The sequence below is a fragment of the Streptomyces luteoverticillatus genome (genome assembly GCF_003970715.1).
Lineage (GTDB): Bacteria > Actinomycetota > Actinomycetes > Streptomycetales > Streptomycetaceae > Streptomyces > Streptomyces abikoensis.
Window position 1 is genome coordinate 2,135,522 of record NZ_CP034587.1, and the last position, 455,389, is coordinate 2,590,910.

398 protein-coding genes, 9 tRNA genes, 1 other RNA gene and 11 pseudogenes (2 of these 419 cut by a window edge) are annotated in these 455,389 nt (G+C 72.2%); 185 read left to right on the forward strand and 234 right to left on the reverse strand.

From position 1 onward, the window contains the following. Together EKH77_RS09020 and EKH77_RS09025 are read right to left on the reverse strand one after the other, a co-directional pair. A protein-coding gene (locus EKH77_RS09020) for a stealth conserved region 3 domain-containing protein (protein ID WP_126913892.1) crosses the window boundary here: on the reverse strand, window positions 1-1,084 show its beginning. The gene continues 1,793 nt to the left of window position 1, outside the view; only the first 1,084 of its 2,877 coding nucleotides appear in the window; its start codon is at window positions 1,082-1,084; its stop codon lies beyond the left edge, outside the window. Window positions 1,085-1,130: 46 nt separating this feature from the next. Beyond that, entirely contained in the window at window positions 1,131-2,201 is a 1,071-nt protein-coding gene (locus tag EKH77_RS09025; RefSeq protein ID WP_126913893.1) for a hypothetical protein, read from the reverse strand. A 650-nt stretch (window positions 2,202-2,851) separates the two neighbouring features. Between EKH77_RS09025 and EKH77_RS09030 the strand changes: the two genes are divergently transcribed. Then, a complete protein-coding gene (locus EKH77_RS09030; RefSeq protein ID WP_240667285.1) occupies window positions 2,852-4,534 on the forward strand; it encodes a stealth family protein in 1,683 nt (560 codons plus the stop codon). A gap of 4 nt (window positions 4,535-4,538) precedes the next feature. Here the strand turns inward: EKH77_RS09030 and EKH77_RS09035 are convergent, their stop codons facing one another. Next, on the reverse strand, window positions 4,539-5,090 hold the full coding sequence (locus tag EKH77_RS09035; protein ID WP_126913895.1) for a superoxide dismutase family protein: 552 nt from the start codon (window positions 5,088-5,090) through the stop codon (window positions 4,539-4,541). Window positions 5,091-5,250: 160 nt separating this feature from the next. Here EKH77_RS09035 and EKH77_RS09040 point away from each other — a divergent pair, with 160 nt between their 5' ends. Beyond that, window positions 5,251-6,333: a hypothetical protein gene (locus EKH77_RS09040; RefSeq protein WP_126913896.1), complete on the forward strand. Its 1,083-nt coding sequence runs from the start codon at window positions 5,251-5,253 to the stop codon at window positions 6,331-6,333. Between the two features lie 89 nt (window positions 6,334-6,422). After that, window positions 6,423-6,905 (forward strand): hypothetical protein, encoded by a 483-nt coding sequence (locus tag EKH77_RS09045; protein ID WP_126913897.1) that lies wholly within the window; start codon window positions 6,423-6,425, stop codon window positions 6,903-6,905. Between the two features lie 254 nt (window positions 6,906-7,159). Here the strand turns inward: EKH77_RS09045 and EKH77_RS09050 are convergent, their stop codons facing one another. From EKH77_RS09050 to rnpB, 4 genes are all read right to left on the reverse strand, one after another. Beyond that, window positions 7,160-10,006, reverse strand: a complete 2,847-nt coding sequence (locus EKH77_RS09050) for a M4 family metallopeptidase (RefSeq protein ID WP_126913898.1) — start codon at window positions 10,004-10,006, stop codon at window positions 7,160-7,162. Between the two features lie 153 nt (window positions 10,007-10,159). Further along, the gene (locus tag EKH77_RS09055; RefSeq protein ID WP_126913899.1) at window positions 10,160-10,411 is read right to left on the reverse strand and encodes a hypothetical protein; all 252 of its coding nucleotides are present in this window, start codon (window positions 10,409-10,411) and stop codon (window positions 10,160-10,162) included. Further along, window positions 10,408-10,788, reverse strand: coding sequence for a hypothetical protein (locus EKH77_RS09060; RefSeq protein WP_126913900.1), 381 nt, complete (start codon window positions 10,786-10,788; stop codon window positions 10,408-10,410). Before EKH77_RS09060 ends, EKH77_RS09055 begins: the two co-directional genes overlap by 4 nt. 102 nt (window positions 10,789-10,890) lie before the next feature. After that, window positions 10,891-11,300, reverse strand: an RNA gene (gene rnpB, locus EKH77_RS09065) — RNase P RNA component class A. A 123-nt stretch (window positions 11,301-11,423) separates the two neighbouring features. Here rnpB and yaaA point away from each other — a divergent pair. Both yaaA and EKH77_RS09075 read left to right on the forward strand, forming a co-directional pair. After that, window positions 11,424-12,224 carry a peroxide stress protein YaaA gene (yaaA, locus tag EKH77_RS09070; protein WP_126913901.1) on the forward strand — a complete coding sequence of 267 codons (801 nt, stop codon included), beginning with the start codon at window positions 11,424-11,426 and terminating at the stop codon, window positions 12,222-12,224. A gap of 56 nt (window positions 12,225-12,280) precedes the next feature. Beyond that, window positions 12,281-12,907, forward strand: coding sequence for a bifunctional 4-hydroxy-2-oxoglutarate aldolase/2-dehydro-3-deoxy-phosphogluconate aldolase (locus tag EKH77_RS09075; protein ID WP_126913902.1), 627 nt, complete (start codon window positions 12,281-12,283; stop codon window positions 12,905-12,907). A 21-nt stretch (window positions 12,908-12,928) separates the two neighbouring features. Here the strand turns inward: EKH77_RS09075 and EKH77_RS09080 are convergent, their stop codons facing one another. The 3 genes from EKH77_RS09080 to EKH77_RS09090 form a co-directional block, all read right to left on the reverse strand. Continuing rightward, window positions 12,929-15,217, reverse strand: a complete 2,289-nt coding sequence (locus EKH77_RS09080) for a PQQ-binding-like beta-propeller repeat protein (protein ID WP_126913903.1) — start codon at window positions 15,215-15,217, stop codon at window positions 12,929-12,931. 138 nt (window positions 15,218-15,355) lie between these two features. After that, window positions 15,356-15,553 carry a DUF397 domain-containing protein gene (locus EKH77_RS09085; RefSeq protein WP_240667716.1) on the reverse strand — a complete coding sequence of 66 codons (198 nt, stop codon included), beginning with the start codon at window positions 15,551-15,553 and terminating at the stop codon, window positions 15,356-15,358. Further along, window positions 15,459-16,397, reverse strand: coding sequence for a helix-turn-helix domain-containing protein (locus EKH77_RS09090; RefSeq protein WP_240667286.1), 939 nt, complete (start codon window positions 16,395-16,397; stop codon window positions 15,459-15,461). The genes EKH77_RS09085 and EKH77_RS09090 overlap by 95 nt, the downstream gene beginning before the upstream one ends. Before the next feature lie 110 nt (window positions 16,398-16,507). On the opposite strand from EKH77_RS09090, the gene EKH77_RS09095 reads away from it, so the two are divergent. After that, window positions 16,508-16,855, forward strand: coding sequence for a hypothetical protein (locus EKH77_RS09095; protein ID WP_126913905.1), 348 nt, complete (start codon window positions 16,508-16,510; stop codon window positions 16,853-16,855). Window positions 16,856-16,903: 48 nt separating this feature from the next. Further along, the gene (locus EKH77_RS33715) at window positions 16,904-17,266 is read left to right on the forward strand and encodes a hypothetical protein (protein ID WP_240667287.1); all 363 of its coding nucleotides are present in this window, start codon (window positions 16,904-16,906) and stop codon (window positions 17,264-17,266) included. Between the two features lie 48 nt (window positions 17,267-17,314). Here EKH77_RS33715 and EKH77_RS09105 read toward each other — a convergent pair whose 3' ends face one another. Beyond that, window positions 17,315-17,773 carry an RICIN domain-containing protein gene (locus EKH77_RS09105; RefSeq protein WP_206279833.1) on the reverse strand — a complete coding sequence of 153 codons (459 nt, stop codon included), beginning with the start codon at window positions 17,771-17,773 and terminating at the stop codon, window positions 17,315-17,317. A gap of 159 nt (window positions 17,774-17,932) precedes the next feature. Here EKH77_RS09105 and EKH77_RS09110 point away from each other — a divergent pair, with 159 nt between their 5' ends. After that, window positions 17,933-18,523 carry a response regulator transcription factor gene (locus EKH77_RS09110; RefSeq protein ID WP_240667288.1) on the forward strand — a complete coding sequence of 197 codons (591 nt, stop codon included), beginning with the start codon at window positions 17,933-17,935 and terminating at the stop codon, window positions 18,521-18,523. A gap of 92 nt (window positions 18,524-18,615) precedes the next feature. On the opposite strand, the gene EKH77_RS09115 is transcribed toward EKH77_RS09110, so the two are convergent. From EKH77_RS09115 to EKH77_RS09130, 4 genes are all read right to left on the reverse strand, one after another. Beyond that, a complete protein-coding gene (locus EKH77_RS09115) occupies window positions 18,616-19,788 on the reverse strand; it encodes a bifunctional RNase H/acid phosphatase (RefSeq protein ID WP_126913907.1) in 1,173 nt (390 codons plus the stop codon). Window positions 19,789-19,795: 7 nt separating this feature from the next. Then, window positions 19,796-20,539, reverse strand: a complete 744-nt coding sequence (locus EKH77_RS09120; protein WP_206280006.1) for a zinc ribbon domain-containing protein — start codon at window positions 20,537-20,539, stop codon at window positions 19,796-19,798. Window positions 20,540-20,553: 14 nt separating this feature from the next. Further along, complete coding sequence (locus tag EKH77_RS09125; protein ID WP_126917971.1) at window positions 20,554-21,393, reverse strand: Nif3-like dinuclear metal center hexameric protein; 840 nt, start codon at window positions 21,391-21,393, stop codon at window positions 20,554-20,556. A gap of 86 nt (window positions 21,394-21,479) precedes the next feature. Then, a complete protein-coding gene (locus EKH77_RS09130; protein ID WP_126913908.1) occupies window positions 21,480-22,526 on the reverse strand; it encodes an ABC transporter substrate-binding protein in 1,047 nt (348 codons plus the stop codon). A gap of 282 nt (window positions 22,527-22,808) precedes the next feature. Here EKH77_RS09130 and EKH77_RS09135 point away from each other — a divergent pair, with 282 nt between their 5' ends. Next, a complete protein-coding gene (locus EKH77_RS09135; RefSeq protein WP_240667289.1) occupies window positions 22,809-23,930 on the forward strand; it encodes a hypothetical protein in 1,122 nt (373 codons plus the stop codon). A 551-nt stretch (window positions 23,931-24,481) separates the two neighbouring features. Here the strand turns inward: EKH77_RS09135 and EKH77_RS09140 are convergent. From EKH77_RS09140 to EKH77_RS09150, 3 genes are read right to left on the reverse strand one after another with little or no spacing between them, the layout of a single operon-like run. Continuing rightward, window positions 24,482-25,411, reverse strand: a complete 930-nt coding sequence (locus EKH77_RS09140) for a 3-oxoacyl-ACP reductase (protein WP_126917973.1) — start codon at window positions 25,409-25,411, stop codon at window positions 24,482-24,484. After that, entirely contained in the window at window positions 25,411-26,487 is a 1,077-nt protein-coding gene (locus EKH77_RS09145) for a Zn-dependent alcohol dehydrogenase (RefSeq protein WP_126913909.1), read from the reverse strand. Before EKH77_RS09145 ends, EKH77_RS09140 begins: the two co-directional genes overlap by 1 nt. A 39-nt stretch (window positions 26,488-26,526) precedes the next feature. Beyond that, window positions 26,527-27,411: a MaoC/PaaZ C-terminal domain-containing protein gene (locus tag EKH77_RS09150; RefSeq protein ID WP_126913910.1), complete on the reverse strand. Its 885-nt coding sequence runs from the start codon at window positions 27,409-27,411 to the stop codon at window positions 26,527-26,529. A 196-nt stretch (window positions 27,412-27,607) separates the two neighbouring features. Between EKH77_RS09150 and EKH77_RS09155 the strand changes: the two genes are divergently transcribed. The 6 genes from EKH77_RS09155 (at window position 27,608) to EKH77_RS09180 (ending at window position 33,492) form a co-directional block, all read left to right on the forward strand. Beyond that, entirely contained in the window at window positions 27,608-28,789 is a 1,182-nt protein-coding gene (locus tag EKH77_RS09155; RefSeq protein WP_126913911.1) for a sensor histidine kinase, read from the forward strand. A gap of 8 nt (window positions 28,790-28,797) precedes the next feature. After that, on the forward strand, window positions 28,798-29,403 hold the full coding sequence (locus tag EKH77_RS09160) for a response regulator transcription factor (protein ID WP_126917974.1): 606 nt from the start codon (window positions 28,798-28,800) through the stop codon (window positions 29,401-29,403). Window positions 29,404-29,628: 225 nt separating this feature from the next. Then, window positions 29,629-30,273, forward strand: a complete 645-nt coding sequence (locus EKH77_RS09165; protein WP_126913912.1) for a class I SAM-dependent methyltransferase — start codon at window positions 29,629-29,631, stop codon at window positions 30,271-30,273. Window positions 30,274-30,296: 23 nt separating this feature from the next. Next, entirely contained in the window at window positions 30,297-31,265 is a 969-nt protein-coding gene (locus EKH77_RS09170) for an N-acetylmuramoyl-L-alanine amidase (protein WP_240667290.1), read from the forward strand. Between the two features lie 161 nt (window positions 31,266-31,426). Then, window positions 31,427-32,329, forward strand: coding sequence for a DUF5336 domain-containing protein (locus tag EKH77_RS09175; RefSeq protein ID WP_126913913.1), 903 nt, complete (start codon window positions 31,427-31,429; stop codon window positions 32,327-32,329). Window positions 32,330-32,472: 143 nt separating this feature from the next. Then, window positions 32,473-33,492 carry an LLM class F420-dependent oxidoreductase gene (locus tag EKH77_RS09180; protein WP_126913914.1) on the forward strand — a complete coding sequence of 340 codons (1,020 nt, stop codon included), beginning with the start codon at window positions 32,473-32,475 and terminating at the stop codon, window positions 33,490-33,492. Between the two features lie 47 nt (window positions 33,493-33,539). Here the strand turns inward: EKH77_RS09180 and EKH77_RS09185 are convergent, their stop codons facing one another. The 6 genes from EKH77_RS09185 to EKH77_RS09210 all read right to left on the reverse strand — a co-directional run bounded on the left by EKH77_RS09185 (window position 33,540) and on the right by EKH77_RS09210 (window position 39,844). Further along, window positions 33,540-34,967, reverse strand: coding sequence for a M1 family metallopeptidase (locus tag EKH77_RS09185; RefSeq protein ID WP_126913915.1), 1,428 nt, complete (start codon window positions 34,965-34,967; stop codon window positions 33,540-33,542). Window positions 34,968-34,980: 13 nt separating this feature from the next. Next, entirely contained in the window at window positions 34,981-35,769 is a 789-nt protein-coding gene (locus EKH77_RS09190; RefSeq protein ID WP_126913916.1) for a maleylpyruvate isomerase family mycothiol-dependent enzyme, read from the reverse strand. 58 nt (window positions 35,770-35,827) lie between these two features. Then, window positions 35,828-36,394, reverse strand: a complete 567-nt coding sequence (locus EKH77_RS09195) for a hypothetical protein (protein ID WP_126913917.1) — start codon at window positions 36,392-36,394, stop codon at window positions 35,828-35,830. Between the two features lie 162 nt (window positions 36,395-36,556). Next, a complete protein-coding gene (locus EKH77_RS09200; RefSeq protein WP_126913918.1) occupies window positions 36,557-37,639 on the reverse strand; it encodes a prenyltransferase in 1,083 nt (360 codons plus the stop codon). Next, window positions 37,636-38,370, reverse strand: coding sequence for a class I SAM-dependent methyltransferase (locus EKH77_RS09205; protein ID WP_126913919.1), 735 nt, complete (start codon window positions 38,368-38,370; stop codon window positions 37,636-37,638). Before EKH77_RS09205 ends, EKH77_RS09200 begins: the two co-directional genes overlap by 4 nt. A gap of 115 nt (window positions 38,371-38,485) precedes the next feature. Next, complete coding sequence (locus EKH77_RS09210; protein WP_126913920.1) at window positions 38,486-39,844, reverse strand: glycosyltransferase family 4 protein; 1,359 nt, start codon at window positions 39,842-39,844, stop codon at window positions 38,486-38,488. 240 nt (window positions 39,845-40,084) lie between these two features. On the opposite strand from EKH77_RS09210, the gene EKH77_RS09215 reads away from it, so the two are divergent. Together EKH77_RS09215 and EKH77_RS34720 are read left to right on the forward strand one after the other, a co-directional pair. Next, window positions 40,085-40,819 (forward strand): TetR family transcriptional regulator, encoded by a 735-nt coding sequence (locus tag EKH77_RS09215; RefSeq protein ID WP_240667291.1) that lies wholly within the window; start codon window positions 40,085-40,087, stop codon window positions 40,817-40,819. Between the two features lie 136 nt (window positions 40,820-40,955). After that, window positions 40,956-41,600 carry a response regulator transcription factor gene (locus EKH77_RS34720; RefSeq protein ID WP_411950258.1) on the forward strand — a complete coding sequence of 215 codons (645 nt, stop codon included), beginning with the start codon at window positions 40,956-40,958 and terminating at the stop codon, window positions 41,598-41,600. A 279-nt stretch (window positions 41,601-41,879) separates the two neighbouring features. On the opposite strand, the pseudogene EKH77_RS34725 reads toward EKH77_RS34720, so the two are convergent. The 5 genes and pseudogenes from EKH77_RS34725 to EKH77_RS09250 form a co-directional block, all read right to left on the reverse strand. Continuing rightward, window positions 41,880-42,896 (reverse strand): annotated as a pseudogene (locus tag EKH77_RS34725) (ATP-binding cassette domain-containing protein); the annotation flags it as partial. Window positions 42,897-43,330: 434 nt separating this feature from the next. Next, entirely contained in the window at window positions 43,331-45,052 is a 1,722-nt protein-coding gene (locus tag EKH77_RS09230) for an ABC transporter ATP-binding protein (protein ID WP_126913921.1), read from the reverse strand. A 221-nt stretch (window positions 45,053-45,273) separates the two neighbouring features. Continuing rightward, window positions 45,274-45,399, reverse strand: a complete 126-nt coding sequence (locus tag EKH77_RS09240) for a SapB/AmfS family lanthipeptide (RefSeq protein WP_126913922.1) — start codon at window positions 45,397-45,399, stop codon at window positions 45,274-45,276. A gap of 49 nt (window positions 45,400-45,448) precedes the next feature. Next, entirely contained in the window at window positions 45,449-48,109 is a 2,661-nt protein-coding gene (lanKC, locus tag EKH77_RS09245) for a class III lanthionine synthetase LanKC (RefSeq protein WP_126913923.1), read from the reverse strand. Window positions 48,110-48,258: 149 nt separating this feature from the next. Next, entirely contained in the window at window positions 48,259-49,092 is an 834-nt protein-coding gene (locus EKH77_RS09250) for an NAD(P)H-binding protein (protein ID WP_126913924.1), read from the reverse strand. Between the two features lie 219 nt (window positions 49,093-49,311). Between EKH77_RS09250 and EKH77_RS09255 the strand changes: the two genes are divergently transcribed. Next, a complete protein-coding gene (locus EKH77_RS09255; protein WP_126913925.1) occupies window positions 49,312-49,809 on the forward strand; it encodes a cupin domain-containing protein in 498 nt (165 codons plus the stop codon). A gap of 209 nt (window positions 49,810-50,018) precedes the next feature. On the opposite strand, the gene EKH77_RS09260 is transcribed toward EKH77_RS09255, so the two are convergent. Both EKH77_RS09260 and EKH77_RS32965 read right to left on the reverse strand, forming a co-directional pair. Beyond that, on the reverse strand, window positions 50,019-50,351 hold the full coding sequence (locus EKH77_RS09260; RefSeq protein WP_126913926.1) for a hypothetical protein: 333 nt from the start codon (window positions 50,349-50,351) through the stop codon (window positions 50,019-50,021). After that, window positions 50,348-50,518, reverse strand: coding sequence for a hypothetical protein (locus tag EKH77_RS32965; protein ID WP_164737770.1), 171 nt, complete (start codon window positions 50,516-50,518; stop codon window positions 50,348-50,350). The genes EKH77_RS09260 and EKH77_RS32965 overlap by 4 nt, the downstream gene beginning before the upstream one ends. 298 nt (window positions 50,519-50,816) lie before the next feature. Between EKH77_RS32965 and EKH77_RS09265 the strand changes: the two genes are divergently transcribed. Continuing rightward, a complete protein-coding gene (locus tag EKH77_RS09265; protein WP_126913927.1) occupies window positions 50,817-51,686 on the forward strand; it encodes a helix-turn-helix domain-containing protein in 870 nt (289 codons plus the stop codon). 2 nt (window positions 51,687-51,688) lie between these two features. Continuing rightward, entirely contained in the window at window positions 51,689-51,907 is a 219-nt protein-coding gene (locus tag EKH77_RS09270) for a DUF397 domain-containing protein (protein ID WP_126913928.1), read from the forward strand. A 9-nt stretch (window positions 51,908-51,916) separates the two neighbouring features. Here the strand turns inward: EKH77_RS09270 and EKH77_RS09275 are convergent, their stop codons facing one another. After that, window positions 51,917-52,153, reverse strand: coding sequence for a ferredoxin (locus tag EKH77_RS09275; protein ID WP_126913929.1), 237 nt, complete (start codon window positions 52,151-52,153; stop codon window positions 51,917-51,919). Continuing rightward, window positions 52,146-53,615 carry an aldehyde dehydrogenase gene (locus EKH77_RS09280; RefSeq protein WP_126913930.1) on the reverse strand — a complete coding sequence of 490 codons (1,470 nt, stop codon included), beginning with the start codon at window positions 53,613-53,615 and terminating at the stop codon, window positions 52,146-52,148. Before EKH77_RS09280 ends, EKH77_RS09275 begins: the two co-directional genes overlap by 8 nt. 426 nt (window positions 53,616-54,041) lie before the next feature. Between EKH77_RS09280 and EKH77_RS09285 the strand changes: the two genes are divergently transcribed. From EKH77_RS09285 to EKH77_RS09320, 8 genes are all read left to right on the forward strand, one after another. Continuing rightward, window positions 54,042-55,316 (forward strand): prenyltransferase/squalene oxidase repeat-containing protein, encoded by a 1,275-nt coding sequence (locus EKH77_RS09285; protein WP_126913931.1) that lies wholly within the window; start codon window positions 54,042-54,044, stop codon window positions 55,314-55,316. Further along, the gene (locus EKH77_RS09290) at window positions 55,313-55,978 is read left to right on the forward strand and encodes an SCO2322 family protein (RefSeq protein ID WP_164737771.1); all 666 of its coding nucleotides are present in this window, start codon (window positions 55,313-55,315) and stop codon (window positions 55,976-55,978) included. The genes EKH77_RS09285 and EKH77_RS09290 overlap by 4 nt, the downstream gene beginning before the upstream one ends. Then, window positions 55,975-57,375 carry an energy-coupling factor transporter transmembrane component T gene (locus tag EKH77_RS09295; protein ID WP_240667293.1) on the forward strand — a complete coding sequence of 467 codons (1,401 nt, stop codon included), beginning with the start codon at window positions 55,975-55,977 and terminating at the stop codon, window positions 57,373-57,375. The genes EKH77_RS09290 and EKH77_RS09295 overlap by 4 nt, the downstream gene beginning before the upstream one ends. Continuing rightward, window positions 57,372-58,982, forward strand: coding sequence for an ABC transporter ATP-binding protein (locus EKH77_RS09300; protein WP_126913932.1), 1,611 nt, complete (start codon window positions 57,372-57,374; stop codon window positions 58,980-58,982). Before EKH77_RS09295 ends, EKH77_RS09300 begins: the two co-directional genes overlap by 4 nt. A 74-nt stretch (window positions 58,983-59,056) precedes the next feature. Continuing rightward, entirely contained in the window at window positions 59,057-59,845 is a 789-nt protein-coding gene (locus tag EKH77_RS09305) for an ECF transporter S component (RefSeq protein WP_240667717.1), read from the forward strand. A gap of 684 nt (window positions 59,846-60,529) precedes the next feature. After that, window positions 60,530-61,966, forward strand: a complete 1,437-nt coding sequence (locus EKH77_RS09310; RefSeq protein ID WP_126913934.1) for a flavin monoamine oxidase family protein — start codon at window positions 60,530-60,532, stop codon at window positions 61,964-61,966. Between the two features lie 115 nt (window positions 61,967-62,081). Next, window positions 62,082-63,320, forward strand: coding sequence for a cytochrome P450 family protein (locus EKH77_RS09315; RefSeq protein WP_126913935.1), 1,239 nt, complete (start codon window positions 62,082-62,084; stop codon window positions 63,318-63,320). Continuing rightward, window positions 63,317-63,565, forward strand: a complete 249-nt coding sequence (locus EKH77_RS09320) for a ferredoxin (protein ID WP_126913936.1) — start codon at window positions 63,317-63,319, stop codon at window positions 63,563-63,565. Before EKH77_RS09315 ends, EKH77_RS09320 begins: the two co-directional genes overlap by 4 nt. Window positions 63,566-63,636: 71 nt before the next feature. On the opposite strand, the gene EKH77_RS09325 is transcribed toward EKH77_RS09320, so the two are convergent. Beyond that, entirely contained in the window at window positions 63,637-64,806 is a 1,170-nt protein-coding gene (locus EKH77_RS09325) for a steroid 3-ketoacyl-CoA thiolase (protein ID WP_126913937.1), read from the reverse strand. 285 nt (window positions 64,807-65,091) lie between these two features. Here EKH77_RS09325 and EKH77_RS09330 point away from each other — a divergent pair. The 4 genes and pseudogenes from EKH77_RS09330 (at window position 65,092) to EKH77_RS09345 (ending at window position 68,364) form a co-directional block, all read left to right on the forward strand. Further along, window positions 65,092-66,326: pseudogene (locus tag EKH77_RS09330) on the forward strand (cytochrome P450). 202 nt (window positions 66,327-66,528) lie between these two features. Beyond that, window positions 66,529-67,152, forward strand: coding sequence for a DUF6230 family protein (locus tag EKH77_RS09335; protein WP_126913938.1), 624 nt, complete (start codon window positions 66,529-66,531; stop codon window positions 67,150-67,152). After that, on the forward strand, window positions 67,139-67,552 hold the full coding sequence (locus EKH77_RS09340; protein ID WP_240667294.1) for a DUF6114 domain-containing protein: 414 nt from the start codon (window positions 67,139-67,141) through the stop codon (window positions 67,550-67,552). The genes EKH77_RS09335 and EKH77_RS09340 overlap by 14 nt, the downstream gene beginning before the upstream one ends. Before the next feature lie 134 nt (window positions 67,553-67,686). Beyond that, entirely contained in the window at window positions 67,687-68,364 is a 678-nt protein-coding gene (locus EKH77_RS09345; protein WP_126913939.1) for a hypothetical protein, read from the forward strand. Window positions 68,365-68,494: 130 nt separating this feature from the next. Here the strand turns inward: EKH77_RS09345 and EKH77_RS09350 are convergent, their stop codons facing one another. Continuing rightward, entirely contained in the window at window positions 68,495-70,546 is a 2,052-nt protein-coding gene (locus EKH77_RS09350; protein ID WP_126913940.1) for a bifunctional glycosyltransferase 87/phosphatase PAP2 family protein, read from the reverse strand. A 169-nt stretch (window positions 70,547-70,715) separates the two neighbouring features. Between EKH77_RS09350 and EKH77_RS09355 the strand changes: the two genes are divergently transcribed. From EKH77_RS09355 to EKH77_RS09365, 3 genes are all read left to right on the forward strand, one after another. After that, a complete protein-coding gene (locus tag EKH77_RS09355) occupies window positions 70,716-71,411 on the forward strand; it encodes a TetR/AcrR family transcriptional regulator (protein WP_206279834.1) in 696 nt (231 codons plus the stop codon). Between the two features lie 27 nt (window positions 71,412-71,438). Beyond that, on the forward strand, window positions 71,439-71,777 hold the full coding sequence (locus EKH77_RS09360) for an antibiotic biosynthesis monooxygenase family protein (RefSeq protein WP_126913941.1): 339 nt from the start codon (window positions 71,439-71,441) through the stop codon (window positions 71,775-71,777). A 65-nt stretch (window positions 71,778-71,842) separates the two neighbouring features. Then, window positions 71,843-72,331, forward strand: a complete 489-nt coding sequence (locus tag EKH77_RS09365) for a GNAT family N-acetyltransferase (RefSeq protein ID WP_126913942.1) — start codon at window positions 71,843-71,845, stop codon at window positions 72,329-72,331. A gap of 6 nt (window positions 72,332-72,337) precedes the next feature. On the opposite strand, the gene EKH77_RS09370 is transcribed toward EKH77_RS09365, so the two are convergent. Next, a complete protein-coding gene (locus EKH77_RS09370; protein ID WP_126913943.1) occupies window positions 72,338-74,422 on the reverse strand; it encodes an MDR family MFS transporter in 2,085 nt (694 codons plus the stop codon). A gap of 289 nt (window positions 74,423-74,711) precedes the next feature. Between EKH77_RS09370 and EKH77_RS09375 the strand changes: the two genes are divergently transcribed. Both EKH77_RS09375 and EKH77_RS09380 read left to right on the forward strand, forming a co-directional pair. Beyond that, complete coding sequence (locus EKH77_RS09375) at window positions 74,712-75,368, forward strand: HAD-IA family hydrolase (protein ID WP_126913944.1); 657 nt, start codon at window positions 74,712-74,714, stop codon at window positions 75,366-75,368. Between the two features lie 28 nt (window positions 75,369-75,396). Continuing rightward, window positions 75,397-76,002 carry an AAA family ATPase gene (locus EKH77_RS09380; RefSeq protein ID WP_126913945.1) on the forward strand — a complete coding sequence of 202 codons (606 nt, stop codon included), beginning with the start codon at window positions 75,397-75,399 and terminating at the stop codon, window positions 76,000-76,002. Window positions 76,003-76,151: 149 nt separating this feature from the next. Here EKH77_RS09380 and EKH77_RS09385 read toward each other — a convergent pair whose 3' ends face one another. Both EKH77_RS09385 and EKH77_RS09390 read right to left on the reverse strand, forming a co-directional pair. Then, window positions 76,152-76,424 (reverse strand): winged helix-turn-helix domain-containing protein, encoded by a 273-nt coding sequence (locus EKH77_RS09385; protein ID WP_126913946.1) that lies wholly within the window; start codon window positions 76,422-76,424, stop codon window positions 76,152-76,154. Between the two features lie 205 nt (window positions 76,425-76,629). Then, complete coding sequence (locus EKH77_RS09390) at window positions 76,630-77,388, reverse strand: GntR family transcriptional regulator (RefSeq protein WP_126913947.1); 759 nt, start codon at window positions 77,386-77,388, stop codon at window positions 76,630-76,632. A 213-nt stretch (window positions 77,389-77,601) separates the two neighbouring features. On the opposite strand from EKH77_RS09390, the gene EKH77_RS09395 reads away from it, so the two are divergent. Beyond that, window positions 77,602-77,889 carry a DUF6255 family natural product biosynthesis protein gene (locus EKH77_RS09395; RefSeq protein ID WP_126913948.1) on the forward strand — a complete coding sequence of 96 codons (288 nt, stop codon included), beginning with the start codon at window positions 77,602-77,604 and terminating at the stop codon, window positions 77,887-77,889. 146 nt (window positions 77,890-78,035) lie between these two features. Beyond that, window positions 78,036-78,686 (forward strand): hypothetical protein, encoded by a 651-nt coding sequence (locus EKH77_RS09400; RefSeq protein WP_126913949.1) that lies wholly within the window; start codon window positions 78,036-78,038, stop codon window positions 78,684-78,686. Window positions 78,687-78,690: 4 nt separating this feature from the next. Here EKH77_RS09400 and EKH77_RS09405 read toward each other — a convergent pair whose 3' ends face one another. Continuing rightward, a complete protein-coding gene (locus EKH77_RS09405; protein ID WP_126913950.1) occupies window positions 78,691-79,272 on the reverse strand; it encodes a TMEM165/GDT1 family protein in 582 nt (193 codons plus the stop codon). Between the two features lie 203 nt (window positions 79,273-79,475). Further along, window positions 79,476-80,191, reverse strand: a pseudogene (locus tag EKH77_RS09410) (ABC transporter permease). Between the two features lie 263 nt (window positions 80,192-80,454). On the opposite strand from EKH77_RS09410, the gene EKH77_RS09415 reads away from it, so the two are divergent. The 3 genes from EKH77_RS09415 to EKH77_RS09425 all read left to right on the forward strand — a co-directional run bounded on the left by EKH77_RS09415 (window position 80,455) and on the right by EKH77_RS09425 (window position 82,625). Further along, window positions 80,455-81,096 carry an HNH endonuclease family protein gene (locus EKH77_RS09415; protein ID WP_126913951.1) on the forward strand — a complete coding sequence of 214 codons (642 nt, stop codon included), beginning with the start codon at window positions 80,455-80,457 and terminating at the stop codon, window positions 81,094-81,096. Window positions 81,097-81,295: 199 nt separating this feature from the next. Further along, entirely contained in the window at window positions 81,296-81,781 is a 486-nt protein-coding gene (locus tag EKH77_RS09420; RefSeq protein WP_126913952.1) for a DoxX family protein, read from the forward strand. A gap of 202 nt (window positions 81,782-81,983) precedes the next feature. Then, window positions 81,984-82,625 (forward strand): DedA family protein, encoded by a 642-nt coding sequence (locus EKH77_RS09425; RefSeq protein ID WP_164737772.1) that lies wholly within the window; start codon window positions 81,984-81,986, stop codon window positions 82,623-82,625. A gap of 113 nt (window positions 82,626-82,738) precedes the next feature. Here EKH77_RS09425 and snpA read toward each other — a convergent pair whose 3' ends face one another. After that, window positions 82,739-83,410, reverse strand: a complete 672-nt coding sequence (gene snpA, locus EKH77_RS09430) for a snapalysin (RefSeq protein ID WP_126913953.1) — start codon at window positions 83,408-83,410, stop codon at window positions 82,739-82,741. Between the two features lie 243 nt (window positions 83,411-83,653). Between snpA and EKH77_RS09435 the strand changes: the two genes are divergently transcribed. Further along, window positions 83,654-84,637, forward strand: a complete 984-nt coding sequence (locus EKH77_RS09435) for a LysR family transcriptional regulator (protein WP_126913954.1) — start codon at window positions 83,654-83,656, stop codon at window positions 84,635-84,637. 13 nt (window positions 84,638-84,650) lie between these two features. On the opposite strand, the gene EKH77_RS09440 is transcribed toward EKH77_RS09435, so the two are convergent. Continuing rightward, window positions 84,651-84,902: a hypothetical protein gene (locus tag EKH77_RS09440; RefSeq protein WP_126913955.1), complete on the reverse strand. Its 252-nt coding sequence runs from the start codon at window positions 84,900-84,902 to the stop codon at window positions 84,651-84,653. Window positions 84,903-85,042: 140 nt separating this feature from the next. On the opposite strand from EKH77_RS09440, the gene EKH77_RS09445 reads away from it, so the two are divergent. After that, a complete protein-coding gene (locus EKH77_RS09445; RefSeq protein ID WP_126913956.1) occupies window positions 85,043-85,627 on the forward strand; it encodes a DUF2975 domain-containing protein in 585 nt (194 codons plus the stop codon). After that, window positions 85,627-85,854 carry a helix-turn-helix domain-containing protein gene (locus EKH77_RS09450; protein WP_126913957.1) on the forward strand — a complete coding sequence of 76 codons (228 nt, stop codon included), beginning with the start codon at window positions 85,627-85,629 and terminating at the stop codon, window positions 85,852-85,854. Before EKH77_RS09445 ends, EKH77_RS09450 begins: the two co-directional genes overlap by 1 nt. Before the next feature lie 59 nt (window positions 85,855-85,913). On the opposite strand, the gene EKH77_RS09455 is transcribed toward EKH77_RS09450, so the two are convergent. After that, window positions 85,914-85,985, reverse strand: a tRNA-Val gene (locus tag EKH77_RS09455). 196 nt (window positions 85,986-86,181) lie between these two features. Between EKH77_RS09455 and EKH77_RS09460 the strand changes: the two genes are divergently transcribed. The 3 genes from EKH77_RS09460 (at window position 86,182) to EKH77_RS09470 (ending at window position 88,654) form a co-directional block, all read left to right on the forward strand. Further along, a complete protein-coding gene (locus EKH77_RS09460) occupies window positions 86,182-86,955 on the forward strand; it encodes a DUF4097 family beta strand repeat-containing protein (RefSeq protein WP_126913958.1) in 774 nt (257 codons plus the stop codon). Window positions 86,956-87,029: 74 nt separating this feature from the next. Further along, complete coding sequence (locus tag EKH77_RS09465; RefSeq protein WP_430980981.1) at window positions 87,030-88,397, forward strand: hypothetical protein; 1,368 nt, start codon at window positions 87,030-87,032, stop codon at window positions 88,395-88,397. Window positions 88,398-88,429: 32 nt separating this feature from the next. Next, the gene (locus EKH77_RS09470; RefSeq protein WP_126913959.1) at window positions 88,430-88,654 is read left to right on the forward strand and encodes an FmdB family zinc ribbon protein; all 225 of its coding nucleotides are present in this window, start codon (window positions 88,430-88,432) and stop codon (window positions 88,652-88,654) included. A 6-nt stretch (window positions 88,655-88,660) separates the two neighbouring features. On the opposite strand, the gene EKH77_RS09475 is transcribed toward EKH77_RS09470, so the two are convergent. The 4 genes and pseudogenes from EKH77_RS09475 to EKH77_RS09490 all read right to left on the reverse strand — a co-directional run bounded on the left by EKH77_RS09475 (window position 88,661) and on the right by EKH77_RS09490 (window position 93,901). Further along, window positions 88,661-89,323, reverse strand: coding sequence for an O-methyltransferase (locus EKH77_RS09475; protein WP_126913960.1), 663 nt, complete (start codon window positions 89,321-89,323; stop codon window positions 88,661-88,663). Between the two features lie 33 nt (window positions 89,324-89,356). Beyond that, window positions 89,357-90,163 (reverse strand): HAD family hydrolase, encoded by an 807-nt coding sequence (locus tag EKH77_RS09480; RefSeq protein ID WP_126913961.1) that lies wholly within the window; start codon window positions 90,161-90,163, stop codon window positions 89,357-89,359. Further along, a pseudogene (locus EKH77_RS09485) lies at window positions 90,160-92,726 on the reverse strand (phosphoribosyltransferase). The gene EKH77_RS09480 and the pseudogene EKH77_RS09485 overlap by 4 nt, the downstream one beginning before the upstream one ends. Continuing rightward, window positions 92,723-93,901 (reverse strand): HpcH/HpaI aldolase/citrate lyase family protein, encoded by a 1,179-nt coding sequence (locus EKH77_RS09490; protein WP_126913962.1) that lies wholly within the window; start codon window positions 93,899-93,901, stop codon window positions 92,723-92,725. Before EKH77_RS09490 ends, EKH77_RS09485 begins: the two are co-directional and overlap by 4 nt. A 230-nt stretch (window positions 93,902-94,131) precedes the next feature. On the opposite strand from EKH77_RS09490, the gene EKH77_RS09495 reads away from it, so the two are divergent. Continuing rightward, entirely contained in the window at window positions 94,132-94,998 is an 867-nt protein-coding gene (locus EKH77_RS09495) for a TerD family protein (protein ID WP_126913963.1), read from the forward strand. Window positions 94,999-95,011: 13 nt separating this feature from the next. Here EKH77_RS09495 and EKH77_RS09500 read toward each other — a convergent pair whose 3' ends face one another. The 6 genes from EKH77_RS09500 to EKH77_RS09525 all read right to left on the reverse strand — a co-directional run bounded on the left by EKH77_RS09500 (window position 95,012) and on the right by EKH77_RS09525 (window position 99,570). Beyond that, a complete protein-coding gene (locus EKH77_RS09500; protein ID WP_126913964.1) occupies window positions 95,012-95,755 on the reverse strand; it encodes a TerD family protein in 744 nt (247 codons plus the stop codon). A 97-nt stretch (window positions 95,756-95,852) separates the two neighbouring features. Further along, window positions 95,853-96,998, reverse strand: a complete 1,146-nt coding sequence (locus tag EKH77_RS09505) for a DUF475 domain-containing protein (RefSeq protein WP_126913965.1) — start codon at window positions 96,996-96,998, stop codon at window positions 95,853-95,855. A 48-nt stretch (window positions 96,999-97,046) separates the two neighbouring features. After that, on the reverse strand, window positions 97,047-97,622 hold the full coding sequence (locus tag EKH77_RS09510; protein ID WP_126913966.1) for a TerD family protein: 576 nt from the start codon (window positions 97,620-97,622) through the stop codon (window positions 97,047-97,049). 104 nt (window positions 97,623-97,726) lie between these two features. After that, window positions 97,727-98,302 (reverse strand): TerD family protein, encoded by a 576-nt coding sequence (locus EKH77_RS09515; RefSeq protein ID WP_126913967.1) that lies wholly within the window; start codon window positions 98,300-98,302, stop codon window positions 97,727-97,729. 181 nt (window positions 98,303-98,483) lie between these two features. Further along, window positions 98,484-98,942: a peroxiredoxin gene (locus tag EKH77_RS09520; protein WP_126913968.1), complete on the reverse strand. Its 459-nt coding sequence runs from the start codon at window positions 98,940-98,942 to the stop codon at window positions 98,484-98,486. 181 nt (window positions 98,943-99,123) lie between these two features. Next, the gene (locus EKH77_RS09525) at window positions 99,124-99,570 is read right to left on the reverse strand and encodes a DUF3052 domain-containing protein (RefSeq protein WP_126913969.1); all 447 of its coding nucleotides are present in this window, start codon (window positions 99,568-99,570) and stop codon (window positions 99,124-99,126) included. Between the two features lie 480 nt (window positions 99,571-100,050). Here EKH77_RS09525 and aceE point away from each other — a divergent pair, with 480 nt between their 5' ends. Then, entirely contained in the window at window positions 100,051-102,783 is a 2,733-nt protein-coding gene (gene aceE / locus EKH77_RS09535; protein WP_126913970.1) for a pyruvate dehydrogenase (acetyl-transferring), homodimeric type, read from the forward strand. 117 nt (window positions 102,784-102,900) lie between these two features. On the opposite strand, the gene EKH77_RS09540 is transcribed toward aceE, so the two are convergent. Both EKH77_RS09540 and EKH77_RS09545 read right to left on the reverse strand, forming a co-directional pair. Continuing rightward, window positions 102,901-103,269: a peptidase inhibitor family I36 protein gene (locus tag EKH77_RS09540; protein WP_126913971.1), complete on the reverse strand. Its 369-nt coding sequence runs from the start codon at window positions 103,267-103,269 to the stop codon at window positions 102,901-102,903. 99 nt (window positions 103,270-103,368) lie between these two features. After that, on the reverse strand, window positions 103,369-104,976 hold the full coding sequence (locus EKH77_RS09545; protein WP_126913972.1) for an MFS transporter: 1,608 nt from the start codon (window positions 104,974-104,976) through the stop codon (window positions 103,369-103,371). A 112-nt stretch (window positions 104,977-105,088) separates the two neighbouring features. Here EKH77_RS09545 and EKH77_RS09550 point away from each other — a divergent pair, with 112 nt between their 5' ends. The 5 genes from EKH77_RS09550 to EKH77_RS09570 all read left to right on the forward strand — a co-directional run bounded on the left by EKH77_RS09550 (window position 105,089) and on the right by EKH77_RS09570 (window position 110,139). Beyond that, window positions 105,089-105,727 carry a TetR family transcriptional regulator gene (locus tag EKH77_RS09550; RefSeq protein ID WP_126913973.1) on the forward strand — a complete coding sequence of 213 codons (639 nt, stop codon included), beginning with the start codon at window positions 105,089-105,091 and terminating at the stop codon, window positions 105,725-105,727. 98 nt (window positions 105,728-105,825) lie between these two features. Beyond that, window positions 105,826-107,070 (forward strand): alpha/beta hydrolase, encoded by a 1,245-nt coding sequence (locus EKH77_RS09555; protein WP_240667295.1) that lies wholly within the window; start codon window positions 105,826-105,828, stop codon window positions 107,068-107,070. A gap of 65 nt (window positions 107,071-107,135) precedes the next feature. Further along, complete coding sequence (locus EKH77_RS09560) at window positions 107,136-107,996, forward strand: DUF4429 domain-containing protein (protein ID WP_126913974.1); 861 nt, start codon at window positions 107,136-107,138, stop codon at window positions 107,994-107,996. A gap of 176 nt (window positions 107,997-108,172) precedes the next feature. After that, window positions 108,173-109,465, forward strand: coding sequence for a sensor histidine kinase (locus tag EKH77_RS09565; protein WP_126913975.1), 1,293 nt, complete (start codon window positions 108,173-108,175; stop codon window positions 109,463-109,465). Continuing rightward, complete coding sequence (locus tag EKH77_RS09570) at window positions 109,462-110,139, forward strand: response regulator (RefSeq protein ID WP_126913976.1); 678 nt, start codon at window positions 109,462-109,464, stop codon at window positions 110,137-110,139. The genes EKH77_RS09565 and EKH77_RS09570 overlap by 4 nt, the downstream gene beginning before the upstream one ends. 324 nt (window positions 110,140-110,463) lie before the next feature. Here EKH77_RS09570 and EKH77_RS09575 read toward each other — a convergent pair whose 3' ends face one another. Together EKH77_RS09575 and EKH77_RS09580 are read right to left on the reverse strand one after the other, a co-directional pair. Further along, window positions 110,464-111,189, reverse strand: a complete 726-nt coding sequence (locus EKH77_RS09575) for a carbon-nitrogen hydrolase family protein (RefSeq protein ID WP_126913977.1) — start codon at window positions 111,187-111,189, stop codon at window positions 110,464-110,466. Window positions 111,190-111,196: 7 nt separating this feature from the next. Next, window positions 111,197-112,495, reverse strand: coding sequence for a pyroglutamyl peptidase (locus EKH77_RS09580; protein WP_126913978.1), 1,299 nt, complete (start codon window positions 112,493-112,495; stop codon window positions 111,197-111,199). A 90-nt stretch (window positions 112,496-112,585) separates the two neighbouring features. Here EKH77_RS09580 and EKH77_RS09585 point away from each other — a divergent pair, with 90 nt between their 5' ends. After that, window positions 112,586-113,374, forward strand: a complete 789-nt coding sequence (locus EKH77_RS09585) for an MgtC/SapB family protein (protein ID WP_126913979.1) — start codon at window positions 112,586-112,588, stop codon at window positions 113,372-113,374. 255 nt (window positions 113,375-113,629) lie between these two features. On the opposite strand, the gene EKH77_RS09590 is transcribed toward EKH77_RS09585, so the two are convergent. Continuing rightward, a complete protein-coding gene (locus EKH77_RS09590) occupies window positions 113,630-114,538 on the reverse strand; it encodes an SGNH/GDSL hydrolase family protein (protein WP_126913980.1) in 909 nt (302 codons plus the stop codon). 333 nt (window positions 114,539-114,871) lie between these two features. Between EKH77_RS09590 and EKH77_RS09595 the strand changes: the two genes are divergently transcribed. Continuing rightward, window positions 114,872-115,366, forward strand: coding sequence for a DUF3145 domain-containing protein (locus EKH77_RS09595; RefSeq protein ID WP_126913981.1), 495 nt, complete (start codon window positions 114,872-114,874; stop codon window positions 115,364-115,366). Between the two features lie 56 nt (window positions 115,367-115,422). Further along, entirely contained in the window at window positions 115,423-116,301 is an 879-nt protein-coding gene (locus EKH77_RS09600) for an NAD(P)-dependent oxidoreductase (protein WP_126913982.1), read from the forward strand. 68 nt (window positions 116,302-116,369) lie between these two features. On the opposite strand, the gene fabF is transcribed toward EKH77_RS09600, so the two are convergent. The 5 genes from fabF to EKH77_RS09625 form a co-directional block, all read right to left on the reverse strand. Next, a complete protein-coding gene (gene fabF / locus EKH77_RS09605; protein WP_126913983.1) occupies window positions 116,370-117,632 on the reverse strand; it encodes a beta-ketoacyl-ACP synthase II in 1,263 nt (420 codons plus the stop codon). A 67-nt stretch (window positions 117,633-117,699) separates the two neighbouring features. Further along, window positions 117,700-117,948, reverse strand: a complete 249-nt coding sequence (locus tag EKH77_RS09610; RefSeq protein ID WP_126913984.1) for an acyl carrier protein — start codon at window positions 117,946-117,948, stop codon at window positions 117,700-117,702. 100 nt (window positions 117,949-118,048) lie between these two features. Further along, complete coding sequence (locus tag EKH77_RS09615) at window positions 118,049-119,053, reverse strand: ketoacyl-ACP synthase III (protein WP_126913985.1); 1,005 nt, start codon at window positions 119,051-119,053, stop codon at window positions 118,049-118,051. Window positions 119,054-119,067: 14 nt separating this feature from the next. Next, complete coding sequence (locus EKH77_RS09620; RefSeq protein WP_206279835.1) at window positions 119,068-120,021, reverse strand: ACP S-malonyltransferase; 954 nt, start codon at window positions 120,019-120,021, stop codon at window positions 119,068-119,070. 98 nt (window positions 120,022-120,119) lie between these two features. Further along, a complete protein-coding gene (locus EKH77_RS09625) occupies window positions 120,120-121,295 on the reverse strand; it encodes a PucR family transcriptional regulator (protein WP_126913987.1) in 1,176 nt (391 codons plus the stop codon). 81 nt (window positions 121,296-121,376) lie between these two features. On the opposite strand from EKH77_RS09625, the gene EKH77_RS09630 reads away from it, so the two are divergent. Further along, window positions 121,377-122,051 (forward strand): pirin family protein, encoded by a 675-nt coding sequence (locus EKH77_RS09630; protein ID WP_126913988.1) that lies wholly within the window; start codon window positions 121,377-121,379, stop codon window positions 122,049-122,051. 42 nt (window positions 122,052-122,093) lie between these two features. Here the strand turns inward: EKH77_RS09630 and EKH77_RS09635 are convergent, their stop codons facing one another. Further along, window positions 122,094-122,912 (reverse strand): serine hydrolase domain-containing protein, encoded by an 819-nt coding sequence (locus EKH77_RS09635; RefSeq protein ID WP_126913989.1) that lies wholly within the window; start codon window positions 122,910-122,912, stop codon window positions 122,094-122,096. Window positions 122,913-123,036: 124 nt separating this feature from the next. Here EKH77_RS09635 and EKH77_RS09640 point away from each other — a divergent pair, with 124 nt between their 5' ends. Then, window positions 123,037-123,507: a MerR family transcriptional regulator gene (locus tag EKH77_RS09640; RefSeq protein WP_126913990.1), complete on the forward strand. Its 471-nt coding sequence runs from the start codon at window positions 123,037-123,039 to the stop codon at window positions 123,505-123,507. Between the two features lie 6 nt (window positions 123,508-123,513). Next, window positions 123,514-124,533: an aldo/keto reductase gene (locus EKH77_RS09645; protein WP_126913991.1), complete on the forward strand. Its 1,020-nt coding sequence runs from the start codon at window positions 123,514-123,516 to the stop codon at window positions 124,531-124,533. Here the strand turns inward: EKH77_RS09645 and EKH77_RS09650 are convergent, their stop codons facing one another. Both EKH77_RS09650 and EKH77_RS09655 read right to left on the reverse strand, forming a co-directional pair. Further along, window positions 124,534-125,343: an EI24 domain-containing protein gene (locus tag EKH77_RS09650; protein ID WP_126913992.1), complete on the reverse strand. Its 810-nt coding sequence runs from the start codon at window positions 125,341-125,343 to the stop codon at window positions 124,534-124,536. Window positions 125,344-125,384: 41 nt separating this feature from the next. Then, on the reverse strand, window positions 125,385-126,410 hold the full coding sequence (locus EKH77_RS09655) for an NADP-dependent oxidoreductase (protein ID WP_126913993.1): 1,026 nt from the start codon (window positions 126,408-126,410) through the stop codon (window positions 125,385-125,387). Between the two features lie 90 nt (window positions 126,411-126,500). Between EKH77_RS09655 and EKH77_RS09660 the strand changes: the two genes are divergently transcribed. Beyond that, the gene (locus EKH77_RS09660) at window positions 126,501-126,962 is read left to right on the forward strand and encodes a MarR family winged helix-turn-helix transcriptional regulator (RefSeq protein ID WP_126913994.1); all 462 of its coding nucleotides are present in this window, start codon (window positions 126,501-126,503) and stop codon (window positions 126,960-126,962) included. A gap of 70 nt (window positions 126,963-127,032) precedes the next feature. Here the strand turns inward: EKH77_RS09660 and EKH77_RS09665 are convergent, their stop codons facing one another. Then, window positions 127,033-127,548, reverse strand: coding sequence for an isochorismatase family protein (locus EKH77_RS09665; RefSeq protein ID WP_126913995.1), 516 nt, complete (start codon window positions 127,546-127,548; stop codon window positions 127,033-127,035). Between the two features lie 184 nt (window positions 127,549-127,732). Here EKH77_RS09665 and EKH77_RS09670 point away from each other — a divergent pair, with 184 nt between their 5' ends. Both EKH77_RS09670 and EKH77_RS09675 read left to right on the forward strand, forming a co-directional pair. Then, a complete protein-coding gene (locus EKH77_RS09670) occupies window positions 127,733-128,329 on the forward strand; it encodes a hypothetical protein (protein WP_126913996.1) in 597 nt (198 codons plus the stop codon). Window positions 128,330-128,596: 267 nt separating this feature from the next. Beyond that, the gene (locus EKH77_RS09675) at window positions 128,597-129,130 is read left to right on the forward strand and encodes a sortase domain-containing protein (RefSeq protein ID WP_126913997.1); all 534 of its coding nucleotides are present in this window, start codon (window positions 128,597-128,599) and stop codon (window positions 129,128-129,130) included. Window positions 129,131-129,141: 11 nt separating this feature from the next. Here EKH77_RS09675 and EKH77_RS09680 read toward each other — a convergent pair whose 3' ends face one another. The 6 genes from EKH77_RS09680 to EKH77_RS09705 form a co-directional block, all read right to left on the reverse strand. After that, window positions 129,142-129,567 (reverse strand): OsmC family protein, encoded by a 426-nt coding sequence (locus EKH77_RS09680; protein ID WP_126913998.1) that lies wholly within the window; start codon window positions 129,565-129,567, stop codon window positions 129,142-129,144. A gap of 80 nt (window positions 129,568-129,647) precedes the next feature. Further along, a complete protein-coding gene (locus tag EKH77_RS09685; RefSeq protein WP_126913999.1) occupies window positions 129,648-130,250 on the reverse strand; it encodes a histidine phosphatase family protein in 603 nt (200 codons plus the stop codon). Further along, window positions 130,243-130,647 (reverse strand): thioredoxin, encoded by a 405-nt coding sequence (gene trxA / locus EKH77_RS09690; RefSeq protein WP_126914000.1) that lies wholly within the window; start codon window positions 130,645-130,647, stop codon window positions 130,243-130,245. The genes EKH77_RS09685 and trxA overlap by 8 nt, the downstream gene beginning before the upstream one ends. 208 nt (window positions 130,648-130,855) lie before the next feature. Then, a tRNA-Ile gene (locus EKH77_RS09695) sits at window positions 130,856-130,929 on the reverse strand. A gap of 187 nt (window positions 130,930-131,116) precedes the next feature. After that, a tRNA-Asn gene (locus tag EKH77_RS09700) sits at window positions 131,117-131,192 on the reverse strand. A 5-nt stretch (window positions 131,193-131,197) separates the two neighbouring features. Then, window positions 131,198-131,270: transfer RNA gene (locus EKH77_RS09705), tRNA-Asn, on the reverse strand. Window positions 131,271-131,461: 191 nt separating this feature from the next. Between EKH77_RS09705 and EKH77_RS09710 the strand changes: the two genes are divergently transcribed. Together EKH77_RS09710 and EKH77_RS09715 are read left to right on the forward strand one after the other, a co-directional pair. Continuing rightward, window positions 131,462-131,749, forward strand: a complete 288-nt coding sequence (locus tag EKH77_RS09710; protein ID WP_126914001.1) for a YtxH domain-containing protein — start codon at window positions 131,462-131,464, stop codon at window positions 131,747-131,749. Window positions 131,750-131,812: 63 nt separating this feature from the next. Then, window positions 131,813-133,252 (forward strand): FGGY family carbohydrate kinase, encoded by a 1,440-nt coding sequence (locus EKH77_RS09715; protein WP_126914002.1) that lies wholly within the window; start codon window positions 131,813-131,815, stop codon window positions 133,250-133,252. Window positions 133,253-133,273: 21 nt separating this feature from the next. Here EKH77_RS09715 and EKH77_RS09720 read toward each other — a convergent pair. The 4 genes and pseudogenes from EKH77_RS09720 to EKH77_RS09735 form a co-directional block, all read right to left on the reverse strand. Further along, window positions 133,274-134,434: pseudogene (locus tag EKH77_RS09720) on the reverse strand (RNA polymerase sigma factor); the annotation flags it as partial. A gap of 212 nt (window positions 134,435-134,646) precedes the next feature. Then, entirely contained in the window at window positions 134,647-136,548 is a 1,902-nt protein-coding gene (dnaG, locus tag EKH77_RS09725) for a DNA primase (protein WP_126914003.1), read from the reverse strand. 45 nt (window positions 136,549-136,593) lie between these two features. Beyond that, entirely contained in the window at window positions 136,594-137,856 is a 1,263-nt protein-coding gene (locus EKH77_RS09730) for an NAD(P)/FAD-dependent oxidoreductase (RefSeq protein ID WP_126914004.1), read from the reverse strand. Window positions 137,857-138,045: 189 nt separating this feature from the next. Then, the gene (locus tag EKH77_RS09735; protein ID WP_126914005.1) at window positions 138,046-139,380 is read right to left on the reverse strand and encodes a deoxyguanosinetriphosphate triphosphohydrolase; all 1,335 of its coding nucleotides are present in this window, start codon (window positions 139,378-139,380) and stop codon (window positions 138,046-138,048) included. Between the two features lie 121 nt (window positions 139,381-139,501). Between EKH77_RS09735 and EKH77_RS09740 the strand changes: the two genes are divergently transcribed. Next, the gene (locus EKH77_RS09740; RefSeq protein ID WP_126914006.1) at window positions 139,502-140,206 is read left to right on the forward strand and encodes a SanA/YdcF family protein; all 705 of its coding nucleotides are present in this window, start codon (window positions 139,502-139,504) and stop codon (window positions 140,204-140,206) included. A gap of 15 nt (window positions 140,207-140,221) precedes the next feature. Here EKH77_RS09740 and EKH77_RS09745 read toward each other — a convergent pair whose 3' ends face one another. After that, the gene (locus EKH77_RS09745) at window positions 140,222-141,271 is read right to left on the reverse strand and encodes a hypothetical protein (protein ID WP_126914007.1); all 1,050 of its coding nucleotides are present in this window, start codon (window positions 141,269-141,271) and stop codon (window positions 140,222-140,224) included. Window positions 141,272-141,402: 131 nt separating this feature from the next. Beyond that, window positions 141,403-142,278 carry a trypsin-like serine peptidase gene (locus EKH77_RS09750; RefSeq protein ID WP_240667296.1) on the reverse strand — a complete coding sequence of 292 codons (876 nt, stop codon included), beginning with the start codon at window positions 142,276-142,278 and terminating at the stop codon, window positions 141,403-141,405. Between the two features lie 205 nt (window positions 142,279-142,483). Here EKH77_RS09750 and EKH77_RS09755 point away from each other — a divergent pair, with 205 nt between their 5' ends. Beyond that, window positions 142,484-143,401 carry an oxidoreductase gene (locus tag EKH77_RS09755; RefSeq protein ID WP_126914008.1) on the forward strand — a complete coding sequence of 306 codons (918 nt, stop codon included), beginning with the start codon at window positions 142,484-142,486 and terminating at the stop codon, window positions 143,399-143,401. A 17-nt stretch (window positions 143,402-143,418) separates the two neighbouring features. Here EKH77_RS09755 and EKH77_RS09760 read toward each other — a convergent pair whose 3' ends face one another. Further along, window positions 143,419-143,988, reverse strand: a complete 570-nt coding sequence (locus tag EKH77_RS09760) for a hypothetical protein (protein ID WP_240667297.1) — start codon at window positions 143,986-143,988, stop codon at window positions 143,419-143,421. Between the two features lie 230 nt (window positions 143,989-144,218). Here EKH77_RS09760 and EKH77_RS09765 point away from each other — a divergent pair, with 230 nt between their 5' ends. Continuing rightward, window positions 144,219-146,084, forward strand: coding sequence for an APC family permease (locus EKH77_RS09765; protein ID WP_430980982.1), 1,866 nt, complete (start codon window positions 144,219-144,221; stop codon window positions 146,082-146,084). A 79-nt stretch (window positions 146,085-146,163) separates the two neighbouring features. Here the strand turns inward: EKH77_RS09765 and EKH77_RS09770 are convergent, their stop codons facing one another. The 4 genes from EKH77_RS09770 to EKH77_RS09785 are packed head-to-tail and all read right to left on the reverse strand — an operon-like array spanning window position 146,164 to window position 158,315. Next, window positions 146,164-147,666 carry a hypothetical protein gene (locus tag EKH77_RS09770; protein WP_126914010.1) on the reverse strand — a complete coding sequence of 501 codons (1,503 nt, stop codon included), beginning with the start codon at window positions 147,664-147,666 and terminating at the stop codon, window positions 146,164-146,166. A gap of 26 nt (window positions 147,667-147,692) precedes the next feature. Beyond that, window positions 147,693-151,250, reverse strand: a complete 3,558-nt coding sequence (locus EKH77_RS09775; protein ID WP_126914011.1) for a hypothetical protein — start codon at window positions 151,248-151,250, stop codon at window positions 147,693-147,695. Further along, window positions 151,243-153,603, reverse strand: a complete 2,361-nt coding sequence (locus EKH77_RS09780) for a hypothetical protein (RefSeq protein WP_126914012.1) — start codon at window positions 153,601-153,603, stop codon at window positions 151,243-151,245. Before EKH77_RS09780 ends, EKH77_RS09775 begins: the two co-directional genes overlap by 8 nt. Further along, window positions 153,600-158,315 carry a YncE family protein gene (locus EKH77_RS09785; protein ID WP_206279836.1) on the reverse strand — a complete coding sequence of 1,572 codons (4,716 nt, stop codon included), beginning with the start codon at window positions 158,313-158,315 and terminating at the stop codon, window positions 153,600-153,602. The genes EKH77_RS09780 and EKH77_RS09785 overlap by 4 nt, the downstream gene beginning before the upstream one ends. 328 nt (window positions 158,316-158,643) lie before the next feature. Between EKH77_RS09785 and EKH77_RS09790 the strand changes: the two genes are divergently transcribed. The 4 genes from EKH77_RS09790 to EKH77_RS09805 all read left to right on the forward strand — a co-directional run bounded on the left by EKH77_RS09790 (window position 158,644) and on the right by EKH77_RS09805 (window position 162,539). Next, window positions 158,644-159,438: a hypothetical protein gene (locus EKH77_RS09790; RefSeq protein ID WP_126914014.1), complete on the forward strand. Its 795-nt coding sequence runs from the start codon at window positions 158,644-158,646 to the stop codon at window positions 159,436-159,438. Window positions 159,439-159,518: 80 nt separating this feature from the next. Continuing rightward, on the forward strand, window positions 159,519-160,784 hold the full coding sequence (locus EKH77_RS09795) for an ABC transporter substrate-binding protein (RefSeq protein WP_126914015.1): 1,266 nt from the start codon (window positions 159,519-159,521) through the stop codon (window positions 160,782-160,784). Between the two features lies 1 nt (window position 160,785). Beyond that, entirely contained in the window at window positions 160,786-161,691 is a 906-nt protein-coding gene (locus tag EKH77_RS09800) for a carbohydrate ABC transporter permease (protein ID WP_126914016.1), read from the forward strand. A 2-nt stretch (window positions 161,692-161,693) separates the two neighbouring features. Further along, window positions 161,694-162,539 (forward strand): carbohydrate ABC transporter permease, encoded by an 846-nt coding sequence (locus tag EKH77_RS09805; RefSeq protein WP_126914017.1) that lies wholly within the window; start codon window positions 161,694-161,696, stop codon window positions 162,537-162,539. Here the strand turns inward: EKH77_RS09805 and EKH77_RS09810 are convergent. The 4 genes from EKH77_RS09810 to EKH77_RS09825 form a co-directional block, all read right to left on the reverse strand. Next, a complete protein-coding gene (locus EKH77_RS09810; protein WP_126914018.1) occupies window positions 162,497-163,552 on the reverse strand; it encodes an ArsR/SmtB family transcription factor in 1,056 nt (351 codons plus the stop codon). The two genes, EKH77_RS09805 and EKH77_RS09810, sit on opposite strands and share 43 nt — an antisense overlap. A 493-nt stretch (window positions 163,553-164,045) precedes the next feature. Continuing rightward, the gene (gene ppdK, locus EKH77_RS09815) at window positions 164,046-166,766 is read right to left on the reverse strand and encodes a pyruvate, phosphate dikinase (protein WP_126914019.1); all 2,721 of its coding nucleotides are present in this window, start codon (window positions 166,764-166,766) and stop codon (window positions 164,046-164,048) included. A 392-nt stretch (window positions 166,767-167,158) separates the two neighbouring features. Continuing rightward, entirely contained in the window at window positions 167,159-168,298 is a 1,140-nt protein-coding gene (gene dusB / locus EKH77_RS09820; RefSeq protein ID WP_126917986.1) for a tRNA dihydrouridine synthase DusB, read from the reverse strand. Window positions 168,299-168,352: 54 nt separating this feature from the next. Next, window positions 168,353-169,255, reverse strand: a complete 903-nt coding sequence (locus EKH77_RS09825) for a helix-turn-helix transcriptional regulator (protein WP_126914020.1) — start codon at window positions 169,253-169,255, stop codon at window positions 168,353-168,355. Window positions 169,256-169,356: 101 nt separating this feature from the next. Between EKH77_RS09825 and EKH77_RS09830 the strand changes: the two genes are divergently transcribed. The 3 genes from EKH77_RS09830 to EKH77_RS09840 all read left to right on the forward strand — a co-directional run bounded on the left by EKH77_RS09830 (window position 169,357) and on the right by EKH77_RS09840 (window position 172,691). Then, window positions 169,357-170,814, forward strand: coding sequence for an MFS transporter (locus EKH77_RS09830; RefSeq protein WP_430980983.1), 1,458 nt, complete (start codon window positions 169,357-169,359; stop codon window positions 170,812-170,814). A gap of 117 nt (window positions 170,815-170,931) precedes the next feature. Beyond that, on the forward strand, window positions 170,932-171,936 hold the full coding sequence (locus tag EKH77_RS09835) for an aldo/keto reductase (RefSeq protein ID WP_126914022.1): 1,005 nt from the start codon (window positions 170,932-170,934) through the stop codon (window positions 171,934-171,936). Between the two features lie 173 nt (window positions 171,937-172,109). After that, entirely contained in the window at window positions 172,110-172,691 is a 582-nt protein-coding gene (locus tag EKH77_RS09840) for a TetR family transcriptional regulator (RefSeq protein WP_126914023.1), read from the forward strand. 27 nt (window positions 172,692-172,718) lie between these two features. On the opposite strand, the gene EKH77_RS09845 is transcribed toward EKH77_RS09840, so the two are convergent. Both EKH77_RS09845 and EKH77_RS09850 read right to left on the reverse strand, forming a co-directional pair. Continuing rightward, window positions 172,719-173,363, reverse strand: a complete 645-nt coding sequence (locus EKH77_RS09845) for a response regulator transcription factor (protein ID WP_126914024.1) — start codon at window positions 173,361-173,363, stop codon at window positions 172,719-172,721. Next, on the reverse strand, window positions 173,351-174,592 hold the full coding sequence (locus tag EKH77_RS09850) for a sensor histidine kinase (protein WP_126914025.1): 1,242 nt from the start codon (window positions 174,590-174,592) through the stop codon (window positions 173,351-173,353). Before EKH77_RS09850 ends, EKH77_RS09845 begins: the two co-directional genes overlap by 13 nt. A 213-nt stretch (window positions 174,593-174,805) precedes the next feature. On the opposite strand from EKH77_RS09850, the gene EKH77_RS09855 reads away from it, so the two are divergent. Beyond that, a complete protein-coding gene (locus EKH77_RS09855; RefSeq protein WP_126917987.1) occupies window positions 174,806-175,408 on the forward strand; it encodes a Uma2 family endonuclease in 603 nt (200 codons plus the stop codon). Between the two features lie 64 nt (window positions 175,409-175,472). On the opposite strand, the gene EKH77_RS09860 is transcribed toward EKH77_RS09855, so the two are convergent. Further along, entirely contained in the window at window positions 175,473-176,855 is a 1,383-nt protein-coding gene (locus EKH77_RS09860) for a glycine--tRNA ligase (RefSeq protein WP_126914026.1), read from the reverse strand. 175 nt (window positions 176,856-177,030) lie between these two features. Here EKH77_RS09860 and EKH77_RS09865 point away from each other — a divergent pair, with 175 nt between their 5' ends. The 4 genes from EKH77_RS09865 (at window position 177,031) to EKH77_RS09880 (ending at window position 180,268) form a co-directional block, all read left to right on the forward strand. Beyond that, entirely contained in the window at window positions 177,031-178,071 is a 1,041-nt protein-coding gene (locus tag EKH77_RS09865; protein WP_240667299.1) for a metal ABC transporter substrate-binding protein, read from the forward strand. Between the two features lie 29 nt (window positions 178,072-178,100). Then, window positions 178,101-178,868, forward strand: a complete 768-nt coding sequence (locus EKH77_RS09870) for a metal ABC transporter ATP-binding protein (RefSeq protein WP_126914028.1) — start codon at window positions 178,101-178,103, stop codon at window positions 178,866-178,868. Then, window positions 178,868-179,758, forward strand: a complete 891-nt coding sequence (locus EKH77_RS09875; protein ID WP_126914029.1) for a metal ABC transporter permease — start codon at window positions 178,868-178,870, stop codon at window positions 179,756-179,758. The genes EKH77_RS09870 and EKH77_RS09875 overlap by 1 nt, the downstream gene beginning before the upstream one ends. A 93-nt stretch (window positions 179,759-179,851) precedes the next feature. Next, a complete protein-coding gene (locus EKH77_RS09880; protein WP_126914030.1) occupies window positions 179,852-180,268 on the forward strand; it encodes a Fur family transcriptional regulator in 417 nt (138 codons plus the stop codon). Between the two features lie 61 nt (window positions 180,269-180,329). Here the strand turns inward: EKH77_RS09880 and EKH77_RS09885 are convergent, their stop codons facing one another. The 4 genes from EKH77_RS09885 to recO form a co-directional block, all read right to left on the reverse strand. Further along, the gene (locus tag EKH77_RS09885) at window positions 180,330-180,722 is read right to left on the reverse strand and encodes a hypothetical protein (RefSeq protein ID WP_126914031.1); all 393 of its coding nucleotides are present in this window, start codon (window positions 180,720-180,722) and stop codon (window positions 180,330-180,332) included. Window positions 180,723-180,838: 116 nt separating this feature from the next. Next, window positions 180,839-181,372, reverse strand: coding sequence for a YcxB family protein (locus EKH77_RS09890; protein ID WP_126914032.1), 534 nt, complete (start codon window positions 181,370-181,372; stop codon window positions 180,839-180,841). Next, complete coding sequence (locus EKH77_RS09895) at window positions 181,365-182,201, reverse strand: isoprenyl transferase (protein WP_126914033.1); 837 nt, start codon at window positions 182,199-182,201, stop codon at window positions 181,365-181,367. Before EKH77_RS09895 ends, EKH77_RS09890 begins: the two co-directional genes overlap by 8 nt. A 31-nt stretch (window positions 182,202-182,232) precedes the next feature. After that, the gene (gene recO / locus EKH77_RS09900; protein WP_126914034.1) at window positions 182,233-182,979 is read right to left on the reverse strand and encodes a DNA repair protein RecO; all 747 of its coding nucleotides are present in this window, start codon (window positions 182,977-182,979) and stop codon (window positions 182,233-182,235) included. Window positions 182,980-183,170: 191 nt separating this feature from the next. Between recO and EKH77_RS09905 the strand changes: the two genes are divergently transcribed. Genes EKH77_RS09905 through EKH77_RS09910 form a run of 3 tightly spaced genes read left to right on the forward strand, consistent with a single transcriptional unit; the run spans window position 183,171 to window position 185,519 of the window. Further along, window positions 183,171-184,430 carry an NAD-dependent epimerase/dehydratase family protein gene (locus tag EKH77_RS09905; protein ID WP_126914035.1) on the forward strand — a complete coding sequence of 420 codons (1,260 nt, stop codon included), beginning with the start codon at window positions 183,171-183,173 and terminating at the stop codon, window positions 184,428-184,430. Next, on the forward strand, window positions 184,402-184,590 hold the full coding sequence (locus tag EKH77_RS32970) for a hypothetical protein (protein WP_164737773.1): 189 nt from the start codon (window positions 184,402-184,404) through the stop codon (window positions 184,588-184,590). Before EKH77_RS09905 ends, EKH77_RS32970 begins: the two co-directional genes overlap by 29 nt. Window positions 184,591-184,613: 23 nt before the next feature. Beyond that, window positions 184,614-185,519 (forward strand): glycosyltransferase family 2 protein, encoded by a 906-nt coding sequence (locus EKH77_RS09910; RefSeq protein WP_164737774.1) that lies wholly within the window; start codon window positions 184,614-184,616, stop codon window positions 185,517-185,519. Window positions 185,520-185,541: 22 nt separating this feature from the next. Here the strand turns inward: EKH77_RS09910 and EKH77_RS09915 are convergent, their stop codons facing one another. Next, entirely contained in the window at window positions 185,542-186,267 is a 726-nt protein-coding gene (locus tag EKH77_RS09915) for a TerB family tellurite resistance protein (RefSeq protein WP_126914037.1), read from the reverse strand. A gap of 189 nt (window positions 186,268-186,456) precedes the next feature. After that, window positions 186,457-188,229: a 2-isopropylmalate synthase gene (gene leuA, locus EKH77_RS09920; protein WP_126914038.1), complete on the reverse strand. Its 1,773-nt coding sequence runs from the start codon at window positions 188,227-188,229 to the stop codon at window positions 186,457-186,459. A 312-nt stretch (window positions 188,230-188,541) separates the two neighbouring features. Between leuA and EKH77_RS09930 the strand changes: the two genes are divergently transcribed. Continuing rightward, the gene (locus EKH77_RS09930; protein ID WP_126914040.1) at window positions 188,542-189,600 is read left to right on the forward strand and encodes a M4 family metallopeptidase; all 1,059 of its coding nucleotides are present in this window, start codon (window positions 188,542-188,544) and stop codon (window positions 189,598-189,600) included. A gap of 70 nt (window positions 189,601-189,670) precedes the next feature. Then, complete coding sequence (locus EKH77_RS09935) at window positions 189,671-189,943, forward strand: protealysin inhibitor emfourin (protein WP_126914041.1); 273 nt, start codon at window positions 189,671-189,673, stop codon at window positions 189,941-189,943. An 88-nt stretch (window positions 189,944-190,031) separates the two neighbouring features. Here EKH77_RS09935 and era read toward each other — a convergent pair whose 3' ends face one another. The 3 genes from era to EKH77_RS09950 form a co-directional block, all read right to left on the reverse strand. Then, window positions 190,032-190,973 carry a GTPase Era gene (gene era, locus EKH77_RS09940; RefSeq protein WP_126914042.1) on the reverse strand — a complete coding sequence of 314 codons (942 nt, stop codon included), beginning with the start codon at window positions 190,971-190,973 and terminating at the stop codon, window positions 190,032-190,034. Window positions 190,974-191,029: 56 nt separating this feature from the next. Next, window positions 191,030-191,389, reverse strand: coding sequence for a cytidine deaminase (locus tag EKH77_RS09945; protein ID WP_126914043.1), 360 nt, complete (start codon window positions 191,387-191,389; stop codon window positions 191,030-191,032). 65 nt (window positions 191,390-191,454) lie between these two features. Beyond that, complete coding sequence (locus EKH77_RS09950) at window positions 191,455-192,381, reverse strand: helix-turn-helix transcriptional regulator (RefSeq protein WP_126914044.1); 927 nt, start codon at window positions 192,379-192,381, stop codon at window positions 191,455-191,457. Window positions 192,382-192,427: 46 nt separating this feature from the next. On the opposite strand from EKH77_RS09950, the gene EKH77_RS09955 reads away from it, so the two are divergent. Then, window positions 192,428-193,864, forward strand: coding sequence for an MFS transporter (locus tag EKH77_RS09955; protein WP_164737775.1), 1,437 nt, complete (start codon window positions 192,428-192,430; stop codon window positions 193,862-193,864). Window positions 193,865-194,030: 166 nt separating this feature from the next. Here EKH77_RS09955 and EKH77_RS09960 read toward each other — a convergent pair whose 3' ends face one another. The 5 genes from EKH77_RS09960 to EKH77_RS09980 form a co-directional block, all read right to left on the reverse strand. Further along, window positions 194,031-194,426, reverse strand: coding sequence for a DoxX family membrane protein (locus EKH77_RS09960; protein ID WP_126914045.1), 396 nt, complete (start codon window positions 194,424-194,426; stop codon window positions 194,031-194,033). Window positions 194,427-194,492: 66 nt separating this feature from the next. Then, window positions 194,493-195,821 (reverse strand): hemolysin family protein, encoded by a 1,329-nt coding sequence (locus tag EKH77_RS09965; protein ID WP_126914046.1) that lies wholly within the window; start codon window positions 195,819-195,821, stop codon window positions 194,493-194,495. Then, a complete protein-coding gene (gene ybeY, locus EKH77_RS09970; protein WP_126914047.1) occupies window positions 195,818-196,315 on the reverse strand; it encodes an rRNA maturation RNase YbeY in 498 nt (165 codons plus the stop codon). Before ybeY ends, EKH77_RS09965 begins: the two co-directional genes overlap by 4 nt. A 14-nt stretch (window positions 196,316-196,329) precedes the next feature. Further along, window positions 196,330-197,322 carry a PhoH family protein gene (locus tag EKH77_RS09975; RefSeq protein ID WP_126914048.1) on the reverse strand — a complete coding sequence of 331 codons (993 nt, stop codon included), beginning with the start codon at window positions 197,320-197,322 and terminating at the stop codon, window positions 196,330-196,332. Between the two features lie 134 nt (window positions 197,323-197,456). Continuing rightward, complete coding sequence (locus EKH77_RS09980) at window positions 197,457-198,605, reverse strand: carbohydrate kinase family protein (RefSeq protein WP_126914049.1); 1,149 nt, start codon at window positions 198,603-198,605, stop codon at window positions 197,457-197,459. A 79-nt stretch (window positions 198,606-198,684) separates the two neighbouring features. On the opposite strand from EKH77_RS09980, the gene EKH77_RS09985 reads away from it, so the two are divergent. The 5 genes from EKH77_RS09985 (at window position 198,685) to EKH77_RS10005 (ending at window position 203,430) form a co-directional block, all read left to right on the forward strand. After that, on the forward strand, window positions 198,685-200,010 hold the full coding sequence (locus EKH77_RS09985; RefSeq protein ID WP_126914050.1) for a 6-phospho-beta-glucosidase: 1,326 nt from the start codon (window positions 198,685-198,687) through the stop codon (window positions 200,008-200,010). Between the two features lie 180 nt (window positions 200,011-200,190). Continuing rightward, entirely contained in the window at window positions 200,191-200,661 is a 471-nt protein-coding gene (locus EKH77_RS09990) for a hypothetical protein (protein WP_126914051.1), read from the forward strand. Between the two features lie 55 nt (window positions 200,662-200,716). Further along, a complete protein-coding gene (locus EKH77_RS09995; RefSeq protein ID WP_126914052.1) occupies window positions 200,717-201,562 on the forward strand; it encodes a DUF4097 family beta strand repeat-containing protein in 846 nt (281 codons plus the stop codon). Between the two features lie 36 nt (window positions 201,563-201,598). Then, on the forward strand, window positions 201,599-202,618 hold the full coding sequence (locus EKH77_RS10000; RefSeq protein ID WP_126914053.1) for an ATP-binding cassette domain-containing protein: 1,020 nt from the start codon (window positions 201,599-201,601) through the stop codon (window positions 202,616-202,618). Next, on the forward strand, window positions 202,615-203,430 hold the full coding sequence (locus tag EKH77_RS10005; RefSeq protein WP_126914054.1) for an ABC transporter permease: 816 nt from the start codon (window positions 202,615-202,617) through the stop codon (window positions 203,428-203,430). The genes EKH77_RS10000 and EKH77_RS10005 overlap by 4 nt, the downstream gene beginning before the upstream one ends. Before the next feature lie 76 nt (window positions 203,431-203,506). Here EKH77_RS10005 and EKH77_RS10010 read toward each other — a convergent pair whose 3' ends face one another. Then, window positions 203,507-204,592: an S-(hydroxymethyl)mycothiol dehydrogenase gene (locus EKH77_RS10010; RefSeq protein WP_126914055.1), complete on the reverse strand. Its 1,086-nt coding sequence runs from the start codon at window positions 204,590-204,592 to the stop codon at window positions 203,507-203,509. Window positions 204,593-204,749: 157 nt separating this feature from the next. On the opposite strand from EKH77_RS10010, the gene EKH77_RS10015 reads away from it, so the two are divergent. Continuing rightward, a complete protein-coding gene (locus tag EKH77_RS10015; protein WP_126914056.1) occupies window positions 204,750-205,550 on the forward strand; it encodes an HAD family acid phosphatase in 801 nt (266 codons plus the stop codon). Between the two features lie 52 nt (window positions 205,551-205,602). Here EKH77_RS10015 and EKH77_RS10020 read toward each other — a convergent pair whose 3' ends face one another. The 3 genes from EKH77_RS10020 to EKH77_RS10030 form a co-directional block, all read right to left on the reverse strand. Beyond that, window positions 205,603-206,511: a ribonuclease Z gene (locus tag EKH77_RS10020; protein WP_126914057.1), complete on the reverse strand. Its 909-nt coding sequence runs from the start codon at window positions 206,509-206,511 to the stop codon at window positions 205,603-205,605. 4 nt (window positions 206,512-206,515) lie between these two features. Next, a complete protein-coding gene (locus EKH77_RS10025) occupies window positions 206,516-206,872 on the reverse strand; it encodes a histidine triad nucleotide-binding protein (RefSeq protein WP_126914058.1) in 357 nt (118 codons plus the stop codon). 85 nt (window positions 206,873-206,957) lie between these two features. Next, complete coding sequence (locus EKH77_RS10030; RefSeq protein WP_126914059.1) at window positions 206,958-207,509, reverse strand: hypothetical protein; 552 nt, start codon at window positions 207,507-207,509, stop codon at window positions 206,958-206,960. Between the two features lie 246 nt (window positions 207,510-207,755). Between EKH77_RS10030 and EKH77_RS10035 the strand changes: the two genes are divergently transcribed. The 6 genes and pseudogenes from EKH77_RS10035 to EKH77_RS10060 all read left to right on the forward strand — a co-directional run bounded on the left by EKH77_RS10035 (window position 207,756) and on the right by EKH77_RS10060 (window position 214,904). After that, window positions 207,756-209,000, forward strand: a complete 1,245-nt coding sequence (locus EKH77_RS10035; protein ID WP_206280008.1) for a glycosyltransferase — start codon at window positions 207,756-207,758, stop codon at window positions 208,998-209,000. After that, the gene (locus EKH77_RS10040; RefSeq protein WP_126914061.1) at window positions 208,997-210,700 is read left to right on the forward strand and encodes an ArnT family glycosyltransferase; all 1,704 of its coding nucleotides are present in this window, start codon (window positions 208,997-208,999) and stop codon (window positions 210,698-210,700) included. Before EKH77_RS10035 ends, EKH77_RS10040 begins: the two co-directional genes overlap by 4 nt. 23 nt (window positions 210,701-210,723) lie before the next feature. Then, window positions 210,724-211,161 (forward strand): annotated as a pseudogene (locus EKH77_RS10045) (GtrA family protein); the annotation flags it as partial. Between the two features lie 4 nt (window positions 211,162-211,165). Further along, on the forward strand, window positions 211,166-213,658 hold the full coding sequence (locus tag EKH77_RS10050) for a galactose oxidase early set domain-containing protein (protein WP_126914063.1): 2,493 nt from the start codon (window positions 211,166-211,168) through the stop codon (window positions 213,656-213,658). Between the two features lie 99 nt (window positions 213,659-213,757). Continuing rightward, entirely contained in the window at window positions 213,758-214,354 is a 597-nt protein-coding gene (locus EKH77_RS10055) for an RDD family protein (protein ID WP_126914064.1), read from the forward strand. Between the two features lie 22 nt (window positions 214,355-214,376). Then, window positions 214,377-214,904 (forward strand): MepB family protein, encoded by a 528-nt coding sequence (locus EKH77_RS10060; protein ID WP_126914065.1) that lies wholly within the window; start codon window positions 214,377-214,379, stop codon window positions 214,902-214,904. Between the two features lie 51 nt (window positions 214,905-214,955). Here the strand turns inward: EKH77_RS10060 and EKH77_RS10065 are convergent, their stop codons facing one another. Then, window positions 214,956-215,435: a PPOX class F420-dependent oxidoreductase gene (locus tag EKH77_RS10065; protein ID WP_126914066.1), complete on the reverse strand. Its 480-nt coding sequence runs from the start codon at window positions 215,433-215,435 to the stop codon at window positions 214,956-214,958. Window positions 215,436-215,474: 39 nt separating this feature from the next. Between EKH77_RS10065 and EKH77_RS10070 the strand changes: the two genes are divergently transcribed. Together EKH77_RS10070 and EKH77_RS10075 are read left to right on the forward strand one after the other, a co-directional pair. Then, a complete protein-coding gene (locus EKH77_RS10070; protein ID WP_126914067.1) occupies window positions 215,475-215,840 on the forward strand; it encodes a winged helix-turn-helix transcriptional regulator in 366 nt (121 codons plus the stop codon). A 414-nt stretch (window positions 215,841-216,254) separates the two neighbouring features. Continuing rightward, window positions 216,255-216,818 (forward strand): hypothetical protein, encoded by a 564-nt coding sequence (locus EKH77_RS10075; RefSeq protein ID WP_164737776.1) that lies wholly within the window; start codon window positions 216,255-216,257, stop codon window positions 216,816-216,818. Between the two features lie 15 nt (window positions 216,819-216,833). Here the strand turns inward: EKH77_RS10075 and EKH77_RS34730 are convergent. Next, window positions 216,834-217,382: pseudogene (locus EKH77_RS34730) on the reverse strand (IS5/IS1182 family transposase); the annotation flags it as partial. 443 nt (window positions 217,383-217,825) lie between these two features. Between EKH77_RS34730 and EKH77_RS10090 the strand changes: the two are divergent. Together EKH77_RS10090 and EKH77_RS10095 are read left to right on the forward strand one after the other, a co-directional pair. Continuing rightward, window positions 217,826-218,596: a transposase gene (locus tag EKH77_RS10090; RefSeq protein ID WP_126914069.1), complete on the forward strand. Its 771-nt coding sequence runs from the start codon at window positions 217,826-217,828 to the stop codon at window positions 218,594-218,596. A gap of 135 nt (window positions 218,597-218,731) precedes the next feature. Next, complete coding sequence (locus tag EKH77_RS10095; RefSeq protein WP_126914070.1) at window positions 218,732-219,460, forward strand: aspartate/glutamate racemase family protein; 729 nt, start codon at window positions 218,732-218,734, stop codon at window positions 219,458-219,460. Between the two features lie 99 nt (window positions 219,461-219,559). Here the strand turns inward: EKH77_RS10095 and EKH77_RS10100 are convergent, their stop codons facing one another. After that, window positions 219,560-220,165 (reverse strand): ATP-binding protein, encoded by a 606-nt coding sequence (locus EKH77_RS10100; protein ID WP_126914071.1) that lies wholly within the window; start codon window positions 220,163-220,165, stop codon window positions 219,560-219,562. A 148-nt stretch (window positions 220,166-220,313) separates the two neighbouring features. Here EKH77_RS10100 and EKH77_RS34555 point away from each other — a divergent pair. The 3 genes and pseudogenes from EKH77_RS34555 to EKH77_RS10110 all read left to right on the forward strand — a co-directional run. Continuing rightward, window positions 220,314-220,514: pseudogene (locus EKH77_RS34555) on the forward strand (helix-turn-helix domain-containing protein); the annotation flags it as partial. Window positions 220,515-220,529: 15 nt separating this feature from the next. After that, on the forward strand, window positions 220,530-221,168 hold the full coding sequence (locus tag EKH77_RS10105) for a DUF5753 domain-containing protein (RefSeq protein WP_346429100.1): 639 nt from the start codon (window positions 220,530-220,532) through the stop codon (window positions 221,166-221,168). Between the two features lie 9 nt (window positions 221,169-221,177). Continuing rightward, complete coding sequence (locus EKH77_RS10110; protein ID WP_126914073.1) at window positions 221,178-221,453, forward strand: DUF397 domain-containing protein; 276 nt, start codon at window positions 221,178-221,180, stop codon at window positions 221,451-221,453. Here the strand turns inward: EKH77_RS10110 and EKH77_RS10115 are convergent. Both EKH77_RS10115 and EKH77_RS10120 read right to left on the reverse strand, forming a co-directional pair. Further along, complete coding sequence (locus tag EKH77_RS10115; RefSeq protein WP_126914074.1) at window positions 221,428-222,003, reverse strand: nucleoside deaminase; 576 nt, start codon at window positions 222,001-222,003, stop codon at window positions 221,428-221,430. The genes EKH77_RS10110 and EKH77_RS10115 overlap by 26 nt on opposite strands. Window positions 222,004-222,022: 19 nt before the next feature. Beyond that, window positions 222,023-223,228: an MFS transporter gene (locus EKH77_RS10120; RefSeq protein WP_126914075.1), complete on the reverse strand. Its 1,206-nt coding sequence runs from the start codon at window positions 223,226-223,228 to the stop codon at window positions 222,023-222,025. An 89-nt stretch (window positions 223,229-223,317) separates the two neighbouring features. On the opposite strand from EKH77_RS10120, the gene EKH77_RS10125 reads away from it, so the two are divergent. Together EKH77_RS10125 and EKH77_RS10130 are read left to right on the forward strand one after the other, a co-directional pair. Next, window positions 223,318-223,755 (forward strand): winged helix-turn-helix transcriptional regulator, encoded by a 438-nt coding sequence (locus EKH77_RS10125; protein WP_126914076.1) that lies wholly within the window; start codon window positions 223,318-223,320, stop codon window positions 223,753-223,755. 130 nt (window positions 223,756-223,885) lie between these two features. Continuing rightward, window positions 223,886-224,317, forward strand: a complete 432-nt coding sequence (locus EKH77_RS10130) for a hypothetical protein (RefSeq protein ID WP_126914077.1) — start codon at window positions 223,886-223,888, stop codon at window positions 224,315-224,317. Between the two features lie 16 nt (window positions 224,318-224,333). Here the strand turns inward: EKH77_RS10130 and EKH77_RS10135 are convergent, their stop codons facing one another. The 7 genes from EKH77_RS10135 to hrcA all read right to left on the reverse strand — a co-directional run bounded on the left by EKH77_RS10135 (window position 224,334) and on the right by hrcA (window position 231,315). Next, a complete protein-coding gene (locus EKH77_RS10135; protein WP_126914078.1) occupies window positions 224,334-225,137 on the reverse strand; it encodes a helix-turn-helix transcriptional regulator in 804 nt (267 codons plus the stop codon). A 75-nt stretch (window positions 225,138-225,212) separates the two neighbouring features. Continuing rightward, window positions 225,213-226,001, reverse strand: coding sequence for a helix-turn-helix transcriptional regulator (locus EKH77_RS10140; RefSeq protein ID WP_126914079.1), 789 nt, complete (start codon window positions 225,999-226,001; stop codon window positions 225,213-225,215). 287 nt (window positions 226,002-226,288) lie between these two features. Further along, window positions 226,289-227,059, reverse strand: a complete 771-nt coding sequence (locus EKH77_RS10145; RefSeq protein ID WP_126914080.1) for a helix-turn-helix transcriptional regulator — start codon at window positions 227,057-227,059, stop codon at window positions 226,289-226,291. A 49-nt stretch (window positions 227,060-227,108) separates the two neighbouring features. After that, entirely contained in the window at window positions 227,109-227,858 is a 750-nt protein-coding gene (locus EKH77_RS10150; RefSeq protein ID WP_126914081.1) for a 16S rRNA (uracil(1498)-N(3))-methyltransferase, read from the reverse strand. Window positions 227,859-227,916: 58 nt separating this feature from the next. After that, on the reverse strand, window positions 227,917-228,990 hold the full coding sequence (locus tag EKH77_RS10155) for a nitronate monooxygenase (RefSeq protein ID WP_126914082.1): 1,074 nt from the start codon (window positions 228,988-228,990) through the stop codon (window positions 227,917-227,919). 168 nt (window positions 228,991-229,158) lie between these two features. Continuing rightward, window positions 229,159-230,298, reverse strand: a complete 1,140-nt coding sequence (gene dnaJ / locus EKH77_RS10160) for a molecular chaperone DnaJ (RefSeq protein WP_126914083.1) — start codon at window positions 230,296-230,298, stop codon at window positions 229,159-229,161. Further along, entirely contained in the window at window positions 230,299-231,315 is a 1,017-nt protein-coding gene (gene hrcA, locus EKH77_RS10165; protein ID WP_126914084.1) for a heat-inducible transcriptional repressor HrcA, read from the reverse strand. Between the two features lie 230 nt (window positions 231,316-231,545). Between hrcA and EKH77_RS10170 the strand changes: the two genes are divergently transcribed. Then, window positions 231,546-232,289 (forward strand): MBL fold metallo-hydrolase, encoded by a 744-nt coding sequence (locus EKH77_RS10170; RefSeq protein ID WP_126914085.1) that lies wholly within the window; start codon window positions 231,546-231,548, stop codon window positions 232,287-232,289. Between the two features lie 33 nt (window positions 232,290-232,322). Beyond that, a complete protein-coding gene (locus EKH77_RS10175; protein WP_126914086.1) occupies window positions 232,323-233,150 on the forward strand; it encodes a DUF3097 domain-containing protein in 828 nt (275 codons plus the stop codon). A 150-nt stretch (window positions 233,151-233,300) separates the two neighbouring features. On the opposite strand, the gene hemW is transcribed toward EKH77_RS10175, so the two are convergent. From hemW to lepA, 4 genes are all read right to left on the reverse strand, one after another. Beyond that, entirely contained in the window at window positions 233,301-234,533 is a 1,233-nt protein-coding gene (gene hemW / locus EKH77_RS10180) for a radical SAM family heme chaperone HemW (RefSeq protein WP_126914087.1), read from the reverse strand. Window positions 234,534-234,575: 42 nt separating this feature from the next. After that, a complete protein-coding gene (locus EKH77_RS10185; RefSeq protein ID WP_126914088.1) occupies window positions 234,576-236,477 on the reverse strand; it encodes an ATP-binding SpoIIE family protein phosphatase in 1,902 nt (633 codons plus the stop codon). Window positions 236,478-236,606: 129 nt separating this feature from the next. Next, window positions 236,607-238,496: an AMP-dependent synthetase/ligase gene (locus EKH77_RS10190; protein ID WP_126914089.1), complete on the reverse strand. Its 1,890-nt coding sequence runs from the start codon at window positions 238,494-238,496 to the stop codon at window positions 236,607-236,609. Window positions 238,497-238,731: 235 nt separating this feature from the next. Beyond that, a complete protein-coding gene (lepA, locus tag EKH77_RS10195) occupies window positions 238,732-240,600 on the reverse strand; it encodes a translation elongation factor 4 (RefSeq protein WP_126914090.1) in 1,869 nt (622 codons plus the stop codon). Between the two features lie 234 nt (window positions 240,601-240,834). On the opposite strand from lepA, the gene rpsT reads away from it, so the two are divergent. Further along, window positions 240,835-241,101, forward strand: coding sequence for a 30S ribosomal protein S20 (gene rpsT, locus EKH77_RS10200; protein ID WP_126914091.1), 267 nt, complete (start codon window positions 240,835-240,837; stop codon window positions 241,099-241,101). 236 nt (window positions 241,102-241,337) lie between these two features. On the opposite strand, the gene holA is transcribed toward rpsT, so the two are convergent. Further along, entirely contained in the window at window positions 241,338-242,324 is a 987-nt protein-coding gene (gene holA, locus EKH77_RS10205) for a DNA polymerase III subunit delta (protein ID WP_164737778.1), read from the reverse strand. Window positions 242,325-242,396: 72 nt separating this feature from the next. Here holA and EKH77_RS10210 point away from each other — a divergent pair, with 72 nt between their 5' ends. After that, window positions 242,397-242,675 (forward strand): hypothetical protein, encoded by a 279-nt coding sequence (locus EKH77_RS10210; RefSeq protein ID WP_126914093.1) that lies wholly within the window; start codon window positions 242,397-242,399, stop codon window positions 242,673-242,675. 33 nt (window positions 242,676-242,708) lie between these two features. Here EKH77_RS10210 and EKH77_RS10215 read toward each other — a convergent pair whose 3' ends face one another. From EKH77_RS10215 to EKH77_RS10250, 7 genes and pseudogenes are all read right to left on the reverse strand, one after another. Continuing rightward, window positions 242,709-243,560 carry an arylamine N-acetyltransferase family protein gene (locus EKH77_RS10215; protein WP_346429050.1) on the reverse strand — a complete coding sequence of 284 codons (852 nt, stop codon included), beginning with the start codon at window positions 243,558-243,560 and terminating at the stop codon, window positions 242,709-242,711. Window positions 243,561-243,661: 101 nt separating this feature from the next. Next, window positions 243,662-246,115 (reverse strand): annotated as a pseudogene (locus tag EKH77_RS10220) (ComEC/Rec2 family competence protein); the annotation flags it as partial. After that, the gene (locus EKH77_RS10225; protein ID WP_126914095.1) at window positions 246,112-246,942 is read right to left on the reverse strand and encodes a ComEA family DNA-binding protein; all 831 of its coding nucleotides are present in this window, start codon (window positions 246,940-246,942) and stop codon (window positions 246,112-246,114) included. The gene EKH77_RS10225 and the pseudogene EKH77_RS10220, both read right to left, overlap by 4 nt. Window positions 246,943-247,042: 100 nt before the next feature. After that, window positions 247,043-247,888, reverse strand: coding sequence for a DegV family protein (locus EKH77_RS10230; RefSeq protein WP_126914096.1), 846 nt, complete (start codon window positions 247,886-247,888; stop codon window positions 247,043-247,045). Between the two features lie 86 nt (window positions 247,889-247,974). Then, entirely contained in the window at window positions 247,975-248,712 is a 738-nt protein-coding gene (locus EKH77_RS10235; protein WP_126914097.1) for a hypothetical protein, read from the reverse strand. 172 nt (window positions 248,713-248,884) lie between these two features. After that, a complete protein-coding gene (gene leuS, locus EKH77_RS10240) occupies window positions 248,885-251,734 on the reverse strand; it encodes a leucine--tRNA ligase (protein ID WP_126914098.1) in 2,850 nt (949 codons plus the stop codon). A gap of 298 nt (window positions 251,735-252,032) precedes the next feature. Beyond that, window positions 252,033-254,012 carry a S53 family peptidase gene (locus EKH77_RS10250; protein ID WP_126914100.1) on the reverse strand — a complete coding sequence of 660 codons (1,980 nt, stop codon included), beginning with the start codon at window positions 254,010-254,012 and terminating at the stop codon, window positions 252,033-252,035. 264 nt (window positions 254,013-254,276) lie between these two features. Between EKH77_RS10250 and EKH77_RS10255 the strand changes: the two genes are divergently transcribed. After that, window positions 254,277-254,975: a hypothetical protein gene (locus EKH77_RS10255; RefSeq protein WP_126914101.1), complete on the forward strand. Its 699-nt coding sequence runs from the start codon at window positions 254,277-254,279 to the stop codon at window positions 254,973-254,975. Further along, window positions 254,972-256,480 (forward strand): NADH-quinone oxidoreductase subunit NuoF family protein, encoded by a 1,509-nt coding sequence (locus EKH77_RS10260; RefSeq protein ID WP_126914102.1) that lies wholly within the window; start codon window positions 254,972-254,974, stop codon window positions 256,478-256,480. The genes EKH77_RS10255 and EKH77_RS10260 overlap by 4 nt, the downstream gene beginning before the upstream one ends. Window positions 256,481-256,533: 53 nt before the next feature. Here EKH77_RS10260 and EKH77_RS10265 read toward each other — a convergent pair. The 9 genes from EKH77_RS10265 to EKH77_RS32985 all read right to left on the reverse strand — a co-directional run bounded on the left by EKH77_RS10265 (window position 256,534) and on the right by EKH77_RS32985 (window position 261,396). Next, window positions 256,534-256,606, reverse strand: a tRNA-Ala gene (locus tag EKH77_RS10265). Between the two features lie 128 nt (window positions 256,607-256,734). Beyond that, window positions 256,735-256,968, reverse strand: a complete 234-nt coding sequence (locus EKH77_RS10270) for a hypothetical protein (protein ID WP_126914103.1) — start codon at window positions 256,966-256,968, stop codon at window positions 256,735-256,737. Between the two features lie 123 nt (window positions 256,969-257,091). Continuing rightward, window positions 257,092-257,164: transfer RNA gene (locus EKH77_RS10275), tRNA-Ala, on the reverse strand. A gap of 157 nt (window positions 257,165-257,321) precedes the next feature. Then, complete coding sequence (locus EKH77_RS10280; protein WP_126914104.1) at window positions 257,322-257,975, reverse strand: histidine phosphatase family protein; 654 nt, start codon at window positions 257,973-257,975, stop codon at window positions 257,322-257,324. Next, on the reverse strand, window positions 257,972-258,412 hold the full coding sequence (gene rsfS / locus EKH77_RS10285; protein ID WP_126914105.1) for a ribosome silencing factor: 441 nt from the start codon (window positions 258,410-258,412) through the stop codon (window positions 257,972-257,974). Before rsfS ends, EKH77_RS10280 begins: the two co-directional genes overlap by 4 nt. Before the next feature lie 107 nt (window positions 258,413-258,519). After that, a complete protein-coding gene (locus EKH77_RS10290; protein WP_126914106.1) occupies window positions 258,520-260,169 on the reverse strand; it encodes an LCP family protein in 1,650 nt (549 codons plus the stop codon). Window positions 260,170-260,215: 46 nt separating this feature from the next. Further along, window positions 260,216-260,827: a nicotinate-nucleotide adenylyltransferase gene (nadD, locus tag EKH77_RS10295; protein ID WP_126914107.1), complete on the reverse strand. Its 612-nt coding sequence runs from the start codon at window positions 260,825-260,827 to the stop codon at window positions 260,216-260,218. A 55-nt stretch (window positions 260,828-260,882) separates the two neighbouring features. Next, complete coding sequence (locus EKH77_RS32980) at window positions 260,883-261,044, reverse strand: hypothetical protein (protein ID WP_164737779.1); 162 nt, start codon at window positions 261,042-261,044, stop codon at window positions 260,883-260,885. 187 nt (window positions 261,045-261,231) lie between these two features. Next, a complete protein-coding gene (locus EKH77_RS32985; protein ID WP_164737663.1) occupies window positions 261,232-261,396 on the reverse strand; it encodes a hypothetical protein in 165 nt (54 codons plus the stop codon). A gap of 91 nt (window positions 261,397-261,487) precedes the next feature. On the opposite strand from EKH77_RS32985, the gene EKH77_RS10300 reads away from it, so the two are divergent. Then, a complete protein-coding gene (locus tag EKH77_RS10300; protein WP_126914108.1) occupies window positions 261,488-262,573 on the forward strand; it encodes a M48 family metallopeptidase in 1,086 nt (361 codons plus the stop codon). Window positions 262,574-262,612: 39 nt separating this feature from the next. Here EKH77_RS10300 and EKH77_RS10305 read toward each other — a convergent pair whose 3' ends face one another. The 5 genes from EKH77_RS10305 to proB form a co-directional block, all read right to left on the reverse strand. Further along, window positions 262,613-263,695, reverse strand: a complete 1,083-nt coding sequence (locus EKH77_RS10305; protein WP_126914109.1) for a hypothetical protein — start codon at window positions 263,693-263,695, stop codon at window positions 262,613-262,615. Window positions 263,696-263,870: 175 nt separating this feature from the next. Next, the gene (locus EKH77_RS10310; protein WP_126914110.1) at window positions 263,871-264,482 is read right to left on the reverse strand and encodes a hypothetical protein; all 612 of its coding nucleotides are present in this window, start codon (window positions 264,480-264,482) and stop codon (window positions 263,871-263,873) included. Between the two features lie 137 nt (window positions 264,483-264,619). Continuing rightward, a complete protein-coding gene (locus EKH77_RS10315) occupies window positions 264,620-265,918 on the reverse strand; it encodes a glutamate-5-semialdehyde dehydrogenase (protein ID WP_126914111.1) in 1,299 nt (432 codons plus the stop codon). 114 nt (window positions 265,919-266,032) lie between these two features. Beyond that, complete coding sequence (locus EKH77_RS10320) at window positions 266,033-266,497, reverse strand: hypothetical protein (RefSeq protein WP_126914112.1); 465 nt, start codon at window positions 266,495-266,497, stop codon at window positions 266,033-266,035. Window positions 266,498-266,770: 273 nt separating this feature from the next. Further along, window positions 266,771-267,925 carry a glutamate 5-kinase gene (gene proB / locus EKH77_RS10325; RefSeq protein WP_126914113.1) on the reverse strand — a complete coding sequence of 385 codons (1,155 nt, stop codon included), beginning with the start codon at window positions 267,923-267,925 and terminating at the stop codon, window positions 266,771-266,773. Window positions 267,926-268,173: 248 nt separating this feature from the next. On the opposite strand from proB, the gene EKH77_RS10330 reads away from it, so the two are divergent. Beyond that, window positions 268,174-270,228, forward strand: a complete 2,055-nt coding sequence (locus tag EKH77_RS10330) for a hypothetical protein (RefSeq protein WP_126914114.1) — start codon at window positions 268,174-268,176, stop codon at window positions 270,226-270,228. A 63-nt stretch (window positions 270,229-270,291) separates the two neighbouring features. Here EKH77_RS10330 and obgE read toward each other — a convergent pair whose 3' ends face one another. The 15 genes from obgE to folC form a co-directional block, all read right to left on the reverse strand. Then, window positions 270,292-271,731: a GTPase ObgE gene (gene obgE, locus EKH77_RS10335; RefSeq protein ID WP_126914115.1), complete on the reverse strand. Its 1,440-nt coding sequence runs from the start codon at window positions 271,729-271,731 to the stop codon at window positions 270,292-270,294. Window positions 271,732-271,864: 133 nt separating this feature from the next. Continuing rightward, window positions 271,865-272,119, reverse strand: a complete 255-nt coding sequence (gene rpmA, locus EKH77_RS10340) for a 50S ribosomal protein L27 (RefSeq protein ID WP_126914116.1) — start codon at window positions 272,117-272,119, stop codon at window positions 271,865-271,867. Between the two features lie 14 nt (window positions 272,120-272,133). Continuing rightward, complete coding sequence (rplU, locus tag EKH77_RS10345; RefSeq protein WP_018538042.1) at window positions 272,134-272,454, reverse strand: 50S ribosomal protein L21; 321 nt, start codon at window positions 272,452-272,454, stop codon at window positions 272,134-272,136. A gap of 247 nt (window positions 272,455-272,701) precedes the next feature. Then, complete coding sequence (locus EKH77_RS10350) at window positions 272,702-277,054, reverse strand: Rne/Rng family ribonuclease (protein ID WP_126914117.1); 4,353 nt, start codon at window positions 277,052-277,054, stop codon at window positions 272,702-272,704. 217 nt (window positions 277,055-277,271) lie between these two features. Beyond that, window positions 277,272-278,051 (reverse strand): TIGR03936 family radical SAM-associated protein, encoded by a 780-nt coding sequence (locus tag EKH77_RS10355; protein WP_126917989.1) that lies wholly within the window; start codon window positions 278,049-278,051, stop codon window positions 277,272-277,274. A 155-nt stretch (window positions 278,052-278,206) separates the two neighbouring features. After that, on the reverse strand, window positions 278,207-280,132 hold the full coding sequence (locus tag EKH77_RS10360; RefSeq protein ID WP_126914118.1) for a TIGR03960 family B12-binding radical SAM protein: 1,926 nt from the start codon (window positions 280,130-280,132) through the stop codon (window positions 278,207-278,209). Between the two features lie 98 nt (window positions 280,133-280,230). Beyond that, window positions 280,231-281,802 (reverse strand): CYTH and CHAD domain-containing protein, encoded by a 1,572-nt coding sequence (locus EKH77_RS10365; protein ID WP_126914119.1) that lies wholly within the window; start codon window positions 281,800-281,802, stop codon window positions 280,231-280,233. A gap of 95 nt (window positions 281,803-281,897) precedes the next feature. Further along, the gene (gene rodA / locus EKH77_RS10370) at window positions 281,898-283,097 is read right to left on the reverse strand and encodes a rod shape-determining protein RodA (protein WP_126914120.1); all 1,200 of its coding nucleotides are present in this window, start codon (window positions 283,095-283,097) and stop codon (window positions 281,898-281,900) included. Then, the gene (mrdA, locus tag EKH77_RS10375) at window positions 283,094-285,328 is read right to left on the reverse strand and encodes a penicillin-binding protein 2 (protein WP_126914121.1); all 2,235 of its coding nucleotides are present in this window, start codon (window positions 285,326-285,328) and stop codon (window positions 283,094-283,096) included. The genes rodA and mrdA overlap by 4 nt, the downstream gene beginning before the upstream one ends. Continuing rightward, window positions 285,325-286,035 (reverse strand): rod shape-determining protein MreD, encoded by a 711-nt coding sequence (mreD, locus tag EKH77_RS10380; protein ID WP_126914122.1) that lies wholly within the window; start codon window positions 286,033-286,035, stop codon window positions 285,325-285,327. The genes mrdA and mreD overlap by 4 nt, the downstream gene beginning before the upstream one ends. A gap of 4 nt (window positions 286,036-286,039) precedes the next feature. Beyond that, window positions 286,040-286,972, reverse strand: coding sequence for a rod shape-determining protein MreC (mreC, locus tag EKH77_RS10385; protein WP_126914123.1), 933 nt, complete (start codon window positions 286,970-286,972; stop codon window positions 286,040-286,042). Between the two features lie 60 nt (window positions 286,973-287,032). Then, complete coding sequence (locus tag EKH77_RS10390; RefSeq protein ID WP_004950903.1) at window positions 287,033-288,052, reverse strand: rod shape-determining protein; 1,020 nt, start codon at window positions 288,050-288,052, stop codon at window positions 287,033-287,035. 292 nt (window positions 288,053-288,344) lie between these two features. Further along, window positions 288,345-288,758, reverse strand: a complete 414-nt coding sequence (ndk, locus tag EKH77_RS10395) for a nucleoside-diphosphate kinase (protein WP_126914124.1) — start codon at window positions 288,756-288,758, stop codon at window positions 288,345-288,347. A 129-nt stretch (window positions 288,759-288,887) separates the two neighbouring features. Next, on the reverse strand, window positions 288,888-289,250 hold the full coding sequence (locus EKH77_RS10400) for a DUF4233 domain-containing protein (protein WP_126914125.1): 363 nt from the start codon (window positions 289,248-289,250) through the stop codon (window positions 288,888-288,890). A gap of 1 nt (window position 289,251) precedes the next feature. Continuing rightward, on the reverse strand, window positions 289,252-290,799 hold the full coding sequence (gene folC / locus EKH77_RS10405; RefSeq protein ID WP_126914126.1) for a bifunctional tetrahydrofolate synthase/dihydrofolate synthase: 1,548 nt from the start codon (window positions 290,797-290,799) through the stop codon (window positions 289,252-289,254). A 142-nt stretch (window positions 290,800-290,941) separates the two neighbouring features. Between folC and EKH77_RS10410 the strand changes: the two genes are divergently transcribed. The 5 genes from EKH77_RS10410 (at window position 290,942) to EKH77_RS10430 (ending at window position 296,872) form a co-directional block, all read left to right on the forward strand. Further along, a complete protein-coding gene (locus EKH77_RS10410) occupies window positions 290,942-292,096 on the forward strand; it encodes a sensor histidine kinase (protein ID WP_126914127.1) in 1,155 nt (384 codons plus the stop codon). After that, window positions 292,093-292,779, forward strand: a complete 687-nt coding sequence (locus tag EKH77_RS10415; protein WP_126914128.1) for a response regulator transcription factor — start codon at window positions 292,093-292,095, stop codon at window positions 292,777-292,779. Before EKH77_RS10410 ends, EKH77_RS10415 begins: the two co-directional genes overlap by 4 nt. 155 nt (window positions 292,780-292,934) lie before the next feature. Continuing rightward, on the forward strand, window positions 292,935-294,062 hold the full coding sequence (gene wecB / locus EKH77_RS10420) for a non-hydrolyzing UDP-N-acetylglucosamine 2-epimerase (protein WP_126914129.1): 1,128 nt from the start codon (window positions 292,935-292,937) through the stop codon (window positions 294,060-294,062). Between the two features lie 79 nt (window positions 294,063-294,141). Then, window positions 294,142-295,506: a glycosyltransferase gene (locus EKH77_RS10425; protein ID WP_126914130.1), complete on the forward strand. Its 1,365-nt coding sequence runs from the start codon at window positions 294,142-294,144 to the stop codon at window positions 295,504-295,506. A 178-nt stretch (window positions 295,507-295,684) separates the two neighbouring features. Beyond that, complete coding sequence (locus tag EKH77_RS10430) at window positions 295,685-296,872, forward strand: hypothetical protein (protein WP_276319219.1); 1,188 nt, start codon at window positions 295,685-295,687, stop codon at window positions 296,870-296,872. A 96-nt stretch (window positions 296,873-296,968) separates the two neighbouring features. On the opposite strand, the gene EKH77_RS10435 is transcribed toward EKH77_RS10430, so the two are convergent. Continuing rightward, a complete protein-coding gene (locus EKH77_RS10435) occupies window positions 296,969-299,605 on the reverse strand; it encodes a valine--tRNA ligase (protein WP_126914132.1) in 2,637 nt (878 codons plus the stop codon). Between the two features lie 130 nt (window positions 299,606-299,735). On the opposite strand from EKH77_RS10435, the gene EKH77_RS10440 reads away from it, so the two are divergent. The 4 genes from EKH77_RS10440 to EKH77_RS10455 all read left to right on the forward strand — a co-directional run bounded on the left by EKH77_RS10440 (window position 299,736) and on the right by EKH77_RS10455 (window position 303,627). Continuing rightward, window positions 299,736-300,767 (forward strand): hypothetical protein, encoded by a 1,032-nt coding sequence (locus EKH77_RS10440; RefSeq protein WP_126914133.1) that lies wholly within the window; start codon window positions 299,736-299,738, stop codon window positions 300,765-300,767. Next, complete coding sequence (locus tag EKH77_RS10445) at window positions 300,764-301,489, forward strand: hypothetical protein (protein WP_126914134.1); 726 nt, start codon at window positions 300,764-300,766, stop codon at window positions 301,487-301,489. The genes EKH77_RS10440 and EKH77_RS10445 overlap by 4 nt, the downstream gene beginning before the upstream one ends. Before the next feature lie 130 nt (window positions 301,490-301,619). After that, window positions 301,620-302,582 carry a hypothetical protein gene (locus tag EKH77_RS10450; RefSeq protein WP_126914135.1) on the forward strand — a complete coding sequence of 321 codons (963 nt, stop codon included), beginning with the start codon at window positions 301,620-301,622 and terminating at the stop codon, window positions 302,580-302,582. Window positions 302,583-302,802: 220 nt separating this feature from the next. Beyond that, window positions 302,803-303,627, forward strand: coding sequence for a hypothetical protein (locus tag EKH77_RS10455; protein WP_430980984.1), 825 nt, complete (start codon window positions 302,803-302,805; stop codon window positions 303,625-303,627). A gap of 74 nt (window positions 303,628-303,701) precedes the next feature. On the opposite strand, the gene clpX is transcribed toward EKH77_RS10455, so the two are convergent. From clpX to EKH77_RS10480, 5 genes are all read right to left on the reverse strand, one after another. Then, window positions 303,702-304,988 carry an ATP-dependent Clp protease ATP-binding subunit ClpX gene (gene clpX / locus EKH77_RS10460; protein ID WP_126914137.1) on the reverse strand — a complete coding sequence of 429 codons (1,287 nt, stop codon included), beginning with the start codon at window positions 304,986-304,988 and terminating at the stop codon, window positions 303,702-303,704. A 174-nt stretch (window positions 304,989-305,162) separates the two neighbouring features. Next, a complete protein-coding gene (locus EKH77_RS10465) occupies window positions 305,163-305,816 on the reverse strand; it encodes an ATP-dependent Clp protease proteolytic subunit (RefSeq protein ID WP_071963375.1) in 654 nt (217 codons plus the stop codon). Between the two features lie 67 nt (window positions 305,817-305,883). Then, window positions 305,884-306,489 carry an ATP-dependent Clp protease proteolytic subunit gene (locus EKH77_RS10470; RefSeq protein WP_126917990.1) on the reverse strand — a complete coding sequence of 202 codons (606 nt, stop codon included), beginning with the start codon at window positions 306,487-306,489 and terminating at the stop codon, window positions 305,884-305,886. Between the two features lie 408 nt (window positions 306,490-306,897). Beyond that, window positions 306,898-308,268 carry a trigger factor gene (gene tig / locus EKH77_RS10475; protein ID WP_164737780.1) on the reverse strand — a complete coding sequence of 457 codons (1,371 nt, stop codon included), beginning with the start codon at window positions 308,266-308,268 and terminating at the stop codon, window positions 306,898-306,900. A gap of 145 nt (window positions 308,269-308,413) precedes the next feature. After that, window positions 308,414-308,490: transfer RNA gene (locus tag EKH77_RS10480), tRNA-Pro, on the reverse strand. 186 nt (window positions 308,491-308,676) lie between these two features. Here EKH77_RS10480 and EKH77_RS10485 point away from each other — a divergent pair. Beyond that, a tRNA-Gly gene (locus EKH77_RS10485) sits at window positions 308,677-308,750 on the forward strand. Between the two features lie 86 nt (window positions 308,751-308,836). Here EKH77_RS10485 and EKH77_RS10490 read toward each other — a convergent pair. From EKH77_RS10490 to EKH77_RS10555, 13 genes are all read right to left on the reverse strand, one after another. Further along, entirely contained in the window at window positions 308,837-309,031 is a 195-nt protein-coding gene (locus EKH77_RS10490) for a hypothetical protein (RefSeq protein ID WP_126914139.1), read from the reverse strand. A 204-nt stretch (window positions 309,032-309,235) separates the two neighbouring features. Further along, a complete protein-coding gene (locus EKH77_RS10495; RefSeq protein ID WP_126914140.1) occupies window positions 309,236-310,654 on the reverse strand; it encodes a DUF6177 family protein in 1,419 nt (472 codons plus the stop codon). Continuing rightward, window positions 310,651-314,679, reverse strand: coding sequence for a type VII secretion protein EccCa (gene eccCa / locus EKH77_RS10500; protein WP_126914141.1), 4,029 nt, complete (start codon window positions 314,677-314,679; stop codon window positions 310,651-310,653). The genes EKH77_RS10495 and eccCa overlap by 4 nt, the downstream gene beginning before the upstream one ends. A 148-nt stretch (window positions 314,680-314,827) precedes the next feature. Then, window positions 314,828-315,961, reverse strand: coding sequence for a MinD/ParA family ATP-binding protein (locus EKH77_RS10505; protein ID WP_126914142.1), 1,134 nt, complete (start codon window positions 315,959-315,961; stop codon window positions 314,828-314,830). Between the two features lie 73 nt (window positions 315,962-316,034). Next, window positions 316,035-317,429 carry a type VII secretion integral membrane protein EccD gene (gene eccD, locus EKH77_RS10510; protein ID WP_126914143.1) on the reverse strand — a complete coding sequence of 465 codons (1,395 nt, stop codon included), beginning with the start codon at window positions 317,427-317,429 and terminating at the stop codon, window positions 316,035-316,037. A 13-nt stretch (window positions 317,430-317,442) separates the two neighbouring features. Beyond that, window positions 317,443-317,829, reverse strand: a complete 387-nt coding sequence (locus EKH77_RS34735; protein ID WP_276319220.1) for a hypothetical protein — start codon at window positions 317,827-317,829, stop codon at window positions 317,443-317,445. 74 nt (window positions 317,830-317,903) lie between these two features. Then, on the reverse strand, window positions 317,904-318,509 hold the full coding sequence (locus tag EKH77_RS33725; protein ID WP_240667301.1) for a hypothetical protein: 606 nt from the start codon (window positions 318,507-318,509) through the stop codon (window positions 317,904-317,906). Between the two features lie 388 nt (window positions 318,510-318,897). Continuing rightward, window positions 318,898-319,668: a hypothetical protein gene (locus EKH77_RS10525; protein WP_240667302.1), complete on the reverse strand. Its 771-nt coding sequence runs from the start codon at window positions 319,666-319,668 to the stop codon at window positions 318,898-318,900. Window positions 319,669-319,705: 37 nt separating this feature from the next. After that, the gene (locus EKH77_RS33730) at window positions 319,706-322,534 is read right to left on the reverse strand and encodes a hypothetical protein (protein WP_240667303.1); all 2,829 of its coding nucleotides are present in this window, start codon (window positions 322,532-322,534) and stop codon (window positions 319,706-319,708) included. Continuing rightward, on the reverse strand, window positions 322,531-322,929 hold the full coding sequence (locus EKH77_RS10540) for a DUF6507 family protein (protein WP_126914144.1): 399 nt from the start codon (window positions 322,927-322,929) through the stop codon (window positions 322,531-322,533). The genes EKH77_RS33730 and EKH77_RS10540 overlap by 4 nt, the downstream gene beginning before the upstream one ends. A 54-nt stretch (window positions 322,930-322,983) precedes the next feature. Further along, a complete protein-coding gene (locus EKH77_RS10545; RefSeq protein ID WP_126914145.1) occupies window positions 322,984-323,298 on the reverse strand; it encodes a pore-forming ESAT-6 family protein in 315 nt (104 codons plus the stop codon). Window positions 323,299-323,317: 19 nt separating this feature from the next. Further along, window positions 323,318-323,650, reverse strand: coding sequence for a hypothetical protein (locus tag EKH77_RS10550; protein WP_126914146.1), 333 nt, complete (start codon window positions 323,648-323,650; stop codon window positions 323,318-323,320). A gap of 193 nt (window positions 323,651-323,843) precedes the next feature. Then, complete coding sequence (locus EKH77_RS10555; protein WP_126914147.1) at window positions 323,844-324,260, reverse strand: ATP-binding protein; 417 nt, start codon at window positions 324,258-324,260, stop codon at window positions 323,844-323,846. A 320-nt stretch (window positions 324,261-324,580) separates the two neighbouring features. Here EKH77_RS10555 and EKH77_RS10560 point away from each other — a divergent pair, with 320 nt between their 5' ends. Next, window positions 324,581-324,817: a GntR family transcriptional regulator gene (locus EKH77_RS10560; RefSeq protein WP_206279837.1), complete on the forward strand. Its 237-nt coding sequence runs from the start codon at window positions 324,581-324,583 to the stop codon at window positions 324,815-324,817. 88 nt (window positions 324,818-324,905) lie between these two features. Here EKH77_RS10560 and EKH77_RS10565 read toward each other — a convergent pair whose 3' ends face one another. From EKH77_RS10565 to EKH77_RS10575, 3 genes are read right to left on the reverse strand one after another with little or no spacing between them, the layout of a single operon-like run. Beyond that, complete coding sequence (locus tag EKH77_RS10565) at window positions 324,906-325,412, reverse strand: NADPH-dependent FMN reductase (protein ID WP_126914148.1); 507 nt, start codon at window positions 325,410-325,412, stop codon at window positions 324,906-324,908. A gap of 43 nt (window positions 325,413-325,455) precedes the next feature. After that, the gene (locus EKH77_RS10570) at window positions 325,456-325,890 is read right to left on the reverse strand and encodes a VOC family protein (protein ID WP_126914149.1); all 435 of its coding nucleotides are present in this window, start codon (window positions 325,888-325,890) and stop codon (window positions 325,456-325,458) included. A 29-nt stretch (window positions 325,891-325,919) separates the two neighbouring features. Next, entirely contained in the window at window positions 325,920-326,357 is a 438-nt protein-coding gene (locus tag EKH77_RS10575) for a winged helix-turn-helix transcriptional regulator (protein ID WP_126914150.1), read from the reverse strand. Between the two features lie 258 nt (window positions 326,358-326,615). Here EKH77_RS10575 and EKH77_RS10580 point away from each other — a divergent pair, with 258 nt between their 5' ends. From EKH77_RS10580 to EKH77_RS10590, 3 genes are all read left to right on the forward strand, one after another. Then, window positions 326,616-328,031 carry an MFS transporter gene (locus tag EKH77_RS10580; RefSeq protein ID WP_126917995.1) on the forward strand — a complete coding sequence of 472 codons (1,416 nt, stop codon included), beginning with the start codon at window positions 326,616-326,618 and terminating at the stop codon, window positions 328,029-328,031. Between the two features lie 327 nt (window positions 328,032-328,358). Beyond that, window positions 328,359-329,543: an acyl-CoA dehydrogenase family protein gene (locus EKH77_RS10585; RefSeq protein ID WP_346429051.1), complete on the forward strand. Its 1,185-nt coding sequence runs from the start codon at window positions 328,359-328,361 to the stop codon at window positions 329,541-329,543. Between the two features lie 19 nt (window positions 329,544-329,562). Beyond that, window positions 329,563-330,414 (forward strand): NAD(P)H-binding protein, encoded by an 852-nt coding sequence (locus EKH77_RS10590; RefSeq protein ID WP_346429052.1) that lies wholly within the window; start codon window positions 329,563-329,565, stop codon window positions 330,412-330,414. A 99-nt stretch (window positions 330,415-330,513) separates the two neighbouring features. On the opposite strand, the gene EKH77_RS10595 is transcribed toward EKH77_RS10590, so the two are convergent. After that, window positions 330,514-332,724, reverse strand: coding sequence for a BTAD domain-containing putative transcriptional regulator (locus tag EKH77_RS10595; RefSeq protein ID WP_164737781.1), 2,211 nt, complete (start codon window positions 332,722-332,724; stop codon window positions 330,514-330,516). Between the two features lie 364 nt (window positions 332,725-333,088). Here EKH77_RS10595 and EKH77_RS10600 point away from each other — a divergent pair, with 364 nt between their 5' ends. Then, the gene (locus EKH77_RS10600) at window positions 333,089-333,577 is read left to right on the forward strand and encodes a pyridoxamine 5'-phosphate oxidase family protein (protein ID WP_126914152.1); all 489 of its coding nucleotides are present in this window, start codon (window positions 333,089-333,091) and stop codon (window positions 333,575-333,577) included. A 29-nt stretch (window positions 333,578-333,606) separates the two neighbouring features. On the opposite strand, the gene EKH77_RS10605 is transcribed toward EKH77_RS10600, so the two are convergent. Beyond that, the gene (locus EKH77_RS10605; protein WP_126914153.1) at window positions 333,607-334,539 is read right to left on the reverse strand and encodes an AfsR/SARP family transcriptional regulator; all 933 of its coding nucleotides are present in this window, start codon (window positions 334,537-334,539) and stop codon (window positions 333,607-333,609) included. A 78-nt stretch (window positions 334,540-334,617) separates the two neighbouring features. After that, on the reverse strand, window positions 334,618-335,823 hold the full coding sequence (locus EKH77_RS10610) for a PP2C family protein-serine/threonine phosphatase (RefSeq protein ID WP_240667304.1): 1,206 nt from the start codon (window positions 335,821-335,823) through the stop codon (window positions 334,618-334,620). A 148-nt stretch (window positions 335,824-335,971) separates the two neighbouring features. Between EKH77_RS10610 and EKH77_RS10615 the strand changes: the two genes are divergently transcribed. Beyond that, complete coding sequence (locus EKH77_RS10615) at window positions 335,972-337,228, forward strand: GNAT family N-acetyltransferase (RefSeq protein WP_126914154.1); 1,257 nt, start codon at window positions 335,972-335,974, stop codon at window positions 337,226-337,228. Window positions 337,229-337,249: 21 nt separating this feature from the next. On the opposite strand, the pseudogene EKH77_RS10620 reads toward EKH77_RS10615, so the two are convergent. Further along, a pseudogene (locus tag EKH77_RS10620) lies at window positions 337,250-338,061 on the reverse strand (Fpg/Nei family DNA glycosylase). A 115-nt stretch (window positions 338,062-338,176) separates the two neighbouring features. Next, window positions 338,177-338,665, reverse strand: coding sequence for a ribose-5-phosphate isomerase (locus tag EKH77_RS10625; protein ID WP_126914155.1), 489 nt, complete (start codon window positions 338,663-338,665; stop codon window positions 338,177-338,179). Window positions 338,666-338,845: 180 nt separating this feature from the next. Between EKH77_RS10625 and EKH77_RS10630 the strand changes: the two genes are divergently transcribed. Then, window positions 338,846-340,303, forward strand: a complete 1,458-nt coding sequence (locus tag EKH77_RS10630) for an amino acid permease (protein ID WP_126914156.1) — start codon at window positions 338,846-338,848, stop codon at window positions 340,301-340,303. 83 nt (window positions 340,304-340,386) lie between these two features. On the opposite strand, the gene EKH77_RS10635 is transcribed toward EKH77_RS10630, so the two are convergent. Then, on the reverse strand, window positions 340,387-340,986 hold the full coding sequence (locus EKH77_RS10635; protein WP_126914157.1) for a biotin transporter BioY: 600 nt from the start codon (window positions 340,984-340,986) through the stop codon (window positions 340,387-340,389). 308 nt (window positions 340,987-341,294) lie between these two features. On the opposite strand from EKH77_RS10635, the gene EKH77_RS10640 reads away from it, so the two are divergent. The 3 genes from EKH77_RS10640 to EKH77_RS10650 all read left to right on the forward strand — a co-directional run bounded on the left by EKH77_RS10640 (window position 341,295) and on the right by EKH77_RS10650 (window position 345,064). Further along, a complete protein-coding gene (locus EKH77_RS10640; RefSeq protein ID WP_126914158.1) occupies window positions 341,295-342,701 on the forward strand; it encodes an amino acid permease in 1,407 nt (468 codons plus the stop codon). Between the two features lie 149 nt (window positions 342,702-342,850). Continuing rightward, window positions 342,851-344,257: an amino acid permease gene (locus EKH77_RS10645; protein WP_126914159.1), complete on the forward strand. Its 1,407-nt coding sequence runs from the start codon at window positions 342,851-342,853 to the stop codon at window positions 344,255-344,257. Between the two features lie 165 nt (window positions 344,258-344,422). Continuing rightward, on the forward strand, window positions 344,423-345,064 hold the full coding sequence (locus EKH77_RS10650; RefSeq protein WP_126914160.1) for a superoxide dismutase: 642 nt from the start codon (window positions 344,423-344,425) through the stop codon (window positions 345,062-345,064). Window positions 345,065-345,173: 109 nt separating this feature from the next. Here the strand turns inward: EKH77_RS10650 and EKH77_RS10655 are convergent, their stop codons facing one another. Together EKH77_RS10655 and EKH77_RS10665 are read right to left on the reverse strand one after the other, a co-directional pair. Continuing rightward, window positions 345,174-345,803, reverse strand: coding sequence for a hypothetical protein (locus tag EKH77_RS10655; protein ID WP_164737782.1), 630 nt, complete (start codon window positions 345,801-345,803; stop codon window positions 345,174-345,176). Between the two features lie 122 nt (window positions 345,804-345,925). Beyond that, entirely contained in the window at window positions 345,926-346,567 is a 642-nt protein-coding gene (locus EKH77_RS10665; RefSeq protein ID WP_126914163.1) for a DsbA family protein, read from the reverse strand. 114 nt (window positions 346,568-346,681) lie between these two features. Between EKH77_RS10665 and pepN (EKH77_RS10670) the strand changes: the two genes are divergently transcribed. Together pepN (EKH77_RS10670) and EKH77_RS10675 are read left to right on the forward strand one after the other, a co-directional pair. Further along, window positions 346,682-349,291 carry an aminopeptidase N gene (gene pepN, locus EKH77_RS10670; protein ID WP_126914164.1) on the forward strand — a complete coding sequence of 870 codons (2,610 nt, stop codon included), beginning with the start codon at window positions 346,682-346,684 and terminating at the stop codon, window positions 349,289-349,291. A gap of 112 nt (window positions 349,292-349,403) precedes the next feature. Further along, window positions 349,404-350,450 carry a hypothetical protein gene (locus EKH77_RS10675; protein ID WP_126914165.1) on the forward strand — a complete coding sequence of 349 codons (1,047 nt, stop codon included), beginning with the start codon at window positions 349,404-349,406 and terminating at the stop codon, window positions 350,448-350,450. A gap of 34 nt (window positions 350,451-350,484) precedes the next feature. Here EKH77_RS10675 and EKH77_RS10680 read toward each other — a convergent pair whose 3' ends face one another. Then, window positions 350,485-352,236: a TIGR03767 family metallophosphoesterase gene (locus EKH77_RS10680; RefSeq protein WP_126914166.1), complete on the reverse strand. Its 1,752-nt coding sequence runs from the start codon at window positions 352,234-352,236 to the stop codon at window positions 350,485-350,487. Window positions 352,237-352,746: 510 nt separating this feature from the next. On the opposite strand from EKH77_RS10680, the gene EKH77_RS10685 reads away from it, so the two are divergent. From EKH77_RS10685 to pepN (EKH77_RS10705), 5 genes are all read left to right on the forward strand, one after another. Next, the gene (locus tag EKH77_RS10685; protein ID WP_126914167.1) at window positions 352,747-356,067 is read left to right on the forward strand and encodes a S8 family serine peptidase; all 3,321 of its coding nucleotides are present in this window, start codon (window positions 352,747-352,749) and stop codon (window positions 356,065-356,067) included. Window positions 356,068-356,185: 118 nt separating this feature from the next. Next, the gene (locus tag EKH77_RS10690) at window positions 356,186-356,392 is read left to right on the forward strand and encodes a toxin-antitoxin system HicB family antitoxin (protein ID WP_126914168.1); all 207 of its coding nucleotides are present in this window, start codon (window positions 356,186-356,188) and stop codon (window positions 356,390-356,392) included. Beyond that, entirely contained in the window at window positions 356,389-356,694 is a 306-nt protein-coding gene (locus EKH77_RS10695; RefSeq protein WP_126914169.1) for a type II toxin-antitoxin system PemK/MazF family toxin, read from the forward strand. The genes EKH77_RS10690 and EKH77_RS10695 overlap by 4 nt, the downstream gene beginning before the upstream one ends. 131 nt (window positions 356,695-356,825) lie before the next feature. Next, entirely contained in the window at window positions 356,826-357,854 is a 1,029-nt protein-coding gene (locus EKH77_RS10700) for an aspartate-semialdehyde dehydrogenase (RefSeq protein WP_126914170.1), read from the forward strand. Window positions 357,855-357,999: 145 nt separating this feature from the next. Continuing rightward, window positions 358,000-360,573, forward strand: a complete 2,574-nt coding sequence (gene pepN / locus EKH77_RS10705; RefSeq protein ID WP_126914171.1) for an aminopeptidase N — start codon at window positions 358,000-358,002, stop codon at window positions 360,571-360,573. A gap of 100 nt (window positions 360,574-360,673) precedes the next feature. Here pepN (EKH77_RS10705) and EKH77_RS10710 read toward each other — a convergent pair whose 3' ends face one another. The 3 genes from EKH77_RS10710 to malQ form a co-directional block, all read right to left on the reverse strand. Then, window positions 360,674-361,639, reverse strand: coding sequence for an acyl-ACP desaturase (locus EKH77_RS10710; RefSeq protein ID WP_126914172.1), 966 nt, complete (start codon window positions 361,637-361,639; stop codon window positions 360,674-360,676). 172 nt (window positions 361,640-361,811) lie between these two features. After that, entirely contained in the window at window positions 361,812-362,081 is a 270-nt protein-coding gene (locus tag EKH77_RS10715; protein ID WP_206279838.1) for a hypothetical protein, read from the reverse strand. Between the two features lie 67 nt (window positions 362,082-362,148). Then, window positions 362,149-364,212, reverse strand: a complete 2,064-nt coding sequence (gene malQ / locus EKH77_RS10720) for a 4-alpha-glucanotransferase (RefSeq protein WP_126914173.1) — start codon at window positions 364,210-364,212, stop codon at window positions 362,149-362,151. Between the two features lie 233 nt (window positions 364,213-364,445). Here malQ and EKH77_RS10725 point away from each other — a divergent pair, with 233 nt between their 5' ends. Beyond that, complete coding sequence (locus tag EKH77_RS10725) at window positions 364,446-367,508, forward strand: beta-N-acetylglucosaminidase domain-containing protein (RefSeq protein ID WP_126914174.1); 3,063 nt, start codon at window positions 364,446-364,448, stop codon at window positions 367,506-367,508. Window positions 367,509-367,574: 66 nt separating this feature from the next. On the opposite strand, the gene EKH77_RS10730 is transcribed toward EKH77_RS10725, so the two are convergent. Further along, window positions 367,575-368,111: an HNH endonuclease gene (locus EKH77_RS10730; protein ID WP_126914175.1), complete on the reverse strand. Its 537-nt coding sequence runs from the start codon at window positions 368,109-368,111 to the stop codon at window positions 367,575-367,577. A 269-nt stretch (window positions 368,112-368,380) separates the two neighbouring features. Between EKH77_RS10730 and EKH77_RS10735 the strand changes: the two genes are divergently transcribed. Next, window positions 368,381-369,460: a mechanosensitive ion channel family protein gene (locus tag EKH77_RS10735; protein ID WP_126914176.1), complete on the forward strand. Its 1,080-nt coding sequence runs from the start codon at window positions 368,381-368,383 to the stop codon at window positions 369,458-369,460. Between the two features lie 96 nt (window positions 369,461-369,556). On the opposite strand, the gene EKH77_RS10740 is transcribed toward EKH77_RS10735, so the two are convergent. Next, window positions 369,557-370,060, reverse strand: a complete 504-nt coding sequence (locus EKH77_RS10740; protein WP_126914177.1) for an FBP domain-containing protein — start codon at window positions 370,058-370,060, stop codon at window positions 369,557-369,559. A 227-nt stretch (window positions 370,061-370,287) separates the two neighbouring features. Here EKH77_RS10740 and EKH77_RS10745 point away from each other — a divergent pair, with 227 nt between their 5' ends. The 11 genes from EKH77_RS10745 (at window position 370,288) to EKH77_RS10795 (ending at window position 382,744) form a co-directional block, all read left to right on the forward strand. Further along, window positions 370,288-371,442, forward strand: coding sequence for an ROK family transcriptional regulator (locus tag EKH77_RS10745; RefSeq protein WP_126914178.1), 1,155 nt, complete (start codon window positions 370,288-370,290; stop codon window positions 371,440-371,442). Between the two features lie 67 nt (window positions 371,443-371,509). Then, window positions 371,510-372,847: an ABC transporter substrate-binding protein gene (locus EKH77_RS10750; RefSeq protein ID WP_126914179.1), complete on the forward strand. Its 1,338-nt coding sequence runs from the start codon at window positions 371,510-371,512 to the stop codon at window positions 372,845-372,847. 76 nt (window positions 372,848-372,923) lie between these two features. Next, window positions 372,924-373,883, forward strand: a complete 960-nt coding sequence (locus EKH77_RS10755; RefSeq protein WP_126914180.1) for a carbohydrate ABC transporter permease — start codon at window positions 372,924-372,926, stop codon at window positions 373,881-373,883. Next, on the forward strand, window positions 373,880-374,731 hold the full coding sequence (locus EKH77_RS10760) for a carbohydrate ABC transporter permease (RefSeq protein ID WP_126914181.1): 852 nt from the start codon (window positions 373,880-373,882) through the stop codon (window positions 374,729-374,731). The genes EKH77_RS10755 and EKH77_RS10760 overlap by 4 nt, the downstream gene beginning before the upstream one ends. Then, the gene (locus EKH77_RS10765) at window positions 374,728-375,981 is read left to right on the forward strand and encodes a 6-phospho-beta-glucosidase (protein ID WP_126914182.1); all 1,254 of its coding nucleotides are present in this window, start codon (window positions 374,728-374,730) and stop codon (window positions 375,979-375,981) included. The genes EKH77_RS10760 and EKH77_RS10765 overlap by 4 nt, the downstream gene beginning before the upstream one ends. Beyond that, window positions 375,972-376,976, forward strand: coding sequence for an N-acetylglucosamine kinase (locus tag EKH77_RS10770; RefSeq protein ID WP_126914183.1), 1,005 nt, complete (start codon window positions 375,972-375,974; stop codon window positions 376,974-376,976). The genes EKH77_RS10765 and EKH77_RS10770 overlap by 10 nt, the downstream gene beginning before the upstream one ends. A 414-nt stretch (window positions 376,977-377,390) precedes the next feature. Further along, window positions 377,391-377,798: an apotyrosinase chaperone MelC1 gene (gene melC1 / locus EKH77_RS10775; RefSeq protein ID WP_126914184.1), complete on the forward strand. Its 408-nt coding sequence runs from the start codon at window positions 377,391-377,393 to the stop codon at window positions 377,796-377,798. A gap of 68 nt (window positions 377,799-377,866) precedes the next feature. Further along, window positions 377,867-378,688 (forward strand): tyrosinase MelC2, encoded by an 822-nt coding sequence (gene melC2 / locus EKH77_RS10780; protein WP_126914185.1) that lies wholly within the window; start codon window positions 377,867-377,869, stop codon window positions 378,686-378,688. Between the two features lie 295 nt (window positions 378,689-378,983). Next, a complete protein-coding gene (locus EKH77_RS10785; protein ID WP_206279839.1) occupies window positions 378,984-380,369 on the forward strand; it encodes a hypothetical protein in 1,386 nt (461 codons plus the stop codon). Between the two features lie 17 nt (window positions 380,370-380,386). Further along, window positions 380,387-381,352, forward strand: coding sequence for a glutamate ABC transporter substrate-binding protein (locus tag EKH77_RS10790; protein WP_126914186.1), 966 nt, complete (start codon window positions 380,387-380,389; stop codon window positions 381,350-381,352). Window positions 381,353-381,421: 69 nt separating this feature from the next. Then, complete coding sequence (locus EKH77_RS10795; RefSeq protein ID WP_126914187.1) at window positions 381,422-382,744, forward strand: hypothetical protein; 1,323 nt, start codon at window positions 381,422-381,424, stop codon at window positions 382,742-382,744. Window positions 382,745-382,774: 30 nt separating this feature from the next. Here EKH77_RS10795 and EKH77_RS34740 read toward each other — a convergent pair whose 3' ends face one another. Then, window positions 382,775-383,095 carry a hypothetical protein gene (locus EKH77_RS34740; RefSeq protein ID WP_430980985.1) on the reverse strand — a complete coding sequence of 107 codons (321 nt, stop codon included), beginning with the start codon at window positions 383,093-383,095 and terminating at the stop codon, window positions 382,775-382,777. Here EKH77_RS34740 and EKH77_RS10800 point away from each other — a divergent pair. From EKH77_RS10800 to EKH77_RS10820, 5 genes are all read left to right on the forward strand, one after another. Next, the gene (locus EKH77_RS10800; RefSeq protein WP_430980986.1) at window positions 383,082-385,508 is read left to right on the forward strand and encodes a tetratricopeptide repeat protein; all 2,427 of its coding nucleotides are present in this window, start codon (window positions 383,082-383,084) and stop codon (window positions 385,506-385,508) included. The genes EKH77_RS34740 and EKH77_RS10800 overlap by 14 nt on opposite strands. A gap of 3 nt (window positions 385,509-385,511) precedes the next feature. Continuing rightward, window positions 385,512-386,672, forward strand: a complete 1,161-nt coding sequence (locus EKH77_RS10805; protein WP_126914189.1) for a PP2C family serine/threonine-protein phosphatase — start codon at window positions 385,512-385,514, stop codon at window positions 386,670-386,672. Window positions 386,673-386,793: 121 nt separating this feature from the next. Then, complete coding sequence (locus tag EKH77_RS10810; protein WP_126914190.1) at window positions 386,794-388,125, forward strand: vWA domain-containing protein; 1,332 nt, start codon at window positions 386,794-386,796, stop codon at window positions 388,123-388,125. Between the two features lie 37 nt (window positions 388,126-388,162). Further along, window positions 388,163-389,161, forward strand: a complete 999-nt coding sequence (locus EKH77_RS10815) for an FHA domain-containing protein (protein WP_126914191.1) — start codon at window positions 388,163-388,165, stop codon at window positions 389,159-389,161. A gap of 60 nt (window positions 389,162-389,221) precedes the next feature. Further along, a complete protein-coding gene (locus EKH77_RS10820; RefSeq protein ID WP_126914192.1) occupies window positions 389,222-389,626 on the forward strand; it encodes a globin in 405 nt (134 codons plus the stop codon). A gap of 84 nt (window positions 389,627-389,710) precedes the next feature. On the opposite strand, the gene EKH77_RS10825 is transcribed toward EKH77_RS10820, so the two are convergent. The 7 genes from EKH77_RS10825 to EKH77_RS10855 all read right to left on the reverse strand — a co-directional run bounded on the left by EKH77_RS10825 (window position 389,711) and on the right by EKH77_RS10855 (window position 398,603). Continuing rightward, window positions 389,711-390,448, reverse strand: a complete 738-nt coding sequence (locus EKH77_RS10825) for a hypothetical protein (protein ID WP_126914193.1) — start codon at window positions 390,446-390,448, stop codon at window positions 389,711-389,713. Beyond that, the gene (locus EKH77_RS10830; protein WP_126914194.1) at window positions 390,445-390,885 is read right to left on the reverse strand and encodes an acyl-CoA thioesterase; all 441 of its coding nucleotides are present in this window, start codon (window positions 390,883-390,885) and stop codon (window positions 390,445-390,447) included. Before EKH77_RS10830 ends, EKH77_RS10825 begins: the two co-directional genes overlap by 4 nt. A 2-nt stretch (window positions 390,886-390,887) precedes the next feature. After that, the gene (gene ettA / locus EKH77_RS10835) at window positions 390,888-392,552 is read right to left on the reverse strand and encodes an energy-dependent translational throttle protein EttA (RefSeq protein WP_126914195.1); all 1,665 of its coding nucleotides are present in this window, start codon (window positions 392,550-392,552) and stop codon (window positions 390,888-390,890) included. A 167-nt stretch (window positions 392,553-392,719) separates the two neighbouring features. After that, window positions 392,720-394,159, reverse strand: a complete 1,440-nt coding sequence (locus EKH77_RS10840) for a Cys-Gln thioester bond-forming surface protein (RefSeq protein ID WP_126914196.1) — start codon at window positions 394,157-394,159, stop codon at window positions 392,720-392,722. A 238-nt stretch (window positions 394,160-394,397) separates the two neighbouring features. Beyond that, window positions 394,398-394,862 (reverse strand): single-stranded DNA-binding protein, encoded by a 465-nt coding sequence (locus tag EKH77_RS10845; RefSeq protein WP_126914197.1) that lies wholly within the window; start codon window positions 394,860-394,862, stop codon window positions 394,398-394,400. A 133-nt stretch (window positions 394,863-394,995) separates the two neighbouring features. Beyond that, window positions 394,996-396,963, reverse strand: coding sequence for a GTPase (locus EKH77_RS10850; protein WP_126914198.1), 1,968 nt, complete (start codon window positions 396,961-396,963; stop codon window positions 394,996-394,998). Between the two features lie 5 nt (window positions 396,964-396,968). After that, window positions 396,969-398,603 carry a dynamin family protein gene (locus tag EKH77_RS10855; RefSeq protein ID WP_126918000.1) on the reverse strand — a complete coding sequence of 545 codons (1,635 nt, stop codon included), beginning with the start codon at window positions 398,601-398,603 and terminating at the stop codon, window positions 396,969-396,971. Between the two features lie 305 nt (window positions 398,604-398,908). Here EKH77_RS10855 and EKH77_RS10860 point away from each other — a divergent pair. The 3 genes from EKH77_RS10860 (at window position 398,909) to EKH77_RS10870 (ending at window position 400,937) form a co-directional block, all read left to right on the forward strand. Next, window positions 398,909-398,981, forward strand: a tRNA-Arg gene (locus tag EKH77_RS10860). A 239-nt stretch (window positions 398,982-399,220) separates the two neighbouring features. Continuing rightward, entirely contained in the window at window positions 399,221-399,706 is a 486-nt protein-coding gene (locus EKH77_RS10865) for a hypothetical protein (protein WP_126914199.1), read from the forward strand. After that, entirely contained in the window at window positions 399,699-400,937 is a 1,239-nt protein-coding gene (locus EKH77_RS10870) for a DUF6545 domain-containing protein (RefSeq protein ID WP_206279840.1), read from the forward strand. Before EKH77_RS10865 ends, EKH77_RS10870 begins: the two co-directional genes overlap by 8 nt. Here the strand turns inward: EKH77_RS10870 and EKH77_RS10875 are convergent. Then, entirely contained in the window at window positions 400,914-402,152 is a 1,239-nt protein-coding gene (locus EKH77_RS10875; protein ID WP_126914200.1) for an amidohydrolase family protein, read from the reverse strand. The two genes, EKH77_RS10870 and EKH77_RS10875, sit on opposite strands and share 24 nt — an antisense overlap. A 119-nt stretch (window positions 402,153-402,271) precedes the next feature. After that, the gene (locus EKH77_RS10880; RefSeq protein WP_126914201.1) at window positions 402,272-404,428 is read right to left on the reverse strand and encodes a nuclease-related domain-containing DEAD/DEAH box helicase; all 2,157 of its coding nucleotides are present in this window, start codon (window positions 404,426-404,428) and stop codon (window positions 402,272-402,274) included. A 769-nt stretch (window positions 404,429-405,197) separates the two neighbouring features. On the opposite strand from EKH77_RS10880, the gene EKH77_RS10885 reads away from it, so the two are divergent. Continuing rightward, on the forward strand, window positions 405,198-406,334 hold the full coding sequence (locus EKH77_RS10885; protein ID WP_126914202.1) for a hypothetical protein: 1,137 nt from the start codon (window positions 405,198-405,200) through the stop codon (window positions 406,332-406,334). A 93-nt stretch (window positions 406,335-406,427) separates the two neighbouring features. Here the strand turns inward: EKH77_RS10885 and EKH77_RS10890 are convergent, their stop codons facing one another. From EKH77_RS10890 to EKH77_RS10900, 3 genes are all read right to left on the reverse strand, one after another. Then, on the reverse strand, window positions 406,428-408,509 hold the full coding sequence (locus tag EKH77_RS10890; RefSeq protein ID WP_126914203.1) for a tetratricopeptide repeat protein: 2,082 nt from the start codon (window positions 408,507-408,509) through the stop codon (window positions 406,428-406,430). A 157-nt stretch (window positions 408,510-408,666) separates the two neighbouring features. Then, a complete protein-coding gene (locus EKH77_RS10895) occupies window positions 408,667-408,906 on the reverse strand; it encodes a chaplin (protein ID WP_126914204.1) in 240 nt (79 codons plus the stop codon). A gap of 129 nt (window positions 408,907-409,035) precedes the next feature. Next, the gene (locus EKH77_RS10900) at window positions 409,036-409,359 is read right to left on the reverse strand and encodes a chaplin (RefSeq protein WP_126914205.1); all 324 of its coding nucleotides are present in this window, start codon (window positions 409,357-409,359) and stop codon (window positions 409,036-409,038) included. 226 nt (window positions 409,360-409,585) lie between these two features. On the opposite strand from EKH77_RS10900, the gene EKH77_RS10905 reads away from it, so the two are divergent. Beyond that, a complete protein-coding gene (locus tag EKH77_RS10905) occupies window positions 409,586-410,254 on the forward strand; it encodes a 4'-phosphopantetheinyl transferase family protein (RefSeq protein WP_126914206.1) in 669 nt (222 codons plus the stop codon). A 35-nt stretch (window positions 410,255-410,289) separates the two neighbouring features. Here EKH77_RS10905 and EKH77_RS10910 read toward each other — a convergent pair whose 3' ends face one another. Then, window positions 410,290-411,270: a polyprenyl synthetase family protein gene (locus EKH77_RS10910; protein ID WP_240667306.1), complete on the reverse strand. Its 981-nt coding sequence runs from the start codon at window positions 411,268-411,270 to the stop codon at window positions 410,290-410,292. Between the two features lie 264 nt (window positions 411,271-411,534). On the opposite strand from EKH77_RS10910, the gene EKH77_RS10915 reads away from it, so the two are divergent. From EKH77_RS10915 to crcB (EKH77_RS10930), 4 genes are read left to right on the forward strand one after another with little or no spacing between them, the layout of a single operon-like run. Then, a complete protein-coding gene (locus EKH77_RS10915) occupies window positions 411,535-412,791 on the forward strand; it encodes a styrene monooxygenase/indole monooxygenase family protein (protein ID WP_126914207.1) in 1,257 nt (418 codons plus the stop codon). Window positions 412,792-412,805: 14 nt separating this feature from the next. Beyond that, window positions 412,806-413,276: a fluoride efflux transporter CrcB gene (gene crcB, locus EKH77_RS10920; protein WP_126914208.1), complete on the forward strand. Its 471-nt coding sequence runs from the start codon at window positions 412,806-412,808 to the stop codon at window positions 413,274-413,276. Beyond that, window positions 413,273-413,626 (forward strand): DUF190 domain-containing protein, encoded by a 354-nt coding sequence (locus EKH77_RS10925; RefSeq protein WP_126914209.1) that lies wholly within the window; start codon window positions 413,273-413,275, stop codon window positions 413,624-413,626. The genes crcB (EKH77_RS10920) and EKH77_RS10925 overlap by 4 nt, the downstream gene beginning before the upstream one ends. Next, window positions 413,623-413,979 carry a fluoride efflux transporter CrcB gene (gene crcB, locus EKH77_RS10930; protein ID WP_126914210.1) on the forward strand — a complete coding sequence of 119 codons (357 nt, stop codon included), beginning with the start codon at window positions 413,623-413,625 and terminating at the stop codon, window positions 413,977-413,979. Before EKH77_RS10925 ends, crcB (EKH77_RS10930) begins: the two co-directional genes overlap by 4 nt. Before the next feature lie 44 nt (window positions 413,980-414,023). Here crcB (EKH77_RS10930) and EKH77_RS10935 read toward each other — a convergent pair whose 3' ends face one another. Further along, window positions 414,024-414,923 carry a LysR family transcriptional regulator gene (locus tag EKH77_RS10935; protein WP_126914211.1) on the reverse strand — a complete coding sequence of 300 codons (900 nt, stop codon included), beginning with the start codon at window positions 414,921-414,923 and terminating at the stop codon, window positions 414,024-414,026. Window positions 414,924-415,010: 87 nt separating this feature from the next. Between EKH77_RS10935 and EKH77_RS10940 the strand changes: the two genes are divergently transcribed. From EKH77_RS10940 to EKH77_RS10955, 4 genes are all read left to right on the forward strand, one after another. Beyond that, window positions 415,011-415,718: a succinate dehydrogenase cytochrome b subunit gene (locus tag EKH77_RS10940; RefSeq protein WP_126914212.1), complete on the forward strand. Its 708-nt coding sequence runs from the start codon at window positions 415,011-415,013 to the stop codon at window positions 415,716-415,718. Between the two features lie 19 nt (window positions 415,719-415,737). After that, on the forward strand, window positions 415,738-417,684 hold the full coding sequence (locus tag EKH77_RS10945; RefSeq protein WP_126918003.1) for a fumarate reductase/succinate dehydrogenase flavoprotein subunit: 1,947 nt from the start codon (window positions 415,738-415,740) through the stop codon (window positions 417,682-417,684). 246 nt (window positions 417,685-417,930) lie between these two features. Then, window positions 417,931-419,382, forward strand: coding sequence for an RNA-guided endonuclease IscB (iscB, locus tag EKH77_RS10950; protein ID WP_126918004.1), 1,452 nt, complete (start codon window positions 417,931-417,933; stop codon window positions 419,380-419,382). Then, entirely contained in the window at window positions 419,379-420,134 is a 756-nt protein-coding gene (locus EKH77_RS10955) for a succinate dehydrogenase/fumarate reductase iron-sulfur subunit (RefSeq protein WP_126914213.1), read from the forward strand. The genes iscB and EKH77_RS10955 overlap by 4 nt, the downstream gene beginning before the upstream one ends. A gap of 34 nt (window positions 420,135-420,168) precedes the next feature. Here EKH77_RS10955 and EKH77_RS10960 read toward each other — a convergent pair whose 3' ends face one another. Both EKH77_RS10960 and EKH77_RS10965 read right to left on the reverse strand, forming a co-directional pair. After that, window positions 420,169-420,477 carry a transcriptional regulator gene (locus EKH77_RS10960; protein ID WP_126914214.1) on the reverse strand — a complete coding sequence of 103 codons (309 nt, stop codon included), beginning with the start codon at window positions 420,475-420,477 and terminating at the stop codon, window positions 420,169-420,171. Next, the gene (locus EKH77_RS10965) at window positions 420,474-420,938 is read right to left on the reverse strand and encodes a hypothetical protein (RefSeq protein WP_126914215.1); all 465 of its coding nucleotides are present in this window, start codon (window positions 420,936-420,938) and stop codon (window positions 420,474-420,476) included. The genes EKH77_RS10960 and EKH77_RS10965 overlap by 4 nt, the downstream gene beginning before the upstream one ends. Window positions 420,939-421,090: 152 nt before the next feature. Between EKH77_RS10965 and EKH77_RS10970 the strand changes: the two genes are divergently transcribed. Continuing rightward, window positions 421,091-421,708, forward strand: a complete 618-nt coding sequence (locus tag EKH77_RS10970; protein ID WP_126914216.1) for a TMEM175 family protein — start codon at window positions 421,091-421,093, stop codon at window positions 421,706-421,708. 68 nt (window positions 421,709-421,776) lie between these two features. On the opposite strand, the gene EKH77_RS10975 is transcribed toward EKH77_RS10970, so the two are convergent. The 8 genes from EKH77_RS10975 to EKH77_RS11010 all read right to left on the reverse strand — a co-directional run bounded on the left by EKH77_RS10975 (window position 421,777) and on the right by EKH77_RS11010 (window position 430,593). Continuing rightward, window positions 421,777-422,037 carry a Prokaryotic metallothionein gene (locus EKH77_RS10975; protein ID WP_126914217.1) on the reverse strand — a complete coding sequence of 87 codons (261 nt, stop codon included), beginning with the start codon at window positions 422,035-422,037 and terminating at the stop codon, window positions 421,777-421,779. Window positions 422,038-422,184: 147 nt separating this feature from the next. Next, window positions 422,185-423,996 (reverse strand): ABC transporter ATP-binding protein, encoded by a 1,812-nt coding sequence (locus tag EKH77_RS10980; RefSeq protein ID WP_126914218.1) that lies wholly within the window; start codon window positions 423,994-423,996, stop codon window positions 422,185-422,187. Between the two features lie 5 nt (window positions 423,997-424,001). After that, window positions 424,002-424,418, reverse strand: coding sequence for a lasso peptide biosynthesis B2 protein (locus EKH77_RS10985; RefSeq protein WP_126914219.1), 417 nt, complete (start codon window positions 424,416-424,418; stop codon window positions 424,002-424,004). Then, the gene (locus tag EKH77_RS10990) at window positions 424,415-424,681 is read right to left on the reverse strand and encodes a lasso peptide biosynthesis PqqD family chaperone (RefSeq protein WP_126914220.1); all 267 of its coding nucleotides are present in this window, start codon (window positions 424,679-424,681) and stop codon (window positions 424,415-424,417) included. Before EKH77_RS10990 ends, EKH77_RS10985 begins: the two co-directional genes overlap by 4 nt. 76 nt (window positions 424,682-424,757) lie before the next feature. Next, a complete protein-coding gene (locus EKH77_RS10995; RefSeq protein ID WP_126914221.1) occupies window positions 424,758-426,599 on the reverse strand; it encodes a lasso peptide isopeptide bond-forming cyclase in 1,842 nt (613 codons plus the stop codon). A 182-nt stretch (window positions 426,600-426,781) separates the two neighbouring features. Continuing rightward, window positions 426,782-426,889 (reverse strand): keywimysin-related RiPP, encoded by a 108-nt coding sequence (locus EKH77_RS11000; RefSeq protein WP_126914222.1) that lies wholly within the window; start codon window positions 426,887-426,889, stop codon window positions 426,782-426,784. 334 nt (window positions 426,890-427,223) lie between these two features. Next, entirely contained in the window at window positions 427,224-428,930 is a 1,707-nt protein-coding gene (locus tag EKH77_RS11005) for a sigma-70 family RNA polymerase sigma factor (protein WP_126914223.1), read from the reverse strand. A gap of 112 nt (window positions 428,931-429,042) precedes the next feature. Further along, complete coding sequence (locus EKH77_RS11010) at window positions 429,043-430,593, reverse strand: PH domain-containing protein (RefSeq protein WP_126914224.1); 1,551 nt, start codon at window positions 430,591-430,593, stop codon at window positions 429,043-429,045. 111 nt (window positions 430,594-430,704) lie between these two features. Here EKH77_RS11010 and EKH77_RS11015 point away from each other — a divergent pair, with 111 nt between their 5' ends. Continuing rightward, window positions 430,705-431,301: a TetR/AcrR family transcriptional regulator gene (locus EKH77_RS11015; protein ID WP_126914225.1), complete on the forward strand. Its 597-nt coding sequence runs from the start codon at window positions 430,705-430,707 to the stop codon at window positions 431,299-431,301. Window positions 431,302-431,321: 20 nt separating this feature from the next. On the opposite strand, the gene EKH77_RS11020 is transcribed toward EKH77_RS11015, so the two are convergent. The 6 genes from EKH77_RS11020 to iolC form a co-directional block, all read right to left on the reverse strand. Continuing rightward, the gene (locus tag EKH77_RS11020; RefSeq protein WP_126914226.1) at window positions 431,322-433,412 is read right to left on the reverse strand and encodes an FUSC family protein; all 2,091 of its coding nucleotides are present in this window, start codon (window positions 433,410-433,412) and stop codon (window positions 431,322-431,324) included. A 110-nt stretch (window positions 433,413-433,522) separates the two neighbouring features. After that, window positions 433,523-435,025, reverse strand: a complete 1,503-nt coding sequence (locus EKH77_RS11025; RefSeq protein ID WP_126914227.1) for a CoA-acylating methylmalonate-semialdehyde dehydrogenase — start codon at window positions 435,023-435,025, stop codon at window positions 433,523-433,525. Window positions 435,026-435,061: 36 nt separating this feature from the next. Beyond that, window positions 435,062-436,960, reverse strand: coding sequence for a 3D-(3,5/4)-trihydroxycyclohexane-1,2-dione acylhydrolase (decyclizing) (gene iolD, locus EKH77_RS11030; protein WP_126914228.1), 1,899 nt, complete (start codon window positions 436,958-436,960; stop codon window positions 435,062-435,064). Continuing rightward, a complete protein-coding gene (iolB, locus tag EKH77_RS11035) occupies window positions 436,957-437,835 on the reverse strand; it encodes a 5-deoxy-glucuronate isomerase (RefSeq protein ID WP_240667307.1) in 879 nt (292 codons plus the stop codon). The genes iolD and iolB overlap by 4 nt, the downstream gene beginning before the upstream one ends. Further along, window positions 437,832-438,710: a Cgl0159 family (beta/alpha)8-fold protein gene (locus EKH77_RS11040; RefSeq protein ID WP_126914230.1), complete on the reverse strand. Its 879-nt coding sequence runs from the start codon at window positions 438,708-438,710 to the stop codon at window positions 437,832-437,834. The genes iolB and EKH77_RS11040 overlap by 4 nt, the downstream gene beginning before the upstream one ends. Next, a complete protein-coding gene (iolC, locus tag EKH77_RS11045) occupies window positions 438,707-439,678 on the reverse strand; it encodes a 5-dehydro-2-deoxygluconokinase (protein WP_126914231.1) in 972 nt (323 codons plus the stop codon). Before iolC ends, EKH77_RS11040 begins: the two co-directional genes overlap by 4 nt. A gap of 238 nt (window positions 439,679-439,916) precedes the next feature. Between iolC and EKH77_RS11050 the strand changes: the two genes are divergently transcribed. From EKH77_RS11050 to EKH77_RS11070, 5 genes are all read left to right on the forward strand, one after another. After that, window positions 439,917-440,855, forward strand: coding sequence for a sugar phosphate isomerase/epimerase family protein (locus tag EKH77_RS11050; RefSeq protein ID WP_126914232.1), 939 nt, complete (start codon window positions 439,917-439,919; stop codon window positions 440,853-440,855). Window positions 440,856-440,920: 65 nt separating this feature from the next. Next, a complete protein-coding gene (locus tag EKH77_RS11055) occupies window positions 440,921-441,952 on the forward strand; it encodes a Gfo/Idh/MocA family protein (protein WP_126914233.1) in 1,032 nt (343 codons plus the stop codon). A gap of 8 nt (window positions 441,953-441,960) precedes the next feature. After that, complete coding sequence (locus tag EKH77_RS11060; protein ID WP_206280011.1) at window positions 441,961-442,962, forward strand: Gfo/Idh/MocA family protein; 1,002 nt, start codon at window positions 441,961-441,963, stop codon at window positions 442,960-442,962. Between the two features lie 215 nt (window positions 442,963-443,177). After that, a complete protein-coding gene (locus tag EKH77_RS11065; protein WP_126914235.1) occupies window positions 443,178-443,384 on the forward strand; it encodes a MerR family transcriptional regulator in 207 nt (68 codons plus the stop codon). A gap of 96 nt (window positions 443,385-443,480) precedes the next feature. Continuing rightward, on the forward strand, window positions 443,481-443,696 hold the full coding sequence (locus EKH77_RS11070) for a heavy-metal-associated domain-containing protein (protein WP_126914236.1): 216 nt from the start codon (window positions 443,481-443,483) through the stop codon (window positions 443,694-443,696). A 443-nt stretch (window positions 443,697-444,139) separates the two neighbouring features. Here EKH77_RS11070 and EKH77_RS11075 read toward each other — a convergent pair whose 3' ends face one another. Beyond that, complete coding sequence (locus EKH77_RS11075; protein ID WP_126914237.1) at window positions 444,140-445,429, reverse strand: citrate synthase; 1,290 nt, start codon at window positions 445,427-445,429, stop codon at window positions 444,140-444,142. Window positions 445,430-445,598: 169 nt separating this feature from the next. Next, window positions 445,599-447,827 carry an SF1B family DNA helicase RecD2 gene (gene recD2 / locus EKH77_RS11080; RefSeq protein ID WP_126914238.1) on the reverse strand — a complete coding sequence of 743 codons (2,229 nt, stop codon included), beginning with the start codon at window positions 447,825-447,827 and terminating at the stop codon, window positions 445,599-445,601. Window positions 447,828-448,178: 351 nt separating this feature from the next. Between recD2 and EKH77_RS33735 the strand changes: the two are divergent. After that, window positions 448,179-448,961 (forward strand): annotated as a pseudogene (locus EKH77_RS33735) (sugar phosphate isomerase/epimerase family protein); the annotation flags it as partial. Here the strand turns inward: EKH77_RS33735 and EKH77_RS11090 are convergent. Beyond that, the gene (locus tag EKH77_RS11090; RefSeq protein ID WP_126914240.1) at window positions 448,843-449,817 is read right to left on the reverse strand and encodes an EamA family transporter; all 975 of its coding nucleotides are present in this window, start codon (window positions 449,815-449,817) and stop codon (window positions 448,843-448,845) included. The pseudogene EKH77_RS33735 and the gene EKH77_RS11090 sit on opposite strands and share 119 nt — an antisense overlap. 93 nt (window positions 449,818-449,910) lie before the next feature. On the opposite strand from EKH77_RS11090, the gene EKH77_RS11095 reads away from it, so the two are divergent. The 3 genes from EKH77_RS11095 to EKH77_RS11105 all read left to right on the forward strand — a co-directional run bounded on the left by EKH77_RS11095 (window position 449,911) and on the right by EKH77_RS11105 (window position 452,490). Then, complete coding sequence (locus EKH77_RS11095; RefSeq protein WP_126914241.1) at window positions 449,911-450,816, forward strand: LysR family transcriptional regulator; 906 nt, start codon at window positions 449,911-449,913, stop codon at window positions 450,814-450,816. Window positions 450,817-450,862: 46 nt separating this feature from the next. Next, a complete protein-coding gene (locus EKH77_RS11100; RefSeq protein WP_126914242.1) occupies window positions 450,863-451,504 on the forward strand; it encodes a TetR/AcrR family transcriptional regulator in 642 nt (213 codons plus the stop codon). Between the two features lie 317 nt (window positions 451,505-451,821). Beyond that, window positions 451,822-452,490, forward strand: coding sequence for a hypothetical protein (locus EKH77_RS11105; RefSeq protein ID WP_240667308.1), 669 nt, complete (start codon window positions 451,822-451,824; stop codon window positions 452,488-452,490). Between the two features lie 25 nt (window positions 452,491-452,515). Here the strand turns inward: EKH77_RS11105 and EKH77_RS11110 are convergent, their stop codons facing one another. Together EKH77_RS11110 and EKH77_RS11115 are read right to left on the reverse strand one after the other, a co-directional pair. After that, a complete protein-coding gene (locus EKH77_RS11110; protein ID WP_126914243.1) occupies window positions 452,516-453,946 on the reverse strand; it encodes a S28 family serine protease in 1,431 nt (476 codons plus the stop codon). A 110-nt stretch (window positions 453,947-454,056) separates the two neighbouring features. Next, a protein-coding gene (locus EKH77_RS11115; protein ID WP_126914244.1) for an ABC transporter ATP-binding protein crosses the window boundary here: on the reverse strand, window positions 454,057-455,389 show its 3' end. The gene runs 2,420 nt beyond the window's last position; 1,333 of the gene's 3,753 nt are visible here — the last part of the coding sequence; its start codon lies off the right edge, out of view — the gene reads right to left on this strand; it ends in the stop codon at window positions 454,057-454,059.

Here is a 455,389-nt window from a genome sequence, read left to right on the forward strand (position 1 = left end):
CGGCGCCCATCTCGCGGCGGAGGTCGTCGTCGTCCATCAGCCGGGCGAGGGCGTCGGCGAGCTCGCCCTCCTCGCCGAGCGGGACGAGCAGGCCGTCGCGGCCGTCGGTGAGGATCTCGCCGGGGCCGTTGGGGCAGTCGTAGGCGACGACGGGCACGCCGGCGGCCTGGGCCTCGACGAGGACGAGGCCGAAGGCCTCGACGCGGGAGGTGAGCATGGCGATGGACGCCTTGGCCCACTCCTCGGCCATGTTGGCCGTGGAGCCCACGAGCTGGACCTGGTCGGCGACGCCGAGGTGGGCGGCGAGGTTCTTCAGCGCGCGCATGCGCGGGCCGCCGCCGAGGACGCGCAGGGTCCAGCGGGGGCGGTCGGCGGCGGCGGTGGCGAAGGAGCGGATGGCGTGCTCGACCTGCTTCTCGCCGGCCAGGCGGGCGCCGAGGACGACCGTGCGGGTCTCCAGGGTGGAGCGGGGGCGGAAGCCGTCGGGCAGGGAGTTGCCGATGGTGGCCAGACGGGGGGCGCAGGCGCCGAGGGTCTCGGCGAACCAGTCGCGGGTGCGGCTGGTGAGGGAGACCAGGGCGTCGATGTGCGAGGTGTACATCCGCAGGGGCTCGCCGGTGACGCCGCGCAGCTCGGAGACGCGGTGGTCGAGGTGGACGGTGAGCACCCGGCGGGGGGCGAGCTGGGCCATGTACGCCATGAGGGACGGGGTGGTGGAGACCAGCACGTCCGTGTCGATGGTGCTGAGGGCCTCGGTGAGCTCGAGGTCGGCGAGGCGGTTGAAGGCGGCCTCCCACTCGGGGCGGACCAGCTCGCTGGGGGTGGCGGCCAGGCGCCGGTGGGCGGCGGCCATGTCGGAGCCGGAGGCCGCGTCGCTCCGCACGGGGCGCTGGGCGTCGCCGCGGGCGTCGACGAGGTGGCGGACGCGCACGGCACCGCTGTCGAAGAACGCCTCGTCCTCGGTGCGGAAGACGCTGAGGATCTCCACGTCGTGCTGCCGTGCCAGCAGCTCGGCGAGGGTCATGGTGGCGCGTTCGGTTCCGCCCATCGTGTCGGCGGAGGTCAGCAGAAAGGTGATTTTCACGTGCGGCCTTCGTGGTGTGCGGCGGTCCGGTGGCGGTTTCCCGGCGTCACTGGTGGGAGCCTGCGACGGGGGTGCGCGGGGTGCAGACGAGCTGGAGCGCGCCGCGGCGGGTGTACTGGGGCTTGACCTGGACGAAGGTGCCGTCCTCGGCCCGTACGGTGAATTTGGGCGGGGTGACGACCTGGCGCGGGGAGCGCAGGTCGTGCTCGCGACGGCCGATCTCCAGCGGCTTGGCGCCGCGGGTGCCGCGGGGCAGGCGCAGGGTCAGGGTCTGCTTGCGGGAGGTGTCGACCAGCTTGGCCAGGGGCACGGTCAGCCGCCAGGCGCTCGGGTCGCCGGGCAGCGGCTCGGCGGGCCGGCGGTCGAGGGCGTGCTTGCGGTCGAGCTCGGCGACCTCGACGACGGGGCGTTCCCCGTCGGCGACGGACGTGCCGGAGCCGTAGATCGCGAAGAGGACGCCGACGCCGCTGAAGGAGCGCTCGACGCGCAGCACCTCTGCGCGGGCCCGGGCCGGGGCGACGGTCAGCCGCAGCTGGCCGGCGGGGGTGATGCCGAGGCGGTGGCGGCGGCCCGTGACGGCGCAGGTGGCCAGGGCGCGGGTGGGTCCGGTGTAGCTGGGGGCGCCGTCGCCGAGGAGGCGCAGCCGCAGGGCGGCGCGGCCCTCGTGCCGGGCGGGCTCCAGCTCCAGGGAGAGGTGCCAGCGACCGGGGGTGACGGGGACGCCACCTAGGCGCTCGCCGAGGAGGGCGGTGGCGGTCACGGAGATCTCGCCGTTCTCCTCGCGGCCCAGCGCGGCCTCGGTGCGCAGGCGGGTGGCGCCGCTGAGCAGGACGAGGTGGGCCGTGGTGCCGGTGTCGCCCTCGGGGAGGGTGCCGGCGGGCAGCGTCGCGTGCAGGTTCAGCGTGTGGCCGTCGAGCACGGCGGCGTACTGGACGCGCGCCGCGGAGCCCTGGGAGGCGGGCATCAGGACGGAGTCGACGTAGGTGTCGCGGCCGGTCGCGAGCCCGGTGTTCACCCGGCGGCGGACCGTCTGGCCGACCTTCCAGGCAGGGCTGCGGGTCAGCGCGATACGGGCCGACTTCTTGATCACGCGCAGGGCGTGACGGGGCGCGGTCACGGGCGCTCCTCGCGGCCGCCGGGGGTCATGATCTGAGCGTGCACCCATTCAGAGTAAACGTCGGCGGGGCCCGGCCCTGAGGGCGGAATCGGATAATTCCCCTACCACCCCGGTTCTACGGGGACGTTACCGGGTGGTGAAATACCCCACAGGGCGACGAGGCAACCAAGTGCGGCCGACGGGCGTGGATCCCTTGAGGGGCACGGTCGGGAGCGGTGCGCGCGGGTCGTCCCCGGGCGCCCCCCGGCGGCTCCGGAGGGGCGTCGGGGCGGTGGCCTGCGATTGCCTCGCTGTTGAGCGCTCTGGTAATTACTTGAGTCTCTGTCTTTTTCCGGGCCGGTCGTCACTGGACGTACTGGTTGTTTTACGCGTTGCGCCGCATCGCCTAGATGCGGCCGAGGGGTTGAAGCGATCTTGACTATCGACCATTCGACCCCGGCCGCCGCGGGCACGGGCGGCTCCGTCCCGGCCCAGCGCACGGACGACGCCACGCCCGCCACCGCCCCGGCCTCCGCCTCCGCGCCCGCTCCGGTGAAGCGGGGGCGAACCCCGAGAAGTCCGGCCTGGTCAAGGCCTACCGCCGGCTGCTGCCGGAGAGCGCCCGGCGCGCGATCGCCCAGCGGGTCTCCGTCGAGACCCGCGGTGCCCTGATGCAGCACATGGCCGACTCCCTCGACCTGGAGCAGCGCCGCCAGAAGTTGCGCGGCAAGCGGCTCCAGCGCCGATTCGCCGGTACATCCGAGGAAGCGGCGGCCGCGCAGCCGCGCGTCGTCCTCGTCGACGGCAAGGCCCACATCGCGCTCGTCGACCCTGATCTCACCCCGCACGGCTCCCGCGCCGCCGCCCTGGACCTGGTGTGCACCGCGCTGGAGCAGGCCGGGATCGACTACTTCTGCGTCCGGGCCGCGACCACCGAGTCCGCCCCGGTCGTCGCGGTCGCCGCCGCCGACCGCCGCAAGGTCCACCAGCATCTGGCCCGGCTGTGCGCCCGAATACCCGGTTACGTCGCCCCGGTGAACCGGGAGAACACCCCTGGTCAGGCGCTTCCCGGCTTCGTCCAGGGCACCTGGCGCCAGGTGGAGCAGAGCCCGGCCACGCGCGTGACCTGGTTCCGCACCACCGCCGACGGCTCGCTGGTCCTGGGGCAGGAGCACGGCTGCGACATCCAGTACTGGACGCGCGAGGACGGCCCGCACGGGCCGCTGCTCGTCGCGCCGCGCCGCAACGGCGTGGTCGAGGAGGTCCCGGCGGACGAGGCCGACGCGTCGGTGGACGCCCCCGTCGAGCTGTTCACCGGCTCGCTGGGGTACGCGCCGCGCCCCGAGCGGACCACGGTCCGCACCCGCCCGCAGTTCACGATCCGGCTGCCGCAGGACATCACCTTCCCCATCGACGTCGTCTACACCTGGGTGGACGGCAGCGACCCCGCCTGGGCCGCGCGCCGCGCCAAGGCGCAGGGCGCCGACGGACACGTCGAGGAGCTCCACGAGGAGGCGGCGAACGACGCCCGCTACATCAGCCGCGACGAGCTGAAGTACTCGCTGCGCTCGCTCCACCAGTACGCGCCGTGGGTGCGCAACGTCTTCCTGGTCACCGACGACCAGACGCCGTCCTGGCTGGACACCTCCCACCCGGGGATCCGCGTGGTCAGCCACAAGGAGATCTTCTCCGACCCCGACGTCCTGCCGACGTTCAACTCCCACGCCATCGAGAGCCAGCTGCACCACATCGAGGGCCTGTCGGAGCACTTCCTCTACTTCAACGACGACGTCTTCCTCGGCAACCCGCTGACCCCGCAGACGTTCTTCCTCTCCAACGGCCTCACGAAGTTCTTCCCCTCCCCCGCGCTGGTCCCCCTCGGCGAGCACCGGCCCGAGGACCCGCCGGTGGCGGCGGCCGCGAAGAACAACCGGGTGCTGGTGGAGGAGGGGTTCTCCACCACCTTCACCCAGAAGATGCGGCACGTGCCCCACGCGCTGAGCCGCGCCGTCCTCACCGAGCTGGAGGAGCGCTACGCCGAGGCCCACGCGGCCACCGCCGCCGCGCGCTTCCGCAGCCCCGAGGACCTCTCCCTGGCCTCCTCGCTCCACCACTACTACGCGTACCACCAGGCCCGGGCGATACCGTCCGACCTCCGCTACGTCTACGTGGACCTGGCGCACCAGAACACCTCGCGCCGCCTCAACCGCCTGCTGGCCCACCGCGACCTGGACGTGTTCTGCATCAACGACACGGTGTCCACGGCAGAGGACCTGGCGCGCACGGACGCGCTCATAGCCCCGTTCCTGGAGGGCTACTTCCCGGTGCCGAGCCCGTACGAGAAGCGCGCCTGATCCCTCAGTCGAACGGCACGTTCACGCAGGCGAGCCGGGACCCGGCCGTCCCGGCCTTGCCGGGCGCGGTCTCGGTGGCGTGCTCGTGGATGACGACGGAACGGGCCTCGCCGGCGCGGAAGCGCCACTTCACGGTGGCGGTCGAGCGGCCGTTCCCGCGCTTGTCGGTGGTGAAGTCCAGCCACGCCTCGTTCTGCGGGTTGGCGTATTTCGGGTCCACCGACGGGGACTTGGGGTCCTTGACGTTCTGGTAGTGCGCCCCGGAATCGTCGGGCGCGTTGCCGCACGGCTTCTGATGGACGTGCGCCCCGTACGTCCGGCCTGCCTGGATCCCCCGCACCCTCAGCACGATCCGCGTCCCGTCCTTGACCTTCCGCTCCGCCACGGCGACCCGGCTCTTCTCGGGCACCGCCTTCTTGTCGAACGTCACCGCCCGGTGGGTACCGCTGCCGGCGGCCTCGAACCGCCCGTGAACGTTCGGGTCGTGGCGGGGCGTCGTACTCAGAGGCGCGGTGACGGCCAGGGCAGCGGCGACGGCCGATACAAGGAAGGGCATGTTCCGCCCCTTTCAAGGCGCGGTGCTCGGGATCGGCAGGATGGGTCCCCGACCACGCTAGCCGCGCGCCGCGAGGGGCGCGCGGTCCCGATGGACCAATGGGGTTAACCCGGCCGCATCGCGCCGACCCCACCCCCCACGATGGGCGATATTCGCCGCTATGGCCGGGAACCGACACCATCAGCGCCGCTTCGAGAAGGGCGCCTGGGAACTCCGCGAAGGGGCCCGCTCGCGCATCGGCGAACTCCGGGCGCGCGTCCGTATCGCGAAGGACAGGGCGCTCGCGGACGCCGACACCGAGGTGCGGGCCGCGGCCCCGGCGCTGGCCGACGAGGCGTTCGCGGAGCTCCAGGCGGCGGAGGACGCCCTCAACCACGGCGCCCACCCCGGCCACCGGCCGAACAAGCACCTCGCCGTCGCGAACGTCCACATCGACGCGGCGTACGGCCTGATGCTGCGCATGGCCCCGCTGACCGACGTCCAGGCGCTGATCCCCGGCCTGGTGGCCCTCGTCCGGGAACAGCTGCCGGTCACCGACGAACGCAGGAAACGGGCCGAGGAGATCGCCCGGGAGATCTGCGAAACCCCGCTGACCTCCGACCGGCGCGCGGCGCTCGTCGGCGCGGTCGTCACCGCCCAGCAGGCCCTGCAGCGCGAGAAGCTCCGCGCGCTCGGCTTCGTCCGCATCGTGGTGATCGTCAGCCTGGGGCTGGCGGTGATGGCGCTCGCGGTCGCCCTGCTCGGCGTCTGGGCGCCGGACGTGGTGCCGCTGTGCTTCCGGCCGGAGGGGATCGGCATCGTCTGCCCGACGGGCATGGAACCGCCGTCCGACGTGAAGGACCTCGACGAGGCGTTCGGCCGGGCCGCGTCGAAGTGGGACTACCCCGTGGTCGAGATGACCGGGACCGTGGCCGCGTCGGTGGCCGCCGCGCTGTCCCTGCGCCACATCCGGGGCACGTCCGCCCCCTACAACGTGCCGGTGGCGCTGGCGCTGCTGAAGCTGCCGATGGGGGCGCTGACCGCGCTCCTGGGACTGCTGCTGATGCGCGGCGACTTCGTGCCCGGCCTCAGCGCCCTGGACTCGTCCGGGCAGATCATCGCCTGGGCCCTGATCTTCGGCTACGCCCAGCAGGTGTTCACCAAGTTCGTCGACGATCAGGGCCTGGCGGTGATGAACGCCTCCTGTGGCCCGCACGCCCGGCCGTACGCGGGCGCGGGGTGCGAGCCGCAGGAGGCGGCGTAGGCCCTCGGGGGCATGGCCGGTATCCGCTTCCCGGTAGCGAACGCGCTGCCCGCCGGGATCACGCCTCGGACCGGCGTTCATTCGATGAGATGACCACGCGCATCCCATCCAGAACAGACTCGTTGGGTCTGCTGAACGGACTCATTGGTTTTACCGGGCGCCCGCCCGATGGCGATCAGGCGGGCGCCCACGGGAGCGAGACCTACCGGAGGTCTCACCCGCGAGCCGCTTACTGCCCGGAAGCGCTCAGAGCCACGGCAGTAGGCGGAGATTGGGAGAGCGCTATGGATGCCGCCGGACACGTGCAGGATCAGGATGACGCGCAGTCAGCCCCGGGCGACGCATCACCCACATGGGTGCGGCTGGCCTTTCGGCTCGCCTTCGGGATCGTGGCCATCGGGGTCACCGTGTTCCTCGTCCTCGTGACCACGGGGACGGTTCGCGCGGGCGAAGGGGTAATGATCACCTTCAAACTCATGGGAGGGCTTTGCGTCATTGGCGCGACCGCGTCGACGCTGCTCAAAACGGGGGGTGGCCGAGAGGTCCGTGAGTGGCTGAAGAGCAAGCTCTAGACACCTCCGGGCCGCGATAGACGGTTCTCCCGAGAGGCCCCTCGCCATGGGCGGCGGAGGGCCTCTCGACACTGCGTATACACGAGAAACGACGGGAATCGAAGCGTGTCACGCGCGGCACCACCGTGATTCACATCTCCACTCTTACGGGTGATGACGACGGAAACGACGAGCTCCCGGCACCGATCGGTGCCGGGAGCCCATTCCGCCGGGTTGACGCCCTGATCACAGCGGCGTCACCCCGTACGCGTCGGTCAGCCGCAGTTGCCCGCCGGCCGGTTGCGGGTCACGAGGTCGGCGTAGCCGGTGGTGGAGTCGGTCCACACCACCTGCGTGCCGGAGAGCGCGGCGGGCAGGCCCTGCTCACCGCGGTTGCAGGACATCCGGGCGCGGCGCGAGCCGTCCGCGGAGAACTGCCAGAGCTTGGGCAGGGCCTCGTTGCTGCGGAGCCCCGGCGTGCCGGGCGTCCTCGACGAGACGGTCACCGCGTCCTCGGAGGCCGTCAGCCCCTCCGGGTACAGGGCGTCCGCTCCCTGTTCCTTGCTGATGTCCATCACGTTCGTGCCGTCGAGGTTCGCGCGCCGGACGGCCCGCTGGCCCTGGTCGGCGACCTCGTCCACCGTCCAGAAGACGTAACGGCTCGTGATGGCGGTCTGGCCGACGCCCAGGGGCGTGCCGAGCTGCGGCATCACGGTCGTCTTCCCGGACGCGAGGTCCAGGACCTTGGTGGAGTACTCGTACTTCCCGTGCCCCTTGTAGACGCGCGTGCCATAGGCGATCTTTCCGCCCTTCAGGGAGTGCTGGCCGATCGCGTCGCGGCGGCCGACGCCGTCGTCGACCCAGGTCGGCTCCTTGTCGCCCTTGCGCAGGTAGCCCAGCTGCGAGACGCCGCGCCGGAAGAGCTGGACGAAGACGACGACGTCGCCGTCCACCTTCGCCTGCTGGTGGAACCCGTACCGGCTGTGCGTCAGCGTCTTGACGGGACCGCCCGCCAGCGGCCGGGACAGCAGGTCGTAGCCGCCGCGTCCGTACGCCACCCAGACCACCGTCTTGCCGTCGGTGACGGGGTTGGCGTGGTAGCGGCCGTCGTTGGGGCTGATCAGCTGCTTCTCGCCGGTGCCGTCCGCGCGGCCGGCCCAGATCGAGTAGGGCTCGCTTCCGCTCTCGTTCGACTTCGAGACGACCCACCAGCCGCCGCCCGCGCCGACGCGCGAGTCCACGGTGTTGAGCCGGCCCAGCAGCCGGTCGGTGTCCACGCCGATGGCCAGCTCCCAGTCGGGGACGATGCCGTGGCCGTTGAACGCGCGCGTGACGGCGTTCAGGTCCTTCGCCGGGACCTTCAGATCCTTCGCGGCGGCGATGACGGCGTTGCGGCCCTCGGTGAAGCCGTCCAGCGGGGTCATGTACTCGGTGAGCGCCCGGTAGACGATCCTGTCGGCGAGGGTGCGGTTGAGGTCCTTGCGGATGTCCCACAACGCGCCGGAGAAGATGGTGGAGTTGAGGTGGACGCCGCCGTTGTCCGTGGCGAAGTCGACGCCGAGGAAGCCCTTGGAGGTCGTCCTGCCGTCGTTCATGTCCCGCGTGGCGCAGGCGCGCGGCGACTTCGTGCGGCACAGCCCCTCGCCCAGCAGGCCCGATTCGGGGCTGTCCATGGCGATGCCGTGCGCGTCGGTGTCGATGGCGTTGCCGAAGTAGTCGGCGATCGCCTCGTTGAGGGCGCCGGACTGGCCCGCGTAGACGAGGTCGGCGCTGTTCTCGACGACGCCGTGCGTCATCTCGTGCCCGACGACGTCCAGGCTCGCGGAGAACGGGCGGTACTCCGCGTCGCCGCCGCCGTACACCATCTTGGCGCCGTCCCAGAAGGCGTTGACGTACGGCGTTCCGTACAGGGTGACGCCGACCATGGAGTCGATGGCCATGCCCCGGCCGTCGAGGCTGTCCCGGCCGTGCACGGACTTGTAGTAGTCGTAGACCTTCCCGGCCGCCCAGTGCGCGTCGACGGCGCCGGCCTCGGTGGCCTCCTTGTCGAAGGCGGGGTTCGCCGACCTGAACTCCAGGACGTCGGCGGGCCATTGCTTCGACACCTCGTCGACGCTCTTCTTGCGGGCGTCCCAGGTCGAGATCGATGCCTTGCTGCCGTCGCGCATGCGGGCGGCGTCGCGCATGACGTACTGGTTGTTGGAGGCGTCGTGGGTGAGGTCGAGCTCGACGGTCGTCCCGTCGAACTTGACGCCGGAGCCCTTGACGGCGGAGCCGTCGGCGAGGGACCGCGCGCCGGGGGCGACCCTCGACGTGGTTGCGGACGCGGAGCCGCCGCCTCCGGCGGTGCCGAATGTCTTGATACCGCTGTACTGCAGGACGGGATATCCGGCCTGGGCGTCGATGTACACCTCGCGCAGCACGGGCTGGCGGGTGGCGGGGTCGGTGCCGCGGACGGTCACGTGGTGGGTGAGCACCCCGGGCCCCTTGGGCAGCACGACGAGGCCGCGCGCGGTGCCGCTGAGGGGCGGCGCGTCGCCCTCGTCGCCGGTGTCGACGGCGAAGCCGTCGCGGTCGAGCTGGGCGAGCGTGGCGTCGACGGCACGCTCGACAGCGAGTTCCTCGCTTATGTCGGGGGTGGTGGGGGTGGTGAGCGCTGTGAAGTATTTACCGGACGTTCCGGTGACGACGCGCTTGCCGTTCTTCTTCTCCATCCGGACGACGTACTGCCCGCCGAGGACGTCGACGCCGTGGTGCTTCTGCTGGAGCCGTACGGTCTCGCCGGTGCCGCTCGTGACGGCCCGGATGGGGGCGAGATCGCGGTCCGGGCGGTCGATGCGGTAGCGACTCTTCTTCTCCGCGAGGTGCCGCGTCGCCGCGTCGGCGGCGCTGCCGGCCGCCCCGGCGTCCTCGCGGATGCCGCCCACCAGGGAGGGCGTGGAGGTCCCCTTCCCCGGCACCACCTCGGCGGGCCCCGGGGTGGGCGGCGCGGCGACGGCCTGGGCGGGCACCACCGACACGACAAGGGCGGCCGCGCCGATCAGCGCTGCCGCCCCTGCTATGCCGCTCTTCGCGGCCTGTCTTCTGCCTGTTCTACCTGAACGCGCTCTGGATGTGCGCACGATTCCCCCTCGTACGTACCGGAACGTTCACCGGAATCCGGAACCCGAGCCGGAACGGCTTCGGTCGGGGCATATGCAACCGGTGGGGGGTGGGTCGCACAATGGGGCGGTCGCGGGGTGGCGCGGGGTTGGGTGGCTTTTCGGCCCTTGCGGTCAGAGATAGTTCACCTGGTGGATATAGACGCATTCGTGCCGAGGAATGACGATGCAGACAAAGAATCCACCGGGGACGTCGACGCATTCCCCTGCCGGGCTCATCCCTTGATATCCGATGCCGTCGACGTAGAACGCCGCAGCCGCTCTGACGACTTCGTCGGCCTTCTTCTCGACCTCCGCGACGAAAGCGGGCGGAGCCCCGCCGATGACGTGTTCCTCGCTGGGGTCGTACTCCCATCGCCAGCTCATGCCGAGACCGCTCGCCTCGCCTCTTCCCTGACCGCGAGGAGTTCGTCCATGCCTCTACGGAAGGCCGCGTCGTCCTTGCTGGTGGAGTTGTGGATGGCATCGAGGGCGTTGTGGTGCCGAAGGCTGAGATCAGGGCGGCGCTCGATCTCGACCTGGGCGGCCCACCAGGCGAGCCAGTGCTGAAGGTGGCCGATCTTCCCGTCCCGCAAGGCGGCGGCGAGGGCGTCCTCCTTGTGTCTCTCCATCTCACCCAGGCGGTGCGGAGCGACGCGAGCCAGAGCCGCGCGGATGGCTTCGGGGCTGCGTTCCGGGCGCGGGATCTGCGCCCGGTCACGCGGCGAACCGTCCTGCGGACCGTGCTCGGGCTGTGCGGTCATGCTCTCCTCCTCGGACGCCCCAAGCTCACCAGAGGCAGCCCAGGATACGGATTCCCGATCCGAGGAGATGCGTTTTGGCCGACCTCCGGAGGAAGGGAGGGGCGGACGAGTCGGCCTGTACGCCGGGTTCTGTGCGCGCGGTCCCTTACGGGAGCCGCGGCGGCGGCCATCCATCTAGGCCTGCCGTTGCCGACAGGCTCGTGCGGTCTACCCGCGGACTCGGGCGGGCAGCCCTCGATCGTCCGCGCAGGGCCGTCGCCGTGAAGCGACCGCCCCTCTTGACCTTGCTCCGGGTGGGGTTTACCTAGCCGCCTGGGTCACCCCAGGCGCTGGTGGTCTCTTACACCACCGTTTCACCCTTACCGGGAATCCGAAGATCCCCGGCGGTCTGTTTTCTGTGGCACTGTCCCGCGGGTCACCCCGGGTGGGCGTTACCCACCACCCTGCCGTATGGAGCCCGGACGTTCCTCGGGAGACCCCTGAAGGTCCCACGCGGCCGCCCGGCCGGCTCGTCCGCCGTGCCCCCATGCTACCGGCCCGCCACCAGGCCCGTTCACTCCGGGGCGATCACCACGCGTTCCACCGCGTTAGGGTGCGACACGGACACCCCAGACGCTCACCCAAGGAGATCGACCGTGCTCGTGCTGCTGCCGCCGTCCGAGGGCAAGGCCACGGGCGGCACCGGGCCCGCCCTGGACACCGGGAAGCTCTCGCTCCCCGGTCTCACGGCCGCCCGCGAGACCGTGCTGGCCGAGCTCGTCGACCTCTGCACCGGCGACCAGGACAAGGCCGCCGACACCCTCGGCCTCAGCCCCGGCCTCCGCGGCGAGATCGCCAAGAACGCCGCCCTGCGGACCTCCGGCACCCGCCCCGCCGGCGAGATCTACACCGGCGTCCTCTACGACGCCCTCGGCCTCGCCACCCTCACCGCCCCCGCCCGCCGCGCCGCCGAGCGCTCCCTGCTCGTCTTCTCCGGCCTCTGGGGCGCGGTCCGGATCACCGACCCCATCCCCTCCTACCGCTGCTCCATGGGCGTCAAGCTCCCCGGCCTCGGCGCCCTCGGCGCCTACTGGCGCGCCCCCATGGCCGACGTCCTGCCCGAGGCCGCCGGCGACGGCCTCGTCCTCGACCTGCGCTCCGCCGCCTACGCCACCGCCTGGAAGCCCAAGGGCGAGCTCGCCGAGCGAACCGCCACGGTTCGCGTGCTCCACTCCAAGACCGTCGGCGGCGTGGAGAAGCGGACGGTTGTCAGCCACTTCAACAAGGCCACGAAGGGACGGCTCGTCCGCGAGCTCCTGACCGCCGGGCTCGACCCCGCCACCCCGGCCGACCTCGCGCGTGCCCTGCGGGAGCTCGGCTACGTCGTGGAGGGCGACGACGCCCCCGCGAAGCGGGGTAAGCCGCAGGCTCTGGATGTGATCGTGACCGAGCTCTGACGGGTCCGTTGCGCGTGGTGCAACGTCCGTTGTGGTGAACGGTCCCGCTCGGCAGGATGACGGGCGTGACCGATCTCCTTGATCTCGCGCCCGTCATCCCCGTCGTCGTCCTCCACGACGCCGCCGACGCGATACCGCTCGCGCGGGCGCTGGTGGCCGGAGGACTGCCGGTGATCGAGGTGACCCTACGAACCCACACCGCGCTCGACGCGATCCGTGCGATTTCCGCTGAGGTACCGGAGGCGATCGTCGGCGCCGGAACGGTCCTGCGGCCGGCCCAGGCGGAGGCCGCCGTCGAGGCGGGCGCGCGCTTTCTCGTCAGCCCCGGCTGGACGGACCGGCTGCTGGACGCCCTACGGGCGATGGGCGTTCCCTTCCTGCCGGGCGTCGCCACCGCCTCGGAGGTGCTGGCGCTGCTGGAGCGCGGGGTGCGCGAGATGAAGTTCTTCCCGGCGGAGGCGGCGGGCGGCGTCAACTACCTGCGGTCACTGTCCGCGCCCCTGCCGACCGCCCGTTTCTGCCCCACGGGCGGGATCGGGCCGGAGTCGGCTCGCGAGTACCTCGCACTCCCCAACGTGGGGTGCGTCGGCGGTACGTGGATGCTGCCTGCGGACGCGGTGCGTACGCACGACTGGGGGCGGGTGGAGGAACTCTCCCGGGAGGCGGCGGGGTTGCGGGGGTGAGGACGGGGCGGTGACCGGCTGTCACGCGTACACGGCGTACAGCTTCTTGTCCCTGCTTCCGACGTAGACGACACCATGGGCCACCACGGGCGACGAGATCAGAGCAGCGCCTGCCGAGAAGGCCCAGCGGAGTTCCCCCGTGTCGGCCTTCACCGCGTAGAGCTTGCCGCCCGTGCTTCCGACGTAGACAACGCCGTCGGCTACCGTCGGTGACGAGCTCACCTCGCTTCCCGCGGACAAGGTCCAGCGCGGCTTCCCGGTGTCCGCCCCAACCGCGTACAGCTTGTGATCCATTCCTCCGACGTAGACGACACCGTCAGCCACCGTCGGCGACGAGTACACGCGGCCACTCGTGGAGAAAGTCCACCGCTGTTTCCCTGTGTCCGCCTCCACCGCATAGAGCTTCCCCTCCCAGCCCGCGACGTAGACGACACCCCCGGCCACCGCCGCCGACGAGCTCGCACCTCCGCTCGTGGGGAAGGCCCAACGCTGCTTCCCGGTATCCGCATCCACAGCACACAGCTGGAAGCTGGTTCCGGCATAGACGATGCCGCCGACCACCATCGGCGTCGAGGCCGCCAGCCCGTCCAGGGAGGAGGCCCAACGTTGCTTCCCCGTATCGGCCTCAATCGCGTAAAGCTTGACGCCGCTCCCGACGTAGACGATGCCGTCGGCCACCACGGGTGAGGAGTACACAGAGGCAGTCGTAGGGAAGGCCCAACGCTGCCTGCCGGTAATCGCATCCACCGCGTACACCTTCGTGTCCTGGCTTCCGACGTAGACGACACCATTGGCCACCGTCGGCGACGAGCCCACATGGTCATCGGTGGGGAAGGCCCAACGCTGCCTGCCGGTACCCGCGTCCACCGCATACAGCTTCCCGTCGTTACTCCCGACGTAGACGATGCCCTCGGCCACCGACGGTGACGAGTCCACCCCGCTACCTGTGGCGAAGGACCAGCGTCGTGTACCTGGGGCACCGTCGGGGCTGCTCTTTCCGCCGGGTTCCGGGGCAGGATCGGTGCTGGGCGTGCCGCTGTCGCGGGTCTCCCAGGCGATCAGGACGGTGGCAGCGGTCAAGGCGGTGCCGGAGAGGCCGAGCAGGACAAGACGCCGGGACAGGCGGGGCCGCCGACCGGAGGGGTGGCCGGGTGACGGGGTCGCGGGATCCGTCCGCTGTTCCGCCGAGTGGGTCTCACCGACGGACGGACGCGGGACAGGCTCGTGCTGTTCCCCGGCCGGGGCCGGCGCCGGATGCGCCTTGGGCTCCGGAGCGACGGTAGGACCGGGCGGCTCGGCGGGTGGCTGGGAGGCTGCGCTCGGCCGCACGGAGGCCGGGGTTCCGGGGACGGGCCGAGGTGTCTCGGGCGGCGTCCCCGGCAGTGCCGGGGGTGGGGTGTGGAGCAGCGGGGCAGAGGTGTGTTCGCGGACGAGCCGAGCGATGGAGTCCGGCATCCAGCCGGGTTCGGAGAGCCTCAGCGTAGGGGCTTCATTGCTGCCGTCCATGGTGGTCAACCAGTCCAGGAGGGCGGCCAAGGCGGGGCGCCGATGGGGCTGTTTGGCCAGGCAGGCAGCCACGATGTCGCGCACTTCGGGAGGCAGGGGAGCCAAGTCGGGCTGCTCGTGAACGGCCCGGTAGTGCAGGGCGTGCGGAGCACCCCTGCCGAACGGCCCGACTCCGGTGGCCACATAGGCCAGAACCGAACCGAGGGCGAACACATCGCTCGCCGGGCCGATGGGCTGTCCGACGAGCTGTTCGGGAGACATGAAGCCGGGCGTACCGATCACCGACCCCGTACGGGTCAGGACGCTCGCGTCGGCCGCCGCCGAGATACCGAAATCGATCACCCTGGGGCCATCGGCCGCCAGGAGCACATTGGAAGGTTTCAGATCACGATGGACGACCCCGGCCGCGTGGATCGCCTCCAGGGCCTCGGCCAGACCTGCGCCTAGGGCGAGCACCGAACGCGCCGCCCAGGGGCCGTGCGCGGCAACCGCCTCGTTCAGCGGAACACCCGGCACATAGACCGTGGCCAGCCAGGCCGGGGAACCGTCCGGGTCGGCGTCGACCACCACAGCGGTGAAGGCCCCATTGACCCGCTTGGCCGCGGCCACCTCACGGGCAAAACGACGCCGGAACTCATCGTCCCTCGCGAGCTCCGGCCGCACCACCTTCACCGCGAGCAGACGCCTGCCGGGTGAGCGCGCCAGGTACACCTGGCCCATCCCCCCGCTGCCGAGCCGCGCCACGATCCGGTAGCGCCCCACCTGCCGTGGGTCTTCCGGTTCCAGGGTCTCGAACGCACCCATCCCATCTCCCCGCCCCGCCTGTGATCGCCCACTCCCCCTGGGCGTCAGTCAACGGCATGCTGGGACAACGATCGGATGATCCGAGGGAAACGGTCCAGTCTCGTGACAGTGCGGCGGCGCCGGCGGTACCGGCGGTTATCAGCGTTGAGCGGCTCGGGGGGCGATGGGTAGCGCTGCCAGGCAGGCCACGAACGCCGCCCACGCGGCCGTGGGAAAGATCAGGGCAGGGCCCTGGGGGCACTTACTGTCCCTTACGGGGACGAAGTCGGGGATACCGGGGGCTATTTCTATGCAGTTGCCTGCGTCGTTGCCGCTGTAGCTGCTTTTGCGCCACATTGCCATTGCGCTCATACCCTTCCATTGCATCTCTGATCAAGGCGGCGGAGTCGGGACCTGAGAGGCAGTCAGCCCTGAGCACATCGTAGAGCTTGGTATAGCGCGCGGTAATCGCCGGATCGTTGATGAAATGGCCCGCTTCCAAGGATTCCGAGTACACCCAGTCCTGCCCGTCGGGCAGGCTGATCAGCGACATCGATCCCTTTGGCCTGGCCAGCTGCGCGCTGAAGGGCACTACCTGGACCCCCATGTTCGTCCGCTCGCCCGCGAGCAGCAACTGCGCGCACTGGTCGCGCATCACTGCCGCGTTCCCGACGACGTTGCGAATGGTGCTCTCGTCCAGGACCACAACCAGAAGCGGGCCGTCGGTCTCCAGGAAGCGCTGCTGTCGACTCATTCGAGCCGTCACCCGTTCGTCCAGTTCGCGTCCCGAGGAGAATTGCGAGAGCAGCGCTCGCGCATATTCCTCCGTCTGCAACAGGCCCGGCACCACATCGATCTGGTACTCGCGAAGCGCGACCGCCTTCTCCTCCATCTCCACCCGCCGTTTGAACCAGTCCGGATGACTGACGGCCGGATACCAGTCGATCTTCCGCCACAGCTTGGCGAACATCTCCCCCGTGCCCAGCACGCGGTCGCAAGCGACCACGAAGTGCCGTTGCGGAACCCGCGTGCCCACCTCCACCCTCGCGACCAGCGACCGATCGCACGGGATCTTGACCGCCAGGCCCTCCTGCGTCAGCCCCGCGACCTCCCGGTGGTGCCGGAGCACCTCTCCGAAGACCGCCGCCGTCGTGGCTCCTTGCCGCATCGCGCTGCCCTCCCCCTGTTCCAGATTGCCCATGGCACGTGCGAAACGTTGAGAGCGTAGGCAGGCGTCCGCAACTCTGTCCCTACAACAAGTAGTTGGTCACCCACATGGGCGTGATTCAACGGCCGAAATCAAGGAAACCGATGGTTCCTCTCACCTACTCCGCCTCCCCACCCCCTTCCGACGCCGACCTACGCCGGCTCTCCGCGCAGACGGCGGGCGAGCTGCAGAGCGTCTGCCGCGATCACGGGTGGGCGCTGCACATCACCGCCGGCGAACCCGCGAACGGCAGCGCATATGTGCAGTTCCCGCCGCTTCGTGTGGACGTGGCGCAGGAGATCGTCGCCGGGCTGCGGCGGCTGCTCAACAACCGTTGTGCCGAGTGCACGGCGATCAAACGGCGACGCGCCCAGGCGATCAGGGACAAGGACATGACCACGGCGGCCGCCGCTGCCACCGCCATGGGAAGACACCAACGGGCGGTTCACTGACAACATCTGGACTGCACATAACCGGTGGCGCGCTAACCTGCTGCCGCCATGAACGATTTCGTTGACGAAGCACGCTCGCGAGTCGCACATCTGCTCCGGATGGCCAATACGACCGATGACCGGCTCCGGGCGCAGATCATCGAGTACGCCGACACGACGCCCGAGCCCCCGGTGATAAGCCGGGGGGCCGGGATCGTCACGACCGGGTGTTCCCGGTGTCTGCGGACGGCCTGGCGGCAGCACGACTCCGAGGGGCCGCTGTGGGTGTGCGGGACGTGCGGGCACGTGGAGCCGATCACCATGCGGTGCCCGGAGTGCGACGTCGACATGATTCCGCCGCGCATGGGCGCGCCCGACCGCTGGGAGTGCCCCACTTGCGACCGGGTCGGATCGACCCTCGCCTCGTCATGACAAAGCCGCGCCCCGCGTGATCGCGGGGCGCGGGCCGGCCATCGGTGGTCAGATGGTCCAGCGCTGATAGTTCCCGCCGTTGCAGTCGTGCGGGTACATGGACGAGCCGTTGGTGTCCAGGCACTTGCCCGTCGCCACGTTCTTGAGCTGGTACGGGTAGCCGTTGAAGATCCACCGCTGGTAGTTGCCGCCGTTGCAGTCGTGGGGATAGAGCGACGAGCCGTTGGTGTCGAGACACTTGCCCGTCGCCACGTTTTGCAGCTGGTAGCCGCCGCCGACGTTTCTGTACCAGCGCTGGTAGTTGCCGCCGTTGCACTCGTGCGGGTAGATCGACGAGCCGTTGGTGTCCAGGCACTTGCCCGTCGCAACGTTCTGGAACTGAAAGGGACCGTCCAGCGCCGACGACGCGCTCGCGCCGGCGGACGGTGCGAACGCGGTGAGCGCCGCGGTGATCACGGCGGCTCCCGCCGCCAGCGCGGACTTCCTGCCCTTGAACATGGACCTCATTGATGCCTCCCTGTCGAACCCGTTCGCTGCTGTTTTGTTCGAACACAGCTTGAACGTCGAGGAATTGGCTCAGTAGTGCGAGAAGTCATCGGTTGGCCGGGAGTTCGCACGGGGAGGGTCTGACACATGTCACGCGCCTGCGCTTCCGCGATCCGTGTCGTGCTCACCGGCGACGAGCCCCTCTGCCGTGGAGCGCTGGCCGCGCTGCTGGAGCGGGAGGCCGACTTCCGTGTCGTCGCTCAGACCGATGACTGCCTCGACGCCGTCGGCGCGGTGACCGAACAGCGACCGGATCTGGTCGTCCTGGACCTGGAACCGCCCGCTCGGGACGCGGCGGAGGCGGCCCGGACCATCCGCCGGGCCGGGGACGTGCCGATCGTCCTGCTCACCCGGTGCACCCGGCCCGGGGCGCTGCGGCGCGCGCTCGCGGCGGGGGTGCACGGGTACGTTCCGAAGAGCACGGACGCGTCGAAGCTGGCGGGGATTCTGCGGGGGGTGCATTCCGGGGAGCGGTATGTGGATCCGCAGGTGGCGGCGCTGGCCCTGACGCGGCCGGGGTGTCCGCTTACCGCGCGGGAACTCGACGTTCTGCTGCACACGCGGCGGGGGAACGCTGTCACGGCGATCGCTCAGTCGATCAGTCTGTCACCAGGGACCGTGCGCAACTACCTGTCTTCGGCCATGCACAAACTCAACGCGCGTACGCGTTTTGAAGCGGCGGAGCTCGCTTGGGAGGAAGGGTGGCTGTGAGGGGGCAGGTGGGGGGTGAGGCCCCGGTCCCGCCCTTTCACCGTTTCCTCCTCAAACGCCGGAGGGGCTGAGTGGTTGCCCGGAGGGCTGGGTCACCGCAGGTGCGACGTCTCGTTCAGCAGGCGCAGCGACGCGTTGCCGTCCGCGTAGTACGCCACCGCCGAGAGGGACGCCGCCGAGAGTTCCATGCGGAACAGGGACTCGGGCGGGGCGCCCAGTGCCAGCCGGACGAGGGTCTTGATCGGCGTGACGTGGGTGACCAGCAGCACCGTGCGGCCCGCGTAGCGGGCGATGAGCTTGTCGCGGGAGAGGGAGACGCGGCGGGCGACCGTCGCGAAGCTCTCGCCGCCGCCCGTCGGAGCGGCCTTGGTCGAGGCGAGCCAGGCGTTGAGGTCCTCGGGGAAGCGCTCGCGCGCCTCGGCGAAGGTCAGGCCCTCCCAGCTGCCGAAGTCGGCCTCGCGGAGGCCCTCCTCGACGCGGACGTCCAGGCCGAGCCGACCACCGATGGCTTCCGCCGTCTCCCGGCATCGGCGCATCGGGGAGCTGACGATCGCCTGGATGGTGCCGCGCGCGGCGAGCGCGGCGGCGGCCGCCTCGGCCTGGCGGCGGCCGGCGGGGGACAGCTCCGGGTCGGTGCCGCCGCTACCGGAGAAACGCTTCTCCGGGGTGAGGGCGGTCTCGCCGTGGCGGAGCAGGACGAACGTGGTGGGCGCGCCGAGGTCGGCGGGGGCGGCCCAGCCGACGGGGACGGCCTTGGGCTCGGCGAGGGGTTCGGCGGCGGGGATCTCCAGGGCGGCCGCGACACCGGACGTGCCCCGGTCCGCCGACGAGAGGCTCGGCTCCCACTGGCGGCCCGCCTTGCCCGCGTCCATGGCCTCGTTGGCCAGCCGGTCCGCGTGCTTGTTCTTCTCGCGCGGGATCCACTGGTAGGAGACCCGGCCCGCCGGGAAGGCCCGCTGGGCCCGGGCGGCGAGCGGCTTCATGTCGGGGTGCTTGATCTTCCAGCGGCCGGACATCTGCTCGACGACGAGCTTGGAGTCCATCCGGACCTGGACCTCGGCGTCGGGGTCGAGGGCGTGGGCGGCCTCCAGGCCGGCGATCAGGCCCTTGTACTCGGCGACGTTGTTGGTGGCCGTGCCGATGTACTCGGCGGCCTCGGCGAGCGCCTCGCCGGTGACGGCGTCGAGGACGACCGCGCCGTAGCCGGCGGGGCCCGGGTTGCCCCGGGAGCCGCCGTCGGCCTCGACGATGAAGCGGTTGGGCATGGCCGGCTTACAGGCCCGAGTCGGACGTGCGGACCAGGATGCGGCTGCAGTTCTCGCAGCGGACGACCTCGTCCTTGGCGGCCTTGCGGACGTCGTTGAGCTCGGTGATGTCGAGCTCCAGCTGGCAGCCCTCGCAGCGGCGCTGGTAGAGGCGGGCGGCGCCGACGCCGCCGGAGCGGGCGCGGACCTTGTCGTAGAGCTTGATGAGGTCGGCCGGGACGGAGCCGGCGACGACCTCGCGCTCCTTGGTGACGGTGGCGACCTCGGCGTCGATGGTCGCGGTGGCGGCGTCGCGGCGGGCGACGGCGTCGTCGACCTTGGCCTGGACGGAGGCGACGCGGCCGGTCAGCTCGGTGGCCCGCTCGGCGGCGGCCTCGCGGCGCTCCATGACCTCGAGGACGACGTCCTCCAGGTCGCCCTGGCGCTTGGCGAGGGAGGCGATCTCGTGCTGGAGCTTCTCCAGGTCCTTGGGGGACATGCCGGCGCCGGAGTCCAGGCGCTGCTGGTCACGGGCGGCGCGCTGACGGACCTGGTCGACGTCCTGCTCGGCCTTGGCCTGCTCGCGGGCGCAGTCGCTCTCCTCGGTCTGCGCGGCGACGAGGAGGTCGCGGTGCTGGGCGAGGTCGCCCTCGAGGGAGACGATCTCGGCGTGCTCGGGGAGGCTCTTGCGCTTGTGGGCGAGCTGGGTGAGGCGGACGTCCAGGGCCTGGAGGTCGAGGAGGCGGATCTGGTCGGCGGGCGCGGCGTTGATTTGGGGGCTCCTGATTACTGGTGATGGGAGGACGACGCCGCGTGGGCGGTCCAGGGGTCGGTGACCGTACGGGAGACATGGGTGCGCAGGCCCCAGCCGTGGCGGTCGGAGATCTCGTCGAGCTGGGCGGCGGCCTGCTCGGTCCAGGGCCATTCGGTGGCCCAGTGGGCGGCGTCCACGAGTGCCAGCGGGCTCTCGGCCCGGGCGTCGGACGCCGGGTGGTGGCGCAGGTCGGCGGTGACGTAGGCGTCGACGCGGGCGGCCCGTACGTCCTCGAAGAGGGAGTCGCCGGAGCCGCCGCAGACGGCGACCGTGCGGATGAGCTGCTCGGGGTCGCCGGCGGCGCGGATGCCCTGGGCGGTGGCGGGCAGCCGCTTGGCGGCGCGCTCGGCGAAGGCGGCCAGGGTCAGCGGCGGGTCGAGCTCGCAGATCCGGCCGAGGCCCCGGCGGCCGTCGGGGTCGCTCGGGTCGGGCACGAGGGGGGCGACAACGCGCAGGTCGAGGGCGCCGGCGAGGGCGTCGGAGACGCCGGGGTCGGCGCGGTCGGCGTTGGTGTGCGCGACGTGCAGCGCGATGTCGTTCTTGATCAGGGTGTGCACGGCGCGGCCCTTGAAGGTGCCGGCCGAGACCGTCGTCGTACCGCGCAGATAGAGCGGGTGGTGGGCGACGATCAGGTCGGCGCCGAGCTCCACGGCCTCGTCGACGACTTCCTGGACGGGGTCGACGGCGAACAGGACCCGGGTGATCTCGGCGTCGGGGTCGCCGCAGACCGTACCGACGGCGTCCCACTGCTCGGCTCGCTCCGGGGGCCAGAGGGCTTCGAGGGCGGAGATGACTTCAGACAGTACGGGCACGGAGGAAAGGCTACCTTCCTCCGTGCCCGGCCTTCGCTGACGCGGGTGGCTCTCGCCCCCGGTCACTCCTTCATCTACTTCTTCGCCTAGTTCTTCACGAGGAAGCCGCGGAGATCGTCGAGGACGCTGTTGGCCGCCGTGACACCGAGGCCGAGGTACCAGGTCTCGTCGGGGACGTTCTTCGCCTGACCGTCCTTGACCGCCTTGAGGCTCTTCCAGAGCGGGTTGTCCTCGGCTGTGTCGCGCTTGGTCTTGTCGGGGTCGCCGTAGACGCCGGTGAAGATCCAGTCGGCGTCGGCCTGGTCGATGTTCTCGGGGCTGATCTCCACGGCGAGCTTGTCGGCCTGCTGGTTCTTGGGCCGGGGCAGGCCGGCGTCCTTGAGGATCGTGCCGATGAACGACTGCTGCGCGTACAGACGGGTGAACTGCGGGAGGTAGCGCAGCATGGTGATCGTCGGCTTCTTGTCGCCGAGGTCGGCGCCGAGCTTCTTCGCCTTGGCCTCGTAGTCCGCCAGCTGCTTCTTGGCCTCGACGGTCCTGTCGAGGGCGGCGGCGTTGAGGAGGTAGTTCTCCTTCCAGGTGAAGCCCGGGCGGACGGAGAACACGGTGGGGGCGATCTTCGAGAGGTCCTTGTAGTGCTTCTCGGCGCGGAGCTTGCTGCCGAGGATCAGGTCGGGCTTGAGCTCGTTGATCGCCTCGAGGTTGAGGTTGTTGATGGTGCCGACGCTCTTGGGGTCGCCGACGTCCTTCTTGAGGTAGTCGGGGATGCCCTTGCTGCCCTCGCTGGGGGCCCAGCCGACGGGCTTGAGGCCGAGCGAGACGACGTTGTCGAGCTCGCCGACGTCGAGGACGACGACGCGCTGGGGGCGCTGCTTGAGCTCCGTCTTCCCCAGGGCGTGGGTGATCGTGCGCGGGAACTGGCCGGGGGCGGCGTCCGTGCCCATCTTCGCGGTCTGCTCGGCGGCCTTGCCGAAGTCCTTGCCCTTCTCGGACACCGCCTTCGAACCGGCGCCACCGTCCTTGCCCGATTCCGAGGAGCCGCCGGAGGAGCCGCCGCAGGCGGTGAGCGCGAGGGCGGCGGCTATGGACAGGGCTGCGGCGGCGGTCGTGGTGCCGCGGCGGCGGAGGGACATGGGGCCTCCCGGCTAGGTACTTAGGATCGCCTTACCTTAATCACATGCCCTCCAGGAAGCACACCCACCCCCTTTTCTCCGGCGAACCGGACAACTAACCACCCATACAGGTGAAGCACCCGGGGTCGTGACGCTCCACAGGAATCCGGATAACTACGTTCTGTGCCGGAGGTGACGTTTCCCATGACGGTCTGTGCTCCCCACGGCCCCCAGAGCACTCCGCAGAGCCTTCCGCGGAGCGCGCCGCCGGAGGAACCGAGACGCCCGGCGTTCACCGTTACGGTGGACGGTTCGTACGCGGCCTGGCTCGCCCTCGGCCGCGGCACCGACGGCTGGTTCCCCGAGCGCTGGACCCTCGACGGCCCCGAGCCCTACGCGGTCTCCCTGCCCGGCACCCAGCCCGAGGAGCCCGACAGCCAGCTGCTCCCGCTCAGCGACGGCCGGGTCCTCATCCGCCGCCGCGTCGCCGAGCGGTACGCGCTGTCGCTCCTCTACCCCGCCGGGCCCGGCACCGGCGAACTGCCGCTCGGCGCCATCGAGTGCCCCTACCTGTGCCTGCTGCCCCCCGCGCCCGACGGCAGGTCGGCCTACGCGCTCGTCCACGGCGAGACGCAGACCACCCTCTGGCGGGTGCACGGCGGCGGCAGCGGCGGCCCGGAGCTGCTCTCCACCGTGCCCGGACGGTGCGAGGGCGGCGCCTGGCTCGACCGCTCCGGACGGCTGCTCGCCCTGGACCGCGAGCTGGACGGCCTGACCAAGGCCGTCGTCGTCGACCTCGGCCGGGGCGGCGAGACCAGCCCGCTGCTCCAGATCACCGAGAAGAGCAACGACCGCCTGCTCCTCGCCGAGCCCGACAGCGGCCTGCTCCTCGTCCGCTCCGACGCGCCCGGCGTCGACCGGCTGGGCTGGGGCGTGCTCGGCTCGGCCCGGCCCGTGCGCTTCCCCGAATGCCTGCTGCCGGCCGACGCCGAGCTCACCCCCTTCGCCGCCCGGCCCGGCCAGGGCCTGGCCCCCGAGGACTGCGCGGTGGCGTTCCGCGTCGACCAGGGGGCGGGCGGCGACTGGGTCGGCGTGTGGAGCGCGGCCGCCAAACGGCTGCGCCGCTTCCCCGGCCCGACCGGCTGGCTCGCCGGGGCCGGGTTGTGGACGGCGAGCGGGGAGCTGCGGCTGCCGTTCGTGACGGCGAGCGTGCCGTGCGGGCTGGCGCGGGTGCCGTGCGGGCTGGTGCCGGTGCCGATGCCGGAGGAGGTCGATGAGCTCGTCGACGAGCTTTCCGACCCGTCGGCGGCGTCGGCCATGACCGCGGTGCCGGTGCCGCGGCCGCCGCGGCCCGTGCCGCTGCAGCAGGCGCCGTTGCAGCAGGCGCCGCTCCAGCAGGCGCCCCCCTGCGCGCGTACTCCGTAACGGGGCACAAGGCGGACACACCGTAGGGGACGGGTGGCCCGTTGATCAAGGCCCCGTTAAACTTCGGGTGGGGGTCGCGCGGCCGTAGCCGGTCTTTCCAACGACCGTGGCTGGGTGGCGTGTTGGCGGTTGCGTCTGACGTGGTGTTACGACGAGTTACGCCGTGTGAGGCGGTGCCGTGGCCCCCGATGCGTACGCTTCCCCATCCGACGGAGTGACTTTTCCTCATGCCCGATGCCCGAACCGACACGACCGAGGCGCGCCCGTTCGACGCGTCCGCCGCCCGGGCCGCAGCCGCCGGCGCCGGCACTGGTGCCGGCAGGCACCGTGGTCCGGCGTCGCCGGACGACAGCGCGGTTGCTGGTGCCGCGCATGGCAAGCACCGGCGCGAGGCCGACTGACGTCGGTTTCACCGATTGGCCGTACGGCCGTCGCCCGGCCCCGCGCTCGCGGGTGCCGTGGTGGCGGCCGTTTTGCTGCGCCCCGGTCCCGCCCTTTCACCGTTTCCTAGGGGGCTGCCGCCCCCTAGAACCCCCGCCGGAGGGGGTGGGTCAGGGGAGCACCGCCGCGAAGCCCTCGCCCGCGTCGCGCCCCGCATAGAACGGCGTGAGCAACCCGTCCAGCTCCTCGATCGTGAAGACGTCCCCCTTCGTGCCGAAGCGGGCCGCCACCCTCGGGCGCTCCATCACCGCCACCATTCCCCCGTGGACCACGAAGACCTGCCCCGTGATGCCCGCCGCAGGCGGTGACGCCAGGTACGCGACCAGCGGAGCCACGTGCTCCGGGGCGAGGGGGTCGACGCCACCGGCCCCGGCGGCCGGGGCCGAGGCGAAGACGTCCTCCGTCATCCGGGTCCGCGCTCGCGGGCAGATCGCGTTCGCGGTGACGCCGTACTTCCGCAGGGCCGACGCCGTCGAGAGGGTCAGGCCGACGATGCCGCCCTTGGCCGCCGCGTAGTTCGGCTGGCCGGGCGAGCCGGCCAGGAAGGCCTCGGAGGAGGTGGTGACGATCCGACCGTGGACCGGGGCGCCGCCCGTCGCCTTGGAGCGGTCGCGCCAGTGCGCGGCGGCGAAGCGGATCGTGTTGAAGTGGCCCTTGAGGTGGACGCGGACGACCGCGTCCCATTCGTCCTCCGTCATCGAGAAGACCATCCGGTCCCGCAGGATGCCCGCGTTGTTGACCAGGACGTCCAGCGAGCCGTACGTGCCGACGGCCAGCTCCACGAGTGCGCGGGCCTGGTCGAAGTCGGAGACGTCACCGGTGTGGGCGACGGCCTCGCCGCCCGCCGCGCGGATCTCCGCGACGACGGACTCGGCGGGGGCGGCGGACGGCGCCCCGGTGTCGTCGCGGCCCGGGCGGCCGTAGTCGTTGACGACGACACGCGCGCCGTGCCGGGCCAGCTCCAGGGCCTCGGCCCGGCCGAGGCCGCGCCCGGCGCCGGTGACGATCGCCGTCCTGCCGAGCAGCGGGCGCGGCGGCATCACAGCATCACCCACGTCCGCAGCGCCTCGCCCGTGCGCATCTGCTCGATGGCGTCGTTGACGCGGGCGAGCGGCACGCGGTGGGTGATCAGGCCCTCCAGGTCGACGCGGCCCGCCCGCCACAGGGCGATCGCGCGGTCGTAGGAGCGGCGGACGTCACCGCCGCCGTACAAAGAGGGCAGGATCCGCTTCTCGTCGAAGAACAGCTCGAACATGCTGAGCCGGAAGTGGTCGTCGAGGGCGCCCGCGCCGACGACGCAGAGGGTGCCGCCGCGCCGGGTGGCCTCGTAGGCGGTGCGGGCGGTGGCGGAGGTGCCGACGACCTCGAAGACGTAGTCGAAACCCTCGCCGGAGGTGACGCGTGAGGAGGCGTCGGTCAGGCCCTCGGGGGCGACGGCCTCGGTGGCGCCGAAGCGCAGGGCCGCCTCGCGGCGGGAGGCCACCGGGTCGACGGCCACGATCCGGGCCGCGCCGCAGACCTTCGCGCCCTGGATGGCGGAGATGCCGACGCCGCCGCAGCCGATGACGGCGACGGACGCGCCGGGCTCCACCTTGGCGGTGTTGAGCACCGCGCCGAGCCCGGTGGTGACGCCGCAGCCGAGGAGGGCGGCGATCTCGTAGGGCACGTCGTCGGGGATGGGCACGGCGCAGCCCGCGCCGACGACGACCTCCTCGGCGAAGGTGCCGGTGCCGGCGAAGCCGTAGAGGTCCTCGGAGCGGTGCCGGAAGTTGGGGGCGGCGGCGCCCGCGAGGCCCGCGAGGCAGAGGTGGGTCTGGCCGCGGGCGCAGGAGGCGCAGTCGCCGCAGGGGGGCAGCCAGCAGATCAGGACGCGGTCGCCCGGCCGGACGTGGGTGACGCCCTCCCCCACTTCCACGACGTCGCCCGCGCCCTCGTGGCCGGGGACGAGGGGGGCGCGCTGGGGCAGGACCCCGGACATCGCGGAGAGGTCGGAGTGGCACAGTCCGGCGGCCCGGACGCGGATTCTGACCTTGCCGGGGCCGAACCCCACGGTCTGGACGCCGTCGAGGACGTCGAGGGTGTCCTGCCCGGTCTTGTGCTGTACGGCGGCGCGCATGGCGGTGCTCCCTTCACGGGTGCGGTATCTGTCACACGGTCATGCGTATTCGACGAGCGTGTCGGTCAGCACGGGCGCGTCGTCGCGCTCGACGACCCCGGCCGTGACCTGGACGCGGCCGGGTCCCGGCGTGTCGCGCCAGATCCGTACGCGCAGGGTCTCGCCGGGGTAGACGACGCCGGCGAAGCGGGTGACGTAGGAGCGCACCCGGGCGACGTCGCCGCTGAGCACGGTGTCCACGACGGCCTTGAGGACGATGCCGTAGGAGCACAGGCCGTGGAGGATCGGCTTGTCGAAACCGGCGAGCCGGGCGAACTCGGGGTCGGCGTGGAGGGGGTTCCAGTCGCCGGAGAGGCGGTAGAGGAGGGCCTGGTCCTCGCGGACGTGCCGGTCGACGGTGAGGCCGGGCTCGGTGTCCGGGGCGGGGAGGCGCTCGGTGGTGCCGCGTTCGCCGCCGAAGCCGCCCTCGCCCTTGACGAAGATCTCGCTGACGCCGGTCCACAGGGGCCCGTCGTCGTCCTCGGTGTCCGAGCGGAGCACGATGACGGCCGCCTTGCCCTTGTCGTAAACGGCGGCGACGCGCGAGGTCTGGGTGACGCCGGTGGCGCGGATGGGCAGGGGGCGGTGGAGGGTGACGGTCTGCCCGCCGTGGAGGACGGCGGCGAGGTCGATGTCGATGCCGGGCATGGTCAGGGCGCCGGCCACGGCGCGGCCGCCGCCGGCGACCGTCGCGAAGCTCGGGAGGACGTGGAGCCGGCTCTCCAGGGTGTAGCGCAGTTCGCCGGGGTCGGTGGCGAGGCTCCGCCCGCCCTGGTGCGAGCCCGCGCCGATGCCGAGGTGGTAGAGCAGGACGTCCTTGTGGTCCCAGGCGAGCGAGGCGGTCCGGGGTGCGGCGGTGGTCGCCTTGACCGGGTCGATGGGCATGGAGGTGTGCGCTCCTTCGCCGTCCGGAATGCGTAGGGCCGATGACTAGAACGCGTTCTACTCAACGGGCCCTCATGTATAGCCGATTCCCGTTGACGCCGGAAGACACCGGGCGACACGGGAGCGACAAATGTCATGGCCGACCGTGGACATCCGGACCTGACCCTCCGTTAACCCCTTCCTTAGGATTCCGGTCATGAGAAAGACCACGGGGGCCCCGCTCGAAGACGACATGGAGCGGCACAAACCGCCGGGCAAGTTCGCGTTCCTGCCCTGGCTGTTGATGATTTCCGGTGATGTGCAGGACCTCGCCAAGGGGGCGTTCCCGCATCCCTGGCTGGGCGGCCTGGGCGTCGCCGTGTTCGCCGTCCTCTACACGGCGGCGGTGGTGCTCGGCCTGGACCGGGCGCGGCTGGGCACCCGGACGCCCCGGCTGCTGCTCCTGGGCGTGGCCGTGACCGCCTACGCGCTGTCGCTGGGGTACGGCGGCGAATGGCTGATGTGCTTCCCCGTACTGTCTCTGGCCGCGGGCATCGTGCTGCGCGGCGACCGGGCGCTGGCCTTCGCGGTGCTGGGCATCGCGGGGTCGGCGGGGGTGATCGCCGGCTGGCACAGCGGCGCCGAGAACGCGATGATCACGGGCTACGGCTCCGTCATGTCCGGCATGGTGACGGCGTCGGTGCTGCGGCTCTTCGAGACCGTCGCCGAACTCCGCGAGACCCGCGAGGAGCTGGCCCGCTCGGCCGTGGAGCGCGAGCGGCTGCGTTTCTCCCGCGATCTCCACGATCTGCTCGGCCACACCATGTCCGTGATCGTGGTCAAGGCGGAGGCCGTGCGCCGGCTCGCCCCCCGGAACCTGGAGGCCGCGCTGGGCCAGGCCGCCGACATCGAGGCCGTGGGCCGGCAGGCCCTCACCGAGATCCGCGAGGCCGTGACCGGCTACCGCGAGGGCAGCCTCACCACGGAGCTCGACCGCGCCCGTTCGGTGCTCGACGCGTCCGGCATCACGGCCGACATCCGCCAGTCGGGCCCGCCACTGCCGTCGCAGACGGCGGCGCTGCTGGGCTGGGTCGTCCGGGAGGGGGTCACCAACGTCGTCCGGCACAGCAGGGCGCAGCGGTGCGTGATCGAGGTCCGGGGGGCGGAGGACCGGGTTCATCTGGAGATCAGCGACGACGGGCACGGCGTAGGGTCGGAGCCGGGCGGGGTGCCCGGATCGGGCGGCAACGGTCTGAAGGGCCTGGCCGAGCGGCTGGCCGCCGGTGGCGGCTCCCTGACGTCGGGCCCCGATGGGAAGCGTGGGTTCCGCCTGGTGGCGGAGCTTCCGGTGGACGAGAACGACGGGCTCGAGAGCGACGGAGAGGAGCGGGCCGCGTGAGCAGCGAGCTGACAAGGGTGCTTCTGGCGGAGGACCAGGGGATGATGCGGGGCGCGCTGGCGCTGCTGCTCGGGCTGGAGGACGACCTCGAGATCGTCGCCCAGGTCGGCAACGGCGACGACATCGTCCCCAAGGCCCTTGAGGCCCGCCCCGACATCGCGCTGCTGGACATCGAACTCCCCGGCCGCAGCGGCCTCGACGCCGCCGCCGACCTCCGCACCCGGCTCCCGGAGTGCCGGGTGCTGATACTGACCACGTTCGGCCGTCCCGGCTATCTGCGGCGGGCGATGGAGGCGGGGGCGTCGGGGTTCCTGGTCAAGGACGGCCCGGTCGAGGACCTGGCGGCGGCGATCCGCCGGGTGCTGGCGGGCGAGCGGGTCATCGATCCGGCGCTGGCGGCGGCGGCGCTCAGTGCGGGGCCGAATCCGCTGACGCAGCGGGAACGCGACGTGCTGACGGCGGCGGTGGACGGGGCGACGGTCGCCGACATCGCGGCGAAGGTGCACCTTTCGCCGGCGACGGTGCGGAATTATTTGTCGGCGGCGATCGGGAAGACGCAGACGCGGAACCGGATGGAGGCCGTTCGCGCGGCCCGTCAGAACGGGTGGTTGTAGGCCCCGGTCCCGCCCTTTCACCGTTTCCCGGGGCTCCGCCCCCGGACCCCCGGTCCTCAAACGCCGGACGGGCTGATTCAGCCCGTCCGGGCGCAATCCAGCCCCGCCGGCGTTTGAGGCGCGGGGCCTGGGGCGGAGCCCCAGGAAACGGGAAGGGGCGGGGTCGGGGAAAATAGCCCCCAGCAGCAACCTGCACCGCACACTCAGAACGGGGACGGACACGCAATGGCACCCACGCCCGACATACTCGCCACCTTCGAGGCCGCGAAGGGATTCATGCCGGTGGACGAGGGCCTCGCCCTGTACGCCGCCGCGCGGGACGCGGGGCGGCTCGGGTTGCCGCTGCTGGAAGTGGGCACGTACTGCGGCCGTTCGACGATCCTCCTCGCCGACGCGGCCCGCGAAGGCGGCACCGTCGCGGTGACCGTCGACCACCACCGCGGCAGCGAGGAGCAGCAGCCCGGCTGGGAGTACCACGACCCGTCCGTCGTGGACGACGACCCGGGCGTGGGCCGGATGGACACGCTGCCGACGTTCCGCAGGACGCTCTACAAGGCGGGCCTGGAGGACCACGTCATCGCCGTCGTCGGGCGGTCGCCCCAGGTGGCGAAGGTGTGGCAGGCGCCGCTCGGCCTGGTCTTCATCGACGGCGGGCACACCGACGAGCACGCGGGCGCCGACTACGAGGGCTGGGCGCCGCACGTCGCGCCCGGCGGCCTGCTCGTCATCCACGACGTGTTCCCCGACCCCGCCGACGGCGGTCAGGCCCCGTACCGCGTGTATCTCCGGGCGCTCGCGTCCGACGCGTTCACCGAGGTCTCCGTGACGCGCTCGCTGCGCGTACTGCGGCGTACGGGTCTCGGAAACTGAGCGGCGGCGCTAGCATCGCCCGCGTGTCCCACGGCAGCGTTTCCCCCATAGCCCGGCGCCTCGTCGCCGGGCCGGCAGTGGTGCTCCTGGCGGCCGGGCTGGCCGGGTGCGGCGGTGGTGCGGTCGGGATGGGCGGCGGTGACGACGGGAAGAAGCCCGTGGCCGCCGCTTCGTCGTCCTCGCCGGGCTCGCAGTCCCCGCCGTCCTCACCGTCGCAGTCCCCGTCGCCCGCGAGCTCCGCGCCGCAGCCCGCCAAGAGCGAGCCGGCCTCCGACGGGCCGAAAGGCTCGGCGCCCGAGCCCGCCCCCGCCGGTGACGGTCCGCTGCGGGGCAAGGTCGTCGTGGTCGACCCCGGCCACAACATCCACAACGCCGAGCACTCCGCCGAGATCAACCGTCAGGTCGACATCGGCACCGGCCACAAGGAGTGCGACACCACCGGCACCGAGACCAACTCCGGCTACGCGGAAGCGTCCTTCAGCCTCGACGTCGCGCACCGGCTGCGCGCGATCCTCCAGTCGCGGGGCGCCAAGGTCGTGCTGACGCACGACGGCGACCGGCCGTACGGGCCGTGCGTCACCGAGCGCGCCGATATCGGCAACAAGGCGCACGGCGACGCCGCCGTGTCCATCCACGCGGACGGCGCGGAGCCCGGCCAGCGCGGCTTCCATGTGATCCTGCCCGCGCGGGTGCGCGGCGGCGCGGCCGACACCGCCCCGATCGTGGAGCCGTCGAAGGAGCTGGGGGCGCGCGTCGCGGGGAACTTCGTGAAGGTGACCGGCAGCGCGCCGTCCAATTACATCGGGCACGGCACCGGGCTCGACACCCGGGGGGATCTGGGCGGTCTCAATCTGTCGACGATTCCCAAGGTGTTCATCGAGTGCGGCAATATGCGCGACGCGCAGGACGCCGCTCTGCTCACCGACGGGAACTGGCGCGAAAAGGCGGCGCAGGGGATCGCGGACGGCATTACGGACTTCTTGCACGGGTAAGGAGGACCGGAGCGCGGGCCCCCGAACAGGCAGGCCACGGCCGTGTCACGAGGGTGATACGAAGAGGACGCCCTGGCCGTCCAGGCGATAGGTTCCCCTTACGATGGGTGGCCGCCACCCCCGCAGCGACGATTACTGACAGTACTGACAAAGGATTTTAGGTGAACATCCGCTCCCTCACTCGAGGCGACGGCGGGGTGATCGGAGCAGCGGTGTTGCTGTTCATCGCCTCGTTCCTCAGCTTCCGTTCGTACGACTGCGGGCAGGCGACGGTCGGCTGCCCCAAGGAGCCGATCGGCTGGAAGCCTGAACTCTTCCCCGTACTGCCGTCGATCTTCCTCGCCGGAATCATCGCCGCCGCTCTGATCGTCGCCGCCCGGTTCCAGCCGGAGGGGCGCAAGCTCGTCGGGCTCAGCCTCGACCAGTGGGGCACGGCGTTCGCCGTGTTCGCGGCCTGGTCCTCGCTGTGGACGATCTTCGGTGGCCCGGACGTGGAGCAGATCTCGCCCGGTGTCGGCCAGATCCTGGGGCTGATCGCCAACCTCGTGCTCGCGGCCGTCGCGGTGCTGACGCCGCGCACGCCCGCCCTCAAGGCCCCGCTGATGCCCGCGCCGCAGGCCGCGGCCCCCGCCCCGTACGGCGCTCAGCCGCCGCACGCGGGCTACGGCTACCCGGGCCCGGCGGCCGGCGCTCCGCAGCCGGGGGCTCCGTCCCCGTACGGCGCGCAGGCCACCATGCCGTTCGGCGGCCCGGCCGCCCAGCCGCAGCAGGCCCAGCAGGCTCAGCCGGCGCAGGCCCAGCCGCAGCAGCAGGCCCAGCCGGCCGCCGCGCAGCCCGCCGCCGGTCAGCCGGGCGCGCCCGCCGCGGACTTCGCCCCGTTCTGGTTCGCGGTGCCGGTGAACCGGCCGCTGTTCGCGGAGGACGGCTCCTCGAACCAGGTCGGCGAGCTCGCGCCGGGCACCTGGTACCTCGCGGTCGACCAGCGCGGTCCCGCGATCGTCGCCCAGACGCAGGACGGCCGTCGCGGCCTGCTGCAGGACACGACGGGCATTCAGCGCGGCTGATTTCCCGGTCCTTGAGTTCGTAGGTACGGCCCGCCGGGTTCCACCCGGCGGGCCGTCGCGCGTTCCGGCCTTGTCGCCCCTTGTGACCAAGGCTCAGCGGGCCTAAAGTCCTTCGCCTGACGGTGCGTCAGAGGAGGTCCGCGATGCGGCTCGGTCTCGCCCTCGGCTACTGGGGCCGCCGCCCCGACCCCCGGCACGTGGAGCTCGCCCGGCACGCCGAGCGGCTCGGCTACCACTCCGTCTGGACCGCCGAGTCCTGGGGCTCCGACGCCTTCACCCCGCTGACGTGGATCGCCGCCCACACCCGCCGCATCCGGCTCGGCACCGCCGTCGCCCAGATGGCCGCCCGCTCCCCCGCCGCCACCGCGATGCACGCCCTGACCCTCGACCACCTCTCCGGCGGCCGGCTGCTGCTCGGCCTGGGGCTGTCGGGGCCGCAGGTGGTGGAGGGCTGGTACGGGCGCCCGTTCCCGGACAGCCCGCTGACCGCGACCCGTGAATACGTGGAGGTCGTCCGGCAGGTGCTGCGCCGCGACGCGCCGGTGACCCTCGACGGGCGCTACCACCCCCTCCCCTACCCGGGACCCGGCGCGACGGGGCTCGGCAAGCCGCTGCGGTCCGTCACCCATCCCCTCCGCCCGGACCTGCCGGTCCTGCTGGGCGCCGAGGGCCCGCGCAACATCGCCCAGACCACGCGCGTCGCGGACGGCTGGCTCCCCCTGTACTGGTCGCCGACCCGGACCGGGCTCCACGCCGAGGCCCTCGCCGAGGCACCCAAGGGCTTCCTCGTCGCCCCCATGGCGCAGGTGCGCGTCTGCCCGGCGGGGGAGCTCGCGGAGGGGCTGCGGCCGGTGAAGGCCATGCTCGCCTTCTACATCGGCGGCATGGGCCACGCCACCCGCAACTTCCACGCCGCCCTGATGGGCCGGATGGGGTACGCGGAGGAGGCGCGCCGGATCCAGCGGCTGTTCCTCGCCGGGCGGCGGGAGGAGGCGGTCGGGGCCGTGCCCGACGCCTTCGCCGACGAGATCTCGCTGGTCGGCCCGCGCGAGCGCATCGCCGAGCGGCTGGCGCTGTGGCGTGCGGGCCCGGTCACCGACCTCCTGGTGACGACCCGGGACCCGGACACCCTCACCCTCCTCGCCGAGCTGAATTCGAGCTGAACTCCTGAGCCCGGCGTGCCAGAGCCCGGCGCCCGGAGCCCGGCGGCCTATCCGCTGAGCGCGGGTTTGCCCTTCTTGTGGAGCCAGGTGTCGAAGAGACCGCCCAGATCCCTCCCTGTCCGGCTCTCGCAGAGCCGGACGAACGCCTTCGTGTCGGCGTTCCCGTAGCGGTGCTCCTGGACCCAGGCGCGGAGGATGCCGAAGAACTCGCGGTCGCCGACCGCCTCCCGGAGCTTCTGGAGCGCCATCGCGCCCCGGCCGTAGACGGGCGGGTCGGTGAGGTCGCGCGGGGTGGGCGAGTCGGGCGGGAAGTCCCAGATGGTCGTGCCCCCGGGGCCCTTGCTGTTCGGGTCCTCGCCGTCGTAGTAGTCGGTGAAGATCTCCCGCGTCGTACGGCCGCCGCGTTTCTCCTCCCACAGCCATTCGGCGTAGGTGGCGAAGCCCTCGTTGAGCCAGACGTCCCGCCAGGTGCTCGGGGTGACCGCGTTGCCGAACCACTGGTGGGCCAGCTCGTGGACGATCGTGGTGGCGCCGGGGGCGCTCTGGTAGTACGGCTTGGGCTGGGTCTCCAGGGCGTAGCCGACCCGGGCGTTGTGGTCGACGACCCCGCCCGTCGAGGAGAACGGGTACGGGCCGAACAGCCCGCTCTCCCACTCGACGACCTCGGGCAGCAGCTTCACCATGTCCGGCACGGCCGCGGCCTCCTCGGGGGCGGCGGCGATGTAGTACGGCAGCCCGTGCGGCGTCCTGCCGGTCGTCACGGTGAACCGGCCGACGGCGACGGTCGCCAGATAGCTCGCCAGGGGCTCCCCGCTGTGCCAGACGAAGGCGGTCCGGCCGCCGGGCCTGTGCTCCGTCCGGGCGAGCTCGCCGTTGGCGACGGCGGTGTAGCCGTCGGGGACGGTGACGGCGATGTCGTAGGCGGCCTTGTCGGAGGGGTGGTGGTTGCCGGGGAACCAGGCCGTCGAGCCCGCCGGCTCGCCGAGGCCGACCGCGCCGTCGACCGACGCCGAGGAGACCCAGCCCTCGGTCGAGCCGTCCGCGTCGGTGATCTCCTCCGGCCGGCCGCCGTACTCGACGACCGTCTCGAAGGCGGCGTCCTTCCGCAGCGGCGCGGCCGGGCGCACCGTCAGCTCGGCGCCGGCGCGGCGCGTCCGGGCCGGTTTTCCGTCGACGCGGGCGGCGCGGACGGTCAGGCCCTTGAGGTCGAGGTTGAAGGAGGAGAGGTCCTGGGTGGCGCGGGCGCTGATGACGGCGGTGGCCGCGAGGCGGCGGGTGCCGGGGTCGTAGTCGAGGGTGAGTCCGTAGTGGCGGACGTGGTAGCCGCCGTTGCCGAGGCGGGGGAAGAGGGGGTCGCCCACGCCGGCCGCGCCGGGGCGGGGGCCGTGGCCGCCACCGCCGACGCACGCGGTGGCGGCCAGGAGCGCCAGCAGGGCGGACACGGCGGGCCGCCGCGGCCGTGACCTCACCTTCATCGGCGGGCCCTCATCAGAAGGAGGCCCGCTCCAGCCAGTGCTCCAGCACCGCGCGGTCGCCTATGACCTCCACCAGGCCGGTGTCGGCCGGGAGCCGCCGGTAGAACACGCGCAGGAGCTCCGTCAGCGGGCCCCGGACGGCCACGGCCGCCTTCTCGTGCGCCCGGCGCCACTCGACGCTCTCGCCACTGGCGTCGATGAACCACTCGGCGTTCAGCTCCGGCGGGGTGTCCGTGGCGTGGAGGTGCAGGGTGCGCCCGTCCCCCAGCAGCTCCTTGAGCTGCGGCTTCCAGGCCATCGCGAGCGGCGACGTAATGATGTCCAGCCACTCGTCGATGGTGTCCGCGGCGACGTCCTGCTCGATCGTGAACGGGGCACCGGCGGCGGAGGCGGCGTCGGCGCGGTGCATCGCCGTCTCGTGCGTCATCCGGCGAGCCCAGAAGCCCGACGTCCGCTCCCGCCCGAACGTCCACACCGGAACGTCGGGCCCCGCCTCCCGCAGCGCCGCGACCACTTCCTCGGCCCCCTCGGCCAGCCACGCGTCGAGCCCGGCGGCGTCCAGATTCTCGGCCCCGGCGGTGGAATCGAGGGACGGGTCCGGGGTGAAGTCGACGATCCGGTCACGCACCAGCCCCGCCGCCCAGCGGTGGGCGTGGCCGAGGTGCCGCGCCAGTTGGGCGACGGTCCAGTCGGGGCATGTGGGCACAGCGGTATCGACGGGGACGCCGCGCAGGACGGCACGCGTCCGGTCGGTCTGGGCGAGGATCTCCGAACAGTAACGGTCATGGCTCAGAAGGGTCATGACGCCACTTTAGGGCGGGGGTATGACAACGCACAGGGCGCGGGGGCCCGTTCGGGCGTCAGCTCCCTCCGCCCTTCTGGACGTCGGAGAACGACGGCACCTTGTCGGTGACCGGGGCGCCCGCGCTCCTGCCCGCGTCCTTGACGCTCGTGACGACCTTGTCGAAGTCGTTGATGTCGGCGTCCCCGGCCTCGCCCTTGCGGAGCTTGGTCCCCAGCCCCTTGAGGGACTCGATGCCGGCGGTCACCGGGGCCAGGGCCTTGCTGAGCGTCGGGTCGCCCTTGGCGTTGTTGACGGCGGCCTTGAGCCGGTTGTACGCGAACGTACCGGCCAGGCCCGCCTTGACCAGCGAGCCGGTGCGGCCGTCGGCGCCCTTCTTGAAGGCGCCGTTCCGGAAGGGCTTGACGATCCACTGGTAGGTGGCGCCGGCGGCCAGTCCCGCGTTGGTGACGAAGCGGGTCTTGGCGAACTTCTGGCGTTCCGCCGAGCCGGTGGCGGTGGGACTGGGCTCGCCGCCCTGCGTCCCGCTCTTCGCGGTCTTGCCGCCGCCGCAGGCCGTGCCGGTCAGGAGCAGGCCACAGGCCAGGAGCAGGGCGACGGCCGCCCGGCGGGCGCGCTGGGACACGGATACCTCCCGGGGGTGGTCCCCCTCAGGGTCGCCCACCCCGTGCGGTTCCGCCACCGGTTCACGCCCAACGGTGCCGACAGCGTTCTCCCCCACGCCGGCCCCGCCCGCGTCAAAGATTTCGTCCGGCACACCGAGCGGGCCGGCCCCGGCGTCGGCCCGTCAGCCGTCGCAGCAGTCGGGCTCCAGGCCGGACGGCAGGCGCTCGCCGCCGAAGACCGCCGTCGTCGCCTCGTCGCCGCCGAGGGCGGCGACGGCGAGCAGCAGGGAGCCGGCCGTCCACGTCGTGCGCTCCTCGGGCCAGACCGCCTTGTCCTCGAAGACGTAGCCCGTCCAGTACATGCCATCCTCGGCGCGCAGGTGCTGGATCCACTGGAGGATGTCCACGGCGCGGTCGGACTCGCCCATCGCCCACAGGGCCAGCGCCAGTTCGCAGCTCTCGCCGCCGGTGACCCAGGGGTTGGGGACGACGCAGCGGACACCGAGACCCGGGACGACGAAGTCGTCCCAGCGCTCCTCGATGCGCTCCTTGGCCGCCGGGCCGGTCAGGGCGCCGCCGAGGACCGGGTAGTACCAGTCCATGGAGTAGCGGCTCTTGTCGAGGAAGCGCTCCGGGTGGTGGCGTATGGCGTGGGCCAGGAGGCCGGCGGCCAGCTCCCAGTCCGGCTGCGGCTCCTCGCGGTGCTCGGCGATGGCGAGCGCGCAGCGCAGCGCCTGGTGGATGGAGGAGGAGCCGGTGAGCAGGGCGTCGGTGACGTCCGTGCCGTCGTCCTCCCGCTTCCAGCCGATCTGGCCGCCCGGCTGCTGGAGCCGCAGGACGAACTCGACGGCGGCGAAGACGGTCGGCCACATGCGGTCGAGGAAGGCGTCGTCGCCGGTGGAGAGGTAGTGGTGCCAGACGCCGACGGCGACGTAGGCGACGAAGTTCGTCTCGCGGGAGCGGTCGGCGGGCCGCGCCGCGTCGCCGTCGGCGTAGGCGGCGTACCAGGAGCCGTCGGGGTTCTGGTGGTCGGCGAGCCAGCGGTAGGCGGCCTCGGCGCGGGAGCGCTCACCGGCGGCGTCCAGGGCCATGGCGGCCTCGACGTGGTCCCAGGGGTCGAGGTGGTGGCCGGTGAACCACGGTATGGCGCCGTCCGGGCGCTGGACGGCGGCGATGCCGGCGACGGTGCCGGCCGCCTCCTCGGCGGTGAGGACGCCCGGCAGGACGAGGCGTTCGGTGCGGCCGGGGCCGCTGAAGGCGGTCACTTGGCGGCGTCCTCGGGCAGGTGCGGCTTGGTCGCGTAGGCGACGAAGCTCTTGCCGATGACGGGGTTGAGCAGCTGCTCGGCGACGCGCGTGGCGGCGGGCTTCTTCATGATGTCCCAGACCAGCAGCTTGTGGTACGCGCGGACGGGCAGCACCTTGTCGTTGTCGACGCCGAAGGCGCACTTGAGCCACCAGTAGGGGCTGTGGAGGCCGTGGGCGTGGTGGGTGCCGTAGGGCTCGAGGCCGGCCTCGGTCATCTTGCGGAGGAGTTCGTCGGCCTTGTAGATGCGGATGTGGCCGCCCTCGACCTCGTGGTACGCGTCGCTGAGCGCCCAGCAGATCTTCTCCGGGCCGTAGCGGGGCACGGTGACGGCTATCCGGCCGCCGGGCTTGAGGACGCGCACCATCTCGGCGAGCACGCCCTTGTCGTCCGGGATGTGCTCCATGACCTCGGAGATGATGACGACGTCGAAGCTCGCGTCGGGGAAGGGCAGGGCGAGGGCGTCGCCCTCCATGGCGGTGGCGGTGGCGCCCTCGGGGGCCTCCCCGGCCTCCTTCATGGCGGCGAACCACTTGGCGACCTCGCGGATCTCGTCCGCGTTGCGGTCGAGGGCGACGACCCGGGCCCCGCGCCGGTAGCACTCGAAGGCGTGGCGGCCCGCGCCGCACCCGAGGTCGAGGACGCGGTCGCCTGCGGCGAGCGGGAAGCGGGAGAAATCGACGGTCAGCACGGAGTGTTCACTTTCTCGTGGGTTCGGCACCGCCGGGCACGTTGACGGTGGTTGCGCGCCGTTGCGGCGGGAGGGGTGCCCCCACCGCCGCGGCGCCGGCCGGCCCCCGCCGGCGTCATCCGGCGGTGCCCGACCGGCCCGGCGTCGCTCCGGCCCGCGCGATCGCCGCGCGATAGTGCTCGGCCGTCCCGATCGCCGCCTGCCGCCAGGTGAACCTGGCCAGGACGCGTTCCCGTCCCGCCGCCCCCAGGCGCCGCCGCAGGTCCGCGTCGCCGAGGAGCCGGGAGAGCCCGGCGGCCAGCGCGTCCGCGTCGCCCGGCGGCACCGCCAGGCACGTCTCGCCGTCGGGCCCGGCGACCTCGGGGATCGCTCCCCCGGTCGTGGCCACCAGCGGGGTGCCCGTGGCCATGGCCTCGGCGGCCGGCAGCGAGAACCCCTCGTACAGCGACGGCACGCACGCGACCTGCGCCGAGCGGACGAGGTCGACGAGCTCCTCGTCCGTGATGCCCTTGACGAACTCGACGGCGTTCTCCAGGCCGTGGCGGCGGATCGCCGTCGCCACCGGCCCGTCCTCGGCACGCTTGCCGACGACGACCAGGTGGGCGTCCGGATGCCGGGCGCGGACCGGGGCGAGCGCGTCGATCAGGTGGACGAGGCCCTTGAGCGGGACGTCCGCGCTCGAGGTGGTGACGATCCGCCCCGGCACCTCGGCGACGGCCGGATCCGGCGAGAAGAGATCGGTGTCGGCGCCGATGTGGACGACGTGGACCCGGTCCCGGCGCACCCCGAGGTGGTCGACGATCTCCTGGCGGGAGGAGCCGGAGACGGTCAGCACGGACGGCAGCCGCCTGGCGACACGTTTCTGCATGCGGGTGAACGCGTACCAGCGGCGCACGGACGCCCGGCGCTTCCAGTCCTTCGCGGCGTCCAGCTCCAGCTGCCGGTCGACGGTGATGGGGTGGTGGACGGTGGTGACGAGCGGCGCGCCGATGGCGCCGGGGCCGCCCAGGAGCCCGTAGCCGAGGGTCTGGTTGTCGTGGACGACGTCGAAGTCGCCGCGCCGGGCGGCGAGGTGGCGGCGGGCGCGCAGCGAGAACGTCAGCGGCTCGGGGAAGCGTCCGGCCCACATGGTGCCGACCTCCAGGAGGTCGATCCAGTCGCGGTACTCGTCGCGGCCCGGGGTGCGAAAGGGGTCCGGCTGCCGGTAGAGGTCGAGGCTGGGGAGCTCGGTGAGCGGGACGCCCTCGTCGAGGACGGGGTAGGGCTGGGCGCCGATGACCTCGACGGAGTGGCCGAGGCGGGCGAGCTCGCGGGAGAGGTGGCGGACGTAGACGCCCTGGCCGCCGCAGAAGGGGTTGCCCTTGTAGGTGAGCATCGCGATGCGCAGCGGTGAATCGCCACGCGCGGGGTCGCCCCCGGCCGGGAGGCTGCTGCGGGCTCGCGTGACCGATGCCTCCGTGGCCTCAGCGGTCACTCCGGCCTCCTTCTCGCTGGCTGTTCCGCCGGAGCGTAACGGGTCGCGCTAATCTAGAACAAGTTTCAGACTGGGTCGTCAGAAGCTTGAATCTACCGGGATGTCAGGGGACCGAAAGAGCACCGCCGGGTGATTCGCGCCACGACCCGACCCCTGTCATGCTGTGCCGTCCAAGGCCCCCGGCAAGGCCCCCCGGGTGCCGCCGGACGGAGTGTTGCACGACACGATGAAACGGGACATATGACGATGGAATCCAGGACGACGGAACCCACGTCGGCGGAGTCCACGTCGGCCGCGCCGCCCCTCGAGCCCGCCCCGGCCGCGCCCGCGCCGCCCTCGCCCGCGCCGCCCTCGCCCGCGCCGCCCTCGTCCGCGCCTGCCCTGACCGCGCGTCAGGAGGCCCGGCGCCGCCGGATCCTCCAGGCCACCACCCGGCTGGCGAGCCGCGGCGGCTTCGACGCCGTCCAGATGCGGGAGGTCGCCGAGTCCTCGGGCGTCGCCCTCGGCACGCTCTACCGCTACTTCCCGTCCAAGGTCCATCTGCTCGTCGCCATCATGCGCGACCAGCTGGAGCAGCTCCACGCCGCGCTGCGCGAGCGCCCCCCGACGGAGGACGACCCGGCCGCGCGCGTCGCGCAGACCCTGATGCGGGCGTTCCGCGCGATGCAGCGCGAACCGCATCTGGCCGACGCCATGGTGCGCGCCCTGACCTTCGCCGACCGGTCGGTGAGCGCCGAGGTGGACACGGTCTCCCGGCTGACCACCACCATCATCCTGGACGCCATGGGCCCGGCGGGCCCGCCCACCCCGGCCCAGCTGTCGGCCGTCCGCGTCATCGAGCACACCTGGCACTCGGCGCTGATCACCTGGCTGTCGGGGCGGGCGTCCATCGCGCAGGTGCGGATCGACATCGAGACGGTCTGCCGCCTCATCGGCCCGGGGCCGTCGCGCCAGGCGCACGGCACCCGGAGTTGAGGCGGACCCGACCTGCCCCCTACGCCCTTACGCCCCCCGGGTAGCGGGTAACTGCACCCGGAGCGATGGCTCGCGCCGGTATGAATTTACTGGCGTGTCCGAGGCTTTTCGCCACACGGAGCGGGAGAGGCAGACCGTGATACGGGTCCTTCTGATACACGACACCTATCTGCTGCGCATGGCACTGGCGGCACTCCTCGGCAGAGAACCGGACCTGGACGTGTTCTCGACCTCCTGGCGGGGCGCGGCCACCGCGGCCCGTACGACACGACCCGATGTGTGCGTGGCCGACATGGACAGCCCGGACGCGGTCGAGTGCGTGAACCTCCGGGCGGGGGAGGCGCGGACCGGGGACGGGCGATGTCCGGAAGGCGGTGGCGGCGAACGGGCCGCCGCCCGGCCCGTCCTGCTGGCGCTGACGACCACCGGACGCCCCGGCCCGCTGCGTCGCGCCTATGAGGCCGGCGCCCTGGGCTACCTCAGCAAAAACGCTTCTCCTGACCGGCTGGTCGAAGGCATACGGCATGTCGCGAAGGGCGAGCGCTACATCGACGAGACCCTCGGCTTCGGCTTCCTCCAGGCGGCCGAGATACCCCTGACCCGGCGGGAGCTGAGCGTGCTCTCACTCGCCGCCGAGGGCGCCTCCGTCGGCGAGATCGCGCGCAGCCTCCACCTGTCGAACGGAACCGTGCGCAACTACATGGCCGCCATCACCCGGAAGACCGGGGCCCGCAACCGGGTGGACGCGATCCGCATCTCGCGCGGCGCCGGCTGGGTGTGAGGAACGCTGTCCCCCGCCCATCAGCTCCCGGTACGGCGCCGAACGCGCCATGAGCTCCCGGTGCGTGCCGGCGACCGTACCGGGACCGTCCATGACCAGCACGCGATCCGCGCGCCGGGCCGAGCCCGCGCGGTGCGCGACGACCACGAGGGTCCCGCCGGGGCGCGCCGCGAAGGCGCCCTCGGCGCGCGCCTCGGCGGCGGGGTCCAGATGGCAGGCCGCCTCGTCCAGCAGCGCCACGGGGGCCGGCGAGAGGTACGCGCGGACCAGCGCGATCAGTTGCCGCTCCCCCGCCGAGAGCTCGTCCGGCGTCACGGGTGCGTCCAGCCCGCCCAGCCGCCGGACGAGCGCGTCAGCGCCGATCGCCTCGGCGGCGGCCAGCACCTCGCGCTCGCCGACGGGGTCGTCGCGCAGGTAGCGCAGGTTGTCGCCGACGGTGCCGGAGAAGACGTACGCCTCCTGCGGGATGAGCACGCGCCGTGCCGCCGCCCCCTCGGCACGCGCCGCCGCGCCGCCCACCCGCACCTCGCCGGACGACGGCTCCAGCAGCCCCGCGATCAGCCCCGCCAGCGTGGACTTGCCCACGCCGCTCGGCCCGACGACGACCAGCCGCGTGCCGGGCGGAAGGGTGAGGTCGAGGTCGCGGACGACGGGCTCGGCGTGGGCGCCGTAGCCGAAGGTGACGCGGCGCAGTTCGACGGCGGGGGCGGCGGGGTCGGTGGTGGGCCCTGGAGCAGTGGTGGATGTCGGCTCCGGGGCCGCCGCCGTCAGCCTCCGGACGACCACCGCCAGCCGTGAACCGCTCGCGCCCAGCCCGTGGATGAGGCTCTGGAGCGCGGGCAGCAGCGACTGCGTCAGGTATGCCAGCGCGCCGACGAGCGCGCCCGCGGTCACCCCGTGATCCAGCAGCCAGGGCGTCGCGACGAGCAGCGGCACGACGGGGAAGCGGCCCGCGAGGGCCAGGGCCGCCGCCCTCGCCACGGACCAGCGGGCGAGGTCGGTCGAGGCGCGGAGCTCGGCTTCGACGAGCGCGCCCGTGTCCGTCCGTACGCGTGCCTCGCCGCCGCCCGCGGCGATGTCGCGCAGGCCCGCGCACGCCTCGCCGCACGACTGCGCCAGCGCCTCGTCGGCGACCAGGAACGCCTCCTGGCGGCGGGCCAGCGGCCGCAGCGTCGCGAGGAACAGCCCGAGGCCGAGGAGGAGCGGCGGTACGACGACGGCGAGGAGGACGGGCGCGAGCAGGAACAGGCCCACCAGGGCGCCGGCGGCCGTGAAGACGAACGAGCGCGTCACCATCACCAGGCCGGCGAACGTGTCGCGGGCGATCTCCACTTGGTGGGTGAGCCGGGAGACGGCGGCGGCGTCGCCGTCTCCCAGCGCGCGGGTCACGACGCGGCGGACGAGCGCGTCCCGGAAGGGCTCCACCAGCGCGGCCACCCCCCGGAAGGTCCGCCCGGTGCCGTAGGCGCCGACGACGACGGCGAGCGCGGCGGCCGCGAGCCAGAGCAGGCCGGTGGCCGGGCGACCGGCCAGGAAGCCGGTGTCGAGGGCGCGGGCGAGGGCGTAGCCGGTGGTGAGGGTGTGGGCGGCCTCGACGACGGACCAGGCGGCGAGGGCCGCGAGGACGCGGCGCTGCTTTGACAGGTGGGTCAGGAGCGGGTGGTTCGGCACCGCCGGGTACCTCCGATTCGGTTGCGCGCCGTGGGGGTGGGGGTGGGGTGGGTACCCCGTCACCCCTCGAACACCGCCCGGTACTCCGGCAGCCGCCGCCACAGCTCCGCATGCGGGCCGACGGCCCGCACTCTCCCCCCGTCCAGCCAGGCGACGCGGTCGGCCCGTTCCGCCGTCGCGAGCCGGTGCGCGACGATCAGCCGCGTGCGGGCGGCGACGTCGTGCAGCAGCGCGTCGGCCACCCGCGCCTCCGTGACCGAGTCGAGGCTGGACGTCGCGTCGTCCAGGATCAGCAGCCGCCCCGCGTGGGCGAAGGCGCGGGCGAGGCCGAGGCGTTGGGCCTCGCCGCCGGAGAGGGGCGCGGCCGCGCACGCCGTGTCGTAGCCGTCCGGCAGCCGCCGTACGAAGTCGTCCGCGCACGCCGCGCGGGCGGCGTCGACGACGGCCTCGGGCGGGGGCGTGAACGAGCCGAAGGCGAGCGTCCCGCCGATCGTGCCGCCGAGCAGCGCCGGGCGGGCGAAGGCGTAGCCGACCTGGCGGCGCAGTTCGTCGTGGGCGAGCTCGCGCAGCGGGACCCCGTCGAGGGTGATCTCGCCCGCGTCGGGATCGGCGAGGCGGCCGGCCAGTTCGGCGAGGACGGACTTGCCCGTGCCGGAGCGGCCGACGACGGCCGTCGTCGAGCCGCCCGGTACGACGAGGTCCACCCCGCGCAGCACCGTCCGCCCGCCGCGCTCGGCGCCGACGCCGCGCAGCCGCAGCGTCCCGTCGCCGTCGGCGGGCAGCCGCCGGGTGCCGTGCACGGTCGGCGGCAGGGCGTGGACCTCGGCCAGGCGGCGCGCGGCGGTACGCCCGTGGACCAGCGCCCCCAGGTGCCCGACGAGCATGCCGACGCCCGTCGCGAGGACCGCGTAGCGGGACGCCGCCAGCAGGTCGCCGACGCTCAGCCTGCCCCGCGACAGCTCCAGCCCGGCGACGGCGAGGACGGCGATCTGGAGCAGCGGCACCAGGGCCGTCGCCTGGGCGGAGGAGCGGCCCTGCACCCGCCACATGCGGTGGCCGTGGCGGGAGAGGCCGGGGAGAGGTTCGAGGACGCGGTCCCGTTCGCGGGCGGCCGTGCCGGCGGCCGCGATGGTCCGGGCGCCGCCGACGGCCTCCATCAGCCGCCCGGCGAGCTCGCCCTGCAGGCGCTGGTAGCCGGCGAGGCTGTCGGTGGAGGCGCGGGTGAACGTCCGCAGCAGCAGCACGAGCAGCGGCGCGCCCGCGAGGAACACGAGGGCGAGCCACGGGTCGAGGAGGGCGAGCGCGACGATGCCGCCGACCGGGCCGACGACGGCGGTGACGGTGCCGGCGACGGTCGCCGGGGCCGTGCCGGCCTGGGCGGCGTTGCCGACGAGCCGGGTGACGAGGTCGCCCGGCGTCATCCGGGCCGCGGCCCGGGGGCCCGCCGCGAGGACGTGGCCGAGCGCGGCGCGGCGCAGCAGGGCGGTGGTGCGGGCGGTGGTGGTGGCGGTGAGGAACTCGCCGAGCGCGTCGAGGACGGCGGGGACGCAGACGAGGGCGGCGCACAGGAGGACCCAGCGGTGGGTCGTGCCGTCGCGCCCGTGCCCCCCGATCAGCAGGTCGAGGGTGTGCCCGAGCACGGCGGGCAGCAGCAGAGCGGCGCCCGTGCTCGCGGTGGCGATCAGGACGAGGGCGGTGGTGCGGGGGGCGGTGGTGCGGAGGGTGGTGAGGAGGAGGTGGTCGCCGCGGCGCGTCGCCTCGTGCGGTGCCGTCGAGGTCATGCGGTCGTCCTCCATGTACCGGGGGTGGGTCCGGCACCGCCGGGCCGGTAGGGGGGTGGCTGGACGCCGTGGCGGCGGAGTGGGGCCCCGGTCCCGCCCTTTCGCCGTTTCCCGGGGCTGCCGCCCCGGCCCCCGCGGCCCGAGGGCTTCGCCCCGGGCCCGGGTGGGCCCTCCCTCCGGGGGAGGGCCCACCCTGAGCGGTCACCCGCGAGCGTGAGTCGTCACAGGCACAGCAGCACGCTGGCCGTGCTGATGCACGAGAGCAGGCTGACCGTGCTCTGCCCGCCGCCGCCGTGGCCACCGTCGTGGCTGTCGGACTCCATGTTCTGCAGGTCGAGAAGCGCCATGGTTCTGATTCCTTTCGTGGGGACGGAAGTGAACAGGTGGAACGGTTGGTCACGACTCCACGACGAGGTGGAGCCGGCTCTGGGGCCCCCGTGGGGGCGGGAGGAAGGGCAGCCCGGCGTCGCCCTGGAGGGAGCCGAGCGCGAGCAGACAGCCCGCCGTGCCCGTGGCGAGGTCCATCGACAGCCGCATCATCTGACTGCCCGGGAAGGCAAGTTCGCCCTGGTAGGGGATGCCGTACCAGCCCAGGGCGGCCACTTGGGCGGCCAGGTCGGCCGAAGCGGTCCCCGGCGTCGTCGTGCGGCCGAGGTGCCAGATCATTCCGGCGCGGCCCTGGAAGAGGCCGGGGTGGGCGTAGAAGCGGGACCGGGCGGCGGTCAGGATCGCGGCGCGGGCCTCGGTGAGGTCCTCGTCCGGGTCGGGGACGTGGGCGAGGTAGTCGTCCAGGACGGCGCCGATGCCGACGCTGCCGTCACCGAGGTAGGGCATGGTCCGCCAGCCCTCGTCGACGTCGAGGGCGCCGTTGGCGGTGCGGACGCAGCGCGCGAGGTCGGCGCGCAGGGCGTTGCCTGCGAGGTCGAGGAGGGCGGGCGCGCCGGTGCGCTCGTACAGCCGGAGGAAGAGGAGGGCGGAGCCGGTGGCGCCGCGCATCAGACCGGCGCGCTGCCCCTGACCACCGTCGGCGGCGAGCCGGTCGGCCAGCAACTGGGCCGCCTCCACCGCGCGTTCGTGGAAGTGGCGCTCGCCCGTCGTGCGCGCCAGATCGTCGAGGTGCAGGCCGATGCCGGCGAGCCCGCCGCGCAGACCGGACGTGAGGCGTTGCCACTTCTCGCCGAGAAGGGTGGCGGTCAGGTCGAGGGCGCGCCGGGTGTGGCCGAGGCGGTGGAGGACGTGGGCGACGCCCGCGAGTCCGTCGTAGAGGCCGAGCGGGGTGCCGGGCGGGGTCGCGCCGGGGTCGGTGTGGGCGAGCAGCCAGCGTTCGCCCTGCTCGTAGCGGTCGGCGCCGGTCTCGGCGAGCGCGTACAGGACTCCGGCGGCGCCGTGGGCGAGGCCGAGGCCGCCGCCCTCGGAGAACTGGGCGATGTCCCCGGGGAAGAGCCGGTCGTCGCGCTCGGGTGTGGCGGAGGCGAGGATGGCGCGGACCATGGAGTCGCGGGCGGCGGGCCAGTCGTCCGTAGGGGGGAGGACCGTGGCCGCCACGGGCCCGGCGGACACCGGGCCCACCATGGCGGGACCGGACGGCGCGGCGGCACCACCGGACGCCTCCCGCGTGATCTCGGCGACGGCCTCGTCGAGGAACTCCCGCGGTACGGCGGGGAAGTGCTCGGCGATGATGTCGGCGAGGTGCGCGGCCTTCGCCCGGTCGATGACGAAGAGCGTGGTGACGGGCAGGAACAGCGCGATCCGCAGGCAGGCGAGGGCGTAGCGGTCGACGTCGGTGCCGGTGCGGTCCGGTGGGGCGAAGAAGCCGGGGTGGGCGACGATCTGCCGGCCGCCCTCGGTGGCGGGCGCGGCGGCCTCGAAGTCGATGAGGGTGACGGACTCCTCGTCGGGCCCGACCATGATGTTGAACATGTGGAGGTCGTTGAAGACCACGCCCCGGGAGTGGACGGCTTCGACGGCTCGTTCCACCCCTCGGTGGATCCGCAGGGCCCAGGCGGTGTAGTCGGCGACGGCGGCCGGGTCGGGGTCGGCGGCGAGCAGCGGGTGGCGTTCGCCGAAGAAGGAGTTGAGGGGGCGGCCCTCGACGAAGTCCATGACGAGGAAGCGGTGGTCGCCGATGGTGAGCCAGTCGCGGACGCCGGGGGCGACGCCGAGGCCGGCGAGCCGGTCGAGGGCGTCCTTCTCGCGTTCCAGCCGGGCGATGGCGTCGGCGCCGTCGGCGGCGAGCCCGGCGTGCGGGCGGGCCTCCTTGAGGACGACCCGCGAGCCGTCGCGGGTGTCGGTGCCCCGGTAGACGCCGCCGCCGTTGGAGAAGTGCAGGGCCTTCTCGATGCGGTAGGGCAGGTCGGCGACGGTGGTCGCGTTGCGGGCGGCCAGGTGGGGCTCCAGGAACGGAGGCAGGGTCACCCACGCGGGCACCTGGAAGGCGGGGTCGCGCGGGTCGGGGACGAGCGTGCCGTCCGCGCCCTCGATGGCGGGCACGAGGCTGCCGCGCGCGTCGACGCAGTAGCGGCGGGCGAAGGCGCCGTAGCGCACGTACAGCGGCCCGTCGTGCCAGCGCAGGTCGGTGAGGATGTACGGGCCCGGGCGCCCGCCGAGGATCCCTTCCAGGTCGGTGAGGACGGTGCGCAGGCTGTCCTCGTCGGCGGGGTAGATGGTGACGAACTTTCCGCTGGCGTCGCGGGGCGCGTACTTGTTGTTGCGGAGGTGGAGCAGGTGGGGCGCGGGGACGAACTTGAACGGGATGCCCCGGGGGACGCAGTAGTCCCAGACGTCGGCGGCGGTCTTGTCGGCGCCGTCCGCCGTGGCCGACACATGGATCTTCCAGCCTTGCGCGGGCTGCCGTCCGTCCGCGCCGAGGGGCGCGAGGTGGAGCCAGTCGCCGTTGCGCCCGCTCGTCCACCCCTCGGGCACGGGCCGCCGGGCGGTTTCGAACAAAGCGTCCTCGACCCGGCCGCCGTCCGCACCGGAGGCCGGGCGGGACAGCCGGTCCGGGATCTCGTAGAAGTGCCTGTCGGCCAGGCAGTAGACCTCGTACCGCTTTTCCATCGGCCCCCCTTGAGCTGCGACGGGAAGAGATTTCCACGCCACGGGGGGCCGGGACAGTCGCATCTGTCATGAACGTGCAGTGCGGAACGCATGCGTAAACATATGTACGGACCAGGGCGAACGCAGGTCGGCCCAGGGGCCCGGGGGGTTCAACGGAAGGCGGCGGCATTCTCCGCAGCCCACTGCCGGAACGGTCTGGCCGGGGAGCCGGTGACCTGTGAAACCGTGTCGCGCACCGTCAGTATCTCGTCGTTGACGTCCCCGCCCATGACGTCGAGTACCGCGTCCGCGGCCTCGTCCCCGAAGACGGCGGCCATCCGGGCGTGCGCCTCCTGCCGGCTGATCTCGGCAAAGGGCACCTCCCGCCCCAGCACTGCCGCGATGGCCTCGGCCTGCTGCCGGGCAGTCACCGGCTCCGGACCGGTCAGGGCATACGTCCGCCCGTGGTGGCCGGGCTCGGTCAGCGCCACCCGTGCCACCGACGCGATGTCCGCGGGGTGGATCGTGGGAAGTCCGGTGTCCGCGTAGGGTGCGCGGACCGTCTCGTGTTCACGGATCGACGCCGCCCACATCAAGGAATTCGAAGCGAATTGCGTCGGCCGCAGGATCGTCCAGGCCATGCCGCTGTCCTTGAGGAGTCGCTCGACCGCCAGGTTCTCGCCTGCGGGGCCGAGGTGCGGATGGGTCTGGACGGTAATGGACGACACGAGCACCACGTGCTCCACACCCGCCTGCCGGGCGGCCTCGAGGATGTCGGCATCCGAGCCCAGACGCGACACGAGGAACAGCGAGCGCACCCCGTCCAACGCGGGCTTCAATGACGCCGTGTCCGCGAAGTCACCTTCAACGGCCTCGACCCCTTCGGGGAACACGGCCCTCGCGGCGTCACGGGTGAGCCCTCTCAGCGGCCCGGCGCCACACGCCTGCAGCTCCTTGAGCAGCGCGCTTCCCACATTCCCGGTGGCTCCCGTTACGAGAATCACGAGCGTCTTCCCCCCGTCGTCAGATGATCAACTGGAGTACACGCTAGAACCTCAATCGCGCTTCAGGTCAAGGCGACCCCCGGCGGTCACCTATTGCCGCCGTTTCCGGACAGTTCGTTCGGCCTGCAGCTGGGGCCGTTCATGATGACCTGGTGACCGTGGCCTTCGACCTGACACATGACATACGTTTCGGCGTGATCAACATTTCAGGAGCAAGCAATGTCTCTCTTCATCCCCGACTTCGACGAAACCGTCGTCATACGCGCCGCTGACGCCGAATTGACCGGCGCGGGCGGCCCGGTGACCAACCAGCTGCTCGTCGACAGCTCCGCCACGGGTGGCGCGCTCTCCAGCATGCGTGTCACCCTCGGCAAGGGCGCGAACGGCGCCCGTCCGCACCACCACGGCAAGTCCGCCGAGATGTTCTACGTCCTCGACGGCACCGCCCAGCTGCTGTCCGGCGATCAAGTGGTCACCGCGGAGCGCGGAGACGTGGTCGTCGTACCGCCCGGCACGCAGCATGCCTTCGCCGCCGCGCCCGGCGAGATCGCGGACATGCTCGTCATCATCACGCCCGGGGTGGAGCGCTTCGAATACTTCCGCCACCTCGAGCGCATCCGCTACGGCAAGGTACCGCCGGAGAGCCTTCTCGAAGTCCAGGAACTGTACGACTCCTACTTCGGGACCAGCGCGGTCTGGGACGCCGCGCGCGGATAACGACGGCAAGGTCCTGCTGCCGCACCGTCCGGCCGACGACCACCTCGGCCACTTCGACTACCGATCCGGCAGCGGACGCGCCACCCGCGTCCAGCGCGGTCCGGGCCGTCCTCGACACCTGGCGCCACCAGGCCGCCTGACCGGCCCCCGAGCCCGGGGCGGGCCCCGGCGAGATGAGGTCTCGCCGGGGTTCTCCCGTTCCGCGACGGCTACGGGCGGCCTCGGCCGACCGGGGCCGCCTCTACGGTCTCTCTGTGGAGGATCTCCTTGCAGTGCCGCTCCCACGCCCTACGGTACGAGGCGGCGTGTCCGGGGTAGCCGAGCTCCTCGGCCTGGTCGACGGCGCTCCGGTAGCGGGCGCAGACACCGCACTCCTCCCGGGTCGGCCAGGAGAGCGGGCCGCCGGTGTGGGGTACGGGGGGTGCCGCCGGCAGGCCGGGGAAGGGGCGCGGGGCGATCACGGGGGCGGTCGCCGTCTCGGCGCTCCTATGGCGGCTCGCCCGGCGCAGGAGGCGGCGGGCCAGCCTGACGAGCCCCCTCACGTCGCGTCTCCGGCGTCCGGCTTCTCGCCGTCACCGTCGTCCGGGGCGACGACGGCCTCCGGCGGTTCCACGACGAGCGGGTGCCGGGCCTTGAGCCGCTGCTGAAGCGTCGGTCGCGGCAGGGGCGGAAGCGGCGGGGGCATGGCGGTACCGGGGAAGTAGGGCATGCGGCAGCTCCGTGTGAGCGGATGCGAGTGGAAGTCGCCGGGCGAGCGATCGCGTGACGCGTGTCGCCTCGACTCAGCCAGCATGCCCCTGCGCACAGAGCCCGTGCAACATTGGGGCGCCAATCCCCAGAGAATGAAAGTCTGTTCTATCGACTTGCACACCCACGTCGCGACAGACTGCACCCAGATTGAATGCCAGAGCACCCAACCCACTTGGCCATGAGCCCTGTTGCCCCACCAACTGACCCAACTCAGTTCCCCAGGAACCCAGTAGTCGACAGAAAGGCGAAACAAAGGAATGCCGACCGTGCCGCTGGTCCCCACGCTCCGCCGTCGACGCCTCGGCGAAGCACTCCGCCGTTTTCGCAACGAAACCGGCCTCACCATCGAGCAAGCCGCTGCCCTCATGGGATGGGACAACAGCAAGCTCTCCAGAATCGAGAACGCCAAGATCCACATCCGCCCAGTCGAGGCCGCCAAGCTTCTCGGCGTCTACGGCGTGGATGCGCCGGACGTCCTCATGGCGATCGAGGCCCTGGCCAGAGACGCGGGCAAGAGGGGCTGGTGGACGACCTACGGAAGCGTGGTCGACGCGCACATCAAGGACTATCTGTCACTGGAATCGGATGCCGAGAGCACCCGCGTCTGCTCCATGAACCTGATTCCCGGCCTGCTGCAGACAGGCGGCTATGCCCGGGAGTTCATCGCCGCCTCATCGTTCTGGCGCCCTCAAGAGGAAGTCAACGCCCTCGTCGAGGTCCGCAAGGCGCGCCAGTCCGTACTCACCGCCCGCGACGGCAGGCCGCCACTGAACTTCTGGGCCGTCATCCACGAGTCGGTACTGCACCAGCGCTTCGTGTCCCAGCCGTCCCTCATGCGCGAGCAACTGCGACATCTGCTGGACATGGCCGCCCTGCCGAACATCACCATCCAGCTCATGCCCATGGCGATGACACCGCACCCCGGCATGATCAGCCTGTTCGAAGTGGTCCGATTCCCCGCTCCGTGGCCGACGGTCGTCCTCACGGAGAACTTGATGGGTGGGCAGTTCGTCGAGGGTACGGAGCACGTAGGAATCTTCGAGAAGGCGTTCGAGCGCATCGTCGCCGCCGCGCTTCCCGTGGACGACTCACGCGAGATCATCAAAACCATCATGCAGAAGGACTAGAAATGGACCGCAAGGAAGACCTCTACGGCCTCGATCTTTCAGGAGCCATCTGGCGCAAGTCGCCCGACAGCAATGGCGGCCAGTCATGCGTCGAGATAACCGACCTCCCCGGCGGGGGCGTCGCCGTCCGCGACTCGAAGAACCCCGACCGGCCCGACCTGCGCTACACCGCCGACGAGTGGAACGCCTTCCGCTCAGGCGTCATCAACGGCTCCCTGTAGCCGAGAGCGCTACTCCTCCGGCGGGAACACCGCCTCCCCCGTGCCGAGCACCCGGATGGTGACGGCCTCCACGGGGCAGCACTCCGCCGCGCCGAGCACCGCCTCGGATGGCGCCGTCGACTCCCCCACCGGGTGGGAGCGACGGCGCTCGTCCAGCCGGAACGCCCCCGGGGCGATGCCCGCGCACTGGCCCGAGCCGACGCACCGCGTCCGGTCGACGGTCACGTGCCAGCGGAGGTCATCCACCGCCCGTCCCCTTCGGGAGGTGGATGGTCTTCTGCTCCAGGTACTCGGCGTAACCCTCGGGCCCGCCCTCCCTCCCCAGTCCGGAGTCCTTGTAGCCGCCGAAGGGGCCGAACAGGTCGAGGCTGAAGGTGTTCACGGAGTACGTGCCCGTGCGCACCCGGCGGGCGACCTCCAGGCCGCGTTCGAGGTCGGCGGTCCAGACGCTGCCGGAGAGCCCGTAGTCGGAGTCGTCGGCGATGGCGATCGCCTCTTCCTCGTCGTCGTAGGGCAGCAGGCAGACGACGGGCCCGAAGATCTCCTCGCGGGCGACCCGCATGGTGTTGGTGACGTCGCCGAAGAGGGTCGGCTCGACGTACCAGCCCGTCGGCAGCCCGGCGGGGCGGCCGCCGCCGGCCAGGACGGACGCGCCGTCGAGGCGGCCGAGCCGGATGTAGTCGAGCGACCGCTCGCGCTGGCGGCGCGCGACCAGCGGGCCGACCTGGGTGGCGGGGTCGAGCGGATCGCCGACCAACAGCGCGGTGGCCGCTGCCGCGAGGCGCTCGGCGAGCTCGGCGTAGTGGGCGCGGGGGGCGAGGACGCGGGTCTGCGCGACGCAGGCCTGGCCGTTGTTCATCCAGGCGCTGGGCACGATGCCGGCGACGGCGGCGTCCAGGTCGGCGTCGGGCAGGACGATCGCGGCGGACTTGCCGCCCAGCTCCAGGGTGACGCGGGTGAGGTTGCGGGAGGCGACCTCCATGACGCGCTTGCCGGCCGCGACGGAGCCGGTGAAGGAGACCTTGTCGACGCCGGGGTGCCCGACGAGGTACTCACCGGTCTCCCGGCCGCCCGGGAGGATGGACAGCACGCCTTCCGGCAGCCCGGACGCGGTGGCGATCTCCGCGAGGACGTACGCGTCCAGGGGCGTCTCCGGCGCGGGCTTGAGCACCACCGAGCAGCCGGCCAGCAGGGCGGGCGCGAGCTTGGCCGCCGCCACGAACTGCGGCACGTTCCACGGCACCACGGCCGCCACGACGCCCACCGGCTCCCGCCGCACCAGCAGCGGGCCCAGGGCCCCGGCGCGCCGCTCCTCGTGGGGGAAGTCCCGGGCGATGGCGATGGCGCTGTCCCAGACCAGCACCGCGCCGAGCGCCTGCGCGAGGACGCTCCAGGAGTAGGGGGAGCCGTTCTGCGCGGAGATCAGCCGGGCGAGCTCCTCGTGGCGGGCGGCGATGCCGTCCTTGATCCGGGTGACCACGGCGATCCGTTCCGCCAGCGGCAGCCCCGACCACACGCCGGAGTCGAAGGAGCTCCGCGCTGCCGCGACGGCCCGGTCCACGTCGATGCGCCCGGCGTGCGGGACGCGCCCGATGACGGCCTCGGTGTGGGGCGAGACGACCTCGATGACCGGCCCGCCGGTTCCTGCGGCGGGCTCGGCCCAGCGGCCGCCGATGTAGAGCTGTCCGTACTCGACGATGTCGCTCATGGCGGGGCCTCCCGGGCCTGACCGGACACGACCGGATCGGATCGAATCTGACGCTGCATCAGCTCAGATAGCAGTTCCGCTTGTGGAGGGCAAGGGAAGTCGCCACCGGAATCCCGAACACATACGCGACCATGGCGGGGACCCGGGGAAACGCCTGGCCCTCCTCTTACCCCCTCAGGAGTAACAAGGCAGCGGAATCCTCGCTCCGACGGGCCTTTGGAGGCCCATCCGGTGAAGGATCGCGCTGCCTTACTGCATGGTCCGGCCGCCCATGGCGGTCACGGGGGCCGGGTGAGGGTCGGGTGAGGGCCGGATAAAGTGTTCAGCCCCCCACCAAAGCGACACGTCGGCGACGCCCTGCCCCGGCAGGGGCGTCGTTCCGGCGGGGCCGCCCGACACCGTCATCCACCGAGAGGCACCGCTTTCATGGCCACCTCCTTCGCCGTCCTCGCGCGCCGCGGCGCCGCGGCCCTGGCCACCGCGGCCGTCCTGGGCACGGCCACGGCTCCCGCCGCCTTCGCCGACGGCACCTCGCCCTCCCCGGCCGCCCCGGGGCTCTACGGCACGGGCGACCCGAAGTTCGACGGTGTCTTCCGGCAGTCGCTGGCCTTCATCGCCCAGCACGCGGCCGGGGTCTCCCCCACCGGGCAGGCCGTGGACTGGCTGACCGGCCAGCAGTGCGCCGACGGCGGCTTCCCCGGCTTCCGGGCCGACGCCAAGACGCCGTGCGACGCGAAGGCGGGCGAGTTCACCGACGCGACGGCGGCCGCCGTGCAGGGCCTGGCGGCCGTCGGCGGCCGGGACCGGGCCGTCGCCAAGGGCCTCGACTGGCTCAAGGCCCACCAGAACGCCGACGGCGGCTGGGGCATGGGCCCCAGTAACCCCAGCGACGCCAACTCCACCGCGATCGCCGTCGGCGCCTTCGCCGCCGCCGGCCAGGACCCGGCGAAGGCCGCCGTCAAGGACGGCAAGACCCCCTTCGACGCGCTGTCCTCCTTCCAGATCCGCTGCCAGGAGAAGGAGGAGAAGAAGGACCAGGCGGGCGCCTTCGGTTACATGCCGCAGAACGGTGAGCTGCCCGCCAACGACCTCGCCTCGACGGCCGCCGCCACGGCCGTCCTCGGCAAGGGCTTCCTCGTGCCCGCCGCCAAGGGCGCGGACCGGCCCGTCCAGCCCGCCGCCTGCGGCGACGGCGCGGACGCGGGTCAGTGGAACGCCGCCGAGGCCGTCGCCGGCTATCTGGCGAAGAAGCTCGACGCGAACAACGGCTTCCTCAAGTCGTCCATGCCCGGCGCCCCCGAGGGCCCGGACACCGGCGCGACCGCCGACGCCGCCCTCGCCCTCGCGGCCGGCGGCCACGTGGAGGCCGCCCGCAAGCCGCTGAAGTGGCTGGAGTCCGCCGACAGCAAGACCGCCGAGTGGGCCAAGGGCAACCCCGGCCGCCTCGCCAAGCTCGTCCTGGCCGCGCACGCGGCGGGCGCCGACCCGCGCTCCTTCGGCGGCACCGACCTGGTGGCGGCGCTGAACGAGACCGGCCCCAAGCCGGAGCCGTCCTCCTCCGACGCCTCGCCGGCCAAGAAGGACGAGAAGAAGGACGACGGCGGCGGCTTCGGCGCCTGGTGGTTCGTCGCCGTGTTCTTCGTCGCCAGCGTCGGCGTCGGCTTCCTGATCAGCGGCCGCAAGAAGAAGAACCAGCTGTGACGGCGGCCCGGGCCCTGTTCGTCTCCCTGTCCGTCTCCCTGTCCGTCGGCGCGGCCGCCGTGCTCGGCGCGGCCCCCGCGCACGCGGACGGCTACCGCTACTGGTCCTTCTGGCAGGCACCGGCCGCCGGCGGGTCCTGGACGTACGCGACCCAGGGCCCGGCCACGCTGCGCCCGGCCGACGGCTCCGTCGTCGGCTTCCGCTTCGCCGTCAGCAAGGACTCCGCCGACGCGGCCAGGCCGCGCGGCGCCGCGGACTTCGCGGCGGTCTGCGCCGGCACGCCCGCCGAGGACGGCGGCAAGCGCGTCGCCGTCGTCCTCGACTTCGGCACCCCCGCCGACGCCCCCGCCGGCGAGACGCCGCCCGCCGCCCGTTCGGCGTGCGCGCAGGTCGGCGCGGACGGCAGCGCGGCCGACGCGCTGGCCGCCGTCGCCAAGCCGCTGCGCTACGACTCGAACGCCCTGCTGTGCGCGATCGCCGGATACCCGAGGACGGGCTGCGGCGAGAAGGCGGACGCCGGGAAGAAGCCCGCGGAGCCGAAGGCCGGCGGGAACGACAAGGGCGACGACGGCCCCTCCGTCGGTCTCATCGGCGGCATCGCCGCCGTGGCCGTGCTCGGCGCGGCGGCGGTGTGGCAGACCCGGCGGCGTCGTCGCGGATGACGGACCGTTCCTCCGACCGTTCCTCCGCGCTGCACGCCGGCGCGTGGTGGGTGTGGGCGCTGGGCCTGGCGACGGCCGCCTCGCGCACCACGAACATGCTGCTGCTCGCCCTGCTGACGGGCGTCGCCGGGTACGTCGTCGCGGCCCGGCGCACGGACGCGCCGTGGGCCCGCTCGTACGGGGCGTTCCTCAAGCTCGGGCTGGCCGTCATCGCCATCAGGCTGGTCTTCGCGGTGATCCTCGGCTCGCCCGTCCCCGGGACGCACACGGTCCTCACCCTTCCGGAGATTCCGCTCCCGGAGTGGGCGCGGGGTGTGCGGATCGGTGGCCGGGTGACCGCCGAGGGGCTGGTCTTCGCGCTCGCCGACGGCATGAAGCTGGCCACGCTGCTGATCTGCGTGGGCGCGGCGAACGCCCTCGCCAACCCGGCGCGGCTGCTGAAGTCCCTGCCGGGCGCGCTCTACGAGGCCGGGGTGGCGGTGGTCGTCGCCATGACCTTCGCGCCCAACCTCGTCGCGGACGTCCAGCGGCTACGCGCCGCGCGCCGGTTGCGCGGCCGCCCGGACCGGGGGCTCAAGGCCCTCCTGCAGGTGGGACTGCCGGTGCTGGAGGGCGCGCTGGAGCGGTCGGTGGCGCTGGCCGCCGCGATGGACGCGCGGGGGTACGGCCGTACCGCGCAGGTCCCGCCCGCCGTGCGCCGCACGACGAGCGCGCTCACCCTGGGCGGGCTGCTCGGCGTGTGCGCCGGTACGTACGGGTTGCTGGGTGACACCGGGGCGGGCTACGGGGCGCCGGTGCTGGTCGCGGGGCTGGCCGCGGCCCTCGCCGGTCTGTGGCTCGGCGGGCGCCGCTCGGTCCGGACCCGCTACCGCCCCGACCGCTGGGGCGCCCGCGCCTGGCTGGTCTCCGCGTCGGGGGCGGCGGTGGCGGCCCTGATGATCTGGGCGGGCGACTACGCGCCGGCCGCCCTCCACCCGGCGGCGGTACCGCTGGCGGCGCCGGGGTTGCCGGTTTGGCCGGCGGTGTCGGTGCTTCTCGGGTTGCTGCCGGCGTTTGTGGCGCCGGTCGCCTCCCGCGAGGGGGCGACGACGATGACGGCTGGGCACCGCCGGGCAGGTCGGCGCGGGTTGCGCGCCACTGCGGCGGAGGGGTGCCCCAGTCCCGCCCTTTCTCCCCCAGCTACCGCTGGGAGGTGCCCCCAGTTTCCCGGGGCTGCCGCCCCGGCCCCCGAAGGCCGGGCCCGAGGGCTCCCGGCTCCGGGGGGTCTGGGGGCACTCCCCCAGGAAACGGGAAGGGGCGGGACCGGGGCTCCCCTCCCGCCGCCGCGGCGATCAGCCACCGACAGCGAATCCGGCGGTGCCGAAACCGCCCCCACCCGGAAGGAGACACCCCAGTGATCCGCTTCGAGAACGTCTCGGTCTCCTACGACGGCGCCGAACACGCCGCCCTCTCCGGCATCGACCTCACCGTCCCCGAAGGCGAGCTGTGTCTCCTCGTCGGCCCCTCCGGCGTCGGCAAGTCGACGCTGCTGGGCACCGTGAGCGGGCTCGTGCCGCACTTCACCGGGGGGACCCTGCGCGGCAGGGTCACCGTCGCCGGGCGGGACACCCGTACGCACCGGCCCCGTGAACTCGCCGACGTGGTCGGCACGGTGGGCCAGGACCCGCTGGCGCACTTCGTGACCGACACCGTCGAGGACGAGCTCGCCTACGGCATGGAGTCCCTCGGCGTCCCGCCCGCCACCATGCGCCGCCGCGTCGAGGAGACCCTCGACCTGCTGGGGCTGGCCGGCCTCCGCGACAGGCCCATCGCGACCCTCTCCGGCGGCCAGCGGCAGCGCGTCGCGATCGGTTCGGTGCTGACCGCCCACCCGAAGGTGCTGGTCCTGGACGAGCCGACGTCCGCGCTGGACCCGGCCGCCGCCGAGGAGGTGCTGGCCGTGCTCCAGCGCCTGGTGCACGACCTGGGCACCACCGTGCTGCTGGCCGAGCACCGGCTGGAGCGTGTGGTGCAGTACGCGGACCAGGTGATCCTGCTGCCCGGCCCCGGCGCGGCCCCCGTCGTCGGCGACCCCACCGAGATCATGGCCGTCTCGCCCGTCCACCCGCCCGTCGTCGCCCTGGGCCGGATCGCCGGCTGGTCCCCGCCGCCGCTGTCCGTGCGCGACGCCCGCCGCAAGGCCGCGTCCCTGCGGGAGCGGCTGGCGCCGCTGACCCCGCCGGTCCCGAAGGCGGTGGCGATGACGAAGGACGCCGCTTCCGTCACCGGCCTCTCCGTCCGCCACGACCGCGTCCCCGCCCTCCGCGACGTCGAGCTGTCCGTCCGCGCCGGCGAGACCGTCGCCCTGATGGGCCGCAACGGCGCGGGAAAGTCCACGCTCCTGCGGACGCTCGTCGGTATGCACGTGCCCGACCGGGGCGCGGTACGCGTCGGCGGCGTGGAGCCGCGGCGCACGAGCCCGCGTGAACTGCTGCGGCACGTGGGCCTCGTCCCGCAGGAGCCGCGCGACCTGCTGTACGCGGACACGGTCGCCGCGGAGTGCGCGGCCGCCGACCACGACGCGCAGGCCGCCCCCGGCACCTGCCGGGCGCTGGTGTCCGGGCTGCTCCCGGACGTGGCGGACGACACCCACCCCCGCGATCTGTCCGAGGGCCAGCGGCTGGCGCTCGCGCTCGCCGTGGTGCTGACGGCGCGGCCGCCGCTGCTGCTCCTGGACGAGCCGACGCGCGGTCTGGACTACGCGGCCAAGGCCCGGCTGGTGGAGATCCTGCGCGGGCTGGCCGGCCAGGGCCACGCCATCGTACTGGCCACGCACGACGTGGAGCTCGCGGCGGAGCTGGCTCACCGGGTGGTGATCCTCGCGGAGGGCGAGGTCGTCGCGGACGGCCCGACGGCGGAGGTCGTGGTCTCCTCCCCGGCCTTCGCGCCGCAGGTCGCGAAGGTCCTCGCGCCGCAGCCGTGGCTGACGGTGCCGCAGGTCCGCGACGCCCTGGAGGGGGCGTGACCGACCACCAGGAGCGGGCCACCCACCAGGCGCCGGCCACCGACCGGACGGGGGCCACCCGTCAGGCACGCGCCATCCGTCTCGGCCGGCGGTCCGTCATCGCCCTCGCCCTGATCACCCTCATCGGCGTGGCCGCCTTCGGCTGGCCGCTGCTCGCCGACTCCGCCTCGGGGCTGGCCCATTCGCAGGACGCCCCCTGGCTGTTCGCCGCCCTGCTGCCGCTGCTGCTCGCCGTGGTCATGGCGACGATCGCCGACACCGGGCTGGACGCCAAGGCCGTCGCGATGCTCGGCGTCCTCGCGGCGGCCGGGGCCGCGCTGCGGCCGCTGGGCGCGGGGACGGCCGGCATCGAGCCGATGTTCTTCCTGATGGTCCTGTCCGGGCGGGTGCTCGGCCCGGGCTTCGGCTTCGTCCTGGGCGCCCTGTCGATGTTCGCCTCCGCCCTGCTGACGGGCGGGGTCGGGCCGTGGATGCCGTTCCAGATGCTGGCCATGGGGTGGGTGACCATGGGCGCGGGGCTGCTGCCGGGGGCGGACCGGCTACGGGGGCGGCGCGAGCTGGTGATGCTGGCGGGGTACGGGGCGGTGGCGTCCGTCGCTTACGGGACGGTGATGAACCTTCAGGGCTGGCCGTACATCGGCGCACTCGCCTCGGGCGTCTCCTTCGTACCGGGCGACCCGCTGCCGGAGAACCTCTCCCGTTTCCTCGCCTACTGCCTGGCGACGTCCCTGGGCTGGGACCTGCCCCGGGCCCTGGTGACCGTGGTCGCCTCGCTCACCCTCGGCCCGGCCGTCCTCAAGGCCCTGCGCCGGGCCACCCGCCGCGCGGCCTTCGAAGCGCCGGTGACGTTCGAGGACGCGTGACCCCGGGGCGGCCGCCCCTTCAGCCGACGGACACCCGTCGGCTTGCGCTTTCCCCGAACCCTGTCCGACTTATGGGCACTTACCTGCACCCACCATGGATGAGCGGGAGCTGACCGTCCGATGACCCCGCACATGCCAGGTCATGGCAGGCCGTTCAGTACAGTCGCGTCAAGGCCCTGAATGAGACACAACGCAGTCCGGGCCACACTGATTGATACGGGGGGACCAGAATGGTCACGAGTGGCTGTGGCGCCGCGCCCGGTGCGGGCGGGGACGACTCCTTCACGTGGCAGGGAACCACACCGATGTCACCTTCGGTGAGCAGCACCAGATCCGCTGCGCGCGCATGACCGGCGACGTCCGGCTCCTCTCCTGCCGCGCCTGATTGTTCAATATCCCCGGCCTTTTCTGACGGCAGCCCGGCGAATCCTTTCGCCCCCACGCGACCTTTCCCATCGGCTGCCCGCCTGGGCACTCTGCCGCGTGGTCGCCGTCCATGACGGACGGCGATCAGGCGGCCGGCGCCCGCCCATCGAATGACCATCGGGCCGCGCCGGAAAGTCACTGCACACGATGACGGGTGCAGTGCGCCCGAACACCCTGGGGTTTCGCTCGCCAGGACGTTCTGTCGGCGATCACACCGACCCGATGGCCCGCAGCCAGACAAAACATCAGAGGACTTCCATGCACTCTCATGGCGCGAATTCGTCCATCGCCAACGCCGTCAACCGCCGTTTCGGGCGCCGATCGCTGCTCAAGGGCATCGGCGCCGGAGCGCTGACAGCCGGCCTCGGCGCAGCCGGACAGGGCATCGCCCACGCCGAAGAGGAATCGCTGGTCGACGTGGTCATCATCGGCGCCGGGTACGCCGGGGCCATGGTGGCGCGCGAGCTCGGCGCGAAGGGCCTGACCACCGTGGTCCTGGAGGCGTCCGACCGCGTCGGCGGCCGCATCTGGACGGACACCTGGGCCGGCGAACAGATCGAGGTCGGCGGCCAGTGGCTCGCCCCCCAGCACCAGCTGGTCAACAAAGAACTCGCCCGGTACAACATCACCACCTACGGGGACCCCATCCCGGACCGCGTCATCGTCGCCGGTTCCACCGGGCTGAAGGCGGTCACGCCCGATGAGGCCGCCAAGTTGGTGACCCCCCTGTGGACCGAGTTCTACAAGGGCTCCGAGAAATACTTCGAGCGCCCGGCCGAGCCGCTGTACCGCAAGGACCTGCTGGCCGCCGTGGACCCGCTCTCGCTGGCCGACCGGCTCAAGCAGATGAACCTCTCGCCGGCCGAGGTCAACCTGCTCACCGGCGAGACCTCCGTCTACTCCGGCGGCCCCAGCACCCTCGGCTCGCTGACCGGCATGGCCCAGTGGTACCAGCTCTCCGGCGGTACGTACGAGGCCTACACCAACACCATCGGCCGCCGGCCCGTCGGCGGTATGACCGCGATACTCAACGCCATGCTGCGGGAGAACTTCACCCCGGTCGTCAAGAACTCGCCGGTCACCAGGATCTCCGACCCCGGCACGGGGAAGGTCACGGTGTGGACCGCCTCCGGCCGCCGCTACAAGGCCCCCGCGGTCGTCGTGGCCACCTCCACCAACGCCTGGAAGAACATCACCTTCGAGCCCGGCCTGCCCAAGGCACACGCCCAGGCCACCACCCAGGGCATCGGCGTTCCGCACGGCACCAAGATGTGGCTGCACATCAAGGGCAAGATCGACGCGACCACCGGTACCGCGCCCGAGGGCTCGCCGATCCTGATGATGGTGCCGCAGAAGCAGCTCGCGGACGGCCGGCTCATGATCGCGTTCACCGGCCCCGGGCTGGACGTCAACAACCCGGTGAAGGTCCAGGAGGCCGTCCAGCTGTGGATCCCGGGCGCCCAGGTCCTCAAGTCCCGCGCCATGGCATGGGGCACCGAGAAGTGGGCGGCCGGCGCCTGGGGCTTCCGTCGCCCCGGCCAGCTGACCGGGCTCTTCCCCCAGATCGAACAGCCCCACGGCCGGATCGTCTTCGCGGGCGCCGACATCGCCCAGGGCTGGCACGGCGCCTTCATCGAGGGCGCCCTCGAGTCGGGCTTGCGCGCCTCGAGTCAGGTCCTCACCCTCGTCAAGTAACCCGAACCGCCGAGCACTCCCAGGCGCGCCGCCCCCACGAGGGCGGCGCGCCCGCCCGCGTGACCCGTAACCCATGACCCGTGACCGTACCCCTGTCTCGTCAAGGAGATCAGTGATGGCCGCATCCCCGCTGCCCACCGCACTGTTCGGCTACGAGTACTACCAGAACCCCTACCCGGCCTTCGCGTGGCTGCGCGAGAACTCGCCGGTCCACGAGTTCCGTTTCCCCGTCGGCGACGTGCGGACCTGGATCGTCACCCGGTTCGAGGACGTCCACGCGCTGCTGGGGGACCCCCGGTTCAGCAATGACGCGGCGGCCTACGCCGACCGCGAGTTCCTGGACTCGGGCATGGTGATGGGCGCGGACACCCCGGTGGCACGGATCCTCACGGTGCTCGACCCGCCGGACCACACCCGGGTGCGCAAGCTCGCCATGGGCGCCTTCACCCCGCGCCGGGTGGCCCAGTGGCGCGAGCCCACCGAGCGGATCGTGGCCGCCTCGCTCGACGCGCTGGCGGCGTCGGAGCGCCCCGACGTCGTGGAGTACGCGAGCGCCATCCCCGCCGCCGTCATCGGGGAGATCCTCGGCATCCCCATGACCCGCTACAACGACATGCTCCACGCGATCGACCGGGCCTTCCGGCCGGACGACGACAAGGACAAGATCCAGCGCGCCTTCGAGGACATCGCCGAGTACGGCCGTGAACTCATAGCCGAGAAGCGCACGATGCTCGGCGACGACCTGATGTCCGTCTTCATCGAGGCCCGCGACGGCAACGACCGCCTCACCGGGGACGAGCTGGTCTCCATGCTCGCCCTGATGATCATGGCCGGTCTGGACACCACCCGGAACCTCATCGGCTCGGCCGTCCTCGCCCTCCTCGACCACCCCGGGCAGCGCCGGCTGCTGATGTCCGACCCCGAGCTCGTCCCGGGCGCGGTCGAGGAGTTCCTCCGCTACGACGGGGCCCTGACCGTCGGCCTCTTCCGCTTCGCCAAGGAGGACCTCGAGTTCGCCGGCAGCCGGCTGCCGGCCGGCGCCCCCGTGATCGCCGCGCTCCAGGCCGCCAACCGCGACCCCGGGCGCTTCACCGACCCCGACCGTCTCGACATCACCCGGGTCGGCACCCGTCACGTCGGTTTCGGCCACGGGCTGCACAACTGCCTCGGCGCCGCGCTCGCGCGCGTGGAGGCCGGGGTCGCCATTCCGGCGATCTTCGAGCGCTTCCCGGACCTGGCACTGGCCGTCCCCCGCGCCGAGGTGACCTACAGCGAGAACTGGCTGCTGCGCGGCCTGGACTCGCTCCCCGTCCACCTCCACGGCACCGACGGCGAGAAGGGCGGCGCGCGATGACGCCGAGGCTCGTGGTCGACAAGAAGGTGTGCGGCGGCGCCGGTCTGTGCGCGGCGATGTACCCGGAGCGGTTCCGGCTGGGCGACGACGGCCTGGCCGAGGCGCTGAAGTCCGGGCTGACCTCGCCGGAGGACATCGAGGCCGCCGAGGACGTGGTCGGCTGCTGCCCGACGGAGGCCATCACCCTCCTAGGCCTGGACGAGGACGAGGCCGGGGACGAGAACGACGGCGAGGACGAGGACTAGGGCGAGGGCGCCGCTGCCGGACGGTGCCGGTGACGGTGCCGGCGGCGGTTGTGACGGGGGCGGCGCCCCCGTCACAACCGCTGAATGATCGTCCCCGTCGCCAGCGCCCCGCCCGCGCACATCGTGATCAGCGCGAACTCGCCTTCCCGGCGCTCGAGTTCGTGCAGCGCCGTCGTGATCAGCCGGGCGCCCGTCGCCCCGACCGGGTGGCCGAGCGCTATCGCGCCGCCGTTGACATTGACCTTCTCCAGGTCCTGCTCGAAGACCTGCGCCCAGGAGAGCACCACCGAGGCGAAGGCCTCATTGATCTCCACCAGGTCGATGTCCCGTAAGGACATCCCCGCCCGGCCCAGCACGGCCCGGGTCGCGTCGACGGGCCCGTCCAGGTGGAAGTGGGGGTCGGCGCCGACGAGCGCCTGGGCGACGATCCGGGCCCGGGGGCGCAGCCGCAGCGCCCGGGCCATCCGTTTGGAGGCCCAGAGGAGCGCCGCCGCGCCGTCGGATATCTGCGAGGAGTTGCCCGCGGTGTGGACGGCCGTGGGCATGACGGGCTTGAGCCCGGCCAGTGCCTCCATGCTGGTGTCGCGCAGGCCCTCGTCGCGGTCGACCAGGCGCCACATGCCCTGCCCGGCGTACTGCTCCTCCTCCGTGGTGGGCACCTGGACGGAGAAGGTCTCGCGCTTGAAGCGCTCCTCCGCCCAGGCGCGGGCCGCGCGCTCCTGGGAGAGCAGGCCGAGGGCGTCGACGCGTTCGCGGGTGAGGCCGCGCCGGCGGGCTATGCGCTCGGCGGCCTCGAACTGGTTGGGCAGGTCGACGTTCCACTCGTCGGGGAAGGGCCGGCCGGGCCCGTGCTTGGAGCCGCTGCCGAGCGGCACCCGGGACATGGCCTCGACGCCGCAGCCGATGCCGATGTCTATCACCCCGCTCGCGATCATGTTGGCGACGAGGTGGTTGGCCTGCTGGGACGAGCCGCACTGGGCGTCCACGGTGGTGGCGGCGGTCTCGTAGGGCAGGCCCATGGCGAGCCAGGCGGTGCGGGCCGGGTTCATGGACTGCTCCCCGGCGTGGGTGACCGTGCCGCCGACGATCTGCTCGACGCAGTCGGGCTGGATGCCGGTGCGGGCGAGGACCTCGCGATAGGTCTCGCCCAGCAGATAGGCGGGGTGGAGGTTGGCGAGCGCGCCGCCGCGCCTGCCGATGGGCGTCCGTACGGCTTCGACGATCACGGGTTCCGCGGCCATGTCCGGCTGTCCTCTCCTCGCGCGTCCGCTGGGCGTCCCGGCGCCCCCGGCAAAAACGAGTACACGTTCCATTTCCGCTGCCGTCGGTAGTCTCCTCAGCGCGGCCCCCGCCGCACAAGGGTCGCGCACGCCCCGCGCGTACGACAGATGGCGTCGGATGGCATCGGATGGCGTCGCGTGGCTTGCCGGTCCACGGCCCCGTCACTACCGTCGGACGACAGGTTTCTGATGGCCCATCAGCATTAGCCCGCCGTCCCGGCGGCTCCCCGAACTGGAGTGGTGGCCATGTCGTCCTGTCCCGCGCTGCCCGAGGGCTTCGACTTCACCGATCCGGACGTCAACGCCCGTAGGGTGCCGCTGCCGGAGTTCGCCCTGCTGCGGCGCTCCGCCCCGGTGTCCTGGATCCCCCAGCCGCACGGCCTCGCGGGCTTCGACGACGACGGCTACTGGGCCGTCACCCGGCACGCGGACGTCAAGGAGGCGTCCACCCGGCCGGAGGACTTCTCCTCCGCCCGCAATACCTCCGTCATCCGCTTCCACCCCGGCATGCGGCGCGAGCGGATCGACGCCCAGCGGCTGATGATGCTCAACATGGACCCGCCCGAGCACACCCGCGTCCGCCGGATCGTCCAGCGCGGCTTCACCCCCGGGCGGTCCGCGCCCTGGAGTCGGCCCTGCGGGAGCGGGCCGGACGGATCGTCGCGGCCGCCCGGGAGCACGGCAGCGGCGACTTCGTCACCGACATCGCCTGCGAACTCCCCCTCCAGGCCATCGCGGAACTCATCGGCGTCCCCCAGCACGACCGGGCGAAGATCTTCGACTGGTCCAACCGGATGATCGCCTACGACGACCCCGAGCTCGCCCTCACCGAGGAGACCGGCAGCCGCTCCGCGATGGAGCTGATCGCCTACGCGATGGACCTCGCCGCCGCCCGCGCGGCCCACCCCGCGCGGGACATCGTCAGCCGGCTGGTGGCCGCCGAGGACGAGGGCAGCCTGGGCTCCGACGAGTTCGGCTTCTTCGTGCTGATGCTGGCCGTCGCCGGCAACGAGACCACGCGCAACGCCATCAGCCACGGCATGCACGCCTTCCTCACCCACCCCGAGCAGTGGGAGCTCTACAAGCGGGAGCGGCCCGCCACCACCGCCGAGGAGATCGTCCGCTGGGCGACGCCGGTGATCTCCTTCCAGCGCACGGCGACGCGCGACACCGAGCTGGGCGGCACGGCGATCCGCGAGGGCCGGCGCGTGGGCCTGTTCTACGCCTCCGCCAATCACGACCCCGAGGTCTTCGACGCCCCGGAGGCCTTCGACATCACCCGTGACCCCAACCCCCACCTGGGTTTCGGCGGCGGGGGCCCGCACTTCTGCCTGGGCCGCTCCCTGGCGGCACTGGAGATCGACCTGATCTTCGCCGCCGTCGCCGACACCCTCCCCGGCATCCGGCTCGCCGGGGCGCCGCGCCGGCTCCGCTCGGCGTGGCTGAACGGCATCAAGGAGCTCCGCGTCAGCTACGAGTGATCGATCAACTCCCTTTTCCAGCACGGAAATCGGTCCAGACCTGACCCCTTGTCAGGTACAGCGGTCCGACTTACTCTCGGGTACACCTTCAGGGACGGCGCATGAGCGCTTCGGCAGCGCACCGCTGTGCGCATCGCTGTGCGCCCTCCCCAACGCACCGCACCTCACCTCACTCTCACGGGATTGTTCAGGGGGCAGCCGTATGAAGGACGATCAGGGAAGACAGGTGACGACGGGTCGTGTCAGGTGGCGGAGGTTCGCCGTCCTGGCCGTGCCCGGCTTCGCCGCCACGGCCGCGCTGGCCGTCGCGCTCGCCGACGGGGCGCTGGCCGCCTCGTTCGCCGTCTCCGGGCAGGAGTTCAAGGTCGGGGCGTCCAGCCTGACGGGCACGGGCTTCGCCCAGTACGGCGGGATCGACAAGAACGTTCGCGGCAAGCTGCTGCCGGTGGCCGTCACCACCATCAAGGAAGCCAAGCTCAAGGACCTGTGCCAGTCGGTGGTGACCACCCTGCCGGTGATCGGCGACATCTCCCTCAAGCTCCACGCCGGCCAGGGCGCGAAGACCGTCGAGGCCACCGACCTGTTCATCGACGCCACCCAGATGTCCGGCGACGCCGAGTTCGAGAACATGGAGCTCGGCCGTGACGCGTCGACCCTCAACAGGGGTCCCGCCTCGGCGCAGGGCCTCCAGGACGCCTTCGGCCAGCAGGCCAAGACCATCAAGATGACGGATGTGCGGCAGACGGCCTGGGCGACCAACGCCGGGCGGTTCAAGCTCGCCGGCCTCGACCTGAAGATCAAGCTCGGCAAGGATGAGTGCTTCTGACGTGCCGGGGCGCCGGGACGGCACCGGGTCGCTCGCCCGCGGGTGGACGACCTGGCGGCGATGGCGCAAAGGGCGCCCCTTCTGGGGCGGCCTGGCGGCCGTCGTCGCGGGCACGGAGATCTGCGCCCTCCCGCTCGCCCCGATGAAGGTCATGCTGGAGCAGGGCATCGCGGGCATCCCGTCGGTCCTGATGGGCATCGTCATGATCGTCATGGGTCTGACCGCGTGGTTCGCCCCGCAGTACCGGAGCCTCGCCGGGATCCTCACCGTCCTGATCGCGACGGCCGCGCTGGTGATGTCCAACCTCGGCGGATTCCTCTTCGGCACCCTCGTCGGCATCGTGGGCGGCGCGATGATCTTCGCGTGGCAACCGGTGACGCCGGACGGGCCCGCCGCCTGAGCCGTTGTGGGCAATCGTTCCGCAGGGCGGAACGGGTGGGCACAACGCGACCACGGCCCGCACCCGGGCAACGAGGACGCGCCCCACCCACGAGAGCCGCTCCCACCACCCCTCCTCCCTCCGAAGGAGCCCCCGTGATCCCCCGCCGCACCCGTCCCCTCTTAGCCGTCACCGCCGGTCTCGCCCTCACCGCGGGCCTCACCCTCACCGGCGGCGGCCCGGCGGCCGCCAGGGCCGCCGACGCCGGTTCGACGACCGTCCAGCCCGCCGGCCACACCTTCGCGGCCAAGCTCAACGGCTCGGCCACCTTCAAGGCCGGCTCGATCACCATCACGTGTACGTCGTCGGGCTCCACGCCGTCAGGCGACACCAACCGCATACCGGACGCACCGGGCAACAACAACCCGTCGGGCCCGGTGACGACGTCCATCAGCTCGCCGGTCTACGGCGACTGCACGGGCAGCCTGCCGGGCGTGGACATCAGCATCACGACGTCCGGTGCCTGGACCGTCTCGATGCAGAACGGCTCCCCCATCACGGCCACGCTCAACGCGCCCGCCCAGGGCATGGTCCTCAAGTCCAGCGGCCTGGCCAACTGCACGGTGACGGCCGGGCCGGACGGGCCGGCGACGATCCCCACCGTGTTCGTGAACGGCACGCCGTCGCAGCTCGTGGTGACGGACGTGGCGATACCGGTGAAGGTCGAGGGCGGCTTCGGCTGCCCGACGACGGCGACGACGGCGGTCCTCAACGCGACCTACGACATCACGGACGTCACGGACCCGTCATCCCAGATAACGGTGGGCGGCTGAAACCGCACGTTGTGGGCAATCGTTCCTCCCCCAGCTACCGCTGGGAGGTGCCCCCATGCGGAACGGGTGGGCACAACGCGACCACCGGCCCGCACCGGCGCACGGCACCCGGGGGCGCAGCCCCCGGGTCTCACCCCACAACCCGCACGGGCGCCCGCTCGGGGGCCACCCCACCCTCGTCCCCCTTCCGAGCCCCCGGAATCACCGCCAGCGCACGGCGCCCGGGCCCGGTCAAGACGTACTGCACCCCAAAACCCGCGGCAACGACGGCCGCCCCACCCATCGCGTCCAGCACATAGTGGTTGGCCGTCCCGACGATGACCGTGAACGTCATCAGCGGATACAGCATCCCCAGCCACCTCACCCACGTCCGCGGTCCCACGACCGCGATCACGACCCCGCACCACAGCGACCAGCCGATGTGCAGCGAGGGCATCGCCGCGTACTGGTTGGACAGCTCGGTCAGCGCGCCGAACTCGGGGTGGGCGAGGTCCTGCGGGCCGTTGGCGGTGTCGATGAAGCCGAGGCCGGGCATCAGGCGCGGCGGTGCCAGCGGGTAGAGCCAGAAGCCGGCCAGCGCCACCAGCGTCGCGAGGGCCAGCCCCGTACGCGCCCAGCGGTACGTCGCCGGACGGCGCCAGTACAGATACCCCAGCAGCAACATCGGCACCAGGAAGTGGAAGGTGCCGTAGTAGTAGTCCATGCCGTCCGCGAGCCATCCCACCCCCGCCACGAAGTGGTTGACGCGGTGTTCGACGTCCAGGCGGAGGAACTCCTCGACGGCGAGGATCTGCCGGCCATGGGACTCGGCGAGGGCGCGTGAGTCGGGGGCCTGGGCGCGGATGTAGGAGTAGGCCCAGTAGCCGACCCGTATCAGCATCAGCTCCAGGAGGAGGTTCGGGCGGTTCAGGGCGCGCTTGAAGAAGCGCAGCAGCGGCACCCAGCGGAAGCGGCCGCGCTGCGGCCCGGCGACCGGGGTGGGCACGGGCCGGTCCCACAGGGCGGAGGAGCGGAAGAGGAACGGCACCGCGCAGGCGGCCGCGAGGGCGGCGAGCAGCGGCGCGTGCTGTCCGACGGGCCCGAGGACGGGGTTCGGGGCGACGAGCACGGTGCTGGTCAGCGTCATGACGAGCACGACGAGCACGGGCCAGGCGAGCCGGTCGGCGCGTCGCCTGCCGACGCGGCCGGCGACGGCGAAGAGGATCCACAGCTGCTGGTGCTGCCAGGCGGTGGGCGCGACGGCGACCGTGACGCAGCCGGTGAGGGCCGTGGCGAGCAGCGGCTGCCCGTCGCGGGCGTAGCGGGCGGCCCGGCGCAGGCCGACGGTGACGACGGCGGCGGCCAGCAGTCCGTAGAGGCCGAGCTCCAGCGGTCCGCGCAGGCCGAGGCGGAGGAGCAGGCCGTGCAGCGACTGGTTGGCCAGGCCGTCGGGCCGCTCGCCGAGACCGGCTCCGGCGATGTGGTGGACCCAGTACGTCCAGGAGTCGTCCGGCAGGGCCGTCCAGGCCAGTGCCGTGGAGACGGCGAAGGTGGCACCGGTGGCGATCGCGGCGCGACGGCGGCCGGTGAGCCAGAGCAGGGGGGCGAAGAGGAGGACGGCGGGCTGGAGGGCCGCCGCGAGGCCGACGAGGACGCCGGCCGTCCAGCCGGAGCGCCGGTCGGCGATCCGGGGCGGGCAGCAGCCGAGGAGGACGAGGAGCACCGGGAGGATGCTGGTCTGACCGAGGGTGAAGGTGTTGCGGACGGGCAGGGAGAGCACCGTCAGGATGACCGCGACGGGCGTGGTGCCGCCGCACACCCGTCCGCTGCCGGGAAAGACCCGGGCGGCAAGAAGCGCGACGGCGACGACGAGCGACAGCGTGCCCAGCGTCCAGACGACGCCGAGGCTGTGTTCGGCGGCATCGGTGAGGGGCCGGAGCACGAGCCCGGCGAGGGGGGTGCCGGTGAACCTGCCGGATTCGTAGAGGGAGCCGTGGAGGGAACCGTGCGTGCGCAGGACGCCGTGCTCGCCGACCCAGGTGGCGAGGTCGGTGAGCCGGCGCTCCGGGGGGAGCCGCAGTACGGCCGCCGCCTGACGCACGGCCAGCAGCCCGGCGAGCAGCCACAGCGCCGCCAGGGTCACGGCGGGCCGCGATCCCGCCCTCGGCGGACCCACCGGCCCGCCCCGCTCCGCTTCCGCCACGCTCCGCCGCTCCTCCAGTCACCCAGCTCGGTCACTCGCGTCGGCTCTTCGAGACCTTACTCAGCCGCCGCTCAGCCGCCACGCACTCGCGCGGATCGTCCACAGGACGTCCCGCGGCCTCCTGACGGTGGCCTGAGTCCAACGCCCCGGGGGCCATTAGGGTGCGGTCATGAGCACCAGTGGCAGCAGTGAACGGCGGCCCCCGGCCCTGCGGGCGGACGCCCGGCGCAATCGCGAGGCCCTTGTCGCGGCGGCCCGGGAGCTCTTCGCCGAGCAGGGCCTGGAGGTCCCGCTGGACGAGATCGCCCGGCGCGCGGGCGTGGGCAACGCCACCCTGTACCGCCGTTTCCCCACCCGGGAGGCGCTGATCGAGGCGGTGTTCGGGGAGTCCCTGGGCGCGAGCATGAGCGAGGGCGAGCGGGCCCGCGCGGGTGAGGACGCCTTCGCGTCGCTGACCGCCTACATGGAGCGGATCTTCGAGGGCCTGGCCGCCGACCGCGGCGCGATCGAGCTGATGACGACGACCATCCCTGCGGGCCCTACCCTGGCCGCGCTGCGCGAGCACAACCACGCCACGGTGGGCGCGCTCGTCCGCCGCGCGCAGGAACAGGGCACGATGCGGCCGGACGTGGTCGCCGAGGACCTGCTGTTCGCCCTGGCCGCCCTGGGCCGCTGCGTCCCCTCCGCCGCGGCCGTGGCCCCCGGCTCCTGGCGCCGCTACCTCGCCCTGCTCTTCGACGGCCTGCGCGCGGAGGGCGTCTCCGCCCTGCCCGCGCCGCCGCTGACGGCGGAACAGCTGGACGGCGTCCTGGCGGACGTGGGCGGAGTCGGAGGCGGGGGTGGAGGCGGGGGCGGGAACCGCTGAGCGGCTACGGCAGTGCAGGATGGCCTCATGAGCATCGTGAAGATCAATGTCCTCACCGTCCCGGCCGAGCAGCGCGAGGTCCTGGAGAAGCGGTTCGCGTCCCGCGCGGGCACGGTGGAGAGCGCCGACGGTTTCGAGTGGTTCGAGCTGCTGCGCCCGCTGGAAGGAACGGACGACTACCTCGTCTACACGCGCTGGCGCAGCGAGGAGGACTTCCAGGCGTGGATGGAGGGCCCGATGAAGGCCGCCCACCAGGGCGGCGGCCAGGCCGGTGGCGAGGGTGCCCCCAAGCACAAGCCCGCCGCGACGGGGTCGACGGTGTGGTCGTTCGAGGTCGTCCAGCAGGCCGCGCCGAAGCAGGGCTGACCGGCAGCCGATCAGGGTCGAAAAGAAGCTGATCGGCCGCCCTCCCGCGTGCGACCATCCGCCGCATGACCATCTGGAACGTCTCCCCACAGCCGGTCGGCTCGCCCGAGTCGGCCGCGCTGCTGCGGGAATACCTCGTCGACGTCGCCGACCGCTGGTACCTGCTGCACGACGGGCGCCGGTGCACGCCCGAGGAGATCGAGCGGCATCTGGCCGAGATGCGCGGCGACGACCCAGGGACGCTGCTGGTGGCCCGGTACGGCGAGGAGCGGGCCGGGTGCGTGGGGCTGCGGCGGCTGGACGCCCGTACGGCCGAGTTGTGCCGGATGTACGTACGGGCGGACCGGCGCGGTCTGGGCGGCTCCGCCGCGCTGCTGGGCGCGGCCGAGGAGACGGCGCGCGCGTGGGGCGCGGAGCGGATCGTGCTGGAGACCCGGCGGGATCTGGTGGAGGCGCGGGCGTTGTACGCGCGGCACGGCTTCGGGGACGTCGCCCCGTACAAGAAGGGGGACGCGTACTCGGAGGTGTGGCTCGGCAAGGAGCTGACCGCGTAGTCGTCCTCACCTGCGGTGGTCGGGTCTGGCGCCCGCCGCGCCGCCGTCGCGCGGTTGTTCGGCGTCGGAGCCGCACAGTTCGCGGTTGAGCTCCTCGACGAGGCAGCTCAGGTCGTGGGGGCGGTCGGCGGCCGTCCACCAGTCGCCCAGGAGTTCCGCGAGCATCTGCTCGCGGGCGCGGAAGAGTTCGTCCGCCACCCGCCCTCCCGCGTCGGTGAGGACGAGCTCCAGCCCCTCGCGCCGGACCAGTTCCCGGATCTCCAGCTGGCGGGCGCCCTCGGTGACGACGCGCAGGGGGATGTCCACGCGTTCGGCGAGGATCGCGGGCTCGGCGTGGCCGTCGCGTTTGATGCGCAGCAGCAGCCAGTTGGCGGCGGGTTCGAGGTCGACGCCGGCCCGCCGGCCGATCTTCTCGTAGACCTTGCGGCGGCCCTCGCGGCTGCCGAGGAGGGAGAGGGCGCGGGCGACCTCGTCGCGCGAGGAGCGCTCGACGGGGTTGCTGGCGACGACCTCGCTCGTATCGGGCGCGGTGACGCTGCCGCGCAGCGGCTCCTCCCTGAGCAGCCAGGCGAGGGCGAAGGCGAGGAGGGCGGGCGGCACGGCGTAGAGGAAGACGTCGGTGATCGACTGGGAGTAGGCGGCGAGGACGCCGGTGCGCTGGGCGGGCGGCAGCCGGTGGAGGACGCGGGGGTCGGACTTGAGGGCGTCGGGGGTGACGCCGGGCGGCAGGGGGACGCCGGCGAGGGCGTCGGCGATCCGGGGGCCGAGCTTGCTGGTGAAGATCGTGCCGAAGATCGAGACGCCGAAGGACGCGCCGATGGAGCGGAAGAACGTGGCGCCGGAGGTGGCGACGCCGAGGTCCTGGTAGCCGACGGAGTTCTGCACGATCAGCACGAGGACCTGCATGACCAGGCCCAGTCCGAAGCCGAAGACGAAGAAGTACGCGCTCATGGTCGCGGTACTGACGGCCGGGTCGAGCCGGTGGAGGAGGAGCAGGCCGATGGTCATCACGGCGGTCCCGGCGATGGGGAAGACCTTGTAGTGCCCGGTGCGGCTGACGATCTGGCCGGAGCCGGTGGAGGCGATCAGCAGGCCGGCCACCATCGGCAGCATGTGCACCCCGGAGAGGGTCGGCGACACGCCGTGGACGACCTGGAGGAACGTCGGCAGGTAGGTCATGGAGCCGAACATCGCGAAGCCGACGACGAAACCGATCACCGAGCAGAGCGCGAAGGTGTGGATCCGGAACAGCCCCAGCGGCAGCACGGGCTCGGCGGCGCGCCGCTCGACGAGCACGAAGGGCAGGAGCAGCACCACGCCCACCACGCCCAGCCCGATGATCCGCCAGGACGACCAGGGGTAGGACGTCCCGCCGAGCGAGGTCATCAGCACCAGGCAGATGGCGACGGCGGCGATGAGGAAGGTGCCGAGGTAGTCGATGCGGTGCGGGACGCGGCTGACGGGGATGTGGAGGACGGCGGCGATCACGGCGAGGGCGACGACGCCGATGGGGAGGTTGACGTAGAACACCCAGCGCCAGCTGAGGTGGTCCACGAAGAGCCCGCCGAGCAGGGGGCCCAGCACGCTCGTACCGCCGAAGACGGCGCCGAAGAGGCCCTGGTAGCGGCCCCGGTCGCGGGGCGGCACGATGTCGCCGACGATCGCCATCGACAGCACCATCAGCCCGCCGCCGCCCAGGCCCTGGAGGGCGCGGAAGCCGATCAGCTCGGGCATGTTCCGGGCGAGGCCGCAGAGCGCGGAGCCGATGAGGAAGATGACGATGGCCGTCTGGAAGAGCTTCTTGCGCCCGTACTGGTCGCCGAGCTTGCCCCACAGGGGCGTGGCGGCGGTGGACGCGAGCATGTAGGCGGTGACGACCCAGGAGAGGTGCTCCAGGCCGCCGAGGTCGCTGACGATCGTCGGCAGGGCGGTGGAGACGATCGTCTGGTCGAGGGCCGCCAGCAGCATGCCGAGCAGCAGCGCGCCGATCGCGACGCGCACGCCGCCCTTGGGCAGCCCCTCGCCGGGTATGGACGGCGCTCCGGGGGCGGCCTGTGCCGCTCCGGCCGGGCCCGGGACGTCCTGGGCCATGGGCAGCTCCTCGGGAGTCGGGTCGCTCGGGTTCGGATCGCGCTCCTCCCATGGTCGTCCGGACGGGCGATTCCGGCCCGTCGAACTAGGCCGATCCGGCCCGTGGAACTACCCCGATCCGACCCCCCGGACCGCCCCGATCCGGCCCGTCGGACCACGCCGACCAGGGCCGTTGGCGTTCGACCGGGTCCGTTTTGTATCGTTGAGAAACAAAGTGGCTCCACCCGCACTCCCTGACCGGTGGGTGGAGCCACTTGTCTTCTTCCGCGCGCCGCTCTGGAGCTGCCCCATGACCACTCTCACGGCCCGAGCCCTCCTCCTGGACATGGACGGCACGATCGTCAACTCCGACGCGGTCGTCGAGCGCTGCTGGCGCGGCTGGGCGGACGAGCAGGGCCTGGACGGCGACGAGGTCATGAAGGTCGTCCACGGCCGCCAGGGCTACGCCACCATGGCCGTCCTCCTCCCCGAGCGCCCCATGGAGCTCAACCACGAGGACAACCGCCGGATGCTGGCCGCCGAGACCGCCGACGTCGACGGCGTCGTCCCTGTCCCCGGCGCCCCCGCCTTCATGGCCGCGCTGGCCGGCCTCCCGCACGCCCTGGTCACCTCCGCCGACCGCGCCCTGTCCGACGCCCGCATGGGCGCGGCGGGCCTGCCCATGCCGGCGGTGCGGGTGACGGCCGAGTCCGTCAGCGCCAGCAAGCCGGACCCGGAGGGCTTCCTCAAGGGCGCGGCCGAGCTGGGCTTCGCCCCGCAGGACTGCGTCGTCTTCGAGGACTCCGAGGCGGGCATCGCGGCGGGCCGCGCGGCCGGCATGCGCGTCGTGGGCGTCGGCCCACGCGCGGCCGCCCACGGCCCGGACGTGGCGGTGCCGGACCTCACGGCGGTACGCGTCGAGACGGACGCGGCCGGCGCGATCGTCCTGCGGATCACGACGGGCTGACGCAAGGGGCCGGCGTAGGCTCGCGCGCATGCTCCTGTGGATCAACGGCCCCTTCGGGGGCGGCAAGACCCAGACAGCCCACGAACTCCACCGCCGCCTCCCGGGCAGCGTCGTCTGCGACCCCGAGCACGCGGGCTTCGGCCTCCACCGGATGCTGCCGCCGGCGCTGCGGGGCGATTTCCAGGACCTGCCGGTGTGGCGCCAGGCGGTGTACGAGGTCCTGGACCTGACCCTGAACCGTCACACCGCCGGCCCGGTGATCGTCCCCATGACGATCGTCAACAGCACGTACTTCGCCGAGACGGTCGGCCGCCTCCGGGACGACGGCCACGACGTCCGCCACTTCGCGCTCCTCGCGCGCCGCGAAACGGTCCTGCGCCGGCTGCGCGAGCGCGGCCTCGGCGCGTCCCTGCGGCGCGAGACCTTCGCGGTGTCGAAGCTGGACGAGTGCCTGGAGCGGCTGCGCACGGACGATTTCGGCGAGCACATCTGGACCGACGCCATCACGATCCCCCGGGTCGCCGACACGATCGCGACCGCGACGGGCCTCCGGCTCACCCCGAACACGGACGGCCCGGTGAAGGGCCGCCTGCGCCGGGCGTGGACGGGCGTGAAGCACATCCGCTTCGACTGACCGGCCGGGCTCGGCGTGCGTCCGGCACGCCCGCCGCACGGGCGAACCGTTCGCGCGGGCGCTGGTACGACGGGAAGTGCCGTAGGGACGTCTTACGGCAGCGGCAATCACAGCCTGCGGCTGCCGAAAGAGTGCGATTCGCGCTGCCGCTACGCCTGGCCCGCCGGCCGCTGCTCGGTGACGAACGTCCCCTTCGCAGGCAGGGTGATCAGCAGCCCACGGCTCCGCAGCTCCTGAACGGCGCGGCGGGCCGTGCCGATGGCGATGCCGTACGCCTCGGCCAGGTCGCGTTCCCCCGGCAGCCTGGCCCCGATACGCAACTCACCCGCCGCCACCCGAGCGGCTATGTGGTCCGCCACCTGCATGTAAACGTAGGCCGCCCGCGACGGGTCCACGGGCGACGTACCGTGCGCGTCTGCCATGTCGGCCACCATAGGACACAGGGCAGCACCCCACCGCCGACCGCGCGAAGTGCCGCGCATGCGGCTGCTGTTCATGCGCGTCGAAAGCGGCACGGTTCTCGTGCAGCTCGCGTCGCCTGCCGAGGCCCGAAGTCATGAGCGCTCCCCCCTCTGTCCATGCGAAATCTCTCGGATTCCGGCCGGCGGAGGAGGCGTTTCGCTGACGCTACGCGTCGAACTCGTACTCCAGCACGTACGACGCGGAGTCCAGCGTCATGTCGCTGACCTCGACGGCCCTGCCGCCATCGGCGAACGCCGTACGGCAGATGTGCACGACGGGCGTGCCCGAGGAGAGGCTGAGCAGTTCCGCCTCGTCGGCGGACGGCATCCGGGTCCGGATCTTCTCACGGAACCGGACGGGCTTGTGGCCGAGCTCCGCGAGGCGCGCGTACGTGCCGCCAGGGCCGCTGTCCTCGCGTGTGATCGCGGACCCGGCGACGAGCTCGGCGGGCAGGTACGAGACGGAGAGCTGAACCGGTTTGCCGTCCAGGACGAAGCGTCGGCTCCGAACGCAGACCGCCGCGTTCCGCTCCAGCCCCAAGACTTCAGCCACGCCAACGGGCGCCGCCCGCTCGCCGACCTCCACGCGGTCGACGACCAGGACGCGGTCCTCGATGTCCGTCGACCAGATCGAACGGCCGGATCCCCAGGTCTCTGCGGCCAGCCGCTGAATTCCCCGGCGCCGGAGCGGCCGGAAGGACCGTACGAACACTCCGGCGCCCTTGCGGGCCTCGGTGATGCCCTCGCTCTGCAGCACGCCGAGCGCCTGGCGGGCCGTCATGCGGGCAACGTCGTACGCGGCCATCAACTCGTTCTCGCCGGGCACCCGGTCGCCCGGGCCGTACTCGCCCGCCTTGATCGCGGCCCGCAGATCGGCGGCGATGCGCTGGTACTTGGGCCGGCGGCCGGAGCCCTGGTTGGCCATCGGGCGATCACCTCTCCTCCCTTGACAGCGTACGGGCGATGCTCCGCCGCCAGGCAGTGGGGGCACTCACAGGTCAGCAGCTGGTTTTCCAGAAGCAATTGATGTCTCTAGAGAAGAGCTGCAGAAGCGCTACGACGCCATCCGCCAAGGCGACCGGCGGCGCGCCGAGGCGATGGCCGCAGCCATGGGGCGGCATCAGCGGGCGGCGCACTGATGGCCGCCACCCTGACCGCCGCCGAAACCCCCGCCCGGCACTGCCCGCACCCCGCAGGCAGTTGGACGGCCGCAGGCGGCCTAGCCACTTGTACGCACTGCGGCACGCGCCGCGTGCTCGACTTCCGGCCGCTCGCACAGGCGTTGGAGCTGCCCGGGCGGATGGCGCTGTACGCGCCGACGACGTCCGGACGCGGGCACGCCCGCGGAGTCGTGCCGTACCGCCGTCGTGAGCTCCTGCGTCGGCTGCGCGAGGCCAATCGCCGGAGCAGCGCGGGCAGAACCTAGGCCCACACGCCCCGCGCGCCCCCGCACGCGCCGCCCACGCGCCCCCGCGCTTCATGGGCGCGCTCCGGCGCGGTTGCCAATCCGCGTGCCCTGCACTGGAATGCGGAGCCGACGGGGGCATCAGGCGCCGCGAGAGGAGTCCGATCGTGATCCACATGACCGAGACCCTGGCCGTCCAGACCGTCGAGGGGTTCCTGACCCCCGATGAGACAGCAGAACTCACCAAGCTCCTCGACGAGCACCTCGTCGCCACCGGCTGGCGGCCCGCCCGGCCCAGTGACGGGCTGGTGGCGCCCGGCGAGGTCCAGGAGATCCTGGCGGCCGGCGTCGAGCGGGCGCTGCCCGCCATCCGGCGTGTCTTCCCGTCCGTGGCAACCGCCACCCCGTGGGACTACCACGACCTCGGCCCCGGCGACAGCATCGAGCCGCACCTCCACGGCGTGGATGAACCCAACCGGCGGCGACAGCGGGTCGCGCGGGTGGCCTTCCACCTTCAGGAGGCCGACCAGGACGGGGCGTTCTACGTCGAGACCGCCTCATCCGAAGCGCTGTGGACCGACCGGACCGCCGGTTCCGGCAGCGCTTTCACGCCCGGCACGCGCTTCGCGAGGGAGATTTCGCACCACGGAGGACCCGAGGCCGCCGCCGTGCTCGCCCAAGTGCCCCGCACCCGCTGGACGAGCGCCCCGCCCGCCCGAACCGCCGTGGTCTACGGCGCCCAGCTCGTCCACGGCGTGGAGACCGTCCGGGCGGGGCGGCTGCGGAAGCTGATCACCAACCTGCTGAGCGACGGCTGACGCGTCAGCCCATCGCCGCCTCGTACAGGCTGAACCCCGCCAGCGCCAGCATCACCAGCGCCGCGATCTTCGTGATCAGCGTCAGCGGGACGTAGCGCATCAGGGTCTTGCCGCCGGCGATGCCCAGGCCCGCCACGGCCCACAGACCGAGCGTCGCGCCCACGCCCACCGACACCGGGTCGTCGTAGCGGGCGGCGAGGTTGGCGGTCATGATCTGGGTGAGGTCGCCGAACTCCGCGACGAGGATCAGCATGAAGCCCGCGCCGGAGACCTTCCAGAAGGACTGGTCGGCGGGCTTCGTGATCTCCTCCTCGTCGTCGTCCTTCTTCAGCAGCAGCATCGCCGCGCCCGCGAGGAAGAGGACGCCGACGATGGCCTGGAGGAGGCGGTGCGGGAGGAGGGTGAGGAGGCTGCCGGCCGCGATGGCGAGGGCGACGTGGACCAGGAAGGCCGCCGCGACGCCCGCGAAGACGTACGAGGCGCGGTAGCGGGTGCCGAGCATCAGGGAGGCCAGGGCCGTCTTGTCGGGGAGCTCGGCGAGGAAGATCACGCCGAAGACCAGGGCGGCGATGGTGAAGCTGAACACAGGGACGGTTTCCTCTGTCATCGGTGGGAGATGACGCCTCCGCACCGCGAGCAGCACCTGCGTCAAGGAATCAGGGGTCGCTTCGGCACGGCAGCGTCGTGGACACTGCGGCCGAAGGTCTCGCTGGCGCGTCCCTGACGGAACGGCCTCCGGGCGCCGGCCGGGCGCGAGGCCCAGCAGTATGTCGACGGTCCGGCGAAGAGCTACTCCCCTTCTGCTCCCCCCAGCGTACGTGATCGGCTCAGCAGCCCGCGCGCGACGAGCTCCAGGACGACCGCCACCGCGACCGCCTGCACCGCCAGCAGCGCCACCAGGACGAAGAGCTGCACCACGCCCGCGAGCAGCGGGGACGCGCCGCCCAGCAGCATTCCCACGAAGGCGCCCGGCAGCGTGACCAGGCCCACGGTACGGGTCTGGTCCAGGCCCGGCAGGAGGGCGTCCGAGGCGGCCGGGCGGGCGATCTCCAGGCGGGCCTCGCGGGGAGGAAGCCCAGGGCCATGGCCGCCTCGACCTCGCCGTGCCGGGTGCGCAGCTCGTCCAGGGCGCGCCGGCCGGCCAGGACGGTGGCGGTGAGGGCGCCGCCGATGAGGATGCCGGTCACGGGGATGAGGGCGACGCCCTTGGCGGGTACGAGCCCGGTCAGCAGCAGCGCGAGGACGACCGGCAGCACGCCCGCCGCGATCGGGACGGCCGCCCACCACCACGTGCGGTCGTCGGTGATCCGGCGCCCGGCGGTGCGGACGGCGACGGCGAACATCAGCAGCAGGAAGCCCGCCAGCAGCGGCACGGCCCGGACCACCCAGCCGATGAGCGACGCGACGACGGCCAGCTGGACGGCCGCGCGGAGCCCGGCGAGAGCGATGGCCCGCACCACCCCGAGCGTGGTGTTGGCGGGCAGCAGAACGGCGGCGACGAGCACGCCGCCACCCTACGGTCGGTGATCCGCGCGCCGACCGCCCGGTGCTGCCCGTAGCTGTTGGCGTGTCAGGCACGCCGGAGGCCGGGCAAGAACCTCGCGTCCACGGAATGGATGATTCCTCATCAACTCCCTTCCGCAAAGCCTTGCTTTGACATGCGCGCGTCGCCATCCTGACATCTGGCGACCACCCCCCGTACCTCCGCCACCAGCAAGCTGGCCGCGCTCCAGCGGCCCGTACCCCCTCCACCTTCAAGGGAGTTCCCATGCCCAGCGTCTACGCGCGTCGCTCCGCCGTCGCGGCAGGCCTCGCCGCCCTGGTCGGCACGCTCGTACTGAACGGACCGGCGGCCCAGGCCGCGCCGCCCGCCCCGGTCGACGGCGCCACCGCCCGTGCCTACCTGGGCAAGCTGACGGTCGCCTCCGAGGGGCCGATGACCGGCTACAGCCGCGCCAAGTTCCCGCACTGGATCACCCAGCACGGCGAGTGCAACACCCGCGAGGTCGTCCTCCAGCGGGACGGCAAGGACGTGGAGCAGGACGAGCGCTGCGCCGCCGTCGCGGGCACCTGGGTCTCGCCGTACGACGGCGCGACCTGGGACGACGCCTCCGACATAGACATCGACCACCTCGTGCCGCTCGCGGAGGCGTGGCGCTCGGGCGCGAGCCAGTGGACCAACGCGCAGCGCCAGGCGTTCGCCAACGACCTCACCCACCCGCAGTTGGTCGCGGTGACCAACAGCGTCAACCGGGCGAAGGGCGACAAGGACCCGGCGAAGTGGATGCCGCCGCTGAAGTCCTACGCCTGTACGTACGCGCAGATGTGGGTCGACGTGAAGTACACGTACAAGCTGTCCGTCGACTCCGCGGAGAAGAACGCTCTGACGGGCATCCTCAACGGCTGCTGACCGACTCGCTCAACGGGGGCGGGCGCGGTGACCTGGGTCACCGCGCCCGCCCCCGCCCGCTTCCTATTCCCTGATCAAGAAAATGTGACATCATCCAAAACTTAATTATTGAACTTGCAAGTATTGATTAGGCCCTCCTAACCTGAAGCCCTCGTCGTTTCCCCGTCCCCGATACGACCTGATACGAGGAGCCCACCCCATGTCCCCCACGCCCACCGCCGCGTCCCCGACGGCCGGCGCGAACACCTCCCCCGCGGCCGCGTCCACGCTCTCCGCTCGCCTCGACGCCGCCCGGCCGTACGCGCTGTCGCTCTTCCGCGTCGTCGTCGGCCTGCTCTTCGCCTGCCACGGTGCCGCGTCGCTCTTCGGCATCCTCGGCGGCGCCGCGGGCAGCCACGGCGGCACGATCCCGGCCGGCACCTGGCCGGGCTGGTACGCCGCGGTGATCCAGCTGGTGGCGGGCGTGCTCGTACTGCTGGGCGCCGGCACCCGCAGCGCCGCCTTCATCGCCTCGGGCTCGATGGCGTACGCGTACTTCGACGTCCACCAGAGCATGGCGCTGTGGCCGATCCAGAACGGCGGCGAGGCCTCCGCGATGTTCGCCTGGGCCTTCCTGCTGCTGGTCTTCACCGGCCCGGGCGCGCTGTCGGTGGATCGTTTCCTCGGTCGCGGCAAGCGGGACTGAGCAAGCGGAACCGAGCGGAACCGAGCGGTCCGTACCGGACCGGACACATCCCGACATGTCCGTGGGGTGCGTGATGCGAACAACATCACGCACCCCACGCTCTTTTCCCGGCCACTTCAGGCGTACGCTGTACGGTTGTCAAGGCCGCCCCTGCCGCTCCCCTGCGACGTCGCGGCGGGGGACCGTACCGGGAGATCAGGACGTGCTGGAGCAGTTGGGGGCCTTGGCCGGAACCCCGTGGATATACGTGATCGTCGGCTTGTCCGTCCTTCTGGACGTCTTCCTGCCCGTGCTGCCCAGCGGGGTGCTGGTGATCACCGCGGCCACCGCCGCGGCGGGCTCGGCCGCGGGCGCCGTGGGTGACGCCGCCGCCCATGGCCACGCGAGCATCTCCGACATGTTCCCGCTGGTGCTGTGCGCCGCGACGGCCTCGGTGATGGGCGACATGGTCGCCTACCGCCTCGCCTGGCGCGGCGGCGACCGCTTCGACCGCGCGATCGCCCGCTCCCGCCGCCTCACCGCCGCCCAGGACAGGCTGGGCGCGGCCCTGCTGCGCGGCGGCGGCCCGCTCGTCGTGCTCGCCCGCTTCGCGCCCGCCGGCCGCTCGGTGGTCAGCCTGGGCGCGGGCGTGATGCACCGCCGGGTGGCCGAATTCCTCCCCTGGTCCGCGCTGGCGGGCCTGACGTGGGCCGCGTACAGCGTGAGCCTGGGCTACTTCGGCGGGCAGTGGCTGGGCGCGAGCTGGCTCAGCACGGCGGTGTCGGTGTTCGCGCTCTTCCTGGCCGGCTCCGGGGCGGTCTACCTCATGCGCCGGCCGGAGGAGCCGGAGGCCCAGACCTCCTAGCGGTCCGCCCTCTCACGCCTCCGCCGGCGAAAACGTCACGGCCCGGCTCCGGGAAGGAGCCGGGCCGCGTCTGTTCCCCTACGCGACGACGTGGGGCATGCGACGACGTGGGGTCAGCGGACGATCTTGGTGAGACCCTTGTCGATCGCGCCGGCCTTCAGGCCGTTCGCCCAGAGCTGGTTCACCCGGCTGCGCTCGGTGCTGTTCGGGTACGGGTTGGTGCAGGAGGGGCCGGGGCCGCCACCGGACATCAGCTCGCTGCACGGGCCGGAGTAGTGGTCCGGCAGACCGAGGACGTGGCCGGTCTCGTGCGCGGTGACGCGGGTGGAGTCGTACTGCTCGTTCTGCTGGTAGTCGAGGAAGACGTAACCACGGCCGTGCCCGTCGGTGCTGGCGTACGAACCGCGGGAGTCGTTGCCCTCGTAGTATCTGAAGTCGGCGTTGGAGCCGGCGCGCAGCTGGACGTTCCGGACGGAGCTGTTCCAGATCTGCGCGCTGTTGGCTATCTCCTGCGCGAAGCTCGGCGCGCTGCTCGGGTCGTAGGTGACCGTGACGACGCTCAGCTGCGGGTTGGCGGCCTGCTTGGCCTTCGCGGACTTCATCACGGCGTCGAAGAACGCCTTGTTGTCGGCCTGTTCGGCCGCCGAGCCGATGTAGGCGGACCGCGACGCGGCCGTGCTGGCCTGCGAGGAGCTGTGGTCGACCGCCACCGCCGGTCCGGCGGTCATCACGGCGGCGAGGCCGAGGCCGAGCGCGGCCGACAGCACCATCGAGGAGCGATTCATGTGGGGGACTCCATTCATGCCGAGAACCCGCTTCGGCCGTCACGAGGTGGGACGCGACGGCAGGGGTTCACCGGGTGAACTCTTGTTCCCCATGAGTCTCTGACGAGTTATCAATGGTGCGGATGATGCCAGTTGGCCATAACGCCATCCAATCGCCTATCCTCCGCCACCCTCACCGCACCACCCCGTTCAACTGCCCCAATGCGTCCGGGATGTGTCTGGTGTGACGTACGGGGCGCGGATATGCTCCCCCTCGTGGAGCTTGAGGTCAGGCACCTCCGTGCACTTTGCGCCATCGCGGACACCGGGAGCGTACGGAAGGCCGCGGTGCAGCTCGGCATGACCCAGCCCTCGCTCACCACCCAGCTCCGCCGCATCGAGAGCACCATCGGCGGGCTGCTGTTCACCCGGGGACAGACCGGAAGTCGCCCCACACCCCTCGGCCATTCCGTCCTCTCCCGGGCCCGGCCGATCATCGCGGAGATGTCGGCGCTCGTCACCGCCGCGCGGGAGGCCGCCTGCGGCGTCGGGGGCCTGCGGCTGCGCATCGGCAGCATCGGCAGCCGGGCGGTGACGGGCTGGCTGCGCCGGATCCACCAGCGACTGCCGGACACCGATACGACCATCCATATAGAGGTGTCCTCGAACACCCTGCTCCAGCTCCTCGCCACCAATCAGCTGGACGTCGCGTTCGTCCACGAGGCGGCGGGCTTCCCGCTGCACGTGCCGGCGGGGGTGGAGCGACGGGTGCTGATCGCCGGCGAGCCGCGCTTCGTCTCGCTGTCCGCCGCGCATCCGGCGGCGTCCCGGCCGCTGGTCCGGCTCGCCGAGCTCGCCCACGACGCCTGGATCGTCGACCCGACGGCGGACGAGGAGGCCGCGGCCCTGCGCCGGGTCTTCACGGCCACCGGCCTGGACCCGCGCCTCGTCCACGTCCGCGACAACACCACGGCCGCCGACCTCGTCGCCTCCGGCGAGGCCGTACGCCCCTGCCAGCCCACCGCCGACCCGGCGCCCGGCACGGTGATCCGCCCCCTCGCCGGCGACCCGCTCACCGCCCAGCTCTCCCTGGCCTCCCGCCACGGCTCCTTACCGCTGCGCGAACTGGACGCGCTCTACGGTGACTTGATGGCCTCCTACGTGGCCGCCGCCGAGGCCAGCACCACGTACCGCGCCTGGCTGGACCGCAACGGCAGCCCCCTCCTGCCGTCGGTGGGCAGCCACTGAGCGGCCGCCCGTCTCACCCGCCCATCCCCGCCAGCGCGTAGACCCCGAAACAACTGACCATCACGGCCAGCCCCGCCATCACGACACCCGCGGCCGCCCCCTTCCGGCTGCCCCCGTCCGGCCGGACCGCGCGGACCTCGCGCACGGAAGCCACCGCACTCGCGACGGCGAGGAACGGTGCGGCGACCCAGGTGACGTAGAGGAACCAGGCGACGAGCGCCGCGACACCCAGCACCCAGGCCCTCGGCCTGTGACGCGCCTCCATACCGGACCCCTCCTTGTTCGCCCGCTACACCACTGATCGTGCCACCCGGTCGCGGAGCGGCCTCGACGACCCCCGACTTGTCGAATATCGATATGCTCCTCTAGTCTCCGGCATATCGAAAAACGATAGGGGTGGACGCGATGAACACACGACTCACGAGGACCCTGACCTCGATCACCTTCGCGCTGGCGGTACTCAGCGGGCTCGTCTTCGCCGGCAAGGGGGTCACGCACATGTTCGACGACGGGGCGGTCTGCGTGGAGACGCATTTCTGGCGCAATGCCCCACTGGCGGACAGCCTGCCGACCGTCAAGGGTGTGACGGCTTCCGCCAGCACCGAGCGCCTCTGTCAGGACAGCCCCTCCGTGGGCCAGCGCGCCGCCGACCTCGGCGGCGAACTGCCCTGGCTACTGTTCGCCTCCCTCGCGCTGCTGCTCTTCTCCCGGCTGATGAAGGCCGTCGTGCGGCAGGGTCCGTTCACCGACACGGTGGCGCAACGGCTCTCCGTCCTCGGCTGGTTCGTCGCCGTGGGCACGCCGCTGGCCGGGCTGGTCGCCGGCTGGTCGCATTCTTGGCTCGTCGCGAGCATGGCGCCGATGGTGGGTTCCGGACCGGAGGTCTCCGGCTCGCTGGCGGGCGTCCTCGCCGGTCTCGCCGCGGTGATAATGGGGAAGATCATGCGCCAGGGCGTGCGAATGCGAGAGGACCTCGAAGGGACCATCTGATGCCCGAAGAGGAACTCCACTCGATCCGGATCCACCTCGACCGGATCCTCACCGAGCGCGGCATGACGCTCACCGAACTGTCCGCGCAGGTGGGCATCACCGTCGTCAACCTGTCGGTGCTCAAGAACGGGCGGGCCAAGGCCATCCGCTTCTCGACCCTGTCGAGGATCTGCGACGTCCTCCGGTGCCAGCCGGGAGACCTGATCACCCACGATCCCGCCGGGTAGCCGTCGTGGAGACGCCGAAGGCCCCCAGTCGTCATCGACTGGGGGCCTTCACACAAACGTGGGCACAGACGGATTTGAACCGCCGACATCCGCTTTGTAAGAGCGGCGCTCTACCGCTGAGCTATGCGCCCTGGCACGAAAGGACAGCCTACCTTGCCCCACCCTGGTCCTCGCAAACCCAAGGCCGAACCCAAGGCATAGGGGGGTTAACCCCACTCCCGATCCGGTAGAGGGCGGGATCCCGGAACCGTCTGCCCCGTACCTACGATCAAGGAAGCAGTGAGCAGCACCCCGCACCACCCCTCGCACCGACCCTGGAGACAGCCCATGAATGCCCGCGTCCGCCGCGCCGTCCGCGTTTCCGTCCTCGGAGGTGGGGCCCTCGTCGCAGCGGTGAGCCTCACCGGGTGCGGGACGGGCAACGCGGAGGACGCCACGCCCGAGACGCGGACGTTCTCGATCGGTGGAAAGCAGCTCACGGTCGACTCCGACAACTCCGCGATCGAGCTCGTACCGGTGGCCAAGGACGGCAAGGACATCAAGGTCACCCGGTGGTTCGACGGGTGGACGCTGGGCGGGTCGGCCGGGGTGTCGTGGGAGATGCGGGGCGACACGCTGAAGCTGCGGCTGAAGTGCACCGGCATCAGCGTGGGCTGCGAGGCCAAGCACCGGATCGAGGTGCCGCGCGGCGTCTCCGTCAAGGTCGACGACGCCAACGGTGAGATCAAGGCCAGTGGCTTCGAGACCCCGCTGACGCTCAACAGCGACAACGGCAGCATCGACGTCCGCGACTCCAACGGCGCCCTGGAGCTGAAGACTTCCAACGGCGAGATCACCGCCGTGAACGTCGGCGCGCCGAGGATCAAGGCGGGCTCCTCCAACGGGCAGATATCGATCAGCACGTCGAAGGCCCCCGAGAGCGTCGACGCCGAGACCGACAACGGCGCCATCCGCGTCACCCTCCCCCGCACCGGCTACAAGGTCGACGCCCGCGGCGACTCCGGCGGCGTCAAGGTCGGCGTCCCCCGTGACGACGCCTCCGGGCACTCGGTCCGCGCGCACAGCTCCAACGGCGCCGTGGACATCCGCGCCACCGGCTGACCGGCCCGTGTGCTCACTCCGGCCGGGTGGGAGAATGGCACCCGGGCCTGGGGCGATCCATCGGGAGAGGGCAAGTGACGGCGACGTTCTCACGTACGGTGACGGATACGGTCCGTGCGGCCCTCGCGCCGGCGCTGCTGCCCCTCCTGCTGCTCCCCGCCGCCGTGGCCCTCGCGCCCGCCGCCTTCGCCGGCGGCGGCACCCGCCGCTGGGGCTGGGGTCGCGGCGAGGGCCGCCGCGAGGAGGCGCAGGCCGCGAAGGACGCGGCGGCAGCCGCCTTCTACGAGCTGGACACCGCCCAGCGCGATCTGCGGATCACCATCGAGACGATCACGGCCGTCGACTCCTCCCCCGCCGCCCGCAAGGCGGTCGCCGACTTCGAGGAGTTCGGCCGGCGCATCGACGAGGTCTCGGCCGCCTATATCGCCACCGTCGACTCCCACGACCTCGACCGCGACGACCTGGAGTCCTCCGCCGCCTCCCGCGCCCACGGGGAGCTGACCCGCGCCAAGGACGAGCTGGTGCGCGTCAAGGGGGATCTGGAGCGGTTCGGGGAGAGCCTGGCTTCCCTGCTGACCCGGGCCGAGAACCAACTCGCGCAGGTCGCCCCCGCCGTGGAACGGGCCCGCCAGGGGCTGCGCGCCGCGAGCGAGGCGCTGGACGCCGCCCGGGCGACGGGCCTGCGCGCCGACGACCTGGCCGCCCGGCTCGCCGCGCTCGGCCCCGAGCTGACCAAGCTCAACGAGGGCGCCGGCCGGCACGGCGTCCAGGGGACCGTGCAGCGCGCCGAGGACGTGCGACGCGAGGCCGAGGCCATCCGCGACGAGGCCGGACGGCTGCCGCAACGGGCCGCCGACCTCGACAAACGGCTCGTCTCCCTGCGCACCCGCGCCCAGGCGCTGACCACCCGGGCGGAGACCGTCGGCCCGGTCCTCAGCGAGCTCCGCCGCCGCTACAGCGCCGCCTGCTGGCAGGACCTCCAGCGGGTGCCCGACGAGGCTCGGCAGGCCGTCGCCGCCGCCGAGGCGAAGCTCGCGGACGCCCGTACCGCCCGGGACGAGCAGCGCTGGGCGGACGCCACCGCGCTGCTGGCCACCGTGCGCGCGCTGCTGGGCACCACCGACGAGGGGATCACCGCCGCCGGCGACCGGCTGCGGCGGCTGGACGAGGTGGCCCTCGACCACGGCAAGGAGGTCGAGCGCACCCGCTTCGCCCTCCGGGACGCCCAGCGCCTGGCGATGGACGGCCGCAGCACCCCCGACCCCCGGCACGCCCGTCCCCTCGACGACGCGGTGGCCCGGCTGGAACGGGCGGTCGACGGGCTGGAGGGCCGGCATCCGGACTGGTGGCACTTCCTGACCGAGACGGAGGCCGTGCGGGACACCGCCGCCCGGGTCGTCCAGGAGATCCGCGAGGAGCGGGGCCGGGGCGAGAACCGCTGACCGGGCGAGAACCGCTGACTTATGCTGCCCGCATGCCTCGTTACGAATACCGCTGCAAGGCCTGCGGCGACACCTTCGAGCTGACCCGTCCCATGGCCGAGTCCTCGGCCCCGGCCACCTGCCCCGACGGGCACACGGACACCGTCAAGCTGCTGTCCACCGTCGCCATGACCGGTTCCGCCGCCCCCTCGGCCGCCTCCCGCCCCAGCGGAGGCGGTGGAGGCGGCGGATGCTGTGGGGGCGGCTGCTGCGGCTGAGCCGCGCTAGACGCGGCGCGCCAGCGTCACGCCGTCCGCGACCGTGAGCATCACCGACTCCATCCGCTTGTCCGCGAGCGCGTGCGCGTTGAACTCCCGTACCGCCGCCCCCGGTCCGCCGGTCACCTCCGGGTCGACGACCGTGCCGAAGAACAGGACGTTGTCGACGATCAGTAGCCCGCCCGGGCGGAGCCGGGGCACGAGCTCCTCCCAGTAGGCGATGTAGCCGTCCTTGTTCGCGTCGAGGAAGGCGAGGTCGATGTGCGGCTCGGCGGGCAGGGCGCGCAACGAGTCCAGCGCGGGGGCGATCCGCAGGTCGATCCGGTCGGCGACCCCGGCCTCGGCCCACGCCGCGCGGGCGTGGGCCGTCCACTCCTCCGAGATGTCCAGGGTGATCAGCCTGCCGTCGGCGGGCAGCGCCCGGGCCATCGCGAGGGCCGACAGGCCGGTGAACGTGCCGACCTCCACGACGTGCCGGGCGCCCGTGAGCCGGACGAGGAAGGCTAGCAGGGCCGCCTGCTCCGCGGGCACCTGTTTGATCGCGTTGTCGGGGAACAGCGCGCGGGTGGACTCGACCAGGCGCTGCTGGACGGGGTCGAGCGGCGGGTTGTGTGCCAGGACGTACGTGTACAGCTCGGCGCTCAGCGGAGGGTTCTTGGTCTCGGACACGCGATCTCCTCATCTGTAAACGTAGTTGCGAGACTAGCGCTCGCGCCCTTCCAGGAACGCCCGGACGATCTCCTCGCCCGCCGCGACCCCCCGGGTCTCCAGCGCGGTGACGTGCGGCGCGGTCCAGCCCACGTCGGACAGCTCGCCGTGGCCCGGCCGCCAGGCGCGGTCGGCGGCCAGCAGCAGATCGGCGTCCAGCAGCGAGTCCCCGGCGGCGAGCACCTCGGCCGCCCCGGTGCGCCGGGCCACCTCCGCGACGGCCGCGCTCTTGGTGAGCGGCTTCGGCACGGCGTAGACCTTGCGGCCCTGGAGCGAGACCGTCCAGCCCCGCTCACCGGCCCACTCCGTCAGCTCCTCGAGCCAGCCGGCGGGCAGCAGCGACCGGTCGACGACGAGGTAGGCGAAGAGGTCCGCCGCCGTCCGCGCCTTGAGCAGCCACGCCGGGTCGGCGACGCGCAGCAGGTGCGCGTGGACCTCGGCGAGCGTGGCGCACTCGGCGGCCAGCGCGCGCTCCACGCGGGCCCGCCAGCCGGCGTCGGGCTCGCCCGCCACGAGCAGCTCGCCGCCGTTGGCGCAGATCGCGAACTCCGGCGCGGGGCCGGGCAGGCTGATCCGTTCGTACTGCTCGCGGGTGCGGGTGGTGGTGGGGACGAACGTGACGGTGCGGGCCAGCTCGGCGAGGAGCCCGGCGGCCGTCTCCGTCATATAGGACAGCGGTCTGCTCTCGTACGTCTCCACGCACAGCAGGCGCGGGGCCTCGGCGTCCGGCATGGACAGGCTCAGCGCGGAGGTGGAGTAGATCAGGGTGCGGTCGAGGTCGCTGGCGACGAGGAGGGTCATCGGACAGTGGCCGCCTTGCCGTCGGCGCCGGTGGCGCAGCGGGTGTAGCGGGGGTGGATCAGGCCGACGCAGCTGTACGGCAGGCCGTCCACCTCCTCCACGGGCACGCCGCGCTGTTCGGCCAGGAGCCGTACGTGGTCCAGGTCGGCGCCCGCGCCGCGTGCGGCGAGGACCTTCCAGGGCACGCGGCGCAGCAGGACGCGCGTGGTCTCGCCGACGCCGGGCTTGACGAGGTTCACGTCGTGGATGCCGTACTCCTCACTGATCCGCTCGACGGCCGCCCAGCCGGCCCAGGTGGGGGTGCGGTCGGCCGCCGCGAGCTCCTTGGCGGCGCGGGTCACGTCGTCGCGGAGGCCGGGGTCGGCGAAGCGCGCGGCGACGGTGTCGACGAAGGCCCGCGAGACGTCGGCGCCGGCGAGTTCACGGTAGAACTTCGCGCCGTGGTAGTCGCCCGGCCCGACGAGGTCGTCGCGCAGGACGGTGCGGGATATCAGGCCGGAGACGGTGGAGTTGAGGCAGGCGGAGGGGACGAGGAAGTCGTCGCGGGTGCCGTAGGTGGTCACGCAGTGGCCGGGGTCGGCGAGCACGGCGAGGCGCGGGTCGAAGCCCGGGAAGTCTTCGAGCGTCGCCGCGAGTTCGCGGGTGATGGCGCCCTTGCCGGTCCAGCCGTCGACGAAGACGACGTCGGCCGGGTCGTGGTGCTCGGCCAGCCAGCGCAGGGCGTTGGGATCGATGCCCTTGCCGCGCACGATGGAGACGGCGTAGTGGGGTACGTCCAGGCCGTGGGCGTACCGGGCCCAGCGGCGCATCAGCACGCCGACGGGCGTGCCGGCGCGGGCCAGCGACACCAGGACGGGGCGCGGCGAGCGTTCGGCCAGCACGGTCTCGGTGACCGTGCCGACGGCGAGCGCGATCCGCCGCGCGGAGGCGTCGAGCGCGGAGTGGTAGAGGGCCTGGTAGTGCTCGCTGGGCTGGTACTCCACGGGCAGCGACTCGGCGTAGTGCGCGCCTCCGCTCTGGATCGCCTCCTCCCGCTCCTCGGTGGGCGCCTCCAGCCGCATGTCGGAGAGGTCCCGCAGGAGCCAGCCGACGTCCTCGGGCTCGTACGAGGAGAACGCGGGGCCCCGGAGGGGGTCGGGCAGCGGCATGGGGGGAACCTGTCGTCGGGGTACGTAGGAGGGGATCACGGCGAGCAGTACGTGCCGGGTGTGGCCGGCGAGGCGGTCCAGAAGGCCGCCTGGGGCGTGGAGGGCGGGGGTGTCGGCGGTCGAGTCGACGACGGCGACGACCGCGTCGAAGCCGGCGCCGGCGCCGTCGCCCGCGACGTTGTACGCGTAGCGGTCGCCCGGGCCGTCGGTGGGGGCGTCGTGGGCGGGGAAGGTGAGGCGGGAGCGGATGGCGTAGCCGGGGTCGTCGACGGGGAGGACGGGTGAGCGGGTGGTGGTCGAGAACCGGACCTCTTCGAAGGCGTCCGCGTTCTCCAGTGCCCGCGCGAGGCGCAGGGGGGCGTACATCAGCTCCTCGGTGCCGAGGACGAGGACGCGGCGCGCTCCCTGCGGGAGGGCTTCGCCGATGCGGGCCGCCATGCCCGGCAGCGCGGCTTCCAGGCGCGCCCGGTGGGCGGGGGTGAAGCCGTGCCGGCCGCCGTCGGGCAGGCCGGCGGGCCAGCGGAGCCCGACGCGGGTCGGCACCGCCGGGCTCGTCGACGGGGGCCGCTCGCCGTCGCGGCGGGAGACAGGCCCCAGACCCGCCCCTTCCCGTTTCCCGGGGGCAAGCCCCCCGGACCCCCCGGGGTCCGGGGCGGGGCTGGGGCCTCCCCCTCGTGCCGCGCCACCAGCTCCCGTCCCAGTTCCAGCACCCCCTCCGGGAGGGACACCGTGCCCGTCGCCAGGGCGACGAGTTCCACCCGCGCGCCGAGCCGCTCCGCGAACTCGGCCAGGCGGGCCCGGTCGGCGTCCGACCGCATATCGACCAGCGCCACCACCACATACCGCTCACGCGGGAACCGCGCGTGCAACGCGGCGATGGTGTTGAGGACCGTGCGGCCCGTCGAGAACTCGTCGTCGACGAGGACGAGCGGGCCGTCGCCGGTGAAGAACGCCGGGTCCTCCGGGAGCAGCAGATGCGACGTGGCGTGGCTGTGCTCCTCCTCGAAACCGCCCACGGAGGCGACCCCGGGCACGGCGCGCCGCGTCGAGTGGAGGTACGGGGCGAGGCCGAGGCCGTCGGCGACCGCGTGGCCGAGGCCCGTGGCCGTCTCGGCGTAGCCGAGGACGACGGCCCGGGCCGCGTCCGCGTCGCCCAGCAGCGCGCGGACCCGGCGGCCGAGCCCGGCCCCCGCCTCGTAGACCGCCGCCGGGGACGCGGGGACGTGCTTGCCCAGCACGTTGGAGACCAGCAGGTGCGCCCGCTTGGGGTTGCGCCGCAGGGCCAGGCCCAACAGCTCCGGCAGCCGGGCGTCGCCTTCGAGCCCCACACCCAGCCGGTCCGCGACCCACTGTCCCGACCAGATCACAGCTTCGTCCGTGCCTTTCACGTCGTTCACGTCATCCACGTCGTTCATCCGCTCTGCAGCCCCGCCGCCAGCAGCTCCACGAAGCTGACGTCCTCCCGTGCGACGCCGAACACCTCGGCGCGCAGCATCGTCCGCTCGGCCCAGGCGCGGTGCGGCTTCACTTCGTTCATCTTGTTCGTGTAGGCGGAGCGCAGGACGCCGCCGCCGTCGCGGTCGGGCCGCAGGATGTCGCACGCGTCGCTGTACTCCTCGTGGCTGACGACGGAGAGCGCGTGGACGGGGGCGACGTGGGAGGGGTGGATGCAGGTCTTGCCCTGGAGGCCGTTGGCGCGGTCGAGCTGGATCTCGCGCAGGAGGCCGTCCATGTCGTGCTGGATGAGGGCCGTGCGCAGCGCCTCGGCGGGGCCGGCGAAGGGGCTGCGGCGCAGCTGGGGCTTGAACATCCGCTCGGGCTGCGGGAAGTACTCCCAGACCGGGCCGGTGACGGTGAAGCCGCTGCCGTCGGCGCGGCCGAGGACGTTGACGACGTCGGCTATGACGGAGGCGACGAGCTGGACGTCGTACGCGGTCATGTCGGGAGCGCGGCGCAGCCCGTAGGCGGAGCAGAAGTCGGTGACGCCGAGCCGCAGGGCGAGGACGCGGTCGCGGTACTTCTCGACGGTTCTGGCGATGCCCGTCAGCGTCTCGGTGCGGCTCTCCAGGTGGAGCAGGTCGGGGGATTCCAGGACGGGCATGGCGAAGAGCCGCCGCCCGGAGGCGGCTTCGGCGGCGGTCAGCTCCTCCAGGAACGGAAGGCCGCGGTCCTCGGTGAACTTCGGCAGTACGAATCCGGACAACAACCGGCCCGCCGGGCCGAGGCGGCGGACGAGGTCCCCTATCTGGGCGGGCTCGCGGACGCGGACGAACAGCAGGGGGAGATCCTCCTCGGCCCCTCCGAGGTCGGCCCCCGCGAGGTCGGTGAGCTGCCGGACGAGGTTCTCCTCGGCGCCGACGACGTCCGCGTCGTCGATGGAGTCCTCCAGGCAGAGGACCATGGAGACCACGCCGCGCCGCGCCTGTTTGCGCACGTCGAGGGCGAGGGAGGGCCGGGTGGCGGGGCAGTAGAGGGTGGCGCCGAGGGCGACGGAGAGCGTACGGACGGGAGAACCGGCGGTGAACTCGCCCGGCTCCCTATGGAACAGTCCACTCCGCACCGCGGGCGACAGGTATCCGAAATGCCTCATTGTTCTCCCCGAATGCCACGGTGTGGACCCCTTCCCGCCGGTCGAACGGCGCCGAACGACAGGGAAGCGTGGCCGATTATGGTACGTCCGGGGACGGGTCAAGAGTTCCCCAAGTCCAGGACAAGCGCATGACCTGCACAGTTCCTTCAGGTAAACGCTCCGGGGCACGACTCTCCGCTCGACGACCCCTGCGTTGTCCCGGACCGGCACGGGAAGGCAGGATTGCGGACATGACGCACGCCATGCTGAAGGGGTCGAACATCCCGCTGGACGCCCCCACCGTGCGGGCCGTGCTGCGCTGGACACCCGGCCCGGGCATCCCGGACGTGGACGCCTCCGCCCTGCTGCTCGGGGACGCGGGCCGGGTGCGCTCGGACGAGGACTTCGTCTTCTACAACCAGCCGCGCCACCCCTCGGGCCTGGTCCGCCATCTGCCCAAGAAGCGGCTGGTGGAGGGGGCGACGGACTCGGTCGAGGCGGATCTGACGGCGCTCGACCCGTCCGTGGCGCGCGTGGTGCTGGCCGCGTCCGCCGACGGCGGGCCCTTCGGGCTCGTCCGGGACCTGTGCGTGCTGCTCTACGACACCGCGCGGAGCGGCGCGGGCTCCACCGACGCGGAGCCCATCGCCCGCTTCGACGTCACGCCGGAGACGGGCGACGAGACGGCGATGCTCTGCGGCGAGCTCTACCGGCGCGGGGACGGCTGGAAGTTCCGCGCGCTCGGGCAGGGCTACGCCTCGGGGCTGGTGGGGCTGGCCACGGAGTTCGGCATCTCGGTGGACGAGCCGGAGGAGGACGGCGCCCCGGCCACACCCGGCGACGGGGTCCGGCCCGAGCCGCCGGCCGCGCAGTCGGCCGCGCCGGCCGCGCCCCCGGCGTCCTCCTCCGGCGGCTACGCCTATCCTCCGCCGCCCGCCGCCCCGCCCTCCATCCCGGCACCCGCGACCGCACCCGCACCCGCGTACGGCTATCCGCAGCAGCAGCACCAGTCGCAGCAGTCGCCCCAGCCGTCCTACGGCTACCCGCCGCACCAGCCCGTGCCCGACCCGGCATTCCGGCTGCCCCCGCAGGGGCCGCAGTTCCTCCCCGGCCGATAGCGGTAGCTGACGCTCACACCTTGCTCTTGTACCCCCGGCCCCACTGAAGGCCCCACCCGTACAGCCGGTCGAGCTCGGACTGGAAGCCGTAGACGTACTTCATCTCGCGCCGCACGAGGATCTCGCCCTTGACGTTCTCGATCAGCACCACCGCGCACGACCGGGCCTCCGGGGCCCGCTCGTGGAGCGAGACCTCCAGCCGGGGGCCGTTGCCCGGGTAGAGCGTCACCATCGCGTGGGTACGGTCGAACGCGGGTGTGCCGTCATAGATGTAGACGAAGACCAGCAGGCGTTTGAACTGATCGCGGTGGTCCATGTTGATGTAGATCGTCTCGCCCGACCCGGACCCGAAGCGGTCGTCGCCGCTGAGCTGAATATACGGCGGGGCGTTGATGCTGCCCAGTATGTTGCCGAGCGGCTGGACTACGCCCTTCGACCCGTCCTGGAGCTCGTACATACAGGCGAGGTCGAGGTCGACGTTGACCATCGCCTGGCCCTGGGCCTGGACCACCTCGGGGGTGAACTTGCGCAGCGGGTTGCGCAGCGAGGAGGCGAGGGTGGGGCGGCGGTCGTCGAAGTCCGAGGTCCGCATCCGCCAGGACAGGTTGACCCGCAGGTTGCCGGTGATGGCACCCTGTTTGGTCAGCGAAAACGTGGGGCGGCGCTTGGTCAGCTCGACCGCGCCGTTGGTGCCGCTCACGTCGAACTGGCGTGTGGCGGCATACCCCCAGTTACCGAAGAACTTCTCCCTGATCATTGCCGAGCACCCCCACTTTGAGCACACATGCCACGGGGCGGCCCGAGGATGATCCTCGTGACCGCCCCGGTGAGAGCGTTCCTCAAATGTGCCGCTGTCACACCCCGGAGGAGACCTCGGCCTTTGAACCGGCGCCGTCGCCCTCGGCCGCCTCCCGGCGGTTGCGGACCACGGAGGACAGGAACGACAGGCCGATCAGGACCACGCCGACCAGGCCGGTGATGACGTCGTTGATCTCGTGCTTGATGGTGATCAGCAGGATCACGGCCAGGGCGCCGATGGCGTAGTGGGCGCCGTGCTCCAGGTACACGTAGTCGTCCAGGGTGCCCTTGCGGACGAGGAAGACCGTGAGCGAACGGATGTACATCGCGCCGATGCCCAGACCCAGCGCCATCATGAAGATGTCGTTGGTGATGGCGAAGGCGCCGATGACACCGTCGAAGGAGAACGAGGCGTCGATGACCTCGAGGTAGAGGAACATGAAGAAGGCGGCCTTGCCGGCCAGCCCGACGACCGACGGGCCCTGCTTCGCGGGCGCGGCGTCCCGGACGCCGTCCCCGTCCTCGTCCTCCTCGTCCTGCTCCAGGCGGTCCTCGAAGAAGCCCGAGACGCCGCCGACGATCAGATACGTCACCAGGCCGCCGATGCCGGCCAGGAGCACCGTGGACGCCTTGTCGACCGTGCCCTCGCCCCCGTGCACGGGGACGCCGGTGGCGACGGTGGTCGCGGCGATCAGCAGTACGACCAGGGCGACGACGATGGAGAGGGTCTCCAGCTTGCCCAGCCGGGCCAGCGGCTTCTCCAGCCACGCCAGCCACTTGATGTCCCGGTCCTCGAAGATGAAGTCCAGGAAGATCATCAGCAGGAACATCCCGCCGAAGGCGGCGATGGCCGGGTGAGCGCCGGTGACCAGCTGTTCATAGCGGTCGTGGTCCTGGATGGCGACCTTGACCGCTTCGATCGGGCCGAGTTTGGCGGTGATCGCGACGATCACGACCGGGAAGACGAGCCTCATGCCGAAGACGGCGATGAGGATGCCCACGGTCAGGAAGATCCGCTGCCAGAACGGGTTCATCTTCCGGAGGATTCCGGCGTTGATCACCGCGTTGTCGAACGAGAGCGAGATCTCCAGGACGGAGAGGATCGCGACGACCGCCAGCCCCTGCCATCCCCAGAGAACGCCTGCCAAGGCCAGTCCGGCCGCCGTGATGGCGAACGACCAACCAAAGGTTTTCAGGAGCACTGGCCACCCAATCCTTCGTTGTCCGGGTCTCTCCGCGCGGACGCGGCTTTACGAAACGTTGACCCCGAAGTCTAGGGCGATACCCCGAAGGCCCGACGCGTACCCCTGCCCCACGGCCCGGAACTTCCATTCGCCGCCGTAGCGGTAGACCTCGCCGAAGATCATCGCGGTCTCGCCGGCGGCGTCCTCGCTGAGGTCGTAGCGGGCCAGCTCGGAGCCGTCGGCCTGGTTGACGACCCGGATGTAGGCGTTGCTGACCTGGCCGAAGCTCTGACCGCGCACATCGGCCTCGTGGATGGAGACCGGGAAGACGATCTTGTCGCAGGTGGCCGGGACCTTGGTGAGGTCGACGAGGATGGACTCGTCGTCGCCCTCGCCCTCACCGGTGAGATTGTCACCCGTGTGTTCGACGGAGCCGTCGGGGCTCTTGAGGTTGTTGTAGAAGACGAAGAACTCGTCGCCCAGCACCCGGCCCGCGGAGCACAGCAGCGCGCTCGCGTCCAGGTCGAAGGGGGCCCCCGTGGTGGAGCGCGCGTCCCAGCCGAGACCGATGGTGACGTTGGTCAGATTCGGCGCGGCCTTGGAGAGGGAGACATTGCCTCCCTTGGCGAGCGTGACACCCATGGTCTTTTCCTCCCCGCGTTGAAATGTTCGCCGGTGCGCGTCCGGCGCCGCACTCCCGCTCGGGGGGTGCGGCGCCGGAACGCGTGGCTCGGAGTCCGAAGATGTCAGACGTTGACGCCGAAGTCCTGGGCGATGCCGCGCAGACCCGAGGCGTAGCCCTGGCCGATGGCCCGGAACTTCCACTCGGCGCCGTTGCGGTAGAGCTCGCCGAAGACCATGGCGGTCTCGGTCGAGGCGTCCTCGCTGAGGTCGTAGCGGGCCAGCTCGGTGTTGTCGGCCTGGTTCACCACGCGGATGTAGGCGTTGCGCACCTGACCGAAGCTCTGCTGGCGGGTCTCGGCATCGTAGATGGAGACCGGGAAGACGATCTTGTGAACATCCGCGGGGACGCCGGCCAGGTTGACCTTGATGACCTCGTCGTCGCCCTCGCCCTCACCGGTGAGGTTGTCACCCTGGTGCTCGACGGAGCCGTCGGGGCTCTTGAGGTTGTTGAAGAAGACGAAGTTCTGGTCGTTGCCGACCTTGCCCTGCTCGTTGGTGAGCAGCGCGCTGGCGTCCAGGTCGAAGTCCGTGCCGGTGGTGGTCCGGGCGTCCCAGCCGAGACCGACGACGACGGCCGTCAGGTTCGGGGCCGCCTTGGTCAGGGAGACGTTGCCGCCCTTGCTGAGACTGACTCCCACGAGTCCTCCATTGGTTCGGGGGGCCAGGCGTTTCCCGCGCCCCCGGTTGTTCGATGGCACCCGATCAACGGTTTGATCCTAGTGACCGGTTCCCACCGTAAACAGGCTCTTGCGCTTCAGACGCCCGGGACACCTGTAGGGGTTGCCCCGGGCGGCTCGGAAACATGCTCGAACGGCGGTGTCAGAGCGCGGCGAGGGCCTTGGTGTACTCGTTCAGGTCACGCGCGTCGGGCAGGCCGTTGACGATCGTCCAGCGGACGACGCCCTCCTTGTCGATGATGAAGGTGCCGCGCAGCGCGCAGCCCTTCTCCTCGTCGAAGACGCCGTAGGCGCGGCTGGTCTCGCCGTGCGGCCAGAAGTCGGAGAGCAGCGGGTACTCCAGGCCCTCCTGCTCGGCGAAGACGCGCAGGCTGAAGGGGGCGTCGTTGGAGACGGCCAGCAGCTGCACGTCGTCGTTGGCGAAGGAGGGCAGGTTGTCGCGCAGGGCGCACAGCTCGCCGGTGCACACGCCGGTGAAGGCGAAGGGGTAGAAGAGCAGCACGACGTTCTTCTCACCGCGGAAGTCGGAGAGCCGGACGGTCTCGCCGTGCTGGTTCTTGAGCGCGAAGTCGGGCGCCTTGTCGCCTGCGGCGATAGCCATGGGGGTAACACCTCTCTGGTGACGGAGCCTGTCGGCGGGCCCAGTCTTTCACTGCCCGCCCGGCCGTCATGAGCCGGGTATGCCGGGTGCGCCGGGTGTTCTGCCACGCGCGAAACGGGCGAGCCCCCGGCGACGGGTGTCGCCGGGGGCTCGTCGATGTCCGGACGTCGGTCCGCTGGGACTAGCGGCGGGGGCCGCCGGCCTTCGCGCCCTTCGGGGTGACCAGACGGCTGCCGTTCCAGTCCTTGCCCACGCTGACGGGCTTGGTCTGGGAGAGGCCGGCGGTCTGCACGGCCTCAGTGATGTCGCTCGGCTCGACGTAGCCGTCACGGCCCGTCTTGGGGGTCAGGAGGCAGATCATGCCGTCCTCCTCCAGGAAGCCGATGGCATCCACCAGCGCGTCCGTGAGGTCGCCGTCCTCATCGCGGAACCACAGCAGGACGGCATCGGCGACGTCGTCGTAATCCTCGTCGACGAGCTCCGTGCCGGTGTGCTCCTCGATGGCCTCACGGAGATCCTGCTCGGTGTCCTCGTCGTAACCGAGCTCCTGGACCACCTGTCCGGACTGGAAACCCAGCCTCGCGGCAAGGTTGGTCCGCTCCTCCGCGTGGTCCGCGGTCGCGCTCACAGATTGCCTCCTGTCATGTTTCGAGAAATTGTCTTGTGTTCCTCGCGTACGCGAGGCATTGGGCGTAGTCCACACGTGCCGGACCGATCGCGCAAGTACCCGGCCGCCAGGCCCGCCGAAACGTTGACGGACACGGACGTCTCATGGCAACTCCAACCATGAGGCAACAAGCGCGAGTGATTCACGCCACAGCGTTCTGCCGGGTTTGCGAAGTTACTCCTTGCGATGACAGGGGTCGAGTCCGAACGGCCGTACGCGAGCGACCCCCATCGGGGGCGTATGGTTGCGATTTGGCCGCCCCAGGCGACCAACCCTCGACGATTCGTCTCGTATGCGGTGGTTACCGCCCAGTAGAGATGACGTTTGCGCCGCCGAGGTCCACGATGGGAGCCGGCGCGACATATAAGCAAAGACAGTGTTGACCCCGTGCGCAGCATCCCGCGCGCAGGCCGCGACACGACCGAACAGCGAAGGAACAGCGTGGCTTCCGGATCCGATCGCAACCCGATCATCATTGGCGGTCTTCCCAGCCAGGTCCCGGACTTCGATCCCGAAGAGACCCAGGAATGGCTCGACTCGCTCGACGCTGCCGTCGACGAGCGGGGCCGGGAACGTGCCCGCTACCTCATGCTTCGTCTGATCGAGCGGGCACGTGAGAAGCGCGTCGCCGTGCCCGAGATGCGCAGCACGGACTACGTCAACACCATCGCGACCAAGGACGAGCCGTTCTTCCCCGGCAACGAGGAGATCGAGCGCAAGGTCCTCAACGCGACCCGCTGGAACGCGGCCGTCATGGTCTCCCGCGCCCAGCGCCCGGGCATCGGCGTCGGCGGTCACATCGCCACCTTCGCCTCCTCCGCCTCGCTCTACGACGTGGGCTTCAACCACTTCTTCCGCGGCAAGGACGGCGGTGACGGCGGCGACCAGATCTTCTTCCAGGGCCACGCCTCCCCCGGTGTCTACGCCCGCGCCTTCCTGCTGGACCGACTGTCCGAGCAGCAGCTCGACGCGTTCCGCCAGGAGAAGTCGAAGGCCCCCTACGGCCTGTCGTCCTACCCCCACCCGCGTCTGATGCCGGACTTCTGGGAGTTCCCGACCGTCTCGATGGGCCTCGGCCCCCTCGGCGCGATCTACCAGGCCCGCATGAACCGCTACATGGAGGCGCGCGGCATCGCCGACACCTCCAAGTCCCACGTCTGGGCGTACCTGGGCGACGGCGAGATGGACGAGCCCGAGTCGCTCGGCCAGCTGTCCCTGGCCGCCCGTGAGGGCCTGGACAACCTGACCTTCGTCGTCAACTGCAACCTGCAGCGCCTCGACGGCCCGGTCCGCGGCAACGGCAAGATCATGCAGGAGCTGGAGTCGCAGTTCCGCGGCGCCGGCTGGAACGTGATCAAGCTGGTGTGGGACCGCTCCTGGGACCCGCTGCTCGCCCAGGACCGCGACGGCGTCCTGGTCAACAAGCTCAACAGCACCCCCGACGGCCAGTTCCAGACGTACGCCACCGAGACCGGCGCGTACATCCGCGAGCACTTCTTCGGCGACGACCAGCGTCTCCGCAAGATGGTCGAGGGCATGACCGACGACCAGATCCTCCACCTGGGCCGTGGCGGTCACGACCACAAGAAGATCTACGCGGCCTACGCGGCGGCCAAGGCCCACAAGGGCCAGCCGACCGTGATCCTCGCGCAGACGGTCAAGGGCTGGACGCTCGGCCCGAACTTCGAGGGCCGCAACGCGACCCACCAGATGAAGAAGCTCACGGTCGAGGACCTCAAGCGCTTCCGTGACCGTCTCCACATCCCGATCTCCGACAAGGAGCTGGAGTCCGGCCTGCCGCCGTACTACCACCCGGGCAAGGACTCGGAAGAGATCCAGTACATGCACGACCGCCGCAAGGCGCTCGGCGGGTACGTGCCCACCCGTGTCGACCGCTCCAAGCCGCTCGTCCTGCCGGGCGACAAGGCCTACGCGCCGACGAAGAAGGGCTCCGGCCAGCAGTCGATCGCCACCACCATGGCCTTCGTCCGCCTGCTCAAGGACCTCATGCGGGACAAGGAGATCGGCAAGCGCTTCGTGCCGATCGCGCCCGACGAGTACCGCACCTTCGGCATGGACTCGCTGTTCCCCTCGGCGAAGATCTACAACCCGCTGGGCCAGCAGTACGAGGCCGTGGACCGCGAGCTGCTCCTCGCGTACAAGGAGTCCCCGACCGGTCAGATGCTGCACGACGGCATCTCCGAGGCGGGCTGCACCGCGTCGCTGATCGCCGCCGGTTCCGCCTACGCCACCCACGGCGAGCCGCTGATCCCGATCTACGTCTTCTACTCGATGTTCGGGTTCCAGCGCACGGGCGACCAGTTCTGGCAGATGGCCGACCAGCTGGCCCGCGGCTTCGTCCTCGGCGCCACGGCGGGTCGTACCACCCTGACCGGTGAGGGCCTCCAGCACGCCGACGGTCACTCGCACCTGCTGGCCTCGACCAACCCGGCCGTCGTCGCGTACGACCCGGCGTTCGGCTTCGAGATCGCGCACATCGTCCAGGACGGTCTGCGCCGCATGTACGGCGAGAACGCGGAAGACATCTTCTACTACCTCACCGTCTACAACGAGCCGATCCAGCACCCGGCCGAGCCGGAGAACGTGGACGCCGAGGGCATCCTCAAGGGTCTGTACCGCTTCAAGCAGGGCGAGGCGGGCGCCATCCCGGCGCAGATCATGGCCTCCGGTGTGGCCGTGCCGTGGGCGATCGAGGCCCAGCGCATCCTCGCCGAGGAGTGGAACGTCAAGGCGGACGTCTGGTCGGCGACCTCCTGGAACGAGCTGCGCCGCGACGCCATCTCGGTGGAGGAGCACAACCTGCTCCACCCGGAGGAGGACCAGCGCGTCCCGTACGTGACGAGCAAGCTCGCCGGCGTCGAGGGCCCGAAGGTGGCCGTGTCCGACTGGATGCGCGCCGTCCCGGACCAGATCGCGCGCTGGGTGCCCGGCACGTACACCTCGCTGGGCGCCGACGGCTTCGGCTTCGCGGACACGCGTGGCGCGGCCCGTCGCTTCTTCCACATCGACGCGCAGTCGATCGTCCTGGCGGTGCTCACCGAGCTCGCCAAGGAGGGCAAGATCGACCGCTCCGCCCTGAAGCAGGCCATCGACCGCTACGAGCTCCTGGACGTGGCCGCGGCCGACCCGGGTGCCGCGGGCGGCGACGCCTGATCGCTCGCGCTGACGGTCAGCCGACATGACGCCGGAGCCCCCGGCCGCTTGAAGCGGCCGGGGGCTCCGGCGTTCGCCGGTTTGTGGGGGCACACGGCCCGCAGACGTCGGCGGACGTCAGTGTTCCCACACCTTGAACGCCCGCACGACGTACGGCGACTCGGGCGTCCACGTCCCCGACGGGTACGTGTCGAACTCGCCCGTCTCCGCGCACGTCGCGCTCTGGTACGTCGTCACCGGCCGCCCCGTCCGGTTGACGAGCGACGCCCCCGTCACCCCGGCCGGCAGGGCCGTGCAGCTCTCGATGTCGATACCCGCCAGCTCGCTGGCATGGACGGCCCCCCGATAGCCCGGCTTGGGCCACAGGCACAACTGCCCCGCCGCGCAGGCGCCCGTGGCACCTGTCGCGCCCCGCGCCTCCGCGGCGGGCGCGCCCGCCAGGGCCAGAACGGCAGCGGCGGCGAGCCCGAAGACAACAGCACGCATCACAGAGATCACTCCCCCAGTCCGATGGTGCGACAAGTCTCACGACCCGTGATCACCACGGCCAAGGGCTTCCGGCGATCCGTGCCCTGATAGGTGAAGTCAGATGTGCCCGGCCCCGGCCCCCGCAGGGCCCGCGTTCTCCCCCCTCTTCGTGAGGATCGCGACCAGCGCCGCGGCGATCGCCACGCACCCGGCGACCCGGAATCCCACCTGCATCCCCGACACGAACGTGTCATGCGCGACGGTGGAGATCTTCTCCGCGTACTGCGGCGGCGTCCCCGCCGGCACCGGTGCCACCCCGACCGAGACCGCGTCGGCGGCCTGGGCGAGTTGCTCGGGCCGCAGGGCCGGGAGGCCCGACGCGGTCCACTTCTCCGGCAGGAGGTGCTCGACCCGGGACGCCATCACCGCGCCGAGGACGGCCGTGCCCAGCGAGCCGCCCACCTGCATGGCCGACTGCTGGAGCCCCCCGGCCACGCCCGCGTGCCGCAGGGGCGCGTTGCCGACGATCACCTCCGTCGCGCCGACCATGACCGGCGCGAGGCCCACGCCCATCAGCAGGAACCACAGCGACATCGTGAGCGTGCCGGTGCCGGCGTCCAGCGTGGCCAGCCCGAAGCAGGCCACGGCGGCGCTGATCATGCCCGCCATCAGCGGGATCCGCGGCCCGATCCGGGAGATGAGCAAGCCTGCCAGCGGCGATCCGACGATCATCATCCCGGTCAGCGGCAGCAGATGCGTGCCCGCGTCCACCGGGGACATCCCGTGGACGTTCTGGAGGTAGAAGGTCACGAAGAACAGCCCGCCGATGAAGGCGAAGGCCATCAGCACCATCAGGACCACCCCGGCGGCCAGCGGCACGGAGCGGAACAGGCTCAGCGGGAGCAGCGGTTCGCGGCCGCGGGTCTGCCAGAAGGCGAAGAGGAGGAAGGCGGCGGCCGAGGAGCCGAGGAAGACCACGGTCCGGGCGTCGCTCCAGGACCAGGCGGGAGCCTTGATCAGGGCCCAGATCAGGCAGAACATCGCGGCGGACAGCAGGACGATGCCGGGGATGTCAAAGGACCGGGGCGCGTCCTTCACCCGGTGGCCGGCGAGGAAGACCGAGCCGAGCGCCAACGCCAGCGCCCCGACGGGGACGTTGATGAAGAAGACGGACTGCCAGTTGACGTGCTCGACCAGCAGGCCGCCGACGATCGGGCCGCCGGCCGTGGAGGCGCCGACGACCATGCCCCACAGGCCGATGGCCATGTTGAGCTTCGCGGCGGGGAAGGTCGCGCGGATCAGGCCGAGCGCCGTCGGCATCAGCAGCGCGCCGCACAGGCCCTGGAGCACGCGGAGGGCGATGACGAGCGACACGCTGCCCGACAGGGCGATGAGTCCGGAGGAGAGGGCGAATCCGGTGGTACCGATGAGGAAGACCTGCCGGTGACCGAAGCGGTCACCCAGCTTGCCCGCGGTGATCAGGGCGACGGCGAGGGCGAGGAGATAGGCATTGGTGATCCATTGGACGTCGGCGAGCGAGGCGCCCAGGTCCTTCTGGATGGCGGGGTTGGCGATGGCGACGATGGTGCCGTCGAGCGCGACCATCATCACGCCGATCGCGACGGAGAGCAGGGTCAGCCAGGGATGGCCCCGTAAGCCGCTCAGGCCGTCGCGGGGCTTCTGGTCCGGCGTCGCCTCGGCGACGGTGGTACGGGTCCGAGTCATGCCACCGAGATTATGGCAGCCGCTGACACTCGACAATCACTTTCAAGAGGCGCAGTCTGTCATCTTGCCCACAACTATGCTGAGCAGCGAAAACGCACCGGAAAGAGGCGGCATGCACACGATCGAGAGCACCACGGGCCTGCGTGAGCGCAAGAAGCGCCGCACCCGCGAGGCCCTCGTCCGGTGCGCCCAGGAGCTGTTCGCCCTCCGGGGGTACGAGGGCACGACGGTCGACGAGATCGCGGCCGCCGCGGACGTCTCGCAGCGCACCTTCTTCCGCTACTTCGCGGGCAAGGAGGACGTGGCCCTCGACGTCCAGCGGACGATCGAGTCGCACATCCTGGCCGCCGTGTGCGCGCGCCCGGCGGCGGAGCCGCCGCTCACCGCGCTGCGCTCGGCCGTCGTCGAGTGCTGGGACGGCATCGGGGAGGCCATCGAGTCGGTCGTCCCGCTGGAGCTCTACGTCCGGACGTACCGGATGATCCAGGAGACCCCGCAGCTGCTCGCGGCCCATCTGCGCCGGCTGGCCGAGCTGGAGGACCGGCTCACCGACGAGATCGCCCGCCGGGAGGGGCTGCCGGCGGAGGACCCCCGGCCGCGCATCCTGGTCGCGGCGTTCAGCGGGGTGATGCGCGAGGTGGGCAAGCGCTGGGGCGACCTGCTGGACGGGGACATGGAGGGGTTCCGCCGGCGCACGGCCGCCTATCTGGATCAGATCGGTCCCGCACTGGCGGAAAACTGGCGTTCTTGAGCGGTAGGCGGACGAGTGCGCTCAATCACGGCCATGCAAACGTGAGATAGCTCACCGGCTTCCCGGACGCAAGCGGATTTCTCCTAGGGTGGTCCGCGGTGACTTCCTTCCCGGAGCTCGGCTCCTCCTCCATCCCCTGGACCAACGCCACCACGGCCTGGCGCGCGCTGCTGGCGCTGGCCGTGGTGTTCGTGATGCTCGCGACCACCGGCTGGACGGCGGTCAGAAGCCACAAGGGCGCGGAGGACGCGCGGGCCGCCTCGCTCAAGGCCTGGCGGCACGGTTCCGTCAGCGGCCGCCCGCTGCCCTCGCCCGACGCGGAGCCGTCGGCGCTGTCCCGTTTCTTCACCACGCTCACCGCGGGCCAGCGCGAGCGGCTCGCGGAGCGCTATCCGCTCGTCGTCGGCAACCTCGGCGGCGCCCCCACCGAGCTGCGCTACCGCGCCAACCGCGCCGCGCTCTCCCAGGCCCGCGCGGTCGAGGAGAAACGCAGCCACGACGCCGGGCTGACCCCCGCCGGCCGCTACGAGGCCGGCCGCAGGATGCACCGCTTCGAGTCGCTGCTCGCCCCGGACCGGCAGATCCTCGCCTTCGACCCCGCCGGCGACGGCCGGGTCGCCGAGGTCTTCGGCGACCTCGACGCGGCGCGGCGGGTCTCCGTGGTGGTCCCGGGCGTCGACACCAATGTGCTCACGTTCGAGAAGACCCAGCGCGCCTACAGCGCCCCCGTCGGCATGGGCCGCTCCCTCTACGCCGCCGAGCGGAAGGCCGGCCCCGCCACCAGGACGGCCGTCATCGCCTGGGCCGACTACACCTCGCCCGTCGGCGTCGGCATGGACGCCGCCACGGGCAAGCTCGCCGCCGAGGGCGCGCTGCGGCTGCGCCGGCTCGTCCGGTCGCTGCCCGGCGACTCGAAGGTCGCGCTGTTCTGCCACAGCTACGGCTCGGTGGTGTGCGGCGTCGCCGCCCGCGAGCTCCCCGCCCGGGTCACCGACGTGGCCGTGGCCGGCAGCCCCGGCATGCGCGCCCAGAGCGTCTCCGACCTGGCCACCACCGCCCGGATATGGGCGATGCGCGACGCGGACGACTGGATCCAGGGCGTGCCCCACATGGAGGTCGGCGGCCTCGGCCACGGCGCCGACCCGGTCTCCGCGGGCTTCGGGGCACGGGTGCTGTCCGCCGGCGACGCCCAGGGCCACACCGGCTACTTCGCGCCCGGCACCACCAGCCTCGCCAACTTCGCCGGGATCGGCGTCGGAGCCCCCGCCTCCGTCCGGTGCGCGAGGGACAGCGGTGGCTGCGCGGACGGGCTGGGCCCGGACGCCGTCGCCGCCGCGGCCTGACCGGCTTGACGCGCGTAGCGCCACGAGGGGGGACGGGCGGGCGGGCGCCGCTTACGATGAGCGGCATGGGTGATGTGCTGGCCGGTTTCCACACCGTCTGGGAGTTCGGCACCGACTCCGTGCTCATCCGCTTCGAACGGGGGATCCGCACACCGAAGCTGCTCCAGGCGCTCGGCGAGCGACGCGTCCCCTTCGAGGCGCTCGCGGCCGTCGAAGCGGCCCCGGGGAGGCACGGGACGGTGGTGCTGCGCGCCGTGCCCAGACCCGGCGCCGATCCGCTGATCGACGTGGCCGACGGCCAGCTCAAGGAGGGCAACGACCCCTACCGGCTGGTGCTCCCGGCCGAGCGCGAGCTCCTCGCCGAGTACTACGCCGAGCGGATACGCGACGCGCTCGGACCCCGCGCCCAGGAGCCCGCCGAGCGCCATCTGGTGACCGCGCCCGCACCCCCGCTGACCTTCAAGGCCTACGACGGCAAGGCGTCCTTCGACGGCCGGGCCGTCTCCTTCCGCTGGTTCTGGACCGGCGCCTCGTCCGCCAAGTGGAAGGCCGGCGACCAGTACTTCCCCCTCGATGAGCTGACCGGCGTCGAGTGGCGCTCCCCCGACGCCGCCGCCGGCCATCTCCGCCTGGTGCTGCGCGGCACCGACGGGGACCGCCGCCCCGAGCCCGACCAGGACCCGGCGGCCGTGGCCTTCGGCATGGGCTACGGGCTCGTCCACGAGTCCCTGCCGTTCGCGGCGGCCGTCCTCGCCGCCGTACGGGCCAAGGTGCCCGCCGCCCCCGGCCGGCACCGCGTGCCCGCCCGGCCCGACCCCGGCGGCATCGCCGAGCGCATCCGGCACCTGGGCGAGCTCCACCAGGCGGGGCTGCTGACCGACATCGAGTTCAGCACGAAGAAGGCGCAGCTGCTGGCGGAGCTTTAGCGCTCCGCTGGAAGTCCGGCGAGTCATCCGCGGGTGCGTCGTGGCTGGTCGCGCAGTTCCCCGCGCCCCTTCGGGGCGCTGCCGAAGCGCGTGATACCACGGTATGACCCGGCCCCCGGGGTCGGCACCGTGGTGTGACGCCCGGCGGCAGGCTCCCGATCTACGCTGGTCGGGCCATGCCCACCACGCCCATGACCCCGCTCGCCCGGCTGCGTGACACCTTCACCCCCGCCGGGCCGCCCACCCCGCTCTTCGGCCACTCCCCGCGCCGGTTCGTCCGGCGGCTGCCGTACGCCGTGGCGATCGTGTTCGTCGCCATCCTGCTGCCGGTCACGGTCATGTTCCTCGGCGAGGGCTACCACCTGAACCCCGACCTGGCGCTTGTGCTCGGCCTCTTCCAGGTACTGCCGCTGCTGTTCGCCGTGCGGCGGCCGCTGGTCGCCTGGGGGGTCGCCTTCACCGCCCACACGGTCTGCGCGGCGGCCATCCTGGGCTTTCCGCCGGGCCCGCACCCCCAGCCCTGGCCGTGGACGCCGATGGCCATCATCGGCATGCTGCTGCTCCTGCTCGCCGTCGGCCTGCGCGAGCGCAACCGCACCCTGATCGCGGTGTGGACGCTGACGGGCGCCGTCAGCGTCGTCTTCCAGATGATCGCCCCGGGGCGCAGCAACGGCACCTGGGTGGCACTGCTCGTCATCGGCGGGGTGCTGCTCGTCATCGGCGGCCTGCTGCGCGAACGGGCCGTCACCCAGCGGGCGCTGGCCGAGCAGGAGACCATCAGCGAGGCCGAACGGTCCCGCCGCACCCTGCTGGAGGAGCGCGCCCGCATCGCCCGGGAGCTCCACGACGTCGTCGCCCACCACATGTCCGTCATCACCGTGCAGGCGGACAGCGCCCCGTACCGCGTGGAGGGCCTCCCGGACGCGGCCCGCGAGGAGTTCGCCTCGATCGCCGCCACGGCCCGGGAGTCGCTGACGGAGATGCGCCGGCTGCTGGGCGTGCTGCGCAACGAGGACACCGCCGGCGCCCCCGGCACGGCCGACCGGACACCGCAGCCCGGCGTCGAGCGGATTCCGCAGCTGATCGAGGCGACGGTACGGGCCGGGGTGCCGGTCGAGCTGTCGATGCCCGGACTCCCCGCGCTGCCGCAGGCCGTGGACCTGTCCGCCTACCGCATCACGCAGGAGGCCCTGGCCAACGTCGTCCGGCACGCCCCGGGCGCGGCCACCCGCGTCTCGGTCTCGCCGGAACCCGACGGGACGGGCCTCGTGGTCCTCGTCGTCAACGCGGCGCCGGAGCGGGACACTCCGCCGCTGGAGACCGGCGGGACGGGCCACGGTCTGGTGGGGATGCGGGAGCGGGTCCGCCTGGTGGGTGGCACCCTCGACACCGGCCCCCTGCCGGAGGGCGGCTTCCGGGTCGCGGCCCGGCTCCCGCTGAGCACAGAAGAGGAATCCTCCACCGCATGACCATCAAGGTGATCATCGTCGACGACCAGGCCATGGTGCGGGCGGGCTTCGCCGCGCTCCTGGCCGCCCAGTCCGACATCGACGTCGTCGGCGACGCGGCGGACGGCCGGCAGGGCGTGGCCCTGAGCCGTTCCGCCCACCCGGACGTGGTGCTGATGGACGTCCGGATGCCGGAGATGGACGGCCTGGAGGCGGCCCGGCAGATCCTCGACCCGCCGCGAGGGGTGGTCCACCGGCCCAAGGTGCTGATGCTGACGACGTTCGACGTCGACGACTACGTCTACGAGGCGCTGCGCGCGGGCGCCTCCGGCTTCCTCCTCAAGGACGCCCCGCCGGCCGACCTCATCTCGGCGGTGCGGGTGGTCGCCGCGGGCGAGGCGCTCCTGGCGCCCTCGGTGACCCGCCGGCTCATCGCGGACTTCGCCAAGCGCCCGGCTCCCCGCCGCCGTTCGGGCACGGCCCGCCCCGGCGGGCTGACGCCCCGGGAGACGGAGGTGCTGGAGCTGATCGCGCGGGGCCTGTCCAACCAGGAGATCGCGGACCGGCTGGTCCTGGCCGAGCAGACGGTCAAGACGCACGTCGGACGGGTCCTGGGGAAGCTGAGCCTCCGGGACCGCGCGCAGGCGGTCATCTTCGCCTACGAGTCGGGGCTGGTGACCCCGGGCGAGGGCTGACCGTCCCCGGTACGGGTGGTCGCGCGGCCGAAGCCGGGACGGGGCGGCATCGTCCGCGCGACGATGCCGGTATGCGCTGCAATCGCTGTCACAACGCCATGTGGTGGGACGTGACGCCGGGCCAGCGGCCCTCTTGGTACTGCTCGGTGTGCGTCCACCCGCCGGAGCGGCGGGTTAATTCGGCGGCTGTGCCGGCGCCGTGTCCTCGGGGGTGCCGGTCTCCGATTACGGAGCATCGGGGTGGGGAGCGGCGGTTCATCTGCCACTGAGGGTTCGTCCCGGCTGCGGGCCGGTGGGGGCCGTTCGCGCAGTTCCCCGCGCCCCTTACGGGGCGATCGTGGACAGAACGAGTCCTTCTTCCTCGCCCGAACCCTCCGCCAGCAACCTCCCGTCCCTGCCCCACACCGCGCTCAGGCCGCACGCGTCGTAGGGGCCTGCCGGGCCCACGTGGTTGGCCAGCAGGACGTGGAGCCTGTTCGTCCGGGCCAAGGCCGGGAAGATCTCCATCCGTTCGCGGGCGCCGCCGCCCCGGCCGTAGAGCGAGCTCGCCAGCAGTACGGCGCAGCCGTCGGCGGCGGCCCGGCGCGCGAGGTCGGGGAAGTGGGCGTCGAAGCAGATGGCGAGGCCGAACGTGACTCCGTCCAGCGTGAAGCGGCCGTCCTCCGTGCCCGCCGTGAAGCCCGCGGCGGCCTCCGTGTCCGTCACGTGCCGCTTGTCGTAGCGGGTGCGGAGCTCCCCGTCGGGGCCGTACACGAAGGTGCTGATCGTCGGTCCGGCCGGGGCGCGGCCCGCGCAGTTCACCGCCGCCGCGACGCCCGCCGTCCGGCATGCCGCGCGCAGCGGGCCGAGCCGGGGGTCGTCAGGGGCGAAGGTCAGCCGGTCCGGGTCGCCGGTGATGGCGTCGAGCTCGTAGCCGGTGACGGCGAGCTCGGGGAGGACGACGAGGGCCGCGCCCCGCTCGCCCGCCTCGGCGACCATTCCGGCCATGCGGGTCACGTTGGCGGCGACGTCGCACGGCCGGGCGGTGAACTGCGCTGCTGCGATGATCATGGGCACATCATGACCCGGCCGTCGCTCCCACGGCCACCGCCAGCACGGACCGGATCTGCGCGGTGATCGCCATCCGGTCGTGGACGAACGCGGGGTCGCTGACCTGCCCGGTCGAGGGGTCCGTGTTGCCCTCGCCGAAGTTCAGCACCGGGGTGTGGAGATGGCCGCCCGGGACCTTCAGGCCCACGGCGTCGCGCAGCAGGGTCGCGCGGTAGGCGATCTCGTTGGAGAGGTAGTCGCCCCCGCCGCCCGCGCGGGCGGTCGAGCCCGGGGTGGGGCCGTCGGGCCGTGCGACGGGCTGCGTGCCGCCCGCCGGGATCTCGGTCACGGACGTGTTGTCGTGGACGGGGAACGGGCCGGTCGTGGCCGCCGTGATGGCCGCGTACGGCAGGGTCGTGGTCGTCCACTGCGGCTGCGGGGTCACGGTCGGCACGCCGGGCGGCACCGGCACGGTCTCCGTGCGGGAGAGCCGGGCGTTGTCCGGGTAGCCGCCGCGCCAGGCGCCGTTGGTGCGCTCGACGTCGAAGCGGCCGGGGCGGCCCTGGCTGATGGTGGTGAACAGGTCCACCTGCCGGGGGCCGGGCCGGAAGTACGGCAGCAGGGTCCGTTCGACCGTGCCGTCGGCGAAGTCCGCCCAGCGCACCGGGAAGACGGCCGCCTCCACGCGCGCCGGGCCGGCCGGGGTGTCGATCACGGTGCCGTCCAGGGCCAGCGCGGCCGCGCCGGAGGGGTTGGAGCGGCGGATGTCGGAGTCCAGCTGGAACGGGTCGAAGCCGGTGATCAGCACGCGCTTCACCGCGCCGCCCGCCGGGAGGTCGATCGAGTCCTGGCCGCGCGAGGCGCGCTCCACGGCGGCCTCCAGGGCCGCGCGCCGCCGCTCGGGCAGCGGGAACGCCGGCCGCCACTCGCGCAGCGCCCGCGTCATGCCCAGCCGGGCCCAGTACAGCGGCCGGTCGTCGTCCCGGCTCAGCTCGCCGGCGTCCGGGCCGCGCCCCTGGGCGCGGTCCACGGCCCGCCGCCACAGCCGCCGGCCGTCGGCGGCCGCCAGGCGCTCGGCCTCGGCGGCGCCGCGCGTACGGGCCAGGGCGCGGGCGAAGCCGGGGGCGACGTCGTCGAAGCCGCTGCGGCGCAGGATCTCCTGCGGCACGGCCCCGGAGAGCCGCTGCTCCTCCACGGTGAGCGCGGGGGCGGCGGGCGCGGCCCCGGCGGGGACGGCGAGGGCGAGCGGGGAGCAGGCGAGCAGGACGGCGCCGAGGACGGCCAGCCGGCCCGGGCCCGGCGTCCGGGATATGTCACGGGGTCTCATGGGACGGAAGGTAATCACCGTGACCGCATGGAGCGATAGAGGGGCGCCAACTCACTGCGTGCAGCAGCGATTTCACGCCACAATGGCGCGATGGACACAGTGCAGCTCCTCATGGACCCGCTGATATCCGCCGGAAGAACCGCCGCCGCCCCGCTGTTCGATCCAGGGAAGGGGCAAGGCGCCCGCCAGTTAATCGAGTTGGGCCTCGCCCTGCTGCTCTCCTCGCTCATCGGGCTGGAGCGGGAGCTCCAGCAGAAGAGCGCGGGGCTGCGCACCCACACGCTGGTCGGCGTGGGCAGCGCGCTGTTCATGGAGGTCTCGATCCACGGGTTCGCGGGGGCCGGCCAGTTCGACGGCTCCCGGGTGGCCGCGCAGATCGTCTCGGGCATCGGCTTCATCGGTGGTGGCCTGATCTTCGTCCGGCGGGACGCCGTTCGCGGCCTGACGACGGCCGCCACGATCTGGCTGACCTGCGCCGTCGGCATGGCCTGCGGCGGTGGGCTGCCCCTGCTGGGCGGCGCGGCGGCCGCCGTGCACTTCCTGGTGGTGCGCGGCTTCCCGGTGGCGACCCGCAGGCTGGCCGCGACGCCCGCGCTGGAGCACGTCGAGCTGAGCATTTCCTACCGCACCCGCAAGGGGCTGCTGGGCCGGGTGCTGGAGCTGTGCACCCGGAGCGGCTTCCGGGTCACGGACGTCCAGGTCCACGCCCGGGCGGAGCCGGAGGAGGGCGCGGAACGGCCCAGGGGCAAGGTCAGGGAGGCGGGCGTGGTGCTGAGCCTGGAGGGCAAGGGATCGGCGCATCCGCTGATGGAGGAGCTCACCGACTGGGAGGGCATCCTCGACATCGATCTCCACGCCCATCGCGAGAGCACCGAGTGACGACCTCCACGCGATGACCTCCACGCGCGGGTGAACTCGCTTATGAGAAGCGGTCGTTCATCGGATAACGTGCGGGGCGGAAGGCGGCACGGGCCGGTCGAGGTCACCCGTGCCCGTCTTCGGCCACGGCCCGGGCGCCATCGCGCGGGCGCGGACGGCACCGGGTGCCCGGGGCGAGGGTACGGGCCCCGGTGCCGGAGAGTTCCGCGCCGGGCGCGCCGGTGGCGGACCGGGCCGTGCGTACTGTGCGGCGTCCTATACGGCGGGCGGCTCGGCGGCGGTGATGGTGCGGTAGGCGAGGGCCGCCAGTTCGCCCTGGCCCTGCTTGCTGGGGTGGAACCAGTCCCACTTGCTGAGCGCCTGGCCGGTGAAGCCGTAGCCGTGGACCGAGCCGTCGAAGCGGCACAGCCCGTCGCGCTCGCAGACGCTCTTGAGCACCGTGTTGTACTCGAGGACCCGCTGCTCCACCCGCACACGCCGGGCCTCGGCCACCGCGTCGTCGGAGCCGGCGTCGGCCAGCATCGACGGGCAGACCGAGCCCAGCTTCCAGATCTCCGGGCCGATCAGGCTCTTGCGCCCCTCCGCCCACAGCCGCCGCAGGTCCGGCACCCCGGCCACGTACACCTGGGACTTGGGCAGGGCGGTGCGCAGCTCCCGCAGGGACTTCTCGAAGTCGGCGCGGAAGTCGTCCACGGTGGTCATGTCGTCCACGTTCTTGCGGCAGGCGTCGTTGGCCCCCACGAGCACGGTGACGAGCTGCGGCTTCTCGGCGACGGCCGCGCGCATCTGCTCCGGCAGGTCGGCCATCCGGGCGCCGGTGCGGGCGTGGTTCCAGCTGCTCGTCCCGGGCGAGGCCAGCAGCCGCCGGGCGAGGCTGTCGACGGAGGTGCCGGTGGCCCAGGACGCCTCGGGGCAGTCCTTGAGCATGGAACAGGCGTCGAAGCCACGGGTGATGGAGTCGCCGAGGGAGGCGATGGAGGCGGGGCGGGGGTTCCAGGCCGGGCGGACGGGCTTGGGCTTGGCCGGGGCCGCGGCCGGCTGCTCGCCGCCGCCGGCACCGGCGGCCGCGCCGCTCTCGCAGCCCGAGGCCAGCAGGGTGGCGCAGACCGCCGCGACGGCGGCTTTGACGACCGCCCCTCGCCTCTTCCCCCGTGCGACGTTCATGCTCGTGTTCCCCTCCGGCCGGGTGATATCTGTCCGGGACCGACGGTACGTCACGCCCGCGACACGCCCGCACGGTAGCTTTTCTTCCCGGGTGATCGAGTCGGTCCGGCATCTTTCGCTCCGCCTTTCGGTCCACGGCGGCACCAAATCACAACACGTCACATCCTGTCCCTTTTCAGGAGAATTGCTCCCGATGGTGTTTACTGTTGGTAACCTCGCGGGCTGGTGCGGGAGTGGCCATTGGGGCAGAATGTCTGCTGCTGTCCCGGGCGGGACCGGTTCGGCTGCGAGGCCGCTGGGGAAGGCCACCCTCGAACCGCACTGGAGGACCCGGTGACGACACGTGGAGTTCTGTATGTGCACTCCGCGCCCCGAGCGCTCTGCCCGCACGTCGAATGGGCCGTGGGCGGCGTCCTCGGCACGCGCGTCACCCTCGACTGGATCCGGCAGCCCGCCTCCCCCGGCACCTGGCGCTCCGAGCTCTCCTGGCAGGGCCAGGCCGGCACCGCCTCCAGACTCGCCTCCGCGCTGCGCGGCTGGCACCTCCTGCGCTTCGAGGTGACGGCGGAACCCTGTCCCACCGCCGAGGGCGAGCGCTACAGCTCCACCCCCGACCTCGGCATCTTCCACGCCGTCACCGGCATCCACGGCGACATCCTGATCCCCGAGGACCGCCTCCGCGCCGCGCTCTCGCGCGCCGACCGGGGTGAGACGGACCTCCAGGCGGAGGTCGAGAAGCTGCTCGGCAAGCCGTGGGACGACGAGCTGGAACCCTTCCGTCACGCGGGCGAGGGCGCGCCGGTCCGCTGGCTGCACCAGGTGGTGTGAGCGCGGTTCGGCGGAGTTCTTGCCCTGGAGCCCGCTCCAGGCCCTAGCGTCGACGCATGACCTCACCCACCACCGTCACCGTCCTCGGCACCGGCATCATGGGCTTCGCCATGGCCCGCAATCTCGCCCGGGCCGGGCTCTCCGTCCGCGCCTGGAACCGCAGTCACGCCAAGGCCGAGCCGCTGGCCGCGCACGGTGTCACCGTCGTGGAGACGCCCGCCGAGGCGGTCACCGGCGCCGATGTGGTCGTCACCATGCTCTACGACGGCCCGGCCGCCCTCGACGTGATGCGCGCCGCCGCCCCCGCCCTGCGCCCCGGGACGGTCTGGGCGCAGTCCACCACCGCCGGGCTCGACGGCACGGCCGTGCTCGCGGACTTCGCCCGCGAGCAGGGGCTCGTCCTGGTCGACGCCCCCGTCCTGGGCACCCGGCGGCCCGCCGAGGAGGGCACGCTCACGGTGCTGGCCGCCGGGCCCGAGGAGATCCGCGACACTCTGGCGCCCGTCTTCGACGCCGTCGGCTCCCGGACCGTCTGGGTCGGCGACGACGCGGCGGGCGGCGCCGCGACCCGGCTCAAACTCGTCATCAACAGCTGGGTGCTGGCCGTCACCCATGGCACCGCCGAGGCCCTCGCGCTGGCCGACGGGCTGGGCGTGGACCCGGCCCGTTTCCTGGACGCGGTCGCGGGCGGCCCGCTCGACATGGGCTATCTGCGCGCCAAGGCCGGGCTGCTGAGGGACGACGCCCTCACCCCGCCGTCCTTCGCGACCACCACGGCCGAGAAGGACGCGCGGCTGATCGTCGCGGCCGGGGAGGCCGCCGGGGTGCGCCTGGACGTCGCGGCGGCGGGCGCCGAGCGCTTCCGCCGGGCGATCGAAGCGGGCCACGGCGACGAGGACATGGCGGCCTCGTACTTCGCCAGCTTCACGAAGTGACCGGCCTCACGAAGTGAGCGAACGTGGAAGGGCCCGCCCCTGCCGGGACGGGCCCTTCCACGTAAGCGTCAGACCGTGCGCAGCGCCAGCACCACGTTGTGGCCGCCGAAGCCGAACGAGTTGTTGATCGCCGCGATCGTGCCCTGCGGCAGCGGGCGGGGCTCGCCGCGGACGATGTCCGCGTCGATGTCCTCGTCCAGCTCGTCGATGTTGATGGTCGGCGGGGCCGTGCGGTGGTACAGGGCGAGGACGGTCGCGACCGTCTCGATGCCGCCGGCGCCGCCGAGCAGGTGGCCGGTCATCGACTTGGTCGCGGAGACCGCGACGTGGTCGAGGTCGTCGCCCAGGACCTTGCGCAGCGCCTTGATCTCGGCGGCGTCGCCCTGCGGCGTGGAGGTGGCGTGCGCGTTGAGGTGCACGACCTCCGCCGGCTTCAGGTCGCTGCTGTCGAGCAGGTTCTGCAGGGCGGCGGCGATGCCGCGGCCCGTGGGCTCCGGCTGCGCGATGTGGTGGCTGTCGGCGGACAGGCCCTGGCCCAGCACCTCGCAGTAGACGCGGGCGCCGCGCTTCGCGGCGTGCTCGGCCGACTCCAGGACGACGATGCCGGCGCCCTCGCCGAGCACGAAGCCGTCACGGGCCTTGTCGTACGGGCGGGAGGCCTTGCCGGGCTCGTCGTTGTTCTTCGACATCGCCATCATGCTGGCGAACGCCGCGACGGGCAGCGGGTGGATGGCCGCCTCGGTGCCGCCGGCGACGACGACGTCGGCACGGCCGGAGCGGATCATCTCGAAGGCGTAGCCGATGGCCTCGGCGCCCGACGCGCAGGCGCTGACCGGGGTGTGGACGCCCGCCCGGGCGTTCACCTCCAGGCCGACGTTGGCGGAGGGGCTGTTGGGCATGAGCATCGGCACGGTGTGCGGGGAGACGCGGCGGGCGCCCTTCTCCCGGAGCACGTCGTACTGGTCGAGCAGGGTGGTCACGCCGCCGATGCCGGAGGCGACGACCGCGCCCAGCCGCTCGGGGGTGACGCCGGCGTCGTCGCCGGCCTTGTCGGTGAAGCCCGCGTCGGCCCAGGCCTCGCGCGCCGCGATCAGCGCGAACTGCGCCGAGCGGTCCAGCTTGCGGAGCATGGGGCGGGGCAGGACGTCGGCGGGGTCGACCGCCACGGGGGCGGCGATGCGGACCGGGAGGTCGGCGAAGCGCTCGTTCTCCAGAGGCTTGACGCCGGAGCGGCCGGCGAGCAGGCCCTCCCAGGTCGAAGCGCTGTCGCCACCCAGCGGTGTGGTTGCGCCGATACCGGTGACGACCACGGTGCGATTGGTCGAGTTCATCGGGATTCTGTCTCCACGTGTAGAGGTGCTGGAACCGCCACCGCCGGGGTGGCGACGAACGCTACGGTCAGGCCTGGTGCTTCAGGATGTAGCCGGCGGCGTCGCCGACGGTCTTCAGGCCCTTGACGTCCTCGTCCGGGATCTTGACCTCGAAGCGCTCCTCGGCGGCGACGACGACCTCGACCATGGACAGCGAGTCGACGTCCAGGTCGTCGGTGAAGGACTTGTCCAGCTTGACGTCCTCGACCGGGATGCCCGCGATCTCGTTGACGATCTCGGCGAGACCCTCGAGGATCTGCTCCTGGGTGTGGGCCATGGTGGCGCTCCTTCTATGCATTGCGATGTGCTGCTGATTAAGGGAACTGCTGGGGCGGTGAGGTCCTGGCCGGCACGGGGTGCCGTTCCGGGAATCTCGCCTAGGGGAGGGTAACGACCGTGGCGGCGTACACGAGACCCGCCCCGAAGCCGATGAGGAGCGCGGTGTCCCCGCTCTTCGCCGCGCCGGTGGCCAGGAGCCGCTCCATGGCGAGCGGAATGGAGGCCGCGGAGGTGTTGCCCGTGGTCTCCACGTCACGGGCGACCGTGACGCTCTCCGGCAGTTTGAGGGTCTTCACCATCGAATCGATGATCCGCATGTTGGCCTGGTGCGGAATGAAGACGTCCAGGTCCTCGGGGCTGACGCCCGCCTCGTCCAGCGCCTGCTGGGCGATCTTCGCCATTTCGAAGACGGCCCAGCGGAACACCGCCTGACCCTCCTGGGTGATGGCGGGGAAGCGGACGTCCGTCTCCTCGCGGTAGACGTCCCAGGCGACGGTCTGCTTGATCGTCTCGGCCTTGTCGCCCTCGGAGCCCCAGACGACCGGGCCGATGGCGGGCTCGGCGGACGGGCCGACGACCACGGCGCCGGCGCCGTCGCCGAACAGGAAGGCCGTCGCGCGGTCCTCCAGGTCGGTGAGGTCCGAGAGCCGCTCGACGCCGATGACCAGGACGTGCTCGGCGGAGCCGCCGGTCACCATGTCCCGGGCCATGGCCAGGCCGTAGCCGAAGCCCGCGCAGCCGGCCGAGATGTCGAAGGCGGCGGGCTTGCCCGCGCCCACCTTGTGGGCGATCTCGGTCGCGACGGCCGGGGTCTGCTTGAAGTGCGACACCGTCGAGACGATGACGGCACCGATCTGGTCGGCGGTGATGCCCGCGTCGGCGATCGCCTTGCCGGCGGCCTCCAGGGACATCGCGCTGACGGTCTCCTCCGGTCCGGCCCAGTGCCGGGTGGCGATGCCCGAGCGCGAGCGGATCCACTCGTCCGAGGAGTCGATGTGCTTGAGGATCTCCTCGTTCGGCACCACGCGCACGGGACGGTAGCCGCCCACGCCCATGATGCGCGCGTACGCGGCGCCCCTGGCGGGCTTGATCTTCGCGGTCATGCTTCTCGGGCTCCTTATTCGGCCGGGGCGGCGTCGAGGCCGGCGTGCTCGGCGATGAGCGCGCGAGCGGCGTCGAGGTCGTCCGGGGTCTTGAGCGCGAGCGTAGTGACACCCGGCAGGGCGCGCTTCGCCAGCCCCACGAGGGTGCCACCGGGCGCCGCCTCGATCATGGCCGTGACGCCCAGCTCCTTGAAGGTCTCCATGCACAGGTCCCAGCGGACCGGGTTGGCCACCTGGCCGACCAGCCGCGCGACGACCTCGGGGCCGCCGGCCACGACGGCGCCGTCCTTGTTGGAGACGTAACGGGTGTGGGGGGCGGCGGGGGCCAGCTCGGCGACCGCCGACTCCAGGGCCGAGACGGCCGGTGCCATGTGGTGGGTGTGGAAGGCGCCCGCCACCTTGAGCGGCACCACGCGCCGGGTGCCCTCGGGCTTGTCCTCGGCCAGGGCCGCCAGCTGCTGCGCCGTGCCGGCGGCCACGATCTGGCCGGCGCCGTTGACGTTCGCCGGGGTCAGGCCCAGCTTCTCCAGGTGCGGCAGGACGACGTCCGCCTCGCCGCCCAGCAGGGCGGCCATCCCGGTCTCGGTGACCGCGGCGGCCTCGGCCATGGCCAGCCCGCGCTTGCGCACCAGCCGCATGGCCTCCTCCTCGGAGAGCACACCGGTGAGCGCGGCGGCGGCGAGCTCGCCCACGCTGTGCCCGGCGACGGCGCCCACCCGTGCGGCGAGCTCGGCGCCGGACGGGAAGAGCTGCCCGGCCGAGAGCAGCGCGGAGGCCACCAGCAGCGGCTGGGCCACGGCGGTGTCACGGATCTCGTCGGCGTCGGCGTTCGTGCCGTAGTGGACAAGGTCCAGGTCGATGGCGTCCGACCACGCGCGAAGGCGGTCGGCGACACCGGGGAGGTCGAGCCAGGGGGTCAGGAAGCCGGGCGTCTGAGCGCCCTGGCCGGGAGCGACGAGTACGAGCACCCTCACACTCTCTCTCGTGGACGGCTCCGCCCACCCGTGAGGACAGGGACCAAGAACCGTCAGGGGAATTGTTGGCGTTCAACAAAAGCGTAAGTGTGTCACTCCGCGTCGGCCAGCCGCCCCAGGATCAGCGCGATGCGCAGCGTGAAGGCCGAACGGACATCGGAGGGTGACCATCCGGTGACGTCCGTCACACGTCGCAGCCGGTACCGCACGGTGTTGGGATGGACGAACAACATCCGCGCCGCGCCCTCCAGGCTGCTGGCCTGCTCCAGGTAGACGCTCAGCGTCTCCAGCAGCGCCGAGCCCGCTTCCTCCAGCGGTCTGTAGATCTCCTCCACCAGCTGCTCACGGGCGGCCGGGTCACCGGCCATCGCCCGCTCCGGCAGGAGGTCGTCGGACAGCACCGGCCGGGGGGCGTCCGGCCAGGCCGCGCACGCCTTGAGGCCGGCGGCCGCGGCCTGCGCGGACCTGGTCGCCGCCAGCAGGTCGGGCACCACCGGCCCGGCCACCACCGGGCCCGCCGCGAACGGGCCGATCAGCGACTTCGCCGCCTGCAGCGGATTGTCGGAGCCGCCCGCGATCACCACCAGCCGGTCGCCCAGCACCCCCGTGAGGACCTGCAGCTTGGCGTGGCGCGCGGCCCGGCGGATGGCCTCGACGGTCAGCTCGCTGTCCCCGTTGGGCGCCGTGCCCAGCACCACCGCGACATGCGTCGGCGCGTTCCAGCCCAGCGCGGCCGCCCGTGACAGGGCGCCCTCGTCGGCCTCGCCCGAGAGCACCGCATTGACGACCAGCGACTCCAGCCGGGCGTCCCAGGCGCCGCGCGCCTCGGCGGCCTGGGCGTACACCTGGGCCGTGGCGAAGGCGATCTCCCGGGCGTAGACCAGCAGCGCCTCGCGCAGCGCGTTCTCGTCGCCGGGGGCGGCCACCTCGTCGATGGCCGACTCCATGACCTCGATGGTCGTCCGGACCATCTCCACGGTCTGCCGCAGCGTGATCGCCCGGGTCAGCTCGCGCGGGGCCGTGCCGAACACGTCCGTGCTGATGGCCTGCGGGGTCTCCGGGTGCCGGAACCACTCGGTGAAGGCCGCGATGCCGGCCTGGGCGACCAGGCCGATCCACGACCGGTTCTCCGGGGGCATCGCCCGGTACCACGACAACTGGGCGTCCATGCGGGCGATGGCCGCGGCGGCCAGCGTCCCGGAGGACTGTTCCAGGTTGCGGAGGGTGGCGCTGTGGGGGTGCGTGGGGTGAGCGGCTGGTTCGGGCACGGGGACAAGCCTGCCTTATTCGGGTGCGATGCGGAGCCGCCGGGACCCCTCCGGGGCTCCCGGCGGGGCTACGGTGGGCCGATGACGTACGTGCAGCGGGCCGCCGATCGCTTCCGCGGCGGCGATCCGGCGGCCGGGATCGAGACCTGGCACGCCTTCTCCTTCTCGGGCTTCTACGACCCCGACAATGTACGGTTCGGCCCGCTCGCGGCCTGCAACGAGGAGCGGCTGGCGGGCGGCGCGGGCTTCGCCGAGCATCCGCACCGGGACGTCGAGATCGTCACCTGGGTGATCGAGGGCGAGCTCACCCACGAGGACTCCACGGGGCAGGTCGTCACCGTCCGCCCCGGCGACCTCCAGCGGCTGAGCGCCGGCTCCGGCGTCCGCCACACCGAGCGCAACGCGGGGTCCGTTCCGCTGCGGTTTGTCCAGATGTGGCTGACGCCGTCCGAATTCGGGGGCGAACCGTCGTACGAGGTGGTGCGGGGGATCGCCGACGGGACGCCGTACGCCTTGCGGCGGGCGGAGGCGGTGTTGCATGTCCGGCGCCTCCGGAGCGGCGATCGCGCGGCATTGCCGGACGCGCCATGGCTGTACGCGCACGTCGTACGGGGCGCTGTGCGGCTCGCCGGCGAGGTGCTGCGGGAAGGGGACGCGATCCGGGTGCCCGATGCGGTCGGGCTTACGGTCGAGGCGATCGGCTCCCGCGCGGAAGTGCTCGCGTGGGAGATGCACGCCGAGCCGCGTTTCGGGTAGCCCGGCGCTTCGCGCCGGGTTTTCGCCCACCCGCCCACCCGATTACCCCGCGCGGAGTTCGTTGATCACCGCTTCCGTCAGGAGGGGCCACGCCTCGATGGCCCAGGAGCCGAAGGCGCGGTCCGCGAGGGCGACGCAAGCCGCCCCCAGCTCCGGGTCGACCCACAGGAACGTGCCGGACTGCCCGAAGTGGCCGAAGGTCCGCGGCGAGGACGACGTGCCCGTCCAGTGCGGGGACTTCCCGTCCCGGATCTCGAAGCCGAGGCCCCAGTCGTTGGGCCGCTGGTGCCCGTAGCCGGGCAGGACGCCCGTCACGCCGGGGAAGACCACCGTCGTCGCCTCGTCCAGCGTGGTGCGCGACAGCAGGCGCGGCGCCTGGAGCTCGGCGGCGAACCGGGCCAGGTCGTCCACCGTCGAGACGCCGTCCTTGGCGGGCGAGCCGGGGAGGTCCGTGGAGGTCATGCCGAGGGGCTCCAGCACGGCCTGCCGCAGGTACTCGGCGAAGGGGATGTCCGTGGCCTTGGCGATGTGGTCGCCCAGGGCGTCGAAGCCGGCGTTGGAGTACAGCCGCCGGGTGCCCGGCTCCGCCATGGAGCGGTCCTCGTCGAAGGCGAGGCCCGAGGTGTGGGCGAGGAGATGACGCACCGTGGCACCGGGCGGGCCGGCCGGCTCGTCGAGCTCGATCGCGCCCTCCTCGACGGCGATCAGCGCGGCGTACGCGGCCAGCGGTTTGGTGACGGAGGCCAGCGGGAAACGGTGCCGGGTCGGGCCGTGCGCACCCGCGATGGTGCCGTCGGCGCGCACGACCGCCGCCGCCGCGGTCTTGACGGGCCAGTTCTCGATCATCCGCAGGCTTTCCATGGCAAGGAGCCTAACGCGGCACGGGATCGGGCCGGATCACGTCGGAATCCCGCTTGCTTCGAGTGCACTCCAACTCTCTAGCGTTGGGGACGCACCGCACGGGGCGAGCAAGGGGGAAGCGGCAATGACATTGATGGAGACCGAGAGCGCGCCGGCCGGAGCCGTGGACGACCTCTGCTCCCCGCTCGCCCTGGAGCGCCAGCGCCGCCCGGAGGGCCGGGACCGCTACACGATCAGTGAAGTGGCCGAGTACGCGGGCCTGTCCGCGCACACCCTCCGCTGGTACGAGCGGATCGGGCTGATGCCGCACGTCGACCGCTCCCACACCGGGCAGCGCCGCTACACCGACCGCGACCTCGACTGGCTGGACCTGGTGAGCCGGCTGCGGCTGACCGGGATGCCGGTGGCGGACATGGTCCGCTACGCGGAACTGGTCCGCCAGGGCGAGCACACCTTTCCCGAGCGCGAACGGCTGCTGAGCGCGCACCGCGACGACGTGCGGATGCGTATCGCGGAGCTGCGCAGCACGCTGGAAGTACTGGACTACAAGATCGACATCTATGCCGACGCCCGCCGGGCGTCCGAAGGGGCATGACGGAAGATGAGCAACGACAAGATCTCGCGTGTGACCCTCGGCGACGGCGGCCCCGAGGTCGGCGTCCAGGGCCTGGGCTGCATGGGCATGAGCTTCGCCTACGGCCCGACGACGGACGAGGCGGAGGCCCGGGCGACGCTGGAGCGGGCCCTGGAGCTGGGCGTCACGCTCTACGACACCGCCGACATGTACGGGTTCGGGGAGAACGAGAAGTTCATCGCCCCGTTCATCCGGGCCAACCGGGAACACGTCGTGCTGGCGACGAAGTTCGCCATCGACGCCAATCCCGAGAACCCCGCCGACCGCGTCATCCGCAACGACCCGCCGTACATCCGCGAGGCCGTCGAGGGCAGCCTGCGGCGGCTGGGCGTCGAGCAGATCGACCTGTACTACATGCACCGCCGCGACCCCGACGTGCCGCTGGCGGAGTCGGTGGGCACGATGGCCGAGCTGGTGGCGGAGGGCAAGGTCAAGCACCTGGGCCTGAGCGAGGTCACGGGCAGCGAGCTGCGCGAGGCGCACGCCGTGCACCCGATCGCGGCCGTGCAGTCGGAGTGGTCGCTCTTCAGCCGGGACATCGAGGAGAACGTCGTCCCGACGGCCCGCGAGCTGGGCGTCGCCCTGGTGCCGTACTCGCCGCTCGGCCGGGGCTTCCTGACGGGTGCTTTCGCGAACGCCGACAAGGACCTGTCGGCCGACGACTGGCGCCGTACGCAGCCGCGCTTCACGGGTGACAACGCGTCGGCGAACGTCGCCCTGCTGGAGCCCCTGCGGCGGATCGCGGAGGCGCGGGGCGTCACGCTCGCCCAGGTCGCGCTGGCGTGGGTGCAGCACCGGGCGCGGGTGGAGGACCTGACGGTCGTCCCGATCCCGGGCACGCGCAAGCGCTCCCGCCTGGAGGAGAACGTCGGCGCCACCCGCCTCGACCTGACGGCGGACGAGCTCACGGCCCTGGAGCCCATCGCCTCCAAGGTCTCCGGCGACCGCTACCCGGACATGTCCTCCACGTCGGCGGGCCGGGAGTAGTCACCACTCGGATGCCGGAGGGGCCGACACGACGTCGGCCCCTCCGGCATCCGGCGCACCGCCGTCCTCCTCCGTCTCCCCCATCAGGTCCCGCGCCAGCAGCGTCGCCCCCGCCACGGCCCCCGGCATCACGAACACCGCGACGAGCGGCAGCAGGAAGAGCAGGGTCAGCGGCACTCCGAAGCCCAGCACCAGCAGCTTGCGCGAGCGCAGCAGTTCCAGCCGCTCCTTCAGCGCCACCCTTCGCCGCTGAAGGGCGACAGCGGTGAGTTCCTCTGTCAGGAAGAAGCCGGAGACGCAGAAGCCGATCGCCGGCACCACCGTCTGGCCGACGAAGGGCACGAAGCCCAGGGCGAAGAAGAGGACGCCCCACAGTGCCGCCCGGACGAGCACGGCGAGGCTCTCCCGGGCCGAGATCCACAGCTCGCGCCAGAGCGGCAGCCCGGACGACGGCGCGCTGCCGCCCTCCGCCAGGTCGACCCGCTCGGACAGCGCCTCGTAGAAGGGCTGTCCGACGAGCAGCGTCACCGCCGTGAAGGAGAGCAGCGCCAGCAGCAGGCAGCCGCCGAAGAAGAGCGCCGTCAGCGCGCCGCGGAAGAGGCCGAGCCAGGGCGAGCCCCAGCCGTCGGCGAAGGGCGTCGCCCAGTCGACGACGTCATCGGCCCGGAGGACGAGCACGGTCATCACCGCCGCGTACCCGATCAGGGTGATCAGCCCGGGCAGCAGCCCGAAGCCCCACTGCCGGCGGTTGCGCCCCACCCAGCGCTGGCCCTTGACCAGGTACGACATGCCCGTCACAAGATCTCGCATGGCGGCACATCGTAGCCGCCGGGGTGGGGCGGCCCGTGTCGTCAGAGGGTGACGATCATCTTTCCGGTGTTCTCGCCGCGCAGGAGACCGAGGAACGCGTCGGCGGTGTTCTCGATGCCCTCGACGACGGTCTCGCGGACCTTGAGCTCGCCGGAGCGGATCCAGCCGCCGACCTCCTCGACGAACTGCGGGCGCAGCGCGTCGTGGTCCGAGACGATCATGCCCTGGACGCGCAGTCGCTTGGCCAGGATGTTGACCATGTTGCGCGGGCCCGGCACGGGCTCGGTGGCGTTGTACTGGGCGATCATGCCGCAGATGGTGACGCGGCCGTGGAGGTTGAGCGCGCTCAGCGCCGCCTCCAGGTGCTCGCCGCCGACGTTGTCGAAGTAGACGTCGATGCCGTCGGGGGCCGCCTCCTTCAGCTGGTCGACGACCGGGCCGTTCTTGTAGTTGAACGCGGCGTCGTAGCCGTACTCCTCGCGCAGCACCCGGACCTTCTCGTCCGAGCCCGCGCTGCCGATGACGCGCGCGGCGCCCTTGAGCCGGGCGATCTGGCCGACGAGGCTGCCGACGGCGCCGGCGGCGCCGGAGACGAAGACGGTGTCGCCCTCCTTGAAGGAGGCGACCTCCAGCAGGCCCGCGTAGGCGGTCATGCCGGGCATGCCCAGCACGCCGAGGTAGGCGGAGAGCGGGGCGACCTTCGGGTCGACCTTGGCGGTGCGGGCGGCGTCGACGACCGCGTACTCGCGCCAGCCGAGGCCGTGGAGGACGTGGTCGCCCACCTCGTAGCCCTCGGCCCGGGAGGCCAGGACCTCACCGACGGCGCCGCCGTCCATCGGCCGGTCGAGCTGGTACGGCGGGATGTAGGACTCGCGCTCGTCCATGCGGCCGCGCATGTACGGGTCCACCGACAGGTGGATGTTGCGGACGAGGATCTGGCCCTCGCCGACCTCGGGGACGGCGGCCTCGCGCAGGGCGAAGTCCTCCGGCTTCGGCCAGCCCACGGGGCGGGCCACCAGGTGCCATTCGCGGCTGGTCTCGGGGATGCGGGCGGCTGTGGCGGTCATGGGAACCGAACCCTCCAATTACTTAAGAACCTCAACCAATCATGTGCCTCGATATTTCATGATGTCAAGCAACCGGGTATTCTGTTCTTCATGACACCCCCTCCCCGGCCCGCCGACGACGCCCTGACCCTCGAGGTGGTCGACCTCATCGCCACCGTCGTGGCGCGCTACCACGAGGAGTACGAGGAGGCGGCCGCCCGGCACTCGCTCACCGGCGCCCAGGCTCGGGTCCTGGCCCTGCTGGCCCGGGAGCCGCTGCCGATGCGGCGGATCGCCCTGAAGCTGAAGTGCGAGCCGTCGAACATCACGGGGATCGTCGACCGGCTGGAGGCCCGGGACCTGGTCGAGCGCCGCCCGGACCCGGACGACCGCCGGGTCAAGCTCGCGGCGGCCACGGAGGAGGGCCGGCTGACGGCGGCCCGGCTGCGGGAGTCGCTGCGCTTCGCGCGCGAGCCGCTGGCCGGGCTGTCCGAGGAGGAGCGCGCCGCGCTGCGGGACCTGCTGAAGCGGATGCTGGGCGAGGAGCCGCCGGCGGCCGGCACGGCCGGCTGACGCGCGGCGGCACGCCGGGGCACTGGGACCCGAGCGCCGGCACCGGCCGCCCCGGCCCGCCCGGCGAGGGCTACGCGGACAGCCGCAGCTCCGCCGCCGTGACGACCGTCCCCAGCCGCGGCATGTCCAGCGCCACCGACGCCCGGTGCTCCTCGGCCGTCAGCGCGCTCATCGCGTCCTCAACGAAGACGAGCTCGTAGCCGTGGTCGGCGGCCGCCCGGCCGGTCGACTCCACCCCGAGGTTGGTGGCGATCCCCGCGAGCACCAGCGTCCGCACGCCGCGCTCGCGCAGCCGGTCGTCGAGCCCGGTGCCGTGGAACGCGCCCACGGTCCGCTTGACGATCTCGATGTCGCCCGCCTCCGCGACCCCCGCGAGCAGCCCGCTGCCGGGCGGCTGCTCGGCGAGACCGGGCCGCTCCACCCGGACGACCACCACCGGCGCCCCCGCCTTACGGAAGGAACGCGCCAACTCCGTCGCGTTCCGAGCCACTTCATCGCCGGGGTGGGGGGCGAGGGGCAACGCCACGAGGCGTTCCATGAGGTCGACGAGGACGAGTGCGGTGCGCTGGGGGTCGAGTTCCGTCATGGCCTCAGACCGTACCGGCCGCGACCTCGGCGTGGGCGGCCTCCGGGCCGTCTCACGGCTGCCGGGAGGTAAAGGTTCCGCGAAAAGGGGACTTCGGGTCCGCGGCCGGGCCCGCGGCCGGCAACTCGCCGAGGTTTTCCGATGCGTTGCCGAAGGGCGGGGCGGGTGCGCCACGATGGCACGCATGAGACCGTCTTCCGACCCCGCCCCCGGGTCCGTCGCCGCCTTCGGGCCCCTGGAGTTCCAGCTCGTGCTGCTGCGCCGGATGGCCGACCACCAGCCCGGGCTGGTCGAGGACGCGCTGCGCGAACTGGGCGTCGGGCGCGCCGAGATGCGCGAGGCCAACCGCCGCTGGCAGGCCATGACGCGCTCCCCGCGCGGCCGCGGCGCGGGGCCCCGCTACCGCTCCGTCCTGGGCCCGCCGGAGAGCACCGGGGAGCGCCGCGTCGGCGATCTGACCTTCGAGGCGACGACCTGGCGGGTGCCGCTCTGGCCCGGGCTGCGCTTCGAGGTGCTGAGCGCCCCCGGCGGCGCGGTCTGGAACGAGTGGCTGGTCCGCGCCCCCGGGGCGCGGGGCCCGGAGCCGCGCACGGTCGAGGAGCTGCGGCCCTGGTCCTGCACGGTGGACGAGGTAGCCCGCGCCTTCCCGCCCGCCCGCCCCATGGAGGGCACGGCCCCGACGCGCTGGCGGCTGGCCTTCACGGCCCCGGACGCGGCCGGGGTGCGCGGGGAGTATGTGGCGGAGTTCACGTGGGGGCTGCTGCAGCGGTTGATCCCGTAGCGCCGGCCATGGCCGGGCCCCGTAAGGGGCGCGGGGAACTGCGCGATCGGCCACCGACGGCCCGCAGCCGACGCACCACCACGAGAGCCCGGGCGCAGCACGGCACTCCATCCGCGGGCGCGTCGTGGCTTGTCGCGCCCACGCGGCGGTAGCCGCATATCGACACTGCCCCGCGCCCCTTACGGGGCCCGGACCCCGCACGTGGCGGGCCCGGAATGGCCGTTCGGCCGAGGCGGAGGCGTCGGAGCGGGGCCTAGGTTGGGGCGCATGCCCACGTCCACGCCCCGTTCCCTGACGGCCCTGCTGCTCGTGGTGGCCGCCGTGCTGCTCGGCGCCTGCGCGCCCGGTGGCGGGACCGGCAAGGCGATCGGGGGCCCGGCGCGGGCCGAGGAGCCGTCCCGGGTCGCCATCCCGTCCCTCGGGGTGGACAGCCCGCTGATCCGGCTCGGCCGGAACGGCGACGACACCGTGCAGACCCCGCCGCCGGAGAAAAGCATGACCGCCGGCTGGTACCGGGACAGCGCCAGGCCCGGCACCCGGGGCGCCGCCGTGATCATCGGCCATGACACGGCCCACGACGGCAAGGCCGTCTTCCGCGACCTGCACAGGATCGCGGAAGGCGACGCGATCGACGTCGAGCGCGGCGACGGCGAGGTGCTCCACTTCACGGTCACCGGCACCGAGAAGGTCGCCGGGGGCGCCTTCCCCACGCGAAAGGTCTACGCGGAGACCCGGGAGAAGGCGCTCCGCCTGGTCACGTGCGCGGGCGACCTGATCGTCCACGCCAGGATGGCGCCATAGCCGAGCCGGCGTCAGGCGAGCTCGGCGTCCAGGGTGATCGTCGTCCCGGTGAGCGCCTGGCTGACCGGGCAGTTCTTCTTGGCGTCCTCGGCCGCCGCGACGAAGCCCTCCTCGTCCAGGCCGGGCACCTCGCCGCGGACGGAGAGGTGGATGCCGGTGATGCCCTCGCCGGGCTGGAAGGTCACCTCGGCCTTGGTCTCCAGCCGGGTGGGCGGGGTGCCCGCGCCGGTCAGGCTGTGGGAGAGGGCCATGGAGAAGCAGCTGGAGTGGGCGGCCGCGATCAGCTCCTCGGGGCTGGTCTTCCCGTTGGCCTCCTCGGCGCGGGAGGCCCAGGTGACCGGGTACGTCCCGATGCCGGACGACTCGAAGGTGGTCTCGCCGTTGCCCTTGATCAGCTCACCGTGCCAGACGGTGGTGGCGATGCGGTTGGTGGCCACGCTGTCTCCTCCATGAAGTAAGGGTCATATATCAAGCCTCGGGGCGATCGCCCCGATCATCCTGCGGCCGGTGGTCGCCCTCAGGCTCCGACACGCCCGTTCCAGGCGACCAGCGCCGGGCGGCCGTGCTCGGTGCCGATGCGGCTGACCGTGCCGGTGTCCAGCCGGAACAGCGCGCCGGCCGACGGCGGCAGGCCGAGCCTACGAGCCGTCAGCACCCGCAGGAAGTGCCCGTGCGCGACCAGCGCCACGTCACCGGCGACACCGTCCGCGAGGCGGGAGGCGATCCGGGCCAGTACCCGGTCGGCGCGGGCGCCGACCTCCTCCGGCGACTCGCCGGGGTGCTCGGGCGGGCCGGGCGCGACCCCGTCGTCGAAGAGGAACCAGCCCGGCCGGTCCCGCTGGATGTCGGCCGTGGTGACGCCCTCGTAGCCGCCGTAGTCCCACTCCCGCAGATCAGGCTCGGTCTCGGCGCCCTTCAGCCCCGCCAGCTCGGCCGTGCGCACGGCCCTGACCAGCGGGCTGGTGAGCACCAGAGCGATGTCGCGCCCCTCCAGCGCCGGCCGCAGCGCCTCGGCCTGCCGCTCGCCGCGCTCGGTCAGCGGGAGGTCCGTCCAGCTGGTGTGCCGGCCGTCCCGGCTCCAGGCCGTCTCGCCGTGCCGGATCAGCAGCAGCTCAGCCATCGGTACCGGGAGCCGCCGCCCCCTCGGCCTCGGCCCGGGCCTGCTCCACCGAGGCCCGCACCTCGTCCATGTCCAGGGCCCGCGCCTGCTTGATGATGTCCTCCAGCGCGGCCTCCGGGAGCGCGCCGGGCTGGGCGTACACGGCGATGTTGTCGCGCACGATCATCAGCGTGGGGATCGACCGGATCTCGAAGGTCGCCGCGAGCTCGGGCTGGGCCTCGGTGTCCACCTTCGCGAACACCAGGTCCTGGTGGCGCTCGGCCGCCCGCTCGAAGACGGGCGCGAAGCCGCGGCAGGGACCGCACCACTCGGCCCAGAAGTCGATGAGCACGAATCCGTTGCCGGAGACGACCTCGTCGAAGTTGTCCTTGGTGAGCTCCACGGTGCTGCTGCTCATGAGCGCCTACCCGCTTCCGGTTGTCCGTCGCGTCCGTGCCAGTGTCCGGGCCAGTGTGGCCCACGCACGGCAACAGGAGGGGACGGCGGCCTATTCCGGCGCCGACCCGGCCGTACCGCCCCCGGACAGCACGGCGCCCCGCCCGGAAGATCCCGGTCGGGGCGTCGAAACGGCAGGCGAGATCGTTTCTTCACCTGAGCCGCGCGTGTGGGGCGGGTGGGACTCGAACCCACGGCCGACGGATTATGAGTCCGCTGCTCTAACCGGCTGAGCTACCGCCCCGTTCACGGCGCGTCGCGCACAACTGTGCGCGCCGTCTGCCGCAGCATAGCCGCTCATACGATCTGCTGCCCCGGTGGGTCCGTATCGTGTGATCGGTCTGACCATGAGGACTTCGATCACGCACGTCCGGTTCCCGGTTCCGGGGGTTTCCGGCATGAAAAAAGGACCCCGAGGGGTCCTGATCTCATGGCTCCTCCAACTGGACTCGAACCAGTAACCTGCCGATTAACAGTCGGCTGCTCTGCCAATTGAGCTATAGAGGATCGCGCTCCCCCGACTGGACTCGAACCAGTAACCTGCCGGTTAACAGCCGGCTGCTCTGCCAATTGAGCTACAGGGGATTGTCGCGTTTGCCTCGAATGCTCGCCCTACCGGTCTCCCGGGCGGCGTGCGCTCGCTGCGAGACATACATTAGCGCAAGCAGGGGGGTGCTCCGCCAATCGGATCCCCGCGGACCCCGGGAGTGACCTTCGGTCCGGCCGGGTAGGCGGCTGGCGGCGGGGATCGGCGGACCAACGGAAGGACGGGCGCGATGCGCTACCGGCTGACCTTCATCACCGGCGCGGCTGTCGGGTACGTGCTCGGCGCGCGCGCCGGGCGCGAGCGCTACGAGGAGCTGCGCAAGGGCGCGCGGCGGATCGCGCAGAACCCGGCGGTGCGCAACACCGCCGAGACCGCCGCGGTGAACGGCCGGGCCCTGGTCACCCGGACCGTCGACAAGGTGGGGGACCGGCTGCCCGGCTCCGTCGGGGAGCGGATCCGCTCCCTCCGCGAGCGGGGCCAGGGCGTCGACGACGACTGGGGCACGAGCAACACCTGACGCGCACCCCCGAATGGCCCGTCCGGATGCCGGCGGGGCCAAAAGGTTTGGCATCATCTCGGCATGGGCATAGTCGCGGGGTTGGGCAGTTCCTCCGAGGGCACGAGCGTCGTCGTCTGCGACGCGGAGTCGGGAGCGGTGCTACGGCAGGGCTACGCGCCCCATCCGGCGGCCGCTCCGGAGGGTGACCCGCAGGCGTGGCTGATCTCGCTGGGCGAGGCGGCCACCGGCGGAGTACTGGAGGGCGTCCAGGCCATCGGCGTCGCCGCGCAGCAGCACGGGCTGCTGACGCTGGACGCGGGCGGCGTCCTCGTCCGCCCCGCCCTCCTCGGCAACGACAAGCGCGTCCAGTCCGCCGCCGCCGAGCTGACCGACGCCCTGGGCGGCCGGGCCGCGTGGGCGGAGGCCGTCGGCTCGGTGCCGCAGGCCGGGCAGCCCCTGGCGAAGCTGCGCTGGCTGGCCCGTAACGAGCCGGAGTCCGCGGCCCGGGTGGCCGCGGTCCTCCAGCCGCACGACTGGCTGGTCTGGCAGCTGCTGGGCCGCCCCCTGCGGCGTACGACCGACCGCGGCGACGCCTCCGGCACCGGCTTCTGGTCGGCGGCCACCGGCGAGTGGCGGCCCGATCTGGTGGAGCTGGCCCTGGGCCGCCAGGCGGCGCTCCCGCACGTCCTGGCGCCCGCCGAGCCGGCCGGGCACACCCCCGAGGGCCTGCTGATCTCCGCCGGCACGGGCGAGACGATGGCGGCGGCCTTCGGGCTGGGCGTGGGGCCGGGCGACGCGGTGGTCTCGCTGGGCGCCTCGGGCTCCGTCTTCGCCGTCCACCACTCCGCGCTCGCGGACGGCACCGGCACCATCACGTCCTTCGCCGATGCGACCGGCATGCACCTGCCCGTCGTCCACACGCTCAACGCCGTGCGGGTCCTGCGCGGCACCGCCGAGATGCTCGGCACGGACCTGCCGGGCCTCTCCGAGCTCGCCCTGCGCTCCTCCGCCGGCTCCTACGGGTTGGTGCTGCTGCCGTACCTGGAGGGCGAGCGGACCCCGCACCTGCCCCACACGGCGGGCACGCTGGCCGGTCTGCGGCGCGAGAGCATGAAGCCCGAGCATCTGGCCCGGGCGGCCTTCGAGGGCATGCTGTGCGGCCTCACGGACGCCCTGGACGTGCTGCGCGGGCGCGGTGTCGAGGTGCGCCGGGTGTTCCTGCTGGGCGCGGCGGCGGAGCTGCCGGCCGTGCAGGCGATCGCGCCGTCGCTGTTCGGGGCGCAGGTCGTCGTGCCGCAGCCGGCCGACTACGCGGCGCTGGGCGCGGCCCGGCAGGCGGCCTGGGCGCTGGGCGTCCAGCAGGGCGCGCTGTCCCCGCAGCAGCCCCCGCTGTGGCCCGCGGCGGCCAGTCAGGTCTTCGACATGGCGGGCGAGGACCTGGCGGTCGGGCAGGCGGTGCGCCAGCAGTACGCGACGGTGCGCGAGCAGACCCACCCCGGGGCCTTCGACGCCGTGCAGTGACGGCTCACGTCCAGTGACGGCTCAGTCGAGGTAGCCGCGCAACTGGTCCGCGAAGGCGTGGTCGCGCAGCTTGTTGAGGGTCTTGGACTCGATCTGCCGGATGCGCTCGCGCGTGACGCCGAAGATCCGGCCGATCTCCTCCAGGGTGCGCGGCCGGCCGTCGACGAGCCCGTAGCGGAGCTGGACGACCTTGCGCTCGCGCTCGCCGAGGGTGGAGAGCACGGCCTCCAGGTGCTCGCGCAGCAGCAGGAAGGCGGCCGACTCCACGGGCGAGGCCGCGTCGCCGTCCTCGATGAGGTCGCCGAGGGCGACGTCGTCCTCCTCGCCGACGGGCGCGTGCAGCGACACCGGCTCCTGGGCCAGCCGCAGGACCTCGCTGACGCGTTCCTCGGACAGGTCGAGGGTGACGGCCACCTCCTCGGCGGTGGGCTCGTAGCCGCGCTCCTGGAGCATGCGGCGCTGGACGCGCACCACCCGGTTGATCAGCTCGACGACGTGGACGGGGACGCGGATGGTGCGGGCCTGGTCGGCCAGCGCCCGGGACATCGCCTGGCGGATCCACCACGTCGCGTACGTCGAGAACTTGTAGCCGCGCGCGTAGTCGAACTTCTCAACCGCCCTGATGAGACCGAGGTTTCCCTCCTGGACGAGGTCGAGCATCGTCAGCCCGCGGCCGATGTAGCGCTTGGCGACGGAGACGACGAGGCGCAGATTCGCCTCGATGAGACGGCGTTTGGCCATCCTGCCGAGGACGACCAGCCGGTCGAGGTCGAGGGCGAGCTGGGTGTCGAGGTCGGGGGTGCTGGCGAGCTTCTCCTCGGCGAACAGGCCCGCCTCGACCCGGCGGGCGAGCTCCACCTCCTCGGCGGCGGAGAGCAGCGGGATCCGGCCGATCTCCCTCAGATACTGGCGGAAGAGGTCGGAGGAGGGGCCGCTGGTGTCGGCCCGTGCGGCCCGTTCGGCCCGTTCGGGGACCGGCTCCGGGGCGGGGTCGTCGGGGAGGGCCAGGGTCTCGGACGCTGGTGGCTCGGCCTGCTGGGGCACCGCCTGTAGCGGGTGGGCCGGGGCCTTCAGGGTCGGGGTCCGGGTCTGCACGGGGGCGACCTCCAGGTGATCGCTGCTGAGGCGGCAGAACGAGCGGCTGGACGTGCGGCTGGGCGTACGGCGGAACGGTCGGGCGCGGCGGCGGCCGGGGAGCCGGCGCGGCGTCGGACATCGGGGGGATTCCGGTCCGGCACACCGGACCTGCCGCGCTCCGGGCCCCCTTGAGGCACCGCCCACCAGTGTGGGGCACGGAGCGTGCCCGCCACGAGGGGCGTGCGCTCACTTTCTGAGCCCGGACCGTGACCGGGCGCTTACGGCGCCGGTCCGCGGCGGCCCCGCCGGGGCCCGTGTTACAGCGCCGCCGATCCGCGATCCTTCAGCGCCCGCCCGTACTGCTCGAGCACCCACAGCTCGTTCTGGACGGCGGCGAGGTGCTCCGGATCCGGCCGGTCGCCGAGGCGGACGAGGCCCGCCTGGACGTCCTTGATGCGCCGCTCGACGGCCCGCAGCCGGACCTGTACGAGCTGGACGCCCGCGTACCCCTCGTCGACGGTCTTGGCGCGGATCGCCTCGACGGCGAGCTCGGTCACCAGCGCCCGGACGGTGTCGTCGGGCGCCGCGTCGCGCACCTTCGTGAGGTAGCCCGCGTCGGCGTGGGTGACACCCCCGGCCGCCTCGACGGCGCGGCGCACGAGCACGTACGGCGCGGCGGTGAACTCGTCCTCGCCGTACGCGTCGAAGGCGGGGGCCACCAGGTGGGGGTGCTGGAGCGCCAGCTTGAGCAGCTCGCGCTCGGTGAGCGCGGCGGGGCTGCGCAGATTGAGCGCGGGCCCGCGCTGCGCCTGCGGCGCCGGCGTGGCGGCCGGGGGCGCGCTCTGCCGGACGGACGTACGGGCGGCGTCGGGCCGCTGCCCGCGCTCGCGGGCCCAGCGGGCGAGCTGGCCCACGCGCCGCACCACGAACTGGGTGTCGAGGATGCCGAGCATGCCCGCGAGCTGGACGGCGTACTCGTGCTGGATGGAGCTGTTCTTGATGTTCGCGACGATGGGCGCGGCCGCTTCCAGGGCGGCGGCGCGGCCCTCGGCCGTGTCCAGGTTGTGGCGGGCGACGCCCTGGCGGATGGCGAAGGCGAACAGCGGGGTGCGGGACTCGACGAGGGCCGCGACGGCGGCGTCGCCCTCGGCGAGGCGCAGCTCGCAGGGGTCCATGCCGCCGGGGGTGATGGCGATGGAGGTCTCGGCGGCGAATTTCTGGTCGTCCTCGAAGGCGCGCAGGGCGGCCTTCTGGCCGGCGGCGTCGCCGTCGAAGGTGAAGACGACCTCGGAGGCGGCGTTGTCCATCAGCAGTCGCCGCAGGATCTTGATGTGGTCGCCCGCGAAGGCGGTGCCGCAGGTGGCGATGGCGGTGGTGACGCCGGCCAGGTGGCAGGCCATGACGTCGGTGTAGCCCTCGACGACGACGGCGCGGTTGGTCTTCGCGATGTCCTTCTTGGCGAGGTCGATGCCGTAGAGGACGTGCGACTTCTTGTAGATCGCCGTCTCGGGGGTGTTGAGGTACTTCGGGCCGTTGTCGTCGTCGCGGAGCTTGCGGGCGCCGAAGCCGATGACCTCGCCGGTGATGTCGCGGATGGGCCACATCAGGCGGCCGCGGAAGCGGTCGATGGGCTTGCCGCTGCGGCTGTCCTGGGCGAGGCCGGAGAGCAGCAGCTCCTTGTCGGAGAAGCCCTTGCCGCGCAGGAAGCGGGTGAGGTGGTCCCAGCCGGCCGGGCTGTAGCCGACGCCGAAGTGCTCGGCGGCGGCCTGGTCGAAGCCGCGGCCCGCCAGGAACTTCCGGCCGATCTCGGCCTCGGGGCTCGCCAGCTGGTCCTGGTAGAACTTCGCGGCGATCTTGTGGGCCTCGACCAGGCGGATGCGCTCGCCCTGCTGGCGGCCCGGGGTATAGCCGCCCTCCTCGTAGCGCAGGGTGATGCCGGCCTGGGAGGCCAGCCGCTCGATGGTCTCGGCGAAGGAGAGGTGGTCGATCTTCATGACGAAGTCGACGGTGTCCCCGCCCTCCTGGCAGCCGAAGCAGTAGAAGAGGCCCTTGGCCGGGCTGACCTGGAAGGACGGGGACTTCTCGTCGTGGAAGGGGCAGAGGCCCTTGAGGTTGCCGCCGCCCGCGTTGCGCAGTTGGAGGTACTCGGACACGACGGCGTCGATCGGGATCGCGTCCCGGACCGCCTTCACGTCGTCATCGTTGATCCTGCCTGCCACGCGGTGAATTCTACGGCCGGGCGACGGCGGCGCGGGCCCGCTCGGCTACGGAACGAAGGACCGCAGGGGCACGGAGGGGTCGGCGAGGGCGTCGGGGTCGGGGCGGGCACCGGCGCGGATGAGTTTCTGGATGTCCTCGGTGACGTCCCACACATTGACGTTCATCCCGGCGAGGACCCGGCCCTCGGCGAGCCAGAAGGCGATGAACTCGCGCTTTCCGACGTCGCCCCGGCAGACGACCTGGTCGTAGGAGCCCGGTGGGGCGTAGCCGGAGTACTCCATGCCGACGTCGTACTGGTCGGAGAAGAAGTAGGGGACCCGGTCGTAGGAGACCTCCTGGCCGAGCATGGCGCGGGCGGCGGCGGGGCCTTCGTTCAGGGCGTTGGCCCAGTGCTCGACGCGCAGCCGGGTGCCGAGCCAGGGGTGCTCGGCGGCGGCGACGTCGCCCGCCGCGTAGATGTCGGGGTCGGAGGTGCGCAGGGAGGCGTCGACGGCGATGCCGCCGCCGTCGGCGCGGTCGACGAGGGCGAGGCCGGCGGCCTCGGCGAGGGCGGTGCGGGGGGCGGCGCCGATGGCGGCGAGGACGTCGTGGGCGGGGTGCTCCTCGCCGTCGTCGGTGCGGGCGGCCAGGACCATGCCGTCGTGGCCGGCGATCTCGGCGAGGCGGGCGCCGAAGTGGAAGCGGACGCCGTGCTCGGCGTGGAGGTCGGTGAAGAGCTGGCCGAGCTCGGGGCCGAGGACGGTGTGGAGCGGGGTGGGCTCGGGCTCGACGACGGTGACCTCGGCGCCGTAGCCGCGGGCGGCGGCGGCGACCTCCAGGCCGATCCAGCCGGCTCCGGCGATCACGAGGTGGCCGTTGTCGCGGCCGAGGGAGGACAGCACGCCGCGCAGCCGCTCGGCGTGGGCGAGGCGGCGCAGGTGGTGGACGCCGGCGAGACCGGTGCCGGGGATGTCGAGGCGGCGGGGCTCGGCGCCGGTGGCCAGCAGCAGCTTGTCGTAGTGGACGAGGGTGCCGTCGCCCAGGCGCACGGTTTTGGCCGCCCGGTCGAGGTGGACGGCGGGCTGGCCGAGATGGAGCTCGACGTCGGCTTTGGCGTACCAGTCGGGCTTGTGGACGAAGACGCTGTCCCGGGCGTCGCGGCCCGTGAGGTACCCCTTGGAGAGCGGCGGCCGCTCGTAGGGGTGCTCGCGTTCGTCGCAGATGAGGATCACCCGGCCGGTGAATCCCTCCTGCCGGAGGGTCTCCGCCGCCTTGGCGCCGGCCAGTCCCCCTCCGACGATGACGAACGTCTGGTTCGCGTCCACCACTTGCTGCCTCCTCGCTGCCGCCGTACCACGCCATGCGTGGTACGGCCATCGGGTCTCACGTCCGCGGGCCGTGCCTCCGGGCGGACCGCGCCACCGCGGAAGGCGCCACCGCCGAGCGTGCCGTACCCCGCGTGCCGCCGGTAGAGGGAGTACCCCGGACGGGGCGGCCCCCGCAAGGGGTCGGGCGGGTCACGACCCGGCCCGGCCGGCCCCGGCGCCGCCGACGAGCCGGGCGTGGAGGGAGCGGGCGGAGCTGTCGGTCAGGGCGGCGATCTGGTCGACGACCGCGCGCAGCCGCCCGGCGTCGTCCTTCGCCTCGGTCCACAGGGAGTGGAACTGCGGGTCGAGGCCGTCGGGGGCGCGGGCCACGAGCGCCTCGGCCAGCTCGGCGATGACGACGCGCTGTTCGGCGCGGAGCTTCTCCTGGTCCTCGCGCTGCATCACATAGCGGTCGGCGACGGCCTTGAGCACGGCGCACTCCAGGCGGGTGCCCCGGGGGACGACCAGTTCGGCCCGGTACCGGGTGAGCCGACCGGGACCGTGGGCGGCCCGGGTGGCCTCCTCCGCCGCGAGGCAGAAACGGCCGATGAGCTGGCTCGTCGCGTCCTTCAGGCGGGCCTGGGAGACGGCCGAGCCGTCGTAGCCATGCGGCCACCACTCCTGCTCCAGGAGCCGGTCGAGGGCGTCGGACAGCTCGTCGGGGGCGGCGCCCGGGGCGTAGCGGCCGGCGGCGACGGCGAAGATCTCGCGGCGCTCGGACTCGGCGTGGAGGACGTGGGGGTCGAGGTGGCCGGCGTGGAGGCCGTCCTCGACGTCGTGCACCGAGTAGGCGACGTCGTCCGCCCAGTCCATGACCTGGGCCTCGAAGCTGCGGCGGTGGCCGGGGGCGCCCTGGCGCAGCCAGGTGAAGACGGGGGTGTCGTCGGTGTAGACGCCGAACTTCGGGGAGGCCGGGTCGGTGGGGTGGCCGCCCTGCGGCCAGGGGTACTTGGTGGCGGCGTCCAGGGCGGCGCGCGTCAGGTTGAGGCCGACGCTGACGAGTTCGCCGGTGGTGGGGACGGTGACGAAGCGCTTGGGCTCCAGGCGGGTGAGCAGCCGCAGCGACTGGGCGTTGCCCTCGAAACCGCCGCAGGGTCCGGCGACTTCGTTGAGCGCCTGCTCGCCGTTGTGACCGAAGGGCGGGTGGCCGAGGTCGTGGGCGAGGCAGGCGACCTCGACCAGGTCGGGGTCGCAGCCGAGGGCCGCGCCCAGCTCCCGGCCGACCTGGGCGCACTCCAGGGAGTGCGTCAGCCGGGTGCGGGGGCTGGCGTCCCAGGCGCGGGCGCTGGTGCCGGGCGTGACCACCTGCGTCTTGCCGGCCAGCCGGCGCAGGGCCGCCGAGTGCAGCACCCGCGCCCGGTCGCGCTGGAAGGCGGTGCGGCCCGGCCGTTTGTCGGGCTCGGGCGCCCACCGCTCCAGGTCGGCCGGGTCGTATCCGGCGATGCCGTCCTGCTCTGTCACGGGCCCTGCTGCGCTGCCGTTCATACCCCCGACGGTAGCCCCAGGGTGTGACAGCAGCGATGCGTCCCGCCGGCGGTGCGGGGGCGCCCCGGGAACCTTCGGCTCCGCCGCGACGTTGGCGCTTCGCGATACGGGGGAGGTCCATATGGGTGTGACGAGCGGTACGAGGCTGCGCGGGACGCGCTTGCGGCTGCCCACGACCGTCGCCGGCCGGCGGCGGGCGGTGCGGGGCGTGATGGCGGCCTGTGTGCTGGCGCTCCTGCCCGTCACCTGGGTGCACACGGCGGGCACGCCCCGGGTGCGGACCGCCCGTGACGTCCCGGAGGCGCCGGTCGCCATGGTCTTCGGCGCGGGCCTGTGGGGCGGCAAGCCGTCCCCGTACCTGGCCCACCGCCTGGACACGGCGGCGGGCCTGTACCGCGCGGGCAAGGTCCGGGTGCTGCTGGTGACAGGCGACAACAGCCGCGACGACTACGACGAACCGGACGCGATGCGCGCCTATCTGACGAAGCGCGGGGTGCCCGACGACCGGATCGTCAGCGACTTCGCCGGTTTCGACACCTGGGACTCGTGCGCCCGCGCCAAGCGGGTCTTCGGCGTGGACCGGGCGGTCCTCGTCAGCCAGGACTTCCACATACGGCGCGCGGTGGCGCTGTGCGGGGCGGCCGGCATCGACGCGTACGGCGTGGGGGCGGGCGAGAACCACGACGTCACCTGGCTGGCGGGCGGCGCCCGCGAGGTCCTCGCCGCGGGCAAGGCCGCGCTGGACGCCGTCGTCCGGCCCAGCCCGGCCTTCCTGGGCCCGCACGAGCCGGGCGTCGAGCGGGCCCTGGAGACGGCGGGGCGGTAGCCCTGACCGGCGGTGTCAGTGGAGCTGGACCACCTGGTCCAGGGGCTTCCGGTCCGCGGTGTACATCCGCACCAGCAGCTGATCGCGGTCGTTGATCGCCTCGACGTCGGCCAGCGTGCCGCCTTCGGGCACGTCCAGCAGTTCGTCGAGGCGGTGCGGGCCGCCGTGCGGGTCCCACACCACGGGCACGGTGCGGTAGTCGGTGGCCGACGTGTGGACGGTGCCGGTGATCCAGCCCCGGCTGTTGACCCCGGCGGCTTCTCCGCCGAAGCCCAGGTCCGTCAGCTCCTGCGGCTCGGCGGGGCCGTCCCAGCGCGTCGGGGTGGCGCGTCCGCCGGAGCCCGGGCGCTGCTGCCCGCCCACGAGCACGCCCCGGTCGCTCACGCCCCTCGCCCAGGTCCGCGAGGTGTGTCCCGGGGTGGGCGCGTAGGTCTCGACGCTGCCGTCGGGGTGCCAGGCGGCGGCGGTGTTCCCGCTGCTGCCGACGATCAGGCCCGCGTCGTTCACGGCCATGGCGGTGGTGCCCTCGCCCGCCGCGCCCAGCAGCTGGAAGCCCCCGCCGGGGGTCCACCGGTAGGACATGTAGACGGGCTGGGGGCGGCGGGGGTCGGGCCGGACGAGGTGGTACGCCGTGAGGAGCACGGTGCCGTCCTCGCCGATCCGGGGCGAGCCGTAGAGCACCGCCACCTGGCCGGGGGGAATCCCGATCCTGGTCACGGAGCCGTCGGCGGCCCACAGGATCAGGCCGTCCGTGTGGTGCGCGCCCACGACCCGGCCGTCGTCCGTGAGGTCGGAGGGGGCGGCGTCCGGCACCTTCTGGAGCGTCCGGCGCTCCCCCGTCGTCGCGTTCCACACCATCTGGTCGCCCTGCTTGGTCGTGAACGCGACGTCGCCGTGTCTGTTGACGGCGGGGGCGACGGACTCCCCCTCGAGCGTGCCGACCACCCGCGCGTGGACGCGCTTGCCCGCGTCGTCCTCCGCGCGGGCGGTGCCGGTCCCGGCCGGTATCAGCAGTCCCAGCAGCACCGCCGTGGCGACGGCGGCGGGTCTCCAGCTCCTCGACATGGTTGTCCCCCTGTTCGACCCGTTCGGCCTGTTCGGCCTGTTCGGCTACGAAGAAGGACACCGTGCTCGACCACCGCCCCGGCCCGCTCCCGGAACGCCGTCACTGGCGGCTTCCCGTCACCCCCGGCCCGTCATCTCCTGGGCTCGCGCCCGTTGATCGCGTCCAGGTAGAGCCGGAAGATCTCGTCGTCGTTGACGGGGCTGTAGGAGACGCGGTCGGCGTCCTCGCCGTCGGGACCGCCGCCGTTGAGGCCGCCGAGGACGCCGACGAGGTCGCCCGTCCGGGTCTTCTCGCTGAAGCGGACGAGCCAGGGACTGCCGGAGGTGCCCGAGGAGAAGCCGTCGCAGCGCATCCTCATCTGGTTGTGGCCCGCCAGCCGGGCGGTCAGGGCCGCGCACCGGACGGCCTGGTCGGCGGGGTCGCTGTCGGCGCTCGGATAGCCGATGACGGTGATCAGGTCGGTGAAGCCGGGCGTGCGGATCAGCCGGTTGGCGCCCGTGACCCGTTCGATCTGGCGGCCCCGGCCGTCGGGTCTGACCGTGGCGAAGGCGAAGTCCAGGTCGGAGCCGTCGCCGTAGTCGTCGCGCCGGGGGTCGGTGAAGACTCGGTCCACGGTCCACACCCCGTACGGCTGGGAGCCCGCGCCCTGCTGGTAGTCCGGCACGAAGGAGGTGCCCTCACCGAGGCCGCAGTGCCCGGCGGTGACGATGAGGTTGCCCTTCGGGCTGTGCACCACGCTGGCCGTGCAGTGGTGGTCCTTCATGTCCTCGCCGGCGTAGAAGAGCACGCCGACGGAGGGCACGCCGTCGAAGTGGCGCGCGCTGCCGGTGACCCGCCGGGCCCCGCTCGCGGCGGCGCCGTCGGTGGAGTCGGCGGTGTCCGCCGTCCGGGTGGGCCCCCAGAAGCGGCGGGCCTCCTCGCTGGACCAGTTGCCGCCCCGGCCGTGCCCACCGGCCCCCCTGGGCACGGCGGCCGCCAGCGCCACGACGTACAGGCCGGCGAGCACGGCCCGGACCCAAGGGACCCTGGACCACCGGAGGAAACGCACAGGCACCCCCACCACGTCAGGAAGGCTGTCGACAGGCTAACCGCAACCACCGGGATCGCAGCGCACCGAGCAGCTTTCCGGAAGGTCGGTAGTGCGAATGACCGATGAATTCCCCCCGGCGTCGCCCCGGCGCACGGGCCGTGGCACGAGTACTGTCGGCGCCATGACTGGCTGGAGCGCGAAGGACATCCCCGACCAGAACGGCCGCACCGCCGTGGTGACCGGCGCCAACAGCGGCATCGGCTATGTGACCGCGCGGGAACTGGCCCGGCGGGGGGCCAGGGTGGTGCTGGCCTGCCGGGACACCACCCGCGGCAAGGCCGCCGAGCAGCTGATGCGAGATCAGGTCCCGGGTGCGGACCTGCGGTTGGCGACGCTCGACCTCGCCGACCTGTCGTCGGTGCGGGCCTTCGTGAAGGAACTGCCGGAGGACCGCGTCGACCTGCTCGTGAACAACGCCGGGGTGATGGCGCTGCCGCACCGCCGGACCGTGGACGGCTTCGAGATGCAGTTCGGCACCAACCACCTCGGCCACTTCGCGCTGACGGGCCTGCTGCTGCCCCGGCTGCGCGCCGCCGGGCCCGGGGCGCGCGTGGTGACCGTCTCCAGTGGGCTGCACCTCTTCGGCACGGTCGATCCGCGCGATGTGCAGATGGACCACCGCTACCGGCGCTGGATCGCCTACGGCCGCTCGAAGAGCGCCAACCTGCTGTTCACGCACGAGCTGTCGCGCCGGCTGACGGCCGAGGGCGGGTCCGTCCTGGCGGTGGCCGCGCATCCTGGGTACGCGTCGACCAATCTCCAGACAGCGGGCGCCCGCATGGAGGGCCGGGCCTGGATGGAGCGTGGCGCCGAGCTACTGAACCGTCTCCTCGCGCAGAGCGCGGAGGACGGGGCGCTGCCCTCGCTCTACGCCGCCACGGCGGCGGGCGTGCGGCAGGACGACTTCATCGGCCCGCGGCTCCAGCTGTGGCGCGGCGCGCCGGCCCGCTCGGTCCGGGCGTGGTGGACGCGGGACGACCGGGCGAGCGCGGGCCTGTGGGCGGTGTCGGAACGGCTGACGGGCGTGACGTACCCCTGACGGCCGGGGCGCCGGTTCTACTCCAGCCCCGCCGACCGCAGCAGCGTGCGCGCGCCCTCGCCGTCGATGCGGTCCGCCAGCGCGCCCAGCGGCATCGCGCCCTCGCGCAGCAGACCGCTCTCGCGGGCGCGGCGCGCGCCCGTGTCGAGGTGGTGCCAGAGCAGCGGGTTCGCGGCGAGGACCTTGGGGTCGAACTCCACGCGGTTGCCGGCCACGTCCCGCAGCACCAGCCGCGGGGACATGCCGTCCGATCTGCGCACTCTGGTGAGCAGATCGGTCCGTACCCGGTGCTCGCGCAGCAGGCCCCGCACCGCCAGCCAGTTCGCGCCGGCCGTGACGCGCGGGGGCCACAGCACGGCGACGAGCGTCACGCCGATGACCGCCCAGCAGCCGCCGCGCGGCCAGGTGACGCTGCCCCGGGCGACGTCGGCGAGGAGCAGCGCCCCGCCGAGCGCCAGCCCGCACAGCCAGGCGGAGCGGGCCTCGCGTCGCCAGCCGAGGTCCTGGGCGAGTACGCGCCCAGGCGTCCCGGGCGTCCGCCGTACGTAGCCGCCGTGCCGCGCTCGTAACGTCTGTCGCCGTCCCATACTCCTGACGCTAGAACCGCTCCCCGAGCGTGGCGCGGGATGTTGACGGCGTGCTGACGTGACCTTGGCCAATCCTTGCGCGGTCCTGACGCCTCGCCCGTCCCGCGCGTCAATAACCCGTATGGAAACCGCCAAGGCGCGCCAAGACGCCGCCAAGGCCGGTCGCGGCCTCCTTCGCGCGGGCGCACGCTGAGCGCTCGGACACCACGGAGGTATGACAAAGCATGTCCATGCTGGCCAATTCGGAGAACGCCACCGGTGCCGACGAGGAGCCGCCCGATACCGGCGCCACGCGGTCCGCCGAGGACCGGCACCGGCTGACGGCCGTCCAGGGCCTGGCGGCCCTGTCGCTCGACGCGATGGCGTCGGTGGCGTACGGGCCCGAGTCGATCGTCCTCGTGCTGGCGGCGGCCGGGGCGCACGGCCTCGGGTTCACGCTGCCGGTCACGCTGGCGATCGCCGCCCTGCTGGCCGTGCTCGTCGCCTCCTACCGGCAGGTCATCGCGGCGTTCCCCGACGGCGGCGGCTCCTACGCGGTCGCCAAGCGGCACCTGGGCCGGCGCACCAGCCTGTTCACGGCGGCCTCCCTGGTCCTGGACTACGTGCTGAACGTGGCGGTGTCGGTCACCGCCGGCGTGGCCGCCCTCACCTCGGCCTTCCCCTCCCTCTACGCGGACCGGCTGTGGATCTGCCTGGCCGTGCTCGTCCTGGTCACGGGCGTCAATCTGCGCGGCATCGTGGACTCCGCGAAGGCGTTCATCGTGCCAACCGCCGTCTTCGTCGGCTCGATCCTCGCCGTGGTCGTCGTGGGGCTCTTCCGCTCCGCCCCCGCGAGCACCGAGGCCGCCGCCGGGCACGCCTCCGCGCTGGCCGGGAACGCCACCGCCGTGGGCGCGCTCCTGCTGCTGAAGGCGTTCGCGGCGGGCTGCTCCGCGCTCACCGGCGTCGAGGCCGTCGCCAACGCCGTCCCGTCCTTCCGCGCCCCCGCGACCCGGCGGGCGCAGCGCACGGAGGTCGCCCTGGGCGCGCTGCTGGGGGTCATGCTGATCGGCCTGTCGGTGCTGATCGGCCGCTTCCACCTCCAGCCGGTGGAGGGCGTCACCGTCCTCGCCCAGCTCGCGGACGCTTCCCTGGGCCACAACTGGGCGTTCTATGTGGTGCAGTTCGCGACGGTGGTGCTGCTGGCGCTGGCCGCGAACACGTCTTTCGGCGGGCTCCCGGTCCTGATGGGCCTGCTGGCCCGCGACAACTACCTGCCGCACGTCTTCGGCCTCAAGGCCGACCGCCAGGTCCACCGGCACGGCGTGCTGGCGCTGGCCGCCGTCTCCGCGCTGCTGCTGGTCTTCTCCGGCGGCGACGTCAACACGCTCGTGCCGCTCTTCGCGATCGGCGTGTTCGTCGGCTTCACCATCTGCCAGGTCGGCATGGTGCGGCACTGGCGGGAGGAACGTTCCGCCGGCTGGCGGGGGAAGGCCGTCCTCAACGGCTTCGGCGCGCTGCTGACGGGCGTCTCGGCGATCGTCGTCACGGCCACGAAGTTCGCGGAGGGCGCCTGGCTGATCGTGGTCGCGCTCCCGGTGCTGGTCCTGGCCTTCGAGGTGGTCCACCGGGCGTACGAGCGGATCGGCGAGCGCCTGGAGCTGGGCCGCGTCCCGGAGGCGCCGCGACGCTGCCACTCGGTGGTCGTCGTGCCGGTGTCGTCGCTCTCCCGCCTGACGAGCAAGGCGCTGACGGCGGCGGTCTCACTGGGCGACGAGGTCGTCGCCGTCACCGTCACCCAGCCGGACACGGAGGGCCGGCGGGCGGCGGAGTCACTGCGGCGGGATTGGGAACTGTGGCGGCCGGGCGTCGACCTGGTCGAACTTCCGGCGCCCACACGGGCCCTGGGCCGCCCGATCGTCGACTACGTCCGCGCCCTGTCGGACCGCCACCCGGACACGCGGGTGACGGTCCTGATACCCGAGGTCGAGCCCGCCCGGCTGTGGCAGCGGCTGCTGCAGAACCAGCGCGGCGCGGTCGTCGCCCACGCGGTGCGGCGGGACACGGACGCGGTGATCTGCCGGCTGCGGTTCCGGATCGGGGCGCAGGTGGGTTGAGCGCAGGGGGTGGGCCTGCCGGTGACCGGCAGGCCCGCACTCTTTGGCCCGGGGCACTGTGACGCGCGTGCGGCTACCGCTACTGAAGGTCGAGGGACTTTCCGATCGGGAACCAGTCGAGTTCCACCCGCACCTTGTCCATGGCCACGTCGCCGTCGACGTTGTCGACACGACCGCTGATCGTCTGACCCTTGCGGACGAAGACACTCATCGGGTGGCGCTGTCCGTTCTTACCCGACTGGGCCATGATCGGAGCATCCACCCAGTACTCGGCGTTACCGACATCGCAGTAGAGGCGGGCAAGGTATCCGATGTTGTCGTTGTCGCCCGTGTGGTCCGTGATGCACACCGTCATCGTCAGCATGCCGTCTGTGAGCGCCGTCCCGTACGTATGCTGATTGGTGTCGAAGGTGCGCCGGTAGCGCTGACCGAGGATGTCGGTCGGCGCCTCAAGGTACATCTCGCTGTAGACGGCGGCACCGCCATTGGCGGTGAGCTTCCCCCCTGCAGTGAGCGGGCCTTGGACATCCAGCCCGCTGTTGCCCGAGGTGGTCAGTTTCTGCGTACCCCCGTATCCGACGGTGAGGTCGCCGTTCGCGGAGAGCAGCCCGGCGGCGGTCACGGTGTTCTCGGCGCTGAGCGCACCCTTCGCGGTCAGCTCACCCGTCACCGTGACCGCGTCCTTCGCCGTGAGCGCCCCGCCCGCCGTGACCGCACCGACCGCCGTGAGCGACCCGACCGTCGCCGAGCCGTCGACGGTCGCGTCACCCTCCACGTGCAGCGCCGCCAGGCTCGGGTCCGGCACCGTCACCGTCGTCGTCAGGCAGTGCGTGGCCTTGTTGATGGTGTACGTCAGGTAGAAGGTCGTGTCACGGGTGATCTTCCCGTCCCACTTCAGGTCGCTGACGGTGTCCTTCTGGCGGACGATGTCGCTCTGCCCGTCGGCCGCCTTCGCGCCCGAGCCGTACGAGATCGTGTAGTCGAGCGTCGACGGGCCGCGCCAGGTGAGGTGGACGTCGCCGCCCGACGCCGCCTCCGGCTTCTCGGCGTGGAAGTCGTAGACGTCGCGCGCCGTGGGCGCCGGCGCCGGGAACTTCGTGAGCGCGCACGTCGTGTAGCCCGGGCTCGTCGGCCAGTCGCCCAGCTTCTTCGTGGCCGTCTCGCGGATCTCGATCCGCGCCGTGCCCGGCTCCTTGCTGATGCGCAGGCCATTGAGGGTGATGGTGATGCCGGAGCGGTCCACCTTCGCCTTCTCGTCCTGGTGGGTGGCGCGGAAGTGCTCGTAGTCGCCCTCCGGGAGGGCGATGTCGAGGCCCGGCGTGCCCGGGTCGAGCTGCTCCACGGTCCAGCCGGTCGCGCTGCCGTCGCCGTCCTTGTCGCCGTCGACCAGGCTCTGGGCGAGGTCGCCGTGCGGGAGGGAGAAGATGATCTCCCGGCAGTAGACGGACTCGGCGCCGCCGTTGGAGACGACGATGTGGAGCGTCGTGGGCGGGGCGCCTTCGGTCGCCGCGTACAGCGGGAACGGCTCGGCGATGACGGCGTAGTCCAGCAGCGGCTGGCCGAGGGGGGCCGGATCGGTCACGGGTGGGGTTCCTTTCGGGGAAGAGGTCACTGGGCGGCACCGCCGTCGAAGGGGTTGGTCAGGCGCAGGAAGCCGGTGCGGACGACCGGGCCGTCCTCGTCCAGGCGGGCGTGCTGGTCGGTCTGGACGATCGGCCGGTGCTCCCACCGGGCGGTGGTCTCCCCGTCGGGGAGGTCCAGTTCCGCCCAGTCCCACGTGCCCTGCGGCGACGCGGGGTACGGCAGGGCCAGCGGCTCCGGCGTGCCCGCCGGCGCGGTGGCCGGCAGCTTGCGGGCGGTGGTCAGCACCGGGCTCAGCCGCAGGGCCGGCTTCAGCGCCGCCATCGCGTTGCGCGTGAAGCGGGCCGGCAGCCGCAGGTCGGTGACCGGCAGCAGGTCGGTCGTGGCGTGGACGGCGGCCTGGGGGTCGAGCAGCAGCGTCAGGTGGGTGTGCTCCTTGGAGTCGGCCGCCAGGCGCGGCCAGTTCGCCTCGCCGATCTCGCTCACGTAGCCCGTCGGCGTCTCGGTGTCCGGCGTGGCCACGGCGTGGAACGCCGAGTAGTCGGTCTCGGTGAAGTAGCCGATCAGGCCGTCGCCCTGCTGGCCGGCGTTGCCGAGCCGTACAGGCCACCGGTAGGCGACGTGCGCGATCTGGTCGGGCACGTCCTGCCCGGTCGTCCCGTGCGCGTCCCACTCCAGCGGGGTGCGCCAGTCGAGCGCGTACTGCCAGCCGGGGTCGGCGACCGGCGGCCCCTCCAGTTCGAAGCCGAGGCGAGCCCGGACGAGGGCGAGCGGCCGGCCGAGCAGCGCGCCGAGCACCTCGTCGCCGTAGGGGTTGCCCGGGTCGATGCCGGTCAGCGCCCGGTCGACGGTGGACAGCAGGTCGGCGAAGGCGTCGGGGCCCTTGGCGACGAGCTCCCGCAGGAACGCGTACAACTGCGGCCGCGCGGTGGCCAGGTCGTCGAGCGTCCGGACGGACGAGTCCGGCAGCGCGTCCCAGCCGAGGACGGTGCCGACGCCGTCGGGCGAGGACGCGTCCGCGCGCAGCTTCAGCCGCAGCTCGCCCAGCGGGGTGCCGTCGGGGGCGTAGCAGAGCAGCGAGCGGTCCACGTAGCTGGGGATGATCCAGGCGCACACCGGGGTGGTGCCGGCCTCCAGGTCGACGAGCTTGTCGTCCTGCCGTTCGTCGACGAAGTCGAAACGCAGCCGGGCGGGCTGGAGGAGGCGCGGCGGCAGCTGGACGAAGCGCTCCGTCAGCACGTCCTCGGCGTGCTTCTCGCCGGGCAGCAGGCTGTCGCCCACGACGGGGCGGAGGTAGTCGGCGTCGCCGGGCAGCAGGACGTCCAGGGCCTGCCCGAACTCGTCCACGACGCTCAGCGCGGCCATGGCGAACTGCCCGGCCCGGATCTGGGAGAACCCGGACGGCTGCCACCCCTCGAACGGCACCGGGAGAGGGCCCCTGTGCGCCAGGTGACCCCGGGCGTCGCCGACGAGGTCGCCGATCGCGCCGGGCGGGCTGAGGTTGGGTGCCTTGTCGCGGCCGGCGAACCGGTCGGTGAGGCCGTCCAGCTTCTGCGAGAGCAGGTCGAGGTCCCCGGCGTCCTCGGCGGCGTCGCCGGCGCCGTGGCGGTCGAGGCCGCCGCCGAGGGTCTGCTGGAGCAGGGGCACGAGGAAGCGCCGCCCGGTCACGTCGAGGGTGTGGTCCTTGTCGGCCTCGCCGCGCTGCCACTGGTAGCGGGTGCCGTCGAACTCCCAGTTCCCGTATGGGACGTTCCAGTGCCTGACCTGCCACTGGTACAGCAGCGGCTTCCACGGCTGCCGCCACTGCGGCAGCGCGTTCCTCCCGAGCTGGTCGAGGAACTCGCCCAGAAGTGCTGCCACAACGGGCGGCAGCCCGTCGGCCTTGAGGCCGGCGAAGGGGGCGGGCAACGCACCGCCCACAGGAACACCACCCGTGATCTGGCCGGGCAGCCGGACCGGAAGCCCGGCCTTGGCGCCACCCGACAGCGCCGCGTGCGCCGCCGTGTGCCCCTTCGTCCCGGCCAGCACCACCGACGGGTCCGTCACCTGCCAGAACGGGGGCAGGGCCTCCCGGCGCAGCTCGCAGCCGGCGGGCGGGGTGGCCTTGTACGCGGTGACGGCGCGCTCCGCCTCCGCAAGCTCCGTCTGCCGCCTGGCCACCTCGGCGGCGAGGCCCTGCGGGTTGGCCGGGTCGATCTCGGCGCGCAGCTGCTCGCGCGTGTACTGCCGCGGGATGATGGGCAGCCCGTGCGTGAACCACAGCGCGTACAGGCGCTGCTGGAGGTAGGCGAGTTCGCGTGCCTTCTTGTCGTGGGCGTCCTGGAGGGCGTTGAGCCCCGCCAGCCACCGCTCCTGCTCGGGAGCCGCCCCGGACCAGGTGACGGACTTCGGGTCGCCGGAGGCGTTGCCCTGGCCGGTCGCGTCGGCGAGCCGCCAGACGTAGCCGCCGGGCACCTGGCCGAACCAGCCCTTGTGGAGCTCCTGCGCGGTACGGATCTCGCCGTCCGGGCCGTCCAGGGTGTCGGTGAGACCGCTGCTCAGCGCGTGGAGCAGGGCGTGGTCGGTGGGGGCGAGGGCATTGCCGGAATCCTCGGGCAGGGCGGCGTGGGCCAGGGCCGTCATGGCCGTGTGGGCCTCGTCCGCGCTGCTGCCGACCGCGATCGTGACGCCGCTCTTGTCCGGGCGGTCCGACGCGGGGATCCCACCGTTCCGGTCCCAGGCCACGCCCGCGACCCGGCCGCTGTAGGTGGTGCTGCCGGGCGTCCAGCCGTCGGGCAGGCCGCCGTCCACCGTCCAGCCGAGCCCGGCCAGCACGCCCGCCACCGTCGCGTCCTTCGGGGTGAGCAGGCGGCGCAGTTCCTCCTGCTCGGGGTCCGAGTACCAGCCGACGACCTGGTAGTCGACGGCGTCGGCCTTGTCGATGCCGGTGAGCGGGTCGTGCAGGGAGAAGACGTTCTCGTGGTACGGCTGGTAGGCGTGGAAGGTCATCAGGCCCGGGCCGACCGCCGTCAGGAACAGCTCCTTGCGGGACGCGTCGGAGCCGGCCGGCTCGCTCCACGCCGCGCCGTCCGGCCCCGGGCCGATGTCGAGGGCCCGGCCGGCCTTCGTCGTGATGACCGTGGAGCGGAACGGCGTGACCGACGGGTCCTGGACACCCGCCTTGAACGGGTGCACGAAACGGGACGTGCCCTTCTCCGGGTCCAGGAAGTCGCTCTCCACCACCCAGGCCGCCAGCCGCTGCGGCTGGTCCTTGACGTACCGGACCACCAGCCAGCGGTTGGGGACGAGCGGGAACTCGGTGCGCCCGCCCGCCGTGCGGGCCGCGCCCCTGCGCAGCGCCTCTGGCAGCTCCCAGCGCACGTACACGCCGTCGTACTTCTTGTACTCCGTGTCGTCCTTCCCGTCAGCGCTCCACGGCACCTCGTTGGTGAAGGGGTCCGGCTCGGGGGTGCGGTTGTGACGCAGCAGGTTGAAATTGGGCTGCCAGCGGCGGAAGCCCCCGTCGGGTTGCTGGCGGAGCGTCTGGTTGACCACCAGGGCGTCCACGGTCACCGGGACGATGAGCGTGTCGTCTCGGTCAGCCATTGCGGTGGTCTCCTGTCGTGACGGGTGCGGTGGTGAAGGTGCGGCGCTGGGCGGCGTTGATCATCTGGATGGCGAACCTGGCGGGGCTGAGGGGTGGTTGCAGGCCGAGCGCGCCGGCGAGCCCGTTCGCGAGCTTGCGGATGCGCAGCACGGTGTCGGGGTTCCCCTCGCCCGGCTTGCGTACGTAGTCGTGCAGTCCGCTGCCATCCGACGGGAACGCGGTCCCGGTTTCCTGCCCGATGTGCACGGTCTTCGTCTCGACGACCGACCGGAGCCGGATGATGCCGTCGTCCAGGGGCGCGGTCGCACGGCCGGTGTCCGGTTCGTCGATGCCGAAGTGGACGCCCTGCTGCGGCTCGGCGATCTCGACCCGGCCCGGTACGCCCTCGAAGAGGACGAGCAGCACGTCCTCGGCGAGCGCCTCCCGGCGCAGGACGCGCAGCGGGGTCTCGCCGTCGGTCTCGTGCGGGGCCGCGTACGGGCGGACCTCCAGCGCGGGCCAGCCGCTGACCAGCTTGGACCGCAGCAGCAGGCCCGTGACGGGCGCGGTGGGCTCCGGCAGCGCGCCCTGGGGGCCGAAGACCAGGTCGTCGCCGGTGAAGTCGAAGCGGTGGGCGAGGCCGACGCTCAGGGCGCCCTCGACCAGGGTGGTCGTCCAGTCGGCGTCCACGTGGAAGAAGCGCAGGCTCTCGGCCGGGAGCATGCGGGCGTCGGGGACGAGGTGGGCGAAGGGGACGCCCGTGAGGTTCCGCAGCCGCAGCAGCCAGTCGCGTACGGCGGTGAAGTCCTCGTCCGGGCCTTCGGGCTTGCCGCTGCCGCCGGTGATGTCCCCGACGCCCTTGTCCAGCCGGTCGCGCAGGTCGGCGTCCGTGCGCAGCCGCTCGACGGTGATGTCGGCGAGGGCGGGCAGGGCGGTCGCCCCGGCCACCGGGGTGACCGCGGGGCGCGCCGCGTTCGCGGCGGCGGAGGCGAGGACGGGCTGCCGGTGGAGCTCGCGGAGGTGGCCGACGAGCCCGTTGGCGGCCAGGTGCCCGATCCGGGCACGGGCTCCCCCGGCGGGCGCCGGGTTCAGGGCCTGCTCGGCCGCCGTGCGCACCTTGCCGCGCAGCCGCAGCAGGGCCGCGGCGAACTGGTGGTCGGCGAGCGCCACGCCCCGGCCCGCCGTGAAGGCGGTGGCGAGGGAGACGTCGAAGACGCCGTACTGCTCCAGGTGGATCAGGGCCTCGGCCGCGCACCGCCGCCGGTCCCGCTCGGCCTGTTCCTTGACGGGCTCCGCGACGAGCGGCCCCCGGTACCAGCCGAAGGTGGCGCGCCCCGACTCCGTACGGCACGAGACGGGCAGGTACCCGTCGCGCAGCCGGTCGGCGACCGCCTGCTGTTCGGGGCCGGACAGCGGGAGGTCGCCCACGGGGACGCGCAGCAGCAGCTCGGTCCCGTCATCGCCCTCGGTGTCGACGAAGTACTCGGTGAGGGCGGCGAAGCCGGGGGCGTTGTCGGTGAGGGTCTCGAAGGACCAGGACCACAGGGAGATCAGCCGCAGCCGCTCGTCCGGGCCGGTGTACGTCTCGTTGCCCTCGCTCCCGTCGGGCAGCCGGTCCAGCCAGCCCTCCAGGGACACCAGGTGGGCGACGTAGCGGCCGCCGCCGGGGCTGGGCAGCCGGTTGCCGGTGACGACGGCGTAGTCGCCGATCTGGATGGTGTCCTCGGTGAGGGTGACGCCCTGGTGCTGCTCGTTGACGTGCCGGACGTGGGTGAGGAGCGGCAGTTCGTCCTGGGCGGGTGCGACGGCGTGGAAGACGGCGCGGGGCACGAGGACGGTACGGCACACGCTCGTCAGCTCGTCGTCCGCGATCGGCTCGGTGGTCGTGTCGAAGGCAGGCAGGACGACGCCGTCCTCATGGCCGGTGAGCTGGGCGACGGTGCGCTGGTCGTCCTGGCTCGGGCCCAGGCAGTGCGGGTCATCGGGTAGTTCACCCTCGCCGAAGACGAGGAGGGCGAGCCAGGGCAGGCGTTCGCCGCCGGTGCCGGTGTGCTCCTCCCGCTCCCAGGGGAGCGTGGGCCGGTCGAGCGTGATGTGCGGCAGCACGTCGTCGTACAGGCCGGTGGCGCCGGGCGGCGGGTAGGCGCCGTGCACCCACTCGGGCTCCACGGCGAAGCGGGGAGCCCGGACGTCGATGTGCCGGGTCACCGGCCTGTCGGCGGTCGGCAGGTAGCCGTCCGGGCCGTCGGCGAGGGTCTGGTACGCGGTGAGCGTGTACTCGCCCGCCGTGATCTGCGGGACGAGCGAGTCGCGGAACTCGACGTTCAGCGAGGGATCGGGTCCGGGGGCGGAAAGGTGCTCGGGCCGGCTCACGCCGCACCGCCTTCCTTGGTTCGTGAGTTGTCGGCGGCCGGGACGGTGACGGCCAGCGCCAGCGGGTCGTCGGGGAGCGTGACCGTGTCGGGCAGCAGGACGGGCGGGGTCGCGGCCACGTCGACGACGCGGAGCTTCCGGTCCTTCGCCAGGGCGGCGTAGAGCCGGTCACCGGCGGTGGACACGGCGAGCGCGACGGGCTGCGGGCCGACCCACACGGGCTCGCCCAGTTCCACGGGCTTCCCGGTGGAGGCGGGCGAGGAGCCCGTCGTGTCGAAGACCGAGACCGTGCCGGCGGTGGCGCTCGCCACGTACAGCCGGGTCCCGTCCGGAGAGGCGACCAGGGCGCTGGGATCGGTGCCGGTGCGCAGGGTCGTGACCACAGCGGCGGAGTCGCCGGTGGCGGCGGTGACGTCGACGACCGTGACGGTGGACCTGCCCGCGTTGAGCGCGTAGACCCAGCGGCCCTTGGGGTCGACGGCCAGGCGGGTCGGCGCGGGGCCGGCGGTCAGCCAGGCCAGCGGGGTGGGGTTGGTCACGCTGGAGACATCGATCTTGACCACGGTTCCCTGGTCGGGCAGGGCGATGTACGCCAGGGGCTTCCCGTCGTGCGAGAGGGCGGCGGCCACCTCGGCGGGGATCGCCTGCTGCCAGTCGGGAGTGATCGTGCCGTACTCGTGAACCCTCTTCGGCACTTCTCCGCTCAGGTCGAGGATCACCAACTGATTCGGCTGCGGGTAGGTGACGTAGGCCCACTTGCCGTCGGGCGAGTACGACGCTCCGCGCGCGTTCTGCGCGAGGGCGAACCCGCTCGCGTCCAGGGCGACCGCCTTGTCGGGCTGGTCGGCCGAGGTGTCGAAGACGTCGACGTGCTCCGGGCGGCCGACGACGTACATCCGGCTGCCGTCCGGGCCGGCGGCCAGGTGCGTGGGGTTCTCGTGCTGAAGGGCGAGGGGCGCGTACGGGGTCAGCCCCTGCGCGTCGACCGGGGTGACGGTCTTCCCGGCGCCCAGCACGTACAGCCGCTCGCTGACGGTCGGCTCGCCCGGGACCGTGTCGGCGATCGGCGCCGTGACGTCGCCCGCCACCAGGGTGTCGTCGGCGGTCAGCCTGCCGTTGGTGGCGGGGCTGACGCCCAGGTAGCCCATCGCGGCGAACAGCCGGTCGCGGGACTGGTCGATGAGCGTGCCGGACATGGCGCCGGTGGCGGCGCCCATGTCGCGGAGGTCACGGACCGGTTCGGCGAACAGCTCGGCGGCCGCCTCCACGGCCGTCTCGGCGGCGATGGTCTGCCGGACCGCCGCCGGCGCGTGCAGCGGCAGCGTCCCGTCGGGCCTGCGGTCGTCGTGCGCGAGCACGCCGGCCTTGATCGGGCCGGGGGTGTCGCCCTCGGTGGGCGGCGGGAGCCGCAGGTCGACGCCCATGAGCTGGTCGTCCACCCGCTGCGCGCTGTCGGCCTTGAGGTCGCCCTGGTACTCGCCCCACAGGGCGGCGGGCAGGCTCGCCCGGTTCTCGGCGGCCGGACCGGCGTACCAGGTGCCGAGGTCGGGCTGGTCGGGGCCGGTGTCCTTGGTCAGGGTGACGGTGAGGACCGAGTCCAGGTCCTTGCCGTCGTCGCGCCGGGGGCGGATGTCGACCTTGGGGCCGGTGATGGTCTTGGGGTCCTTGCCCGCACCGAGCCGCAGCTCGGAGACGGGCACGGCCGTGCGGACCGCGAAGGAGAACGCGCCGGGGCCCACGACCCACCGCTCCTCACCCTGCGCGTCCTTGGCGCGCGTGGGAGACAGGCCGGCGGTCGGCATCAGCCGGACGGCGTCCTGTGCGGCGGGCAGTTGCTTGAGCACCTCGTCCCAGGTGGCCGCGCGGCCGTCCTTGGCGCTGCCGTCGCCGAAGGAGATGGTGAACGAGATGAACCACAGATGGACGGTGACCTCACCGGCCGTCGGCGGACCCCACAGCCGCAGCGACGCGCCGACCTCCACGCTGATCGTCTCGCGCACCAGCCACAGGTCGAGGACGAAGCTGACGCCGATGCTGACCTCGATGCCGATGTCGAAGTGGAACGGGGCCCACTCGATGAGCATGTTGGCGCCGGCCTTCAGCCAGGCGTGGAGGTCGCCGGAGCGGAAGTTCACGTCCAGCGCGCCACCGGCCATGACGGCGCCCGGGGTGAGGGCGAAGTACGAGCCGCCGCTGATCGTCAGCTCGGAGGTGACGGGCCAGTTGAAGCCCAGCCTCGGCACCGTCGGGTAGTGCGCGGGGACGGGGAAGTCCGGGTGGTATCCACCCAGTGTGAGGACGAAGTCGCCCGCGTGGGCGTCGTCGAACCAGGTGTACAGCGCGAAGCCGCCGGTCAGGACGCACGCCTCGTCGATGAGGAACGAGCCCGGCGCGAGCTGCGCGGCGATCTTCAGGGTGCGTTCGCTCTGGCGGTACTTGGCGGAGATGCCGAGCCGGGCCCGCGCGTACGCCTTCAGGCCCACGTCCTTGGGGAAGCGCGCGTCCGCCGTGCCCAGGACGGCGACGGCGAAGTCGTCGCCGACCTCCAGGACGAGCAGGGCCTGCCCTTCCAGGAACTCGAAGACCTTGAAGCCCAGTCCGGCCGCGAACCACAGCTGCCCGGTCTCGGGCCGCACCCAGGCGTCGTCGCCGCTGCCCATGAGCGTGGCGAGGACGTCCATGGGGTCGGCGTCCGAGGACGGCTCGGGCGTGGTCATGTCCTTGAGGAACGGGAACTGGAGGACCTCGTCGCCCTCGGGGAGCCGCAGATCGGTGTTGAAGCCGAATCCGGCCATGATCTCGGTGACCTGGACAGGCGGGGGGCCGCCGAACTCCCCGGTCACCTTGCCGAACAGGAACATGGACGGCTCGCCGTCCTTCTTCTCCCGCGCGTACGCGCCGAGGGCGGTGATGCCGAACTTCTCGGCGGAGACGGCCAGTACGCCCTCGACCAGCGGGTCGTAGCGCTCGTCGCTCTTGTACACCAGCCCGCCCGCGATCGCGAGGGGCGGGCGGGAGTAGGCGACGCTGATGCCGTCGAGCCGGAAGCTCAGAGCGCCGTTCTTGAGGGACACTCCCACACCGAGCCCGTCGACGCCGAGTTCGAGCCCGGCCATGCCGAGGGAGGCGTCGAAGAGCACCCAGACGGTCTCGCCCGCGAGGCCGGCGCCGATCCGGCGCAGGCGCAGGGGGCCGACGGAGCGCTGGACGTCGGCCCAGGCGACGAGAGGAAGGCTGCCGGCGGCCGGGGCCGCCGCTGCCACGACAGGGCTGCCGTCCTCGCGGATCAGCCGGGGCGCCTGGGGGGCCTGCGGCGCGGGGGGAGTCTTGGTACCGCCCTTGCCGCCCGTGCCGCCGCGCACGACGAGCGAGGTGCTCTCGGAACGTCCGGGCAGCTGGAGGTCGACGAGGAACGCCAGGCCCTCGACAAGCCCGTCGGCCGGCAGCATGGGCAGCGCGCCGTCGCCGCTCGCGGACAGCGCCTTGTTGAGCTCGCCGATCCGCTCGGCGGTCAGGTCCTGGGAGGCGACGAGCACCCCCAGACCGCGCAGTCCGGCGTCCTGCCCGTCGGGTATCTGCCCGTGCAGCAGCGGCACCTGCGAGAGCATGGCCTCCAGCGCCACCCCGACCCGGACGGCCCAGGCCCTCGGCTTGTTGACGTCCGGCCGGTCCGACACGACGACGAGCGAGTCCTGATCACCGCCGGCGGCGAGCACGATGGTCTTGCGGGCGGCGGAGTAGCCGAAGACGAGCTTGTTGACCCTCCCGAGCCGGTCCAGGACGTCGGCGGCCGCGGCGTCCTGCACGCCCAGCAGGGCGGCCAGGTCGGCGAGGGTGACGCCCTTGGTGTCCTCCCAGGTGGCGGAGAAGTCCGCGTGCTGGGCGTCCTCGACGGTGAAGCTCAGGACGCGGGGGTCGGTGTCCTGGGGGGCGGGCAGGGTCAGCGACAGGTGGGCGGCGTACTCCTGGTCGTAGCCGGCCTCGCCCTCGCCCGTCCGCTTGGTCAGCGTGGCCTGGACGCCGAAGTCCGCGGCGACGTCCCCCAGCGGAACGGCGGCGTCGACCTCGACCCGGAATCCGGGGGTCGCGCCCCGGTCGTAGCCCAGCACGAGGCGTTCGAGCTCGATGCCCTTGAGCACGGGCGGGGGCGTGACGCCGAACAGGCCGAAGAACGCCTCGGCGATGTGGAGCTGCTTGCCTTCCTCGGGCTCGATGACGAAGTCGTAACTCGTGCGGTCGGCTTCGAAATCGACCGAGCAGGTGAGGGTGAGCGCGTCGCTTTCCGATAATTCGACGTCCGCCTGCGCGTAGAGCTTGCGGACGGCGGCGCCGTCGAGCATACGGATCTCGTAGACCAGCATGAGATCGCGCAGACCGATGTCGGCCAGCGCCCCGAGAAGGGGGTTTCCGCTCAGCGACAGGGCGATCTGGACGCCGATGACTTCGTCGCCGCCAGCGGGTTCGTCGTTCTCGGCGAAGAACCACAGCGATACTGTCGGCGTATCCGGGGAAATCGTGCCGCTGAGCCGTAGATTCGCGGGATCGGTATCGACGTCCAAGAGCTCGGCGCTCACGGTGAACCATTTCTCCAGGGCGCCGATGTTGACCGCGCCCTTGAGATCCCCCAACTCGTCGGGGAGGTCGTCCGGAAGAGCCAGCCCCGATTTCGGGGTGAGTTTGGACAGCCAATCCTTGAGCTCGTCGACGGTCATCGCCACAACGCATTCCCTCCCGACCGTTCTGGCCGCGCTGGGCACGGGCCGTCATGGGTGTCGAAACACAAAATCCGGCGGGACGGTAGCAGTGCCGCGATCTTGGTCGGCGATGTTCGAGCCAGTCATGCTGTCGGCTGTTTTGTCGCGATGTACCGCGCTTTGTGGCCACTCTCCGGCGAAAACCGGCCATGACCCACCCTTCTCCATGGGCATGACAGTCCGAAAACACTCCTGCGGCGGCCCGTCCGAAAAAAGCCGCCCGCCCGCCCGCGCGCGCGTAGCGTGCGAGCCTGCCGGACCAGTCGACGACCCCAGGACGAGGCGCATGCCCGACACGAAGCACAAGAATCCCAAGCAGACCCGGACTCCGGACCGCACCGACAATCTCCTGCACGGCGGAAGCCGGGAGCTCACGTGCCCCAAGTGCCACACCTTCAGGAACAAGAAGGTCGGGGGTCAGCTCATCCACGGCATCCCGGAACTCCCGGACAGCCCGAAACTGCGGGAAGCCGTAGGCAGGGTGCGAGACGCATTGCAGGCCGCCCCTCCGGCGGACATGGGAGACGACAAAAACGCGTTCATGGTCGGAGTGCTGGAGGCGAGAGTATCCGGCAAGGACTACTGTCTCGTCGCCTCCAGCGGACGTCCGAAGTCATGGGTTGAGAAACGGCACCTGAGCAACATCTCCTACCGGCAGGGAAGCTGGGAGATCGTCCACCCGAGGATCCCCGAAGCGGATCAGAAGGATAGAAAGTGGGATATCGACTGGAAGACCGTCACGGGTGAGAAAATCAACATCCCGATACCGCAGGGGCGCGATCAAGCAGGCCGTAAGGCCGTGGACAGAATCAACGCCCCATGCGCCGCAATGAAACTTCTGCTCGGTCTGCGTGAAAAGGTGGCCCAGCAAGGCAAGTGGGGCCGGGTGGAATATGTGCGCATGAGCGAGCAGGTCTACGTCCGGAACGGCGTCAAGGTCCCGGAGAACATGCGCAAGTACCAGGGAAAGGGCAAGGACGGCAGCTACTCGGGCACATGGACGGCCCAGTCCTGCGACGCGTGCACCCTCCGCATCCCCTACCTGATCTGCGACGTTCCGGACAACCTGCTCCCCGGCTGACCCCACGCCCCCTGTCGTAATCCCCCTCCATCGCTGATCGTTGGTCCATGCGATCCCGACCCGCGAGGGGGAGAGTCGTCATGCCGATCAGCCGCAGACAGCTCATGGCCGGTGGAACCGGCCTCGCGCTCACCGCTGCCGCGGCGACCGCGTGCGGCTCCAATACCGGCCGCGGCGCCGAAGGTTCCCGCACGCGGCTGACGCAGTGGTACCACCAGTACGGCGAGGTGGGCACCCGGCAGGCCGTCGGCCGGTACGCGGCCGCGTATCCGGGCGCCGACGTCCACGTCGAGTGGCGACCCGGCAACTACGACCAGCAGACCGCGGCCGCGCTGCTCACCGACTCCGGGCCCGACGTCTTCGAGACCACCGGGCCCACCCTCGACCAGATCCGGGGCGGCCAGGTCACCGACGTCACCGACCTGATCAGGAACGTCCGGGACGACTTCCTCCCCGCCGTCCTCGCCCCCCGCACCCACGACGGCCGCGTCTGGGGCGTCCCCCAAGTCGTCGACACCCAGCTGCTCTACTACCGCAAGAGCCTCCTCGCCGCCGCCGGCGTGAGCCCACCCCGCACCCTCGACGAACTGATCGACGCCGCCGCGCGGCTCACCGACCGGAAGACGAAGACGAAGGGCCTCTTCCTTGGCAACGACGGCGGCGCGGGCGTCCTCGCCGGAACGCCCCTGTACGCCGCCGGGCTGTCCCTCGTCACCCCGGACGGCCGGGTCGGCTTCGACGACCCGGCCGCCGCCCGCACCCTCGGCAAGCTCCACCGGCTGTACGCCGACAAGTCGCTGCTGCTGGGCGCGCCCACCGACTGGTCCGACCCGTCCGCTTTCCTCCAGGGGCTCACGGCCATGCAGTGGTCCGGGCTGTGGGCACTGCCCCGGATCAAGAAGGAGCTCGGCGACGACTTCGGTGTCCTGCCCTTCCCACCGGACGGTCCCGCCGGGCGGCCCGCCGTGCCCGTCGGGGCGTACGCGGCCGCTGTGAACTCCCGCAGCGGGCACCGGGACGCGGCCAAGGCCTTTGTGAAGTGGCTGTGGGTCGAACGGGCCGACCACCAGCTCGACTTCGCGCTCTCCTACGGCTTCCACATCCCCGCCCGCGCCTCCCTCGCCGCGAAGACGGACCGGCTGGCGTCCGGCCCGGCGGCGGAGGTGGTGCGGTTCACCAAGGACCACGGCTACGCGCAGCCCCTCCTGTGGACGCCCGCGAGCCAGGTCGCCTACCAGGACGCGCTGCACCGCGTCATCCAGGAGGGCGCCGACCCGGCCGCCCAGCTGAGAGCGGCGGTCCGCAGGACCGAGGCCGAGCTCACGCGCGTGCGGAAGGGGAGCTGAGATGCCGCGGGGACACAGCCGCGCCCTCTGGTTCTGGGTGTTCGTCGGCCCGTTCGCGGCCGGGCTCGCGCTCTTCACCTACGTACCGCTGCTGTGGAGCGTCTGGCTGAGCTTCTTCGACGCCCACAACACCGTCTCCCCCACCGACTTCGTCGGCCTGGACAACTACGCGACGGTGCTGGGCGATCCGGCCTTCCGCTCGTCCCTCGTGACGTTCGCGGTCTTCACCGCCTTCATCGTCCCCGCCACCTACGCGCTCTCCCTCGGCCTGGCCCTGGCAGTGAACCGGCTGCGCGTCGCCCAGGCGTTCTTCCGCTCGGTGTTCTTCCTGCCCACCGCATGCTCGTACGTCGTCGCCGCGCTGGTGTGGAAGCTGTCGGTGTTCAACGGCGTCCGCTTCGGGCTGGCCAACACCGTCCTCGGCTGGTTCGGCGCCGACCCCGTCGCCTGGCTGGCGACCCCCGACCCGCCCTGGTACTGGCTGGTCGTCGTCACCGTCCGGCTCTGGCTCCAGACCGGCTTCTACATGGTGCTGTTCCTGGCCGGGCTCCAGCGGATCCCGGCCCGGCTCTACGAGGCGGCCGCGCTCGACGGCGCCCGCCCCGGCTGGCAGACCTTCCGCCACATCACCTTCCCGGCGCTGCGGGCGACGTCCGTGGCCGTGGTCCTACTCCTGGTGATCAACTCCTTCCAGGCGTTCGACGAGTTCTACAACCTGCTCTCCGACGCGCGCGGCTATCCGCCCTACGCCCGCCCGCCGCTGGTCCACCTCTACTACCTCGCCCTCGGCCAGGGTCAGGACCTGGGCCTGGGCAGCGCGGGAGCGGTGGTCCTGGCGCTCGTCATCGCCGTCGTCACGATCGTGCAGGCCCGCTGGGCGGGGCTGGGCCGCACGGAGGAGGCGTAGCCGTGCACGACTCCCACGACGCCCTCGCCCGCGCGGGGCGCGCCCTGCGCCTGGCGCTGCTGACCGCGCTCGCCGCGCTGTTCCTGCTGCCGTTCTATCTGCTCGTGCGGAACGGGCTCGCCTCCGAGGCGGAGATCACCGCGCCCGGCTGGACGCTGTTCCCCCGCGACCCGCGCTGGTCGAACGTGCGGGAGCTGTTCGCCGACCCGGACGTGCCGATGGCGCACGCCCTGCTGAACTCGGCGCTGATCGCGGTGGCGACGACGGTCGGCACCCTGCTGCTCGCCTCCCTCGCGGGCTACGGGCTGGCCCGGATCCCCTACCGGCACGCGAACGCCGTCCTCTACACGATCCTGGGCACCCTGATGGTTCCGGCGGCGGTGACGTTCGTGCCGTCGTTCGTGCTGGTGTCCTCGCTCGGGTGGGTCTCCTCGCTGCGGGGACTGATCGTGCCGACGCTCTTCAGCGCCTTCGCGTGCTTCGTCTTCCGCCAGTACTTCCTGGGCTTCCCCCGGGAGCTGGAGGACGCCGCGCAGGTCGACGGGCTGGGGCACTGGCGCACGTACTGGCGCGTCGTCGTGCCCAACTCCCGGCCGGTGTTCGCGGCGGTGGGCACCATCGTGTTCATCGGCGCGTGGAACTCCTTCCTGTGGCCGCTGGTCATCGGCCAGGGGCGGAGCTCGTGGACCGTCCAGGTGGCCCTGTCGACCTTCACGACCGCGCAGACCGTCACCGTCCACGAGCTGTTCGTGGCGGCCGCGGTCTCGATCCTGCCGCTGCTGCTGGTCTTCCTCTTCCTCCAGCGCTACATCGTCGCCGGGGTGGAACGGTCGGGGATCGACGACTGAGGAATCGGCTGGGAGATCGACGACTGAGCGCGGTTGCGGCCCGGGCCGCGGTGGCCGCCGCGCAGCAGCGCGGCGCCGAGCGGCGTGAGGGTGTGCATCACCGCGCTGCCGTGGCGCAGCGTCAGCACCAGCCCGGCCTCGCGCAGGACGCCCGCGTGCTGGCTGGCCGAGGCGGCCGACACGCCCACCCTGCGGGCCAGTTCGCTCGTCGTGCAGCCGCCGCCTATGGAGCCGAGTACCGCCGAACGCGTGTGGCCCACCAGCTTGCCCAGCGAGCGCGGGGCCTCGGGGACGACGGGCGCCGTCTCCGACATCGTCCGGGCCGGGTAGACCAGCACCGGCGTGAGCTCGGTGTTCTGGAGCGTCACCGGCGTGCGGCGGCAGAAGAACGAGGGCAGGAGCACCAACCCGCGTCCGTTCAGGTGGAGATCGCGGTCGACGGGGTAGTCGACCTCGAGCACGGGCGCCTGCCAGCGCATCGTCGGCGGCAGCGAGGACAGCAGCGCGTCGGCCCCGCCGTCGAGCAGCGCCCGGCCGCGCACGGCGCGGTCCGCCTCGATCTGGGCCTGGATGTGCGCCCAGTACGGGGCGATGGCCGCCTGGTGGTAGGCGTGGAGGGCGCCGATCAGCTTCCCGAACGCCCGGGAGTCCCCCTCGGCGAGCGATCGTATCCAAGCCGGCAGGGTGCGGACGGTGGAGAGCCGGCCGAGTTCGTCGTGCACCCGGTCGGCGGGGGTGGCCCGCAGCGCTTCCATGCCGGACTCGAGTCCGAGTAACCCTTCGGGGGGTGTGAGGAAGTCCGGGAAATATCCCCGGGGCGGAACCAGCGGCGCCAGGAGCCGCGTTTCACCATTCAACCGAGCACGGGTTTCCGAGCGCCAATCGCCAAAGATCGACTCGCCTTGTTTGTCCCGCAGCCGGTGCAGGCTCAATACGGTTTCCCAGAGCACGTCCGGGTCGCCGGCCAGGCGCAACCGGGCCAGATCGAGTCCAGTGAAATGGACACGCAGCACCAAACCCCCACATGAGACATCCGCCACCACCCCCCGCTCACTGAGTATGCACACCGACACGAGGTGTTACCACGCCCTTTTGGCCACAGTTGAAAGGACTCGCGGCGAACATCGCAGAAGCGAAATGCTATTCACGCACTCAGGGCCGCCCCGCTCGTTCCCGTGGGGGGTGGCGAGCGAAAAAGCGGCCGCTGAGTACGCGAGTTGCCGCCCGAGCCGATGCGGGCGGCAACAACTCCCGGTGGGGGAGTAAAGAGGGGCGGCGCTCCCGCACGGGCGCCGCCCCTTCGCCATGTCCCGGGCCTGACGGGCCCGTTACGCGGGGGTTACCGGCCCCGCCCCCACCCGCCCCACCGTCACGGCATGCCGGAGGGGCGGCCCCCCGCACGGGTGCCGCCCCTCCGTTGATCCGGAGCCGTCGAGGGTCTGAGGGTCGAGGTCATCCCAATGACGGCTCCGGGGCTTGTGCGGCCGGTCGCCAACCGGCCCGTCGTCAGCGGCTGTCGCTGCCGCCCTTGCCGTTCAGCGCCGCCGCGCGCCCGGCCTCAAGCCGCGCCACCGGAATCCGGAACGGGGAGCAGGAGACGTAGTCCAGGCCCACCTCGTGGAAGAAGTGCACCGACTCGGGGTCGCCGCCGTGCTCACCGCAGACGCCCAGCTTGAGGTCGGGGCGGGTGGCCCGGCCGGCCTTGGCGGCGGCGCGGACGAGGGAGCCCACGCCGTCCTTGTCGATGGTCTCGAAGGGGCTGACGCCGAAGATGCCCTTCTCCAGGTAGGCCGTGAAGAAGCTGGCCTCGACGTCGTCGCGGGAGAAGCCCCACACGGTCTGGGTGAGGTCGTTGGTGCCGAAGGAGAAGAACTCGGCGGCCTCGGCGATCTGATCGGCCGTCAGCGCGGCGCGCGGCAGCTCGATCATCGTGCCCAGCGGCAGCTTGAGACCGGTGCCGCTCGCGGCCTCGACCTCGGCGATGACGCGCTCGGCCTCCTCGCGGACGATCTCCAGCTCCTGGACCGTGCCCACCAGCGGGATCATGATCTCGGCGCGCGGGTCGCCCTTGGCGTTCTTGCGCTCGGCCGCGGCCTCGGCGATCGCCCGGACCTGCATGGCGAACAGGCCGGGGATGACCAGGCCGAGGCGGACGCCGCGCAGACCCAGCATCGGGTTCTGCTCGTGCAGCTTGTGCACGGCCTGGAGGAGGCGCAGGTCGTTCTCGTTGGCGTCCTCGCGGGCCTCGGCGAGCGCGACGCGCACCGACAGCTCGGTGATGTCGGGCAGGAACTCGTGCAGCGGCGGGTCGAGGAGGCGGACGGTGACCGGGAGCCCGTCCATGGCCTCGAAGAGCTCCACGAAGTCGGCCTTCTGCAGCGGGAGAAGGGCACTGAGTGCCTCCTCGCGCTCGGTGTCGGTGTCCGCCAGGATCAGCCGCTCGACCATCTCGCGCCGCTCGCCGAGGAACATGTGCTCGGTGCGGCACAGGCCGATGCCCTGGGCGCCGAAGCGACGGGCGCGCAGCGCGTCCTCGGCGTTGTCGGCGTTGGCGCGGACGCGCAGCCGGCGCATGCGGTCGGCGTAGGCCATCATCCGGTGCACGGCCTGGACCAGCTCGTCCGCGTCGTCGGCGCCCGCGTGCATGCGGCCCTCGAAGTACTCGACGACCGGGGACGGGACGACGGGGACCTCGCCCAGGTAGACCTTGCCGCTGGAGCCGTCGATGGAGACGACGTCGCCCTCCTGGACGACCACGCCGCCGGGAGCGGTCATCTTGCGCTGCTTGGTGTCGACCTCCAGCTCCTCGGCGCCGCAGACACAGGTCTTGCCCATGCCGCGGGCGACGACGGCGGCGTGCGAGGTCTTGCCGCCGCGCGAGGTCAGGATGCCCTCCGAGGCGATCATGCCGTCGAGGTCGTCGGGGTTGGTCTCGCGGCGGATCAGGATGACCTTCTCGCCCGAGCGGGACCACTTGACGGCGGTGTACGAGTCGAAGACGGCCCGGCCCACGGCGGCACCCGGCGAGGCGGCGATGCCCCGGCCCAGCAGCTCGGTCTTCGCCTTCTCGTCGAAGCGCGGGAACATCAGCTGCGCGAGCTGGGCGCCCGTGACGCGCTGGAGCGCCTCGGCCTCGTCGATCAGGCCCTGGTCCACGAGCTGGGTGGCGATACGGAAGGCGGCACCGGCGGTGCGCTTGCCGACGCGGGTCTGCAGCATCCACAGCTTGCCGCGCTCGATGGTGAACTCGATGTCGCACAGGTCCTTGTAGTGCGTCTCGAGGGTCTCCATGATCTGCATGAGCTGGTCGTAGGAGGCCTTGTCGATGCGCTCCAGCTCGGCGAGCGGCATGGTGTTGCGGATGCCCGCGACGACGTCCTCGCCCTGGGCGTTCTGCAGGTAGTCGCCGTAGACGCCCTGGTGGCCGCTGGCGGGGTCGCGGGTGAAGGCGACGCCGGTGCCGGAGTCGGGGCCGAGGTTGCCGAAGACCATGGAGCAGATGTTGACGGCCGTGCCCAGGTCGCCGGGGATGCGCTCCTGGCGGCGGTAGAGCTTGGCGCGGTCGCCGTTCCAGGAGTCGAAGACCGCCCTTATGGCGAGGTCCATCTGCTCGCGGGGGGCCTGCGGGAAGTCCCGGCCGGTCTCCTTGGCGACGATGTCCTTGAAGCGCGCGACCAGGGCCTTGAGGTCCTCGGCGGCGAGGTCGACGTCGGTGGTGACGCCCTTGGCCCGCTTGGCCTCCTCCAGCGCGTCCTCGAAGAGCTCGCCGTCGACGCCGAGAACGGTCTTGCCGAACATCTGGATGAGGCGGCGGTAGGAGTCCCAGGCGAAGCGCTCGTCGCCGGCCTGGACCGCGAGACCGGCCACGGACTCGTCGGAGAGGCCGATGTTGAGGACCGTGTCCATCATGCCGGGCATGGAGAACTTGGCGCCCGAACGGACCGAGACCAGCAGCGGGTTGTCGGCCTGGCCGAGCTTCTTGCCCATCCGCTCCTCGAGGGCCTCCAGGTGGGCGGTGACCTCGTCGCGCATGGACGGGGGCTCCTCGCCACCCTCCAGGTAGACCTTGCAGGCCTCGGTGGTGATGGTGAAGCCGGGCGGCACCGGCAGACCGAGGTTGGTCATCTCGGCGAGGTTGGCACCCTTCCCGCCGAGCAGGTCCTTGAGCTCCTTGTTGCCCTCGGTGAAGTCGTAGACGAACTTCTGGCGATCTTCGGTTACCGGCACGGGACTCGACTCCTCACTGGGGCCTCCCGGGACGCAAGGGGGTGGGCTGCCCTGACGGCGGGGAGCGTACCCAGATCGAAGGCGGTTTTGGAGGTCTACTCCGCCAACTTGGGGGCGTGACCACCCATCCGCCAGCAGATCGAAAGTTGAGCGCTCATTTGAGGTTTGGACCCACCTCCTTCAACTCTTGAAGTGATGATGACCGAAAATCATCGCTCCATCACGCCCCGTCGAGGATTCCCGCCGTCTGGCGCTGAGTGCCACCAGGACTTGAAGCCAAAAGGGGTGGCACGCAGTGCCACCCCTTGGAAAGGTGCACCCCCGATTTGACCGCTCATCTGAGCGTGTCACCTATCAGAGGTGGCGAGAATCACGCCGTGTCCACCGACCCGTCAGCCGCCGGAAGTGTCCAGTTCCGCTTCCGTACCCACGGTTGCGCCATCGAACGGGTCATCGAGCCAGCCGTCCGGAAGCACCACTCGGTCGCGCCCGGAGGTCCGTCCGCGCGGCCCGTCCGCACCCACCGGCCAGGGCTGATCCAGGTCCGCCTCGCTCAAAAGAGCGCCCATTTCGTCCAGAGAAGAGGCGATTGCCAGCTTCTTCCGGAGCTCCGAGCCCACCGAGAAGCCCTTGGTGTACCAGGCGACGTGCTTGCGGAAGTCGATGACCCCGCGCCGCTCGTCCTCCAGCCACTCCCCCAGCAGCCCGGCGTGGCGCACCATCACCGCCGCCACGTCGCGGAGCGTGGGCCGCGCGTACGACGGCTCCCGGCCCTCCTCGGCCGCCTCGAAGGCCTCGACGAGGTCGCCGAAGAGCCAGGGCCGGCCCAGGCAGCCGCGGCCGACGACGACGCCGTCGCAGCCCGTCTCGCGCATCATCCGCACGGCGTCCTCGGCCGACCAGATGTCCCCGTTGCCCAGCACCGGGATCTCCGGCACGGCCTCCTTGAGGCGCGCGATGGCGTCCCAGTCGGCGGTGCCGCTGTAGTGCTGGGCGGCGGTGCGCCCGTGGAGGGCGATGGCGGTGACGCCCTCCTCGACGGCGATCCGGCCGGCGTCGAGGAAGGTGAGGTGGTCGTCGTCGATGCCCTTGCGCATCTTCATGGTCACCGGGAGAGCGCCGGCGTTGCCGACGGCCTCGCGGAGGATCGAGCGCAGCAGGTTCCGCTTGTACGGCAGGGCGGAGCCGCCGCCCTTGCGGGTGACCTTGGGGACGGGGCAGCCGAAGTTGAGGTCGATGTGGTCGGCCAGGTCCTCGTCCACGATCATGCGGACGGCCTTGCCGACGGTCACCGGGTCGACGCCGTAGAGCTGGATCGAGCGGGGCTTCTCGGTCCCGTCGAAGTGGATCAGCCGCATCGTCTTCGCGTCGCGCTCGACAAGCGCGCGCGTGGTGATCATCTCGCTGACGAAGAGCCCCTTGCCGCCAGAGAACTCACGGCACAGCGTGCGGAAAGGAGCGTTGGTGATCCCCGCCATCGGGGCCAGGACCACCGGCGGCTGCACGGAGTGCGGACCGATCTGGAGCGTCATGGAGGGAGCTTCCTCGAAGTGGTGCGGACGGTCGGGCTGACCGTCCATTGTCCCTCATTCGGCGCAGGTGCCCCGTTCCCCGTCGAGCGCGAGGGCGTGGAGCCGGTGGAGCGCCGCGCGGGTGTCCTCGTCGGCGGGGGTGAAGGTGATCAGCCGGGTGCCGGGGTTGGGCCCGGTCCACAGGCTGGTGTGGTTCAGTCGCAGCAGGCCCACCCGGCTGTGCTGGAGGATCGCCGCCTTGTGGTCGTCGACGGGCATGATCTCGTGCCGCGCCCAGAGCTCGCGGAAGTCCGCCGATGCCTCCAGCAGCCGCCTGAGCAGGCACTTCCAGGCCGGCTCGGCGATGTGCTCGGCCATGGCGGCGCGGAATTTGGCGGCCATGGCCCGTCTGGCCTCCTCCCCGTTGAGCGCGGTGGCGCGCCAGACGGGGTCGGTGAAGTGCAGCCACAGGCAGTTGCGGTTCTCCGGCGGCAGGGCGTCCAGGTCGCCCATGAGCCGGCCGTAGCTGCGGTTGTGGGCCAGGATGTCGTAGCGGGCGTTCTGCACGCACGCGGGCAGCGGTTCGAGCGCCTCCAGCATCTCGCGCAGCGCGGGGGTGATGCCTGCGCTGTCGGTGCCGGGCAGCGGGTCGACGGCGTTGGCCAGGGCGAACAGGTGGCCGCGCTCGCCCCGGTCGAGCAGCAGCGCCCGGGCGAGGGCGTCCAGCACCTGGCTGGAGACCTGGATGTCCCGGGCCTGCTCCAGCCACGTGTACCAGGTGACGCCCACGGCGGCGAGCTGGGCCACCTCCTCGCGGCGCAGGCCCGGCGTGCGGCGGCGCGGGCCGCGCGGCAGCCCCACCTGCTCGGGGGTGATGCGCTCCCTGCGGGAGCGGAGAAAGGCCGCCAGCTCCTGGCGGCGTACGTCGTCCGCCGTAGGAACGAGTACGGCGGAGCGCTCGAACGTCATCGTCGTCATTACCCCAGGGTGCGGGCCCGCGCAGGCAGTTTCCAGGTAGTGCCGATACCAGGATAAGGACACTCTGGTACCAGGCTCCGGGCACCGCCATCGTCGTATCCGTGAGTGAACCGCGCATAGCCCCCGTCTCCGTCCCGACGACTCCCGACTCCCCCTCCGCCCGTGTGCCGTCCTCCTCGCCCGCCCTGAGTCCGCTGGGCCTGACGACCGTCCTCCTGGGAGCGGCGCTGCCGTTCCTGGACTTCTTCATCGTCAACGTCGCCCTGCCGACGATCGACCACGACCTGGACGCCGGCCCGGCGCTGCTGGAGATGGTGGTCGGCGGCTACGGCGTCGCCTACGCGGTCCTGCTCGTGCTGGGCGGGCGGCTGGGCGACATGGCGGGCCGGCGCAGGCTCTTCCTGTGGGGCACGGCCGCCTTCGGCGTGACCTCCGTGGCGTGCGGCCTGGCCCCGGACGCCTGGACGCTGGTGGCGGCGCGGATCGCGCAGGGCGCGGCGGCGGCGCTGATGCTCCCGCAGGTGCTGGCGACCATCCAGGCCACGACGCGCGGCGAACAGCGCACGCGGGCGCTGAGCTGGTACAGCGGCACGGCCGGTGTGGTGAGCGCGGTCGGGCAGGTGCTCGGCGGCGTGCTGGTGTCGGTCGACGTGCTGGGCACCGGCTGGCGGTCGATCTTCCTGATCAACGCGCCGATCGCGGCGGTGGCGCTGTTCCTCGCGGTCCGTTCGGTGCCGGAGACGCGCTCGGAGAACCCGACGCGGGTGGACGGGCGGGGCACGGTCCTGCTGTCGCTGACGCTGGTGTCGCTGCTGATCCCGCTGACCGAGGGCCGCTCGACGGGCTGGCCGCTGTGGTCGTGGCTGCTGCTGGCGACGTTCCCGGTCGCGGCGGTGGCGTTCGTGCTCGTGGAGCGGCGCGAGGAGCGCGCGGGGCGGACCCCGCTGGTGCCGCCGTCGCTGCTGCGGGTGCCCTCGGTGCGTGACGGCCTGGCGGTGATCGTGCCCTTCTCCGTCGGCTGGGGCGGCTTCATGTTCGTCCTCGCGGTGGCGCTCCAGGAGGGGCTGCGGCTGGGCCCGCTGGCGGCCGGGGCGGCACTGGTGCCGATGTGCGCGACCTTCCTGATCGGCTCGCTGGCGGGCCCCCGGCTGGCCTCGCGGTTCGGGCGGCGGCTGGTGACCGCGGGGGCGGTCGTCCAGGGGCTGGGGCTGCTCACGGTGGGCGCGACGTTCTGGTTCGGCTGGGACGGCCTGGGCGCGCTGGGTCTGGCGCCGGGGCTGGCCGTGCAGGGGCTGGGCCAGGGCCTGCTGATGCCGATCACGATGCGGCTGGTGCTCAGCGAGGTGCCGGTGGCGCATGCGGGGGTGGGCGGCGGGGTGCTGGTCACCACGCAGCAGGCGTTCATGGCGCTGGGCGTGGCCACGCTCGGCTCGCTGTTCCTGTCGCTGGCGCCGGGTGTGGGGATGCGGGAGGGGCTGGCGATCACGCTGGGGGTGCAGCTGGTGCTGGTGGTGATCACGGCGGGACTGAGCCTGCGCTTGCCGCGCACGGTGGCGTAGGGACGAAGGTTTCGCGAGGGAAGTGACACATGGGCTGACAGATATTGAAATCTGTCAGTCCATGTGTCACTGTGGTTGGCGTACCCCGCTCCACCTCCCTCCCCCGAAGGAGTCCCCGTGCTGCACCGCACTCTCGGCACCACCGGTCCCCAGGTCTCCGCCCTCGGCCTCGGCTGCATGGGCATGTCCGCCCTCTACGGCGACGCCGACCGCGCCGAATCGATCGCCACCATCCACGCCGCCCTCGACGCGGGCGTCACCCTGCTGGACACGGGTGACTTCTACGGCATGGGCCACAACGAGATGCTCATCGGCGAGGCCCTGCGCTCGGCGCCCGCCGCGCACCGCGAGAAGGCGCTGACCAGCGTGAAGTTCGGCGCCCTGCGCGACCCGGACGGCGGCTGGTCCGGCTACGACGGCCGCCCCGCCGCCGTGAAGAACTTCGCCGCCTACTCGCTCCAGCGGCTGGGCGTCGACCACATCGACGTCTACCGGATCGCCCGTGTGGACCCGGACGTCCCGATCGAGGAGACCGTCGGCGCGATCGCCGAGCTCGTCGAAGCCGGCCACGTCCGCCACATCGGCCTGTCGGAGGCCGGGGCGGACACCATCCGCCGGGCCGCCTCCGTCGCCCCGATCGCCGACCTCCAGATCGAGTACTCGCTGCTCTCGCGCGGCATCGAGGAGCGCATCCTGCCCACCTGCCGTGAGCTGGGCATCGGCGTCACCGCGTACGGCGTGCTCTCACGCGGCCTGATCAGCGGCCACTTCGGCCGCGACCGGCAGCTCGCCGCGAACGACTTCCGCGGCATGAGCCCGCGCTTCCAGGGCGAGAACCTCCAGCGCAACCTCGACCTCGTCGACGCGCTCCGCAAGGTCGCCGAGGGCCGGGGCGCGACGGTCGCGCAGACCGCCATCGCCTGGGTCCTCTCGCGCGGCGAGGACATCGTCCCGCTGGTCGGCGCCCGCCGCCGCGACCGCCTCCAGGAGGCCCTGGGCGCGCTGGACCTCACCCTGAGCACGGACGACCTCGCCGCCATCGAAGAAGCCGTCCCCGCCGGCTCCGCCGCCGGCGCCCGCTACCCCGACTCCCAGATGACCCACCTGGACAGCGAGCACTGAGGGACCCGGTTGTGGGCAGGCGTTCCGCAGGGCTGGGGGCACCTCCCAGCGGTAGCTGGGGGAGGGTGGGCACAACCCGGCCACCGGCCCGCACCCGCCAACGCACGCCAGGTACGGTCGTCGTATGGGCGCCCACCCCGGCCCGCCCCAGCCGAAAGGACCACCGCCCTCCGATGTCCCCCGAACCGCTGACACAAGCCCGCATCCTCGAAGCCACCGAGGACGTGCTGCGCCGCTACGGCCCCGCCAAGGCCACCGTGGTCGACGTGGCCCGCGCGCTGGGGGTCAGCCATGGCAGCGTCTACCGCCACTTCGGCAGCAAGGCCGCCCTGCGGGAGGCGGTCACCGGCCGCTGGCTCGACCAGTCGCACGCCGAGCTGTCGGCGCTGGCCGACGCGGAGGGCCCGGCCGAGGGCCGGCTCCGCGACTGGCTGGCCGCCCTCTTCGCGGCCAAGCGCCGCAAGGCGGGCGGCGACCCGGAGCTGTTCGCCACGTACATGGTGCTCGTCGGCGAGAACAGCAGCACCGTGGAGCGCCACATCGCGACGATGATCGAGCAGCTGGCCCGGATCATCGAAGGCGGTGTCGAAGAGGGCGAGTTCAGGCCCGTAGAGCCCACGACGGCCGCCCGCGCGGTCTGGGACGCGAGCAACCGCTTCCACGACCCGGCGTACGCGGCGGAGTGGTCGCAGCCGGAGATCGAGACCGCCTTCGAGGCGGTCTGCGACCTGGTGGTACGCGGCCTCCACGCGTAGCCGCACCCACGCGGAAAGGGGGCGGGGTCACCCCACCCCGAGGAACCGCAGAACGGCGAGAACCCGCCGATGGTCGGCCTCGGCCTTCGGCAGGTCCAGCTTCGCCAGGATGCTGTTGATGTGCTTGGCCACGGCGCTCTCGCTGACGACGAGCCGCTCGGCGATGCCCGCGTTGGAGCGGCCCTCGGCCATGGCGGTCAGGACCTCCCGCTCGCGCGCCGTCAGCCGGTCCAGCGGGTCGCTGTGACGTCGCGTCAGCAGCTGGGAGACCACCTGGGGGTCGAGCGCGGTGCCGCCCGCGGCCACGCGCCGCAGGGCGTCGATGAACTCCTCGACGTCGGCGACCCGTTGCTTGAGGAGGTAGCCGAACCCCGCGGTGTCGCCGATCAGCAGCTCGGTGGCGTAGCGCTCCTCCACGTACTGGGAGAGGAGCAGCACCGCCGTGTCGGGCCACCGTTCGCGCATCACAAGAGCGGCTCGTACGCCCTCATCCGTGTAGCCGGGCGGCATCCGCACGTCGAGGACGACCAGGTCAGGACGGTGCAGTTCCACGGCGGCCAGCGCCGACTCCCCGTCGCCGGCTTCCGCGACCACTTCGAATCCGGCCGTTTCCAGGACCTTCACCAGGCCCACTCGGAGCAGGACGGAATCCTCGGCGATCACAGCGCGCACGGCAGCTCCACGGTCACAACGGTCGGGCCCCCGACGGGGCTGCTGAACGAGAACGTGCCGTCGACCGACGCGACGCGCTTGGCCAGCCCGGCCAGTCCCGTGCCGCCCGAGGGGTCGGCACCGCCCACGCCGTCGTCGGAGACGACGACCAGCAGTATGCCCCCGAAGCGTTCGACGGTGACATCCGCCCTCGACGCCTGGGCGTGCTTGACCACGTTGGCGAGCGCCTCGGACACGACGAAGTAGGCGACGGCCTCGACCGCCGGGGCGGGCCGGGAGGCGAGGTCGACCTTCACCCGCACGGGCAGCGGCGCCCGTTCGGCGAGCCCGGAGAGCGCGGCGTCCAGTCCCCGGTCCTCCAGGACGGCGGGGTGCAGCCCGCGCACGAGGTCCTGGAGCTCGGCGATGGCCTCCTTGGCCTCGCGGTGGGCGTCGTCGATGACCTTGCGGGCGTCGTCGGGCAGATCGGGCATCGTCACCTTGGCCAGGCCCAGGTTGACGGCGAGGGACACCAGCCGCTGCTGGGCGCCGTCGTGGAGGTCCCGCTCGATGCGGCGGCGCTCGGCGTCGGCGGCGTCCACGACACCGGCGCGGGCCTCGGTGACCTCCTCCACCCGGCGCTCCAGCTGCTCGGCCCGGCTGGGCCCGAGACGCTTGAGCGCCGCCCGGGTGTCGAGCCGGGCGAGCGCGCCGGACAGCCAGGCGGACCCGTAGAGCCCGGCGAGCCCGGCGGCGGTGAGGTAGGCGCCCTGCACGACGTAGCCCACCTCGGCCACCCGGTACTCCGGCGGAACGGCCCACACCCACACATAGACGGTGGCGGCGACGAGGGAGGTCGCCCACAGGAGCAGGACGCACACCCCGCCCGCCGCGATCAGCGGCCCGAACACCAGGTGGTACCGCACCTGTCGCCAGGCCGACTCCGACCGCAGCCACCGCTTCACGCCCCCGGCCGCCGCTGGCGCGGGAATCTCCACCCCGAGCCGCGCCCGGAACCGCTTCCGCTGGGCGCCGGTCAGCAGCGGCGATGCCGCCCCGACCACGGCGATCATCCCCGCCAGCGCCAGCAGACAACTCGACGCCCGCGTCGGCCCCCCGTCCAGCCACGGCACGGCGAGCGCGAACAGCGCCCCGCACTGGATCAGCGCCCCGACAGCATGAAAGGCGACGGAGCGAGCCGCACCCTCGAAGGGGCGGAGAAGCTGCTGGAACGGTCGGGGAATTCGCATGCGTCAAACGGTAAACGCGCAGGTCAAACCGGTCGATGGCGGTGCTGCCCGAACCGGTGGTGAAGCCAGTGCCACCCCCGGCGCCCCTGGCGCGGTATGCGCGGGGGTGGCGATGAGAGGGCGGATCGCCCGGAGGCGGGGTGATTGTCAGTGGGGGTCACTACGGTGTGTGGTGATCTGCTTACTCACCCAAGGAGGAGCATCATGGCAGTCATGGTCGAGACACCACCGCCCCAGGCGATAAGCCGCCCCCAGGAACCCGTGGGGGGGTTCGAGGAGCTGTGCCAGGTTCTTGAGCAAGTCGATGCACGTCTCCCGGACGGATATCGCACGGAGATCGTCGGGGGGAATGTCGTCGTGTCACCGTGGTCGGAGTGCGCCTACGACTACATCATCGAGAGCGCCATCGAGCAGCTCAGCCCGCATGCGCCTGACGGTCACCGCGTGCGGGGCTATCCCCGGCTCTTCAAGTTCCCTTCCCAGGACCAGTCCTACGGTCCCGACTTCTACGCGCTGGAATGGACAGCCCTGAAAACCAAGGGCATCTACGCCCCCAGCGACGCGTTGTCCCTGGTGGGCGAGGTGACCTCCCGTTCCACGGCCAGCACCGACCGTGAGGACAAGGTGGAGGTCTACGGCAAGGCCGGAGTACCTGTCTACGTGCTCGTGGACGTGCTGGCAGAGTCGATCACCGCGTACTCCGACCCGTCGCCGGACAGCGGTTACCGGGCCCACCACCAGGTGAAGCTGGGCGACAAGGTCCACATCCCGGCGCCGTTCGACTGCGAGCTCGACACCTCCGACTGGGCCGCCTGACAAGGCGAAGGCCCCGGCCCCCGCCAGCGCGGGGAACCGGGGCCTCGGCCGGAGAATCCGGGTGTCAGCAGCCGATGAGGCGGCTGGCGAGGTAGCCCTCGATCTGGTCGAGAGAGACCCGCTCCTGCTTCATCGTGTCGCGCTCGCGCACCGTCACCGCGTTGTCCTCGAGCGTGTCGAAGTCGACCGTGACGCAGAACGGCGTACCGATCTCGTCCTGGCGACGGTAGCGGCGGCCGATGGCGCCGGCGTCGTCGAACTCGATGTTCCAGTTCTTGCGGAGGTCCGCCGCGAGGCCCTTGGCCTTGGGGGACAGCTCCGGGTTGCGGGAGAGCGGGAGGACCGCGACCTTCACCGGGGACAGGCGCGGGTCGAGGCGCAGCACCGTGCGCTTCTCCAGCTTGCCCTTGGCGTTGGGGGCCTCGTCCTCGACGTAGGCGTCGAGGAGGAAGGCGAGCATCGTGCGGCCGACACCGGCGGCGGGCTCGATGACGTAGGGGGTCCAGCGCTCGCCGGCCTCCTGGTCGAAGAACGACAGGTCCTGGCCGGATGCCTTGGCGTGGGCGCCGAGGTCGTAGTCGGTGCGGTTGGCGACGCCCTCGAGCTCACCCCACTCGCTGCCGCCGAACTGGAAGCGGTACTCGATGTCAGCGGTGCGCTTGGAGTAGTGGGAGAGCTTCTCCTTCGGGTGCTCGTACCACCGCATGTTCTCCTCGCGCAGGCCGAGACCGGTGTACCAGTTCCAGCGCTGCTGCATCCAGTACTCCTGCCACTGCTCGTCCTCGCCCGGCTTGACGAAGAACTCCATCTCCATCTGCTCGAACTCGCGCGTGCGGAAGATGAAGTTGCCCGGCGTGATCTCGTTGCGGAAGGACTTGCCCATCTGGGCGATGCCGAACGGGGGCTTCTTCCGGGAGGTCTGCTGGACCTGGGCGAAGTTGGTGAAGATGCCCTGGGCGGTCTCGGGGCGCAGGTAGGCGACCGAGCCGGAGTCCTGGGTGGGGCCGAGGTGGGTGGAGAGCAGGCCGGAGAACTGCTTGGGCTCGGTGAACTGGCCCTTGTTACCGCAGTTCGGGCAGTTGATGTCGGCCAGGCCGTTCTCGGGCAGCTTGCCGTGCTTCGCCTCGTAGGCCTCCTCCAGGTGGTCGGCGCGGTAGCGCTTGTGGCAGGAGGTGCACTCGGTCAGCGGGTCGCTGAAGGTCGCGACGTGGCCGGAGGCGACCCAGACCTCGGAGGCCAGGATCACCGACGAGTCGATACCGACGACGTCCTCGCGCGAGGTGACCATGTAGCGCCACCACTGGCGCTTGATGTTCTCCTTGAGCTCCACGCCGAGCGGACCGTAGTCCCAGGCGGCGCGCTGGCCGCCGTAGATCTCACTGCACGGATAGACAAAGCCACGGCGCTTGCTCAGGCTGACGATGGTGTCGATCTTGTCGGCGGCCACGGTGCTCTCTTCATTGCGACGACGAACAGCGAATGATTCAGGTTACCGGCGCTCCACCCCCTCTCATCAAATCGGCTCTGGCCTTGGCTTGACCCAATCAGCCACAACCGGACGAGCCGGGCTGCCGACGCCCTGCTGTTGACAATCGTTTCCACTTTTGTTGAAAATGAGTGTCATGAACGTACGTCCGACCCGCCCCGTTCGCTCCCGCCGCCGAATAACCGGCGCCGCCGTGGCCATCGCCGCGACGCTCGGCCTGGTCTCCCTCTCCGCCTGCTCGGCCATGAGCTCCGACGGCCGGACCGCGGATGGAAAGCTGCAGGTCATAGCGTCGTTCTACCCCCTGGAATTCCTGGCGAAGGAGATCGGCGGCGACCATGTGAAGGTCACCGGCCTGACCAAGCCCGGTGTCGAACCGCACGATCTCGAGCTCACCCCCAAGCAGACCGGCTCGCTGGCCGACGCGGGCGCGATCGTCTACCTCAAGGGCCTCCAGCCCGCCGTCGACGAGGCGATCAAGCAGTCCGGAAACAAGCACATCGCCGACGCGGCCTCCCTGACCTCGCTGGAGAAGCACGGCAACGAGGTCGACGGCCACCACCACACCACCGGCGACAACCACTCCGGCTCGTCCGGTGACGAGGACTCGTCCGGTGACGAGCACGGTCACGAGGGCCACGCCCACGAGGACGGCAGCGCCGACCCCCACATCTGGCTGGACCCGGTGAAGTACGCCGAGGTCGCCAAGGGCGTCGCCACCACGCTCGGCAAGGCGGATCCGGACCACAAGGCGGACTATGAGAAGAACGCCACCGCGCTCGGGACGAAGCTGGACGCGCTGAACAAGAAGTTCGCCGAGGGCCTGAAGAACCGGGCCTCGGACACCTTCATCACCACCCACGCCGCCTTCGGCTACCTCGCCGAGCGCTACGGCCTGACCGAGGAGGCGATCAGCGGCGTCGACCCCGAGTCCGAGCCCAGCGCCGCCCGGATGAAAGACCTCCACAAGCTCGCCGAGGACCACCACGTCAGCACGGTCTTCTTCGAGACGCTCGCCAACCCCGCCACGGCGAAGACCCTGGCGAAGGACCTGAAGCTGAAGACGGACGTGCTCGACCCGCTCGAGGGCATCACGGACGACTCCAGGGGCCACGACTACTTCGAGGTCATGGAGTCCAACCTCGCCGCGCTGCGGAAGGCGCTGGGGACCAAGTGAGCACAGTGAATCGTGAGGAGGCGGCAGCCATGGAGCGGCCTGTCATATCCCTGCGCGGGGCCACGGCCTCGCTGGGCTCGCGCCCCGTCCTGCGCGGCGTCGACCTGACCGTGGGCCGCGGCGAGGTCGTCGCCCTGCTCGGCGCCAACGGCTCCGGCAAGTCCACGGCCGTCCGGGCCATCGTGGGCCAGGTGCCGCTGACCGGCGGCGAGCTGGAGCTCTTCGGCACCCCGCGCCGCCGCTTCCGCGACTGGGCCCGTGTCGGCTACGTCCCCCAGCGCACCACCGCCGCCGGCGGGGTCCCCGCGACTGTGCGCGAGGTCGTCTCCGCCGGCCGGCTGGCCCGTACGAAGCTCGGGCCGACCCGCAGGGCCGACCGCGAGGCCGTGGTCAAGGCGCTGGAGCTGGTCGGCATGGCCGACCGGATCAAGGACTCCGTGAACGCCCTCTCCGGCGGCCAGCACCAGCGGGTGCTGATCGCCCGCGCGCTGGCCGGCGAACCCGAGCTGCTGATCATGGACGAGCCGATGGCCGGGGTGGACCTCGCCAGCCAGGAGGTGCTGGCGAACGCCCTGCGCGAGGAGGTCGGCCGCGGTGCCACGGTCCTGCTCGTCCTCCACGAGCTGGGCCCGCTGGAGCCGCTCATCGACCGCGCGGTGGTGCTCCGCGACGGCTGCGTCGTCCACGACGGCCCGCCCCCCAAGGCCGTGGGCCAGCACGCCCTCCCCGGCCACGACCATGTGCACCCGCACGCCGACCCGTCCGCGGAACCGATCAGAACGGGGCTGCTGAGCTGATGGACATTCTCGAACTCGCCTTCATGCAGCGGGCGCTGCTCGCCGCACTGCTGGTGGGCGTCACCGCGCCCGCCATCGGCGTCTACCTCGTCCAGCGCCGCCAGGCGCTGATGGGCGACGGCATCGGCCATGTCGCCCTCACCGGGGTGGGCCTGGGCTTCCTGCTCAACACCAGCCCGGTGTGGGTCGCGACGATCGTCTGCGTCGTCGGCGCCGTGATCATGGAGCTGATCCGCTCCTACGGCAAGGCACGCGGCGACATCGCCCTCGCCCTGCTCTTCTACGGCGGCATGGCGGGCGGCGTGATGCTGATGAGCCTCGCCCCCGGCGGCTCCAACGCCAACCTGACCACCTACCTCTTCGGCTCGATCACCACCGTCTCGCAGCAGGACATCGTGGCGATCTGCGTCCTGGCCGCGTTCGTGATCGTCACGACGGTCGGGCTGCGCCGGCAGCTGTTCGCGATCTGCCAGGACGAGGAGTTCGCACGCGTCACCGGCCTGCCGGTGCGCGTGCTGAACCTGCTGATCGCGATCACCGCCGCGCTGACCGTCACCGTCGCGATGCGCGTCGTCGGCCTGCTGCTGGTCAGCGCGCTGATGGTGATCCCCGTGGCCGCCTCCCAGCAGCTCGCCCGCAGCTTCGCGACGACCTTCGCCATGGCCGTGGCCATCGGCGTCCTGGTCACCCTTTCGGGCACGGTCACCTCGTACTACGTGGACGTCCCCTCGGGCGCGACGATCGTCCTCATGGCCATCGGCGTCTTCCTCGCGCTCACCGCGCTCGCCACCCCCCTGGCGAGGAAACGCGCGGACCGGGCGGTCGCCGAGGAGCGCTGCACCCTGGACGAGCCCACCCCGGGGCCGGCCACCGACGACGTCCGGGTCTGATCCCCGGGCCTGGCACAATTGTCGTGGCAACACCCCCGGTGGGAGTGTTGCCACGAGTGTCATGAGTGTTCAGGCGAGCTTGAGGAGGCAACTGTGGCGACCGCCGGTCCCCCGGTACGCGGCCGAGCCACCAAGCAGCGGGCCGCCGTCGCGGCAGCGCTCGACGAGGTGGACGAGTTCCGCAGCGCGCAGGAGCTCCACGACATGCTCAGGCACCGCGGCGCCTCCGTCGGCCTGACCACGGTGTACCGCACCCTCCAGTCCCTCGCCGACGCCGGCGAGGTCGACGTCCTGCGCACCAGCGAGGGCGAGGCCGTCTACCGCCGCTGCTCCAGCGGACACCACCACCACCTCGTCTGCCGTGCCTGCGGCAAGGCGGTCGAGGTCGAGGGCCCGGCCGTCGAGAAGTGGGCCGACTCCATCGCCGAGGAACACGGCTTCGTGGACGTCGCCCACACCATAGAGATCTTCGGCACCTGCGGCGACTGCGCGGCGGCGGCCAAGGGCTGAGCTGACTCTTCCGCGTCGGGCGCCTCCGGAACGTTCCGGAGGCGCCCGACGCGTACGCGCGTCATTCCCCGGACCACCGCGGTACGAGACGGACCGGCATGACGGCCAGGGCGAAGACGGCCTGGACCACGAGCTGGCTCCACAGAAGGACCGGCGTGTTCGCGAAGAAGAACCACCAGGTCGGGAGCACGAGCAGGAATAACGCCAAGAACCGGATCTCTGCCTGATCCAGCCTGGTGCGGATGATCCCGATGAGGAGTGCGATGAGGATCGAGGGGATTCCGACGAGGATCAGCGTGCCCGGTGCGAGGCACGACAGAATCAAGTCCCGGAACGGACGCCTCCATAAGGCTGGCTCACCCAGTGCTCCTGGAACCAGCGCCTGGACGGCCGTCCAAACAACCGCGTTGGTGAGCACGTAGCCGAAGACGCAGCGCGCAATACGCTTCATCACAGTCCGCACAGGAACGCGAGACGGTCCACTCATCTCTGACATCCCATGACACTACGTCGCTGCCCCGGGCATCGAGGATGCCCGGGGCAATGGCGCCGCCTATGCGGGGCGCCGCCCTACGCCCGCGGCACCCGCGAGTCCAGCATGGCGCGCAGCATGTCGATGTCGCCCGGCGCGGTGAGGGCGCGCTTGGGGAGGATGATCAGGCAGCCGCTCCGCTTGTCGGCGCTCATCAGCACGAAGACGTCGTCCCGCTCGACGTAGCGCCCGAAGAGCGTCCAGGCCATGCGCTGGGACGAATGGGCGGACGCGCTGGACAGCCCGTCCGCCTCCACCGTCGTACGCGTGGGGCCCTGGAGCCGCGCCGTCTTGTGGAGGGCCCGGGCCTGGATCGTGGGCAGGAACAGCACCAGCGTCACCATGACCGTCATGACCGTCAGGGCGATCCAGTCCTTGCCCGCCACCGCGCCCGGGCCGTGCGGCGCTATGAAGCCGACCGCCATGAGCACGGTGCAGACCGGCAGCAGGATCCTCTGCCACCGCGCGCTGCGGACGGCCCGGTTGCGGCCGTGCAGCCCGGACCGGATGTCGGTGGCCGTCAGCTCGTACTCGAACGTCAGCGAACCGGCGGCCGTCACCGTGTCACTCACCGGTCGACGACTCCTTGAGGAGCTGCTGCTCGTTCGGGATCGCGCCGCCGAAGCGGCGGTCGCGCTGGGCGTACTCCAGGCAGGCGCGCCACAGGTCGCGGCGGTCGAAGTCGGGCCACAGGACGTCCTGGAAGACCAGCTCGGCGTAGGCGCTCTGCCAGAGCAGGTAGTTGGAGGTGCGCTGCTCGCCGGAGGGGCGCAGGAAGAGGTCGACGTCCGGCATGTCCGGGTAGTAGAGGTACTTGGCCAGCGTCTTCTCGTTGACCTTCGACGGGTCGAGGCGGCCCGCCTTCACGTCCTCCGCCAGCGCCTGCGCCGCGTCGGCGATCTCGGCGCGACCGCCGTAGTTCATGCAGAAGTACAGCGTGAGCTTGTCGTTCTTCTTGGTCTGCTCCTGCGCGATCTGGAGCTCCTTGGCCACCGAGCGCCAGAGCCGGGGCATGCGGCCCACCCAGCGCACGCGGATGCCGAGTTCGTCGAGCTGGTCGCGGGTCTTGCGGATGAAGTCGCGGTTGAAGTTCATCAGGAAGCGGACCTCGTCCGGGGAGCGCTTCCAGTTCTCGGTCGAGAAGGCGTAGAGGGAGATGCTGCCCACGCCCATCTCGATCGCGCCCTGGAGCACGTCGAGGACGCGCTCGGCGCCGACCTTGTGGCCCTCGGTGCGCGGCAGGCCGCGCTCCTTGGCCCAGCGGCCGTTGCCGTCCATGACGATCGCCACGTGCTCGGGGACGAGCTCGCCGGGGATCTTCGGGGGGCGGGCGCCCGAAGGGTGCGGGTCGGGGGTGCGGTACTCGCGTCGGGGCCGGCCCAGAATCCCGCGTACAACCATGGGTGCCACTTCTCCTTGATCCCTGTTTCGCTTAGTTCTCGACATACCTGAGCGAGCGAAGCCCCCGCTCCAGATGCCATTGCAGATAGGCCGCCACGAGCCCGCTGCCCTCCCGGACGTGGCGCGCCTCGCAGGCGTCCGCCGTCGCCCAGTCACCCGTGAGCAGCGCGCCCAGGAGCTCGATCGACTCCGAGGAGGGTACGACGCATCCGGGCACCCGGCACTCCCCGCACACCACACCGCCGGCGGCCGCGGAGAAGAACCGGTTCGGCCCGGGCATGCCGCACTTCGCGCAGGCGCCGAAGCTGGGCGCGTAGCCGTTGACGGCGAGGGAGCGCAGCAGGAACGCGTCGAGCACCAGGTGGGGGGCGTGGGCCCCGGAGGCGAGGGTGCGCAGCGCGCCGACGAGCAGCAGGTACTGCTGCACGGCGGGCTCGCCCTCGTGGTCGGTGAAGCGCTCGGCGGTCTCCAGCATGGCGGTGCCGGCGGTGTAGCGGGCGTAGTCGGTGACGATCGCGCCACCGTACGGAGCGATGGTCTCGCTCTGGGTGCACAGGGGCAGCCCGCGTCCCACGAGCTCGCCGCCGCGCGCGAAGAACTGGACGTCGACGTGGGAGAACGGCTCCAGCCGCGCCCCGAACTTCGATTTGGTGCGCCGCACCCCCCGGGCCACGGCCCGCACCCGGCCGTGGCCTCGGGTGAGGAGGGTGATGATGCGATCCGCTTCCCCCAGCTTCTGGGTACGAAGGACGATGCCGTCGTCGCGGAACAGACTCATGGAGCCATTCTCCCGTACGGGCGATGTGCCGGGTGCCATCGCCTCCGGAGCCCCAGGGGCATCCACCCCCGATCCGCAATACACACGATGTGGTGAAATCCCTCCCGTCTGCGACCGATATGTGCTCTCTTTGCAGGAGAAGCCACGACATCGTGGCCCGTCTCCGGGGAGAGACGAGGGGGTGCCGGCGCGTGCGTGTGTTCATCGCGGGGATCGACGGATATCTCGGCTGGCCGCTCGCCCAGCACCTGGCCGCCCGGGGGCACACCGTCGCCGGTGCCGACGCGCTGCTGCGCCGGGCCTGGGTCGGTGAGCGGGGCTCGGTCAGCGCCGTGCCGATCGCCCCGGTGTACGAGCGGCTCGCCGCGTTCCGTGAGCTGAGCGGCGAGCCCCTGCCGTTCTCGCCCCTGGACCTGCGGGACCACCCCGCGCTGGGCCGGGCCCTGGCGGCCTTCGGCCCCGATGCCGTGGTGCACCTCGCGGAGTGTCCCTCCGCCCCGTACTCGATGATCGATTTCCGGCACGCCGACTTCGTCCAGAGCAACAACGTCTCCGGCACCCTCAGCCTGCTGTTCGCGATGCGCGAGCACTGCCCCGGCGCCCATCTGGTCAAGCTCGGCACCATGGGCGAGTACGGCACGCCCGACCTGGACATTCCCGAGGGCTTCTTCGACGTCGAGTTCCGCGGCCGGCGCGACCGGCTGCCGTTCCCCCGGCAGGCGGGCTCCTGGTACCACTGGAGCAAGGTCTTCGACTCGCAGAACGTCGGCTTCGCCTGCCGGCTGTGGGGGCTCGCGGCGACGGATGTGATGCAGGGGGTCGTCTACGGGAGCTGGTGCCCGCCCGCCGACCCCCGGCTCAACAGCCGCCTGGACTTCGACGAGGCGTTCGGCACCGCGGTCAATCGTTTCTGCTGTCAGGCGGTCATCGGCCGGCCCATCACCCCGTACGGCAACGGCACCCAGAGCCGCGGCCTGCTGTCGCTGGCCGACTGCCTCCAGTGCCTCACCCTCGTCCTGGAGCACCCGCCGGCCCCGGGCGAGTACCGCGTCGTCAACCAGCTCCGCGACGTGCTGTCCGTCGGCCGGCTCGCCGAGCTGGTCCGGGACGCCGCGCGGGCGCTGGGGATCGACGCCCGGATCGCCGCCGTCGACAATCCGCGCGACGAGGCGGAGGCGCACCGCTACAACCCCGACAGCGAGAAGCTGCGGGAGCTCGGCTTCAAACCATCGGCGCCCATCGGCGCGGAGCTGCGGCAGATGATCGGCGATCTGCTGCCGCACGCCGACCGCGTACGCGCCCACGCCGACCGGCTCCCGCCCACCGTCCGCTGGCGGCGGCCCGTCATCCCGAACCCAGCAAAGGATCCGACAGAGGAAGGGACCCGATATGAGCCGGAAACTGCGGCAGATCATGACGGCGGTGGCGGAGGACCCCACCGCCCTGCGTGAGCTGTGCGACGACACCCCCGCCCTCGCCGAGCGCTTCGGCCTGTCCCCCGAGGAGCACAACCGGCTGGCGCGGGCCGGCCAGCTGGTGCCCCAGGCACCGGACGCCTACATGACAATCACCCTCCACACGATCACCATCACCGCGGGCCGCGGCCTGTGATAGCCGCCCCGCCCGGGATCAGCGTGGTCCTGCCCGCGCGGGACGAGGGCGACAGGGTCGGGGCGACCATCGCCTCGGCCCTGGACGCCGCCACCGGGCCGGACGGCGTCGAGTTCGTCGTCGTCGACGACTGCTCGGCGCCTGAACGGCGGCCGGGCGTCGGCGACGCCGCCGCCCGGCGCCGTACGACGGTCATCCGCTCCGGCCGGCACCTCGGCGTGGGCGCCGCCCGCAATCTCGCCGCCCGGCACGCCCGGGGCCGGATCCTGTTCGTGACGGACGCCCACACCCGCTTCTCCGACGGCTGGGACCGCGCGGCCACCCGGCTGCTCGCCCCGGGGCGGATCCTGTCCGTCACCATCGCCGACAGCGCCTCGGCCTGGCGCGGCCACGGCTGCCGCCTCGTCGTCCCGTACATGGGCACGCGCTGGAACACGGCCCCGCCCGGCCCGGCACCCCATGTGCACGTGGCCTCCTCGGCCGGCACGGTCGTCGAACGCGCGCTCTTCGACCGGCTCGGCGGCTACGACGAGGGGATGGTGCACTACGGCGGCTTCGAGCCCGAGTTCAGCGTGCGCGCGTGGCGGGCCGGCGCCGAGATCGCGCACACCACCGACATCGAGATCACCCACCGGTTCAAGCCCAGGGAGGAGGTGGACTCCTTCGTCGGCGCGGCGCGCACGGCGATGGTCCACAACTGTCTGCGCTTCGGCACGGCCCATCTGCCGGAGTCGATGATCCTGGAGATGGTGCGGCTGCACGCCCTGGAGTTCCCGGAGCACATCCGCGCGGCGCTGGCCCTGCTGGAGGAGCGCGGCGCGTGGCGCCGCCGCGAGGAGCTGGCGGCGACGCTCCCGCACGACTTCGCGTGGTTCGTACGCCGCTTCGGCCTGCTCGATCAGATCGGCAGGCCGGTCCCCGAGAAGTAGACCTTCAGGACGGAGTAGACCCTCAGGACGGTGTGCGCGCCGCCGCGAGGAGCCGGTCGGTGTCCTCGGGACAGATCAGCAGCGCCCGCCCCACCGTCGCCAGCACCTCCCGCTCGGCGGGCCGGTACGGGCCGTCGGCCAGGGCGATCCGGGCGCCCTGGAGCAGGATCTGCTCACGGCCCGCCGGCGCCAGGTGCGGGGCCAGCGGCTCCAGGGCCTCGTGGAGCTCGATGGCCAGGGCCGTGCCGCAGGGGTCGAAGCCGTCACGGCTCGCGTCGCCCGGCGGCGTCGCGTACCGCCCCGGCAGCCGTCCGGTGTCCGCGGCGAGCGCCTCGATCAGAGTGACGAGCTGTTCCTCGCTGCAGTCGGCGAAGCCGGCCGCCCGGACCGCGCCGACCGCCGCGCGGCGGACCGTACGGGCCTCGGTGCCGCCCGCGGCCAGCACCGCGAGGGCCACCGTGTGCACGGCGTCGCGCAGCATCGCGGAGAAGCGGGTCGTGGTCGGGTGGTCGAGGACGTCCATGGCGTAGCGGCCGCGGCAGGCCGTGCACTCCACGATGGGCCCGACCGGGCCGCGCGGCAGCAGCGGCACCCCGAACGCGACAAGGCGGCGCCGGCCCGTGCGACGGTGGTAATTGCGGTCTCCACCGCAACCGGGGCAGAAGAACTCGCCGTCTCCGACGGTGCGCCATACGGTGCGTACGCCCACCACACACCGGTCCGGGCTGTGTCGGCCTTGCGCGTGCATCACGGCGCACCTCCATAACGCCACGGCCTGGTCGCCGCGTTGACGTGATGTTAGCCACATCGTTGATGCCGCGTCAGTACCCCTGCGGCCGAGTTGGGGCGGGTACTGGCCCAAGGCGCCGGCGAGCCCACCGGATGCGGTGTTTTCACCGGCGCCAGGTTGACGCAGAGCGACAGGGGTTACGGACCGTCAGTGGCGGTATGCGCGGTTCACCGCCGAGACGACGGCCTTGATCGAGGCCCGGGTGGTGTTGCCGTCGATGCCGATGCCCCACAGCACCTTTCCGTCGATCACGCACTCGATGTACGAGGCGGCCTGGGCGCTCGCGCCCTCGCTCATCGTGTGCTCGGTGTAGTCGAGCAGCCGGGCGTCGACCCCGATGCTGGCCAGCGCGTCGAAGAAGGCCGAGATCGGACCGTTGCCCGTGCCCGTGAGGACGGTCTCCGCGCCGTCCACGACCGCCTCGACGGTCAGCGCGTCGGTGCCGTCGCTGGTGGTGGAGGTCTGGGTGGAGCGCAGCGCGATCCGGCCCCAGGCGTTGCCGTCCACCGGCAGGTACTCGTCCTGGAAGACGGCCCAGATCTCCTGCGGGGTGACCTCGCCGCCCTCGGCGTCGGTCTTCAGCTGGATGATCTTCGAGAACTCGATCTGCATCCGGCGCGGCAGGTCCAGCTTGTGGTCGTGCTTGAGGACGTAGGCGATGCCGCCCTTGCCGGACTGGGAGTTGACGCGGATGACCGCCTCGTACGAACGGCCGACGTCCTTCGGGTCGATGGGCAGGTAGGGCACCGCCCACTCGATGTCGTCCACGGTCTTCCCGGCGGCGGCCGCGTCGGCCTCCATCGCCTCGAAGCCCTTCTTGATGGCGTCCTGGTGGGAGCCGGAGAAGGAGGTGTAGACGAGGTCGCCCGCGTAGGGGTGGCGCGGGTGGACCTCCATCTGGTTGCAGTACTCGGCGGTCCGGCGGACCTCGTCGATCTGCGAGAAGTCGATCTGCGGGTCGACGCCCTGGGAGAAGAGGTTCATGCCCAGGGTGACCAGGTCGACGTTGCCGGTGCGCTCGCCCTGGCCGAACAGGCAGCCCTCGATCCGGTCCGCCCCGGCCATGATCGCCAGTTCGGCGGCGGCGACGGCGGTGCCCCGGTCGTTGTGGGGGTGGACGGACAGGCAGATGTGCTCGCGGCGGGACAGGTGCCGGGACATCCACTCGAAGCGGTCGGCGTGGGTGGAGGGGGTGGAGCGCTCCACGGTCGCCGGCAGGTTCAGGATGATCTCGCGGCCCGCCTCGGGCTGCCAGACGTCCATGACCCCCTCGCAGACCTCCAGCGCGAAGTCCAGCTCGGTGTCGGTGAAGATCTCCGGGCTGTACTGGTAGCCGAAGACGGTGCTGTCGCCCAGGATCTTGTCGGCGTACTCCATCACCAGCCGGGTGCCGTCGACGGCGATCTGCTTGACCTGCTCGCGCGAGCCCCGGAAGACCACGCGGCGGAAGACGGGCGCGGTGGCGTTGTAGAGGTGGACGGTGGCGCGGTGGGCGCCGCGCAGGGACTCCACCGTCCGCTCGATCAGCTCTTCGCGGGCCTGGGTGAGGACGGAGATCGTCACGTCCTCGGGGATGGCGTCCTCCTCGATGATCGAGCGGACGAACTCGAAGTCCGTGGCGCCGGAGGCGGGGAAGCCGACCTCGATCTCCTTGTAGCCCATGCGGACCAGCAGATCGAACATCTCGCGCTTGCGGGCGGGCGACATGGGGTCGATCAGCGCCTGGTTGCCGTCGCGCAGATCGGTCGACAGCCAGCGGGGCGCCTTGGTGATCCGCCGGTCCGGCCAGGTGCGGCCGGGGATCTCCACGGCCTCGTACGGGCGGTACTTGTGGACCGGCATCCCGGACGGCCGCTGGGTGACGGTGGCGGCGGTGACGGGCGTGGGGCGGCCGACGGATACGGAAGGCTGCTGGGGCATGGTGCGGAAGGCTCCTCGGTATGTCCTTGCGGGACGGCCGACGGGGCTGCGGGCTGCTGCTGATCGGTGGGTGCGCAGCACCGGACTCCGCGGGGAGGGGGTCGGCCTTCGCTACAGACCCTCGCCGCGGCAGCTAAGAAGAAGCAGCACGTCACGCATGGTGCTCAGCAGGTTAGCCGAGTCGCGCGGGGCGGGGCAGGGGCGTTTCAGCATGCGGGACGCGCGACCCCGGCCACGGAATCCGGCCACTCGTTTGTGTTAATCCATGCACCGGGCACTGACAAGGCGGGGACCCGGTGCCAGATTCGGCCCATGACTACCCAGAAGCACGGGATCTTCTGCGGCATCGTCCCGCCGCACGTACTCGACCGCCTGGCCCAGTCCGAGGACCCCCGGCACCACGAGCCCGCGCGCCGCACCCTCGAGCACGACGGCAGCCTGCGCACCCGACGCCGGATCACCGCCGCGCGGACGACCGTGGGCTCCCCGGCGGGCGCTCTTTCCGACAAGCCGCAGCGGACGATCTTCGACGCCGGGCACGTGGAGACCCTGCCGGGCACGAAGGTGCACTCCGAGGCCGACAAGCCCAGCAAGGACGCCACGGTCAACCGGGCGCACGCGGGCCTCGGCGCCACGTTCGACCTCTATCTGAAGGTCTACGGCCGGCACTCCATCGACGGCGCAGGCCTGCCGCTGAACGCCACCGTCCACTACGGCCAGAGCTACGACAACGCCTTCTGGGACGGCGAGCAGATGGTCTTCGGCGACGGGGACGGCGATCTCTTCCTGGACTTCACCCTTCCCGTGGACGTCATCGGCCACGAGCTGACCCACGGGGTGACCCAGCACACCGCCAACCTGGAGTACTACGGCCAGTCCGGCGCGCTCAACGAGTCCATCTCGGACGTTTTCGGCTCCCTGATCAAGCAGTACGCCCTCGGGCAGACCACCGACCAGGCCGACTGGCTGATCGGCGCGGGGCTCCTCGGCCCGGACGTCACCGGTCAGGCCCTGCGCTCGATGAAGGCGCCCGGCACCGCCTACGACGACGACAAGCTCGGCAAGGACCCGCAGCCCGCCACCATGGACCAGTTCGTGCGCACCAACCGTGACAACGGCGGTGTGCACATCAACTCCGGCATCCCCAACCACGCCTTCTACCTGCTGGCCACCGCCCTCGGCGGGCACGCCTGGGAGCGCGCGGGGAACATCTGGTACGCCACGCTGACGGGCGGGCAGCTGTCCTCCGACGCCGACTTCGCGGCCTTCGCCCGGCTGACGGCGGCCACGGCGAAGACCCTTTACGGCGAGGGGGACGCCGTCCAGGCCGTGCTCAAGGCGTGGAGCCAGGTGGGCGTCCCCGCGTCGTAGGGCCGGTCGGCCCCCGATACGGGCCGCGCGGATCAGGAATGTCCGCGAGCCGTGGGGTAGGGATGACGGTATGCGTATCGTCATCTGCCGTACCGGCGGTTTCGCCGGCATCGAGCGTCGGGCCGAGCTGGACACCTGCGGCCGGTCCGACGCCACGCACCTGGAGGCCCTGGCCCACCGCGCGCTGGCGCCGGGCCGGGACGCCCCCGGCCACGGCCGGGGCGTCCCGGACGGCTTCCACTACGAGATCAACGTGGACGGCCGCTCGGTCCACCTCGCGGACCCCCACCTCTCCGAGGACCAGCGCGAACTGATCCAGACGGTGCTCAAGGAGGGGGCGTAGCGGTCCGGCATCTGCGGGCCGGTGGGGGCTGATCGCGCAGTTCCCCGCGCCCCTTACGGGGCGCGGCACCGCAGCGCTCGGAAAGCGCTTAGAAGCCCAGCTTCCGGAGCTGCTTGGGGTCCCGCTGCCAGTCCTTGGCGACCTTCACATGGAGGTCCAGGAAGACCGGCGTGCCCAGCAGCGCCTCGATGTGCTTGCGGGACTTCATGCCGACCTCCTTCAGGCGGGCGCCCTTGGGGCCGATGATGATGCCCTTCTGGCTGGGTCGCTCGATGTAGACGTTGGCGTGGATGTCCAGCAGCGGCCTGTCCTTGGGCCGGTCCTCGCGCGGCAGCATCTCCTCGACCACGACGGCGATGGAGTGCGGCAGCTCGTCGCGGACGCCCTCCAGGGCGGCCTCGCGGATCAGCTCGGCGACCATGATCTGCTCGGGCTCGTCGGTGAGGTCGCCCTCGGGGTAGAGCGGCGGGCTCTCCGGCAGCATCGGCGCGATCAGGTCGGCCAGCAGGGAGACCTGCTTGTCGCCGACGGCCGAGACCGGGACGATCTGCGCCCACTGGATGCCCAGCTCCTCGCCCAGTTGCTGGATGGCGATCAGCTGCTCGGCGAGCTGCTTGGAGTCGACCAGGTCCGTCTTGGTGACGATCGCGATCTTCGGGGTCTTCTTGATCGCCGCGAGTTCCTTGGCGATGAACTTGTCACCCGGGCCGAGCTTCTGGTCGGCGGGCAGGCAGAAGCCGATCACGTCGACCTCGGCCCAGGTGGTCCGGACGACGTCGTTGAGCCGCTCGCCCAGCAGGGTGCGCGGCTTGTGGAGACCGGGCGTGTCCACCAGGACGAGCTGGGCGTCCGGGCGGTGCACGATGCCGCGCACGGTGTGCCGGGTGGTCTGCGGACGGTTGGAGGTGATCGCGACCTTCGTCCCCACCAGTGCGTTGGTCAGGGTCGACTTGCCCGCGTTGGGGCGGCCGACGAAGCACGCGAAGCCCGCGCGGTGGGAGGCCGGGGACGGGGAGGAAGCTCTATCCATGCCCCATATTCTCCCCGATCCCCCGGCGGGCTCGAACCAGCGGCCGGGCGCGGCGCTCAGCCGGCCGTGACCACCGGCCCCGGCGTCCCGTCCGGGCCCGCCAGCAGCACGGGCGTCGCGGGCCCGCCCAGGTCGCGGACGGCGGCGCGGTCCTCGTCGGTGACGGCCTCCGCCTCGGAGACCACAGCCGCGGCCTCCAGGGACGTCGCCCCGCTGGCCACGGCCATGGCCACGGCCGTCCGGAGCGCGCTCAGCCGCAGCGAGTCCAGGGCGACCGTCCCGGCGACGTACGTCCGGCCGGTCTCGTCACGGACGGCCGCGCCCTCGGGCACGGCGTTGCGGGCGCGGGTGGCGCGGGCGAGCGTGATCAGCTTGCGGTCTTCGGGGTCCAGGGCAGCATCCAGGGCATCCGTCATGCCTGGAGCATAGGGGCGGCCCCGGACGCTCCCCCGGGCGGCCTCGGCCGGCCGCCGGCCACGCCTCAGCCGGCCACCGAGTACATCGCGCCGCGCCGGCCCTCGGGCGAGGTCAGCCACGCCACCCTCTCGGCCGTGCCGGTGCCGGCGACGGGGTTGTGCAGCACGATCGTCAGATCCGGGCGGGCCGGGACGCGCAACTGGGCGCTCTCGAAGAGGAGGTCGCCCACGAGCGGGTGGTGGAGGGCCTTGCGCACCAGGCCCGCCGGGCTCACGTCACCGCGCGCCCACAGCTCCGTGAACTCCGGGCTCGCGGCGGAGACCTCGGCCAGCACCTCCTCGAAGCCCTCGTCGCCGGGCCGGTCCGAGCAGGCGGCGCGGTAGGAGGCGACGACGCGCGGGGCGTTCTCCGCCCAGTTCCCGGCGCGCGAGCGGTAGACGGGGTCGGTGAAGAAGTCGATGAGGCAGTTCTGCCGGTTCTCCGGGCGGAATCCGAGGATGACCCGGGCGGACTCGTTGTAGGCGACGAGGTTCCAGTACGGGTCCATGATGTGCGCCGGGGAGGGCAGCCAGCCGTCGATCAGCCGGCGCAGCCCGTCGCACAGGTACTCCGCGTCGTACTCGGCCTCGGGCAGCGGCGGGTTCAGCCCCGCGAGGACGTACAGGTGCCGCCGCTCGGCCCCGCCCAGCCGCAGCACGCGCGCGACCGCGTCGAGGACCTGCGGCGAGACGGTGATGTCCCGGCCCTGCTCCAGCCACTGGTACCAGGAGGCGCCCACCCCGGCGAGGACGGCGACCTCCTCGCGGCGCAGCCCCGGCGTCCGCCGGCGGCCCCCGCCGTCGGGCAGCCCCGCCTCGGCCGGTGACACCCTGGCCCGACGGCTCATCAAGAACTCGCGCAGCTCCTGACGGCGGCGCGGCTTCTCCTGCGGCTTCTCCTGCGTGGCGACGGTCAAGCTCTCCCCCTTGCCTGGTGGTGCGGCCACCACCATAAGCGCGCACTCCCCAGGCTTGTTCCTCCCGGCGGAGGCTGATCGCATGGCGATCGACTCCCCTCCCCTGACGACCCCCGTCGCGGCGACCCCGCGCATGACCACCCGCGACAAGCTGATCCTGATGGTGCTGTGCGCGGCGCAGTTCATCGTCGCCCTCGACTTCTCCATCCTGAACGTGGCGCTGCCCGTCCTCGGCGACGACCTGGGCATGGGCCAGGCCGACCTCCAGTGGGCGGTCACGGCGTTCGCCCTGCCGTCGGGCGGCTTCCTGCTCTTCTTCGGCCGGATCGCCGACCTCTACGGGCGCCGGAAGCTGTTCCTGGCCGGGCTCGTCCTCTTCACCGTCTCCTCCGCCCTGGCCACCGTCGCCTGGGACCCGACGACCTTCCTGACCGGGCGGGCCCTCCAGGGGCTGGGCGCGGCCGTGATCGTGCCGACCGGGATGTCCCTGCTGACCACGACCTTCACCGAGGGCCCGCGGCGTGAGCGGGCGCTGGGCATCAGCGGCACCCTGATGTCCCTGGGCTTCACCATCGGCATGGTGCTCGGCGGTGTGATGACCGACTCGCTGGGCTGGCGCTCCACGATGGGGCTGCTGGCGGTGGCGGGCGTCGGCGTGCTCCTCGCCGCGCCGGGCCTGCTGACCGAGTCCAAGCGCGCGGACCGTCCCCGGCTGGACCTCCCGGGCGCGGTGACGGTGACGGGCGGCCTGCTCGCGCTGATCTACGCCCTGTCGACCGCCGCCCAGCGGGGCTTCGGCGGCGCGGACGTCATCGCGACGCTGGTCGCCGGCGCGGCCCTGCTGGTGGCGTTCGTGGTGGTCGAGTCGCGGGCGGCCGAGCCGCTGGTGTCCCTGCCGATGCTGCGGCGGCGGACGGTGGCCTGGGGGAACCTGGCCGGGCTGACCACGTTCGCGATGATGTCCTCGGTGATCTTCCTGCTCACCCTGTACCTCCAGGAGGTCCTGGAGCTGTCGGCCGTCCTCACCGGCCTGATCTTCGGTGTGACGGGCCTGGCGGCCGCGCTCGGCGGGGTGACCGCGCCCCGGATCATCGCCCGCTTCGGTGCGCGCACCACGCTGGTGACCGGTCTGCTGGTGCAGGCCGTCTGCACGGCGGCCCTGCTGGGCCTGGGCGCCGGCCAGGCCGGCGCGTGGCTCGCCCTGGCGGGCACCTCGCTCGGCTGCGTCGGCCACCTGTGGGCGATCGTCGCCTACGGCGTGACGGCGACGTCGGGGCTGCCGGACGGGGAGCAGGGCCTGGCCACGGGCCTGGTGACCAGCTCGCAGCAGGTGGGCCTGACGATCGGCATCCCGCTGCTGAGCGCGGTGGCGTCGGCGCGGGTGAGTGTGCTGCGGGACGCGGGCCACTCGTTCGCGTCGGCGACGCTCGGGGGCGTCCGGGTGGGTGTCGGCGTCGACGCGGCGGTAGTGGCGGTGGTGGCCGCCGCGACGTGGTTCGGCTTGCGCCGAGCGCGCTGAGGGCAGGTTCGGCACCGCCGGATACCCCGGCGGGGGTGGCGCGCCGTCGCGGCGGAGTGAGGCCCCGGTCCCGCCCTTTCACCGTTCCCCGAGGCTCCGCCCCGGAGCCCCGGGGGGCTGGGGGCTTGCCCCCAGGAAACGGTGAAAGGGCGGGGCCGGGGCACCCTCACCCACGGTCCGCGGCCGTGATGAGCAAACCCCCCAGAATCGAGACGTTCGCGAAGAACGCCACCCGGTGCTGCATCCGCTTCCCCGCGTCCTCCTCCCGCCAGTACGCGTGACCCGCCAGGGTCGTCGGGACGAGGCTGGTGGCGAGGGCCAGGGCGGAGAGCCTGGGGAGGATCCCCAGGGCGAGCAGCCCGCCCGCCCCGAGGTGCACCGCCCCGTTCAGCCGCACGAGCGCCCGCGCGTCGCGCGGCAGGAACGGGATCCAGTCCGCGATGGCGAGCGCGACGGGCGCCGCGACCGGCGCGAGGAGTTCCGGGCGGCGGACGGTCTGGGCGCCGGCGCTGAGGAACGCCGACGCCAGCAGCGGCCGCGCGAGAGTTCTGAGAACCGCCATTCCAGGACGGTTCCCGCCCAGCGGCGGGAGGATTCCCCCGAACGGGACGATTCCCCCGCTCAGTCCTCAGTCCTCCGGGAAGAGGCCCCGCTCGGCCCGGATCGGCTCCACGAGCACCGTGACGATGCGGTTGCGCCGCCCCGCCGCCGCCTCCGCGGTGAGCCGGAGAGCGGTGAGCGTGGGGTCCTTGCCGTGTTCGGAGACGTGCTCGAAGAGCGGGACCTCCGCCGTCGCGCCGGCGATCGGCACCCGGCCCAGCGACTTGGCCAGCAGCCCGCCGACCGTCTCGACGTCCTCGTCGTCGAACTCGTCGAGGCCGTAGAGCTCGCCGAGGTCGCCGATGTCGAGGCGGGCCGTGACCCGGTAACGGTCGTCGCCGAGCTCCTCGACGGGCGGCAGCTCCCGGTCGTACTCGTCGGTGATCTCACCGACGATCTCCTCGAGGATGTCCTCGATGGTGACGATGCCGGCCGTGCCGCCGTACTCGTCGATGACGACCGCGCAGTGGTTGCGCTGCTGCTGCATCTCGCGCAGCAGGTCGCCCGCGTTCTTGGTGTCCGGGACGAAGACGGCCGGCCGCATCGCGGTGGAGACCAACTCGCTCTCCGCGTCACGGTTGATGTGCGTCTTGCGGACGAGGTCCTTGAGGTAGACGATGCCCACCACGTCGTCCTCGTTCTCCCCCGTCACCGGGATCCGGGAGAAGCCGGAGCGCAGCGCGAGGGTGAGCGCCTGGCGGATGGTCTTGCCGCGCTCTATGACGATCAGGTCCGTGCGCGGCACCATGACCTCGCGGACGAGGGTGTCGCCGAGCTCGAAGACGGAGTGCACCATGCGGCGCTCGTCGTCCTCGATGAGCGATTCCTGTTCCGCCAGGTCGACCATGGCCCGCAGCTCCGCCTCGGAGGCGAAGGGGCCCATGCGGAAGCCCTTGCCGGGGGTGAGGGCGTTGCCGATGAGGATCAGCAGCCGGGGCACGGGCCCCATGATCCGGGCGAGCGGCAGCAGGACGTACGCCGCGGCCGTGGCGGTGCCCAGCGGGTGCTGGCGGCCGATGGTGCGCGGGGAGACGCCGACGGCCACGTACGAGACGAGGACCATCACCGCGATGGCGACGGTCAGCGCCTCCCAGGTGGCGTCGAAGGACTTCAGGCAGACGTAGGTGACGAAGACGCCCGCCGCCATCTCGCAGGCGACGCGCACCAGCAGCGCGACGTTGAGATAGCGGGTGGGGTCGGCCGCGACGGCCATCAGCCGGGCGCTGCCCCGCCGCCCGGCCCGGGCGGCCTCCTCGGCCCGGAACAGCGTGGTCCGGGCGAGGCCGGCCTCGGCGCAGGCGGCGAGCCAGGCGACGACGAGCAGCAGGACCGCGGCGGCGATCAGCTGGCCGGTCACGTGAACGTGGGAGCCGGGGAGGGCCCTTCGATGCCGCGCTCGGCGCGCCAGCCGTCGACGATCGCCGCCTGGAGGCCGAACATCTCGGCCTTCTCGTCGGGCTCCTCGTGGTCGTAGCCGAGGAGGTGGAGCACTCCGTGGACGGTCAGGAGCTGGAGCTCCTCGTCCATGGAGTGCCCGGTCGGGGCCTCCTCGCCCTGCTTCTTCGCGACCTCCGGGCAGAGGACGATGTCGCCGAGGAGGCCCTGCGGCGGCTCGTCGTCGTCCTTGGCCGGCGGGCGCAGCTCGTCCATGGGGAAGGACATCACGTCGGTGGGGCCGGGGAGGTCCATCCACTGGATGTGGAGCTGCTCCATGGCATCGGCGTCGACAACGATGACCGAGAGTTCGGAGAGCGGGTGGATGCGCATCCGGGTGAGGGCGTAGCGGGCGACGTCGAGGATCGCCTGCTCGTCGACCTCCGTGCCGGATTCGTTGTTGACGTCGATTGACATGCTGTTACCGGGTCTTACTTTCCGTTGCGGCTGTCGTACTGCTCGTACGCGTCGACAATACGGCCGACCAGCTTGTGCCGGACGACGTCCCTGCTGGTGAGGTACGAGAAATGGACGTCCGTGACGCCCTCCAGGATCTCCTGCACCTGGCGCAGGCCGCTCTTGGTGCCGCCGGGCAGGTCGATCTGGGTGATGTCACCCGTGATCACGATCTTGGAGTCGAAGCCGAGCCGGGTGAGGAACATCTTCATCTGCTCGGGGTTCGTGTTCTGCGCCTCGTCGAGGATGATGAACGCGTCGTTGAGCGTCCGGCCTCGCATGTACGCCAGCGGGGCGACCTCGATCGTCCCGGCGGCCATCAGCCGCGGGATGGAGTCGGGGTCGAGCATGTCGTGGAGGGCGTCGTAGAGCGGCCGCAGATACGGGTCGATCTTCTCGTAGAGCGTGCCGGGCAGGAAGCCCAGGCGCTCGCCCGCCTCGACGGCCGGCCGGGTCAGGATGATCCGGTTGACCTGCTTGGACTGCAGGGCCTGGACCGCCTTGGCCATGGCCAGATAGGTCTTTCCGGTACCGGCGGGGCCGATGCCGAAGACGACCGTGTGCTTGTCGATAGCGTCGACGTAGCGCTTCTGGTTGAGCGTCTTGGGGCGGATGGTGCGGCCGCGGCTGGAGAGGATGTTCTGGGTGAGGACCTCGGAAGGGGCCTCGATCCCCTTCTCCTCGTCCGTGAGCATGGCGATCGAACGTTCCACCGCGTCCTCCGTCATCGGCGCGCCCGTGCGGAGCACCAGCATCATCTCGGCGAAGAGACGCTGTACCAGGGCGACTTCCCGTTCGTCCCCGGTGGCACTGATCTCGTTGCCCCGGACGTGGATGTCCGTGAGCGGGAAGGCCTTCTCGATCACGCGCAGGAGGGAGTCCTCCGAGCCCAGCACCGTCACCATGGGGTGCTTGGCCGGGATGGTGATGCTCGTCCTCGCCTGCGGTCGTGTGGGTGTCTGAGTCATGGGCCGGCACGGAGCCTGCTCATCACCTCTTCCTGCCGTTCTCATCTCGAACAACCTTGGAATACCAGGGTACGACGCGGCCCCCGGCAACCCCGAGGGCTTTTCCACAGCCACCCGGTCCCGGTCGTATGGTCCTACGACGGCCTGCGGAAGCCCAGCGTCGGCAGCGCCCGGCGCAGCGGCCAGGGGCGGATGGCCTCGGGGAGGATCGCGTCGAGGAAGGCGTAGCGGCGCAGCGTGGCCGGGGACTGGTCGTCGAACGAGCGGACGTGCTGCCACCACGCGGCGATCTCCACCCAGCCGGGCGCCGACAGCGACCCGCCGAACTCCTGGACGGACAGGGCGGCCGTCAGCCCCGCGAAGGCCAGCCGGTCGGCCAGCGGCCACTCGGCGAGGGTGCCGGTGACGAAGCCGGCCACGAAGACGTCCCCCGCGCCGGTCGGGTCGAGCGCCTCGACGACGATCGCGGGCACCTCGGCGCTCTCGCCGGTGCGCCCGTCCACCGCGTACGCGCCCCGCTCCCCCATCGTGACCACGGCCAGCGGCACCTTGTCCGTGAGCGCGCGGGCGGCGGCGCGCGGGCAGTCGGTGCGGGTGTAGCGCATGGCCTCCTCGGCGTTGGGCAGGAACGCCTCGCAGTGCTCCAGGTCGGCGAGGTCCGCCGGGTCCCAGCGCCCGGTCTCGTCCCAGCCGACGTCGGCGAAGACCCGGCTGCCCTGGCGGGCCGCCGTCGCGATCCACTCCTCCTGCCGCCCGGGCATCAGCAGCCCCACGCAGGCCCGCGCGGGCGGCGGGGTCTCGGGGGCGGGCTCCTCCGGCGGCGGGGCCTCGTGCCCGTGGGAGATCATCGTCCGCTCGCCCTCGTAGGCCATCGAGACGGTGACCGGGGAGTGCCAGCCGGGCACCGTGCGCGACAGGCTCAGGTCGATGCCCTCGCCCCGGGAGAGGGACTCCCAGCAGTACTCGCCGTACATGTCGTCGCCGAAGGCGGCGGCGAGCGAGGTGCGCAGGCCCAGCCGGGCCAGGGCGGTGGCCATGTTGGCGACGCCGCCGGGGCTGGAGCCCATGCCGCGCGCCCAGGACTCGGTGCCGCGCACGGGGGCGGAGTCCAGGCCGGTGAAGATGATGTCGAGGAAGACGGTCCCGGTCAGATAGACGTCCGTGGGCGGGTCGCTCTCGGTGCGGAGCGCGGCGAGCGGGTCGAGGACCGGCGCCGTTCCCGTGTGTCCTTGGGGGACACCCGCGCGAGGGGCACCTGTGTGGGTGGAGGAAGGGGCCGTCATGCTCGCTCGTCGCTCCTCTCAGGGATGCACGAAATGCGGATCCGCACAGTGTGCCCGATGCTGCGGTACGTTCCGTTCCATGAGGCTCACCATTCTCGGCGGCGGTGGATTCCGGGTGCCTCTGGTGCACCGGGCCCTGCTGGACGACGCCCGGCGCGACGCCCCGGGCCGCTGCACGGAGCTCGTGCTCCACGACACCGACTCCGCGCGCATGAGGGTGATCGCCTCCGTGCTGGAAACCCAGGCCGCCGGGGTGCCCCGCGCCCCCTCCGTACGGCTCGCGGAGGACCTGGACGACGCGCTGCGCGGCGCCGACTTCGTCTTCTCCGCGATCCGCGTGGGCGGCACGGCCGGACGGGTCCTCGACGAGCGGATCCCGCTCACCGAGGGCGTCCTGGGCCAGGAGACCGTCGGCGCGGGCGGGGTCCTCTACGGGCTCCGCACGGTCCTGGTGGCCACGGACATCGCCGAACGGGTCGCGCGGATCGCCCCGGACGCGTGGGTCATCAACTTCACCAACCCCGCCGGGATGGTGACGGAGGCGATGTCCGCCGTGCTCGGCCCGCGCGTCATCGGCATCTGCGATTCACCCGTGGGGCTGGTCCGCCGCGCCGCGCGGGCGGTGGGCGCGGACCCCGAGTCGCTCACCTACGACTACGTGGGCCTCAACCACCTGGGCTGGCTCCGCTCGTTGGCCCGCGACGGCGAGGACCTGCTGCCGGGGCTGCTGCGCGACGAGGCGGCCCTGGCCTCCTTCGAGGAGGGCAAGCTCTTCGGCGCCCGCTGGCTCCAGGCGCTCGGCGCCCTGCCCAACGAATACCTCCACTACTACTACTTCCGCCGCGAGACCCTGCGCTCGGTCATGGAGTCCGCGGAGACCCGCGGCGAGTTCCTCGACCAGCAGCAGGGCGACTTCTTCACCCGCGCGGCCGCCGCGCCCGAGCGCTCCTTCGAGCTGTGGGAGCACACCCGGCTGCGCCGCGAGGAGACGTACATGGCCGAGAGCCGCGCGGCGACCGGCGGCTGGCAGCGCGACACCTGCGACCTGGACGGCGGCGGCTACGACCAGGTGGCGCTCGCCCTGATGCGGGCGATCAGCGCGGACGAACGCACCCGGCTGATCCTCAACGTGCCGAACGGGCTGACGGTCCCCGCCCTGGACTCCACCTCCATCATCGAGACGGTGTGCGAGGTCAGCGCGAAGGGCGCCCGGCCGCTGCCGTGCGCCCCGCTGCGGGAGGACCAGCTGGGGCTGATGCTCCAGCTCAAGGCCGTCGAACGGGCGGCGATCGAGGCGGCGGTCCACGAGAACCGCGACGCGGCGCTCCGCGCGCTGGCGCTCCACCCGCTGGTCGACTCCCCGTCTGTCGCCGCCCGCATCCTGAACCGAGCGGGCCTGGCGTAGGGCTCCGACTCCCCTGTGGCGCCGCGATGGCGCCACGCGGTGCCGGGTGGCACGACGTGGCACCGTCCGGCGTCATTCCCACACCCCCAAAGGCGCGCGGCCAGGCCGCGCGCCTTCTCATTTCCAGGCCCGGCGCCACTCCTCTTGCATATGGCGCCATTGTGATGCCATGATGGCGTCATGGATCTCACCCCATACGTCGACACCCTCCGCCGCGAACTCGCGGTGGCCGCCGAAGCCGGTGGCGACGAAGCCCGCGAGCCGGCCGAGAGGCTCGTCGCCCCTCTGGAGGCGGCGGCCCGGCTGACCCTGCTCGACGCGCTCTCCGCCGCGATGGACGAGGTCACCCGCGAGCTCGCCCCGGGCTCGGTCGACGTACGGCTGCGCGGACTGGACCCCGACTTCGTGGTGACACCACCGCCCGCCGGGCCGTTCAAGACCCAGCCACCCGCCGACGGGGACGAGGGCGGCACCACCGCCCGCGTCAATCTGCGCCTGCCGGCCCACCTCAAGGCCCGTGCCGAGGAGGCCGCGAACCGCGACGGCCTGTCGGTCAACGCGTGGCTGGTACGGGCCGTTTCGGCCGCGGTCGACACCGGAACCGCCACCGGCGACCGGCCGCGCACGACGGAACGGGGCTGGGCACGCTAGCCCACCCCACCCCACTTCACCCACAGCTCCGAAGACTCAAGAGGACGGGACAGCCATGCCTTCTTTCGACACCCCCGCGCCCATCTCGGTCACCGCCCACGTGGAGGCCGGCTCCATCCGGTTCATCGCGGCCGACCGCACCGACACCCTCGTCGAGGTCCTGCCCCGCGACCCGAAGAAGGAGCTGGACGCGCGGGCCGCAGACCAGACCGAGGTGACATACGCGAGCGGCGTACTGACCCTCCGGACGCCCAAGTCGCGCTACCTCGTCGGGCGCACCGGCACCGTCGACGTGACGGTCGAACTGCCCACGGGCTCGCGCGTCGACATGGCCGGCGCCTGGGCCCAGGTGCTCGGCGAGGGCCGGCTCGGCGAGGTCCGTGTGAAGACCTCCGCCGGCGACGTCCGCCTCGACACGACCGGCCCGCTGCACCTGAAGGCGTCGCACGGCTCGATCACCGTCGAACGGGTCGAGGGCACGGCCGAGATCACCACCAGCTCCGGCAGCCTGCGCGTCGGCCTCGTCGACGGCTCCGCCGTCCTGAAGAACTCCCACGGCACCACGGCCGTCGGCGCCGCGACCGGCGAGCTGCGGGTGAGCAACGCCACCGGCGACATCGACATCCGGCGCGCCGCGGGCTCGGTCACCGCCACCACCGCCCACGGCACCCTGCGCGTGGGTGAGGTGGCCCGCGGCACCGTCCAGCTGGAGACCGCCCATGGCTCCATCGAGGTCGGCGTCCGCGCCGGAACGGCCGCCTGGCTCAACGTCGACTCGGGCTCCGGCCAGGTGCGCAACGCCCTCACCGCGACGGAGGCCCCGGCGGCGACCGAGGACACCGTCGAGATCCACGCCCGCACCCGGCACGGCAACATCGACATCCTCCGCGCCAAGGCCTGACCGACCCCTCTTTCACCTCTTCGAACGGGAGGGCCCATGCCTTCGTCTGTCATGCCCACGTCGTCCCTGCCCACGTCGCCCGTGGCCGTCTCCGCCACCGGTCTGCGCAAGTCCTACGGCGACAAGACCGTCCTCGACGGCATCGATCTGCGCATCCCGGCCGGGTCCGTGTTCGCGCTCCTCGGCCCCAACGGCGCCGGCAAGACCACCACCGTGCAGATCCTGTCCACTCTCATCGGCGCCGACGGCGGACAGGCCCACGTCGCGGGCCACGACGTCGCCGCCTCCCCGGACGGGGTGCGCGCCGCGATCGGCGTCACCGGGCAGTTCTCCGCCGTCGACGGGCTGATCACCGGTGAGGAGAACATGCTCCTCATGGCGGACCTCCACCACCTGTCCAAGCGCGAGGGGCGGCGGGTCACCGCCGAGTTGCTGGAACGGTTCGGCCTCACCGAGGCGGCGAAGAAGCCCGCCTCCACCTACTCCGGCGGCATGAAACGCCGCCTCGACATCGCCATGACCCTCGTCGGCGACCCGCGGATCATCTTCCTCGACGAGCCGACCACCGGCCTCGACCCGCGCTCCCGCCACAACATGTGGCAGATCATCCGCGAGCTCGTCTCCGGCGGCGTCACCGTCTTCCTCACCACCCAGTACCTGGACGAGGCCGACGAGCTCGCCGACCGCATCGCCGTGCTGAACGGCGGCCGAATCGCCGCCGAGGGCACCGCCGAGGAGCTGAAGCGGCTCGTCCCCGGCGGACACGTCCGGCTCCGCTTCTCCGACCCGGCCGCGTACCGGAACGCCGCCCTCGCCCTCCGCGAGGTCACCCTCCCCCAAGCTCTCGGCTTCGCTCGAGCAGGGGGTACCCCCATCGACGAGGCGCTGGCCCTGCAGATCCCCAGCGACGGCACCCAGCGCGAGCTGCGCTCCATCCTCGACTGGCTGGACTCCGCCGGCATCGAGGCGGACGAGCTGACCGTCCACACCCCCGACCTCGACGACGTGTTCTTCGCCCTGACCGGCGCCGACCAGCCCAAGGAGGCTGTCCGATGAGCGCTCCCCTTGCTCCCGCCCGCCCAACCCGGATGTCCCACACCCTGCGCGACTCGTCCACGATGCTGCGCCGCAATCTCCTCCACGCGCGGCGCTACCCGTCCATGACGCTCAACCTGCTGCTGACGCCGATCATCCTGCTGCTGCTCTTCGTCTACATCTTCGGCGACGTGATGAGCGCGGGCATGGGCGGCGGCGCGGGCCGCTCGCAGTACATCGCCTACGTCGTGCCGGGCATCCTGATGATGACCATCGGAGGGACCGTGGTCGGCACCGCGGTGTCGGTCTCCAACGACATGACCGAGGGCATCATCGCCCGTTTCCGGACGATGTCGATCCACCGGGGTTCCGTGCTCATCGGGCACGTCATCGGCAGCGTGCTGCAGTCGGTCGCCAGCGTCGTCCTCGTGGGCGCCGTCGCCGTGGCCATCGGCTTCCGGGCCCCGAACGCCACGGCCCTGGAGTGGCTGGCGGCGTTCGGGCTGATGACGCTGGTCGCGCTGGCCCTCACCTGGATCGCGGTGGGGATGGGCATGGTCAGCCCGAACGCCGAGGCGGCCGGCAACAACGCGATGCCGCTGATCGTCCTGCCGCTCGTCTCCAGCGCCTTCGTCCCCGTCGACGCGATGCCGGGCTGGTTCCAGCCGGTCGCCCAGTACCAGCCGTTCACCCCGGCCATCGAGACCCTGCGCGGGCTGCTGCTCGGCACCGGGATCGGCGACAACGGATGGCTCGCGGTCGCCTGGTGCCTGGGCCTGACGGCACTCGGCTACTGCTGGTCGAAGCGGGTCTTCGACCGCGACCCGAAGTAGCCGTGACGGACGCCCGCGCGGGCGGCGTACTCCGGCACACGTCGGCGCACGCCGCCCTACAGGCGCTCATCCGGACTCAGAAGACGACCACCGACCGCAGCACATCGCCCTCGTGCATGCGCGCGAACGCCTTCTCCACGTCGCCCAGCCCGATCGTCTCGGTGACGAACGCGCCGAGGTCCAGCCGGCCCTGCAGGTGGAGGTCCACCAGCATCGGGAAGTCCCGCGAGGGCAGGCAGTCGCCGTACCAGGACGACTTCAGCGCGCCGCCCCGCCCGAAGACGTCCAGGAGCGGGAGCTCCAGCTTCATCTCCGGCGTCGGCACACCGACGAGGACGACCGTGCCGGCCAGGTCACGGGCGTAGAAGGCCTGCTCGTAGGTCTCGGGGCGGCCGACGGCCTCGATGACGACGTCCGCGCCATGGCCGCCCGTGAGCTCGCGGATCGCCTCGACGGGGTCAGTGGAGCGGGAGTTCACCGTGTGGGTGGCGCCCATCTCGCGCGCCTTCGCGAGCTTGCGGTCGTCGATGTCGACGGCGATGATCCGGGCCGCGCCCGCCAGGCGGGAGCCCGCGATCGCCGCGTCGCCGACGCCGCCGCAGCCGATGACGGCGACGGAGTCGCCGCGGCCCACGCCGCCGGTGTTGATCGCGGCGCCGATGCCGGCCATCACGCCGCAGCCGAGCAGACCCGCCACCTCCGGGGCGACCGCCGGGTCGACCTTGGTGCACTGACCCGCCGCGACCAGCGTCTTCTCCGCGAACGCGCCGATGCCGAGCGCGGGCGACAGCTCCGTGCCGTCCTTCAGGGTCATCTTCTGCTTGGCGTTGTGCGTGTTGAAGCAGTACTGGGGGCGGCCGCGCAGACAGGCCCGGCACTGGCCGCACACGGCCCGCCAGTTGAGGATCACGAAGTCGCCGGGAGCCACCTCGGTGACGCCCTCGCCCACGGACTCGACGACGCCCGCCGCCTCGTGACCGAGGAGGAAGGGGAAGTCGTCGTTGATGCCGCCCTGCTTGTAGTGGAGGTCGGTGTGGCACACGCCGCACGCCTGGACCTTCACCACGGCCTCGCCCGGACCCGGGTCCGGTACCACGATCGTCTCCACCCGCACCGGCTCGTTCTTCCCCGGTGCGATGACTCCGCGTACTTCCTGCGCCATGATCTCGTGCCCCACCCTTCGTGTCGCTGGTCCGCACACCACGGTACGCCCAAACGATCTTTCTCCGCGCGTAGACATCACTCCGCCAGAACCTTGACCCCGTCCGGCTCAGGGCTTAGCTTCGCGCTGCACCGTCCTTGTTACCCAGGAGTCACCAGTGTCGCTCTCCCTGAAGTCCACGCGTGTGCGCGTCGCCGCCACCACCGCCGCCCTCGCCGTCGGCGCCGGCCTGTACACCGCGGGCGCCGCCTCCGCCGACCACGCGGTGCCCCGCACGGACAAGGAGATCCCGAACCTCACCCAGGTCCAGGACAAGATCAAGGCCTTCTACGGCGACACCGTCGACGCCTCCGGCCAGCACTACGCCTCGCCGGACAGCAACTACGCCAAGCAGCTCGCCGACATCCAGAAGAAGGCCAAGGCCCAGCTGGAGAACGTCGTCAGCAACAACCGGCACGCCAAGAAGGGCGCGAAGAAGCCCGCCATCGTCCTGGACGTGGACGACACGACCCTCCTGACCTACAACTACGAGCTCCAGCAGGGCTTCCGCTTCACGCCGGAGTCGCAGGACGCCTACCTGAAGTCCACCGACATGACGGCCGTCTTCGGCATGCCCAAGCTCGTCAACTGGGCCAAGTCCAAGGGCATCGAGGTCTTCTTCGTCACCGGCCGCGACGAGCACCAGCGCGACTGGAGCGTCCGCAACCTCAAGAACGCCGGCTACAAGCCCGCCGCCGACGCCTCCCACTTCTTCCTGAAGAACAAGAAGACCCCGCCGGCCTACCTCGCCTGCGGCGCCAAGTGCACGACGGTCGAGTACAAGGCGGGCACCCGCAAGTACATCGAGTCCAAGGGCTTCGAGATCGTCGCCAACTTCGGCGACCAGTACAGCGACCTGCAGGGCGGCTACGCGAAGCACACCTACAAGCTGCCGAACCCGATGTACTTCCTGCCGTAAGGCGCTTGGGGGAGGGGGCGGGGTTCGCGGACCCCGCCCCCTCCCGTATCGCTCAGCGCCGCTTCGGCACCGGTACGCGCAGCAGGTCGCGGGCGACGGTGAGCTCGCCGGTGAAGCCCGCCTCGCGGGCCTGGCGCTCGAAGACCGACGGGTCGTCGTAGCGCTGCGAGAAGTGGGTGAGCACCAGGTGCCGCACCCCCGCCCGCGCGGCGACGCGCGCGGCCTGGCCCGCCGTCAGATGGCCGTGCTCGGTGGCCAGCGACTCGTCCTCGTCGAGGAACGTCGACTCGATGACGAGCATGTCGCAGCCCTCGGCAAGCTCGTGGACGCCGTCGCACAGCCGGGTGTCCATCACGAAGGCGAAGCGCTGACCGCGCCGCACCTCGCTGACCTCCTCCAGCGTCACCCCGCCGACCGCGCCCTCGCGCATCAGCCGGCCGACGTCCGGCCCGCCGATCCCGCGCTCGGCCAGCAGCTCGGGCAGCATCCGGCGCCCGTCGGGCTCGACCAGGCGGTAGCCGTAGGACTCGACGGGATGCGAGAGCCGGCGCGCCTGGAGGGTGTACGAGCCGGTGGCGGCCAGCACCGCGCCGGTGCCCGCGACCGGCTCCTGGACGAGCTTGACCGTCTCGCGGTAGGCCGTGGCGTACCGCAGCCGCTTGAAGAAGCGCTCGCCGCTCGCCGGGTAGTGCGCGGTGACCGGGTGCGGCACCCGGTCGAGGTTGATCCGCTGGATCACCCCGGCCAGGCCCAGCGAGTGGTCGCCGTGGAAGTGGGTGACGCAGATCCGGTTGAGGTCGTGCGCGGCCACCCCGGCGCGCAGCATCTGACGCTGCGTCCCCTCACCGGGGTCGAAGAGGATGCCGTCCCCGTCCCAGAGGAGGACGTAGCCGTTGTGGTTGCGGTGCCGGGTGGGGACCTGGCTGGCCGTGCCGAGGACGACGAGTTCGCGAACGGACAAGGTTCTACCCGGGGGGCCAGTTGAAGCCACGGCCGCCGAGGATGTGGGCGTGCGCGTGGAAGACGGTCTGCCCGGCGCCGGCACCGGTGTTGAAGACGATCCGGAAGCCCTTGTCCCCGTTCTCCTGGAGGGCGACCTCGCCGGCCTCGCGCAGCACGTCGGCGGCGATCTGCGGCTCGGCGGCGGCGAGGGAGGCGGCGTCCGGGTAGTGGACCTTGGGGATCACCAGGCAGTGCACGGGCGCCTGGGGGTTGATGTCACGGAACGCGACGGTCGTCCCCGTCTCCCTGACGACCGTCGCGGGCACCTCTCCCTTGACGATCTTGCAGAACAGGCAGTCCGCCTGCGGTTCTCCCGCCACCGGTGGGCTCCTCCCGGGTCGTCGGCTCGTACGGTCCGGATGTTACCGGTCCGTCCGTCCGCACGGCCCTGGTGACCCTCCTCGCTCACTTGCCGGATGCGGGCGGCCTGTCGCCGCAGCTCGCCGAGGGGCCCGGATGCCCGCCGGGCTTCGGCGCGGGCGGCGGCTTGCCCTGGCCGCCCGGGGCCGGGGCGGTCGGCGGCTTGCCGCCCGTATCGCCCGTCCGGTCGCAGTCGCCGAGCACGCTCACCTGGAAGACGGTCCGGCCGTCCACATTGGCCGTCAGCAGGCCGCGCACGCACGCCTGGCCGGTGATGCCCGTGACGTTGCCGAAGACGATGATCTTCCTGCCGGTGTCCGTACGGCCCTCGCAGTCGACGCCGACGACGGTCACCGGCAGCGCGCTGCCCGTGCCGGGGTCCTTGCCGCCGCCGTTCTCGGCCTTGCCCCGGCAGCTCAGCCAGGCGACGTGGACGCCCTCGCGGTCGAGGGCCCGGGATGCCTGCCGCTGTGTGGTGACGGCGACGGTCGTCGCGTCGAGCCCGGCGACCGGGTCGCAGCCGGACAGCGCCACGACGGCGACGCCGGTGAGGGCTGCGGCACCCAGTCCGTACCGTATGCGCCTTGACGCACCCATAGCGGGGAGTGTCCCACCGGCCCATGTCCGGAGGGAAGGACGCCTCCGGCCACCGGATCACCGATGGATCGCCGCCTGGTCCGGGCCAACTTCTCACGATCTTCCAGGAGTTGGTTCGGAAACACAGTATTTATCATTTCCGCACCCGAGTTTCACCTTCTCCCCTTACTCTCTCTCCCCTGGACACACACACGCGTGCTGGGGGGCCGCGTCCGGGGGTAGGGGGAACAACTTTTGCTGACGTCCATGGTGGTCTGCGCGATATCGCTCGCGCTCTTCTGGATGGCCGCCTTCACGCTCTGGTGGCAGATGCACGCCTGGCGCACGCCCGAGACGCTCGCGGGCACCCGCTTCCAGCCGGCCGGGGACGAGGGCGCGCTCTCCTTCTCGCTCCTGGTGCCCGCCCGCCATGAACAGGCGGTCCTGGAACACACCGTCACCCGGCTGCTGGAATCCACCCACGGCCGCTTCGAGGTACTCGTGATCGTCGGGCACGACGACCCGGAGACCGCCGAGGTCGCCGAGAAGGTCGCGGCCGCCGCCCCTGACCGGGTACGGGTGATCGTCGACACCCACGAGAAGAAGAACAAGCCCAAGGCCCTCAACACCGCGCTCCCCCACTGCCTGGGCGAGGTCGTCGGCGTCTTCGACGCCGAGGACCAGGTCCACCCCGAGCTGCTCGCCCACGTCGACCACGCCTTCCGGGCGACGGGCGCGGACGTGGTGCAGGGCGGGGTGCAGCTGATCAACTTCCACTCCAGCTGGTACAGCCTGCGCAACTGCCTGGAGTACTTCTTCTGGTTCCGCAGCCGCCTCCACCTCCACGCGGAGAAAGGTTTCATCCCGCTGGGCGGCAACACCGTCTTCGTCCGCACCGACGTCCTCCGCGAGGCCGACGGCTGGGACCCCCAGTGCCTGGCCGAGGACTGCGACCTGGGCGTCCGGCTCTCCAGCACCGGCAAGCGCGTCGTCGTCGCCTACGACTCCGAGATGGTCACCCGCGAGGAGACCCCCGGCACCCTGATGAGCCTGCTCAAACAGCGCACCCGCTGGAACCAGGGCTTCCTCCAGGTCTACCGCAAGCGCGACTGGCGCCGACTGCCCACCCTCGCCCAGCGGATGCTCGCCCGCTACACCCTGATGACGCCCTTCTTCCAGGCGTTCAACGGCCTCGTCATCCCGCTGAACACGGCGATCGCCCTCCTGCTGGACGTCCCCGCCGGCGTCGCCGTGGTGACCTTCCTGCCCGCCGTGGCCATGCTGGTCACCTTCGTCTTCGAGGTCGTCGGCCTTCACGACTTCGGCGCCCAGTACGGCCTGCGCGTGCGCTTCGTCCACTACCTCAAGCTCATCCTCGGCGGCCCCTTCTACCAGATGCTCCTCGCGGGCGCGGCCGTCCGCGCCGTCTGGCGGGAGCAGCGGGGCCGCAGCGACTGGGAGCTCACCCGGCACGTCGGCGCGCACCTCACCCGAGAGGACGTCATGCGGTGACCGCGACCCTCCCGACCGCTGTCGAGGCCCCGTCGGTCCCCGACACCACCCCGCCCACCCGGCTGCGCGCCTCCCGCCCCGACCTGCTGCTGTGCGGGGCGGTGCTGGTCGCGATCCTCCTCGTCCAGGGCTGGAACACGACCGGCTTCCCCGCCCTCAGCGACGACGAGGGCACCTATCTCGCCCAGGCGTGGGCGGTGCAGGAGGGCAAGGGCCTGGCCCACTACACGTACTGGTACGACCACCCGCCGCTGGGCTGGCTCCAACTGGCCCTCGTCACCTGGCTGCCCGCCGCCCTCTTCCCCGACGTCATGTCCGTCGCCCCGATGCGGGTGGCGATGCTGCTGGTGACGGCCGTCAGCGCGGTGCTGCTGTACGTCCTGGCCCGACGGCTGGGCCTGCGGCGGTGGGCGGCGGCCCTGGGGATGGCGCTGTTCGGGCTGTCGCCGCTGTCGGTGGTGCTCCAGCGGGAGATCTTCCTCGACAACATCGCCGTGCTGTGGATCCTGCTGGCCTTCTGCCTGGCCGCATCCCCCCGCCGCCACCTGTGGCACCACTTCGGGGCCGGGCTGGCGGCGGCGGTGGCGGTGCTGTCCAAGGAGACGATGCTGGTCGTCCTGCCCGCGCTGCTGCTGACCATGTGGCGGCACACCCATCGCGACACCCGGAAGTTCGCGGTGACGGGCGCGATCACCGCGTGCGTCCTCACGGGCCTCGCCTATCCCCTGTTCGCGCTCCTCAACCACGAGCTGTTCCCGGGCGACGGCCACGTCTCGCTGATCGACGGCATCAAGTACCAGATGAGCCGAGCGGGCTCGGGCTTCATCCTGGACGACCGCTCGGGCGCGCACGCGGTGCTGCGGTCGTGGCTCTACTACGACCGGGTGCTACCGCTCGCGGGCCTGGCGGCGGCGGTGCTCCTGCTCGCCGCGGCCCGCTGGTCCCGCACGGGCCGAGCCCTGGCGGGCCCGGCGACGGCGGCGGTGACCCTGGCGCTGGTGGCGTTACGCCCGTCGGGTTACTTGCCGGCGATGTACGTGATCCAGATGCTGCCGTTCTTGGCGCTGTCACTGGCGGGCGCAGCGGCAGCTGCGCTGCAGCCCCTCCGGGCACCAATCCAGCCCTCCCGGGCGACATTCCAGCCCCTCCGGCGTTTGAGGAGCGGGGGTCCGGGGGCGGAGCCCCTGGAAGAAACGGGAAGGGGCGGGACTGGGGCCAAATCCACCCCCCGAAGACCCGCACTCATCCGCCGGGCCATCGCCACAGCCGCAGCCATAACCACCACCGCGGCCATCGCTCCCCACTGGTACGACGCCACCCACACCGCCCTCACCACCGACACCAACGCCCCCTACCGCGCGGCAGCGCACTGGCTCCGCGACAGGACCAACGTCCCCGAACCGTCCCGCACGCGCGTCCTCGCCGACGACGCGATCTGGCTAGACCTGGTCCACGCGGGATACCGCCCCGGGACGGGAGCCGTCTGGTTCTACAAGGCCGACCTCGACCCGGCCATCACCAAAACACTGCCGCGCGGCTGGCGCGACGTGGACTACGTCGTCGCGTCCCCGACCGTCCGCCGCGACGCACCCACGCTGCCGCTGGTGAAGGCGGCGCTCGTGAACTCCGAGACAGTCGCTTCCTTCGGCGAGGGCGACGGCCGGATCGAGATCCGCAGGGTCAGGGCGGAAGCCCGGTGACGGAGACGACAACGTCCCCCACCTCCCCCCTCACCCGCATCCTCCTCTTCGGCCTCATAGGCCTGACCGGCTTCGCCCCGAACCTCCTGGGCCTGAAGCTCCTGACCACCGTCGGCCTCCACTACCTCCCCGCGGAGATCGTCGCCAACCAGTTCGGCGTCGTCTGGAACTTCCTCCTGACCGAGGCGCTGCTCTACCGCGACCGCCGCGCGCACCGCCGCTGGACGGACCGGCTGGCCCGCGTCGCCGTGCTGGCCAACGCGGACCTGCTCCTGCGCATCCCCCTGATCGCGACGCTGGTGGGCGGGGCGGGTCTCGGGGTCCTGCCCGCGACCGCCGTCGCCCTGCTGACCACCTTCGTCCTGCGCTACGCGGCCACGGAGGCGCTCGTCTATCTGCCGTCGAGCCGCGTCGGCAGCGGAAAACACCGTCGTGCAAGCCGTCAGAGAAGGGACACGTGATGGCATGACACCACTGAGACCCAGAGCCAGACGCACCCAACGCCGCAGCGGCAAGCGATCCCGCACAGCCGCCGCCCTGCTCCTCACCGCCGGCGCCTCCTTCGGCCTGCTGCTGGCGGCACCCGCGCCGGCCACCGCCGGGTCGAACCTCGTCGTCAACCCCGGCCTCGAGTCCTTACGGGCCTCGGACGCCATGCCCACCTGCTGGGAGAAGGCCGGCTGGGGCGACAACGACTTCACCGTCACCACCACCGACCAGTCCCACAGCGGCGGCAAGGCGCTGGCCCTCTCCGTCACCCGACGGGTCAGCGGCGACCGCAAGGTGCTGATGGCCGAGGACAGCTCATGCGCGCCGAGCGTGACACCGTCCCACCAGTACGACCTGTCGCTCTGGTACAAGAGCACCACCCCGGACGCGTCCGTCACCGTCTTCCGCCATGACGTGAAGGCGGGCTGGCAGTACTGGACCGACCTCAAGACGCTGCCGGTCAGCGCCGGCTACACGCGCGCCACCGTCCGCACGCCCGTCGTGCCGCCCGGCACCGACCAGATCACCTGGGGCGTCTCCGTATACGGAACAGGCTCCGTCACCACCGACGACTACGACATGGAGGACGCCACCCAGCCCGCCGCCGGGGCCGTCTGCACGGCCGGGGACGCGTGCGTCAAGGGCAGCTGGGCCGTGATGCCCTTCAAGAACCCGGTCCGCAGCATGCACTCGGTCGTCCTCCACAACGGCAAGGTGCTGCTCGTCGCCGGCTCCGGCAACGATCCGGCGATGTTCAAGGCGGGCACCTTCACCTCCGCCGTCTACGACCCGAAGACCGGCGCGATGAAGACGATCCCGACGCCCGTCGACATGTTCTGCGCCGGGCACGTCCAGCTGTCGGACGGCCGGGTGCTCATCATGAGCGGCAACAAGGCCTACCCGGCGGCCGACGGCAGCCACGGCTACGAGGGCTTCAAGGACAGCTACATCTTCGACCCGTCGTCCGAGTCGTACGTGAAGACGAACGACATGAACGAGGGCCACTGGTACCCCTCCGCGACCCTCCTCGGCAACGGCGACGTCATCAGCTTCGGCGGCCTGAAGGAGGACTCCACCGGCAGCGTGACCGCCGAGAAGTTCTCCCAGGCGCAGCAGAAGTGGCTGCCGCGCACGGAGGTCAACCAGACCTGGTCGTACTGGGGCCTGTACCCGTCAATGATCCTGATGCAGGACGGGCGGCTCTTCTACTCCGGCAGCCATGTCTTCGGCAACGGCACCCCCGGCACCGGCGCGTCGGTCTACGACTACGACGCCAACAAGATCACGGACGTCCCGGGCCTCCAGGACAAGGACAATCGCGACCAGTCGATGAGCGTGCTGCTCCCGCCCGCGCAGGACCAGCGCGTCCTGACCATGGGCGGTGGCCAGGTCAACACCAACCCCGAGGCGAGCCGTCTCACGGACCTCATCGACCTCAAGGCCCCCAACCCCCGCTACACGCCCGGCCCCTTGCTTCCCCAGGGCACGGTCGACCAGGGCCAGGGGCCCAAGCCCGAGACGGGCGCGCAGGGCAAGATGTACGTCTCGGCCGTGCTGATGCCCGACGGCAAGGTGCTGGAGACGGGCGGCGGGCTCCACGACCGGGCGGACCCGGTGTTCGAGGCGTCGATGTTCAACCCGGCGACGAACACCTTCCAGCCGGGCCTGGCCACGGACCCGATCCCGCGCACGTACCACTCGTCGGCGTTCCTGCTGCCGGACGGCCGGGTGATGGCGGTCGGCGACAACCCGGGCAACGGGACGTTCGACGACCATGTGTCGATCTACACCCCGCCGTACCTCTACAAGGGCGCGCGGCCCCAGATCACCTCGGTGGCGAACAACCGCTGGCAGTACGCGAGCACGCAGCGGATGACGGTGGACCGCCCAGTGGTGAAGGCGGAGCTGATCCGTCCGGCGGCGGTGACGCATTCCTCCGACCCGAATCAGCGTTTCGTCGACCTGCCGATGACGGTGGGCGCTGACGGAACGACGATCGACCTCAACGTCACCAGCAACCCGAACCTGGCGCCGCCCGGCTGGTACATGCTCTTCGCCGTGGACGCGGACGGCGTGCCGTCGGTGGCCTCGTGGGTCCACCTCGGCGGCCCGGACGCGCTGGAGGCGCCCAAGGGGGCGGCGGTCAAGGGGGCGGCGGTCAAGGGGGCGGCGGTCAAGGACAAGGCGGCGCCGATGGTGCACGACTTCGCGGGGAAGATGACGGAGAAGGCGAAGGCCCCGGAGCCTGCCCACACGTCCCACCCGGTCCCGGTGACGATCTCGGGCTGCGACCGCCACTACGGCGCGGAGAACGTGTGCGTGCCGACGGCCTTCCCGAAGACGGTCCCGCCGACGACGGCGGGCCGCTGCGCGTGGCTGAAGGCGCACGACTACGGCGCCCTGAAGCTCAACGGCCGCGACGACCCGCTGAAGCTGGACCCGGACAGGAACGGGCGCGCCTGCGACTGAGCGCGTGGGCGTGGGCGTGGGCCCGGTGCTGGGGTTCGATACCGGGCATAGATCAATCTGTGCATCAGCTGTCACATGAGTACAGCAAGATGACACCCCGTGATCGATCCCCAGCACCACCAGTACGCTCCGCAGCAGCCGTACGCACCTCAGCAGCCGTACGCTCCGCAGCACCCTTACCAGCAGCCCTACCAGCAGGCGCAGCCGTACCAACAGCCCTATCAGCACCCTTACCAACAGCAGGCGCACCCGCACGCCTACCCCCAGCAGCCCGTCCAGCCGGGTCCCCACGTCCCCCGGGAGGTCGGGGATCTGCGCCGCTACCTCTTCGCCTTCATCGACGGCATGATCACGTTCTTCGGCGGGTTCGGCATCGCCGTGCACTTCACGGCGGGCAAGAGCACGGGCGCCTACTGGATCTGCGCCGCCGTCGCCTTCTTCGGCCTGTCCTTCGTCCACCACGTGCTGGGCGCCGTGCTGTTCCGCACCACGGTGGGCAAGTTCCTGTGCATGACCCGCGTGGTGCGCGCGGACGACGCGGGGCGCCCGCGCTTCTGGCAGGCCGTCCAGCGCTGGCTCCTCGGTCTGACGTGGCTCCCGATGCAGCCGGTCTGGTCCCTGTTCGGCGACGACGGCGACCCGTACGAGGACGGCTGCGGGCTGCGGTACGTCCACAGCGGGGACCTGCGCCGATAGGGCGGCCTGGCAGGATGGCGGCATGGGGACGAATCAACCGTGGACAGGGATTCACGACGACCTGCTGGCGGCGCAGGCCCGGGTGTACGACCCGTGCGGTTTCGTCTGCTCGCCGCCGGTGCCGGAACCGGAGAGCGCCGAGTACGCGGCGTGCGCGTTCACGCTCGACGACCGCTCGGTCCGGTTCCGCGTGGGGAAGACGACGCCGACGAAGGTGGGCCAGTTCGTCACCGTCTGGCAGCGGTCCGAAGCGGGGCCGATCCGGCCGTTCGACGCCGCCGACGGGGTGGACCTCTTCGTCATCAGCAGCCGTGACGACGAAGGGTTCGGCCAGTTCGTGTTCCCGCGCGAGGTGCTGTGCGAGCGCGGCATCGTCTCCCGCGCCGGCTCCGGCGGGAAGCGCGGATTCCGCGTCTATCCGCCGTGGGTGACCACGACCAGCCGGCAGGCCCGCGCCACCCAGGCATGGCAGGTCGACCACTTCCTCGACCTCGGCCGCCGGGACGGGACCATCGACCTGACGCGCGCGCGGGCTCTGTACCACCCGTAGACCAGGAGGCATGGTCGCGGCGGTCCCACGGCACAAGATCCCGTACCCCTCCTAGAGGGAAATCGCGATGACCTTCTCCGCGGTGATCCGCACGATCAGCCGTATGACATCGGCCGGCTCCGCCGGCGGGTCCTGGCCGAGATACCGCTGTGACAGCTCGCGCGGCAGCGACTTGTCCGGGTCCGGCAGCAACTCGGCCGTTCCCCGTATTTCCACGGACCGGTAAGGGTTCGCGCGGTCGTAGACCGTCAGGCTGATCCGTGGGTCCCGGGCGAGGTTTCGCGCCTTCTTCCTCCCCGCGGTCGTGGAGAAGACCACGGCGTCCCGCTGCGTCCCGACCCAGACGACGGACGTCTGCGGGCCGCCGTCGGGATTCAGTGTGGCCACAACGGCGAAGTTCCGTCCGTCGACCAGTTCCCTCACTGTCGCGTCGAGCGCCACCGGCGCGGGAAGCGCCTCCGTCCTGCGAGCGTTCTTCACTCGTCGTCCCTCGTCTCTCGTCGGGCATGCACTGACGTGCACGCGTTCCATCCTCGGAGAGCACACCGCACAACGGAAGAAGGCACATTTATGTCACGTAGGAACGCGTGCAGCGCGGAAGAGGCCGCGAGCCGCGAGGTCTGCACCGTCCTCGATGTGCTCAACAGGGTGAGCGGGAAATGGAGTCTCGGCATCCTGAGCGAGACGACGCGTGGACCTGTCCGCTTCGCCGAACTCGAACGTTCACTGAACGGAATAAGCCGCCGCATCCTCACTCTGACGTTGCGCCAACTCGAGGAGAACGGTCTGCTGACCCGCACGGTGTACCCCACGGTGCCGCCCAAGGTCGAGTACACCGCCACCGACCAGGCGCGCGAACTCTACGCCCAGCTCACCGGCCTCACCGCCTGGGCCGCACGCCACTCGGCCCCGGCGCCCCACGCCGACGCGCCCTAGGGCGACGGCGGGTCGGTACGGGCCCTGCGACTGATCGGCGTAAGCCGGATTTCGGTTGCGCGTGCGAGGCGGTACGCAAGGTTGGTCGACACGTCGCTGGATGGGGTGGTTGTTACGTTCGTCCCATTACCTGCGGCGGGTGTCGGTGGTCTCCTGGCGTAGTTCCGTCGCGGGCCTGGGTGCCCGCGTCGAGCGGACCTTGGGGAGGACCCGGCAATGATGCGATCGATGATCAGACGCGCGTGGAGGCCGGCAGTCGCCGCCGCGATGGGCGTATGTGCCTTCGTGGGGACGACGGCGCCCGCGCCTGCCGCACCGAAGCAGCAGCCTCAGGCTGGGGCTGCCGCTTCGGGCTACCTGAATCTGCACCAGTGCGTGTACTACTCGTCCTCGGCGACGAATCACTTCACGACGGTGGTGACGAGCAGTGACGGTCGGTTCGCTGCCGGGACGAACGTCTCCGGCACCGCCGATACGCAGGTCTCCTGCGGCGCGGGCGACGGGAACTACCAGCTCGTCCCGATCCTGTCGGGCGTCAAGGCGCTGAACCTCGCCTCCGGGCGCTACTTGAACGTCCACCAGTGCGTGTACTACTCGCCCTCGGCGACGAACCACTTCACGACGGTGGTGACGAGCAGTGACGGACGGTTCGCTGCCGGGACGAACGTCTCCGGCACCGCCGATACGCAGGTCTCCTGCGGCGCGGGCGACGGGAACTACCAGCTCGTCCCGATCCTCTCAGGCGTCAAGGCGCTGGACCTGACCTCGGGAAGCTACGTGAACCTGCACCAGTGCGTGTACTACTCGTCCTCGGCGACGGACCACTTCACGACGGTGGTGACGAGCAGTGATGGACGGTTCGCTGCGGGGACGAACGTCTCCGGCACCGCGGACTCGCAGGTGTCCTGCGGCGCGGGTGACGGGAACTACCAGCTCGTCCCGATCCTGTCGGGCGTCAAGGCGCTCTCCGTGGCCTAAGGACTGTCCGGCGGATCAGGAGCGAAGCCAGAGGCGGACGGCAACGACAGTCACCGTGCCGTGGAAGACATACGCCCGCTTGTCGAAGCGGGCGGCTACGGCGCGGAAGCCCTTGAGCGCGTTGATCGTTCGCTCGACTTCGTTGCGGCGCTTGTAGATCGTCTTGTCGAAGCCGATGGGTCGACCGCCCGCGCTGCCGCGGCGCTGGCGGTTGGCCCGCTGGTCCTTGCGCTCGGGAATGCTGTGCTTGATCTGCCGACGCCGCGGATACCGGCGGTTCCGGCGGGACGAGTAGGCCTTGCCGGCTCCCAGGTGAAGCGAGGGGCCGCCTGCCACCTTCACCCACCGGACAGTGCCTAGTAGTGCGGGATGACGAAATTGAATCCCGCCGCGTTGTGTCCGCCACCGGCCGGGCAGCGGCCCTTTTCCGGATAGCCCCAGAAGAACAGCGCGTAGCAGTTCGTGCAGAAGCGCCAGTACGCCTGGGCGTTCGGCGTCTCGACGACGTCGTGCGGCAGGACGAAATTGTATCCGGCGGCACTGTGGGACCCTCCGACCGGGCACCAGCCGCCGCTCGGATAGCCGAAGAAGAACATGCCGTAGCAGCGCGTGCAGAAGCGCCAGTTGGCCTGGGCATTGGCATTCTCGGGAACGTCGTGGGGAATGTCGAAGTCGTAGCCCGCCATGCCGTGCGCGTCACCGGCCGCACAGCGGCCGTTGTCCGGATAGCCGTAGTAGAACATGACGTAGCACTTCGGACAGAAGCGCCAGTTCCGCTGACCGGTGGCGCCGTTGACGCCCTTGGCGCCCGCGCCCGCCGAGTGGGCCTCGGTCACCCCCGTGGCCACCGCGACCGCCGCCAGCCCGGCAGTCGCGCCGAGCGCCCTCGTCAGGAAGACCCTCCGGTCCGGCTCAAACCCCATGCCCGTTCCCCCTCGATGTCATAAGGCGCACATGACACTAAGGGTTGTCCCGTAACTGCTGGTCACGGGTGAGATGATCTTGATGTGGCTGGTGTGATCACGGCGTCGGAGCCGTCCTGGATAGCCCCGTTCACCGGGCTGAGTCCGCGTTGCTTCGGCAGGTTGGTGGCTGCGCTGCGGCGTGCGGGTGCGGACGAGGTGCGGCGGGGCCGGCCGTGGGGCTTGTCGCTGGAGGACAGAGTGCTGCTGGTCTCGGCGTACTGGCGCACGAACCTGACGCTGCGGCAGCTGGCCCCCCTGTTCGGGGTGTCGAAGTCGGCGGCCGACCGCATCATCGGCCACCTCGGCCCCGCGCTCGCGCTCCAGCCTCGCAAGCGGTTCCGCAAGGACACCATCCTGATCGTCGACGGCACCCTGGTGCCCACCCGTGACCACAGCATCGCCGAACAGTCCAAGAACTACCGGTACTCCACGAACCACCAGGTCGTCATTGACGCCGACACCCGTCTCGTGGCCGTGATCGGCCGGCCACTGCCCGGCAACCGCCACGACAGCAAAGCATGGGCGGAGTCCGGCGCCGAAGCGGCAGTCGGGAAGACCACCACGATCGCCGACGGCGGCTACCGGGGCACCGGCCTGGTCATCCCGCACTACCGCAAAAGCAAGGACGAGGAACTGCCCGCTTGGAAGGAAGAACACAACCGCTCGCACAAGAAGGTGCGCGCCCGCGTCGAGCACGTCTTCGCCCGGATGAAGAACTGGAAGATCCTCCGCGACTGCCGTCTCAAAGGCGACGGTGTCCACCACGCCATGCTCGGCATCGCCCGCCTCCACAACCTCACCCTCGCCGGATAGGCGAGAAGGCCACACGACGGCCGACCGAACCCGCACCAACTCCGAGATCATTTACGGGACAACCCTTAGAGCCACCTACCTGCCCCGGATAGGCAAGAATTCGGACCCTCCGCCCGCGATCGTTTTGGAGGCACGATGAAACACCTGGGGATCCTGGGACACAGCGCGGAAGGCGCGGCGCTGTGCCTCCGTTCCTTCTGCCGGAAGGGTTTCGCGGAGCTCGGCCCCCACGAGCACCCGGACGTCACCCTCGACCTCATCGCCATGGCCCGCAGCATGCCCTCCTGGGACGCGGGCGACCACGACACGGTCCGCGGCCTCCTGTCGGCCAGCGCCGACCGTCTCGCCCGTGCGGGGGCGGAATTCTTCATCTGCCCCGACAACACCGCCCACATGGCCCTCGAACGCCCCGGGCCCGACCTCGCCCTCCCCGGCCTCCACATCGCCGACGTCGTCGCCGACCACGCCGCGCGCGACGGCCGAAAGCGGGTGGGCGTGCTGGGCACCCGCTACACCATGGACGGCCCCCTCTACGTCGAGGCGTTCGCCCGGCGCGGCATCGAGGCGGAGGTCCCGGACCCGGCCGACCGTCGCCTCGTCAACGACGTCATCTTCGACGAGCTCCTCAACGGCGTCCTCGACGCGCGCTCGCGCCGCGCCTATGTACGGATCATCGAGGCCCTGGCCGCCCGAGGCTGCGACGCGGTCGCCCTCGTCTGCACGGAGATCCCTCTCCTGATCACCCCGGACGTCTCCCCGCTCCCCACCCTCGACTCCACCCGCCTCCTCGCCCACGCCGCCTTCGAGACCGCCGCGGGCCGGGCACCCCTGCCGACGTGGCGCGGCGGGCCCGCCGACCGGTGATTGGCCCCTGACCCTCGCGGGCCGGGCGGGACCGGGCGGGGCGGGGTGCGAACCCCGCCCCGAGCGCCCGCCCGCTATGCGGCCTCGGTCACCGCAGAGTCACCATTGCGGCAGCAGATGCGTGTCCCGGAAGTGACTGCGGATTGCGATCCCCGCGTCCTGAATCTCTTCCAGCGGCAGATTCTCGGCGACGGCCTTCCGCCGCGCCCTTTCGAGGTCGACGCAGTCCGTGCACCCTGCGGGCGAGATCCACCGCGGCGCGGTCTTCTTTCCCGGGTGCGCCAGTTCGAACCACAGCGTCTTGCCGAACCTGCGGCGGTCGTACGTGTGGCTGCCCCAGTCGTCGGCCCACGCCTCCACGAGGCGCAGGCCGCGCCCTGCTTCCGCGTGCGCCGCGATTTCTGTTGCCGCCCGGTTCCGGCTGCGCCTGAACAGGCCGGGCACGAGTGGGCTCGTGTCCCACACGTTCACCCGGAGGCGGTCGCCTTCCCGGCAGTGCAGCCGGACGGAGCACGGGCCCTCCGTGTGGAGGTGGGCGTTCGTGACCAGCTCGCTGGTCAAGAGGATTGCCCTCTCGGCGATTTCGGTTAGGGCGTGGCTGTCCAGGACCGCCTGGAGCGTCACGCGCGCGATTCCGGGTGCGCGAGCATCGCGCGGCAGTTCGAGGAGGTAGGACCAGGGCTGAGGCGGCGATACGGTTGCCATGAAGGTCTCCTGGCGGGTTGCCGGTTAGTGGCCTACGCCACACGGTAGCGAGGGTCATGGACTACATTCCTCGCATCTGCGGACTGAAGGCCAGGCGATACCCGATCGAGCGACTAGGCGCACTGGAGTGCGGGCAACAAGGAGCACGATGGCACCAAACGCACCTCTACCAACCGTTCGGCGACGGCGACTTGGAGCCGAGCTGCGGCGCCTTCGCGAGCGTGCGGACCTATCCGCCACAGAGGCAGGCGTCCGATTCGGAATCACCCAGTCGCGGATCAGCAATATCGAAGCCGGGCGCTACGGTGTCAGCGCAGAGAGAGTGCGCGCTCTTGCCCGTACCTACGAATGTTCCGATGAAGGCTTGATCAGCGCGCTGGCCGCGATGGCTGGCGAACGCAAACGCGGCTGGTGGGAGGAGTACCGCGAGACGCTCCCCAGTAGCCTGCTCGACCTGGCGGAAGCAGAACATCACGCCACAGGCATCAGGGTCGCCCAGGCCATTACGGTGCCCGGACTTCTGCAGACGCCCGAGCACGCACGTGCCATCTTCCGCGAGTTCGTTCCCGCGCTGATGCCACACGAAGTGGAATATCGCGTGTCCCATCGCATCAAGCGGCAGCAGATCCTGTTCCGCGACCCCCCGCCGCCATACACCGCAGTCGTCCATGAAGCGGCACTCAGGATGCGATTCGGCGGGTCCGAGACAGCCAACGCGCAGCTCGCGCACCTCCTGGCCATGAGCGAGCGGGACAACATCCACATCGTGGTCATCCCGTTCAGCGGCACATCGTTTCCGGTGTCCGGCCACGGAGTCGATTACTTCTACGGACCGGTACGTCAGCTCGACACCGTTCAACTGGACGCTGCGCACGGCGGTCAACTTGTCGATGCCGCCGCAAGCCTGGAGAGGTACCGGCTGATGCTGGACCGCATGGAGGATGTAGCGCTCAGCGCCAGCGCATCACGTGACCTGATCCACCACCTCGCAAAATCCGCATGAGAGGCTGACATGACCGACGAGCTGCGCTGGCAGAAGTCCTCATACAGCGGAGACGATTCCTCATGCGTCTACCTGGCGAAGTCGCCAGGCTGGCAGAAGTCGACGTACAGCGACGAGGCATCCTCCTGTGTCTACCTGGCGCCCTCCCCCGCCGGGGGGATCCGTCTCCGGGAGAGCGACGACCCGGACGTCATCCTCACCACCACCCCCGCAAGACTCCGCCCCCTCATAACCCGCATAAAAACAAACACCCTCACCCCTACCCCCGATAGAGCGGATCCGTAAGATCCGCCCTAACCCCCCGACCCAGCGCGGGCCGCGACAACCCCCGCACCCGGCCGAAGATTTCGTCCGCCGGAACGTCGATCTGCGGCACCCCCCACCCCACAAGCTTCGGGACCGACGTCCCAAAGGCCACACCCCGCACCCCGCACCACACCAGCGCCCCCGCGCACATCGGACAGGGCTCAGCCGTAGCAACCACCACGTGCTCCGAAAGCTCAAAACCACCAGCCACGGCCTCCCGCACAAGACTCATCTCGGCATGAGCGGTGAGGTCACCGCTCTCGCCCGTGTTGCCGGCGCCGGCGACAACCGCACCCGTCGCGGCGTCGACCAGTACCGCCCCGTAGGGCCACTTCGCCGCCGCCCGCGCGTACTCCACGGCCGCGGGCATGGCCCGCGAGGCAGCGTCCCGCAGCGGCGCGGGCCAGTCGCCGGACCACCCCGGGTCGGGCGTGCGCGGACGCGCGGCCGGGGCCGCACGGGTCAGGGAGAGCGGGGCGGCCGTGGCCGCCGTCAGAGAAAGAACGCGCCGCCGCGAGAGGAAGGTCATCGCACCATCCTTGGCCTCATCACCCGCACCGGGTGCGGTTTCCGCCAGACGTCACCTGCTCGGAGCGGAGGTCCGCGCTGTCGCGGGGGCTGACGGCCCAGACGACCAGCGCGCAGGCCGCGAATCCGGCACCGAGGAGGCTGGAGCCCGCCCAACCGTGAGCCGCGAAAACAGCCGTGGTCGCGGCGGCGCCCAGGGCCGAACCAAGCGAGTAGAAGACCATGTAGCCGCCGATGACGGCGCTGAGCCGATCGGGATGCGCCGACGTGAGCACGTGCTGATTGCTCACGTGCACGGCCTGGACGGCGAAGTCGAGGGCCACGATTCCGAGGACGAGGAGCCACAGGGCCCACGTGAGCTGCCCGATCGCCGCCCACGAGAGGATCAACAGGAGCAGGGCGAAGCCGCTGACCGGGATCGCCCGCCCCGCGTCCGCCCACCGTCCCGCGCGGGCCGCGCCGAGCGCGCCGGCGAGTCCGGCGACGCCGAACAGTCCGATCCGGCTCTCGCTCAGGTGCCACGGCGCGTCCGCCAGCGGCAAGGACACGCCGCTCCACAGGGTTCCGAACGACGCGAACAGGAAGAACGCGATCAGTCCGCGCGACAGGAAGAGGCGGTCCTTGAACAGTCCGCCGAGTGAGGAGACGGTCTGCTTGTAGCTGGGACCGGCCGGGCGCTCGTCGGGCGGCAGGGCGAGGAGGACGAGGGCCGCGAGGCCGAGTGACAGCGCCGCGAGCACGGCGTAGACGCTCCGCCAGCTCCATACGTCGGCGAGCGCGCCGGTGACGACTCGTGCGCCGAGGATGCCGATGACGACGCCCGAGGTCACGACGCCGATGTTCCGTCCGCGTTCGCCGGGCGGCGAGATCGACGCGGTGTAGGCCACCGTGGTCTGCACGACGACCGCGAACGCGCCGGCCGCCGCGAGGCCCAGGAACGCCGTCCACGCGGCCGACGCCGAGGCCGTCAGGATCAGGGCCACCGCGGTGACCGCCAGGTGGACGGCGATGAGCCGTCGCCTGTCGGCGACCACATCCCCCAGCGGAACCAGTAACAACAGCCCGGCGATATAGCCGAACTGGGCTGTCGAGACGATCCATCCGGAGAGATCCGTGGACAGACCGAGATCGTGTCCCATCGGTTCCAGAACCGGCTGCGCCGCATAGACGCTCGCCACAGCCGCCCCGCACACCACCGCGAGCAGCAACCGCCGCCACACGTTCATCGCGCCCCATCCCCAAAATCAGTAGCAGATCGCAACCGTTTTGACGCTACGGCAGAATGGTTTCAATCCGCAACCCATTGGGAGTTGTCATGCCGAGCCCCGACTGGACCGACCCCGAATGTCCCGTCGCCCGCACGCTCGACCTCGTCGGCGACAGGTGGAGCCTTCTCGTCATCCGCGACGCGATGGACGGGGCACGGGCGTTCACCGAGTTCCAGCGACGCACCGGTATCGCCCGGAACATCCTCACCGACCGCCTCCGCAAGCTCACCGCTCACGGGCTCATCACCCAGCGCACCGCGCCGTCGGGCCGCCGCCAGGAATACGTGCTCACCGACGCCGGGCGCGACCTCTTCGCGGTCATCCTCACGCTGCGGCAGTGGGGAGAACGCCACGCCTTCGACCCGGGCGAGACCCACTCCACCCTTGTCGACCAGCACGGCGTTCCCGTACCGGACTTCGCCCCGGCCGGAGCCGACGGCGCCCTTCTCGACGCCGACACCACGCACGTCCGGAGGTCCCACTAGCGCCACAGCCCTCGGAAGGGTGGTTTGAAGCCGGCGCTTCGCCCTACTGTCGAACTGACCGAAAGGATAGGTCCGTTGTTACCGTCGGGAGTGACGTCCGGCCCGGCGGGATCAAGGGGAGGGAATCATCGTGGGAACGAAGTGGTCCGCCACTCCATGGGGCACGGCGCTGACCCTGGTCACCGTCCTGGCCGCCACCGCGGCACCGGCGGCCGCCCACGGCCAGGCGCCCGACCGGGCCCGGCCGACTCAGCGCATCGTGCTCACGAACTCGGACAAGGGCCCCGTGACCGCGAGCTTGGGTGACGACGTCGAGGTCCGGCTCACCGGCTACCGTAAAGACGGGCTCAACTGGACCTGGAGCACTCCGGCGTCCGGCGACTCCACCGCCCTCCGGCGCACCACTGGCCGTACCGCACCGAACGGCGACGCGTCAGCCACCTTCCACGCGGAACACGACGGCACCGCCACCATCACCGCGCAACGACGCTGCCGACCCGACCCGGGCCGTCTCTGTCCTCTGGTGATCACGCCGTGGAAGGTCACGGTCGAAGTGAAGTGACTTCTTACCGCACGATCTACCGCACGATCCCCGCGCGCTTCGCCGCCAGGACCGCCGAGACGCGGTTGTTCGTGCCGAGCTTCCGGTAGACCTTCTCCAGGTGACGGTTGACCGTGTGCGGCGAGATCGTCAGGCGGCGGCCGATGCCCGCCGCCGTCAGGCCCTCGGCCAGCAGCCCCAGCACCGTCAGCTCGCGCGGCGTCAGGTCGTGCCGGGGCGGGGACGGGCCGCCGGCCGGGGCGGTCAACAAGCCGGACGGGGGCGTGGCCCCGGCGGCGTCGGCCACCGCGGCGCGGAGCCGGTGGAGTTCGCGGACGTGGCGGTCCACCCGGAGCAGGAGGGGCTGGACGCGCGCCGTGAAGGCCACCTCGTGTTCGGTGAAGTCGCCGCGCCGGCCGAGGCTGACGGCGCGCAGCTCGCCGGGGACCCCGAGGAGGGGAACGCCGAGCTGGTGGGTGGTGCCGTAGTCGCGGCGGGCCTCGCTGTACCAGGAGGAGTTGCGCCAGGTGTCGCAGATCTGGGTGACGCTCACGGGGCTGGAGCCGGCGGCTTCCATGTACGCGATCAGGGGGTGCCGCTGCTGGACCCGTCGCCGGATGACCTCGCTGACGTCCGGCCCCATGGAGTGGGGCGCCCAGCCCTGGGCGTAGCCGTCCCGCTCGGCGACGCGGATGCCGGCGAAGATGACGGTGTCGCAGCCCAGCGCTTCCTGGAGGTGCCCGGCCATCAGGTGCCAGAGGGACTCGGGATCGTCGTGTTCCAGGACGGCCATGACGAGGTCGAGCATGCGCTCGTAGTCGCGCGCGTGAAGTCCTGACATGGCGGGTCCGCTTCCTCTCGGCCCCCGCTCGCGGCATGCTACATGTGGTCGGCGAGCGCGGGAGAACGCCTCCTGTCAGGGGACGATGCCCGCGTGCTTGGCCGTCAGTACCGTCGAGACCCGGTTGTTGGTGCCGAGCTTCCGGTAGACCTTCTCCAGATGGCGGTTGACCGTGTGCGGGGAGATCGCCAGGCGGCGCGCGATACCGCTCGCCGTCAGCCCCTCGGCCAGCAGCACCAGGACCGTCAGCTCGCGCGGCGTGAGGTCGTGACGCGGCGGGGCCGGACCTGCGGCCGCCGCCTCCCGTAGTCGTCGCAGCTCCCGCAGTCGTCGCAGCTCCCGTATGTGCCGGTCGGCGGCGGTCAGGAGCGGCTGGATCCGGGTCGCGAAGGCCAGGTCGTGCTCGGAGAAGTCGCCGGTCCGGCCCAGGACGAGGCCGCCCTGGGGGCCGTCCGCGCCGGGCAGGGGGATGCCGAGCTGCTGGGTGGTGCCGAAGTCGCGGCGGGCCTCGCTGTACCAGGCGGACTCGCGCCAGCGGTCGGTGAGTTCGCGCACGATCACGGGGTGGTGGGCACCGGAGGCGAGATAGGGGACCAGTGGGTGGTGCTGGCGCACCCGGCGCTGGACCACCTCGTTCACGCCCTGCCCGAGCGACCGGGGCGCCCAGCCCCGGGCCTCGCCCCGCGCCCGGCGGAGGTCGATCGAGGCGAAGACGACGGTGTTGAGGCCGAGGGCGTCGACGAGGTGGGCGGAGACGAGGTGCCAGAGGGACTCGGGGTCGTCGTGCTCCAGGACGGCCATGGTGAGGTCGAGCATGAACTCGTAGTCCCACGCCCGGAGTCCGTGTCCCTGACGTTCTGGCATGACGGGTCCGTCCCCTCTCGGGTCCCCGTCCGCCGCATGCTACCGGTTACGGCAAACGCCCCCAAGAGACCCGGGGGCCTCATGGGGGCGCGGAGGAGGCGGATCGCGCCGACGTCGAATCCCCCGTGGCCGGCGTCGGCGCGATCGCGCGTCCCTGTCAGGGTCGCACGCGGGCCCCCGGCCGCACGATGGGAAGAACTTCCCACTCAAGGGTGTGGCCATCCCTACCCCCGGTCGGCGGGGCCAGGGGTTCGGAGGACGTCAGGTGTTCAGGGCACGTCAGCGGTTCAGGGGACGATGCCCGCCTGCTGGGCCAGGAGCACGGTGGAGACACGGTTGTTGGTGCCGAGCTTCCGGTAGACCTTCTCCAGGTGACGGTTGACCGTGTGCGGCGAGATCGACAGGCGGCGGGCGATACCGCTCGCCGTCAGCCCTTCCGCCAGCAGACCCAGCACGGTCAACTCACGGGGGGTGAGGCCGTGCCCCGAGGGGTGGGCGGTGGTCAGGTCCGGCGCGGCGGTGCGCAGGCGGCGCAGTTCCTGGATGTGGTTGGCCGCGCCGATGAGCAGCGGCTGGAGGCGCGCGGCGAAGGCCACGTCCTGGGGGCTGAACCGGCCGTCGCGGCCCATGAGCACCAGGCGGGCTGTGCCGGGGGCGCCGGGGAGGGGCAGGCCCAGTTGCTCGGTGATGCCGAAGTCCCGGCGGGCCTCGCTGTACCACTGGGTGTGGCGCCAGCGGGCGTATATCGCGCCGACGGTCACCGGCTCGGACTCGCCGCCCACGGTGTAGGTCACCAGCGGGTGGCGCTGCCGCACCCGGCGCTGGACGAGGTCGCCGACGAACTGCGCGAGCCGCTGCGGGGCCCAGCCCTCCACCCTTCCGGTGCGCAGGGCCGAGTCGACGACGGAGAAGGTGACCGAGTCGCAGCCCACCGTCTCCAGCAGTTGCCCGGTGATCAGTTGCCAGGACGACTCGGGGTCGTCGCTCTCCAGAACGGCGACGGCGAGGTCGAGCATCCGCTCGTAGTCCCGTGTCTGGAGCTGCTGGGTCCGTGTCATCCCCGCCGTCCGCCCCCCGGCTCCACCATGTCCGTCCAGCCGTCCAGCCCTAGCCCCAGCGCCCCGTGCGGCCCAGCAGCAGGGCCGCGGCCGCCGTGCCGGCGGTCGAGGTGCGCAGGACGCTCGGGCCGAGGCGGTAGGGGTGGGCGCCGGCCTCGGCGAAGGCGGCGAGCTCCTCGGGGGAGACGCCGCCCTCCGGGCCGACGAGCAGGACGATGTCGCCCGTCTCCGGCAGGGGTGCCGTGGCGAGCGGGGTGCTGCCCTCCTCGTGGAGGACGGCCGCGAAGTCGGCGCCCGCCAGGAGCTCGGCGACCTGCCGGGTGCCGGCGAGGTCGGCGACGGTGGGGAAGCGCAGCCGGCGGGCCTGCTTGCCGGCCTCGCGGGCGGTCGCGCGCCACTTGCCCAGGGACTTCAGGCCGCGGTCGCCCTTCCACTGGGTGACGCAGCGGGAGGCGGACCAGGGCACGATCGCGTCGACGCCGGTCTCCGTCATGGTCTCGACGGCCACTTCGCCGCGGTCGCCCTTGGGCAGGGCCTGGACGACGGTGATCCGGGGCCGGGGCTCGGGCTCGGAGCGCACGGAGGTGACGGCGACGTCCAGGTGGTCCTTGCCCTCGACGGCGGCGACGGTGCCGTGGACGCCCGTGCCGGAGCCGTCGGTCAGGACGATCTCCTCGCCCACGCGCAGCCGGCGCACCGAGACCGCGTGGCGGCCCTCGGGCCCGTCCAGCGGGAAGACGGTGCCGGGAAATACACCCGTCAGGGCGTCCTCCTCGACCAGGAAGACCGGGGCTGTCATGACGTACTCGCTCTCTCGCTGCGCCGAATCACTCTCGTTCCCACGTCCGCTCCTCCGGTCATGGCCGCCGCACGGCCAATGACGAGCGCGCGGCGTCCAGTTCGGCCGCCAGGAGGCGTACCAGGTCGCCGGCGGGGAGCTCCCGCGCCAGGCGGTGGCCCTGGCCGGCCCACAGGTTCATGCCCTGGGGGTCGCCGGCGGCGGCCGCCGCCTTGCGCAGGCCGGAGGTCAGATAGTGGATCTGGGGGTAAGCGGCCGGGGCGTAGGGGCCGTGCTCCCGAAGGAAACGGTTCACCAGGCCGCGGGCGGGGCGGCCGGAGAAGGCCCGGGTGAGCTCGGTGCGGACGAACCGCGGATCCGTCAGGGCGCGCTTGTGCAGCTCGTGGGCCCCGGACTCCGGGCAGACGAGGAAGGCCGTGCCGAGCTGGGCGGCGCTCGCGCCCGCCGCGAGGACGGCCGCCACCTGGGCGCCGCGCATCAGGCCGCCGGCCGCGACGACGGGCAGCGGGACGGCCTCCCGGACCTCGGCCACGAGCGCCAGCAGGCCGACCCCGGCGCCCGCGCCGTCGGCGTGCGGGTCGTCGTGGTGGGTGCCCTGGTGGCCGCCGGCCTCTATGCCCTGGACGCACACCGCGTCGGCGCCCGCCTCCCGGGCGGCCAGCGCCTCGGCGACGGAGGTCACGGTCACCACGGTCACGGTGCCGGCCTTGGCGAGGGCGTCCACGGCGGTGCGGTCGGGACACCCGAAAGTGAAGGAGACGACGGGGACGGGGTCGTCGAGGAGGACGGCGAGCTTGGCCTCGTAGCCGTCGTCGGAGCCCTGGTCGGTCTCGCCCAGCGGGGTCCGGTACCAGGTGGACTCGCCGGCCAGTTGCTCGGCGTAGACCTCGATGGCCGCCGGGTCCGCGGCGGGCGGCTGGGGCATGAACAGGTTCACGCCGAAGGGGCGGGACGTACGAGCGCGGAGCTGCTTGATCTCCTCGTACATCGCGGCGGGGGTCTTGTAGCCCGCAGCGAGAAAGCCGAGGCCGCCGGCGTCGCCGACGGCGGCGGCGAGGGCCGGGGTGGAGGCACCGCCGGCCATGGGGGCCTGCACGATCGGGTGCTCGAACAGTCCGTTCAACGGGGCCATGAGCACATCGTGTCACAAGTGGGGTAACCGGGGGCTGTGCCCCCGATTACCCCGTGACCATCGGGCCTAACGGCCGTTGAACGCGCCCTTCAGTCGCGAGAACAGACCCTGCTGTCCCGGCTTGCTGTGCTTGCCCGGGGGGCGACCCCCGGACCCCCAGCCAGGCGCCTACCGCCCGTTGAACGCGTCCTTCAGCCGCGAGAACAGACCCTGCTGCCCCGGCTTGAACTCGCCCGTCGGGCGCTCCTCGTTGCGCATCTTGGCGAGCTGGCGCAGCAGTTCCTCCTGCTGCGGGTCCAGCTTGGTCGGCGTGGTCACCTCGACGTGGACGACGAGGTCACCGCGGCCGCCGCCGCGCAGGTGGGTGACGCCCCGCTGGTGGAGCGGGATCGACTGGCCGGACTGGGTGCCCGGGCGGATGTCGATCTCCTCGACGCCGTCCAGGGTCTCCAGCGGCACCTTCGTGCCGAGCGCCGCCGCCGTCATCGGGATGGTGACCGTGCAGTGGAGGTCGTCACCGCGACGCTGGAACATCGGGTGCGGCTTCTCGTGGATCTCCACGTAGAGGTCGCCGGCGGGGCCGCCGCCGGGGCCGACCTCGCCCTCGCCCGCGAGCTGGATCCGGGTGCCGTTGTCGACACCGGCGGGGATCTTCACCGTCAGGTTCCGCCGGGACCGGACGCGGCCGTCGCCGGCGCACTCCGGGCACGGGGTCGGCACGACCGTGCCGAAGCCCTGGCACTGGGGGCAGGGGCGGGACGTCATGACCTGGCCCAGGAAGGACCGGGTGACCTGGGAGACCTCGCCGCGGCCGCGGCACATGTCACAGGTCTGCGCGGACGTGCCCGGGGCCGCGCCCTCGCCGCTGCACGTGGTGCAGACGACGGCGGTGTCGACCTGGATGTCCTTGGTGGTGCCGAAGGCCGCCTCGCTCAGGGTGACCTCGAGACGGATCATGGCGTCCTGGCCGCGGCGCGTCCGCGAGCGCGGACCGCGCTGCGAGGCCTGGCCGAAGAAGGCGTCCATGATGTCGGAGAAGTTGCCGAAGCCCGCGCCGCCGAAGCCGCCACCGGCACCCGCGCCGCCCGAGGAGGACAGCGGGTCGCCGCCGAGGTCGTAGACCTGCTTCTTCTGCGGGTCGGAGAGCACCTCGTAAGCGGCGTTGATCTCCTTGAACCGCTCCTGGGTCTTCGGGTCCGGATTGACGTCCGGGTGGAGCTCTCGCGCGAGACGGCGGAAGGCCTTCTTGATCTCGTCCGCGGAGGCGTCGCGGCGGACGCCCAGGATCGCGTAGTAATCCGTGGCCACTTACGACTCCGCCAGGATCTGTCCGACGTAACGTGCCACTGCGCGTACCGCTCCCATCGTTCCGGGGTAGTCCATGCGGGTCGGTCCGACCACGCCGAGTTTGGCGACGGCCTCGCCGCCCGAACCGTAGCCGACGGCGACGACGGATGTGGAGTTCAGCCCCTCATGGGCGTTCTCGTGACCGATGCGCACGGTCATCTCCGAGTCCTTGGCCTCGCCGAGCAGCTTGAGCAGCACGACCTGCTCCTCCAGCGCCTCCAGCACGGGCCGGATCACCAGCGGGAAGTCATGACCGAAACGAGTGAGATTGGCGGTGCCGCCGATCATCAGCCGCTCCTCGGTCTCCTCGACCAGCGTTTCCAGCAGGACCGAGAGGACTGTGGAAACGGTTCCGCGATCATCCTTCTCGAACGACTCGGGGAGGTCCTGCACCAGCTGCGGCACGTCCGAGAACCGGCGGCCCACGACGCGGCTGTTCAGCCGCGCGCGCAGATCCGCCAGCGCGTTCTCACCGACCGGCGCCGGGCAGTCGACCATGCGCTGCTCGACCCGCCCGGTGTCGGTGATCAGGACGAGCATCACCCGGGCCGGGGCCAGGGACAACAGCTCCACATGACGCACCGTCGAACGGGTCAGCGAGGGGTACTGCACCACCGCGACCTGACGCGTCAGCTGCGCCAGCAGCCGGACGGTCCGGGCCACCACGTCGTCCAGGTCGACGGCGCCGTCCAGGAAGTTGTGGATGGCGCGCCGCTCCGGCGTCGACAGGGGCTTGACGCCCGCGAGCCTGTCGACGAAGAGGCGGTAGCCCTTGTCGGTCGGAATGCGGCCGGCGCTGGTGTGAGGCTGGGCGATATAGCCCTCCTCCTCCAGCGCGGCCATGTCGTTGCGCACGGTGGCCGGGGAGACCCCCAGCCGGTGCCGCTCGGTGAGCGCCTTGGAGCCGACGGGCTCCTCGGTGCCGACGTAGTCCTGGACGATCGCGCGCAACACCTCGAGCCTGCGTTCGCTCAGCATCTCGCGCGCACCTCCAGTCCAGTGGTCCAGCCGTCGTACGACCGTACGGTTCTACGGTTTCTTACCGGGTCTCACAGGGTCTTCACCCCTGGCACTCAATGGTCACGAGTGCCAGATCCCTCCAGCCAGTGTACGGCCGGGCCCCACGGCCAGGGCAAGGGCCGTCCTCGCCGCGAGCCAGCGGCCGCCCGCAGCAGGCAACCGTACCGCTCTGCCGCTAGCGTCGCGGTATGCAGACGCGAGGGGATGCCGGCACCGCGCACGCCGGTGGGGAGCACTGGGAACGGCTCGCGCCCGGAGTCGTACGCCGCAGGTTGCCGGGCTGGGACGCGACCGTCGGGGCGATCGCGGGGGCGGACGGCGTGCTCGTCGTCGACACGGGCTCGTCACTCCACGAAGGGGTGGAGATCCGCCGCGAGGTGCAGGAGCTCTTCGGGCTCCCCGTGACGCACATCGCACTCACCCACCCCCACTTCGACCACGTCCTGGGCACGGCCGCGTTCTCCGGCGTCCAGGTGTACGCGGCGGTGGGCACCGAGGAGCTGCTGGCGCGGGAGCGGGAGGAGCTGCGGCACGACGCGGTCCGGCACGGCATGGACCCCGACACCGCCGCCGAGGCCGTGGACCTCCTCGTCCTCCCCCACCACCCGGTGTCCGGGGAGCTCACCGTCGACCTGGGCGGCGGGCGGCGGGTGCTGCTCGCCAACATCGGCCCCGGGCACACGGCGCACGACCTGGCCGCGCTGGTCGCGGGGGAACGCGAGGTCGTCTTCTGCGGCGACGTCGTCGAGGAGTCCGGCGAGCCGCAGGCGGGCCCGGACGCCCTCCCCCACGCCTGGCCGGCGGCCCTGGACCGGCTGCTGTCCCTCGGCGGGGACGACGCGCTGTACGTGCCGGGGCACGGCGCGGTCGTGGACGCGGCGTTCGTACGGGCGCAGCGCGACGCGCTGGCGGGGCGCTTCGGCGTGTCGTGACGGTGGTGTGGATCTTGAACCACAATGGCCCGCATGTGGAGCAAGCGGTACAGCCCTGATCTCACTCCTCCGTGGAAGCGGTCCGCTCCCGTCCCCGAGATCCCGGCGGAGCCGGATCTCGTGGTCGAGGAGGTCACGACCGGTTTCTGCGGGGCGGTGATCCGCTGCGAGAAGACGGCCCAGGGGCCGACGGTGACGCTGGAGGACCGCTTCGGCAAGTGCCGGGTGTTCCCCATGGAGCCGCGCGGGTTCCTGCTGGACGGCCGGGTCGTCACCCTCGTCCGCCCGGCCCCCGCTCCCCCGGCGGCCCCCGCCCGCACCGCCTCCGGCTCCCTCGCCGTCCCCGGCGCCCGCGCCCGCGTCGCCCGCGCGGGCCGCATCTACGTCGAGGGCCGCCACGACGCGGAGCTCGTGGAACGGGTGTGGGGTGACGACCTGCGCGTCGAGGGCGTCGTCGTCGAATACCTCGAGGGCGTCGACGACCTCCCGTCGATCGTCCGCTCCTTCGGCCCGGGGCCCGACGCGCGCCTGGGCGTCCTGGTCGACCACCTCGTCCCGGGCTCGAAGGAGTCACGGATCGCGGCGGAGGTGACGGCGGAGTCCCCGCACGTGCTGGTCGTGGGTCACCCGTACGTGGACGTCTGGGAGGCCGTGAAGCCGGCGTCGGTGGGGATCCCGGGGTGGCCGACGGTGCCGCGGGGGATGGACTGGAAGACGGGGGTGTGCCGGGGGCTGGGGTGGCCGGAGAACACGGGTGCGGCGTGGCAGCGGATCCTGTCCGGCGTGCGGAGCTATAAGGACCTGGAGCCGGCGCTCCTCGGCCGGGTCGAGGAGCTGATCGACTTCGTGACTGTCCCCTGACCCGCCCCTTCCCGAAACCGGGGCTCCGCCCCGGACCCCGGTCCTCAAACGCCGGACGGGCTGAAATCAGCCCGTCCGGCGTTTGAGGACAAGCGGGGGTTCTAGGGGGCGGCAGCCTCCTAGGAAACGGTGAAAGGGCGGGGCTGGGGCTCAGTCCACCAGGTCGCGGACGACCGCGTCGGCCAGCAGACGACCCCGCAGGGTCAGCGCGGCCCACCCGCGCTCGTAGGCGTCCGGCCGCAGCAGGCCGTCCTGAAGCGCCCGGGCCGCCGCCCGGGACCCGGCCGGCTTCAGGAGCGACAACGGGCACCCCTCCTCCAGCCGCAGCTCCAGCAGAATCCGCTCGACCCGCCGGTCCTCCTCGGAGAGGAGCTCCCGACCCGCCCCCGGCGACCGCCCCTCGGCCAGCGCCTGCGCATACGCGCCCGGATGCTTGACGTTCCACCACCGCACACCCCCCACGTGGGAGTGCGCCCCCGGCCCCGCGCCCCACCAGTCCGCGCCGCGCCAGTAGAGCTCGTTGTGGCGGCAGCGGCCCGCCTCGTCCGTCGCCCAGTTCGAGACCTCGTACCAGGAGAAGCCGGCCGCCGAGAGCGCCTCCTCGGCGATCAGGTAGCGGTCCGCGTGGACGTCGTCGTCCGTCATCGGCACCTCGCCGCGCCGGATGCGCCGCGCGAGCTGCGTGCCCTCCTCGACGATCAGGGCGTATGCCGAGACGTGGTCGGGGCCCGCGCCGATGACCGCGTCCAGGGAGGCGCGCCAGTCGTCGTCGCTCTCCCCCGGCGTGCCGTAGATCAGGTCGAGGTTGACGTGCTCGAAGCCCGCCGCGCGCGCCTCCGCCACGCACGCCTCCGGGCGGCCCGGGGTGTGGGTGCGGTCGAGGATCTTCAGGACGTGCTGGCGGGCGCTCTGCATGCCGAAGGAGACCCGGTTGAAGCCGGCGGCCCGCAGCTCCTCCAGGTAGCGGGGGTCGACGGACTCGGGGTTGGCCTCCGTGGTGACCTCGGCGCCGTCCGCCAGCCCGAACTCGTCGCGGATCGCGGCGAGCATCCGGCCCAGGTCGGCGGCGGGCAGCAGCGTGGGCGTGCCACCGCCGACGAAGACGGTCTCGACCGGGCGGGGGTCGTCGCCGAGCACCTTGCGGGCCAGGCGGATCTCCTCGGCGACCGTCTCCGCGTAGTTCTCGCGGGAGGCGAGGGCGCCGCCGGATCCGCGCAGCTCGTTCGCGGTGTAGGTGTTGAAGTCGCAGTAGCCGCAGCGGGTGGCGCAGTACGGGACGTGGAGGTAGAAGCCGAGGGGCCGCTGCCCGGAGCCGTCGAGGGCGTGGCGGGGCAGTGCCCCGTCCTCGGGCATGGGCTCACCATCGGGCAGTACGGAAGGCATACGGTCCATTGTCCGGCATGCCGCGCGGTACCTGTTCCCTGATCACTCCGCTCTGAGCACCAGCAGCGCCAGGTCGTCGTCCGGCGGCGTCGGCGCGAAGCCGTGGACGGCGCGGCGGATGCGCCCGGCGACGCCTTCGGCCGTGAGGCCCGCGCAGCCCGCGAGGGCGGTGGCGAGGCCGTCGCCGTCGTCGAAGAGGCGGTTGCCGGCCTTGCGCTCGGTGACGCCGTCGGTGACGCACAGCAGGGTGTCGCCGTGTGCCAGGTCGAAGGACTGGCTGACGTAGGCGACGTCGTCGACGACGCCGAGGAGCATCTGCGGCGCCGCCACGCTGCGCACCGATCCGTCGGGGCGCAGGAGCAGCGGCAGCGGGTGCCCGGCGCTGGCGAGGGTGCAGCGGACGCCCTCGCGGTGGGGCACGAGCTCGCCGTAGAGGAGGGACAGGAAGCGCGGCCCGGCGCCGTTCTCCGCTTCGGCCGCCTCCTCGCCGAGCATCCGGTTGAGCCGGGTGAGGACGTCGCCGACGCCGTAGCCCTCCTTCCCGAGGAGCCGGAGCCAGGGGCGGACGAGGCCGGTGGTCACGGCGGCCTCGGGTCCGCTGCCGCAGACGTCGCCGAGGGCGAAGCACCAGCGGTCGCGCCCGGCGGCGAAGACGTCGTAGAAGTCGCCGCCGGCGGCCGTGTCGCCACGGGGTTCGTAGACGACGGCCTTGTCGAGGCCGGGGATCTCGGCGACGCGGCGCGGGAGAAGCCCGCGCTGGAGGATGCGGCTGATGGTGGCCTGGCGGGTGTATTTGCGGGCGGAGGCGAGGGCCAGGGCGAGGCGGCGGGCGAAGTCCTCGGTGAGGGTGACGACGTCGCCGCTCATGGCGGTGGGCCCGGAGCGGCCCAGCAGGAGGGTGCCGACGCCCCGGCCGCCCGCGACGAGTCGGCAGGCCAGGGCCGAGCCGCCGGCCGGGCCCCCGGCGGGGCCGTCGGACGGGCCGTCGGAGGACGGTCCGTCGGACGGGCCGGCGGGGGCGTGGGGCCAGGGGACGGCGCGCCCGGCGGGAGCCAGGGCGGGCGGGGTGCGCTGGAGGGCGAGCCGGAGGGGTTCGACGCAGCTCTCGTGGGCGTGCCAGACGCGGGAGAGGCGCGGGGCGGGGCGGAGGTCGCCGGGGGTGCTCTCGGCGTCGAGCCAGACGGCGCACCAGTCGGCGAGGCGGGGGACGGCGAGCTGGGTGGCGAGGGAGGCGACGGTGTCCTCGTCGAACTGGCCGGAGAGCAGTTCGGACGCCTCGGCGAGGAAGGACAGGGCGCGGTGGGGGCCGCTGTCGCCGAGGCCGCGGGCGGGTGGTTCGCAGGGGGTGCCGGGGGCGAGGATCTCGGCGACGCGGAGGTCGCCGAGGAGGGTGTGGTCGACGGCGTACGAAGGGCCGGTGGGGTCCCTGGGGCTGGTGGGGAGGTGGAACCAGACGGTCTTGTCGGTGCGGCGGTAGGCGGTGCCCCAGGTCTCGGCCAGTTCGGCGACGAGGCGCAGGCCCTGGCCGCCGTGGGCGGGGGCGTCGGCGCGGTCCCCGCAGCCCTGGCGGGGGCGGGCGCGGAACTCCCGCGCGGGGTGGTGGTCGGTGACCTCGACGACGAGGCTGCCGCCGCGCGCGGGGTCGAGCCGGCATTCGAGGTCGACCGATGTCCCGGCGTGCACCACGGCGTTGGTCACCAGCTCGCTGACGAGCAGCGTGGCGTCGTCGGTGACCGCGGCGTGGGCGTTCCACCCGGCGAGCACGCCGCGGACGAACCGCCGGGCGGCGGAGGGCGCGCGGGCGTCGCCGGGCAGGCTGGTGCGGGCCGTGGGCGGTCCGGACGACGGCGGGTCGGGGCTACGGGCGGGGTTGCGCGGAACCGGCCCGTCCGTACGGGGCTTCGGTGATGTCCTCACAGTGGCGCTCCTGACCGCGTACGGCATAGTGCGGATTTCACCACCGACAGACTGACAGACTGTCGGTGCTCAGGTGCGCCGAGTTGAGTAAGTGACCGCTATGGGAGTACGCGGGCCGCACGGCCCCCGACCGCGCCGTCCCGCCGCTCCCACCTGTCAGTCTTCCTTGGAGCCCGCGTACATCTCCTCGATGAGGCCCTTGTACGTACGCTCGACGACCGGCCGCTTGAGCTTGAGGCTGGGGGTCAGCTCGCCGTGCTCGATGTCGAGGTCGCGGGGCAGCAGCCGGAACTTCTTGATCGTCTGCCAGCGCTGGAGCCCTTCGTTCAGCTCCCGTACGTAGCCCCCGATGAGCGCCTGGGTCTCCTCGGCGGCGACCACGTCCGCGTACGAACGGTCCTCCATGCCCTGTTCCTTGGCCCAGGTCAGCAGGGCCGGGCCGTCGAGGGCGATGAGGGCGGTGCAGTAATTGCGGTCGGCGCCGTGCACCAGGATGTTGGAGACGTAGGGGCACACGGCCTTGAAGCGGCCCTCGATCTCGGCGGGGGCGATGTACTTGCCGCCGGATGTCTTGATCAGGTCCTTCTTCCGGTCGGTGATCCGCAGATAGCCGTCCGGGGAGAGCTCGCCGATGTCGCCGGTGTGGAACCAGCCGTCGGGCTCCAGGACCTCGCCGGTCTTCTCGGGCTGGCCGTGGTAGCCCTCCATGACGCCGGGGCTGCGCAGCAGGATCTCGCCGTCGTCGGCGATGCGCACCTCCGTTCCGGGCAGGGGCTTGCCGACCGTGCCGGTGCGGTAGGCCTCGCCGGGGTTGACGAGGTTGGCGGCGCTGGTCTCGGTGAGGCCGTAGCCCTCCAGGATGTGGATGCCCGCGCCGGCGAAGAAGTAGCCGATGTCGGGGGCGAGGGCGGAGGCGCCGGAGACGCAGGCGCGCAGCCGGCCGCCGAAGGCGTCGCGGATCTTGGCGTAGACGAGGGCGTCGGCGACGCGGTGCTTGGCGGCGAGGCCGAAGGGGACGGCCTTGCTGCCGGTGCGGCGGTAGTTGTCCTGGGAGACCTTGGCGTACTCGCGCGCGACCTCGGCGGCCCAGCGGAAGATCTTGTACTTGGCCGGGCCGCCCTCACGGGCCTTGGTCGCGACCCCGTTGTAGACCTTCTCGAAGATCCGGGGGACGGCGGCCATATAGGTGGGGCGGACGATCGGCAGGTTCTCCACGATCTTGTCGACCCGGCCGTCCACGGCGGTGATGTGCCCGACGCTGATGTGCCCGGCGGTGAGCACCTTGCCGAAGACGTGGGCGAGCGGCAGCCACAGGTACTGCACGTCGTCGGGACGGACGAGCTCGGTGGCCTGGATCGCGCGGGACATGTACGACCAGGCGTCGTGGCGCAGCCGTACGCCCTTGGGGCGGCCGGTGGTGCCGGAGGTGTAGATGAGGGTGGCGAGCTGCTCGGGGCGCAGGGCGGCGATGCGGTCCTTGACGGCCCGGGGGTGGCGCTCCAGGTGGGCGGTGCCGCGCTTCTCCAGGTCGGCGAGGGAGAGCACCCAGCCCTCCGGGTCGCCCTCGGCGGGGACGGCGTCGGCCGCGTCGATGACGACGACGTGGGCGAGGTGCGGGAGTTCGGAGCGGCGCAGCCGGGCCTTGGCCAGCTGGGCGGCGTCCTCGGCGATCAGGACCCGGCAGTCGGCGTCGGAGAGCATGAAGGCGGTCTCGTCGGCGTTGGTGCTCGGGTAGACGGGGGTGGTGGCGGTGCCCGCGCACATGATGCCGAGGTCGGCGAGGATCCAGTCCACCCGGGTGGAGGAGGCCAGCGCCACGCGCTCCTGGGGGAGGACGCCGAGGTCGATCAGGCCGGCGGCGATGGCGAAGACCCGGTCGGCGGCCTGCCGCCAGGTGAGCGAGGCCCAGGTGTCGGGGCCCTCGCCGGAGGGGGACGGCACGGGGTGGCGGTAGGCCTCCGCGTCCGGTGTGGCCTCGACCCGTTCGAGGAAGAGCGTCGCCACGGAGGGCGGCCTGTTCTCGATCAGAGCCTGTGTCTCGGTCACGGCATCCTCCGGGGTCCGGCTTCGTCGCTGGACTGCTTTCGTTGGCTTTCACCCTGGTGACCCGCGAGTAACCTCCGCGAGCAGTGATCAGACTAGAGCGGAAGGGCCTCTCGCGTAAGAGTGCGAGGGGCACGGTTTGAGCACCGGGCCGCTGGGGTGGTCCCACAAACGGCGACGTGCCCCGACCGGGGACCGGTCGGGGCACGTCACGCGCTGCACCGCGGGCGCGTGAGGGCTACTTCTTGCCCTTCTCGCCACTCTCGTCGCTGGACAGCACCGCGATGAAGGCCTCCTGGGGGACCTCCACGCTGCCGACCATCTTCATGCGCTTCTTGCCTTCCTTCTGCTTCTCCAGCAGCTTCCGCTTACGGGAGATGTCACCGCCGTAGCACTTGGCGAGGACGTCCTTGCGGATGGCGCGCACGGTCTCACGGGCGATGACCCGCGAGCCGATGGCGGCCTGGATCGGCACCTCGAAGTTCTGCCGGGGGATGAGCTCGCGCAGCTTGGCGACGAGACGGACGCCGTACGCGTACGCCTTGTCCTTGTGGGTGATCGCGGAGAACGCGTCGACCTTGTCGCCGTGCAGCAGGATGTCGACCTTGACCAGGTCGGCGGTCTGCTCGCCGGTGGGCTCGTAGTCGAGGGAGGCGTAGCCGCGGGTCTTGGACTTCAGCTGGTCGAAGAAGTCGAAGACGATCTCCGCGAGGGGCAGGGTGTAGCGCAGCTCGACCCGGTCCTCGGAGAGGTAGTCCATGCCCAGCATCGTGCCGCGGCGGGACTGGCAGAGCTCCATGATCGCGCCGACGAACTCGGTGGGCGCCAGCACGGTCGCCTTGACGACCGGCTCGTGGACCTCGGCGATCTTGCCCTCGGGGAACTCGCTCGGGTTGGTGACGACGTGCTCGGCGCCGTCCTCCATCCGCACGTTGTAGACCACGTTGGGGGCGGTGGCGATGAGGTCGAGGCCGAACTCGCGCTCCAGCCGCTCGCGGACCACGTCCAGGTGGAGCAGGCCGAGGAAGCCGACGCGGAAGCCGAAGCCGAGGGCGGCCGAGGTCTCCGGCTCGTAGACGAGCGCGGCGTCGTTGAGCTGGAGCTTGTCGAGGGCCTCGCGCAGCTCCGGGTAGTCCGAGCCGTCCAGCGGGTACAGGCCCGAGAACACCATCGGCTTGGGGTCCTTGTAGCCGCCCAGCGCCTCGGTGGCGCCGTTCTGCTGGGAGGTGATCGTGTCACCGACCTTGGACTGCCGCACGTCCTTCACACCGGTGATGATGTAGCCCACCTCGCCGACGCCGAGGCCGTCGGCGGGCGTCATCTCGGGCGAGGAGACGCCGATCTCCAGCAGCTCGTGGGTGGCGCCGGTCGACATCATCTTGATGCGCTCGCGCTTCTTGAGCTCACCGTCGACGACCCTGACGTAGGTGACCACGCCGCGGTAGGAGTCGTAGACCGAGTCGAAGATCATCGCGCGGGCCGGGGCGTCCTTGACGCCGACCGGGGCCGGGACCTGGGCGACGACCTTGTTGAGCAGCTCGTCGACGCCGACGCCGGTCTTCGCGGAGACCCGCAGCACGTCCTCGGGCTCGCAGCCGACCAGGTTGGCGAGCTCGGCGGCGAACTTCTCCGGCTGGGCGGCCGGCAGGTCGATCTTGTTGAGGACCGGGATGATCGTGAGGTCGTTCTCCATCGCCAGGTAGAGGTTGGCGAGGGTCTGGGCCTCGATGCCCTGGGCGGCGTCCACGAGGAGGATGCAGCCCTCGCACGCGGCCAGGGAGCGCGAGACCTCATAGGTGAAGTCCACGTGACCCGGCGTGTCGATCATGTTCAGGATGTGGGTCGAGCCCTCACCCTCGCCCTCGGTGGGCGCCCAGGGCAGCCGGACCGCCTGGGACTTGATCGTGATGCCGCGCTCGCGCTCGATGTCCATCCGGTCGAGGTACTGCGCGCGCATCTGCCGCTGGTCGACCACGCCGGTCAGCTGGAGCATCCGGTCGGCGAGCGTCGACTTGCCGTGGTCGATGTGCGCGATGATGCAGAAGTTACGGATCAGAGCCGGGTCGGTACGGCTCGGCTCGGGCACGTTGGCAGGGGTGGCGGGCACGCAGGATCCATTCGGTGACTTCGGCGCGGACGCGCCAGTCTCGGCGGGAGTCGGGTATACGACCCCACCATGGTCCCACGAGCGGCGGGTACGGTCCGGTTTGGGACGGCCGAGTGGCTGCTGGTAGCCTGGTGCACCGTGCCTGTCGTGCCCTCTACACGACGGGATCACATGGCCACCGGCCGCGTGATCACGCACTCATCGAAATCCAACGAACCTGAAAAGGCTCTTTTCGTGGCGAACATCAAGTCCCAGATCAAGCGGAACAAGACCAACGAGAAGGCGCGCCTGCGCAACAAGGCCGTCAAGTCCTCGGTCAAGACCGTTGTCCGCGCGGCCCGCGAGGCCATCGTCGCCGGTGACGCCGCCAAGGCCACCGCCGCCGTCGCCCTGGCCAGCAAGAAGCTCGACAAGGCCGTCAGCAAGGGTGTCCTGCACAAGAACGCCGCCGCCAACAAGAAGTCGGCGCTGGCCAAGCAGGTTGCCGGCCTCAAGGGCTGAAGAAGCCTTTCCGGGGCGTGAGCCCTGGAGCCTTGCCGGAACGGACCGAAGCGGCCCCTCTACCGCTCCGTTCCCGGCACCCCGCCGCGCTCGGTCGTTCGCCACGCGGGCGCGGCATGAGCCCTTTGGGCTCGTCTGAACGTTCCGGAGGCCCGCCTCCGCCCTTCCCCAGGGCGGAGGCGGGCCTCCGGGCATTTCCGGGGGCTCCCCCGGGGGTCTGATGTGGGCCGTCGGTCCTACGCGCGGGCGCGGGCGGCTCGGGCCACTGCTACGACCGCCTTCTCCAGGGCGTACTCGGGGTCGTCGCCGCCGCCCTTGACGCCGGCGTCGGCCTCGGCGATCGCGGTGAGGGCGGCCGCCACCCCGTCCGCGGACCAGCCGCGCATCTGCTGACGCACCCGGTCGATCTTCCACGGCGGCATGCCCAGCTCACGGGCGAGATCCCCGGGACGGGCCCCGCGCGGCGCGGAGGCGAGCTTGCCGATCGAGCGGACGCCCTGGGCCAGGGCGCTGGTGATCAGCACGGGGGCGACCCCCGTGGACATGGCCCAGCGCAGGGCCTCCAGGGCCTCGGCCGCCCGGCCCTCCACGGCACGGTCGGCGACGGTGAAGCTGGAGGCCTCCGCGCGGCCCGTGTAGTAGCGGGCGACGATGGACTCGTCGATGACGCCCTCGATGTCCGCGACGAGCTGCGCGCAGGCGCTCGCCAGCTCGCGCAGATCGCTGCCGATGGCGTCGACCAGGGCCTGGCAGGCCTCCGGCGTCGCGGAACGGCCCGTCGCTCGGAACTCGCCGCGCACGAACGCGAGCCGGTCCGCCGGCTTCGTCATCTTCGGGCAGGCCACCTCACGGGCCCCCGCCTTGCGGGCCGCGTCGAGCAGCCCCTTGCCCTTGGCGCCGCCCGCGTGGAGCAGCACCAGGGTGATCTCCTCGGCGGGCGCGCCGAGGTAGCCCTTCACGTCCTTGATCGTGTCCGCGGAGAGGTCCTGCGCATTGCGGACGATCACGACTTTGCGCTCGGCGAACAGGGACGGGCTGGTCAGCTCGGCCAGCGTGCCGGGCTGGAGCGCGTCGGGGGTGAGATCCCGGACGTCGGTGTCCGCGTCGGCCGCGCGGGCGGCCTTCACCACCTCCTGAACGGCGCGGTCGAGAAGGAGATCCTCCTGGCCCACGGCGATCGTCACGGGGGCGAGCAGGTCGTCGGTTGCAGTCTTCCTGGCCATCGTGACCAGCATCCCATGCGCCAGTGACAGACCCCGCCGAAAGCCGCCGGAGGCATACCGCACAATAAGCGGGTGACCAGCGCTTCTCCCTTCTCTTCCCAGACTTCCGACCCCGTACGGCACCTGCTGGTGCTGCCCGACCGCGACGCCGCCGAGGAGGCGGCCGAGGAAGCGGGCCGACGGTTCGTCCTCGACGACGACCCCCAGGTGGTCCGCGAGGCGCTCGCCGGCGAGGACGACGCCGAGGACGCCCAGTGGCTGGTCGTCATCGAAGACCCCGACGGCGAGCTCGACCGCGCCGCGCTGCGCGAACTCGCCGAGGAGTACGACGGCTGGACCGAGGTCGAGTAGACCCGGACCCTCGTGGGCCACGGCCGGGGAGGATCAGCTCCCCTGGCCCGCGCCCCTCGCCTCGGGTACCCGCTCCAGCTCCAGGCCGAAGTGCTCCTGGTAGGCGGCCGCCATCTCCCCTTCCGCCAGCGTCCGCTCCACGCGCCCGCCGGCATCCGTCGTCACGAGCGTGCGGCCGCTGATGGTGACCCGGCCGCCGTCCTCGGTGAGCCGGGAGCAGAGCACCGACTGCCCGAACGGCGACAGCGGCGAGGTCCGGTGCCACCAGTTGCCGGCCTCGAAGTCGGCCAGCGCCCGGGGGCGCCGCTCCAGGCGGTACTGCACCGCACCGTCCTTGCTGACGTCCAGGTCCCCCTCCTCCGTCTCGGCGATCCGGAACACCCCTCCGGCGTCCAGCTGGTCGCCGCGCTCGGTGAAGCTCAGCGGATGGTGACTGTTCCGGCCGAAGCCGACGTCCACCAGCCACTCCTCCCCCCGCCCGGGGCCGCCGTCCGTTCCGGTACCGGTCGTGACCAGCAGGGCCAGGTGGTCGAAGGGAATCCCGAACGTCCCGTCCGGCCCCATCACCCGTGCCGCCAGCAGCGTCACCCCATAGCCCAGCGCCGTCAGCAGCTCCGCGAACGCGCCGTTGATCTCGTAGCAGTAACCTCCCCTCCGCCTGCCCACGACCTTGTCCACCAAGGCCCCGCCCTCCAGCACGATCTCCTCACCGAGGTGGATCGAGAGGTTCTCGAAGGGCACCGCCACCAGATGGCGGAACTGTAGATCCCGCAGCGCCTCCAGGGTGGGGGCGGCCGGGCGGGGGGCGTCGATGTGACGGAGATAGGCGTCGATGTCCGCTGCGTGCATGACTCCGTTATCCCCCGGGCGGGGAGAGCACCGCATCGGTCCACGGACCTAGATCGTCTCGGTCTTTCCGCCGGGCGGCCTCGTCTCCTTTCCGACCTTCTCGTCCTTCTCTCCGTGACGGCTACAGGGCCGCCGGTCCCGCCGGTCCCGTCCGTGACGGCCACCGGTCCGTCGGTGTCGGTGCGCAGGACCGCCGCCCCCAGCTCCCGCAGCGCGCCGATCGTCCGGGCCGCCGGATGGCCGTAGGGGTTGCCGGCGCCCACGGAGATCACCGCCAGCCGGGGGTGGAGCCCACGCGTCAGCCGGGCGTCCTGATAGGCGGAACCGTGGTGGGCGACCTTGAGGACATCCACCTGTGGGAGGCCGGGGTGCGTCTCCCACAGCTCCTGCTGGGCGGGCGGTTCGAGGTCCCCGAGCAGCAGGAGGGTGAGCCCGCCCGTGCGGACGAGGAGGACGACGCTGGCGTCGTTGGGCCCCTCCTCCGCCACGGCGGACGTCCCGGCCGGCGGCGGCCACAGCACCTCCCACGACAGCCCGCCCACGCTCCGCCGCTCCCCCGGCACCGCCTCCACGACCGGCACACCCGCCCGCCGCGCCTCCCGCCGCACGAACGCCGCCTGGCCTTCCGGCAGGGCGTAAGGGGTCGTCTCGATCGCCCCCACCGCGCGACCGCGCAGCACCCCCGGCAGGCCGTCGACGTGATCGGCGTGGAAGTGGCTCAACAACAGCATCGGCACCTCGTCGACACCCAGCCGCCGCAGACAGCGGTCGACGGCTCTCGGCTCGGGCCCGGCGTCGACGAGCACCGCGCTGTGCGGGCGTCCGGTGGCGAGCACCAGCGCGTCCCCTTGGCCGACATCGCACGCCACCATCCGCCAGTCCGGCGGGGGCCATCCGGTGAGGCCCCTCGTCAGGGGCGCCGGGCGGACCACGGCCAGCAGCAGGACCAGCGCGCACGCCCCGCAGACCCACGGGCCGCGCAGCACCCGCCCCGCGACCAGCAGAAGGACCACCGTCGCCGCCGCCAGCCACAGCCCGCCGGCCCAGCCGCCGGGCCAGTCCAGCTCGGCGCCGGGCAGCCCCGCACCGGTCCGGGCGACGGTCGCCGTCCACCGCGCCGGCCAGCCCGCCAGCCAGGCGAGTCCCCCGGCGAGCTGCGGCACGAGCGGGGCGGCGGCGAGCGCGGCGAACCCGAGGACCGTGGCGGGCGCGACCGCAGGCTCGGCGAGCAGATTGCACGGCACCGCCACCAGGCTCACCCGCGCCGCCAGCACCACGATCACCGGCGCGCACACCGCCTGCGCCGCGCCCGCAGCCGCGAGGGCCTCCGCGATCCGGGGCGGCACCCCGCGCCGCCGCAGGCCCGCCGCCCAGCGCGGAGCGAGGGTCAGCAGGGCGCCGGTGGCCAGGACCGAAAGCAGAAACCCGTAGCCCCGCGCCAGCCACGGATCGTAGAGGACGAGCAGGAGCACGGCCCCCGCCAGCGCGGGCAACAGGCCGCGACGACGGCCCGTCCCGACGGCCAGCAGAGTGATCAGCCCGCACGCGGCTGCCCGCAGCACACTCGGCTCGGGACGGCACACCACCACGAAACCGAGCGCCAGCCCGCCGCCCAGCACCGCCGTCAGCCGCAGCGGGATCCCCAACCGGGCCGCCAGTCCACGGCGCTCGGCACGCGAGGCGAGATGCGGCGGCCCGATGAGCACGGCCAGCAGCACCGCCAGGTTTCCCCCGGACACGGCGAGGAGATGCGTCAGATCCGTGGCTCGAAAGGCCTCTTCGAGGTCGGAGGGGACGCGCGAGGTGTCCCCGACGACCAGGCCGGGCAGCAGCGCCCGGGCATCCGGCGCCAGCCCGTCGGCCGCCTCCCGCAGCCCGGCGCGCAACCGCCCCGCCACCCGCTGCACCACGGACGGCCCCGCGACGATCCGTGGCGGGCCGCTGTCACCGACCCGGACGACGGCCGCGACGCGGTCACCCGACCGGGAGGGCGGCAAGAACCGGCCATCCACCCTGAGTTCGGTGGAGGGCAGCAGCCCCAGCCAGGACTGATGGGCCATCAGCAACACCGGCGTACGGACCGCTGTCGTCACCCCGCGTGCGGTGGTCACACAGGTCGCCTCGGCCTCCACCACGACGGCGGGCGCCGCCCGGACCGAGCCCCGCACCCGTGGCCGGGTCGGCCTCGGGTCCCCGGTCAACGTCACCTCGACGGTCGCCTCGGCATGCCGCCGCGCCAACTCCGGCACCGGCCCGCGCCGGGTGTCGGCCCCCGCCAACCCACCGACGGCCGCCCCTGCGGCGGCACACAGCAACACAGCCGCCACCGCGCCGGCCGCCCCGGCCCCGGTCGCTCCCCCGCCGCCGCCCCTGGCGCCCCGGCGCGCAGCCGCCACCAGCAGCAGTGCGCAGGACACGAGCACCGCCGTCCCGCAGGCGACGGCAACCGCGCGGCCCTCCGCCGTCAGGGCGGCCGCCGCGGCGGCCCACGCCGCGAGTGCGGGCCCGACCAGCCGCAGGTCGGCCGGGGCGGCCTCCCCACCCCCTCCCGCCGGAGGGGCGCCCGTATCGGCGACAGCGGCCCGCGTCATGGCTGGACCAGCGGCTTGAGGTCCGTGAAGCGGCGGGCGCCGATGCCGTTGACATGGCGGAGGTCGGAGACCGAGCGGAAGCCCCCGTGCTGGGTGCGGTACTCGAGGATGTGCTGTGCGAGGACCGGACCCACGCCGGGGAGGGCGTCGAGCTGTTCGAGCGTCGCGGAGTTGAGACTGACCGGCCCGGCTGCGCCGGTAAGCCCGGCGGCGGCGCCCGGGGCCGATGCCGGCACTCCCGGCGCTGGGCCTCCCGGCGCGGGGCCGGCGCCCACCACGATCAGCTCCCCGTCCATCAGCACGCGCGCCCGGTTGAGCCCCGCCGTGTCCACTCCCGGCCGCGCTCCTCCGGCGGCCTCCAGCGCGTCCTCGACCCGTGAGCCCGGCGGCAGTCGCTGAACCCCGGGGCGCCGCACCTTGCCCGTCACGTCCACCACCAGGCTCCGGGCCGACGGGCTGGGGCCAGGCGCCGGCGGACCAGGGACGGCTCCCACCGGCGGCGACGCCGCGACCGGCCCCTCGCGCGCCGGCGCCCGGACCGTCCGTGGGCGCCCCGCCCAGAAGTGGTACGCGCCCAAAGCGACCGCCGCGACCAGCACGGCCGTCAGTGCCGCGAGCGTCCTCGGCGCGATGCCGCATCGCAACCGCACCCACAAAGGCAGCCGGTCTCCCAGCGCGGCCATCACCCCACTCAGGCCCAGCCGCCCTCGCGGGCGCGCGGCGCCGGAGCCGACCCCGGGATCGGCCGCCGCACGGTCGCGCAGCGAGCCGAGGCCCAGGTCGAGAGTAGTGACGGTACGTGTCGGAGAGGGCGCGAATGAAGTCATGCCGTCACGCTAGGTGACGCCGCCCGATCCTGTCCGGAGGTCTCAATTCCTGTGGATTACCGGCCGGTTGTGGAAAAGTCCGTCACTCGTCAGAGGACTCTCACCTCGCCGAGACCACCACGCCCAGCAGCCCCGGCCCCGTGTGCGCCCCGATGACCGCGCCGACCTCGCTCACATGGAGCTCCGCCAGCCCCGGCACCCGCTCCCGCAGCCGTTCCGCGAGCAGCTCGGCCCGCTCCGGGGCGGCCAGGTGATGCACCGCGACGTCGACCGGCGCGGCACCCGCGCGCTCGACGACGATCTCCTCCAGCCTGGCGATCGCCTTCGACGCCGTACGGACCTTCTCCCTCAGCTCGATACGGCCCCCGTCCAGCTGGAGCAGCGGTTTGACGGCGAGCGCCGAGCCGAGCAGCGCCTGGGCGGCGCCGATGCGTCCACCGCGGCGCAGGTAGTCGAGGGTGTCGACGTAGAAGTAGGCGGCCGTGCCCTGCGCGCGCTTCTCCGCGGCGGCCACCGCCTCGTCGAGCGTGCCGCCCGCCTCGGCGGTGTCGGCGGCGGCGAGGGCGCAGAAGCCGAGGGCCATCGCGACCATGCCGGTGTCCACGACCCGTACCGGCACCGGCGCCTCCTTCGCCGCGAGGACCGCGGCGTCGTAGGTGCCCGAGAACTCGGAGGAGAGGTGGAGGGAGACGATGCCGTCGGCACCGGCCTCGGCGGCGGCGCGGTAGGCGGCCGCGAAGACCTCGGGGGCGGGGCGCGAGGTGGTCACCGGACGGCGTTTCTGAAGGGCCTGGGCGACCGACCGGGCCGAGATCTCGGTGCCCTCCTCCAGCGCCTCGTCGCCCAGGACCACTGTCAGCGGTACGGCGACGATGTCGTGCCGCTCCATCGCCCGAGCGGGCAGGTAGGCCGTGGAATCAGTGATGATCGCGACATGGCGGGACATGCCCCGGAGGTTACCCGCCGGGCCGCCGCCACGGCAGTGCGGGCCCCGGACCGCTTGATCGTTTCCGCTGGTCAGGGCCGCTTCGCTCAGGCGGGGCTTTCCGGACGCTTGACCTTCTCCCATGTGTACCCCCACTGCCGGGAGGCATCCCTGCCGCTTATCGCGGGTCGCTCCGCCTTGGCCGCCGCACCCTTCGATTCCGCAGCCTTGGCCTCCGCGCCCTTCGCCTCCCCGCCGCCGGCCTCCGCGCCCTTGCTCTCCTCCCCCGCACCGGCGTCGTCGGACTCCCAGTGGCGGAGCGCGCCCGTCTCCATGCGGATCTGCTCGCTCAGCAGCGACAGTTCGTCACCGGAGAACTGCCGGGCCCGGTCCTGGGCGGCGAAGCGCAGCGAGTCGGCGGAGTGGGTGATCTGTTTGGTGCGCTCCCGCAGGTCGGGCAGGCAGGCGGCGAGACGCTCCCGGTCGGGCTCGGTCTCCAGCTTGCGCAGGTCGTCGTCGAGCTCGCGGCCGTGCGCGCTGAGGCGGTCGAAAAGGGCCAGGGACTCGGTGAGGGAGGCGTCGTCCTTCCGGCCCTCCCGCAGCACTTCCTGGGTGGCGCGCATCGACGTCCGCAGCGAGAGGCGCAGCTCGGCGACCTCGCCCGCCGGGCCGGCCTGGGTGAACTGCCGGGCCTTGAGCCGGGTGTCCTCGACCGTGCGCCGGGCCTGGGTGACCGCCTGGTCGACGCCGCGTTTGACGGTCCGGACCGCCTTGACCGTGGCGATGACCGCCAGCGCCACGACGAGCGCACAGATCAAGGCGATGATCACGGCCGCGGCTACCATACGCGCTCCTCAGCAAGCGGGACCCAAGCGGGACACTCGGCGAGCCCCGGGGGCCCGTCGGCGGGACGGCCCCCGCCACCTCTCCACCGTAAACGCAACGGGCAGGCCGCGGGTTCCTTCGGAACCCCCAACCTGCCCGTAGGGACAAACCCCTAGCGCCCGCCCCGAGGCATTACGCCGGGACGATGTTCACCAGCTTCGGCGCCCGCACGATGACCTTGCGGATGCCCGCGCCGCCCAGCGCGGCGACGACCGCCGGGTCGGCCAGCGCGACCTTCTCCAGCTCCTCGTCGGAGATCGACGGGGCGACCTCCAGACGGGCCTTGACCTTGCCCTTGATCTGGACGACGCAGGTCACGGCCTCGTCGACCAGGTAGGCCGGGTCGGCGGCGGGGAAGTCCGCGTGGACGACCGAGCCCTCGTGGCCGAGCTTGCGCCACAGCTCCTCGGCGATGTGCGGGGCGAGCGGCGCGATCAGCAGCACCAGGCCCTCGGCGACCGTGCGCGGCACCTCGGGCAGCTTGGTGACGAGGTTGTTCAGCTCGGTCACCTTGGCGATGGCGGTGTTGAAGCGCAGGTTCGCCATGTCCTGGCCGACGCCGTCGATCGCCTTGTGGAGGGCGCGCTGCGTCGCCTCGTCGGGCGCGGCGTCGACGACCGTGACCTCGCCGGTGTTCTCGTCGACGACGTTGCGCCACAGGCGCTGGAGCAGCCGGTACTGGCCGACGACGGCGCGGGTGTCCCACGGGCGGGAGACGTCCAGCGGGCCCATCGCCATCTCGTACAGGCGCAGGGTGTCGGCGCCGTACTCGACGCAGATCTCGTCCGGGGTGACGGCGTTCTTCAGGGACTTGCCCATCTTGCCGAGCAGCCGGCTGACCTTGCCGCCCTCGTAGTAGAACGCGCCGCCCTGCTCCTCCACCTCGGCGGCGGGCACCGCGATGCCGCGCGCGTCACGGTAGACGTACGCCTGGATCATGCCCTGGTTGTAGAGCTTGTGGAACGGCTCGGCCGAGGAGATGTGGCCCAGGTCGAAGAGGACCTTCGACCAGAAGCGGGCGTACAGCAGGTGGAGCACGGCGTGCTCGGCACCGCCGACGTACAGGTCGACGCCGCCCAGCGGCTGGCCCTCGCGCGGGCCCATCCAGTAGCGCTCGGCGTCGGCGGAGACCAGCTGCTCGTCGTTGCGCGGGTCCAGGTAGCGCAGCTCGTACCAGCAGGAACCGGCCCAGTTGGGCATGGTGTTGGTCTCGCGGCGGTACGTCTTCGGCCCGTCGCCCAGGTCCAGCTCGACGTTGACCCAGTCCTGGTTGCGGGAGAGCGGGGTCTCCGGGGAGGTGTCCGCGTCGTCCGCGTCGAAGGTGCGCGGGGTGTAGTCGTCGACCTCGGGCAGCTCCAGCGGGAGCATCGACTCGGGCAGCGCGTGGGCGACGCCGTTCTCGTCGTAGACGATCGGGAAGGGCTCGCCCCAGTAGCGCTGGCGGCTGAAGAGCCAGTCGCGCAGGCGGAAGTTGATGGTGCCCTCGCCGATGCCGCGCGCCTCCAGGTGGGCGATCACGGTGCGCTTGGCCTCGTCGATCTGCATGCCGTTGAGGTCGAGCTCGGCGTTGGCCGAGTTGATGGCCGGGCCCTGGCCGTTGTAGGCCTCGCCCTCCCAGCCCTCGGGCGGCTGGACGGTGCGGACGATCGGCAGCTCGAAGACGGTGGCGAACTCCCAGTCGCGCTCGTCCTGGCCGGGGACGGCCATGATCGCGCCGGTGCCGTAGCCCATCAGGACGTAGTCGGCGACGAAGACGGGGACGCGCTCGCCGGTGACCGGGTTGAGGGCGTAGGCGCCGGTGAAGACGCCGGTCTTGTCCTTGCCCTCGGTCTGCCGCTCGACGTCGGTCTTGGACTGCGCCTGCTTGCGGTAGGCGGCGACGGCCTCGGCCGGGGTGCCCGCGCCGGCGGTCCAGACGTCCTTGGTGCCCTCGGGCCACTCGGCGGGCACGATCGTGTCGATCAGGTCGTGCTCGGGGGCCAGCACCATGTAGGTGGCGCCGAAGAGGGTGTCGGGGCGGGTGGTGAAGACGGTGATCTTCCGGGCCTCGTGGCCGTCGACCTGGAAGTCGACGCGCGCGCCCTCGCTGCGGCCGATCCAGTTGCGCTGCTGGAGCTTGATGGCCTCGGGCCAGTCCAGGGCGTCCAGGTCGTCGATCAGGCGGTCCGCGTAGGCGGTGATCCGCATGTTCCACTGGCGCAGCTTGGACTTGAAGACGGGGAAGTTGCCGCGCTCGGAGCGGCCGTCGGCGGTGACCTCCTCGTTGGCCAGCACGGTGCCCAGGCCGGGGCACCAGTTGACGGGCGCGTCGGAGGCGTAGGCCAGGCGGTAGCCGCCCAGCAGCTCGTCACGCTCGACGGCGTTCAGCTCGCTCCAGGCGCGGCCGCCGGGGATCTCACGCCGGCCGCCCTCGAACTCGGCGACGAGCTCGGCGATCGGGCGGGCCTTCTTGGCCTCGGGGTCGTACCAGGAGTTGAAGATCTGGAGGAAGATCCACTGGGTCCACTTGTAGTACTCCGGCTCGATCGTCGCGAACGAGCGGCGCTTGTCGTGGCCCAGGCCCAGCCGGCGCAGCTGGGCCTTCATGTTCTCGATGTTCGCCTCGGTGGAGACCCGGGGGTGGGTGCCGGTCTGCACGGCGTACTGCTCGGCGGGCAGGCCGAAGGCGTCGAAGCCGAGGGTGTGGAGGACGTTGTGGCCCGTCATGCGGTGGTAGCGCGCGTAGACGTCCGTGGCGATGTAGCCCAGGGGGTGGCCGACGTGGAGGCCCGCGCCCGAGGGGTACGGGAACATGTCCATGATGAACTTCTTGGGGCGGGCGACGACGGCCTCGTCGCCGGCCAGCTCACCGCTGGGGTTGGGCGCGGCGTACGTACCGTTCGCGTCCCAGAAGTCCTGCCAGCGCGCCTCGATGTCAGCGGCCAGCGCGGCCGTGTAGCGGTGCGGGGCGGCCACCTCGGCGGCGGTGGGGGTCTCGCTCATCGTCCTCAAAGCTCCATCGATCGTCGTCTGTCGCCTGTCCGCTCGCGGTCCGGAGCCATAGGGCCCGGGGCCGCAAATGAAAAAACCCCTCGCACAGGAGGGGATGCCGCGCCGATGCCGGTCCGGACCGCCGAAGGGTCGGCGGTCACCTGCCGGTGCTTGATCAGCGCGGCTCGCTAAGCAGAAGGCGTACGGCACGCATGGGGTCAGGTTACCCCAGCGGGCCCGGGGCCCGCACCGAAGCACGGCGCGGGCCCCGGGGGGCTCGGCGAGGGCCGAGCGAGGGGTCAGGCGGGGGTCAGCGGCGCTGACCGGGCACGTACGAGGTCACGTAGCCGTCGGCCGGGGTGCCGACGCCGGTGACGTTGTCGTAGCCGACGGTCGCGGAGAGTGAGCTGTCGCCGCCCAGGCTGCGCAGCGAGGTGAGCAGGCCGCCCTTGGCGTCCACGCCGTTGGCGAAGTCGACGCGGACGTCGGCGATGCTGCGGCCCTGGCCGAGCGGGTGGTCGGTGACGTCGTGGTAGGCGCCGGTGCCGTAGCGGTCGTAGATGGCCGGGTTGGCGAAGCCGATCGGGACGCCGTGCCGGGCCTGCTGGGCCAGCGCCTGGACGCCCGCGATCACGGGCGCGGCGAGGGAGGTGCCGCCGATGCGGTACTCGTCGTACTTCACCGAACCGTCGGGGAAGGTCTGCGTCTGGCCGACGAGGAAGCCGGTGGTGGAGTCGGCGACGGCCGCGATGTCGGGGCCGACGCGCATCGGCTTGTCGGTGCCGTTCGACTTCGCCAGCGTGTCGGGGACGACGCCGCGCTGGTAGAAGGGCTGCTCGAAGACCTTGCTGGTGCCGCCGCCGGCGCCGCCGGTGAAGGCGCCGGGCATGCCCTCCCAGGTCAGGCCGTCCTTGGACAGCGCGGCCTTGTGGGTGCCCCAGCCGGTCTCCCACAGGTACTTGTCGCCCTTGCCGACGGCCAGGGAGGTGCCGCCCACGGAGGTGACCCACGGGGAGTTGGCGGGCGTGTCGACCTGCTTCACACCGTGCTTGGCGACGTTGTCGCCGTCGTCGCCGGAGGAGAAGTAGAAGCCGATGCCCTCGACGGCGCCCTTCTGGAAGACCTGGTCGTAGGCGGCGGCCACGTCCGGGGACTCGTTGGCCTCGACGTCGCCCCAGGAGTTGGAGACGATGTCGGCCAGCCGGTTGTCGACGATCTTGTGCAGGGAGTCGATCAGGTCGTCGTCCTGGCAGGAGGAGCCGGCGACGTAGACGATGTTCGCGTCGGGGGCGACGGCGTGCACGGCCTCGACGTCGAGGGTCTCCTCGCCGTACCAGCCGGCCGCGTCGCACTCCTTGGGGTCGGCGTGCGTCCAGGCGGCGGGCAGCACCTGGGAGTACTGGCCCTTGCGGTAGGCCTTGTCGCCGTTGCGCTTGGCGTACTGCTGGATGTCGGCGGCGATCGTCGGGGAGGCGTAGGCGTCGGTGATGGCGACCGTCACGCCCTTGCCGGTGAAGTTCTTCGCCCCGTAGACGGCGCGCAGCTGCTTTCCGGTGTAGCCCTTGATGGCGTACGGGGCGTGGTCGCCGTACGCGGAGGGGAGGCCGGTGTTGACGTTCGAGCCGTAGTACGTGGAGAACGGGCCGGCGTTGCGGAAGCCGGAGCTCGGGCCGGGCAGCGTGTCGCGGTGGTGGGTCAGGCGCGGGGCGTTGTTCAGGCCCACGACGGTCAGGACGGCGCCGTCGAGGGCGGCCGGGACGGAGGCGTTCCGCGCCGGGGCGTGGTAGGTCTTCCCGTCCTTGACGTAGTTGTGGAGCTCGGTGCCGAACGCCTTCTGGGCGGCGGCCGCGTCACCGGTCACGGTGACGTAGTGGTCGTTGACGCCGGTCACCGTCAGGCCGGAGGACTTCAGCCAGCCGGTGACCTGGGCTATCTGGCCCTTGGTCGCGCCGAAACGTTCCTTCGACTGCTGAGCCGTCAAGTACTTGCCGTACGAGGCCGACTTCGGGTCCGAGACGGCGCGCGCGTACGCGGCCAGGCCCTTGGCGTCACGGCCGGCGAGGTAGACCCGGGCGGTGACGGCCTTCTGCTCCGGAACGGCGCCCTGGTCGGCACTGGGCGTCGCCCACAGCGGCTTGGTGCCCGCCAGCGACTGGCGGTCGTGCGGGCCGGAGTCGGCGTGGGCCGCGGGCACGCCGAGCGCGAGCGCTCCGGCGACCAGCGGCAGGGCCGCCGTCAGGGACAGGGCGGCGCGCGCTCTGGAACGGTGGCTTGGACGGCGTGAAGTCAAGGAAAACCCCCTGCGATGCGAATGGTCGGCCACACTCTGACCGATAAACCGTTCACTCAGGGGACATGCGTTCACCAAGAAGTGATCAAGGGAGAACCACGAGCACGCAATCAAATCGCCTGCGAGGGTGGTTTGTTGGGAAAGCGGCGGCTTACGGATCGAACTTGCGCCGAACGAACAGACGTTAGCAGCGGTGGTCCGTCGCGCACCGGGGTTGCGCGAAGCGGGCCGCGCGGGCCGGTTCGCTGCCTAGCCTGCCGGGGCATGGACCTCCACCGCTTCCCCGACCAGGCCGGCGGCGTGCTCGCTCTGGTCTCGCTCACCGCGACCGTCGTCTGGGGGCTCGTCGCCGCCGACCGCCTGGCCCTCGGCCCGTGCGGCCGGCTGCTCGCCCAGGCCGTGCACCGGGCCCTCGCCGTCGGCGCGCTCGGCTTCCTCCTCGTGCACGTAGGCGTCAAGGTCGCCGAAGCGCACGCCTCCACGACCGCCGCCCTGATCCCCTTCGCCTCCGGCATCGGCGGGCGCGCCGGACTGATCGGGCTCGGCTCGCTCGCGGGCTATCTGCTGGTGCTCGCCGCCGCGACCGGCGTCCTGCGCAGCGTCTTCGCCGGGCGGGGGCGCGCGGCGGCGCGGCGCTGGCGGGTGCTCCACGCGAGCGCGTACGGGGCGTGGTGCACGGCGCTGCTCCACGGGTTGAACGCGGGGCGGGAGGCGGCGGAGTGGGTGACGGGGTGTTATGTGGGGTGTTTGGTGGGCGTCGCCTTGGCGTTGGTTCTGCGGCGTTTCGGGGTGCCTCAGTTGCTGCGGCTCGTCGTACGCCGACGGTCGGTGGGGGCTCACGCGGCGGGGAGGATGCCCCAGTCCCGCCCCTTCACCGTTTCCCAGGGGCTCCGCCCCCGGACCCCCGCTCCTCAAACGCCGGAGGGGCTGAATGCATCGCGTGGACGGGCTGAGCTGACATGAGCCTCCTCCCCGAGCTCCCCGACGTGCTCGTTCTCGGGTTGCCACGGCTGACCGCCGGGTTCGACGACTTCGCGCGGCTGGATCGGCGCGCCCATCTGGCCGTGCACGGCTCCGTGCCGCGTCTCACCGAGGACGAGCTGACGCGGCTGGCCGAGGCCGTCGCGTTGCGCGGCCGGGGTGGGGCCGGGTTTCCGTTCGCGCAGAAGGTGCGGGCGGTGGGCGGGGCCGCGCGGCGGCGTGGGACGCGGCCTGTGGTGGTGGTCAACGGGTGCGAGGGCGAACCCGCGTGCCGCAAGGACGCGGTGCTGCTCAGGCGCGCCCCGCACCTCGTGCTGGACGGCGCGCTGCTCGCCGCCGAGGCACTCGGCGCCCGGACGCTCGTGATCGGGGTGACCCGTACGGGCACGGAGGCGTCCGTGCGGGAGGCGCTCGGCGAGCGCGGTCTGTCCGACCGGCGCGGGCGGGCTGTGCGCGCCCGGGTCGTACGCCTCCCCGAGCGCATGGTCTCCGGGGAGTCCTCCGCGCTCCTGCGCGCCGCGAGTGGTGGCCCCGCGCTCCCGCCGGGACGGCGCGGCCACGCCACGACGGCCGGGCTGGGCGGCCTGCCGACGCTGCTGTCCAACACCGAGACGTACGCCCAACTCGCCCTCGCCGCCCGGCTCGGCGCCCCCCGCTACGCCTCGACCGGCACCCCGGACGAGCCGGGCACCGTCCTGCTCACCGTCTCCGGCGCGGTGCCGTTCCCACGCGTCGTCGAGGCCCCCGGCGGGGTGGCGCTGTCGTACGTCCTCGCCCAGTGCGGCGCCGCCGCGCCGCAGGGCGTGCTGGTCGGCGGCTATCACGGCGGCTGGCTGGACGCGGCCGCCGCTGCCCAGACGGCCCTCTCCAGGGACGCCCTCGCCGCTCACGGCGCGACCCTGGGCGCCGGGGCGGTGCTGCCGCTGTCCGGCGACACCTGTCCGCTGGGCGAGGCGGTACGGGCGGCGCACTGGCTGGCGGCCGAGTCGGCGGGGCAGTGCGGCCCGTGCCGGCTGGGCCTGCCGACGCTGGCCGGGGCCCTGGCGGACGTGGTGGCCGGGGGCGGGCGCGGCGCCCTGGAGGCCGTACGGGAGGCGGCGGGGGCCGTCCGGGGGCGGGGGGCGTGCGGGCATCCGGACGGGGCGGCGCGCTTCGCACTGAGCGCGCTGGCGGCCTTCACGGACGATCTGGCCGCGCACGTCCTGGGCGGCGGCTGCGGGCGCCCCACGGCCGGGCTGCTGCCGCTGCCCGGGGGCGGGAACACGGAACCGGGGAACGCGGCCGGAAAGCGGCTCGCGGTGGACTGGACGCTGTGCGAGGGACACGGCCTGTGCGCGGGGCTGCTGCCCGAGCTCGTACGGATGGGCCCAGACGGTTTTCCGGCGCTCGCGGACGCCGGGGTGCCCGGACATCTGCGGGGGCGCGCACAGCGGGCCGTACGCCGCTGCCCCGCGCTGGCGCTGCGTCTCGACGGCCCCGGCCCCTGAGTGCATATAAACGCCGAGAGGGCCGTCCTCGCGGACGACCCTCTCAACCACTGTGGAGCTAAGGAGAATTGAACTCCTGACCTCCTGCATGCCATGCAGGCGCTCTACCAACTGAGCTATAGCCCCTTGTTTTGTTTTCCGCCCGGGTTTTCCTCGCGGTCTCCCTGGCGACACGGATTACATTACACGGACCTCCCCCCCATCTGCCAAATCGGTTCATCGGGCATCCCACAACGCCCCGGTATGACCGATTTTCACGCGGTGACGAAGGAGTAGAACCGCTTGAGGGCACAGTGCTCGTCGAGCAGTCGTCCGTAGATCGGCTCGCCCTCGAGCTCCCGGTAGGTCTCGATAGGGTCGCCTTTTATGATCAGCGCCCGCGCGCACTCCACGCACCAGTACTGGTATGCGGAGTTGAGCGGCTCCATGTCGCGGACGATCGGCGTGCCGCTGCCGCACCAGTCGCACTTCCGGCTGTGAGCACCCATGACCGCGCTCCTCCCCTCCCCCTCGGCCCCGCTCGCTCCCGGGTGTCCGATTCTGCCACGGGACCGCGCCGGAACAGCAACAATCCCGCCTCCCCGGGAGGGGAGACGGGATCGTCGTAACTGTGGAGCTAAGGAGAATTGAACTCCTGACCTCCTGCATGCCATGCAGGCGCTCTACCAACTGAGCTATAGCCCCGCTGTTCTCGGTTTCCCCGGAGGTTTTCCCCCGCGTTCCCCGCGAACAAGAAGAACTTTAGCCTGTGACCTGCCCAGATGTGAAATCGAGCCCCGGTGGCCCCACGACTGGCCACGACTGGCACCTCGACGGCCCCGGCGGGCGCGTCACTCGCCGCTCAGTCGTCGTCGCCGAGCACCGGCTCGGGCAGCGTCCCGGCGTTGTGCTCCAGCAGCCGCCAGCCGCGCGCACCCTCGCCCAGCACGGACCAGCAGCAGTTGGAGAGGCCGCCCAGCGCCTCCCACGAGCGGGCCTCCAGGCCCAGCAGCCGGCCGATGGTGGTGCGGATCGTGCCGCCGTGGCTGACCACGACGAGCGTGCCGCCGTCGGGGAGCTTCTCGGCATGCGACAGCACGACCGGCGCCGCCCGGTCGGCGACCTCGGTCTCCAGCTCGCCGCCGCCGCGCCGCACGGGCTCGCCGCGCTTCCACGCCGCGTACTGCTCGCCGTAGCGCTCGGCGATCTCCTCGTGGGTCAGCCCCTGCCAGGCGCCCGCGTAGGTCTCCCGCAGCTCGGCGTGGTGGGTGACCGTGAGGCCCGTGACGGCCGCCAGCTCGGCCGCCGTGGCCTTGGCGCGGCCCAGGTCGGAGGCGACGATCGCGTCGGGCCGCAGCGCGGCCAGCAGCCGGGCGGACCGGCGCGCCTGGGCGACACCGGTGCCGGTCAGCTCGATGTCCGTGGTGCCCTGGAAACGGCGCTCCACGTTCCACGCGGTCTGGCCGTGCCGCCACAGCACGAGCCGGCGGCCCCGGCCGCCAGGGCGGCCGTTCAGCTCAGGTCTCCGTCCAGGTCGCCGCCGGCGGCCTGGTCACGGGCGTGCTCCTCGGCCTTGCCGCGGGTGGCGACGGCGTCGGCGGGCAGCTCGATCTCCGGGCAGTCCTTCCACAGCCGCTCCAGGGCGTAGAAGACGCGCTCCTCGCTGTGCTGGACGTGCACGACGATGTCGACGTAGTCCAGGAGCACCCAGCGGGCGTCGCGGTCGCCCTCGCGGCGCACCGGCTTGGCGCCGAGCTCCTTGAGCAGCCGCTCCTCGATCTCGTCGACGATCGACTTGACCTGGCGGTCGTTGGGGGCCGAGGCCAGCAGGAAGGCGTCGGTGATCGACAGTACGTCGCTGACGTCATAGGCGATGACATCGTGCGCGAGCTTGTCGGCGGCAGCCTGGGCGGCGGCCTGGATGAGCTCGATGGAGCGGTCCGTGGCGGTCACAAGCCATGCTTTCGTAAAGAGGGTCAGTACGTCTCAAGGGTCTCACGACCCGCCGACGGCCCTCCCGGCCTTTTCCGCCGCGTCCTCCACGCCCGGACGCCTTCCCCTCAGCCCTTGTAGTCCTTGCCCAGGACCACGGCGACGTCCGCGTTGCCCGCCCCCGTGTCCTTGCGCACGGCCTTCTCCGGCAGGCCCAGCGTCCTGGCGACCTCCTTGGCCTCGGCTGCCCGGGCGTCGTCCGCGTAGGTCACCGAGGAGGCCGCCTCCGCCGTGCCCGGGGCGCCGCCGTCGACGTAGGTGTAGCCGCCGTTGACCAGCGCCACCTGCGCCGTTCCGGACGCGGCGGCCGACCCTGTGGCGTTCTTCACGCTCACCCGGGGCGGCGCGCCCTTGGCGGTGGCGCGCACCGTGCCGCCGAGGACGTCCTTGACCATGGTGTCGGCCGCCTGGCCACCGAGCGCCCCGTCCGCCTTCACGGGCAGGACGGAGGTGGCGTACGAGCCCTCCTTGGCCTTCTCGGCGAGGTGGGCCAGGGAGGCGCCGAGCTGCTGGACGGAGAGCGAGGGGTCGGGGATCTGGGCCAGGGAATCGACGGTCGTGGTAGCCGCCTGCGGGTCAGTGGACATCTTCCGCAGCACCGCCTGCATGACCTGGCCGAACCGGGCCAGCTGCCGGCCCTGGTCCTCGCCGGTGGCCCGGTACGTGGCGTAGCCGACCGCGGCCCGGCCGCCGAGGGTCTTGCCCTTGCCCTGCTCGACCAGCGGGCCGTCGCCCTGTTTGGCGCCGGGCACGGTCGCGTCCGTGTCGACCGTGATGCCGCCGACGAGCTCGACCAGGTTCTCCAGGTAGGGGGTGTCCAGCCGCCAGCTGCCCTTGATGTCCGCGCCGAGCAGGGTGTTCAGGGCGTCCCTGGTCGCCCCGGTGCCGGCGTCCTGGACGGCCTTGCCGAGCGTCGTGGCGGTGCCGCCCTCCTTGGTGGTGAGCCCCAGCGAGTTCGGCAGGAGGAGGGTGGTGGCCTTCTTGCTGGTCTCGTTGTCGACCAGCAGGGCGGTGGAACTGTCGCCGCCCTGGGTCTGCCGCAGATGCACGACGATCACGTCCCGCTTCTGCGCTCCCGCCGCGGCCGCCGTGCTCTTCTTCTCCTCTCCTCCGGAGAGGAGCAACCAGCCGATGCCGCCGCCCAGCGCGAGGACGAGCACCACGGCGAGGGCGACGACGCGGTTGCGGCCCTTGCGCTTGCGCTCGTCGCGGCGCTCGGTGCGGCTCTCGCTGAACTTGAGCCAGTCGATGACGTCCTCGGAGCCCTCGTCCGGCTCCTCGATGAAGGAGAACTGCTCGGTCCGGTAGGCGTCCGCGTCCGCGTCCGCCTCCGGCGCGGAGCCGGGTGCGGGGTCTGCTGCGGAGTCGGCCGCGAGCCGGGGCTCCGGGATGCGGCCATCCGCCGTCCCCTCCCGCTCCCCCTGGCCGACGGGCTCCCCCTGGCCCACAGGGCCCGTCTGCCGGGGGATCCACTCCTGCTGGGCCTGCTGCGTCTGCTGGGTCTGCGTCGCGTAGGGGTCGTACGCCGTTTGCGGCTGCTGGGGCTGTGCGGGGTACGGGTCGTAGCCGTGCGTCTGCTGCTGGAGCGGCTGACCGTAGGCGTCGTACACGCGCTCCGGGGCGTCCGGCCGGTACACCGGTTGGCCATAGGCGTCGTAGCCAAAAACCTGCGCTTGCGCGTACGGGTCGTGCGCGTACGGGTCCTGTCGGTCGTTCACCAGTGCCCCTCGGTGGCCGGCGGGCCGGAGCCGGCCGTCGTGCGGTTCAGCCGTCGTGACGGTACAGCTTGCGCTTGTCGATGTAGCGCACCACACCGTCGGGCACGAGGTACCAGACGGGCTCGCCCTGCGCCACACGGGCGCGGCAGTCGGAGGAGGAGATGGCGAGGGCGGGGACCTCCACGAAGGAGACCCGGTCCTCGGGCAGCCCCGGGTTGGCCAGTATGTGGCCCGGCCGGGTGACGCCGATGAAGTGGGCCAGCGAGAAGAGCTCCTCGGTGTCCCGCCAGGTGAGGATCTGCGCGAGGGCGTCGGCGCCGGTGATGAAGAACAGGTCCGCGTTCTCGTTCAGATTCCGCAGCTCACGGAGGGTGTCCGTGGTGTAGGTGGGGCCACCGCGGTCGATGTCGATCCGGCTGACCGAGAACTGCGGATTGGACGCGGTGGCGATCACCGTCATCAGATAGCGGTCCTCGGCGGGGGACACCGCGCGGTGGCTCTTCTGCCACGGCTGCCCGGTGGGCACGAAGACCACCTCGTCCAGGTGGAACTGCGCGGCCACTTCGCTCGCGGCGACCAGGTGACCGTGGTGGATGGGATCGAACGTCCCGCCCATCACTCCGAGCCGCCGCTTCCCGGGCTCTGTCTGCTCTCCCATGCGTGCAGACCCTACTGGGCGCGTTTCCACGCCGTTTCGCCAGGGACCGGTGGGATCAGCGGTCGCGGTTGAAACGAGTGGTGATCCACAGCAGGAGCAGCAGGATGACCAGCGCGGAGCCACCGGTGATGGCGGGGCTGAGGCTCTCGTGGTTGTCCACGTGGTGGCCCTCGGCGGCGAGGGAGACCAGGGCGCTGTGGGCGGTGGCGATATTCACGTCGGCAGAACCTATCCGGGAGGGATCGGGTTAACGGTTGGAGACTTCTGCCACATCGTATGCGGGCCCTTATGCGGAGCTCACGCCGACTCCACGTGTCCGGGCCGACGGGCCCGCCACCGGAGCGTCACCGGGGCCGACAGGCGGGGGCTCCAGTGAGGGCTCCGGCGGCTACTCGCGATAGCCGCTACTTGCGATAGCCGCGCAGCAGGAACCAGGCGACGAGGGGGACGCCCACGATCCCGACGATCAGGACGGTGCGCAGCAGGGCGCCGGGGCCCTGGTCCCCCTTGGAGACGGCGAGGACCTCGGTGAGTCCGGGATGGGCGGCGAGAGCGGTGATGTCGGGCATGCCTCCACGGTAGCCATGTCGGTGGCACGGCCTAGGCTGGGGTCCGGAAAGCCCGGTGCGGACCGCGGCCGGCCGATGTCAGGGGGTCTCGATGAGCGACAGCCAGGAGTACGTGCCCGGGGGCCCGGAGCGGCTGCCCGGCCGGGACCGCAGGCGGTTCCCCGGCATCTCCTCGCGGGCCTACGAGCACCCGGCGGATCGCTCCGCCCTGGTGGCGCTGCGCAGGCTGAGCGGTTTCGACACGGTGTTCAAGGCGCTGAGCGGGCTGCTGCCGGAGCGCAGTCTGCGGCTGCTGTTCCTGTCGGATTCGGTGCGGGTGGGAGAGCTGCAGTTCCCGCATCTGCACGCGATGCTGCTGGACGCCTGTGCCGTCCTGGACCTGCCGAAGGTCCCGCCGATGTACGTCACGCAGGATCCCCGGCCCAACGCCATGTGCGTGGGTCTGGACGAGCCGGTCATCGTGGTGACGACGGGCCTGGTGGAGCTGCTGGACGAGGAGGAGATGCGGGCGGCCGTGGGCCACGAGGTCGGCCACGCGCTGTCCGGGCACGCGGTGTACCGCACGATCCTGCTGTTCCTGACCGAGATGGCGGTCAAGGTCGCCTGGATCCCGCTGGGCGGGATGGCGGTGGCGGCGATCGTGACGGCGCTGCGCGAGTGGTTCCGGAAGTCGGAGCTGTCGGCGGACCGGGCGGGGCTGCTGGTGGGGCAGGATCCGCGGGCCTCGATGCGCGGCCTGATGAAGGTCGCGGGCGGCAACCACCTCCACGAGATGAACGTGGACGCGTTCCTCGCCCAGGCCGAGGAGTACGAGCGTGGCGGCGACCTGCGCGACTCCGTCCTGAAGATCATGAACGTGCTGCCGCGCAGCCATCCGTTCACCACGGTGCGCGCGGCGGAGCTGAAGAAGTGGTCCGAGAGCCGCGACTACCAGCGGATCATGGACGGCCACTACGCGCGGCGCGAGGACGACAAGGACGCCTCGGTGAGCGACTCCTTCCGGGAGTCGGCGAACCACTACGCGGAGTCGGTGCGGGCGAGCAAGGACCCGCTGATGGGGCTGGTGCGGGACATCGCGGGCGGGGCGAGCGACCTGGGCGGCAAGCTCTTCGGACGCGGGCCCGGCCCCAAGGGCGACGCGCCGAAGAACGACGCGCCCAAGAACGACGCGCCGTAGAGCCGAGACGCGCCGTAGAGCCGGCAGGACGCCGGCCCCTCAGTGCCGGGGCGGCGTCGGCTGGGCCGACGGCGCCAGGGTGCCGCAGAGGTCGGTCGTCGTGGCGCCCGTCGCGTAGGGGTCGGTGCCCGCAGGGCCCTCCGTCGCGGCCTTCTCGCCCGCGAACAGCGGCCGCAGGAAGGACGCGTCCTCCGCCGAGCAGGACTCCGGACCGGCCTGCGTCTGGCTCTGCAGCACCTGGACGTGGTGCTCCTGGAGGTCGTCCCGGTCGAAGCGGAAGCGCAGCATGCGCCGTACGACGAACAGCGAGACGTCCGTCGCGCCCGCCTTGGCGGCCGGGCGGAGGGCGTAGACGAACGTGTGGTCGGAGGAGACCTCCAGTGCGGCCGGGGACGCCTCCACGACCGTGAACGTGCCCTGGCTGCGGACGGTCCGGTCGGCGAGGGCCACCTGGCCCGGGTCGAAGCGGACCAGCCAGCCGGTGGCGGCGTGCTGCCCGTCGTCGGCGGGACGGCTGAAGCTGCGGTCGAACTGCTCCAGCTGGGAGGGGGCGAGCAGCAGCCGTACGGCCCGCTGGTTGCCGCCGACGAGCACGCCCGGGTCGAGCGCGGACTTGACCGTGTATTCCTTGGCCGTGGCGAGCGCGGCCATCACCAGGCTCTCGGAGAAATTCTGGGTGCGCCGTGCGGCCGGAAGGGTGACGCCCTCGACTCCGTCGCGCAGCCGGCCGGCCGGGCTGTTGTCGAAAAGGTCCCTCGCGGCGGGGGCGCCGGGCACCGGATCGCGCGGGGCGAGGGGGACGATGGCGATCCGCAGCGCCTCGGCGGCGGGCGGCTTCGGCTCCTTGTACGGGTGGCGCAGCCCCATGTAGACGGCGGTGCCGAAGGCGAGGGCGATCAGTATCACCAGCAGCAGCACCTGCCGGGAGGCGCTGACGCGGGCCCAGGCGTGGCGGGTGCGGACGGCGGGGGCGTGATCGTCCATCCGCTCGCGGGCGGAGAACTCCTGGAGGCGGGCAGCCCGGACGAACGATTCGTCGAAGACGACGGATCGGTACTCCTCGTCACCGCCTCCCTGGGGGCCCTCGGGCGTGCCCTCAGGGGGGTCTCCAGGCCCGTTCATATCTCAAGAGTAGGTCCGTGGCGGCTTCGGTAAACGCCCTGGTACACGACAAGTTCCGACGAGATTTCAAGCGGCCGGGCGGGGGAACCCGAGCCTTGGCCAGGACTCCTGCGATCGGTCACGGAATAACAGAAAGCGACTTCCAGAGAACGAGAAATCACTTTCGGTGACCGGTTCAGCGGAAGGGAGGCACCGCCGACGCCACCGGCGGCTCGGAGTCCGCCGAGACCGACGGCAGCGGCACCCGGGCCTCCCCCACCTGGGCGTCCACGCCCGTGGTCGCGGGCGGCGGGGCGGGGCTCTGCCGGCCGCCCGAGGAGCCGCCCCGGTAGACGGCGGTGAAGGCGAGGGCGATCACGCCTATGCCCATGACGACGGCGAGCACCCAGGCCACCGGGCGCTGCCAGCGGGCGTGCCCCCGGTAGGGCCCGCGCGCGATGCCGTAGCGCCCGTAGGGGCCGTAGGCGTCGTCCGGGTCGAGATCGCGGGCCAGGCCCCGCGGCCCGTTCAGCCGGCCGTGGTGGCCGGCCGGGCCGCCGCGCGCCTCGTCGTACGGATCGTCGTCGGCGGAGCCGCCGCCGGGCCGGGAGCGCGCGGCGTCGGCCTCGGCGCGGGCCCGGTCGGCGGCGAGCGTCCGCTCGACCGCGGAGGGTTCGTGGATCGTCGCGGACCGCACGAACTCCTCGTCGAAGACCATGGAGGCGAACGGGTCGTCCGCGCCCCCACGGAGGTGGCTGTCGGGCTCCTCGCCGTCCGGGAACGGCTTGCCCCCCACGTCGTCCGGCACCCGTCCAGCGTAGACCCGAACCGGTCAATCCGCGCGGCCGGTACGGGAATTCGGCCCACCGCGGGCCCACCGCGCGCCTACCGCCGGCCCGCTACGGGCCCACCGCGCACTCGCCGTGGGCCCGCCGCCCGGAGTGGCTAGCGCACGTGGCCGTCGCCCGTGACGATGTACTTCGTCGACGTCAGCTCGGGCAGTCCCATCGGGCCGCGCGCGTGGAGCTTCTGCGTGGAGATGCCGATCTCGGCGCCGAAACCGAACTGACCTCCGTCGGTGAACCGGGTCGAGGCGTTGACCGCGACCGTGGTGGAGTCCACCAGCTGGGTGAAGCGGCGGGCCGCCGCCTGGGAGGTGGTGACGATCGCCTCGGTGTGCCCGGAGGTCCACAGCCGGATGTGGCGCACGGCCATGTCCAGGTCGTCCACCACGGCGGCGGCGATGTCGTACGAGAGGTACTCGGTCTCCCAGTCCTCGGTCGTCGCGGGCACGACCGTGGCCGGGGAGCCCTTCGCCAGCTCCACCACCCGCTCGTCGCCGTGGACGGTCACGCCGGCCGCCGCCAGCGCCTCCAGGGCGGGCGGCAGGAAGCGCTCCGCGATGTCCCGGTGCACCAGCAGGGTCTCGGCGGCGTTGCAGACGCTGACGCGGCTGGCCTTGGAGTTGACGAGGATCTCCACGGCCATGTCCAGGTCGGCCTCGGCGTCGACGTACACATGGCAGTTGCCCGTGCCCGTCTCGATCACCGGGACGGTCGACTCCTCGACGACCGTGCGGATCAGGGAGGCGCCGCCGCGCGGGATGAGCACGTCGACCATGCCCCGGGCGCGCATCAACTCCCGTACGGAGTCCCGGCTCTCGCCCGGCACCAGCTGCACCGCGTCGGCCGGCAGCCCCGCGCCGCCCACGGCGTCACGGATCACCCGCACCAGGGCGGTGTTGGAGGCGTACGCGGAGGACGAGCCGCGCAGCAGCACGGCGTTGCCGGACTTCAGGCACAGGGCGGCGGCGTCGACGGTCACGTTCGGCCGGGCCTCGTAGATGATGCCGACGACGCCCAGCGGCACCCGCACCTGGCGCAGGTCGATGCCGTTGGGCAGCGTGGAGCCGCGCACGACCTCGCCCACCGGGTCGGGCAGCGCCACCACGTCCCGGACGTCCTTGGCGATGGCCCGCACCCGCTCGGGGGTGAGGGTGAGCCGGTCGACCACGCTCTCGCTCGTACCGGCGGCCCGGGCCTTCTCGACGTCCTCGGCGTTGGCCTCGACGATCTCGCGGGTACGGACCTCCAGCGCGTCGGCGATCGCCAGCAGCGCCTCGTCCTTCACCGAGCGCGGCAGTGGCGCGAGCTCGGCGGCCGCGGCACGGGCGCGGTAGGCGGCACGCAGCACCGGGGACTGCGGCATGGGGTCGGCGAGGGGGGAGGGGAAAACGCTGCTCATGGCCGCAGCCTAACCGCGGGCGGGCCGCGACCACCCGGAATTCCACACTCCGGGACGGCCGCGACCACGTGCGCCCCTCCGCGATCAGCGGCGATCAGTTCCGTCGGCGGCGGTTCAGAAGGGGTGCACCCCCACCGGGGTGGCCGGCAGCGGGCCGTAGCCCTCGGCGACCCGCTGGTGATACGTCTCACGGTCGATGACCTCGAGGCCGACGATCTCCCACGGCGGCAGCCTGGCCGTGGACCGGTGCTCGCCCCACAGCCGCAGCGCCACGGCCGCCGCGTCGTGGAGGTCGCGCGCCTCCTCCCAGTAGCGGATCTCCGCGTGATCGTTGGCGTAGCGGCTGGTCAGCAGGAACGGGTGGTCGTGGGCGAGCTGCTCCAGCGCCCGCCGGACCTCCCCCAGCGGCGCCTCGGTGCCCGAGACGCTGAGGGTGATGTGCCACAGCCGCGAGGGCGCGCCGCTCGCGGCGGTCTCGGTCCTCTCCCCCGGCCTGTCGTCCGTCCCGGCCGTCCCGACGCTGGTCAGTGTCCGCCCAGCCGTGCCTCGGGGCAGCGCCCCCGGGCGCCCTCGTCTCACCGGCGGCCTCCTGTTGCTCGCCGCTCCGCGCGCGTGCGGCGGAGCCGTGTGGTGCCGTGGGACCGCCCGTCCGACGACGGCCCCGTGTATCAAAGTTGACCAGTCGGCGGGCGGCCGCGTGACGGTTTTACGGAAAGGGTCCATGGAAAGGCTGGACTTACCGGGACCCTGTCCTCCGTGGTTAACGCCCGTCAGGGACACGGCATTCGCGACCGGAAGCGCGGCGCTCAGGCGCGCGGCACGACCGCGCTGAGCCGCGCGGTACGACCGGGCTCAGGCGCGCAGCACGACCAGGTCGTCGCGGTGGACGACCTCGCGCTCGTAGCCCGGGCCCAGCTCGCGCGCCAGGTCGCGAGTGGAGCGGCCCAGCAGCTGGGGGATCTCCCCGGCGTCGTAGGTCACCAGACCGCGCGCCACGGCCCGGCCCGCCGGATCCCGCAGCTCCACCGGGTCGCCCGCGCTGAACTCGCCCTCGACCGCCGCGATGCCCGCCGGCAGCAGCGAGCCGGTGCCCTCGACGACGGCGCGCACGGCCCCCTCGTCCAGGGTCAGGGCACCCTGCGGCGTGGAGGCGTGCGCGAGCCACAGCAGCCGGTCGGCGGAGCGCCGGCCCGTGCGGTGGAAGTACGTGCCGGTGGGGCGCCCGCGCAGGGCGTCGGCGGCCTGGCTGGCGGAGGTGAGGACCACGGGGATGCCGGCCGCGGCGGCGATCCGGGCGGCCTCGACCTTGGTGACCATGCCTCCGGTGCCCACGCCGGCCTTGCCCGCGCTGCCGATGGAGACGCCCTCCAGGTCCTTCTCGCCGATGACCTCGGCGATCCGGGAGGTGCCCGGGATGCTGGGGTCGCCGTCGTACAGGCCGTCGACGTCCGAGAGCAGGATCAGCAGATCGGCCCGCACGAGATGCGCGACGAGCGCCGCCAGCCGGTCGTTGTCACCGAAGCGGATCTCGTCCGTGGCGACGGTGTCGTTCTCGTTGACGACGGGCACCGCGCCCATGGCCAGCAGCTGGTCCAGCGTCCGGCGGGCGTTGCGGTAGTGCGCGCGGCGGCTGGTGTCGTCCGTGGTCAGCAGCACCTGGCCGACCCGGCGCCCGTAGCGGGCGAAGGAGGCCGTGTACCGGGCGACCAGCAGCCCCTGCCCGACGCTGGCCGCGGCCTGCTGCCGGGCCAGGTCGCGGGGGCGACGGGGAAGGCCCAGCGGGGCCAGGCCGGCGGCGATGGCGCCGGAGGAGACCAGGACTATCTCCTTCTCGCCCGCGCCCCGCGCGGCCAGAGTCTTGGCCAGAGCGTCAACGAGCGCGTCAACCCGGTCCGCGTCCAGTCCTCCACCCGCAGTGGTGAGTGAGGAGGACCCCACCTTGACCACGATCCTGCGGGCCGCGACGACCTCCCGCCGGACCTCCTCCGGCTGCTCTGCCCCAGTCAACGTACGTACACCCCTGTGATCACCGATGCGCCGCCGGTCGGCGGACTCTTCCGGACCCGCAAATCTACCGTCTGACGATTGCGTCCGTTCGCCGCCGTTTTGGGCTGATCGGCCGGATGGAAGATTGCCCGCCGGCCTGCCACCGTCATACGGTCTGTCACCGATCGTTCACTCCGTGGTGCCCATCGACGGTCCACGACGGCCACTCCCCCACGCATCCCCCACGCACTCCTGCCAGGAGCCTTCCCGTGCCTTCTGCCGGAACAGCCTCCCGCCGGGCGGCACAGCTCGCGGCGCTGCTCTCGATGCTGGCCCTGTTCGTCGCCCAGCTCGTCGGCGCCCTGCTGCCGGACGCCACCCTGCTGATCTCCTCCTCGGCGGCCGCCCTCGCGCTCGACCTCCTCCTCCAGCACCGCGACCCGGGGCTGGTCGCCGTGCTCGGCAAGATCCGCTTCGATGTCATGGTCCGGCAGCTCCAACGCGACATGCTGATCCTGCTCGGCCTGCTGCGCCTGGGCGGCGAGGACGCGCCCCGCGACTACGCACCCGTCGTCGCGGGGCTGGTCCTCTTCTACGGCGCCCACCTCGCCTGCCAGGTCACCGCGATCCTCGTCCGCCGCAGCCGCACCCTGCCCTTCCTCACCCGGAACATCGACACCACCGGACTGCGGCTGACCTCCGCGCCACCACGGCTGCTGGCCCGTCAGCACAGCCGCCGGCTGCTGCGCTTCGCCGTCCCGGCCACGGCCGGGATGCTGACGGCCGCCGCCACCGGCGAGGAGTTCTGGGCCGTGGCGGGCGTCAGCGCCGCGCTCGCCTGCGCGCTCGGCGGCACCGCGTACCTGGCCGACTGGCTGCGCCCGGGGAACCGGCCGGTCGACGAGGCGCGGGCGCTGGAGTGGCTGGACCGCTGGCTGGCGGACTACCGCCCTACCATGGGCATGTACTTCTCCGGCGGGACCACCTCGGCGTACCAGGCGAACATGTGGCTCTCGACCATGGGCGCGCTGGACGGCAGTCCGCTGATCGTGCTGCGCGAGCGGTTCATGATGCAGAAGATCGAGGCCACCGACGTGCCCGTGCTGTGCATCCCCAAGGTCGTCCATCTGATGGCCCTGGAGAAGTCCACGCTGAAGATGATGCTGCACCCGGCCAACTCCGGTAAGACCTCGCAGGTCCTGCGCATGCCGTCCATCAAGCACGCCTTCGTCAACCACGGCGAGAGCGACAAGCTCTCCAGCTGCAACCCCTACGCGAAGGCCTACGACGAGGTGTGGGTCGCGGGCCCCGCCGCCCGGGAGCGCTACCAGCTCGCCGACATCGGCGTGGAGGACAAGGACGTCGTCGAGGTGGGCCGCCCCCAACTGGCGCCGATCGCACCGGCCGCCGGCGGCGCGCCCGCCGGGCCGTACCTGACCGTCCTCTACGCCCCCACGTGGGAGGGCTGGGACGGCAACCCCGGCAACACCTCGGTCATCCTCGCGGGGGAGAACATCGTGCGCGCCCTGCTCGCCGACCCCGGTGTGCGCCTGCTGTACAAGCCGCACCCCATGACCGGCTCCGTCGACCCGCGCGCGGCCCGTGCCGACCAGCGCGTCCAGGCGCTGATCCGCCAGGCCGCCGCCGAACGTTCCGGACCCCGCCCCGGGCCGGCGGCGGCCGCCGAACTCGCCCGCCGCACGGCCGAACTGGACCGGCTCACCACCTGCCACTTCCGCGACAGCGCCGACGAGATCGAGCGGATGCTGCTCCAGTCCACGCCGGAGAAGGGCCGCGCCGAGACCGTCGAGGCCGCCACGGCCGCCTGGGAGGAGGCCTACTGGGCCTCGCTGCCGGAGTGGGAGCACCAGGTCGTCACCGAGGCCCGTCCCTCGCTCTTCGGCTGTTTCAACCGCTCGGATCTGCTGATCAGCGATGTCTCCAGCGTCGTGTCCGACTACCTGATGAGCGAGAAGCCCTATGCGGTCGCGAATACGAGCGGGCTGACGGAGGAGGAGTTCCGGGCGGCCTTCCCCACCGTCGGCGCGGCGACGATCCTCACGCCGGGCGCGGAGGGCGTCCCCGCGCTCCTCGCGGCCGTCCGCGACCCCGCTCTCGACCACCTGGCGGCGGCACGCGCGGAGCTGAAGGTCCGGCTGCTCGGCCCGGCCGACCCGCCCTCACTGACCCGCTTCAACGCGGCGGCGCTGGCGCTGGCCGCGAAGTCGGACGAGCGCCGGGCCCGGATGGAGGCCCGCGCCTCGGAGATCCCGTCCCCTCGCCTCGCGGCGGCCGAGGAGTCGGAGACCGCCCAAGGCGGCTGAGCGCCCACGAAAAACGCCGGACGGGCTGACAAAGTCAGCCCGTCCGGCGTTTGAGGACAAGATTTAAGCGAACGGGTCGAAGCCCTCGTACTCCTGGTCCGACTCGTCGCGCTCCGCCTGCTTGTCGCGGCGGCGCTGCGCCGCCGGGCGCGGGGCCTCGAAGCGGTGGTCCTCACCGCGGCGGCCCAGCATCTCGGCGCCGGAGAGCATCGTGGGCTCCCAGTCGAAGACGACCGCGTTGTCCTCGGGGCCGATGGCCACGCCGTCGCCCGCGCGGGCACCGGCCTTCATCAGCTGCTCCTCGACACCGAGGCGGTTGAGGCGGTCGGCCAGGTAGCCCACGGCCTCGTCGTTGTTGAAGTCGGTCTGGCGCACCCAGCGCTCCGGCTTCTCGCCGCGCACGCGGAAGAGGCCGTCCTCCTCCTGGGTGACGGTGAAGCCCGCGTCGTCGACGGCCTTCGGGCGGATGACGATGCGGGTCGCCTCCTCCTTCGGCTTCGCGGCACGCGACTGCGCCACGATGTCGGCCAGCGCGAAGGAGAGCTCCTTCAGGCCGTGGCGGGAGACGGCCGAGACCTCGAAGATCCGGTAGCCGCGGGACTCCAGCTCGGGGCGGACCATCTCGGCGAGGTCCTGGCCGTCAGGGATGTCGACCTTGTTGAGGACGACGAGACGGGGCCGGTTCTCCAGGCCGCCGTACTCCTTGAGCTCGGCCTCGATGACGTCGAGGTCGCTCAGCGGGTCGCGCTCGGACTCCAGCGTCGCGGTGTCCAGGACGTGCACCAGCACCGAGCAGCGCTCGACGTGGCGCAGGAACTCCAGGCCCAGGCCCTTGCCCTGGCTGGCGCCGGGGATCAGGCCGGGGACGTCGGCGATGGTGTAGACCGTCGCGCCGGCGGTGACCACGCCCAGGTTGGGGACGAGGGTCGTGAAGGGGTAGTCCGCGATCTTCGGCTTGGCCGCGGAGAGCACCGAGATCAGCGAGGACTTGCCCGCGCTCGGGTAGCCGACCAGGGCCACGTCGGCGACGGTCTTCAGCTCCAGGACGATGTCCTGGGCGTCGCCGGGCTCGCCCAGCAGGGCGAAGCCGGGGGCCTTGCGGCGGGCCGAGGCCAGCGCGGCGTTGCCGAGGCCGCCGCGGCCGCCCTGGGCGGCGACGTAGGTGGTGCCCTGGCCGACGAGGTCCGCGAGGACGTTGCCGTTCCGGTCGAGGACGACCGTGCCGTCCGGGACCGGCAGGACCAGGTCCGTGCCGTCCTTGCCGGAGCGGTTGCCGCCCTCGCCGGGCTTGCCGTTGGTGGCCTTGCGGTGCGGGCTGTGGTGGTACTCCAGAAGCGTGGTGACGGCCTGGTCGACGACCAGCGTCACATCACCGCCACGGCCGCCGTTGCCGCCGTCGGGGCCACCGAGGGGCTTGAACTTCTCGCGATGCACGGAGGCGCAGCCGTGGCCTCCGTTACCCGCGGCGACATGCAGCTCGACGCGGTCCACGAAGGTGGTCATAGCGGGGTGCCTCCAGATACGCAGATAAGTGCGGGAATGTCTCTGTTGTAACGCGACAAGGGCGGACCTGCTTCCCCGCCGGGGAAGCGAGGCCCGCCCTCGCTCATCGCTCTACGGTGTGCTGATCAGATGATCAGGCGACCGGGACGATGTTGACGACCTTGCGGCCACGGTGGGTGCCGAACTGCACCGCACCGGCGTTCAGCGCGAACAGGGTGTCGTCGCCACCGCGGCCGACACCGGCGCCCGGGTGGAAGTGGGTGCCGCGCTGGCGGACCAGGATCTCACCGGCGTTGACGAGCTGACCGCCGAAGCGCTTCACGCCGAGCCGCTGAGCGTTGGAGTCGCGACCGTTCCGGGTGGACGATGCGCCCTTCTTGTGTGCCATTTTGTGTCAGTCCCTTACTTCGCCGGGGCGTCGATGCCGGTGATCTTCAGCGCGGTGTGCAGCTGGCGGTGACCGATGCGCTTCTTGTAACCGGTCTTGTTCTTGTACTTCTGGATCCGGATCTTGTCGCCCTTGTGGTGGTCGACAACCTCGGCCTGAACCTTCACGCCGGCCAGGACCCAGGGGTCGCTGGTGACAGCGTCACCGTCGACGACCAGCAGCGTGGAGAGCTCGACGGTGTCGCCGACCTTGCTGGTGGAAATACGGTCAACCTCGATGACGTCGCCGACAGCAACCTTCTGCTGACGGCCGCCGGTGCGCACGATCGCGTACACGCGGAACTCTCTCTCGCTAGGAACGGACCTCTGATGCCAGCCGCTCGCACGGGCGGGGCCCATGACGATCCTGAAAGGACGAGCGGCCTCCCCCGGCGAGGCCGGGAGGTGTTTGCTCAGGGGTTTCGGTGTCGCACAGGTTTGCACAGACACCGACGGTCAAGGTTACGGGGCCTTGACCAGGGGGTCAAACCGACCCCCTCGCCGGGGCGGGCCGTCAAGGGCCCGCCCCGGCGAGGACGGTGACTCAGTCCTCCGCGGCGGGCTCGGCCGCCACGGCCTTCTTCGTCGTCCGCTTGGCGGGCGCCTTCTTGGCGGCCGTCTTGGTGGCCGTCTTCTTCGCCGTCGCCTTCTTGGCGGTGGTGGTCTTCTTCGCCGCCGCCTTCTTGGCCGTGGTCGCCTTCTTCGCCGTCGCCTTCTTGGCGGCCGTCTTACGGGCCGTCTTCTTGGCGGGGGCGGCCTCGGGCTCCGCGTCGGCCATCACCTCGACGTCGGCCTCGGCCACCACCACGGGCTCCTCGGCGACGACCTCGGGCTCCGGCGCGGCGACGACGAGCACCGCGGCGTCCTCGGCCCCGGCCGGCGAACCCGCCGGAGCGGACGCCTTACGGGTGACACGACGGCGCGTACGGGCCGGCGCGGCCACCTCGGCCACCGGCTCGACGACGGCCTCCGGCACGGCCTCGGGCTCGACGGCCGGCGCGGGCGCCGCCTCGGGCTCGGGCCGCGGGGCGGGCTCGACCGGGGCGGCCTCCACCACCACGACCTCCGGCTCGGCCGGGGCCTGCGGCGCGGACACCCTGCGGGTCGCCCGGCGGCGCGTACGGCCACCGCGGCTGCGGGCGGCCGCCTCGGCCTCGGCGGGGCTGCCGAACCACTCGTCGTCACCGGCGACCGTGGGCACCAGATCCGCCTCGGCCACCGTCACCGGCTCCAGCTCGGGCGCCTCGGCGGGAGCCTCGGCGACGGCCTGAGCGGCCTCGACGACCGGCTCGGCCGCGGCCTTGCCCTTCTTCTTGCCGCGCTTGCCACCGACGGCACCGCCGCCGCCACCGCCCACGAAGGACGGCTGCTCCATGTGGACGATCACACCGCGGCCGTTGCAGTGGACGCACGACTCGGAGAAGGACTCCAGCAGGCCCTGGCCCACCCGCTTACGGGTCATCTGGACCAGGCCCAGCGACGTCACCTCGGCGACCTGGTGCTTCGTCCGGTCCCGGCCCAGGCACTCCAGCAGGCGCCGCAGCACCAGGTCCCGGTTGGACTCCAGCACCATGTCGATGAAGTCGATCACGATGATGCCGCCGAGGTCGCGCAGCCGCAGCTGGCGCACGATCTCCTCGGCCGCCTCCAGGTTGTTCCTGGTGACCGTCTCCTCGAGGTTGCCGCCCTGACCGGTGAACTTGCCGGTGTTGACGTCGATGACGACCATCGCCTCGGTCCGGTCGATCACCAGCGAGCCGCCGCTGGGCAGCCAGACCTTGCGGTCCAGCGCCTTCGACAGCTGCTCGTCGATCCGGTACGTGGCGAAGACGTCGACTTCCGACGTCCACTTCTGCAGCCGGTCCGCCAGGTCGGGGGCGACGTGCGAGACATAGCCGTGGATGGTCTGCCACGCCTCGTCACCGCTCACGATGACCTTGGAGAAGTCCTCGTTGAAGATGTCGCGGACGACCCGGACGGTCATGTCCGGCTCGCCGTACAACAGGCTCGGCGCGCTCGTCGAGATCTGCTTGGACTTCTTCTTGATCTCTTCCCACTGCGCCTGGAGACGCTCCACGTCACGGCGCAGCTCGTCCTCGCTCGCGCCCTCGGCGGCGGTGCGCACGATGACGCCCGCGTCCTCGGGGACGATCTTCTTGAGGATCTGCTTCAGGCGCGCGCGCTCGGTGTCGGGCAGCTTGCGGCTGATGCCGGTCATCGAGCCCTCGGGCACGTAGACCAGGTAGCGGCCGGGCAGGGAGACCTGGCTGGTGAGCCGGGCGCCCTTGTGGCCGATCGGGTCCTTGGTGACCTGGACGAGCACGGACTGGCCGGACTTCAGCGCGGTCTCGATGCGGCGCGGGCCGTTGCCCATGCCGAGCGCCTCGAAGTTGACCTCGCCCGCGTACAGGACGGCGTTGCGGCCCTTGCCGATGTCGACGAACGCGGCCTCCATCGACGGCAGCACGTTCTGGACCTTGCCCAGGTAGACGTTGCCGACGTAGCTGGTGGCCTGCTCCTTGTTGACGAAGTGCTCGACGAGGATGTTGTCCTCGAGCACACCGATCTGCGTGCGGTCGCCGTGCTGACGCACGACCATCACCCGCTCGACGGCCTCGCGGCGGGCCAGGAACTCGGCCTCGGTGATGATCGGCACCCGGCGGCGGCCCTGCTCACGGCCCTCGCGGCGGCGCTGCTTCTTGGCCTCCATACGGGTCGAGCCCTTGATGGACTGGACCTCGTCGAAGCCCGTGCCGCCCTCGGTGCGGGCGGCGCGCTCGCGCGGCTCGCGGACCTTGACGACCGTGCGCTCCGGCTCGTCCACGCCCGGCTCGGCCTCCAGGGCCTCACCGCTGCGCCGACGGCGACGGCGACGACGACGGCTGCCGGCGGACGAGAGCGCCGACTCCTCGGCCTCCTCCTCGTCCTCGGGCTCCTCGTCGGCGGGCTCGGCGACCTCCTCGGCCGGAGCCTCCTCCGCGAAGCCCTCGGCCTCCGCGGCCTCGCCACGACGGCGACGGCGGCCACCGCGACGACGGCGGCGCGACGGGCGCTCGCCCAGCTCCTCGTCCTCGGCGACGGCCTCCTCGGCCTGCTCCTCCAGCGCCTCGGGCTCCTCCGGGGCGGCCTCGACGACCCGGGCGACCGGCTCGGCGGGCTCGCCACGACGGCGGCGGCGACGACGGCCGCGCTCCTCGGCGGGAGCCTGCGGGGCGACCTCCTCCGTCCGCTCGACGACGGGCGGGGCGGCCTCGGCGGCAGCGGCGGCGGCAGCGGTCTCCGGCGTCTGGAACATCGGCTCGGCGAAGACCGGCGCCTGGAAGACGGCCGACGGCGGACGCACGGCACGGCGGCGACGGCCGCCCTCGGGGGCCTCCTCCACCGGAGCGGCGGCCTCGGCGGTACCGGCGGCGCGCGTGGCACGGCGACGCGTACGGGCCGCGCGGGCCGGCGCCTCCTCGGCGACGGGCTCGGCGGCGGCCTCCAGGGCCTCCTCCGGCTCCTCCTCGGCCTCGGCGACGACCTCGGCGACCTGCGGGGCACCGGCCGGAGCCGTCGCCTTACGGGTGGCACGACGGCGCGTACGGCCGGGACGGACCTCGGGCTCCTCGGCCTCGGTCACGGCCTCGACAGCTTCTTCCTCGACGGGCTCGACGGCCTCGACGGCCTTGGGCGCACCCGCCGGAGCGGACGCGCGGCGCGTGGCACGACGACGCGTACGGGCAGGGGCGGCCGGAGCCTCCTCGACCTCGGCGGCGGGCGCCTCCTCGGCGACCGGCTCAGCGGCCTCGGCCTCGACGGGCTCGGCGGCCTTGGGCGCACCGGCCGGGGCGGACGCGCGGCGCGTCGCACGACGACGCGTACGGGCAGGGGCGGCCGGAGCCTCCTCCGGCTCCTCCTCGGCCTCGACCTCGACCTCGGCGACGGGCACGACGACGTCGGCCTCGACGGCCTCGGCGGCCTGCGGGGCACCCGCCGGGGCGGACGCCTTACGGGTGGCGCGACGGCGCGTACGGGCGGGGGCGGCGGGCGCCTCCTCGACCTCGGCCACGGCGGGCGCCTCCTCGGCGACCGGCTCGGCGGCGGGCACGACGGCCTCGGCGGCCTGGGGGGCACCGGCGGGAGCCGTCGCCTTGCGCGTGGCACGACGGCGGGTACGGGCGGGGGCCTCCTCGGCCACGGCGGCGGCGGGCGCCTCCTCGACGGCCGGCTCGGCAGCGGGCACGACGGCCTCGGCGACCTGCGGCGCACCGGCCGGAGCCGTCGCCTTGCGAGTGGCGCGGCGGCGCGGACGCGCGGGGGTCTCGGGGGTGGCGGCCTCGACGGGCGCGGCCTCCGGAGCGGCCTCGACGGCCGGCTCGACGGCCTCGGCACCCTGCGGGGCACCCGCCGGGGCGGACACCTTACGGGTGGCACGACGACGCGTACGGGCGGGGGCGGCCGGAGCCTCCTCGGCCTCGGTCACGGTCTCGGCGGCGGGCACGACGGCCTCGGCGGCCTGCGGGGCACCGGCGGGAGCCGTCGCCTTGCGCGTGGCACGACGGCGGGTACGGGCGGGGGCCTCCTCGGCCTCGGCCACGGCGGCAGGCGCCTCCTCGGCCGGGGCGGCCTCGGGCGACGCGGCCGTCGCGGGCTCGACGGCGGCCGAGGCCGCCGTCTTGCGCGTGGCACGGCGGCGCGGGCGCGCCGGGGTCTCCGGGGCGGCGGCCTCGGCGGCCGGCGCGGCGGCCTCGGCCGGGGCCTCGGACGCGCCGGAGGTCACGGGCGAACCCGCGGGGCGGGACGCGACCCGGCGACGGCGGCGCGGCGGCAGCGTGTCGCTGGGCGAGTCATCGTTGTTGTTGCCGGGAACGCTCTGCGCGGCCCCCGGCTCCTTGGGCTCAATGGCTTCGAGCATGCGGGCGGTTCTCCCGTCACGCTCCCGGGCGCCGCGCCGGATTCCGGCCACGACACCGCGTGATGAGCGCGGTACCGCGGCCCGGGGCGCGATCGCCGCACGGGAGCTGTTCTCGCTCGCCGGTTCCGAGTGTCACGGCACCGGCGAAAGTCTCCTGGTCAGTGCACCTGCCGGACCGGGTGGCTCCCTGGTGGCGCGGCGGCGCGGCGACGAGTCCCTAAAGGGAACCTTCCGGCACCTGCTGCGCGGCGCTGGGCCCGGCGGCCGTGGGTGGGGCGGCCGGGGCGGCGTCGCGGTCGGGCGCGAGCGGGTCGGTCACCGTGCCGGACTCCTCATCGAGCAGCCCCTGCGCCAGCCTGGTCACCGCTGCGGGGACCGGCGGCGCCAGGTCGGCCACAGCGCGGAGACCGGACAGGACGTCGTCGGGTCGTACGGCAGGTGTCACGTGCCGAACAACCAGCCGCAGTATCGCACAGGCACCGTCGCCCGGCCTATCGGCCGGAGCGTCGAGGGCCTCGAGTCGGGCCACCGCGCCACGCGCGTCGAAGGTTCGCAACCCGTTTTTGGTACGGCGCTGGACCTCGACGGTCTCCGCCGCCAGGAACCCCTCCACCGCGCGCCGGACGTCCGCGACCTCGACGCCGTCGAGGCGCAGCTCCCACACGGAGGCCTGCAGCCGGTCGGCGAACGAGGACGTGTGGGCCTCGACCGCGTCGACGATGTCGAGCCCGGCCGGCAGCGAATCGTCGAGGAGCGCCCGCAGGTGCGCGGGGTCACGGACCTCGGCGAGCTGGATCTCCAGGAACTCGGCCTCGCTGCCCGTGCCGGTGGGAGCGGCGTTGGCGTAGGAGACCTTGGGGTGCGGGGTGAAGCCCGCCGAGTACGCCATGGGCACCTCGGCGCGCCGCAGCGCCCGCTCGAAGGCGCGCTGGAAATCGCGGTGGCTGGTGAACCGAAGGCGGCCGCGCTTGGTGTAGCGCAGTCGGATGCGCTGCACCACGGGTGCGGGCGGCGGTCCTTCGGGCTGTCGCTTGCCCAGTGTTCTTTCCTTCAGTGAGTGCGGTCGTGCTGCTGCCCAGCGTACGCGCGCCGGTCCGGTGGTACGGGGGCGTGCGGGGTTCGGCCCCGCACGCCCCCGTCACCGGACGGGGCTCACTTGACCACGGAGAGCGGCAGCAGCTTCTTGCCCGTCGGGCCGATCTGGATGTGGGTGTCCATCTGCGGGCAGACGCCGCAGTCGAAGCACGGGGTCCAGCGGCAGTCCTCGACCTCGGTCTCGTCGAGCGCGTCCTGCCAGTCCTCCCAGAGCCAGTCCTTGTCGAGACCGGAGTCCAGGTGGTCCCAGGGCAGGACCTCCTCGTAGGTGCGCTCGCGGGTGGTGTACCAGTCGACGTCGACGCCCTGCTCGGGCAGCGTCGCCTCGGCGCACTTCATCCAGCGGTCGTAGGAGAAGTGCTCGCGCCAGCCGTCGAAGCGGCCGCCGTCCTCGTAGACGGCGCGGATGACGGCGCCGATACGGCGGTCACCGCGGGAGAGCAGGCCCTCGATGATGCCGGGCTTGCCGTCGTGGTAGCGGAAGCCGATGGAACGGCCGTACTTCTTGTCGCCGCGGATCCGGTCGCGGAGCTTCTCCAGGCGGGCGTCGGTCTCCTCGGCGGAGAGCTGCGGCGCCCACTGGAAGGGGGTGTGCGGCTTGGGCACGAAACCGCCGATGGAGACGGTGCAGCGGATGTCGTTGGACTTCGACACCTCGCGGCCCTTGGCGATGACGTTCGTCGCCATGTCGGCGATCTGGAGCACGTCCTCGTCGGTCTCGGTGGGGAGGCCGCACATGAAGTACAGCTTCACCTGGCGCCAGCCGTTGCCGTAGGCGGTGGCGACGGTCCGGATGAGGTCCTCCTCCGAGACCATCTTGTTGATGACCTTGCGCATGCGCTCGGAGCCGCCCTCGGGGGCGAACGTCAGACCGGAACGGCGGCCGTTGCGGGTCAGCTCGTTCGCCAGGTCGACGTTGAACGCGTCGACGCGGGTCGACGGCAGGGAGAGGCCGATCTTGTCCGCCTCGTAGCGGTCGGCCAGGCCCTTGGCGACCTCGCCGATCTCGGTGTGGTCGGCGGAGGACAGCGACAGCAGGCCGACCTCCTCGAAGCCGGTCGCCTTGAGGCCCTTCTCGACCATCTCGCCGATGCCGGTGATGCTGCGCTCGCGCACGGGGCGCGTGATCATGCCGGCCTGGCAGAAGCGGCAGCCACGCGTACAACCGCGGAAGATCTCCACGGACATCCGCTCGTGGACGGTCTCGGCCAGCGGGACCAGCGGCTGCTTGGGGTAGGGCCACTCGTCGAGGTCCATGACGGTGTGCTTGGACACCCGCCACGGCACGCCCGACTGGTTGGGCACGACACGGGCGATACGGCCGTCGGGCAGGTACTCGACGTCGTAGAAGCGCGGGACGTACACGCCACCGGTCTTGGCGAGGCGCAGCAGCAGCTCGTCGCGGCCGCCGGGGCGGCCCTCGGCCTTCCAGGCGCGGATGATCTCGGTGATCTCCAGCACGGCCTGCTCGCCGTCGCCGATCACGGCGCAGTCGATGAACTCCGCGATGGGCTCGGGGTTGAAGGCCGCGTGGCCGCCGGCGAGGACGATCGGGTCGTCGATCGTGCGGTCCTTGGCCTCCAGGGGGATCCCGGCGAGGTCCAGGGCGGTGAGCATGTTGGTGTAGCCGAGCTCGGTGGAGAAGCTGAGGCCGAAGACGTCGAACGCCTTGACCGGCCGGTGGCTGTCCACAGTGAACTGCGGCACGTCGTGCTCGCGCATCAGGGCCTCGAGGTCGGGCCACACGCTGTAGGTGCGCTCGGCGAGGACGCCCTCGCGCTCGTTGAGGACCTCGTAGAGGATCATGACGCCCTGGTTGGGGAGCCCGACCTCGTAGGCGTCCGGGTACATGAGGCACCAGCGGACGTCGCACTCCTCCCAGGGCTTGACGGTGGAGTTCAGCTCGCCACCGACGTACTGGATGGGCTTCTGCACATGCGGGAGCAGGGCCTCGAGCTGTGGGAAGACCGATTCGGCAGTCATCTGGGCGAACCTTCGTGAGCGGGCACAGTGCGACTCTCTAGCGTAACGTGCCGCGCGAGGAGCACTGCCCCGAGCAGGACGGCCAAGATCTGGGCAGGTCAGGCCGGTGGGAGGGCCGCGGCCTCGGCCGAGACCTGGGCCGAGATCCGCTCCCACAGCCCCGGCAGCTCCCGTTCGTCCCGTTCGGCGAGGCCCTCCTCGCGCCCGTAGAGCACCCCGAAGGTGAAGGTGGGCTCCCCCGCGCCCTCGGCCTCGGCGGCGATGGCGCGGAGGGCGCCGCGGGCCATGACGCTGTCCTGGTGGTCGCCCAGCAGGGTCTGGACGGACTTCATCTGCGCGGCGAATCGTTTCGCCCCCTTGCCCAGCGCCGGGGTGGCGGACTCGGCGGCGTAGCGGGCGCGTTTGGCCGCCTTGCGGGCGTCGTGGAGGGCGGTGTCGCGGTCGTGGCCGGGAGCGGTGGCGAGGGCGTGCTCGACGCTGCCGGCCAGCCGGCCGTAGTCGCGGAGCATCGCCCTGGCCAGCACGGCGCCCGGTGGTCCGGCGGCGGCGTCGCGCAGGGGCGGGTCGGCGAGGAGGGCGTCGAGGCGGTTCAGGAGGGCCAGGTAGCGGTTGCCGTCGAGCACGGCGGTCAGGCGCCGCCGGGAGCCTCTGCGGCTGCTGGTGGACCAGGTGCGCAGCCGGGCGCGGACGGGGCCCCGGACGAGGGCGCGCGGGAGTTCGTCGAGGCGGTCGCGCAGCCGTTCGGCGAGGACCTCGCGGTCGCGGTCGACGCCCAGTTCGTCGGCGAGCCACTTCAGTTCCTGGGCGAGCGGGTCGGTGGTCCGGCGGTCGAGGACCTTGCCGTGGCTGCGGAAGGCGGCGCGCATGCGGCGGGTGGCGACCCTCATCTGGTGGACGGCGTCCTCGGTGCCGAGCCGGGCGCCGGGGTCGAGGGCGACGACGGCCTCGACCTGCGCGCGCAGGAAGGCCAGGACGTGGTCGCCGGCGCGGGCCCCGGCGGGCGGGGCGGCGGCGGGGCGGCGCCGGGGGTCGCCGAGGCCGGTCTCGCGCAGGGCCCGGGCGAGCTTGCTGGGCGCCTTGGAGGATCTCAGGCCGGCCTTGCGCAGCAGGGGTTCGAGGGTGTCGAACAGGGCGGGATCGGCGCCCTCGGCGAGCTCGATCTCGATCTCGGTCCAGTGGGCGGTGGCCTTCTCGCCCTGGCCGTCACCCGTGAGGCGGGTGGCGGTGACCGTGTCGGTGCTGGCCTCGGCGAGGGGGGTGCCGTCCTCGGCGAGCAGACGGCGGACCTCCCGGCGCGAGACGATCCGCATCAGCGGAGCCAGGGGGACGTCCCGGGTCCGGGAGCGGACCAGCGCCGCGAGGGCGCGCGGTATCACGGAGACAGTCAGGGGCGCGCGGATCTCGTCGCGCGCTCCAGGGGTGGCCGGTGCGGCGACCGGGAGTTTGAGGTGCCAGCCCTCGTCCGGGCCGCCCGTGCGGCGGCGCAGGGTGATGCCGGCCGCGGCGAGTCGCAGGTCGGCGGTGTCGTAGTAGACGGCGTCGAGCTCGCGCACGCCCTCGTCGGTGACGGACGCGACGGACGCGGCCCCGCTCAGGTCCGGGAGCCGGGCCGCGCCCGTATCCTTCCCGGCTTCGTACTTCCGCTCGATCTCTCTCACGGTGTCCGCCATGACGCCGAATCTAGTGCGCGAACGGCACGGGCGGCAGTCCCCCGCCGCCCGGCCGTACGGAAACCGGCCGCCTGTCCGGCCGCCCGTCCGGCCGCTTACGCGGAAACCGGCCGCTGCGCCCTGATCGACTGAAGGAGCCCCACCGCTATCCAGGCGGCGAACATCGACGATCCCCCGTAGGAGACGAACGGCAGCGGCAGGCCGGTGACGGGCATGATGCCCAGGGTCATGCCGATGTTCTCGAAGCTCTGGAAGGCGAACCAGGCGATGATCCCGGCGGCCACGATGGTGCCGTAGAGCTCGGTGGACTCGCGGGCGATCCGGCAGGCCCGCCAGAGCACCACCCCGAGCAGGAAGATGATCGTCCCCGCGCCCATGAAGCCGAGCTCCTCACCGGCCACGGTGAAGATGAAGTCGGTCTGCTGTTCGGGCACGAACTGGCCCGTGGTCTGCGAGCCGTGGAAGAGGCCGGAACCGGACAGCCCGCCGGAACCGATGGCGATCCGGGCCTGGTTGGTGTTGTAGCCGACGCCGGAGGGGTCGAGGGCGGGGTTGGCGAAGGCCGCGAAGCGGTTGATCTGGTACTCGTCGAGCACCCCGAGCTGCCAGATGAGGACGCAGCCGAGGATGCCGGCGCCCAGCAGGCCCGCGATCCAGCGGTTGGAGGCCCCGGAGGAGAGGAGCACGGCGAGCACGATCACCACGAGCACCATGACCGAGCCGAGGTCGGGCATCAGCAGGATGATCGCGATCGGCAGCCCGGCCAGGCCGAGGGCCTGCATCACGGTCCGGTGGTCGGGATGGCGGCGGTCGCCCGCGTCGACCTTCCCGGCCAGCAGCATCGCCATCCCCAGCGTGATGGTGATCTTCGTGAACTCGGAGGGCTGGATGGAGAAGCCGCCGCCGAGCTGGATCCAGGACCGCGCGCCGTTGATGGTCGCGCCCAGCGGCGTGAGCACGGCCAGCGTGAAGAGACAGGAGATGCCGTAGAGGATCGGCACGGCGCCCCGCAGCGCCCGGCTGCCGACCCAGACCGCGCCGATGGCGAAGGCGAGGCCGATGCCGGTGTTGAGCAGGTTGCGCAGCAGGAAGTAGTACGGGTCGCCCTGGTTGAGCTCGGTGCGGTTGCGGGTGGCCGAGTAGACGAGCAGCGTGCCGATGGCCGAGAGGGCGAGGGCCGCGAGCAGCATCACCCAGTCGAGGCGGCGCAGCACGGAGTCGCGGGCGGTGAGACGGGACCAGGCGCCGCGTTCGGGGGTGAAGCGGCGGACCCGGTAGCCCTGGGCGGTGCTCATCGGTTCTGTTCCTCCCGCCGGGTCGCGGGCTCGGTCGGGGTCTCCGGCGGCGGGGACGGCAGCCCGGTGTCCGCGGGCGAGGCGGACGGCGCCGGTGACGCCCCGTCGGAGCCGGACGGGGAGGGGGACGGCGGCGCCGTGGGGATGGGCTGCGCCTCGATGGTGCCGTCCTTCTCGATTTTGGGAAGTCCGCTCTGCGGGTGCGGCAGCAGCGCCTTCGAGTCGTCGACCTTGCCCTTTTCGTCGACGCCGTAGAGCGCGTTGTAGATGTTGCGCACGGCGGGGCCGGAGGCGCCGGAGCCGGTGCCGCCCTGGGCGATCGTCATGACGACCGTGTAGTCGGACGTGTAGGTGGCGAACCAGGACGTGGTCTGCTTGCCGTAGACCTCGGCGGTGCCGGTCTTGGCGTGCATGGGGATCCGGTCCTGCGGCCAGCCCTGGAAGCGCCAGGCGGCGGTGCCCTTGGTGGCGACGCCGGCGAGGGCGGCGTCCATCTGGTCGCGGAGGGTGCCGTCTATGGGCAGCCGGCCGTGGGAGGTCGGCTTGATCTCCTGGACGCGCTTGCCGTCGGGGCTGATGACCGCCTTGCCGACGGTGGGGTTCCAGAGGGTGCCGCCGTTGCTGATGGCCGCGTAGATGGTGGCCATCTGGATGGGGGTGACGAGGGTGTCGCCCTGGCCGATGGAGTAGTTGACGGAGTCACCGGCGCGCATCCGCATGCCGGACTCGCAGTTCTCCTTGGCGATCTTCCCGGCGTAGCTGTCGTCCTTGTCGCCCTGCTTGCACCAGACGTCCTTGTTGGCCTCCCAGTACCGCTTCTTCCACTCGCGGTCGGGGACCCGGCCGCGGACCTCGTTGGGCAGGTCGATGCCGGTCTCCTTGCCGAGCCCGAACTGGTGGGCGGTCTTGTAGAACCAGTCCGCCGGGTGCTGGGGCTTGTTGCCGCCGTCCTTCTGCCACTGCTTGTAGGCCAGGTCGTAGAAGACGGTGTCGCAGGAGACCTCGAGCGCCTGGCCGAGGTCGATGGCGCCGTAGCCCTTGGACTCGTAGTTCTTGAAGACCTGGTTGCCGATGCTGTAGGCGCTGGAGCAGTTGTAGTGGTCGGTGAAGGCGTAGCCGGCCTTGACGGCGGCCGTGGTGCTGATGACCTTGAAGATGGAGCCGGGGGCCGCCTGGCCCTGGATGGCCCGGTTGAGCAGCGGGTAGTTGGAGTCCTCGCCGGTGAGGGCCTTGTAGTCCTTGCCGGAGATGCCGCCGACCCAGGCGTTGGGGTCGTAGGTGGGGTTGGAGGCCATGGCCACCACCCGGCCGGTCCTGGACTCCAGTACGACGACGGCGCCCGCGTCGGCCTTGTAGTTGACGCCGGTGTTGCGGTCGAGCTCCTTGCGGGCGTCCTTCATCGCCTGGTCCAGCTCGTGCTCCGCTATGGCCTGCACACGGGCGTCGATGCTGGTGACGATGTTGGCGCCGGGGACGGCCTTGTCGCTCTTGGCCTTGCCGATGACGCGGCCGAGGTTGTCGACCTCGTAGCGGGTGACGCCGGCCCTGCCGCGCAGCTCGCTGTCGTACTGCCGCTCCAGCCCGGAGCGGCCGACCTGGTCGGAGCGGAGCAGCGGGGTGCGGGAGTCCTTGGCCTTGGTGATCTCGGCGTCGGTGACGGGCGAGAGGTAGCCGAGGACCTGGGCGGTGTTGGAGCCGCCGGGGCCCGCGTAGCGGCGCACGGCCGTGGGCTCGGCGGTGATGCCGGGGAAGTCCTCCTGGCGCTCGCGGATCTGGAGGGCCTGCTGGGTGGTGGCCTCGTCGGTGATGGGGATGGGCTGGTAGGGCGAGCCGGCCCAGCAGGGCTTGGGGGTCTTGGCGTCGCACAGCCGGACCTTGGCGGCGACGTCCTCGGGCTTGAGGTTGAGGACGCCCGCGAGGCGGGTGAGGACGGTCCTGCCCTTGTCCTTCATCTTCATCAGGTCGGTGCGGTTCGCGGAGACGACGAGACGGGTCTCGTTGTCGGCGAGCGGCACGCCCCGGGCGTCGAGGATGGACCCCCGCGTGGCGGCGGCGACGACCTGCTGGATGTGGTTGCTGGCGGCCTCGGCCGTGTACTGGTCGCCGTTGCGGATCTGCAGGTACCACAGGCGGCCGGCGAGGGTGAGCAGCAGCGAGAAGACCAGGATCTGAATGACGATCAGCCGGATCGTCACCCGGGGGGTGCGCCCTCCTTCAGGGAGAGTACTCACAGGCGCTTCACTCCCTTGAGCTTCGGCTGCCGGCGCCCGGCCCTCGGCAGCAGGCCGCTCTGGACCCCGAGGCGGCCGCCCCGGCCGCGTCCGCCCAGCCGGTTCCTGCGGCTCACGCGGCCGACGCGGAAGCCGCGCTTGGCCGTCCGCCCGTACCCCCCGTCGCCGCCGCCCGCGACGGCCGTGCCGTCGCCGGTGAGCGGGTCGGAGACGGTACGGCGGGCCATGGTCATGACGAGCGGCACGACGAAGGGCGCGAGCAGCAGGTCGTAGCAGGCGGCGGTGGCCACCAGGCCGCTCAGGCCCACGTGGCGGGCGGCGGTGTCCCCGACGAGGGAACCCACGCCCGCGTACAGCAGCGTGGAGAGGACGGCCGCGCCGACGACGGCGAGCATGGGGACGGTCGCCGAGCGGACCCGGCCGCTGTCCGGCCGGGCGAGACCGACCAGATAGCCGATGACGCACAGCACGAGCGCGTAGCGCCCGGTGGCGTGGTCGGCGGGTGGCGCGAGGTCGGCCAGGAGGCCGGCGCCGAAGCCGACGAGACAGCCCGCGGTGTGGCCGTAGACCAGGCCGAGGCCGACGACGACGAGGAGCATCAGGTCGGGTACGGCGCCGGGGAGGTGGAGCCGGGCCAGGACGCTCACCTGGGCGACCAGGGCCACCACCACGAGCGCGGTCGAGAGCAGGATCCGGTTCAGGCGCATCGGTTCAGTCCTGGGGCTTGGCACTCGGGCTGGGGGTGACGGTGACGGTCACGGTGGGGGCGGGTTTGGGGGCCTCGGGCTTGGGCGGCAGCACGGTGTCGCGCGGGTCCTCGTGGGGCGCCTGGACGACGACGCCGACCAGGTCGAGCTTGCTGAAGCCGACGAAGGGGCGGACCAGGAGGGTGCGGGTGAGGCCGCCGCCCGCGGGCTCGACGTGGGTGACCTCGCCGACGGGGACCCCGGCGACGAACGGCTTGTCGCGGCTGGAGCCGAAGGTGACCAGCCGGTCGCCCTTGCGGACGGTGGCCTTGCCGTTGAGGAGTTCGACGCGCAGGGAGCTGTCGCCCTGACCGTTGGCGAAGCCGATCTCGCCGGTCTTCTCCATGCGGGTGCCGACGGTGAACTTGGGGTCGCTGGCGAGCAGCACGGTGGCGGTGCCCGGGCCGACGGTGGTGACGCGGCCGACGAGCCCATCGCCGTTGAGCACGGTCATGTCGCGGCGGACGCCGTCGTTCGCGCCGATGTCGATGGTGACCGTCCAGGAGAAGCCCTGCGCGGCTCCTATGGCGATGACCTGGGCGCCCTTGATGCCGTACTGGCCGCGGCCGGCGGTCTTGAGCATGGCGTCCAGCTCGCGCAGCCGGCCGCGATTGCGGTCGTCGCTGCCCAGGCGCTGCTTGAGGGCGGTGTTCTCGCGCTCCAGCTCGGCGATGCGGCTGCTGCGGTCCCCGGAGTCGCGGACGGCGGCGACGGCCTCGCCGACCGGGTCGACCGCGGCGGCGACGCCCTTCTCCACCGGCCCGAACGCCGAGGCGGCGGCGTGGCGCACTCCGTCGAGCGGGGACTGCTCACCGCCGCGGATGTCGACCGTGATCAGCGCGAAGGCGATCGCGATCAGCAGGACCAGCAGCAGCCGGCTCTCTCGTGTGTCCCTCACGTGCGGCGGCGAGCCCTTCTCGTCGGACCGTCCGGCTCCGGGCCCGGACGGTCATCCTGTTCACCGGCGGGGCTGGGCGTCCAGTACCTGCTGGAGCGCCTCGAACTCCTCGACGCACTTGCCGGAGCCCAGGGCGACGGAGTCCAGCGGGTCCTCGGCGATGTGGATGGGCATCCCGGTCTCGCGGCGCAGCCGCTCGTCCAGGCCCCGCAGCAGCGCCCCTCCACCGGTGAGAACGATGCCCCGGTCCATGACGTCACCCGACAGCTCGGGCGGGCACTTGTCGAGGGTGGTCTTGACGGCGTCGACGATGGAGTTGACGGGCTCCTCGATGGCCTTGCGGACCTCGGCGGCCGAGATGACCACGGTCTTGGGCAGCCCGCTGACCAGGTCGCGGCCGCGGATCTCGGTGTGCTCGTCCTGCTCCAGGTCGTACGCCGAACCGATAGTGATCTTGATTTGTTCGGCGGTGCGCTCACCGAGGAGGAGGCTGTACTCCTTCTTGATGTGCTGGATGATCGCGTTGTCCAGCTCGTCGCCGGCGACGCGGATGGACTGCGCGGTGACGATGCCGCCCAGCGAGATCACGGCGACCTCGGTGGTGCCGCCGCCGATGTCGACGACCATGTTGCCGGTCGCCTCGTGGACGGGCAGGCCGGAGCCGATGGCCGCGGCCATGGGCTCCTCGATGATGTGCACCTGACGCGCGCCGGCCTGGGTGGAGGCCTCGATGACGGCACGGCGCTCGACGCCGGTGATACCGGAGGGCACGCACACCACGACACGCGGGCGGGCCATCCAGCGGCGCTTGTGGATTTTGAGGATGAAGTAGCGGAGCATCCGCTCCGTGATCTCGAAGTCGGCGATGACACCGTCCTTCAGAGGACGCACCGCGACGATGTTCCCCGGAGTTCGGCCGATCATCTTCTTGGCTTCGGCGCCGACCGCGAGGATCCCACCGGTGTTGGTATTGATCGCGACGACTGACGGCTCGTTGAGGACGATCCCGCGGCCTCTGACGTACACCAGCGTGTTGGCGGTCCCGAGGTCGACAGCCATGTCACGGCCGATGAACGACATGTTGTTCCCCATGAGGATACGTCTGGCCTTCCCAGTTTGGGCGAATGCTTACTCGAGGTCGGCAGGTGGTGCGCTGCGGGGCGCGGAAGCTTCATCGTAGTCTCGCCCACTCGAACGTGGCGCGAGGGTTCCTCCGCCATTGTCGGCGGAACACGAGCTGGCCCCAGTAATGGTGACGTCGTGTCGGAGTGAGAGGTTCCCCCGATCGGCGCGCATATGCCAAGGGCGGCCGAAGGGATTAATCGACCGCCCTGATCAGAATGGCTGTTCGGCAGATCCGGTTGATCCCGAATCAGGCGAGACCGGGAAAGAAAATCTTGATTTCCCGCTCCGCGGACTCCTCCGAGTCCGAGGCGTGGATGAGGTTCTCGCGCGTGATGGTGCCGAAGTCACCACGGATGGAGCCGGGAGCGGCCGAGATCGGGTCGGTCGGGCCGGCCAGCGCGCGGACGCCCTCGATGACGCGCTCGCCCTCGACGACCAGCGCCACGACCGGGCCGGAGGACATGAAGCCCATCAGCGGCTCGTAGAACTCGCGGCCCACGTGCTCGGCGTAGTGCTGCTCCAGCGTGGCGCGCTCCAGGGTGCGCAGCTCCAGCGCGCCGATCGTCCAGCCGGCCTTGCGCTCGATACGGCCGATGATCTCACCGACCAGGCCGCGGCGGACCGCGTCGGGCTTGAGGAGGACGAGGGTGCGCTGGCTCATACTGCGGGCTCCTAGCGGGCAGGCGATCGGATGCGTGGGGCGAAGGCTACCGCCCCGCCGGGGCCCGCCGGTACTCGGCCCGGACGGGCCGGGGCGGGCGCCCCGGCGGGCCCGGGCGCGGTCCGGCGCTCAGGCCGACTGCTCCGCCGCCTCCGCCTCCGCCGTCAGCCGGGCGAAGCGGGCCTTCGCCTCGTCGACCTTGCGGCCGTAGTGGACCGAGGCCCACCACAGACCGGCGAAGACCACGCCCAGGATGAACATCATCGGGACGACCAGGCCGCTCGCGATCAGCCCGAGCTGGAGCGCCCAGCCCAGCTGGACGCCGCCGGGGCGGGTGAGCACGCCGCACAGCAGCACGCTCAGCACCATGGCGGTGCCGCTGACGGCCCAGACCGTGCCCGCGGACAGGTCGGAGGTCTGCATGGCGACCAGGCCCGCGAAGCCGATGACGAAGAACTCGCCGATCAGGGTGCTGGCGCACAGCGTCCGCATGTCAGCCCCTTCCCAGCAGCAGCCGGGCCTCGCCCACGGTGATCACCGAACCGGTCACCAGGACACCCGCGCCGGAGTACTCGCTCTCCTCCTCGGCGAGGGTGATCGCGGCCTCCAGGGCGTCGTCCAGGCGCGGTTCGACCTGCACCCGCTCGGCGCCGAAGACCTCGACGGCCACGCCGGCGAGCTCGTCGACGTCCATCGCGCGCGGGGTGGAGTTCCGGGTGACGACGACCTCGGCGAAGATCGGCTCGAAGGCCTCCAGCAGACCCCGGACGTCCTTGTCGGCGCTGGTGCCGACGACGCCGATCAGCCGGCTGAAGCCGAACGCCTCGGTGATGCCGTCGGCGGTGACACGGGCGCCCGCCGGGTTGTGCGCGGCGTCCAGCACCACCGTGGGGCTGCGGCGCACGACCTCCAGCCGGCCCGGCGAGGTGACCGCCGCGAAGGCGCGGCGGACCACGTCGATGTCGAGCGGACGGGCGTGCTGCGAGCCGATCCCGAAGAACGCCTCGACGGCGGCCAGGGCCACGGCGGCGTTGTGCGCCTGATGGGCGCCGTACAGCGGGAGGAAGACCTCCTCGTACTCGCCGCCCAGACCGCGCAGGGTCAGCAGCTGGCCGCCGACGGCGACCTCCCGGCCGACCACGCCGAACTCCATGCCCTCGCGGGCGACCGTGGCGTCCACCTCGACGGCGTGCTTGAGCAGCACCTGCGCCGCGTCCACCGGCTGCTGGGACAGCACGACGGTGGCGCCGGACTTGACGATCCCGGCCTTCTCCGTGGCGATGTCGCCGGGCGTGGAGCCGAGCCGGTCGGTGTGGTCGAGCGCGATGGGGGTGACCACGGCGACGGTGCCGTCGACGACGTTCGTGGCGTCCCAGGTGCCGCCCATGCCGACCTCGACGACGGCCACGTCGACCGGGGCGTCCGCGAAGGCGGCGAAGGCCATGCCCGTGATGACCTCGAAGAAGGACATCCGGAAGTCCTCGCGCTCGTCGACCATCTCGACGTACGGCTTGATGTCCCGGTACGTCTCGATGAAGCGCTCGGCGGGGATGGGGGCGCCGTCCAGGCTGATCCGCTCGGTGACGGACTGCACGTGGGGGCTGGTGTAGCGGCCGGTGCGCAGGTCGAAGGCGCCCAGCAGGGCCTCGATCATGCGGGCGGTGCTGGTCTTGCCGTTGGTGCCGGTGATGTGGATCGCGGGGTAGGCGCGCTGCGGCTGCCCCAGGATGTCCATCAGGGCTTCCATGCGGGCCAGCGACGGGTCCAGCTTGGTCTCGCCCCAGCGGCCCGCGAGCTCCGCCTCCACCTCGCGCAGGGCCCGGTCCACCTCCGGGTCCTCCGGGCGCGCCGGCACGCCGTCGCCCTGCGGCGGCCCGCCCTGGGTGCGCAGGGTGCGGCTGCCCGCCTCGATCACGGCGAGGTCGGGGTCTCTGTCGGTCTCGGCATCGACGATCTCCTCGAACCGGTCGGCGGCACCGGGCGTACCGGTTTCGCCGGGTTCGAGATCGCCGTTCTCGTCATTCAGGGGGCGCTCGCTCACGCGGCCCAGTCTACGGACCGGGGGCGCGCGGAAGGCCGGTGCGTCTCGGACGGCGCCCTCCGGCCATGAGGGGCGGGCCCAACCGGATTGTCATACGGTTCTTCCGGAAGATCCGTTAAGCGAGGTTCCGGCGGTGAGAGCCATGGCGTCCTCGGAGGACCGGGACCGGCTCCGGGCGGTCCTGGAGGCGCTGCCGTCCGGCGCCCTCCTGCAGAGCCCGGCCGACGAGATCCTGGCCGTCAACCGCAGATTCGTCGCCATGTTCGACCTCGACGGGAGGGCCGACCTCTCCCCCGGCGCCCCCATGCGCCCGGTCGTCCCGCTCGTCCGGGCGTTCTACACCACCGACGTCTCCCAGCCCCACGCCCCGGACGAGATCCTGGCCCGCCGCCACGTCCACCGCGTCGCGGAGATCCCGCTGACCGACGGACGGATCATCCGCCGCCGGGTCGAGCCGCTGCGCGAGAACAGCGCGTATCTCGGTGCCCTGTGGACGTTTACGGATATCAGTGACGCCAAACGGCGCGAGCACGACCTGAAGCGCGACAACGCCGCGCTCACCGAGCTGGCCCGCCAGCGCAACGCCTTCACCGCCGCCGCCTCCCACGAGCTGCGCACCCCGCTCACCTCCATCGGCAGCTTCGGCGAGCTCCTGGCCGACCCCGCCTTCGGCACCCTCACCACCGAGCAGTCCTCGTTCCTCGACGCCATCCTGCGCAACGCCGCGCGGATGCAGCGGGTGATCTCCGACCTGCTGCTGACCACCCGGATGCGGGCCGTCGGGCCGGAGCTGGAGTTCGCCCCCGTGGACGTGCCCGACATGCTCGCGGAGGCCCTGCTGGACCACATGGGAGAGCTGGAGGCCGCTGGCGTCTTCGCCGTACTGGACTGCGAGAGCGGCCCCGCCCTGCGCGGCGACCGCCACCGGCTCCGGCACGTGATCGGCAATCTGCTGGAGAACGCCGCGAAGTTCACCCCGGCCGGCGGCCGGGTCGGCATCACGGCCGCGCCCCGGGGCGTCCACTGGGACATCGAGGTCGCCGACACGGGCATCGGCATCCCCGAGAAGTACCGCCACGAGATCTTCACCGGCTTCGTCCGGGCCCCCAACGCCCGCTCCGGCGGCTACCCCGGCACCGGCCTCGGCCTCGCCATCGGCCGCACGGTCGTCGAACGGCACGGCGGCACGATCGCCGTCGGCGGCCACGAGGGCGAGGGCGCGGTCTTCCGCATCCGGCTGCCGATCGCGGGCCCGTCAGCGGGACCGCCACAGGACGCCACGGGGGCGGCGTCATGACCGGCGTCCTCGTCGTCGAGGACGACCCCGACGTCGCCCTCGCCCTGCGCGTCCTGCTCACCCGCAGCGGCTACGAGGTCACGACCGCCGACGACGGCCGGGAGGCCCTGCGGCTGCTGTTCGCCGAGCGCCCCGGGCTGATGATCCTCGACATCGGCCTCCCCGGCCTCGACGGCTGGGAGGTGCTGGAGCGCACCCGCGACATGAGCGACCTGCCCGTGCTCCTGCTCACCGCGCGGGGCGCCGAGAGCGACCGCGTGCGCGGCCTGCGCGCCGGCGCGGACGACTACCTCCCCAAGCCCTTCGGCAACGACGAGCTCCTCGCCCGCGTCGAGGCGCTGCTGCGCCGCAGCGCCCCCACCCGCTGGGCCGGCGACTCCTTCGGCGACGACGGGCTGCGCCTGGTCCCCGAGCGCCGCTCCGCGGTCTGGCAGGGCCACGAGATCCGCCTCAGCGACATCGAGTACCGCCTGCTCCAGGTCCTCGTCCGCAACCGCGGCCGGGTGATCACCACCGACCAGCTCCTCGACCGGGTCTGGGACGACCCGGAGGGCACCGGACGGGAGCGCGTGAAGTTCGCGGTCCTGCGGCTGCGGCGCAAGCTCCGCCAGGCGGCGGGCGACGAGGCGGCCGACCCCCTGGAGGCCGTGCGGGGACTGGGCTACCGCTACCGGCCGGAGTAGCCCCGGGAACGGCTGGAGCGCCCCCCGGAACGAACGGGACCAAAGTCCCGAAATCCGTTCGCTACCGTCCCGCAACCAAACCCCATCCGACCCGGCAACCGAGACAACCCACTCTCTGGAGCTGTCACCGCCCCCGACAGCCCCAGGAGCCCCGCATGTCCCTGCCGCCCCGCAGCATCGCGATCGTTCTCGGTACGCGTCCCGAGCTGGTCAAGCTCACCGACCTCGTGCGCCTCCTGGGACCCGCCGCCCACCTGGTCCACACCGGCCAGCACTACGACGAGGAGCTGTCCGGCCGCTTCCTGACCGAGCTGGGCCTGCCCGAGCCGACCTTCCTCACCGGTGTCGGCGGGCAGCCGCGCGCCGTGCAGATCTCCGCCGCCCTCGCCCAGCTCGACGCGCTGTTCACCGCCGAGCCGCCGCTGGCCGTCGTCGTCCAGGGCGACACCAACGCCGCCCTCGCCGGCGCGCTGTCCGCCAACGCCCGCGACATCCCGCTGCTGCACGTCGAGGCCGGTCTGCGCAGCCACGACCGCAACATGCCCGAGGAGCACAACCGCGTCCTCATCGACAGCATCGCCGACGTGCTGTGCGCCGCCACCGAGGACAACCGCGCCAACCTCCTCGCCGAGGGCGTCGCCGCCTCCCGGATCGCCCTCACCGGCAACACCGTCGTCGAGGCCGTCCGCAACCAGCTCCCCGGCGCGGCCGAGCGCGCGGCGCTGCTGGACCGCCACGGGCTGACCGCCGACGGCTACGTCCTGGCGACCGTCCACCGGCCCGAGAACACCGACTCCGCCGAGGCGCTGCGCGCGATCCTGACCGAGCTGGGCGCCCTCGCGACCCCCGGCCGCCCGGTCGTCCTGCCCCTGCACCCGCGCACCCGCGCCCGCGTCGAGGCCGCCGGCCTCACGGACCTGCTGGCCCCGCTGACGGTGACGGCACCGCTCGGCTACTCCGAGTTCCTGGCCCTCGCCCGGCACGCCGCCCTGCTGGTCTCCGACTCCGGCGGCATCCAGGAGGAGTGCACGGTCCTCGGCCGCCCGCTGGTCGTCGTCCGCCGCTCCACCGAGCGCCCTGAGGCCATGGCCGACTTCGCGGACCTGGTCGAGCCGGGCCGCGCCATCGGCGAGGCCGCCCGCCGCCGCCTCGCGGAGGGCCCGGAGGGCCTCGCCCGCCTGGCCGCCCTGCCGAGCCCGTTCGGTGACGGGCTGGCGTCGGACCGCATCGTCGCGCTCCTGGCCGCCGTGGCGGCCCCCGCGGAGCTGGCCGCCGCCGCGTAGCCACGCGCGACCGCCCGGCAAGCCGCCCCCACCTAGACGCCGCCCTCGCCGCCCTCGACGCCCGGAGCCTTACCCCCGCATGTTCTCCAGCCCCTTCCTCCTCGCCTTCCCCTTCTTCCTCCTCCTCTGCTTCCTGCTCTACTGGGCCGGCGCCCGCCACGCGTACACCCGCCGCCCCGCCGTCGAGAACGGCGACCCCGGCGCGTTCGACTGGCACTTCTTCGTCCCCTGCCGTGACGAGGAGGCCGTCGTCGGCACCACCGTCACGCGGCTGCGCGCCGACCACCCGGGCGCCCACGTCTGGGTCATCGACGACGACAGCGAGGACCGCACCGGCGCCATCGTCGCCGCCCTCGCCGACGAGGACCGCCGGGTCCACCTCGTCAGCCGGCGCCGGCCCAACGCCCGCCAGGGCAAGGGCGCCGCGCTCAACGCCGCGTACGACGAGCTGAACCAGTTCCTGTCCAAGGACACCGACCGCGAGCGCGTCGTCGTGTGCGTCATCGACGCCGACGGCCAGCTCGACCCGCACGCCCTCGCCCGCGTCAGCGGTCCCCAGGGCTTCGGCGACCCCGAGACCGGCGGCGTGCAGGTCAGCGTCCGGATGCGCAACACCGAGGACCCGCGCCCGCTGCCCGACCGCGGCCGGGCCGCCAACGCCTTCGCCCGGCTGCTGGTGCGCATGCAGGACATGGAGTTCTCCGTCTCCAACGCCGGCATGCAGCTGCTGCGCGGCCGCACCGGCTCCGTCGGCCTGGGCGGCAACGGCCAGTTCACCCGACTCGCCTCCCTGGACCGCATCGCCGCCGCCGAGCGCCGCCCCTGGCAGCGCGGCGCGCTGCTGGAGGACTACGAGCTGGGCCTCCACATGATCCTCAACGGTGACCGGATATCCCACATAGCCGACACCTGGGTCTCCCAGGAGGGCCTCCCGCACGGCCGCCGGTTCCTCACCCAGCGCACCCGCTGGGCCCAGGGCAACCTCCAGTGCGTCCGCTACGCGCCGCGCATCGTCTCCTCCCGCCACTACGGCGGCAAGGGCGTCCTGGAGACCCTGTACACCTTCCTCCAGCCCGTCGCCCACCTGGTCACCCTCGCGCTGTGCGCGGTCATGTTCACCCTGCTGGGCATCACCGCCGCCGAGGACGGCGTGGGCGAGGCGTTCGGCGGCATGCTGGCCCTGTGGCCGCTGGTGATCGCCCTGGCCGTGGTCTCCGTGACCCCGTTCGTCCTGTGGGGTCCGGTCTACCGCCGGGACCGCGCCGACGACCGCTCGCTGCTGACCGCCCTCCTGTGGGGGCTGGCGCTGTGGGTGTACGCCTACCATCTCTTCCCGGCGTCCGCCCGGGGCTTCGTCCGGATGCTGCGCGGCCGCAACGGCTGGGCCAAGACCCGCCGCAACGCCGAGAGCACCACCTCCGGCCCGGTGGCCATCGAGGCCTGAGCCGCCTTCGCGTGAAACCACTCCGCACGAAACCATGAGTTCGGTCACAGAACCGACCGACGAGGCAACCTTCCGCTCCGTTCCGCCATCTGACCGCCGGTGATATTTATGCCCGGAACGGTTCCGGGTGGCGGAACGGAGCGTTGTGCGCACACCACAACTCAGCAACAGAACACATTTGCTGCTGCTCACCGGGTGGGCAGTGCTCTGGTTCATCGTCGTGGAGCCCAGCGGCGGATTCTCCTGGCACTATCTGCGCACCGGCGGTGAGCTGATCTACGACGGGGGATCCTCCGGCGACGGCGGCCTCAACCTCTACGCACGCCACCCCGAGCTCCAGATGGGCCCCATCAGCTTCCTGGTGGCCGGCCTGTTCAACCCCTTCCCTGCCATGGTCGGCCAGGTGCTGGCCGAGGCGCTGATGTCCCTGCTGGGCCTGGTGATCCTGGTCCTGGCCGGCCGCAGCGCCGCCCGGCACCTCCTGGGCACCGGCACCAACCACCAGCGGCTGCGGCAGCGGGTCCTCATCGCGGGCCTGGCCTTCATCCCCATGTGGATCGAGGTCTCGGTCCGCTTCGCGCATCTGGACGACGTCCTCGCCCTGTTCTTCACCGCGCTCGCCGTGCGCTATCTGACGCGCTGCGACGCGGCGGCCACCGGCATCTGCATGGCCCTCGCCCTGGACTCCAAGCCCACGGCGATGGCCTTCCTGCCGCTGCTGCTGGCGCTGCCCAAGGAGCGGTGGCTGCGGGCGGGGCTGTGGTGCGTGGGCCTCGTGGCCGTCGCCTGGCTGCCGTTCTTCCTCGTCGCCCCGGACTCCTTCGCCGCCGCGAAGTTCACCATCCCCAACAACCCGGCGTCCGCGCTGCGCTGGCTGGGCGGCAACACCCCGCAGACCCCCGACTGGGCCCGCCCCGCCCAGGCGGCGCTCGGCCTCGGCCTGGGCGCGATCGCGGTCTGGCGCGGCCGCTGGGCGGCCGTCGTCCTGCTGGGCGCCAACGCCCGGATCGTCCTCGACCCCAGCGTCTACACCTACTACACGGCCTCGGTGCTGCTCGGCACCCTGCTGTGGGACGTGTGCGGCCAGCGGCGGCTGGTGCCGTGGTGGAGCTGGATCGCGCTGCTGGTGCTCTACGGCAGCGTGTTCCTGGTGCCCGACGAGTCGGTCAAGGGCCTGATCCGGCTGGGCTTCGTGGTGGTGTCCACGGCGTACGTCCTCTTCGCCCCGGTACGGGACCGGCGGGACCGGAACCAGCACAGATCCCTCGACCGGGTGGAGGAGGAACCCGTGACGGGGCCGTGGGGGCCCATGTGGGACCCGGGCCGGACGAGGCCGTGGGAGGCGCGACCGGTCAGCGAGCGCTGATCCCGTTCCTCATGCGATACGGCCGCGGCCGGGTCACCCCCACCGAAGTGGGGATGACCCGGCCGCGTCGTATCAGGCGTGAATCGCCCTGTCGGCTCAGGCGCCGGGGAGCGAGGCGAGCTGCGCGCCGATCCGCTCGATGTCGGCCTCGGCCGTCGCCAGCCGCGTACGGATCTTCTCCACGGCGACCTCGGCGGCCTTGGCCAGGAAGGCCTCGTTGCCCAGCTTGGCCGTGGCCTGCGCCTTCTCCTTCTCGGCCGCGGCCAGCGCCTTGGCCAGGCGCTTGCGCTCGGCCTCGACGTCGATCGTGCCGGACAGGTCGAGGGCGACCGTGGCGCCGACGACCGGGAGGGTCGCGGTGGCGTGGAAGCCGTCCTCGGCGGGCTGGAGGCGCAGCAGCTGACGGATCGCGCCCTCGTGGGCGGCGAGCGTCGTGCCCGACAGGTCGAGCTTCGCCGGGACGCGCTGGCCGGGCTGGAGGCCCTGGTCGGCGCGGAAGCGGCGGACCTCGGTGATCACCTGCTGGAGGTTCTCGATCTCGGCCTCGGCGGCGGCGTCACGGAAGCCACTGTCCTTCGGCCAGTCGGCGATGACGACCGACTCCTTGCCCGTGAGCGTGGTCCACAGCGTCTCGGTGACGAAGGGCACGACCGGGTGGAGGAGCTTGAGGGTGACGTCCAGGACCTCGCCGAGCACGCGCGCGGAGACCTTGGCCTGCTCGCCGCCCGCCATGAAGGTCGTCTTCGACAGCTCGACGTACCAGTCGAAGACCTCGTCCCACGCGAAGTGGAAGAGGGCGTCGGACAGCTTCGCGAACTGGTAGTCGTCGTAGTAGGCGTCGACCTCGGCGACCGTCGCGTTGAGGCGCGACATGATCCAGCGGTCGGTGGCCGACATCTGCTCGACCGGCGGCAGCTCGCCCTCGACCGTCGCGCCGTTCATCATCGCGAAGCGCGTGGCGTTCCAGATCTTGTTGGCGAAGTTCCGCGAGCCCTGGACCCAGTCCTCGCCGATCGGCACGTCGACGCCGGGGTTGGCGCCGCGCGCGAGGGTGAAGCGGACGGCGTCGGAGCCGTACTTGTCCATCCAGTCCAGCGGGTTGACCGCGTTGCCGAAGGACTTCGACATCTTCTTGCCGAACTGGTCGCGGACCATGCCGTGGAGGGCGATGGTGTGGAACGGCGGGGTGCCGTCCATCGCGTACAGACCGAACATCATCATCCGGACGACCCAGAAGAAGAGGATGTCGTAGCCGGTGACGAGGACGGAGTTCGGGTAGAACTTCGCGACGCTGTCGGTCTTCTCGGGCCAGCCGAGCGTGGAGAACGGCCACAGGCCGGAGGAGAACCAGGTGTCGAGGACGTCCGTCTCCTGGTGCCAGCCCTCGCCGGCGGGCGGCTGCTCGTCCGGGCCGACGCAGACCATCTCGCCGTCCGGGCCGTACCAGACCGGGATGCGGTGGCCCCACCACAGCTGACGCGAGATGCACCAGTCGTGGAGGTTGTCCACCCAGTCGAAGTACCGCTTCTCCATCTCCTGCGGGTGGATCTTGACCTGGCCGTCGCGGACGGCGTCGGCGGCGGCCTTGGCCAGCGGGGCGGTCTTCACCCACCACTGCATGGACTGGCGCGGCTCCAGCGTCGTCTTGCAGCGCGAGCAGTGACCCACGGAGTGGGTGTACGGGCGCTTCTCGGCGACGATGCGGCCCTCGGCGCGCAGGGCGCCGACGATCGCGGAGCGGGCCTCGAAGCGGTCCAGGCCGAGGAAGGGACCGTGGGTGGTGATCACGCCGTGCTCGTCGAGCACGGTGATCGACGGCAGGTCGTGGCGGCGCCCGATCTCGAAGTCGTTCGGGTCGTGGGCGGGGGTGACCTTGACGGCACCCGTGCCGAACTCGGGGTCGACGTGCTCGTCGGCGACGACCGGGATGCGGCGGCCGGTCAGCGGCAGCTCGATCTCGGTGCCGACGAGGTGCTTGTAGCGCTCGTCCTCGGGGTGGACGGCCACGGCGGTGTCGCCGAGCATCGTCTCGGCGCGGGTCGTGGCGACGACGATCTCCGAGTCCCCGGAGCCGTACCGGATGGAGACGAGCTCGCCCTCGTCGTCCTGGTACTCCACCTCGATGTCGGAGATGGCGGTCAGACAGCGCGGGCACCAGTTGATGATGCGCTCGGCGCGGTAGATCAGCTCGTCGTCGTAGAGCTTCTTGAAGATCGTCTGGACGGCCTTGGACAGACCCTCGTCCATGGTGAACCGCTCACGGCTCCACGCCACACCATCACCCAGGCGACGCATCTGCCCGGAGATCTGACCACCGGACTCGGCCTTCCACTGCCAGACGCGCTCGACGAACGCCTCACGGCCGAGGTCGTGGCGGGACTTGCCCTCCTTGGCCAGCTCGCGCTCGACCACGTTCTGCGTGGCGATACCGGCGTGGTCCATACCGGGCTGCCACAGGACCTCGAAGCCCTGCATGCGCTTGCGGCGGGTGAGGGCGTCGATCAGCGTGTGCTCGAAGGCGTGGCCCAGGTGGAGGGAGCCCGTGACGTTCGGCGGGGGGATGACGATGGTGTACGGCTCTTTGTCGCTCTTGGCGTCGGCCTCGAAGTAGCCCCGCTCTACCCAGCGCTCGTACAGCGGCCCCTCTACCTCGGCCGGCGCGTACTGGGTCGGCAGTTCGGGGTTGCTGTCGTTCGGCCCGCGGTCGGGGCTCTGCTGAGTGTTCTCGGTCACGGACCGAATTCTACGGGGAGGGGCCGACAGCTCACGAACCCGTTTCCGCCCCGCCGCATGGCTCGAATAAGCGATCGACAAAGATGACGTGCACCTGACCCAGGCACGACCAGTACGCGAGAGAGCGACGATGAGCCATCACCAGCCGGGACCGTACGGCCAGCCGCCGCAGCCCAGCCCCTACGGCCAGCCCGGCTACGGCTACCCGCAGCAGCCCGCGCAGGCACCGGCCGCCGGCCCGTACGGCGCCGGCGCCTACGGCTACCCGCACCCGCAGGCTCACCCGTACGGCCAGCCGGGGCCCTACGGCCAGCCGGGGCCCTACGGCCAGCCCGGCCCCTATGGCCAGCCCGACCCCTATGGCCAGCCCGACCCCTATGGCCAGCAGCCGGGCATGCCGATGCCGTACCCGCCGCCCCTCCCCCCGCACAACAGCAACAAGGGCAAGGCCATCGGCATCGCGCTGGGCGCGGTCATCCTGGTCGGCGCGATCGTCGTGGGCGGCTTCGTGCTGATGTCGGGCGGCCACGGGGGTGGTGGGACCGGCGGGGGCGGCAAGGACGGCGGCGGCCCGGTCACGGAGGCGGGCCCGCGCCACAAGCTCGTCACCCCCGACACGATCCTGGCCGGCGAGTATCGCAAGGAGACCGGCGCGGACCTGCCGGTGCTGGGCTCGGACGAGAAGGCCGACCTCCGCCACATGGGCGTCGCCGACCCGGAGACCATCTCGGGCGCGTACGAGACGGGCAGCCCGGGGCCGACGCAGAAGAAGGTCCGCTTCACCGGCGCCTGGGGCCGCATCAAGACCCCGGAACGCGTCGTGGACGGCATGTTCGCGTCGCTGGGCGCCGCGCTCAAGAGGGACGACGGCGACGGCGAGGGCCGCATGGAACTCGAGGGCACCGCGGAGCGCGTCTCCCCCTCCGGGCTGGACGACGGCGCGGTGATGAAGTGCCAGCACACCCACCTGATCGGCACCACCGCCCCGGGCGGCAAGCCCATCACGATGCAGATGTGCGTCTGGGCCGACCACAGCACGACGGAAGCGGTGTTCAGCCTGGACACGGCGGCGGTCCTGGCGGGGAAGAAGGTCCCCCTGGCGGAGGCGGCGGAGCTGACGTCGAAGGTGCGCAAGGACACGCGGGTGGAGCTGACGAAGTGACAAGCCGTCGCGTGCGGGCCACGGTGCCGGCAGGGACGACCCTGCTGACGCTGACGGCACTGACGGCACTGACGGCACTGACGCTGGCAGGCTGCGCCAGCGCCGACCGCAACTCCGCGACCCGTCCGACGGCGATCCCGTCTGCCACAACGACGCCGAGCTCATCGCGGCACTACCGCCTGACGACACCGGACACGATCCTGGACGGCCGCTACAAGAAGGCGCCCGGGGAGGACAAGGACGTCGCCGCGGACCAGCTGAGCCGGGCGACGCTCCTCCTCGGGGTGACGAACGGGCAGCGGGTGCACGCCGTGTACACGACCGAGCTCCGCAAGGACATGAGCTTCACCGGTATCTGGGGCCGGGTCGAGGACCCCGAACGCTCGGTCGACATGCTGTTCCTGAGCTCGGCGACGGCGGCGAGGAAGGACAAGCGCCTCAGCACGTTCACCTGGTCGGGCAGCCCGCAGAGGCTCACGCCCGACGGCCTCGGCAAGGACACGGTGCTGAAGTGCCAGGGCACGCGCTTCACCCTCGCGGGCACCGACGACAAGCCGACGCACATCAGAACGCTGTGCGCGTGGGCCGACCACGACACGGTCGGTACGGTCTCCCTGGCCGACGCGTCGTTCGCCCGCTACGGGCGTGACATCCCCCTCGACCGAGCGGCCGAACTCACCGCCGGCCTCCGCCACGACACCCGCGCACCCGTCCCCCGCTAGCACACAGGGGAGTTGTTCCGAAACCGTTGCGGGGCCGAGGTAAAGCCGGAATAAGCCATCGGGAAAGATGGCGCAGAGCTGTCGCGTGTCGCGTGAGAGAACTGCAGAGAACTGCGTCGAAGAGGAACTGATGAGCTACCCCCAGCCGGGCCCGTACGGCCAGCAGCCGCCGCCCAACCCGTACGGCCAGGGCGGCGCCCCCGGCCAGCCCGGCTACGGCTACCCCCAGCAGCCCCCCGCCCCCTACGGCGCCCCGCCGCCCCCGCCCCCACCGCCGGGCGCGCCCTACGGCGCCCCGCCCCAGCCGCAGGGCTGGGGCCAACCCCAGGCCCCCCAGCCCCAGGGCTGGGGCCAGCAGCCGGGCATGCCGGGCGGCTACCCGCCCCAGCCGAGCGGCGGCGGCGCGGGCAAGGCGATCGGCATCACGGTGGGCGTACTGGTCGTGGTGGGCGCGATCGTGGGCGGCGTGCTCTTCCTGAACGGCGGCGGTAGTGGTGGCGGCGATGTGAAGCCGTACACGATGGACCTGCCGGTCTCCTTGCTGGACGGCAAGTTCGTCGAGGCCCCGACGCCGGCGGGCGCACAGAACCAGCCGAAGAGCCTCGCCGACAACGAAAAGGCCAAGGCCGCGGGCATCGAGAACGGCACGTCGGTGAGCAAGGCGTACACGAACCCGGAGAAGCAGGCGCTGTCGGTTGGCGGCACCTACGGCACGATCGCCGACCCCAAGAAGACCGTCGACGCACTGATCGCCCAGTCGGACGAACAGCAGTCCCAGCTCGCGTCGAAGGTAGGCGCCAAGATCGAGACGACCACACCTTGGACGGACTTCTCACCGAGCGGCTTCGACGGTGCGGTACTGAAGTGCCGGACGCAGAAGACCACCAGCTCCTACGGCAGTTTCTCCTCCGAGTCCGAGGTCTCTGCCTGCGTTTGGGGCGACAAAAGCGCGGTGGGCATCGTCCAACACCAGATCTCGAAGAGCAGCAACCCCTATGGCGGCGCCACCGCAGCCACCGGCAACGTCATGTCAGCCCAAGAACTCTCCGACGCGACCGCCAAGATCCGCAACCAGGTCCGCAAGGAGAAGTAGCCCTCCAGCAGGCCCCCGGCCGCCGCGCATACCCACCCGGCATCGCGGCGGCCGTTGCGTTGCGCCAGCGGAAATCACCACATAAGACCGCCCGAACGAGTGATCGTTCGCCATTAGTCGGAAGCACAGGCGTTCCCGCTCCTAGCTTCGGGCCATGGTTACTTCACACCACGAGGCGGCTCACCGGATATTCCAGGACCGTCCTGAGCTGCTCGACCCCGTGTTCCGGATCCTGGGCGTGCCCTTGCCGGAAAAGGCAGCCGTCGAGGTGCTCACGGCGGACGTCACGGAAATCAGGCCTCTGGAGCGCCGCGTGGACAGCGTGCTGCGCATCGGTCCTCCGGACGGCAGTGAGGGCTTCATCCTCGCCATCGAGGCACAGGGGCGGCGCGATCCGGACAAGGCGATCAGCTGGGCGTACTACCTGTCGTATCTGAAGTCGAAGTACGGGTGCCCGGCACTGCTCCTGGTGGTCTGCCAGGACAAGGCGACCGCCAACTGGGCTGCTGGTCCCTTCCGCCTGGGGCCCGAGGGCTGGACCGCGCTGTCACTTCACCCACTGGTCCTGGGACCTGTGAACGTCCCGGTGATCACCGACCCGGACCGGGCTGCCCGGAACCTGGCACTGGCGACGTTCTCCGCCATCACGCATGGCAGCGACCAGGAGGCTCCGGCCATACTGGAAACACTGGCCCGTGCGCTGAACACGGCCGACCCGGAGTCCATCGCCTACTACTCGGAACTGCTGGAAATCGGCCTGGGAAACACCCCGGCGCGAGACATCTGGAGGAACCTCATGCCGCGTACTTACTTCCCCGGCCGTGGCACCCTCATCGAGCAGACGTGGCAGGAGGGTGAGGCCCAGGGCCGGCTGCAGGAACGTGCCGAGTCGGTGCTGCGCGTACTCGAGCAGCGGAAAATCCCCGTGTCCCCCGAGATCCGCGAGCGCGTTCTGACCTGCACCTACCTCGACACCCTGGGGCAGTGGCTGGACCGTGCCGTCACCGTCTCCACAGCCGAGGAAATCTTCACCAACGGGTACTGACCCCTGATGCACGCCCAAGGGGGCGCCCCCGCCGTCCGGCGCGGGCGCCCCCTCAGCGCGTACTCCGCAAAAACCTACGCGCTCTTCTCGTGCCGTTCCCCCGGCTCGTTCCCCCGCGTGCGCGGAACGAGCGTCGGGTTGACGTTCGACTGGACCACGTCCGCCGTGATGACGACCCGCGCGACGTCCTTGCGCGACGGGACCTCGTACATCACCGACATCAGGACCTCTTCCATGATGGCGCGCAGACCCCGCGCCCCCGTCCCCCGCAGGATCGCCTGGTCGGCGATGGCCTCCAGGGCCGGGCGGTCGAAGTCGAGCTCGACGCCGTCGAGTTCGAAGAGGCGCTGGTACTGCTTCACCAGGGCGTTGCGCGGCTCGACGAGGATCTTGAGGAGGGCCTCGCGGTCGAGGTTGTGCACCGAGGTGATCACCGGGAGGCGGCCGATGAACTCCGGGATCATCCCGAACTTCACCAGGTCCTCCGGCATGACCTCCTGGAACTGGTCGCTGGCCTCGATCTCGCGCTTGGAGCGGATCGTGGCGCCGAAGCCGATGCCCTTCGCGCCCGCGCGGGACTCGATGATCTTCTCGAGGCCGGAGAAGGCGCCGCCCACGATGAACAGGACGTTCGTCGTGTCGATCTGGATGAATTCCTGGTGGGGGTGCTTGCGGCCGCCCTGGGGCGGGACGGAGGCCGTGGTGCCCTCGAGGATCTTCAGCAGGGCCTGCTGGACGCCCTCGCCCGACACATCTCGTGTGATCGACGGATTTTCGCTCTTTCGGGCGACCTTGTCGATCTCGTCGATGTAGATGATGCCGGTCTCGGCCTTCTTGACGTCGTAGTCGGCGGCCTGGATCAGCTTCAGCAGGATGTTCTCGACGTCCTCGCCGACATAGCCGGCCTCCGTCAGGGCCGTGGCGTCGGCGATGGCGAAGGGGACGTTGAGCATGCGGGCCAGGGTCTGGGCGAGCAGCGTCTTGCCGGAGCCCGTGGGGCCGAGCAGCAGGATGTTGGACTTGGCCAGTTCGATGCCGTCGTCGCGGTTGTGCGCGCCGTTCTCGCCGGCCTGGACCCGCTTGTAGTGGTTGTAGACGGCGACGGAGAGGGCCTTCTTGGCGGCCTCCTGGCCCACGACGTAGCCCTCGAGGAACTCGTAGATCTCACGGGGCTTGGGAAGCTCCTCCCAGCGCACCTCGCTCGTCTCCGCGAGCTCTTCCTCGATGATCTCGTTGCAGAGGTCGATGCACTCGTCGCAGATGTACACACCAGGACCCGCGATGAGCTTCTTCACCTGCTTCTGGCTCTTGCCGCAGAACGAGCACTTGAGCAGATCGCCGCCGTCACCGATGCGTGCCACGAGGTGCTTCCCCTTCGCCTGGGATCCGCCTTGCTCTGCGAACCCGAGTGCTTGCCTATCGACGGTACCTTGCCGGGCCCCCCGCGCGGGCCCCCCTTGGACCTACTCGGCCAAGGGAGAGCCCGTCGTCGGCGGCGCGGTGGTGGCTGGGACCGGTCGGACCGAGTGATGCGGTCAGACGGTCACGGACGACTTGCGCGTCGAGACGATCTGGTCGACCAGACCGTACGCGAGCGCGTCCTCAGCGGTGAGGATCTTGTCGCGCTCGATGTCGTCGCGGATCTTCTCGATCGGCTGGGTGGAGTGCTTGGCCAGCATCTCCTCCAGCTGGGTGCGCATCCGCATGATCTCCTTGGCGGCGATCTCCAGGTCGGAGAGCTGCTCGCGGCCCGTCTGGCTGGACGGCTGGTGGATCAGCACCCGGGCGTTGGGCAGCGCCATCCGCTTGCCGGGGGTACCGGCGGCGAGGAGGATCGCGGCGGCGGACGCGGCCTGGCCCATGCAGACCGTCTGGATGTCCGGCTTCACGAACTGCATCGTGTCGTAGATGGCCGTGAGGGCCGTGAACGAGCCACCCGGGCTGTTGATGTAGATCGAGATGTCGCGGTCGGGGTCCATCGACTCCAGGCACAGCAGCTGCGCCATGACGTCGTTGGCGGAGGCGTCGTCGATCTGGACGCCGAGGAAGATCACGCGCTCCTCGAAGAGCTTCGCGTACGGGTCGTACTCGCGCACGCCCTGCGAGGTGCGCTCGACGAAGCGCGGAACGACGTAACGGGCCTCGGCCTGGGGGCCGGTGTAGAGGCCGCTGGGGGACGAGATGTTCATGCGGGTGTCACTCCTGGTGGCGATGTGGGCTGGGTACGGCCGGCGGGCGGTCCTGCTGCCGGGGCGGTCAGGCCCCGGTGCCGCCGCCGCCCGGAACGCCGGAGGCGTGCGTGATGATCTCGTCGATGATCCCGTACTCCTTGGCCTCCTCCGCCGTGAACCAGCGGTCGCGGTCGCCGTCGCGGATGATCGCCTCCACCGTCTGACCGGTGTGCGCGGCGGTGATCTCGGCCATGCGCTTCTTGGTGCGCAGCAGCTGCTCGGCCTGGATCTTGATGTCCGAGGCGGTGCCGCCGAGGCCCGCGGAGCCCTGGTGCATGAGGATGTCGGTGTTGGGCAGCGCGAAGCGCTTGCCCGGGGTGCCACCGGTCAGCAGGAACTGGCCCATGGAGGCCGCGAGGCCCATGCCGATGGTGACCACGTCGTTCGGGATGTACTGCATGGTGTCGTAGACCGCCATGCCCGCCGTCACCGAGCCACCGGGGCTGTTGATGTAGAGGAAGATGTCCTTGGTCGGGTCCGCGGCCAGGAGGAGCATCTGCGCGGTGATCTTGTTGGCGATGTCGTCGTCGACCTGCTGGCCGAGGAAGATGATCCGCTCCCCGAGCAGCCGGTTGTAGACCTGGTCGCCGAGGCCACCACCGATGGCGATCTCACCGGCGGCGGAAGGCATCAGATTCGTCACGTATCCACCTGCTCGTCTCTGACGGCAACGGGCCGTCTCCGCGTCTTCTCTGGGGACCGGGGTGGCGTGGCCGGTACGCGCCGGCGCGCTGCCATGTCTCCCCTGCCCTCGTATCTACGGACCCTAACGCGCTGGTCGGCAGGCGCCATCCCGCATCAGGAACTGTTCGCTCTGAGCGCAGGTTCCCCCCGTGCGAACGGGCCGTGCGCGGGCCGCGCACAGCCTGTCCGGGGGTGCGCGACGGGCCCGGTCGCGCGGTCCCGCCGAATGGCGGGGACCGGCACGTCCGGGCCCGTCGTCAAACGCTCCTGCGAGCTCCCCCGGCGGGCTCCGTACGGGGGTCGTACGGGCCCGTCAGGGGGAAGGCCGGGGGACCCGGCCGGGGAGGGGTGAGGCTCAGGCCTCGGTGCCCTCGGCGGCCTCGACCGTCTCGGTGGCGGCCTCGACCTCGTCCTCGTCGTCCTCGAGGTTCACGATCTCGCCGGCGGAGTCCTTGACCGTGGCGGCCTCGACGACCGTCGCGAGGGCCTTGCCGCGGGCGACCTCACCGACGAGCATCGGGACCTGGCCCTGCTCGACGACGGCCTGCGCGAACTGGTCGGGGGCCATGCCGGAGGACTGGGCGCGGCGCACCAGGTGCTCGGTGAGCTCGTCCTGACCGACGGAGACCTTCTCCTTGTTGACGATCTCGTCGAGCACGAACTGGGTCTTGATGCCCTTCTCGGACTGCTCCTTGAGCTCGGCCTCGAACTCCTCGACCGTCTTGCCCTGCATCTCGAGGTACTTCTCGAGGTTCATGCCGATCTGGCCGAGCTGGTGGTGCTCGAGGTTGTGCTTGCGGGTGTTGACCTCGTCCGCGAGCAGCTTCTCGGGCATCGGGACCTCGACGAGCTTCAGCAGCTCGTCCAGGACCTTCTCCTGGGCCTGGGTGGCCTGGTCGAACTTCTTCATGCGCTCGAGGCGCTTGCGGCTGTCGGCCTTGAGCTCGTCCAGCGTGTCGAACTCGCTCGCCAGCTGGGCGAACTCGTCGTCCAGGGCGGGCAGTTCACGGGCCTTGACGGCCTTGACGGTGACCGAGATCTCGGCCTCCTTGCCCTCGGCGGAGCCGCCCTTGAGCTCGGAGGTGAAGGTGGCGGAGCCACCGGCCTCCAGGCCCGTCACGGCGTCGTCGATGCCGTCGAGGAGCTGGCCGGAGCCGATGGTGTAGTCGACGTCGGCGGCGACGCCGTCCTCCAGCACCTCGCCGTCGACCTTGGCCTCCAGGTCGACGGTGACGATGTCGCCCTCGGCGGCGGCGCGCTCGACCGGGGAGGTGGTGGCGAAGCGCTCACGCAGCTGCTCGACCGACTTCTCGACGTCCTCGTCGGTGACCTCGACGGCGTCGACGGTGACCTCGATGCCGGAGTAGTCCGGGATCTCGAGGGCCGGGCGGATGTCGACCTCGGCGGTGAAGGAGAGCAGCTCGCCGTCCTTCAGCTCGGTGATGTCGACCTCGGGCTGACCCAGCGGGTTCAGCTCGGCCTCGTTCACGGCCTCCGTGTAGAACTTCGGAAGCGCGTCGTTGACGGCCTCCTCCAGCACGGCGCCACGGCCGAAGCGCTGGTCGATGACACGGGCCGGGATCTTGCCCTGACGGAAGCCCTTCACCGTGACCTGCTGGTTGATCTTCTTGTACGCCGCGTCGAGGCTGGCCTTGAGCTCCTCGAAGGGCACCTCGACAGTGAGCCGAACCCGAGTCGGGTTCAGGGTCTCCACGGCGCTCTTCACGGTTCGGTCTCCTTGGGGCTGACTTCTGGGATTCTGCCGATCGGCGGAAGTTGCTGATCGGCGGACCGCGCCCGGTTCAGAGACACACAGACGCGCAGCTTGCATAGTAACCGCACGCACGAGGGGCCCCACAATGTGATCTTGCTGGTCGGGGTGGCCGGATTCGAACCGACGACCTTCCGCTCCCAAAGCGGACGCGCTACCAAGCTGCGCCACACCCCGTCGGTGCGACACGTAGGGTACATGCCCCCAGGGGTGCCGGACGCCGCTTTCTCGCAGCGCAGGACGGGGACGACGGTGCACGAGGGGGCGCGTGGGGGGCGCATCCGGGGGCGGTGTGCGGCGGACCGCCCCGACCCGCTACGATGCACACCGTGCCGCACCGCCATCGGTGTGCGTACGGCGCACGCGGGCGTAGCTCAATGGTAGAGCCCCAGTCTTCCAAACTGGCTACGCGGGTTCGATTCCCGTCGCCCGCTCCACATGACGCCTCCGGCCCCGCCGGAGGCGTTTTTGTTGCCCCCGGGCGCCGCGCCTGTGTGTTCCCCCCAGGGCGCCCGCGCCCGCCTCAGAACTTGATGCCGTTGATCGTCTGGGCGAGCGAGCTGAGGAAACGATTGATCGACGGTGCCATGCCCGTGGAGGCGAGGAAGAAGCCGAAGAGGATCGCCACGATCGCCGGCCCCGCCTTGATGTTCTTACTGCGGATCATCACCACCAGGATGATCGCCAAAAGCAGCACCACGGACAGTGAAATGGCCACAACTGATCACACCTTCGGTCGGAAGCACCTCGCCGGGCCCGGGAGCCAATGCCGTCCCGCACACCCCCCACTCGACCATCGTGCCACCAACTCGCCCCCGATTGGGATGCCGTGACGTTTCATCGGGGTATTACCAGGGGTTCTCCGGAACGGCGCAATAACCGGAACCATCCGTTCGGAGCAAAAGTGTGATCAGCGGCCGGTTTATGCGCCCCTCAGATGACGGATGAGCGTCTCCAGCGCCCCCCAGCCCTCGTCCGACTCGCCGTCCCCCAGCGCGTAGAAGAAGCCCGGACGGGACTCCGGCCCCAGCCGCAGCGGGGCCTCCGGCAGCGGCGTGCGGGCCGCGCGGTCGCGGCCCGCCTCCCGCACCCCCTCCGCGCCCAGCGCGAACGCGCACGGCACCGGGAGCCGCTCGAAGCGGGGCGGGGCGGTCAGGTCCCGGCGCGCCTCGCGCAGCTGGCACACCATGGTCTTCAGCCCGTACCCGGTCACCAGCTCGCCGGCCAGCGCGGGCAGCGCGTCCAGCGGCGGCCGCTCGCCGGGGCCGTAGCCGAGGGTGAGGGTGATGTCCTCCTCCACGCCGTCCGGGGTGCGCTCCACGCGCAGCGTGGCGAGGGCCGGGCGGTCGGGGGTGCCGACGGCCATCGTCCAGGTGGGCTCGGGGGCGCGCCGGTAGGCCAGGTCCGTCAGCTGGCGGCGGGACCAGGCGAGGCCGGCCGGTTCCGCCGTGCCCCAGCCGGCCGGCGGGCCGCCCGTCAGCGCCCGCCAGGCGGCCTCCAGCGCGCCGCCGAGGACGAGGTCCGCCTCGGGCCGGTGGTGGGTGCGGAAGGAGACGACGAGCTGGCGCTCCTCGGTGCGCGCGGTCTCCGCGAAGGCGTCCGCCACCGGGGTCTCGCCGTCCTCGCCCCGGTCCGGTACGAAGGCGCCGTCCTGCCAGCGCAGCACCGCGCCGGTCAGGCCGTCGTAGTAGCCGCAGCGCTCGTCCTGCACCACCCAGCGCGACGGGGTGGACTGGAGGAGCTGGCGGGTGGCGAGGGAGAGGCGGCAGTGCGGCGGCGTCACGATCTGCAGGGCCCGGTCGCTCTCCACGGTGGCGCGGAGCACTTCCGAGAGCCAGCTGGTCATGGGGACGACGGGCCGGTCCTGGAGGACGATCGCGGCCTGGTCGGTGAGCATGTCGACGGCCGGCTGGGCGGCGGCGGGCACCGGGACGGCCGTGATGCCCGAGACGTCGACGGGGCGGGCGGCCCCGGTGGTGCCGGGGGCGTCCGGCGGCCAGACCCGGCCGCCCAGCAGCATCGTCAGACGGGCCGCGAAGGCGCCCGCGAGGCGCTCGGCCTCGGGGACGCCGGTGGTGGCCCGGGCCTCGATCCACCAGGCGGGGCCGTCGCCCGCGGGCGCGGCGCCGGGGCCCAGCAGCCGGTCGGCCTCCCCGGGCACCTGGAGCATCAGGGGCGCCTCGATCGAGACCAGCGGCCGTCCCTCGGCGTCGCACAGCTGGATGACGGCGCCCTCGCCGGTGGTCTCGACCCGCAGGTCGGGGCCGCCGGCGAGGAGGCCCGCCAGGACGCTCGTCGCGTCCGGCATGCGCTCGGTGAGCGCGATCACGTCCTTGGTCATGCGGTGTTCCCCGTGTCTCCCGTGGTGACTGTGCTGCCGGTGGGTTCGGCGTCCTCCGCCGCCAGCGCCGTCTGGATCAGCCGCGTCGCCTCGCCCCGGCGGACGAGCGTGCCGCGGCCGGGCGGCTGCGCCCCGGCGTAGACGCCGGGGAAGAGCTGGCCCTCCTGCCGGTCGCCGGCCATGACGACGGCCGTGGTGCCGCTCTCGCGCAGGGTCATCAGGAACGGCTCGTAGAGCGCCCGCGAGGCGCCCGCCACCCGGCGGGTGACGACGAAGTGGAGGCCGATGTCCTGGGCGGAGGGGATGAACGGCAGGAAGGGCGCGAGCGGTTGCTGGCCGGCGGTGGTGAGGATGTCGTAGTCGTCGATGAGGATGACGATGCGCGGGCCGGAGTACCAGGTGCCGGACGCGAGGGCGTCCTGGGCGGCGAGGTCGTCGGGCATGCGCTTCTCGAGCTCGGTGGCGATGCCGGTGGCGAGGGCGCCGCAGAGCCGCGAGTTGTGGGCGTAGCCGCCGCGGTACTCCTCGGGGATCAGCTTGCGCAGGCCCCGGCGGGGGTCGAAGACCGCGAAGACGATCTCCTCGTCGGAGTAGCGCTCCATGAGTCCCTGGGCGACCAGCCGCAGCATGTTGGTCTTCCCGCACTCGCTGTCGCCGAGGATCATCAGGTGCTGGTCGCGCCTGAACAGGTCGAGCAGGACGGGCGCGAGCGCCGTCTGGTCGAGGCCGATCGGCACCCGGTTGGGCTCGGCCGTCACGGACGGCAGCGAGGGCGCCGGGATGCGGGCGGGCAGGACGCGCACCCGCTGGGCGCCGTCGCCGGACCAGGACGAGCGGATGACCATGGCGGCCTGTTCGACGGCCGGGCCCAGCTCGGCGGTGCTGGCCAGGGAGTCGACGCGGGGCAACGCGGTCTGGGCGAAGAGCTTGCCGTCGGTCAGGACGCGGCCCTTCTCGTCCGGGCCGAGGGTCTCCGCGAGCTTGCGGTCGATGCTGGAGTCGCCGGGGTCGTTCAGGCGGAGCTCGACGCGGGTGCCGAACATCGACTGGGTGGCGATGCGGCAGTCGTTCCAGCGGTGCATGGCGGCGACGACGTGGATGCCGTAGCCGCCGCCGCGCTTGAGGAGGTCGTTGACGGCGTCCTCGATCTCCTCGAAGTCGTCACGCAGGGCGCCGAACCCGTCGATGAGCAGCACGATCTCGGTGGAGGACAGCTCGGGCAGCCGGCCCTCGGCGCGCAGTTCGCGCAGCCGCTCGACGGAGTCGATGCCGTGCTCGCGGAAGAGCTCCTCGCGGGCGGCGAGCATGCCGCGCACCTCTTCCACGGTGCGGCTGACGCGCTCGCGGTCGGCGCGGCCGGCGATGCCGCCGACGTGGGGCAGCCCGGAGAGCGCGGCGAGGCCGCCGCCGACCAGGTCGAGCCCGTAGACGCCGGCCTCGCGCGGGGTGTGGGTCATCGCCAGGGACAGGGCGAGGGTGCGCAGCAGGGTCGTCTTGCCGGACTGGGGGCCGCCGATGACGGCGGCGTGGCCGCCGGCGACGGTGAGGTCGAGGATCCACTGGCCCTGCCACTGCTTGGCCGGGTCGTCGAGGAGGCCGAGCGGCACCCGCATGGCGCCGGGGCGGACGGCCAGTTGCATGCCGCGCGCGCCGGCCTGGAGGGGGCCGGCCGAGGTGTCCAGGGCGATGGCCCGGGGCAGCGGCGGCAGCCAGATGGCGCGGGTGGGGACGGCGGCGTCGCGGAGCTGGTCGACGACGACGGACATGGTGGTGGGGCCGGGGTTGCGGTGGCGCATGGCGGGCTGTTCGCCGTCGCCCGGGGCGTCCTCGGGCTCGCCGAGGGTGTTGAAGTCCGGGTAGGGGAAGACAGCCGGGCCGTCGTCCTCGGTGTCGCGCGTCACGGGGCCGCGATAGGGGCCGGAGACGAAGCTGGCCTTGAACCGCTCGTAGGCGCTGGTGTCGACCTTCAGGTAGCCGAAGCCGGGGATGGGCGGCAGATGGAAGGCGTCGGTGGTGTCGAGGACGGTGCGGGACTCGTCGGCGGAGAAGGTGCGCAGGCCGAGCCGGTAGGAGAGGTAGGTGTCCAGGCCCTTGAGCTTGCCGCCCTCGATGCGCTGGCTGGAGAGCAGCAGGTGCACACCGATGGAGCGGCCGATGCGGCCGATGGACAGGAACAGGTCGATGAAGTCCGGCTTGGCCGTGAGCAGCTCGCCGAACTCGTCGATGACGACGAACAGGTGCGGCAGCGGGTCGAGGTCGGGGCGGGTCTCGCGCAGGGCCGCGTAGTGGCCGATGTCGGCGATGTTCCCGGCGTCCTTGAGGACCTGCTGGCGGCGCTGGACCTCGCCCGCGAGGGAGGAGTGGACGCGCTCGACGAGGCCGGCCTGGTTCTCCAGGTTGGTGATGACGCCGGCGACGTGCGGCAGGTCGGCGAAGGGCGCGAAGGTGGCGCCGCCCTTGTAGTCGACGAGGACCATGGCCAGGTCCTCCGGCGGGTGGCTCGCGACCAGTGCGAGGACGAGGGTCCGCAGGAGTTCGCTCTTGCCGGAGCCGGTGGCGCCGACGCACAGGCCGTGCGGGCCCATGCCGAGCTCGGAGGACTCCTTGAGGTCGAGCAGGACGGGCTCGCGGGAGTCGCTGACGCCGATGGGCACGCGCAGGAAGGCGCGTTCGCCGCGCGGCTGCCACAGGGACTTGACGTCCAGGGCGGCCGGGTCGTCGATGCCGAGCAGCTCGGCGAAGTCGACGGGGCCGGACAGGGGCGCGTCCACGAGGGATTCGGCGGACAGCCGCAGAGGGGCGAGCAGCCGGGCGATGCCCTCCACTCCGGCGGCGGTCGCGTCGTCGGCGGTGCCCTCGGAGACGACGGGCTCGGCGGGGCGCAGGTCCTCGATGTGCACCTGATCGCCGTCGACGGTGATGCGCAGGGACACCTGGCCGGGCTCCTGGACGCGCTCGGCGACCAGGTGGAGGACGGTGACGCCCATGTCGGTGAGGCCCACGGCCTCGTCGGGGCGCGGCAGTTCGCGCGCGTCCTGGCCGTACTCGTCGCTGACGACGAGGAGACGGCTCGCCATCTCCAGGGCGTCCCGGCCGGACAGGCCGCGCCGCACCTCGGCGGCGTAGGAGGCGCGGGCGCGCAGGTCGGCGCCCATCAGCCGGGCGAGCTGCGCGAGCGCGGGGGCGATGCGGCGGGCGGCGACGGGCCCGTCGTGCTCCTCGGTGTCGAGGGTGTGGGGCAGCCACTTGAACCAGCCCCAGTCGGCCATCCGGTCGCCGGGGCAGGCGAGCGCGAAGGCGACGTCGTCGGGGGCGTGGGTGACGGCGGCCTGGGTGAGCAGGGCGCGGACGACGCGCAGGACGCCCTCGCGGTCGCCGACGACGCTGACGTCGCCGACGCGGTCGAGGGGGACGGTCAGGGGCAGGTCGGCCGCGGTGGAGAAACGGTTCTTGAGCGCGCCCGCCTCATTGAGCATGAAGCGATCCGGCGGGGTGAGGACGCTGCCGCCCTGCTGGCCGACCTTCAGGGGCCGTGCGGGCATCCGTCCGGTGCCGACGCGCACCTTGAGGAAGTCGCTGTCGAGGCGGCGGCGCTCCCACAGCCGGGCCGGGTCGCGCACGATGTCGTAGAGCGCCTCGGGCGGCGGGTCCAGGACGCGCGCGGTCTCGCGGCGCTCGCGCTCCTCGGCGCCCAGCTCCTCGCGGAGCTCCTCCAGGTACTCGAGGTAGCGCTCGCGCTGCTGGCGGCGGGTGCGCTGGGCCTTGCCGCGCTGCGACAGCAGCATGCCGACCGAGCCGATCACGGTGATGACGAGCACGATCGCGCCGAGTCCGGCGAACTGGCTGTTGCGCACGACCGTCATCATCACGACGGAGCTCATCACGCCCGCGATGGGCATGAGGGTATGGAGGGCGCCGCCGGTCTTGCCCTCGGGCAGGTTGGGCGGCGGCTCGATGGTGCGCTCCTCCGGCGCCGGCAACGGCCGGGTGGTGCGGGCGGGGCGGTGGACTATTCGCGTGGTCATCGGGAGGTTCGCCTGCTCATCGGGAGGTTCGCCGGCATCGGGACGTTCGACGGCATCGGGGGGTTCGTCGGCATCGGGAGGTTCGTCGGCTCAACGGGAGGTTCGCCGGCATCGGGACGTTCGCCTGCTCAACGTGAGGTTCGCCGGTTCATCGGGGCGTTCGACGGCTCATGGCCCGGGTGAGGACGTCGGCGGCGAGCTCGGTGACGGCCTCGCGGGTCACCTGGCCGAGCAGATCGGTGCGGATGGGGCCGCCGGCGGCGAGGTGCCGGTCGTAGGGGAGCATCAGGACCTTCACGCCGTCGAGCTGGAGGTGCTCGCTCGCCGCGGTCACGTCGAGCGTCATGTGGGGTGACGACGCCGCGACGACCACCACGGTTCCCGTCAGCATCCTCGGCCGCCCCAGCGACGCCATCCAGTCCAGCACCGCGCGGGTGCTGGTGACGCCCTCCACGGTGGCCGGGGTGACCAGCACCCGCGCCTGGGCGGCCGCCAGGGCGGTGCGCGACAGCTCGCTCGGCAGGGTGTCGCAGTCGACGACGGTGATGCCGAAGTAGCGGCGCAGCGCGACCATCACCGTGCGGTAGTCGGGCAGGTCCAGCCGGCTGCCGACGCGGCCCTGGCTGCCGGGCAGCAGCCAGCCCCGGTCGGGGAGCTGGACGAGATAGCCGACGACGTCGGTGAGCTGCATCGACGGGTCGATGATCTGGGCGAGGTCGCTGGTCGTCCAGCGCACCTTGGTGACCCCCAGCCGGGCCGGGAGCGTGCCCAGCGCGGAGTCGGCCTCCAGCATCAGGACGGGGTCCTGGCGGTAGTGGGCGTAGGTGCGGCCGAGCAGCGCGGAGACGGTCGTCTTGCCCGCGCCGCCGCGGATGCTGGTGACGACGATCTGCCGGCCGGTGGTGAGGGGTTGCTGCAGCGCCTGGGCGACGCGTGTGGCCTCCTCGACCTCACGGGTCGCCGAGGAGCCCACGAGGCGCCGCAGCGAACGTGAGGTCCGCTTGGCGGCGGAGTCGCCGCTGAGGGGCTTGCCCTTGACCAGCTCCTCGGGGAGCGGGATCTCCATGGTGACGGGGGTGGGCAGGGGGCGGGGGGCGGGTGCGGGCTCCGCCGCCGGGGCGGCGGGCCGGGCGTCCTCGACGGGGGCCGCCGGGGCGTCCGTGGGTCCGCCCTCCGCCGGGCCGCCTTCCGCCGTCCGCGGCCCGTCGGCGAGCTCGTTCAGCTCGTTCGTCAGGTTCCGCAGGTTGCGCAGGACGTCGCCCTGCCAGTCGTCCTGGGACATGCCTCTCTCCTGGAACTCGGAACTGCTCGAACTCAGAGCTGCCGGAACTGCCGGAACTCAGAACTGGTGGGGCTCAGAACTGGTGGAGCAGGCGCACGTACACGCCGAACACCCCGACAGCGAGCGGGAACAACGCGATGACGCCGACGGCCTCGACGAGGTCCACGGCACGGCGCAGCCGCACGCCGACGTGCTCCGGCAGCCGGACCGCCAGGACGGCGAGCGGCACGACGGCCACCGCGGACAGGGCCGCCAGCGGACCGTAGGGGGTGCCGGGGACGTGGTCGACCCACAGCGTCACGAGCCGGACCAGCAGCACGAGGGCGGCGGCAAGCAGCGCGACGACCTCGGCGACGAGCGGGAAGGCACGCGAACGGGACAGCAGCACGACCATCAGCACGGAGGTGAGCAGGACCGTCCACCACGAGACGGCGGTGACGGCCAGCAGGCCGCCGGCCGCGGCGGAGGCGGCGACGGTGACCGTGGCCAGGACCAGGCCCCGGTGGGTCGCCGCGAGGGCCGTCTCGACCTCGTGCCGGCTGACGGAGGCGCCGCCGGAGCGGCGGTCGTCGAGCCCGGTGAGACCGGCGGCCATCAGCGCGATCCGGGGCAGCAGGCCGAGGGCGACGACGGAGACGACGGCCATGACCGAGCCCAGGCGCGCCGGGTCGTGCTGGGCGGCCGCGACGGCCTCCCACACGCCGGCGGTGACGACGACGGCACCGGCGCCGATCAGGCCGCCCTTGCCGAGGCGGGAGCAGAGCCCGAGCAGCGCGAGCGTCGCCGCGAGCGCGGCGGCCACGGCGGCGAGCCGGGCGGGCCCGGACCAGGAGTGGGCGTCGGCGGCGGTCCACGCGGCGAGGGTGCCGAGGGCGCCACCGGTCAGCATGAGCGTCGTGCCGAGGCCGCGGCCGACGTCGTCGCCACCGCCGTCGCCGGGACTCTTGGCACCCCGGGCGCGGATCCGGGAGGCGACGGCGCCGAGGGCCGCGACGAGCGCGGCGGCCACGGTCAGGCCACCGGCCACGGAGGCGGGCCCGAGGCTGGCGCGGGCGAGCACACCGGCGGTCACGGCCAGGGCGATCGTCGCCAGGCTCGCGGTCCACCGCCGCGCCTCGGGACGCCAGCGCCAGGCGCGCACGTCCAGGTTCTCGGCGAGCTCGTCGGTGACGTCGTGCACGACGGGCGCGGACGGCGCGTCGTTCACGCGCACCAGCCGCAGCTGCGCACCATCGGGAACGCCGGCGTCGGCGAGGGTGCCGTCCTGCGGCAGAACCGTTCCTTCAGCGGTGATCAGATGCCGGGCGGCCGGGCGCTCGCCGACCGTGTCGCCCAGCAGCCGCAGAACGTCGGGCAGCAGCCGCCCGATGGGCTCGTCCGCGGGGAGCACGAGATCCACCCGCCGGCGCTCGCCGACAAGAGTGACCCTGCTCAATTCCGTACGCTGTTTCGCCCCCGTATTCACCACGCGGCAGAACCTATCACTGGGCCGGCTCCGTCACTTTGTGCGTTCCTTTCGGTTTTTTCGCCGACTTCGTATGCGAAGGGGAAGGCGAGGAGTCGGGGTCGGAGTTGAGGTCGGACGGCGTGGGCGACAACGCCGGAGACGGAGTCACTTGCGGCGCGTACCGCTGCTCCTGCTGTTTCTGCTGCTCTTTCTGCTTGGCCAGGGTGTGCTGGATGAACGACCACCCCACGCACCCCGCGCACAGCACCGCCGCGACGGCGATCCCCGCGAATACCTTGCCCAGCTTCTCGTCGGCCGTCCGGCGGGCCCGCTGGGCGCCGAAGAGCAGGGCATCACGCATACGCCGGCGTCGTACCGACACCGACTCCAGCAGTTGACTGTCGTAATCCTTCGCCATCATTCCCCGCTCTGCCGCGCCTGCCGCCCTCTACCGCCCTCTGCCATCCGGTGTGGGCCTACGAGCCCTGCCGGACCCTACGAACCCCGGGCGTACTGAAAGACCATGAACAGCACCCAGATCACCGGGATCAGCAACCCCCAGACAGCCGGCCTCTTCCGCAGCGGCAGCCCCGGATCGAGCTGAGGCCCGGGCTGGCCGGGGACCGGGGGCTCGAGCTTGTTCAGCCGGGCCCTGACGAAAAGGTTCCAGAGAAGCGTGAACGGCGTGATGATGACCAGCGAGAGCGGACTCCACCAGCCCTGCAGCAGCGTTTTCCCGGTCATGTCGCGGAGCACGGCCGTACCGCAATTACGGCAGAACGGGCCGTTCAGGCTCAGGAACCGCATCATGATCAAAATGCCCTGATGCCCGCGGACGGTCACATCGGCGGCGGGGAAACCACCGCAGAGGCGGCAGTAGGCCTGGGCCGGGTGCCCCTGGAATCCCTGCTGCGGCTGCTGCGGCTGCTGCGGCTGAAAGCCGGGCTGCCCCCAGCCGGGCTGCGGCTGTGCGGGTTGCTGTCCCCGGTCGGGCTGTTGTGCCGGAAATGGCTGTTGCTGCGGCGGAGTCGCCACGAAATCCCCCGAATCGTTCACTGCAATCTCAAGCGGTGCGGTCTTGGCACGCACCGGCGCGCTCATGCCTATCAACTTCTCCTGAGAAAACGCAAAGCGCTGCCGGACAGCTGCCGGACATTACGCGGATATCGCCGCCATCGACGATGACAGGGGCTCAGCCCGCGCCCTGCCGGGCGAAATCACCCGGACCTGCCCGCCTCGCGCGCCGATCCACGCCTCGAGCTCCGCGCCGGTGAGATCCGCCGACCGAAGGTGGGCCGGTAGAACGACGCACCGGCTCCCCCACGGGTGTCGACGAATTCACCACCGTCACAGCCCGCGGGCTGGTGGCGGTGTGAGCGTGGGGCGAGCGCGTCCAGTCGGCACCCGCCGGTTTCCCGGAGTGCGGGGGTGCCGGGCACGGTGTGGTGAGGCCGTGCCCGGCACCGACGTGTCAGCTACTGCGCCGGACTCAGGACCCGTTCAGGATCTCGTGGACCTGGCGCCGCACGTCCTCGTCGCCGACCGTCAGCAGGTACTCGCCGAACCGGCGGGCCTCCGGGCCCTGGGCGCGGTGGACGATGGGGACGGCGTGCTTCAGCGTGCGGGGGTAGGTACCGGCGTCGAGCACGCTCATGGCCAGTTCCACGCCCAGCGGGCCGTCGACGGTGGACACCCCGCTCGCCAGGTCGACCAGCTGAGTGGGCAGGTCGAACCGGCGCTTCTCGTCCGTGGTCAGGAACCGCACGCCCCGGCCGACGACGTCCTTGATGTCGTCCAGCAGCGCCCGGAGCGTGGCGTTGTCGAACAGCTCGCCCAGCTTGTCCTCGAAGTACTGGCTGTCGGCCAGCCGCACCAGGGCGCGGGCCGCCTCCACCCGCAGGGCCTCGGTGCCCTTCTCCTCCGCCAGGTCACGCTCGGCCACGGCGTCCGCGAGCTGCGCGAACGTGCTGTCGACGGAGAACTTGCGGTCGATCGAGAAGTCGTACCAGGGCGTGGCCTCGGGATCCGCGGCGGCCCGCAGGACCGCCTCGTACCCGGCCGCCTCGCCCCACATCGTCAGCGCCACGCAGGCCAGGAATCGTTCGATCTCCGGCGCGGCGGGGTCGTTCATCAGCTCGACGAGCCCGGGGACGCGGTCCCGGTGCCCGGGGTCGTCGAAGGCCCCGTAAAACACGTCCTCGATGTCGGTCGTCGGCTCGCCATCGAAATCCGTGCCGAGCAATTCACTGAAGCGGGTCATGAGTGGCATCCTTTCGCATTCCGCCCGTCGGCCGCCGTCACGGTCCGGTGATGTAGTCATGCGGCACGATGCCCTTGATGAGCCACTCCGAGTCCCGGCGTGTGTGCATCATGTCCTTCATGCGCTGCGCGAGGCTCTTCGTCTTGGCCTTGCCCAGACCGAGGTCCTTGGCAATCTTCTGGGCCATTTCGTCGATCTCGGGGTGCGGCGTATTCGGCGGGACGCTGATGTCGATGGGCCGGCCGGCGATCTTGTCGGCGCTCTGCTGGATCGCCGCCTCGACCTCCTTCGGCGAGTAGACCTCGACGCCCTTGACCTTGCCCTTGGCTATGTCGTCCACGAGCCGGGGCAGATCGATCGAGATCTTCTGGCCGCCGTAGTCCTTGGCGTTGGCGCCGTCCTCGCTGGTGGAGGTGTAGGGGCTCTCCGACTTCTTCGGCTCGCGTCCCACGATGTGGTCGACGATCGACGCGTCGCCGTCGGGGTTGGCGGGCACGAGGTCGCCGTCCTCGTTGAGGTAGCTCTTGCGCTGCCCCTTGTGGTTGTGCGTGTCCGTGAAGTTGTTGTCGTGACGCTTGAGGTTCGGGACCTCCTCGCCGTGACCCGGCTTGTACGAGCCGGGCGGCGTGTGGTCGCCCGAGCCGGATCCGGAGCCGCCGCCGTCATGGCCTGAGCCACCGCCGTCGTGGCCTGAGCCACCGCCGTGACCCGCGCCGGAGTCGGCACCCGAGCCGGTGCCGCCGTGGCCGACGCCCGTGCCAGTGCCGCCGTGGCCGGCGTCGTGGCCGGAGCCGGTGCCGTGACCGGCGCCCGCGCCCTTACCGGAGCCGGAGTCGTGACCAGTATCGGTGCCGGTGTCCTTGGCGGAGCCGCCGCCCTCGTGGCCCGCGTCCTTGCCCGTGCCCGAGCCGGAGTCATGACCGGCGCCCTTGCCCGAGCCCGCGTTGCCATCGTGGCCCGCGCCCGTACCCGAACCGCCTTCGTGGCCCGCGCCCTTGCCCGTACCCGAGCCCGACTCATGACCGGCGCCCTTGCCCGAGCCCGCGTTGCCGTCGTGGCCCGCACCCGTGCCGGAGCCGCTGTCGTGGCCCGCGCCCTTGCCCGCGCCCGAGCCCGAGTCATGGCCCGCGTCCTTGCCCGAGCCCGGCTCATGGCCGGTGCCCTTGCCCGCGCCGGCGTTGCCGTCGTGGCCCGCGCCCGTACCCGAACCGCCTTCGTGGCCCGCGCCCTTGCCCGCGCCCGAGCCCGAGCCGGGGTCGGAGGGGCCGTGGCCGCCGCTCGAGGGCGGTGTGCCGTGGCCGCCGCCGTTGCCGGGCGGGGTGTGCGAGCCGCCGCTGCCGGCGCCGTGGGTACCCGAGCCGCCGGACGAGCCGTGCGTACCCGAGCCGCCGCCCGTCGGGTGATCGGCCACGTGGCCGGGGCCGCCGGCGCCCTCGAGCACCTTCTCCTTGGAGGGAACGGTCTCGTGCTCGTGCGTGGTGTTGGGCAGGTCCGACTTGTGCGGCTCCTCGATGGCCTTCGTGTTGGGCACGATGTTGCCCTGCGGGTCACGGATGGTGCCGTCGCCGTGGACGACCCGCGGGTTGCCCTTGTTGTCGGTGTAGTGGAGGCCGTCGCCCGCGTGGGGCGCGTCGCCCGTGTGCGCGGCCGGCGTCGCCGGGGGCTCGACCGGGTGGGCGCCCGTGCCCGTGGGCATGTTCTTGCCCAGGTCGTTCAGGCCTTCACGGCTGGCCTTCAGGCCCTCCATGAAGTCGCCGACCTTGAGCTTGGTGACGCCCGCCGCCTTGCCGAGGTAGCTCATCGGGTCGGAGAGCGCGCCCGCCTTGCCCAGTGCGCCCGCGATCTTCGCGCCCGCGCTCACCTTTCCGGCGTTGGCCACCTCGCCGGCCTTGCCGAGCTTGAGGAGGCTGCCGGAACCGATGGTGAGGCCGTTGAACAGCACCGTCCCGAACGCCCGCGCCGGGTCCTTGCCCCACTCGTCCCAGGCGACGAGCGACTTGCCGAAGTTGCGCAGGGCCGCCTTCTGCTTGTCGGTGTCGCTGTGGTCGACCGGGCCGAACATCTTGTCCATGGCCCAGTCGTACGGCGTCATGAGGTACGCGCTGACACCGCCGAAGACGTCACCGATGCCCGACCACGTCTTCTTGAAGTTGTCCCAGTCGAAGACGTTGACCATGCTGCCGAGGCCCTTGATGGTGCCCCACACGCCGTCGACGAAGAAGCCCTTCAGCGCGCCGCCGACGTTGTCCTTCGTCCACTCCCACGCGGCCCGCCAGCCGGTGTACTCACGCTTGTCGACCGTGCCCCAAGGGGTCTCCTTGGCGTCCTTGACGTCGCTTTCCTTGAAGCCGTACATGCCGGCCTTGTGCGAACCGTCGTCGACAACGAACTTCGTGCCGCCCACCAACGCGGTGATCTTGTTGGCCGCGTCACGCTCGACGCCCTGGAAGGCCACCCAGGTCGTGCCGACCTCGCTGACCATCCGCTCGTTCTGATCGACCTTCTTCTGGTCCTTCTTCCAGTCGTCGTCATTCTTGTTCGCAGCGACGAAGGCCTCGGCCTCCTTGCGCAGCCGGTCCATCTTGTCGACCAGCGGCTTCGCCTCTGTCGCGAAGCTCTGGAGCGCGCCGCCGACGGACTCCAGCTTCTTCGCGAAGTCGTCGGCCTTGTCCCGGACCGGGATGGTCGAGTTGAAGAGTTCTTTCTCCTCCGGACCGTTGTAGACCGGATCCAGCGCCTGGAAGGCGTTGTGGACGTCCTTGCCCGTGGTCCGGATGTTGCCCGCAGTCTTCTTCAGCGACGCGGCATGAGTCTGCAAGTGCTCCAGATTGCCCGTGTACGTGGGAATCTTGCTGGGATCGATCACGGCTTGCCGCCCTTCGAGCCCGGGCCCTTGAGCTCTTCCGGAGTCGGCGCCTGGGCGGCCATGTGCTGCTTGTTCTGCAGCATCTCGTCGTCGCCCTTGATGTACGCCTCAGTGGCCTCCCGGGCGCCCTTGATGGACTTGCCCGCGCGCACGGGGAGGAACTTCACATCGTTCTCCGTGTGCTGCTGGAATTCCTGCAGCGCCTGGGCGACGGGACCGAACGCGCCCCCTTCGGGCGCCTTCGTCCCGCCCAGGATCATCGTGCCCGCCGATGTCGCGGAGCCGACCAGGCCCTCGCTGTAGGCCGTGAATTCTTCCTCGAATTTCCCGGCGATCTCACCGGTGTTATTCAGTACCGTACGGACACCGTCCGGCTGAATATCCCATTTGGACACGATGTTTCCCCCGTTCTACGAAACGCTGCTTGCTCTCGCCCGTCGGCGCCGGCCTCAGCCGATGGCGTCGACCGCGGCCTTCGCCTTGGACAGCGTCGACTGCGCCGTGCCGTCGTTCTTCTCCATCGTGGAACGCAGCAGGTGGATGATCTGGCGGACCTCGGTGGCCGCCTTGTTCCAGCGCTGCTCCTTGCCGTGGTACTGATCCGAGACACCATCGGCCTGGAAGTCGGCCATCGCCGCCTTCACCGCGGCGTCACGCTCGCTCAGCACCGTCTCCAGCCGGGAGATGATGCCCGCGAGCGATCCCTGCACCTCGCTCGACGCACCCGTGTCGTAACTACGACGGTCCGCACCCGCACCAGCCATGTCGATTACCCCCGTATTCCTAGCGACCCGAGAAGCGGGCCGCGTCGAAGTTCGCCGCCGCCATCTGCTGGCGCGCGTTGTCCGCCGACTCCTGGTCACCCTGGCCGAACGAGGAGTCCATGCCGGACTGGCCGCCGAGAATCGCGCTCAGCGAGCTGTTCAGCGCGGCCGTCACCTCGTCGGAGTGCGACTTGAACTGGTCGAAGGCGGCCTTGCCCGCGCCGTTGAACTTGCCCTCCAGCGGCTGCGCGGCCACGATCAGCTGGCGGATCAGACCGCCCAGATCGTCACTGGAACCACGCGTCCGGGAAATCAGTCCGGACAGCGTCGTTTGTCCCATATCGAACTTCACGAGCTCACCCCCGTCGTTTCTCATGTGTCACTGACGACTCGAACATGTCTATCAACATCGTCAAGGTGATCACAAAGCGCTTCCGGGGCTGACGAGCACTCTGTTACGAACGTGTGCAGGTCGTTTCCCCGTCGTTGCACACACCATGGCAGAGGCCACTGACAATCGTCAGTGGCCCCTTTGGCTCCTTATGTCACACGGTGAGCGCCGCGCACTCCCGTAGCTCGAACCACACCTGTTTGCCGACGACGTCGAGGCCGTCCCACACCCACGTCACCCCCGAGGCGTGCGACAGCCTGCGTACGAGCGCCAGGCCCCGGCCGTCGCCACCTCTCTCGCCGACGGCCTGACGCGGCCAAGGCAGCCGCCCCGGGTCGTCGTCCCGGACCGCGACGACCACGTTCTCGGCGCGGACGGTCATCTCCACCGTCAGCTCCGGCACGCGGGCGTGCCGCACCACGTTCGCGACGGTGTCCGAGACGCAGAGCCGGGCCGGCTCGATCAGCAGCCGCCGCTCGGCGGCGACGAGCGTCGCCGTGACGAACTCCCGCGCGAGCCGGGCCGTGGACGGCGCGGTGGGGGCCGTGAGGGTGTAGCGATCCCCTCTCATCGGGCCACCTCCTCCGCGCTCGGCTGTCGCGGCACGAAGTTGATGCCGTGTGGGGTGACTACGACCGCGTAGTCGCGTTTCTGCGGACACGGGGTGTGGGGAGTGCGGGGGCGTTGGGGCCGCCTCAGTCGTGAGGCGAGGCGGCGGATAAGGTTGAGCATGTCGACGCTCCTAGCGCAGCGTTGGCCATGCCCCGGGGCCGCTCCTACGGCCGCCGGGGTCCTTTGTGCCTGGAGGCTAGCAGTAGGACCCCTAGGATCCCTGGGTTACCGAGGAAACTTGTCTCGCGTGGAACTACATGGTGCACGTAGCGTTGCGATGTGATCGAATTCGCTCCCGATGTACCTCGCTGGCGCCAAGTAGCCGAAGTGATCCGGCAGCGCATCAAGGACGGGACCTACCCGCCCCGGACACGCGTGCCGTCGGTACTCCAGCTCCAAGAAGAGTTCGGCATCGCTGGCATGACGGCCCACAAGGTGCATCGCGCGCTCCGCGCCGAGGGCCTCATCTACACCGAGCCGGGACTTGGCTCATATGTCTCGAAGGACCCGGCTTAACAGCGAAACCCTCGCCCCGATGAGGCCTTTGGGCGTTTTTCGCCGAGGTTCGCGCTGCCTCGCGACAAGGCAGCGCGAACCACCCCGCTCAGGCGGCCTCCGCCAGCAGCGCCAGCACCCGCCGGAGCTCCTCCCCCGCGCTTTCTCCCAGCGCAATCCTCACGCACGCGGGCTCCACAATGGCGGCTCCCGTATAGCTCAAGACCGTCCGCAGCGTGGCCTCCGCTCCCCCGCCGCGGCCCGGGGCCGCCACGTTCACCCACGCCACCGGCTTGTCGCAGATCTCCGTGCCGCCGACCGTCCAGTCCAGCAGGTTCTTGAACGAGCCCGGCAGCGTGCCCGCGTACTCGGGGGCGCAGATCAGGACGGCCGCGGCCTCCGCGATCGCCGTTCGCAGTTCCACGACCGGGTCCGGCAGCGGGTCGTGGTCGTCGTCGGGGTTGAAGTGCGGCAGGTCCGCGAGTCCGGCGTAGCGGACCGTGCGGACACCCGCCGACGCCGCCACCGCCTCGGCCGTGCGCAGCGCGGACTCGTTGGAGGAGGCGGCGCGCAGGCTGCCGGACAGCAGGAGGATGACGGGTGGTTCGGTAGGCATCCGCCCAACCTAGCCAACCGTCATCAACGGCCACCAACAGCCGTCAGTCGAGGCAGAACTCGTTGCCCTCGACGTCCTGCATCGTGATGCAGGACTCGTTGATCCCATCGGCACGCTGCACCAGCACGCATACCGCGCCGAGCGCCTCCAGTCGCGCGCGCTCGGCTTCGAGTGCGGCGAGGCGCTCGTCACCCACGAGCCCGGTGCCGACCCGTACGTCGAGATGCACCCGGTTCTTGACGACCTTGCCTTCGGGAACGCGCTGGAAGAACAGCCGCGGGCCGACACCCGTGGGATCGACGCAGGCGAACGCCGAGCCCTGGTGCTCAGCCGGCAGCGAGCGGTCGAAATCGCCCCACGAAGCGAACCCCTTCGGCGGCGGCGGTACGACGTACCCCAACACCTCACACCAGAAACGGGCCACGCGCTCGGGTTCCGCGCAGTCGAAGGTGACCTGGAACTGCTTGATCGACGTCATCGGGCCACCATAGTCACGTAGGAGCGAGCCTACGAGGCCTGCGCCTCCTCAGCAGTACGGCTGTCGTACGAGGCGCGTGCGGCGGCGACCTCCGTCTGGTGTTCCTCGGTCCAGATGACCAGGGAGCGGATCGTGTCGTGGAGGGTCACCCCGAGCGGGGTGAGCTCGTAGTCGACGCGCGGCGGGACCACCGGGTGGACCGTGCGCAGGACGAGGCCGTCGCGTTCCAGTTGCCGGAGGGTGACGGTGAGCATCCGCTGGCTGATGCCGTCGATCTCCCGGCGCAGCTCGGAGAAGCGGAGGCTGCGGCGGTCCAGGAGGGCGATGACGAGCAGCGACCACTTGTCGGCGACCCGGTCGAGGATCTGGCGCACCTCGCAGCCCTCGCGGGTGTCCCATTGCCGGACTTCGTACTCGGCCTCGGTACCCGTGCAGTGAGTCGGTGACTTCAAAGTGCCTTCTTCCATGGCGATTCACACTGCCCGATGATTCGAGTGGTTACAAGAGGGAACCGCGGGTTCTCCGACCCAACTCGCCTCACCCCACGCCACTTTCACGCCACTTTCAAGCAGCCCTCAAGAGTGGCTCCTCAAGGGTGGCGGCGCCTCCGCTCCGCCCTTCCTCACCCTCCCCTTCCCTTTTTCCGTCCCCGCAAGTTCTCCGTCCCCGCAAGGAGCCTTTCCGTGTCCACACCGCAGACCTCATCGGGCAGCGGCACCGACCGCATGAGCGGGCGCGCCTGGGGCGTGCTGTTCGTGCTGTGCGGTGCGATCTTCCTCGAGGGCATCGACGTGGCGATGCTCAATGTGGCGTTGCCGTCCATCCGCGCCGACCTGGACATGTCCACCGGCATGCTCCAGTGGGTCATGAGCGCCTACGTCCTCGGCTACGGCGGCTTCATGCTGCTCGGCGGCCGGGCGGCCGACCTCTTCGGGCGCCGTCAGATGTTCGTGTTCTGGCTCGTCGTCTTCCTGCTCTTCTCCGGCCTGGGCGGATTCGCCACCGAGGGATGGATGCTCATCGTGGCCCGCTTCGTGACGGGCATCGCGGCGGCCTTCATGACCCCGGCCGGACTGTCCATCATCACCACGAGCTTCGACGAGGGCCCGCAGCGCAACAAGGCGCTGCTCGTCTACTCCGGCACCGCCGCCGGTGGTTTCTCCATCGGTCTGGTCGTCGGCGGGCTGCTGGCCTCGGTCAGCTGGCGCTGGGTGTTCTTCGCCCCCGTCATCCTCTCCCTCCTCATCCTCATCACCGCCGTGGTCCTCATCCCCAAGTCGCCCCGGCCGGAGCGGTCCGGGCAGGGCGTCGACCTGGGCGGCGCGATCAGCGTGACCGCCGGCATCCTGCTCCTGGTCTTCGCCGTCGAGCGGGCCACGCACGTGGCGGCCGCCGTAACGGCCGGTACGGTCGCGGCCGGGCTGGTCTTCTTCCTCGCCTTCTTCCTCATCGAGCGCAGGTCCTCCAACCCGCTCATCCGGCTGGGCCTCTTCCGCAACGGCGCGCTCATCCGCGGCAATGTGACGGGCCTGCTCTTCGCCGCCGGGTTCTTCGGCTTCCAGTTCGTCGCGGTGCTCTACCTCCAGGAGCTGCGCGGCTGGTCGACCCTCCAGACGAGCTTCGCGCTCATCGTCATCGGCATCGACTCCATCCTCTCCCCGACGCTCACGCCCAAGCTGGTCGCGAAGTTCGGCAACGCCCGGGTGATCTTCGGCGGTCTGCTGCTGGCCGCGCTGTCCTACGCCCTGTTCCTGCCGGTGAGCATGGACTGGACGTACCTGGCGATGTTCCCGAGCCTGATCATCCTCGGCCTCGCCTTCTCGCTGGCCTACGGCCCGCTGACCATCATCGCGACCGAGGGCATCGACGAGGACGAGCAGGGCGTGGCCGGCGGTCTGCTCTACACCTCCTTCCAGTTCGGTGCGGCCCTGGGCCTGTCCTCGGTGACCGCCGTCTCCATCGGCGCCACGCACGGCACGTCGCCCGCCGCGCAGCTCGACGGCTACCGGGCCGCGCTGATCGTGCCGCTCGCCGCCGCGCTGATCGCCGCCTTCATCAGCGCGTTCGGCCTGGGCAACCGCTCCGGCATCGAGGACCCCGCCGCGAGCGCCGACCCCGTCCGCGAGCCCGTCGACGCCTGACCCCCACCCGCCTCGCCGGCTCTCCCCCCGGAGCCGGCCTCCCACGGCGCCCTGCCCCGGCCGCACTCGCTGCCCGGGGCAGGGCGCGCTTTTGCATTTCCCGGGGACGGCTTGCCCACCCGATTACCGGACGGGTTACCGGATGGGTTACCGGGCGGGTTACCGCACGGGTTACCAGTTGAATTACCGGCCCATTTCCTCCTGCCGTGAAACCCACCGCACCCCGGTTGCCGTCCCGTTCCTCCCCCGAGGAATAGCCGTTACCGGCACATGACTGCCCCTCGAAAGAATCGGATCGCACGGAAAAGCCGATAACTTTCTGGAGGCATGATGTCCACCACCGACAGCGCCGTCGCCGCCGTATTCGACGAGGTGACCGCCCTGGCCGCCACGCTCCGTGCCACCGGTCCGGAGGCCGAGGAGCGGCGCTGGATCCCGGACGAGAACATCGAACTGCTCGACAAGGCGGGCGTGTTCCGGCTGAGCGTCCCCCGCCGCTTCGGCGGTCTCGAGGCCCCGGTCGCCGACCTGACCCGGATCGTGTCCGAGATCGCGCGCGCCGAGACCGCCACCGGCTGGGTGTCGATGATCTGGGCGTCCAGCGCGTGGGTGCCGAGCCTCTTCCCCGACGCGGCCCAGGAGGAGGTGTACGCGGGCGGCTCGGTCCGCGTCTCCACCGGCTTCACGCCCTCCGGCACCCTCGCCCCCACCGAGGACGGCGCCTACACCCTCAGCGGCAGCTGGGGCTGGATCTCCGGCTGCCGGGGCGCCGACTGGGCGCTGCTCGCGGCCCTGCTGCCCGGGCCGGACGGCACGCCCGCGCCCTCCGCCGCCCTGGTGCGCGTCTCCGAGCTGTCCATCGCCGACGACTGGCACGCCTCCGCCGGCGCCGGCACCGGCAGCTCGACCGTCACCGCCGACGCGGTACGGGTGCCCGCCCACCGCGTCATCAGCCTCCTGGACGTGCTCGCCGGCAGCACCGGCGACCGGTCCAACACCGGTGCCACGGGCCGCAACTACGCGTTCATCCCGTTCTTCATGGCCCTGGGTGCCTCCGCCTACCTCGGGCTGGCCAGGGGCGCGTACGAGCTCTTCCTCGACCGGCTGCCCGGCCGGGGCATCACCTACACGTCCTGGACCGACCAGAGCCAGTCGCCGGTCACCCAGGTCCAGGTGGCCCAGGCGGAGAACAAGATCGCTGCCGCCGAGGCCCTCCAGGAGGCCTGGCTGCGCGAGCTCCAGCGGCACGCGGACGCGGGCACGCTGCCGTCCGTCGAAGAGCGGGCGGCGGCACGCGGCAGGGCGGCGTTCGCCATCGAGCTCGCCAACCAGGCCGTGGACGAGCTCTTCGAGGCCGCCGGCGCCTCCGTGATCATGCGGGACGTGGCCTTCCAGCGGTTCCACCGCGACATGCGGGGCCTGGCCCTGCACGCGCTGTTCGCCTACCGCACCAACCAGGAGGTGCACGGCCGCTCCCTGCTCGGCCTCGCCCCCGACACCCTCTTCCTCTGACGAATCTGACGGAAAGGCCATGGCCACCATGTCCGACAGAAAGATCGTGGTGCTCGGCGGCACCGGCAAGACCGGTCGCCGCGTCGTGAAAGGGCTGCGGGAGCGCGGCGCGAAGGTCCGCGCGGCGAGCCGCTCCGGTGAAGTCCGCTTCGACTGGGACGACACGGACACCTGGGAGCCCGCCCTCGCCGGGTCGGACACCGCCTACCTCGTCGACCGCCAGGACAAGCCGGGCGAGTGGGACGCGGAGGCCCAGATCCGCGACCTGACGAAGCGGGCGGTCGACCTCGGGGTCCGGCGGCTGGTGGTCCTCCAGGCCCGCGTCACCGACACCGTGGGCGGCAAATCCCTGGTCGCCGGGGAACGAGCGGTCCGGGAGTCCGGCGCCGAGTGGACCCTGCTGCGCCCCAACTGGTTCGCCCAGAACTTCGACGAGGGCGTACTCCTGGACGGCATCCTCGCCGGTGAGCTGGCGCTGCCCGCGGGCAGCGGCCGCGAGCCGTTCGTGGACGCCGAGGACGTCGCCGCCGTCGCGGTGACCGCGCTCCTGGAGGACGGCCACGGCGGGCAGGTCCACGAGCTGAGCGGACCCCGCGCCCTGGGCTTCGACGAGGCCGTCGGCGAGATCGCCCGGGCCACCGGCCGCGCCGTGCGCTACACCCCGGTCTCCCACGAGGACTACGTCGCCGAGCTCGTCTCGTACGACGTCGCGGAGGACTACGCCCTCTTCGTGGCCGACCTCGTCGCCACGATCCGGGACGGCAGGAACGCCACCCCCACGGACACCGTCCAGCGGGTGCTGGGACGACCGCCGCGCGACTTCTCGGAGTTCGTGGCACGGGCCGCCGCCACGGGGGTCTGGAACGGCTGAACGAGGCGGTGGCCTCCCCCCTGGCGGTCGGGGGGAGGCCACCGCCTTTACGTCATACGGCCTTACGTCATACCGCCTTTATGTCATAGCGCCTTTACGTCATACGGCGATCCGCCCCTCGCAGGGGGCGCCCCGACCGGCCACGGACGGTTCGGGGCGTGCCCCGGCCGGGGGCGTCAGGGTGATGGTGACCGCGCGCCGCATGCCGCCGGCCCAGCACGGGTGGCGGCGCAGCAGATCGGGCCGGGCGGTGACGACGACGAGGAGTGCCGCCGCGTCGTCCGCCCCGGTGTCGGCGAGCGACTCGACGCAGCCGAGCAGCTCGTCACCGGCCAGGTGCATGTCATCCACGGCCACCACCAGCGGCTGGACGCGGGCCGCCGCGACGGTGAACTCCCGCCACGCGTCGAGGACGTCGCCGACGTCCGGACGGCGCAGCGCGGCACCCACGGGCGACAGCAGCGGCAGCAGCCGCTGGTACAGCCGGTAGCGCTCGTCGGCATCGGCCGTCTGGCGCCGGAGAGCGGCGTTCAGCTTGTCGTGGGCCGTGTCGATGGAGTCGCCCGGCAGGATGTCGCAGCACTCGGCCAGGACGAGGGCCGGGAGCGCCAGGGGGCCCGGATCGTCGTCGTCGGGCGGATAGGCGGTGACGATCCGCACCGGCGCCCGGGCCGCCTCCAGGGCGCGGCGCTCGAAGTCGCCCAGGAAGCGGGTCTTGCCGGATCCGGGCTCGCCGAGCACGGTCACCAGGTGGGACAGGCCGCGCAGTCGCGACCACTCCAGCAGCCCGGCCACCAGGTCGAGTTCGTGGTCGTGGTCCCCGACGGCCGCGAGGCGCGCGTACGCCCGCAGCGCCCCGGGTTCGCCCCGCACGCCCAGGACCTCCCACGCGTCCGGACGGCCTGAGGCCCTGCGCAGGTCGAGGGCGCCGGAGATGTCGCGGCGCGTGGTCCCGCACAGCCACACCCGGCCGTCCGGCACCCGCGCCAGCAGGGCCCGGCCGTCGTCGAGCAGGGTCCCGACGACCGTGGGCGGCGCCCCGTCGGCGCCCCCGGCACCGTCGCCGCCCGGCAGCCGGACGAGCGCGAGGCCCGACGTCACGGCGGCGGTCACCGCGGCGCCGCCGTCGGCACCGCAGCGCGTCCGTACGGCCAGTGCCGCGCGGACCGCCCGCTCGGCCGCGTCGCGCGGGTCGTGGATGCCGAACAGCGCGAGGGCGACGGAGCCGATGTTCGTCACGAACGTGCCGCCGCAGCGCTCGACTTCCTCGCGGATCATGCTGCCGAGCCCTTCGAGCGCGGAGTCGGCGCTCCCGGGGCTCGCCGTGCGCCAGCCCACGGGGCGGGCGCACAGGAGGAGGGCGCTGACCGTCATGCGCTCGGGGGCGCCGGCGCCGGTGTCCGGTGCGCCCGGATGCCCCATCGGGGTTCCCGGGCCGGAGACGGGGCCGACTGTCGGGGTGTCCAGGTACGCCGACGGGATCCCCAGCCCGGGCACCGGACCGGACGCCGGCCCGGACGGCAGGCCCACCACCGGGCGTCCCGCCGTACCGGAGGACCCCATCCCGCCCGGGGGCGCCGGTGCCACCGCGACCGGCGGCGTGTGCGGGACGGGCCCCGGGGCGCCCGGTGTCAGCAGCGACGGGTCGTGCTGGAGGATCGCGCGCTGGAGCATCCGGAGGCCTCGGCCGGGTTCCAGGCCGAGGCCCTCGCCCAGTGCGGCGCGCACCCGGTCGTAGAGGTTGAGGGCGTCGGCCTGGCGGCCGCAGCGGTAGAGCGCGAGCATCAGCTGCCCGGAGGACCGCTCCCGGTGGGGCTGGCCCTCGACCATCGCCTCCAGCCGTCCCAGGACCGTGTGGTGGCGCCCGCAGGCGAGTTCCGCCTCGAAGAAGTCCTCCATCGCGTCCAGTCGTGCCTTCTCGGCGGCGGTCAGTTCCGGCCAGGCGACACCCGCCTCCACGAGGTCGGCGAGGACGGGCCCGCGCCACAGGTCCAGCGCTTCGCGCAGCAGGACCGCGGCGGCCTCGGGCGCCTGCGCGGCCAGTGCGGCGCGGCCGTCCGCCACCCGCTGCCGGAAGACGAACAGGTCGACGCGCCCGGGGTCGACCTTGAGCATGTAGCCGGGCGCTTTGGTGATCAGCTCCGCGGTGTTGACGCGGGTGCCACCGGCGGTCAGCAGGCCGCGCAGGGCCCACACCGCGTTCTGCAGGATCTTGCGCGCCGTGGCCGGCGCGCCGTCACCGTCCCACAGTGAACCGAGGAGTTCGCTGGTCGGGACGACTCGGTTGGCCTGGAGCAGGAGCGAGCCCAAAGTGGCTCGTTGTTTCGTCCCGCCCAGTACCACCGGTACGCCGTCCGAAAGGACTTCCAACGGCCCCAGCAATCCGAATTGCATGGTTACCCCACCCCAAAAGGACGTTACCGAACCGGGCACGAACGGGCGGCACCACCCGGCCGCGTGCCCTGAGGAGAGTGCTATTGGGCGGCCATGGTGTCAGCCGTGTCTTGAGGTTCTCTTGAGGTTCGGGTCGCCTACCGGTGCCGTCCACCGGTGCCGTGCGCGCGGTACCCCGGCGGTGCGTGGGTGAGGTGAAAGTGCCTCCTTCCGCAGCGGGTTCGGGCCATGCATGCTGACGGCGGACAGGACGACTCATGATGAATGCCGAGGATCCGCTGTGGCCACGAAAGTTACGACGTTCTCCGAAATCGAGGACAAGTTCTTCGAATACATCCGGGACATCGTCTACTGCACAATGATCACCGTCGACCGGAAGGGGCGGCCCCGCGCGCGGGTGCTGCTGCCGATATGGGAGGTGGTCGACGGCCGGCCGGTCGGCTGGCTCGCCGCCTACAAGACGCCGGTCAAGGCCGCGCACCTGGCGAACAACCCGCACACCACCTACTCGTACTGGAACCCGCGCCAGAACGCGGTGTTCATCGACAGCGTCTCCACCTGGGCGACGGACGCCGAGACGCGGGCGTACGCCTGGGACCTCTACCGGAAGGGCAGCCCCGCCGGCGTTGGCTACAACCCGCGCAACTTCTGGCGCGAGGGTCCCACCGATCCCCAGTATCACGTTCTCCGCATTGATCCTTGGCGTGTACAAGTACTGCGCGGTACGGATTTGACCAGCCGGATTTGGACAGACGAGACGCAGCGCTGACACCTCCCCCGATCGATTGTCGGTGACGGTCAGGGCGCGAGCTCGGGACGGCAGGGCCGGCGCCAGGCGAGGCCCGCGGGCGGCGGGCCGCCCAGGGAGGCCGTGCGCTGCGGCGGCCGGCGCGACGACCCGGCGGCCGCCCGCCGCGCGGGCCCGCCGGCACCCTGCGGCGACGGCGGGGACGACGGGGATGACAGGGACGACGGCGGGGGCGTGGCGAGCATCTCCTGGTGCAGCCGCTGGATCTCGCCGGAGGGCTCCAGGCCCAGCTCGTCCCAGAGGATGCGGTGCATCTGCCGGTACGCCTGGAGCGCCTCGGCCCGGCGTCCGGCCTGGTGGAGGGCCGTGATCAGCTGGCCGTGGAAGGACTCGTTGAGCGGGTAGTCGTGGACCAGCACCCGCAGTTCGGCGATGGCGTCGCGCTGCCGGCCGAGCTGCGCCCACACCTCGATGCGCAGCTCCAGGGCCCGCACCCGGATCTCCTCCAGGCGGGCGATGCGGCTCGACAGCACGTCGCCCGTGGGCACGTTCACCAGCAGCGGCCCCCGCCAGATGTCCAGGGCCCGGCCGAGCGCGGCCTCCGCGTGCTCGGGGCGGCACTCCCGGACGTCGGCCCTGGCCTGTGCCACCAGGCACTCGAAGACCTTGATGTCGACGGCCTCCGGGTCCACCCGCATCATGTAGCCGCCGGGGCGCAGCGTCAGCAGCGGGTCGCGGCCTGCGGGGCGGCCTTCCTGGGCCAGCAGTTTGCGGGCGTGGTGGATGTAGGTCTGCACGGTGTTCAGGGCGCTGCGCGGGGCGGCGCCCTGCCACAGTTCACGGATGAGGGACTCGGTCGTGACGATCTCGTTCGCCCGTATCAGCAGGAGGGCCAGTGTCTGCGAGACCTTGGGCGTCCCCGCCTGGCGGACCTCGCCCTCGTCGGTCACGATCTCGAACGGGCCGATCAGTCTGAACCTCACGACGCACCTTCTTCTCCTGGGCTGGCCCCGAGGGTAGGCGCAGGTGGCCGGAATCTTGCTTATCGGATTTTTAGAGTGTCACTTTGCCGGACGGACGGTTTGTTTTTCTGCGGACGGCGGCTTCCGGCTCGCCGGCACCGCTCCGGTCTCTCGGCAGATGAGCAGCAGGGCGCGGTCGTCGTTGACGTCCTTGGCGACCGCCTCGATCAGGTGCCAGGCCGCGCCGTGGAAGCCGGAGGTGACGTAGCGGTCGGCCTCGCCCGTGAGGCGGTCCATGCCCTCCGTCAGCTCGCGCTCGTTCGTCTCCACCAGGCCGTCCGTGAAGAGCATCAGGACGTCGCCGGGACGCAGCCTGCCCTTCACGGGGTCGAACTGGGCGCCGTCGTAGACGCCCAGCAGGGGGCCCTCGGCGGCCTTCTCCTCCCAGCGGCCCGTGCCGGCGCAGAGCTGGAGGCCCGGCAGGTGGCCGGCGGACAGCAGCTCGTAGTCGCCCGTCTCCAGGTCGAGGACGAGGTGGACGGAGGTGGCGAACCCCTCGTCCCAGTCCTGGCGCAGGAGGTAGCCGTTGGCGGCCGGGAGGAAGGCGTGGGGCGGGAGGGAGCCGAGGAGGCCGCCGAAGGCGCCGGAGAGCAGCAGGGCCCGCGACGCGGCGTCCATGCCCTTGCCGGAGACGTCCGTCAGGACGACCTCCAGGGTGCGGCCGCCGTTGGTGCGCGCGGCCACGACGAAGTCGCCGGAGAAGGACTGGCCGCCGGCCGGGCGCAGCGCCATCTCGCGGTGCCAGCCCCGGGGCAGCTTGGGGAGCTTGCTCTGGACGCGGATGCGTTCGCGGAGGTCGAAGAGCATCGTTCCGCCGCGTCTCCAGGGGACCCCGACGCGGCTGCGGAACTGGGCGATCAGCAGGCCGAAGAAACCGACCGCCGCCACGACGAGGATGGTGCCGGGGGTGACGCGGTCGGTGCCGTGGTGGGAGGGGTCGTCGAGGAGCGCCGACTCCATGATGAGGGCGGCGGCCGACGCGGCGTACAGGCCCAGCAGGCTCGCGGGGCGCAGCAGCAGGCCGCCCGCGACGATGGGCAGGACGAGCGCGGCCGGGGAGCACCACTCGGGCTGGGCGACGGTGCCCCAGGCGAGGGCGGGGACGGCCAGCAGCAGGGCGGTGAGGGCGACCGAGTCGGAGCCGTCGCCGCGGAAGTAGTCGACCCCGGCTTTGCGCATGCTCGTGCGGGCCCGGTGCAGTGCTTTGCGCATCCGGGCCGTCGGAGTCTCCGCACCGCCAGTCATTGCATCGGGACCTTATCCACCCATTCGGCGGTGCGTCGATTCACGCCGCGCCGACACGGCTGCCTTCGGAGCGCCGGGTCAGCACCCGGAGAGCAACCATATGCGAAATTCGTTCGCTTGAACGGGATTGCGTTGCTAGGCATGGGTTATGACGATGGATCTACGGGTACTGCGCCAGGCCGACTGGGATCAGTGGTACGGCACCTTGGAGCTGGCTTTCGGTGGCGTACCGGAGACGCCGGAGGAGCGGACGCTGTGGCGGGAACTGACCCGTTTCGACCGCTCGATCGGGGTCTGGGATGGGCCCGACGTGGCGGGTTCGGCAGGCTCTTTCGCCTTCCGGATGGCGGTCCCGGGCGGTTCCCTGGTGCCGGCGGCGGGCGTGACCATGGTGGGCGTCCGGCCGACGCACCGCAGGCGGGGGGTGCTGACGTCGATGATGCGGCACCTGCTGGAGGGCGTCCGGGACCGGGGTGAGCCGCTGGCCGTGCTGACCGCCTCCGAGCCGGGGATCTACGGGCGGTTCGGGTACGGAATCGCGACACACAGAATTCACGCGCGTGTCGACACCTCCCGTGTGCGACTTGTCATACCGGAAGACCCATCAGTCACAGACACCTCATACGCAACAGATGGTGTGCGGATCCGCTTGTCGGCGCCCGAGGACGCGCGTGCCGCGTGCGAAGAGGTGTACGCGCGCCGGGTCACCACCCGCCCCGGGATGCTCGCCCGGCAGCCCGGCTGGGACGCCGTGCCGCTGCTCGACCCCGTGGACAAGCGGGACGGCGCCTCGCCCCTGAACTGCGTCCTGGCCGAGGCCGACGGCGAGACCGTGGGGTACGCCCGCTACGCGATCCGGCCTTCCTGGGACCGGCACGGCCCCCGGGGCACGGTCGTCCTGCGCGATCTGGAGGCCCTGACCCCGGCGGCGCGCGCCGCCCTGTGGCGCTACCTCTTCGGCCTCGACCTGACCTCCGGGATCGACGCGTTCAGCCTCCCCGTCGACGATCCGCTGCTCCAGCTCGTCGACGACATCCGGCGCTGCGACGTCCAGGTCGCCGACCAGCTGCACCTGCGGCTCGTCGACGTCGGCGACGCGCTCGCGGCGCGGACGTACGCGGCGCCCGTGGACGTCGTCCTCGACGTGACGGACGCGTTCTGCCCCTGGAACACCGGGCGGTGGCGGCTGACCGGGGACGCCAAGGGCGCGACCTGCGCGCGGACGCGCGACGCCGCCGACCTGGCGCTGTCCGCGCGGGAGCTGGGCGCCGCCTATCTGGGCGGGACGTCACTGGCCGCGCTGGCGGGCGCGGGGCGGGTCCGGGAGCTGCGGGAGGGGGCGCTGGCGGAGGCGTCGGTCGCCTTTATGAGCGCGGTCGCGCCTTGGCTGCCGCACGGGTTCTGACGGGCTGTCGCCTTATGGCGGTCACGCCTGTTGGCAGGTCGGGCACCAGAAGAGGTTGCGGGCGGCCAGGTCCGCGGTGCGGATCGCGCCGCCGCAGACCAGGCACGGCCGGTCCGCGCTGCGGTAGACGTAGACCTCGCCGCCGTGGTCGTCCACGCGCGGCGGGCGGCCCATGGCCTCGGGGGTGTGCTCGGGGCGCACGGTGTCGATGCGGTTGTTGCGCACGCCCTCGCGCATGAGGTCCACGAGGTCCGCCCAGATCGCGTCCCACTCGCGGCGGGTCACGTCACGGCCGGCGCGGTACGGGTCGATGCCGTGCCGGAAGAGGACCTCGGCCCGGTAGACGTTGCCGACGCCCGCCACGACCTTCTGGTCCATGAGGAGGGCGGCGACGCTCGTGCGGCTGCGGGAGACGCGGGCGTAGGCGCGGGCGCCGTCGTCCCCGGGGCGCAGGGGGTCGGGGCCCAGGCGGTCGTGTATCGCCTGCTTCTCGCCGTCGGTGATCAGCGCGCAGGTCGTCGGGCCGCGCAGGTCCGCGTAGGCGGTGGGGTTCGCGAGGCGGAGGCGGACGGTGTCCGTGGGGGCGGCAGGGTTGCGCCGTCACCCCAGGTGTATTTGCCGAAGAGGCCGAGGTGGATGTGGACCCAGCCGGTTTCGGCGAAGCCGAGGAAAAGGTGTTTGCCGTGTGCTTCGGCGGTTTCCAGGACCTGGCCGTCTATCAGCGCCGCGCTGTCGGAGAACTTGCCCTGGGGGCTGGTCGCGCGGACGGTTCGTCCCGCGAAGGCGTCGCGGTGGTCCGCCGCCAGGCGGTGGATCGTATGCCCCTCGGGCACGGCTGTCCTCCCGGACGTCATCTTCCCGCCGCTTCGCGGCGGGTCCTGCCCCACCCGCCCGCCCGATTGCCCGGCAGCGCCGGGGCAACCACGAGCGGGTGGGGCAGTCCTCGCCTCAGTCCTGCTGCGGGTGGTGGGCCGGGATCTCCGGGAGCTCGCCCGTGGTCTCGTAGCGGCTCAGCATCTCGATGCGGCGCGTGTGACGCTCGTCACCGGAGTACGGCGTGGCCAGGAAGATCTCGACGAACTTCGTCGCCTCCTCCTGCGTGTGCATGCGGGCGCCGACGCTGATGACGTTGGCGTTGTTGTGCTCACGGCCGAGGGAGGCCGTCTGCTCGCTCCAGGCCAGGGCGGCCCGGACGCCCTTCACCTTGTTCGCGGCGATCGCCTCGCCGTTGCCCGAGCCACCGATCACGATGCCGAGGGCGTCGGCGTCCGCGGCCGTCTTCTCGGCGGCGCGGAGGCAGAAGGGCGGGTAGTCGTCCTGGGCGTCGTAGATGTGGGGACCACAGTCGACGGCCTCATGGCCCTGGGCCGTGAGCCACTCGACGAGGTGGTTCTTGAGTTCGTAGCCGGCATGGTCGGAACCGAGGTACACGCGCATGCGTCCGAGTGTGGCACGACCCCGGGGGCGGATCGGCCAGCAGGGGCCGGTGACCCCCTTTCGTAACTCTCGGTGAACACAACGAAATGGATTCGGGTCTTCCTAAAGGCGGCATCAAGAAGTTCTAATTCGGTGGCTCGCAACCCGAGACCCAGAGGAACAACCCGAAGGAACGTGCAGATGAGCGCGACACCGCCGACCATGACGAAGGGGTCGACGACCGGCGATCCCGGCAACGCCCCGGCGTCGGGCGGGGACGGCCTCAAGGCCGGACTCAAGAACCGCCACCTGTCCATGATCGCTATCGGTGGTGTCATCGGCGCGGGCCTCTTCGTGGGTTCCGCCTCCGGCATCGCCGCCGCCGGTCCCGGCATCCTGATCTCGTACGCCCTCGTGGGCGCGATGGTCGTCTTCGTGATGCGGATGCTCGGCGAGATGGCCGCCGCCAACCCCACCTCCGGTTCCTTCTCCGCCTACGCGGACAAGGCGCTGGGCCGCTGGGCCGGTTTCACCATCGGCTGGCTGTACTGGTTCTTCTGGGTCGTCGTGCTCGCGGTCGAGGCGACCGCCGGCGCCAAGATCCTCCACGGCTGGGTCCCGGCCGTGCCGCAGTGGGGCTGGGCCCTGATCGTGATGGTCGTCCTCACGGCCACCAACCTGGCCTCGGTCAGCTCCTACGGCGAGTTCGAGTTCTGGTTCGCCGGCATCAAGGTCGTGGCGATCGCCGCGTTCGTCGTCATCGGTCTGCTCGCCGTCTTCGGTGTGCTGCCCGGCTCCGACAACCCGGGCAACGGCTTCGACTTCCTCACCTCGCACGGCGGCTTCCTGCCGCACGGCCCCGGGGCGATCCTGACCGGTGTGCTGATGGTCGTCTTCTCCTTCATGGGCAGCGAGATCGTCACCCTGGCCGCCGGCGAGTCCGAGGACCCGCAGCGCGCGGTGACGCAGGCCACCAACAGCGTCATCTGGCGCATCGCCGTCTTCTACCTGGGCTCGATCCTCGTCGTGGTCTCCCTGCTCCCCTGGGACTCCAAGGAGATCGCCGAGAAGGGCAGCTACGTCGCGGCGCTCGACTCGATCGGCATCCCGCACGCCGGCCAGATCATGAACGTGATCGTGCTGACCGCCGTGCTGTCCTGCCTGAACTCGGGCCTCTACACCGCCTCCCGCATGGCCTTCTCCCTCGGCCAGCGCGGCGACGCCCCGAAGGTCTTCTCCAAGGTCAACGCCCGTGGCGTCCCGGCGGCGGCGATCCTGGGCTCGGTCGTCTTCGGCTTCATCTCGGTCGGCTTCAACTACCTGTGGCCGGACACCGTCTTCAAGTTCCTGCTGAACTCCTCCGGTGCCGTCGCCCTCTTCGTCTGGCTGGTCATCTGCATCACGCAGCTGAAGATGCGCGGGGTCATCCTGCGCGAGATGCCGGAGAAGCTCGTCGTCCGGATGTGGCTCTTCCCGTACCTGACCTGGGCCACCATCGGCATGATCGTCTTCGTCCTCGGCTACATGGTCGTGGACGGCGGCGACAACCGGGAGCAGGTCCTGCTCTCCACTCTCGTGGGCGTTCTGGTCCTGGCCATCGGCCTGGTCCTGGACAAGCGGCGCCAGGCGGCGGCCAAGGCCGTCACGGCCGCCGAGTAATCGAGCGGTACGGATACGGGCCGGGCCCGCACCCCCTTCTCGGGGTGCGGGCCCGGCCCGTCCGTATATATACGTGTCAGCTGTCAGCCGCGGCGGCCCAGCAGCTTCCACGCCGTCGGCAGCGCGCCCATCGCGAGCGCGGCCTTGAGGACGTCACCGATCAGGAAGGGCGTCAGGCCCGCCGCGACGGCCTCGGCGAACGACATGTGGGTGGCCAGCGCCAGGTAGGGGACGCCGACCGCGTAGATGATCGCGGAGCCCAGGGCCATGGTGCCGGCGGTGCGCAGCACGGAGCGGTCGGCGCCGCGGCGGGCCAGGGCGCCCACGACGGTCGCGGCGAGCAGCATGCCCAGCACATAGCCGAAGGACGGGAAGGCGGCGCCGGAGCGGGCCTCGGCGAACCACGGCATGCCCACGACGCCGGCGACGGCGTACAGGGCGAGGGACAGGAAGCCGCGGCGGGCGCCGAGCGCGGTGCCGACGAGCAGGGCGGCGAAGGTCTGGCCGCTGACCGGGACCGGGGAGCCGGGGACGGGCACGGCGATCTGGGCGGTGAGGCCGGTCAGCGCGGCGCCGCCGACGATCAGGGCGGCGTCGCGGACGCGGGCCCGGCCTCCCGCCTGGGCGGGGAGCAGGTCGGCGAGGACCGTACCGGTCCGGGGAAGGGTGGCGGCGGTGGCCATCGGTACTCCGCGAGTGATGAGGGACGGGTGGGACACGCCGACGTTAGCCGAGCGTGACGCTTTGGGCACCGGGCAGCGGTGACAAAGGCCGACGCCCGGTCTTGGCGGGTTCCGAACGCGCGAAGGGCCGCGAGGTGCTGAGTACACACAGTTGGTGACGGTTTCACCGGGAAACGTGATGCTCGTCACGGAGCGCGAGTGGAGCTTGGCCAGTGGCCCCCGCCCGGGAGAGTCTGGTCCTACCCTTTGCGCGCGTTTGCGTTCTTGCAGATGCGCACAACTTCGCAAGACCCGAAAGAACGAGCTCCATGCACGATGCACCGCCCGTCGTCGAGCCACTCGCCGGCGAGAAGGAACCGCTTGCGGCGGGTCTCAAGCAGCGCCATCTGACGATGCTCGGGCTGGGCGGGGTGATCGGCGCCGGGCTCTTCGTGGGCTCGGGCGCCGGGATCGCGGTCGCCGGGCCCGGGATCATCCTGTCCTATCTGCTGGCCGGCGGGCTCGCGATGCTGATCATGCGCATGCTGGGCGAGCTGTCGGCGGCGATGCCCGCGTCGGGCGCCTTCTCGGTGCACGCGGAGCGGGCGCTGGGCCGCTGGGCCGGGTTCTCGGTGGGCTGGCTCTACTGGTTCCTGCTGGTGGTCGTGCTCGCCGTGGAGGCCACGGCGGCGGCCCGGATCGCCCATGGCTGGGCGCCGGGGGTGCCGCAGTGGGGCTGGGTGCTGCTGTTCATGGTCGTCTTCACTGCTGCCAACCTCGCGGCCGTGAAGAACTTCGGTGAGTTCGAGTTCTGGTTCGCCGCCCTCAAGGTCGGCGCGATCGTGCTGTTCCTCGCCCTGGGCCTTCTTGCGATCTTCGGCGTTCTTCCCGACACGGACGCGGTCGGCATGACGAACCTCACCGGCCAGGGCGGGCTGCTGCCGCACGGCTGGGGCGGTGTGGTCTCCGGCGTGCTGGCCGTCGTCTTCGCCTTCGGCGGGCTGGAGGTCCTCACGATCGCGGCCGCCGAGTCCGACGACCCGGCGCGCGCGGTGGGCCGGGCGGTGCGCAGCGCCGTGTGGCGCATCCTCTTCTTCTATGTGGGCTCGATGCTGGTCATCGTCACCCTGCTGCCCTGGTCGTCGCTGAAGCCCGGGGAGAGCCCCTATGTGGCGGTGCTCGACCGCGTCGGGGTGCCGGCGGCCGGTCAGATCATGAACGTCGTGGTCTTCGTGGCACTGCTGTCCGCCCTGAACGCCAACCTCTACGGCTCGTCCCGGATGGTCTTCTCGCTCGCAGAGCGGAAGGAGGCCCCCCGCGCGCTGCTGAAGGTCTCGCCGGGCGGAGTGCCCCGGCGGGCTGTGCTCGCCTCGGTCGCGTTCGGCTTTGTCTCGGTGATTCTCAATCTGGAATGGCCGGATTCGATCTTCCAGTATCTGCTGAACGCGGTGGGTTCGGTCCTGCTTTTCGTCTGGGGCCTGATCGCCGTTTCCCAGTTGCGGCTGCGGCGGCGGATCGAGCGGGAGACGCCGGAGCTGCTGACCCTGCGCATGTGGTGCTTCCCCTATCTGACCTGGGTCGCGCTGGCCGCGATCGGCGCCGTGCTGGTGCTGATGCTGACCGACGACACGGCGCGTCCGCAGCTGCTGTGGTCGGCCGGCGCGACGGCCGCGGTGGTCGCGGTGGCCCTGCTGCGGGATCTCCGGCACCGGTCCTCGGCGGCCGTCGACCGCTGACGAATTTCGTTTCTGCCGAAATGTCAGTCGCGGAAGGTCACATGTCTGTCTGAATACCGGACAGATGTGTGAAGGGTGTTGTCCTCGGCCAACCTGACCTCCACACTGAGGCAACTTTTCCGCTCACACTCAACGGGGCTTTTACGATCATGACTGGTATACCCTCCCCGCCGGCGACCGGCCCCGCCGACGCGATCCCGGACACCCCACCGGGCCCCTCGCTGTCGCACGGACTCAAGCAGCGTCATCTGTCGATGATCGCGCTCGGCGGCGTCATCGGCGCCGGGCTCTTCGTGGGATCCGGCTCGGGCATCGCCGCCGCCGGTCCGTCGATCGTGCTCGCGTATGCGGCCTCCGGCATTCTCGTGATGCTCGTGATGCGCATGCTCGGTGAGATGTCCGCGGCCAACCCCGCCTCGGGCAGCTTCTCGGTCCACGCCGACCGGATGATCGGCCCCTGGGCCGGTTTCACCGCCGGCTGGGTGTTCTGGACCCTGCTGTGCGTCGCCGTCGCCGCCGAGGGCATCGGCGCGGCGGCGATCATGACGAACTGGTTCCCCAGCACGTCCTCCTGGATGTGGGTCGCCCTGTTCATGGTCGTATTCACCGGCAGCAACCTCGCGGCGGTGAGCAACTTCGGCGAATTCGAGTTCTGGTTCGCCGCCCTCAAGGTGACCGCGATCGCGGTCTTCCTGGTCCTGGGCATCCTCGCCATCGCGGGCGTTCTCCCCGGCACCCACGCCCCCGGCATGTCCAACCTCACCGGGAACGGCGGCTTCTTCCCCATGGGCGGCAACGGCCTGGTCGTCGGCCTGCTCGCCTCCGTGTTCGCCTACGGCGGCCTGGAGACGGTGACCATCGCCGCCGCCGAGTCCGAGCACCCGCGCAAGGGCGTGGCGAGCGCGGTCCGCACGGCCATGTGGCGCATCGCCCTGTTCTACGTGGGCTCGCTGCTGGTCGTCGTCACCCTGATCCCCTGGAACGACCCCTCGGTCGTCAAGAGCGGCCCCTACGTCGCCGTCCTCAACCACCTGGACATCCCCGGCGCCGGCCAGATCATGAACGTGGTCGTGCTGATCGCCCTGCTCTCGGCGATGAACGCCAACATCTACGGCTGCTCGCGCATCGCCTTCTCGCTCGTCTCCCGGGGCCAGGGCCCCCGCAAGCTGGGCAAGGTCAGCGGTGGCGTGCCGCGCTACGCGGTCATCGCCTCCGCCGCCTTCGGCTACGTCGCCGTGCTGCTCAGCTACTGGTGGCCGGACACCATCTTCAAGTGGCTGCTCAACATGGTGGGCGCGGCCACGCTGGTGGTCTGGGGCTTCATCGCCGTCTCCCAGCTGCGCGGCCGCAAGCGCACGCCGAAGGACCAGCTGCTGGTGAAGATGTGGCTCTTCCCCTACCTCACCTGGGCCGCGATCATCGGCATCCTCGGGGTGCTGGGCCTGATGCTCCGCGAGGAGGAGACCCGCATCCAGCTGTACTTCACGGGCGGCCTGACGATCGCGCTCGCGCTGATCGGATACCTGCGGCAGCGCGCGGTGGCCGCGAAGCGCTGACGCGTCACCTTCCCCCTTCGACCGAGGCGGGGTAGGTCCTGATCTTCAGGACCTACCCCGCCTCCGTCTTTGGACCGAGGCCCTCCCCCCTTATCACTTCTGACACGTACTTACTGATAGCGTCTACCTGCAAGTAGGTCGCAATAAGTAGTCGGAGGGCTCGGCATGGCCATCTACACACTTCCTGAACTTCCTTATGACTACTCGGCGCTGGCCCCGGTCATCAGCCCCGAGATCATCGAGCTGCACCACGACAAGCACCACGCGGCGTACGTCAAGGGCGCGAACGACACCCTGGAGCAGCTCGCCGAGGCCCGTGACAAGGACCAGTGGGGCGGCATCAACGGCCTCGAGAAGAACCTGGCCTTCCACCTCTCCGGCCACATCCTGCACAGCATCTACTGGACCAACATGTCCGGTGACGGCGGTGGCGAGCCGCTGGACAAGGACGGCGTGGGCGAGCTCGCCGACGCCATCGCCGAGTCCTTCGGCTCCTTCGCCAAGTTCAAGGCGCAGCTGACCAAGGCCGCCGCCACCACGCAGGGCTCCGGCTGGGGCGTCCTCGCCTACGAGCCCGTCAGCGGCCGTCTGATCGTCGAGCAGGTCTACGACCACCAGGGCAACGTGGGCCAGGGCTCCGTGCCGATCCTGGTCTTCGACGCCTGGGAGCACGCCTTCTACCTGCAGTACAAGAACCAGAAGGTGGACTTCATCGACGCCATGTGGGCCGTCGTGAACTGGCAGGACGTCAGCGCGCGCTACCTCGCGGCGAAGGAGAAGGGCAGCGCCATCATCCTGGCGCCCTGACCCCCGCCCCCCTTGTGCGGCCTGCTCGTGATCGTCTTCTCACCCTTCACGTGGCAGGCATGACGGAGGCCCCCGCGCGGTCGCATCGCGCGGGGGCCTCTCGCGTCCCTCACCTGTGGTGCCCGAACGCCTCGCCGGTCACGGCGAACTCCTTCGCCAGGCCCGTCTCGTGCAACCGGGCGAACGGAGTGAAGGGTACGCCCAGCTCCCGTCCCCCGCGATCGAAGTTCCACGCCTTGTGCACGGCGCAGCGGTAGTCCACGACGGTGGTGCCGTCCGCGGCGACGCGGACCGTGCCCGTCAGCCGGAATTCGACGTACCGCAGCGCCAGCCACCAGTCGCGGCTGACGTGGCGGCTGATCAGTACGTCGCGCCAGCCGCTGTCGGCCGGGTAGGCGGCGGGGGCGCGGTCCCCCGCCGCCCAGCGCTCCAGGGCCTCGGCGCGCCACCGCGCCAGCTGAGCCTCCGCGGCGGCCCGCACGGCGGGCAGGGCGAGCAGCCGCTCGGCGTCGACGCGGTGCGGGGTGCCGTTGCCGCGCAGGTAGTGGCGCAGCATGCCGGACGCGTTGCGCAGGCCGAGCAGGTGCCACAGGGCGGCGAGGGTGTGGCAGGCGGCGAGGGTGAGCAGGTCGTAGGGGCGGACGGGGAGGGTGCCGTGCTCGGCGTTGCCGCAGTGGGGTTCCGGGTCGGCCCAGCCGCCATGGCGGCCTAGCGGCCGGGTGAGGTCGGTCTGGCCCATATGGGGACATTAGTGGACGGGGCGGGTGGTCGCGCGTTGGATTGCCCCAGCCCCGCCCCTTCCCGTTTCTTCCAGGGGCTCCGCCCCCGGACCCCCGCTCCTCAAACGCCGGAGGGGCTGAATCAGTCGAAGATCGGGCCGACCGTCCGCGTGCGCTTGATCTCGTAGAAGCCCGGCGTCGACGCGACCAGCAGCGTGCCGTCCCAGAGCCTCGCTGCCGCGTCGCCCTTGGGGGCCGGGGTGACGACCGGGCCGAAGAAGGCGACCTCGGTGCCGTCGGGGCCGGGCACGGAGATGATCGGGGTGCCGACGTCCTGGCCGACCTTGTCGATGCCCTCCTTGTGGGAGGCCCGCAGCAGCTTGTCGTACTCGTCCGTGTCCGCCGCCTCCACGAGGTCGGCCGGCAGGCCCGCGTCCGCCAGCGCGGCCACGATGGTCTCGCGCGTGCGCGGCTGGTCCTGGTTGTGGAAACGGGTGCCCAGCGCGGTGTAGAGGCGGCCCAGCGCCTCGGCGCCGAACCGCTGCTCGGCCGCGACGCACACCCGCACCGGCGCCCAGATCCAGCCGCCGGGGGCCATCGCCTCGCGGAACTCCTCCGGGAGCTCGTCCAGCTTGTCCTCGTTGAGCACACCCAGGCTCATCACGTGCCAGCGCACGTCCACGGGCCGGACCTTCTCCACCTCCAGCATCCACCGCGAGGTCATCCAGGCCCACGGGCAGGCGGGGTCGAACCAGAAGTCGGCGGTCACTCTCTCGACGGTCACGCGGGTCTCCTCTGCAGCCGGTTGGTCCGGTGATTCAACAAAGGCCCGCGTGCCATGATTCCTGGTGTTCGATAAATGGGACGAGAGACGAGACGAACCCGAGGGAGCCGCGTCGTGCCCGGTGAGAACCTGACCCGTGAGGAAGCCCGCGTCCGCGCCCGGCTGCTGACCGTGGACGCCTATGACGTGGCGCTGGACCTGCGCTCCGCGACCGGAGCGGGCGGACCGGGCGACGAGCCCCGGACGTTCCGCTCCGTCGCCACCATCCGCTTCCGCTGCGCCGAGCCGGGCGCCGCGAGCTTCGTGGACCTGGTCGCGCCCGCCGTCACCGCCGTCACCCTCAACGGCCGGGAGCTGGACCCCAAGGAGGTCTTCGACGGCGCCCGGGTCGCGCTCACGGACCTGGCCGCCGAGAACGTGCTGGTCGTCGACGCGCTCTGCGCGTACAGCCGCACCGGCGAGGGGCTCCACCGGTTCGTCGACCCCGAGGACGGCGAGGTCTACCTCTACACCCAGTACGAGCCCGCCGACGCCCGCCGGGTCTTCGCCAACTTCGAGCAGCCCGACCTCAAGGCCCCCTTCACCTTCTCGGTGACCGCGCCCGCCGGCTGGACCGTGCTGAGCAACGGCGCCCAGGACGGCGAGGCAGAGCCCGTGGACGACTCCTCGGCCACCTGGCGGTTCGTCCCCACGCAGCCGATCTCCACGTACATCACGGCCGTCGTCGCCGGCCCGTACCACGTCGTCCGCGACCACTACAGCCGCACCCTCGCCGACGGGACCGTCCTCGACATCCCCCTGGGCGCGCTGTGCCGCAAGGGGCTCGCGCCGCACTTCGACGCCGACGAGATCTTCACCGTCACCAAGCAGGGCCTGGACTTCTTCCACGACCACTTCGACTACCCGTACCCCTTCGGGAAGTACGACCAGGCGTTCGTCCCCGAGTACAACATCGGCGCGATGGAGAACCCGGGCTGTGTCACCTTCCGGGAGGAGTTCGTCTTCCGGGGCAAGGTGACGCAGTCGGCCTACGAGCGCCGGGCGAACGTCATCCTCCATGAGATGGCGCACATGTGGTTCGGCGACCTGGTCACCATGGAGTGGTGGGACGACCTGTGGCTCAAGGAGTCGTTCGCCGACTTCATGGGCTCCTTCTCGCTCGTCGAGGCCACCCGCTACACCAGCGGCTGGGTCACCTTCGCCAACCAGCGCAAGGCCTGGGCCTACCGCGCCGACCAGCTGCCCTCCACCCACCCGATCACGGCGGACATCCACGACCTGGAGGACGCCAAGCTCAACTTCGACGGCATCACCTACGCCAAGGGCGCCTCGGCCCTCAAGCAGCTCGTCGCCTATGTGGGCCGCGACGCCTTCCTGGAGGGCGCCCGGCGCTACTTCAAGCGCCACGCCTACGGCAACACCCGCCTGACCGACCTCCTCCAGGTGCTGGAGGAGACCTCGGGCCGGGACATGGCCGCCTGGTCGCGGTCCTGGCTGGAGACGGCCGGCGTCAACGCGCTGACGCCACTGGCCACCTACGACTCCGCCGGCCGGATCACCGAGCTGGCGATCCTCCAGGAGGCCACCGACACCCACCCGGAGCTGCGCCCGCACCGGCTGGCCGTCGGCCTCTACCGCCGCGAGGCGCCGGGCGCCCCGCTGCTGCGCTACGCCCGCGCCGAGGTCGACGTCACCGGCCCCCGCACCGTCGTGGCCGAGCTGGCGGGCGCCGAGCGGCCCGAGCTGATCCTCGTCAACGACGAGGACCTCACCTACTGCAAGATCCGCTTCGACGAGGGCTCGCTGGCCACCCTGCGCGAGCACCTGGGCGACCTCACCGACCCGCTGGCGCGGGCCCTGTGCTGGTCGGCGCTGTGGAACCTCACCCGCGACGGCCTGCTGCCCACCCGCGACTACCTCGATCTCGTCCAGCGCTTCGCGGGCGCCGAGACCGACATCGGCGTGCTCCAGATGGTGCAGAGCCGGGCCTCCGAGGCGCTCGCCCACTACGCGGTCCCGGCCCGGCGCGAGAGCGCCGGCCGGGAGCTCGCGGGCAGCGCGCTGCGCGAGCTGCGGCTGGCCGAGCCGGGCAGCGGCCACCAGCTGGCCTGGGCGCGGTTCTTCGCCGCCCACGCGAGCGAGGACGGCGACCTGCGGATGCTGCGCGGCCTGCTGGAGGGCACCGCCAAGATCGACGGGCTGGACGTCGACCAGGAGCTGCGCTGGACGTTCCAGGCGGCGCTGGCCTCCCGGGGCGCCGTCGGCGAGTCCGCGCTCACCGCCGAACTGGCCCGGGACAACACCGCCTCCGGCAAGCGCCACCAGGTGCGCGCCCTGGCCTCCCGGCCGGAAGCGGAGGTCAAGGAGGCGGCGTGGCGGGCGGTCGTGGACTCCGACGCCCTCTCCAACGCCCTGGCCGAGGCCACCATCGCGGGCTTCGACCAGCCGGGACAGCGGGAGTTGCTGGCGCCGTTCGCGCCGCGCTACTTCGAGGTGATCGAGCGCGTGTGGCGGGAGCGGTCCATCGAGATCGCCATGGCCGTGGTGCGCGGGCTGTTCCCGGCCCTCCAGGACCACCCCGGGACCCTGGCCGCCACCGACGCCTGGCTGGCGGACCACGCGGACGCGCCGCCCGCGCTGCGGCGGCTGGTGCTGGAGGCGCGGGACGACCTGGCGCGGGCCCTGCGCGCCCAGGAGTGCGACGCGAACGCGGTTACGGCCTGATCCGACGCAGTTTCGACCCAACACCACCGGCCCGCCGGGCACGTTGTCATGAAGTGACGACGGGCCCGTAACAGCGGTTAGGGGGCGGCCGGGGAGCGGGAATGGCCGGGTCATGAACCCCAACACCCCCCTCTCCCCCCGCCCCCTCCACCACCTCTCCGACGTCCGCCACCGCGTCCTGAGCACGCGTCAGCTGCGGGAGCACGGCGTCACCGGGTCCGTCACCGCCGAGCGGTGCCGCCCCGGCGGCCCCTGGCAGCAGCTGCTGCCGGGGGTCTTCCTGCTCCGCACCGGACCCGCCACCAGCGAGGAGCGGCTGCACGCCGCCCTGATGTACACCGTGCCGCGCGACCGGGTGCCCCGGCAGCCCGGCCCGGCCGCGGACCGCGACACCCCGCCCGCCCCCTACGGCCAGGCCATGATCACGGGGCCCGCCGCGCTGGCCCTCCACCGCTTCACCTCCGTGCCCTCGCTGCTCTCCCTGGAGCACATCGACGTCCTCGTGCCGCGCACCCGCCGGCTGCGCGCGACGGGCTTCGTCCGGCTGGTCCGGGCGCACACCGTGCCCCGGCCGAAGCTGGTGACGGGCCTGCCCGTCGCCCCGGCCGCCCGGGCGGTGGCCGACACCGTGGCGCGGCTGACCGACCCGCAGGCCGTCCGGCGGCTGCTGGCGGAGGCGGTGCGCGGCGGGCACTGCGAGCCCTCGGCGCTCGTCCGGGAACTGTCGCGGGCGCGGCTGCTGAGCCGGCCGCACGTGGTGGACGCCGTGGACGCGCTGCTGGCCGAGGGCCGGTCGTTCGCGGAGGGGCGGCTGTACGACATGGTGCGCGAGCACGCGCTGCCGGCCCCACTGTGGAACGTCGACCTGCGGCTGCCCGGCGGGCCGTGCCTGGGGAGCGTGGACGCCTACTGGCCGGACCACGGGGTGGCGGTGGAGATCGACGTGCGGGCCCCGCGTCAGGACGGCGAGGTGCCGTGGTCGGAGCCGTCCCGCAAGCGCGAGTACCTGGACCGGCTGGGCATCGTGCTGATCCGGCTGACGCCGAGGAAGCTGCGCGACGACGCGGCGCTGGAGCAGCAGGCGGCGGTCGTGCGCACCGCCCTGGTGGCGTCGGCCGACCACGGGCCCACCTCGTACGTGGTGGTGCTGCCGCGGTGACGCGCCGGGCCGCGCGTCACCGCGGGCCGGTGGGTCAGCGGGTGGAGAGGACGAGCTCGGTGTTGCGGTCGGTGGGCGTCCCGGCGAGGGAGGTGTCCGAGCCGGGGGCGTTGAAGGCCAGCTCTCGGTAGAGGGAGGCCAGGCCCGACTGCGAGAGGTCCTGGAAGTCGGTGCGGTAGGGGGCGTCCGACTCGATGAGGGTGGTGAACAGCGAGATCGTCCCGTCGTGATTGTCGGTGATCTCGATGACGCGGGCGAGCTGGGGGTAGTCGACGTGGGAGGCGGTCGCGATCTCCCAGAAGGTGCCCCGGGGGCGGATGCGGTTGCGGTGGCTGTGGCCGTTGATCCAGGCCAGGACGTTGTTGTGGCGCTGGAGGAGAGCGATCACCTCGTCGCCGCCGTGGCGTTTGTCGCGGGGCCGGGCGGGGTCGGGGACGGTGTTGGTCATGCTCCAGCTCGGGTGGTGGCTGAAGATCAGCGCGTACTGGTCCTGATGTGCCGTCAGTGTGCGGTCGAGCCAGTTCAGTTGGTCGGTGCCCAGGGAGCCCTGGTAGTGGCCGCCGGGGTCGGTGGAGTCGATGCTGACGCCGATGACCTTCTCGGAGATCTTGAAGGTGTAGTAGAGGGTGCCGGAGTCGAGGTTGGCCTTGGTGTAGCCGTGGCCGATCGGCCCCTGGCCGGCGTGCTGGGGGTCGAGGTGCGCGGCGATGTACTGGCGGGGGGTGAGGGGCGCCCGGCGCGGGTCGGGGGTGATCCGGCGCATCTCCTTGCGGTGCGTCTTGAGCATGGCCTCTATGCGCTTGCCCTTGGGGTCGGAACCGCCCGCCTCGCCCTGCATCAGGTATTTGGCCTCGTCCGGCGGGACGTACTGGAGCTTGCGGTCGCCGACGCAGACGTCGGCGATGTAGGAGCCCGCCGCCGGGTAGCAGCCGCCGGAGAGCAGGTCGTGGTTGCCGAAGGTGGAGTACCAGGGGACGTTCAGGCCGGGGCTGGTCACCCTTCGGGTGGCGGCGTCGAGGTAGCCGTCGATCCTCGGGTAGCCGGCCAGTTTGTCCTGGTCGCGCAGGTCGCCCTCGGGGTGCCAGTAGAGCTTGAGGCCGCTGTTCTGGACGCCCTCGTAGTGGCGGGGGTCGCCCGTGTTGGGGTCGAGGCGGCCGCCGCTGAGGGCGGTGAGGAACCACTCCACCTCGATCCTGGCGTTCTCGTCCCCGTTGTCCCCCGTGGTGATCACGAACGCGAACGGCGTACCGGTCACCGGGCCCCGGCGCACCTTGTTGACCCGCTCGACGAGGGAGACCACGCCGGGCAGGGTGAGCGCCTCGTGCGGACGCCAGGCGCCGGGCTCGCCGGAGCGGAAGAACTCGTAGCGCAGGGGATGCTGTACGTCCGTCAGGTGGAGGTCGGTGAACTGCACGAAGGAGGCGAGGGTGGTGCGCCGGTCCTCGCGGCCGCCCTGCGGCGCGGCCAGCTCGGCCCGTACCTGCCGGGGCCAGCCGGGTCCGTCGCCCAGGCGCCGGTAGCCGCCGGTGCCGCGCGGCGCGGCGACGGAGACCAGGGTGGTGCCGGCCCCGGTGGGGGCGGCGGAGGGCTCCGCCGTGGGGGTGCCGGCCTGGGCGGTCGCGGTGGCGGTCGCGCGGGCGGCCGGTTCGGGTGGGGGATCGGCGGCCGCGTGGCTGTCGCCCGCCCCCAGCCCCAGTCCGGCGGCCGTGGTGACGGCGCCCGCCGCGGCCAGGAAGGCACGGCGGTCGAGCTGCGGTGCTGCGGTGCTGTGGGATCTGCGATGCATGGCGGTCTCCCCGGTGCGAACGCGAAGGCGAGCGGTCTGGCGTGCGGGTTGCGGGCTCCGTTGTCAAGGATCGTTGGCAGCCCGGATGACCTGGGCGTGAACAGGGCCGCAACGCTCGCCGCCGGTCACCTCGCATGGATCTTGGCTACTGCGAACTGACATACACCACTCGTCCCCTGGCGTACTGACGCTCACTCAGCGTTCACCCGCGCGGGAAGCCCTGAGCCACCCCTGGACGCAGTCTTTTAGTCCGTTTGTCCTACAGGAGCTGAGCCAAGGGAAGGTGCTGACCGCTTCACGGCCTCCGTCCCGCTTCATCCCACATGGCGGGTGGCGGGTTTACGCCATCTTTATATTCCTGCCCTGGCAACTCTCCCCAAACCCGCATCACTTCCATAAAAGTGATCGCTCATCCGGCTCCGATTTTCGGACGCCGCGTCGTGGTGCCCAGCGTTGTGCACTTTCCGCTGAGTTTGCTGTCGCCTCATCACTTCCAGTCCAGGGATGCCCATGACCACCCCCACCCCCGACGCCCCGATCGCGCCGGGCGGCGCGAGACGCGCTGCCCGAATAGCCCTCGCGGCCTCCCTCGTGGCCGCGCTCACCGCCGCGGGCGCCGCGCCCGCCTTCGCGGACGACCCCAAGCCGGCCCCGGGCCCGGTGAAGTCCGCCTCCGACAAGCTCGGTTCGCACGACGCGGGCCTGCTCGCCAAGGCCAAGGCCGAGGGCGACAAGACCGTCACCATGATGATCGCCACCGCGCCCGGCCAGACCGGGCAGGTCGCCGCGAAGCTGGACGCGATCAAGGGCGCCTCGGTGGGCCAGGCCTACGACAAGCTCGGCTACGTCCGGGCGACCGTCCCCACCGCCAAGGCCGACGCCGCCATCGACGAGGCCAAGAAGCTGGCCTCGGTGCACGGCATCGACCTCAAGCAGGAGATCCCGCTCCCGGATCCCTCTACGCGTGGGGACTCCGGAAACACAGCGCAGGGCGCGCCGAAGCTCGCCAAGGACAAGAAGTACCCGGCGCCCGGCAAGGACACCCCGGCGAAGAACCCGTACCAGCCGGCCTTCGAGACCGGCGCCGTCGAGTTCGTCAAGGACCACCCCAAGGCCGACGGCCGGGGCGTGACCATCGGCATCCTGGACTCCGGCATCGACCTCGGGCACCCGGCGCTGCAGAAGACCAGCACCGGCGAGCGCAAGATCGTCGACTGGGTCACCTCGACCGACCCCCTGGCGGACGCGGACGGCACCTGGCTGCCGATGACCCGGGACGTGACCGGCCCGAGCTTCTCGTTCAACGGCCGCACGTACACCGCGCCCGGCCCGGGCACGTACCAGGTGGCCCTGTTCCGGGAGAACGTCACCGCCGGCGGCGACATGAAGGGCGACCTCAACCGGGACGGCGACACCACCGACTCCTGGGCCGTCCTCTACGACAAGGCCAAGGGCACCGTCCGGGTCGACCTCGACGACGACGGGAACTTCGGCAACGACGAGGAGATGAAGCCGTACAAGGACGGCTTCCAGGTCGGGTACTTCGGCAAGGACGACCCCGCCACCCCGATCGCCGAGCGCATCCCCTTCGTCGTGCAGGTCCGCAAGGACGTGCCGATGGACCCGAAGGGCGGCGACTGGGTCGGCAAGAAGGCCGACTTCGTCAGCATCGGCCTCATCGAGTCCGAGCACGGCACCCACGTCGCGGGCATCACGGCCGCCAACGGCCTCTTCGGCGGGAAGATGAACGGCGCGGCGCCGGGCGCCAAGCTCGTCTCCTCCCGGGCCTGCACCTGGTCGGGCGGCTGCACCAACGTGGCGCTCACCGAGGGCATGATCGACCTCGTCGTCAACCGCGGCGTGGACATCGTCAACATGTCGATCGGCGGTCTGCCGGCGCTCAACGACGGCAACAACGCCCGCTCCGAGCTCTACACCCGGCTCATCGACACCTACGGCGTCCAGCTGGTGATCTCCGCGGGCAACAGCGGCCCCGGCGCCAACACCATCGGCGACCCCGGCCTGGCCGACAAGGTCCTCAGCGTCGGCGCGTCCGTCTCCAAGGAGACCTGGGCCGCCAACTACGGCTCCGAGGTGAAGACCCCGTACGCCATGATGCCCTTCTCCTCGCGCGGCCCGCGCGAGGACGGCGGCTTCACCCCGACGATCACCGCTCCGGGTGCCTCGATCAACACCACCCCGACCTGGGAGCCCGGCGCCCCCGTCGCCGAGTCCGGCTACGACCTGCCGCCCGGCTACGGCATGCTCCAGGGCACCTCGATGGCCTCCCCGCAGGCCGCGGGCGCCTCGGCGCTGCTGATCTCGGCCGCCAAGCAGAAGAAGACGAAGCTCACCCCGGCCGACCTGCGCACGGCGCTCACCAGCACCGCGAAGAAGATCAAGGGTGCCCAGGCGTACGAGCAGGGCTCCGGCCTCATCGACATCGTCGAGGCGTGGGAGGCGATCCGCGAAGGCGCGACCGCCCATGACTACACGGTCAAGGCCCCCGTCTCCACCGCGCTCTCCGGCGCGCTGAAGACCCCCGGCTTCGGCACCGGCCTCTACGACCGCGAGGGCGGCCTCAAGGCCGGCGAGAGCCGTACGTACGACATCACCGTCACCCGTACCTCCGGCCCGGACAGGCCCGTGTGGCACGAGCTGGAGTGGAAGACCAACGACGGCACGTTCTCGCTGGTCGGCGACGACGAGGTCAAGCTGCCGCTGAACAAGCCGGTGACCGTCAAGGTCCGGGCCAAGGCGAAGACCGCGGGCATCCACAGCGCGATCCTCACGGTGAACGACGACCGCACCGAGGGCATCGACCAGCAGATCATGACGACCGTCGTGGTCGCCGAGCCGCTCGCCCAGCCGTCGTACGTGGTGAAGAAGACGGCCAAGGCCACGCGCAACGCGTCCACCTCGTACTTCGTGACCGTGCCCAAGGGCGCCAAGACCCTTGAGGTGGCGCTGGGCGGGCTGGCCGCCGGCAGCCAGACCCGGTTCATAGCGATCAACCCCTACGGTGTACCGGTCGACCCCGTCTCCACGGTCAACTGCTACCCGAACTACAAGAACGCGGCGAACACCTGCCGCCCGGACCTGCGGACCTACGCCTCCCCGGTGCCCGGCGTCTGGGAGATCGAGGTCGAGTCCCGCCGCACCTCCCCGCTGCTGGACAACCCCTACACCCTGACGGCCTCGGCGCTCGGCACCACCTTCGAGCCGGCGGTCCAGACCGTCCCCGAGGCCAAGGTCGGCACCCCGGTGGCCGTCTCCTGGAAGGCCACCAACGGCTTCGCGGCCCTGGAGGGCACCCTCAAGGGCGGTCAGCTGGGCTCCTCGAAGATCGCCCGGCCGGTGATCAAGCAGGGTGAGAAGCAGACCACCAAGGTCACCCTCGGCGAGGGCGTCACCCGCTTCGAGGCCGCGATCGGCGGCACCGCCGATCCCAAGGCCGACCTGGACCTGAGCGTCCTCAAGGACGGCAAGGTCGTCGGTTCCTCCACCACCGGCGGCTCGGACGAGCTGGTCACGCTGGCCAAGCCCGCCGCCGGCGAGTACACGATCGAGGTCAGCGGCTACTCCGTCCCGGCGGGCAGCACCGCCTACGACTACCGCGACGTGTACTTCGCCCCCTCCCTGGGCGAGATCAAGACCGCCGCGGACCCGGTCAAGCTGGGCGCGGGCGCCTCCGCGCAGCTCACGGCCCAGGTCGTGGTCGCCGGCGCGGCTCCCGAGGGCCGCTCCTTCTTCGGCGACGTCCAGCTGGTCAACGCGGCCGGCACGGTCGCCGGGACCGGCAGCGTGAAGATCGAGAAGGTCCTGCCGTAACCCTTCGGGGCACGATGGCGGACGGGGCGGGCGGCCACGGGGGCGCCCGCCCCGTCGTGATTCAGTGCGCCCTGCTCCACCCTGGGCGGTGGCATGCGATGACGGCTACGGTGATGGCATGGGTGTATTCACCGTGCGCATCCCCGATGATCTCGATTCCGATGTGCGAAAAGCCGCAGCCGATTCCGGCCTCTCCGTCAACGCGTACATGGTGCGTACCCTGCGCCGTCAGGTGGTCAAGGAAGCCGCTGAGGCTCAGGCGGCCATCGGCGGCGTCCTCCTCGTCGACACCGGAGCGGCAGACCCTGCGGAGGACATCCGGTGAAGCGCGGGACCGTATGGGAGCTTCCCTTCGCCGACACCACCCGCACCGTGCTGGTGTTGTCCATCGACGAGGCCAATGACAGCTACCGGGCAGCCGTGTGCCTCCTCCTGCACCCGGCCGGCGCCTACCCCGACACGCTGCTTTCCGTCCCGATCGCCGATCCTGTCCGGGCGGTGGCCGTACCCGTGAACCTCACCCAGTACGCGGCGCACCGGTTCGAGCAGGCGAAGCAACTGGGCCAGGTCTCCGCCGACACGATGGCCCGTATCGAACGTGCCGTGCGCTCCGTCCTGGATCTCTGATCCCACCCGCGCGTCCCGTCCCTCGGACAACCGATTGGACTTATGGGGCGGGTGGCACCGCATGATGGGAACCGTACGCACCACGCCAGCCGTCGTAGAACGCAACGGCTGAACGCGAGTAGGGAGTCCTCGTGAGGATCGGAATCGTCGGAGCGACCGGCCAGGTCGGCGGAGTCATGCGCAAGATCCTCGCCGACCGTAAATTCCCGGTCGACACGCTGCGGCTCTTCGCCTCGGCCCGCTCCGCCGGCACGACCCTGCCCTGGGGCGACACGGAGATCGCCGTCGAGGACGCGGCCACCGCCGACTACTCCGGCCTGGACATCGTGCTCTTCTCCGCCGGTGGCGCCACCTCCAAGGCGCTGGCCGAGAAGGTCGCCGCGCAGGGCGCCGTCGTCATCGACAACTCCTCCGCCTGGCGTCGCGACCCCGAGGTGCCGCTGGTCGTCTCCGAGGTCAACCCGGACGCGATCGCGAACCGCCCCAAGGGCATCATCGCCAACCCGAACTGCACCACGATGGCCGCCATGCCGGTCCTCAAGCCGCTGCACGAGGAGGCGGGGCTGACCGCCCTGATCGCCACCACCTACCAGGCGGTCTCCGGCTCCGGCCTGGCCGGTGTGGCCGAGCTCGACGGCCAGGTGCGCGCGGTCGCCGACCGGGCCGCCGAGCTCGCCCACGACGGCGAGGCCGTGGACTTCCCCGCCCCGGGCGTCTACAAGCGCACCATCGCCTTCAACGTCCTGCCGTTGGCCGGCTCGATCGTCGACGACGGCCTCTTCGAGACCGACGAGGAGCAGAAGCTCCGCCACGAGTCCCGCAAGATCCTGGACATCCCGGAGCTCAAGGTCTCCGGCACCTGTGTCCGCGTCCCGGTCTTCTCCGGCCACTCGCTCCAGGTCAACGCCCGCTTCGAGCGGCCGATCAGCGTCGAGCGCGCCTACGAGCTGCTGGGTGCCGCCCCCGGCGTCGAGCTCTCCGAGATCCCGACCCCGCTCCAGGCGGCCGGCAAGGACGCCTCCTACGTCGGCCGCATCCGCGTCGACGAGACCGTCGAGCACGGCCTGGCGCTGTTCCTCTCCAACGACAACCTCCGCAAGGGCGCCGCGCTGAACGCCGTCCAGATCGCGGAGCTCGTCGCCGAGGAGCTGCGCGGCTGACGCCGGGCGTAACGCGACACGACGCGAAGGGGCGGGCCGCCACGGCCCGCCCCTTCGTTCATCCGCCGTCAGCGTACGGAGGGCGACGTCCCGGGCACGGCGTGGAAGGATGGCCGGAACATCGCGACGTGAAGGAGATGGCCAGGTGCCCGGTACGAATCTGACCCGCGAAGAGGCACAGGAGCGGGCGCGGCTGCTCAGCGTGGACTCGTACGAGATCGAGCTCGACCTCTCCGGTGCCCAGGACGGCGGCACCTACCGGTCCGTGACCACCGTGCGCTTCGACTCCGCCGAGGCGGGCGCGGAGACCTTCATCGACCTGGTCGCGCCCACGGTGCGTGAGGTCGTCCTCAACGGCACCGCGCTGGTCGCGGCCGACGTCTTCAAGGACAGCCGCATCGCGCTGCCGGGCCTGGCGGCCGGGCGCAACGAGCTGAAGGTCGTCGCGGACTGCGCGTACACCAACACCGGCGAGGGCCTCCACCGCTTCGTGGACCCGGTCGACCAGCAGGCCTACCTGTACACCCAGTTCGAGGTGCCGGACGCCCGCCGGGTCTTCGCCTCCTTCGAGCAGCCCGACCTGAAGGCGACGTTCCAGTTCACCGTGACGGCCCCCGAGGGCTGGACGGTCATCTCGAACTCCCCCACGCCCGAGCGCCCCGCCGACAACGTCTGGCGCTTCGAGCCGACCCCGCGCATCTCGACGTACATCACCGCGCTGATCGCCGGCCCGTACCACTCGGTGCACAGCAGCTACGAGAAGGACGGCCAGTCCGTCCCGCTCGGCATCTACTGCCGCCCGTCGCTCGCCGAGTTCCTCGACGCGGACGCGATCTTCGAGGTCACGCGGCAGGGCTTCGACTGGTTCCAGGAGAAGTTCGACTACGCCTACCCCTTCGCCAAGTACGACCAGCTCTTCGTGCCGGAGTTCAACGCCGGCGCCATGGAGAACGCGGGCGCGGTCACCATCCGCGACCAGTACGTCTTCCGCTCGAAGGTCACGGACGCCTCCTACGAGCTGCGCGCCGAGACGATCCTCCACGAGCTGGCCCACATGTGGTTCGGCGACCTCGTCACCATGGAGTGGTGGAACGACCTCTGGCTGAACGAGTCGTTCGCCACCTACACCTCCATCGCCTGCCAGGCCTACGCTCCCGGCAGCAAGTGGCCCCACTCGTGGACCACCTTCGCCAACTCCATGAAGACCTGGGCCTACCGGCAGGACCAGCTGCCCTCGACCCACCCGATCATGGCGGAGATCCGCGACCTGGACGACGTCCTGGTCAACTTCGACGGCATCACCTACGCCAAGGGCGCGTCCGTCCTCAAGCAGCTCGTCGCCTACGTCGGCATGGACGCCTTCTTCCAGGGCGTGCAGGCCTACTTCAAGGCCCACGCCTACGGCAACACCCGCCTGTCCGACCTGCTGGGCGCCCTGGAGAAGACCTCCGGCCGCGACCTCTCGGCCTGGTCGAGGAAGTGGCTGGAGACCGCCGGCATCAACATCCTGCGGCCTGAGATCACCACGGACGCCGACGGCGTCATCACCGCCTTCGCCGTCCGCCAGGAGGCCCCGGCCCTGCCCACCGGCGCCAAGGGCGAGCCGACGCTGCGCCCGCACCGCATCGCGATCGGCCTCTACGAGCTCAAGGACGGCAAGCTCGTCCGCGACGAGCGCGTCGAGCTGGACGTCGACGGCGCGCTGACCGACGTCCCGCAGCTGGTCGGCAAGCGGCGCCCGGCGGTCGTCCTGCTCAACGACGACGACCTGTCGTACGCCAAGGTGCGTCTGGACGCCGAGTCCCTGGCGACCGTCACCCAGCACCTGGGCGACTTCGCCGAGTCCCTCCCCCGCGCCCTGAGCTGGGCCTCCGCCTGGGACATGACCCGCGACGGCGAGATGGCCACCCGCGACTACCTGGACCTGGTGCTCTCCGGCATCGCCAAGGAGTCGGACATCGGCGTGGTCCAGTCCCTCCAGCGCCAGGTCAAGACCGCCCTGGACCTCTACTCGGCCCCGGCCTGGCGCGAGACGGGCCTGGCGAAGTGGACCGAGGCGACGCTCACCCACCTGCGCGCGGCGGAGCCCGGCAGCGACCACCAGCTGGCCTGGGCCCGCGCCTTCGCGGCCACCGCCCGCACCGGCGAACAGCTCGACCTGCTCGCCGGGCTGCTGGACGGCACCGAGACCGTCGAGGGCCTGACCGTCGACACCGACCTGCGCTGGGACCTGCTCGGCCGGCTGGCCGCGACGGGCCGCGCCGACGAGAAGGCCATCGCGGCGGAGCTGGAGCGCGACAAGACGTCGGCGGGCGAGGAGCACGCCGCGTGGGCCCGGGCCGCGCGCCCGACGGCCGAGGCCAAGGCCGAGGCCTGGGCGTCGGTCGTCGAGTCCGACAAGCTGCCCAACGCGGTCCAGGAGTCGGTGATCAGCGGCTTCCAGCAGGCCGACCAGCGCGAGCTCCTCGCGTCGTACGCGGAGCGGTACTTCGCGGTCGTCAAGGACGTGTGGGACAAGCGCAGCCACGAGATGGCCCAGCAGATCGCGGTCGGGCTGTACCCGGCGCTCCAGGTCTCGCAGGAGACGCTGGACGCGACGGACGCCTGGCTCGCCTCGGCCGAGCCGAACGCCGCGCTGCGGCGGCTGGTGACGGAGTCCCGTGCGGGGGTCGAGCGCGCGCTCAAGGCGCAGGCCGCGGACGCGGCGGCCACCGCGTAGTTCCTCGCTCCGGCCCGGGGTGCGGTGCAGGCCGCGGGTGGGTTGTGCCCACCCGTTCCGCCTTGCGGAACGCCTGCCCACAACCCCGGGCCGGGGCCCCTCAGCCCTGGCGGGCGGCGCGGCGGGCGAGAAGCGCCTGGCGGCGCTCCTCGAACTTACGGCCCTGCGCGTCCAGCTCCGCCATGAACAGGCCCAGCTCCTCCTGGGCCTGGAGCCCCTCCGGGCCCAGCCCGTCGATCTCCAGGACCTTCAGGAAGCGCAGCACCGGCTGCAGCACGTCGTCGTGGTGGATCCGCAGGTTGTAGATCCCCCCGATCGCCATCGTGGCAGCGGCCCGCTCGAAGCCCGGGATGCCGTGCCCCGGCATCCGGAAGCCGGTGACGACGTCCCGGACCGCGCTCATCGTCTGGTCGGGCGCCAGCACGAAGGCCTGCTTGAGCAGGTTGCGGTAGAAGACCATGTGGAGGTTCTCGTCGGTGGCGATCCGCGAGAGCATCCGGTCGCAGACCGGGTCACCGGAGTGGTGGCCGGTGTTGCGGTGCGAGATCCGCGTGGCCAGCTCCTGGAAGGCGACGTAGGCCACCGAGTGCAGCATGCTGTGCCGGTTGTCGGACTCGAAGCCCTCCGACATGTGCGCCATCCGGAACCGCTCCAGCGCGACCGGGTCGACGGCGCGCGAGGTGAGCAGGTAGTCGCGCATGACGATGCCGTGCCGCCCCTCCTCCGCCGTCCAGCGGTGCACCCACGTGCCCCAGGCCCCGTCGCGGCCGAAGAGCTGGGCGATCTCGTGGTGGTAGCTGGGGAGGTTGTCCTCGGTCAGCAGGTTGACGACGAGGGCGGTGCGCCCTATGTCACTGACCTTGGACTGCTCGGGCGCCCAGGCCTCGCCCTCCATGACGCCGTCGAAGTTCCGCCCGTCGCTCCACGGCACGTACTCGTGCGGCATCCATTCCTTGGCGACCTTCAGGTGGCGGTTCAGCTCGGTCTCGACGACTTCCTCGAGCGCGTACAGCAGACGGCTGTCGCTCCAGACGGCCGAGCCGTGGGAAGGGGGGGCGATGGTCATCGGGCAGCTCCTGGAACGATCATCACCTACGGTGGCGTAGGTTACGACACCGTAGGTTAACCGTCCGCCGAATGCCAAAGCCGGTGGCTCCTACAGCGAAGTGGGTGGCGGAAAAGGGCAACAAAAAAGCCGACACCTCGAAGGTGTCGGCTTTCGCTCCCGCGCGGTGGTGTCAGCGCGAGTGGTGGGTGTTGACGGCGTGGGTGGCGGAGTTGTCGGAGTTCCTGGCGAGGACCATCGTCAGGCCCGCGATGACCAGGAAGAGGACGATCGGCGCGGCCACGTAGAGGCCGAGCGTGTTGATCACGCTCAGGCCGGGGCCCGGGTCGTCACCGTCGTCGCGGGTGAGCGCGAACGCGGGGGACGACATCAGCAGCATCAGCATCGTGCCGGCGGAGATCGCACCGGCGCGCACGGCGTTCTTGTTGACCTTATTGCTCACAGCCTCAAATTATCGGACCGGCGTGAGCGCCGCGCGCCCGGGGTGGCCTATGGGCGCCCGGGGTGGCCTATGAGCGTCCGCCCCACCACCGCACCTCGTCCACCAGGGCCTGGAGCCGGGGCGAGGCCACCAGCTCCTCCAGCGACAGCGGCCGGCCCGAGGCGTCGGCCACGGGCAGCCGCCAGTTCGGGTACTGGTCCCAGGTGCCCGGCAGATTCTGCGGGCGGCGGTCCCCGACCGCGTCCGGCAGCCATATGCCGACCAGCCGGGCCGGGGTGCGCAGCAGGAAGCGGTGGACGGCCAGGACCGCCGCCTCCTCGTCGCCGGGCCCTTCCGGCAGCAGGCCCAGCCGGCCGAGGGCGGCCAGCCAGCGGGCGACGTCCGCGGCGTCCTCGCGCTGCTCGACGGCGAGCGGCCGGGTGAGCAGCCCGAGCCGGTGCCGCAGCGCCACGTGGTCGCCGGTCAGCCGGGCGGCGGTGCTGGGCAGGTCGTGGGTGGTGGCGGTGGCCAGGCAGGCCTCGCGCCAGCGCTCCGGGGGCAGGGGCTCGGGATCCGCCTCGCCACTCGCGGCGTTCTCGTAGTCCCGCTCGAACCAGAGCACCGACGTGCCGAGCACCCCGCGCTCGGCCAGTGCCTCGCGGACGCCGGGCTCGACGGTGCCCAGGTCCTCGCCGATGACGGCGGCTCCCGCGCGGTGCGCCTCCAGGGCGAGGACGCCCAGCATCGCCTCGGCGTCGTAGCGCACGTAGGCGCCGCGCCGGGGCTCGTGGCCCCGGGGCACCCACCAGAGCCGGAACAGGCCCATCACATGGTCGACGCGCAGCGCCCCCGCGTGCCGCAGCAGCCCGCGCAGCAGATCGCGGTAGGGGGCGTAGCCGGTGGCGGCGAGGGCGTCGGGGCGCCAGGGCGGCAGGCCCCAGTCCTGGCCGTGGGGGCTGAAGGCGTCGGGGGGCGCGCCGATGGACATCCCGGCGGCGAAGGCGTCCTGCTGGGCCCAGGCGTCGGCGCCGGAGGGGTGGACGCCGACGGCCAGGTCGTGGACGAGGCCGACGCGCATGCCCGCCTCGCGGGCGGCCCGCTGGGCGGCGGCCAGCTGCCCGTCGGTGAGCCAGGCGAGCCAGCAGTGGAAGTCGACGCGGTCCAGCAGCTCGCCGCGGGCGCGGGCGGTGCGGGCGGAGCGGGGGTCGCGCAGGCCGGCGGGCCAGGACCGCCAGTCGGGGCCGTGCGCCTCGGCGAGGGCGCACCAGGTGGAGTGGTCGTCGAGGGCCTGGCCGCCCTCGGCGAGGAAGGCGGCGTAGGCGGCCCGGCGGCCGGGCGGGGCGGGGACGGCCCGCAGCAGCTCCAGCGCCCGGCGCTTGAGCTCCCAGACGGCGTCGCGGTCGATCAGCGCGTCGTGACGCAGGACGGCCTCACGGAGGACGGCGGCGCGGGCGAGCAGCGCCTCCACCTCCTCGCGCGCCGCCCCGGTCAGGTAGGCGAACTCGGGGATCTCCTCGACGCGCAGATGGACGGGGTCGGGGAAGCGGCGGGAGGAGGGGCGGTAGGGCGAGGGGTCGGTGGGCGGTCCGGGGACGGCCGCGTGGAGGGGGTTGATCTGGAGGAAGTCGGAGCCGGCGGAGCGGCCGGCCCAGGCGGCGAGGTCGGCGAGATCGCCGAGGTCGCCCATGCCCCAGGAGCGGGCGGACAGCAGGGAGTAGAGCTGGACGAGGAAGCCGTGGCCGCGCTCCGGGGGCGCGGGCAGCCGCTCGGGCGCGACGATCAGCGGCGCGCTCGCGGACCGCCCGTCGGGGGTCCGGGCACGCAGGACGTGCCCGCCGTACGGAAGGGGCTCAGCGTTCCAGGGGAGTGTGGCGCCGTCCTCCGTCTCGACGCTCAGGGCCGTGCCCTCGGGGAGCGGCGGCGGGCCGCCCGCGTGGCCACGCAGGACGACGGCCGGGGGCAGCAGCCTGCCGCGCTCGGCCTGCTCGCGGGCCGCCAGGGCGTCCCGGACGGCCCTGGGCGTGGAGGCGTCGACGCCCAGCGCGGCGAGGACGGCGACGAGCGTGTCCTCGGGGACGCGGACGACGCTGCCGGGCGCGGGCTCGTAGGACGTGGCGACGCCGTGCAGCTCGGCGAGGCGTGCTCTGTCCATCCGGACCTCCGTGGTCGCCGCCGCCGACTGCTCCTGCTGCCTACCCACTCCGCGCGGCGGACGACACATCCGTACATCCCGCCGGGCATTACCGGCAGTTCGGTCACCTGCGTTGACATGCCATCAGCGCTGGTGATGGGCTCGTGGCGGCTTTTCCGGGGCACCGCCCCGCACCTTGGTCCCGCACCCGGGTCCCGCACTTCGTCCCGCAACGCGTCCGGAGGAGAAGAACCATGCCCCACGGAAGCGAGCGGACCGGCCGGGCCGTGGGCACGGGGCGCCTGGGGCGCCCCGGACCGCGCCGGGCCGGGGTCACGGTGCTGGCGGCCGCGCTCCTCGGCGGACTGCTCGGCGGGACCGGGGACGCCGTGGCCGACCCCCTGCCGGGTGACGCCGCGTCGTCCGCCGCCGGTTCACCCGGCTCGGACCGGGAGAGCGCCGGGGCCCTGCCGCCCGTGTGGCCGCGCCCCCAGTCGGCGCGGGCCCTGGACGGCTACGCGCGGGTGGGCGACGAGGTCACGCTGATGGCCGATCAGGGCACCGACCAGTACGCCCTGGAGGCGCTCCGCGACGTGCTGCGCGCCCAGGGCGCCCGGACGGTCGTGGACGCGCAGCCGGGCGGCACCCCGCCGGCCGGCGGCCTGATCGTCTACGCCGGCGGGCAGGCGGCCGAGGCCGCGCTGCGCGCGCTGGGCGCCCAGCCGGTCGGCGACCTGTCGATGGGCGGCTACCGGCTGGCCACCGGGCAGGTGGACGGCCGGCCTGTGGTGGCGCTGGCGGGCGTGGGCGAGGACGGGCTCTTCCACGCGGCGCAGACGCTGCGGCAGCTGGCCGTGGCGCACGACGGGGGCCGCGCGTTCGCGGGGGCCGTGATCCGCGACTGGCCGGGCACGGCGGTGCGCGGGCTGACGGAGGGGTTCTACGGGCAGCCCTGGTCGCACCAGCAGCGGCTGGCGCAGCTGGACTTCCTGGGCCGCACCAAGCAGAACCGCTATCTCTACGCGCCCGGCGACGACCCCTACCGCACGGCCCGCTGGCGCGCCCCCTACCCCGCCGAGCGGCGCGCGGAGTTCCGGGAGCTGGCCGAGCGGGCCCGCCGCAACCACGTGACGCTGGGCTGGGCGGTCGCGCCGGGGCAGGAGATGTGCTTCTCGTCGGCCTCGGACATGCGGGCGCTCAAGCGCAAGGTCGACGCGATGTGGGCCCTGGGGGTGCGCGCCTTCCAGCTGCAGTTCCAGGACGTCAGCTACAGCGAGTGGCACTGCGACGCGGACGCGGACGCGTTCGGCTCCGGTCCGAAGGCGGCCGCGAAGGCGCAGGCGAAGGTCGCGGGAGAGCTGGCGAAGCACCTGGCGGCCAAGGGCTCGGAGGCGGCCCCGCTGTCGCTGCTGCCGACCGAGTACTACCAGGACGGGCGCACCGACTTCCGGCGCGCGCTGGCCGACGCGCTGGACCGCCGGGTGGAGGTGGCCTGGACGGGGGTCGGGGTGGTGCCGAAGACCATCACCGGCGGTGAACTGGCCGACGCCCGGGCGGCGTTGGGGCACCCGTTGATGACCATGGACAACTACCCGGTCAACGACTTCGCGCAGGACCGTATCTTCCTCGGCCCGTACACCGGCCGCGAGCCGGCCGTGGCCGCGGGCTCCGTCGCGCTGCTGGCCAACGCGGCGGCGCAGCCCGTCGCTTCGCGCATCCCGCTGTTCACCGCCGCCGATTTCGCGTGGAACCCGCGCGGCTACCGGCCCGACGAGTCCTGGCGGGCGGCCGTGGACGACCTCGCGGGCGGGGAGCAGGGCGACGCGGCGACGCGCGAGGCCCTGCGGGCGCTCGCCGCGAACGACGCGTCCTCGGTGCTCGGCGGCGAGGAGTCGGCGTATCTGCGCCCGCTGCTGGACGCCTTCTGGGACGCCCAGGGCACGGCCGACGCGGGAAGGCTGACGGAGGCCGCCGACCGGCTGAAGGCGGCCTTCCGCACCATGGCCGACGCCCCCGCGCGGCTCGCCCCGCTGCTCGGCGCCGAGATCCGGCCGTGGCTGGACCAGCTGGGCCGGCACGGCGAGGCGGGCGGGCGGGCCGTGGACATGATCACCGCGCAGGCGCGGGGCGACGGCGCGGCGGCCTGGCAGGCCCAGCTGGACGTCCAGCGGCTGCGCGGGACGATCACCAAGGAGCGGGCGACCGTCGGCAAGGGCGTGCTGCTGCCGTTCCTCGAGACGGCCCTGGCCCGGGCCAACGGCTGGACCGGCGTCGACCGGCCGCTGCGCACGGCGGGCGCGGCCACCGACGGCGACCCGGCCACGGCCGTGACCCCCAAGCCGGGCGTCCCGCTGTCCGTGCGACTGCCCCAGCCGCGTCCGCTGACGGTGGTCACCCTGCTCACCCAGCCCTCGCCCGGGGCGGGCGGCGTGGTGGAGGCCCATGATCCGGCCCGGGGCTGGCAGCCGCTGGGCCGGGTCGCGGACGGCGGCTGGACCCAGCTGCCGGGCAAGGGCGTCAAGGCCGACGCGCTGCGCGTGGTGTGGGACGGCGGCGCCACGCCGCCCGCGGTGCACGAGCTCACCCCGTGGTTCGCCGACAGCCCCACCGCGACCGTCGAGCTGACGGGCGGCGACACGGACGCGGAGATCGGCGGGCGGCCGGCGGTCGTCGAGCTCCGCGTGATCAATCAGCGGCCGGAGGCCATCAAGGAGCGGCTCACCGTGGCCGCGCCGACGGGCGTGAACGTCAAGGCCCCGGCCGAGCTCACCGCCGTGCGCGGGGGCGTGACCACGGCCCGGATCGAGCTGTCGGTGCCGGCGGGGGCGCCCGCCGGGACGTTCACGGTGCCCGTCCGGCTGGCCGGGCAGGAGAAGACGGTGACCGTCCGGGCGTATCCGCCGACCGGCGGCCCGGACCTGGCGCGCGGCGCCCGGGCGACGTCCTCCGGCGACGAGACGGCCGCCTTCCCGGCCTCGGCCGCGATCGACGGCGACCCGCGCACCCGCTGGTCGTCCCCGCACACCGACGCCGCCTGGTGGCAGCTGGAGCTGGCCCGGCCCGTCCGGCTGGGCCGGCTGGTGCTCCACTGGCAGGACGCCCACCCCGTCCGCTACCGCGTCCAGGTCTCGCCGGACGGCCGCACCTGGCGGGACGCGGCGGTGGTCACCGACGGCAAGGGCGGCGTGGAGTCGGTGCGCATGGACGCGCCGGACGCGCGGTTCGTGCGCGTCCAGGGCGAGAAGCGGGCCACCCGCTTCGGCTATTCGCTGTGGGAGGTGGAGGCCTACGCCGTGCAGGCCGCCAAGGGCTCCTGAGCGGCGGCGCCGGGCCCTGCCCGGCGCCGCCCGCCCATGCCCGGAAACGACGACGGCCCGGTGGTCTCAGGCGGAAATGCCGTCGATCCGGGCCATCGCGTCCTCCGCGCCGTATGCCTCCAGATAGGGAAGCCAGCGCGGGTCCCTATGGCCCGTGCCGATGATCCGCCACGCCAGGCCGGACGGCGGCGCGGGCTGGTGGCGCAGCCGCCAGCCCAGCTCCCACACGTGCCGGTCGGCCTTGACGTGGTTGCAGCGGCGGCAGGCCGCCACCACGTTCTCCCAGTTGTGCTGGCCGCCTCGGCTGCGCGGGACGACGTGGTCGACGCTGGTTGCGACGCCACCGCAGTACGCGCAGCGTCCGCCGTCCCGGGCGAAGAGGGCACGGCGGGTGAGCGGGACGGGGCCCCGAAAGGGCACCCGCACGAAGCGCTTCAGGCGGACGACGCTGGGTGCGGGGATGGTGCAGGTCGCGCTGTGCAGAAAGGCGCCGGTGTCCTCGAGGCTGACGGCCTTCTCATTGAGGACGAGTATGAGCGCGCGGCGGAGCGGTACGACGCCGAGCGGCTCGTACGACGCGTTGAGGACCAGGACATGCGGCACGGGTGCCTCCTTGTACGCCGGCGGCGCGTGGCTCGCGCCGGGACGATCTCCTGCAAGTGTCCCCTGGTCCCCGCCACGAGCGCCACCATCATCGGGTAACGGGTCTCAGGTGTTTTGGAGCACACCCAGGACAATCACGGCCACGCACGCGCAAGACCTGCCCCATCTCGAACACAACAACGGAGCATTCCGTCTGCCCCGTTAGTGTGGTGAATCGGCCCGCACCACTCCTCGCCGCGGGCGACGTCCCCTATCGGAGGATTTCTGCTGTGTTCCGGTCCGCTGTTCTGGCCACAGACGCGACACCCCGCCCGGTGTCACTGGACGAGGCCCAACGCACGGCGAACGACGCCGCGGGCTGGGTCGAGCAGAACTGGTCCGTCTGGCTGACCAACGGCCTGCGGATCGTGCTGATCATCGTGATCGCGGTGGCCATGCGCTCCCTGATCCGCCGGGGCATCACCAAGCTGATAGCGCGGATGAACCGCACCGCCCAGGCCGTCGACGGCACCGCTCTGGGCAGCCTGCTGGTCAACGCCGAGCGGCGGCGCCAGCGCTCGGAGGCCATCGGCTCGGTGCTGCGGAGCGTCGCCTCGTTCCTGATCATGGGCACGGCGGCCCTGACCGTGCTCTCCGTGCTCAAGATCAACCTGGCTCCGCTGCTGGCCAGCGCCGGTGTGGCCGGTGTGGCCATCGGTTTCGGCGCCCGGAATCTCGTGACCGACTTCCTCTCGGGCGTCTTCATGATCCTCGAGGACCAGTACGGCGTCGGCGACGAGGTCGACGCGGGCGTCGCCAAGGGCACCGTCATCGAGGTCGGGCTGCGCGTGACCAAGCTGCGCGGCGCCGACGGCGAGATCTGGTACGTCCGCAACGGCGAGGTCAAGCGGATCGGCAACCTCAGCCAGGGCTGGGCGACCGCGGGCGTCGACGTCCAGGTGCGCTCGGACGAGGACCTGGACCGGGTGCGCGCGGTGATCGAGCGCACGGGCGAGGAGATGCAGAAGGCCGAGCCGTGGACCGAACGGCTGTGGGAGCCCGTCGAGGTGCTGGGCCTGAACGCGGTCTACCTCGACTCGGTGGTCGTCCGCGTGTCCGCCAAGACCGTGCCGGGCAAGGCGCTCTCCGTGGAGCGCGAGCTGCGCTGGCGCATCAAGCGCGCCCTGGACGCCGAGGGCATACCCGTCGTCGGCCAGCCGCACGAGCAGGAGCTGCGGACGGCGGCCGCGGCGGACCCGGCGGCGACCGTCGCCGCCCCGTCCGCCCTGGCCAGCCCCACCTCCCCGCAGTCGCTGGCCACGGCGCCGATACCGCCGGCGCCGCCGGGCGTGACGCTCGGCAAGCCGTAGCACCCCCGATACGCACCCCCGATACGGGAGAGGGCCCCCTCGCCGCCGATGTGGCGAGGGGGCCCTTGGCTTCCGGCCTGAGGGGTCCTGGGGGTGTCAGCCCTCCCGCAGGACCTTGTCCACGAACTCGTCGAGGTTGCCGCGCAGCCGGTCCAGGCGCTCCTCGACGGAGAGGGACTCCTTGTAGCGCATGGACATCAGCGGTGTCTTCTTCCCCCGCACGTACAGCGAGCAGGCCAGGTCCGCGCACATATAGGCGCCGACCGTGTTGCCGTCGCGGCCGGAGGCCCCGACCTTGCGGGCGGCCAGCAGGGAGACGCCCGAACCGCCGTGGGCGGTCAGGCACAGCGAGCACATGGTGGTCTTGGTCAGCGCCCGGGGCCCGCCCTGCGGCACCCGCAGGGTGACGCCCACCAGCTCACCGGCCCGTTCCGTCACGAGATAGCCCCGGTCCGGGGCGCCCGGGTCCCGCCAGCCCAGGAAGTCCAGGTCGGCCCAGGGGAGCCCGTCGAGCTCCCGGGGCAGGCTCATCCTGCGGGCCTCGCCCTTCGAGCAGTTGACGAAAGAGGCGCGTATCTCGCTGTCGCCCAGTGGTTCCATGCGTCGGGAACCTACCGGCGGGCATGCCGCCATGTCGCGTTATTTTTGCCTCGGAGGAACCGATTCCGCTGCTCCGGACTCCTTGACGGTGCGCTGACCTGCGCCTAACGTCCTGGGCAAACGATAGGAAAGTTTCTTTACAGACTGTCGAGGGGCACCTCGAGGGCGGGGGACCACAGACGATGGCCGGAACCGGAATCCCCGGGACACCCCGTGTCCTGCGGGCGATGAACGACCGCGCCGCGCTGGACCTGCTGATCAGCCACGGCCCCCTGACCCGCACCCGCCTCGGCGAGCTCACCGGGCTGTCCAAGCCCACCGCCTCCCAGCTGCTCGCCCGGCTGGAGGCCGGCGGGCTCGTGCGCGCCGTCGGCAACGTCACCGGCCGCCCCGGACCCAACGCCCAGCTCTACGAGGTGAACCCCTCGGTCGCCCACGTGGCCGGCCTCGCCGTCGACAAGGAAGGCATCTCGGCCGCCGTCGCGGACATCACGGGCACCGTGCTCGGCGAGCACCGCGTCGAGGCCGATGTCACGGACGAGGGCACGCCGGGCCGCACCGCCCACCTGGTGGCCGCCGCCGTGGACGGCGCGCTGGCCGCCTGTGGCCTCGGCCACGAGGCCCTCCACCGCACGGTCATCGGCACCCCCGGCGCCGTCGACCCGAACACCGGCACCCTGCGCTACGCCCCCCACCTGCCCGGCTGGCACTCGCGCACCCTGCGCGCCGAGCTCGCCGAGGTCATCGGCACCCCGGTCGTCATCGAGAACGACGTCAACCTCGCCGCCGTCGCCGAGCGCCACACCGGCGCCGCGCGCGACACCGACGACTACGTCCTGGTCTGGATCGACGAGGGCGTCGGCGCGGCCATCGTCCTCGGCGGCCGGCTGCTGCGCGGGGCGACCGGCGGCGCCGGCGAGATCGGCTACATGCCCCTGCCCGACGCCCCGCTCGCCCGGGGCGAGGCCCGGCACGCCCCGGACGGCGGGGGCGGCTTCGAGACGCTCGTGGGCATCCCGGCCGTGGCCCGGCTGGCGCGCGAGCACGGCTTCGGCGCCCCCACGGGCCCCGAGGCGCTCGAACACGCGGCGCGCACCCCCGGCCCGGCCGCCGACGCCTTCCTCGCCGAGCTGGGCTCGCGCGTCGCCACCGGCCTCGCGGCGGTCGTCGCCGTCGTCGACCCGGAGCTGATCGTGCTCTCGGGCGTGGTCTGCCGGGCCGGCGGCGAGCGGCTCCGCGCGGTGGTCGAGGCCGGGCTGACCGGGCTCGCCCTGCCCCGGCCCCGGCTGCGGCTGAGCGAGGTGACGGGCTCCGCCATCCTCATCGGCGCCCTGCGCACCGCCCTCACCGACGTCCGGAACGACGTCTTCGACACCGCCTGATCCCTGATCCCCCGGCTTCCCCCCACCGCGCGACACCCCCGTCCACCGCCGCCAAGGAAGCTCCGTCATGCAGCGATTACGACACCGCACGCTCGTCCTTCTCCTCACGACCGCCGGGTTGCTCCTCTCCGGCTGCGCCCGCCCCGCCGTGGGCAGCGCCGAGGACGACCCGACCCGCCCGGTGACCCTCCGGTTCTGGCACGGCTGGTCGCAGCGGAGCGAGGTCGCGGCCGTCGACGCCGCGATCGCCCGGTTCGAGCGGCGGCACCCCAACATCCGGGTGATGACGACCGGGAACGTCACGGACGAGACCGTCAACCAGGCCCTGCGGGCGGGCGGGGGTGCCACACCCGACGTGGTGTCGTCCTTCACCACCGACAACGTCGGCCAGTACTGCTCCTCGGGGATGTGGGCCGACCTCGATCCCTTCCTGCGGAAGTCCGGCGTGGACAAGGCGGCGGTCTTCCCGAAACCCCTCCTCGACTACAGCTCCTACCGGGGCACGCAGTGCGCCCTCCCGCTGCTCGCCGACGCCTACGGCCTCTACTACAACCGGGACGCCTTCGAGAAGGCCGGCATCACCCGGCCGCCGCGCACGATGTCGGAGTTCGCGGAGGCGGCCCGCAAGCTCACCCGGCGGACCGCCGGGGGCTCGTACGAACAGCTCGGTTTCATGCCCGGCTTCCGGTTCTACGAGAACAGCCCGGAGCGGCTCTTCGCCCAGTGGGCGCCCACCTGGTTCGACGCCGACGGGACGTCCCGGCTCGCCCGGGAGCCCTCGACGAAACGATTCCTCGGCTTCCAGCGGGACCTGGTCACCGCCCTCGGCGGATACGGCCCGCTGGAGCGCCACCGCACCACCTTCGGCGAGGAGATGTCCTCCCAGAACGCCTTCCGCACGGGGAAGGTCGCCATGCTCCTGGACGGTGAGTGGCGCGGCCGGATGCTCAAGGAGACCGGCACGGACTTCCGCTGGGGCACGGCCCCGCTGCCCGTACCCGACGACCAGGCCGACGCCTACGGGCGCGGCTGCCTCACCGGCACGGTCGTCGGCATCGCCCACAGCAGCCGGCACCAGAACGCGGCCTGGGAGCTGGTGCGATTCCTGACGACCGACACCGATCAGGTCGTCGCCTTCGCGAACGCCATCCACAACGTGCCCTCCACCAAGGCGGCGCTCGCCTCCCCCGCGCTCGACGCCGACCCCGCCTTCCGCACCTTCGTCGGCATCGCCGGCGACCCCCACAGCGTCTCCGTGCCGCCCTCGGCCAACGGCGGGATGTACATCCTCGCCCTGCGCGACTTCGCCTACGACAGCGAGGCGGGCCGGGTCCCCGACCTGGACCGGGGGCTGCGCCGCCTCGACCGGCGGATCGACGACGACACCCGCCAGACCGCCGGCTGACCACCGGACCGCCGGCCGACCACCGGACCGCCGGCCGACCCGCCCACGCCGCCCGCCACCCGACGAAGGCCCTGTCATGGCACACCTCGCCACCGCCCCCGGCCCACGCCGCCGACGCGCCCGGGAACGCCTGCGCGTCCTCGGCTTCCTCTCCCCCTGGCTGATCGGCTTCACCGTCTTCTTCGGCTATCCGCTGACCGCCACCGTCTACTTCTCCTTCACGCGCTACAACCAGATCCAGCCCCCGTCCTTCGTGGGGCTGCGCAACTGGAGGTACGTGTTCACACAGATGCCGCTGTTCGGGCCGGCGCTGTGGAACACGCTGTGGCTGGTCGTGGTCATGGTGGCCCTGCGCGTCGTCTTCGGGCTGGGCACCGGGCTGCTGGTCACCAAGGTGAAGACGGGCGCGGGCTTCTTCCGCACCGCCTTCTACCTGCCCTACCTCGCCCCGCCCGTGGCCGCGACGGTGGCCTTCGTCTTCCTCCTCAACCCGGGCACCGGCCCGGTGAACGACGCCCTCACGGCCCTCGGCGTCCCCGCCCCCGACTGGTTCAACGACCCTCACTGGGCCAAGCCCTCGCTGGTGCTGCTGTCGCTGTGGGGCATCGGCGACCTGATGGTCATCTTCCTGGCCGCCCTGCTGGACGTGCCCAAGGAGCGGTACGAGGCCGCCCAGCTCGACGGCGCCGGGCCCATCGCGACGTTCCGCTATGTCACCTGGCCGGCGATCACCCCGGTGGTGATGTTCGCGGTCGTGACGGGAGTCGTGCAGACGATGCAGTACTACACCCAGGCGCTCGTCGCCGGGAAGCTCGCCTCCGGCGTCAGCGTCGGCCCCGGCACGACCGTCCAGCCCGGCTATCCGGACCACTCCACGCTCACCGTGACCCAGCTCGTCTACTCGCTCGGCTTCCAGAACTTCAACACCGGCGCCGCGTGCGTGCTCTCCCTGGTGCTGTTCGCCATCGCCATGGCCGCCGCCTCGCTGCTGATGCGCGGCCGCGCCGGGCTGCTCGGGGCGGAGGACCGGCCATGAGAACGAGGACCAGGCCCATGAGAAGAGGACGCGTCCTCCACTGGATCGCCGTGCACACTCTCGCCGTCGCCGCGGCGCTCTTCTTCACCCTGCCGTTCGTCTTCGTCCTCCTCACCTCCGTGATGAGCGACGACCAGGCCCTGAGCGGCGAGCTGTGGCCGCGTTCCTGGCACTGGTCCAACTACGCGGAGGTCTTCCGCACCCCCGGCTTCCTCACCTGGTGGCGGAACTCGCTGCTGTACGCCGGTCTGGGCACCCTGTTCACCGTGTGCTCCTCCCTCCCGGTCGCCTACGCGCTCGCGCGGTTCCGCTTCCGGGGCCGGCGGACCGCGCTCGTCCTCGTGATCGCCACGATGACGCTGCCGCCGCAGGTCGTCGTCATCCCCATGTACCTGGTGTGGGCCCAGCAACTGCACCTGTCGGGAACACTGTGGCCGCTGATCGTGCCGCTGGCGTTCGGCGACGCGTACTCGATCTTCCTGCTGCGGCAGTTCCTGCTCACCATCCCCGCCGAGTACCTGGAGGCCGCGCGACTGGACGGCTGCGGCGAGCTGCGCACCCTGCTGCGCGTCGTCGCGCCGATGGCGAAGCCGGGCATCGCGGCGGTCGCGCTGTTTCAGTTCTTCGCCTGCTGGAACGATTATTTCGGGCCGCAGATCTACGCCGCCCAGAACCCGGGCGCCTGGACGCTGAGTTACGGCCTGGAGTCCTTCAAGAGCGCCCACAGCGTCAACTGGAATCTGACGATGGCCGCCACCCTGCTGGTCATGGCGCCGGTCATCGCCGTCTTCTTCTTCGCCCAGAAGGCCTTCGTCGAAGGCGTCACACTGACAGGAGTCAAGGGTTGAAGCTCGCAGTAGTGGGTGGCGGCTCCACCTACACCCCCGAACTCGTCGACGGATTCGCACGGCTGCGCGACGTCCTCGCCGTCGAGGAGCTCGTCCTCGTCGACCCCGCCGCCGAGCGGCTGGAACCGGTCGGCCGCCTGGCGCGGCGCATCCTCGCCGCGCAGGGCCACCCGGGCCGGGTCACCTGGACCGACGACCTCGACGCGGCCGTCGACGGCGCCGACGCCGTGCTGCTCCAGCTGCGCGTCGGCGGCCAGGCGGCCCGCGAGCGGGACGAGACGTGGCCGCTGGAGTGCGGCTGCGTGGGACAGGAGACCACGGGCGCGGGCGGCCTCGCCAAGGCGCTGCGGACGGTCCCGGTGGTCCTCGACATCGCCGAGCGGGTGCGCCGCCGCAACCCCGGCGCCTGGATCGTGGACTTCACCAACCCCGTCGGAATCGTCACCCGCGCCCTGCTGACCGCCGGGCACCGCGCTGTCGGGCTGTGCAACGTGGCCATCGGTTTCCAGCGGAAGTTCGCCGCCCTGCTCGGGGTGGCGCCCGGCGAGGTCGAGCTGGACCACGTCGGCCTGAACCACCTCACCTGGGAGCGGGCGGTGCGCGTCGGCGGCCGGGACGTCCTGCCCGGGCTGCTCGCGGAGCACGGCGACGCGATCGCGGCGGACCTGCGGATGCCGCGCCGGCTGCTGGACCGGCTGGGCGTCGTCCCCTCGTACTACCTGCGCTACTTCTACGAGCACGACGCGGTCGTCGAGGAGCTGCGGAAGAAGCCCTCGCGGGCGGCCGAGGTCGCGGAGATGGAGCGGACGTTGTTGGAGATGTACGCCGACCCGGCGCTGGACCACAAGCCGGAGCTGCTGGCCAAGCGCGGCGGGGCGTTCTACTCCGAGGCCGCCGTGGCGCTCACCTCGTCGCTGCTGACCGGCACCGGGCCCGTCCAGGTGGTCAACACCCTCAACAACGGCACGCTGCCCTTCCTCCCCGACGACGCCGTCGTCGAGGTGCCGGCGGCGGTGGACGCGGCCGGGGCGCGCCCCCTGCCCGTCCGGCCGCTGGAGCCGCTGTTCGCCGGGCTCGTCGCGCATGTGACGGCCTATGAGCACCTGGCGCTGGAGGCGGCCCTCAAGGGCGGCCGGGACCGGGTCTTCGCGGCGCTCCTCGCCCACCCGCTCGTCGGCCAGGCCGACCGGGCGGAGAAGCTGACGGACGCCCTCCTCCACCACAACCGGGAGCACCTGGCGTGGGCGTGATCGTGGCGATCGACGCCGGCAACAGTAAGACCGACGTGGTTGTCACCGGTACGGACGGCACGGTGTTCGGCCGGGCGCGGGGCGGGGGCTTCCGGCCGCACGCGGTGGGCGTCGAGCAGGCCGTGGACACCCTCCAGTCGGCCGTCGCCGAGGCGATGTCCGACGCGGCGGCGGAGCTCGCCCTTCCACTGGACGTCCGCCTCTTCTCGGCCTGTCTCGCCAACGCCGACTTCCCGGTGGAGGAGGCGGAGCTGGCGGAGGCGATCGCCCGGCGGAACCGGGCGGCGGGCGACCCGGCGGGGTATCCCCCCGTCCGGGTCGCCAACGACACCTTCGCGCTGCTGCGCGCGGGGCTGTCCGACGAGGGCGAGCCGGCGGGCGTCGCCGTCGTGTGCGGGGCGGGCATCAACTGCTCGGGGCTGGCGCCCGGGGGCCGGGTCGCCCGCTTCGCCGCCGTCGGGCGGATCTCGGGCGACTGGGGCGGCGGGGCGCACCTGGCCGAGGAGGCGGTGTGGTGGGCGGCGCGGGCGGCGGACGGGCGCGGCGAGGCGACGGCGCTGGCGCGGGAACTCCCCGCCCACTTCGGGCTGTCGACGATGCCGGAGCTGATCGAGGCCCTCCATCTGGGGCGGATCGAGCGGGCGCGGCGGCACGAACTGGCGCCGGTGCTCTTCGCGGTGGCCGCCGCCGGTGACGCGGTGGCCGGGGCGATCGTGGCGCGGCAGGCCGACGAGGTGGTCGCCCTGGCCTCGGCGGCCCTGGACCGGCTGGGGCTGCTCGACGCGGCGGTGCCGGTGGTGCTGGGCGGCGGGGTCCTGGCGGCCCGTCACCCGCTGCTCCACGAGCGCGTCATGCGGGGGCTGGCGGGACGGGCGCCCCTGGCCGTGCCCCGTGTGGTGACCGCGCCGCCCGTGCTGGGGGCGGCGCTGCTGGCCCTGGACCACCTCGGGGCGCCCACCGCCGCGTACGCGCGGCTGCGGGAGCACTTCGCGTAGCGCGCGAGATCGGCGGAAACCGCGCCGTGGACTCCGGCCTTCCCGGCCGGAGTCCACGGCGCGGCGCCATGTTCGCGTCATGTTCACGCCGTGAGAGACGTCACCGGCGGAGGCGGTCCGCCGTAAATCCTTCGCGCGGGATCACCCCGGGGCGGCGGACTTCCTGACACCCGCGTCAATAGCGGGATTGGCCAGAAATTCCTCCCCTACCGCTGGTTGACCATTCATATACCCAATGTCCGTATTCGGGTCAACCATTTCCCCCTCTCTTCAAGATCGTGCAAACATCCGGCCACGCATGGATTGATCACGAAATACGACAAAGAACTGCCGCAACTCGCCCCAAAAGGGCGTTGCCGAGCATTCGTGACAGCCCCTGCTCCCGACCCACAGATCCCGAGGGGGGATACACGTATGTCGAAGAACGTCACCCGCCGCGTCGTCCTGCGCGGCACCGCGATAGCCGTCGCCGGAGCGGCCCTCGCCGCTCCGGCCGCCATGGCGGCGACGCGCGCCGCCCTGCCCATGGACCACACGGGCATGGACCACTCCGGTCACGGCTCCCACGGCCCCCAGCCCTTCGACGAGGTCTACCAGGGCCGGCGCATCGTCGGCACGCCCGTCACGACCGGCCACGAGGCCCACCACGGCGGCTTCGCCGTGACGATCGACGGCAAGGAACTGCACGTCATGCGGAACGCGGACGGTACGTGGATCAGCGTGATCAACCACTACCAGACGTATCCCGACCCGCTGGCGCTGACGCGTGCCGCCGTCGACAAGCTCCAGGGCGCCTCGCTCGTCCCGATCACCACCCGCTGACCCCGGCCGACTGCCGACCGTCCGGCCCGACGCGGCCGGTCCCCCGAACCGAGAGGACGTAGACCCCCATGGCAGTGCGCAAGAACCAGGCGACCCTGACGGCCACGGAGAAGCGCAACTTCGTCAACGCCCTGCTGGCGCTGAAGAAGAGCGGCAAGTACGACGAATTCGTGCGTACGCACAACGAGTTCATCATGAGCGACGGCGACGACACCGACCGCGTCGGCCACCGTTCGCCGTCCTTCCTGCCCTGGCACCGCCGCTTCCTCATCCAGTTCGAGCAGGAGCTCCAGAGAATCGATTCCTCGGTGACGCTCCCGTACTGGGACTGGACCGCCGACCGCACCGTCACGGCCTCCATATTCGCCGCCGACTTCCTCGGCGGGAACGGCCGCAGCCGCGACGCGCAGGTCACCACCGGCCCGTTCGCGTACTCCACCGGCCAGTGGAACATCAACGTCTCGGCCGACGACCGCCCCTACCTCCAGCGGGAGATGGGCGCGAGCGTCCGCGCGCTGCCCACCCGCGCCGAGGTCGACTCCGTGCTCGCCATGGCCACCTATGACATGGCCCCCTGGAACAGCGCCTCCGACGGCTTCCGCAACCACCTCGAGGGCTGGCGCGGCGTCAACCTCCACAACCGCGTCCACGTGTGGATGGGCGGCCAGATGGCCACCGGCGTCTCCCCCAACGACCCGGTGTTCTGGCTGCACCACTGCTTCATCGACAAGCTGTGGGCCGACTGGCAGCGCATGCACCCCACCTCGGGCTACCTGCCGACCGGCGGCACCACCAACGTCGTGGACCTCAAGGACACGATGCGCCCGTGGAACAACGTGACCCCGGCCGACATGCTCGACCACACGAAGTTCTATACGTACGACCGCTGACGGCCACTCCGCTCGTGGGGCACGCGCCGCGAGACGCCGGGGGTGACGGGCACGACCGCCCGTCACCCCCGGCGTTCCCGTTTCCGGGTACTCCGTCCGCACGGGAACCGAACAGACGCCCCACGCGTGAAATGGGGTGAAAGGCCGAAACGGACACCCGGGCGACGCTCACGACCCGTGCAAGATCGATGCACAACCGGTGTGTTTGTCAGTCCCTGCGGCCATACTGCTGGCCTGGCACCCGTTCCCCGCCGCCCGGGGGACAGCGGGCCGCGGCGACCGAGGGGGAGGTCACGTGTCACCAGCGCAGCCGGATCCGGGAACGCGGCGCACCGCGTGGCGCGAGGGGCTGGAGCGGATCGCGGACGCGGCCACGACGGAGCCCGGCAGACTCAGGGTCATCGGCGCGGTCCTGGCCGCGTTGCTGGTCGCCTTCGGCGCCGTCACCGCCTGGCAGGTCACCGACCGGTCGTCGGCGGCGGACGCCGTGATCGACCGCAGCCAGCCACTGAGCGCCGACGCCGCCGACATCTACCGCTCCCTGGCCGACGCCGACACGGCGGCCGCCGCCGGCTTCCTGGCCGGCCGGGACGAGCCCCGCACGGTCCGCCGGCGCTACGAGAAGGACATCGGCGTCGCCTCCGAGCTCCTGGTGAAGGCCGCCGCCGACACCGGGGGCTCCAGCTCGGCCCGCGAGCAGATAGCCCGGCTCAATCAGCAACTCCCCGTCTACACCGGGCTGGTGGAGTCCGCCCGCGCGGCGGGCCGGCAGGGCCTGCCGCTGGGCGGCGCCTATCTGCGCTACGCCAGCGACCGGATGCGCGAGGACCTGCTGCCGGCCGCCCGCGCCCTCTACGAGGCCGAGACCGGACGCCTCCGTTCCGACTACGCGGACGCCAAGTCCTGGCCCTGGACGGCCCTCACCACGGGCGTCGTGGCCCTCGGCGCCCTCGGCTGGGCCCAGCGTCGCGCCTTCCTGCGCACCAACCGGGTGTTCAACCACGGCCTCCTCGCCGGGACCGCCGCCGGCGCGGTGGTCCTGCTGTGGCTGACCGTCGGCCACGCCGTGGCCCGCGCGGACCTGACCGACTCCTACGAGAACGGGGCCAAGTCCCTCCAGGTGCTCAGCGAGGCCCGGATCGCCTCGCTCCAGGCCCGGGGCGACGAGAGCCTCACCCTGGTGGCCCGGGGCGCCGTGCTCACCGCGTCGGGCGACGACGCCTACGAGGCCAGCTACCGCACGGGCATGCGCAAGCTGATCGGCGGCGACGTCACCGCCTCCGGCGAGCCCGCCCCCGACAGCCTGCTCGGCCGGGCCCGCTCCCTCGCGGACGGCTCGGAAGGGCGCGATCCGGTGCTGGAGGCGATCCATGACGTCAAGCAGTGGCAGCAGCGGCACGGCGAGGCCCGCACCGCCGACGTCGGCGGGTACTACGGCCAGGCGCTCGCCAAGGTGATCGGGGAGAAGGGCAGCGCCCGGGGCAGCACCGGCGAATCGTTCGACCAGGTGGACACCGCGCTGCGCCAGGCCCTCACCCACGAGGAGGACGACTTCCGCCGGGCGGCGGAGGACGGGCGCGGCGCGTTCACGGGGCTGGCGGCCGGAGCCGCCGTCCTGGCCGTGCTCGGGGCCGCGGGCGCGGTGCTCGGCATCGGCCGCAGGCTGTCGGAGTACCGGTGAGACGGGGAGGCGGAGCGATGGGCGGACGACGCGGAACCAGGGCCGGGGCCGTGGTGACGGCCTGCGTGTGGACGCTCGCCGTCGCCCTGGGCGCGGCCGTCCTGCCGGCGGCGCGCCCCACCGGCCCCGTGGCCCGGATCCCGGCGGCCGCGCCGGCGGCGGCCGTGCGCGCGCCCGCGACGTGCGTCGCCCCCGAGGCGAGCCTGCGGCCCTCGACGGCCGACGGCCCGGCCGTCCGGCGCATCAAGGAGCGCGGCCGGCTCATCGCCGGCGTCGACCAGAACAGCTACCGCTGGGGCTACCGCGACCCCGCCACCGGCGAGCTCAGCGGCTTCGACATCGACCTGGTCCACGCCATCGCCAAGGCCGTCCTCGGCGACCCCGGCAAGGTCGTCTTCCTGGCGATCCCCACCAACCAGCGCATACCCGCCCTGGAAAAGGGCAAGGTGGACATCATCGCGCGCACCATGACGATCAACTGCGACCGGGCCCGGCAAGTCGCCTTCTCCACGGCCTACTTCGAGGCCGGACAGCAGGTGCTGGCCCCCAAGGCCTCACCGGTCACGGCGTTCGACGACACCCTGGAGGGGAAGAAAGTCTGTACGGCCAAGGGATCCACGGGCGAGAGCGAGCTGAAGAACGAGTCGCACGGCGCGTCCGTGCTGACCGTCCCCAACCAGCTCGACTGCCTGGTCCGGCTCCAGCTCGGACAGGTCGACGCGGTGATCACCGACAGCGCCCTGGCCGCCGGACAGGCGGCCCAGGACCCGTCCGTGCGACTGGTCGGCAAACCGTTCACCACCGAGTCCTACGGCGTGGCGATGAACCTCAAGGACGAAGACCTGGTACGCCGGGTCAACGCGGTACTGGAGGACTACCGCCGGGGCGGCGAGGCGAGCCCCTGGATGCTGGCGTACCGCAAGTGGCTGGCGGCCGACCTCCAGGGCATCACCGCTCCGCCGGAGCCCCGGTACCGGGACTGACGGCACGGAAGGACCGAAGCACCACACCGTTCGCGCGCGGCACCGGCCGCGGGACAGGAGAGGGGACCGATGGTGGTCGCGGGGCCCACCGGGCCGGCCTTGAGCCGCGAGGAGGTGGACCGTGCGCTGGCACGGCTCGGCGCGGAGCACGAGGCGGTCGAGTCCACCCTGCTCGCCCTCCAGGACCACGCCGGGCGGCGGCTGCTGGAGGGCGCGGAGCTGACCGGCGTCACCAGGAGCCGGTGGGAGTCCACCGAGCTCCTCATCACCCAGCTGTGGGTGTACTTCGACGCCTACACCGACGCCCTGGAGGCGGCGCGTGAGCTGCGCGGCCGCCGCCGCTGGCCCACCTCGGGCGAGCTGTCCGAACTGACCGACCTGCTGCGCGGCACCGCCGTCACCCTGCCCGCCGGGCCGCCCCAGGCGGGCATGGTGACCCTGGGCGTGGCGGCCAGGCTGAGCGAACGGCTGAGCCTGACGGAGCTCGTCGAACGGATGAACTCCTGGTACGCCCAGGCCCTGGACGTGCTCGTCATCGCCGACGCCGTCTGGTCGGCGCTGCCCACCCGGATCGACCTGCTCGCCGCCGAGCTCGGGCGCGTCCGCTCCCTCGCCCACTCCGTGGGCGTCCTGCCGGGCGAGCACCCGGCGGGCGACGACCTGGAGCGCCTCACCATGGAACTGGCCGCGCTGCGGTCCGAGGTGATATCCGATCCGCTCGTCTTCTGGACCGGCGCCCCGCCCAGCTCCGCGCCCGGCGGCCGCCCCGACACCGCCCGCTACGACCGTGCCGAGCGCGCCCTGGAGGACGTGCGCCGGGAGGTGGAGGCCGTCCTCGACGTCCGCCAGGACGCCGAGCGCCGGCTGATGCGCGTGCGCGACGTCCTCTCGCGCGCCGACCGCACCCTGGGCGAGGCCCGCCGGGCCCGGATGGAGGTCCTGTCGAAGATCGCCGCCTATGAGGTGCCCGTGGTCTCCGGGCCGCCGACCGTGCTCTACGAGCAGCTGGAGACGGCCGGCGAGTACCGCAGGCGCGCCGCGTGGCACCGGCTCTCCCCGCTCCTGGAGGGCCTGGAGCGGCACGCCGAGGAGGAGTTGCTGCGCGCCCGCGAGTCGCTGACGGCGGTCACGGCGCCGCTGGCCGTACGGGCCGAGCTGCGCGGCCGGCTCGACGCGTACAAGGCCAAGGCGGCGCGGCTGGGCCTGGCGGAGGACGGCCTCGTCATGGAGCGGTACGACGTGGCGCGCCGCATGCTGTGGAGCGCGCCCTGCGATCTCGTCGCCGCCGAGCAGGCGGTGCTGCGCTATCAGCGGGCCGTGGCCGGGGCGCCGGCCCCACGGGGCTCGGCCGCCTCGGAACCGACGGGCACAGGGGGGACGCATGACCGGTGAGGAGTGCCAGCGCCCGGGCTGCGCCGGCCGCTACGAAGACGTGGGCGACGGCGAGCTGTACTGCGACACGTGCGGTCTCGCCCCCGTCGTATCGCCGGGCGGGCAGATCGCCTCGCCCGCCACGGGGATCACCCACGCGGGCGGCCGGGGCGGCTCCGGCGGTTCGGGGTCGTCGGGCTCGTCGAAGTCATCGGGCTCGTCGGGCTCGTCCGGGTCCTCGCGCTCGTCGTCGGGGTCGTCGGCGGGGTCTTCGGCGGGATCGTCGTCACGGTCGTCGCGGTCGTCGTCGCGGTCGTCGGGGTCCCGCCGGTCGGTGTCGGGGCGGCTGACGCGTTCGGTGAACGGGGGCACGGGCGTCGCGACGCGGTCCGTCTCCGTGCGCAGCCGGGAGTCCGGCGGATCCGGCGCCGGCCGCAACAAGCTGGGCGCGGGCCTGGTCGCCATGCCGGGCGTGCCGCGCCCCGACCCCCGGGCGGCGGTGCTGGAGCGCCCGGAGGTGCCCGAGCGCAAGCGGTTCTGCAGCCGCAGCGACTGCGGCGCGCCCGTGGGCCGTTCGGGCCCCCACCGGGCGGGGCGCACGGAGGGCTACTGCACCAAGTGCGGCCACCCGTACTCCTTCGTGCCGAAGCTGCGCCCCGGCGATGTGGTGCGCGGGCAGTACGAGGTGGCGGGCTGTCTCGCGCACGGCGGGCTCGGCTGGATCTACCTGGCCATCGACCGGGCCGTGGCCGACCGCTGGGTGGTCCTCAAGGGCCTGCTCGACACCGGTGACGAGGACGCGCTGGCGGCGGCCGTCGCCGAGCGGCGCTTCCTCGCGGAGATCGAGCACTCCAACATCGTCCGCATCTACAACTTCGTCGAGCACCTCGACCAGCGCACGGGCAGCCTCGACGGCTACATCGTCATGGAGTACGTCGGCGGCAAGTCCCTCAAGGAGATCGCCAACGAGCGCCGCCACCCCGACGGGCGCCGCGACCCGCTGCCGGTCGAGCAGGCGTGCGCGTACGGCATCGAGGCGCTGGAGGCGCTGGGGCACCTCCACAGCCGCAATCTGCTGTACTGCGACTTCAAGGTCGACAACGCGATCCAGCAGCAGGACCAGCTGAAGCTGATCGACATGGGCGCGGTGCGCCGGATGGACGACCACGACAGCCCCATCTACGGCACGATCGGCTACCAGGCGCCCGAGATCGCCGAGCTGGGCGCGTCGGTCGCCTCCGACCTCTACACGGTGGCGCGCACGCTCGCCGTGCTCACCTTCGACTTCCAGGGCTACACGAACGTCTTCGTGGACAGCCTCCCCTCCCCGGACCACATCGAGGTCTTCACCCGCTACGAGTCCTTCTACCGGCTGCTGGTGCGGGCCACCGACCCGGACCCGGCCCGGCGGTTCGCCTCCGCCGACGAGATGGCCGAGCAGCTGACGGGCGTGCTGAGGGAGGTCGTGGCCCTCCAGACCGGCGCCCCGCGCCCCGCCCTGTCCACGCTCTTCGGCCCGGAGCCGCGGGTGGTGGACACGGTCCTGTTCGAGGAGTGCGACCGCGACGTGTCCGCCCTGGGCGGCCGCGCCCCGGCGCCCCGGCGGACCGGATGGCCGCGCCTTCGCCTGCCGCGCGGCGGCGCGGGCACCGGGCCGGCGGGAACGGCCGGCCCGGCGGCGGGCGGCGCCGGGCCCTCCGGGCGGTCCGCCCCGGTCGTCACACCCGCCGTGGCCACCGGCCCGGCAGGCGCCGGCACGGCCCCCACGGGCCGGCCGGGCGCGGCCGTTCCGCCGGGATCGTCCTACCCGGTGTCCCCCGCCGGCGGCGGCACCGCGTTGCGGCCGGTCGACGCGCGGGCCGCCGCGCTCGCGCTGCCGTTTCCGCTCGTCGACCCGGCCGACCCCAACGCCGGCTTCCTCGCGGGGCTGATCGCCTCGCAGCCCGCCGAGCTGTACGCCGCGCTCCAGGCCGCGCCGACCGAATCGCCGGAGCTGCGGCTGCGGCGGGTGCGGGCCCAGCTGGAGCTCGGCGAGGACGAGCAGGCGTCCCACGCGCTCGCCGCGCTGGAGGCCGCGAGCCCCGACGACTGGCGCACCGTCTGGCACCGGGGCGTCCACGCCCTCGCCGTCGGCGACCACACCACGGCGGCCCTGTCCTTCGACGCCGTCTACGACGCCTTCCCCGGGGAGCCCACGCCCAAGCTGGCCCTCGGGCTGTGCGCGGAGGTGCTCGGGCAGCTCGACAACGCCGCCGAGTACTACCACCTGGTGTGGGCGACCGACCCGGGCTTCGTCGGGGCCGCGTTCGCCCTGGCCCGGGTGCGGCTGGCCGCCGGGGACCGCGCGGGCGCGGTACGGGCCCTGGAGTCCGTGCCGGCGGCGTCCATCCACTGCACGGCGGCCCGGGTAGCGGCGGTCCGGGCCCGGCTGCGGGGGCGCTCGGCCGCGGAACCGCTGCTGGACGACCTGCGGGCCGCCGCCGGCCAGGTGGCGGGCCTCACGGACCTCGGGCTGGACGCGGTGCGGCGCGAACGGCTGTCGACGGAAGTGCTCGGCACCGCGCTGGACTGGGTGCTGTCGGGCCGCGAGGGCGGCGCGCCGGGGGCCGCCCCCGCGCCCCCGGGCGGACCGCCCGTGCTGCTCGGCAGCGGGCTGGACGAGCGGGAGCTGCGGTTCGGGCTGGAACGCTCGTACCGGGTGCTCGCGCGGCTGGCCCAGCGCGGTGAGGAACGGATCGAACTGGTGGAACGGGCCAACCGTTACCGCCCCAGGACATGGGTGTGATCGATGTCGCAACTGCCCCCACAGCTGACGGCGTGCCCCGCCTGTCACGAGCCGCTGGAACCCGCCGACAACTTCTGCGGAGGCTGCGGCGTGGACCTCTCGGCGGTGCCGCCCGCGCCCGACGACCCACGGGCGGTGGGATGGCGGCGGCCTGACACGCCCGTGGCGCGGGAGGCGGACGACTACCGGCTCGCCCCGCCGGCCGCCGGCGTCCCCGCGCAGCCGGCGCGTGGCGCGGGCCCCTCCGGGCCCTGCGCGGCCTGCCGGTCGGGCATGATCGACAACGACGGGTACTGCGAACACTGCGGACATGCACAGCCGCGCGAACGGGATCACATGGAGCACGAGTCGGCAGGCGTCGCGGCGGTCACCGACCGCGGCCTGCGCCACCACCGCAACGAGGACGCGTACGCCGTGTCCACCACCGAACTCCCCGGCCGGCCGCCTGCCGTCGTCGCGGTCGTCAGCGACGGCGTGTCGTCCGCGGCCCGCCCCGACGAGGCGTCGGCCGCCGCCGTCGAGGCCGCCCACGACTCGCTGGTGACGGCCCTGTCCCGGGGCACCGCCCCCAAGGAGGCCACGCACGAGGCGGTCGTCGCCGCCGCCGAGGCCGTGGCCGCCCTGACCACACCCGCCCATGAGCCGCGCGAGCACGGCCACTACCGCCATGAGAACGCCCCCGCCTGCACCATCGTCAGCGCCGTCGTCAGCGGCGACCTGCTGACCGTCGGCTGGGTCGGCGACAGCCGCGCCTACTGGGTGCCCGACGACCGCTCCAAGCAGCCCGCGCGGCTCACCGAGGACGACTCCTGGGCCGCCCAGATGGTGGCGGCGGGCCTGATGTCGGAGGCGGAGGCCTACGCCGACGAGCGCGCCCACGCCATCACCGGCTGGCTCGGCGCGGACGCCTACGAGGTCGAGCCGCACACCGCCTCGTACCACCTCGACCGCCCCGGTGTGGTGATCGTCTGTACCGACGGGCTGTGGAACTACGCCGAGTCCGCCGAGGAGATGGCGTCCGTCGTGCCCGCCGACGCCCGCTCCCGGCCGTTGGAGTGCGCACGCCGTCTGCTGGCCCACGCTCTGGACGGAGGGGGCCACGACAACGTAACAGTGGCAGTGGTGCCGTTCCCGTCCCGGGCCGAAGGGGCAGGATCGGCCTGACGCGCCGCGGTTTCCACGGGGGGATCCACGCACGGTGCCGGGCTCCGGCGCCGCGCCGTCCGTCCGCCCCGCCGCTACGCCCGTGCCGACCACGTGGAGTACGTACGAAGGAGCGGATCAGATGGCCCATTTCGCCAAACCGGGCGTGCCCGGGTTCGCCGTCGACGTGTACCAGAACGTCAATCTCCCGGAGGGGGGCCGGGAGGTCAACGCCATCGTCACGGTGACCTCCACCGGCACGGACACGGACACGGGCGCGGTCGTGCCCGGCCCCCGCGTCCCGGACGCCGCCGTCGTCCTCATGGTCGACTGCTCGGGCTCGATGGACTACCCGCCCGCCAAGATGCGCAGCGCCCGCGAGGCCACGGCCGCCGCCGTCGACGCGCTGCGCGACGGGGTCGCCTTCGCCGTGGTGGGCGGCACCCACCAGGCGCGCGAGATATACCCGGCCGGCGGGCGGCTCGCGATCGCCGACGACATGACCCGCGGCCAGGCCAAGGAGGCGCTGCGCAAGCTCAGCCCGGGCGGCGGCACCGCCATCGGCACCTGGCTGCGCCTCGCCGACCGGCTGCTGTCCTCGTCCGACGCGGCGATACGTCACGGCATCCTGCTCACCGACGGCCGCAACGAGCACGAGGAGCCGGACGCGCTGCGGGCGTCGCTGGACGCGTGCGCGGGCCGGTTCACCTGTGACGCGCGGGGCGTGGGGACGGACTGGGAGGTCAAGGAGGTCACGGGCATCGCCTCCGCGCTGCTGGGCAGCGCCGACATCGTCGCCGACCCGGCCGGGCTGGCCGAGGACTTCACGCGGATGATGGAAACGGTCATGGGCAAGGAGGTAGCGGACGTCTCGCTGCGGCTGTGGACGCCGCAGGGTGCCGAGGTGGTCTTCGTCAAGCAGGTCGCGCCCACCATGGAGGAGCTGACGGACCGCCGCCAGGAGTCCGGGCCGCGCTCCGGCGACTACCCGACGGGCGCGTGGGGCGACGAGTCCCGCGACTACCACGTCTGCGTCCGGGTGCCGAGCGCCCATGTGGGCCAGGAGATGCTGGCCGCCCGGGTGTCCCTGGTGCTGCCCACTCCCGACGGCTCGTCACCGCACGTCCTGGGCCAGGGCCTGATCCGGGCGGTGTGGACGGACGACCTGGAGGCGTCGACGGCCATCAGCCCCCAGGTGGCCCACTACACGGGCCAGGCCGAGCTGGCCCTGGCCATCCAGCAGGGCCTGGACCTGCGCAAGGCGGGGGACGTGGACGGGGCGACCGCCAAGCTCGGCCGGGCCGTCCAGCTGGCCAGCCGCTCCGGCCACGCGGACACCGCGAAACTCCTTGCGAAGGTGGTGGACGTCGTGGACGCGGCGAACGGTACTGTGCGGCTGAAGGCGAAGGTCTCGGAGGAGGCCGAGATGACGCTGGAAACCCGTTCCACGAAGACCGTTCGCGTCAAGAAGTAGCGCCGAGAAGCAACCGCCAGAGGGGGAAGAGACCGACATGCCGACCTGCCCGAACGGCCACCCGTCGGAGGCCGCAGACTGGTGCGAGGTGTGCGGCCACCGGATGTCGGCGGCCACGGCACCGCCCGGTCCCCCGGCCGCCGTCCCGCCGCCGCCCACCGCGCCGCCCTCGGCCGGCGGCACCGGCGGCTACGGCTACCCGGGCGGCGACGCCACCGTCCAGGCGGAGCTCTGTCCGCAGTGCCGCACCCCCCGCGAGGCGCAGGGCCCCTTCTGCGAGGAGTGCCGCTACAACTTCGTCACCCGGTCGGCGAACCCCTACGCGTCGCCTCCCCCGCCCTCGCAGCCCCTCCAGTCGGCCCCGCCGCCCCCGGCGCAGCACACCCAGTCGCCGCCGAGCTTCGAGTACACCGGCTCCCGGCCGTCGCGGATCAACCGCCCGGCCGAGCCGCTGGCGCCGCCCTTCGGCGAGGACGAGGACTGGGTGCTGACCCCGCCGGACGCGGCGGCGCCAGCCGCGCAGGCCGCCCAGGCGCCGTCGGCCGGGCACAACCCGTACGCGTACGAGCCCTACGAGCCGTATGAGGCGTACGAGTCCTCGCCGCCGCAGCCGGCCGTGCCCGCGCCGGCGGCGGGCTGGGTCGCGGTCGTCGCGCCCGACCGGGAGTACTTCCTGTCGATGATGAACCGCAGCGGCCCGGAGGCGGCGGGGCTGAACCTGCCCGCCTACTCCCCCGAACTGCGCTTCCCCCTCGGCGGCCAGCAGGTGACCATCGGCCGGCGCCGGCACAGCACCGGCGAGTCCCCGGACATCGACCTGTCCCGTCCCCCGGAGGACCCGGGCGTCTCGCACCAGCACGCGATGCTGGTGCAGCAGCCGGACGGGGGCTGGGCGGTCGTCGACCAGGACTCCACCAACGGCACGACGATCAACGACTCCGAGGACGCGATCCAGCCCTATGTGCCCGTACCACTGCGGGACGGGGACCGGGTGCACGTGGGCGCGTGGACGACGATCACGGTCCGGCGGGGCTGAGGGAGCCGGAAGGGTCGTAGGACTCCGGTCCTCGGCCGGGGGGTCTGAGACCATGGAAACGTGATTGAGATTCCGCGCGGCACGCTTCCCGAGCAGACCTTCTACGAGCAGGTCGGCGGGGAGAAGACCTTCCGGCGCCTGGTCCACCGCTTCTACCAGGGTGTGGCCGGTGACCCGCTGCTGCGGCCGATGTACCCGGAGGAGGACCTCGGCCCGGCCGAGGAGCGGCTGGTCCTCTTCCTGATGCAGTACTGGGGCGGCCCCCGGACGTACAGCGAGAACCGGGGCCACCCGCGCCTGCGGATGCGCCACGCGCCCTTCGTCGTCGACCGCGCCGCCCACGACGCCTGGCTCCGCCACATGCGCGACGCGGTGGACGAACTCGCCCTCGCCCCGGAACTGGAGCACCAGCTCTGGAACTACATGACGTACGCGGCGGCGTCGATGATCAACACGGCGGACTGACGGCCCGCCCCGTAAGGGGCGCGGGGAACTGCGCGACCAGCCCCGGACGGCCCGCAGCCGACTGATCTCGCACCCAGCGGAGCGCTAGGCGGGCGTAACCGTAAGCCCCCGCAAACCGCTCCCGGCAGGGCCCACGCTCACGGCGACCGACCCGTACGGCGTCCGCAACCGCAGCCACCCCCGCGCGGCGAACAGCACCGGCGCCTCGGGCGCCGCAGCCGTGACCGGGCCGGCTCCGCCGGCAAAGGCTTCGGCCCGCACAGGCGGCCGCAAGAACCCCAGCGACTGCGCCGCGTGCACGGCCCGCAACGGCAACCCGGTATCCCCGAGCGTCCGCGACCAGATTTCCCGCCCGATGCGGTCCCGCTCGGCCCGCGTGCGCCGGTGCTCGGGCAGCGCCTCGTCCCGCGCGCGGAACTCCGCGACGGCCGCGGCCACCGCGCCGCGCACGGCCTCCGCGCCCGGGAATCCCTCGACCCGTCGCCAGCCGCCGCGGGGCGGCAGGACACCGGCCCAGGGCGGGCCGGTGACGGCCTCGGGAACGGTGATCTCCAGCGCCCCGGAGGGCGCCGGCGCACCGGCGTCGAGGGCGTCCGCGAGCTGTCCCGCCGAGACGGTGACGTCCAGCGCGACAGGCTCGGCGAGCCGGGCCGTGCGGATCGCCAGGACCTCGAAGGACGGCGGACGGCCGAAGACACCGAGGACACCGCCGCCCGCCTGGAGGCGGACGGCGGCGGCCCGGTCGTAGTGGATCAGCCGGGCCAGGAAGGCGGCCAGATCGGCCGCCTCCCGGGCGTCGGCGAAGCACAGCCGCTGCGTCATGCGGCGACGGCCTCCCCGGAAGGCCCGGCGGGTTCGTCGGCGAACGTCTTGAGCAGTTCCTTCTCCTCGGCGGTGATCCGCCGGGGGCGGCCGCTCGCGAAGTCGAACGGGACGATCACCGTGGACGCCCGCACATAGACCTGCTCGTCGTCCTTGACCTCGTAGGAGACGGTCATGGACGCGGCGCCGACCTTGGTCACCCATGTCTCGACGGTCACCGGCTCCGGCCGGTGGACCAGCGGGCGCAGGTAGTCGATCTCGTGACGGGCCACGACGGACCCGTCGACGAAGGACTCCTTGCCCGCTCCCGCCTTCAGCTGGTGGATGAGGTCGATCCGCGCCTCCTCGAGGTAGCGCAGGAAGACCGCGTTGTTGACATGGCCGTAGGCGTCCATGTCGGACCAGCGGAGGGGGCACGAGTAGATGTGGCGCGCCACGATCAGCCCCGGGTGAGCTTCTTGTAGGTGGCGCGGTGCGGACGGGCCGCGTCCGCACCGAGGCGCTCGATCTTGTTCTTCTCGTACGACTCGAAGTTGCCCTCGAACCAGAACCACTTGGAGTCGCCCTCGTACGCCAGGATGTGCGTGGCCACTCGGTCCAGGAACCAGCGGTCGTGGGAGACGACCACGGCCGCGCCGGGGAAGTCCAGCAGGGCGTTCTCGAGCGAGGAGAGGGTCTCGACGTCGAGGTCGTTGGTGGGCTCGTCGAGGAGCAGCAGGTTGCCGCCCTGCTTGAGGGTCAGCGCCAGGTTGAGGCGGTTGCGCTCACCACCGGAGAGCACACCGGCCGGCTTCTGCTGGTCCGGGCCCTTGAAGCCGAACGCGGAGACGTAGGCGCGCGACGGCATCTCGACCTGGCCGACGTTGATGTAGTCCAGCTCGTCGGAGACGACGGCCCACAGCGTCTTCTTGGGGTCGATGTTGGCGCGGCTCTGGTCGACGTAGGAGATCTTGACGGTCTCGCCGACCTTGATCGTGCCGGAGTCCGGCTTCTCCAGGCCCTGGATCATCTTGAACAGGGTGGTCTTGCCGGCGCCGTTCGGGCCGATGACACCGACGATGCCGTTGCGCGGCAGGGTGAAGGACAGGTCGTCGATGAGGACCTTGTCGCCGAAGGCCTTGGAGAGGTTCTCGACCTCGACGACGATGCTGCCCAGACGCGGGCCCGGCGGGATCTGGATCTCCTCGAAGTCCAGCTTCCGCATCTTGTCGGCCTCGGCCGCCATCTCCTCGTAGCGGGCGAGGCGCGCCTTGGACTTGGCCTGGCGGCCCTTGGCGTTGGAGCGGACCCACTCCAGCTCTTCCTTGAGGCGCTTCTGGCGCTTCGCGTCCTTCTGGCCCTCGACCTTCAGACGGGAGGCCTTGTTCTCCAGGTAGGTGGAGTAGTTGCCCTCGTAGGGGTGGGCGCGGCCGCGGTCGAGCTCGAGGATCCACTCGGCGACGTTGTCGAGGAAGTACCGGTCGTGGGTGATCGCCACGACGGTGCCGGCGTACTTGGCCAGGTGCTGCTCCAGCCAGTTCACCGACTCGGCGTCGAGGTGGTTGGTGGGCTCGTCGAGGAGCAGCAGGTCGGGGGCCTCGAGCAGCAGCTTGCACAGGGCCACGCGGCGCTTCTCACCGCCGGAGAGGTTCACGACCGGCCAGTCGGCGGGCGGGCAGCCCAGCGCGTCCATGGCCTGCTCCAGCTGGGCGTCGAGGTCCCAGGCGTTGGCGTGGTCGAGCTCCTCCTGGAGCTTGCCCATCTCCTCGAGCAGCGCGTCGGAGTAGTCGGTCGCCATCAGTTCGGCGATCTCGTTGAACCGGTCGAGCTTGCCCTTGATGCCGGCGACGCCGTCCTGGACGTTCTCGAGCACGGTCTTGCTCTCGTCGAGCTCCGGCTCCTGCATCAGGATGCCGACGCTGTAGCCGGGCGACAGGAACGCGTCGCCGTTGGACGGCTGCTCCAGGCCCGCCATGATCTTGAGGACGGTGGACTTACCGGCACCGTTGGGGCCGACCACACCGATCTTCGCACCGGGCAGGAAGCTCAGCGTCACGTCATCGAGGATGACCTTGTCGCCGTGCGCCTTGCGCGTCTTGCGCATGGTGTAGATGTACTCAGCCAAGAGAAACCGTCCGGCAGTCGAGAAGGGCCAATGTGCGGCTCCGCCGCGTGAGGGCAGATACACCCCATCTTGCCGTACGGGAAGCCCTGGGCGGAAACGCGTTATGGGCGACGTGCCGGTGACCGAGCGGAACTCCTCGGTCACCGAACGTCGTGGATCGGGCCGTGCTAGCGGCCGGACGGCTCCTTCCTGCGGAGGAGGAAGACGGCGCCGCCGCCGGCCACGATGAGGACGATGGCCAGGCCCGCGATCTTGGGCGTGGCGGTGCTGCCACCGGTACTGGCGAGGTCGCCGCTGACGGACCCGCCGGAGCCGTGGCCGCCCGAGCCATGGGCGCCCGGGCCGCCGGAGCTCTTCACCGGGGTGGGGCTCGGCGAGGCGGCAGCGGGCCTGCCGGGGCCGCTCATGGCGGTGACGGGCGTCGCCGTGTTGCAGTCGAGGATGCCGGAGAACGTCTTCGAGAAGCCGTTGGGACCGGTGACGGTGATCTTGTAGGGCTGGTCCTCGCCGACCTTCACCAGGGCGGTGTCGGTGCCACCGGGCGCGACGGTGTGCTTCCTGCCGTCCAGGTCGAAGGTCCAGGGCTGGTCACCCTTGTTCACCGCGGTGATCTCCACGCCGCCCCGGGCGCAGTTCACCTGGGCGCTGACCGCGGGTATCGCGCCCTTGGCGGCCCAGCTGGCCGTGGCGCCGGCGGACACGGTGCTCTCGCTGGAGCCGGCCAGTATCAGGCTCTGCGTCTTGGTGTGGTCGCCGACGAAGACCCGGCCGACCGGGACCTTGGTGCTGGCCGTGGCCCTGAGCGTGGTCGAGCCGTCGGGGGTGCCGGCCGGGACGTCGAAGTAGAGCTCGGTGCCGTTGGTCGTGGTGGTGACCGGCTTGCCGTCCTTGTCGACGATCTTCACGCCCTTGCCGGCGGCATCCGTGGAGGGGGTGACGGTGACGCTGCCCGCGTCGGTGCGGACCGTGACCGGCCCCAGGCGCCCGCCCGCCTTGCCGGAGACGGCCGGCGGGTCGAGCGTCAGGGACGCCTTGGGCTCCTCGGCGTCCTCCGCGCTCTTGTGGAGGTAGTCGGCGAGCTTCTGGGCCGCGGGGTTCCCCGCGTCGACGCCGACGCCGTCCGAGTAGCGCCAGATGGCGACCTGGGTGCCCGCGGCGGCGGTGTTGGCGTCGAGGGTCCCGGCGCCGGACGCCTTGGCGAGCGCGCTGAGGTCGTTGACCTGCGGGTAGGAGTGCTCCAGGATCCAGCGGATCCTTCCCGCGTTCTTGTTGGCGTGGAGGGACGACTCGCCCCAGCCGGTCTCCCGGTACCTGGCGCCGTCGACGGTGCTGGTGCGGATGTCGACGCAGTAGGTCTGGAGCGTTCCGCCGCCGTCGACCTTCATCTCGAAGAGACCGGCCAGGACGTTCCGGCCGCCTCCCTCGCGCAGGACGGCCGGGCCGCCGGCCGTGATCCGGCCGAGGGTGGCGGACACCCCGCCCTGGCTCCGCGGCGCCTCGTCCGCGACCGCGGCGCCCGCGGCGGCGGCCGTACCGGCGACGGCCAGCCCCGCCGTCAGCACCACCGCGGCAAGACGGGCGGCGCCCCGTCTCGTGACAGAGTTCATGGATTTCCTTTCGGGCGGGCGCGGATCCCGCGAGGACCGGCTCCGGGTCGTCGCGGACGCGCCCCGCAGGGCAACTCAAAACTCAGCAGCCCCCGTTGCTATGGAGGGTGATCTTAGGGAGCGGTGATCACTTGGAAGTCGCACATCCCTTCGGATGGCGGTTCCGAATCGGAATCGTTACCACCGCAAGGTTTCCGGCCCGGGATTATCGATAAATCGCCGGGACAAACCCCACATTTCACAGGGGCGCCGCAGCCGCGGCCGCCGCCTCCGTCGACTCGGCAACAGGCGCCCTACCGCCCCCGGCCACCATCCGCACCGGCTCGATCGGCAGCGGCCTGGCCGGTGACACTCTGCGGAACGCCGACGTACCCCGCGTGAGGTCGTGGCCGATGGACACGGCGTCAATATCCGCCGAGAACCAGCGCTTTCCCTCGCGCTCCTGGTCCTGGACGCGCAACTTCCCCTGCACGATGAGCGGTTCGCCGACCGACACCGAGCCCACCACGTTCGCCGCCAGCGTCCGCCACGCCCACACCGTGTAGAAGCTCGTATAGGCGTCCGCCCACTCCTCCCGCTGCCGGTCCCAGCGGCGCACCGTGGCCGCCAGCCGGAAGCGGGAGACGGCCGAGCCGTTGGCCGCCTCCCGGTAGTCGGGCTGCGAGGCCACGTTGCCCACGACCGTCACCAATGTCTCGTTCATCCTGAACGCCTCCCCCGTGTCCGTGAGCTCATAGTGACCGTGATCGGCGAAGCCCGCCGGCGGCTGTGGACAACCCCGCGGTTGTGCATAACTCCGTCACCCACAGGGGGCTAGCCACTCCCCACGAGGAGCCTCAGCCCTCCCCCGCCGCGATGACGAACTGCGCCCGCACCTCCCGGTAGCGCAGCAGCTCGGCCGCCACCGGCTCCAGCACCCGGGCCCGCCCGCAGCCCGCCGCCGCGCTCCGCAGCCGGTGCTCCGTCTCCAGCCCGTACCCCCGCGCCGGCCCCCGCGCCGCCAGCCGCCCGCACCACGCCAGCACCGGGCCGCCCACGCCACCGCCGGACATCAGCACCACCGGCACCCACCACGGCCCGCCGAACTCGCCCATGAACGCCCCCACCAGCCACGCCAGCCCCATCAGTTGAAACGCCGACAGCGCGCCCTGCCCCGCCGCCACCGCCGCCCACCACCGGGGCCGTACCATCCGCGCCCCCACGCCCCCACGCGTACGCCCGCCGCCCGCCTCCGCGTCCGTGGGCCAGACGCCCGTCCGCCCGCCGTCCGCGCCCGCCACACCGCCCGGAGGTCGCCCGCCCGCGCGCCTGGTACCCGGCACCAGGGCCGGGGCCGACGCGGCGGCCACCGCGTCCAGCGCCTCCGCGAGGCCCTCCGCGCCCCGGCCCGCCGCCTCGCGGACGGCCAGGGCCCAGGGCCCGGGCAGCCCGGCGGACGCCTCGTAGGCCAGGGTGCGCACCGCCTGCTCGACCAGCGGCCGGGACGCCGTCCGGCGCGGCGCGGACGCGCCGCCCGCGAGCCCGCCCGTGCCCCGGCCGCCGGTGTCGTGGCCGTCGCCGTCGAGCGCCGCCCGGCCGCCGGAGCCCAGGCCCAGGAGCCCCTTGCAGCGCTCGTAGCCGTAGCGCAGCCGCGTCCACGTCGTCCCGCACGCCCGCTCGGCGTCCCGGCGCCACGCCCGCTCCGCCGCCAGCCCGGCCGCCTGGGCACCCACCGCCTCCGCCAGCCGGTCCTCGAACTCCTGCCGCGCCCGTTCCGTCAGCCCCGGCCGTACGTCCGTCACGTACGCCGGGCGCAGCCGCGCCGACACGCCGTCGACGTCCGCCGTCAGCCGCAGTTCGGCCGCGTTGCGGCGGGCGACGAACGCGCCCAGCGCCTCGCGCAGTTCGCCCACGCCCGCCCCGGTCAGCGCCGACAGGGCCATGACCGAGGCGCCGGGCTCGCCGTACTCGCCGAGCGCCAGCCCGTCCTCGTCCAGCAGCCGCCGCAGGTCGTCCAGGACCTGGTCCGCGCCGTCGGCGGAGAGCCGGTCGACCTGGTTGAGGACGACGAACGTCACCTCCGCGTACCCGGCCAGCGGCCGCAGGTAGCGCTCGTGCAGCACGGCGTCCGCGTACTTCTCCGGGTCCACCACCCAGATCACCGCGTCCACCAGCGCCAGCAGCCGGTCCACCTGCTCCCGGTGACCGGCGGCCGCCGAGTCGTGGTCCGGCAGGTCGAGGAGGACGAGCCCGCCGAGCGCCGGGTCGTAGGGGCGGACGGGCGTGCGCCGGGCCCTGGCCGGGATGCCCATCCGGTCCAGCAGCCCCTCCGCGCGGTCGCTCCAGGCGCAGGAGACGGGCAGCGCGGTGGTCGGCCGGCGCACCCCGGCCTCCGAGAGCTGGGCCCGGGCCAGGGCGTTGAACAGGGTGGACTTGCCGCTTCCGGTCGCTCCGGCGATGGCGACCACCGTCAGGTCGAGGGAGTGGCGGTGGCGGGCGGCGGCCTCGTCCAGCACCCGGCTCGCCTCGGCGAGGGTGTGGCGGTCCAGCCGGGCCCGGGACAGCCCGACCAGCTCGCGCAGGGCGTCCAGCCGCGGCCGCAGCGCCAGGCCGACGGGCGAGGGGGGCGCGGCGACGCGGGGCACGGGGGAGGACGACGGGTCCGCGAGCGGTGCCGCGCGCCCGGGGCGCGGGGCGGGCTCCGGACGTACGCGGCGTGCGATCACGCCGTCGTACCAGTAGCGGTCGCCGTCCGCGCCCTTCCTGCCGCCTCCTCCTTCCGCTCCGTTCTTCGGGGGCGCGCACGGAGGTACGTCGGGGGTCATGGCGGTCACCTCTCCTTCTGCAGCAGGGACAGCGCGGCGATGAGCTCGACCTGGTGCTCGGGGGTCATCTCCAGGGCCTCCAGGGGTGCCGCCCTGCGGTCCCGTTCGGAGTCGAGGACCTGTTCCAGACAGCTCGTCAGGAGTTCGGCGCCGCGGTCGCGCAGGCGCAGCGCGCGCTGGGCGCCGAACGTCCCGGCGAGTTTGTCGCCGGCCCGGCCCGCCCGGCGGCCGCCCAGCAGCTCCGCCGCGAGCAGCGCGGCGGTCCGTTCGCTCTCGGTGCCCCGGTCGCGCTCGGCGGCGCGGACCTCCTCCTCGGCGATCTCCTCCAGGCAGCGCCGCCAACGGCGGACGGCCACGCCGATCCTGGCCCGCGCGCCGTCGGGGTCGGGGGGCGCGAGGGCGGCCGCGGCCACCGGGTCGTCGGCGCAGGCGGCGGCGATCTCCTCGTCGGCGGCGTCGGCGGCGCAGCTCAGCAGCGCGACGACGGAACCGGTGAGGGCGGTCAGCAGCTCGTCCGGGGTGCTGTCGTCCGGGTAGCCGCGCCAGTGGGTGAGGGCGTCCCCGGCCAGCGCCTCCCCCGCCGCGATCTCCCGCCGTACCCGTTCGACCGCCCGCCCGTAGGCGTCCTCGACGCGCTGGAGGGTCCGTACGGCCACCGCGTGCTGGACGGCCGAGGCGCCGGCCAGTCCCGGCAGCCGGGATCCCAGTGAGGAGAGCACTCCGCGCGCGGTGCGCGCTGTCGCGACGAGCCGGGCGGCCGGGTCCTCGGCGCGCTGGGCGAGCCAGGAGCGCAGCCCGGCGACGGCGGTGGCGGGCAGCAGTCCGCTGCCGTCGGCGGATTCGGGCAGTTCGGGGATGGTGAAGCGGGGGACGTCGCCGAGGCCCGCGTTCTCCAGCAGCGCGTCGTACTGCCGGGATACCTCGACGGCCACCTGGTGCGGTACCCGGTCCAGCACGGTGACGAGCGTGACGTCGTACTCCTTGGCGGTGCGCAGCAGGTGCCAGGGCACCGCGTCGGCGTACCGCGTCGCGGTGGTGACGAGCACCCAGATGTCGGCCGCGCAGATCAGGGAGGCGGCGACCTCCCTGTTGCCGGCGACGAGGGAGTCGATGTCGGGGGCGTCCAGCAGCGCCAGTCCGCGCGGCAGGGCGCGGTCGGTCTCGATCCGCAGGGCGAGCGGCCCGTCCTCCGACGGATCCGGCTCGGGGGCGGCCCCGGCCTCCTCGTCCGCCCCCTCCGCCTCGAACGCCCCGGACGCGCCGTCCTGCGCGGGCACCCAGATCCGCTGGAGCCTGGGCAGCACCCGGGGGCCGGCGAACCAGTGGTGGTCGTCCGGATGGCACACCAGCACTGGCGTGCGGGTTGTCGGCCGCAGCACCCCCGCCTCAGTGACCCTCCGCCCCACCAGCGAGTTGACCAGAGTGGACTTGCCGGCCCCCGTGGACCCCCCGACCACCGCCAGCAACGGCGCTTCGGGGGCGCACAGGCGGGGCACCAAGTAGTCGTCGAGCTGCGCCAGGAGCTCGGCCCGGTTACGGCGGGCGCGAGCGGCGCCGGGAAGGGGGAGCGGGAAGCGTGCGGCGTCCACGCGGTCACGCAGTGCGGACAGCGCGTCAAGCAGTCGGGGCCGTACGTCCAAGGTCGCCACACGTGCAGAATGCCCAATTCTGGGGTGATTTTGAAACATATAGGCCATGGCGCGCGAGGCGTGGCGTATGGGGCCCAGGCATAACGAGTACACAACACCCGATACCAACTGCGTCAAAAACGATGCGAAAATCGCACCTGCCTGCGATTATCAGGACCGCTTCACCGAACCTCCACATCGTGTCACGGAGGTGAAGCAACCGGGACGAGGTACGCGGAGCCCTATCCTTGTCCCCGGCAAGGTCACGGCACCACCGAGCCCGGGGCTTCAGCCGTCCGCGACCGCCGCACACACCGGCCCCCGTAGCTCAGTGGATAGAGCAGGTGCCTTCTAAGCACTTGGCCGCAGGTTCGAGTCCTGCCGGGGGCGCTCCGCCGGACCCTTTCGCCTCTCCCTCCGGGAGGGGCGTTTTTCGTGCTGTCGTACCGGCCGGTCTGTACACTCGACCGCGTTTCAGGGGGCTTGGGGGGGGCCGTCTTCCGGTTGTCGTGAGCAGTCGTGAGCAAAGGGAGCGGGGCAATGGCGCGTGGCGGCGAGGGGACAGCGCAGCACCTGGTCGGGGAGGGGTGAGCCGACGGTGCCCGCGATCGCGAGGGAGGGGGTACGTCGTGGCCAATAAGCACGTGCGGGCCATGGCCGAGAAGCTCGTCGCCCGGCTTCCCGAACTCCCCCAGCCATGGGACGTCGAAGAGCTCTGCCGGGCGCTGGGACGGGCCCGGGGAAGGGCGCTGAAGCTCCACTCCGCGGACCTTCCGGCGCTGCCGTTCGGGATGTGGTACGACGACGGCGCGACCGACCACATCATCATCCGCTCGTCCGCCACCGGCTACTACCGCGACCACATCGTGCTGCACGAGATCTGCCACATGCTCGCGGGGCACGGGACGGCGCTGCAGGAGGTGTTGAGCGGTCCGGGGTCCGGGGCGGGCGCGGACGGGCGGCGGGCCAAGGGCAAGTCGTGCAGCGACGCCGAGGAGGAGCTGGCGGAGACCTTCGCCTCCCTGGTGCTGAGGATCGCCGGGCAGATGCGGCCCAAGGGGATCAGCGCGGTCGAGCGGCGGGCGGGGAACCTCCTCGGAGCCGGCCGTGCATGACGTTCCCGCATGGGTCGAGACGCTGCGGGAGGTCATCCTCCTGATCGCGTGGACCGTACTGGTCCTGCGCGTACCCGCGCTGCGACGGCCGCCGCAGCGGCCGGTATGGATCGCCCTGGCGGTCCTGGCGACCGGCTCGCTGGCGATCCAGGCGGAAGTGGGCGGCTGGGTCGACGAGGTGACCGGGGTGCCCAAGGCCGGCGAGCTCGCCGTCGCGCTGGTGGCCCTCACGGACTTCGCGTTCGTGTGGTGGCTCGCCGTGGCGCTGGACGGCGCCGGGCGGACCGTCCCCGCATGGCTGCGCCGGGCGCCGGTGGTCTGCGCGGCCACGATGGCGGCGCTCGCCTTCGCCTTCTTCGCCGTCACCCCCGCGCCCGACCGGTTCGGGGCGCGGGCGCACGGCGTGTGGGCCGGGTACGCGGTCGTGTGGATCGCCTACGGGCTGATCACGGCGGTGGGGGCGGCCGCGGTCTTCTGGCGGCACGGCGTCGCGATGCGCAGCCCGGTGCTGCGCGTCAGCGTGCTGGCGCTCGCCGTGGGCACCAGCGCGGAGGTGCCCTATCTGCTGATCCGTGGCGTCCGGTGGTTCACCGAGGCCCCGGCGTCGCTCGCGCTGGCCGGATTCTGGTGCTCCTTCGCGCGGTTCGTCCTCGTCGCCCTCGGGTGCTCGCTGGCCGCGCTCGAGCCACTGTGGCAGGTGTCCCTGTACTGGTACCGCCGGCAGCGGCTGTACGGGCTGTGGCTGCTGCTGCGCCGCGCGACGCCCGAACTCGTCGTGGCGCCGCCCCCGTCGCGGCGGACGGACCTGCTGGCGTTCGACAGCGCCTGGGAGCGGCTGCACCAGCGGGTCATCGAGATCCACGACAGCATCACGTTCCTGCACGACGGCTGGGCGTCGCCGGAGCTCCTCTACGAGGCCGGGGAGGCGACGGGCGCGCCGCCGTACTCCGGCGGTCCCGGGCAGTCCCGCCTCGTCCAGCGGCAACGGCTGACGGCCGCCGCCTGCTGGATCGAGGTGACCCGGCGGGAGGCGGCGTCCGGAGCGGACAAGCTCTACCACAAGGAGCTCGACAAGGACCTGCTGCCGGAGGTCCTCGCCGACCGGTCGACCGTGCACCGCGAGATCCGCCGGATGCTGCGGCTGCACCGGGCGCTGCGCTCCCGTACGGTTGCCTCCTTCGCCGACGGCTTCCGGCCCGAGGCGACGTCAGCGGTGGCCGCCGGCTCCTGACACGCCGGCCTCCGGCAGGACCACGTCGCCCTGCGGCAGGACGCCGGCGACCCGCCGTCCCGCGCGGAGGACCGCGCGGACGCGGGAGAGCGCGCCGAGGTCGTGCACGGGGTTCCCGGCCACCGCGAGCAGGTCGGCGTCGTGGCCGGGGGCGACGCGGCCCTTGCGGCCCGCGAGCCCGCAGGACGCGGCGGCGAGCGAGGTGACCGACGTGAGGGCCTCGGTGTTGGTGGCGACCTGCGAGGCGAAGTACACGAGGTCCGTGGGGAGCACGTCGTGCGGCTTGTGCGCGTTGATGCCCGCGTCGGTGCAGCAGACGACCCGCACGCCCCGGCGGTGCATGTACGCCTGGTTCTCCCAGTAGGGCTCGATGGTCCGCAGCACCTCGTCGGGCATGCCCGCGCGAGGCTTGACGACCGTGCAGCCGACGAAGGTGCCCGCGGCGGCCATCGCGTCGACCGTCGCGGGGTCCAGGCGCACGCCCTTCGGGGTCATGAACGTGCAGTGCTCGACGCCGTCGGCCCCGGCGGCCACGGCGTCGGCGATGCCCGCCGCCGCGTGCGCGTGGGCGACGACGGGCAGCCCCCGGCCGTGCGCGGCCTCGGTGACGGCCCGCAGCTCGGCCAGGGTGTACTGGGAACCGCCCGGATTGGAACCCGTCGTGGACATCCCGCCCGTCGCCATGATCTTGACGAGGTCCACGCCGTGCCCGGCCCGGTCGGCGACGGCGGCGACCGCCTCGTCCACCCCGTCGGCCTCGCCGCCCAGGTACCAGCAGTGGCCCCGGGTACGGGTGAGGGGCGGGCCTGCCGCCACGATCCGGGGACCCATGCCTCCCTCGGCGAACTCCTCGCGCAGCCGCAGCGACAGATAGCCCCGGTCGCCCAGGTCGCGGACCGTGGTGATCCCGGCCCGCAGGGCGCGGGCCGCGTGCTCGCGCATCCGGCCGAGCACGGTGGCGTCGTCGTCGTGGCACATCTGGTGCTCGGTGGCGCCGCCCGCCTCGAAGGCCAGATGGCTGTGGGCGTCGATCAGGCCCGGCAGCAGGGTGGCGTCCCCGAGGTCGGTGAGCGGCACGCCCTCCGGCGGGTTGGCGCCGGTGAGGTCGACATCGGTGATCCGGCCGTCCTCGACCAGGACCAGCACCGGGCCGTTGTGGGCCCGTTCGCCGTCGAAGAGGCGTGCGGCGCGTATGGCCGAGCGGGAGTCGTCCACGAGCGGTGCTCCAAGTGTCTGTCGTCGGTGGGGTGGTCGGGACGCGTGGTCGCGACTTGTGGTCGTCGTCCGCACGCTAGCCCGTACCGGCACCCACGAGAAGATCACAATCGGGCAGCTCAGGGGGCCTGGGCCGCCACAGCCGGTACACCGCCCAGCGGCACCTCCCCCAGGGCGCCGTTGGTCCGCGCCACGACCGAGCCCAGCCACAGGGTGTCCCTCGCCCGGGTCATGGCCACGAACAGCCGGGCGCGCCGGAGTTCCTCCCGTTCGAGAGCGATGCCGTCCTCGTCCGGCGGCCCGGGGGCGCCCGCCGTGGTGTGGCCGGGCAGGTAGACGTGCTTGAACTCCAGCCCCTTGGCGCGGCGGTAGCCGCCGATCTTCACCCCGGGCACGGGCCGGCCGTCGTAGCGCTCCAGGGAGCACTGCGGTATCCCCGCGCGGGCGAGCAGCCGCTGGTAGTGCTCCGTCTCGCGCCGGGTGGGGCACAGCACCGCCGAGTCGGGCCAGCCGGCCTCGCCACGGCCGCGCAGCGCGGCGAGCAGGGCCTCGTCCAGCTCGGCGGGGGTCCGCAGGACGGCACGGGTGACCTGGCCGCCCCGGTAGGTGAGGTCGACGTCGCGCAGGCCGGCCAGCCGGGTGCCGTCGATGTCGTCGAAGGCGTCCTCGGCGACGACGGCGAGGGCCGCGTCCAGGATCTCCTTGGCGTTGCGGTAGTTGACGCGCAGGACCTGGCCGCGGTCGCCGCGCACGTCGATCCCGGCGTCGGAGAGCCGGAAACCGCCGGGGTAGACGGCCTGCTGGCCGTCGCCGACCAGCAGCAGGCCGTTGGGCGCGTCACCGACGAGCGCGTGCAGCAGCCGCACCCCGACGAGCGTGAGGTCCTGGACCTCGTCGGCGATGACGGCCGCGTACGGCGAGCGGCCCGGCCGGGCGCGGGCCTCGGCCAGGGCGAGGCCGAGGATGTCGTTGAAGTCGTGCACACCCCGCTCGGCGCGCACCCGCTCGTACTCCTCGTACAGCGCCCAGACCGCCTCGCGGTGCGGACGGCGGAGGTGGGTGCGACGGCGGTGGCGCCTGAGCGTGGCGTACTCCTCGAAGCGGGTGATGCCCCGGCCCTTGATGACGCAGTCGACCTCCTCGTGCCAGTAGTGCGGCGACGGGTCGAGGGTGCCGAGCACGCTGTCGCGACCGCGGTGTATCCAGGCCCGGTTGAACGCCGTCAACGCACCCTCGCCGTGGAGCCGGTGGGGAATTCCGCGCTCTTCGAGGAATTTCAGCGACCAGGAATGCAGGCTGCGGAATTCGACCCGGTCGGCGACGGCCGGGGACATCGTCCGCAGGAAAGTCGCCTGCACGCGCGGCAGATTGCTGGCGAACGTCACGTACAGCACGCGCCCGGTCGTGCGCTGCGCGAGGAGCGCTGCGCGGTGGAGGGCCACGGCGGTCTTTCCCGTGCCCGCCGGGCCGCTGACCCGGGCCGGGCCCGACCAGTTGCGCCGGACCAGGGCGACCTGGTCGGGGTGGAGGAAGGTCATCCACTGCTCGATCGGGCCCCGGCGGGCGGCCTCCACGGCCGCGTCCCGCAGGCCCTCGACGTCGAACAGGGCGTCCGCGAACAGGGGGTCCGTCGGCTCCTGGGGCGCGTGCGCCGCCGGGCTCGCGCCGGAGCGTCCGGCGGGCACGGACGAGCCCTCGTACGCCGGGAAGACCCGGGCCAGATGACCGGCGACCTCCCCCACCCGGGCCGGGGCGAGCCGGGTGCGCTCGGCCAGCAGCGCCGGCCCCACCTCGCGCTCCCCCAGCAGCCGCACCCGGCCGAGCTCGCCGCTGAACGAGCGGCCGGCGAAGACCATCACCGGCCGGACCGCCACGGGCGACATGCCGAGCTCCGCCACGGCCGCCTCCGCCAGCCGGGTCACGGCCAGCAGCTTGCCCACCTCCCCGTCGCGGCGCTGCCGGGCGGCGGCGAGATGGCCGTCGGCGGTCTCCGGGGCGGCCCGCCAGTTCTTGACGTCGATGACGAACACGCCGCCGGGCCCGATCAGCAGCATGTCCACATTGGCCGACCGCGTCCCCGGCCAGCGCCGGTCCACGAGCAGCCGCCAGCCCCGCTCGGTGAGCATCAGCAACTGGGCCGCGACCTTGCGCTCGCCCTCGCTGGCCGCCTCCCAGCGCCGCGCCTCCTGTTGCGCGGCCCTCAGCTGCTCACGCAGCTCACGCTCGTGCCGCCGGGCCTCCTGGGCCCTGGTCGATGCCGATCCCCCAGCCGCCATGCCCCCACCCCCTTTACCACCTACTCCCCCGAAACATGCATATATACGCAAAGTAATGATCGTACTGCGCTTCGGAATCGGCGCCCTGGAGCGAGGTATCGTCGGCCGGATGCCGAGCGCGCCCTGCGCGCGCCTGATCGACTCACCCGACCGACGCACCGACCGACGAGGAGGTTTGCGATGCCGCACGCGGGGTCGTCGCGACCGTCGCACATCCTGCTGCGGGACGACGCGGGGCGGTGGGCCACCGCCGCGCCGGAGCGCACGGTGCTGGGCGTCATCCACAACGTCACGTCCGCGACGCGGCTGTTGGACCTGCTCGCGCCGTTCGAGGGCGACAGCCGGGTGCATGTGGTGTTCACCTGCACGGGGTCGTCGGCGTTCGAGAACGGAACGCGGGAATTCATAGCCGCGCGACAACTCCCTTGGATATCCTGGGAGGAAGCGAAGCGGAAGAAATTCGACCTCGCGGTGAGCAGCAGCCGGGGCGGCGAACTCCATAAGCTCAACGCCCCACTTGTGGGCGCCCCGCACGGCGCTGGATACAATAAACACTTGCGCCGGGAGCCGGGAGCCGGGAGCCGGGAGCCGGGAGCCGGGAGCCGGAAGCCGGAAGCCGGAAGCTTTCGGCCTGGATGCGGAATGGCTCACTCACGACGGGGAGCTGATCCCCTCCGCGATCGTCCTCTCCCACGACGAGCAGCGTGAACGTCTCCGTCGCGGCTGCCCCGAGGCCGTACCGATCTCCGTCGTCGCCGGCGACCCGTGCATGGACGACCTCCGCGCCGGCCTCCCCTTCCGCGCGGAGTACCGTGCCGCCCTCGGTCTGACGCCCGGCCGGAAGCTCCTCGTCCTCACCTCCACCTGGGGGCCGCACTCCCTCCTCGGCGCGAACATGGACCTCGTCCGCCGAGCCCTCGCCGAGCTGCCGCACGACGAGTACCGCGTCCTCGCGGCCGTGCACCCCAACGTCTGGTACGGCCACAGTGGCTGGCAGGTCCGCGCCTGGCTGGCGCCGTACCTGCGGGCCGGGCTCCTCCTGCCCGCGCCGGAGACGGACACCTGGAAGGCGGCCCTGGTCGCGGCCGACGCCTTCATCGGCGACCACGGATCACTGACCCTCTACGCCGCCGCCCTCGGCGTGCCCGGCCTGCTCGGCGCCTTCGGCGACGACGTGGTGGCGGCCGGTTCGCCCATGGACCGGCTGGGCGCCGCACTGCCGCGCGTGGCGCCGGACGTGCCGCTCGGGCGCCAGCTGCGCCGCGCGGCCGCCGCCCGGGCCGACGACGAGCGGCTGGCCGCGATCGGCGGCCTCGTCACCTCCCGCCCCACGCGGGCGGCCGAACTGCTGCGCCGCCTCTACTACGAGCGCCTGGAGCTCGACGAGCCCGCGTGGCCCGCCGTTCCCCGGCCCGTCGCCCTGCCGCTGCCGCTCCCCGCGGAGCGGTACGGGCCGGTGCCGCCGCCCATGTTCGTCGACGTCCGGCCCGAGCCGGACGGGACGCTGGGGCTGCGCCGCCACGTCGCCGAGTTCCAAGGGGCCGTGACGGGTCACCTGGCCGATCCCCATCTGGTGGTGGCCGAGGGCGACCCGGACGGGCGGTGGGCCGGGGCGGCGGACGTCGTCCTCGGCCGGGCGCCGGGCCCGCGCGAGACGTACCGCTCGGCCGCGGAGCGGGTGTTCGCGGCGCACGGGGGGTGCTGGCTGGTGGCGTTTCCCGACCGTGAGGGTGGGGCGGGGTGCGTCGCCGTCACACGGGACGGAGGGGTTCTCGGCGGGCGGTGGGAGGAGGGGGGCGCCGCGTTGGGGTTCGGGGTGGCGGCCTCGGTGCTTTACGCGGTTGCGCGGAGCGGTGTGGTTTCGGTGCGGGTGGGGGGTGCGGTGGGGGTGCTGCAGGTGGGGTAAGGGTGCCGGCCGGTGGGTGGTTTTGTGCCCACCCTCCCCCAGCTACCGCTGGGAGGTGCCCCCAGCCCTGCGGAACGCCTGCCCACAAAACGGTTACGACAGGCGTTGCCGCGCCCTCTCCGCCGAGGCGCTGCTCGCCTGTTCGTACAAGGTCAGGGCCTCGCGCCAGTCCGTTTGCGCCTCCGGGCGGTTGCCCTGGGTCGCCAGGAGGTCGCCTCGGTCGAGGAGTATGTCGGCCTGCTCCTTGGGGGCGCCGCAGGTCGCGATCAGGGTGACGGCCTCGTCCAGGCTGGGGAGGGCCTCGTCCGGGCGGTCCGCGCGGAGGCGGGCCCGGGCGTGGTGCCAGAGGGACTTGGCCTCGTTGAAGCGGTCGGGGCGGCCCGGGAGTTCCGCGAACATCCGGCGGGCGCGCAGCAGCAGGTCGGCCGCCTCCTGGTGGCGGTGCGCGGCGGCGTGGGCGCGGCCCAGGTGGAAGGTGAGGAGGGCCCGGCCGCGCGGGTGGTCGAGGCCGTCCAGCGCCCGGGCCGCCCGCCGGAAGTGCTCGGCGGCGTCCTCCGGGGCGCCCTCGCGGAGCGCGAGCAGGCCCAGGCCCTCCAGGGCCGAGGACTCCGTGCGGGCGTGCCCGGCGGCGGACGCCAGCCGCAGCGCCTCCCGGTAGTGGCGCCCTGCGGTCCCGGCGTCGGCCGCGTCACCGCGGTCGGCGTGGGCGAAAGCGAGCTCGTAGTGCATCCGGGCCACGGCGAGGTCGTCGCCGCACGCCCCGGCGGCCTTGAGGCCCAGCTCGCACACCTCGATCCAGTCGGGGTGGTACTTGCGCCGGAAAAAGAACCCGCGCAGCGCCTCGGCCAGTTGCCAGGCCATGGCGTACCGCCCCAGGTCGTGGGCCAGCCTCGCCGCCGCCACCGCGTTGGCCCGGTCGGGCTCGAAGGCGTCCAGGGCCTCGGTGGCGTCCGTGGACGCGGCGTCCTCCCCGGGCCCGGTGAACACCGGGCCGTACCGCCAGCGGTCCGAGACGAGCCGCTCCACGGCGGCCGCCCGGCGCAGGTACCACTCCAGGATCCGGTCCACGGGCGCCCGGCCGTCCGCCAGGGACCGCGCGTGGTCGTGGACGAGCCGGTGCATGCGCACCCGCCCCTCCCCGGCCGGTTCCAGGACCCGCTCCCGGACGAGCGTGCGCGTGTCGGTGTCGTTCCCCGCCAGCCACTTGACCAGGTCGCGGGAGAACTCCGGCGTCGGGTGCGCGCCGAGCGCCCGGTAGAGCGCGGCCGGGCCGTCGGCCAGGGACAGGTGGACGGCGCCCAGCACCTGGGGGACGGAGAGGTCGTCCACTTCGAGCGCCTCCAGCCGGGTCCGGTGATCGCCGAGTTCGCGGGCCAGCTCGGCGGGGTCCTCCCCGAGCCCGTACAGCTCGCCCGCGCGGGCGGCGGCGATCCGCACGGCGAGCGGATAGCCGCCGCAGGCGGCGAGCACGCTCTCCAGGGCGGCCGCGCCCGGGACGGCGTCCTCACCGGCCACGGCGCGGAACAGCTCGGCGCTGGCCTCCCTGTCCAGACTGCCCAGCGTCAGGCCGAGCATGCTCGGGTACCGGCCTTTCAACGCGGTCAGCGGCATACGGCTGGTGACGACGACCACGCTGCCGGGGTGCGCGGGCAGCAGCGGCCGCACCTGGCCGACGTTCACCACGTCGTCCAGCAGGACCAGCAGCGGCGCGTGTGCCGTCAGCGAGCGGTAGTGGGCCTCCAGCGCGGCCTGTCCGGCCGGTCTCTCGTCCGCCCGCGTTCCCAGTTCCTGGACGAAGCCCTGCAGTACGGAGTGGGGGTCGAGCGGCTGGAGGTGGCCGTGCGGGCTCATGTCGGCCTGGAGCTGGCCGCCGGGGAAGTGCCGGCGCAGGCGGTGCAGCCAGCGCAGGGCGGTGGCCGTCTTCCCCATGCCGCCGAGGCCGGTGAGCGCCACTATCAGGGGCGTGCTCCGCGCGGCCCGCCCGGCGGCGGCGCGTTCGAGCTCGGCGAAGACCGGGTGACGGTCGACGAACACGTCCGGTTCCGGGGCCAGCTGACGGGGCGCCCGTATCGTCGCGGCGGCGTGGTGGTGATGGTGGTACTGGATCTCCCGCCCCTGCAGCACCGGTCCGTGGTACGTCCCGCCCTCGATGGCGTTCCGTATCTCGTCGCCCATGCGTTCCCCCCTGGCCCGCCTCGGTCGTGGGGCAAGATCCTACGTTCGGACGCCCCTCAACACAGGGCGGGAAACGCGCCTGGCGCCCCGGCCGTCGGCCGGGGCGCCAGGCGGCGCTGCTACGACTCCGGGGCGGAGAGCGGCCCGGAGCCGCAGGTCATTCGCTGACGCACGTGTTGGACGCCGCCGTGTTCAGCAGACCGACGATGTCGATGGAGTTGCCGCAGAGGTTGATCGGCACGTGGATCGGGATCTGGATGACGTTGCCCGAGACGACACCCGGGGAACCGACGGCCACGCCGCGGGCTCCGGCGTCGGCGGCGGCGCCACCGGCGAAGCCGGCGAGCGAGGCGCCCACGGCGGCGGTCACCGCCACGGCCTTGAGGATTCGTGACATGGGAGAGAACACCTTCGTTCGGTCGTAGAGGACGGCCCCCGCCCGTTCGGCCGGGTACGCCGCCCGAGGATCAGGCGGCGTACGACGCCCGCTGTCGCTCCGGGGCGGGGGGCGCCCCGGAGCCGGCCATCAGTGCTCGTGGTGGTTGTGCTCGTGGTGGCTGTGCCCGTGGTGGCTGTAGTGCTCCTCGGACGCGAAGGTCGGCCCCTCGACGTCCCCGTTGATGCAGGTGTTGCCCGATGCCGGGTTGAGCAGGCCGACGATGTCGATGGAGTTGCCGCAGAGGTTGATCGGGATCTGGATCGGGATCTGGATGACGTTGCCCGAGACGACACCCGGGGAACCGACAGCTGCGCCGTTGGCTACGGAGTCGGCGACCGCGCTACCGGCGAAACCGGCGAGCGAGGCGCCCACAGCGGCAGTGACGACTACTGCCCTGGCGATACGTGACATGGGGAGACACCTTTGCTTGGTCGTACGGACGAGCACCCGGTCGGTGACGGCCGGGAGCCCGGATCAACGTTTGGAGGTCGCAAAGGTTTCGTCGATGAAGCGTCCGGGTGATCCCGGGTGTGGGCCGATCAACAGAAATGGGGGTTTCCCCATGGGATGCCGAGCTGGCAGGGTTCCTTTCGTACAGACACTCCGGCCGCTTCGACCAGGGGAATGACGCGCGAGAATGATTGGGACCCTGCTGCCTTTACCGATCGAGACGGCCGAGGCATTCGCCGATCCGGCCGAGGCGCCGGCGCTCTTCCCCGAGGAGGAGGCGCTGATCGCCAAGGCCGTGGAGAAACGGCGCCGGGAATTCACCACGGTGCGGAACTGCGCCCGTACGGCTCTGGGCCGGCTGGGCTTCGGGCCCGTCGCCATCGTGCCCGGGCAGCGTGGCGCGCCCCAGTGGCCCTCCGGTGTGATCGGCAGCATGACGCACTGCGCAGGCTATCGCGCGGCGGCGGTGGCCCGCGCCACCGACATTCTGACGATAGGACTGGACGCGGAACCCCATGAGCCCCTGCCCAACGGCGGAGTACGGGAACTGGTGACGCGCCCCGAGGAACAGGGCTGGCTGACCCGGCTGGCGGCGGAACGGCCCGAGGTGTGCTGGGACCGGCTGGTGTTCAGCGCCAAGGAGAGCGTCTACAAGGCGTGGTTTCCGCTCACGAGGCAGTGGCTGGATTTTCAGGACGCCATTCTCGAGGTCGACGCGGACGCAAAGACCTTCCGGGCGACGATCCTCACCCCGGAGCCGCTCCGGGCGGCCACCGGGGGCCGGTTGTCGGGGTTCGAGGGACGGTGGCTCGTGCGGGACGGTCTGGTCGTGACGGCCATCGCGGTGACCGCGTAGCCGGGTGCCCCGCGCCCGAAGGCGCGGGGCACCCGTCACTCGTCCTGGGCCGCCACCCTCGCCGCGAAGGACGCGAGTTCCTCGTGCCAGCCCGCGGCCAGCGACAGGCCCGCCGCGCTCCTGCACGCGTGGTCGACGAGCTCCTCGATCATCTGCTCGGCGACGTCCCGCTCCTCCGGGTCGAGCAGGATCTCCCGCAGCAGCCGCGCGTCCCACCCGTACTCCGGGCCGCCGTCGAGGAAGCCCCGTAACCGCCACGCGGCGTGCAGCGGGCGGGCGTACGCGTCGTACGAGAGCCCGAGGTCCGCCCGGCCCGCGAGCGCCGCGCCCAGGCGCAGCGGGTGCCGCAGGGCGTACCAGCCCGCCGCGCAGCCCCGGTCGCAGCCGGAGACGCAGCGCCCCGGCCAGGGGTCCTCGAGGTATTCGGCGGTCATGGCCTCGCGCGTGTACGAGCCGATGACCCGTTCCACGCGCAGCTCGTCCCAGATCCCCCGGGCCTCGGCGGGCAGCGGCAGCGCGAGCCGGTCGGCGTGGGCGAGGGCGAGATCGCCGGCGAGGGTCGCCGTGGACTCGCCGAAGCGCCGGGACTCGCCCGCCCAGCCGTTGCGCTCGTGCTCGGCGGCCCGGGCGACGTGGAGGGTGGGGATGCCCCGGCGCAGGGGCGCGTCGTCGCGGACGTCACCGCGGATGAGGGTGGCGGTGTCAAGGAGTTCGAGGGCGACGGCGGTGTCGACGGCAAGGTCGGCAGCCCGCCCGGCGGAATCGCCGCCGGCCGCGAGGTATCCGGTGAGGAAGACGACCGGCCGGGCCCGGTCCCCGCCGGCGGCCAGCAGCTCGGCGAGGGACTCGATGAGCTCGGCGCCCCGGGCGTCGGAGGTGCGCCGCCGCCGGTGCTCCTCCTCGAACAGACCGCGCAGCCGTTCCTCGACGCGGTCGAGCATCTTCGCGCGCTGGAGCTGCGGCGGCACCGAGCCGGGCGGCACTTGGCGCGGCGGTGAATGGTGTCGTTTCGTCATGTGGTGCCTCTGCCTCCCTGGACCGGTCGCGGCCTTCGACCGCCCCTGACGAGCGGTGGCTCCGCTCTGTCGTGGCGGAGGGTGACCGGTCGGAAGGCTGCCCAGCCCGGCCCGGCGGAAGCGCCGGTTTCCTGCCAACCGGGGAGCCCGTCGCGCACCGGGGGTGACGGTCGGCGCGGCCCTCGCGTGCCGTCTGTACAGGGCGCGCCGAGGGCTGTTACATCGAGGGCGGGCCACGGGAATCCGGCTTTTTCGGAGGCAACCATGCGCAGGATCGCGATCGTCGGCGCGGGCCAGGCGGGCTTGCAGCTGGCCCTGGGGCTGCGGGAGCGGGGCTACGACGTGACCGTCGTCGCCGCCCGGACGCCCCAGGAGGTCCGGGCCGGGCGGGTGCTGTCCACCCAGCTGATGTACGGTCCGGCGCTCGCCCTGGAGCGACGGGCGGGGCTGAATCTGTGGGACCAGCAGACCCCGCCGATCGACGGCGTGGTCATCAGCCCCGTCGACCCGCCCGGCGCCCGGATGCCGGAACGGGCCGTGGGCGCCCGGCTGGACGCCCCCGCCCAGTCCGTCGACCAGCGGGTGAAGACCGCGCGGTGGCTGGAGTTGTTCGAGGAGCGCGGGGGGCGGGTGGAGTACCGGCCGGTCGCCGCCGAGGAGCTGTCCGAGCTGGCCTCCGGATACGAGCTGACGCTGCTGGCCACGGGGCACGGCCCGTTGGGCGAGGTCTTCGGTCGGGACGAGCGGCACAGCCCGTACGAGCGGCCGCAGCGCGTCCTGGCCTGTGTGTACGTCCACGGGGTGCGGCCGGATCCGGAGCTTCCGCCGTCGTTCCTGCGGATGTCGGCGTTCCCGGGGGCCGGGGAGTTCTTCGTGCTGCCCGCGCTCACCGGTTCGGGGCCGTGCGTGATCCTGCTCTGGGAGGGGAATCCGGGCGGGCCGTTCGACTGCTGGCAAAACGTTTCCGGGCCGGGTGCGACGCTGGAGCGCTCCTGGGAACTGCTGCGTTCGTACGCCCCGTGGGAGTACGAGCTGTGCGCGCACGCCGAGCCGACCGATCCGGGGGCGGCCCTCACCGGGAGCCTCACGCCCGTGGTGCGCCACCCCGTCGCGGAGGTCGCCCCCGGCTCGTACGTCCTGGGCATGGCCGACGCGGTGGTCCTCAACGACCCGATCACCGGGCAGGGCTCCAACAACGCGGCGCGCTGCGCGGACCGCTACCTGGCGTCGATCCTCGAGCGGGGCGAGCGGCCCTTCGACCGGGCGTGGATGCACGAGACGTTCGCTACCTGGTGGGAGCACGCCCGGCACACCACGGCGTTCACCAACATGGTGCTGGACGCGGCCCGCCCCCGGCACTTCGAGCATGTGATGGCGGCGGCCGCCCGGCACCCCGCGCTCGCCCACCGCTACGTCAACGGCTTCGCCGACCCGGCCGACTACCAGGACTGGCTGATGGACGCCGACCGGGCCGAGGCGTGCCTGGCCGCGGTGGCGGGCCGGTCCGTGCCACAGCCGTGAGCTAGCCTGGCCGGATGGGCACCACAGGCGCGGCACCGCCGAAGACGGTGGCGGGAAGCGGGACACGGGCACCACGCCGCGCCTCCGCCGGTCAGGGACCGGTCGTCGTCGCGGTGTCGCTCGGCGGCGGTCTCGGGGCCCTGGCCCGGTACGCGGCGGGGCTGCTCTGGCCGACCGCGCCGGCCGTCTTCCCCTGGACGACGCTGCTGATCAACGCGGTGGGCTGCGCCCTGATCGGGGTGCTGCTGGTGACGATCGCCGAGCTCGGCACCCCGCACCGGCTGGCCCGGCCCTTCCTGGGCACGGGGGTCCTGGGCGGTTTCACGACGTTCTCCACCTACGCGGTGGACGTGCAGCGGCTGGTCACGCACGGCCGGACGGCCGAGGGGCTGGCCTATCTGGTGGCGACGCCGCTGCTCGCGCTGGCCTCGGTGTGGGCGGCGGCGACCGCCACACGGCGGCTGTCCGTCCTGCGGAGGGCATGATGAGACTTCAGGGCGGCGCGCTGCGGCTGACCGTGTACGTGGGCGAGTCCGACACCCACGGCCACCGGCCCCTCTACTCCGAGATCGTCCACCGCGCCCATTCGGCGGGCCTGGCCGGGGCGAGCGTCTTCCGGGGCGTCGAGGGGTTCGGCGCGTCCTCAGTCGTCCACACCTCCCGGCTGCTGTCGCTGAGCGAGGACCTGCCGGTGGCGGTGGTGATCGTGGACACGGAGGAGCGGGTACGGGCGTTCGTCGCGGAGCTGGCGGAGCTGGTGACCGAGGGCCTCGTCACCCTCGACCGGGTGGAGGTCGTCTCCTACCGGGGCCGGGACGGGGAGCGGCCCGCGTGAACTGGCTCCTCGTGGTGGCCGGCGCCATGGCCGGTGCTCCGCTGCGCTATCTCACGGACCGTTTCGTCCAGGCCCGCCACGACTCGGTGTTCCCCTGGGGCACGTTCACGGTGAACGTCGTGGGATGTCTGGTGCTGGGCGTGCTGACGGGCGCGGTGGACGAGCCGACGCGGCTGCTGCTGGGCACGGGCCTGTGCGGCGCGCTGACGACGTACTCCACGTTCTCCTACGAGACCCTGCGGCTGGCCGAGGACGGGGCTCGGGGGTACGCGGTGCTCAACGTGGCCGGAAGCGTGGTGTGCGGGCTGGGCGCGGCGTTCGCGGGCGTGGCGCTGGGGCAGGCGCTGACGTAGCCCGCGTCCTCGGTCCTCGTCCGGCCCTCAGTCCTCGTCCGGCCTCAGTCCTCGTCCGGCGCGGCTTCCAGGTGGTCCAGCAGCACCCGCCGCAGTTCGCGGGCCGCACGCGGCGGCGGGGTGTCCTTGCGGTGGGCGACGGCGACGGTCCGCCGCATGCGGTCGCCCTCGAAGGGGGTGACCCGCAGGCCGGAGCGGGCGGCGACCATGCCGGGGACGACGGCCAGGCCCAGCCCGGCCCGGACGAAGCCCAGGACGGCGTCCATCTCGCCGCCCTCGACGGTGAAGGAGGGCTCGAAGCCCTCGGCCCGGCAGGCGGCGATGGTGATCTCGCGCAGGTCGTAGCCGCTGCGGAACATCACCATCGGCAACTCCCGCAGCTCGCCCACCCGCATCCGGCTCCGGCGCGTGGGCGCGGGCCCGTCCGGTGCGGACACCACCACCAGGTCCTCCCGCAGCAGCTCCGTCGTCTCCAGCGCGGGGGCGCCCACGCCGAGGGGGGTGATGATCAGGGCCAGGTCGAGCCCGCCGTCGGCCAGCCGGCGCACCAGATCCCGTGAGCCGCCCTCGTCGACGTGCAGTTCGATGCCGGGGAAGCGGGCGTGGTACGTGCGCAGCACGTCCGGCACCAGGCTCGCGCAGAGGCTCGGCGGGGCGCCGAGCCGGACCCGGCCGCGCCGCAGCCGGGCCACTTCCTGCACCTCGCGGTGGGCGGTCTCGGTGTCGGCGAGGATGCGGCGGGCGAGCGGCAGGAGGGCCTCGCCGGCGTCGGTCAGGGCGATGTTGCCCCGCGCGCGGTGGAAGAGCTCGGCGCCCAGCTCCCGTTCCAGCGCCCTGATCTGCTGGGACAGCGAGGGCTGGGCGACGTGGAGGGCCTCGGCGGCCCGGGTGAAGTGCCGGACCTCGGCGACTGTGGCGAAGTAGCGGAGCTGCTGAAGTTGCACCCCACCAGGGTAGATAGGGAAAGCCTATGGAAACGAGCCCCATCATGTCTTGGACGCATCGAAGTCCGCCGACCTAGCGTCGGCGGCATGGCACTGGCGACCCGGGCGGCGAAACCTCCGTCCCTCATCGGCTCCGTGTGGCGCTCGACCGTCGGCAAGAAGGCGGTCATGGCGGTCACCGGCTTGATCATGCTGGCGTATCTGGTCGCCCATATGCTGGGCAATCTCAAGGTCTTCTTCGGGGCCGGGGAGTTCAACCACTACGCGGCCTGGATCCGCACCATCGGCGAACCGTTCCTCCACCACGAGTGGTTCCTGTGGCTGGCCCGGGTGACGCTGAGCGCCGCGGTCGTCCTCCACGGTGTGGCCGCGTATCAGCTCAGCCGCCGGGACCTCGCGGCCCGCCCAGTGAAGTACCGGGGCCGCGGGCGGGGGCGCGCGAGCTACGCGACCCGCACCATGCGCTGGGGCGGGGTGATCCTCGGCCTGTTCATCGTCTGGCACATCCTCGACCTCACCACCCTCACCGTGAACCCCAACGCCCAGGAGGGGCGGACGTACGAGAACCTCGTCGCCTCCTTCGACCGGTGGTACGTCTCCGCCTTCTACATCGCCGCGATGCTGGCCCTCGGCCTGCACATCCGGCACGGCTTCTGGAGCGCGGCCCAGACGCTGGGCGTGGGCTCGCCCCGCCGCGACCGGCTCCTCAAGGCCCTCGCCAATGGCCTGGCCGCCCTGCTGACCTGCGGATTCATCGTCGTGCCCGTCGGTGTCCTGACAGGAGTCGTGAGCTGACATGAGCGAGATGAGCGAGATGACTGATTACCTCGACTACGCCGTCGGCGCTCCGGTGGCCGACGCGGCGGCCCCGGACGGGCCCATAGCCGAGCGCTGGGACCGCCGCCGCTTCACGGCGAAGCTGGTCAACCCGGCCAACCGCCGCAAGCTCACCGTCATCGTCGTCGGCACCGGCCTGGCGGGCGGCGCGGCGGGCGCCACCCTCGCCGAACAGGGCTACCGCGTGACGCAGTTCTGCTACCAGGACTCCCCGCGCCGCGCCCACTCCATCGCCGCCCAGGGCGGCATCAACGCCGCCAAGAACTACCGCAACGACGGCGACTCCATCCACCGCCTCTTCTACGACACCGTCAAGGGCGGCGACTTCCGCGCCCGCGAGTCCAACGTCCACCGGCTCGCCCAGGTCTCCGTCGAGATCATCGACCAGTGCGTGGCGCAGGGCGTCCCCTTCGCCCGTGAGTACGGGGGCCTGCTGGACACCCGCTCCTTCGGCGGCGTCCAGGTCTCCCGCACCTTCTACGCCCGCGGCCAGACGGGCCAGCAGCTTCTCCTCGGCGCGTACCAGGCGCTGAGCCGCCAGATCGCTGCGGACAACGTCGAGATGCACGCCCGTACCGAGATGCTCGACCTGATCGTCGTCGACGGCCGGGCTCGCGGCATCGTCGCCCGGGACCTGATCACCGGCCGGATCAGCACCCACTTCGCCGACGCCGTGGTCCTCGCCAGCGGCGGCTACGGCAATGTCTTCCACCTCTCCACCAACGCCAAGAACTCCAACGCCACCGCCGTCTGGCGGGCCCACCGGCGCGGCGCCCACTTCGCCAACCCCTGCTTCACCCAGATCCATCCGACCTGCGTCCCGCGCTCCGGCGACCACCAGTCGAAGCTGACGCTGATGAGCGAGTCGCTGCGCAACGACGGCCGCATCTGGGTGCCCAAGGCGAAGGGCGACACGAGGGCGCCCGGGGACATCCCCGAATCCGAGCGCGACTACTACCTGGAACGGATCTATCCCTCCTTCGGCAATCTCGTCCCCCGCGACATCGCCTCCCGCGCCGCGAAGAACGTCTGCGACGAGGGTCGCGGAGTCGGCCCGGGCGGCCAGGGCGTCTACCTCGACTTCGCGGACGCCATCGCGCGGATGGGCCGCGCGGCCGTCGAGACGAAGTACGGCAACCTCTTCGAGATGTACGAGCGGATCACGGCGGAGAACCCCTACGAGGTCCCCATGCGGATCTACCCGGCCATCCACTACACGATGGGCGGACTGTGGGTGGACTACGACCTCCAGACGACCGTGCCCGGCCTCTTCGCCATCGGCGAGGCCAACTTCTCCGACCACGGCGCCAACCGGCTGGGCGCCTCCGCCCTGATGCAGGGCCTAGCCGACGGCTATTTCGTCCTCCCTTCCACCATCAACGACTATCTGGCCCGCCACCCCCACGACGCGATACCGCCGGACCACCCGGCGGTCGTGGAGGCCGTCGACGGCGTGAGCGCCCGGCTGCGCCGGCTGCTCGCGGGCGACGGCGACCGCACGCCCGAGTCCTTCCACCGCGAGCTGGGCGAACTGCTGTGGGACGAGTGCGGCATGGCCCGCACCGACAGCGGACTGCGCAAGGCCCTGGACCGCATCCCGGCGCTCCGCGAGGAGTTCTGGCGGCGGATCAAGGTGCCGGGGACGGGCGAGGAGCTCAACCAGTCGCTGGAGAAGGCCAACCGGATCGTCGACTATCTGGAGCTCGCCGAGCTGATGTGCCTCGACGCCCTCCACCGCACGGAGTCCTGCGGCGGCCACTTCCGGGAGGAGAGCCGGACGGCCGACGGCGAGGCGGCCCGCGACGACGAGGCGTTCTCCTACGTCGCGGCCTGGGAGTTCACGGGGACAGGCAAATCACCTGTTCTCCATAAAGAGCGCCTGATATTCGCGTATGTTCAGCCTACCCAGCGGAGTTACGCGTAACGGGTTCTCCCGCCCTCAGGGCGGGGGCCTCGGCCTGCGCCGAGGCCCGCCGTTACCAGCACCAGCCATCACCAGCAGGGAGGTGACCTCGATGGCTACGTTCCACGCAGGACAGAGGACCGACCGAGCTGTGCTTCCTCAGCAGCCCGCTCTCGAATTCGCGTCAGCAGACACCCCGAGAACAGGGACGAAACGGGTCGCGAACGCCTCACGACACGACGTCGCGCGGCATCCGGCGTGGAACATGTGCGAGGGGAGACGCTCAGTGGCGCACTTACCACCGGGCGCGTCACCCCGGACCGTCCGGTCCGGGAGGCGGGCCGTAAGGCCCAACCGGCCGTATTCGTCCTCGACAAACACGGCGCACCATTGCAACCCACCACTCCTGCCAGGGCCCGTAAGCTCCTCAAACAGGGACGGGCTGCGGTACACCGACATACGCCATTCGTCATCCGCATGAAAGACCGTACCGTCACTCAGTCTTCGGTGCATGGTGTCGAGTTGGGAATCGACCCCGGCTCCCAATACACAGGATTCGCTGTCTTCGCCACCACACGCACGGAGGCAGGGGCCACTCGCCGTGGCCTATATGCGATCGAACTTGCTCACCGCGGAAACCAGATCCGTGACAAGCTGGCCCGACGCGCGGCTTACCGACGCGGCCGTCGCACTCGAAACCTACGCTACCGCACGCCTCGGTTCCTGAACCGCCGACGCCCGAAAGGCTGGCTGGCACCGTCACTCAAGCACCGCTTGGACACCGTCCTCTCCTGGGCGAACCGACTTGCCCGCTGGGCTCCGATATCCAAAGTGCATATCGAGAACACCTCATTCGACACCCATGCTCTCAGCGTGGGAAGGCCACTGGAATCAACTGATTACCAGAAAGGCAGTCTTTACTACTGCGAGGCTCGCGAGTATCTCTCAGTAAAGTGGGGTCGAGCCTGCGCTTACTGCGGCGTTCGTGCCGTGCGACTGAATATCGATCACATCCACCCACGATCAAGGGGTGGGGCCGATCGCGTTTCCAACCTCGTCCTTTGCTGCGTCCCCTGCAATCAGGCCAAGAGCAATCGCCCCGTGGAGGAGTTCCTGGCGCATAACCCCCCAGCATTGCGCCGGGTGCTTTCCCAGGTCAAGGCCCCGCTCCGGGACGCCGCTGCCGTCAATGCCACCCGCTGGGCGATACAACAAACACTCGCCACAGCATTTCCCGTCGTGTGCAGTGCTTCTGGTGGTCGCACCAAGTGGAACCGGCAACGCCTCGGCCTTCCGAAGACTCACACCCTCGATGCCTTGTGCGTTGGCTCGCTGGACGAGCTGAGTCAATACCCGGCCGTCTTCCTGTCCGTCACAGCAACCGGGCGTGGAACCTACGCACGCACCAGTGCCGACAAGTACGGCTTCCCCCGCCTGTACCGTCCGCGGACCAAACTCGTTCACGGTTACGCGACCGGGGACCTGGCCCAAGCGGTGGTTCCTTCCGGCAAGAAAGCCGGCACACACGTCGGCCGCATCTCAGTGCGCACCCGAGGCAACTTCAACATCCGCACCTCTCAAGGTCTCCTTCAAGGGATCCGACACACGTACTTCCACCTGCTACAGCGAGCTGACGGATACGGCTACACGGCCCGCCCGGAGGGAGCACCGTCCTCTCCGCCTGAGGCCGCGAGGACCGACCAAAGGAGACTCCGATGAACCTCACCCTGTGCATCTGGCGCCAGCGCTCCCCCGAGGACGCCGGGGGCATGACCACCTACGAGGTCAGTGGCATCAGCGAGGACATGTCCTTCCTGGAGATGCTCGACCACCTCAACGAGGAGCTGATCCTCGCCGGCGACGAGCCCGTGGCCTTCGACCACGACTGCCGCGAGGGCATCTGCGGCGCCTGTGGCATGGTCATCAACGGCCGGGCCCACGGCCCGGAGCGCACCACCACCTGTCAGCTCCATATGCGGCACTTCTCCGACGGCGACACCATCGACATCGAGCCCTGGCGGGCCGCCGCCTTCCCCGTCGTCAAGGACCTGGTCGTCGACCGCTCGGCCTTCGACCGGGTGATCGGCGCCGGCGGCTATGTCTCCGTGCCCACCGGCTCCGCGCCCGAGGCCCACGCCACACCCGTACCGAAGCCGGTGGCCGACCTGGCCTTCGAACATGCCGAGTGCATCGGCTGCGGCGCCTGTGTGGCCGCCTGCCCCAACGGCTCGGCGATGCTCTTCACGTCCGCGAAGGTGGTCCACCTGAACGTCCTGCCGCAGGGCGCGCCGGAGCGCGAGTCCCGGGTGCTGGACATGGTGGGCGCCATGGACGACCAGGGCTTCGGCGGCTGCACGAACACCGGCGAGTGCGCCACGGCCTGCCCCAAGGGCATCCCCCTCCAGTCGATCGCGACGATGAACCGCGAGTACCTGCGGGCCACCCTCAAGGGCGCCGGACGACGCCGCTGAGCCGGCCCCCACCGACACCGGCGCAGGCGCCGGGTCACCCCTCCCCCAGGTCGGCGTTGACGATCGCCCGGAGGGCGGCGAGGTGGGCGCGGTAGGCGTCGCGGCCGTCCTTGGTCAGGCGCAGCCAGACGCGCTGCCGGGTGTCGCGCACGGCCCGCCGCTGCTCGACGTACCCCGCGTCGGTCAGCACCGTCACATGCTTGCTGAGCACGGACGGGCTCACGCCCAGCGTCTCGCGGACGGTCGCGAACTCGATCTCCTCGACGGCGTCGAGCGCGGCACAGATCCGGAGCCGGTTCGGCGCATGGATCGTCTCGTTGAAGCCGTCTTCGGGGTCGGTCACGACGCTGCTATGCCCTTCTTACGGGTTTTGCTGTCCAGGGCCAGGATGCCCCCTGCGGCCAGCAGACCCGCCGGGACCCATATCCACGGCATGCCCTGGTGATCGTCCAGATACAGCGCCACCATATAGAGCCCGAAGGCGAGGACGGCGGCACCGAACATGCTCCGCTTCATGCCCGGGTTCACTCGGTGCCGGACGCCGCTGGAGCGGAAGTGCAGCGCCAGGACGGCCAGCATGATCACGTACATCAGGGCGAGGCCCACGAAGTCCCATGGCTCGGGCAGGAGATGGGACAGATACACCCCGGCCACACACAGGGAGAGTTTCACATCGAACGCCCGGCCGGGGGTGAGGGACGCGACCGCCACCTGCGCCTGCTCCGCCAGGGCCAGGGCCTCGGCGGCGCCTTCCCGGGACGGCATGGACGGCCGGGACGACCGCGAGTTCTCGTCAGTTGCCATGTCGGAAAGTCAAGCACACGGTTTCCGGGTCGGCAACTCTCGACTTTCCGCTGTGGAAAACCCGGATTCCGGGCGCCGCCGAATCATCCGATCGTGCGGTTTTCCGCCGATACCCCCGTAAAGTTCCCCGCATCCGCCCTACGCTGGCGACCGTGGCGCGCGACCCGTACGTCATCGAGATGGACCGCATGCTCGCCTTCGCCGACGCCGTGACCGCCATCGCGATCACGCTGCTGGCCCTGGAGATCCACGTGCCGGAAGGCCTGCCCGACGCGGAGGTGGGCCAGGCGTTCGGCCACCTGCTGCCGAAGGTCCTGGCGTACCTCGTCGGCTTCGTGCTCGTCGGGGCGATCTGGCTCGGTCACCACAAGCTCTTCCGGCTGATGGCCACCCTCGACCGGGCCATGGTCCGGCTGGAGTTCGCCCTGCTGGCCGTCATCGCCTTCCTGCCCTTCACCGCCCGGCTGATGAGCGAACACGGCGGCGCGCCCGTGGCCATGGCCGTCTACACGGGCGCCATCGGCCTGGAGGCCGCGCTGCTGGCCGTCATGGCGCTGCGGCTGCGCGCCCCCGGCCCGCTCCGCAGGCCGGAGGTCACCCGTCAGCAGGTCGCCCGGGAGGTGTTCGACAACGCGTCGATCGCCACCATCGCCCTCGTCGCCCTCCTGATCGCCCTGGCCGCCCCCCTGGTGGCCGTCTGGTGGTGGGTGCTGATCTGGCCGGTGCGCGGCCTGCCGCGCTACTGGCCGTGGCTGCGCGCCAGACTCTGACGGGCCCCTCAGCGCCCCCCCGTCAGCCCCCGCCAGCCCCTGCCATCGCCCCATCACCCGTCACCCCGTCACCCCGGGTGCGCCCCCACCGTGTCGCGGATCTGGCTCCCCAGTCCCGAGTCGCCCTCGCGGGCGCAGTGCGCCCCGCAGAAGAAGCGGCCCGCGACCTCGACGCCGTGGCCGATGATGCGGGACTCGCAGTGCTCGCACCTGGGCGCGAGCTTGTTGATCGCGCACTCGAAGCTGTCGAAGGTATAGGTGTCGCCGGTGATGGTCTTGACCTCGAAGGCCAGCCAGTAGTCGTTGCCACATGTGTTGCACTGGGCCATGGCGTGCTCCGTCTCGATGCGGGGGTACGGGAGGTACGCCTCGCATGATCTCCGCGAGGACCACCCCCCACCGTCAACACAAACAACCCATTCACCCGAAGGTGGTGCCGCGTGCGGCTGTGTGCACGCCGCCCGACCCTCGGCCCGTCAGTTCGCCAGCAACTGCGTGGCCGCCAGCCGCCCGTACAGCTCGTCGCTCGCCAGCAGCTTGGCATGGGTGCCCACGGCGCGGATGCGGCCCGCCTCCATGACCACGATCCGGTCCGCGCCGGTCACCGTGGACAGCCGGTGGGCGACGACCAGCACCGTCATCGTCCGGGCCGCGTCGGCGACGGTGCCCCGCAGGGCCGCCTCGTTGGCCGCGTCCAGTTGCGAGGTGGCCTCGTCCAGGAGCAGCAGCCGCGGGCTGCGCAGCAACGCGCGGGCGATCGCGACACGTTGGCGCTCGCCGCCGGAGAGCATGCTGCCCCGGTGGCCGACGGTCGTGTCGAGCCCTTCCGGCAGCCGGTCGGCCAGGTCGTCGAGGCGGGCCCGGCGCAGGACCTCCCGGAGCTGCCCGTCGGTGGCGTGCGGGACGCCCAGGAGGAGGTTCTCCCGCAGCGTTCCGGCGAGGACGGGCGCGTCCTGCTCGACGTAGCCGATCGCGGCGCGCAGCGCGGACAGGGGCCAGTGGCGGACGTCCCGGCCGTCCAGCAGGACGCGGCCGCTGTCCGGTTCGTAGAACCGCTCGATGAGGGAGAAGACGGTGGTCTTGCCCGCGCCGGACGGGCCGACGAAGGCGGTCAGCCCCCGGGCGGGCACCGTGAAGGAGATGCGGCGGTGCACGGCGGGCAGCCCGGGCCGGTAGCCGAAGCGCACCCGGTCGAAGGCGACCGACGCGGGGCGGGGGCCGCATCCGGCGTCCGCCGCCGGCTCCGGCCCGGCGCCGGGGTCCTCGACCGCCATCTCCTCGGCCTCCCGGATCCGCAGGGCGGCCGCCGCCCCCACCTGGAACTGGCCGGCGGCGCCCACGAGCTGGTTGATGCGGGGGGCGAGCGAGAAGAGGTAGAGCAGGAAGGCGACGAGCGTGGAGACGTCGATCGCCCCGGAGGCGACGCGCACGCCGCCCACGCCCAGCACCACCAGGAAGGAGACCTGCACGGACACCTGGGAGACGGTGTCCGAGACGGCCTCCCAGGAGGCGGCGCGCGTTCCCATGCGGCGGGCCCGCTCGGCGGCCTCGTGCAGGCGGGCGATCTCGCACTGCTCGGCCCCGGACGCCTTGACCGTGCGGAAGGCGCCGAAGGCGCGTTCCAGGGCGGCGCCCATGCCGCCGACGGCCTCCTGGGTCTGCCGGGTGGCGCGGCCGATGCGGGGGATCACCAGGCCGCTGCTCAGGCTGATGAACGCGATCACCGCGAGGGTCACGCCGAGCAGCACCAGGTCCAGCACCCCCATCATCACGACGGTGACGAGGGTGATGACGGTGCCGGTCAGGGCCGCGGCCATCGCCTGTGTGGCCACCTGACGCAGCAGCGTCGTATCGGCGGTGACCCGGGATATCAGATCGCCGGGTTCATGGCGCTCGGCTACGGGGACCCGCAGCCTGAGCAGCCGGTCGGCGAGCCCGCGCCGGGCGGTGCACACGAGCCGTTCGGCCGCCCGTTCCAGCACGAGGTGGCCGAGGGCGACGAGCACCGCGCCCAGCAGGACGAGCACACCGAGGGCGATCACCTCCGTGGTGGCCGTCCGGTCCCGTTCGAGGTCGTTCACCAGGCGTTCGGCGGCCAGCGGCTGGGCCAGGCCCAGGGCGCCGCCGGCGAGCCCCAGCAGCGCGCCGCCGAGGATGGCGGGGCGCTGCGGCCGGAGGTACCGGGCCAGGGCCCGGCGGCCCGCGCCCCGCGGCCGCGCCGCGCGCTCCGCGTCCCCGGTCCCCCGCCCGGTCTCCCGCGCTTCCGCCGCCGCGTTCACGGTCTCCATGACACTCACTCCACGGTGAAGAAGCGCTGGAAGTAGTCGGCCGGTGCGCCCTCGCCCACCAGGACCGACTCCGCCTCCACCCACGCGTGTGCCGCGAAGGGCGGCCGGGAGCGGACTCCCACGCACCACACGGCCCACTGGCCACGCATCCGGCACAGCAGCACCGTGGCGAGGGACCGTGGGAGACAGCCTTTCTGCCCCCCGCTGGCGAGGCTGACGGCGAGGACGGCGTCCCTGGCGCCGGTCGCCTCGGCGAGGCTCGCGGGCCGGGCCCCGCGCCGGAGCACGCGCAGGACCGCGCGGATGCGCCCGGGCGGCTGGGTGGCCAGCAGATGGGCGAGGGCTACGGCGGCGCGGGCGGCCCAGCGGGTGGCGAGGGGGACGGCGCCCGGCCGGTACGGAACCGCCTCCGGGGTCGTCATGGCCGGGTCCCGGACAGCAGCCTGGCCGACCGCAGTTCGCCGTAGACGCGCTCGACGTCGCGTGCCGCCTCGCCGGGATCCACGTCGTAGCGCGCGGCCAGCGCGTGGGCGGCCTGCCCCCTGGACTCCCCGTCGAGGAGCGTCCGCAGGACGAGCGCGGCGGTGGGGTTGAGGGTCCAGTACTCGCCAGTGGTCTGATCCAGCAGGGCGATGCCGTAGTCGGTCTCGGTCATCACCACTCCGGAGCGGAGTCGGAGCGACATTTTCCACCTTTCCGGTCGGTTCCGTTCCAGCGGTTCGCGACGTCAGCGGTTTCGCGATGCCGCGCTTCTCGCGACGTCAGCGGCTCATCGATTCCCGGGAGCGCAGCCACACCTCGCAGGCCACGGTGGTGTGCAACAGGCTGCTCTCGACCTCCACTTCGAGCGGGCGCAGGCACCAGTCCCGCAGCGCGCCCGCGTCGATCAGGCCCAGCCGCGCGAGGCGGGAGTCCTCGCACAGGTCCAGCAGCCGGGCGCGGTGCTCCCGCAGGCCCGTCTCCTCCTCCAGGGAGGCGTTGGCCTTGGTGGCCCGGGTGCGGCTGACCTCGGGGACGACGCCGCGGGTGGCCTCGACGATCAGCGGCTTGTAGCGCCAGGGGGTGATCCGCTCCTGCGGCCGTACCGACAGGCCCGCCTCGACGACGCGGTCGTCGTAGTACGGGGCCGAGCAGACGACGCCCAGCGGGCCGGCCAACTGCCCCACGTGCCGGGCGAACCGGGAGATGCACTCCATGGTCGCCAGCTCGCGGTGCGCGCCGTGGTCCCGGGCCAGGGGTGCCGCGGTGCGGGCCGCCGCGAGGATCTGGCGGCGTACGGACGCGACCGCGTCCGGAGTCGCCCAGTGGGGCATCCGGGGCCGCTCGGACCAGTCCAGCACCGGCGCGTTCGACGGCGCGGGCGGCTCGGTGAGGTCCGCGGCGACCCGCGTCAGCCAGGACCGGTAGGAACGGCGGTCGAGGAGCTGGCGGAGCACGAGCCCCCGGGGCCAGCGGTACTTGGCGCGGTAACCGCGCAGGTGGCGCAGCGCGACGCGCGGGTGGGTGCGGGCGAGGGCGTGGAGGCGGGCGGAGGCGCCGCTGAGCACCTCGTCCCCGCCGATGCCGGTGAGGTGGAGGGCCGAGCCGCGCTCGGCGGCCAGCCGCACGATGCTCATACGGCGGCTGTGGTCGACCGTCATGAGGGAGGGGGCGTCGAGGAGCTGGTCGAAGGTGCCGAGGCCGTCGAAGGTCAGGGGCACCTCCCCGGCCGGGATCTCGTGGTGCTCGACGGTGCCCAGGGCGTCGACGGTGCGGCGCGCCCAGTGGGTGTCGTCGCCGAGGGGGTCGCGGAGTGCGGCCGTATAGGCGACGATCTTGGCGTCGCCGCGTGCGGCCAGGCAGCAGACCGCGGTGGAGTCCAGGCCGCCGAGGTCGCACGTCACCAGGGAACGGCCGCGGGTGCGGACGTCGACGGCGGCGCCCAGCGCCGCCGCGAGGCGCGCGGCGCCCTCGCCCAGCGGGACGTCCGGCTCCGGCGGTGTCCACCAGCGCCCGATGCGGGCGGGGCCCTCGGGGCCGAGGGTGAGGTGGTGGTCCCCGGGCAGGGCTTCGACTCCGTGCCAGACCGGCCGGGAGTTCAGGGGGTACAGGAGGCCCATCGCGAGCAACTGGACGGCCAGGCGGTCCTCGTCGAGGCCGGCGTCGAGCAGGTCGGCCAGCACGTCCGCGCGGTCCGCCGCGACGGCGTCCGGGCCCGTACGGGCGTGGAAGACGCGCCGTACGCCGACGACGCCGCCCCGGATCCGGACGCGTCCGCCGGCGTCCCGGGCCAGCAGGTGGAAGCTTCCCGGCCAGGCGGCGGCGAACCGGCCGAGCGCGTCGAGGGTCCCGGCCGTCCGGACGGCCCCGGCGGCCCGTGCGGCCTCGGCACCGGACACCGCGTGCTCGCCCAGGACCGCCACCCGGGCGTCCCCGGCCTCGCCCAGGGTGAACGCTTCCGGGTCCCAGCGGCCCAGGAGCCACGGCCGGCCGGAAGGGTGGGGCACGCTCTGGACCGCGTGGGGGCGGGCCCGCGCGGCGATCTCCGTGACCGCCTCGGCGGCGGTGTCGGGCAGGACGAGGAACCAGGTGGGCAGGGCGGACAGGGACGAGGAACGGTCCATGCGCAAACACCTCCGGCCGTCGATCCGGGCGGCATTCTCGGCATCGCTTCGCGGAAAACGGATGGAAATCGGGGGGTGAACGGCCCATGGCCCTCACCCCCCGATTCCGGGGGCCTCCCGCTCGTCACCGGTCATTCTTCAGTGGACTCGACCAGTGAAAAAACGGGCCCCTTCCGGCCGTCTCAGACGAGGTTGTGACCGCCGAGAACGTCCTTCGCGGTCTTGCTGGCCAGGCCCGTCACCTTGCGGAAGCCGCCGGCCTTGGCGATGGTGGGACGCTCGTACGTCATGGCGTTCTCCTTCTTCGCGATGCGAACGATGAACCGCAGGTCACCTGCTCACGGCCGGGGGGAGCGCCCCCTCGCCCCCGCGCACACCACTGCTCGTAAGGGCAGGGGGCGACGCCTCCCGGATCTTTCGATCCCGGCCGCACGAAGAGAGTAAATATGACGAACACATCATCACAATGCTCTGGCTCTGCCGTTGGTGGTGAAATGCGGGCGCCCTATCGCGACGCGCGCCCGGGGAACTCCCGGGCGCGCTGCGACATTTACCGCGACGCGAAAATCAGCGGTCAGTCATCCTCATAATTCAACCATCAACATGTGGTGGAACGAGCGGAATTCACCGCGCCCCGAACACCTGGGTCCAGCGCGGACCGCCCGGCGCCTTGTTGATGCCGACGCCGATCTCCTTGAAGGAGCAGTTGAGGATGTTCTTGCGGTGGCCGTCGCTGTGCATCCACGAGTCCATGACCGACGCCGCGTCCTGCTGCCCGTAGGCGATGTTCTCGCCGTAGGTGCTCCAGTTGTAGCCCGCCGCGGTGATGCGGTCGCCCGGGCCCTTGCCGTCGGGGTTGGTGTGGTTGAAGAAGTTCCGGGCCGCCATGTCGTCGGAGTGACCCTGGGCGGCCGCGTCCAGGAGGCTGTTGGAGGTCAGGGCCGAGCAGCCCACCTTCGCGCGCTCCGCGTTGACCAGCGCCACCACCTGCGCGGCCATGGAACCGTCGCCGCCGGAGGACGGCGGCTTGGGCGCCCGGGTGCGGGCCGGGGCGGCCGTGCGCTCGGGGGCGGATTCGTCCGCGTGGGACGCCGAGGACTTCGCCGACGGCGAGGGGCTCGCCGAACCGCTCGGCGAGGCGCTCGCCGAGGCCGACGCGGACGCCGAGGCGCTCGGCGAGGCGGAGAGCGACGGCGTGGGCTTGATGGGCATGGGTTCGCGGGCGTTCAGCTGCTTCAGGTCGCCGGACGCGTCCACGGCCTGCGTCTTGACGGTCGTGGCGGGCGAGTCCTCCATGAGGTAGCCGCCGCCCAGCACGCCGCCGGCGATCAGGGCGAGCGCGCCCGCGCCCATCACGGCGTTGCGGCCCGTACGCGACCGCCCGCCGCCCGCGCGGTGCCCGCCGGACCGGCCGGCGGAACGGTGCCCGCCGCCCCGCTGACCACCGGCACGGCGGGCAGCCGCCCGGCCACCGTGCGGGGCGGTCGGCGCGGCGGCCGGGTGCGCCGCCGACGCGAAGCCCACGGGCTCGCCCGGCACCACGGCACCGCCGCCCCACCAGCCCAGCAGCGCGCCGCCGACCGGCACCAGACCGAGGCCGACCAGCAGGCCCTCGGCCGGGACCAGCGTCGACAGGGCGCCCGTGCAGCGGCCGCAGGCGCGCACGTGCCGGGCGACGCGCTTGCGCCACAGCGCGGACGGAACGCCGTCCCACGTGGCGACGACCTCGCCGAGCCGCTCGCAGCGCGGGTACGCGGCGAGCGCCTGGACGACGCCGCGGGCGACGTCCAGCTGCGCCTTCGTCCGCTGTATTCGGACGGCGGTGTGCTGCGGGGTCAGCCCGAGCGCGGCGACGACCTCGGCGCGCTTCAGCTCGCCGGCGGCCTCCAGCCACCACAGGGACAGGACCTCCTGCTCCCCCTCGTCCAGCCAGCGCGTGGCCTCGGCGGCCTCCTTGCGCTGGCCCTCCAGGCCCAGCCGGACGATGGTCAGGTCGACGAAGTCGGCCTTCGGGTCCGGCACTTCGCCGACCACTTCCTGCAGACCACTGACGGGAGCCTCGGGGCGCTCCTCCCGGCAGTGGCTGCGTATCTGGTTCATGGTGATGGCGACGAGCCAGGACCGGAAGCTCGCGGCGTCGCGCAGCCCGTCCAGGCCGTTGATCACGCGGAGCATGGTCTCCTGGACCACGTCGTCGACGTCCGCGTGGCCGTTCAGGGCCCGGCCGACGATGTTGTAGACGAGTGGCAGGTGGGTTGCGACGAGCTCGTCCTGTGCCGCCGTGTCCCCGGCACGCGCCGCCTCGATCACGGCCACGCTCACACTCTTCACGCCCGCACCTCTTTCCGCACCCGCCACGAATGGCGCTCGATCCGACACCTAGGAGACCGGGCGCCGATCGGCAGATAACAAAAAAGTTGGGTGCGAATGTACGACAGGTGGTTCAGGCGGATGTCTGGATCAAGAACTCACGAACGATCCCCGGAGCCGCATATTCCGCAAACTGGACGGCCTCCGTCGCCGACATGTCCCGTATGCGGTATCCGCCCTCCCCGGCGGCGACGATCGCAGTGACAGTGACCACATCCGCCCGGCTCGCAAAGGGCGTATCGGTAAATGTCCATCCCTGTACGGAACTCCGCTCGAGGGCCACCGTCTCCCGTCCGAACGTCCCGGACCGTACGACCAGATGGCGCCCCCGCACCGCGTACCCCAGCGCCCGGTAGGCGTCGCGCGCCAGCGCGCACACCATCGGCGAGGCCACCGCCACCCACCCCGCCGCGCACCACAGCAGCACCGGCAGCTCCAGCAGCCACCCCAGCGCGACGAGCACCAACGCCACCGGCAGGACGCCCCACCCCAGCGCCCACACCAGCCGCCGCCGCAACGCGACCCTCGGGGCGGGACGCAGAGCCCCCGCCTCGAGCACCCCGTCCGTCCCGAGCACCTCTGCGCACACCCGGAGCGCCTCTGCCCGGGGCGCCGGAGGGAGTGCGACGCTCCGCTTGCGGTTGCGCTCCCGGTCGCCCAGGCCGCCCGCCACGGCCCGTACGGACGCCCCGCCACCCGCGCGCAGCAGCAGCGGTTCCCGCAGCGCGACCCCGCACAAACGGTCCGCGTCGATGGAGACGACCGATGTCGCGAACAGCCCGCGCCGGACGTCGAGACCGCCCGAAGGCGTGCGCTCCAGCCGGTACCGCCACCAGGTCGCGGCGTGGACCGCCAGCGCCCCCGCCACGCCCAGCAGGGTCACGGCCGCCAGGCCGAGCAGCGCGGCGAGCCACGGCGCGCCGGCGCCGTAACCGGCCCACAGACGGCGGACGATCCCGATCCGCCAGGGCTTGACGCCGAAGGCGTTGAGCACGCGCCAGGTCGTGCCGCCCGCCACGAGGACGCCTCCCCAGACCCAGAACGTCAGCGGGGCGTACCGCAGCCAGCCCGCCCTTCCGACAGCGAGAATCCCGGCGCCACGCCCGCCCTCGGTGCGGGAGGCCGCTGTCTCGGCGGCCGAAGCGGCCACCGCCCCCTCGATTCCGGCCCGCAGCCGCCGGGCCTCCGGCTCCGACACCCCCGTGATCCGTACGGCCTCGGCGTCCGGCCCCATGCCGACGACCACCACGGCCAGCCCGTACCGCCGCAGCAGCGGCCCGCGGCGCAGTGCGACGGACTCCACGCGGTCCAGCGGCACGATCCGGCGCCGCCGCCCGTACCAGCCGGAGACCGCGTAGAGCGCCGACTCCCCCAGCTCCCACCCGTGCGTCCGGCACCGCCGCGCCGGCATGACCACCGCGTACGCCACGGCGGGTGCCACGAGCACCGCCGTCACCAGTGGCACCAGCCATGACGCGGCGCCGGGAAAGAAGAGGAAGCAGAGGGTGAGCAGCGTGGCGGCGGCCAGCGCCGCCGGCCCGCTCACGGTGAGCAGCGCACGGGCCGTCCACCAGGCGCGCGCCCGCGGGTCCACGGGATGGCGCGGCGCCCTGAGCCGCACCACGCACGACGAACCCTTTTCCAAGTCAATCGTATTGCCAAACACAGGGCGCTAAGCTATCGCAATACAACTGACCTGTAAACGAGAACCGTCGAACGAGAGGGACCGCTCCCCGTGCCCAAGCGCGTCGACCACGACGAACGCCGCCACCGCATCGCCGAGGCCCTGTGGCGGATCGCGTCCGAGCGCGGGCTGGACGGCGCGAGCCTGCGTGACGTGGCGGCGGAGGCGGGCATCTCGCTGGGGCAGCTCCAGCACTACTTCCGCACCAAGGACGACATGCTCGTCTTCGCCCTCGGCCACATCAGCGAGCTGGCCGCGCGGCGGATCGGCGCCCGCGTCGGCTCCCTGGCCGGAGACCCCTCCCCCCGGACGCTGCTGCGCGAGACGCTCGCGGAGATGCTGCCGCTGGACGACAAGAGCCGCACCGGTCAGCTGGTGCAGATCGCCTACTTCGTCCGCGCCGTCCACGACGAGCGGCTGCGCCGGCACGCCAAGGAGGGCATCCCGGCGCTGCGGGAGTTCTTCGCCGCGCAGATCCGGCGCGCGATGGAAGGGGGCGACATCGCCGCCGACCGCGACCCGGACACCGAGGCGATGCTGCTGATCTCCCTCGTGGACGGCCTGACCGGCTACGTCCTGCTCGACGTGCTGCCGGGCGAGGAGGCGATGCGGCTGGTGGACGCGCACCTGGACCGGCTGTTCACCTGAATTCGCCTAAAGAAGCGGGCTCAGCGGCGCGCCGCCCTGTTGCGTCCCCGCTGCCCCGGCGCGAGCGCCTCGGCCAGTTCGTCGAGCGCCTCCACCATCAGCTCCGAGCCCCGCACGGCCACCCCTTCGTCGCCGACCCGCGCGACCCAGGCGGCCAGTGCCACGTGCGGCCCGGACCAGTCCGGGCGCCGCCGCTCCCGTACCGCCGTCACGGCGTCCGGCAGCGCGGCGCGCAGGGCAGCCGCGAACTCGTCGGCCCCGGGGTCCGGTTCGGCGTCCGGGCCCGGCAGGTGGGCCTCCATCAGCATCGCCGCCCGCCCCAGCGTGGCCAGCGCCGACTCGGCCGACCGTTCGGCAGCGCGCGAGATGCCCCGGTGGCGCACGGGCTCCTGCTGCGCGCGGGCGGCCGCCTCCTCCCACTCCAGCCGCGCCGCCCGCGCGTCCAGCAGCGCTTCTCGGACCCGCCGCTTCCGGTTCTCCGGCCGGGCGTGGGCGTCGAGGACCGCCAGCGCGTAGTCGCCGTTGGTGCGGAGCCAGTCGGCCAGCCGGTCGCGCAGCCGGGGCGTCTCCCAGGTGGGCCACAGCGCGTAGGCGGCCAGCGCCAGCACCCCGCCCAGCAGCGTCAGCGCCAGCCTGGCCTGCACGGTCTGCGACCAGCCCTCCCCCGCGATGCCGAGCAGGAAGACGATGTACGCGCCGATGCACGCGGACACCACGATGTAGCCCGTCCGCATCAGCAGGTACAGCAGCCCCACGCTCACCACGGCCAGCGCCGCACAGACCGGGGGGCCGGGGTGGGTGAGCGCCATGATGCCCGCGCCCGCCCAGACGCCGACGAGCGTGCCCACGAAGCGGGCCACGCCGCGCTGGTAGGTCTGGGCGAAGTCGGGCCGCATCACCATCACCGAGGTCATCGGCACCCAGTAGCCGTGGCCCAGCGGCAGCACCGTGCCGAGCAGATAGCCCGCACAGGCCACCGTCGTCACCCGCACCGCGTGCCGGCCGACCGGCGAGGACCAGCGCGCCTCGCGCCGCAGCGCCCGCCAGGCCACGGGGACGAGCCCGGCCACGGTGGGCCGCAACAGATGCCGCCGCTCCGCCCCCGCCGTCGGCCGGGTGGCGCGCAGGGGCTCGTCGCCGGCCTCCACGACATCGGCCAGCAGCGCCATCAGCCGCAGCGCCGAGCGGCGGGCGGCGCCGTCGAGGCGCGGCCCGGACTCGGGCACCTCCAGGGTGGCCATCACCTCGGGCGTCACCCGCACGGGCCGGCCCCGCCGGATGGCGCGCGCGACGGCGTCGAGGACGTCGGCGGCGGCACCCAGCAGCTCCCGGGCCCGGTCCCGCCCGGGGCCCTCCGGGGGCGCGCCCACGACGGGGTCGGCGAGGGAGGCGAGCACCGGCCGGATCCGCTCGGCGACCCCGCGCGCGCCGCCCAGCTGCCGCGGTCTGCTGCGGGCCTGGCGCGGGGTCAGCTCGGCGGCGCTGCGGGCGTGCATCAGCGGCTGCGGGTCGAAGTGGGCGACCGGGTCGTGGCGCAGCCGGCGCGCGTAGTCCGCCTCGGCGGCCAGCGCGTCCGCGAGGGCGTCGCGCTGGCGGCCCCAGGGGCGGATGGGGAAGACGACGATGAGCGCTGCCTGCACCAGGCCGCCCACGAGGATCAGCGCCGCGTGCTCGGCCGCCCCGGCGACGGAGGTGGGCAGGGTGACGGTGACGAGCATGACCGCGATCGTCTGCGTGGCGACGAACCCCGTCACCGGGCCGACGGCCCAGGCCATGCCCGACAGCAGGGTCCACACCGCCAGCAGCGCGACGAAGAGGGCGAGGTGGGCGGCGGCGAGGTAGCCGAGGAAAGTGCTGAGGCCCAGCACCCCCGCGACCGCCAGCGCGAGCAGGGGGCGGGGCCGCCAGCTGCGCTGGAAGGTCGCCAGGCCGGAGGCGAAAGCGCCGAACGCGGAGGAGACGGCGAGGGCGGGCGAACCGAAGGCCAGCATCAGGCCGACGACGACCGCCACGCCGCAGGCGCCGCGGACGGCCACGAGCGGTTCCAGGGTGACGCGCTCGATGGTCAGCCCCGCGCGGGCTGTCTTCTTCAGCGCGCTGGCCCAGGTCATGGGGACGAGCTTACGTCCCGTACCGGGACGGATCGGGGCAGGCCGGTGGGCCGGTTTGTGCCCACCCGTTCCGCCCTTGCGGAACGCCTGCCCACAAACCGGCTGCTGCCCTATCCGTGGTGCGGGAAGCCCAGGTCGACGCCGCCGTCCGCCGGGTCCGGCCAGCGGGTGGTGACGACCTTGCCGCGGGTGTAGAAGCGGACTCCATCGTTCCCGTAGATGTGGTGGTCGCCGAAGAGCGAGTGCTTCCAGCCACCGAAGGAGTGGTAGCCCACCGGCACCGGGATGGGCACGTTGACGCCCACCATGCCCGCCTCGACCTCCAGTTGGAAGCGGCGTGCCATGCCTCCGTCGCGGGTGAAGATCGCGGTGCCGTTGCCCCACGGCGAGGCGTTGACGATGGCCAGGCCCTCCTCGTACGTCTCGGCGCGCAGCACGCACAGCACCGGGCCGAAGATCTCGTCGCGGTAGGCGTCGGCGTCGGTCGGCACCTTGTCGAGCAGGGACAGGCCGATCCAGTGGCCGGCCGCGTATTCGACGGAACCCGGACCGCTGAAGCCCGTGCCGTCGAGGACGACCTCCGCGCCCTGGGCCGCGGCGCCCGCCACGTAGGCGGCGACCTTGTCGCGGTGGTCCTTGGTGATCAGCGGGCCCATCTCCGAGGCGGGGTCGTCCCCCGGGCCGATCTTGATCTTCTCGGCGCGTTCACGGATCTTCGCCACCAGCTCGTCCCCGGTGCCGCCGACCGCGACGACCGCCGAGATGGCCATGCAGCGCTCGCCCGCCGAGCCGTAGGCGGCGGAGACGGCGGCGTCCGCGGCGGCGTCGAGGTCGGCGTCGGGCAGCACCAGCATGTGGTTCTTGGCGCCGCCGAGGGCCTGGACGCGCTTGCCGTTGGCGGAGGCGGTGGTGTGGATGTACCGGGCGATGGGCGTGGAGCCGACGAAGGAGACGGCGGCGACGTCCGGGTGCTCCAGGAGCCGGTCGACGGCGACCCGGTCGCCGTTGACGACGTTGAGGACGCCGTCCGGCAGCCCGGCCTCGGCGGCGAGCTCCGCGAGACGGATCGCGGACGAGGGGTCCTTCTCGCTGGGCTTGAGGACGAACGTGTTGCCGCAGGCGATGGCGAGCGGGAACATCCACATCGGCACCATCGCCGGGAAGTTGAACGGCGTGATGCCCGCGACGACACCGAGCGGCTGGCGGATCGCGGAGACGTCCACCCGGCTGGAGACCTGCGTGGACAGCTCGCCCTTGAGCTGCTGGGTGATGCCGCAGGCCAGCTCCACGACCTCCAGGCCGCGCGCGACCTCGCCCAGGGCGTCGGAGTGGACCTTGCCGTGCTCGGCGGTGATCAGCCGGGCGAGTTCCTCGCGGTGGGCGTCGAGCAGGGCGCGGTAGCGGAAGAGCACCGCCGTGCGCTGCGCCAGGGAGGAGCCGCCCCAGGTGCCGTAGGCGGCCTTGGCGGCGGCCACGGCCGCGTCGACCTCCTCGGCGGTGGCGAACGCGACGCGCGTGGTGACGACGCCCGTGGCCGGGTCGGTGACCGGCCCGTACGTGCCCGAGGTGCCCTCGACGGACTTGCCGTCGATCCAGTGGTTGACGGTCTTCATCTCTACTGCGACCTCTCTTGCCTCAAAGGCCTTACGTCAAAGGTAACGACGGCGGGCGGCTGCGTTGCGGTCGTACTCCTCCCGGGCCGACACGGCCGCCGGGCGGGTCGCGGTCTCGGCGACGGGCACATCCCACCACGCCTGGGCGGGGGGCGCCCCGGACACAGTGTCGGCCGTTTCGGTCTCCACGTAGACACATGTGGGCCGGTCGGCGGCGCGTGCCTCCGCCAGCGCGGCGCGCAGCTCGTGGGCGGTGCGGGCACGGAGCACGCTCATGCCGAGTGAGGCGGCGTTGGCCGCCAGGTCGACCGGCAGCGGGGCGCCGGTGTACGTGCCGTCGGGCGCGCGGAAGCGGTAGGCGGTGCCGAAGCGCTCGCCGCCGACGGCCTCCGAGAGGCCGCCGATGGAGGCGTAGCCGTGGTTCTGCACCAGGATCACCTTGACCGGGATGCCCTCCTGCACGGCGGTGACGAGCTCGGTGGGCATCATCAGGTACGTCCCGTCGCCGACCAGCGCCCATACGGGCAGGCCGGGTGCGGCCAGGGCGACGCCGATGGCGCCGGGGATCTCGTAGCCCATGCAGGAGTAGCCGTATTCGAGGTGGTACTGGCGGCGGGAGCGGGTCCGCCACAGCTTGTGGAGGTCGCCGGGGAGGGAGCCCGCCGCGTTGACGATCACGTCCTCGTCGCCGACGACGGAGTCCAGCGCGCCGAGCACCTGCGCCTGGGTGGGCCGGGCGCCGTCGCCCCGGCCGTCGTCCGGGGCGTACGCGCGGGCGACGGTCGTCTCCCACTCGGCCTTCCCGGCGGTGTACGCGCTGGCGTACGCGTCCGGCACGCGGTGTCCCGCGACGGCCTCCGTGAGCGCCTCCAGGCCGCTGCGGGCGTCGGCGACGAGCGGGAGCCCGGCGAGCTTGTGGGCGTCGTACGGGGCGATGTTGAGGTTGACGAAGCGGACGTCCGGGGCGGCGAAGAGGGTCGCGGAGGCGGTGGTGAAGTCGCTGTAGCGGGTGCCGACGCCGATGACGAGGTCCGCGGCGCGGGCGAGGGCGTCGGCGACGGCCGTGCCGGTGTGACCGATGCCGCCGACGTCCGACGGGTGGTCGTGGCGCAGCGAACCCTTGCCCGCCTGGGTGGAGGCGACGGGGACGCCGGTGGCGTCGGCGAACGCGCGCAGCGCGTCCTCGGCCTCGCTGTGGTGGACGCCGCCGCCCGCGATCAGCAACGGCCGGCGGGCGGCCCGTACGGCCCTTGCGGCCGCCGCCAGTTCGGCCGGGTCGGGGGCGGGGCGGCGGACGTGCCAGACGCGGTCGGCGAAGAACTCCTCGGGCCAGTCGTACGCCTCGGCCTGGACGTCCTGGGGCAGGGCGAGGGTGACGGCCCCCGTCTCCACCGGGTCGGCCAGGACGCGCATGGCGGCGAGCGCGGCGGGGATCAGCGCCTCGGGGCGGACGATCCGGTCGAAGTACCGGGAGACGGGGCGCAGGCAGTCGTTGACGGAGACGTCGCCCGCTCCGGGGTGCTCGAGCTGCTGGAGGACGGGGTCGGCGGGGCGGGTGGCGAAGGTGTCGCCGGGCAGGAGCAGCACTGGGACGCGGTTGATCGTGGCGAGGGCCGCGCCGGTGACGAGGTTGGTGGCGCCGGGGCCGATGGAGGTGGTGACGGCGTGGGCGGAGAGCCGGTCGCGGTGGCGGGCGTAGCCGACGGCCGCGTGGACCATGGCCTGTTCGTTGCGGCCCTGGAGGTACGGGAGTTCGTCGCCGGTCTCCAGCAGGGCCTGCCCGATCCCGGCGACGTTGCCGTGGCCGAAGATGCCCCAGCAGGCGGCGACGAGCCGCTGCTGCCGGCCGTCGCGCTCGGTGTACTGGTGGGCGAGGAACGCGACGAGGGCCTGGGCGACGGTGAGGCGTCGGGTCGATCGGGACAGTCGGGTCATCGGTCCCCTCCTGGGCGGTCGTCCGGCCGGCCCGGGCGCTCCGGGCCGTAGAGCGGAAGTCTCGGGTCCACGGGCTGGTCCGGCCAGGTGCCGCGGATCCAGGCGTGGTCGGGGTGGTCGCGAATGAGCCACTCCCGCTCGGGGCCGGGGCCGGCCATCACGTTGAGGTAGTACATGGCGTGGCCGGGCGCGGCGATGGACGGGCCGTGCCAGCCGTCGGGGATCAGCACGGCGTCGCCCGTGCGGACCTCCGTGAGGACGTCCGTCCCGCCGTCGCGGGACGGCGACACCCGCTGATAGCCGAGGCCGGGGGTGCCGCCGGGGCCCTCGGCGATCTCGAAGTAGTAGATCTCCTCCAGCCTGGACTCCCGGCCGGGGAGGTGTTCGTCGTGCTTGTGAGGCGGGTGGGACGACCAATTGCCGCCCGGGGTGAGGACTTCGACGGCGATGAGCCGGTCGCACTCGAAGGTGTCGGCCGCGGCGAAGTTGTTGACCTGCCGGGAGCAGGCGCCCGTGCCGCGCAGCTCGACGGGAACGTTCTCGGCGGGGCCGTAACGGGCGGGGAGCCGGCGCTCGCAGCGCGCCCCGGCGAGGGCGAACCGGCCGCCCGCCGGGGAGGTCAGCGTGACGTGCGCGTCGCGCGGGGCGTAGGCGAAGTCGGTGACGGCGGTGAAGACGCCACCGGGACGGCCGTGGAGTTCGAAGGTCTTCCCCTCCGTCCGGACCGTGCAGCCGCCGCTGAGCGGCAGCATGATCCATTCGCTGTCGCCGGTCTCGAAGGTGTGAGTGCCGTTCGGGGGCAGGGTGAGGACGCGGAGGGAGGAGTGGGACCAGCCGGCGGATTCGGGGGTGATGGTGAGGTCGAGGAAACTCACAGCAGCCCCACCGCCGTGTCCACGGCCGCCGCCACATCCCCGTCCGCCGGATACAGCAACGCCCGCCCCACCACCAGCCCCTGCACCGTCGGCAGCCTCAGCCCCGACCGCCATCGTTCGTACATCGCGTCCTGGTCGTCCCCCACGTCGCCGCCCAGCAGCACCGCCGGCAGCGTGGACGTCTCCATCACCCGCGCCATGTCGGCGGCGTCGTCCGTGACCGGCACCTTCAGCCAGGTGTACGCGGACGTCGCGCCCAGGCCCGACGCGATGGCGATGGACTTCGTGACGGCCTCGGCGCTCAGGTCGTTACGGACCCGGCCGCCGACCCTCCGTGAGATGAAGGGCTCGACGAAGACCGGAAGCCGTCGCTCCGCCATGTCGTCGATGGCGCGGGCGGCGGAGACCATCGTGGCGAGCGAGCCGGGGTCGTCGTGGTCGATGCGCAGCAGCAGCTTGCCCGCGTCGAAGCCGCGCCGGACGAGGTCGTCCGCGCGCGGCCCCGTGAAGCGGTCGTCCATCTCGAACGCGGCGCCGACGAGGCCGCCGCGGTTCATCGAGCCCATGACGACCTTGTTCTCCAGCGCACCCAAAAGCAGCAGGTCGTCGAGGATGTCGGAGGTGGCGAGGACGCCGTCGACACCGGGGCGGGAGAGGGCCAGGCACAGGCGTTCCAGCAGGTCGGCGCGGTTGGCCATGATCAGGGGCCGGCCGCCGGCGTCGAGCGCCCCGCGCGCCGTGTGGTCGGCGGCGACGATCATCAGCCGGCCGCTGTCGCCGACGAGAGGGCGCCGCCCCCGCCGGGCGGCGGCCTCGGCGATGGCCTCGGGATGGCGGCTGCGCACGCGCGGCAGGTCGGCGATGCGGACGGTCACCGGACGTCCGCCTTACCGGCGGTGCCGGTCAGCAGCGCCGTCACCTCGTCCTCCGTCGGCATCGCGGACGAGCAGGCGAGCCGCGAGGCGACGATCGCCCCGGCGGCGTTGGCGTAGCGCGTCACGCGTCCGAGGTCCCAGCCGGCGAGCAGCCCGTGGCAGAGCGCGCCGCCGAAGGCGTCGCCGGCGCCGAGGCCGTTGACGACCTCGACCTCCACCGGGGCCGCCTCGGCGACGGTGCCGTCGCGGTGGACGGCGAGGACGCCCTTCGGGCCCCGCTTGACCACGGCGAGTTCGGCCCCGGCCGCGAGGAGCGCCCGCGCCGCCGCGTACGGGTCCCGCTCGCCCGTGGCGACCTCGCACTCCTCGGCGTTGCCCACGGCCACCGTCGCGTGGGCGAGGGCCCGCTCGTACCAGGGCCGGGCGGCGGCCGGGCCCTCCGGCCAGAACATCGGCCGCCAGTCGAGGTCGAAGACGGTGATCCCACTCCTCTTCCGCTCCCGGAGCGCGGCGAGCGTCGCGCCGCGGCTGGGCTCCTCGCTCAGGCCCGTGCCGGTGATCCAGAAGATCCGGGCGGCGCGGATGGCGGCCAGGTCCAGCTCGGCGGTGTGGATCTCCAGGTCCGGAGCCTTGGGGCGGCGGTAGAAGTACAGCGGGAAGTCGTCCGGCGGATGGATCTCGCAGAAGGTCAGGGGCGTGGGGTAGGCGGCCACGGGCGTCACCCAGCGGTCGTCGACGCCGAAGCGGCGCAGCTCGTCGTGGAGGTAGCGGCCGAAGGGGTCGTCGCCGGTGCGGCTGACGAGGGCGGTGCGGCGGCCGAGCCGGGCGGCGGCGACGGCGACGTTGGCCGCCGAGCCGCCGAGGAACTTCCCGAAGGTGTCGGCCTCGGCGAGCGAGACCCCGGTCCGCAGCGGGTAGAGGTCCACCCCGAGCCGGCCCATGGTGATGAGGTCGTAGGGACCGGTCATGGTCTTCCCCTCCGCGCGTCGGCACGATCCGGGGCCCAGGTCTAGCCGGGCGCGGACACCCATGTCAAGCATTTGTCCTTACATACGGACGTCCGCACGGCACGGCCCCTCCCTCGCGTATTGACGTTACGTCCTTATGTCCGGACGTAGCCTTGACACTCCCCGGCCCACCCGGGAGGCTACGGGCAACCCCAGCCCTTGTCCGGTCAGCGCCGACCGGCGAGAGGAGAGTCGCCGCATGGACAGCGTCCGCGCCCACGACCGCAGCCCGTCACCGCCTCCCCCGCCGGCCCGGATCCGCGTCGGCTCCGCGCCGGACTCCTGGGGCGTGTGGTTCGCCGACGATCCGGACCAGTTGCCCTGGCGGCGCTTCCTCGACGAGGTGTCCGAGGCGGGCTACGAGTGGATCGAACTCGGCCCGTACGGCTATCTGCCCACCGATCCGGCCCGGTTGCGCGAGGAGACCGGGAGCCGGGGCCTCAAGGTGTCGGCGGGCACGGTCTTCACCGCCCTCCACCGCGGGCCGGCGGTCCGGGAGGAGACGTGGGAGCAGGTCTCGCGCGTGGCCGCGCTGGCGCGGGACACGGGCGCGAGCCACCTCGTCGTCATCCCCGCCTTCTGGCGGGACGACAAGACCGCCGCGGCCCTGGAGAGCCCCGAGCTGACCGCCGATCAGTGGCGGGCGCTGACCACCGGGACGGAACGGCTCGCGGCCGAGGTGCGCGACGCCTACGGGCTCTCCCTGGTCGTCCACCCCCACGCCGACACCCATATCGCCACCGAGGAGCACGTCGAGCGCTTCCTCGACGCCACCGACCCCACGCTGGTGAGCCTCTGTCTGGACACCGGGCACTACGCCTACTGCGGCGGCGACAGCGTCAAGCTCATCAAGACCTACGGGGAACGCATCGGATACCTCCACCTCAAGCAGGTGGACCCCGTGATCCTGGCCGACGTCGTCGAGCGGGGCACGCCCTTCGGCCCGGCCGTGCGGCAGGGCGTGATGTGCGAACCGCCGCGCGGCGTACCGGCGCTGGAGCCCGTACTGACGGCCGCCCAGGGGCTGGGCGTCGACCTCTTCGCCATCGTCGAGCAGGACATGTACCCCTGCCCGCCCGACAAGCCCCTGCCCATCGCCCGCCGCACCCGCGCCTTCCTGCGCTCCTGCGGCGCGTGACCGCGCCCATCCGCACGGCTGCCCCCACCCGCACCACCATGCGCACCAGCACCGAGGAACACGCAATGACGCAACACGGAACGCTCGGCGTGGCCGTCATCGGCACCGGCAGGATGGGCGCCGACCACGTCCGGCGCCTCGACGAGGCCATCAGCGGGGCGCGGGTGACCGCCGTCGTCGACATCGACCCGCGCCGCGCCGAGGCGGCGGCCGCCCGCGTCGACGGCTGCGCCGCCCACACCGACCCGGCCGCCGCCATGGCCGCGGCCGGCGTGGACGCCGTGCTCATCGCCTCTCCCGGGCCCGCCCACGAGGAGGCCCTGCTGGAGGCGTTCGCGCGGGGCCTGCCCGTCCTGTGCGAGAAGCCCCTCACCCCCGACTCCGCCTCCGCGCGCCGGGTACTGGACGCGGAGACCCGGCTGGGGCGCCGGCTGGTCCAGGTCGGCTTCATGCGCCGCTACGACAGCGAATACCAGCGGTTGAAGGCGCTCCTGGACGCGGGAGACCTCGGGCGCGCGCTGATGCTCCACTGCACGCACCGGAACGTCTCGACGCCGCCCGGCTATACGAGCCAGATGACGATCAACGACTCGGTCGTCCACGAGATCGACGCCACCCGCTGGCTGCTGGGCGAGGAGATCACCGCCGTCACCGTGCTGCGGCCCACCCCCTCCTCCGGCGCCCCGGAGGGGCTGAGCGACCCCCAGCTCGTGCTGTTCGAGACGGAGGGGGGCGCGGTGGTCGACGTCGAGATCTTCGTCAACTGCGGCTTCGGCTACCAGGTGCGTTGCGAGGCCGTCGGCGAGCACGGCACCGCGCGGATCGGCGACGCGCACGGGCTGACCGTCCAGGCCGCCGGGCGGTGGGGCGGGGAGATCGCGCAGGACTTCGTCACGCGCTTCCGGGACGCCTACGACCGCGAGGTCCAGGCCTGGGTGGACGCCGTGCGGCGCGGCGGGACGGCGGGGCCGAGCGTCTGGGACGGCTACGCGGCCGCCGTGGTCTGCGAGGCGGCGGTCCGGGCCCAGACGACCGGCGGGCGCGTCCCGGTCGTCCTCCCCGAGCGCCCCGCCCTCTACGCCGCCCCGCCGCGATGAGCGGCGGGCTGCGCGTCGCGCTGCTCGGCGCCGGGCGGATCGGCCGACGGCACGCCGCCCGGCTGACGGCGACCCCGGGCGTCGCCGACCTGGTCGTCGCCGACGCCGAACCCCGGCGCGCGGCGGCCCTCGCGGAGGCCGTGGGGGCCCGCCCCGCCCGCACGGTGGGCGAGGTCTTCACCTCGGCGGGCGTGGACGCCGTGGTCATCGCCACCGCGACCGCCTCCCACGCGGCCCTGATCACCCGTGCGGCCCGCGCCGGGCTGCCCGCGTTCTGCGAGAAGCCCGTCGCGCCGGACCTGGCGGGCACGATCGCCGCGCTGCGCGAGGTGGAGGCGGCGGGCACCCTGCTCCAGATCGGCTTCCAGCGGCGCTTCGACGCCGGGTTCCTGGCCGCGCGCGAGGCGCTGCGCTCGGGGGCGCTGGGGCGGGTGCACACCATCCGGTGCGTGACCTCCGACGCGGCACCGCCGCCCCCGGACTTCCTGCCGCTGTCCGGCGGACTGTTCCGCGACTGCATGGTCCACGACTTCGACGCCGTCCGCTGGCTGACCGGCCGGGAGGTGACGGAGGTGTACGCGCGGGGGTCGAACGGCGGCGCGGCCTTCTTCCGCGAGGCCGGCGACGTGGACACCGCGGCGGCCCTGCTCCTCCTCGACGACGGCACGCTCGTCACAGCCACCGCCACCCGGTACAACGGCGCCGGCTACGACGTGCGCGTGGAGCTGTCCGGGGAGCGCGACCAGTGGGTCGCCGGGCTGGACGACCGGGCGCCGCTGACCTCCGCCGAGCCCGGCGGCCCGGCCGCCCCTCGGCGGCCCTGGGCGGACTTCCAGGAGCGCTTCGAGGACGCCTTCCGGGCCGAGCTGGCGGCGTTCGTCCGGGCCGCGCGGGGCCGCGCGCCCAACCCCTGCCCGGGGGCGGAGGGATTGCGGGCCCTCCACATCGCCGAGGCGTGCGAGGTCTCCCGGCGGGAGGCCCGGCCGGTCCGCCTGGCCGACGTCGGCTGATCACCCCCGCCCCTGCCGGCCCGCTGTTACCAAGTCACCTTCCTGTTACGAGCGTCACATCAGCGCGAGCCTTCCGTCACAGAAGTCCGACAGGCCCTCGCGGATGGTCACTCTCCGTCGTTCCCGGGGCGAGGCTCAAGCGACCGAGAACGGCCGCGCCGCAGCTCCCCGACGGACCCCTCCTCCGTGGCTGCGCCGCGGCGGAGAGGCGAGAGATGACCGACCGTCGGCTCTGGTCCTACCGGGAGATCGCGGCGCACATCGGCGTGCAGACCGACACCGTGCGCTCGTACCGGAAACACGGACTGCTGCCCGTTCCGGACCTCCACGAGCGCGGCAAGCCCTACTGGTTCGCGGACACCATCCGTGACTGGGTGACCCGGCGCCCCGGTTACCGCGACCGCCGCCCGAAGAAACCTTGATTCCGCCGGTTCCCACCCCTCGGAATACCCCCGGGGGGTAAGGTGATCCCGGTATCGGCAGAAGCCCTGCGCAGCCCACTTCCGAGGAGTACGCCCATGAGCACCACCACCGTCTACAAGGTGTCCGGCATGACCTGCGGCCACTGCGAGTCCGCGGTGCGCGAGGAGGTCTCGGCGCTCGCCGGCGTGAGCGCGGTCGAGGCCGTGGCCGCCACCGGCCTGGTGACGATCACCGCCGCCGAGCCGCTGGACGACGAGGCGGTCCGCGCCGCCGTGGACGAGGCCGGATACGAACTGTCCGGCCGCGCCTGAAGCACCCCCGGCGCGAAGCACCTTCACAGAATCACCACAAGGAGCCTCTTGCCCTTTTACACCCCTTATGCCTGGAGACCTAGATCACAGCGATTGGGGGGTAACCATCGAGGGGGGGCATTGGTCTAACCAGGCAGTGCTGGATCGTCTTGGGGGACGAACCGGCCACGCGTGGCCGGGGCACGTACCCGGGGAGCTTTGAGCGGCCCTCCCGTACGTACGCGTCCCGGCAGATCGCGTCCGCCGGCTCCCGGCCGGATCCCGTGGGGGGAATCCGCGCCGGGGCAGGGAAGCGCCTCGCTCCGACCCGTGGGGGGATCGGAGTCGGGGCGCTTTTCATTGCCCGACGCTTTTCCTTGCCCGCATACGCGAGAGGCGCCCCGCACCGGACGGTGCGGGGCGCCTCTCGTACGCCTGTGGAGCGGCTCCGTGGAGCGATCCGGCTAGCGGCGCTCGACGGGGACGAAGTCGCGCTCGACGACGCCCGTGTAGATCTGGCGCGGGCGGCCGATGCGGGAACCCGGCTCCTTGATCATCTCGTGCCACTGGGCGATCCAGCCGGGCAGCCGGCCGAGCGCGAACAGCACGGTGAACATCTCCGACGGGAAGCCCATGGCCCGGTAGATCAGACCGGTGTAGAAGTCCACGTTCGGGTAGAGGTTGCGCGAGACGAAGTAGTCGTCGTTGAGCGCGTGCTCCTCGAGCTTGAGCGCGATGTCGAGCAGCTCGTCGCTCTTGCCCAGGGCGGAGAGGACGTCGTGCGCCGCGGCCTTGATGATCTTCGCGCGGGGGTCGAAGCTCTTGTAGACCCGGTGCCCGAAGCCCATCAGGCGGACGCCGTCCTCCTTGTTCTTCACCTTGCGGATGAAGGCGTCGACGTCGCCGCCGGAGGCCTGGATGGACTCCAGCATCTCCAGGACGGCCTGGTTGGCGCCGCCGTGCAGCGGGCCCCACAGGGCGTTGATGCCCGCGGAGATCGACGCGAAGAGGTTGGCCTGCGAGGAGCCGACCAGGCGCACGGTCGAGGTGGAGCAGTTCTGCTCGTGGTCGGCGTGGAGGATCAGCAGCTTGTCCAGGGCGCTGACGACGACCGGGTCCAGCTCGAACTCGGCGGCGGGCACCGAGAAGGTCATGCGCAGGAAGTTCTCGACGTAGCCGAGGTCGTTGCGCGGGTAGACGATCGGGTGACCGATCGACTTCTTGAACGCGTACGCCGCGATCGTCGGCAGCTTGGCCAGCAGCCGGATCGTCGACAGGTGACGCTGCTTCTCGTCGAACGGGTTGTGGCTGTCCTGGTAGAAGGTCGACAGCGCGCTGACCACGGAGGACAGCATCGCCATCGGGTGGGCGTCGCGCGGGAAGCCGTCGAAGAACCGCTTGACGTCCTCGTGCAGCAGCGTGTGCTGGGTGATCTCGCCCTTGAAGGTCGCCAGCTCGTCGACGGTGGGCAGCTCGCCGTTGATCAGCAGGAACGCGGTCTCGAGGAACGAGCTGCGCTCGGCCAGCTGCTCGATCGGGTAACCGCGGTAGCGCAGGATGCCCTGCTCGCCGTCGAGGTAGGTGATCGCGGATTTATAGGCGGCGGTGTTGCCATAGCCGGAGTCCAGGGTCACCAGACCGGTCTGGGCACGCAGCTTGCCGATGTCGAAGCCCTTGTCGCCGACAGTGCTGTCGACCACCGGGTAGCTGTACTCGCCGTCCCCGTACCGCACTACTACAGAGTTGTCGCTCACGTCATCCCTCACCGACGTTGTGCCTCTTCTTCGAGGTGCCCTGACTACCCCTACCTTCCCCCATTTGGACGATGTACGTGCACTCGGGGTCGGCCATAGGGCCCAAGGACGGCACTCAGTGCCGCCCAGCCTGCCCATCCTGCCCCCTTCGCCCTGATTGGTAAACCGTTCAGAGACGAACACCACCTTCCGCGAGCCGGAAGTCCAGCGCCGTACAGCGCCGCCCCGCCGAGACCGTGCGCACCGCCTGACCCAGGGCACGCCGTGACCCCACCAGCACCACGAGCTTCTTCGCCCTGGTGACAGCGGTGTAGAGAAGGTTGCGCTGAAGCATCATCCAGGCACCCGTGGTGACGGGGATCACCACCGCCGGGTACTCGCTGCCCTGGGAGCGGTGGATGGTCACCGCGTAGGCGTGGGCGAGCTCGTCGAGCTCGTCGAAGTCGTAGCCGACCTCCTCGTCCTCGTCGGTGCGCACGGTCAGCCGCTGCTCGACCTCGTCCAGCGCCGTGACCACGCCGACCGTGCCGTTGAAGACGCCGTTCTCGCCCTTCTCGTAGTTGTTGCGGATCTGGGTGACCTTGTCGCCGACGCGGAAGACGCGGCCGCCGAAGCGGCGCTCGGGCAGGTCGGGGCGGGCGGGTGTGATGGCCTGCTGGAGCAGCCCGTTGAGGGTGCCGGCGCCGGCCGGGCCGCGGTGCATGGGGGCCAGCACCTGGATGTCGCGGCGCGGGTCGAGGCCGAATCTCGCGGGGACGCGCCGGGCCGCCACGTCCACCGTCAGCCGGCCCGCCTCCTCGGTGTCCTCCTCGACGAAGAGGAAGAAGTCCGCCATGCCCTGAGTGATGGGCTGGACGCCGGAGTTGATGCGGTGGGCGTTGGTGACCACGCCGGACTGCTGGGCCTGCCGGAAGATCCGGGTGAGCCGGACCGCCGGGACGGGGCTGCCGGGGGCCAACAGGTCGCGCAGCACCTCCCCGGCGCCCACCGACGGCAGCTGGTCCACATCGCCGACCAGCAGCAGGTGCGCGCCCGGGGCGACGGCCTTCACCAGCTTGTTGGCCAGCAGCAGGTCCAGCATCGACGCCTCGTCGACGACCACCAGATCGGCGTCCAGCGGCCGGTCCCGGTCGTAGGCGGCGTCGCCGCCGGGCTTGAGCTCCAGGAGCCGGTGGACGGTGGAGGCGTCGGCGCCGGTGAGCTCGGCGAGCCGTTTGGCGGCGCGGCCGGTGGGCGCGGCCAGCACCACCTTGGCCTTCTTGGCCCGGGCCAGCTCCACCACGGACCGGACGGTGAAGGACTTGCCGCAGCCCGGGCCCCCGGTGAGGACGGCGACCTTGCTGGTGAGCGCGAGCCGGACCGCCTCCTGCTGCTCGGGCGCCAGCTCGGCCCCCGTGCGCCCCGCGAGCCACGCCAGGGCCTTGTCCCACTGGACGTCCCCGAAGGCCGCCAGACGGTCGTCCGGGGCCTTCAGCAGCCGGGTCAGCTGGGCGGCTAGGGAGAGCTCCGCACGATGGAAGGGGACCAGGTAGACGGCGGTGACCGGCTCCCCTCCGTCGGGCCCGGGCACTCTCTCGCGGACCACTCCCGCGCCGTCCGGCCCGTCCTCCGCCAGCTCGGCCAGGCAGTCGATGACCAGCCCCGTGTCGACCTGGAGCAACTTCACCGCGTCCGCGATCAGTTGTTCCTCGGGGAGGAAGCAGTGCCCCTGGTCGGCGGACTGGGACAGGGCGTGCCGCAGACCGGCCTTGGCCCGCTCGGGGCTGTCGTGCGGGATGCCGACCGACTGGGCGATGCGGTCGGCGGTGAGGAAGCCGATGCCCCACACGTCGGCCGCCAGCCGGTAGGGCTCCTCGCGGACGACGGTGATGGAGGCGTCGCCGTACTGCTTGTAGATGCGCACGGCGATGGAGGTGGAGACGCCGACGCCCTGGAGGAAGACCATGACCTCCTTGATGGCCTTCTGCTCCTCCCAGGCGGCCGCGATCGACCTCGTCCGCTTGGGGCCCAGGCCGGGCACCTCGATCAGGCGCGCGGGCTCCTTCTCGATGACGTCGAGGGTGTCCGTGCCGAAGTGGACGACGATGCGGTCGGCGATGCGCGGCCCGACGCCCTTGATCAGGCCGGAGCCCAGATAGCGGCGGATGCCCTGGATCGTGGCGGGCAGGACGGTGGTGTAGTTCTCCACGGTGAACTGCCTGCCGTACTGCGGGTGGGAGCCCCAGCGGCCCTCCATGCGCAGCGACTCGCCCGGCTGCGCGCCGAGCAGGGAGCCGACCACCGTGAGCAGATCACCGCCGCCGCGCCCGGTGTCGACGCGCGCGACCGTGTAGCCGCTGTCCTCATTGGCGTAGGTGATCCGCTCCAGGACACCTTCGACCACAGCCAGTTGCACCATGCCCCGACGGTACCGCCGAGGACCGACAGGGCGTTCGGGCCTGTGGATAGCCACCATTCCGCTTCCAGCGGGCATCCACTGGGGCCGGTCGGGGCGCGCATGATTCGAGGGGCCCGGTCCGACGACCGGGCCCCTCGCGCTCCCCCCTGAACGGGCCTCCTCCGAATCCCCCCGGATCCCTCCCCGGGAAGCCCGATGTCCAATACGACCCTCGGAGGCTCCGCAGGGTTGCACCGATTTCAAGCTGTTATCAATCCGTTACTTACCGTAGGGAACCCCTGTTCGCCCCCCATCCCTCTCCCTGACGACGCCCACGCATTTCCCACGCCCCCACGGGGAAGCCCAAGAGGCATGAAGCTGGCCTTTTCGACCCTCGGCGTCCCCGGGATGCCGCCCCGCGACGTGGTGCGGCTCGCCGCCACCTGCGGTTACGACGGCGTGGAGCTGCGCGCCCACCCCGAGGAACCCGTGCACCCGGGCATCTCCGCCGCGCAGCGGGCGGCGGTGGCCCTGGAGTTCGCGGACGCGGGCGTGACCGTCCTGGCCGTGGCCGGGTACGCCCAAGTGGCCGCCGCCGGGCCCGACGAGCCGGTGCTGGCGGAGCTCGCCGAGCTGGTCCGGCTGGCGGGGGACCTCGGGGCGCCGTACGTACGGGTGTTCCCCGGCGGGGGCGAGCGGCCGGCGGAGGAGGCCGACGCGGCGGCCGCCCGCAGGCTCGGCTCGATCGCCCCGCTCGCCGCCGACACGGGCGTCCGCGTGCTGCTGGAGACCCACGACTCGCACCGGCGGGCCCAGGACGCCGTGCGCGTGCTGGGGCCCGTGGGGCACCGCAGCGTGGGCGCCCTCTGGGACCTGCTGCACACCTGGCTGGGCGGCGAGCAACCGGCCGTCAGCCTCCCGGCGCTGGCTCCCCATCTGGGCTATGTGCAGGTGAAGGACGTCGCCTCGGCGGAGGACACCGCCCCGCTGCCGCTCGGGGCGGGAGTGCTGCCCCTGGGCGCCTGCGTCCGCGCCCTCAGCCACGCGGGCTGGGACGGCTGGCTGAGCTGGGAGTACGAGAAGCGCTGGCATCCGCGGTCGGCCGGTTTCCCTCAGCTGGCGGCGGCGGGAGCGGAGTACCTGCGGGGACTGCTCGCCGCCGCCCCGCGAGCGACGTGAGGGCGACGCCGCCCACCAGCAGCAGCGCCGCGCACCAGCGCAGCGGGCTCACGTGCTCGCCCAGCAGCAGCGCCGCCGAGGACATGCCGAACACCGGCACCAGCAGCGAGAAGGGCGCGACGACCGACGCGTCGTAGACGCGCAGCAGGTATCCCCACGCGCCGAAGCCGAGCAGCGTGCTCACCCAGGCGACGAACAGCAGGGCGCCGACTCCGGTCCAGTCCAGGGAGCGCAGCGCCTCGGCGTCGGCGGCCGGTCCCTCGAACACGAGGGAGAGCGCCAGCAGCGGCAGCACGGGCACGGTGCTGATCCACACGGTGAAGCGCAGGGCGTCCGGGGGCGATGCCTTGCGAGTGAGGACGTTGGACACGCCCCAGAAGGCCGCCGCGCCCACGACCAGGGCGAAGCCGGTCAGCGGGCCGGAGGTGCCCTCGTCCACGGCGGCGACCGCGATGCCCGCCAGGGCCACGGCCATGCCCAGCAGCCTGCCGCGGCCGGGGCGTTCCGCCAGGGCGAGCGCGGCGAACAGGGCGGTGAAGACCGCCTGGGCCTGGAGGACCAGCGAGGACAGCCCGGTGGGCATCCCGGCGTGCATGCCGACGAACAGCAGCCCGAACTTGCCGACGCCGAGCGCCAGTCCCACCCCGATGATCCACCGCCACTTCACCGGGGGCGGGCCGGCGAAGAAGACGGCGGGCACCGCCGCCGCGAGGAAGCGCAGCGCGCAGAAGAGCAGGGGCGGGAAGTGGTCGAGGCCGACGTGGATGACGACGAAGTTGACGCCCCAGAGGGCGGCGACCGCGACGGCCAGGGCGAGGTGCTGAGGACGCATGTGACGAGGATCCGATGCGTCAACCATGTAGCACCAGCACATGTTTCTTCATGATGGGATTCAGCAACGCTCAACATTGGGGGTCAAAGGACCATGCTGGACCTGTCCCGTCTGCGCGCGCTGCACGCCGTCTCCGTGCACGGCTCCGTCAGCGCGGCGGCCGTCGCCCTGGGCTACACGCCCTCGGCGGTGTCGCAGTCGATCACGAAGCTGGAGCGGGAGACCCGCACCACCCTGCTGGAGCGCCGGGGGCGCGGGATCGCGTTGACCGACGCGGCGGTCCGGCTGGCGGAGGCGGCGCACGAGCTGCTGACGCTCGTCGAACGGGCGGAGACCGAGCTGGAGGAGCGGCGCGGGCTGCCGACGGGCCGGCTGACGATCGGGGCGTTCGCGTCGGCCGCGCGCGGGCTGCTGCCCGGAGTGCTGGCCGCGCTGGCCCAGGCGCACCCGTCCCTGGACACCCGGCTGGTCGAGGTCGACCCCCACCTGTCCGTGGGGCTCGTGGAGCAGGGCGTGCTCGACCTGACCGTCACGTTCGAGTGGGACATCTCGCCGCTGCCCGTGCCCGAGGGCCTGGAGCGGATACGGATAGGCGCCGACCTCTGCGACATCCTGGTGCCCGAGGGCCACGCGCTCGCCGGGCGCGACCGGCTGTGCCACGCGGATCTGGAGGGGCAGCGCTGGATCAGCCAGCCGCCCGGCACGGTCTGCCACGACTGGCTCGTACGGACGCTGCGCGCGTCCGGGGACGAGCCGGACCTCGCCTATCAGGCCGCCGAGAACCACACCCACGTCGCGCTCGTCGCGGCGGGCCTGGGCATCGCCATGGCCCCCCGGCTCGGACGCGGCCCACTGCCCCCCGAGGTCGTGGCGCTGCCCCTGGAGCCCGTGCCCGTACGCCACCTGTTCGCCTACTGGCGCAAGGGCGCCGCCCGGCGCCCCGCGATACGTGAAACGGTGCGCATGCTGCGCGAGCAATGGCCGGACCGATCGTTTTGAGCAACCGCTCAAAACGTATGATGAATGCTCTTCGAGGGGGCGGCGGATGTCAGTGGAGACCAAGGAACGGCTGATCACCGCGGCGGGCACGGTCCTGCGCACCCAGGGGTACGGCAAGGCCAGCGCGCGGACCATCGCCAAGGAGGCCGGCGTCAACTCGGCGTTGGTCTTCTACCACTTCGGCGGCGTCGACCCCCTGCTGTTCGCCGCTCTCGACCGCTCCTCCGCCGAGCGGATGGCGCGCCACACCGCCACCGTCGCGGACGCGCGCACCCTGGAGGAGCTCGCCGAACGGGCCACCGTCATCTACCGCGACGACCTGGAGGGCGGCCACATCACCCTGCTCTCCGAGCTCGTCGCGGCGGCCGTCGCCAAGCCGGAGCTGCGCGAGGAGATCCGGGTGCGGGTCGAGCCGTGGATGGCGTTCATGGAGGAGACCCTGGAGCGGGTCATCGGCGGCACCCCCCTGGCCCGGCTCACCCCGCCGCGCGACCTGGCCAACGCCGCCGTCGTCTTCTACCTCGGGGTGAACCTCTTCACGGTGCTGGACGCCGACCGCACCCGGACGGAATCGGTCTTCGGGATGGTCCGGCGGCTCGCGCCCCGCGCCGGGCTGCTGGCCCGGCGCGTCCCCGTGCGCTTCGGCCGGGCGCGCGGCTTCGGCAGGGCACGGCGCCGGGCCGGCTGACCCGGTGCGCCGCCGCACACGAACCGCTCCGGCGCGGAACCGCTCCGGCGCGCGGCCCGTCCAAGGGGCGTGCTGCCGCCGGTCCCCGCAGAGCGGTACCGGCCCCGCCGTACCGACGGCGCGGGCCACTCCCTCTCCGCCGCCTGTGGCCGGTAGCGCGCCGCCGCCGGTCACACCCCCTCCACCACGCCGGCGGCGGACGCCGGCGGGCGGGAGTGGGGCGCGCGGTCACCCTCCGCGAACCCTCCCGCACGCCTGGCGTGCGCCGGTGGCCGTCGGGTAACTCTGGACGCTCGGTTGGTGGGTTGGGGGAGATCATGCGCCATCGCGCGCTACCGAAGGCGCTGTTCGCGTTCGCCGTGCTGTGCGGGTTCGGGACCCTCGTCGGCTGTCAGCTCCAGGGGCGCCCCGGCGCGGAGATCGTCACCCAGGGCGGGCAGTCCGGTCAGGTCGGACAGGGAGGACAGGGCGGCGGACAGGCCGCGCCCGAACGGGCCGATCCGGGCCGGAGCACCACCTTCCTGGCCCAGGGGTCGTGCGCGGGCCGGGGCCGGACGGGCTTCACCGAGCTGGACTGCGACGACGAGCGCGCCACCGCCGACGTCCTCGCCCGCTACTACGGCCCGCAGGAGGACGGTCCACGCTGCCCCGACAACACCGACTTCGTGCTGCACATCACGGCGGTCAACGCCGGCACGTCGGAGTCGGAGAGCGCCCCCGAGGGCTACGCCTGCATGCGTAATCTGCGCCCGCCGCACCCGGGCGACCCCGGCATGGGCGGCGGCCCGCTGACGGTGGCGGGCGACTGCGTGTACCCCGAGCGGCACGGGGTCGTGAAGGAGACGGCCTGCGACGGTTCGCAGAGCCACGCGCCGGAGTTCCGGGTGGACTCGACGGTGCGCACCCGCGACGACTGCCCGCCCTCGACAGACCTGTACGTACAGGTCGGCGGCGGGCGCCCCGTGGGGTGCGCCCGCCGCCTCTAGCCTCGCCTGTACCTACGGCCGGTGGTTACGGCCGGAGCGTGGACTGCCGCTCCACGGTCTGCTTGTCGAGCTTGGCGTTGAAGGGCGCCAGCGGCTTGGCCAGCTTGTCGTCCTTCTGCACGGCGGCGTTCGCGACACCGGCCCAGCGCAGCACCTCGGCCGTGGCCACGGCCCGCTCGTCGGCGACGAGCTGGGAGATGTTGGAGCCGTGGTTGCCGCCCGGCGCGTAGAAGCGGTGGTCGTGGCGGGCCGCGGCGTTCCTGCCGAGGCGGAACGGCTCCGAGCTCCACGGGTCGTTCTGCCCGTAGACGAACAGCATGTTCCGGCTCTCCTCGCGCACCCAGCGGTCGACGTCCGCCATGGCGCCCGGCCGGAACTTCATCGGGATGTCACGCGGCACATAGGTGCGCGGCTTGTAGCTGTCGGGGTACCGCAGCAGGCCCTTGAGGTGGGCGAACTTGGGGCTGGGCGAACCCAGTTCGGTGCCCGCCTGGTAGTAGTACGGCGTGAACCGCTCCAGGCCCTGGTCGGTGTAGCCGTCGAAGCCGGAGATCTCGTCGATGAACTTGTACAGCTCGTCCGTCGACGCCTTGGTCGCGGGCACGGTCTTGCAGTCGCTCTGCAGGTGGTACTGCCAGAACGCCCACACCAGGTCCATGACGACGTTCTCGTAGGCCTTGTCGGCGCTGCCGACGGTCTTGAAGGTCTTGCCGTTCTCGTCGGCCCACTTCTGGTAGCGGGCGACGATCTCGTCGCGGCGGACGAGGGCCTCGCGCTGCACCGAGTTCAGCTGGGTGCGGCAGGCCTGGTCGCCGACGGTCGCGAAGAACCGGTCGTAGGCCGAGTCCTCGTCGTTGACCACGTCGTTGGGCGCGACGTAGGCGACGGTGCCGTTCATGTCCTTGGGGAAGAAGCGGCGGTAGTACGTCGCCGTCATGCCGCCCTTGCTGCCGCCGGTGGCCAGCCAGTTCTTGTTGTAGACCGGCTTGAGGGCCTCGAAGAGGCGGTGCTGGTCGTTGGCGGCCTGCCAGATGTCGAGCTTGGACCAGTCGGCGGGCTGCGGCCGGGACGGCGTGAAGAAGCGGTACTCCATCGACACCTGGTTGCCGTCGACGATCCGGGTCGGCTCGCTGCGCGACGGGGTGGTGTTGACGTTGTAGCCGGAGGTGAAGAAGACCGTCGGCCGGTCGGTGTTCTTGTGCAGCAGCGTGAAGCGCTGCTCGAACGTGCCCTTCGACGGGTTCCGGTGGTCGACCGGCTGCCGATAGGTCATCACGAGGTAGCGGTAGCCCTCATAGGGCTTCTCCTCGACGAAACTCATCCCCGGGATCTTCAGGACGCGTTCCTTGATGTCCGCATCGGTGGCGGTCCCCGCCGCCCCCGCCACCGCGCTGCCGGCGCCGACCGTCCCGATGGACATGGTCAGCGCCAGCAGGGCTCTGACGACCTTGCGCATGTGCCCTCCCCTGGTTTCGCGAAAGTCGCCGCGAACCTACCTGGGCAACATCCGCCACGCCAGAGTCGAGCCGGAGTGATCTTGCTCCCTCTGTCCGGCCGCCCCCGGCCTCAGACCGCGACCGTCTCGCCGGTGAACGTCCGCCACAGCGCCGCGTACCGCCCGTCCAGCGCCAGCAGTTGGGCGTGGGTGCCGTCCTCGACGACCCGGCCGCCGTCCAGGACCACCACGCGGTCCGCGCGCGCGGCGGTCGTCAGGCGGTGCGCCACCACGAGCGTCGTACGGCGCCCGGCCAGCCGGTCGGTGGCCTGGTTGACCAGCGCCTCGGTGGCCAGGTCCAGAGCGGCGGTGGCCTCGTCCAGCAGCAGGACGTCCGGGGCCACCAGCTCGGCGCGGGCCAGGGCGATCAACTGCCGCTGCCCGGCGGAGAGGTTGCGGCCGCGCTCGGCGACCTCGTGGAGATAGCCGTCGGTCAGCGTGGCGATCATCTCGTGCGCCCCGACCGCCCGCGCGGCCGCCTCGACCTCGGCGTCGCTCGCGTCCGGCCGGCCGTAGGCGATCGCGTCGCGCACGGTGCCCGGGAAGAGGTACGACTCCTGCGGGACGACGCCCAGGCGGTGCCGGTAGGAGACCGGGTCCAGCTCGCGCAGGTCGTGACCGTCGACGCGGACGGCGCCGGAGACCGGGTCGTAGAACCGCGCGACCATCTTCACCAGCGTGGACTTGCCCGCGCCCGTCTCGCCCACGAAGGCCACCGTCTGCCCGGCGGGGATCGTCAGCCGTATCCCGGCCAGCGCCTCGCCCTTCTCGCCGCCGTACCGGAAGCGGACGTCGTCGAAGACGACCTCGCCCTTGAGCTCCCGCACCTCGCGCGGCCGCTCGGCCACCGGCGTCGTCGTCGGCTCGCGCAGCAGCCCCTGCACCCGGCCCAGCGACACCGTCGCCTGCTGGTAGCCGTCGAAGACCTGGGAGAGCTGCTGGACGGGCGCGAAGAACAGGTCGATGTAGAGCAGGTACGCCACCAGGGCACCCGTCGTCAGCGTCCCGTCGCCCACCCGGCCCGCGCCCACGATCAGCACGGCCGCCGCCGCGACGGACGACAGCAACTGGACGAACGGGAAGTACACCGATATCAGCCACTGGCCGCGCACCCGCGCCTGCCGGTACTCGGCGCTGCGCTCGGCGAACCGCCGGGCGCCGGACTCCTCGCGGCGGAACGCCTGCACGACGCGCAGCCCGGCGACGCTCTCCTGCAGGTCGGCGTTGACGGAACCGACGCGCTCACGGGCCAGCTCGTACGCCTTGACGCTCTGCCTGCGGAAGAAGACCGTGCCGACGACCAGCGGCGGCAGCGTGGCGAAGACGACCAGGGCCAGCTGGACGTCGATGACGACGAGCGCGACGAGGATGCCGAAGAAGGTGAGGACGGAGACGACGGCGGTG

Coding starts and splice junctions, on each gene's coding strand:
- leuS (WP_126914098.1), bottom strand. CDS start 251,734: ATGAGCGAGACCCCCACCGCCGCCGAGGTGGCCGCCCCGCACCGCTAC.
- EKH77_RS10755 (WP_126914180.1), top strand. CDS start 372,924: ATGGCACACCTCGCCACCGCCCCCGGCCCACGCCGCCGACGCGCCCGG.
- EKH77_RS10650 (WP_126914160.1), top strand. CDS start 344,423: ATGGCCATCTACACACTTCCTGAACTTCCTTATGACTACTCGGCGCTG.
- EKH77_RS09710 (WP_126914001.1), top strand. CDS start 131,462: ATGCGCTACCGGCTGACCTTCATCACCGGCGCGGCTGTCGGGTACGTG.
- EKH77_RS09630 (WP_126913988.1), top strand. CDS start 121,377: ATGACGTACGTGCAGCGGGCCGCCGATCGCTTCCGCGGCGGCGATCCG.
- EKH77_RS09930 (WP_126914040.1), top strand. CDS start 188,542: ATGACTACCCAGAAGCACGGGATCTTCTGCGGCATCGTCCCGCCGCAC.
- EKH77_RS09280 (WP_126913930.1), bottom strand. CDS start 53,615: ATGAGCGACATCGTCGAGTACGGACAGCTCTACATCGGCGGCCGCTGG.
- EKH77_RS11055 (WP_126914233.1), top strand. CDS start 440,921: ATGACGCAACACGGAACGCTCGGCGTGGCCGTCATCGGCACCGGCAGG.
- EKH77_RS09955 (WP_164737775.1), top strand. CDS start 192,428: ATGGCGATCGACTCCCCTCCCCTGACGACCCCCGTCGCGGCGACCCCG.
- EKH77_RS09370 (WP_126913943.1), bottom strand. CDS start 74,422: ATGGCCCAGGACGTCCCGGGCCCGGCCGGAGCGGCACAGGCCGCCCCC.
- EKH77_RS09855 (WP_126917987.1), top strand. CDS start 174,806: ATGGTCGAGACACCACCGCCCCAGGCGATAAGCCGCCCCCAGGAACCC.
- EKH77_RS09545 (WP_126913972.1), bottom strand. CDS start 104,976: ATGACTCGGACCCGTACCACCGTCGCCGAGGCGACGCCGGACCAGAAG.
- EKH77_RS09755 (WP_126914008.1), top strand. CDS start 142,484: ATGACTGGCTGGAGCGCGAAGGACATCCCCGACCAGAACGGCCGCACC.
- recD2 (WP_126914238.1), bottom strand. CDS start 447,827: ATGGTGCAACTGGCTGTGGTCGAAGGTGTCCTGGAGCGGATCACCTAC.
- EKH77_RS09865 (WP_240667299.1), top strand. CDS start 177,031: ATGAACGTACGTCCGACCCGCCCCGTTCGCTCCCGCCGCCGAATAACC.
- EKH77_RS09495 (WP_126913963.1), top strand. CDS start 94,132: ATGACGCACGCCATGCTGAAGGGGTCGAACATCCCGCTGGACGCCCCC.
- EKH77_RS10255 (WP_126914101.1), top strand. CDS start 254,277: ATGGACCTCCACCGCTTCCCCGACCAGGCCGGCGGCGTGCTCGCTCTG.
- EKH77_RS10710 (WP_126914172.1), bottom strand. CDS start 361,639: ATGACCATCGCCCCCCCTTCCCACGGCTCGGCCGTCTGGAGCGACAGC.
- EKH77_RS09190 (WP_126913916.1), bottom strand. CDS start 35,769: ATGACCCTTCTGAGCCATGACCGTTACTGTTCGGAGATCCTCGCCCAG.
- EKH77_RS09450 (WP_126913957.1), top strand. CDS start 85,627: ATGCCCGAAGAGGAACTCCACTCGATCCGGATCCACCTCGACCGGATC.
- EKH77_RS10590 (WP_346429052.1), top strand. CDS start 329,563: ATGGCCACCATGTCCGACAGAAAGATCGTGGTGCTCGGCGGCACCGGC.
- EKH77_RS09610 (WP_126913984.1), bottom strand. CDS start 117,948: ATGGCCCACACCCAGGAGCAGATCCTCGAGGGTCTCGCCGAGATCGTC.
- EKH77_RS10575 (WP_126914150.1), bottom strand. CDS start 326,357: ATGGAAGAAGGCACTTTGAAGTCACCGACTCACTGCACGGGTACCGAG.
- EKH77_RS10625 (WP_126914155.1), bottom strand. CDS start 338,665: ATGCGCGTGTACCTCGGTTCCGACCATGCCGGCTACGAACTCAAGAAC.
- EKH77_RS11090 (WP_126914240.1), bottom strand. CDS start 449,817: ATGCGTCCTCAGCACCTCGCCCTGGCCGTCGCGGTCGCCGCCCTCTGG.
- malQ (WP_126914173.1), bottom strand. CDS start 364,212: ATGGACAGAGCACGCCTCGCCGAGCTGCACGGCGTCGCCACGTCCTAC.
- EKH77_RS09165 (WP_126913912.1), top strand. CDS start 29,629: ATGGCACCCACGCCCGACATACTCGCCACCTTCGAGGCCGCGAAGGGA.
- eccCa (WP_126914141.1), bottom strand. CDS start 314,679: ATGACCACGCGAATAGTCCACCGCCCCGCCCGCACCACCCGGCCGTTG.
- EKH77_RS10845 (WP_126914197.1), bottom strand. CDS start 394,862: ATGAACGAGACATTGGTGACGGTCGTGGGCAACGTGGCCTCGCAGCCC.
- ndk (WP_126914124.1), bottom strand. CDS start 288,758: ATGAGCCAGCGCACCCTCGTCCTCCTCAAGCCCGACGCGGTCCGCCGC.
- EKH77_RS09785 (WP_206279836.1), bottom strand. CDS start 158,315: ATGACCGTCGACGAGCTCAAGGATTGGCTGTCCAAACTCACCCCGAAA.
- EKH77_RS10070 (WP_126914067.1), top strand. CDS start 215,475: ATGTCACGTAGGAACGCGTGCAGCGCGGAAGAGGCCGCGAGCCGCGAG.
- EKH77_RS09645 (WP_126913991.1), top strand. CDS start 123,514: ATGAGCAACGACAAGATCTCGCGTGTGACCCTCGGCGACGGCGGCCCC.
- EKH77_RS10315 (WP_126914111.1), bottom strand. CDS start 265,918: ATGAGCAGCGTTTTCCCCTCCCCCCTCGCCGACCCCATGCCGCAGTCC.
- EKH77_RS10925 (WP_126914209.1), top strand. CDS start 413,273: ATGATGAGACTTCAGGGCGGCGCGCTGCGGCTGACCGTGTACGTGGGC.
- EKH77_RS09185 (WP_126913915.1), bottom strand. CDS start 34,967: ATGAAGGTGAGGTCACGGCCGCGGCGGCCCGCCGTGTCCGCCCTGCTG.
- EKH77_RS10890 (WP_126914203.1), bottom strand. CDS start 408,509: ATGGGCGACGAGATACGGAACGCCATCGAGGGCGGGACGTACCACGGA.
- EKH77_RS10965 (WP_126914215.1), bottom strand. CDS start 420,938: ATGGCAACTGACGAGAACTCGCGGTCGTCCCGGCCGTCCATGCCGTCC.
- EKH77_RS09140 (WP_126917973.1), bottom strand. CDS start 25,411: ATGCCGCCGCGCCCGCTGCTCGGCAGGACGGCGATCGTCACCGGCGCC.
- EKH77_RS09295 (WP_240667293.1), top strand. CDS start 55,975: ATGACGGACCGTTCCTCCGACCGTTCCTCCGCGCTGCACGCCGGCGCG.
- EKH77_RS10945 (WP_126918003.1), top strand. CDS start 415,738: ATGACTGATTACCTCGACTACGCCGTCGGCGCTCCGGTGGCCGACGCG.
- EKH77_RS10225 (WP_126914095.1), bottom strand. CDS start 246,942: ATGACTTCATTCGCGCCCTCTCCGACACGTACCGTCACTACTCTCGAC.
- EKH77_RS09560 (WP_126913974.1), top strand. CDS start 107,136: ATGGGTGATGTGCTGGCCGGTTTCCACACCGTCTGGGAGTTCGGCACC.
- EKH77_RS10175 (WP_126914086.1), top strand. CDS start 232,323: ATGTGGAGCAAGCGGTACAGCCCTGATCTCACTCCTCCGTGGAAGCGG.
- EKH77_RS09095 (WP_126913905.1), top strand. CDS start 16,508: ATGGTTCCTCTCACCTACTCCGCCTCCCCACCCCCTTCCGACGCCGAC.
- EKH77_RS10450 (WP_126914135.1), top strand. CDS start 301,620: ATGAGCTACCCCCAGCCGGGCCCGTACGGCCAGCAGCCGCCGCCCAAC.
- EKH77_RS09315 (WP_126913935.1), top strand. CDS start 62,082: ATGGCCGCATCCCCGCTGCCCACCGCACTGTTCGGCTACGAGTACTAC.
- snpA (WP_126913953.1), bottom strand. CDS start 83,410: ATGAATCGCTCCTCGATGGTGCTGTCGGCCGCGCTCGGCCTCGGCCTC.
- EKH77_RS10980 (WP_126914218.1), bottom strand. CDS start 423,996: ATGGAGACCGTGAACGCGGCGGCGGAAGCGCGGGAGACCGGGCGGGGG.
- EKH77_RS09115 (WP_126913907.1), bottom strand. CDS start 19,788: ATGCCCAACCGCTTCATCGTCGAGGCCGACGGCGGCTCCCGGGGCAAC.
- EKH77_RS09985 (WP_126914050.1), top strand. CDS start 198,685: ATGAGGCTCACCATTCTCGGCGGCGGTGGATTCCGGGTGCCTCTGGTG.
- EKH77_RS10805 (WP_126914189.1), top strand. CDS start 385,512: ATGTCGCAACTGCCCCCACAGCTGACGGCGTGCCCCGCCTGTCACGAG.
- EKH77_RS10940 (WP_126914212.1), top strand. CDS start 415,011: ATGGCACTGGCGACCCGGGCGGCGAAACCTCCGTCCCTCATCGGCTCC.
- EKH77_RS09090 (WP_240667286.1), bottom strand. CDS start 16,397: ATGGGCAATCTGGAACAGGGGGAGGGCAGCGCGATGCGGCAAGGAGCC.
- EKH77_RS09540 (WP_126913971.1), bottom strand. CDS start 103,269: ATGCGTGCTGTTGTCTTCGGGCTCGCCGCCGCTGCCGTTCTGGCCCTG.
- mreD (WP_126914122.1), bottom strand. CDS start 286,035: ATGCGCCTGAACCGGATCCTGCTCTCGACCGCGCTCGTGGTGGTGGCC.
- EKH77_RS10270 (WP_126914103.1), bottom strand. CDS start 256,968: ATGGGTGCTCACAGCCGGAAGTGCGACTGGTGCGGCAGCGGCACGCCG.
- EKH77_RS11050 (WP_126914232.1), top strand. CDS start 439,917: ATGGACAGCGTCCGCGCCCACGACCGCAGCCCGTCACCGCCTCCCCCG.
- EKH77_RS10910 (WP_240667306.1), bottom strand. CDS start 411,270: ATGACGAAACGACACCATTCACCGCCGCGCCAAGTGCCGCCCGGCTCG.
- lanKC (WP_126913923.1), bottom strand. CDS start 48,109: ATGGAAAAGCGGTACGAGGTCTACTGCCTGGCCGACAGGCACTTCTAC.
- EKH77_RS10975 (WP_126914217.1), bottom strand. CDS start 422,037: ATGGCCCAGTGCAACACATGTGGCAACGACTACTGGCTGGCCTTCGAG.
- dusB (WP_126917986.1), bottom strand. CDS start 168,298: ATGACGCTCCAGATCGGTCCGCACTCCGTGCAGCCGCCGGTGGTCCTG.
- EKH77_RS09745 (WP_126914007.1), bottom strand. CDS start 141,271: ATGTCGAGGAGCTGGAGACCCGCCGCCGTCGCCACGGCGGTGCTGCTG.
- EKH77_RS09040 (WP_126913896.1), top strand. CDS start 5,251: ATGGCCGGGAACCGACACCATCAGCGCCGCTTCGAGAAGGGCGCCTGG.
- iolD (WP_126914228.1), bottom strand. CDS start 436,960: ATGACCCGACTGTCCCGATCGACCCGACGCCTCACCGTCGCCCAGGCC.
- EKH77_RS09360 (WP_126913941.1), top strand. CDS start 71,439: ATGAGCATCGTGAAGATCAATGTCCTCACCGTCCCGGCCGAGCAGCGC.
- EKH77_RS10400 (WP_126914125.1), bottom strand. CDS start 289,250: ATGCGGACGCTGTGCGCCAGCACCCTGATCGGCGAGTTCTTCGTCATC.
- EKH77_RS09030 (WP_240667285.1), top strand. CDS start 2,852: ATGCAGCACATGGCCGACTCCCTCGACCTGGAGCAGCGCCGCCAGAAG.
- EKH77_RS10570 (WP_126914149.1), bottom strand. CDS start 325,890: ATGACGTCGATCAAGCAGTTCCAGGTCACCTTCGACTGCGCGGAACCC.
- EKH77_RS09800 (WP_126914016.1), top strand. CDS start 160,786: ATGCCGCGGGGACACAGCCGCGCCCTCTGGTTCTGGGTGTTCGTCGGC.
- EKH77_RS10585 (WP_346429051.1), top strand. CDS start 328,359: ATGATGTCCACCACCGACAGCGCCGTCGCCGCCGTATTCGACGAGGTG.
- EKH77_RS09440 (WP_126913955.1), bottom strand. CDS start 84,902: ATGGAGGCGCGTCACAGGCCGAGGGCCTGGGTGCTGGGTGTCGCGGCG.
- EKH77_RS10145 (WP_126914080.1), bottom strand. CDS start 227,059: ATGACACGGACCCAGCAGCTCCAGACACGGGACTACGAGCGGATGCTC.
- EKH77_RS10365 (WP_126914119.1), bottom strand. CDS start 281,802: ATGGCGGACACCGTGAGAGAGATCGAGCGGAAGTACGAAGCCGGGAAG.
- EKH77_RS09850 (WP_126914025.1), bottom strand. CDS start 174,592: ATGCGAATTCCCCGACCGTTCCAGCAGCTTCTCCGCCCCTTCGAGGGT.
- EKH77_RS09735 (WP_126914005.1), bottom strand. CDS start 139,380: ATGAACGGCAGCGCAGCAGGGCCCGTGACAGAGCAGGACGGCATCGCC.
- EKH77_RS09600 (WP_126913982.1), top strand. CDS start 115,423: ATGACCTCACCCACCACCGTCACCGTCCTCGGCACCGGCATCATGGGC.
- EKH77_RS10750 (WP_126914179.1), top strand. CDS start 371,510: ATGCAGCGATTACGACACCGCACGCTCGTCCTTCTCCTCACGACCGCC.
- EKH77_RS09390 (WP_126913947.1), bottom strand. CDS start 77,388: ATGGCCAACCAGGGCTCCGGCCGCCGGCCCAAGTACCAGCGCATCGCC.
- EKH77_RS10955 (WP_126914213.1), top strand. CDS start 419,379: ATGAACCTCACCCTGTGCATCTGGCGCCAGCGCTCCCCCGAGGACGCC.
- EKH77_RS09655 (WP_126913993.1), bottom strand. CDS start 126,410: ATGACCGCCACAGCCGCCCGCATCCCCGAGACCAGCCGCGAATGGCAC.
- EKH77_RS10815 (WP_126914191.1), top strand. CDS start 388,163: ATGCCGACCTGCCCGAACGGCCACCCGTCGGAGGCCGCAGACTGGTGC.
- EKH77_RS09960 (WP_126914045.1), bottom strand. CDS start 194,426: ATGGCGGTTCTCAGAACTCTCGCGCGGCCGCTGCTGGCGTCGGCGTTC.
- EKH77_RS10895 (WP_126914204.1), bottom strand. CDS start 408,906: ATGTCACGAATCCTCAAGGCCGTGGCGGTGACCGCCGCCGTGGGCGCC.
- EKH77_RS09230 (WP_126913921.1), bottom strand. CDS start 45,052: ATGACCTCGACGGCACCGCACGAGGCGACGCGCCGCGGCGACCACCTC.
- EKH77_RS09795 (WP_126914015.1), top strand. CDS start 159,519: ATGCCGATCAGCCGCAGACAGCTCATGGCCGGTGGAACCGGCCTCGCG.
- EKH77_RS11000 (WP_126914222.1), bottom strand. CDS start 426,889: ATGACGTACGAGCGTCCCACCATCGCCAAGGCCGGCGGCTTCCGCAAG.
- hrcA (WP_126914084.1), bottom strand. CDS start 231,315: ATGCTGAGCGAACGCAGGCTCGAGGTGTTGCGCGCGATCGTCCAGGAC.
- EKH77_RS10100 (WP_126914071.1), bottom strand. CDS start 220,165: ATGGCAACCGTATCGCCGCCTCAGCCCTGGTCCTACCTCCTCGAACTG.
- EKH77_RS10760 (WP_126914181.1), top strand. CDS start 373,880: ATGAGAACGAGGACCAGGCCCATGAGAAGAGGACGCGTCCTCCACTGG.
- EKH77_RS09840 (WP_126914023.1), top strand. CDS start 172,110: ATGTCCCCCGAACCGCTGACACAAGCCCGCATCCTCGAAGCCACCGAG.
- EKH77_RS10905 (WP_126914206.1), top strand. CDS start 409,586: ATGATTGGGACCCTGCTGCCTTTACCGATCGAGACGGCCGAGGCATTC.
- EKH77_RS11100 (WP_126914242.1), top strand. CDS start 450,863: ATGTCAGTGGAGACCAAGGAACGGCTGATCACCGCGGCGGGCACGGTC.
- EKH77_RS10000 (WP_126914053.1), top strand. CDS start 201,599: ATGCCTTCGTCTGTCATGCCCACGTCGTCCCTGCCCACGTCGCCCGTG.
- EKH77_RS09145 (WP_126913909.1), bottom strand. CDS start 26,487: ATGCGCGCCGCCGTACAGCACAAGACCGGGCAGGACACCCTCGACGTC.
- EKH77_RS34735 (WP_276319220.1), bottom strand. CDS start 317,829: ATGATGGCGAAGGATTACGACAGTCAACTGCTGGAGTCGGTGTCGGTA.
- EKH77_RS09240 (WP_126913922.1), bottom strand. CDS start 45,399: ATGGCGCTTCTCGACCTGCAGAACATGGAGTCCGACAGCCACGACGGT.
- EKH77_RS09480 (WP_126913961.1), bottom strand. CDS start 90,163: ATGACCCTCCTCGTCGCCAGCGACCTCGACCGCACCCTGATCTACTCC.
- EKH77_RS10495 (WP_126914140.1), bottom strand. CDS start 310,654: ATGACCAAGGACGTGATCGCGCTCACCGAGCGCATGCCGGACGCGACG.
- EKH77_RS10035 (WP_206280008.1), top strand. CDS start 207,756: ATGGTGGTCTGCGCGATATCGCTCGCGCTCTTCTGGATGGCCGCCTTC.
- EKH77_RS10360 (WP_126914118.1), bottom strand. CDS start 280,132: ATGACTGCCGAATCGGTCTTCCCACAGCTCGAGGCCCTGCTCCCGCAT.
- EKH77_RS09420 (WP_126913952.1), top strand. CDS start 81,296: ATGTCCCCCACGCCCACCGCCGCGTCCCCGACGGCCGGCGCGAACACC.
- EKH77_RS11020 (WP_126914226.1), bottom strand. CDS start 433,412: ATGACCTGGGCCAGCGCGCTGAAGAAGACAGCCCGCGCGGGGCTGACC.
- EKH77_RS09435 (WP_126913954.1), top strand. CDS start 83,654: ATGCTCCCCCTCGTGGAGCTTGAGGTCAGGCACCTCCGTGCACTTTGC.
- EKH77_RS10305 (WP_126914109.1), bottom strand. CDS start 263,695: ATGAACGGGCCTGGAGACCCCCCTGAGGGCACGCCCGAGGGCCCCCAG.
- EKH77_RS09635 (WP_126913989.1), bottom strand. CDS start 122,912: ATGGAAAGCCTGCGGATGATCGAGAACTGGCCCGTCAAGACCGCGGCG.
- EKH77_RS10885 (WP_126914202.1), top strand. CDS start 405,198: ATGGACGACCTCCGCGCCGGCCTCCCCTTCCGCGCGGAGTACCGTGCC.
- melC1 (WP_126914184.1), top strand. CDS start 377,391: ATGTCGAAGAACGTCACCCGCCGCGTCGTCCTGCGCGGCACCGCGATA.
- EKH77_RS10415 (WP_126914128.1), top strand. CDS start 292,093: ATGACCGGCGTCCTCGTCGTCGAGGACGACCCCGACGTCGCCCTCGCC.
- EKH77_RS10215 (WP_346429050.1), bottom strand. CDS start 243,560: ATGCGGTGCTCTCCCCGCCCGGGGGATAACGGAGTCATGCACGCAGCG.
- EKH77_RS11105 (WP_240667308.1), top strand. CDS start 451,822: ATGCGCCATCGCGCGCTACCGAAGGCGCTGTTCGCGTTCGCCGTGCTG.
- EKH77_RS09325 (WP_126913937.1), bottom strand. CDS start 64,806: ATGGCCGCGGAACCCGTGATCGTCGAAGCCGTACGGACGCCCATCGGC.
- EKH77_RS10095 (WP_126914070.1), top strand. CDS start 218,732: ATGAAACACCTGGGGATCCTGGGACACAGCGCGGAAGGCGCGGCGCTG.
- EKH77_RS10125 (WP_126914076.1), top strand. CDS start 223,318: ATGCCGAGCCCCGACTGGACCGACCCCGAATGTCCCGTCGCCCGCACG.
- EKH77_RS10640 (WP_126914158.1), top strand. CDS start 341,295: ATGCACGATGCACCGCCCGTCGTCGAGCCACTCGCCGGCGAGAAGGAA.
- EKH77_RS09550 (WP_126913973.1), top strand. CDS start 105,089: ATGCACACGATCGAGAGCACCACGGGCCTGCGTGAGCGCAAGAAGCGC.
- EKH77_RS10350 (WP_126914117.1), bottom strand. CDS start 277,054: ATGCTCGAAGCCATTGAGCCCAAGGAGCCGGGGGCCGCGCAGAGCGTT.
- EKH77_RS10030 (WP_126914059.1), bottom strand. CDS start 207,509: ATGGGTGCGTCAAGGCGCATACGGTACGGACTGGGTGCCGCAGCCCTC.
- EKH77_RS10680 (WP_126914166.1), bottom strand. CDS start 352,236: ATGCATCGCAGATCCCACAGCACCGCAGCACCGCAGCTCGACCGCCGT.
- EKH77_RS10505 (WP_126914142.1), bottom strand. CDS start 315,961: ATGTCCCAGGACGACTGGCAGGGCGACGTCCTGCGCAACCTGCGGAAC.
- holA (WP_164737778.1), bottom strand. CDS start 242,324: ATGGCCAGGAAGACTGCAACCGACGACCTGCTCGCCCCCGTGACGATC.
- EKH77_RS09035 (WP_126913895.1), bottom strand. CDS start 5,090: ATGCCCTTCCTTGTATCGGCCGTCGCCGCTGCCCTGGCCGTCACCGCG.
- EKH77_RS09335 (WP_126913938.1), top strand. CDS start 66,529: ATGAAGGACGATCAGGGAAGACAGGTGACGACGGGTCGTGTCAGGTGG.
- EKH77_RS10685 (WP_126914167.1), top strand. CDS start 352,747: ATGACCACCCCCACCCCCGACGCCCCGATCGCGCCGGGCGGCGCGAGA.
- EKH77_RS09385 (WP_126913946.1), bottom strand. CDS start 76,424: ATGGCAGACGCGCACGGTACGTCGCCCGTGGACCCGTCGCGGGCGGCC.
- EKH77_RS09975 (WP_126914048.1), bottom strand. CDS start 197,322: ATGACTCAGACACCCACACGACCGCAGGCGAGGACGAGCATCACCATC.
- EKH77_RS09520 (WP_126913968.1), bottom strand. CDS start 98,942: ATGGCTATCGCCGCAGGCGACAAGGCGCCCGACTTCGCGCTCAAGAAC.
- EKH77_RS10840 (WP_126914196.1), bottom strand. CDS start 394,159: ATGAACTCTGTCACGAGACGGGGCGCCGCCCGTCTTGCCGCGGTGGTG.
- EKH77_RS10110 (WP_126914073.1), top strand. CDS start 221,178: ATGACCGACGAGCTGCGCTGGCAGAAGTCCTCATACAGCGGAGACGAT.
- iolC (WP_126914231.1), bottom strand. CDS start 439,678: ATGACCGGTCCCTACGACCTCATCACCATGGGCCGGCTCGGGGTGGAC.
- EKH77_RS09565 (WP_126913975.1), top strand. CDS start 108,173: ATGCCCACCACGCCCATGACCCCGCTCGCCCGGCTGCGTGACACCTTC.
- EKH77_RS09915 (WP_126914037.1), bottom strand. CDS start 186,267: ATGCACGCGCAAGGCCGACACAGCCCGGACCGGTGTGTGGTGGGCGTA.
- EKH77_RS10790 (WP_126914186.1), top strand. CDS start 380,387: ATGGGCGGACGACGCGGAACCAGGGCCGGGGCCGTGGTGACGGCCTGC.
- recO (WP_126914034.1), bottom strand. CDS start 182,979: ATGAGTCTGTTCCGCGACGACGGCATCGTCCTTCGTACCCAGAAGCTG.
- EKH77_RS10795 (WP_126914187.1), top strand. CDS start 381,422: ATGGTGGTCGCGGGGCCCACCGGGCCGGCCTTGAGCCGCGAGGAGGTG.
- EKH77_RS10410 (WP_126914127.1), top strand. CDS start 290,942: ATGGCGTCCTCGGAGGACCGGGACCGGCTCCGGGCGGTCCTGGAGGCG.
- EKH77_RS10690 (WP_126914168.1), top strand. CDS start 356,186: ATGGGTGTATTCACCGTGCGCATCCCCGATGATCTCGATTCCGATGTG.
- EKH77_RS09060 (WP_126913900.1), bottom strand. CDS start 10,788: ATGACCGCACAGCCCGAGCACGGTCCGCAGGACGGTTCGCCGCGTGAC.
- EKH77_RS10990 (WP_126914220.1), bottom strand. CDS start 424,681: ATGTCGCTCCGACTCCGCTCCGGAGTGGTGATGACCGAGACCGACTAC.
- EKH77_RS10150 (WP_126914081.1), bottom strand. CDS start 227,858: ATGACAGCCCCGGTCTTCCTGGTCGAGGAGGACGCCCTGACGGGTGTA.
- EKH77_RS09995 (WP_126914052.1), top strand. CDS start 200,717: ATGCCTTCTTTCGACACCCCCGCGCCCATCTCGGTCACCGCCCACGTG.
- EKH77_RS09640 (WP_126913990.1), top strand. CDS start 123,037: ATGACATTGATGGAGACCGAGAGCGCGCCGGCCGGAGCCGTGGACGAC.
- EKH77_RS09585 (WP_126913979.1), top strand. CDS start 112,586: ATGGACACAGTGCAGCTCCTCATGGACCCGCTGATATCCGCCGGAAGA.
- EKH77_RS10010 (WP_126914055.1), bottom strand. CDS start 204,592: ATGGCGCAGGAAGTACGCGGAGTCATCGCACCGGGGAAGAACGAGCCG.
- EKH77_RS09590 (WP_126913980.1), bottom strand. CDS start 114,538: ATGAACGTCGCACGGGGGAAGAGGCGAGGGGCGGTCGTCAAAGCCGCC.
- EKH77_RS10135 (WP_126914078.1), bottom strand. CDS start 225,137: ATGTCAGGACTTCACGCGCGCGACTACGAGCGCATGCTCGACCTCGTC.
- EKH77_RS09445 (WP_126913956.1), top strand. CDS start 85,043: ATGAACACACGACTCACGAGGACCCTGACCTCGATCACCTTCGCGCTG.
- EKH77_RS11025 (WP_126914227.1), bottom strand. CDS start 435,025: ATGAAGACCGTCAACCACTGGATCGACGGCAAGTCCGTCGAGGGCACC.
- EKH77_RS10170 (WP_126914085.1), top strand. CDS start 231,546: ATGCAGACGCGAGGGGATGCCGGCACCGCGCACGCCGGTGGGGAGCAC.
- EKH77_RS10645 (WP_126914159.1), top strand. CDS start 342,851: ATGACTGGTATACCCTCCCCGCCGGCGACCGGCCCCGCCGACGCGATC.
- EKH77_RS10390 (WP_004950903.1), bottom strand. CDS start 288,052: ATGTCGTTCATCGGCCGTGACATGGCTGTCGACCTCGGGACCGCCAAC.
- EKH77_RS09265 (WP_126913927.1), top strand. CDS start 50,817: ATGCCGACCGTGCCGCTGGTCCCCACGCTCCGCCGTCGACGCCTCGGC.
- rpmA (WP_126914116.1), bottom strand. CDS start 272,119: ATGGCACACAAGAAGGGCGCATCGTCCACCCGGAACGGTCGCGACTCC.
- EKH77_RS09340 (WP_240667294.1), top strand. CDS start 67,139: ATGAGTGCTTCTGACGTGCCGGGGCGCCGGGACGGCACCGGGTCGCTC.
- EKH77_RS09685 (WP_126913999.1), bottom strand. CDS start 130,250: ATGGCTGAGCTGCTGCTGATCCGGCACGGCGAGACGGCCTGGAGCCGG.
- EKH77_RS10155 (WP_126914082.1), bottom strand. CDS start 228,990: ATGGCCCCGTTGAACGGACTGTTCGAGCACCCGATCGTGCAGGCCCCC.
- EKH77_RS10525 (WP_240667302.1), bottom strand. CDS start 319,668: ATGACCCGCTTCAGTGAATTGCTCGGCACGGATTTCGATGGCGAGCCG.
- EKH77_RS10915 (WP_126914207.1), top strand. CDS start 411,535: ATGCGCAGGATCGCGATCGTCGGCGCGGGCCAGGCGGGCTTGCAGCTG.
- EKH77_RS10985 (WP_126914219.1), bottom strand. CDS start 424,418: ATGACGACCCCGGAGGCGGTTCCGTACCGGCCGGGCGCCGTCCCCCTC.
- EKH77_RS09105 (WP_206279833.1), bottom strand. CDS start 17,773: ATGAGGTCCATGTTCAAGGGCAGGAAGTCCGCGCTGGCGGCGGGAGCC.
- EKH77_RS10425 (WP_126914130.1), top strand. CDS start 294,142: ATGTTCTCCAGCCCCTTCCTCCTCGCCTTCCCCTTCTTCCTCCTCCTC.
- EKH77_RS11065 (WP_126914235.1), top strand. CDS start 443,178: ATGACCGACCGTCGGCTCTGGTCCTACCGGGAGATCGCGGCGCACATC.
- EKH77_RS09650 (WP_126913992.1), bottom strand. CDS start 125,343: ATGCGAGATCTTGTGACGGGCATGTCGTACCTGGTCAAGGGCCAGCGC.
- EKH77_RS09765 (WP_430980982.1), top strand. CDS start 144,219: ATGCTGGCCAATTCGGAGAACGCCACCGGTGCCGACGAGGAGCCGCCC.
- EKH77_RS10615 (WP_126914154.1), top strand. CDS start 335,972: ATGACGATGGATCTACGGGTACTGCGCCAGGCCGACTGGGATCAGTGG.
- EKH77_RS09715 (WP_126914002.1), top strand. CDS start 131,813: ATGGGCATAGTCGCGGGGTTGGGCAGTTCCTCCGAGGGCACGAGCGTC.
- EKH77_RS09215 (WP_240667291.1), top strand. CDS start 40,085: ATGACGATGGAATCCAGGACGACGGAACCCACGTCGGCGGAGTCCACG.
- EKH77_RS10065 (WP_126914066.1), bottom strand. CDS start 215,435: ATGGAACGCGTGCACGTCAGTGCATGCCCGACGAGAGACGAGGGACGA.
- EKH77_RS10580 (WP_126917995.1), top strand. CDS start 326,616: ATGAGCGGGCGCGCCTGGGGCGTGCTGTTCGTGCTGTGCGGTGCGATC.
- EKH77_RS10725 (WP_126914174.1), top strand. CDS start 364,446: ATGCCCCACGGAAGCGAGCGGACCGGCCGGGCCGTGGGCACGGGGCGC.
- EKH77_RS10740 (WP_126914177.1), bottom strand. CDS start 370,060: ATGGAACCACTGGGCGACAGCGAGATACGCGCCTCTTTCGTCAACTGC.
- EKH77_RS09510 (WP_126913966.1), bottom strand. CDS start 97,622: ATGGGTGTCACGCTCGCCAAGGGAGGCAATGTCTCCCTCTCCAAGGCC.
- EKH77_RS32985 (WP_164737663.1), bottom strand. CDS start 261,396: ATGCCCGACATCACCGCTCTCGCCGCCCATCCCGGACTCACCGAGGTC.
- EKH77_RS09055 (WP_126913899.1), bottom strand. CDS start 10,411: ATGAGCTGGCGATGGGAGTACGACCCCAGCGAGGAACACGTCATCGGC.
- EKH77_RS32965 (WP_164737770.1), bottom strand. CDS start 50,518: ATGCCCTACTTCCCCGGTACCGCCATGCCCCCGCCGCTTCCGCCCCTG.
- EKH77_RS09660 (WP_126913994.1), top strand. CDS start 126,501: ATGACACCCCCTCCCCGGCCCGCCGACGACGCCCTGACCCTCGAGGTG.
- EKH77_RS09775 (WP_126914011.1), bottom strand. CDS start 151,250: ATGGCTGACCGAGACGACACGCTCATCGTCCCGGTGACCGTGGACGCC.
- EKH77_RS10005 (WP_126914054.1), top strand. CDS start 202,615: ATGAGCGCTCCCCTTGCTCCCGCCCGCCCAACCCGGATGTCCCACACC.
- EKH77_RS09570 (WP_126913976.1), top strand. CDS start 109,462: ATGACCATCAAGGTGATCATCGTCGACGACCAGGCCATGGTGCGGGCG.
- EKH77_RS09255 (WP_126913925.1), top strand. CDS start 49,312: ATGTCTCTCTTCATCCCCGACTTCGACGAAACCGTCGTCATACGCGCC.
- EKH77_RS09460 (WP_126913958.1), top strand. CDS start 86,182: ATGAATGCCCGCGTCCGCCGCGCCGTCCGCGTTTCCGTCCTCGGAGGT.
- EKH77_RS10850 (WP_126914198.1), bottom strand. CDS start 396,963: ATGACCCCCGACGTACCTCCGTGCGCGCCCCCGAAGAACGGAGCGGAA.
- EKH77_RS09130 (WP_126913908.1), bottom strand. CDS start 22,526: ATGTCCCTCCGCCGCCGCGGCACCACGACCGCCGCCGCAGCCCTGTCC.
- EKH77_RS09365 (WP_126913942.1), top strand. CDS start 71,843: ATGACCATCTGGAACGTCTCCCCACAGCCGGTCGGCTCGCCCGAGTCG.
- EKH77_RS09470 (WP_126913959.1), top strand. CDS start 88,430: ATGCCTCGTTACGAATACCGCTGCAAGGCCTGCGGCGACACCTTCGAG.
- EKH77_RS10880 (WP_126914201.1), bottom strand. CDS start 404,428: ATGGCGGCTGGGGGATCGGCATCGACCAGGGCCCAGGAGGCCCGGCGG.
- EKH77_RS09415 (WP_126913951.1), top strand. CDS start 80,455: ATGCCCAGCGTCTACGCGCGTCGCTCCGCCGTCGCGGCAGGCCTCGCC.
- EKH77_RS09180 (WP_126913914.1), top strand. CDS start 32,473: ATGCGGCTCGGTCTCGCCCTCGGCTACTGGGGCCGCCGCCCCGACCCC.
- EKH77_RS33715 (WP_240667287.1), top strand. CDS start 16,904: ATGAACGATTTCGTTGACGAAGCACGCTCGCGAGTCGCACATCTGCTC.
- EKH77_RS11095 (WP_126914241.1), top strand. CDS start 449,911: ATGCTGGACCTGTCCCGTCTGCGCGCGCTGCACGCCGTCTCCGTGCAC.
- EKH77_RS09580 (WP_126913978.1), bottom strand. CDS start 112,495: ATGAGACCCCGTGACATATCCCGGACGCCGGGCCCGGGCCGGCTGGCC.
- EKH77_RS09675 (WP_126913997.1), top strand. CDS start 128,597: ATGCCCACGTCCACGCCCCGTTCCCTGACGGCCCTGCTGCTCGTGGTG.
- EKH77_RS10635 (WP_126914157.1), bottom strand. CDS start 340,986: ATGGCCACCGCCGCCACCCTTCCCCGGACCGGTACGGTCCTCGCCGAC.
- EKH77_RS09500 (WP_126913964.1), bottom strand. CDS start 95,755: ATGATCAGGGAGAAGTTCTTCGGTAACTGGGGGTATGCCGCCACACGC.
- EKH77_RS10120 (WP_126914075.1), bottom strand. CDS start 223,228: ATGAACGTGTGGCGGCGGTTGCTGCTCGCGGTGGTGTGCGGGGCGGCT.
- EKH77_RS09615 (WP_126913985.1), bottom strand. CDS start 119,053: ATGACCGCGAAGATCAAGCCCGCCAGGGGCGCCGCGTACGCGCGCATC.
- EKH77_RS10995 (WP_126914221.1), bottom strand. CDS start 426,599: ATGGACCGTTCCTCGTCCCTGTCCGCCCTGCCCACCTGGTTCCTCGTC.
- EKH77_RS09085 (WP_240667716.1), bottom strand. CDS start 15,553: ATGTGGCGCAAAAGCAGCTACAGCGGCAACGACGCAGGCAACTGCATA.
- EKH77_RS09150 (WP_126913910.1), bottom strand. CDS start 27,411: ATGCCCATCGACCCGGTCAAGGCGACCACCGCCGCACCCCGGACCGCC.
- EKH77_RS09380 (WP_126913945.1), top strand. CDS start 75,397: ATGCTCCTGTGGATCAACGGCCCCTTCGGGGGCGGCAAGACCCAGACA.
- EKH77_RS09945 (WP_126914043.1), bottom strand. CDS start 191,389: ATGACGGATGCCCTGGATGCTGCCCTGGACCCCGAAGACCGCAAGCTG.
- crcB (WP_126914208.1), top strand. CDS start 412,806: ATGGGCACCACAGGCGCGGCACCGCCGAAGACGGTGGCGGGAAGCGGG.
- EKH77_RS10810 (WP_126914190.1), top strand. CDS start 386,794: ATGGCCCATTTCGCCAAACCGGGCGTGCCCGGGTTCGCCGTCGACGTG.
- EKH77_RS09080 (WP_126913903.1), bottom strand. CDS start 15,217: ATGGGTGCGTTCGAGACCCTGGAACCGGAAGACCCACGGCAGGTGGGG.
- EKH77_RS33725 (WP_240667301.1), bottom strand. CDS start 318,509: ATGAGCGCGCCGGTGCGTGCCAAGACCGCACCGCTTGAGATTGCAGTG.
- EKH77_RS09375 (WP_126913944.1), top strand. CDS start 74,712: ATGACCACTCTCACGGCCCGAGCCCTCCTCCTGGACATGGACGGCACG.
- fabF (WP_126913983.1), bottom strand. CDS start 117,632: ATGAACTCGACCAATCGCACCGTGGTCGTCACCGGTATCGGCGCAACC.
- EKH77_RS09980 (WP_126914049.1), bottom strand. CDS start 198,605: ATGACGGCCCCTTCCTCCACCCACACAGGTGCCCCTCGCGCGGGTGTC.
- EKH77_RS11070 (WP_126914236.1), top strand. CDS start 443,481: ATGAGCACCACCACCGTCTACAAGGTGTCCGGCATGACCTGCGGCCAC.
- EKH77_RS09760 (WP_240667297.1), bottom strand. CDS start 143,988: ATGGGACGGCGACAGACGTTACGAGCGCGGCACGGCGGCTACGTACGG.
- EKH77_RS09310 (WP_126913934.1), top strand. CDS start 60,530: ATGCACTCTCATGGCGCGAATTCGTCCATCGCCAACGCCGTCAACCGC.
- EKH77_RS10675 (WP_126914165.1), top strand. CDS start 349,404: ATGAACCCCAACACCCCCCTCTCCCCCCGCCCCCTCCACCACCTCTCC.
- EKH77_RS10470 (WP_126917990.1), bottom strand. CDS start 306,489: ATGCCTTCCGCCGCCGGTGAGATCGCCATCGGTGGTGGCCTCGGCGAC.
- EKH77_RS10060 (WP_126914065.1), top strand. CDS start 214,377: ATGGGGACGAATCAACCGTGGACAGGGATTCACGACGACCTGCTGGCG.
- EKH77_RS09270 (WP_126913928.1), top strand. CDS start 51,689: ATGGACCGCAAGGAAGACCTCTACGGCCTCGATCTTTCAGGAGCCATC.
- trxA (WP_126914000.1), bottom strand. CDS start 130,647: ATGAGCAGCAGCACCGTGGAGCTCACCAAGGACAACTTCGACGAGGTC.
- EKH77_RS10555 (WP_126914147.1), bottom strand. CDS start 324,260: ATGAGAGGGGATCGCTACACCCTCACGGCCCCCACCGCGCCGTCCACG.
- EKH77_RS10140 (WP_126914079.1), bottom strand. CDS start 226,001: ATGCCAGAACGTCAGGGACACGGACTCCGGGCGTGGGACTACGAGTTC.
- ybeY (WP_126914047.1), bottom strand. CDS start 196,315: ATGTCAATCGACGTCAACAACGAATCCGGCACGGAGGTCGACGAGCAG.
- EKH77_RS09870 (WP_126914028.1), top strand. CDS start 178,101: ATGGAGCGGCCTGTCATATCCCTGCGCGGGGCCACGGCCTCGCTGGGC.
- EKH77_RS09825 (WP_126914020.1), bottom strand. CDS start 169,255: ATGACGACGATGACGTTCGAGCGCTCCGCCGTACTCGTTCCTACGGCG.
- EKH77_RS09935 (WP_126914041.1), top strand. CDS start 189,671: ATGCGTATCGTCATCTGCCGTACCGGCGGTTTCGCCGGCATCGAGCGT.
- EKH77_RS10185 (WP_126914088.1), bottom strand. CDS start 236,477: ATGCCGTACGCGGTCAGGAGCGCCACTGTGAGGACATCACCGAAGCCC.
- melC2 (WP_126914185.1), top strand. CDS start 377,867: ATGGCAGTGCGCAAGAACCAGGCGACCCTGACGGCCACGGAGAAGCGC.
- EKH77_RS10050 (WP_126914063.1), top strand. CDS start 211,166: ATGACACCACTGAGACCCAGAGCCAGACGCACCCAACGCCGCAGCGGC.
- EKH77_RS09285 (WP_126913931.1), top strand. CDS start 54,042: ATGGCCACCTCCTTCGCCGTCCTCGCGCGCCGCGGCGCCGCGGCCCTG.
- EKH77_RS09395 (WP_126913948.1), top strand. CDS start 77,602: ATGGCCGCCACCCTGACCGCCGCCGAAACCCCCGCCCGGCACTGCCCG.
- EKH77_RS10565 (WP_126914148.1), bottom strand. CDS start 325,412: ATGCCTACCGAACCACCCGTCATCCTCCTGCTGTCCGGCAGCCTGCGC.
- EKH77_RS10825 (WP_126914193.1), bottom strand. CDS start 390,448: ATGACGCAGCGGCTGTGCTTCGCCGACGCCCGGGAGGCGGCCGATCTG.
- EKH77_RS09950 (WP_126914044.1), bottom strand. CDS start 192,381: ATGGTGGTGGCCGCACCACCAGGCAAGGGGGAGAGCTTGACCGTCGCC.
- EKH77_RS10440 (WP_126914133.1), top strand. CDS start 299,736: ATGAGCCATCACCAGCCGGGACCGTACGGCCAGCCGCCGCAGCCCAGC.
- EKH77_RS10235 (WP_126914097.1), bottom strand. CDS start 248,712: ATGGTAGCCGCGGCCGTGATCATCGCCTTGATCTGTGCGCTCGTCGTG.
- EKH77_RS10610 (WP_240667304.1), bottom strand. CDS start 335,823: ATGACTGGCGGTGCGGAGACTCCGACGGCCCGGATGCGCAAAGCACTG.
- EKH77_RS09045 (WP_126913897.1), top strand. CDS start 6,423: ATGACCACGCGCATCCCATCCAGAACAGACTCGTTGGGTCTGCTGAAC.
- EKH77_RS11110 (WP_126914243.1), bottom strand. CDS start 453,946: ATGCGCAAGGTCGTCAGAGCCCTGCTGGCGCTGACCATGTCCATCGGG.
- EKH77_RS09790 (WP_126914014.1), top strand. CDS start 158,644: ATGCCCGACACGAAGCACAAGAATCCCAAGCAGACCCGGACTCCGGAC.
- EKH77_RS09740 (WP_126914006.1), top strand. CDS start 139,502: ATGGGTGTGACGAGCGGTACGAGGCTGCGCGGGACGCGCTTGCGGCTG.
- EKH77_RS10260 (WP_126914102.1), top strand. CDS start 254,972: ATGAGCCTCCTCCCCGAGCTCCCCGACGTGCTCGTTCTCGGGTTGCCA.
- EKH77_RS10745 (WP_126914178.1), top strand. CDS start 370,288: ATGAACGACCGCGCCGCGCTGGACCTGCTGATCAGCCACGGCCCCCTG.
- EKH77_RS09320 (WP_126913936.1), top strand. CDS start 63,317: ATGACGCCGAGGCTCGTGGTCGACAAGAAGGTGTGCGGCGGCGCCGGT.
- EKH77_RS09155 (WP_126913911.1), top strand. CDS start 27,608: ATGAGAAAGACCACGGGGGCCCCGCTCGAAGACGACATGGAGCGGCAC.
- nadD (WP_126914107.1), bottom strand. CDS start 260,827: ATGGGAGAGCAGACAGAGCCCGGGAAGCGGCGGCTCGGAGTGATGGGC.
- EKH77_RS09355 (WP_206279834.1), top strand. CDS start 70,716: ATGAGCACCAGTGGCAGCAGTGAACGGCGGCCCCCGGCCCTGCGGGCG.
- EKH77_RS10115 (WP_126914074.1), bottom strand. CDS start 222,003: ATGACCTTCCTCTCGCGGCGGCGCGTTCTTTCTCTGACGGCGGCCACG.
- EKH77_RS09075 (WP_126913902.1), top strand. CDS start 12,281: ATGACGGGCGTGACCGATCTCCTTGATCTCGCGCCCGTCATCCCCGTC.
- EKH77_RS09665 (WP_126913995.1), bottom strand. CDS start 127,548: ATGACGGAACTCGACCCCCAGCGCACCGCACTCGTCCTCGTCGACCTC.
- EKH77_RS09490 (WP_126913962.1), bottom strand. CDS start 93,901: ATGAGGCATTTCGGATACCTGTCGCCCGCGGTGCGGAGTGGACTGTTC.
- obgE (WP_126914115.1), bottom strand. CDS start 271,731: ATGACCACCTTCGTGGACCGCGTCGAGCTGCATGTCGCCGCGGGTAAC.
- hemW (WP_126914087.1), bottom strand. CDS start 234,533: ATGCCTTCCGTACTGCCCGATGGTGAGCCCATGCCCGAGGACGGGGCA.
- rodA (WP_126914120.1), bottom strand. CDS start 283,097: ATGAGCACCGCCCAGGGCTACCGGGTCCGCCGCTTCACCCCCGAACGC.
- EKH77_RS10630 (WP_126914156.1), top strand. CDS start 338,846: ATGAGCGCGACACCGCCGACCATGACGAAGGGGTCGACGACCGGCGAT.
- EKH77_RS09575 (WP_126913977.1), bottom strand. CDS start 111,189: ATGATCATCGCAGCAGCGCAGTTCACCGCCCGGCCGTGCGACGTCGCC.
- era (WP_126914042.1), bottom strand. CDS start 190,973: ATGGATAGAGCTTCCTCCCCGTCCCCGGCCTCCCACCGCGCGGGCTTC.
- EKH77_RS10900 (WP_126914205.1), bottom strand. CDS start 409,359: ATGTCACGTATCGCCAGGGCAGTAGTCGTCACTGCCGCTGTGGGCGCC.
- leuA (WP_126914038.1), bottom strand. CDS start 188,229: ATGCCCCAGCAGCCTTCCGTATCCGTCGGCCGCCCCACGCCCGTCACC.
- EKH77_RS10655 (WP_164737782.1), bottom strand. CDS start 345,803: ATGGGCCAGACCGACCTCACCCGGCCGCTAGGCCGCCATGGCGGCTGG.
- EKH77_RS09875 (WP_126914029.1), top strand. CDS start 178,868: ATGGACATTCTCGAACTCGCCTTCATGCAGCGGGCGCTGCTCGCCGCA.
- EKH77_RS10545 (WP_126914145.1), bottom strand. CDS start 323,298: ATGGCTGGTGCGGGTGCGGACCGTCGTAGTTACGACACGGGTGCGTCG.
- EKH77_RS09895 (WP_126914033.1), bottom strand. CDS start 182,201: ATGGTTGTACGCGGGATTCTGGGCCGGCCCCGACGCGAGTACCGCACC.
- wecB (WP_126914129.1), top strand. CDS start 292,935: ATGTCCCTGCCGCCCCGCAGCATCGCGATCGTTCTCGGTACGCGTCCC.
- EKH77_RS10230 (WP_126914096.1), bottom strand. CDS start 247,888: ATGTCCCGCCATGTCGCGATCATCACTGATTCCACGGCCTACCTGCCC.
- EKH77_RS10465 (WP_071963375.1), bottom strand. CDS start 305,816: ATGAACATCTCGTCCCCCAGCGGCCTCTACACCGGCCCCCAGGCCGAG.
- EKH77_RS09990 (WP_126914051.1), top strand. CDS start 200,191: ATGGATCTCACCCCATACGTCGACACCCTCCGCCGCGAACTCGCGGTG.
- EKH77_RS10300 (WP_126914108.1), top strand. CDS start 261,488: ATGAGCGACAGCCAGGAGTACGTGCCCGGGGGCCCGGAGCGGCTGCCC.
- EKH77_RS09670 (WP_126913996.1), top strand. CDS start 127,733: ATGAGACCGTCTTCCGACCCCGCCCCCGGGTCCGTCGCCGCCTTCGGG.